Source organism: Actinobacillus suis ATCC 33415, from assembly GCF_000739435.1.
GTDB classification, from domain to species: Bacteria; Pseudomonadota; Gammaproteobacteria; order Enterobacterales; family Pasteurellaceae; genus Actinobacillus; species Actinobacillus suis.
Window position 1 is genome coordinate 979841 of the sequence record NZ_CP009159.1, and the last position, 461373, is coordinate 1441213.

Consider the following 461373-nt stretch of genomic DNA (forward strand, 5'->3'; position numbering starts at 1 on the left):
GGTGTGCTGACAAAATTATGCGGAATATACTGACGACCTTTATATACCGCGCCAAACTTTGCGTGTTCGGCTTGGTAATCATGCTGCCCTTTGTTTGCATTATCTGAAGAACAACTTGCAACTAAAAGCGCAATAGCAGTAACCTTTGCCCATTTTTTATATGCTTTCCAATTCATAAAAGACCTTAAGTAATGATTGATAGAAAAGAGGCTAGCGTATCAAAATTCCTGTTAAAACGATACTAAATTTTTATCCTTTACACAGCCTTAATTTACGATATTTTATGCTATTTCTGTTTCAAATTCAGTCAAACAAACTAATTTCGATAAATTATGCTTGCAATGATGCTAAAAACGAGTATTATACACCACATACAGACGCGGGGTGGAGCAGCTTGGTAGCTCGTCGGGCTCATAACCCGAAGGCCGTCGGTTCAAATCCGGCCCCCGCAACCAGAATTCTTAGCCCTCGATAATATCGAGGGCTTTTTTGTATCTGCAAAAAACAAATGAAAATTTACCGCTTGCACCTTATCTTCTTTTACCAGTAAACTTTCCCAAAATACTCGGCAACTTTCTAGATATGAACAATATTCTTACCATCACGCAACTTAACTATTCGGTACGCAATTTACTTGAAATGGAATTAGGGCAAGTTTGGCTTACCGGTGAAATTTCCAATTTTAGCCAACCCGTTTCCGGACATTGGTATCTCACCCTTAAAGACGAAAATGCCCAAGTGCGTGGTGCAATGTTTAGAATGAAAAACCAACGAGTCACTTTTCGCCCGCAAAACGGTATGCAAGTACTGGTACGTGCCAGCGTTAGTTTATATGAGCCGCGTGGTGACTATCAAATCATTATTGAAAGTATGCAACCTGCCGGTGACGGCTTGTTACAACAACAATTTGAACAACTAAAAATGAAACTGGCCGCCGAAGGGCTTTTTGCACAAGAAAAGAAAAAAGCTATTCCGCCTTTTGCTAAACGAGTCGGTATTATTACCTCTTCAAGCGGTGCAGCATTACAGGATATTTTAAATATTCTAAAACGCCGTGATCCGAGCTTGGCGATCATTATTTATCCGACGCTAGTACAAGGTAAAGAAGCAACACAAGATATTGTAAATACGATTGATTTAGCCAATCGCCGCTGTGAATGCGATGTGTTAATTGTCGGTCGAGGTGGCGGTTCGCTTGAAGACTTGTGGTGTTTTAATGAAGAATCCGTTGCTCATGCAATTTTCCGTTCGGATATTCCGATTATCAGTGCAGTAGGACACGAAACCGATGTGACGATTGCCGACTTTGTTGCAGATTTAAGAGCTCCGACCCCCTCTGCCGCAGCGGAATTGGTTAGCCGAGATCAACAAGAGTTAGTACGTCAGTTACAACATCAATTTGACAAATTAAGCCTTGCTTTTGACCGCTTATGGGCGGAGAAACAAGCATCTTTCGAACGTTTGAAACTACGTTTAAATGCTCAGCATCCTGCTCGTCAGGTACAAATACAACAGCAACAATTAGCTCAATTTAGCTATCGCTTAGAAAATGCAATACATAAAACTTATTTAACCGAAAAACAGAAACTCGAACAATTGTTGCTACGTTTAACCAATCAGCACCCACAGCGTCAGTTACAACAGCAACAAATTCAATTAAAGCAAGCCAAATATCGTCTGGTGCAAGCGATAGAACAAACCTTAATCCGCAAACAACACCAGTGGAAACATATTGCTGAACAAGTGAAACGTAATCCGTTGCCATATTATGTAGAAAAGAAAAATCAGCAGTATGTACAATTAGCACAACGACTTCAGTTTGCGATTGAAAAGAAATTAACCAAAGAACAGCAAGCATTTCAGGAACTTTGTACGAAAATAGACGGTTTAAGCCCGCTAAAAATTCTAGCGAGAGGCTACTCTGTAACACAAACCTCGCAAGGCGAAATTCTTCGCTCAACCCAAAATCTTGAGGTAGGAACACAAATCACCACCAAACTTTCGCAAGGCGAAATCGTGAGTGAAATCATTAAAATTAATTGATTAAAATATAACCTATATTATTTTAATTAATATTTCCTTTGCCAAATCAAGATGTTATTTGCTCTTGTGCATTGTTGTTCACGAAGTTATCCACAAGTTGTGTGAATAACTTCGTTTTTCAAGTTAAAATAAGTGTTGCTTTTTAATGCAAACAATGTTTTATGCGTTTTTATCCCTTGCACAAGCGGACTAATTTCCCTATAATTCTTCTCGTTCTCAGTTCTGAGAAATTCACTAAATTCATCCTTGCCTGGGTGGCGAAATTGGTAGACGCAGCGGATTCAAAATCCGCCGGTGAATAACCATGTCGGTTCGAGTCCGACCTCAGGCACCATACCTAAAACCCTTCCTTTTAAAGCCAATACTCCTTAACGTTAATTTCTTTGTTAAGTGAGTAAATTATGAATTTATTACAAAACGCTTCAAATAAGCCCTTTGTTATTACTGTAGCTTCAACTAAAGGCGGCTCGGCAAAAAGTACAAATGCAGCAAATATTGGTGCATTTTGCGCTGAACATGGCTTAAAAACTCTTCTCATTGATACTGATACCCAACCTACATTAAGTTCTTATTATGCTTTGGATTATCAGGCTCCTGGTGGCACTTATGAATTTCTACATTTTAGAGATGTAGAACCGTCACATATCATTTCTAAAACACAAATTCCTAATCTTGACTTAATCCAGTCAAACGACCCATCAAATAAAATTAGTCCTATGTTACGAGATTCGCCAGATGGTGCACTTCGCTTTAGCTTACTTCTAAGTAAAATTGATGGATACGATGTAGTCATTGTAGATACTCGTGGTACTCGCGATATTACCGTAGATATGTCTGTATTAGCTGCGGATGTTCTTTTTTGCCCTATTCTTCCACATATTTTGTCTGCAAAAGAATTTATTCGCGGCACGATTGGGATGTATCAAGATTTGCAGACTTTTGCAAATTTTGGGTTCACCCTCCCTCCATTGAAAGCTGTCATTAATTGTGTTGATCATACTAATGATGTGAAATTTGTTTCAGAACATTTACATACGCTATTTGCAACAGAATTTGATGCTTCCAAAACATTACTAGATTTTACAGTTCCAGATAAAGTGGCCTATCGTGAGGCTGCAACATTCTCTATCCCGGTATACAAACAAAATCGAGCAGAATATAAAACAATCCAACAACTCTGTTCATTGCTGATGCCTCAATTTGCTCAAAGCCATTTTATGGGTAAGGAGTAAAGAATGAGCCATAAACAACCAATAGAGCTTTATTCTGTAGATGCCGAAAGCTCGGTACTCGGTGGGCTTATTCTTGATAATAGCCTCTTTGATGAGATAGTTGATGTGATCATTCCAAATGACTTTTACCTGCACGCACATCAAATTATTTTTAAAGGGATTTTTTCATTATTAAGTAATGCTAAACCCGTCGATATATTAACGCTTGAACAATATTTCAAAGAACAAGGTATTTTGGAGCAGCTAGGAGGATTAGCTTATATCGCTCAGTTAGTTAAGATTACTCCAACTACAGCTAACTTTAAAGCTTACATTGATATTGTCGTGTTATACAGCAAGCACCGCAAACTTTTAAGACTGGGCCAGAATATTATTTCTGAAATACAAGTTGCCAAATCAGCCGAAAAATTAGATGAACTTCTCGAAAATATTGAAAGACAGTTTACGGATTTAACACTCTCTCAGCAGACAGAGGGCGTTATAGATTTAAATGAAACTTTAAAAAAAGTGGTTCTTCGAATGGAATCTTCTGCCCAAAATGCTGATCCAGTTACAGGCACTCCTACAGGTATTCAGGAATTAGATGAAGTAACTACAGGTGGTCAGGCAGGAGATTTTATTGTAATTGGTGCAAGACCTTCCATGGGAAAAACTGCATTTTGTCAGACAATTGCTTATCACACCTTAGAAAAATTTAAAGATTTACCTATTCAATTCTATAGCATGGAAATGCCGGCAGAACAAATTCTGCAACGTTTTCTAGCTATGCGAGCTCGAGTGAGTTTACAAGCTATCCGTAAAGCAGATCAGTTAGGTGAAGATGAATGGGCAAAAATCTCACTTGCGATGGGGCATATTCTAGATGAATGGAAAAATCGTTTACTCATTGATGATGAAGGAGGACTCACCCCTCAAAAATTACGTTCGAAAGTTCGTTATAACATCCGCAAATATGGTAAACCGGCGGCAATTTTTATTGACTACTTGCAATTAATGCAAGGTTCTCGTCGTTACGAAAATCGTCATTTAGAAATTACCGCAATTTCTCAGGCGTTAAAAAATTTAGCGAAAGAAGTGGATTGCCCCGTTTACGCTCTCTCACAACTTAACCGGAGCTTGGAACAACGCGCAAATAAACGTCCTATGAATGCCGATTTACGAGAATCAGGCTCCTTAGAACAAGATGCGGATCTCATTCTGTTCATTTACCGAGATGAGGTCTATAACGAACAAACTGAACATCCTGGTACTGCAGAAATTATTATCGGAAAACAACGTAATGGTCCGTTAAAGACAGTATTTACGCGATTTATCGGTGAATACTCACTCTTTGAAAATTTAGCAGTAACACAATACTAGGGGAAATAAAAAATGACAAAAAATGAAAAAAGAGCGGCAGCTATTGCACGAAATTTAAATGTAAGCCCAATTGCCAATATATCTCCATCATACTCAACTGTCACACCAAATCATTACAGCTCAGAGGTGGAATATATTACTGTCACATTAGATAAGTTACGCCCTTATGAGCATAATCCTCGTAAGACACGTAACCCTAATTTTGAAATGATTAAAGAATCCATCCGCCGCCGCGGCTTAGATCATAAACCGAATATTACTCGTCGCCCAGGAGAAGATTTTTATATTATCGCCGACGGTGGCAATACTCGAATTCAAGCCTTGAAAGAATTATTTACTGAAACCAAAGATCCGAAATTTTGGTCAATTAGTTGCGAATATAAACCATGGCAAGGCGATTCTGCAGATAGCGTAGAAGCTGAATTAAATATCCTGATCGGTCATTTAATTGAAAATGACACTCGTGCAGATTTATCTTTCATTGAGAAGGCCTTAGGGATTCTACAAGCGAAAGAATATTACGAGAAAAAACTAGGAAAATCACTTTCATCTCGTGAATTATCTACTGAGCTGGAAAAAGACGGTTATATTATCCACTATACGCTAATTGCCAAAATGGAACGCTGTGTAACCCATTTGTATCCTCATATTCCTGATGTGCTTTTTAAAGGATTAGGTCATACGCAAATCGATAAATTACTTGCAATTCGCAATAACGCAGATGAAGTTTGGCATCATTATCATCTTGAAATGGATACTTCTTTTAACAATGTCTGGGCAAGTTCATTATCAAGTTGTAATGAGGATTCGCCATTTCAAGTACGTGATTTTCAAGATAAGTTAATTACCCAGATGGCTGATTTACTAGAAGGGAAAACAAGCTATGAATCTCTTTATCTTGAAATTGATCTTGATGAAAGAAAATTCAAAAAAATTGCGGCGAAACAACATGAGATAGAAAATAATGTTGAGCATAGTCTTGAACAAATTACACAACACCAAGAAACGGTAAAAACAAAACCTATCGCTACAAGTACATCAAAACCTAGTGATAAAAATTCACTCATTAAAGAAGATTCTGCACTAATTCCTACTACTCCTTCATCTAGTGAGGGGAATGAAGACATTGAATCTAGTGGAGAGCTTACATCAAATGTGATGGATTTCTTTAATAATGCACAAACAAGTATTGTGAATACGAGTGAAAACACGGAGACAGAACTACTAACTCAGATTTCACAAGATTTTGGTTTAACTCCAGGTATGAGTATTCAAGAGCAACGTGAAAAACGTGCAGCTGAGAATGGACTTTCGTTTGCTTGTTGTGGTCGTCAGCCAGTCGAAGATATTTGGCAGATTTATCCCGCTCGCAACTATCGTTCAGAAGCCTATTCTTTGGCTTTAGATATTGCCGAAACAGCCAATATTAATGAATTAGTTGAACATGTGGTTAAAAATCCTGTGGATTATAGCTACCGAATGAAACCTAACGATAGTTCACTTTCGGATTATGCTTCTTTTATTTATCAGTTACTTTCAATGTTACAAACACATGATTTTTCACAATCGGTACATTGCAATTTAAATAGCCACTTTTTATTTGACATTCAACAATCAGGCACTGGAATTGATGATATTACGTTAGTCAAAATTTTCCGTCTTATTCGAGTTGTACGTCATTTACGCCAGGGAGCTCAACCATGATTAAGCAAACAACTATTAATGAAGCCTTGTTAGCCAATGTACTACTTAATCTACGAGAAGGTAATGTTCGTTCTTGTTTAAATCTAGGCTTTTCGGAAGATGAGCTTAAAGCAATAAATCAATTAACTTTGGACGAATTATTTTATATCGGTCATTCCACAGTTCAATTTGCAAAAGTAGAAATTAATCATGATGCATTTTGGAAATTGCTTGCTGTTGCACAAGAAAATGCAGAAGAGCAACAAGTTATTGATCGCGCACTCCTACTTGGAGCTTCTATCGAAATGTTGAATCAATACTTCGGGTTATCTACTTCAGCTGTTTCTGCTCGTCGCCAATTACTTGGCAAAGAAGAAAAAATGGGCAGAAAAGCGGCAGCAACGGATGAAGAGCAGGAATTGATTTGGAATCTATGGAAGAAATACCAAGCAACGATAGAAAATCTTCATTCATTAGAAGGATTGGAGTTGCTAAGTCTTATTGCGGAAGAAAGCAATATAAACCTTACTGTCGTTTGGAAGCTTGTTTGCGAATGGCAAAGTAACTAAAAGAATAAACCCCAAAGACAGCCTAAACCTCTATCTTTGGGGTTGGAGATTTCCATCTATGACTCTATGGAAATTATTCGTTGTAATTATATCACCACAACATATTAGTGCAATAAAAAAACTCTTTATGTTGGCTGGAGAATAAAATGAAGATAACCCAACAAAATAAGCGAACAGAACATGGATTACTCTTTTTTGGTAATCAACATGAAACTGTACCGACACGTTTATTGCATGATCCTTATTTAACACCTAGAGCAAAATTTGCCTGGCAACTGATTAAATGCAATGCGCGAGAATTTCAAAGCGGACTCTTCCCGTCTTATGACGTATTAGGAAAATTATTATCAGATAAACCTTATACAGAGAGCCGATTATCTGAAAAAGCGATTACACAAACGCTTTATCTTTTACGTTTAACTCGTTGGCTTACGTTATGTGAAACTGTAAGGAACGAGAAAGGTTATGTAATGGGTAATGTTTACCTATTGCACGATGAACCAATTCCTATTTTAGATGCAATTCAATTAAATGATGAATATTTAACGTTTTTGGAAAAATGTGCTAACCATCATGACGGGCTTGTAAATAGTGTAGCTAATCATATTATTGAACATTTACTTTCTGATAAAACGCAATGGCACTATGTATCGCATCTCGAAAGTATGCAAGTTCGCTATCGTGAATATCAACAACGTATAGCACAAATACCTGAAGACTCGTCTTTACCAAAAAAAGAACTGCAAAATCTTCAACAAAATATCCTAACTTCCAATATGGAAGTCAGGGATAAAAATGTGGAAGTCAGGGAAAAATCAGCTAAAAGCCTAACTTCCAATATGGAAGTCAGGGATAAAAATGAGGCTAACTCATTGATTTTAGACTCTCTTCCATTAGGGAAGTCAGGAAAACAGTACAGTACTAGTACTTTATATATTAATAAGTACTGTACTGGAAATGCAGAAGAATTAATTTGGCCAGCAGAAATCTCGCTTTCTACGGTAGAAAAAAACATGGCTGCTAAAGCGATGAATGGATTAGATTTAGGCTTATGTCGAGCTATCTTGCTAGAAGCCCAACAACGCATTATTCAAAAACAAGATGTAAAAAAACCTAGCGGATATTTGTACACATTGATACAGAAAGCACATCAAGGCAACTTTAAACCCTATTATTTTGAGCTTGGGCAACAAGTATCAAATACACCGATCTCTGTAAAACCAGCATCCATAGCAAATAGATCAAATGCGATTGGAACAACGCAAGAGAAAAAAATCTCTCCAATGGAGCGAGAAAGATTAGTCAAACAGATGAAACAGCTACGGATGCAACTTTGCCTCAATTAATACTGAACAAAAAACAACCAGTGTAGAGGGGCTCTACAAAGTACAAAATTTAACCATTATGTAAAAACTACACTATGAATAAAAAATAATCGGTGAAGAGGGACTCTTCAAAGCACAAAATTTAAACAGAAATAATCTATAGGAGTATTAACTATGACGACTACACCTGAATCTCAACTTGGTCCGTTACGTAGTGAGATTAAATTTACCTTACATACCCAATATGCGCATAAATTATGGACAGGTCGAAATTCTACGAAAGACGAGAATGGTAAAATTACTCAATCATCTATTTTGAGTATGCCAAATGCTTTAAAACTAATTGGGCTGATCCAGCAAGATGCTGCTCAAGATGATCCTTATGCTGATGATTATTTATTACGATTTGAAGAAAAGGTACTAACTTACCGTCAAGAAATGCAGCAATTAGTGGATAAGCTAGTAGGGATTTATGCGGATAGACTACCAGAAAGTATTGAGTTTGAACGTTGCACTAATGTATCACCTATTTCTTACCCAATTTATGTCAATTCTCAATTAGGCTATCAATTACTGTATCTTTTAGGTGACTTCGATAATTTAGCTCGAGTAACCATGACTGCCGCACATATTGCGTTACTTACTCGTTCAGATGCACAAGAATGGCTAGAAGCAGGAGCTGTCCTAATTCGTAGATGTTTTGGCGTGATTGAAAACTACAAACATTCTGGTATCACTCGTAAAGATGCGCAAGAAAATAATGCACGTTATCAAGCTGCAATTAAACGAATGGGATATGAAGTACCAGATTATGTGATTACCGGTGAGCGACGTGCGGACTATGCTCCTTTCATTCGTCATAATTCTCTATTAGGCGATGAGAATGAACAAGCCGTTGAGAGCCATGTTACAGCAAGTACAAAACAGGAATAAGGAATAGGTTGTTTTATGGGATTAATTTCTGAAGACATGTATCGTGAACTTGCAAAAAAAGCTGATGTAAATAATGTACTGAAACAACTATTTAGTCATTTAGAGACTGAGGCAGATTATCAAATTTTATTTGAGCAAGTTCATCAAGCACGTACAGCTTTTATGGATTATCAGTTAGAAATGGTTCAGCGAGTGAGAGCGAGTGAATTACAACATTTACCCATTTTTATGATCAAAGATAAATCCTCATCATCAGGTGGGACATTTTTACGCTGGCGCAGTATGCATCATACCGGTACAGGTGAAACCGTTTGGCAACCATTACTAACTGATAGTCATGTGCCAGAATCTTTACGTAATCAGCTTGTCGCAGTGGAAAAAGATCGTATTTTAGTCAATATGCAGATTTCTATCTTCAATTATATTCTGCGACAGTTGTCAGAATGTGCATCTAAAATTGAAAAAGTGGAAAACGCCCTGTGATGAAATCTCTGAAAACTTAGATATGTAAAGCCTGAAAAAGTTAGGTATGTAATCCCTGCATTAAAAGGCCTTTTAAAGGTAAGGGGACAAGCCCCTTACCTTAACGAAGAAAATACCTTTCTTATTGAGGAGTATATGATTGCAAATGTGAAAATGATATTTAGTGTCGAAGTAGATGGTGAAGCCTTTATTCAACATCATCTGCTAAAAATTCATTCCAATGAGATTTTAATTAAATGATTTTTTCTTGAGTTGAATCGAGTCTAATAGACCTAACTTAATTCTTTAAAGGAGTAAATAAGATGGCTGGTATCAATAAAGTCATTATTGTTGGGCATCTCGGCAATGAACCTGAAATGCGAACTATGCCGAATGGTGAAGCAGTTGCAAATATCAGTGTTGCAACAAGTGAAAGCTGGACGGATAAAACGACCGGAGAACGCCGTGAAGTAACAGAATGGCATCGAATTGTATTCTATCGCCGTCAAGCAGAAGTAGTTGGTCAATATCTCCACAAGGGTTCACAAGTATATGTAGAAGGCCGTCTACGCACACGTAAATGGCAAGATCAGAATGGTCAAGATCGTTATACGACCGAAATTCAAGGTGATATATTACAAATGCTAGGTGGACGTAATAATGGAACTTCTCCTGCTCCAACACAAAATCAACCGACTAATGCAGTTAATCAAACGGAGCCTCCGATAAATAACTTTGATGACGATATTCCGTTCTGAGTTACATATAATTTAAAACTGTAAAATAAAACCCATATAAATATAGAGAACCCTTTATTTTAAAAGGGTTCTCTTTTTTTACATTAATTTCGACACAACATCTTTAATTTGATAGTATTTATATATGATATTTTTGTAAATTAAATGAATATGTATAGATTAGAAACAGTCCTTTTTTCAAATGGAGAACGTTTTCCTATATTGGTTAATGTTAAAACTGGTATTCCTGATTTTTATTCAACCTTATGGGTAACTGTGGAACTACGTAATCAATCCGCAGTAAACACAATTAGAAATAAGCTGGGAACTATACAGTGGATAATGAATTGGGAAAAACAGAATAATCTTGTTATTAGTGATCTAATTCATAACAAAGTACTCTTAACAGAAAACCAATTAGAATCTCTTATTCGGCATATGAGAATAAATGTAAAAAAGCAAAAGAATGTAATCAATACAAAAAAAGTGTGTTAATGAAAGGTAGGACTCAATTTATTGATATTTATTCTGCCGTATCTCTTAGTCATCAATATAATAGACTAACAACGCTTTCAGAATACATATTATTTCTATCAAGCTGCGGCAAGTTGGATGATGTTTGTAACCGCATACGGCGGTTTGATTGAATTTGGCAAGGTGCAAAAAGGCGATTTTGTTGTATTGGGCGGAGCGACCAGCTCGGTAGGCATTGCCGCCATTCAAATCGCCAAAATGCAAGGGGCAAACGTGATTGCTCTGTCTCGCACGCACGCCAAAGGCGATGTGCTGGGCGGATTTTGTGATTGCCACCAAAGAAGATGACGTTACGGCTAAATTACTAGAAATTACAAACGGCAAAGGCGTGAATTTAGTGTTCGACCCTGTGGGTGACAAAGAAGCAGCAAAAATTATCAACGCAATGACACAAGACGGCAAATACATCATCTACGGTGCATTAAGCCACGATGATATCGCCGTGCCTGTGTTCCCAATTTTAGGCAAACACTTAACCGTGCGAGGCTATGAATTGTTTGAAATCACTACCGTACCAGAAAAACTCGCTCAAGCGAAAAAATTCGTGTTTGACGGCTTAGCAAGCTGTCAATTAAAACCAGAAATTGACAAAGTTTTTGCTTTTGATGAAATGGCGGAAGCTCACCGTTATATGGAAAGCAATGCACAGATTGGGAAGATTTTGGTAAAGGTTTGATTGTTTTAAGGTAAATATGCCGTCTGAAAAATAAGTTTCAGACGGCACATCGTTATTTTACCTGCCGATTAAGCCACCACACTAGCGAGAGCATCACAGGCACTTCCACCAGCACACCGACCACCGTTGCCAATGCCGCCCCCGAGTGCAAACCGAACAAAGAAATTGCCACCGCCAATTCAAAAAAATTACTCGTGCCAATCAAGCACGCAGGGGCGGAAATTTCGTGTGGTAATTTGAGCTATTTTGCCAAAACGTGAGCCAAGGCAAAAATGCCGTAAGTCTGTGCCAGCAGGGGAATAGCAATCAGCAGAATAATCAAAGGGTTGGCAATAATGGTTTGGGTTTGAAAGGCAAACAGCAACACCACCGTCAAAATCAAACCCATAATGGAAAAAGGTTTCAGGCTGCCTGAAAAATATTCCGCTATTCTTTTTCTTTAATACCTTGAATAATCTGACACTTATCAACCGTTTTATTTTCACAACCCACAAATTGCATTAAAAAAGTTTTAACTTGTTGTAGTTCTGTGATTTGTTCGTCCAAATATGCCAAATGTTGCTCGGCAAGTGCATTGATTTCATTGCATTGTTTGTTAGGCGTTTGTTGTAATTGCAACAGCGTTTTGATGTTACTTAAAGAAAAACCGATATTACGGCAAGTTTTAATAAAGCGTAATTGTTCTAACTGATTTTCATCAAACACACGATAGCCATTTTGTTGATGTGTAGGGGCGATTAAGCCTTGTTTTTCATAATAACGAATGGTTTCCAAATGTACGCCTGTTTGTTCACTGGCTTGTTTTATTTTAAAAAATTTTGACACTTTAGCTTGACCCTGTAATGACTACGGAGTTTATAGTATAGCAAATTTCATCTTAAAACAGGAGCAAAAAATGGCGTGCCAAAATTGTTGTGGTTCAAATCAGCCCATTCATCAATCGCCCAAGTACAAAAAAGCCTTGTGGATTGTCTTGATATTAAATTTATCAATGTTTTTTGTGGAAATTGTGATGGGGGTTAAATCGGGTTCAACTTCGCTGTTGTCAGACAGTTTGGATTTCTTGGGCGACAGTGCCAATTACTTGATAAGTTTGATTGTTTTGCCAATGGCGTTAAGTTACCGAGCCAAAGCATCTATGGTTAAGGGGCTAACGATGGGCGGTTTTGGTTTATTTATTTTAATGACGACCATTTATCGTGTGTTTTATGGGGAAATGCCCAGTTATTCTGAAATGAGCATTGTGGGATTTTTGGCGTTATTGGTCAATGTGTCGGCATTGTTGATATTATTAAAATTTCGTGATGGCGACAGCAATGTCCGCAGTGTGTGGGTGTGTTCCCGAAACGATGCGATTGGTAATGTGGCGGTAATTTTGGCGGGTATGGCAGTTTATTTTTTTCAATCAAAATATCCTGATTTAATTGTGGCGTTTGTTTTGGCATTTTTGGCATTACAAGCCAGTCAAGAAATCATCAAAAGGGCTTGGGCGGAATTAAAAGTCAGTTAATTTAAAACACCGTTTGGATTGATGTTCAAGCGGTGTTTTTATTTTTAAATTTTGCAAAATAACTTTCAGGCTGCCTGAAAAACCTACACCCCTTTATTCCCCAGCGATTTTCGGTTTATCCACCACACCAGCGAGAGCATCACAGGCACTTCCACCAGCACACCGACCACCGTTGCCAATGCCGCCCCAGAATGCAAACCGAACAAAGAAATTGCCACCGCCACCGCCAATTCAAAAAAATTACTCGTGCCAATCAAGCACGCAGGGGCGGAAATTTCGTGTGGTAATTTGAGCCATTTTGCCAAAACGTGAGCCAAGGCAAAAATGCCGTAAGTCTGTGCCAGCAGGGGAATAGCAATCAGCAGAATAATCAAAGGGTTGGCAATAATGGTTTGGGCTTGAAAGGCAAACAGCAACACTACCGTCAAAATCAAACCCATAATGGAAAAAGGTTTCAGGCTGCCTGAAAATTGTGCCACCAATTTACCCGATTTTTGTAAATAAGAGCGGATAAACCACCCAGCCAGCAAGGGCAACAGCACATACAAAATCGTGCTTAAAATCAAGGTATTCCACGGAATTTCTATGCCGCTTACGCCGAGCAATACGCCTGCAATCGGAGCATACGCCACAATCATAATCAAATCATTGACCGAAACCTGTACCAAAGTGTAATTGGGGTCGCCTTTGACCAGTTGCGACCACACAAACACCATTGCCGTACAAGGCGCCACCCCAAGCAAAATCATACCTGCAATGTACTCGCCTGCCGATTGTTCATCTACCCAGCCAGCAAAAAACACCTTAAAAAACAACCAGCCCACAAGTGCCATCGTAAAAGGCTGTTATCAAGCTATGGCATTCATCTGCTTTGATAGTGGTTAAAAATCGCCCAAGCCTTTTAAGATGGGGCAGTCGGGATTGTCATCGCCCCCGCAGGCATCGCTCCACGCTTGCAGGGTGTGTTGCATTGATTTTAATTCTTTGATTTTATTGGATAAAAAATCAATATGACTGGCGGTGATCGTTTTGACCTGAGCACTTGTGCGGTGTGGATTGTCTTGCAGTGCCAAAAGCTCGCCAATCTGTGCAAGCGAAAAACCGACGCTGCGGGCTTTGGCGATGAATTTTAGCCGAGCGATGTCATTGGAGTTATAAATCCGATAACCTGCTTCACTGCGTGATGGGTTAATTAATAAGCCTGCTTTTTCATAATCACGGATTTGTTTGACGGAAAGTTGGGTAGATTTAGACGCTTGTCCGATGTTCATTGTTGCTCCTTATTGAGTGGTGTGTAAAAAAATGTTATCAAGTAAAAATAACCCTTGACCCTAACGTAATGTTAGGGTTTATGATGCACACATCAAAACAAAAAAGCAATGCTTTTAATCGCTTAAAAGCACTTTGTTTTGATAATCCACTTTAACTTAACATTCGGAGAAACTGTTATGAACGCTGATTTTGTTCAAAACCGACACGCCCATTGCGGCTGCCAGTCTTGCACGGGGCAAAACTGCCGTCCGGACTGCCAATGCCAAAACGGCAAGCCCTGCATTTGTGATGACTGCACTTGCAACGGCTGTGCGTGTGAATCGTAAAACCAAATAGTGAAATGGACATTGGGCGAATCTGTCATTTGCCCAATGTTATCAATGCCCATTTTGACAAGGAGAATCCAATGACATTCATCAAAAACCGTGCCGTACATCTTGTCGCTGCCGCTGTTGTTTTGGCGACTTCAACCGCTTTTGCCGACGGCAAAAACGAAGTGCCGACGCACTCGATGGCGTGCGACAATAACTACACCCAAACCACCCACGACTGCCCAAATAACCAAAACGGGCACGCAGCGGTGAACCACGCTAATATGAACCACGCCCATATGAACCACTCTGCTATGGCGATGGACACTCAAAATGCTCCGCCCCATACCCAAGCCTATCTTGCAATGATGAACAAGATGGGCGATGAGATGAGCAAAGCGGGCAATCTTGCCGATGCTGATACCGCTTTTGCCAAAGGTATGATTCCGCACCATATCGGAGCAGTTGAGATGGCAAAAGTACAGCTTGAATTTGGCAAAGACGAAACAATGAGAAAACTTGCCCAAGCGATTATTGATGGGCAACAAAGTGAAATCGACCTGATGAACGCTTGGCTGGCGGGTAAAGACACCGCAACCCAAAACCCGCAAGCCCCGCACGCCAAGGCCTATGCCGCAGGCAAGGCGCACCACGAGGCGATGATGGCGGCAATCAATGAGCCAAACCCTGATGTTGCCTTTGCCAAAGGGATGATTCCGCATCATCAAGGGGCGGTCGAGATGGCAAAAGTGCAATTACAGTTCGGCAAAGACGAAAAAATGAAAAAGCTCGCTCAAGACATCATCAAAGCCCAAGAACCTGAAATCAAGCTGATGCAAGACTGGCTAAAACAGTAGGGGCAATAAGGCAAAAACACCGCTTTTGATAAAGCGGTGCTTTTGAGGTCGTCTGAAAACAGGTTTAAGGCTTTTTCAGACGGCATTTGGGGTTTTCAGGCAACCTTTAAAACAAGCCCCAAGGAAATGATGATGCCGACTTGTCGGACACATCGGCAAGCGATGTTCTGAACCTTCTGCTTTTTCAGACGGCATCGGTATTTGCAGGCAGCCTGAAAAAAACCGTCATTCTGACCGGCCCAATCCGTACCTGCTTTTTCGATAAACGACCGGTGATGACCCTATGAACCCAACAGGAGAAATTGTGATGAAGCAAGAAACACACAAACCGCCCAAACACCACGAGTGCCGACACGGACACGGACAGCACCGCCCTGTGCAGACACCGTCCGATGCAGCGGCTGCTTCGGGCTACACCTGCCCGATGCATCCGGAAATCCGGCAAGACCGCCCCGGCAACTGCCCTCTTTGCGGTATGGCATTGGAGCCGCTGATGCCTGAATTGGACGACGACAATCCGGAGCTGCGTGATTTTTCCCGACGCTTTTGGTACACGCTGCCCCTGACGGCGGCAGTGCTGGTGCTGGCGATGTTCGGCGAGCGTCTGAACCTGATGGATATGGCCGCACAAAGCTGGGTAGAGCTGGTGCTGTCGCTGCCGATCGTGCTGTGGGCGGGGCTGCCGTTTTTCTCACGGGGTTGGCAGTCGCTGGCAAACCGTAGTCCCAATATGTGGACGCTGATTGCACTGGGAACGAGTGCAGCCTTCGTTTACAGCGTTGTTGCCACCGCTGCACCCGGCATCTTTCCGGCATCGTTTGTATCGATGGGGCGGGTCGGCGTGTATTTTGAGGCGGCGGCCGTCATCATCTCGCTGACCTTGCTCGGCCAGATGCTCGAACTCAAAGCCCGGTCGCAGACTTCGGCGGCAATCAAGACCCTGCTCGGACTGGCGCCCAAAACCGCACGGCGTATCGGCCCGGGCGGTGCTGAAGAAGATGTGCCGCTCAGCCACATCCACATCGGCGACCTTCTGCGTGTGCGCCCCGGCGAAAAAGTGCCTGTCGATGGCGTGGTGGTTGAGGGCGCAAGCTCGGTAGATGAATCGATGCTGACCGGCGAGCCGCTGCCGGTGCGCAAAGCCACCGGCGACAAAGTCATCGGCGCCACGCTCAACACCGGCGGTGCGCTCGTCATCCGCTCCGAGCGCATCGGTTCGGAAACCGTGCTTTCGCAGATTGTCCAGATGGTGGCCCAGGCGCAGCGCTCCAAAGCACCGATGCAGCGTATGGCCGACGGAGTGGCAGGCTATTTCGTACTGGCGGTTGTCGCCGTCGCCGTTGCCACTTTCTTTGTCTGGGGCGTGTTCGGCCCGCAACCGTCTTGGGTGTTCGGGTTGATCAACGCCGTTGCGGTCTTGATTATCGCCTGCCCCTGTGCACTGGGACTGGCCACGCCGATGTCGGTGATGGTCGCCACAGGACGCGGGGCAGGCAGGGGCATATTGTTCCGTGATGCCGCCGCTATCGAAAACTTGCGGCGAGTAGACACTTTGGTGATTGATAAAACCGGCACACTCACCGAAGGCCGACCCGCCTTTGACCGTGCCGTTGCGGCAGCAGGCTTTTCCGCCGAAGAAGTGCTGCGTTTGGCCGCCAGCTTGGATCAGGGCAGCGAACACCCGCTGGCCGACGCCATTGTGCAGGCCGCACGGGCACAACAGCTGAAGCTGAGCAAACCCGAACAGTTTGATTCAGGCAGCGGCATCGGCGTGAGCGGCGTGGTTGAAGGGCGTGCGCTGGCACTGGGCAACACGGCGTTTATGCAGCAGAACGGGCTTAGCGTCGAACCACTGATCGAGCAGGCCGAATCCCTGCGCAGTGAAGGTGCCAGCGTGATATATCTGGCTGCGGACGGACATCTCGCGGGACTGCTTGCCGTCTCCGATCCTGTAAAAGACAGCACCCCCGAAGCATTGGCCTCGCTCAAAGCAGCCGGCCTGCGCATCATTATGGCAACCGGCGACGGATTGACCACGGCAAACGCCGTGGGCGCAAAACTGGGCATCGACGAAGTGCACGGCGAAGTCAAGCCCGCCGACAAACTGGCACTGATCGAGCGGCTTCAGAACGAAGGGCGGGTGGTCGCAATGGCAGGCGACGGCATCAACGATGCCCCCGCACTGGCCAAAGCCGATGTCGGCATCGCAATGGGTACCGGCACCGATGTGGCAATGAGCAGTGCGCAAATCACGCTGGTCAAAGGCGATTTGCGGGGTATTGCCACCGCACGCAAATTGTCTGAGGCCACCGTGCGCAATATGAAGGAAAACCTGTTATTTGCCTTCTTATACAACGGCCTGGGGGTTCCCGTTGCCGCCGGCGTGCTGTACCCCTTTACCGGCTGGCTGCTCTCACCGATGATTGCCGCACTGGCGATGAGCCTAAGCTCGGCATCCGTGGTCGGCAACGCACTGCGGCTGCGCAAAAGCAAGTTGTAGACCACAGCCCCGCAGGCTTCTTCCAATGACAAAACGACCTCAAAAACACCGCTTTTGATAAAGCGGTGTTTTTTATGCCGTCTGAAAAGGTCTTTAATACTTTTTCAGACGGCATTGTGTTTTTCAAACAGTTTCGCAGTGTGCGTCATTGCACCAACCCAATATTTCATCAGGAAAATGGTGCAACAAGTTGCACCCTACATCTTTGATGCTTTTTTAAGACGGCATTTTTTTCAGACGGACTAAAACGCCCAATCTTTCCATTTTTAAAAACCAACTTCCCATTTTTCGCCATTCTTATTGTTATTTTAAAACGCTAAAATACGCCCATTTTTAATATAGGTCAAAACAATGAGCAAACAAATCCAATTTACAAAAACAGGTTCGCCTGATGTCCTGCAAATTGTTGATGTACAAATCCCCGCCCCAAAATCGGGCGAAGTGCAAATCCAAATGCACGCTTTGGGACTAAACCGTGCCGAGATGATGTATCGGGAAGGGGCGTATGTGATTGACTCTGTGTTCCCTGCGACTTTGGGTTATGTAGGGGCAGGCGTGGTCGTGGCGGTGGGCGATGACGCTGGCGAATTTCAAATCGGCGACAAAGTGAACGTCTGATCTGCACCCCAAAAGTTGGACTAAAAACCAACTGATTAAGGTGCAGATTTTTTATGACGAAATCCCTCTATTTTTATAGTTAGATACCACTATTCCACTTTAAACATCCCCATCATACCGAGATTTTCATGTTCTAAAATATGGCAATGGTACATTTTCAACCCAGTATGTCCTTGCTTAAAGCGAATAATCACTTTTTCATAAGGGCGTAAATTAACCACATCTTTTAACGCTCTGCCTTCTGGCTTAAAGGTTTTACCGTTTAACGTATGTTGAATTACTTCAAATTGAGTGCCGTGTAAATGGAATGGATGATCCATATGGCTTTCATTGAAGATTTCCCACTGTTCCACTTCATTCAATTTGGTAACAAAATCAATACGGTTCATATCAAAGGTTTGACCGTTGATTAAGAACATACCATTCATCATTGGTGGAATAGGGTTGTCCGTTAGTGTTGTAGTAGCGTGATGTGTACCGTGATTCATCATTGGCATATTCGTATGGTTCATCATTTTTTCACTAAAGCGAATTTGGCGAACCTGCTTTGGCTCATCCCAGTTAGGCAAGGACCTTAAGCTTTCAGGTAACTGAACAGGTTCTGATTTCACCTGAATTGTGGCTAAAGTGAGATCTTTAGGCTGTTCTTGAACCATCATCTTACGGCGATCATAATAACCGCTTTGTAAATTGACTGTTCCTTGCGTTTCACCCACCATAATCACTTCAACGCGTTCGGCTGGTGTAAGTAGCAGTTCATCAACAGGCGAGCGAGGTTTTTCAAGTAAACCACCTTCGGTACCCACCACAATCCATTTCACCCCTGGAATGTTTAAACGAAAATAACGAGCGCTAGTGGCATTCCAAAGACGGATTCGTTCATTCGTTTTCACTTGAATCTGGGGCTGATATTGACCGTTGATTAACACAAATTCACCCTCACGACCGTTCATCCAATCTAACATCGTGTTTGCTGGAATGGTGCCATCGGCATTTAAACGCAGATCGGAAATCACCCAATGTTGTTCAGGAAGGTGTGCAAGCGGATCATTTTTCGCTTTAACAACGAAAGTGCCTGCTAAGCCTTTATAGACTTGTTCGGAAACATGGTCATGTGGATGAGGGTGGTACCAATATGTCCCAGCACTGCCTTGAGGTAGCGTAAAGCGATAGACTTTTTTCCCTTGCGGTTCAACCATATCCATCGGGTTACCATCCGCCTCATTTGGTACATCTAAGCCGTGCCAATGTACTGTTGAGGGTTGTGGTAGGTGATTGATAAATTCAATTTCTACGGTATCGCCTTCAAATACTTCAATTTGTGGCCCTGGTAGTTGTCCGTTATAAGCCCAAAATTCCGTTTCTTTATTGTCTGCGAGGCGAATTTTAATTGGCTCTGCTTTTAAAGTGGCTTTGAACAGTCCAGCTTGAGTCGATTGATTAGCAAGTTTTGGTAATATCCCATTAAGCGATAAACCTGAAGGCATTGCCTCAGTTGGCATTAGGCCAGTAGGTACTGAATGCATCATCGCCATATTGCCATGTTGTGCGTGGTTCATCATATTCGCAAGGCTATAAAGCGAGCTACTGGCTAAGCTAATTCCAATTCCATAACGTAAAAAATCTCGACGTTTCATTCTTTCCCCCCCTATTGGTTATAGGATTTAAACACTTCACTTTCACCGTTTTTCTTAATCAAAACAACATCATAAGGATCTTTGCGTCCGCCGTATGCTTCACCGTCCATACCTGGTGAACCAATTGGCATTCCCGGTGCAGACAAGCCTATTGCATCGGGTTTTTCTGCGAGTAAACGTTTGATATCCTCAGCAGGTACATGTCCTTCAATCACATAGCCATCAATCACGGCTGTGTGGCAAGAAGCATGTTCATATTTAATGTTAAAGCGCTTATGAGCATCATAATTGCCTGTTTCGTTGACTTTAACCTCAAAACCGTTTTTCTGCATATAGCTGATCCATTCATTACAACAGCCACAAGTCGGGCTTTTCCACACTTCCATAGAAAGTGTTTGTGCTTGAGCAAAAGCGGTTATGCCTAAACTTAAAAGCAACAATGAGCGGGTGAATTTATGTAATTTCATAAGATGTCCTTATTTTTTATTGAGATTGAATGGACATCATTTTAAAGCTTAACCTAGGGTTAAGGTCAAGTAATCTGAAAAAATTCTATCATTTGAAAAATTTTCTCAAAATCCTACTGCTTGTAGTAGAGATATGCCAACGTACCATCCACTATTATTTTTTAAAATGTGATCAGAATTATTATTTATGATGTTCTGAATGACCACCTTGAGTATTCGGCATATTCATATTAGGGTTCATTTCTTGATGCATCTTCATCATTTCTTCAGGCGTTATTTCGCCCGTCATCATTTGGTTGTGCATTTCTGTTATTTGTTTAGCATCCATTTGCATTGAATGAGTCATTGCTGGTGTAGTGGGTTGATAGCCTGCTGAAATAGGATCTGCCATGCCAAAGATCATAGCAAAGTGACTCACAAATAAGAAAATCACAAGATAAACCGCATGTAATTTAATTTTTGCACTATCCACGAGATTTTTATGAATAACTTTTAATTCCATGAGTAAAATAATAAAAATAGGAAAGGTAGCTAATAATAGTGATGCAATTGATGCGATATCTACCCAACCACGCCATTCAGTAATAGTCGGTACGATAAAACGCTTACAAACCGACCGTATTGACTTACTCTATCAACACCGTGTTGATCCCAATGTGCCGATTGAAGAGGTGGCTGGCGCTATTCAAGATTTAATGAAACAAGGCAAAGTTTTGAATTGGGGCTTGTCGGAAGCAGGCGAGAAAACCATTCGCAAGGCACACGCTATTCAGCCTTTAACCGCCGTACAAAGCGAATACTCGTTGTTTTTCCGTGGTCGTGAAAAAGATGTCATTCTCGTTTGTGAAGAATTAGGGATTGGGTTTGTGCCTTGGTCGCCGCTGGCAATGGGAGCATTGGCTGGTTATGTGGACGAGAACAGCCGTTTTGAGGCTGATCCAAGCAAAGATTTGCGTGGTATTATCCCACGCTTTACACCCGAAGCGATGCAACAAAATGTGAAGTTAATCCAGCTTGTGCAAAAATGGGCAAAACGCAAACTTTGTACGCCTGCACAGCTTTCTTTGGCCTGGCTAATGGCACAGAAAGCGTTTATCGCGCCAATTCCTGGGACGAGCAAAGCCCGTCATTTGTTGGATAATTTAGGCGCAGACGATGTGAAATTTACCGAAGAAGAATTGGCGCAATTCCGCCAAGAATTAGAAGCCATTGAAATTGTCGGCTTGCGTTTGCCTGAAGCAATTTTGAATTTTTCAGAAGCGAAATAGTTTTCAGATACCTGAAAAAGTCGTAAATAAAAATTCTTTCTTACAGCGGTCGTTTTCATAAAATCCTTTGAAAAACGATCGCACTTTTTCTTGAATATGTAGCAAGATTAGTGGAAGATTTATCGAAATTGAAAGATATTGGGAAAAGGGTAAAACTGGAATCAGACAGATGATTAGGCAAAACGCTATAGTCAATAAGTGTAAAAATGGCATAATCAACTCAATGAATTTATGGACAAATATTATCTGTTTGGTATTTTATAGTAAGTACATTGTGTAAAAATAAAATCTGAAATTTAGTCTTTTTATACTTTATTTTTACGTACTCATACTTCAATCTGGGAAACTTAATATTTAATTAATTGATTTAAAAGAATTTTATAATTTACATTCCTAAGTGATATAGAAACAACCGTTCTGAATTCCATATACATAAATTCTGTAAAAATAAATTACAAAACTAGCTTTACGTTGGTCCAGCGTAATTAAATAAGTGGACACCATCCTAAACTATCTTCTATATCTCATTGCATCTGGAATTAATCTTGCCAAAATAGAGGTTTATAAAGATTTTTCTCTTGGAGTAAATTCTCTAGTTCTAAATTTAATTCAGTCAAATCATAAAAAGATGAAGGTGAAATACCGGCATGTTTAGCTAATAAGATCGCATTTTTTTCGTTATAAACATATACTGGAAATTGTTTTACTCCATTAGCAAGCAACCATATTGTTCTTGTAATACCGTTAATAAATGAGCACCATGTAACTTGTTCCTCTGAATACCCTACTAATTTTTTAAACCATAAAAAAGATTTTTCGTAAATTGGAGTACTCTTGATATATTCCGTACAACTTACGTCTGCTAATGGGACGGGATTTGTTCGTCCAATTCGAAATGCTCTTTCTGCATGGTGAAATTTGTTATCGTTTCTCCATTCTCGTTCACTTCCTGAACTAAGATGAATATCCTGTAGGTATGGTGCATTTTTCCACATAGCTAAAAACTTTGTATCTTGAACAAATACTATTTTTTTAACTTCATCGCTAGATGAATGATAAATAGGATGTTGCATATATACTTTGCAATTATCCTTAGTTGATAATTCAAAAAGTAAATGGTTTTGTAATGTATATTCAGGCTGTTCAATAAAAATAGCATGGTGTGGAAATTTCATTAATTCCATTAATTAAATCCTTTCTGTGAATTGAAAAAGTATTTATGGCTATTAAATAATCTACAAAACCAATATAGCATTTTTTTATCTTTATACTCAAAATGGTTTCGAGTAGATTTTAATCAGACTTTAGCCAAAAATGAATACTAACCAACTATTTTAAGGAGAACTACATGCGTTATTCTAAATTTTCTCTACTTTTAGTAGCTTCAACCATACTTATTACAGGTTGTGCAGAACTTAGTGCCATTAACACAAAGGTAGGTGAAATTGCCGGAGAAATTAATCAACGTGTTTATGGGGCAAACTCTAGCAATACGACCGTAAATCATAATGGGGTGACTATTCACAATAAAGATGGGAGTCTTACTTCTCGCCAAAATATTGACCAACTCTTTATTAAAGTAAGACGTGAGTTTGGGTTTAGACCTATAGAATCTGATAGTCGAGCAGGAAAAGTTTATCATACAGTACCTGGTACACTTTATCATGTTTCAGGCTTTTTCGGGCATGATGAAGATTCTCGTGGTATTTCGTTAGGCGATAACTACCTTGAGGTGATTCTTGAGAAAACCGGAAGTAATACCGTCAGTGTGAGCTGGGAAATATCAGGGAGTGAAGCCTGGATTAGACGAGCTGAATCACGCTTAACTAAAGTCATAAAAAATTAGTAATTTCATTAAAACACTCCTAGAGAATTATCCCAGCTATATTGCTGGGATTTTTTTATCAAACTCGCTTTTTTCTCAAGAGATTAAGTTATTGAGAATAGTCTCCTCCTTGTTTGTAATACTCCAATAATCAGTCATCTATTGGAGATAATATGAAACTCTTTCTTTGTGAAAAACCCTCTCAAGGTAATGATATTGCTAAAGTACTCGATGCAACTACACGTGGTGACGGCTGCTTATTTACTGCTGATAAACAAATCTGCGTGACTTGGGGGATAGGTCATTTAGTAGAACAATTCCAGCCTGAAGAATATGACCCCTCTTTCAAACGTTGGTCATTTGAAACCCTACCTATTATTCCGGGTGAGTGGAAGTTATCACCTAAGAAAGAAACAAAAAAACAATATAATATCGTTATGGCTTTGATCAAAAAAGCAAGTTCAATAGTTATTTCTACAGATGCTGATCGTGAAGGCGAAATGATAGCAAGAGAATTACTTGATATTGCAAAATTTAACGGACAAGTATTGCGTTTATGGTTATCGGCATTGGATGATACTAGTATTCGTAAAGCATTATCGGTACTGAAATCAGGAAAAGAGACGGAACCATTATATTATACTGGGATTGGTCGTAGTCGTTCTGACTGGCTTATTGGCATGAATTTTTCGCGTCTATTTACGTTATTAGCACAGCAGCAAGGTTATCAAGGTCCCCCTTTAAGCGTGGGGCGAGTGCAAAGCCCAACTCTTGCAATGGTTGTAAACCGAGATCGCGAAATTGCAAATTTTATTCCTAAATCACATTTTGCATTAATAATACAGTTACAGACGCAACAAAATCAGTCTTTCCTAGCAAAATATATTGTCCCAGAAAATTATTTAGACACTGATGGACTTTGTTTAAATGGACAGTTTATACAACAAATTAGTGCTGATATTCAACGTCTCCAAGCTGCTACAGTAACATCCGTAGAGACAAAGCGTGATAAAAATGCAGCGCCGCTATTATTTGCTTTAAGTGATTTACAATCAGAATGTAACCGTTTATTTGGTATGGGAGCACAACAGGTTTTAGATATTGCTCAGTCACTATATGAAAAGCATAAAGCAACAACCTATCCTAGAACTGATTGCGGTTATTTACCTGAATCTCAATTTACAGAAGTACCTCGGGTTTTATCCAGTATAGTGAAAGCGAATCCCAATTGGCAAAAAATTGTTCCTCTCTTAAACTTATCTCAAAAATCACGAGCATGGAATGATAAAAAAATTACCGCTCACCACGGTATTATTCCAACGATGAGCACAGTGAATTTAAACGCAATGAATGAAAGTGAACTAAAAGTGTATGATTTAATTTGTCGTCGTTATTTAGCACAATTTTTGCCATTCTTTGAAGTGGATAAAACAGTTATTCACTTGCAAAGTGGACAACATTTATTGCTAGCTAAAGGAAATCATGTGATTACAGCAGGTTGGAAAGTTTTATTTGGAAATACAGATGAATCTGAGTATGACAACGATAACCAAGGACTTCCAGCATTAAATACAAATCAAGTTTGCCAAATTATATCAAGCGAAGTTAAAGCCTTAAAAACCACGCCTCCGTCACATTATACAGAAGGTACATTATTGAGTGCGATGAAAAATGCAGCGCGGTTTGTTACAGATGAACGACTAAAACAACGTTTACGAGAAACCGAAGGTCTAGGTACAGAAGCAACTCGTGCCGGCCTTATTCAAGGTCTTATTGATAAAGGCTTCCTGAAAAAGAAAGGGAAGCAAATTCTAGCCACAGAACAGGCAAATGCTTTAATTGATAGTTTGCCTGATTTATTGAAAAATCCGGGACTTACTGCGCTTTGGGAACAAGCACTTAATCAAATTGCAGAAGGTTCAATGACACTTTTAGATTTTATGAAGAAACAAGAAGACTTTATTCGTATGTTGATGAATAATTGTCTCAAACAAGGAATAAATCTGGGTAAGATTGAAATTCGAAAATGCCCACTTTGTGGTAAGCCAATGCGAAAAATTCAGCATACTAAGGGGACTTTTTGGGGATGTTCAGGTTATCCTGAATGTCAGCACAAAGAACCAGATAAAAAATCAGCAACATCCTCAAAATCGAAGAAATCATCTTCGGTCAATGTAACTGAACAAATTGCTAATTTGCGTAGTCTCATTAAGTAAAAATTAGTTATGTAACTATTAAAACATGTATTACCACTAAAAATAAAATAATTATTAGGGTATTAACATATTAAAATGGCATGGAAGTAATATAATAATAGTGATACCATAATAAGCATAAAGAGCCGTTTGTGAATTGTCGGTTATCAATTCACAACACTAGCCGAAATGTCTCCCAGCATTCTGAGAGGGAACTCTGTGATTTTACAGGAATGCCACCTAAACACTGGATAGAACTCTTATACTATCCCATCTGGTCAGCCTCGCCATTGTAACGTCCTAAGTATATTTACAGAATAAGTGTAATTATGACGTTGCAATGGCTTGCTACTTATTCTTTTCCTGCGCCCACAGGTGAATAAAGGGTGCCCTTTGTGTCCTTGCGATGCCAAAGATTTACCGATTAAAGGCCACTAAGTAATCGGATAATTTGCAAAGAAAATAAAAGCACGTAACGAAGGTGACGTTATTTTCTAACGTAATTTATATTGGTCTACCTGTATATGATTTTATTCATTCTATATAGCCCCTCATTAAGTTCTATCTTATTGAGGGGCTTTCCTTTTTGCAATTCTCGGAAACGTAAATTTAATTAGCTGTTTTTTTACCAAGACAAATTCAGTAAATTGAACTCATTAAGTCGCTGGGAACAGCTCTTAAAAAAGTCGTAAGAACTCTTGAGAAGCGACGGTTACCCTTGAGGTAAAGGAGTTCAATGCCAAAATGTCTTCCAGCATTCTGAAAGGAAACACTGTAATTTTGCAGGAATGCCACCTAAACAGCATATCAATTTACCCTAGCGGGGAACGTTTTTCCCGTGTTGGGCAAGGATGTTTCTCCGCTTTTTTTATCTTTGGAGAAACAAACTATGACTACTCAAACTTCTACTCAACAAGCAAATAACTATTTCGATCTTCATACTCATGGCTTAGGCTATTTAAGCCGTATTCGTGATGTTGATCCGAAGAAAGGAAATTCATTTATCGCTTGTCAAATTGCTGCATTAGCTGGTTCGAGTGATAAGCCCGAATATCGCTATTTTGATGTTAATGTCGTAGGTCATGAAGCCGAAAGACTCATCAAAAAATGCGAAAATGCGGTTAATGCAAAGAAAAAAGTTCTCATTTCTTTTGTTATTGCTGATTTATGGACTGATATATTTACTTATTCAACTGATAGTAAATTCCATAAAAAAGGTGATACTGGTGTGAGTCTCAAAGGCCGTTTAATTCGCATTAAGATGATTAAAATCGATGGTGAATTAAAATACCAAGAACAACCAAAACAAAATAAACAAGAAACTTTCGATGCAGAATAAACCTAAGACCAACAATTTTTGTTGGTCTTTCTCATTTTAACATTTACATTATATTAAATCCCATAGGGAAACATGGTTCCCTTTGGGAATGGTGTTTCCCTTTCTTATAGGAGAAATACCATGACAATTAACACTTATGCAAAATTTGCACCTACTGTTTTTGTTGCTAAATGTGCCGAATCTCACGAAAAAGGTGAAATCATTACATTAACAAGTAAATACGGAAACGAAACAGAGGTAGAGATACATAATCTTGTCAAACAACAAGACGGATATTATTTTTACTCCTTTACTCGTTGTGATGGGATGAATAGCCAAGTGCGAGCGACTCAGAAAGCAGAACGCTATCAAAGCTATGCAAATAATGCAATGAAACGTAGCCAACAATATTGTGAAGCAGCTAATGAGGGACGTGATTTTTTGACTCTAGGTGAACCGATTAAAATTGGCCACCATAGTGAAAAACGCCATAAAGCTTTAATTGAACGTAATGCCCGCCGGATGGATAAATCTGTTGAGGAAATGCATAAGGTAGAAAGTTACGAAGGTAAAATTGCTTATTGGGAATTAATGGCAGATAAAATTGATTTATCTATGCCTGAAAGTCTTGAATTCTTTGAATTTAAATTGGCACAAGCTAAAGAAAAACATCAAGAATTAAAGACTAATCCTGATAAACGAACTCATAGCTATTCATTAACTTATGCCAAAAAAGCGGTTAATGAACTTGAGAAAAAAGTGAAATTAGCTAAATTACTTTGGTCATAAACATTGATTTTACCCTTAGGGAATACATTTCCTAAGGGGATGTGTTCCCTTTTTTGGAGAACACATTATGAATCGTAACATTGTGAAAGCATCATCTCATAAACTCGGAGCTGAAACTCGCTCTTTACTAGTTAAAGCAGAAATTGCAAAACAATGCGTAATCCCTGAAACAGTAAAACTTGGAACTATTTCAGCCACCCGAGCAGTTATTGAACTACTAGGTAAGAATAAGGCTCTAGAGCTTATTCATCGCCATGAGTACAAAGACTATGGTGATTTAGATGAACATGATATTTATGCAAATGAATTATCACTATTGGTAGGGAATAGAATTGTTTCAAGCTACCAGGTTGAAAATGAGAAGATTTTCATTATCACAGAAGCAGATCGTAGTTACACAACAATTATGATGGCTAATGAATATTAAATCAGCTTTCCAAAAGTACCACACAGCAATGTAGTGGTACTTTTTCTATTTTGCCTAAATTTTATCTTAATTTGTAAAAGAATTTTCTATTCAAATTCAAGGCTAAGTTTTACATAGTGAGATCCCATTTATGGCAAATGATTGGAGAGTTAATATGAATAAACAACTATCGCTGACCGCACTCTTAGCTTTGATCTTAAGTGGCTGTGTCGCTAAAAACACTTCTGAAACAGAAATTACCCCCCTTCCTGAGTTTCCAAATATTCAGGCTACAAATACCCACTTAAAACCGATACCTCCTGAGCCAGAAGCTAGAATTGTTCAGAATGATATTTATCAATATTACACACCGTCTAACACAGAAGTAATTCGTGATGGTCGTTATACGCTTGTGAATATCTCACCGGAAGATGGACAGAAATTCTTATTAGAACAAGTTGTCTCAATCAATATTCTTCCGAAGAATAAAAGAAATCTAAATAAAAGTGTTGAACAAGGTTTACGTAGTACATTACAGCATACCGGACTTGACTTATGTTATGCATCTGGAATGAATGTAGATCATAATGTTGGTACTCTTTTCTCCCGTCCGCTACCTAAAGTACATTATCAATTTGGCCCGATGAAACTCTATGAAGCCCTTCAAATGATTGCAGGCCCAGGTTATGAAATGACCTTGAATGAAGTTACTCGGACAGTATGCTTTAAAACTCGAATTTCTCCAGTCGATCATCAGAAAAAACCTCTCGAAGAAGTTACTTCGACCACAACTACAGAAATTATTGAGGATAAATAATGTGTAATTCAAAGACTCTTTTACTATGTGTAGGGTTATTAAGTAGTTCCGGAGTGAGTTTTGCAAGTGTTTCTACAACCGTGAATCAGCAATCATTAACACAGCAAAACTTAAATACCGGTACGACTACGCAACAGAAATCCATCCAACAAGCGGCTGAATGGGGCTTAACTACAGAAGAATGGAATCGTTATACGGCATTGATGGCCGGCGAACGAGGAATGTGGTCGCCTAATTTAGATCCATTAACCGCTTTAGGTATCGAAGCAAAAACAGAAGCTGAAAAGATTAAATATGCTCGCATGCTTGCGGAACGTTTCCGTGCCAGAGTATTAAAAGAGATTGAATTCGACAAAATTTATCGGCAGGAATATGAAAAAATGTACCCTGAAGAAACGGCGTTTGCAGTCGAACCTCATATATCCCAATCTGTCGGAAGAGTTATTTACTTTACACGTTTAGATAATTGTGCATCTTGTAAAGCTGACCTCAGCAAGATCTTAAATCATGTCAATACCCAAACACCTATAGACATGTTTATTGTCGGCGATAATGTTTCTGATGACGCAATTCGCAAATGGGCAAAAGATAATCATATTGATGCCAGCAAGGTACAACGTAAATTGATTACGCTCAACCACGATAACGGCTATTGGTTTAAATATTCGTTTGGCAAAATGCCCGCTGCTTATCAAGTGAAAGGAGACGGACAATGGCAAGCTCTCACTTATTAGTCACACTTTTAGTGATAGGAATGACATCTCAGTCGGTATTGGCTAAGCCATTTACCGGCTTTGGTAATGATGTAGACAGCTATATCCAAACTGCAGCAAATCGGTACCAAGTCAGTGAAACAATGTTACGTGGCTTAGTGAAAATGGAAGATGGTTGGTTAAATAAATTATCTCCTACTGGAGCAACTGGCGTTGGTCAATTTACTGTAGGTACTTGGAATTGGTTAGCTGAGAGAGATGAAGGCCGAGCTCTTGGAATGGTTCGTGTTACTGCTCGTAGTCGAGGTACTTTAGCTGATCCTCGCCGTAATAAACGTATTAATACCTTAGCAATTGGAGCTTTGGCTAGATGGCACATCGCACGCTTTCAAGAACTAGGTATTCGCATTACAGATGAGAATCTCTATATGGCACATAATATTGGATTAGAGGGACTACATCGTGCTTTGGTAGGTAAATCAACAAAAGAAGACATTCGTAATATGCGCTTAAATGGTATGAAACGCTGGATGACGGTTAATGATTTCTTAACCTATCAGAAAAGACGTTATAACACACACAAGTTTGAAGCAAATTTCATGCAAACTGCACAAAAATCTTCGCCTCTAATAAAATCTAGCAGACCTATGAAATGGGTTGAACCGGTAGCTATAGCAAAAATACAACCCAAACCAAGAAACGAAACTATTATGGTAAATAATGTATCTTCACAAATGAAATGGATTGAGCCTACAGGCTCAATGGTATGGATAGAACCGACACATTAAGGAATTTAATAATGAAAAAAGTGATATTTATGCTTATTACGTTAGGATTGTCTTTTAATGTTTTAGCTGAAAATATTGTGATTGCAGATTACGGTGGGGAAAGTACAGTACGTTTTTACGAATCACTACAACCGGAACATGATCAAAATGCGCCCCATTACCCTAATGCACTTCCTTCTAGCGTTTCTGAATTCGATATACTTCCGGTTGTGTCACATAAATTAACACCAGGTAAAGTTGAAAATAAAGCCTTTGATTTAGCAGGTATTCAGCCAATTTTTCTTATTGGCACAGATAACTTATCTCGATACTGGATAACAGATAATTATCAAAAATTAATGCAATTGAATGCCACAGGGTTAGTTGTTAATGTGGATACTCAGCAAGAATTAATTGCCTTACGGAATATTGCTCCTGAATTACGCTTATTACCCGTATCCGGTGATGATTTAGCCGAACGAATTCCTTTATCTCATTACCCCGCATTAATTACAGAAACAGGAGTATCTCAATAATGACAACGAAGCATACTTTAGAGGCATTATTACGCCCTCCGGTTGAGTTTTTCCCAGCGACTGTTCATGCTTGTTGTGCATTGGTTAGTGCCACTGCGCCTTGGTCATTAGCCCTTCATCCTAGCATTGGTTATGGTATTGCAGCAGGTTTTGGAGCATTAAGTGCTTATAGAGCCAAACAAGGCTGGCGCATCGTCAAATATCATCAAAATTTGAAACGACTACCATATTATGCAATGACTAGTCGTCAAATACCTGTAAGTTCTAAATTTTTATTTGTCGGCAAGGGGTTTGAATGGGAGCCTATTCACACGCAGCGTTTACATGACTGTTTCTCATCAAATGGTTCCAAATACCGTAAACCGTCCAAATTATTCCAACAAGTACGTGAATATGAAAAACGCCATGAAAATTGGCTTACTGGAATTACCTCTTTAGATTCACCTTGGAACCCTTTTAGACCGCTTCCCCCAGTAGAGGGTATTCCAGCTATTCATGGGATTGAGCTAAATGAAGTAGATGTTGTTCAAGCTATCAGTTCTCGTGTAGGACATACGGCTGTATATGGTACAACCCGTGTAGGAAAAACACGGTTTGCTGAAATTTTAGTAACACAAGATATTCATCGAGGAAAAAAAATAGAAGAACGTGAAGTTGTTGTATTTTTTGATCCTAAAGGTGACGCAGATATGCTGAAACGCATGTATGCAGAAGCTAAACGTGCAGGTCGAGAAAATGAATTTTATGTTTTTCACCTTGGCTATCCTGAGATTTCTGCTCGTTATAATGCGGTTGGACGTTTTAACCGAATTTCTGAGGTTGCGGGGCGTATTTCAGGACAACTTAGTGGGGCTGGCAACTCTGCCGCATTCAAAGAGTTTGCGTGGCGATTTGTCAATATTGTTGCACGAGCTTTAGTGGAATTAGGGCAACGTCCAGACTACGTACAAATTTCTCGCTATGTGCAAAATATTGACTCATTATTCCTTGACTACGCTAAAACTTTCTTCAATAAACAAGATAAGCAAATTTGGCTGAAGTTATCAGAAATTGCTGCGAACGTTGATGAAAAAATGCTACCGTTTGGAATGAAAGATCGCCCTTTAATCTTTATCGTAAATAAATATATTAGTGAGAATGATGTTTTCGACCCAATTCTCCAAGGCTTAGCAAGTGCGGTACGTTATGATCGCACATACTTTGATAAAATTGTTGCCTCATTATTACCATTACTAGAGAAATTAACGACCGGGAAAATTGCTGAATTGTTATCTCCCGACTATTCAAATATCCAAGATGAACGTCCTATTTTTGACTGGGAATCAATTATTCGTAAACGTGGTATTGTTTATATTGGATTGGATGCTCTTTCTGATGCAACTGTTGCGGCAGCTGTAGGAAATAGTATGTTTGCCGATCTCGTTTCTATGGCTGGTCATTTATATAAATTTGGCATTAATGAGGGACTCCCCGAAAAATTAGGGGGGAAAGTAAAACAAGTAAAAATCAATCTACATTGTGATGAATTTAATGAATTGATGGGAGATGAGTTTATTCCCCTTATCAATAAAGGCGGCGGTGCTGGAGTTCAAGTAACAGCGTATACACAGACGCTCTCAGATATTGAAGCTAGAATTGGAAGTAAAGCTAAATCAGGACAAGTTGTGGGTAACTTTAATACCCTATACATGTTCCGTGTGAAAGAACCGGCAACCGCCGAGTTACTCACAAAACAGCTCCATGATGTGACTATTCTACGCAGTACTGTTACGTCAGCAACGACGGATTCAAGCAATCCCGATGATGATAAAGCCTTCAGTTCTAATACAGGACAACGTATTTCTGAAACCACTGTACCAATGCTTGTGCCTGCAAATATCACTAATTTACCCAAAGGGCAAGCCTTTGCTTTAATGGAAGGCAGCAAGTTATGGAAAATTCGTATGCCATTACCTGCAGTGGATAAGGATGATGACATGCCTCATTCATTGAAGGAATTAACAGAGAAAATGAAGAAAAATTATCATGTAATTGATAATTGGTGGGAACCAGCATTTACGGAATATACGCCTTCAAAAGCAATCGCTGAAGCCTTTGAAACTATGGCTGGTGAAAATAGAATCAATCACCCAGATCATGCTAATTATGATTTTGATATAGATGTACCAAATGACAATGACATTGAAGAAGAGGAACTCCAAGATGACGATGAATAATTTACCCAGTAAAAATGGAATTAATTTATTAGATTTACCGAATAAACGTATCAAATTTGATGGCCCATTTTTTATTTCTTGTGCGTTACCACAGTCTGATGATTTGTTGATACATTGCCAACCTTATATTAATGATTTATTTGAGAATCGTTTCTCGCTTCATCAGTTCGCTGAAAAGTGGGAGACAGATGGTATTTCTTTATGGTTGGCTCAAGATGTTGAACAATCTGAATTGGAACAAGAAGGAAAGATATTTGCCTTTTATTTGATGTTTTCAAAAGGAATGGAAGGCTATGTTCTTATCCAATGCCAACTTGAATCACAGGATTTATTACAATGAGTGAGAAATCTCCACCTAAACCACGAAATAAAGGCATATTTAGTCGAATATGCTCACGCATCAACATGATGATTGCAACATTAGTACTTTCACTTTTGTTAAGTATCTTATTAGAATGGGTTGGTATTACTTTTTGGTGGCCAGAACAAGGACATTTACATAGCCAAAATATGATGCTGACTGAAATGCAATGGTTATCTGATGATTTCACCCAGAGTATTTTCACGCATTCATCTGCTGATTTAGCGACAAATATTATCGGAAATATGCATCATTGGGTATTTGTAGAGACCGGAATCCAAGGTTGGTTAGCAAATCCTGGTTCAAATCAATGGGAACAATTGATTTATCATTATGGTAGAGCTTATATAGAATCACTTATCTACGTTTTTATCATATTCTTGATCCGATTAATTATCATTGTTTTTACAAGCCCATTATTTCTTTTTGCCGGTGCAGCCGGACTCACAGAAGGATTAATGATGCGAGATATACGTAAATTTGGTGCTGGTCGAGAATCGGCATTCATTTATCACCATGCTCGTCGATATGTGATGCCGTTAATGATTACTTCATGGGTAGTATATTTATCATTACCATTTTCGATTCATCCTAATATTATTTTAGTACCTTCCGCACTGTTATTTGGTCTGGTCATCTGTATTACCTGCGCAACATTTAAGAAGTTTTTATAATTATAAGGAGAATAAAATGACTGCAAAAAGATCAAATCCATTGTTTTTTATTACATCTGACGGCGGAATACAAAGAGTTATAGATGTAAGGAAAATAATATATATAGATTATAACAATAATAAATTGGTAATAAAAACCGTTTCAGAAAACGGAGACATGGACATGGGGAATATACCCGAAGAAAGTTATAAAGCACTCATCAACTTCTGGAGTGAAACGCTCAGTTGTCGTGACTAAGTAAATTATTTCTATACAATAATATCGCATATTAAATAGGTATCTTGCTATAGATACCTATTTTTTATTCTTCTATGATGATAAATATACTCTCATCAGTCTTAGTTTCATTTCTCTGATATTCATTCAAGTCATGTTCTTGGCCCAAATCGCTTCCTTGTTCATATTCATCAAAAATGACTTCTCCATACTCGTTAAGGTGAGCTTCAATGATACTTCGCTCCTTTTCACCTAAAAATTGCCAATAATTGCAAATAGGTTGCCCAAACGTATTCATTTCCCATATTCCAGCATAGTTATAAGGCGCATCTTGAGCATGGCAAATCTGCCCTTCTCTTTGAGCATAACTAACCGATGGGAAAATGAAAAAGCCTAACCATAGATAACCGTATTTTTTCATTTCAATAGTAAGCCCAAGACATTCAGTATGGTTAATTTACACCAATTTATCTAACTCAAGCACGCCTATTTATTCTCCAAACCCTGAGAGTTTAATGCACAGAATCTCTTTTAATTTCCAATAGAGTTTTCCATTAAATTTTTACTGTGATTTTGGCAATCTTAGCTAGGAGTTAAATTAAAACATGAGGAGCTATTATGTTTGCTAAAAAGCATCTTGGGAAATGGATAGTAATTGTTTTAGCCTCAAGCAGTATAACTGCTTATGCCTCAACAGAAAAAGAGCAACTCGCTCAAGCTATCAAACAATTGGAAGCAGCTGAATTATCTTTAAAAAGAGCTGAACAACTTTCTAAAACTTCACCCAAAACACGTGAATTCTTCAATTACACTGCAATTCACCGTGATATAAGCACGATAAAAAGTGGAATTTCTCAGTACATCAATCCTGCTCGAGCGATACCAAGAGATCCACAAGCATTACGTACATTAACTGAAGATTACACCAAATTACGGGGGAAATAATGACAACCCCTAATTATTCCTCCGCTAGTGCTTTTTCAGCAGCAAGTGGTATCGATCCTACTCAACTTCGTGTTCTTTTATCCATTATTTTCGTCGCTGCTCTTTTACTCGCTTATGCTTGGGCAACACATAGTGGTTTCAAAGGATTTGCAAAGTGGGACGGAGATGTCCTCTCTTTTTTAATTTTTCTCTTAAAGGGTGCAGTTCTCATCATGTGTGTTGTTACCTTTTTCATTTATTAGTCTAATCAAGAGGTTTTACTATGAAAATCATCAAATCATTCTATCAATCTTGTTCTTCTCGATATTTAGCTTTTATGCTCTTTTTCTGGGGCAGTATTCAAAATGCCCTTGCTGCGCCAGCAGGAGGGGGTGGAGGTGGCACTCTTGACCCAAGTAAAATTCCTGACTTTAAAATTCCAGGGGTTGATAGCGGTACAAAAGATCCTACGGAAATTATTGCGCTTGTTGCTAAAGCTGTCGCTACATTAATCGCTGTATTGCTTGCCGCCGCTGCTATTTTTGTGGTGGTGAAAGCCCTAATCAGTATCTATAACGAAGCCACTTCTGACAATGGTAAAAAAGGTTGGGGGCATTTCATTCTTGCACTTATTGTTGGTTTTATCGTGATCTTCTTCTCCTTATGGTTAGTTAAACTTGCAGTAGGTCTCTTCTAATATCAATGTAATCCATATAAGGAGCCAATATGGCTGATAATGAAAAAACAATTCCCTTTTTACCAATTCGTTTAAACAAAGAAGCTACAGTATTTGGTGGAATGACTGTATCAGAATTTGGAATTTCTGCTGCGATTGGGTTTGTCATCGGTTTAATTATTGGTCTCCTCTTATGGGTTTTAACAGATTGGTGGCTACTTATACCGGCATTAGGAATGTTGCTATGCATATTAACGGTATTAATCGGAAAAGGAATTGTAGCTGCATTAAAACGAGGAAAACCAGAATCCTATTTAAATCGTAAGATTGAAGAAAAATTGGATGAAATATTAATGGGTAACAAATTTATTCGACGTGAAGGTGTTTGGTCCATTCGTAGACAAAAAGGAAACCAAAAATGAGTCATTTAAAAAGTCAATTACATGAAAAAGATCGCCATATTCGAACAGCACAATTTTTTGCCGGATTATTTTTTATCGTAATACTGGTGCTTTCATTTGTTATCTATACCTTCCCAAACCGCTTAAATATTTATATTCCACCTGATATAAGAGCTGCTAGCCAACGCCCTTGGTGGGATGTACCTAATTCAACAGTCTATGCCTTTGCTTACCAAGTATTCCAACAATTAAATCGTTGGAATGTGAATGGTGAAGAAGATTATGAAAAGAATATTACCGCATTAAAACCGTTACTTACACCGAACTGCGAAGCATTTCTACGACAAGATTATAAAGATCGCTTACGCCATAATGAATTACGCGATCGTACTCGTGGTGTTTACGAAATCGTAGGACGAGGTTTTAGTGAAGATAAAGTAACTATCTATAGCAAAGATAGTTGGGGAGTTAATTTAGATCTAAGTGTTGATGAATACTTCGAAGATGAGCCAGTAAAACGTGTCTTTACGCGTTTTCCAATTAGTATTGTGAGAATGGATATTGATTCACAACGAAACCCTTGGGGATTAGGATTTAATTGCTATACATCTATTCCTCAACGTTTAGAAGGTATTGAAAATACAGAGGGGAATAAATAATGAAACGCTTATCTCTATGCCTATTATCTATTTTAGCTGTAGGTACAACTGAACAGGCTTTTGCCGATATTTTGCAAAAATGGGAAAGAAAACCGATTCCAGTTGCTTTACAAGTAAAAGCTGAACGTATCATTTTTATGGATAAAAATGTCAAAGTAGGTTATCCCGCAGAGCTTGAAGGCAAAGTTCGTATTCAATCTACCGGCGGCGCAGTGTATTTAAAAGCACTCGAAACATTTCCAGCAACACGTTTTGAATTTCGTGATGTGGTCACCGGTGAAATTTTTCTTTTTGATATAGGGGCACACAGTAAAGTCAATAATCCTACGGAAGCGATTAAAGTAATATCTGATAGTATTGTTGAAAAACAGTCAGGTTCATTAAATCAAGATGATTATATAGCCAATGATGAAGTAGATAACAAAATACCACAACTTCCAATTCCTGCAGCATTGACACGCTATGCTGCACAATCACTTTACGCACCATTACGCACTGTAGAACCTTTAGATGGAGTAAGACGCGTTGCACATCGTCTACCTGAAAAAATTACCACATTACTTCCTGCTTATCCGATTACAGCCAATCCTTTAATGAGCTGGCAATTGGATAACTATGTAGTAACTGCTATCCGTTTACAAAATCGTGGTGTTTCACGGATTATACTTGACCCAAGAGAGTTACAAGGTCGCTTTTATGCAGCAACTTTTCAGCATAATTGGTTAGGTGGCTATGGTAGTACGGAAGACACAACGACTGTCTATTTAGTAACGGAAGGACATGCAAATAATGCTGTTATTCCTGAAACAAAAATCTACAAAGCCCCTAAAAAGGTGAAAAAAACGACGGTAACAACAAGAAAAACAGTTACCCCTCAATCAACTAAATAGGAGGAACTATGCAAGCAAACAAAGCTCTTTATGTCATTGTTTCCATTGTAGTTACCGCAGTTGGTGCAATGGGATGGTTTTTATTCTCTCCCTCTAAATCTGAAGTCGAACAACCTAAACGTGACGTACTTGATATTTCTATTAATGATCTTACACCGGAAGAAATTAGAGCAATGGGTATTCAAGGCGATACTCCGCAAGATACCTTACGTACGCTCGTAGCTACGGCAAAAAATAATCAGAAAAAATTCGATCAAACCTTAAATGAATTAGATAAATATAAACGTGAAAATGAACGTTTAACACGTAAAGAAGAAGACACGAATTATCAAATCAATGAAGCTATCCGTAATGAAACACAGCCATTATTAGCTGAAATTGCTGAGTTAAAACGTCAATTAGTAGAATCAGTAGAGAACGCTAATAACATAACAGGAAATAGCCAAAATAATGATAGTACTCAAAAAGGTTTTGGTCAGGCAAATAATAATTTACCTGTTAATAATGGTACTTATGCCAATAATGGTGAAGTGATATTAGAACCTGGTATTCGATGGGTGGAACCTAGCGATCAAATTGGATTGGATTCAAATGGGAAACCTGTTGCAGACGGCGCAAGAGCAAACAGTTTTGGTTTCCCATCTCAGTTGAAATCTGATGAACAATCAACAGGACAAAAAAAAGGATTACCATTTCTTAATGGTACGGATGAAACGACAGGTAGTGCTAATAAATCAAATATAAAAGCAACAGAAAAGCCATTTTATACATTACCAGAAAATTCGACTTTATTAGGTTCTATTTCAATGACGGCTTTAATTGGTCGTGTACCAATAGGTAATAATGTGACGGATCCTTATCCATTTAAAGTCATTATTGGACGTGAGAATCTTATTGCAAATGGTCTTGAACTACCCGATGTTGAAGGTGCAATTGTATCAGGGACAGCTTCCGGTGATTGGACATTATCTTGTGTACGCGGTGATATAAAAAGTATGACATTTGTTTTCTCTGACGGTCGAATTGTGACTTCATCACAATCAAGTAACAAGAGTGATGAAGGCATTGGTTGGATTTCAGATGATAGAGGGGTTCCTTGTGTACCTGGAGAACGTAAAACTAATGCACCTGAATATTTAGGTTCTAATTTCTTACTTGCTGGAGCGAGTGCTGCTGCGCAAGGACTCTCTCAAGCACAAACGACCACCGTAGTAGATGGTAATAGCGTTGTCGGTGCCGTAACAGGCGATAATAGCAAATATATTTTAGGGCAAGCATTAGGTGGAGGATTAAAAGAAACCGCAGACTGGTTTAGAGAACGCTACGGTCAAATGTTTGATGCAATCTATGTGCCACCGGGTCATCCTGTTGCAATTCATTTAAATAAAGAGATAGCAATTGATTACAACAAATTAGGCCGCAAAGTGAAATATCGTGTATCACAATCAACACCACGCCTAGATTAGGAGAAATATAATGAAAGCACGTATTGGTATTCTATTTTTAACTGCTTTACTTACTGGTTGTTCAACATCATCTGAAGATTTACTTCCTACAAATGGACATTCTATACGTGATGTTTGGGATAAAAATGCAGGAAGTGGGCAATTACAACAATATCGTTCACAAGATAGCCGTTTAATCGATCCTGTAGATTATATCTCTAATACCGAGCAGCGCAGTTATACGCGTACAGCTGAAAATGAAATTGATAATTTATTTCCTAGACTACCTAACCCTGATTTAGTGATGTATGTATATCCGCACCTTTCTCCTTCTGGTGAACCAATGCCTATCCCCGGTTATTCTACGGTAATTCCCTTTTACAGTCGGGTGCAATATGCACAACCGGGTGAACGAACAAGAGGACTATAACAATGTCTTTTTTAAGTGAAGTACTCTCATCATTTAAACCTAGCAAGGCTGTTCAAGGTGTACAACACGTAGATCTTGAACCCGAGATGAATAACCAAGTACAAGAATCTAATACTATACAAATGCCTAGACCAATTCAGCGCAGTGGCAAGATTTCTATTAATCAGCACAATCAGAAACTATATGGGCAAGCTCCCTCTTTTGTGGATCATTTACCTTGGGCTGAATTTCTCGATGCTGAAGGCGTAATGTTACTTGATGATGCGAGAAGTGTGGGAGCTGTTTTTGAAATTAAACCTATTGGTACAGCAGGACGTGATGAAAATTATCTTAGCCGTATCAGAAATTTAGTTAAAGATGCTCTACAGGATAGCTTTGATGAATTAGATACAAATCCTTATGTTGTGCAATTCTTCTGTCAGGATGATGACGATTTACAACCTTATATTGAGAACCTACGTAATTATGTCACAAAAGAGGCAAAAGGAAGTGAATTTACTGAAGAATGGTTACGCATTCAAGAAAAGCATTTTAATGATATTGGTAAGCCAGGAGGCTTGTTTATTGATGATCGTGTAACGAATACAGCTTGGTCTGGCCGTATTCGTCGAACCCGCATGGTTATTTATCGTTATGTAGATAAAAACGATGAATATAATTCCATTGAGTTACTCAATAATGCTTGTGAACGAGCTAATGGTGCTTTAACTACTGCCGGATTACAAGTTTCCAGATTGAAGGAAAATGCAATTAAAGAATGGCTTTTACGCTGGTTTAATCCAAATCCCTCAGTAAATTTTGAAGGGTTAAGTAACAATGAATGTTATCGTTATTTAAATAGCAACCAAGTCAATAATGACATTCCTCTTGCGTTTACTGATTTTAGTGAGAATTTATTTTATTCCCAACCAGAAAATAAAGGGGAATATTGGTATTTTGACGGTCAGCCTCATGAAGTCATCGTAGTAAATAATTTACGCCGTCAGCCTGATATAGGGCTTATGACGGGAGAAATTACGCGTGGACGCAATATTAATGCGCTTTTTGATTTGTTGCCAGAATCAACCATTATGGCTATTACAATAGTAGTACATCCACAAGACAAATTAGAAGCACATTTAGAAAAACTTAGCAGCCGTGCTGTAGGTGAAAACTTCGAATCACGTTATTTAAAACAAGACTGTTTGACCGTTCAACAATACCTAAAGGAAAACCATAAATTATACCAAGCAAGTATTGCCTTTTATGTACGAGGGGAAAACGAAGCACAATTACGCATGCGATCACGTAAATTACGCACAATTCTATTAAGTAATAACCTTGATCCTGTAAAAGAAAATGCAGAAGTTGCCCCGCTAAATAGTTATTTGCGCTGGTTACCAATGAACTTCAATCCCCAGCTTGATACCAAACATTACTATACTAAATACTATTTTGTGCAACATTTAGCGAACTTATTACCTGTTTTTGGGCGAGATACCGGTACGGGTAATCCTGGTATTACCTATTTTAACAGAGGCGGCGCACCATTTGATTTTGATCCATTAAATCGAAAAGACAGAACTAAAAATGCACATAAATTATTACTTGGTCCAACGGGTTCGGGTAAATCTGCAACACTTTGTGCACAAATGTCACAAGTAATGGCAATACACCGCCCTCGTCTCTTTATTGTGGAGGCTGGTAATTCCTTTGGGTTATTTGCTGATTATGCTGAGCGATTTGGTTTAACCGTTAATCGTATTACATTATCACCCAATAGTGGCATTGTATTACCCCTTTTTTCTGAAGCTCATAAATTATTAGATATGGAACTTAATCCTGAAGACGTTCCAGATGATTCTGAAGATGACGAAGATGAGGGAGAAGAACAACGAGATCTACTCGCTGAAATGGAATTAACTACACGTCTAATGATTACAGGTGGCGAAAGTAAAGAAGATGAGCGAATGACCCGGGCAGATCGTGCCGCAATTCGTAAAGCCATTATTAATGCCGCACGTAAAGCAAAAAATGAAAGTCGTCAAACCTTAACTGAAGACGTAAAAAATGCCCTGGATGAATTAAGCAAATCGGATGAAGTTCGAAAAGAACGACGTTCTCGTTTAGCTGAAATGGCTGAATCCTTAGAAATGTTTTGTACCGGAGTAAATGGACAATTCTTTAACCGTGAGGGGGAAATTTGGCCAGAAGCTGATATTACGCTGGTCGATTTAGCCATGTTTGCACGCGATGGGTATGAAGCCGAATTATCTATTTCATATATTTCATTAATTAATCACATTAATAGTTTAGGTGAAAAATACCAACATAGCTATCGCCCAATAGTGAATGTGACCGACGAATCTCATATTATTACGGTCAATCCATTATTGTCAAAGTTCCTTGTAAAAGGTTCTAAAATGTGGCGTAAATTAGGTATTTGGTTATGGCTTGCAACACAAAACGTAGATGACTTTCCAAATGAAGCAAGTAAGTTACTCAGTATGTTGGAATGGTGGGAACTATTGAATGTGACAACCAAAGAAATCGAAGATGTGGATCGTTTCCGGAAACTAACTGATGCGCAAAAAATCATGTTATCTTCGGCCAAAAAATCTGACCGGAAATACACTGAAGGCGTGGTGTTATCAACCAATATGGAAGCATTATTCCGAGTTGTGCCAGCAAGTATTTTCCTTGCACTTGGCATGACGGAAAAAGAAGAAAAGGCAGAACGTAGACAATTAATGCTTAAGCATAACTTTAGTGAAGTTGATGCCGCTTTGGTTGTAGCTAAACGAATTGATGCTGCGAGAGGAATCCTATCATGAATACTACACTACAACCGGTCTATTTATTTGATGCTGGTCCTCAAAAAGAAACATTAAATATCTCATCACCGGAAATATTAGAGATGCTCCAAGCATTCAGCCAAACAATTACGAACAAAATAGGGCAAGGAAAATCAATCGTTGTTTATCCGCACCGTGTGGTTCGTCATTACTGGGGGCTGGAGCTTGAAGGAGATAAGGATAAATTACCTATTCTACTAAATATTACTGGGCGTTTTCGATTACCACAAATTAATGAGAAACAATGGCCCGCTCGGCTGACTATTGATGTAGCTGATCATGTGGATGCCTATTGGCTTACTATGTTTTTAGCAGAAAGCCTTCATTTAACGATGTCCGTTTTGTCTACATTAAATGGGCATAATACGGTGTGTAATGTGGAGGAACAAAATAATGAACCCGGTTAAATTAAGCATTAAGCGTCAATGGCTAAAAAACACACTAAAAGTATTATCCATTATTATTATCAATATTCTAGTTATTTTGTTTACCAGTAGCCTGATAATGAATAATACCGGTATGTTTAATGTAGATTTTCAATCGTGGTTTTATGATACCCGTTTAGGCTGGTTTTTATGGCGAATAGTGCTTTATACCATAGTGTTAGCTCTTATGTTTGCGGTAAATAAATATGTGCATTTATCTCTCAAAGCTAAACTACTCATTGCATCCAGCATTATCCTGATTGAAGGATTAAATCTATTTTATCTTCTGGGCTAATTTAACGGGAGAATCACATGACATTTACGGTTGATAGTTATTTAGAATATTTTCTTACGCTACTTGCGTGGATTATCAATAACAATATTTTTGCGGTATTAATTCAGACAGGCATATTCTTAATTCCACTCATTGTAATTCTGTTTAAGACTTTTATTGATGTGAAAAAACAAGGTGATGATGAAGGAAATAAAGGTGACTTACTTATCCGGTGGCTAGGGTTACAATTCTTTCCGACGATGTTTGTTATTGTCATTGTACTAGCTCCAACGCTTCCGATTCAATTAAACAATATTGAATTGAACGTAGAACAATCGAAAGCTTGCGGTTACCGGGTGCCACAAGCTCCTCAAGATAGTGGCTACGGTGATTTAACCTCTGAGTTAAGTGGTAAACAAGCTAAGGTACCCCTATGGTGGGGATTTTTCCATCAACTTAATAAAGGGATAACACACGCATTAGTTGCCGCAATTCCGTGTAAACCGGATCTACGTCAAATCCGTTTCGAAGTACAACACGAGAAAATTAATGACCCCGCATTGCTTACTGAATTACGTCAGTTTGTGCAGCAATGTTATATTCCGGCGCGTCAAAAACTACAGACGAGTCAAATTTCATTAAGCCCTGCTCAAGTTCGTGAAGTAAGTTGGCTAGGAGGTAATATATTAGTTACTAATAGTGAACTATATCCTCGTTATCGCGCACAACAACCTAATAATCTATGGGCGTATGATGCCAAACGAGACTCGGGATTGCCCAATACAGGGAATGGAGGGTTTCCAGCGTGTAATGAATGGTGGGCTGAAAATACCATTGGACTAAAATATCGATTGCTTGCTGATATGAGACAAAATTTCTCAGTTAATGTCCAAGAATTCTTTAGTAAGAAAAATGGTGCAGAAGAATCATTACTACGTACTCTAGTAAGGCCTGAAAATTTGAATGTATCTTCAGGGAAAATCTATCCTGGATATGGAGGTAATTTAGATCCTACATTTACTGGTGCAGTTAATCGTTTAGTTGCATCAGCTGGGTCAGCAGTAGGAAGTATTGGTATTTTCCCAGCATTAGATTCGATGCGACAAGCTCTACCAATGGTTCATGCGTTTGCATTAATGTCAGTGGTTATTCTACTACCACTTGTCATTGTAATGAGTGGATATTCATTAAAAACCGTGATCACATTAACCTTTGTACATTTTGCATTAGTAGCTTTAACATTTTGGTGGGAACTAGCTCGATGGCTAGATTCTTGGTTATTAGATGTTCTGTATAACTCAGCAACCCATAATAGTCTTAATCCATACTTCTTAGAAAATACAGAAGATGACTTTATTGTGAATTTTGTAATGGGTTCTCTATTCTTAGTTCTACCGGCGATTTGGTTTGGGGCTATTTCATGGGCGGGAATACATATAGGAGATATGGCTCAGCAAATTGCTAATGGAACCAGAACATCTCAAACGGCAGGAGCCCAAGGTGGTAACTTGGTAAATAAAGTTAAATAAACGCTAATGAGATAGAGATATTTCTCTATCTCATTTTATAACCAATCCTTATCTGTATTTTCAGGCATTTTAAATCCGTTAGCGTAGAACCCTTCTCCTTCAGGACCAGCCGAATAAAAACCATCCTTAATAAACTGATAAGATTCTTCATCGTCATGATTTACAAAGTTATTGCCTAGTTCCAATTTTAGGGACTCATCTCTACATCCATCAAACTCATCTAATTCATGAGCATGGGGATTTATATCTGAAGTAGATGACCAATCTCTTAATAGTAAAACTGCAATAACAAGAAATGGAATCCCGATAATACACACGGCAGAAAGAAGTATTTTTCTCGGCAATACCGGTAAGAAATCAAGTTTATTATCAATAAATTTAGCTACTTTAGCAAAGTTAGCACCTAAATCTTGGAATGTCATATAGACCTCCTTATTCGCTATATATGACTAACAATGTTGATTAAATATAAGCCTAAATTAAAGATAAAATCAACAAAATTTACTCAAACGTAAAAAGGCTAAGTAAGAAACTTAGCCCATTATTACCTATAATTATAGAATGTTCATTTTACTGTATTCAAAATGTTGTCCAACTTTTTTATTGGTATCACATTTTATTTCAGTTGTATTATTACCTTTTGTAATATACAACATTGGTGAGTCAATTACATTGGTTCCTCTAGGTTGTACGAACTCAATAGTATAAGAATGACTCTTACTTTTCATTTCTAAGGCACTTGTTGTAAAACCAGAGCCTGTCGCCACATAAGAACCTTCGTTTTTCAGTACTTGTTTAGCTGGATTCTTAAATAAGATTTTCCCATATGAAAATTGATAGTCTGCGCCAGTTTTTTGGATCAGAATTTGATTACCGTCTTCTGCAGTACAAGAAAAAATTGAGATATTTTCTGCTAAAACCGGTAAAGATATAAACGAGCATACTGCTAATGTTGTTAATTTACGCATAATGTATTCCTTCTACCATAATTATGAACCACTTAAGATATAATCCGCTTCTTGATTTCTACGCTTTGCATTAATGCCGTTATTGTTAGTTTGACGTTTCCTGACAGTATTAGCTAACACTGACATATCTCCCGAGCTTGCAGAAACTCTTGCAGCCTTAATAACATCACTAGTCAAAGAACCGTAGTTATAAGCATAAGAAGTTAGAGCTGCTTGAACACTTGGAGAAAGAGAGTCCCAAGTGGATGACGATACTTGCTTTCTTGCCGTGTCTGCAAATACTTGCGTGCGGCGTACTAAATCACGTTCAGCATCCTCTTTTGTAATAATAGTATCTTTTGTCACTTTTACAACTGTTCCATCTGCACGTGTAATAGTATCTGAACCATACCCAGAACGATAAGCATTCACGTCCCAATATGCCTTTGAACTAAAACCTTCAAAATGTTTAAGTAACTCTGTTGCTTGTTGTAGAGCAGTTCCTGAAATTGAATTAATTTTAGAGTACGAACTTCCTAAATTCGCACTACTGGAGTTAGTATTGAGTGATGGTATAAATGGAGCCACGTTGCTTGTACTTGGAATACCTAAAGTAATCATTTTTCGTGGCAAAGAAATATTATTTTCTTGTTCTCCGTCAGCTGGCGATGGAGTTCCGTACTCTAATTCTTTAACACGTTTATCCAAGCTATCTTTCGGTAAACTATACGAACCAGCATGTGCTTCTCTTTCAGCTTTATTTTGTAATATAGTTGCAGCAGTATTACTAGTAATCGCCTTTTGCATATCCATTTCAAGTTTTACTTGGGATATTTCTCGGTCGATAATGTTTAAAATGCGCTCTAACTCTACCTGTGCATCTGCATTATTGGCCACATTGGGTTCACGCATACCAGCTAAAATTGCACGTCGAGATAGCATCATTTTTTCCATGACTTTCGAGGTTGCAATCTCCCCAGAGAGTCGTTGGCTTAATACTTCCACATCAGGATCTTCACGTAATGCCTCTATTAACCCGCGTGTAACAGGTACAGTATTTGAGCTAAGTTCAGCAAGAAATTCCGATGTGGGTGTACTCATATTAAGTACTTTTTCCAATTTACCGATAGTAAGTACATGTTCCTCTTCAATTTCCGGACTTAATCCTACACCTGCTTTCGCGCTCGTTTTCGTTCCACAATCTGTTTTACAAGTCGAAATTGATTGTTCACCGATCACTTTTGTTAAAAAGTCAGCAGCAGTCTGTGGGTTATCCCACGTCTTACATAAATTACCGTCACATAAAGATTCTGAAATTTTTCCTGTATCTAAGACATTGCGTTTATTTAGCAAGTTATAACCAGCTTTTACCACGTCGCCCACTAAATTGATTGGCTCTTGGTTTTGTCCTCCTTTTTTCTGCCCTCCAATCCAAGCACGCCCTTCTTTACCCTGTTTGTCTTCAAGATCTTTTTTAGCTTGCTTAGCATCAGGCTGGGTTGAGGTAATATCTTTAAAACTTTCTAAATCTGCAGCTTGCCCCCATTTCCCGCCTAACGTATAGTCAGCTAACTTTTGCGACATATCTTCACAGCTAGTTTTAAGACGATTGAAGTCTAATTTCCCTTGATATACACCATTAGTAATTAAATCATAAAGTTGTGGATTGGCGCGTTGAAGCACCATTGCCGGCATACTTGCAACAGCACCTTTCGCAGAATCAATAACATTTCCTAATAAATCTTTAAAGCCATCTTTAAGTCCATTTAAATCATTTTTAATTGTGGTTTTAATATCAAAATTGCCACACATTAAATTAGATTTCCAACCAACACCTAATTCGACTGCATTAGTTTTTCCACGACTAGGTGGAGCCATATAACCTGCACCACCACCGATTTGATAAAATACTTTATCCGACAAAATAGCATCTGATTTGCTAAATTCTAACTTATCTGTAATGGAATTCGCATTTGAAGTATTAAGGCATAAACAGCCTAATACTAAAAGAGTAATATGATTGAGTGAAAATCTTTTTGTCATATTTGTTTCTCCTTCCTAATTATCGTTGCCAGTCAATACTATATAAAAATTTCTGACCTCTTCGCTTACAGCAACTATAAGGTCGCCAAAGTGCCCAAGAATAATCACCTTTCACTGACATTTTTCTAGAGTGTGTTTCTACAGAACTTCCATGAGGAAATACAGAACAAGATCTTTCCATCTTAGGATGGAGCATCTGCCATTTATGTGTACGGGAATTACTTTCTTCTACTGCTCCAGGAGGCCATTCGCCGGCACCTCCTTTTTTAGCTGCAGGTAAATAAATGTGGGGTTGTGCCATTCGACTAACAATATCTGCAACACGTTGAGCAATAACTGCTGAGGCTTTGTAGTCATGAACTTGATTAATCGCACCGGAACGAGGGTAGATATTTCCCCAATGATCTCCTGCTTGATTAACTTCTCTCATACCAGGAACCATCGCCTCCGGATAAAACATTTCTGGTAAATTCTCTTTCCAAGCAAAGAAATCTAATCCACTTAAGAAGTAAGGAACAAAAGGTGTAGTTTGACTTTTGCAATAATATCCTGTGCTATTTAGCACCTGAGATATTGCTCCTTGCGGATGACCAATTGCATCGGCATTCTTAAAAGTAAACTGAGTGTATTGTTTATGTGGAGAACGATATTCCCCACCTTTAACAGCCGTTTTATTGAACGAAGAAACCTCTGACCAGGGATTCTGACCATCATGGTTGTAGCTAGAGACAACCATTTCTGGAATGTAGTGTTTTACTTTAGTAGATGTACGAATCGTACAACCAAACTTTGTGCAAAATAGCCAAAAACATGTACCTACCACTTTATAATCCAAACAACTTTTTGAAGCACTCGAAGCCATAATTGATGCGGTATTAATAGAGGCTTGAGCAGGAATAAACGAGGTAATAATTGCTGCCGAAAGTAATTTAACTAATAAAGTACGGTTAAATTTCATTGTCCCTCCTTTCTATTTTGGAACCATTGTTCCCACAACTTTTTTGCTTTCGCTATATTCGTTTCTCCATAAATAACAGAGGTTTCTCCAGTAGAATTCTGAAATAGAACAGCAGGTACTTTTTTAATACCGTTTTGCCAAGCACTAATTACATCAGTATAAGCATCTTTGATAAGGGCTTCCTTTTCAGCCCATTGTGGCGAATTAAATAATGCTTTAGCTTGCTGTTCAGCCATAACAGGATCATGACTAAGCCCTTGACTAATGACATTTTCTATATTCGTTACTTTATCAAGATAATAGACCTGAGTAGCCAGTTCTTGATGGGTGAGATGATATGATGATGTGGTGTAGACAGAAATAATAGGTTCAATATTTGCCATACTTAGTGGGGATATTCCACTCCCAATCAATAATGCCAAATAGGAATAAAAGTTATATCTTTTGTTCACACTATAGACCTCTCTTAGATAGCCAATATAAATGTGAAAGTTAGCGATATTTTAACCAACGATACAGAAAAAACTCTGTTCAAAAATAGGAGATTTTTTTGTAAAACATCTTAATTTCTTAAGCAAAAAATATTTCCCTTTTTATAAAAAAAATCGTATATTGTCATTATTAAGTCGCTGGGAACAGCTCTTAAAAAAGTCGCAAGAACTCTTGAGAAGCGACGGTTACCCTTGAGGTAAAGGAGTTCAATGCCAAAATGTCTTCCAGCATTCTGAAAGGAAACACTGTAATTTTGCAGGAATGCCACCTAAACCTATCACCTTCCAAGGGAAAACGCTTCCCTGGAAGTGTTCTCCTGAGGATTTTTTTATTAACTTAGGAGAATAACTATGACTCTCAAATCTCACCCTGAATGGGATATTATCCCATTTGACTCTCAACCTGCCGCAGCACAAACATCATCTGTATTTTGGAAAATAGGGAATAAACTTGGTAATCTTTTTGTATCTGCGAGAAGACGAGTTACCTCAAAATATCGCGAGGTTACAAGCGGTATCAACCAAAAACTAGATGAAGAATATGAACATTTAAGGGCTGAATTTGAAGCAGATCTCTTTGCTCAAACCGAAGCATTCGAATGTGAACTCAAAGCACAGCGCAAACATTGGATTGGTATTTCTATTATTACCACTCTAGTTGGCTTTTTAATTGGCATGTTGATAACCTTTAATCTCATGTAATTTCTATTAACTTATCCCATAGGGAATACTATATCTCTATGGGATTAGCATTCCCTTTTTTTGGAGAAATGCAATGGAAGTTCAAATTAACCTCAACACTGTATCAGGTTTTATCCCTAAACATTGGACTAGGAATAATCACGTGATGCTATCTCAATTACATAAAGATATTACTCGTAATGCAATTCAATCTTGGCAAAAGCGTAAAGAAGGCGAACAGAAAGTACGTTTTCTTCAAGCTATGCCAGCAACTCATGGAGCACACTTCCGCTTTATGAATGTGCAGCAAAAAGATGAAAAGACATTATTAGTTACTATTGATTAAACTTTTACCCCATAAGGGAAACACCTAATTCCCTTATGGATGTAGTGTTTCCCTTTTATTTTGGAGAAACACTATGAACGTTTTAACCGCTTATTTTAATACTCAATTAGTAAATGCTGGTTTTCCAGATGATTTTGAAATCAATTGGTCCTTAGGTTATAGCCAGGGCGATGGTATGGCTTTTTATGGAAACATGGAACATACCTATTGGTTAGGATTGTTTCAACGCATTTACCCAAACCAAAAACGCAAATACCAGAAATTTGAAAGACTAACAAGATCATTGATTGAGTGGCAAAACTACGGGGATAACTTGATAAGCATAAGACGAAATCACTTTGGTTATCGTTATTCTCACTTTAACACGATGGATTTGCATGCACCAAGTGCCGCAGATTTTCGTTTCTTTGATGAAGATGCAAAAAAAGATTGGTATTTCCCAACCTATAAAGTCGGAGAATATCAAGCACTATGGGATGAATTTGTTGCGGATTTAGCGGAATATATTCGGACTTGTCGAAGCAATTAGCACAAGAAGGTTATCGAATTATTGAAGCAACGCCGTATCAGAAAGAAGTCGCTTATCAATTCGAAACACAGCATTATCGAATTGAATTTGTAACTGAGCCTCATGAATTTTATGCAAATCATTTTGAAACCTATATGTATGATTGCGATTTTGAAGATGTTGAAAGCCTTTGCAAAGCAGCATTAAAAGGTATCAAAATTGCTAATGTCTATGCTCAAGTATTGGACAAAGCAACAGGAATCGCTTTAGGGGAAGATTACTTTGGTTATTTAGCTTATAACAAAGAAGATAAAACCTTTGGAGGCTACCGCTATATTTTGATTCGTGAAGCTATTAAAGCAGCTCGTTCAAAAGATGGATTGATTAGTCGTCAAGCACAATTAATGCAAAAATCTCTACCACACTTACACTTAAACACAAACGGGAATTAAACACCGTTTCTTACCCATTGGGGAATACTTTCCTCAATGGGAGTGTTCTCCATTTTTATTTTAGGAGAACACATTATGAACACTCAAACTCAACATAAACCTGACTTATACCAAGAAATTACTAATCGCATTATTAAGTGCCTTGAAGAAGGAACGGTTCCATGGCTAAAACCTTGGAATAATCCTGATTATAACCTTGCACTACCTCAAAATGCGGTATCTAGCCGTCACTATTCAGGAATTAATATTTTATTGCTATGGATAGCAAGTGCTGAAAAAGGTTATAAACAAAGCAAATGGATCACAGCAAAAGCTGCCAATAAACTTGGTGGTCGCGTGCGCAAAGGAGAAAAAGCAACAATTGTTGTAAATTACAATCCGATTGATCGTGAAAAATGTGATGATGAAGGTAATCCAATCTTGGATAAAGATGGAAATCCAGAAATGGAACATTTTGCTGTTTTAAAAAGACATCCTCTTTTTAATATTGAACAATGTGATGGACTTCCGACCACAATGTATGATTCTGTGTCAGTTCAAAATGATAATGCTGGCTCAGCACAATACACCTTATTTGCTGAAATCCGGCAAATGATCAAAGGAATGGATTTGGAAGTTAAAGTCAAGCCAAGTTCGCGTGCATTCTATCATCCTATAGAGGATAAGGTAGTCATGCCGGAAATGAAACAATTTCATTCAGAAGCGGGCTTTTATGGAACATTACTTCATGAAATGACCCACGCAACAGGCCATTCAAAACGCTTACATCGTGAAGGTATTACTTCCGGCAAAGCAAAATTTGGTAATAAAATTTATGCTTTCGAAGAACTAATCGCAGAAATGGGTAGTGCGTTTGTTTGTGCTCATTTAGGTTTCAATGAAGTTCCGCAAAATGCAGCCTATATTGAAAGCTGGATTAAAGTATTGAAGGAAGACAAACGAGCAATATTTAAAGCCTCAGGATTTGCACGTAATGCGTGTGAATACATGATGGATGCACTCAATGTTCAGCAGCAATACGAAAAATTCTTTGCTGAAGCAGCATAATAAAAAACAAAATGCCCTAGATTAATATCTAGGGCATTTTTAGTTAGCGAACTTTACTTCTTCATCTGTTCTGCAAAAGTTGATAGTTAAATTTTCCATATTGTACTCCTATTCAAAACTTATAAATAATCGCATAAATCATACCTGCTACGCACATATATTCTACCAATAACTATGTTCTTTTTATGCAGAGTTTTCAAGCCGTTTCGAAAGTCCAAAAAACGAACGTTTTTTTGACTTTTTTCGAAAAACAAAAAAGTCTTCATTTTCCCCTCTATTTTAAGTTCAATAACTCAGTTCAAAAATCAATGTTCAAGAATTTATCTGTAAATTGGGTTTTTATACTATATGGATGTTATTTTATGTTAATTGGCTATGCTCGAGTTTCAACAGAAGATCAAAATTTAGAGCTTCAAATTGATGCCCTCACTAAAGTAGGGTGTGAAAAGATTTTTAATGATAAAGACTCTCGTACTTCATTTAATCGCCCAGGATTATTAGAGGCCCTCGAATATTTAAGAGAAGGCGATACATTAGTTATATGGAAGCTAGACCGCTTAGGTGGTAAAACTAAGAATTTACTTGAACTTTTTGATTCTCTGCAACAAAGAAATATCAATTTAAAAAGCATTAAAGATTCAATTGATACAGGTTCAGCAATTGGTAAATTATTTTTTCATTTCAGTTCTGCATTAGCAGAGTTTGAAGTTGATATCCTTAGAGAAAGAACTCGGGCAGGCTTAGCCGCTGCTCGTGCGCGCGGACGATTAGGTGGAAGACCAAAGTCTCTTAATGAAAACCAAAAACAACAAGCCTTTGACTTGTATTACAGTAAAAAGCATACCGTAAATAGCATATGTAAAACGCTCAACATTTCTAAAGGAACATTTTATAACTACCTGAAACAGGAAAAAGACTTAAACGGCAAAAGGATAAAGGAAAGCCCCTAAGGGCTTTTAAGGGTAACCTTTCCAAGGGGAAAGGTCTTACCCAAAAAGGCGAAAAGGCCAAAGGGCCTATTCTTCCACTACATCATAGAGATTATGTTATGCTAAAAATGTTCACTAAACTTTTAAAAAAAGAGCCTTCACCATTACCTACATCAGAGCCAGATAATACTCATCTAATCCAAGACAAAGATGGTTGGATTTATCCTAGAAATGCCAATGAATTACTTAGTACTGATTTACGAAAAAAATACCTTGGATTACTTTGGCAGCAAGTTTCTATGGATAGAAAAATGTTTAATACACTTTATCAGAAGCCAATAGAAAATTACGCTGAGATTGTACAGTTATTACCCGCTTCAGAAGCCCATCATCACTCACATATAGGTGGTATGCTTGATCACGGTTTATAAGTTATTGCCTTCTCTGCTAAATTGCGCCAAAGCTACGTTTTACCACCGAATGCAGCTCCAGAAGATCAATCTAAACAACGTGATGCTTGGACTGCGGCAGCTATTTATATTGCCCTAGTTCATGATATTGGGAAAGTTATTACAGACATTGAAATTATTCTAAAAGATGGTACACGATGGTTTGCATGGAATGGAATACCATCTCAACCTTATAAATTCAAATATATTAAAGGTAGAGATTATGAGCTTCACCCTGTTATAGGTAGCTTTCTTGCAAATCAATTAATCCCGAAATCAGCATTTGATTGGATTGCACAATTCCCAGAAGTCTTATCATCATTAATGTACGCAATGTCCGGACATTATGATAAAGCAGGATTATTATCTGAAATTGTTCAAAAAGCTGATCAACACAGTGTTACAGTTGCCTTGGGAGGTGATGTAAATAAATTGGTACAACGCCCTGTCAATTCACTAGCAAAACAACTAGTCATGGCATTACGCTATTTATTGGAACACAAGATTAAACTTAATACTCCTAAAGGACCGGCTGATGGTTGGTTTACAGAAGACGGATTATGGTTAATGAGCAAAACTACTGCTGATAGTATTCGGGCTTATTTATTGGGACAAGGGATTTCAGTACCTAAAGATAATGGAAAATTATTTGATGAAATGCAATCCCTAGGGATTGTAGAGGCAACGACTGAGGGAACTGCAATATGGCATTGTCGAATTCAGGCTGATTCGGGTTGGACTCCGCCGTCATCATTTACCTTATTAAAAATAAAGCCTGAAGTTGCTTGGGAAAATGTCAGTGTTAGACCACAATATTTTGCGGGTAAAGTCAAAATAGATACTAATTCACATGTAGGCGAAAATTTATCTATGTCGAAGCAAGAAATTGTGGTGCCGGAAAATATCCCTCCAGCACCTGAGATAAGCAATATACAACAAGAAACTGAAACAGCCCATAAAATTGAAGAAACTGTATCTACAGCTGAAATAGAAAATGATTTGACAGAACAGTTGCTGAATATGTTTGATGCAAACATTAATTCTGAATCAGCACAAAATAATATATCTGCTGCACCAGTAATTGATAATGTAGAGCCAAATGAACCTTATATTGAACCAGTAAATAAAGTAGAGCAAGTACATCCCCAGAAATGTAACCATACAACGACAGCCCCTATTGAAGATTCTCACTTGGGTAAACAGTTTGTTGATTGGTTAAAACAAGGAATTGCTCAGAATAAATTTGCAATTAGCAAAAATACAGCAAAGCTACATATTGTTGATGGGGCACTATTTATCGTATCTCCAACAATATTTGAACAATTTCTACAAGAAGCAGGATTACCTTACGATAAAGATGCCATTACAAATTTACAGTATCGATTTCAAGACCTAGGATTGCATACTCCTAAAAATGTAATGAGAAAAGGTAAGCCTGATAGTATAAATTTCTGGCGTTGTGCTGTCGCAGGACCAAGAAAAACTTCATATTTAACAGGATATTTGATAAAAGATACTCGTCTCTTTTTTGGAGATAAAATCTTGTTAAATAATTTATGCCTAACTTTACAAGAAAAGGAGTAAGTACATGGAAAAGTTAGTATCTTTTAATAAGCTATTAGAACAATTTTTTTTTCTACCGCAGTTATTTACGTCCAGATACTAAACGTAGTTACAAAAACATAATAAATATTATCCAGCAAAGATTTCCAGATAGATCTGCAGACAGTATTAATAATATTGATTTAATTACCTGGAGAAATGAAATTCTAGATGTCAAAATTAAACCAGTTACATGGAATAATTATGTGAGACATCTAAAAGCTATATACAATGTTGGTATTAAATACAATATCCTCCAGATTTCAAATAATCCGTTTTATGGGCTTTTTATTAAAGAATCTAAGCGCAAGAAGAAGACTTTGTCGAAAGAACAGTTGGATAAATTAAGTTATGCATTAAATGGGAATATCGTATTACCAGAAATGCTAAAGCCAAGTTGGTTTATTAATTGCTTGGTAATGACGTTACGTTGCACCGGCATAAGACGTTCTCAATTAGTACAACTACAAATACAAGATGTAGACCTCAACCGTAGAATTATTTATATTTCGCCAGAGATTAATAAAAATCACGACTATCATATTGTGCCAATTTCCGATAATTTATATCCCCACATAGAGCTATTAGTTGAAGAACTAAGAAAACAGAAGCAGCCTTTAGATAGTCAATTATTTAACTTCAATCTCTTTTCTAAAGTAACCCGTAGAAAAGGAAAGCCTATGAGTGTAGATCAGGTTACTCATATATTTAGACGTATATCTGAAGTTGTTGGATTTACCTCATCTCCTCATCGCTTTAGACATACAGTTGCAACATCATTAATGAAGAATCCGGAAAACGTTTATGTTGTTCAGAAATTACTAGGGCACAAAGATATTAGCGTTACATTAGGATATATAGAACATGACGTGGAAATGTTAAGAGATTCAGTAAACTTATTATAGCTACTGAGGAAAGGAGTTAGAAAAATGATGGGGAACTAAGTTCCCCATTAATGTTAGCCGCTGCCTAACGCATCAATATTGCTCATTATAAGCTGGCCTTGATGCCGGCCCCTACGGATCCCTGCTTTGTTTTAAGACCGGGGGGACATTTGCCCTGTCTACTAAGAATTCTACTATATTAATTCTAAAAATCAAATATATTTTTCTGATATTGGGCTAAATAACGTTAATGCAGAAATACTTTTTACTTGAGGTGACCACTGTTCAATCAATCCTCTTGCACTCTTTAAGGTTGTTCCAGATGCCCAAATATCATCAATTAGTAAAACATTTCTAGTATTTACAGGAAGCCAACCTACATTCTTGACTAAAAGCGGTACGTACTTCCTATCTTTTGTATTTAACGCCTTAATTGTTAAGTTGTCCATATTTCGATTAATAGCTGTTTTTATTCGTTGTTTAATATCTGACCGAATATCAGGGTTATGTATAACCTTATCAATAGCAGATTGGGGAGTATTTTTCATTAAATAGTCTGTAATAATATGAACTTTATATAGTTCCCCTATAATCTGTGCTAATTCATATCCTATACTATGCTTAGAAGGCATTACAATTACAGCGTCAAATGGAAAATTCGATTTAAAACAATCTTTTATGCTATTTCGGACATACAAAAATAATTTTTTTACTGTTTCATCATCGGTAGATAATCCATCACTGTTCTTTAATGCATATAACATTGGACAATTATCTCCCAAAGGGCGACCTGCTCTTCTTTTTTCTTTTTGTCTTTTAATAATTGAGTAAAGATATGTGGTATCCCATTTATATTTCAACATTTGTTGGGGCTGGTCAGATTCAATTTTTACACAATTATTTTTATCAATAATAAACTTCATATTCAAATATTTGTTTTAAAAGACTAAACCCACAAAATTTCGTGGCTTAAGAAATTAGATGCTAGTTCGTATGATATGTGCTGACTCACATTATAATGTCAAGGACATACTACATTTAACAATATATTGGGAATGTTACAGAATAATGTCAAGTTTTTCCTTGATTCTATTGTAGAACACCTACATTCAGGCTTTACAAACATAAAAAAGCTGTGTAGGATCGACAGTGTTGATTAAGTGATCAATACCCATTTTGGGATGTATTGGCTAGGTACACCCAGACAATAGGAAGTATTTTAGCGGTTTTGACTAGAATATATTCCTACGCACTTGATTCAAAATCCTTTGCGTAGAACCACTAAAAAATTTGGTAAAATCTAGAAAACCACTCTTAGCCTGAGTGACGAAATTGGTAGACGTAGCGGATTCAAAATCCGCCGTTGAATAAACGTGTCGGTTCGAGTCCGACCCTAGGCACCAAATCTTATAAATTTCCTTTTATTGATTAAAATAAACCTTTCTTATTATTCTCTTTTTATAAACTTACTACACACAGCAAGCGGTTTAATTTGCGGCTTTTTTTGCAAATTAAACCGCTTGTTATTTCTGCTTGGTAACAATTGGATATAAAAAATGCAGCCCTAAGGCTGCATTTTTACTATGTGCTTATTTAAGCTTCAATTACCACTGATAACCAACACCTACAGAGCCACCTAAGTCTCCGCGAGTATTTGCATTACCTTGTAATTTAAGAATCACTTTGCCGTTATCGCTTGAGCGAGAGTAGCCCACTGCTAATGCACTTTCACCTTTGAAAGTACCCGCTGCTGCCGCTACCATCGATTTACCAGGTACATACACTTGTGGTAAACCTGCTGCTGCATTTGCACCTGCAATACCTGCACGTAACTCTTTATTTACCTTATTGATACGGTTATGAACATTACCTGTAGCCGCTTTCAATTGACTTACATTGACTGCATCAGTATCTGCTTCACCCGCTTTTACATTGGTGATTTTGTTACCTGCCGCATCAATACCAGATTTAGTTACGCTCGGACCATTTGCAACCTTCACGCCGTCAGAATCAATTGTCGTATCACCTGCTTTTACCGTATTTGCGGTTACTTGTTTAGCATTTACTGAGTCAACATTGATGTCTTTCGCCAATTTCACCGTTAAAGTACCGTTACCGTCAGAAACTACGCCGATATTATTATCCGCAAGTTTAGCTTCATCGCTAACACCGCCTTTAACTGTGACGGTAGAACCTAATTTACGTTCTGAAGCCGTACCGGTATCACCTGCAAATGTTAGTGGCTTAACAACTTCATTATTGAGATTGTTAATCGCTTCTCCTACATTATTTGCAGTTGCAGTAGAACCGTCAGTCTTCGTAATCGTATATGTCGGCGCTGTAACATTGCCTTTGTCATCAACTGTTGAGTTACCACCAAGGTAATTAGCAATATTTTGGTTCGCTGCATAAAGCTGAGAACCATTAACCGCTTGTGTGCTAGCCGGTGAAATATCACCGTCTGCTACACCGGTTACTTTATTATCGCCAGCATTAATGCCATCCGCTTTAACAGTTACGTTACCGATCGTTAAGCTACCCTTATCGGTTAAATCAAGGTCGTTTGATAATGTTACGTTAAACTCGGTGTTATTGCCGGTTGTCGTATTGGTGACAACAAGATTGTTATTACCTGATACCACTGTTGAAGTTAACTCAGAATCTGTAATTGCTTTTGCTACATCTTCTGCAGTCGCAAATGTATCACCTGACTGATTTGCCGTAACCGTGACATTACCATTACCGTCTTTATTTACAGTTAAACCTGATTTGTTTACGTTAAATGTAACATCCGTTTTCGTACCATCAGAATTTACTTCTGCGGTTGTACCTGCACCATTCACAAAGTTAACTTGGTTACCCGCTGTCACTTTATCTTTATCAGCACCGTTGCCTTGGATTGTCCAAGATACGTTGTTGAGAACATTTACCATATCACCTACAGTTGCAAAGCTATTATTCGCTTTATCTCCTGCTGCTGAAGTTTCCGCTACACCCGTTGTACTATTGATAGTCACTGGTGCTTTGTTTACCTCAACCGTGTAAATGGTTTGGCCATTATCACCTGTTTTTGGTGTAACGGTCGTGGTATTACCGTTTGCTAACTCGGTTTTCGCCGCTGCTGTTTTCGCATCTAATTGTGATACGTTTACTGCATCGGTTGCATTCGTACCGTTTGCAACATTGGTAATCTTATTACCGCCGGCATCAATTCCGTCATTGTTAATGGTTACATTACCCACTTTCACGCCATCCGCTGTCACTGAAGTATTACCTACAGTTAAACCATCGTTGTTTAGCGTTGTGTTACCAATCTTCACGCTACCTTTATCCGTTAGGGTGAGATTGTTTGATAATGTAACTTTAAACTCGGTGTTATTGCCGGTTGTCGTATTGGTGACAACAAGGTTGCTATTACCTGATACTACTGTTGAAGTTAGCTCAGAGTCTGTAATTGCTTTTGCTACATCTTCTGCGGTCGCAAATGCATCACCTGACTGATTTGCCGTTACTTTACCGTTATTCGCAGTTAAGCCTGATTTGTTTACGTTGAATGTAACATCCGTTTTCGTACCATCAGAACTTACCTCTGCGGTTGTACCTGCACCATTCACAAAGTTAACTTGGTTACCCGCTGTCACTTTATCTTCGTCAACACCGTTGCCTTGGATTGTCCAAGATACGTTGTTGAGGGCATTTACCACATCCGTTACCGTAGCAAATGAATCACTTGAATCCGGTGTTGACACTGTGCCATCGTTATTTACTGTGACGTCACCTTTATTTACTTCCACCTTGTAAATATCTTGACCATCGGCACCTTTCTCACGTGTAACCGTTGTGGTATTGCTGTTCGCTAATTCGGTTTTCGCAGCCGCTGTCGTTCTATTTAGCTGATCTAAGTTAACCGCATCCGTTCCTTTTTTACCTTCTGCAACGTTCGTAATTTGTTTATTACCTGCGTCAATGCCGTTATTGGTAATACTTGGGCCGTCTTTAATGGTTAAGCCTTTGTCATTTAAAGTTGTGTTGCCCGTGGTTACCGTGGTAAATGTTGGGTTTTCACTAATCTTAATCACTAATTTGTCGTTCTCTGTATCGACACGAACGTTCTTCGCACTTGCTGCTGCATCTGTTGCTAACTCGCCCACAATCGATAATGTATCAGTTAAGTTTTTGTGAATTACACCGCTTGCGTTGTTACCCACAAAGTTTAAACCCGCATTAGTTAAGTTAGTCGTTGCGTTAAATAACTGGCCGCCATTTACCGCTTCTTTGCTACCTGCCTCAACTTTGCCGTCTTTTACATTGCTGATAGTAGTATTCGCTGCATCAATACCATTTTTCGTCACACTAGGGCCATTATTAATGGTTACACCATCATTATTGATCTTCGTATCACCCACCGTCACATTACTGAAGGTTGGGTTATCGCTGGTTGCAATCGAGATCTTACCTGCCGTTTGTGTGATATTGATGTTTTTACCTGCATCAATCGTTACCGTATCGCCCATCTTCACATTCGTTAAGCTGGTACCTTCTGCCGAACCGTTGGATGCTGAAGTCGTAATATTCCAGCCTTTATTTACAGTATTCGTCACATTCGTTACGTTTTGGTTTGTCGTATACAACTGACTACCATTTACTGCATCTTTGCTGGTTGCCGATACTTCGCCATCTTTTACGTTGCTAATCGTATTATTCGCAGCGTTAATGCCTTTATCTGTAACAGATACGCCACCTACAGTTACGTTATTATCTGTGATTGTGGTATTGCCTAACTTAATCGAACCTTTATCCGTTAAGTCTAAAGTATTCGATAACGAGTAAGTAAAGTTTTGACCGTCTTGTGCTAAAACAAGATTATTGCCGGCTTTAAACGTCACCGTTTCACCTGCTTTAACTTGTTCAGCCGTTGTACCACTTACCTTACCGCTATCTACGCTACCTGAGGTCACATTAAAGCTTGTATTGTTCAGCACGTTTACAAGGTTATCACCCGTTACAAACGTATTGCCTGCTTTATTATTTGCAGTCGTGCCATTCGGGTTAGTTACCACTTCCGCTTGTGCTACAGAGATATCGTAAATACGACCGTTCGTTAAATTCTCTTTAACCGTAATTGACTTATCATCCGATGTCACTGTTGTTGTGATCGCGGCTTTCGTTTCATTTAACTGGTTAAGATTTACCGCATCTGTACCGTTTACACCGTTTGCTACGTTCGTAATCGGTTTATCTGCCGCATCAATACCTTCATTAGTAATGCTTGGGCCATTATTAATGGTTAAGCCATTACCATTAATTGTCGTATTACCTAACTTAATATCATCGCCGTTTAAGCTCGTATTACCCACAGCTGCCGTCGTAAATGTCGGTTTATCGCTAGTTGCAATCGAGATCTTACCTGCCGTTTGTGTGATATTGATGTTTTTACCCGCATCAATCGTAACAAGCTCGCCCATATTGATTTGTTCAGTGCTATTACCCGTTACCGAACCTTGCGATGCGCTTGTTGTAATATTCCAGCCTTTAGCAACTTCATTACTTACATTGTTAATGTTATTTGTAACATTCGTAACGTTATCCGTTAGCTGTTTTACATTCACTGCGTCTGTTGGTTTGGTACCTGCCGCCACATTAGAGATTACTTTATCTCCCGCATTAATACCGTCTTTGGTCATACTTGGACCATTGTTAATGGTTACTCCATCAGTATCGATCTTCGTATCACCTACCGTCACATTAGTAAAGGTTGGCGTTTTGCTAGTTGCAATCTTAATGCCTTCATTATCTGCCGTTAGCACAATGTTATCACCCGTAATAAAGTTTGCTTTATTACTATCTTTAGTGATCGTTTTAACATCTGTACCATCAATTTGAGTTACAACTGTTTGCAATGCCGTATTAGCCGTAGTGTTAGCTTGATTCGCCACACTATTTGCTGTCGTAATATTGTTCTTCGCACTATCAGACAGATCAATTGTGTAATCAATCGTGTTTGTTGTGCTATTTACTTCAGAAGTTACATTCACTTCTGTCGAACCAGCTTTAGCCGTCGTATTCCATGCATTTACGGTGTAATCAGTGCCGCCTGTGGTTGCATTTGTCGACGTTGTCACAGCTGTATTTAAGCCTTTTAATACGGCAGCTTTACTTGCATTTAATTGCTGTACATTTACTGCATCTGTAGCATTTGTACCATTCGCTACATTTGTAATTGGTTTATCTGCGGCATCAATGCCATTATTAGTAATACTTGGACCGTTATTAATGGTTATACCATCATTATTGATCTTCGTGTCACCTACCGTCACATTAGTAAAGGTTGGCGTTTTGCTGGTTGCAATAGAGATTTTCGTGCCTTCTTGTGTGATTTGAATATTCTCACCACCATCAATTGTCACTTTATCACCCATTTGAACATTCTTATCTTCAGTCCCTGTTGCATTACCTGAAGTAGTGATATTCCAGCCTTTATTTACTGTTGTATTTGCAGTATTCGCCGTGCTATTAGCTTGATTCGCCACACTATTTGCTGTCGTAATATTGTTCTTCGCACTGTCAGATAGATCAATTGTGTAATCAATCGTGTTTGTTGTGCTATTTACTTCAGAAGTTACATTCACTTCTGTCGAACCAGCTTTAGCCGTCGTATTCCATGCATCAATCGAATAAGTAGTACCGGTATTATTTACTTTGGTATTTTTCCCATCTTGTAAATTTACTGTCGGTACAACATCTACAGCTAAATCATAGGTATTACTTGCTTGATCATAAACAACTTTTACCGAATTATTATCGGATTTAACCTTAGTGCGTCCATTATCGACATACTGTTTATTTGCGGCATCTGTATCATTTACTGGCGCTGCAACATTAGTTACAACATTACCACCCATATTGATATTGCCATTCGGCTTCGCATTAAAGTTTTGGGTCGTTACTGTTGTAAATGTTGGCGTAGCGCTTGTCGCAATTGAAATTTTATTTGCTGACTGAGTAATATTAATATTATCTCCGGCTTCAACTGTTACCGTTTCACCTAGTTGAATATTATCAACTAATGTTCCAACAACATTACCTGAACCTACTTTTGCAGTTGTGATATTCCAGCCTTTATTTGCTGTTGCATTAGCCGCATTTGCAGTGTTATTCGCTGTATTCGCAGTATTATTTGCTATCTTAATTGCATCTGTCAGGTTATTTGCTACTACATACAGTTGCGAACCATTAATCGCATCAGTTGATGTTGCACTGATTCTACCGGCAGCAACATTTTGGATTTGGCGCTTTTGATTGCCATTACCTACAGATACAACTGAATGAGCTGTATTACCAGCAAAACCAGAGTAAGTAATACCATTTACTGTCGCTGAGTCTGTATTCACGGCTGCTTCTGTTGTTGTCCCTGAACCAAGAGCCACAGAATTATCTTGTGTTGCAGTAGCATTATCACCAATTGCGGCTGTTGAAGCATTAATTGCTTTTGAATCAATACCAAATGCTACTGAGCGATCACCTGTTGCGTTTGAAGTATCACCAACTGCTGTTGCATAAGTACCGGTTGCATTTGAACTTTCACCGATTGCAACTGAGCTATCACCCATTGCGTTTGAATCATTACCGATTGCAACGGCACTATCTGCTGTTGCTGTTGCACCAACACCCACAGCTAATGCGCTTGTCGCATTCGCAATAGAATCTGAACCTAATGCAACAGTATTCTGTGCTGATGCCGTAGAGTTATAACCCAATGCTGTTGATTCTGTGCCTGACGCAAGTGAAGATGTCCCTACTGCTACGGTATTATTATTAGAAGCTGTTGCTTCAAAGCCCATGGCATTCGCACCATCTGCGGTTGCTTTAGCTAGTACACCGATTGAAGTCGCAGCTAAGCCGGTTGATGTTGCTGAGGTACCAATTGCAGTTGAAAGACCACCAGATGCTAATGAACTATCACCCATCGCTGTTGCACTTACTGATGAAGCCGTTGAATTATAGCCGATAGCAATTGATTCATTTCCGGTTGCTGATGCTTTCGGGCCTGCCGCCATTGCATTCGCAGCGGTCGCACCTTTATTATCTTTATTTTCAGCAACGGTTGAATTTACAGAATAATATTCAATACCTGCTGCAGTACTTGCGGTATTTAATGCCGAAATAACTACATCATAAATACCTGTTGTACCATTTGCTTTTACTTCAACATTGGTATTGGCATTACCAGCTAAAAAGTTAACTTGATTATTCAGTTTAACATCACCAACTTTTGTACCGTTAGCGATTACCCAGCCTTCACTTAATTTATTTGCTACTACATAAAGTTGTGAACCATTAATTGCATCTGTTGAAGTCTCAGAAATTTTACCAGCCGCTACATTGATTAATTGACGTTCAGCTCCCTCTTGACCAATACTTACAATACCATTACCTGAACGACCTTGCCCCGCAAAGTTTTCATAAGTAATACCATTAATAGTAGCTGAATTTTCTGTTGTTGCTGCACGGTCTTTGGATAGTGAGCCTAAAATTACACTATTTGCTTGAGTAGAAACAATATTAGTACCAAGCACATATGTTTCTTCTTGAACTACCTTATTATTACTACCAATCGCAACAGAGTAACATGCTGTAACATTATTATTTGTACCAATCGCAATTGCATCTCGAGCAGTAGCATTTGTGGTACTACCGATAGCAACCGTATCATTTGCTGTTGCTTTTGAAAGTTCACCAATTGCAATCGCTTGATCTGCTGTCGCATTTGATTTTAAACCAATTGAAACAGCACCTTGCTTATCTGCATTTGCACGAGTACCCAACGCAATCGCACTAACACCGGTAGTTGCTACATTTGCACTTTCACCGATAGCAATACTTGATACGCCACTTGAATTCGCTTGTAAACCAAATGCCATCGCAGAAGATGCATTTGCAATAGCTTGACGGCCAGCTGCAATTGTGTCCGCATTTAAAGCCTTACTTTGATTACCTATTGCGATAGAATTATCTTTTTCTGTTTTTGAATTTACACCAAGAGCAAATGATGAGCCTCCGGTTGCATTCGCGTTATAGCCAATAGCAGTAGAATTCGATGCGCCTGATTTTGCAATCGTACCTATAGCAATGGAATAATCACCTGATGAATCCGTATGGTTAGTAGAATAGTTCGAAGCATAAGCAGTACCTCCACGTCCATCAGTTGTCGCTGTTGCTGCAACATCTGCGCTACCAATTGCAATAGATTGTTTACCTTTAGATGTTGCTGATTGTCCTACTGCCAAACTTGATACCCCATCAGCCCAAGATGCTGTACCAATCGCCATTGCATAAGCTGATGTAGCTGCTGATTGACGCATAATTGACAATGAGTTGAAGCCCGATGCACGAGATGCTGTACCTTGAGCCATAGCCCCAGTACCACTCGCAATAGAAAAATGACCTAACGCAGTAGATAATGGGCCACTTGCTTTAGCGTAATCACCAATTGCAATACCTGAAGCAAGATTCTGATAATTTGCAGCTAATGCTGAGCTTTGGTTACCAATTGCAATACCTGTAGCTTCAACATCCCCTATGTTATCTATTGGGGAATATAGATCACTACCTGTTCGCGTACGATTCGGGTTATCATACGATAAACTTCCTGGATTATTATAATTTACCGCTGCATCTCCACTAATAGCTGCTGCATAGGCACCAGCTGTACTAGCACTACCAATTGCAACCGCAGCTTCCGCTATTGTAGGAATTAATGCGCTACCTAATACAACAGATCCTAGGGTTCCTAGTGCTAATAAATTCTTAGTATTTGTTCTTTCATCCGTAGATGATGATTTACCCTTTGCTTTAGACAGCTCTGAAGTAACCACAAACGTCTGTGTTGTATGGTTCCAGATGACCTTAAAAATTTTATTCATATTCTTTCCTTTTGATTTCTAAATTGAATAACAATTAATTCAAGATAGAAGTGCGAAGACAACTAATAAACAACGCACTAATTACATACATTTTGGGTTTTCCAGACCAAAACTTTCTTATTCTAGCCCAGTTGATATACCTTAGTCCTCTGATTAGAAGCTAATATACATTTATTTACACACATACACTTCTGTATAAACCTTCTGTAATAAAGTGTAGAATAAACTAAATTATTCTCCATTCATTTATTGACCCAAAAAAGACTGAACAATTATTTTAAAGTTCAAAAAAATTTTATTTTTAGAAAAAATTTTTTAATAATTTTGCAACAAAACCCCAAATAGTAAAATTTAAAAGCACATTAACTTCAAAAAGAAATAAATTTTATTTCGAATCATAACAATTAACATAAATACAAAGCATTATCATTAATAAAAACATCCCAAGTAACAAAAAGATAACGATTATCATTTTATTTAAATAAACAGTTATTAGAAAAAAGCCGATTAAAGTCAGCAGGACTTTAATCGGCTTTAATTAAATTAAATAAATAGTCAATTCAAATAAAAAATACAATAGCTTTTATATTCTTTAAAAAATAAAAACATCCAAACTCTAAATAAATAATATATATTTATGTTATTTTGCTAATTTCCTCACTAAGTGCAAAGGGCATTTTGCGGGGGCCCCGAACAGCTGAAATGCCAAAACTTTGTAACAAAGTTTTTGGTAATAACGCCTTATGATAAACGTTTAAGCACTGCAAACGCATCACCCTGTCAATACGTAAATCTGTTCTCTCTGATTTATATGGCAAATTAACTTCTAATGCCTCACATTTACACCTAATGGCGGCGGTTGGGGCAGTAACATAAATATATACCGTATCGCCTACCGCAATATTATTGCTCTGTTTCCATAACAATTCCGCACCGACTTTAAGCGCTTGTTCTACATCATAGTATTTCAGATTTGCCGGAACAATCCATTCTGTATGGCTTGCAATACCTAATTTTTGCTTACGTTGTCGGGTAGCAGTGAGATCAAAGCTGCTATTTAATAAGAATAGGATTGTTTCTTTATCTACCGAACCGTCTAGCAATATACTCAGCCAATTGGCTTTATTCATATGATAAGCCGGAAAAAAGCCCGGCTGAGTTAAAAATGAATTTAAGAGATCGGGTGAGCATTTAACATTCATCACCGGAACATTTTTCTCTCCCGATAAACCAAAAACTGAAGATGCTACATCCATCAAAATCGCATACCATTTTCGATTATCCGGATGACATAATACCGCATAGGTTGGATGCTTTTTCCATAAAAATTCCGGTTCCGTACCGTATTGTTGTAAAACATATAATAGTACCTCGTCCCGAAAATTTAGTTTTTTATTTTGCATACGTATCCCTTCTTATTTAAAAAAGACAAGCGGTAAGATTTTATCAACTTTTTGCATTTGCAAAAAAATCTCAAAATCTTACCGCTTGTTTAGTTATTCATTCTTTTCAGACACAATCACCGGCTCAAATTCCGCTTTTTTAAGAAAGTTTTGTTCTCTAAAGTTAATCGGGAAATGACAAGCGAATTCATGTTGTTTAAATTTACGCAATGGCGGTTTTTGAATACATTTCTTCTGTGCAAACGGACAGCGAGGCCCTAATCGACAGCCTATTGGCATATTTTGCAACATCGGTACTGTGCCTTTTAAAGTATTTAAGTGGCTTTTAAAGGCGAGAGGCTGAGAAAAATCCGGAATACCATTTAATAAAACGGAAGTATAAGGGTGATAAGGTGATTCCATAATTGTTTCTTTGCTACCGATTTCAACCGTTTGCCCACAGTACAGTACATTAAACGAATCCACCCATTTCTCAATACTACGAATATCGTTTGCTACCAACAAAATTGAGGTACCGAGGTTTTTATTCATACTAGAGAGTAAACGATAAATTTGCAATTGTGTAGTCGGTTCTAGCATATGAGTCGGCTCATCCGCTACCAATAAACGAGGCTGATTAGCAACCGCCATAGCAATAATAACTTTCTGAGCTTCCCCTTCCGTAATATCAAACGGATAACTTCGCATAATGGTTTTATGATCTCGAATCCCTACTCGATGCAGCAATTCAATCGCCTTTTTCTTTTTCCAGCCAAACCATTGCCACCATTTGCCTTTAAAGTTAATCGTTTGAATTAATTGCTCCCCTACTCTTCGGCTTGGATCCAGACTAGAAAGCGGGTCTTGGAAGATCATAGAAATTTGTTCACCAACAACCTTTCTACGTTGAGTTGATGAAAGCTTCAATAATTCAACATCATTAAAACGAAAACGATCTGCAGTGACAATCCATTCGTCCTTCATTACCCCGCAAATGACTTTAGCAATCAAGCTCTTACCTGAGCCGGATTCCCCTACTAAGCCGCATATTTCGCCTTCATCCAGAGTAAGATTTACATTATCTACCATTTTTACTCGTCCATTCGGCGTATCAATCTCAATACTTAAATGACGAATATCTAATAAAGCCATAATTTATTCCAATTCACTAATAACGATATTTCTCTAACACGCGGCTGATACCGTTACCCAACATGCTAATAATTAAAATCACCAATACCGTTGCCATCCCCGGTAGAATCACCGTCCAAGGCGCTAAATAAATTAATTCCAAAGAATCTCTGATCATTGCACCCCATTCTGGAGTCGGGCTTTGCGCCCCCAACCCAATAAAACTCAGCGAACTGATATCTAATACTGCAATCATAAAAATATGTGCCGACTCTTTTACTGCAACAGAAGTTAAATTCGGCAGCACCACTTCTTTAATTAAATCCCAACGTGTTGCACCATCTAAACGTAATGTGGTGACATACTCTCGTTTCAGTTCTTGTTCCGTCGCTTGATAAATTTTATGGATAAAATGCGGAAGCATAGCTAATGAAATCGCCAACATCGCATTGATTAAACTCGCTTCCATTAAGGTGGCGATAATAATCGCAATAATCAAAATCGGGATAAATAAGAATGTATCAAATAAGTGTCCGATAAAGGAAAATGACTTGCGACTTGTACCGGCAACAACACCGATAATCCCACCAATAACACCGATTACGATACTAATAACCAATGCGGAACCAACCGTATAATAAAAGCCATATAACATACGGCTAAAAATATCACGCCCCAAATCGTCTGTGCCGAAAAAATGGCTAATTTGTCCTCTATCATCCCAAGATGGCGGCATTAATTCAAAACCAACAAATTGCGTGTCAGCCTGATAAGGTGATACTGCATGACCAAAAAAAACTAACAACAATAGTGCTATAAAAAGATATACACTGGTTAAAGCTAATTTATCTTTGCGTAGCTGAAATAGAAACTGTCTAAAGTAATCCGATTCTCTAAATTGTTCCGGCTCTTCTCTATTTAACATACCAATCCTTTTTCTGTGAAGGGTCTAACACGGTTGTAATCACGCCAACCAATAGATCCATAACAAGCACAAACAACCCGATTGCCATTACACCTGCCGAAATTGCATTATAATCTTGTGCCGAAAGCGCATTAATCAGCCATAACCCAATGCCACCCCAGCTGAAAATATTTTCAATTAACATAGAAAACGCAAAAATTAAGGTGAAATTTCTCGCACTCATCGGAATAAGTGCTGGCAACGTATTATGCAGAATATGTGCACGCCAAATTTTGAAAGGCGACCATCCCCGAGTTTGAGCTACTTTAATATAGTTTTGCTTCATCACATATTCAGCACGTTGACGGGTAAAACGAATTACCTCCAACGTCGCGGGCACGGATAAAATTAAAGCCGGTAATGCCAAATGATGTAATACACTTTGCATCATTTTTAATTTATACGGCGAATCAGCAAGAAAAATATCCAATAATCGGAAGCCGGTAACCGGTGAAATTTCATAAATAGGATGCAATTCTCCCACTGCCGAAATTGCCCACTGGTTGCTTGAGGCATAATAAAGAACCACTATCGCCAACCAATACATTGGTAACGCCAAACTGAGCGAACCGAGTGTTGCAAGTACTTTTCCGGATAAATGATCACGAAAAGCCGCAGAAAATAAACCCAGTGGCAAACCAATAATTAGCGAAACCAATAGTGCTGCGATACATAAAGATATTGTTGCAGGAAATACGTTCAAAATTTGGTTGGCAATTGCTTCACCATTACTATAACTGATACCGAGATCACCTTGCGCAAGCCCTTCCACATAGCTCATATAAGCATTAATGCCTTGTAAATCCATAAAGTGATTAAGCGGATCTCTTAACAAAATGTTATAACTGATTAGTGTTAAGATAAACAAGGTAATCAAGGTTAAAAATAAACGACGAATTAACGCTAATAACACGGCTATTTCTCTTCATGTTTTAATTTTAAATCTGCCAAACGAACCTGACCAAACGGTGTAACTTGTGCATTCTCAACACGAGAATTCACCAGTAAAACACGGTTACCGTTTACTAGCGGTAAGACAGGTAATTGCTGTTCCAGAATATTTTGTGCTAAGCGATACAATAAATGACGTACATAAGGCAGCTCGTTTCCTTTTGCCATTTCTAGCCAACGGTCAAATTCCGGATTACACCAGTTGGCTAAGTTTGTCAGTTCATTTTGTGAACGACACGCCAAGATTGGTGTAAGAAAAGCATTCGGGTCAAGATTATTCGCTAACCAACCGGTTAAAATCATATCGTAGTCTGCCTTTCCTACTTCAGCAAATTGTGCAACATACGCTCGACTAACCGGTTTTATCTCCACCTCAATGCCAATCTTGGCTAAATCCGCACTGATCAATTCCGCCATTTTTTGTGGATGTAAATTATAAACTCGGCTTTCATCCAGCACCCAAAGCTGCAAGCGGTCAAATTTCTCGCTATTTTCACCCGTTATTTCAGGCTGTTGATAAGGGTAACCGTCATGATTTTTCGCTGGGTACAAAAGCGGCGGTAAAGTATTTTGTGCAACTTGAGCTGAGCCATAAAAAAGAACATCGGCAATCCGCTCTCGATTAATCGCTTGTGCGATCTTACGGCGAAATTGAATATCTTGCATACGAGGTTTCTGCGTATTGAACGCTAAAAACGCTAAATTAGCCCCTGAAGTTTCAACAATTTCCTCTTTAGCTACGACAGAAAGTTGACTAGGTTCAGGCAATGCCACCACATCACATTCACGATTAAGGTATTTAGCAATTCGCCCCGCACTATTGGTCGAAACATCGATCACCATATTCGGTATATGCGCTTTTTTACCCCAATATTTATTATGCGGTTTTAGGCGAACATATTCATTTGCAACGTAATCATTCAGTTGATATACCCCTGTCCCAACCGGCAATAAATCAAGTTGCGCTAAATTCTCGTCAGCATTTAATTGCAAAGCGTATTCTTTAGACAAAATCACCGCATATTGACTAGCTAAATGGGCCAAAACCGAATTGTCCGCTTCCACTAAATGGATCTTAACAGTGTAATCATTAGGTGCAGTAATTTTTTTAATCTTATTTTTTAATGCTACGCTTTCAAAATAAGGATAATGCGCTAAGTTCGCTTTAAATTGATAGGCATAGTGTTGATTTTGCTGAAACTCTGCTCTTCCCCCTTCAGTAAAATCCAACGCCGGTAACTCTTCAACATAGCCAATAATACGGTTAAGAGAGAAAACCACATCTTCCGCATTAAAATTACGTGTCGGCGTAAACCATGATGTGGTATGAAACGCAACTTTACGGCGTAAATGTAATGTAATCACCTTCCCATCATCGCTAATACTAAAACGCTCTGCCAATGCCGGTTTGAGGGAATTCGATTTCGCATCAAATTCAAATAACTTATCGTAAATTTGTTCGGTAACGACATTCATATTGGTACCGACATCCGCCTTTTGCGGATTAAATGAAAACCCCAACACACCGGTACAATAAACAAGGCTTTCATTACGCAACTCTTTAGGCACTCTCGGGGCTGCAAAAGCGGTCGAATTTAATCCGAAAATTGCAAAAATCATCCCTAATTTTACCGCTGTACCGATAAAAGATTTCATAATACTTACACCTTGTTACTTACTGATACCGTAGGCTCGTAATTTATTCGCTACCGCCGTATGCGAAATTCCCAAACGTTGTGCAAGCTTTCGCGTACTTGGATATTGCGCATAAAACTTGCGTAATAATGTTGCTTCAAAGCGGTTGACCAATTCTTCTAATGTCTCACCATTATCCGCAATTTGAATATCGTCTGATTTCGGTTGATGATGCGGTAAATTGAGATCCTTCACAGCTAAACGGTAGCTATGCGCAAGGGTACAAGCTCGATAAATGGCGTTGTATAACTCACGTAAATTGCCCGGCCAATGGTAGTCTTTGAGCGCTTGTAAAAAATCATTATCATATTCTAATTTGCTAATGCCTAGTTGCTCACTGACTTGGGTAATAAAACGATCCGCTAAAAGCGAGATATCCGCATGACGTTCACGTAACGGCGGTAAATCTAATGTCAGCACATTTAAACGATGATATAGGTCCTCTCGAACTTTACCTTCCGCCACTAATAACGAAAGTGCTTTTTGCGAAGTACAGATCACACGAACATCAACATGAACCTCTTTGTCTTCACCTACACGGCGAAACGAGCCGTCATTTAAAAAACGCAACAATTTCGCCTGCATTTCAAGTGAAAGTTCTGCTATTGAATCAAGCAAAACCGTTCCACCATTAGCATACTCAAAAAAGCCTATGTTTTCTTTGCCGTTGCCACGATGACCGAACATTTCAGTTTCCGCTTCATCTGCCGGCAGCCCTGCACAGTTGACCGCAATAAACTTATGCGCTCTGCGATCACTCAGCTCATGACAAGCTTTGGCAAACACATCTTTGCCGGTACCGGTTTCCCCCTGAATCAATAAAGGTGCATCTAACAATGCGAATTTCTTCGCCTGAGCAATCACAGCTTTCATATTTTCACTTTCCGCAATCAAATGAGAAAAACCTGCCGTATTTTCGGTAAATTCAGCCTTAGTCACCCCTGCAAGCGGTCTAATTTCAGCTAAAATTTGCGCCTGTTGCTGATCTGATAACAAATCAAACTTGGCTTGCATTCCTGATTCAGTGAATGTGATATTTTGAATCGATTGATTCTGTTTAGCCGATAAATGCATCAAAGATTCGGCAACCGTTAGTTTTTCTGTACATTCAATCAATAATTGCATAAGAAACTCGCCTTGTATCCACTAGGGTTAACAAATAATTGTGCGTAATCATACTCTGAAAAAGCTTTTTTGGAAACTTTTGTTTACAAATCGTTTCGGAAAAATTCAGTGCATTTTTATTTACTTTATATCAACAATCCCCTACACTTTTATGAACTTCACTCCATGGCAAACACCAAAAATGAGTGATTTAGTTTACAAATTTTTAATAAGGGACCTTTTATGTACTTAGAACAAATTAAAGCAGAGCTACAAGAAGCGGCTGACGTACTCGATAAATTTATGAATGATGAAAATAACATTAAACTCATTCAAGAAGCAGCACTTTTAATCTCAAATAGCTTTAAGCAAGGTGGTAAAGTGTTGTCTTGCGGTAATGGCGGTTCACATTGTGATGCAATGCATTTTGCAGAAGAGCTAACCGGTCGCTACCGTGAAAACCGTCCGGGTTATCCGGCTATTGCGATTTCGGACGTAAGCCACTTAAGCTGTGTAAGTAACGATTTTGGTTATGAATATGTATTTTCTCGCTACTTAGAAGCGGTAGGTCAAAAAGGCGATGTATTATTTGGCTTATCAACTTCAGGCAATTCTAAAAACGTACTTAATGCGATCAAAGTTGCAAAAGAAAAAGGTATGAAAGTAATTGCGATGACCGGTAAAGACGGTGGTCAAATGGCGGGTTTAGCGGATGTAGAAATTCGTGTCCCGCACTTCCGTTATGCTGACCGTACTCAAGAAATCCATATTAAAGTTATTCATATTTTAATGATGTTAATTGAATTCGAGATGGCAAAAGCAGCTTAATTTCCATACTTAAAAAGGCGTTCAAATGAACGCCTTTTCTCTTACTAAAAGCGGTCAAATTTCACTATTTTTTTACAAACCGCTTGAGTTGAATATCATTATGTTACTTAAGATCGTTTTTCTCAATCATTTTATAAGGTACTCTTAACACCCGATCTTTTAGCTGCCATGCTGTTCCTTCATCTACTTTTTTCCCTTTCACTAAATTCTCACTAAAAGTAAGGATCGCCTTGCTCTGACTCACCCAGTCATTTTGAATTGTACCGGCTAACGCTCCCATTTTAATTAAATTTAATGCAGCAGGGATTCCGTCAACACCATAGATCGGTACAAGTTTTCCCTGCGTTGCGGCGGCTTCCAATGCACCGATAGCCATTGCATCATTATTCGCAATAATTACCTCAATTTTTTCTTTATGCGGTGTCGCAAACCATGCACTCACTTTTTCTTTTGCCATACCGGTTTGCCATTGTGCCGACTCTAACGCTAGCATTTGCGAACCGGGAATGAGTTGCTCTAATTGTTGCGATACCACTCTGGTTCGTAATTCTGCATCGGGATGCCCATTTTCCCCTTTTAGCAGTGCATATTGAATTTTTCCGTCTTTATTCAAATCATATTGAGGGTTGACTTTCCACTGTTTAGCAACCATTTCCGCTTGTAATTTTGCAATTTCACTCGGATCTGAACCAATATAGTAGGCATGGTCATAGCTCTCCAATGCCTGACGTCCCGGATCTTTATTGAATAAAATAATCGGTACATTACGATCTATCGCCTTACCGATAACAGTTCGCCAAGCATTTTGATCTACTAAATTTACCGCTAAAACTTTCACTTTCTGCTCGAGTAAAGTTTCAACCTGATTATTTTGTGCAAACTGTGAATTTTGTGCATCGTTCATTAATACGGAAAGTTGGTGTTTAGCAGCGTTTCTTTCTAATTCACTACGCATTAGCTGGATAAAATTATCGTCATAGCGATAAAGTGTTACCCCAATTTTATCTTGCGCCATACCGGTATTTATTAAACCGATACCTAAACTTGCAATTAAAGAATAAACCATTACATTTTTCATAATATGCTCCCCGTATTTTACAACTACGACTTTTTATGCCGTTTAAAACGTAATTTGATACTACACCGATTATCCTAGAAATAATGTGAGCTAGTTCACAAAATATAGAATTTAATCGTTTGCGCTGTACAAAATTTCAAGAAAATAGCAATAAAAAAAGCGGTGTAATTTACAAAAAATTTTGTAAATTACACCGCTTAATTCTGATTGTTTAAACTATTTTACTGACTTTCTTGATAATAAAATCAGAACTAACATCATCATACCCGTTGCTATAAACCCGAATAATGCTGATTCAGTAAAACCAACCACTAAATAACCGACAATTGCCGCCGTCGCAACTAATAATGCGTAAGGTAACTGTGAAGTTACATGGTCAATATGATTACACTGCGCACCGGTTGAAGATAAGATTGTCGTATCTGAAATTGGCGAGCAGTGATCACCACAAACCGCACCCGCCATCACCGCTGACATACATGGAATTAGTAAACCGGTATCCACATTGATTGCCATACCTGCTGCAATCGGTAACATAATACCGAATGTTCCCCAACTGGTTCCTGTCGCGAATGCCATTACTGTGGCTAATACAAATAAAATCGCTGGTAAAAATGCCGGATCAATATTGCCTGCTACTAATGTAGAAAGGTAATCACCGGTGTGCATATCTTTTACAACGCTACTAATCAACCATGCAAGTGCTAAAATTGCGATTGCACCGAACATCGACTTACAACCGCTCCAAATAGCTTTTGGATAATCAGCCAAATCAATTAAACCTAATGTACATAATATTACTGCTACTACACCTGCTGAACCACCGATCACTAATGAAAGATTAACATTCGTGTTTTCAAATGCACCCAGTAAACTAAATGTGTCTAATGCTTGCGCACCAGTATAAATCATTGATGAAACGGTCGTTACCATCAATACTAAAATAGGGACAATTAATGCATAAACTCGACCTTTGCTTTCAACAACTTCATCTTGCGTATGATGCTCCGAAGTTTGAGCTGAACGCTCAAAACGAGCCATTGAGCCAATATCAAATGAACTATAAGAAACGAAAAATACTAGCAGTAATGCAAAAATCGCATAAAAGTTCATCGCACTCATTGAGATAAATGCACTCATTGCCGTATATTCAGTAATATTATAAGTAACTAATAAACCGCCAATGGTTGCAATAATAGATGCACCCCAACTTGATACCGGCATTAATACACACATCGGTGCTGCGGTAGAATCTAAAATATAAGCAAGTTTAGCTCGTGATACTTTAAATTTATCAGTAACAGGACGAGCAATTGCACCAACCGCTAAACTATGGAAATAATCATCAATAAACGTAACGAACACTAAACAAGCCGTCAGTAATTTTGCCCCACGTCTATTCTTAATATGCTTTCTCGCCCAATTAGCAAAAGCTTGGTTACTTCCCGAATAAGTTAATAATGAAGTAAATATACCTAATAATAGTAAGAAAATAATAATTTGTAATTTACCTAATGACCATTTACCCTCTGAATAAACTAAACCGACTGCTATATTCTTTAAATAAGCGAAGCCGTCCATAAATTCCGGTGCGAGCATAAATGCGCCGACTAAAATTCCGACTCCTAAAGAAAATAAAACTTTACGAGTAGCGATAGCTAAAATTAGCGCAAGTGCTGCAGGTGCAATTGACCATATAGAACTTGAATAATCAACTAAATTCATAAAACCTCTAAAAATATAACTTTGTAATGAAATTGCAAGTCAAACAAAGAAGAGGATCTACTGAAATGATTTATGCGAACTGCATAATAATATAAAGGTGGGCAATATGAATAAGAAAAATATGAACCAACCCTAACAGTAGCACTCCGTAACAGTTGATGTTACGACAGTGTCGTCCCTTTCGGTAACGACCCCAACCAATTAAGATGACGCTTAACTGATTTCGGCAAATACGCCTTTCCTTCTTCCTCATCGTTTTCCACTCAGAAAAAATACTTATCGGATTTGCACCTCTACAATTTGTAGGACTCTGTAAGATTACCTTAATATTGACGGCTTGCCAATAGCTAAATTCAACTATTTAAGCAAGATTAATAGTCGAATCATTCAAATAGAGGTCTTATCTCAATCAATTAGATTATATTCAATAAATTATTTGTTTACCTTAAAAATATATTCCGTTAATATATGTTCAATTCTGGAGTATTTCTTCTTTCTAGAATTCACACAATAACTAAATTATTATATTTTAAATATGGTCTTTATTTGGAGATGAAAATGTCTGATATCTTAAAAACGTTATCAAATATTCGCAGCTTGCGTGTAATCGCACGTGAAACTTCATTAGAACAATTAGAAGCTTTACTTGAAAAAGTTACTATTGTTGTTGAAGAAAAACGTCAAGCAGTACAAGCGCAAGAACTTGAACAAGCTAAATTTATGGAAGGTCTGAACAAGTATAAAGAATTACTTGAAAAAGACGGTATTTCTGCTGAAGAGCTTGCAGTTTTACTTGGTAGCGTGTCTGAGCGTAAAAAACGCGAACCACGTCCACCTCGTCCTGCGAAATATAAATTCGTTGATGAAAACGGTAATGAAAAAACTTGGACAGGTCAAGGTCGTACACCTAGCCCAATTCAAAAAGCATTAGATGCGGGTAAATCGTTAGAAGATTTTGCAATCTAATCACTATCTCGTTATTAGGGGGCTATTTAGCCCCCTATTTTTTTACCTCAAAATAAGTATTTTTACTCAAAAAGTTTCGTTTTGAAATATATTTCGAAAGCTTATAAGAATTTATAATTTCATTTATTAACACAGATATTATTTTTATTTAATAAATTAAATACAAATTTAATTATTTATACTTCATTCTCACTATTATAAAGTTATTAATAATTATTTATTCACTCAGAATCTCATAACCTTCCCTTTAGCCACCAAACCGCTCTCTCATACGCTGCAAAGTTAACTCTTTTAGGTTATATTTAAAAACAATGTTAAATTTTGTTATTTTTTGTTGATTTATTTTTAAGCAATTAAGCAACAAAAGTGTGATCCTGGTCATAATTTGAAACAAACCTACTATTCTTTTACAAAAACTCACATAAAATGCATACACCCAAAAAGTTAACATTTTTTTAACTTATAACATCATTATCGCTCTGCGAGGTTTTTATGGCTCTTTTCCTTAGTATATTCCCGATTGTTTTACTTATTTACTTAATGGTAAAACGTAATGCATTACCATCATATGTTGCTCTCCCTTGGGTTGCCGTGGTGGTTTTAATTATTCATCTTTTATTCTTCGCGACAGATATTACTGTTATCAGTGCAAATATCGCTTCAGCGATAATGTCAGTATTAACCCCTATTACCGTTATTTTTGGTGCGATTTTATTTAATCGTTTCTCTGAAGCATCAGGTGTAACAAATACATTACGTAAATGGTTAGGTACGATTAACCCAAATCCGGTTGCACAACTTATGATTATCGGTTGGGCATTTGCATTTATGATTGAAGGTGCGAGTGGTTTCGGTACGCCAGCAGCGATTGCAGCACCAATCCTTGTAGGCTTAGGCTTTAATCCAATTAAAGTCGCAATATTGGCATTAATTATGAACTCTGTGCCGGTATCATTCGGTGCAGTAGGTACACCAACTTGGTTTGGTTTCGGCTCTCTCAATTTAGCTGAAGCACAAATTCTTGAAATCGGTTCAATGACAGCGCTTATCCATGCCTTTGCCGCATTAGTTATTCCGGTGATTGCATTAAGTTTTATCGTAAGCTGGAAAGAAATCCGTCAAAATATAGTCTTTATTTACTTAAGCGTATTTGCTTGTGTAGTACCTTACTTCTTACTTGCTCAAATAAACTATGAATTCCCATCATTAGTCGGTGGTGCAATCGGCATGTTTATTTCGATTTTCCTTGCGAATAAAGGCGTAGGTTTAGCTAAAGTTGAAAATACACTAGATAGCGCAGTATCAATGAAAGATGTAGCAAAAGCATTGCTTCCAACCGGTTTATTAATCGGCTTCTTAATTGTAACTCGTATTCAGCAGTTACCATTTAAAGCAATGATGAATGACACAACAACTTGGATTGCAACTCAATTAGGCTCATTAGGTCAATTTGAAATCAGTCACGGTTTAGTCTTTAGCTTAAAAAATATTTTTGGCACAGCTGTAAACGCAAGCTATAAACTACTTTATGTGCCTGCACTGATTCCGTTTGTCGTAACCGTATTAATCTGTATTCCGCTATTTGCATTAAACGGTTCAAAAGTAAAAGAAGTGTTTGCCGGTAGTTTTAAACAAACCAAAAATCCATTTATCGCATTAATCGGTGCATTAATCATGGTTAACTTAATGTTAGTCGGCAATGACGGTTCAATGGTAAAAATTATCGGTAAAAGCTTTGCTGAAGCAACCGGTGAATACTGGACAATCTTTGCTTCGTACTTAGGTGCGGTAGGTGCATTCTTCTCCGGTTCTAATACTGTATCTAACTTAACTTTCGGTAGCGTACAGTTATCAACCGCAGAAATTACCGGTTTATCAACTTCATTAGTACTTGCGCTACAATCTGTAGGTGGTGCAATGGGTAACATGGTATGTATTAATAATATCGTTGCGGTTAACTCTGTATTGAATATTCAAAATCAAGAAGGTGCAATCCTTAAGAAAACCGTAGTACCAATGTTTATCTATGGTGTTATTGCAGCCGTTGTTGCATTAACGATTATTCCTCTCTTCTTTAACGTTTAACATTAAAGTAGTAGAGCAAAAAGTTAACAAGGCGTGCTACACTACGCCTTGTTCAAGCGGTTAAATTTAACCTCTTTTTTACAAATTATTAATCAAAAGGAAGTCCAACGGCTTCCTTTTGTCATTTATAGCTTTCTAAATACGATTATTTCTTATTTTTATTTAAGTGGGAGTTCTTTATGAACGTAAATTTCTATGTCACCTGTATTGCGGATATCGTCAAAGCAGGTGTGGCAAAAAACAGTGTATTATTACTTGAAAAACTTGGCTGTAATGTCATTTTCTTAGAAAAACAAGGCTGTTGCGGGCAACCAGCGATTAACAGTGGTTATGCAAAAGAAGCGATTAGCGGTATGAAAACATTGGTAGAAACCTTTGAAGTCAATGACTACCCTATCGTTGCACCGGCAGGTTCTTGTGTTTATGCAATTAAGAACTATCCTGAGTATTTCAATCGCTTTGGCGAAACAGAATGGGCAAAACGTGCTGAAAAAGTCGCTGCACGTTTTTATGATCTCACTGATTTTATTGTTAACGTTTTAAAAGTAGAAAACGTTGGCGCTCGTCTTACCGGTAAAGCGGTTTACCATCCTTCTTGTAGCTTAACTCGCAAACTTGGTGTTGTGAATGAGCCCCTCACACTTCTACAAAATGTTAAAGGTTTAGAGCTTTTACCTATTCATAACCAACAAACCTGTTGCGGTTTCGGCGGAACATTCTCAGTAAAAATGGCTGAAATCTCAGGCGAAATGGTGACTGAAAAAGTTGTAAATATTACCGAAGTAGAACCTGAATATTTAGTGGGTGCGGATGTTAGCTGCTTAATGAATATTGCCGGCCGTTTAAGCCGTGAAGGTAAAAACGTAAAAGTTATGCATATTGCAGAAGTATTAATGCAAGAATAAAAGGGGAATTACCAATGTCACATTTACAAACAAGTACACTCCCGTTTAAACAACGTGTTGAACAACAAGTACATAATGAAGTAATGCGTAAAGCGGTTGTGAAAGCACAAGAAACAATCGGCGCAAACCGCCAAAAAATGGTGGATGAATTAGGTCATTGGGAAGAATGGCGTGATCTTTCAAAACAATTCCGTAATCACGTGCTTGCGAACCTAGACGCTTATTTATATCAATTAAGTGAAAAAGTAACACAAAACGGCGGTAAAGTATTCTTCGCAGAAACAGCGGAAGAAGCAAGTGAGTATATCCGCAAAGTTGCGCTTGAGAAAAAAGCGAAAACTATCGTTAAATCAAAATCAATGGTAACCGAAGAAATCGGCTTAAACCACGTGTTAGAAGCGGAAGGCATGAAAGTGGTTGAAACCGACTTAGGTGAATATTTATTACAAATCGTAGGTGACAAACCTTCACATATCGTTGTGCCTGCGATCCACAAAGATCGTCACCGTATCCGTAAAGAATTACATGAAGTATTAGGTTACGAAGGCACCGAGCAACCGGAAGAGATGAACGCTTTTGTGCGTAAAACATTACGTAAAGATTTCCTAGAAGCTGACATTGGTATCTCAGGTTGTAACTTTGCCGTACCGGAAACCGGTTCTGTTTGTTTAGTCACCAATGAAGGTAACTTACGTTTAGCGACAACCTTACCCAAAACGCATATTGCAGTAATGGGGATGGAACGTTTAGCACCAACCTTCAAAGAAGTAGATGTGCTAATGACAATGCTTTGCCGTAGTGCGGTAGGCGCAAAACTCACCGCATATAATACGTGGTTAACCGGCCCTCGTCTTGAAGGCGAAACGGATGGACCGGAAGATTTCCACCTTGTTATTGTAGATAACGGTCGTTCAAAAATCTTAGAAAGCGAATTCCAAGAAGTTTTACGCTGTATCCGTTGTGGTGCGTGTTTAAATACTTGTCCGGCTTACCGCCAAATCGGTGGTCACGGCTACGGTTCTATCTATCCGGGCCCAATCGGTGCGGTTATTTCACCACTTTTAGGCGGATACGATGAGTTTAAAGAATTACCTTACGCTTGTTCATTATGTACTGCGTGTAACAGTGTATGTCCGGTGAAAATTCCTTTAGCACAATTAATTCTCAAACATCGTGAGAAAATTGCCGATGCCGGCTTAACACCACTTACAGAGCGTCTTTCAATTAAAGGTTTCACTTTTGCCAACTCAAATCCGGGCATTTGGAATATGGGCGTGAAAATCGGTGCTAAAGTTGCTGGTAAATTTATCCGAAACGGTAAAGCACCGGTCAATTTTGGCGCGTTAGCGGAATGGACCAAAGCACGTGATTTACCGAGTGCTGAAGGCGAAAGTTTCCGTGAATGGTTTGCAAATCGTAAATAATTTAAATTACACCACATAAAATAGCACGTAACTAGGTAAACAAGCGGTCATTTTCAACCAAAAATTTGTAAAAAATTAGCAAAATTACACCGCTTGTTCTTCCTATAATAGCTAACGTGGTCAACACAGGACAGAGCAATGGACTTACAAAATCGTGAAAACTTTTTAAATAGATTGGCGCAGCGTATGGGCAGAGAACGTAAACTCGTTCCGGATCAAATGGATACGCCAGTAAACGATCACCCTACAACCCGTTTAACCCATCTTTCTCAACAAGAGCTTTGTGATGAGTTTATGAATTTCGCTAAGGTGTTATTAGTGGATGTGGTTGAAACGAAAGAAGCGGACGTAGCACAAGCAGTATTAGACGTTTGTGAAAAATACGGTGGCGGAAGCATCGTGTTAAATAATGATACTCGCTTAGAAAGCTTAGGCATTACCGAAGCGGTGAAAGCTAAATTTGATAGCTATGTGTGGGATTTTACCAACCGTGAAGCGAATATTTCTCACGCAGAAAAAGCGAATATCGGTATCGTACATGGCGAATACGGCTTAGCGGAATCCGGCGGTATCGTGCTATTTGCTAGCAAAGATAACGGCCGTTCAACCAGTCTTTTACCTACAACCTCTATCGTGGTGGTACGTAAAAGTGCCGTGTTACCACGTGTAGCACAACTGGCGCAACTGCTACGTCAAAAAGCGCAAGCCGGCGAACGTATGCCTTCTTGCGTGAATATTATTTCAGGTCCAAGTGCAACCGCTGATATTGAGTTAATCAAAGTAGTGGGGGTTCACGGCCCTGTGTCAAAAATCTATGTGGTCATTGATGACTTAGCATAAATAAACAAGCGGTCTATTTCTGCAATTTTTTTGCAAAATTAGACCGCTTATTTTTTAGTTCTTGTCATACTAAGACTTAATTTCTCGAGAAGCAACTTGCTCGAGCGTTTCGGGTTTGGTATCCATAAGAAAATCCCAAAGCATACCTAAACGCGCAAAAAACTCTCTAATCCGTACTTTTATATGTCCTTCTGGATATTTAGCCGCAAAGCACACCGCATCAATATGGTGATATTTCGCAATAAATAACGCCCTTTCACAATGGAATTGTTGAGTGACAATAACAAACGGTTCTAGCTTATACACTTCGCGCGCTCTTACAATGGAATCTAACGTTCGATAACCAGCAAAATCTTGCTTAATTTGTTCCTTCCGTGCTCCCATTCGACGTAAATCATTTTGCATCACTTTAGGTTCATTATAGTAAGGTGTTTTATTATCACCGCTCACCAACAAATGGCTTACTTTGCCATGTTTTAGTAATGACATCGCCGCTTCTAAGCGATATTTATAGTATAAATTAGGTGAACCTTTAGCATAATATTTTGATGTGCCTAACACGACCGCATCATTGTATTTAGGTAATTTATCAATATCGGTATAAATGCGATCTTTTACATAAATGCCAGTGGCACCATCAATTACCAATACGAATAATGTCAAAATCACGCTGACCCAAGCTGCACATACCATACTCTTTGCAAAAAAGCGCCCACACCTTTTATAGAAAGGCGTTTTTACGATCTCTTTTGCTGTATGTTGCTGGGTTAATTCCATTTTCTGTCTATTCAATGCTAAAGCCAATTAATATATTCGTCTGAAAGCAGACAAATTTTTCAAACAAATGTTCAAGTTATTAGCATAACCTAGCAAGTTAAAATTGCAAGTATAACCTCACCCAGAATTCTAGACGTTTAGACGTCTAAAATTCCTTGACAAATAGCTTGCCTATCGCTACCTTACGCATATTAGAGACGTTTAGACGTCTAAATACAATAATGACAAGCGGTCGGATTTCTACCGTAATTTGCAAACCTTAGGAATATCAATGGCTCATAGCATTACTCTCTTTCAAGATTCGCCCTTAACTCTCGCACTTGGCGGTGAATTATCACCTATTGAGGTTGCTTATCAGACTTATGGAAAGCTGAATGCAGACAAAAGCAATGCCGTATTGCTTTGTCATGCCTTAACCGGTGATGCGGAGCCTTATAAAAATGTGCCGGAACAAGGCTGGTGGCAAGATTTTATCGGTGCCGGTTTAGCCTTTGATACGGATCGTTATTTCTTTATCTGTTCAAACGTATTAGGCGGTTGTAAAGGGACAACCGGGCCTTCGTCGATTAACCCACAAACCAATAAGCCTTACGGTAGCCTATTTCCGGTAATTACGGTACAAGATATCGTTCAAGTACAAAAAGCTTTGTTAGATGCGTTAGGTATTTCCCATTTGCATGCGGTTGTCGGCGGCTCATTCGGCGGAATGCAAGCAACACAATGGGGCATTACATATCCAGACTCGGTCGATAATATTATTAACCTTTGTTCTTCACTTACTTTCAGTGCAGAAGCCATTGGCTTTAATCATGTGATGCGCCAAGCGATCATCAATGATCCCAACTTTAACAATGGGGACTACTATGAAGGTTTGCCGCCGGATAACGGTTTGAAAATCGCACGAATGCTTGGAATGTTAACTTATCGTACCGATGTACAGCTTGCCCGAGCATTTGGACGAGAAACCAAGCAACAAAGCGAAATTTGGGGCGACTACTTCCAAGTCGAGTCTTATTTGAGTTATCAAGGGGTAAAATTTTTAGACCGCTTTGATGCGAATAGTTATTTACGCTTATTACGAGCATTGGATTTATATGACCCTGCTCTCGGTTATGCAAATGAACAAGAAGCGCTACAGCGCATTAAAGCAAAATATACGTTAGTCGGTGTTACCAGCGATCAACTGTTTAAGCAGATTGATCTGCATAAAAGTAAACAACGTCTTGAGAATGCCGGTGTACAAGTGAATTATTACGAATTCCACTCGAACTTTGGGCATGATGCTTTTTTAGTGGATTATGCGTTCTTTGAACCGATGCTCAAAAAAGGATTAGCCGGCTAAAAATAATTCAAACGCCTTTCGTTATCCTATCTTATAGAGGGATTTCTCTATCCCTCTTTAATTTCATATCACTACTTCAGTCTCTGCCTCTACATTGCTTTAACTAAATATGCTGATTTTTTACATATTTAGTTGCCGATTTTTAGCTATTTACGTATAAATTTAGCTATAATAGTCACTATTTTTATTCTAAGAGAAACGATTATGGCTACCATTAAAGATGTTGCTAAATTAGCGGGTGTATCGACAACGACTGTCTCTCACGTAATTAATAAAACCCGTTTTGTAGCAGAAGATACCAGTAAAGCAGTTTGGGATGCTGTTCAACAGTTAAACTATTCTCCAAGTGCAGTTGCCCGCAGCTTAAAAGTGAATACTACTAAATCCATCGGGATGATTATCACCACCAGTGAAGCGCCTTATTTTGCTGAAATTGTGCTAGCGGTAGAAGATTACTGCTATCAACAAGGCTATTCGCTGTTCTTATGTAATACACAAAATGAGCCGGAAAAAATCCAAAACCATTTGGATATGTTAATCAAAAAACGTGTGGATGGCGTATTAGTTATGTGTTCGGAATATACCCGTGACTCACTTGAGCTATTTAACGGCACAAATATTCCAATGGTAGTTATGGACTGGGGTAAAACCGATGAGAAAAGTGGTGTTATTTTAGATAACAGCTTTGAAGGCGGTTACCTTGCGACTCGTCATTTAATTGAAAACGGTCATACCGAGATTGGTGTGATTGCCGGCCAACTCACCAAGACTACCGCTAAAGAGCGTTATGAAGGTTTTGTAAAAGCAATGCAAGAAGCAAACTTACCGATTCGCCAAGAATGGGTACTTGAAGGTGATTTCGAACCTGAAGGCGGCTTTGAGCAAATGAATAACTTGCTTCGTTTAGATAAATTGCCAACCGCAGTTTTCTGCTTTAGTGATACAATTGCACTTGGTGCAATCTCTGCGTTAAGTGAAAAAGGTCTCACCGTGCCACACGATATGTCTATTATCGGCTATGATAATATTCATTCGTCACGTTTCTATTCACCGCCGCTGACAACGATTCACCAATCAAAATCTCGTTTAGGCGTAAAAGCATTAAACTTATTGTTGGAACGAATTAAAGCAGATAAATCACAATATCAGCCACAAACTATCGAATTCCATCCGGAATTAGTTTTACGTCGTTCTGTTCGTAATTTAAATAAATAAAATCAATTAAAAAGGAGTTGTATGCATGGAATTTTTAATTAGCTTTTTCAGTAGCTACGGTTACTGGGCTGTATTTTTAGTTCTCCTTGCGTGCGGATTTGGTGTGCCGATTCCGGAGGATATAACCTTAGTCTCCGGCGGCGTTATTTCAGGTTTAGGTTATACCAATGTACATTGGATGCTGGTTGTCAGTATGCTAGGCGTACTGGTTGGTGATAGTACGATGTATTGGTTAGGACGTATTTATGGTGAAAAAATTCGTCAATTTCCATTAATTCGTAATATTGTCACCGAAGAACGTTATCAAATGGTACAGGAACGTTTTGAAAAACAAGGCAATCGCCTGTTGTTTCTTGCTCGTTTCTTACCGGGGTTACGTGCGGTAGTTTATCTGGTATCAGGTATTACTCGTCGTGTGAGTTTTACTCGTTTTGTGCTGGTTGACTTCTGTGCGGCAATTATTTCAGTGCCGATTTGGGTTTACTTAGGTGATTACGGCGCCCAAAATCTTGATTGGCTACACGAACAGATTAAAAATGGCCAACATATTATTTTTGCAGGCTTAGGCGTGATTGCAATCTATGTAGGTTGGAAGTGGCATAAAGGTCGTAAAAAGAAACAAGCTTAATTTGATTTAGAAAAGACCGCTTACAAGCGGTCTTTTTTTGCTTAGAATTTGCAAAAAGAAACCCCAAAGCAAAAACTTTGGGGTTTGATTTAGTTTATTTACAAATTAAATATCTAACTGAGCATATAATGCATTGCTTTCGATAAAGTCACGACGAGGTTCGACTTCATCGCCCATTAAGGTGCTAAACAATTTGTCTGCTGCAATCGCATCGGTGATATTTACTTGTAACATCTTACGTGCCACCGGATCCATTGTGGTTTCCCATAATTGTTCCGGATTCATCTCACCTAATCCTTTATAGCGTTGAATAGTTAAACCTTTACGTGATTCACGTACTAACCAATCTAATGCTTCAGCAAAGCTGCTCACTTCTTGACGGCGTTCGCCACGCATTACATAAGCACTTGGCGATAATAAGTCATTTAACTCGTTGCCTAATGCAGTAATTTTTGCGTATTCGTTACTGCTGATAAAGTTAAAATCAAGACGATAAGTCGTGTCCATACCGTGAGTCGTTACCACAATTTCCGGCTCATACACTTGACGCTCGCTATTAAAGAACACTTCAGTACGATAGAAACTACCGCCGGTTTCTTTTTCCATTAACTTCGCCACAAACTGCTCATTCCAAGCGGTCACTTTTGCCTGATCTTTTGCAAATTCAGCCGAAAGCGCCGGGCTATAAATCAATTCGTTTAATAACGCAACCGGATAACGGCGGCTTAAGCGATCAAATAATTTTTGCACGCCATTATATTGTGAAATGAGGCTTTCAAGTGCTACACCGCTTAACGCTGGCGCACCTTCACTCACAAATAAACCTGCGCCTTCTAACGCAATATCAATCTCATATTGCGACATTTCATCATTATCTTGAATATAACGCTCTTGTTTGCCTTTCTTCACTTTATAAAGTGGCGGCTGAGCGATATAAATATAACCGTTCTCAATTAATTCCGGCATTTGACGGTAGAAGAAGGTTAATAATAACGTACGAATATGTGCACCATCCACGTCCGCATCGGTCATGATAATGATTTTGTGATAACGTAATTTCTCAATATTGTAATCATCACGACCAATACCTGTACCTAACGCCGTAATCAAGGTTGCCACTTCTTGTGAAGACAGCATTTTGTCGAAACGTGCTTTTTCAACGTTTAAGATTTTACCTTTTAACGGCAGAATCGCTTGGTTTTTACGATCACGACCTTGTTTTGCCGAGCCACCCGCAGAGTCACCCTCCACTAAGTAAAGTTCTGATAAGGCTGGGTCTTTTTCTTGGCAGTCCGCTAATTTACCCGGTAAGCCACCTAAATCCAACGCACCTTTACGACGTGTCATTTCACGCGCTTTACGCGCTGCTTCACGCGCACGCGCCGCATCAATAATTTTGGTTACGATATTTTTCGCATCGTCCGGATTTTCCGCTAAGTACTCCGCTAACGCTTCGTTCATTGAACTTTCAACCGCGCCACGCACTTCCGATGAAACTAATTTATCTTTCGTTTGTGATGAGAATTTCGGATCCGGTACTTTTACCGAAATTACTGCAACCAAGCCTTCACGAGCATCGTCACCTGACGCATCAATATTCGCATCCGCTTTCTTCACCACACCGCTGTTATCCATATAGTTTTTTAACGCACGGGTTAATGCACCACGAAAACCGGCTAAGTGCGTACCGCCATCACGTTGCGGAATATTGTTAGTAAAGCAGTAAACATTTTCGTTATAGCTGTCGTTCCACTGTAATGACACTTCAACACCGATGCCATCTTTCTCGGTTGAAAGATAGAACGGCGTGTTATGAATATGGGTTTTACCTTCGTTTAAATACTCAACGTACGCTTTAATACCGCCTTCATATTTGAAGTGTTCTTCTTTGCCGTCACGCTCATCCACTAAACGGATCGACACGCCTGAGTTTAAGAAAGAAAGCTCACGTAAACGTTTTGACAGAATTTTATATTCGAATTCGGTTTTATTTTTGAAGATATCTAAGCTTGGCCAAAAACGCACCATCGTACCTGTTTTGTCGGTATCACCAATGATCGTTAATGGCGCATCCGGCTCACCTAAGCTATAAAATTGCTCGTGAACATGGCCTTCACGGCGAATGGTTAGCTGTAATTTTGATGAAAGCGCATTTACCACCGATACGCCCACACCATGTAAACCACCCGATACTTTATATGAGTTATCGTCAAATTTACCGCCGGCGTGCAATACCGTCATAATCACTTCCGCTGCAGATACACCTTCTTCCGGGTGAATACCAACCGGAATACCACGTCCGTCATCTTGTACAGAAACCGAATTATCTGAATGAATGGTTACAATAATATCTTTACAGTGTCCTGCTAACGCTTCATCGATCGCATTATCTACAACCTCAAACACCATATGGTGTAAACCTGTACCATCATCGGTATCACCGATATACATACCCGGACGTTTACGTACCGCATCTAAGCCACGTAAGACTTTAATGCTCGAAGAATCATAACTATTTGTTTGATTTTGTTCAGACATTCGTTATTCCTATACTTTATGAAATGGAAAAAGGCTCTATTTCTCATCAAAAAATTTAAAGCCAAAAAATTGTGAAGATTATAGCAGAAAAATGCGGAAAAGTATTGAAAACAAGCGGTTAAAAAGCGGGAAAAATTTGTAAACCTAGCGAAAGAAAGGATTCGCTTGATGAATATAAAAGCGGCTAAATTTTCTGGTAAAAAGATCCGAAAATTTAACCGCTTGTATAAGTACTACATTAGGCATAAATCCCGACTAAAATCGCTAAAAATACGCCTAAACCGAAGTAATGATTATTTAAGAACGCTTTGAAGCACTGCTCTCTTACTCGATGCTTCGTTAACCAGCACTGATAGCTAAATAAACAAGCACTCAAGCTAAGTACGATAAAATAGCCCCAGTGATATTCACTTATCCAGCCAAAAACAACTAACAGCACTAACGCAATAAATTGCAATAAAGCAATGATTTTATTGTCGTATTGCGCAAATAAAATTGCCGTGGATTTTACTCCGATACGAAGATCATCATCACGATCAACCATCGCATATTGCGTATCATAAGCGACCGTCCAAAAAATATTGGCGAAAAACAATAACCAACATTCCAACGGCAGCGATTCACTTACTGCGCCATACGCCATCGGAATCGCCCAACCGAACGCCATACCCAACACCACCTGCGGTAAATGGGTAAAGCGTTTCATAAACGGATAAATAATCGCTAACACTACCGCAACAAATGACAATAAGAAAGTATATCGGTTAAGTAATAAATCCAAAACAAAAGCGATACACAACAATAATACAAACAGTATTTTTGCTTCCGTTGTCGTCACCCGTCCGGTAGCAAGCGGGCGCTGAGAAGTACGTTTTACTTCACCGTCAATATGACGATCGGCATAATCATTAATCACACAGCCCGCCGCTCGCATAACGATTACGCCTAATACAAAAATCACTAACACGGACAGAGGCGGAATACCGTCGGCTGCGGCAAATAATGCCCATAGTGTCGGGTGAAGTAAAAGCAATGTACCGATTGGCTTATCAAAACGCATTAATTGCGCATATGCCAGCCATTTATTCCGAGAAAAATGTTGTTGAAAAAAAGTTGTCATTAATTACCGCAGATTTGTACTGCCACTTTGGTTGAGACTAATCGTTGTTGTAATTCTAGCGGTAACGGCAAATCTGTAAACAAATAATTTACTTCAGCAATATCGCCTAGGCGAACAATTGCACTGCGGCTGAATTTTGAATGATCGGTTACCAAAATCACTTGGCGCGAACTTTGCATTAATGCTCGTTTCACTTGCACTTCGTGATAGTCATAATCGAGCATTGAACCGTCACTATCAATCGCACTAATGCCTAAAATGCCGAAATCTAAACGGAATTGGCTAATAAAATTCACCGTTGCTTCACCAATTAAACCACCATCAGTCCGTAAATTACCACCGGCTACCGTAATGTGAAAATCTTCCTTCTGCATCAAAATATACGCAGCATTCAGATTATTGGTCACAATGCGCAAATTCTGGTGAGACAACAACGCATAAGCAACCGCCTCAGAGGTAGTACCGATATCTAGAAATAAGGAAGCACCGTTCGGGATCATAGCTGCTACGTGACGAGCAATTTCATTTTTTTGTTCTGAGAAAAACTGCTTACGTTCAGTATAATCGCTGTTTTCACTGTTAGATGGCATTCCGGCACCACCGTGATGGCGACGAATCAAATTCTTTTCGGCTAATTCATTTAAGTCACGGCGAATCGTCTGGGAACTGACATTTAACTGAGCAACTAATTCTTCTGTACTGACATAACCTAACTGATTAACCAGTTCAATAATTTTATTGTGGCGAATAGATTGTTTCATTTGCTTATTCCTCCGCAAAGTTTTTTAAAAAAATGACCGCTTACAAGCGGTCATTTTCAACTCAAATCTTACAATTTTTCAACAAGTTCTACCGCATAACCGATGTAGCTTGCCGGCGTCATTTCTTTTAAGCGGGCTTTTTCTTCTGCCGGAATCTCAAGTTTCTCAATAAACTCACGCATTGCAGCTTCATCTACACGCTTACCACGAGTTAATTCCTTGAGTTTCTCGTATGGTTTTTCGATACCATAACGGCGCATTACGGTTTGAATCGGCTCTGCTAATACTTCCCAGTTTTGATTTAACTCATCACGTAAATGCTGCTCGTTAACTTCTAATTTACTTACGCCTTTTAAGGTTGCTGCATAAGCAATTAAGCAATAACCTAAACCCACGCCTAAGTTACGTAATACGGTTGAGTCGGTTAAGTCACGCTGCCAACGAGAAATCGGTAGTTTTTGACCTAAATGATTCATTACTGCATTCGCTAACCCTAAGTTACCTTCTGAGTTTTCAAAGTCGATCGGGTTCACTTTGTGCGGCATGGTTGATGAACCGATTTCACCGGCAATCGTGCGTTGTTTGAAGTGATTTAACGCAATATAACCCCACATATCACGGTCAAAATCGATCACAATCGTATTAAAACGCGCCACACAATCAAAGAATTCCGCAATGTAATCATGCGGTTCAATTTGCGTGGTGTACGGGTTCCAAGTTACGCCTAGCGATTCTACAAACTCTTGGCTGAACGTATGCCAATCCACATCAGGATAAGCCGATAAATGCGCATTATAGTTACCTACCGCACCATTGATTTTCGCTAAGATCTCTAAATTTTCGAGTTGTTTGTATTGACGTTTGAGACGATATGCTACGTTTGCCATCTCTTTACCGATGGTTGTCGGGCTTGCCGGCTGACCGTGCGTACGAGAAAGTAACGGAATATGTTGATAACGTTTTGCCAATTCCACCACCGCATCAATCACTTTTTTCCATTCCGGCAATAATACTTCTTCACGTGCCGTTTTTAGCATTAATGCATGTGAAGTATTGTTAATATCTTCCGAGGTACAAGCAAAATGAATAAATTCATTTACTGCTTGTAATTCAGGTAACGCTTCACATTTTTCTTTTAAGAAATATTCCACCGCTTTTACGTCGTGGTTAGTGGTACGTTCAATCGTTTTGATGCGGTTTGCATCTTCAATTGAGAAATTTGCGACGATCTGATTTAAGTAATCGTTTGCTTTTTCAGAAAAAGCTGGAACTTCTTTGATTTGTGCCTGAGAAGCCAATTTTTGCAACCAACGAACCTCTACCGTCACACGGAATTTTAGTAAACCGAATTCACTAAAAATCGGACGTAATGCGGCAGCTTTGTCTTGGTAACGACCATCGATTGGGGATAATGCTGTTAAAGCGGTAAGTTCCATTGTTTTCTCCAAATAAATAAATGTTCGGAACAGGTTCTCCATTACGGAGAACTTATTTAAATACTTTTGTAAAACTGTTGTGCTTGATTAAGAATCTTTCTACGGAAAAATAAGAATTGCCAGCGAGTTCCGCCTACTTGTTGCCATAAGATACCGGCACGAATACCGGCTAATAAACTTGCTCTGATTTTTTGCTGAATATCAGGACGCACAAGGTAGTCTTGTAAACCTAATACGTGGATTTTTGAACCGAGCGGGCTAATCACATCGCTGTAAATCGCCGCTAAATTCGCAATCATTTGATCCGCCATAATATCATTTTCATAGAGCGGTAATTGACGTTCAATTTGCTGTAAACGCTCTGCCAATTTTGCTTTGGCTTCAGGATTTTTATTTAGCTTTTGACTTAAGGCGAGGACGTTAATCCAATAACGACCAATTTCGGTATCCAATTTACCGTTTGGACTACCCATTTGCGCTTGAGCTGTTTCCAAACCGGTTTTTAAGTGGCTAAGTTGATCGCCAAATACAGCTAATGTGGATTCTGGCTGAGTGACGAGTAGGCTTTTAATTGAATGGCTAAAAACATCGCGATCCGCACTGCCTCGGTGGGCAAATTGTTGAACTAAGCTAACCGCTTGGCAAACACCGGCGAAAGCGAGCGTAATATCGTGATAATTTGTAGACATAATAGACAATTATTTAAACCAAACAAAATTGGTTCTCAATATAACATTTTTTACATCTGTTTTGAATGGCAAAGCACAATTTATCTTGCTGAAAACAAAAAAGGAAATCTCTCTAAGATTTCCTTTTGTTAAAAATACTAGGTAATTTTCACAAATTCCGCCTTAAAATAGCCGATCGGTTGAGCCATTACTTCACGCCAATCAAGCTGAAAATAATGCCAATATATCGAACGGTAATACAGTTGCGGTACATCATGCCATGGTTTTATTTCACCGGTAAAATGGTAAATCAATGGCTCGCCATAAGCAATTGCGGGGTTATACATATGCATACATTGGTAATTATATGCCATAGGGAGCGCTTGCCATTGCTTACCAACTACTGCATTTAAAACGTCTTGATCACCAAAACGTAGTGCCGATTGATGCTCGAGAGTAAAAGCAATTAATTTAGCTTCCATCCCCTTCCAATGCTCTGCATTGATATACAGAACCCCTGCATTAAAATAATCACCTTGCATAAATGGGTGGCTTGCAAGGTTCATCACATAAGGATCTCGTATAGCTAGCAGCATATTTTGCGAAAATGCTTCCATTTCAAACGGCTCGCCTAGATAGCCGTTAACCACCACATCCGAATCCAAATATAACCACTTATTTCCGTTTCCATAAGGAAAGAGGCGTTCTATGTAGTAACGTAAATAGGTACTGTTTGAAATATAGTCATTGCCTTTAAACGCTTGTAACATCTCTGCCGAAACATTTGCCAGTGTGACTTTAATTCCTCTCCCTCCCACAATTTGATTTAATTGCTCTACCCAAGTATGCGAGACCTGATCTGCATGCAGCACAAAAATATTAATATTCTGGTGATGGGCAACCAGTGATTTTATCGTCACCTCCGCATGTACTAAATAATTGCTGTCCGTTGCAAGTACAATATTCATATTTCACCTTAAATGAAACGCCCGTTATCAATATGATAGAGTTTATCAAATTTATCTAAGCCATGTAGGCGGTGTGTAATCATCAATAACGTTCGATTTTGGCAATGAGTGAAAATAAGCGCCAAAATTTGTTGTTCGGTTTCTCGATCCAGTCCTTCGGTCGGTTCGTCTAATAACACGATTTCCGCTTGGCTTACTAATAAACGTGCTAAGCCTAAACGGCGTTGTTCACCACCGGAAAGCGGACGCCCGCCCTCACCCAACCATAAATCCAAACCCTGTTCATCTAATAAATAGCTTAATCCAACTTGATCCAACACATTAACTAACTGCGGATCTGTTGCTTGATTATTACCAAGTAACAAGTTATCACGTAAACTGCTGTTAAAAATATGAACTCGCTGACTGAGTGTCACAATATGCTGTCGTAAGCTTGATTCTGTATAATCGGCAATATTGCAAGAATTTAGCCAAATTTGACCGCTTGTCGGGTCATAGTTGCGATTAATCAGTTGGAAAATCGTACTCTTACCACTACCAGTTTTACCTAAAATCGCTACTTTTTGTCCAGCAAAGATCTCAAATGAAATATTCTGCAACACCGGCTCAACACGATTTGGATAAGCGAAGGTCACCGATTCGAATTTAACAAGCGGTCGATTTTGGTCCGTTTTTTGCCAATCGTTTTTATTGCCGAAATTCACCAGTGGTTGCTGCTCGGTAATTTCATTTAAGCGTTCCGCTGCGGTGATCACTTGCCCCAAATGTAAAAATGCCAAGCCAATCGGCATTAAAATCTCTGCCGACGCCATCACACAAAATACCACAAGTGCAATTAACGCTTCGGGATAATCGGCAGAAGGGACATTAATTGCTGTAGAAGCCAAATAAATCACCACACAAACCAATATACCGTTCGCAAAGTTCAATAAAGCATTGGATAAACCGGTTAACTGGCTTTCCTTACTCTGTGCATTTAGCCACTCTTTTTCCGTTTGATTCAGTTTATTACTTGCTTGAGTCACTACTCCGAACAATAAAAACTCAGCGTGCATTTGGATCCATTCAATAAACTGGCTGCGATAGTTTGCTCGAGCTTGAATCACTTTTGTCCCTGATTTTTGCCCTAAACGGTAAAACAAGGCTGGGAAAATCATTAATAAAGCGGTTAACGCCCCACAAATAATGAGTGCAAGCAACGGCGATACAAAAGATAAACCGATACCCATAAATGCAATCAGCATAATAGCGCTGACAAATGGCGAAATCAGATTTAAATACAGCGTATCCAAAGTATCCACATCCGCCACCAAGCGATTGAGTAACTCGCTGTTTCTAAAGCGATTTAAACCGCTCGGGCTCAGCGGAATCAATTTACGGAATACAGTAACACGTAAATTTGCTAATACGCGAAATGTGGCATCATGGGTGACTAAACGTTCAAAATAACGAGAAATGGTACGTCCAATTGCCAAGCCTCTTACCCCCGATGACGGGTAAAAGAAATTAAAGATAACTGCTGACCCGGCTAAAAAAGATGCCGATAAAAACCAACCGGATAAACTTAATAAACCAATGCTCGCGGTTAAGCTGGTAATAGCTAACACAATACCTAGTAGCAAATGCCCCCAATGGGTACGATAAAGAGAAAGAAAAGGAAAAATTGATTTCATGTATCACCCATTAGTGTTGTTGTAATTCTGCAAAATAACCTTCTTTTTCGACCGCTTCAAAGCAACCTTTTTGCACGATTTCACCTTGTTTCATCACCCAAATTTCATCACATTGTTTAAGATCTTCAATACGGTGTGTGATCATCAATGTGGTTTGTGTTTGGCTCAAATGCTGTAATGCGTTCAATACCTGTTGTTCCGATTGCATATCTAAACTGGCGGTCGGCTCATCTAACAGAAGCAATTCATAATCTCGTAATAATGCACGTGCAATTGCAATACGCTGTGCCTGTCCGCCGGAAATTCCGGCATTCGCATCTTGTACTTGGCTGTCTAAGCCTAAACGGTAAACAAATTCATCCGCTTTTGATAAAGCTAACGCTTGTTCGAGTTGTGCTTCCGTTGCATTCGGATTACCCAATAAAATATTTTCTTTCAGCGATCCTTTAATCAACTGCGGATTCTGCCCAACCCATGCGAGTTTTTGGCGATATTGCGCTAAATTGAGCTCATGCAATTCCACTCCGTTTACTGTGACCGAACCTTGATAAGGCAAGAAACCTAATAGCATATTCATCAACGAAGTCTTGCCTGCACCGCTTTGTCCAACCAAAGCGATATGTTGGCGAGCAGCAAGGGTAAAGTTTAACGGTTTGGTTAACGCTTTACCTTGTGGTGAAAGAATGACACAATCTTTCGCAATGATTGCAAGCGGGCGATTTGATAAATCTTTTTGCAAATCGGTTTGCACCTGCGTTACTTGTTGATTTAAAAAGGCTTCTATCCCATCTGCCGCACCGATTGCCGCTGCCTTATCATGATAAAACACGCCTAACTCACGCAGCGGTTGATAAAATTCCGGTGCTAACATTAAACAGAAGAAACCAATAAACAGACTTACACCCGTTCCGTAATAGCCGAAATCCAATTCACCTAAATAGATAAAACCGAAATAAACCGCCATAACCGCAATAGAAATTGCAGTAAAAAACTCTAATACTGCTGAAGACAGAAATGCCATTTTCAGTACGTCCATCGTACTTAAACGAAACTCTTCGGTACTTTGATAAATTTGTTCGGTTTGCTTTTCCGCTTGACCAAATAAACGAATCGTTTCTAGGCCTCTTAGCTTATCTAAAAACTGACCGCTGATACGAGAAAGCACACCAATATTGCGTTGGTTCGCTTCCACCGCTTTAATGCCGGCTAACGCCATAAAGACCGGTAACAACGGTAAGGTTGCAAATAAAATAGCCCCTGCTGCCCAGTTAATTGGGAACACAAAACAGAGAATAATCATCGGTACTAACAACGATAAAAATTGCTGCGGCAGATAACGCGCGTAGAAATTATGTAAATTCTCCACTTGCTCTAACATTAATGTCGCCCAACTTCCCGCTGGCTTTTGTTGCATACTCATTGGCCCGATTTCAGCGAGTTTCGCCATAATCTGTTCACGTAAATGTAAACGCAATGTTTGTCCTGCCTTAAACCCGGTACGTTCACGCAACCAAATCAGCAATGCACGTCCGCTAAAACAGGCAAGTAATAAGCCAAGCTCAAATAAGAAAGTTTGCGGGCTTTGATGCTCAATAATCATTTTATGTAACATCGTTGCCAACAATGCCATTTGCCCGATCATTAATACAGCACTTAAGCTACCGAGTAAAACATTAAGGTACATCCATTTTTTGATGATTTTTTGCTGCCCTCGAAGCCATTTTTGCAACTGTTTTTGTCGTTGTTTTTCCATGTTTGATCAATTTCTGTTTAATTTAGATAACACTTTGAATTAAATTGAATTTTAGCACGTTATCCGCCACTATTGGGCAGAATTTATAGAAAAAATAAGCGGTCTATTTTGCAAAAAAATTCACAAAATAGACCGCTTGCTTACAAGTTTTTGATGAAAATTACTCAAACATTTCATCGAATTCAAAGCGATACATCAAATCCACCGCTTGATTCACGCTTGAAACCCATTGCAAATAAAGCCTTGGCGCTAAATTATAGCGTAGGGTTAACTCGGTCAGTGCCGCAAAAATACCTACCCCGTATTTCACTTTAAATTTAGGGGTTAAACTCGCACTCACTTCTACTTTCGTGTTATCGCCAATACCGGCTGTTGTCACATTTAAATCATTTAGACCAAAAGTACTACCTACTGCGCCAACCGTTTTACTGCTTTTCGATAAACTCATACCGATTAATGCCGCTGCCATAGAGTTACTCGAGCCGGTATCGCCGCTATTATCGAGCGAGCGTCCGGTTAGCACGTATGAAAGCGCTTCATTCTGCGACATAGACGGTTCGGAAAACACTTTGACTTCAGGGCTATCGGCTAAACCAATTACTTTTACCCCTGCGGTAACACTTGGGTCTTCCATCGCTTCAGGGTTACGAATCGCTTCAATATTTAGCGTAGGCTGTGACGGCAATCCCGCAAAGCTGATCACCCCTTTACGAATCAGTAGATCCTGTCCAAACGAAGCATAGCGACCGTTTTTCAAGTTTACTTGCCCGTGTAAGCCTAATCCCTGTTTACCCTGACGTACTGCAATTGTGCCATTGATATGGCTTTTCAAACCATAAGCATTAATACTCACATCATTACCGATGTTGATATTAATATTTGACTTAATCGCCATACCGCTTGCAGTCTTTTGCGGAATTTGGCGTTGAGCTAACGGCACTTTTTGTTTTACAGAACCGTCCATAATCACTTCATCACTGCTCACACTCACCGCACTTTCCGGCAATGACTCAACCGCAATTCGAGCCCAAGGAATATCAATATTACCGCCTAGAATGAGTTCTCTCGGCGTTGCCGTGACTTCAATATTCGGGCTAAATTCCACTTTTGCCATATTCGGTACATTCACTCGGAAGCGGTTCGCTTGCGCATGTACTCTGGTTTTCCACGCATCTAAACGGCGCCAATCGGCATCACCGTCCAAACGCAATTCGCTTTCCGTAGTTTGCACACGGCCGGCAAGCGTTGAGGTTGCGCCATGGAAATTCAGCGCTAACTGACCACCGGTAACATCAAACGGCATAGCTGTCGCTTTAGCACGCAATTCGGTAAGATTTAAAGTTCCGTGTAATAATGGAGCTGTTACTGCGCCACCTACTGTAAGGCGTGCATTGATATTACCGTCAACCGACTCACCGCCACTTAATAACGGTTTGATCAACTTAAGCGTCAATTGATCAATTTGAATATTACCAGATAACTTACGAGCATTCGCCACATCATTCATCACTAAATCCGTACTAAGGCGACCGTTATTTTCTACCTTAATATCAGTTTTCAGCTTTAAATTATTATCCGCTAAAGTCGCATTCACGCTAACCGGTGCTAACGTTAATGGAAAACTGTTACCGCCCTCTAATTTTTGCACCAATTTTAATGCTTTTGAATCAAGCTCAACATTCACTTGCGGTTGTTTGTTTTTAAACCAAGCAGCATCACCCTTTGCGTTTACAATACCTGATAATTGCGTATTTTTATCTAAAAACTGCTGAACTGCTGCTAAATCAAATTGCTTAATTTCAAATGGCACTTTGCCTTCTTGTCCAGCATTAAATGCCTGTGGGAAACACAAATTAACGTTGGGATTGTGCCAACAATGAGCAGAAACATTCGCATTAATTTGCTTGTTATCGTAACTGATATTCACTGCTTGGTTAGTTTTAAACGACCCGAACTCTTTGCTATCAATCGCAACTTGGCTTAATTGACCTCGCCAAACTTGTTGCAAGCGGTCAAATTTTCCAGAAAGTTGCAAATTAGCACCGATAGGATTGCCTTTCGCATTCAGTTTTAAACTATGGTTAGCCTCGCTGCCACTTGCCACAAGGCTCGCATTTTCCACTTTAACATCACCATAAACTAATTGTGCTAAGCTGATATCCACATTACCTTGAATTGTTTTTTCCGTGGTTACTTTACCTTTTGCGATTAAGTTTTGCAGATTGAGCTGATCATAACTTAGGCTTTTAGCGGTTAAATCCAGATCTAAGTTAGGCTCAGCGACTTTGCCGGTCAACTTCACATTTCCTTGAATATTTGCCGCCAATTTAGGTAATAAACCGGTTAAATTCGGTGCATTAATTTGCGCAGAAAAATCCGATTTATCACTTAAGATCCCCTTAAGCGCAATATTATTTTCGCCATAAATCAGCGTTGCGGAAGGCACATCTAATAAGGTGTGACTATTTGATTTAATCTCACCTTTAAGTTGTAAATTTTTTTGCAACAGCGAACCGTTCAGATCTAAATTCGCAACTTCAACATGCCAATCTGAACCGGTTTCACCCCGCCCCGCATAGCCTTTCGATTGCAAGCCACCGGAAAGCACTGCCGCCCATTCCGGTGCAAGAGATTTGGTATTGAGCGTATTCAGCTCAGTTTTCGCATCCCATGCAACACCGTTTTCCCAATTTACATTCCCGTTTAGATTTGCTTTCCCTTCTAAAGCATTGAGCGCAAGTTGCTCAATATTAAATTGAGTCAGTTCACCCTGTCCTTTTAAATGCGCACGACTTGCCGGAATGCCCATCCCTGCCGCACTCACTTGCGTATCTAACTGATAATTGAGTAAATCACCGCGAAGCGATAGATCAATTTGCTCTAATTTCAGCGGTTCTTGACCCTTTTCCGGTATAAATGGATAAGAAATCGCATCACTGGTTAAATGCAGATTCAATGGTGTTTTCGGCTCGGCAAGCTGAACTTCACCCTTTAAATTTGCTTTCACCGCACCGCTTGTTTGAATATCCAGAGAAGTTTTACCGAACAATTCACCTCTTAGCTCCGCTTTTACTTGGCTTGCCGGAATTTTTAGATCCGCCAATAAAGGTGATTTTGCATTTACCGACCACTGAAGCGGATAATTTTCTGCGAGTGTTAACAAGCCACTGCCATTGACATTGCCTCGATCACTTTTAAGTGATAATTGCGATAATTCGACCGATTGTTGATCCGCTTTGGCTTGTAATAAAAGCGATTCCACCTTCACAATAGATTGAGGTGTAATAAATTTTCCATCTTTATCTTTAACTTTCTGCTCAATACGAATATTTTTGGCTTCCAATTGTGGAATTGCCGCATCTAAAGGCAATTTAATCGGTGCTTGTTTAGTCAATAACGGCTGCGCTAACTTCTCTTTAATTTCCGTCCAGTTAATGGTAGAAGCGGTCTGTTTTGCTGATTTTTTTGCAATTTCTTGTGCTTTTTCGACCGCTTGTTCCGCGCTTGCCGGTGCAAGTGAAAGAGTTAAGCCGTCCAATTCAGTCGGCGCTAAATTCACCATTCTGCCTTTACCTGAAATGCCTGAATGGAAATGCGTTAAGGCAATATCCATCTCATCGACTTTGACTTGGATATTGTCTAAAGCAATCTTTTTAGCCGATATGCCTAACGGTAAATTCAATTCGGTAAAAGGCTCGCTTTCCTTATCCGATTGAGAAGGGGGTAATTTGGCAGTATCCACTACAACGGTTGTATCCTTTAATGCGAGATTTTCGATACAGGTTTCTCGATTCAATAAACAACCAAAGCCAATATGTAAATCCGCTTGTCCGACAGAAACATCCACGCCATCCATTACAAATTTAGCATCGGATAAAGTTAATCCATCTTGCAGGCTACCGCTTACACTGCCGATAGTTAATGGTTCGAGAAATTTATCTGCCAGTTCAAAAGCGGTTCGTTGCCCTTTTCCCGTCATTAAAAACACAATAGGAATTAAAATTAGGCATAACAAACCACAACCGACATAATGGAACCAATGCCATTTGCGCTTTTTAATGGTTGTTTGTGTTTGTTGTTCCGATTGAACACTTTCTATTTGTTGCTTATGCTGTTCACTCATGGCAATCCCATTTATCCAATACAAATAAAGCGGATAAATTTATCCGCTTAAATCATTATAATTCTGAACCTAAACCAATATAAAATTGTACACCTTTGTCATTATTTGGTGCTCTTACCGGTGTAGCTAAATCAAATTTGATTGCACCGATTGGCGAAGCCCAACGTACACCAATCCCCGCACCGGAATGCAGATCTTTTGCTTTAAATTTATTCGATGCTAAGCCCGTATCATAAAATAGCGCAGCCCACCAATCCGGATAAACTTGGTATTGATATTCAACCGTTGCGGTAGCAAGGTGGGATGCACCGAGCAACTTACCGTTTTTAGGATCTCTCGGTGAAATATCCTTATAACCGAATCCACGTACACTCATATCACCACCGGCAAAATAACGTAATGTCGGAGGAATGCGAGTGAAGTCCTTTGAATGAATATGACCGACTTCGCCACGTAAGAAGAAACGGTGATGATCAAAATAAGTTCTTACCCAGGCACTTGATGCTTTCCAGCTATAGAAATTCACATCTGAAGCTAATGCTTTTGCCCCCCAGTTAACCGTTAATTTTTGGCTATCGCCCCAAAGTGGGAAACGATTACCATCCGAACGGGTACGGTTTAATGACGCGGTCGGATAAACTAACAGGGTACGATGAGACTCATTCGCTTGTGTAAATGAGTCGTAACGCGCTTTTACTCCGGCAGAAAAAGACCAGCCGGTTTCATGTGTCCAAAAGCGCTGAAAACCTAATGTCGCAGCGGTTGACTTTGTATCATTTTGATCTTCATTTTCTAATGCGCCTGAAAACTGATAATAATAATGGAGCGGATCTTCTCTTAACGGAATGTTATAACCGAATTCAAAGCGTTGCTCCGGCGCGGAAATATAGGTACGAGATTCAATACTGTGTCCACGGCTATTAATCCACGGCTTTTTCCAGTTTAACTGAAAACGAGGCCCCACATCGGTTGCGAAACCAATACCGACTTCCACGTCATTTTTCTTTTTAGGCTGAAATAGCACATTTAAATCAACTACTTTCTCTTTTTCATTTAAATGAGGCTCAACCAATACCGAGGTAAACCAATCGCTTGAAGAGTAATCCGAAGTCATTTGTGAAAGATCATTGGCATAATAAGGCTCACCGGACTTCACTTTTAAGATATTACGCAAATATTCTTCTTTAATTTGATTATCGGTAAACGTAATTTCACCATAACGATAACGAATACCACTGTCATAACCTAAACGCCAATCCGCCGAATGTTCTTTCGGATAAATTTCTAAACGATGATACAACCAATGCCCGTCAAAATACCCTTTCTTAAACGCTAAGCTTTCAATATTACTTTTAAAGCCATCATATTGTTCATGGTCTAAATTCGTGTTTTTTTTCGGTACGGATTCAACTAATTTCGTAAAGTCTTCATCTTTACCTGCCTCGCCAATAATCCGAATATCCGTTTCGTCAATTTTTACTTTTTGACTATCAAGTTCAACATTTAACGTAAGTAAAGGTTTTTTACCTGCACGAGGCGTTTGAACAAATTGATATTGCGTATTGTAATAACCTTTTGCTCTCAAGGCCTTATCAACAGCAGTTTGCACCAGATATTGATGTCGCTCGGAACCATCCGCATACTCCTTTGCAATTTGCCCGAGGTATACCTTCACATTCGCCCAAGCATCTTTATCTTTTTTCTCAATACCTTTTACTTCAAGATCAACTAACGCTTCCGCTTTTTCCGAAGCCTCCGCATGCTCAGCAGACTGTTCTTCAGGTGAATCAGCCTCAGAAACTTGCAGCTCAGTCGTTTCTGCTAAAGTAAATTGAGTAAAAGCAAGCAAACAGCTTGTCGTTAATAGACCTAATTTAAAATTCACGTCGTTATTATCCTAAACATTTAATCTTTCGGAATACCTCTTAACAAAGGAACCGCATTAAACGGCGCAATTGAAGTCGGTGCCGGAGGATTATCAAATACCATAATCAATGTTCTTTCTGGTACTACCGTTTCATTTCGCCACAGGCTTCCCATACTCACAAGTTGAATATCTTGAGGTAAATTAGCAATTCCTTGCTCAAGAACAGCAACGCTATTCTTTCTTGGGTGTCCAATTAAAATCGCACTACCGTGCTTACGAGCATATTCAATTGCGGCATTAAATTGGCGCTGAACATCACTTAGCGCATCACTGTCATCTAAAAATAAATTTCGTTCTAATGCTTTTACCCCGTATTCCCTTGCCACTTTAGCCGCCACACTCGGACCGGTTTTACTGTCTAGAAAAAACAACTGTTGCTGCGCCATCACTTTCATCAAATGACTCATCGTGGTTCTGTCTGCCGTTGCTCCACTGCCCATATGGTTATTCAGCCCAATTGCATAAGGTACTTGATTACGTGCTGCCTGTATAAGCTGAGCGACTTTCGCCTCACTAGCCCCAATCATCAATGCGCCCGACTCTATCGGTTGCTGCTTATTCTTCGGCTGCATCGGTAAATGAATCAGCACATCTCGTTTTTGCTCATAAGCTTTCTTTGCACGTGCTGTTGCGTAAGGTGCGACAGGAATAATGGCAACACTCACTTCTTTCGGCAATGCATAAATCGCGTTATCTTCTTTCATTCGATAACCGATATCATCAATCACAATCGCTAACTTTCCTGCATGGGCAAGCGGTGTAATTAGCAGTAAACTTTGCAAAAAAATCGCTAAAATAGACCGCTTATTTCCAAATAAATTCCACATTATTTCACCCAACCCATTGGATTTTTCGGATTTCCCTTACGACGAATTTCAAAATACAGCGCTGAGCGATTTTGTCCGCCCGAATTACCAACACTCGCAATCTGCTGACCGGCTGAGACACGGCTGCCTTTACGAACGGAAACAGATTGGTTATATCCGTATAACGACATATCACCATTACCATGATCCACCACCACAACTTGCCCATAACCTTGTAGCCAGTCCGCCAAAATTACTCGCCCACCGGCAATTGCTCGTACCGGTGATCCTGCGCTTGCTGCAATTACTACACCATGCCAAGTGACTTCGCCCATTTGACGAGAACCAAAACTATTCACCACTTTACCCGCCACCGGCATATTAAATTGTTTATTTGGTGCACCTAAACCGCTACCGGCTCTAACTTGTTGTTTTTCTTGCTCGGTCGCCTTACGCTTCTCCTCGCTGTTTTTTTTCTGCTCCAGCTTGGCGATCTCTTGTTTTTCTTGTTGCGCAGATTCCGCTGCTGCTTTTGCTAATTGGTTACGTAATGCCGATTCATTATTCTTCAACGACTCTAAGCGGCTTTCATCTCGCTCTAATGTTTTATCAATTGAACGTAGTGTCGTTTCACGCTCGCTTTGGACTTTCTTTAAATCTTTTTCCTGCTTCTTTTGCTCGGTTAATTGCGTTTGCTGACCTTTTTGCTGACCTTTTAATTCATCACGACGTGCTTTAAGTTCTTCTTGGGTGCGACGTAATTCATTAATCGTATCAATACGCACCTGATTAATATGTTCGTAATAAGCACCCATTCTATCGGCATTTTTAGCTTGCTCAGACATTAAGCGCTCCAATACGGACGGATGAATGCCCGAACGATACGCCGAGTCGAGCTGCTCCTTGAGTTTTTCTTTCTGCTCTTTCTCTTGCTTTTCTAATCTCTGAATTTCTTGTTCAGTACGTTTAATCGCTTGACGTGTTTCCGACAGCGACATTTCCGTTTCTTTTAATTTATCCAGCACTTTTCCCATTTCAACTTCTTGTGTTTTTAATGTGGACTGGAGTGCATTACGCTTTTGGCGCTGTTCATTAATTTTGCTTTGTTGCTGCTTAATTTTTTGCTGAATATTTGACAATTCCGTAGCCATCACAGACGGAAAAGAAAAAGAGGCAACGCCCAAAAAGGTTAGCGTTAAATAAAGGGGTCGGAGCGCTTTCACAAAAATATACCTATATTCAAGAAACAATAGTCGATTACAAAATGACTTATTCTAATAAAATATTTGAGTAAAATCAGCTTTTCTGTGCCTTTTGTAAAAAGAAATCATCTAACTATTTCAAAGTAAGCCGATTTTTGCTATAAATACTGCGTTTTCAAATCAACTTAAAAACATAGGAGTCTTTATGGAATTAGTATTTATTCGCCACGGTTTCAGTGAGTGGAATGCTAAAAACTTATTTACAGGTTGGCGTGATGTTAACTTAACAGAACGTGGTATTGAAGAAGCAAAAGCTGCAGGTCAAAAATTAAAAGCAGCTGGTTATGAGTTCGATATCGCTTTCACTTCTGTTTTAACTCGTGCAATCAAAACTTGTAACATCGTATTAGAAGAGTCTAATCAATTATGGATTCCACAAGTTAAAAACTGGCGTTTAAACGAGCGTCACTACGGTGCGTTACAAGGTTTAGACAAAAAAGCAACCGCTGAACAATACGGTGACGAACAAGTTCACATTTGGCGCCGTTCTTACGACATTTCTCCACCAGATTTAGATGCAGCAGATCCAAATTCTGCACATAACGACCGTCGTTATGCTCACTTACCAAAAGATGTGATTCCAAATGCAGAAAACCTCAAAATCACTTTAGAACGTGTTTTACCATTCTGGGAAGATCAAATTGCACCAGCATTATTATCTGGTAAACGTGTACTTGTAACTGCACACGGTAACTCTCTTCGTGCATTGGCAAAACACATCATCGGTATTTCTGATGAAGAAATCATGGATTTCGAAATCCCTACCGGTCAACCGTTAGTATTAAAATTAGATGACAAATTAAACTTCGTAGAAAAATTCTACTTATAATTTAGTTTGTTACTCAAAACAAAAACGCTCGGGAAATCCCGAGCGTTTCTTTTTTGCAAAAAATTCTGTAAATTTAACCGCTTACCAAGCAAAAATTTGCTTAGCTAACTGGAAGGCATATATTGCCAGGCTGATCGCAATTGCATACATAATCACCCCGGTAAGAAAATCCAAGATTTGCCATGTTCTACGCTTTCCAAAATAAGGTGATAGAAAACCCGCACCATACCCCACGCCGAAAAACCATAACAAAGAACAGCTTAACGCTCCGGCAAGAAACTCCATTTTACCGATAAAGTCCAAATTGCCACCGATTCCACCTAAAATCACCACCGTATCAATATAAACGTGTGGATTTAAAAAGGTAATCGCAAAAGTAATCATTAAAGCTTTTTTCAAACTTGTCGCATTTTCATTACTGGCTGTTAAGGCTTCACTACTCTTAAAAATACTAATAAACGAACGACTACCATAGGTAAATAGAAAAAATGCCCCGAGTAATGCAATGAATAAGCTTAAAGTAGGCAAATTCGCCACAATAGAACCTAGCCCTAACACACCTAATGTCATTAAAAATACATCACCTAAAAAGCAAAGTGATGCTACCCAAAAAACGTGTTGCTTTAAGATTCCTTGTTTAAGTAGAAAAGCGTTTTGTGCACCGATTGACACGATCAATCCGAAACAAACAATGAATCCCTGAATAAAAATGTCCATTTTTCCCTCAAATTAAGTCAATATGCAGTCAATTATACGCAAATTTTTACAAAAATGCGGTATAATCTCCCGAATTTTTTGTCCCTTTCTTAACGACTAGTATTTAGGATCCGATTATGTCTGAAACAATTGAAAACCAAGCTTGCATTGTCATTGCAATCGCCGGCGCTTCCGCTTCCGGAAAAAGCCTTATTGCATCAACTATCTATAAAGAATTAAAAGAAGAATTAGGTTCGGATGACATCGGTATCATTTCTGAAGATGCGTATTATAAAGATCAAACGCATTTAACCATGGATGAGCGTATTAAAACCAACTATGACCATCCTAATTCAATGGATCATCATTTACTGGTAGAACACTTACGCCAACTGAAACAAGGTCAAGCGATTGAAATTCCAGAATACGACTACGCAGAACATAACCGTAAAACCACCACTAAACATTTTGCACCGAAGAAGATCATTATCTTAGAAGGTATTTTATTACTAACGGACGAAGAAATTCGTAACGAAATCAACGTCTCTATTTTCGTGGATGCGCCGTTAGATATTTGTTTCATTCGCCGTTTACAGCGTGACTTGGTGGAACGCGGCCGCTCAATGGAATCGGTAATTACCCAATACCGTAAAACCGTGCGTCCAATGTTCTTACAATTTATTGAACCGTCAAAACAATATGCCGATATTATCGTACCGAAAGGTGGTAAAAACCGTATTGCGATCAATATCTTAAAAGCGCAAATTAAACAATTATTGGCGGTAAAAAAATAGGATAAACAATTATGCGTTTATGTGACACAGATATAGAACATTATTTAGATGAAGGCAAAATTGCGATTGAGCCTCGTCCATCAAATGATAAAATCTCAGGGGCGACTGTTGATGTTCGCTTAGGTAATTCATTCCGTGTATTTCGTGAACACGCAACGCCTTATATTGATTTAAGCGGCCCTCGTGAACAAGTCACCGCCCAGCTGAATAAAGTGATGAGCGATGAAATTATTATCGCTGACGGTGATGCGTTTTTCCTACACCCCGGCGAACTCGCTCTTGCGACCACATTAGAGTCGGTGACATTACCGGATAATATTGTAGGTTGGTTAGACGGGCGTTCTTCTTTAGCTCGCTTAGGCTTGATGGTACACGTAACGGCACACCGAATCGATCCGGGTTGGCATGGTAAAATCGTATTAGAATTTTTCAATGCCGGTAAATTACCGCTTGCTTTACGTCCTAATATGGCAATCGGCGCATTAAGTTTTGAAGTGTTAAGCGGTCATGCGGCAAAACCTTATAATGCCCGTAAAGACGCAAAATATAAAAACCAACAAAGTGCGGTTTCCAGCCGTATCAATCAAGACGATTAATGCGATAAGCGGTTAAATTTTCCAATTTTTTTGCAAAAGATTAACAAAATCTGACCGCTTGTTATCTTATAATTATAAAAAAAGAGATCCGAAGATCTCTTTTTTATGTCGCTAGATTAGCTATTTAATGCTCTTAAAATGTCATCCACACGCTCTTTCGCGTCACCGAATAACATTTGGGTATTTTCTTTAAAGAATAGTGGGTTTTGAACGCCTGCGTAACCAACCGCCATTGAACGTTTGAATACGATAACGTTTTGTGCTTTCCACACTTCTAATACCGGCATACCTGCGATTGGGCTTGACGGATCATCTAATGCTGCTGGGTTTACCGTGTCATTTGCACCGATAACCAATACTACATCAGTTTCTTCGAAATCATCATTGATTTCATCCATTTCAAGTACCACATCGTAAGGTACTTTCGCTTCTGCCAATAATACGTTCATATGGCCTGGTAAACGACCCGCAACAGGGTGAATACCAAAACGCACATTAACACCTTTCTCACGTAATTTCGCAGTGATTTCCGCTACCGGATATTGTGCTTGCGCAACCGCCATACCGTATCCCGGAGTGATGATCACAGAACTTGCATTTTTCAGCATTTCCGCCACTTCTTCTGCCGTAGTTTCACGGTGTTCACCTTGTTCTTCATCACCTGAGCTTGCTTTAACTTCTGTGCCGAAGCCGCCTGCAATCACACTGATAAATGAACGGTTCATTGCTTTACACATGATGTAAGACAGAATCGCACCTGATGAACCCACTAACGCACCGGTTACAATTAATAAGTCATTGCTTAACATAAAACCGGCTGCCGCTGCTGCCCAACCTGAATACGAGTTCAGCATTGAAACCACTACCGGCATATCCGCACCACCGATAGATGACACTAAATGCCAACCGAAGACTAATGCGATTGCAGTCATAATCAACACAGGGAAAATATTGTGCGGATTATTTAGGAATACCACCATTAATAATGCAGAAACGATTAATGCCGCTAAGTTCCATTTGTGTTTGTGCGGGATATTTAATGCCGCCGAAGACACTTTACGACCGAATAGTTTGCCGCTTAATTTACCGAATGCTACTAATGAACCAGAGAAAGTCACCGCACCGATAAAGATACCAAGGAACACTTCAACATTATGAATGTTAGCTAGTGTTGCTTGTTCTGCGTGGAATGCCGCTAGTGCAACTTCATCTAAGTTTGCCGGTGGAATCGCATCTACGTGTAAACCGTAGCTGTTAAAACCAACTAATACCGCAGCTAAACCTACAAAGCTGTGCAGAATCGCCACTAACTCCGGCATTTCCGTCATTTCAACTTTTAACGCTTTTTTGACACCGATAAAGCCACCGATTGCCATTGCGATTAAGATCCAAAGCGTACCGTGCGATTGTGGACCAAAGATAGTTGCGACTAACGCAATCGCCATACCGACAATACCGTACCAACAACCTGCTTTTGCCGTTTCGTGTTTAGAAAGTCCTGCTAAACTCATAATAAAGAGAATCGCAGCAATAATATATGCAGCTGTTACAAATCCAAAAGACATGAGTTTCTCCTTAACCTTTTCTAAACATTGCAAGCATACGTTGCGTGACTTTGAAACCACCGAAGATATTAATGCTTGCCACTAAAATCGCAATAAACGCAAGAATATCCACGAAGAAATTACCGGTCGGTTGCGCAATTTGTAATACCGCACCTACAATGATAATGCCCGAAACCGCATTGGTTACAGCCATTAACGGAGTGTGTAATGCGTGACTAACGTTCCAAACCACATAATAACCCACCACACAGGCTAAGACGAATACGGTGAAGTGTGATAAGAATGCCGCAGGAGCCACAGAGGCTAACCATAAGAATAACGCACCGACACCTGCCATTACGCCGTATTTAATACGTGGATCGGTCGGTTTTTCTTCTTTTTTCTCAACCGGTGCCGCAGCCGCTGGTTTTTGCGGTTGAGCAGAAACTTGAATTGGTGGTGCCGGCCAAGTTAATTCGCCGTCACGTACTACAGTTACACCACGTAATACCACGTCTTCAAAATTGATATCGATTTGACCGTCTTTATTCGGAACAAGTAACTTGAGTAAGTTAACTAAGTTTGTACCATAAAGTTGTGAAGATTGGGTTGGTAAACGTGCTGGGAAATCCGTATAACCAATTACTTTCACTTGGTTTTCAGTAACAACCACTTCACCCGCTTTAGTGTAATCACAGTTACCGCCAGTTGCCGCCGCTAAATCAACAATCACTGAACCTGGTTTCATTGAATCAACCATTTCTTTAGTGATTAAACGAGGTGCTGGTTTACCCGGAATCGCTGCTGTGGTGATAATAATATCGACTTCTTTTGCTTGTTCAGCATAAAGTTCCATCGCACGACGGTTAAACTCTTCTGACATCACTTTCGCATAGCCATCGCCTGAGCCGCCTTCTTCTTCAAAATCGATTTCTAAGAAGTCTGCGCCCATGGATTTAACTTGTTCTTTTACTTCCGGACGAGAGTCAAACGCACGAACAATCGCACCTAAGCTGTTTGCCGCACCGATTGCCGCTAAACCGGCAACACCCGCACCGATAACCAGCACTTTTGCCGGTGGAACTTTACCAGCCGCAGTAATTTGACCGGTAAAGAAGCTCCCGAATGCATTTGCCGCTTCAATAACCGCACGATAACCGGAAATATTTGCCATTGAACTCAATGCATCAAGCGCTTGCGCACGCGAAATACGAGGCACCGCATCCATTGCTAATACATTGATTTTCTTAGCTTGCAATTTTTCCATTAATTGTGGATTTTGCGCAGGCCAAATGAAACTCACTAGCGTTGCGCCTTCTTTAATAAGGGCAATTTCAGCATCGGTTGGCGCATTCACTTTAAAAATAATATCTGAATTCCAAACCTCTTGTTGCGTGCCAACAGCCGCACCTGCGTTTACAAATGCGTTGTCCTCAAAACTCGCTTTAAAACCTGCATCGTGTTCAACGAGCACATCAAAGCCGAGCTTTTTGATCTGTTCAACGGTTTTTGGCGTTGCCGCCACACGTGTTTCACCGTCTAACAGCTCTCTTGGTACACCAATAAGCATAAAGACTCCTGTATGGTTGATGTTTATATATTGTGCTAAAAATAGCCTATTTCGAAAAAATAAGACTAGGCGTAATGTACCATTAAATAAGTAGAATTTGTAAAAAAATTACGCCTCATAAATCAATTAATTGCAAATTCTCAGTTTGCGACAAATCTGCTAAAATCCAGCATAACAAAAATGTAATAAATAGAACCAGAATGAATAGCTTAGACCAAATTCAAATTATCCTGATCGAAACTTCCCTCCCCGCCAATATTGGCTCTGCCGCTCGTGCGATGAAAACCATGGGGCTAACAAATTTACGTTTAGTTGCTCCGCTTAACCCGATTGACGAACAAGCTCAAGCTCTCGCTGCCGGTGCAAAAGATGTGTTGGATAACGCCCAAGTTTTCCACTCGTTTGAACAAGCGGTTGCAGATTGCCAATTAGTAATCGGCACCAGTGCTCGATTACGTCATCTACAAAATACTCTTATTGAGCCGAGAGATTGCGGTAAATTAGCGGTTGAACGTGCCGAAAGAGGTAAAGTGGCGATTGTATTTGGTCGGGAACGAGTCGGATTAACTAACGAAGAATTACTAAAATGCCATTATCATTTAAATTTCCCGACTAACCCCGATTACGGCTCGTTAAATTTAGCGATGGCGGTGCAATTGGCAAGTTACGAAGTGCGTATGGCGTGGTTGGATTTGCAAAAAAATCCGCAAATTCGACCGCTTGCGGAAGAAAAGGATTACCCGAATACCGAAGCTTTGGAACATTTCTTCAACCACACCGAGCGACTGTATAAACAATTAGGTTTTATCCGTAATGATGCGGTCATGCTCAAGCTCCGCCGTTTATATCAACGTGCCGAACTGGAAACCAACGAATTGAATTTATTGCAAGGAATGCTGACTTCCGTTGAGAAGCAGATAGAGCATAAATAAAAAAATCCCCAGAGATTCTTATCATTCTTCTGGGGCTTTTTCTCACTGTCTTGCCATTCTTAAATTTTGCGGAACAGCCTCAAAATTTGAGCGGAATGGGTTAATGTCTAAACCGCCTCGGCGGGTATAACGTGCATAGACCGTCAGCTTTTCCGGTTGTGCAAATTGCATAAGGTCGGTAAAGATACGTTCTACGCATTGTTCGTGGAACTCGTTATGTTCGCGGAACGAGACTAAATAGCGTAATAATTTTTCTCGATTTAATTTTTTACCCACATAGCGAATTTGCACACTACCCCAGTCCGGTTGTGAGGTAATCAAACAGTTTGATTTCAGCAAATGGCTGACTAAAGTTTCTTCAACTATCTCACCTTCTGCCACGCTTGCTAAATGTTCGTTAGAAAATTCGTAACTGTCAATTTGAATATCTTGTTCATCAATACATTCACCGGCAAAATCAACAATCGGTTGCCGGGTGTAAGCGGATAATTTGTAAACTTTTACCGAAACTTGACCGCTTGCACATTGGCTTAGGTCTTTAGCCAATGTTTGTTCCACTTGTTCCAATGAGGCAAATTTGGTTTGGTTAAAGCTGTTTAGATAGAGCTTAAAACTTTTTGATTCGATTAAATTTTCACTGCGAAAATCAATCGCCACATCAGCAATCGCTACCTGTGGTAAACCGTTTTCGTTTAACCAAGACAATTCATAACAGGTCCAAACATCTGCACCTCGATCAAACGGTTGTTGTTCGGTAATCCCTAAACCGTCACGGTTTAATTTACGTGGAACAGGCTGTAAAAGCGTAGGATCATACTCGCTTTTATACTCGGTTTTTTGCCCTAATTTCAGGACAGATAATGATTTATCGTTGTAGTTCATATTTATTCTCATCATTTATATACAGATAACTTATAACTGTCTACTATTCTATAGTTACGAAAATTCTAACAGATTTAATCACTTATAGTTGATATAATTTTACAAATATGACTAACGAAAGAAATATGGTAACTAAACGATACGTTACTCACCAATTTTTTATATTCAGTGAACATGCTAGAAAAAGTTCACCTAGGAAGCTGTATGAACGAAAAACACTTAAAATCATTAAATGAAATCTATAAACTCCTTGAATCCCATCGTATAGAAAGCACCAAAACCGAATTATACGATGCTAATCGATTCAATCCCTTTCAATTTATCACAACAGATGAAAATGGCTTATCTCGCATAATGTCATTTTTTCTTGACCCCTTAGAAACTCATGGGCAACAAGATTTATTTCTTAACTCATTTTTAAAGTACTTAAAGTTACATAAATTTTTATCTTATGATAAAGCTTCTATTTATTGTGAAAAATTAACTACTAATAAAAGAAGACATGATATTTTTTTAGAAGGTTGGATGAACAATAAATTAACTTGGGTTATTTCGATTGAAAATAAATTAAAAGATGCTAAAGATCAGGCTGAACAATTAACAGACTATTATAAGGACTTAAAAAACTTTGGAGTTCCTTTTTTCCTAATTTATTTACCAAGATTTAAACGCTTACCAAGCAAAGAATCCATTCCAGAAATCGACTGGGAACAACTAAGTAATGAACACAAAGCAATCGTATTAGAAGCAAAAGATATTATTAAATGGCTTGAACAAACGCCTATTTTAGCTCCTAAGATAAAGAATTTCACTCAAGATTTCATACGATTTTTAAAGGAGGAAATTATGCATGAAACACATGATAGTAATAAATTTTTAGATCAAATAATAAAAAATTCTAATTGGATTTATACGGCTACTTCTCTAATTGAAAACTCTAATAACTTATATGAAAAATTAGATAATTTATTAATCCAGCAGCTTCAGCAAAAGCTAGAGAATGAGTTCCCAATAATAGTTAGCTTTGGCTGGCACTTTAATACTAATGGACATTCAACAGGCTTTTATCTAGATAAGGGTGATGTCGATATACAACCTTGGGGAGTCGGTATTGAATTTGAATCATCTAACTGCAAAAATGCTTATTATGGCATTTGGGCTCATAAATTGGATTTATCTGAAGAAAAATATAAACAATTAGATGCTATTTTTACATATAGTGACTTTAGAAATAGTAAATGGTGGCTTAATTGGAAATGGTGCGATAAGAATCTACAAAATTGGGATGCCGAAACGTGGAAAAATGTCATAACTGGCGAGTTGTCTAATCAAATATTTGACTTATTAAAACCATTTATCATCGATATAAATCATCATATAAATGAACTAGAAAAATTATCCTGTAAATAGAAAATAGCCGTTGTCTAATTTTTTAGGATAACGGCTATTTCATATTAATCATTTAATATAACGGACTAAATCCACTAAGCTGTCTAATACGAGATCGGCTTTTGCTTCGCCCTCTGCGGTAACCGGTTTACCGGTACGCACTAATACTTTGGTTTTCACGCCGGCAGCTTCAGCGGCTAACAGATCTTCTAATTTATCGCCGACCATATACGATTGTGCAGGATCAATATCCAAATCAGCAATCGCTTGAGTGAACATTCCGGCTTTCGGTTTACGGCAATCGCAATCTTCTTTATATTCGCCTTTGCCTTCCGGATGATGCGGACAATAATAAATACCGTCTAACACAACGCCGTAATCTTCATCCAGCGACCAATCCATCCATTCCGTTAATTGATTAAATTGCTCTTCACTGAAATAGCCGCGCGCAATACCGGATTGGTTGGTGACCAATACCAATAGATAACCTTTATCTTGTAACTGCTTTAACGCTTTGCCGACACCTTCAATAAATTGGAAGTCGTCAATTTGATGTACATAACCGTGATCAATATTGATCGTACCGTCACGATCTAAAAATATCGCCTTTTTCGCCATTACTTCATTCCTTTTACAAAATCGACTACCATTTGATGATGTTCACTCGTTTTAAATTTATCAAATACCTGCTCGATCACACCTTGTTCATTAATTAAAAAACTAATTCGGTGAATGCCATCATAGGTTCTGCCCATAAATTTTTTCTCGCCCCATACACCGAATGCTTCGGCAACTTGGTGATCCGCATCAGACAATAGCGTGAAATTCAGTGCTTTTTTCTCGACAAATTGCGCTAATTTTTTCGGTAAATCCGGGCTAATGCCTAACACTACCACATTTAATTCCTCCAATTCCGACTTACTGTCACGTAAGCCGCAAGCTTGTGTAGTGCAGCCCGGGGTTAAGGCTTTCGGATAAAAATAAACCAGCACTTTTTTGCCGGCAAATTGGCTAAGTGAAACCGGTTGTTCGTGCTGATCTAACAAAGTAAATTGAGGCGCTTTATCGCCTGCTTTAAGTGTACTCATTGCAAAAAATTCCTAAAAAAAGACCGCTTGTATTCTACTACAAGCGGTTAAATCTTTGAATTTTTTTGCAAAAGCTATTCTAAAAAACCTTCCAATAATTCATTTAAAAATAGCTTACCGTGCTGAGTGATCCGCCAATGCTTTTCGGTTTCCGTGATGTAATTTTTGCTTAATGCCCAATCCATGGTCGGTCTAACGATTTCACGATCAAGACCGGTGTACAGTTCAAATTCTTGTTTCGGAGTCGCTTCCAATAAGCGGAAACGATTCATAAAAAATTCAAACGGACGATCAGCAAGCTCAATCAAATCTTGGCTGTAACGATACTCACCTCGCATATAGCCTTTCGGGTGTTTAGTTTTGCTGAAGCGGTAAATTTCGCCGGTCGGATAACTAATCTTACCGTGCGCACCACAACCAATTGCCAAATAGTCACCAAAGCGCCAATAATTAAGATTATGACGGCATTGATAACCTTTTTTCGCATACGCTGAGGTTTCATATTGCTCATAACCTGCTGATGTAAGAAGCTGATGACCTTGCTCGAAAATATCCCATAATTCGTCATCGTCCGGTAAAGTCGGTTGGCGATAATAAAACATTGTGTTCGGCTCAATGGTTAATTGATACCACGATAAATGTGGTGGTGCGAGCGCAATCCCCTGTCGTAAATCGTCCAGTGCTTGTGCCACCGATTGATTCGGTAAGCCGTGCATTAAGTCGATATTAAAACTTTGCAAACCGGATTTTGCAGAATTTTGCGCAAAAATGACCGCTTGTTTCGCCTCATTCGAATCATGGATTCGCCCAAGTTTGAGCAGTTTTTCCGGTTCGAAACTTTGGATCCCCATTGAAATACGTGTCACACCGCCCTGTGCATAGCCAAGAAAACGTTCCGCTTCCGCCGTACCAGGATTCGCCTCTAGGGTAATTTCGATATTCTCTTCAAACGGAATACGCTTTTCGACTTCTGCCAACAGATAAGCAATCCCCTCTGCCGAAAACAGACTTGGTGTGCCGCCGCCAATAAAAATCGAATGAATTTTGCGATTGCCGATTGCAGCCTGATAAGCGGTCAAATCTTGCGATAAATCTGTAAGTAAATGTTGAATATATTCCGCTTCCGGAATCACACCTTTTTGCGCATGTGAATTGAAATCGCAATACGGACATTTTTGTACGCACCACGGAATATGGATATAAAGGCTTAAGGGAGGAAGGGTTAAATTCACGTTCTAACTACTATCATTAAATAAAAATGATGATAACGAAAACTCTTCACGCTGAAAAGCAAAGTTTTCTGTGAGAGAGATCACAAATCTAATATTCTTACCTTTACCGTCGGAACTAAACTGTTATGATTAATTCAATCCATTTTTACAAGTAAATTTGACAAATTCACTTCACAAAAATTTGTAAAAAAGAATTTCCGTGATCGTTCGGCGAAAAGTTTTACCGAACAATTTAATTATCCTATTACTAACGAGGTGTTTTATGGCTTCTCATTTTGATTATAGTGAATCTCGCCGCCATTTTATGAAACTCATGGCTGGAGTTGGAGCCGGTTTTGCGTTTTCCGGTACATTAGGCACTTTTTCAAATAGCGCTTTTGCTGCTACAGGTAAAAGTATTGAAGCGGGAATCGCTTATCCAATTTCTACCGGATTCGATCCTCTCACATCAAGTGGTGCATCATCATTAGCGGCTAACTTACATATTTTCGAAGGCTTAGTGGATTTACATCCGGCAACTCGCCAGCCTTATTTAGCTTTAGCGGCAAAAGAACCTGAACAGAAAGATGAGGTAACTTATCACATTGCTTTACGTGAAGGCGCGACTTTCCACGATGGTAAACCGGTCACCACCGAAGATGTGGTTTACTCTTTCGAACGTGTATTAGATCCGGCCAAAGCCTCATTATTCGCCCAATTTATTCCGTTTATCGCTTCGGTAAAAGCGCTTGACGATAAAGTGGTTGAATTCAAATTAAAATATCCGTTTGCTTTATTTAAAGAACGTTTAACCATTGTCAAAATCGTACCGAAGCATATTGTAGAAGCAGGTCAATCTGCATTTGATGCCAAACCTGTCGGTTCCGGTCCTTATAAATTTGTTTCTGCAACCAAAGACGACCGCATTGTCTTTGAGGCCAATACCGCTTATAACGGTATTTATCCGGCTAAAGTAGATAAAATGACGTGGTTCTTATTATCAGACGATGCAGCTCGTGTGACCGCACAAGAATCCGGACGTGTACAAGCGATTGAATCCGTACCGTATCTCGATGCGGAACGCCTAAAACGTAAAGGAAAAGTGGAATCGGTGCAATCATTCGGATTACTGTTCTTAATGTTTAACTGTGAAAAAGCACCATTTGATAATCCGAAAGTACGCCAAGCGTTACATTATGGTTTAGATACGCAAAAATTAATCGATATTGTATTCTTAGGCAATGCCAAAGCGGCAAGCTCTTACGTACAAGACACTCATCCTGATTATGTAAAAGCCGCTAGCCAATATGATTTTGATAAAGCAAAAGCTGAAGCGCTTCTAGCAGAAGCCGGTATAACCTCATTAACCTTCGAATTACTGGCAACCGACCACGCTTGGGTGAAAGAATGCGCGCCACTTATTCTTGAGTCTTGGAATGCGTTAAAAGGGGTAAAAGTCAGCCTGAAACACCTACAATCCGGTGCGCTTTATGGTGCTCATGTGGATAAAGGTGCATTTGAAGTAGTTATCGCACCGGGCGATCCGTCTGTGTTCGGTAACGACTTAGATTTATTACTCAGTTGGTGGTACCGTGGTGATGTTTGGCCGAAACGCCGTTTCCGTTGGGCGAATACGCCGGAATATACCGAAGTGCAAAAATTACTTGATGATGCCGTCCGTGCCAAAACGTCACTTGATGCAAAAGCTGCATGGGAAAAAGCAATCAATATTATTGCACAACAAGTGCCGCTTTACCCGATTGTACACCGTAAATTACCGACCGCATGGAGCGATAAATCTCTCACCGGTTTCCAACCGTTACCGACCACAGGCTTATCATTCCTTGGCGTAGAACGTAAATAACACTGACTTATTGCGGCAACGGATGTTGCCGCCTTCCTCTTAGATTTAAGCCATTGGTAAAAAAATGCTTAAATTTAACCGCTTGTACCCTTTCTAATAAAAACGGAGAATAAAATGGAAATTGTACTTCGCCTTTTACTGCGCCGTTTAATGGCATTGCCTATCATGATTTTAGGTGTTACCGCCTTAGTTTTTTTAGTCTTACAATTCACCCCCGGCGATCCTGCCACAGTTGCCTTAGGTGAAAGTGCAACCGAAGCAGCCAAAGAGATCTATCGAGAACAACACGGTTTAAATGATCCGGTGATTGTTCAATATTTCCGTTTTCTCGGGAATTTGTTAGTGCTGGATTTCGGTATGACTACACCACCGGAACAGCCGATTATTGATATGATTGCCAAAGCATTTCCGCTCACGCTACAGCTCACTTTTATCGGGGTATTTTTAGCAGCAATCGTCTCTTTTTCTTTAGGTATTCTTGCCGCACTTTATCGTGATCGTTGGATAGACCAAGTAATTCGCCTAGTTTCGGTTGCTGCGGTTGCCACACCGTCTTTCTGGCTTGGTATCTTATTGATTCAATACTTTTCTTTAAAACTGGATTGGTTACCGTCCGGTGGTTTTGTACCGTTTAACGAAGATCCGAATGAATATTTTCGTTCAATAATTTTACCGTCACTTGCGCTTGCCGTGCCGGTTTGTGCCTCATTAATTCGTGTCGTGCGTACCACCATGGTGGAAGAAATGGATAAAGATTATGTACGTACCGCCATTGGTAACGGCGTACCTTACTCGACCGTAATTCGTCATAATGTCTTACGCAACGCATTAATCACTCCGGTGACTGTACTTGGTTTACGGGTCGGCTATTTACTCGGTGGTGCGGTAGTGATTGAACAAATCTTCGATCTTCCGGGTATGGGTAAACTTATCTTTAACGGTATCGTGAACCACGACTTACACTTAGTGCAAGGTGTGGTGCTTACTATCGCCTTTACCTTCGTATTAGTTAATATCATTGTTGATATTCTCTATTTGCTCATCAATCCAAAAATTCGGAGTCTATAATGTTTCGTCAAGGATTAGCCGCTCGACTAGCTAACGGTGGCGCTAGATTTAGAGCATTATCAACCAGTTCAAAAATTGCATTGATTTTCATTTTATTTGTAGCTTGCATTGCAATTTTAGCCCCGATTGTCGCCCCGTATGATCCCTTACAAACTCTTCGACCGGTACAATCACCAAGCGATGACTATCTATTCGGTACCGATCGTTTAGGGCGTGATATTTTCTCTCGTATGGTATGGGGGGCAAGAACTTCACTCTTTATTGGTTTAGGTGCGGTAGGTGTCGCCATCTTATTTGGTGGCATTATAGGTGCAACCGCTGCAACCGCAGACAAATTTGGTAACGAAGTGATCATGCGGTTAATGGATATTTTGATGGCGTTTCCGGGCATTGCTCTTGCCGCAGTATTACTTGCGACTTTTGGTAACTCCGTTCCGGTAATTATCATTACGATAGCGGTCGTTTATACACCTCAACTTGCAAGGGTGGTACGTGCGAATGTCGTGTCCCAATGGGAAGAAGATTACGTGCGTGCCGAACGCGTGTTAGGCGGCAGTCGTACTTATATTTTAGTAAAACACGTTGTACGCAACACTGCTGCGCCAGTGTTAGTGTTTGCCACGGTAATGGTGGCGGATGCGATCGTATTTGAAGCGTCACTTTCATTCTTAGGTGCCGGCGTACAACCGCCGTTCCCGTCTTGGGGCAATATCTTATCGGAAGGACGTAACCTTGTCCTAAGCGGTTTCTGGTGGGCGACAACTTTTGCGGGAATCATGATTCTACTTACCGTATTAGCATTAAATATCTTGGCGGAAGGTTTAACCGATGCGTTAGTCAATCCGAAACTCAAAACATCGCCGAAAACCAAAGAGGATGTGGCAAAACCGCTTTCTACCGATGTACAAGAAGCGATGGCGGAAACACTCGCTTTAAAACGCTATTTGCTGAAATTACACGAGAAAGAAACAACTCGCACCGATCGCATGCAATTAAATCCGAATGCGAAACCGATTTTACAAGTGAAAAATTTATCAATTCGCTTCCCGAATCGTTACGGTGAAATTCCGCTGGTTGATAACATCAGCTTTACCGTACATGAAGGCGAAACAATGGGCTTAGTCGGTGAATCCGGTTGTGGTAAATCAATTACCGCCTTCTCTATCATGGGCTTATTACCGAAAACGGCTAAAATCACCGGTGAAATCTTATTTACCGATCGTAGTGGTAAACAACACGATTTACTTAAATCGGAACAGCTCAATGCGTTGAGAGGTCATGAAATTTCAATGATTTACCAAGATGCGTTAAGTGCGCTTAACCCGTCTATGCGAATCAAAGACCAAATGACACAGCTGATTAGCCGAGGTGGAAAACAAAGCGCAGAAACCTTATTACAATGGGTAAAACTCGATCCGGAAAAAACGCTTAACCGTTATCCGCACGAGCTTTCAGGCGGACAGCGCCAACGTGTATTGATTGCAATGGCACTCGCTCGTGAGCCTAAATTATTAATCGCCGATGAACCGACAACTGCGCTCGATGTTGTAGTGCAAGCCGAAGTGATCAAACTCTTAAATGAATTACGTGAAAAACTCGGTTTTGCGATGGTGTTCGTCAGTCACGATCTCGCACTCGTTGCACAAATGGCACACCACATCACGGTCATGTATGCCGGCCAAGTAGTTGAAGCGGCACCGACGACACCGCTCTTAGCAAATCCGACCCACGAATATACGCGTGGTTTACTCGGTTCGGTTCTCTCAACCGAATTACGTGCCGAACGCTTATATCAAATTCCGGGTAGCGTACCGTCACCATTCGACTTTGCGAAAGGTGACCGCTTCGCCAGCCGTTCATTACGTCCGGAAGCGGATCCGGAGCAACATTTACAACTGGTTGCCACCGATGATCACCCGCAACATTTTTGGGCATCACATTTAGCAACACAAGAAAAACGCATGGAGGGATAAATCATGAGTATGAAAGTGTTAAAAGAACAACCGATTCTTGAGTTATCCGATATTGTGATGCAATTTGCTTCTCGAGACGGAACGTTGTTTAATCCGAAAAAATTCACAGCGGTAGATAATGTCAGTTTATCGATCTATGCAGGGGAAACGGTCGGGTTAGTCGGTCAATCCGGCTGCGGTAAATCAACTTTAGCCAGTATTATGATCGGTTTGCAAAAACCGACTTCCGGCACGGTCAAATTTAACGGCTTACAAATGAAATACGGTAGCACCGAGGCTCGTAAACAGTTCGGTCGTCAAGTTTCGGTAATTTTCCAAGATCCGGCAACAGCTCTCAATCCTCGTATGCGTGTATTGGATATTTTAAAAGATCCAATGGATATTCATAACGTATTGCAACCGCACGAACGAGAAAAACGAGTGTATGAATTACTCTCTCGAGTTGGTTTGCCTCGTTCCGCCGCTTTAGTTGAGCCGACCCGTTTATCCGGTGGTCAAAAACAACGGGTAGCTATCGCCAGAGCATTAGCACTCAATCCGAAACTGATTGTTGCCGATGAACCAACTTCTGCACTTGACGTATCGGTACGGGCGCAAGTATTAAATTTACTTGCTGATCTTAAAAAAGAGCTGAATCTTGCGATGGTGTTTATCTCACACGATTTACAAACCGTACATCAAGTTTCGGATCGCATTGTCGTGATGAACGGCGGTAAAGTGGTGGAAACCGGTAGTTCAAGCGAAGTATTCAATTCACCGAAAGAGGCATACACTCGTACGCTGATTAATGCTGCACCGTCATTATTGTAATTTATCTCATATTCAGGGCAGGTTTATCCTGCCCTTTTATCTATATCCATTATGCAATCAATTCAAATTACTCAAACGATTTATAGCGACTTACTTATCGTTGGCTCCGGTATTGCTGGGCTTGCTGCTGCGGTTGAAGCGGAACGACTTGGGTTAAAAACCACGTTAATCAGCAAAGCACCCATTGGTTCAGGCGCAAGTTTCTTTCCGTTAAAAGCCACATTAGGTATTCAAGTGACCGGTGAAAATGACTCGGAAAAATTCCAACAAGATATTGAACGTGTCGGCAAAGGTAGAGCCAATCCGAAAGTAGTCAAAGCCTATATCAAAGATTCGCCCCAAGTGATTGAATTACTCGAACAAATCGGCTTTAAGCCTTGGCTACGCAACGACAATCGCCCAGCCTGTTTCGCTGAGTATTCACGCCCTATTTATCTGATCAATAATTGGCGAGAAGCCGCTCAACGGGCAAAACAAATTCTTGATAGCCAATCCACTAATGTTTATGAACAAGCGACCTTACTGCATATTGTTACCGAACAAAATCAAGTGCAAGGAGCAGTATTTAGCCTGAACACAAGCGGTCAAATTTGCTATATTTTTTGCAAAACCAGCCAAATCATTTTAGCCAGCGGCGGTATTGCCGGCTTGTATAAAGACAATCTTTATCCGGCGGATATTATCGGCTCAACGCATTTCATTGCTCAACAAGCCGGTGCAAAATTGACCAATCTTGCCTTTATTCAATTTATTCCTTCTTTTGTCGAACCGAAATATAAAGTGCTATTTGGCGAACATACGCTGAAATACGTCACTAAAATTACTGATGAAAACGGGCAAGATCTGTTTCCGCATTTAACCGAAACACAATTTCAACAGATGATGTTAGCCCGTAGCCATTATGCGCCGTTTAGTGTAGATTTCACTTGTGTCGAATTTGATTTGGTGATGATGAAACATTTATTGGCTAACCCGCAGCAAAAAGGCATTTACCTACACTACAGCCCAGAGCTTTATCAAGATAAGCAAGAGTTTTATACGGTTTATCTTAATTGGTTACGCCAAGAAGTCGGGATAGATTTGGTTAAAGATAAAATTGCTATCGCACCTTTTGCCCACAGTTGTAACGGCGGAATTGAGATTAATGAGCATGGCGAATCTTGTGTCGCCGGATTATGTGCGATTGGTGAAATCGCTCATTGCATTGAGGGAGCAAACCGCTTAGGTGGCAATTCGGTCGGTGGTGGCTTGGTTTTCGCCACACGGGCAGTGGCACAAGCGGTCAAAAATTTGCAAAAAATTACCAAAATTCAACCGCTTGCAAATACTGAAACTTATCGTTTACAGGCTGAAAAAGTGCTTAATCAGTTAAACAATCCAGCGGGAGATAATGCGCTGCTTGCGAGTACAGTACTCAAACAAATTCGTGAACAAATGGCTCGTTTTGCTAATGTGTATCGCACCAAAGCCAACTTAACCTTACTGTTGAACGAACTGCAACAGCTCGAAAAACGTTTTAATCCGCTTGCTCATCATCAGCAACAAGGCATCGAAATCTTTTATGCACTAAAAACCGCACAGCTTGTCGTTTCGCAGATGCTAAACGAACCGCACAGTTTAGGCGCACATTACTTAGTTGATGAGTAGTAAAACAAAAAGGCAAGATAACAATCTTGCCCTTTTGATCATCCGTTTAGCGATTATTTACCCCAAACTTCTTCGCTGATTTCACGAATAAAGTTCAGTTTTGCCCATTGTTGTTCTTCCGTCAGAATATTACCTTCTTCAGTTGATGCAAAGCCACATTGCGGACTTAAACAAAGCTGGTTGATGTCCACATACTGTGCCGCTTCTTGAATACGAGCAATCACTTCATCACGATTTTCTAATTGACCGTCTTTTGAAGTAATTAAACCTAAAACCACTTGCTGATCTTTGATAAAACGTAACGGTTTGAAATCACCCGAACGATCAGAATCGTACTCTAAGAAGAAACCGTCAATACGGCAGGTGCCGAATAAAGTTTCCGCCACCGGCTCATAACCGCCTGCCGAGAACCAGGTTGAACGGAAGTTACCACGGCAAATATGCATTGTAATGGCAATATCGTCCGCCGGTTTCGCATCCACGATTTTATTAATCATATAGACGTAATCTTTGGCAATTTGGTCTAAATCTAAACCGCGTGCTTTATAAGCGGCACGTTTGTCCTCGGCACAAAATTCGCCCCAGCTGGTATCATCTAATTGTAAATTGCGACAGCCTAATTTATAGAACACGTTCATCGCTTTGATATACGCATCGGCAATATCGTCTAATAATAGCTGGTTGTTATTTTCATAACGTGCAATCGGCTGATAATCTTCCGCACGTACATTAGTAATTAAATGTAACATTGACGGCGAAGGAATGGTGAATTTCACTTCCGTTTCACCGGCAATTTTTTGTAACGAACGGAAATGTTCTACAAACGGATGTGATTCCGAAAAATCCACTTTATCGACAATCTTAATGGTTTTCGGACGTACGCTGTGGTGTTTAAATTGTACCGAAAACTTCTCTGCGTCCACTTCCTGAATACCGTCTAATGCGGCTAAGAAATCCATATGCCAGAACGTACGGCGAAATTCGCCATCAGTTACCGCATGTAAGCCTACTGCTTTTTGATGTTCAACTAATTTTGCAATTTCCGCATCTTCTACTTGAGTTAAATCCGCACAGGAAATATCGCCGCATGAACATTGCTGACGAGCTTGTTTAATCGGATCCGTACGTAAAAAACTACCGACAATATCAAAACGGTAAGGCGCAGAAGTACGTTGCGTTGCAGTAGGGAATAATTGAGACATTGTGTTTCCTTGTAATCATTAAAATATAAACTTTACTAAATTCTAACAAATTTTATTTTTTAATCATCTGAAAAAATTTTGAGATGATTATGAATAATATTCATATCGCGTTTAATCTGTCGTAACCTAACAAGCGGTCAAATTTGCATAAAAATTTGCAAATCATCCCTTGATTATTCCGCTAATGTGACGGAATAAAACGAAGTGTAACCAAACGGACTTTGTACAAAACCTTGCACACGCTTGCTAACCGGCACATAGTTAATTGCATGAGCAATCGGAATTATCGGTGTATTTTTTTGGAAAATTTCGACCGCTTGTTGATATAACTGCTGACGTTCAGTGGCATTTTGCGTTTGTACCGCTTTTTGTAATAAGCCTTCAAATTCGTTATCCGTCCAACGGGAATAATTAGTGCCTGGAATATTTTCTTTGCTTAATAGCGGAAACAGGAAGTTGTCCGGATCGCCGTTACGGCTTGTCCAGCCGTAAGTACCGGCTGAAAATTCGCCTTCACGGGTTCGTTTATTAAAATCCGCCCATTCGTGGCTGACTAATTTCGCTTTTACCCCAATTTTCGCCCAATCCGCTTGAATAATTTCTGCGGTACGTCTTGGATTCGGATTTGACGGGCGCACCACCGGCTGTACCCAGATTTCGGTTTCAAAACCGTTCGGATAACCTGCCTCAGCTAACAATTTTTTGGCTTTTGCCAAATCAAATTCATACTGAGCTAAGTTTTCATTATAACCAAGTACCGAATTTGGGAACGGATTAGTCGCCACCGTACCGCCTCCTTGGAACACCGCATCAACAATCGCTTTTTTATCGGTAGCGTGTTGTAGTGCTTGGCGCACCTTCACATTATCTAATGCCGCTTTTTTGGTATTGAGTCCAAGATAAGCTAAATTTAACCCTTCACGCTCAAATAACGTCACTTTCGGATCTTGTTTCATTTGTGCAATATCAGCAATATTCGGGAAATCAATTACATCACACTCACCGGCTTTCAATTTGGCATAGCGTGTACCAGCATCGGAGGTAATCGCAAAAATGAGCCGCTCAAATTTTGCTTTACCCTGCCAATAATTCGGATTAGCTTTATAACGTACCGCCTGGTCAGTTTGATAAACCTGAAATTCAAACGGCCCTGTACCGATCGGCTGTTGATCCAATAATTCCGGCTTGCCTTCCGCTAATAATTTATCCGCATATTCTTTTGAATAAATCGATAAGAAATCCATTGCCACTGTTGTAAGAAACGGACTATTCGGCTGATTTAGCGTCATTTTCACCGTATGTTCATCCACTTTCTCAACCGATTTTAAAATTTTCGGCAGATTCATCCATTGATAATAGAAATAAGTGCCACCGGAAACATTGTAGTAAGGGTGACTTTTATCCGCCTGACGCTGAAACGAAAACACCACATCATCCGCATTTAGATTGCGACTTGGGGTAAATAACTTGTTGCTGTGAAACGATACGTCTTTACGTAGATGGAAAATATAGGTTAAACCGTCTTCACTCACGTCCCACTTTTCCGCCAAACTTGGCTCGACCTCAATTTTGCCGGCTTTAAATGCTAATAAACGATCATAAATCTGCTGTGAGCTGGCGTTAAAGTCATTGGCATCATTAGTAATTGCAGGGCTTAATTTTTGGGGTGCGGTTGCAACACAATTCACCAACGTAGTTGCTGGCGCAGCTGCAAGCAATGATGAAAAGCTAATAAAAGGTAGGGCTAAAAAAATCTTAGAAAAACGCATAAAAAAGTCCTTATTCAAACTCATTTCGCGAACATAGAATATTTTTAGATGAATTTGAAATAACAAAATCCACATTCTTATAACCAAACCGCTATATCTTTTACAGATTTGTAAATTTATTGTTTTTATCATTTTTTAAGCACAAGTTCAAAATAATATCAAACACCATACAATAAACATGATTCAGAATTATTCACTAAATAAATAAAAAATAATCACATAACTCTCTATCTAAAAATAAAGTTTTAGCCAGATCACAAAATTGACATTTTTTACTTGTTTCTTATAACCAGAAGATTATGATCCAACAAAATTTTTATAATTCTGCAAATTAAATAGGAGAGTTTTATGGCTACGCCATCTAATCGTTTTTCCCTCACTTGGGTACTCAATCTCTTTGGTACGGCTGTTGGTGCGGGTGTTTTATTTTTACCGATCAACGCTGGTATGAGTGGTTTTTACCCATTAATTATCATGACCTTATTAGTTGGACCAATGACTTACCTCGCACACCGAGGGCTTGCTCGTTTTGTACTTTCTTCAAGTAAACCGGGTAGTGATATTACCAACGTAGTACGTGAACATTTCGGTGAAAATGCAGGCAAATTTATTACTTTACTCTATTTCTTTGCCATCTTCCCGATCCTATTAATTTATGGCGTAGGTATCACCAATACGGTTGGTTCATTTATTGAAAACCAATTGCATATGGCTGTACCGCCTCGAGCTCTTCTATCCGGCGTATTAATTGCGGTAATGATTGGCGTGATGTTGCTTAGCGAACAAGCGATGTTAAAAATCACCACTTACTTAGTTTACCCATTAGTACTAATTCTATTCGGTTTATCTATTTACCTGATTCCAGAATGGAATGGTGCGGCATTACAACAAATGCCAAGCACAGGTGATTTCTTAACTACCTTATGGTTAACGATTCCGGTATTAGTATTTGCTTTTAACCATTCACCGGCAATTTCATCATTTGCGCTTTCACAACAAAAACATTATCAAGATCCGCAAAAAACTGAAGTTGAATCAAGTAAAGTATTACGTTCAACAGCAATGATCTTAGTGTTATTCGTAATGTTCTTCGTATTCAGTTGTGTATTAACGCTAACACCTGAAGAATTAGCACAAGCGAAAGCACAAAATATTTCAATTTTGTCTTACTTAGCGAATAAATTCGATAACCCGATTATTTCTTACTTCGGACCTTTCGTAGCATTCTTAGCGATCGGTAGCTCTTTCTTCGGTCACTATTTAGGTGCGCGTGAAGGTTTAGAAGGTTTAGTAAACCAGTTACGTGATAAACCGATTGAATCAGCAAAATTCAAAAAAATCACTGCAGTTGTTTTCTTTATTACATTATGGATTGTAGCAACCATCAACCCAAGTATCCTTGGTTTCATTGAAAGCTTAGGCGGTCCGATTATTGCAATGATTCTATTTATTATGCCTGTGTATGCTATTTATACCGTACCGGCATTAGCTAAATATAAAGGTAGCATCAGCAATATTTTTATTGCGGTAATGGGTACAATCGCTATTTCAGCAATAGTGTACGGATTACTATAATCTCTGTATAATTCGCCCTTCGAATTTTAAGGCAACAAACCAGATTTGTTCTATGCGTTTGTTGCCTCCCTCTTTTTAACATTGTGTTGTGATTTTATGATTAGTGTATTTGATATTTTTAAAGTGGGTATCGGCCCTTCAAGTTCCCATACTGTAGGTCCAATGAAAGCGGCTAAACAATTTATTGATGAATTGCTGGCTCGCAAACTTTTGGCAAAAACCGACCGCTTGCAAGCTGATATTTATGGTTCTCTAGCCCTAACTGGTCGAGGCCATAGCACCGATATTGCGGTAGTTATGGGCTTAATGGGTTATTTACCCGATAATGTGGATATTGAACGAATTGACAGTGTTATCGAACAAGTGAAGCAAGAAAGCAAATTAGTTGTTGCTGAAGCTGTACCTGAAATGGCAAAAACCATCACATTCGATTTCTATAAAGATATGCCTTTTCATTACGATTTCTTACCTCGTCATGAAAACGGGATGATTTTAAAAGCCTTCGAAGGTGAAACGTTATTATTCGAAAAAACGTTCTATTCTATCGGTGGCGGTTTTATTGTTGATGATGAAAACTTTGACAGCCAAGCCGACGATACCGTATCCGTGCCATTCCCTTATAAAAATGCGGAAGATTTACTCAAGCACTGTAAAGAACAAGGGTTACCGCTTTCCAGTTTAGTATGGAAAAACGAAACGGCTCTGCGTCCGAAACAAGAAATCTCTGATTATCTGGCAAAAATTTGGAAAACAATGGAAGACTGTATCCAACACGGTTTACATACAGAAGGTTTATTACCGGGTCCATTAAAAGTAGTACGCCGCGCACCGTCTTTACGTAGAACATTAGAAGCAACCGGCAAATTTAATACCGATCCGATGCAAATTATCGACTGGGTAAATATGTTTGCGCTTGCGGTGAATGAAGAAAATGCAGCAGGCGGACGTGTTGTCACTGCACCGACTAATGGTGCTTGCGGTATTGTACCGGCAGTATTGGCTTACTATCAGCAATTTATCGCACCGCTTAATCAAGAAACGATTGAGCGTTATTTACTAGCTTGTAGCGTTGTCGGTACACTGTACAAAATGAATGCGTCTATTTCCGGTGCGGAAGTAGGCTGTCAGGGCGAAGTCGGCGTAGCTTGTTCGATGGCAGCTGCCGGTTTAACCGAAATTATGGGCGGAAGTCCGGATCAAGTTTGTATCGCCGCTGAAATTGCAATGGAACATAACCTCGGTTTAACCTGCGACCCTGTGGGCGGACAAGTACAAGTGCCTTGTATCGAACGTAATGCGATTGCTTCGGTTAAGGCGATCAATGCAAGCCGTATGGCTTTACGCTTAACCTCACAACCTCGCGTGACTTTAGATAAAGTGATCGAAACAATGTACGAAACCGGTAAAGATATGAATGCTAAATACCGTGAAACTTCAACCGGTGGTTTAGCAATTAAAATTTTACCTTGCGATTAAGCATTGTATTTGACAACAAGTGATTAACCACTTATGATTTGAAGAACTGAGCGGTTCAACCGCTCAGTTGAGTTATTTCTTATTAGTAGGCTGGGGAGCTAAGGACTAACAAGAAAATAACTAGGATAATGAATTAAAAAAACCTCGAATATCATTATTCGAGGTTTTGTTTTTTTTAGCTATTCTACTTTTGAGCCTTTCAACAATTTTCGCATCCAAGTACGATTTGGGCTGAGTACATGCCAAATATCTTCGCTGATTGGTAGCGGTTCATGACAAATCAGGCTCGCCAACAGTTCGCCCAATAACGGTGCGGTGGTTAAGCCTCGAGAAGCTAAACCGTTTACCATATATAAATTTGCAAAATTTTCCGCATTTTCAACCGCTTGTTTACGGCGTAGCTGATTATACAAATTCTGATATTGTACTTTTTGAGCGTTAAAATTCGGCATTTGCCCAACCATCGGCACACGATCTCGCAGTGCAGCTCTCACCCCTTGTTTAGCTAAATTTTGCGAAAGATCGATATTGCCCGTCCAATCACAAGCGGTCAAATTTTGCTGAAGTTTTGCTACATTCTCGTGATGTTCTTCCAAAGAGAAATCTGTTTCGGCATTATCACGCACATGGCTCGCACCGATACAATGAGTATTCGCTTTGGAAACCGGTGTCAAATAACCGTCATAACACACCACACATTTTAGCTGCTGTAAGACCGGTGTGGTCGGAATCTGGCTCACTTGCCCACGCACCGGATACAGTGGAATCCCCTGTGCTTGCTGGAATTGCGTGAGTGTATGCCCATTTGCCAACACTAGAATCTGATGACTGAACGTTTCACCATTGTGCTGCCAATGCCACTTCCCTTCACTAAATTGAGGCTCTTTCACTTCGTGATTTAGCACAATCTGTAATCCTTTCGTTTGTAAATAAGCAAACGTACCTTGTACAAATTGTATCGGCGATAGCCAACCGCTTTGCGGCATAAATGCACCGCCGTTCGGCACTTTCAGCCCGATTTTTTCGCTTAACTCAGCCGCATTACATAGCTTAAACAAACTGTCATCATTGGTTTGCTGAGCCATTTTTTCCAATTTCTTCGCCGTTTTATCGTTATAGGCATATAACGCTACACCGGTTAAAGCATGCTCGAAATCAACAAGCGGTTCAATTTGTGCCAAACGTTGCAACGCATAATCAAAGCAATGCACATAAAAACGGATATTACGCTCGTCATCGTCACTCAGTTGCGGATAAATCGCGCCTTGCAAATTGCCGGAGGCATTTTGTGCCAACGCATTGTCTTTGCAATAAAGCGTGACTTTTTTGCCTTTTTCAAGTAGTGATAACGCGACAAACAAGCTGGCTACACCACCACCGACAATCGCAATATCATTTGCTTCTGTTTGTGGCTCGTTATAAAAATACGGATAATTTACCGGTGCCGTTTCGCTTTGTTGCGGTTTTTCACCCCACAGCATTTCTCGTTTTTTGCCGAAGCCTTTGCGTTTTTTTACCTCAAATCCGACCGCTTGTAAGCCTTTTCTCACCGCACTTGCAGCGGTAAAAGTGGCAAAACTGCCGCCATTTTTCGTTAAACGGAACATTTGGCGATATAACGTTTCATTCCACATTTCCGGATTTTTATCCGGTGAAAAACCATCTAAAAACCACGCATCAATTCGATTGCTATATAAATCGCCTAATTGCGGTAAGTTATCCAACATATCGCCAAACCACACATCAAGATAGATTTGCTCGAAATGATAACGCTGACAACCTGTTTGGCGAGGTTGCCAACAAGCGGTCATTTTCTGTGAAAGTTTTACAAATTGCGGGTAATTTTTATGAACGGTCGCTAATTGCTCAGAAGTGAGGGGAAATTTTTCAAACGAAATAAAATATAAACGCTTAAGTTTACTATTCGGGAACTCACTTAAAAATTGCTGGAACTTATCAGCAACCGCCAAAAAATTCAGTCCGGTACCAAAGCCGGTTTCGGCAATCACAAAAGATTCGGCACTATGTGCTTGCCATTTTTGCCAAAGTTGATTGCCATCTTGGAAAACATAATAGCTTTCTTCAAGACCATCTTGGGTAGAAAAGTAAATATCGTCGAATTGTTCGGAAACGGGGGTATTATTTGAATTGAAAGAAAGAGATGCAAAACTGAGTTTGTTCATAACATTTACCACAGAATACACGGAAAGCACGGAAGTTACTGATAACATTCTGTGCTTTCCGTGCTTTTCCGCAGTAACAGATTAGAAGATATTGTAAGCGAAAACTACGATCATACCTAATGCCGCTACAACAGTCATCATTGAATAACCTAAAGTACCCATTTTGTCCTCTCTTTGTTAAATATTATTGATCAAAGTCTATCACACTTCTTAGACTTTGAGAATTTTCTCTGCACAAGCGGTGATTTTTGCTAAATCTTTTACGCCTTTATGCTGCTCTACACCGGAATTGAGATCGACACCTAAACAACCTTGCGCGAGTGCCTGCTCAATATTTTCAACCGAAATCCCACCGGCAAGTATTGCTTTTTGTTTTAATTCATTTGGAATGCGCTGCCAATTAAATACTTTGCCAGTCCCCCCTTGCTGCGTACCGTTTTTGCTATCAAGAATATAACGTGCCACTAACGGATTATCGTGATACTCAACTGTTTCCGCTTGAACATCTACCGAAATTGCCTGCCAGATTTGCGTTTTTCCGGCTAATTTTGCTGAAAGCTCGGCAATGTAGGCCTCATCTTCCGTGCCGTGTAATTGCACCGCATATAACTCAAGCTGTTTTGCTATTTTTTCGACAAATTCGACCGCTTGATTTTGGAATACGCCGACATAACGTAACGGTGCATTCACCACTAATTCCTGCGCTTGACGTAACGATAACTGACGAGGCGAATTTTCAGCAAAAATCAATCCGCCATATAAAAAACCATTTTCATACACTGCTTTTACATCTTGTGGGCGAGTTAATCCGCATACTTTATTTTCGCCGAAAATCACTGAACGTACTGCATTATTCAGATCGTTACTGCCCATCAAGCTACTGCCGATTAAAAATGCGTGCGCAAACGGTTTGATTGCTTTCACTTGCGTATGATCATAAATACCTGATTCTGAAATCAAACGGACATCTGCCGGAATTTGATCCTGATATTTTTCCACTAAACGCACAATGCGATTCATATCCACCGTCAGCGTATGCAAATCACGGTTATTCACGCCAATCACTTTTGCGCCCAATGCTAGCGCTCGCTCAAATTCTTGCTCAGTACTGGTTTCGGTTAAAACGCCCATACCTAAAGAATGTGCTAAGTCCGCCAATCTGCGATAAGTTTCGTCATCTAATACCGAAAGCATCAGCAAAATTGCATCCGCATTCGAATAGCGTGCTAAATACACCTGATACGGCGAAATCATAAAATCTTTGCATAAGATCGGTTGCGTTGTTTGGTGTTTAACTTGATCAATATAACGAAAATCGCCTTGGAAATATTGTTCGTCGGTCAGCACAGAAATGACAGAAGCGTAATGTTTATAGACTTGCGCAATAGCATCTAAATCAAACTCGGCACGAATTAATCCTTTGGACGGCGAGGCTTTTTTACATTCCAAAATATAAGCAGGCACTTGATGAGAAGCTGTCGCTAATGCTGCATAAAAATCTCGATCAGCAGTAACAATTTGCTGTTGGAATTGTGAAAGTGGAAATGCTTTTTGTTTGTTTTCGACCCAAACGGCCTTATCTTGTACGATTTTTTGCAGAATAGTTGGCTGATTTTGCATATTTTCTCTTTTATATTATGAATTGGTGGATAACACAGATGATGCTAGAATACGGCACTTATTTTTATTTATCAATAAATTCACTATGCTTATTACCAAACTTCATAAAATGCGTACTTTGCTTGATAAGCATCGTCCTCTCAATATCGCCATAATGAAAAATATTCAAGCGGATTTAATGTTGAAATATAATCAGCAATCCAATGCGATAGAAGGAAATACATTAGATATATTTGAAACTCGCGTGTTACTTGAAAGTGGCATTACCGCTAACGGAAAACCATTTAAAGATCATTTAGAGATTATTAACCACCAAGAAGCGATTGGTTACTTAACCGATCTCGTAAAAGAAAATGCACCGCTGACAGAAGTGACAATAAAAAATTTCCACTATTTGTTACTACAAAAAACCGATAATGCACGAGAAGCCGGACAATACCGTAATGTACCCGTTATTATTAACGGTGCAGAACATCAACCGCCACAACCTTTTTTAGTTCATCCGCAAATGGAAGAATTAATGCATTGGAACCAAGAAAATCTCAATACATTGAAACCGATTGAACGCATTGCGATGCTACATAACAAATTTATAGCAATTCACCCTTTTATTGATGGTAATGGACGTACCGGACGTTTATTGATGAATTTAGAATTAATGAAAGCCGGTTTCCAAGTGACGATTTTAAAAGCTGAGAATCGAGCTGACTATTATCGTGCATTGGCGTTAGGTGATTTAGGTAATTATCAACCGATCACAGAATTTATCGCAAAAGCCGTTTATGAAACAATGGAACGTACCTTAAACCTTATTTACCCAAACTGGATTAACGAACTCAATTAAATATGAAAACCAAAGTTAGACAACATTTAACCGATTTAGAAATTGCATTACGCACTCATAAGCAATGGGATGCGGTTGCACCGAGCTTGGAAGATTTAGCGAACGATCAACCGTTTTGTCTCGGCACGCTTAGCCCGACTCAATGGTTACAATGGATTTTTATTCCCCGTATGCACGCACTTTTAGACGCCGGTGCAGATTTACCTCGCAACTTTTCGATTACGCCTTACTTGGAAGAAGCCCTAAAAGACGAAAGCTATTTAAAAGCGATTCATCAGCCGGTGTTATTGATTGAATTATTATTAAAGGACTAAATGGAACTTGAAATTTTATACCGTGATGATGAACTGATTGCAATCAACAAACCGGCTGGAATGTTAGTCCACCGCTCATGGCTGGATAAACACGAAACGCAATTTGCGATGCAAACATTACGTGATCAAATCGGTCAACACGTTTTTCCGATTCATCGCTTAGATCGCCCGACTTCCGGTGTGTTATTGTTTGCATTAAATAGTGAAATGGCTCGCCTAATGAGCGAGCAATTTGAACAGCATCAAATGGAAAAAGGTTATTTAGCGATAGTACGAGGTTATCTGCTTGATAAAGGCGAGATCGATTATCCGCTAAAAGTGATTTTAGACAAGATTGCCGATAAGTTTTCTCAACCGAAAGAAGCGCAACAAGCGGTCACTTTTTACCAAAATCTTGCCAGTGTCGAAATGCCTTATCCGGCGGGCAAACATCAAACCGCACGTTACAGTTTGGTTGAATTATTACCGAAAACTGGGCGTAAACATCAATTGCGCCGCCATATGAAGCATTTATTTCATCCAATTATGGGCGATACAAAATACGGTGACTTACACCAAAATCGTACCTTAACCGAGAAAACCGGTTGCGACCGATTAATGTTACATTCGCATTTTTTAAAATTTACACACCCAAAAACAGCGCAAAAAATTGAAGTTTTTGCACCGCTTGATGAGCAATGGCAACGTTTATTTATACAATTTAATTGGCAATTTAGCCATTTTTATTAGACATTAAGGATTCTATATGGATAATGCTCTACTTTCTTTAACCCATGAACAGCAACAAGCTGCTGTAGAACAAATTCAAGAACTGATGGCACAAGGCGTGGGCAGTGGCGAAGCGATTCAAATTATTGCTAATCGTCTAAGAGAAGCACATCAAAAAAATACTTCGGAGAACAATTCATGAAAAAATTATTTGCACTTGCACTCACAGCGGTGAGCGTTTCAAGTTATGCAGAAACTAAACCGGCGGTTAACACTCAGCCAATGCTCAGAATGCAAGTTTTCGATATGAGCAGTAACGTGCCAAGCCCTGTGGCAAACAATCAGCTTTCACTCAGCAAAAAACACCAACTTTGTTGGGTTGCATTCAATATGCCGTTTAAAGCATCTAACCAAGTGGTTGAAGTTTTACAAGCTCCTTCAACCTTAAAAGTAACGTCTGAAGACGGTAATGTGGTTTCAACATCTGATCAACAAACTCACCGCATTACTACATTATTAAAAAGTTCGAATAACGAACGCTTAGATAAATGTTGGGGCTTTGAAAAGACTGACCCGACTGGGAAATATAGCCTCACGATTCAAGTGAACGATGTAGTATTCCCTCCACAACCGTTTGAAGTTGTAAAATAAATAAGCAAAACGCCACTTGTACCGTGGCGTTCTTTTTTAGTTTTTTGCTAAACGTTGTTCGATTTTTGCTAGATTTTCTTCAAAATAGGTTTTGCTTGTTAAATATTGCTGCGCTTCTGTCCAACTGTTCAACTGCAAACCTGATAATTGGCTAAAGTTGCCTAATACTTCCAAATCTTGTTCAACGGTACGAATATAATCCGCTAATTGTTGCAGTAACACCTCGCCGGAACTACTCTCGAGCGCTTTGCTAATTTGTTGCTTAAATTTAACCGCTTGTCCAACTAAATAGCCTCGTTGCGCTTTGCTTAAATTGCTAAACCACATACCGTCTTGGCGTGGAATTTGTTTTAGTAAAGCCAATATATCAGTTAAGCTGCCGCTTTTAAGTTCCAGCTCTAATTCACAAATTGCTTCTTCGCCAAAACCGTTTTTGATCATACCTTGATCCAACGCCACTTCAATTTGCGATTGATTAAGCCCAATTAGCCATTTACGGCGAGTAAAATCGGTACTAAAAGTTGGCGAAAGTTGCTGCGCAATCTGTTCCGCTTGTGGGATTTGCAAATTAAAGTGCGAATTTAACCGCTTGAAATCCGGCTGATAGCTTTCCAACGGTAAGTTATATTCGGGGCGAATATGCAACCCATCGACAATTTCACCCTTGGTTTTTAAAGTCATCTCGTACTTTTGATTATGGTTACGCACTCGCAACCCCATTTTTTGCTGGGCAAAAAATTGTTCCGGCGTATCAAAATAAGTGTTCCCTAATATATCAGTCGCTTGCGACAAAACATTCTGTTGCGTAAACCAATCCGCCAATGTTTCTACATTCTCCGCTTTTAGCATGATTTTTAGCTCAATTTCATTTTCCATTAAGGTATCCCGTTTATTTAGTTGTATAATTTGTTTTATTTTAGCAATTTACAGCGTATTCGAGAAATGTTTAACAAAATCCAAAACAAACTGCACAAATTTGTGCAACGCGGTTTAGATAATCATCTTCGCCTTGCCGTGACCGGTTTAAGTCGTAGCGGCAAAACCGCCTTTATTACCAGTTTTGTCGATCAGCTATTGCATATCAATAAAGACAGCCATGCACACGTCAATTTATTTGGTGCAGCACGCAATGGGCAAATTCTCTCGGTGAAACGAGTTGAACAAGGCGATTTAACCATTCCTCGTTTTGAATACGATAAAAACCGTCAATGTTTGGAAAATGATCCGCCGGTATGGGCGCCTTCTACTACCGGTATCAGCGAAATTCGCTTAGCGATCCGCTACCAACGCCAAGACGGTTTAATCAAACATTTAAAAGAAACCGGTACGCTCTACTTGGATATTTTCGATTATCCGGGCGAATGGCTGTTAGACTTACCGCTACTCACACAATCTTTCAAGCAATGGTCGCAAGCTCAGCAATTAGTGCATAAAGGAAAACGTATGGAACTGGCACAGCCTTGGTTACAAGCAGTCAAAAACTTAGATCTTTTTGCCAAAGCAGACGAAAACCAACTTGCCGAATTAAGCGAAATTTACACCGCTTATTTGTTGGAATGTAAACAAGCCGGTATGCAATATATTCAGCCGGGGCGATTTGTCTTACCGACTGAAAATTCAAAAGGTGCGCCGATTTTTCAATTCTTCCCGTTATTAGATTTAAGCGAAACCGATTGGGAAAAACTGGAAACCGCCCCAGCAAACAGTACCTTTCAAATGCTGAAAAAGCGTTATACGCAATATCAGCAAAAGATTGTTAAACCGTTTTATGAAGACTATTTTTCACAATTCGACCGCCAAGTGATTCTTGCCGATTGTTTAACGCCGTTAAATCACAGCTTAGAGGCATTTTTAGAAATGAAAATCGGCTTGCAACAATTATTCAAGCATTTTCATTACGGCAACCGTTCGCTGTTTCACCGCCTGTTTTCGTCCAATATCGATAAGCTATTATTTGTCGCAACCAAAGCAGATCATATCACCAGCGATCAGCTACCAAATTTAGAAAGCTTGATGCGCCAGTTAGTGCAAGAAGGCGGACGACACGCCGCTTTTGACGGTATTGAAACCGGCTATCACGCCATTTCGGCGATCCGAGCGACCGATCCAGTAGTTGTTACCCAAAACGGTACACAAATTAAAGCGATTCGAGGCATTCGTTCAACCGATAAAAAACAAGTGACGCTTTACCCCGGTACCGTACCAAGCCGATTACCTGATGCAAACTATTGGCAATTTAACCGTTTTGAGTTCGACCAGTTTGAACCGAAACCGCTCGCCTACGGTGAGCCAATTCCGCATTTACGTATGGATGCGGTATTACAATTCTTATTGGCGGATATGTTGGAATAAATCAATTAACATAAAAAAGCACGTAGCTAACTGAATAGATACGTGCTTTTTCATTACTTTTTACTTCGCTTATAAACTAACCATCCTATCGGTATCCCAATAAGTCCCAATCCAAAACTTTTCCAATCATAACTAAAGATCTCATGTCCCGGGTAGCAGAAAGTAATAATAGAAAACTGTACTAAATGAATAAAAATACCTGTGAAATAGGTATAAAGCACTACAGAAAGCTTTCTTTTCCACCATTGTAACTGTTTTCTACAAGCCAAAAATAGATAAATAACAAATATCCAAGTTATGAATGACACAGAAATATACTGACCAGAAACCGCTAAGAATAGATAGTGTGTCGCAAAATATAAATATAAAAAGATCGAATAGAAAAGCCAAATAATCCCCAAAGTCATACTTTTATCCTTAAACTTTATAAAATGCGGTAAGCCCGATGAATTGAATAAGTGCTAAAAAAGCTTACTCGCTATAGTATATATAAAAATGTTTGCTCAAAATGCGAACAACACCGCAATTTAGGGTAATTCTTATCCATTATGCAAAAATTTTCACAAATTTAACCGCTTGTCGCTTGATTTTAAACGGTTACTGTTCACTGTTAGGCAGCTTTGCGGTAGAATCTTATAAATTTTTCTCAATCTTTTTAAATTATGGCAAAAAAACCAAAAGTAGCTTCGAATACGATTGCACTAAATAAGCGTGCTCGTCATGAATATTTTATCGAAGAAGAAATTGAAGCCGGCTTAGAATTACAAGGCTGGGAAGTAAAATCGCTGCGTGCCGGCAAGGCGAATATCGGCGACAGTTACGTGACATTTCGTAACGGCGAAGCATTTCTATTCGGTGCAACTATCACCCCATTAAATATGGCTTCTACTCACATTGTTTGTGATCCGACTCGCACCCGTAAATTACTATTGAATAAACGTGAACTGGATTCGCTATTCGGTAAAGTAAATCGAGACGGCATGACGGTTGTAGCATTATCGCTCTACTGGAAAAATGCGTGGGCGAAAGTGAAAGTCGGCGTGGCAAAAGGTAAAAAATTACACGATAAACGTGAAGACATTAAAGACCGTGAATGGCAAGTAGCGAAACAGCGTATTATGAAAAACGCAAATCGTGGCTAATTTCAAAAACTACGGATAACAGCAAGCACGGAACAAGCGGTTAAATTTGACCCGTTTTTTGCCTCTCCGAGCCATCTGTGCCGTCCGTGGTCACAATTAAAAATTAAGGAATAAAAAATGATCGACCAAAATCTTCTTCGTACTAATTTAGACGATGTTGCAAATGCACTTAAAGTTAAACGTGGCTTTACCCTTGATGTAGAGCGTGTAAAAGCATTGGAAGAACAACGCAAAACACTTCAAGTAAAAACCGAAACCTTACAAGCGGAACGTAACGCCCGTTCAAAAAATATCGGTGCGGCAAAAGCTCGCGGCGAAGATATTTCTGCGTTATTAGCGGAAGTAGATAATATGGGTAACGAATTAAACGAAGCAAAAGTCGCTTTAGACCAAGTACAAGCAGAAATTCGTGAGTTACTCTTATCTGTGCCGAACTTACCGGCTGACGAAGTGCCTTTAGGTAAAGATGATACGGAAAACTTAGAAGTATCACGTTGGGGCGAGCCTCGCCAATTTGATTTTGAAGTAAAAGATCACGTGGCATTAGGCGAAGCGTTAAACGGTTTAGATTTTGCTGCCGGCGTAAAATTAACGGCTAGCCGTTTTGTGGTAATGAAAGGTAAACTTGCTCGTTTACACCGTGCCTTATCGCAGTTTATGTTAGATCTTCACACTGAACAACACGGCTATGTGGAAACAAACGTACCGTTCTTAGTCAACCACGATACGCTGTTCGGTACCGGTCAATTGCCAAAATTCGGCGAAGATTTATTCCATACTCAACCATTAACCGGTCAAGATCCAAACGAAACGCAACGTCCGTTTAGTTTAATTCCAACCGCAGAAGTGCCTGTAACTAACCTTGTGCGTGATGAAATCATTGATGAAGATACATTACCATTACGCTATACTGCACATACACCGTGCTTCCGTTCTGAAGCAGGTTCTTATGGTCGTGATACTCGTGGTTTAATCCGTATGCACCAATTTGAAAAAGTAGAAATGGTTCAAATTGTAGCACCTGAAAAATCAATGGAAGCGTTAGAAGAATTAACAGGCCACGCAGAAAAAGTATTACAACTTTTAGGTTTACCATACCGTAAAGTTCTGCTTTGCACAGGCGATATGGGCTTCGGTTCAGCAAAAACTTACGATTTAGAAGTTTGGTTACCGGCACAAAACACTTACCGTGAGATTTCTTCTTGCTCAAATATGTGGGATTTCCAAGCTCGCCGTATGGCTGCACGTTGCAAAGCAAAAAGCGATAAGAAAACTCGCTTAGTTCACACCTTAAACGGCTCAGGTTTAGCGGTGGGTCGTACTTTAGTTGCAGTACTTGAAAACTACCAAAATGCTGACGGCTCGATCACTGTGCCAGAAGTATTACGTCCATATATGGGCGGTGTGGAAGTAATTACCGCTTAATTACTCTACTGAAATAAACACAAGCGGTCTGAATTTGTTCATTTTTTGCAAATTCAGACCGCTTATTTTTTTATTGCTATATTACAGCATAAACAACGCTAAAAATAATGTTGCTAAAATCATACCGGGTGCGGTACGTTTTACCATTTCGACCGGACTGACCATCGCAAGCCCCGCACAAACAATCGTTACCCCGGCAATCGGTGACATTGTACGACCGATAGCACCGGCAATCGCTGCCGCCATCCCTAAATTCACGTGGGTATAACCTAATTCCACTGCGTGTGGTGTTACTGCAGTATTAAACGCAATTGCCGCCGCATCACCCGAGCCGGTCACAATTCCCATTAAAAATGGCCCGATAGTCGCCCCCCAACGCACAAATTCATTTGAGTGCTTAAGGAATTCAATTGCAGAGTCCACCGCACCGGTTGCTTTTAAGCCTGAAACAAACACACTTGCTGCAATAATAATACCTAATACATTGGCATACGAATTCCCCATACCGTTGAAAAATTCTTCGGTAATTTTAACCGGCGAAATACGTGTCACGATAATCGCATAAATCGCACCGATTAACATTGCTTGCGGCACGCCCATTTGGGTCCATTCTAAGCCCGGTGTCTTTTGTAATTCCGTCCCGCCGATAACAAGAATAATTAACGGCAATAACGGTGCAAGTGCATATAACGGATTAACGCCGCTAAATTTAGTTTCTGCATTTTGTTGCTCAGCTAAATAAGCTTTACGGTGTTCCTCACCATAATCTTTCAAAATAATTGCCATGACCGTCAAAGCAATCGCTCCGATAACACCGGCAATCGTTGTATAAGGTGCATGGGCTAAATTCACTTCGGTAATGGTTAAATTTGACATTTCACTTAACATTGCCGAATGAGAAGAACCCGGACTCATCATTGAACCAAACGTACCGGCTAAAATTGCCGCCCCTGCGGTTGCCGGACGTACACCTGCACTTTTTAATACCGGAATTAAAGTTGCCCCTACCGCTGCCGCACAGCCTGCTGCGGATGGAATTGCAATATTGATAAAGAAAGTCAGAATCGTTGCAATCGGAATCAAAAAGAATTTCAAACCGCTTAACGGTTTAGTAAGTAAATGCACCAAATGCGTATCGCATTGGGTATATTTCATCACATAAGCAAACCCCATACTGGCACAAATCGCCATAATCAGACCGCTTGAAGTCATTGATTTAGAAAAGGCATCTAATGCTCCCATCGGATTAAGCGTTACAATCGACATAATCAGACCGATACCGATTAGCACGGTTCTTGTTTCATATTTTTTTATCAGTAGGTAAACTGTGACTAAAATGCCGATAATGGCAACAAAAGGTTTAAGTTCATACATAACAAATTCCTTAGTAATTAAATGTTGAATTAACTGCTTTTCTGACAAGCTGCATTTTTTCACTAAAACAGAGAATATCTTGCTCACCGAGTACGGTCGCTTGTTCACCTTGAATATGTAATGCTGTCCCTTCCAGCAGCGCATAAACCTGAGCTTGGGGGTTAACGATCAAAAATTCTTCCAAGCGCTCTTCTCGACTCTCGCCATTATGTCCTTGCATTTTGCCGGAAATAAAATGTGGATTAATTTGATGTGGAAAGAGATTTAACGCATTAAAAGACGGTGGGTAAGTAATCGGCATATCATTAGTGGTCATAATAGAACTACCAGCAACATTTGCACCGGCACTCCAACCGAAATAAGGTGTACCACTATTTACTTTGGAGCGGATAACATCCAGTAAATTATGTTCATACATTTGCTCCAATAAGCAGAAAGTATTACCGCCACCAATCGCAATCACATCCGCCTGTTCAATAAGATCACGATGTTGTTTACCTCGATGTACCGATACGATTTCAACCTCTAAAGATTGTAATGCGTTTTTTACGGTTGCTTCATACTCATCCAATGAACGACGTACGCCTGCATAAGGAACAAAAGCGACTTTCTTACCCTTATAATCAGCTAAAAATTGTGCCAGCCAAGGCAAAGTATGCACTAAATAAGCGGTATCTTTATATTTTGAACCGCTCATCAACAACATATTTTTCATATGTGATTCTCCTTTTGTTAGATCTCTTGCCTCATTATCTTGTGATAGAAATAAAAAGCAAAAATAAGATATTACTTTTTTTGACGCTTATCACAAAATGACTTGAGATTTCGTTATGTAAATAATTTTTTGTATAAAAAACACACCACTCAAAAAGTTCTGTAAAGTTACATAAATTAATTGATTTAAATCAATATTTATAATATAAAAACAAGATAGACTTTTATCGCTGTCAAGGCGGAGGTCTTACCTTAAGGGAGTAAAATAATTTTAATTTATACCTCCTGCGCCAAAAACTGAGAAATTCCGACTTAATAAATATAATTATTTCCATTGTTTTTGGCGCTTATTTTATTTTTTTAGCTTATATAGGAATTAATAATGCTTTCACTTATTTTGTTTGTCGGAACATTTTGGTACGCGTGGTACTATGTTTCTCAATCACTACAAACAAAAGGCAAAAATAAACTTATTAGTCATGCTTGTGGTGGTTTATTTGGGTTTTGTATGGCAAGTTTGTCGTTATTTACAAGCGGGCCAGAAAAAGCTGAGTCTGAAAATCCGCAGATTCTACCGACCGTTCCTCGCGCTATGGTGTATACACCGACATCGGCACAATCTCTTATTCAAGAAAACCCAACTCAAGCCTATTTAAGTAATAGCTTTGCAACTCCGTTACCTAAAATGGAAGAAACGGAAGATGAAGCCCATATCACAATTCGCTCATCCTATTCTCCAAAACATCTAGAAAAGATTAATAAAGAGCAGTCTGTTTCCCGTTTAGCTACGCGCCATTCAGAAAATACTAAAGAAAATGCGAAACCTAAAAAAAATAACCATTTCGTAGAAAAACAAAATCAAAGCATGAAAAAAATTGTTCATTCAGAACATCCAAAAGCAAAGCCATTGAAAAAACAAGTAAGTGAAGAGTTATCTTTCCAATGTGGTAAACGTCGTTGTGGACAAATGGATAATTGTGCAGAAGCTAAATATCATTTACGTCGTTGTGGCGTAAGTAGCTTAGATAGAGACCATGATGGTGTCCCTTGTGAGAATTTATGCGGCTAATGAGCTTTTATCATTAGAAAACATAACATAAATTATTGGGAACTTTTCTCATTAATTTGTTGTTAAAAAATAAGCATAGTGCATTTTCTATGTCGAAAAAAACCGCTATCTCTTCAATAAATTTATTACCACATTATGAAGGTGTTATTTCTATTCACCTATACTTATAGGAAATTTCAATGTGTTAGTTCTTGATTTTATGTTTTTAGGTGCCCTGAGCTACTGTATCTATTTAACAATAAGCCATTAAATAATTTCTGCTTTCGAATGTTTTGCCTAAAGCAGAATATTACGAAATCAAAAATTAATAAGACAATGCCTTTTTGGTTTTCCTAAAAGGCATTGTTTTTATACAAACTTGCAAAAAATCCCTAAAATCCCACCGCTTTCCATTCAAAAAAAGGCATTTTTACGGTATGCTAGATACAATTTTTTTCGATAAGTTTTAAAGGTCAAAATTTATGCAACAACAATATAACCCAAGTGCAATTGAGCCTAAAGTTCAGCAATTCTGGGCAGAAAATAAAGTTTTTAAAGCAGTTAAAGATGTAACAAAAGAGAAATACTATTGCCTTTCAATGTTGCCGTATCCATCAGGTAAATTACATATGGGGCACGTGCGTAACTACACAATCGGTGATGTAGTTTCTCGTTATCAACGTATGATCGGTAAAAATGTATTACAACCAATGGGTTGGGACGCTTTCGGTTTACCAGCAGAAGGTGCTGCAGTAAAAAATAACACTGCACCGGCAAAATGGACATACGAAAATATCGAATATATGAAAGGCCAGCTCAAAATGTTGGGCTTTTCTTACGACTGGGATCGTGAAGTAACCACTTGCCGTCCGGAATACTATAAATGGGAACAATGGTTCTTTACTGAGCTTTATAAAAAAGGTTTAGTCTATAAAAAAACCTCTACGGTCAACTGGTGCCCGAATGATGAAACCGTACTTGCAAACGAGCAAGTTCACGAAGGTTGTTGCTGGCGTTGTGATACACCTGTGGAACAGCGCGAAATCCCACAATGGTTTATCAAAATTACCGACTATGCTGAAGAATTATTAAATCACTTAGATAATCTTCCACAGTGGCCTGATCAAGTAAAAACTATGCAACGTAACTGGATCGGTCGTTCTGAAGGGGTTGAAATTACCTTCAAAATCGCCGGTTCAAATGCAGAATTACCGGTTTACACTACTCGTCCGGATACGTTCTTCGGTGTAAGCTATGTAGCGGTTGCTGCAGCTCACCCATTAGCCGAAATGGCAGCAGAAAATAATCCTGCACTTGCAGAATTTATTCGTGAAGCGAAAAACACCAAAGTTGCCGAAGCAGAATTAGCAACAATGGAGAAAAAAGGTATGGCGACAGGCCTGTTCGCTATCCACCCGCTAACAGGTAAAGAAGTACCGGTTTGGGTTGCTAACTTCGTATTAATGCACTACGGTACAGGTGCAGTAATGGCTGTGCCTGCACACGATGAACGTGACTTTGAATTTGCTCAAAAATACGGTTTGCAAATTAATCAAGTAATTCAACCGCTTGACGGTGCTGAATGGGATTTCACAAAAGCGGCTTATACCGAACACGGTAAATTAATCAATTCTGCTGAATTTGACGGTTTAGACTTTAATAAAGCGTTCAATGCGATTGCTGATAAATTAGAATCGATGAAAGTTGGTAAACGCCAAGTAAACTTCCGTCTGCGTGACTGGGGTGTGTCTCGTCAGCGTTACTGGGGGGCTCCAATCCCAATGATGACTACCGAAGACGGCGAAGTGGTTACCGTACCAATGCAAGATTTACCGGTGATTCTGCCTGAAGACGTAGTAATGAATGGCGTACAAAGCCCGATCAAAGCTGATCCTGAGTGGGCGAAAACCACTTACAACGGCAAACCTGCGTTAAAAGAAACCGATACATTCGACACCTTTATGGAATCGTCTTGGTACTACGCACGCTACACTTGCCCGCAATATCACGAAGGGATGTTAGATTCTGACGAGGCAAACTACTGGTTACCGGTGGATCAATATATCGGCGGTATCGAACACGCGACAATGCACTTGCTCTATTTCCGCTTCTTCCACAAATTGTTACGTGATGCGGGTATCTTAAATTCTGACGAACCGGCAACTAAACTTTTATGTCAAGGTATGGTGCTTGCTGATGCGTTCTATTACACCAGCCCGACTAACGAGCGTATTTGGGTTAGCCCAACACAAGTGACGTTAGAACGTGATGAAAAAGGCCGCATTATCAAGGCGACTGATCCTGAAGGTCGTGAGTTAGTTCACAGTGGTATGACCAAAATGTCGAAATCGAAAAACAACGGTATCGACCCACAAGAAATGGTGGAAAAATACGGTGCGGATACAGTACGTTTATTTATGATGTTTGCTTCACCGGCAGAAATGACGCTTGAATGGCAAGAATCCGGTGTGGAAGGTGCAAAACGCTTCTTAGGTCGTGTGTGGAATTTAGTGTATGAATACAGCCAAAATCCTGCGACAGCAGCATTAGATGTAGCAGCATTAAGCAAAGCACAAAAAGAGCTTCGCCGTGACGTACACAAAACCATTGCGAAAGTATCTGATGATATCGGTCGCCGTCAAACATTCAACACCGCAATTGCGGCGATTATGGAATTGATGAACAAACTGACAAAAGCTTCACTCGACAATGATCAAGATAAAGCGGTAATGGCGGAAGCACTCAGTGCAGTAGTACGTATGCTTTACCCAATTACGCCACATATCTGCTTCGAGTTATGGCAAGCGCTAGGCAATAACGATACGATTGACTTTGCGCCATGGGTAGTTGCAGATGAATCAGCAATGGTTGAAGACGAAAAATTGGTTGTGGTACAAGTAAATGGTAAAGTACGTGGTAAAGTTACTGTTTCAGCAACAGCAACCGAAGATGAAGTTAAAGCAATTGCGAAAGCGGATGCAAACGTAGCGAAATTCTTAGAAGGCGTAGAAATCGTGAAAGAAATCTATGTACCGTATAAAATGTTAAGTTTTGCGGTAAAAGCCTAATAGCAATGAGGGCGAACTATGTTCGCCCTTTATTGTGAATATTACGAAAATGGGTATATGTAGCACTTCTCTACAACCCTATTTTGATTGGAGTTCCCAATGTTAAAAAAACTCTCTCTTTTAGCCGTTCTCGGTTTAACCGCTTGCGGTTGGCACTTCAAAAACAATGAAGTGCTACCGCAAGATCTGCGTACACTGACATTTGAAAGTGCCGATCAGCATAGCGATATGTCGCGTACTTTACGTCATCAACTACAACTTAACGATGTAGAATTAGTTTCCGCAACGGAAGGCGTCGCTAAATTACGTCTTGTTGGTGCTTCAAGCGGCAGTAAAGTCGTTTCGGTGTTTAAACAAGCGCGTGAAGCGGAAAAATTACTCACGTTAAATGTACAAGCAATCGTGGATGTACCGAAAAAAGGCGCATATCCGTTAGAAGTTTCCGTTCACCGTACTTTCTTTGATGACTCTCGTGCCGCATTAGCAAAATCGGCAGAGCAAGAAATGATTATGAAAGATATGTATGAGCAAGCTTCTCGCCAGCTTATCATCAAAATGGCCGGTTTACATAAAGAATTAAATCAAGCTAAATAATTCATTAACCACAGATAACACGGATTTCACGCAAACAAGCGGTTAAATTCTTGCACTTTTTTACAAGCGGGCAATCCGTGTTTATCCGTGTAATCCGTGGTTTTCAATATGCAAAAAGTTTTCCCTGAAGCACTTCCTACTGTTTTATCCAAAAGTCTCTCCCCTTTTTATCTCTTGACCGGGAACGATCTGTTATTACTGAACGAAAGCAAAGATCATATCGTACAAGCTGCTCGTTTAGCCGATTTCGATGAGAAACAAGAAGTCAGTATTGCAAATGACACAAAATGGGAAGATCTCTTTGAGGCCGCACAATCAAACGGTTTGTTCTTTAATCGCCAAATTATTATTCTCAACCTGCCGGAAACGCCAACTGCAGCACAAATGAAAAATGTTGCGGAGTTATGCCGTTTTAGCCATCCGGATCTATTGTTGATTCTCTGCTTGCCGAAATTCAGTAAGGCAATGGAAAAGCAAGCATGGTTCACACAAATCGAAGCACAAACCGTACAAATCAATTGCCAAACGCCGGAAATGGCTAAATTACCGACTTGGATCTCACATAGAGCCAAAGCTATGGAATTGCAGATTGAGCCGGAAGCCATTCAGTTGCTCTGTTATAGCTATGAAGGAAATTTATTAGCGCTAAAACAAGCGTTACAGATGCTGCAACTCCGCTTTAACGACGGAAAAATTTCACTGGCTCGCGCTAAAGAAGTGGTGGAACAATCCGCTCAATTTTCACCATTTCAATGGATTGATGCCTTATTAGAAGGCAAAATTGCTCGTGCGGAACGTATTTTAAAACATCTACAAAACGAAGAAGTTCAACCGGTTGTCTTGCTACGTATTATTCAAAAAGAACTACTGGTGCTGCTGGAAATTACTCGTTCTCCGCAACCAGTGCAAAATAGCAATCAGCCGTTATATATGGGTAATTTACGTGCGGAATTCGACCGCTTGAAGGTCTGGCAAAATCGCCGTCCTTTTTATCAAGCCGCAGTGCAACGCTTAACGTATAAAAAATTGTATCAACTTATTCAACGCTTAGCGGAATTGGAAAAGCAAGTAAAACAAGAATTTAGTGATGAAATTTGGCTGGAATTAGAGCGTTTTTCCGCCTATTTTGAATAGAAAAGTGAGTACGGAAGCTACTACAAGCGGTTAAATTTTATGATAAATTTGCAATAGCTTCCGTCATAGTTATTGGTTAGTAATGCCCTTCTAAATCCGAAGTCATCACATCATTCTCAACTGCCGCAATACGCTTTTCTTCATTTGCCCATTCACCCAAATCGATCAATTGACAACGTTCGCTACAAAACGGGCGATATTTACTTTCCGGCTTCCAAATCACTTCTTGATGACAAGTCGGACAATTTACGATAGTTTCTGACATTCGCTTTCCTTATATTTTGCTAAATCTAAATACTGTTGGTGTAAGGTAAAGACTTGTGTTTTTATACGCTCAAGCCCCTGTTCCAACGGCAAATTATTTTCAATCACATCATCGGCATAACGCAGTCGCTCTGTTCGGCTAACTTGTGATGCCATAATGCTTTTAATCGTTTCAACCTTACTTTGATCTCGCTTGGTTGCTCGTTCCAGCTGAATGGCTGGCTCTACATCAATGACGATTACTCGGTCACAAAATTCAGTAAGGTTATTTTCAATCAATAACGGTACCACAAATAATAAATATGGTGCGGAACAGGCTTGTATTTGGCTTAACATCTCTTGACGAATAGCCGGATGCAACAAGTTATTTAACCATATTTTCTCTTGTTCTTGATGAAAAATAATTTGACGTAACTTGGCTCGATCCAGTTCACCTTGAGAGGTTAGAATCTCATCGCCAAAATGCTCGGCAATTTTACTCAATAGCGGTGCCCCCTTTTCAACCACTTGGCGAGCAACAATATCCGCATCAATTAATGGTACGCCGAGTTCGGCAAATAAGTTTGCGACTGTCGTTTTGCCACTTCCGATTCCGCCGGTTAAACCAACTACATAGGTCATTTTTAATTCCCATACTAACAATTAGGCATAAATTTTATCAATAATTAGTACGAAAGTCGAAAAGCTAATAAAAGGAATAAAAGGCAATTTTACTAAAGTACGCTTCATTATGGCTTGATAGCCGAAATAATAAATACAACCTGAAACACAAGCCAGTAAGATTAATTTCAACATATCGTCAATGTTAAACAAAGGCGAAATTGAGCTAATCACTAAGCTATCACCTATACCAAATGCCTCTTTCTTCCAGAACCACAAAATTCCGTAATGAAGGCAGGTAAAAAATAATATACAACCCAATAAGGTTTCTATATGTGCAGCCATTGGTTCATAGACCAGAGCCAAAACGAATATCGCAATAACATAACGAATATCCGTTAAATAGTAACAAGAATCCAACACACTCAAAAACAGCAAAATCATCAATAAAAATGCGAGTGTCATTGAGGGAATATGAAATGTAAGTAATGGAAAAGCCCAGAAGAAAAAATTAGCCAAATAGCTTTGTTTGGGTTGTAATTTTGAATGCTGACTAAAATAGTCATAACTATGTATAGGAGGCAATAAGCTACTGTATTCTTGATATACTTGTTGATTAATATGATTAGCAAATAACTTGATGGCTCGTTTACACCAAAATGCAAATAAAAATGCTATTAGTGTCGCAAAAAATTGATTAAATTCAACCGCTTCCATTATACGAGAATCCCCAAATCAAAAATCGGCAAATAAAGCCCAATTAAAACCGTGCCAATAATAATCCCCATAAGTAGCATTAAAATCGGCTCAAGTAATTGTGAAAGCAAATCTATTTGATAATCTAATTTCAGCTGATAAATATCACTAATCTGCGTACACATCACCGCTAAATTAGCACTTTTCTCTCCTATCGTGATCATTTGTACCATTTGTGGAGTGAATACTGCCGGGTTTAATCCTTCCGAAAATTTATACCCTTGTTGTAATAAAGATAACGTAAGTCGTACTTGTTCCTGTAAAAGTCTATCGTGCATTTTCTCAGCTAAAAAAGCTTTTAGAGCCACTTCTAAATGCAGATGGGCACTTAACATTAGCGCAAGATTCTGAGTAAAGAAGATAATTCTCGTATAACGAATAACTTGATTAAAGAAGGGGATATAAGACAACAGACGCATCTGACAAGCGGTCAAATTTCCGAATTTTTTTGCAAAACAGAGCAACACTCCCATCACTACTATACTGCCACAACATAGAAATATCCCATTCTGTCGTAAAAACGCAGAGAGAGAAAATAATAATGACGTTAACCATGGCAAATTCTGTGCCTTACCCATATACAAATCGGCAAATTGAGGCACAATAAAAACTAACAACCCAAGCGTCAATACACACGAAATGACTAATACAATCAGCGGATAAAATGTAATTTTTCTGACTTTCTTCGCTAATTTATCTGCTTGATTACGTGTTTTAGCAATATTTTCCAAAACCACACTTAATTTACCACTTTGTTCGCCCATCCGAATTAATTGGATTTCTTGCTTAGAAAGATAAAGATCCAATTTCGCTAAACTCGCAGAAAAGCTATATCCTGAGCTTATCGAAGCATTTAAAGCTAATAGCCATTGATATAACTTAATATTCGTACAATTTTCCTGCTGCATCATTAACGCTTGTTTAAAAGGAATGGAAGCATTAATCAATAATGCTAATTGCGCAAGAAATTGAGTAACTTCATCTGCTTTAGGCTGTCGAGAAAAAGTAAAATTGCGTTGAATATGAATATATTGATAACCTTTTGCCAAGAGCTTTTGTTCTGCCTCAGCATGATTTTGGGCTAATAAAATACCACTTTGTTTTTGTTGAAAACGATTCTTCGCTTTCCAGTGAAATTCAAAAATACTAACCATCACCTAACACCCGCTTTACTTCGTCTACTGTTGTTATGTTAGCCGCTAACTTTTGTTCAGCACTGGCTCGTAAATTGTCATAATCCAAATAAGCGGTCGATTTTTCAAAAAATTTACCTTGTTTTGCAAGTAATTGGTAAATTCCCGTTCGCCCTTTATAACCGTGATAACAGTTATCACATCCTTTTCCGCCACATTGCGGACAACGTTTACGTAATAAACGCTGTGCGATAATCAGTTGCAGCGAATTCTTAATCTCATACTCTTTAATCCCTAATTGTAGTAAACGCTCAATCGCAGACGGTGCATCATTCGTATGTAATGTAGAAAGCACTAGATGCCCTGTTTGTGCTGCTCTTAATGCAATTTCAGCACTTTCTTGATCACGAATTTCTCCTAACATAATAATGTCCGGATCTTGTCGTAAAAATGTTCTGAGTAATTGGCTAAAGTCTAATTGAATTGCACGATTTACTTGAGTTTGGATAATCCCTTCTATCTCAATTTCAATCGGGTCTTCTGCCGTCAGAATATGCCGTTCGCTATTATTTAAATAATTTAACGCACTATATAACGTAATACTTTTACCACTGCCCGTTGGTCCTGTCACCAGAATCAGCCCTTGTGGTTGATGTAGTGCCGTAAGTAGTAATTGTTTTTGTTCCGGTGAGAAACCTAATTCCAAAAAATCGAAATGAGTAGGTTTATTCTTTTGTAAACGTAAAACGATTTTTTCACCAAAGCTCGTGGGTAAACTGGACACTCGAAAATCTAATGTCTCAGCCGTTACCGTCTTAAAATTAAATTGGCCATCTTGTGGTAAACGTGTTTCGCTAATATCTAATTTAGCTAACAATTTAAGCCTCGTGATAATACGATTAGCTAAACTAAACGATAAACTTTTATAGATATGCAATACCCCATCAATACGCAATCTAATCTGTAGCTTCTCTTTTTGCGGTTCAAAGTGAATGTCCGAAGCATTTTGCTTTAAGCAGAATTTAAATAAATTATCTAAAATCTGAATAATGGGATCATTTTGATTGAGTAGATCTAAATTATCCGGCGATTGATAATTTAACTCAGTTTCCTCGTATAGTGATTGCTGTTCCGGTGAAAGTTGATTAAGCAAGTATTTCAATTCATCGGAGGAAATCAAAACAGGTTCAATTGTTTTATGCGCAATAAATGCAAAAATTTCACAAGCACTTAAATTATTCATATCATCAATTGCAAGCCATAACGTATCGTCATTTTCTTGAATCGGAATGGCTAAATAACGCAACAAAATATGTTTTTCGTCACAATTTTTCTGCCACAAGGATTCAGAGATATCAAATACCTGCTGGCTATTCATATCACAAACCGAATACTGCATTTGATTTCCTCCTTATATTATTATTCCGAGCAAAATGCTGCGGGGAATAAACTTTTATCCTCTCCTGAACAGGTTGTTTTCCACGTCAGTGTTTTACTTGAATAATCCGGTGTAAGTGTATAACCATATCCCGCTACGCTGCCCTTGCCATTCACGGTTATAGTACCGGCAGTTACAGAGACTGAATCTAAATACTTAGAATTTTTAAGATCATCGCCATTCTTAATGCCATTGGCTCCACTAAAACAGCTATTGGTAGCTCCAGTGTTATAAATACAAATTTCTACATCCGTTTTATATGCAGAAGATGCCGCTAACAGTTCGGATAATGCCGCTTTTTTGGTGTAATTGTTATAAGAAGGAATCGCCACAGTTGCTAAAATTGCAATGATTGCAATCACAATCATTAATTCAATCAGGGTAAATGCCTGTTGTATCGGTTTAATTATGTGTTTCATCTATAAGTTCCTTTTTTGTCCACGCTTATTGCGCTCTATTAGTTTGCAAGCTGTTTTAAATCAATGCGATAACCGAACATCAAATTCTCGATCCGGATCGCAAAAACAAATTCTTACCTGTTTATTTACTCAGTATTTTTTGCTATGATTTTATCGGTTTAAATCAAATAGAGGTCAAAATGGCAAAAGCACCGAAAACGGCTTACGTATGTAATGATTGTGGCGCAGAATATTCTCGCTGGATGGGTCAATGCAAAGAGTGCAAAGCATGGAATACGATTAGTGAAGTTCGCTTAATTTCTAGTAAAGAATCAAGCAAAAATGACCGCTTCAGTGGCTATGCTGGAGAGACTTCAGGCAAGGTACAAACACTTTCCGAAATCAGCTTACAAGAAGTGCCTCGTTTTAGTAGTGGGTTTAATGAGCTTGATCGCGTACTCGGCGGTGGTGTCGTGCCCGGTTCTGCTATTCTCATCGGGGGGCATCCTGGTGCGGGAAAATCAACCCTATTACTGCAAGTAATGTGTGGCTTATCAAAAATGCTACCGACGCTCTATGTCACTGGTGAAGAATCATTACAACAGGTTGCAATGCGTGCTAATCGTTTAGGGCTACCAACTGATAACCTGAAAATGCTTTCGGAAACATCTGTCGAACATATTTGCAATATTGCCGACCAAGAAAAACCTAAATTAATGGTAATTGACTCTATTCAAGTGATGCATTTATCCGATATTCAATCCTCGCCGGGTTCTGTTGCTCAAGTACGAGAATGTGCATCATTTCTTACCCGCTATGCCAAAACACGCCAAGTGGCAATTATTATGGTCGGTCACGTCACCAAAGACGGTACGCTTGCCGGCCCAAAAGTGTTAGAACACGCTATTGATGCCTCATTATTGCTAGAAGGTGAATCTGATTCACGTTTCAGAACATTACGAAGCCAAAAAAACCGATTTGGTGCGGTAAATGAACTTGGTGTATTTGCTATGACTGAACAAGGTTTACGAGAAGTTAAAAATCCATCCGCTATTTTTTTAAGCCGTAGTGATGAATTGGTTTCAGGCAGTTCTGTTATGGTACTTTGGGAAGGAACTCGCCCATTATTAGTCGAAATTCAAGCGCTGGTTGATCATTCTATGTTAGCTAATCCACGCCGTGTGGCGGTCGGTTTAGATCATAATCGCTTATCGCTCTTACTTGCAGTGCTTCATCGCCATGGCGGACTGCAAATGTCTGACCAAGATGTTTTTGTTAACGTTGTTGGGGGCGTAAAAGTCACAGAAACCAGTGCCGATCTTGCTTTAATTTTGGCACTGATCTCAAGTTTTAGAAATCGCCCGTTACCACAGGACTTAGTAATTTTTGGTGAAGTAGGACTTGCCGGCGAAATTCGTCCGGTGCCGAGTGGTCAAGAACGTATTAGCGAAGCGGCAAAACACGGTTTTAAACGAGCAATCGTGCCATTTGGTAATATGCCGAAAAAACCGATAAAAGATATGGAAGTGATTGGGGTTAAAAAATTAAGTGATGCGCTAGATGCGCTTGGTAATTTATAATCTTGTTAATTTAAATTTAGCTACGATATAAAAACTTTCATTCAATAGGAATCTTATTTATGGCAATGCAAATCACATTATCGCAACAAGCCGCTCCGGAACAATGGGGCAAAAATGCAATTCTGTCAGCCAATGAACAAGGTATGACAATTCACCTACAAAAAGATCCGTTAACGACTATTCAACGTGCTGCCCGTAAAATTAAAAATCAAAGTATATTGAATGTTGCACTTACCGGTTCTGATTGGGGCCTAGAAGAATGCTGGGCATTCCATCAAGGTTTTGTCAGTGTCCGCAATACCGGAACAGTAAATTACCCTGACTTAGCCGAACAACAAGCGGAATTTGACGCACGTGTACACTGCTCTAGCTTTACTCGATCTTTGATTAACGAATCTTCTGAAACACTTACACCTGAGAAATTAGCTCAAAAAGCAGCGGAGTTTATTACCAAACAGTCTGAGCAATATCTCGGTAAAAATGCGGTATCCGCTGAAATTATTTGCGGTGAAGAACTGAAAAAACAGGGTTATCACGGCATTTGGACTGTGGGTAAAGGCTCGGCAAATAAACCGGCATTGCTCAAATTGGATTTCAATCCAAGCGGTGATATTAATTCACCTGTGCTTGCTTGTTTAGTCGGTAAAGGCATTACCTTCGATACCGGTGGTTATAGCATTAAACCGAGTGACTCAATGAGTACCATGCGTACCGATATGGGTGGTGCAGCCTTATTAACTGGTGCATTAGGCTTTGCAATCAGTCGTGGCTTAACACAACGTGTAAAACTCTACTTATGCTGTGCGGAAAATATGGTAAGCAGTACTGCATTTAAATTAGGCGATATTATCGAATATCGCAATGGCGTTAGTGCAGAAGTGTTGAATACCGATGCGGAAGGTCGCTTAGTGTTAGCGGATGGCCTAATTAAAGCAAGTGAGCAAAATGCAAAATTTATCATTGATGCAGCAACCTTAACCGGTGCCGCAAAAGTGGCGGTCGGTAATGACTACCATTCGGTACTTTCTATGGATGATGAATTAACCGCTCGCCTATTTAATGCAGCAAAAGCGGAAAACGAACCGTTCTGGCGTTTACCATTTGAAGAATTTCATCGCTCACAAATTTCGTCATCATTTGCCGATATTGCCAATATCGGATCGGTGCCGGTTGGTGCTGGTGCAAGTACCGCAACTGCATTTTTATCGTACTTCGTTAAAGATTACGCTCAAAATTGGTTACATATTGATGCCTCAGCCACTTTCCGTAAAACAGCAAGTGATTTATGGGCAGCCGGTGCAACCGGTTTAGGGATGAAGACCCTAGCGAATCTGCTTTTATCTCAATAAGCTTTTAGTAAAATTTCTGGAAAATTTAACCGCTTGTTCCGCTAAAGTTAGCGTAAAACAAGCGGTTTTATTTTGCTTTGTGTATAATATTACGAATTGACTTCTATTTTGCCATTTAGGAACAAATATGAATTACTTAGCGAGCGCAAACGAAACTCTCAGCCTTTATACCCAAGCAATTAACCAGCTTAATCAGCGTTTAGACGGTACATTTAATCAAGCGATCGAAATGATTTTAAACTGTGAAGGCCGTGTCGTGGTTGCGGGTATCGGTAAATCCGGTTTAGTCGGGCAAAAAATGGTAGCGACGTTTGCTTCAACCGGCACACCAAGTTTTTATTTACATCCGACCGAAGCGTTCCATGGCGATTTAGGGATGTTAAAACCGATTGATGTGGTGATTCTTATTTCCAACAGCGGTGAAACCGATGATGTGATTAAATTATTACCAAGCCTAAAAAGCTTTGGTAATACAATTATTGCGATGACCGGAAATCCGCATTCGACACTGGCTCAACATGCCAATTTAATTCTCAATATCGGTGTTGAACGAGAGGCCTGCCCAAATAATCTTGCCCCAACTACATCAACACTAGTGACTATGGCGCTAGGCGATGCGCTAGCGATTGCATTAATCAATGCTCGTGGTTTTAAAGCGGAAGATTTTGCTCGCTTCCACCCGGGCGGTAGTTTAGGACGTAAATTACTCAATCGCGTGAAAGATGTGATGCAAACCAAGTTACCTATTGCGCAACCAAATGCAGATTTCAGTACGATTTTAAGTGTGATGAATGAAGGCAGAATGGGAGTTGCACTGATTATGCAAAATGAAGATTTACAGGGCATTATTACTGATGGTGATATTCGCCGTACGCTCGCTCAATTCGGTGCTGGAAGTCTAACGAAAACAGCGGAACAAATTATGTCTAAAAATCCGAAAACCATTTCGGATAATACTTATTTAGCGAAGGCGGAAGAAATGATGAAAGAATTGCATATCCATTCGCTTATTGCGCTGAATGACGAGGGTAAAGTGTCCGGTATTATGGAATTCTCAAGTTAAGGATATTTTGTGGCGAAATCAAATTATATTACGCGTAGCGGATGGCAAACCTTAGATCAAGAGCTTAAATTTTTATGGAAAGATGAGCGTCCGAAAGTAACACAAGCGGTTTCAGAAGCGGCGGCTTTAGGTGATCGTAGCGAGAATGCCGAATATATCTATGGTAAACGTCGTTTACGTGAAATTGACCGCCGAGTTCGTTTTTTATCCAAACGTTTAGAAGTGTTACAAATCGTGGATTATCATCCGAAACAAGAAGGCAAAGTGTTTTTTGGCGCTTGGGTTGAGCTTGAAAATGAGCAAGGTGAAACCAAGCAATATCGGATTGTCGGTTGTGATGAATTTGATCCGGCTAAGAATTGGATCTCGATTGATTCACCGGTAGCCCGAGCGTTAATCGGTAAAGAAGTGGATGATGAAATTAAGGTCGATACGCCACTTGGCAAAAGCTTGCTATATATCAATAAAATCTGGTACGAGAAAGAAAGTCTTTACTAGACATAAAAATATAAGCGGTCGTTTTTAACGGGAAATTTGCAAAATTCCAGTCAAAAACGACCGCTTGTTTTTAGCACGTCAAACGAAAAATTAGATCGCTTTTAATACGTTTACCATTTCAATTGCACCTAATGCACACTCTGAACCTTTGTTACCTGCTTTAGTACCCGCGCGTTCAATCGCTTGTTCAATATTTTCTGTGGTTAATACACCGAAAATTACCGGTACACCGGTTTCTAATGCAACTGCACCGATACCTTTTGCCGCTTCATTACATACGTAATCATAATGAGTTGTTGAACCGCGAATTACCGTACCTAAGCAGATTACCGCATCATATTTACCGCTTGTTGCCATTTTTTTCGCGACTAACGGGATCTCAAATGCTCCCGGTACCCACGCCGTATCAATATTGTTTTCATCCGCACCGTGACGCACTAAGGTATCAATTGCACCACTTAATAATTTATCGTTGATAAAATCGTTGAAACGTGCGGTTACGATACCGAATTTTAAACCTGTCGCAACTAAGTTACCTGTAATCTTTGCCATTTTTTTGTCCTCTTGAAATATGCAAAATTTTATAAAAAAGTGACCGCTTGTATCATTTTATAGTAGGGAAGCAATGCTTGCTTCCCTAACATTACATACAGTCGTTAAAGTTAGAAGTTAAACATATGTCCCATTTTTACCTGTTTTACTTTTAGGTAGTCAATGTCATTTTTGTTCGGTTCTACAATAATCGGCTCACGTGCAACGATATTTAACCCTTGCTCTTTTAAGCCTTCAATTTTTGCCGGATTATTGGTTAATAAACGGATCGATTTCACGCCTAACTGCTGGAACATTTGCGCACCGATATAATACTCACGTTCGTCCTCTTTAAAACCTAAAGCAACGTTCGCTTCAACTGTATCCATCCCTTTATCTTGCAGTTCGTAAGCACGTAACTTATTAATTAAACCGATACCACGACCTTCTTGACGTAGATACAGTACAACGCCTCTACCTTCTTTTTCAATTTGTGTCATTGCTGCGGCAAATTGTTGCCCGCAGTCACAACGTTGAGAGCCGAACGCATCACCGGTTAAACATTCAGAATGAATACGCGCTAAAACTTGCTCACCGTCCGTTAAATCACCTTTGACTAACGCAACGTGTTCTTTACCTGAAATCACTTCAACAAAGCTATGCGCCATAAACTCGCCGTATTTGGTTGGCATTTTTACCACGGAGATTTGTTTCACTAAGCTATCATGCTTACGGCGATATTCTTGTAATTGTTGAATCGTGATAAATGGCATATTGTGCTCTATGGCAAATTTTTGTAGATCCGGCATGGTCATCATGGTGCCGTCATCTGCCATAATTTCACAACATAAACCAGCGTGTTTTAAACCAGCTAAACGAGCTAAATCAACAGTGGCTTCGGTATGACCGTTACGTACTAAAACACCACCGTCTTTTGCTACTAATGGGAACATATGCCCTGGGCGGCGGAAATCACTTGCTTTCGCACTATCATCTACAATTTTCATTGCAGTAATTGAACGCTCAAAGGCAGAAATGCCTGTTCCTGTATCAATATGATCCACCGATACCGTAAATGCCGTTTCATGGTTATCTTCATTGACTGCCACCATCGGATGGAAATTTAACTTTTTAGCAATTTCCGTTGAAACCGGTGTGCAAATTAAACCTTTACCGTAAGTTGCCATAAAGTTGATATTTTCCGGTGTCGCAAATTCTGCCGCACAAATAAAATCGCCTTCGTTTTCACGATCTTCATCGTCAGTCACTAAAATGATTTTACCTTGACGAATCGCTTCAATTGCATCTTCTACTTTTGAAAATTGGAAATCTGTCATCTTCTTTTCCTAAAATATACATTTTTTGTCGGTAGAGACACACTGCGTGTGTCTCTACAAATTTTAAAATCCTGCCTGCTTTAAAAAGTCTAAACTAAGATTACTTTTCGGCTCATCCGCCGGCTTTTTCAATAAAAACTGTTCGATATATTTGCCGACAATATCATTTTCTAAATTGACAATACTGCCGATGTTTTTCGAACCTAAATTGGTTTCTTTAATCGTATGCGGAATAATCGACACACGGAAGCTTTCATCGTCGGTATCTACTACGGTAAGGCTAATGCCGTCAATGGTAATCGAACCTTTCTCAATAATATAACGCATTAACTTTGGAGAGGTTTTAATGCGATACCACGTTGAATTATGTGCCGGTGTGATTTCCGCAATTTCACCGGTACCGTCAATATGACCCGAAACAATGTGTCCACCGAAACGTCCATTTGCCGCCATCGCGCGTTCCAAATTCACCGGACTATTCGGTTTTAATTCGCCTAATGAAGTACGTTTTAACGTTTCAGACATCACATCAGCGGTAAATTGGTTGTTTGAAAAAGACGTTACGGTTAAACATACGCCGTTCACCGCAATACTGTCGCCTAAATGAACATCTTGTAATACCTTTGTTGCATTAATCGTCACTACCGCAAACTCACCTTGTTTATGAATTTGAGCAATTTTACCGACTTCTTCAATAATACCTGTGAACATTTTTTCCTCCGCTGTTTATATCTACTCGCTCTTAGCCAGAGAGAACATCATAAAACTTCATAATCCAACAAAATATCTTCGCCGATGAGTTCGGTCGATTTCAATTTTAATTTAACCGCTTGGTCGATTTGTTGAATCCCTTCGCCGCCGATTGGGGTTTTCGCTTGTTTACCACCGACTAATTTCGGCGCGATATAACAATGTACTCGATTCACAATACCACTTTCTAACGCACTGAAATTTAAACTTGAACCGCCTTCTAATAACAGGCTGTCGATCTGCATGTCACCGAGCTTTTGCAAAAGATCTTGCAAATCTACCCGCTTGTTTCGTGCTTTACACACTAATACTTCTACGCCAAGCGATCTAAATTGTTCAATTTTTTGCAAATCGTCACAAACGGTTGCAATCACGGTGCGATATTCTTTCGCTGTTTGCACTAACTGGCAATCCAACGGTGTACGTAATTGGCTATCGCAGACAATCCGAACCGGCTGTTTCGCATTCGGCATTCGGCTATTTAGCATCGGATTATCGGCAAGTACCGTATCTACTCCAACCATAATCGCACTATATTGATGGCGAGTTTGTTGCACTCTTGCTCTTGCCGATTCACCGGTAATCCATTTAGATTCACCGGTACTGGTTGCAATTTTGCCGTCTGCCGTCATCGCATATTTCATCAACACATACGGGCGTTTAGTTTGAATATAGTGGAAAAAAATCGGGTTTAACGCATCGCATTCTTCTTTGAGTAAACCTTCCACCACTTCCACACCGGCTTGACGTAACTGACCTGCACCACGCCCCGCCACTAAAGGATTCGGATCACTTGAACCGATAAACACTTTTTTAATGCCCCGTTCAATTAATAAATCCGAACAAGGTGGCGTGCGTCCGTGATGACAACAAGGCTCAAGTGTTACATAAGCAGTCGCCCCGGAAAGATCTTCCTTACAATGTAAAATGGCATTACGTTCCGCATGCCAGCCACCAATCTTTTCATGGTAACCTTCGGCAACGATTTCACCGTTTTTGACAACTACACAACCGACAAGCGGATTGGGATTCGTCCAGCCTAAACCTTGTTTTGCCAGTGCAATGGCACGGCGCATATAGTCTAAATCAGTCATTGTTTTGAAACTATTTTAAGGGCAGAGGAAAACACATTACAGGCATGTTTACCCTAATGATGAAAAAAGCCTTGAAATCTTTCGATCTCAAGGCTTGTAAAAAAGATAGGAAAAACCACCGCTTACACGGTTATTTCATCTTCTTCCATCCAGACTATACTGTCGGTACTGGAATCTCACCAGTTCCTGCCAAACCTTTTTCGTTCGGCTCGCGGACTTTACCGCCGATCGGGAATTTCACCCTGCCCTGAAGATTATTAAAAAATTTTTGCAAATTTTGCGACTTTTGATTGTCAATGTCAAGCAAGAATTAGCGTTTATCCAATGCCATTGATAATAAAGTAATTGGATGTAAACAAGTAACATTGCTCGACATATCAATCTGCCATTTACAGGTTTCGCACTCTGAAATCACATAATCAAAACCGCCCTCATTGATATGCTCAAACAACGTACGGCCGATCGCTTGTGACGTTTCATAGTTTTCCGCTTTAAAACCGTAAGTTCCTGCAATACCACAACATTGCGATGGCAACATGACTACTTCTAACTCTGGAATTTGTTTTAACAATTCCAACGTATAAGGTGCCCAACCGGCTTTTTCCACATGACAAGCAGTATGATAAGCAACACGTAAACGCATCGGTTTAAGCGGTAATTTTCTGCCTGCTTTTTGCAATTTGTATAAGTGGCGTGTCACAATATCAATATGCGATTTCACTTTGGTATTCGGCATACCGAGTACATGGCTGTATTCTTCTTTAATATTTGCCGTACAACTTGAAGAAGTACCGATCACTTCTAACTGTTTATCCACAGTTTTTTCAAGATATTTCAGGTTAAATTCCGCCTGTTTTTTTGCTCTTTCAGGAAAACCGTTCACCATTAACGGTAAACCGCAACATTTTTCTTTTTCAAGCAAGACCACACCGATATCCAGTGCATTCATCACATCGATCACTTCTTTACCTAACTGCGGATTATTATAGTTCACATAACAACCATGGTAATAAGCGACTTGCTCTTTGAATTGCGCCTGGCGTTTCGCTTCTTTTTTCATATACCAATTACGGAACGAACCGAATGAATATTTCGGTAAGGTACGGTGTTGGCTGACTTTTAAAGTTTTCTCTAACAAGAAACGAGTCGCTTTTAAACCGGTAATCGTATTCACAATCGGTGCAAACGGGGTATTCATCGTCCCCATAATATCGGTATTACTTAATACCGCATCACGCAATTTATGAATCAACGGTTTATTTTGACGCTCAACGTGACGATTTCTTGCACGTACGATAATATCGCCGATTTTTACATCCGACGGGCAAGCAATTTCACAACGTTTACAGTTCGTACAATATTTCAAGGCTTCATCATAGAAATCTGGGCTTTTCAGGCGTAAACGCTCACCGTCCGGACCGGATTGTTTTGGTCCCGGATAAAACGGATTATTACGTGAAACCGGACATACCGCCGTACAAGCGGTACATTTCAAACAGCTTTCAAAACTTGGGTCAAAATGTTGATGAACAACCGGAGATTGTGCGCCTTGACGTGCATTTTCAATCAATTGTTGGATATTCATTTTATACCTCCGATTTGTTCTGCAACGGTTAATGCCGTTACCACAGCAACACCCGAACCACAACCTTGCTCAATGCCTTGGAAACCACCAATGACATTGCCCACCGCATATAAATTCGGCACAACTGCACCGTTTTTTTGCACTTGGCAAGCCGAGTTAATCACCACACCGGCAGATTGGTAAGGTTGAGGTGCCGCAAAGCGGTTATTTGTCCAAGTAAAGCGATCGGAACTGTCAAAATTTTTGCAACCGCAAATATCCAAATCAAACACCGGTTCTTTCACACGCTCAAATTCCGCCACAAGTCCGTTGCTAAAGAAACTGCCGGCAGCCAACACAAAATGATCTGCACTAATCGGTTCTTCTTGGTGTGATGTAGTAAAAATACGTACTACCTTATCCCCTTCAAATTCCGCTTTAACCGCTCGGTCACCGTTCATCATCATACCGCCTAATTGCTCAAAGCGTGAACGTAGCTGACGATGTTGGCGAATACCTAATAAAGACGGTGGTAACGTCGGTAATTCGAATAATGCTAAACCGGTTGCTTGTTGTAAGCTATTGAAGAAATCTTGATTATCCAAGCCGAAACAAGCCGGCAAAAATACTGCTTTCGCACTCCCTGCCGCTTGTTTAATTTCTTGCACCAGATCTTGGAAAGACAATTTATGCTCTAGTAATTGTGCAATATTTACGCTGCGAAACTCACGCGAGTTTTGACGTAAATAGTCCAACTCGGGAATATTCAAATAACCGACTGTAAACTCATAATCAGCAAACTGGCTATGTTGTTTTAAATTGTCCGCTAATAATTGCGGTTGAAAATCGTGATAGCCTTCAATTCCTAAAATGGCGACCTGTTTCTCCGCTAAGGCGGCTAAATGTTTTACTGTCGGTACGCTATTCGGCGATAACCACGTTGCACGAAGACCACCTAGCGGGGTAATGCGTTCATGATTTTGCACCGTTGAGCCTTCTAAATGTAGATTTAAACTTTGCGCTAATTGTTCGAACTGCTGCGCTTTTACCAATACTTGATCTTTGCCAAGAATGCTGTACGGATGTTCCGGCACTTGAAGTTTTAACTCATCAAGCGATTGGTAAACATTTTCGACTTTTTGACCGCTTGGTAAACGAGAAAGTAAATCCATTGAACCGGAAGAAAAATCAATTGCCGCCTGTCCGTTGTTGATAATCGCACAGCGTTTACCTTGTTCTTGAAGCGCAATCCCACAGGTTAAACCGGCGAGCCCGCCGCCAATAATCACTACATCAAAATTCATTGCTATTCACTCCCTGCTCTTCGTCCATCGGTACATCATTCAGTCCGAGTAGGCTATAGTAAATCCAGCTGGTAAATTCCGCTTCCCGCATTGCATCCCCCCATGCAATCGGTTGAATTCCACGCCAGCGCTCTTCCATAAATGAGGCTAATTGTGTGGTTGATTCTTTTGGTGTCGCCACTTTAAAACGACTCATCAGTCCTGCAGCACGACAAGCACAAAGTTCCGCTTGGCAAGTTCCCATACCGACACGAGTACGACGGCGTAAATCCACCAAATTATTCACGTTGAGTTCATCAACCGCATAGCGAACTTCACCGGCAGTTACTGCTTCACATTCACACACTAAAGTTTTATCTAAACGCTCGGTTTCAAGTAAACGCAATGCTCTGGAACCATGACGATAAACTGCAGAATGACGAATCGTATTCGGCAATGAAATAATTTTTTTACTGGTTTCTTCACGGCTTTCATTTGAACCCGGAAGCGGACGTTCCGCCGTGCTACACAAGCGGTCGGATTTATTCAATTTTTTGCAAACTAAATCGGTCGTCCATTCCGCCATCAAGCGATAAGTCATCAATTTACCGCCGGTAATCGTAATAAAACCGTCTAAACCGTCACGTTCTGCGTGATCCAGCAAGACGATACCACGGCTAACATTACGACCGGACGGATCATCATCCGTCGCAACCAGAGGCCGCACCCCTGCATAAGCACGTAACACTCGGGTATGACGTAAACTTGGTGCAAGTTTCTCTCCTTCACGGAATAACACATCCACTTCTTCCGGAGTAACCACCATATTGTCAATTTGATCATAAGGAATACGGTCGGAAGTCGTCCCGATAACACAAATGGTATCGCCCGGTACTAAAATATCGGCATTCGCCGGTTTACGACAACGGTTGATCACCATATTATTGATACGGTGTCCCATCACTAATAACGAACCTTTTGCCGGGAACATTTTGATTTTGAGATCGGCGTATTCGGCAATACCCTGCCCCCAGATCCCGCCTGCATTCACCACAATCGGCGCAAAAAATTGGCGTTTGACTTGGTTTCGATGATCAAACACATTAACACCGATAACAGTGCCACCTTCGCGAATCAAACCGGTTACTTCACAGTAAGTAAACACTTTTGCACCATTCTCCGTCGCATCCAACATATTGGAAGCGGTTAAACGGAACGGGTCAATCGAACCATCCGGCACAACCACTGCACCGACTAGCGAAGGGTTAACGGACGGCTCCATATATTTTGCAAGGTCCGGCTCAATTTCGACCGCTTCTATACCCGAATCGGTACAGGCTTGGATAAAGTTTTTCTGATAATTAAGATCATCTTCCGGTAGGGTAATGAAAAGCCCTTTTGTGTCATCTACACAATGGCGCGCGATCTGTTTGAGGATGAGATTTTCCTTAATACATTCTTCAGCCGATTCTCTATCATTTACCGCATAGCGAGCCCCGCTATGTAGCAAGCCGTGATTACGACCGGTTGCGCCGGTTGCAATGTCTCTACGCTCTAACAATACGCATTTTAAACCTCGGAGCGCACAGTCTCTTGCAATCCCCGCACCGGTTGCGCCGCCGCCGATGATAATGACATCTGTACTGATTGGCGAAAAATCTGCAACATTTTGATACATTTGAGGTGAAATGTTCATACTCAACCTCTCCCACATTTTAAATGAAATGAAACGAAACAATAAAAACAGATTTATTGTATAAAAATGAGCGTTTTGGAACAAGCAGATGAGCATAAAAGAAATCAAAAATGTGATAATGCTCACAAAGAATTTAAATTTGTTAAATTCTTTGTGGAATAGATCACAAATTTGTACAAATGTGCTTTTCTATTCATTTTGTTCGGTTATCCTGTGCGCGGTTTGTTGATAAACAAACATTTAAGCTAATCAAGGAGAAAATAATGAAATTGAAAACATTAGCTATGAGCTTACTTGCAGCAGCAGTTTTAACTGGATGTACCACACAGCAAGCCGCTGATAAATCAGCTCAGTCAGACAAATTAATCATTGCACATCGTGGAGCGAGTGGTTACCTACCTGAACATACGCTTGAGTCTAAAGCGCTCGCTTTTGCTCAACAAGCGGATTATTTAGAACAAGATCTTGCGATGACGAAAGATAATCGCTTAATTGTTATTCATGACCATTTCTTAGACGGTTTAACTGATGTAGCGAAGAAATTCCCGAAACGTGCGCGTAAAGACGGTCGTTTCTATGTCGCTGATTTCACCTTAAAAGAAATCCAAACACTTGAAATGACAGAAAACTTCAAAACAGAAAACGGTCAACAAGTACAAGTTTATCCAAACCGTTTCCCAATGTGGAAATCTCATTTCCGAATTCACACCTTCGAAGATGAAATCGAATTTATCCAAGGCTTAGAAAAATCAACCGGTAAACAAATCGGTATTTACCCAGAAATCAAAGCACCTTGGCTACATCACCAAGAAGGCAAAGATATTGCATTAGAAACCTTAAAAGTACTGAAAAAATACGGCTATGACCAAAAATCGGACAAAGTTTATTTACAAACTTTCGATTTTAACGAGTTAAAACGTATTAAAACTGAATTGTTACCAAAACTTGGTATGGACGTAAAACTTGTTCAATTAATCGCTTATACCGATTGGCATGAAACCGAAGAAAAAGATGCTTCGGGCAAATGGGTGAACTATAACTACGACTGGATGTTTAAAGACGGTGCTATGACTGAAGTAGCTAAATATGCCGATGGTGTAGGTCCGGGTTGGTATATGTTGGTGGATGATAAAAACTCAAAATTAGGTGATGTCAAATACACGCCAATGGTAAAAGATATTGCGAAAACCAACATGGAATTACACCCGTACACTGTACGTAAAGATGCGCTTCCGGAATTCTTTACTGATGTAAATCAAATGTATGATGCGCTATTAAACAAAGCGGGAGCAACCGGGGTATTCACCGATTTCCCTGATACCGGCGTACAGTTTATTAAAGGAACTAAATAAGCGTTTTTTGAGCGAAAATGAATACTAAATTTGTGAATTGCTTACATTTTTAACAAATATGTTGAAAATCTCTCATAAAAATGTGAGTGCATTCACAAATTTAGATAAATAATATGGAGTATTACTCTTTTTTCGCTAAAATATGCGTGATTGTTCGTAATCGAACGTTTTATCAATATATATCATTTGGAGTGTTTCTATGTTTGGTCCTTTTAAACCGGCTCCGCACATTGCGGAATTACCGGCAGATAAAATAGATGCAAGATATAAATTCTTACGTTGGCAAGTATTCGCAGGTATCTTCTTTGGATACGCCGCATATTATTTTGTGCGTGCAAACTTCGACCTTGCGCAAAAAGGTTTAATTGAAGCAGGTTTATATAACAAAGCTGAATTAGGTATTATCGGTACCGGCGCAGGTTTAGCTTATGGTCTTTCTAAGTTCGTGATGGCAGGCATGTCTGACCGTTCAAACCCGAAAGTATTTTTACCGTTCGGTTTATTACTTTCCGGTCTCTGTATGACGATGATGGGCTTAATGCCGTGGGCAACTTCAGGTATTGCTGTCATGTTCATCATGATTTTCTTAAATGGTTGGTTCCAAGGTATGGGTTGGCCTCCATGTGGTAGAACGATGGTACATTGGTGGTCTAAATCTGAGCGTGGTACTATCGTTTCTATTTGGAACTGTGCGCATAACGTGGGTGGTATGGTACCGGGTGCAATGGTGTTGTTAGCAAGTGCGATTTACTTTAGTAATACTGGTGAACACGCAACTGCGAAAGACGTATGGCAACAAGCGCTTTACTATCCGGGTATTGCTGCAATGATTGCTGCGATTCCAGTTTATTTTGTAATGAAAGACACGCCACAATCTTGCGGTTTACCTCCGGTAGAAAAATGGCGTAATGATTATCCTGATGACTATAATGAGGAAACAGCGGAAAAAGATTTAAGTACCAAAGAAATCTTTGTGACTTATGTACTTAAAAACAAATTATTATGGTATATCGCAATCGCTAACGTATTCGTTTATTTAATTCGTTATGGTGTATTAAAATGGTCTCCGGTTTATCTTGGCGAAGTAAAACACTTCAATATTAAAGGTACTGCTTGGGCTTATACCATTTATGAATTAGCCGCTATTCCGGGTACATTATTATGCGGTTGGGTATCGGATAAATTATTCAAAGGTAAACGTGGTTTAACCGGCTTTATCTTTATGATCTTAACCACGATTGCCGTTGTAGCATTATGGAAAAACCCAGCAACACCAGAGGCTGAATTAGCGCAATATGCAGGTAAAGCGTGGTATGAAAACCCATATCAATTGATGGACTTCATTTTAATGACTACTATCGGTTTCTTAATTTATGGTCCGGTAATGTTAATTGGTTTACATGCGCTTGAGTTAGCACCGAAAAAAGCCGCGGGTACATCAGCAGGTTTCACCGGTCTATTCGGTTACTTAGGTGGTACGGTTTCTGCATCAGCAGTTGTTGGTTGGGCAGCAGAATATTATGGCTGGGACGGCGGTTTCTACGTGATGATTGCTGGCGGTGTGTTAGCTGTGTTATTAATGCTTATCGTAATGCTTGAAGAAGGTAAACATAAAGCAAAATTAGGCGACCACTACGGTAAATAATTAACTCGCTTACAAAAGGAAGAACAATTGTTCTTCCTTTTTTTCATCCTAAAACCACTATTTGTCATCAATTTGCCATATAACTAAGGTTAACTAGCTACTAACTTCCTTAACCAACAACATTAAATAACTGGAGAATCATATGAAATTATCAAAAATTGCACTTACGTTAGGCTGTTTATTTATGACTTCTATCAGTGTTGCAAATCAAAGCTGCCTCTCTCCATACGCAGAAGCATTACCTAAATATGAATATACTTTAAACAAAGTAATGGAGGTCAATGGTCGCCAAGGTGTCACCACTGACGGTAAATATCTCTATGTATCTGGTTCAGCGTCGCTCGCCAAATATGATTTAAACGAGAAGCTCATAACTGAAAACAAAAAACCGTTTATCGGTTATCAAAAAGAAGCCAATCATATCGGTGATATCGATATTTATAACAATGAATTATATATTTCCTCCGAATGGTTTATGGACGGTGTTGGTAAAAATATCCAAATTGCCATTCATGATTCGGATAGCTTAGCATTTAAGAGATCTGTAGATTTTTATCCGGAGTCGGGGCAATTAGAAGTCTCGGCAATTACGGTCGATACCGTCAATCATAGTGTTTGGATGGCATCTTGGGTTGGAGAAGAAAGTGGTCGCTATTTATATGAATATGATCTTGATAGTGGCAAATATAAACGCAAAGTCCATTTACAGCCGGTTCCGCAATGGATTCAAGGTATCTTCGCCCATGAGGGAAACTTATATCTGACTGCAGATGATGGAACTGCCGATGAGAAAGAACACGATCACTTATATCGTGTAGAACTTTCTGCTAAAAATAACGAAGCTCGAGTTGTGCTAGAGCGTACCCTTGATGATGTGAAAGATTATGGTGAAATTGAAGGACTCGTAATCAATCCAAAAAGTAAGCAACTGATTGTACATGCTAATCGCGGCAAACAAATCGTATTAGGAATGCCGAAAGGTTTTTACCCGGGATATGATCGTGAAATTAGTGAACTGTATTTTTATCAAATGACGCCTAGATGCCAATAATCATTTCTGTTTTTCCCATTTCTTATAAGGAAATAATCCGAGATTATTTCCTTTCTTTTTTAACTTTAATCAAATTTTTTCTTGTTTTTCCAAATTTCACCCCCATAATGGAAAAATTAATATTTTGATAGAACATTTAAGAAGAGAGCAAATTCATGGCACCAAGAAAAAAGAAAGCAATTGAGTTACCGCTACTTCCGTTACGTGACGTAGTGGTTTTTCCTTATATGGTTATGCCGTTATTTGTAGGGCGAGAAAAATCGATTCAAGCCTTACGTGCAGCAATGGATAGTAATAAACAATTATTCCTTGTAACTCAACAAGATCCTAATAAAGAAGAACCAACAACTGCCGATGTATATGATGTTGGTGTAATTGCCAATATTATCCAAATGCTAAACCTTCCGGACGGTACGGTAAAAGTACTCGTTGAAGGTCAGCAACGTGCCAAAATTGAACATATTCACGATGATGAAAACGGCTTTTGGGCTGGTGTACAAGTTATCTCATCGGAATTTGATGAAGAAGATAGTGAATTACAAGCAATCGCAAAAGCAACACTTAATGAATTTGAAAATTACGTAAAAAATAATAAAAAGATTCCGGCTGAAATTCTACCTAAATTACAAAAAATCACTTCGGAAGACCGCTTAGCCGATACGATTTCTTCAAACCTCATTGCGCCGGTTAAGAAAAAACAAGCGCTACTTGAAGAAGCAAATCTTATCGCTCGTTTTGAAGCGTTATTAGTTGCGATGGCGACGGAAATGGATTCTCTGGAAACAGAAAGCCGAATTCGTAATCGTGTTAAGCAACAAATGGAAAAAAACCAACGTGATTACTATTTGAATGAGCAAATTAAAGCAATTCAAAAAGAATTAGGTAATGGTGAAGATGCCGAACAGAGCGAATTAGATAAACTTAAAGAGAAAATTGATGCAGCTAAATTACCGGTAGAAGTAAAAGAAAAATTAGACGGAGAATTTAAAAAATTAAAAGCGATGCCGCAAAGTTCTTCTGAAGCAACCGTAGTACGCAGTTATATTGACTGGATTTTGCAAATGCCATGGCATAAAAAATCTGCGGTCAAAAAAGACTTAGCGAAAGCTCAAGCCGTATTGGATAAAGATCATTACGGGCTCGAAAAAGTTAAAGAACGCATTGTGGAATATCTTGCGGTACAAAGTCGCTTAAATAAACTCAAAGGTCCAATCCTTTGTTTAGTTGGTCCTCCGGGCGTAGGTAAAACCTCGCTTGGTCAATCTATCGCTAATGCGACCGGACGTAAATATGTCCGTATGGCACTAGGTGGCGTGCGTGACGAAGCGGAAATCCGTGGTCATCGCCGTACTTATATCGGTTCTATGCCGGGTTCATTAATGATGAAAATGGCAAAAGTCGGCGTGAAGAACCCGCTATTCTTGCTCGATGAAATCGACAAAATGGCGCAGGATATGCGTGGTGACCCAGCGTCTGCATTACTTGAAGTGTTAGATCCGGAACAAAATAAAGCGTTTAACGATCATTACTTAGAAGTTGATTATGATCTTTCTGATGTCATGTTTGTCGCAACATCAAACTCGATGAATATTCCACCGGCACTACTCGACCGTATGGAAGTTATTCGTCTTTCCGGTTATACCGAAGATGAAAAAATGCACATCGCACGTGAACATTTAATTGCTAAGCAGCAAGAAAATAACGGCTTAAAAGCAGGTGAATTAAGCATTGAAGACAGTGCGATTTTAAGCATTATTCGTTACTACACTCGTGAAGCCGGTGTGCGTGGTCTTGAGCGTGAAATTGCGAAAATCTGTCGTAAAGCGGTTAAAACTTTAGTGCTAGACAAGAAAGTTAAATCACTGACTGTAACAGAAGAGAATATTGCGGATTACTTAGGTGTAAAACGTTTTGATTACGGCAAAATGGATAACCAAAACCGTGTAGGTGAAGTAACCGGTTTAGCATGGACAGAAGTTGGCGGCGACTTACTAACGATCGAAACAGCATCAGTAGCAGGTAAAGGTAAATTCTCATTTACAGGTTCATTAGGCGATGTAATGAAAGAATCTATCCAAGCGGCAATGATGGTGGTGCGTGCAAGAGCTGCTCAATTAGGTATCGCAGATGACTTCCACGAAAAACGTGATATTCACGTACACGTGCCGGACGGTGCAACACCAAAAGACGGTCCAAGTGCGGGTATCGCAATGTGTACTGCATTAATTTCGAGCTTAACCGGTAACCCTGTTCGTAAAGAGGTAGCGATGACCGGTGAAATTAGCTTACGAGGTAAAGTATTACCAATCGGCGGCTTAAAAGAGAAATTACTGGCGGCACACCGTGGCGGCATTACCACCGTGATTATTCCAAAAGACAATGAAAAAGATTTGGAAGAAATTCCGGAAAATGCAAAAGCGGCATTAACAATCCATGCGGTCGAAACAATTGATGAAGTATTATCAATTGCATTGGAAAATCCGCCAATGGGGATTGAGATCATTCCGGCAAAATCTCAAACGATTAAAGTGAAAAAATCTCGCTCAAAAGCGGCAATTCAATAAATTTATCGTTTAAAGTAAAAAACCTCGAATATTTATTATTCGAGGTTTCTTTTTTATAGATTAATCACAGCTTGTTCTGCTAATTCCCGTGCCAGCTTATCAATATGTAACACATCAGCTATTTCTGTTACTTGAATCGGTGCAATATTTTCCACTACCGTTCTATTCACATTCACAATATCAATAAAACGAATACGTTCATTTAAGAAAGCTTCTACCGCCACTTCATTTGCCGCATTCATTGCGGTTGTCGCATATTGCCCTTCTGCAAATGCATCAATCGCTAATTTCAAATTTGGATAGCGGGCAAAGTCCGGTTCGATAAAAGTTAATTCTTTCAATTTAAAGAAATCTAACGGTGCCACACCTGCATTAATCCGCTTCGGATATGCCATAGTATGCGCAATCGGTGTACACATATCCGGATTCCCCATTTGAGCGATAACCGAGCCGTCAATATAACGTACCATCGAGTGAATAATAGATTGCGGATGAATAATAATTTCCATCTCCTCTGCCGAAGCATTGAATAGCCAACGAGCCTCAATATATTCCAAACCTTTATTCATCATAGTGGCACTGTCGACTGAGATTTTCTTACCCATTGACCAATTCGGATGTGCCACCGCTTGTGCCGGAGTAATACTTGCAAACTCATCGAGTGGTTTTACACGAAACGGACCGCCTGAACCGGTTAAAATAATTTTACTCACGCCTAACTCTGCAAGCGGGCAAAAACCGACTTTTTGTTGCGCTTCCGGTGGTAGAGATTGGAAAATCGCATTGTGTTCACTATCAACCGGTAATAACTGCGCGCCAGATTTTCTCGCTTCATCAATAAAAATTTGTCCGCAAGTAACTAACGATTCTTTATTGGCCAATAAAACTTTTTTACCGGCCTTAACCGCTGAAAGGGTTGGTAACAAACCTGCCGCCCCAACAATTGCCGCCATCACCATATCCACTTCGGGGTGAGCGCTTAGTTCACAAATCGCTTTTTGGCCGCTTAGCACTTCGGTTTTTACATTGAATTGTTTGAGCTGTTCCGCTAACGCTTTTGCTGCATTCTCATCATCTAGAGCGGCAAATTTCGGTTGAAACAATAAACATTGCGCTGCCATTAATTCAACATTTTTACCACCAACTAAACCGAATACCTCGTATTCCGTTTTGTTCTGTTCCACCACAGATAAAGTGCTTTTACCGATTGAGCCGGTTGAACCTAAAATCACTAATTTCTTCATAGACATTCCTAATCACTAAAAACAAGCGGTCTATTTTGCAATTTTTTTTGCAAATTTGACCGCTTGTCACTTAATTTGATAAACGTTTCGCTTCAATAACATCTTCAAGTTGTGCGATACGCGCTAATAATTTACCTAGCATTTCAACATTGCTCAGTTCAATTCCCATATCCATAATGGCTAGACTACGTTTCGCATCAATACGGCTTGAGACACTCAACACGTTAACTTTCTCATTTGCCATTACCGCACTCACGTCACGTAATAAACCGTTGCGGTCATTTGCGGTGACTCGGATCGCTAAACTAAAGCCGCTCGCATAATTCGTGCCCCATTGTGCGCCGACTACCCGTTCCGGATTTGCACTACGCAATTCAAACAATTGTTCACAATCCGCACGGTGAATCGAAATGCCTCGCCCTTGAGTGATATAACCGACAATCTTATCGCCCGGAATCGGCTGACAACAACGGGCAATGGTGTGCATTAAATTACCGACACCATCAATAATAATCTGTCCGTTTTTGCCTTTGTGCTGATTCGCATTATTGGCATGTTTATTCACTTGTTTCAGTACTGCTTCGTCTTCTTGCTCTGCAGTCGGTTTGATTAACTTACTTTGTAAATAATGGCTTAACTGATTCAGACGAATATCACCACCGCCGATCCCTGCATACAAATCATCAAATTGTTTCAGATTATAGCGAGGCAACGCATATTGCTCGATTTGCTTATAAGTAAAGCCGAAACGCGCCATTTCCGCTTCCAATGCTTCTTTGCCGATCGGAATATTTTTCTCTCGATCCAATTTCTTAAACCAAGCGATAATTTTTGCACGCGCTTTGGAAGTATTTACGAAGCCTGAATTCGGGTTTAACCAATCTCGGCTTGGATTCGGATTTTTCTGAGTAATAATCTCTACCTGATCCCCCATTTGCAATAAATAGGTGAACGGCACGATTCGTCCGGCAACTTTAGCGCCGATACAACGATGTCCTACTTCACTATGAATCGCATACGCAAAATCAAGCGGTGTGGCATTTTTAGGTAAATCAATTACTTCACCGCGCGGGGTAAACACGTAAACACGATCGTCAAACACTTGAGATCGCATTTCTGCAACCACATCGCCCGAATCCGCAATATCATTTTGCCACGCCAATAATTTACGTAACCAAACGATTTTCTCTTCATAACCGGAACGGCCAGCAGTTGCACCTTCTTTATATTTCCAATGCGCCGCAACGCCTAGTTCCGCATCGTCATGCATTTTACGTGTACGAATCTGCACCTCGATAGTTTTATCGCCCTCACCCAACACGACGGTATGAATCGATTGGTAACCATTCGGTTTCGGGTGTGCGATATAATCATCAAAGTGTTCAGGTAAATGTCTATATTGCGTATGAATAATCCCCAAAGCGGTATAGCAATCTTGCAGATTCGGTACAATGACACGCACCGCTCTTACGTCAAACAACTGCTCGAAACGCAGATTTTTCTTCTGCATTTTCTTCCAAATACTGTAAATGTGCTTCGGACGACCGTAAACTTCAATATCACTGATTTGTTCTGCTAAAGAAGCGGTCAAATTCGCTACAAAATTTGCAATATAGCTTTCACGTTCTAGACGGCGCTCGCCCAATTGTAAGGCGATCACTCGGTAACATTGCGGATGCAAAGCTCGGAAACAATAATCTTCCAGTTCCCATTTAAGTTGTCCGATACCTAAGCGATTGGCGAGCGGCGCATAAACGTGCGAACATTCTTTGGCGGCTAAAACCAAATCTTCTTCCGTATGCAAATGTTTATCGCGCAAATAGGTAATACGTTCGGCGAGTTTGATAACTACGCAACGGAAATCATCCACCATGGCAAGTAACATACGGCGGATATTATCGATTTGTAAATCGGAAGCACTGTTCGCACTTAATTGACGAATATTATCCATTTCGATCACGCCTTTAACCAAAGTTTTTACTTGATTACTGAAGCGTTCTTTTACCTGAACGAGATCGATAATATTGTGTTTAACGAGAGGAAATAATAAGGCTGCGACAAGAGAATCATCATCCATATTCAAGCCATGCAGGATTTCGACCATCTCAACACCGTCCCACATTAAATGATATGTTTCGGTATCTAATTTCTCTTGTGCATAACACCAAGCAATTTGTAACTCTTCGAAGGTTATGGGCGACATTTGTAAAGCAGCACTCCAACTCGCTAACTCAAAAGTACTAGGGTTAAGCTCGTGTGAACGGCGAATCGCTACCATAAATCCTCCTTTTGTAAAATCTTACGAATATTTAACCGCTTGGCGGCTAGAAATTGCTTAGCATTATACTTGGATTTGCGGATTATTGTTAGTGGTTATCGATAGCTTGTTGTTATCTATCCGCTACAAATTGTTCACTTTTTCACTTAATTCACCATATCATAAAAAAGTATTTGGCTAATTTCTCAAAATCAACCCCACCTCTTTTGAGGTATATAAATTGTGATAAATCAAACCAATCTCTACAATTAATTGCAGCGTATTTGCCGATTGGTTAGAATGCAGTATGTTTTAAGCGGCATTTTGCCGTTTTTCTTTTGTGTGGGATTCAATGACAATTTTAGCTTTAGGTATTAACCATAAAACAGCATCGGTGAGTTTGCGAGGAAAAGTGGCGTTTGATGAAGTCAAACGTCAGTTGGCGTTCGAACAAATTCAGCAGCGTGGTTTAGCTGAAAGCGTTGTCATCTTATCAACTTGCAACCGCACCGAACTCTATTTCCATCATTCGGAAATCACGCCACAAGTAGAACACGAAGATAATCTTGCGTGGCAAGAGCAATGTTTTGAATGGTTTGCCGAAATTCATCAACTCGATCACGCCGAATTACGTGAGTGTATCTATTTCAAACAAAACTTTGAAGCTGCTCGTCACTTAATGCAGGTAGCTTGCGGATTAGACTCGCTCATTTTAGGTGAGCCACAGATCCTTGGCCAAGTAAAGCAAGCTTACCAATACTGTGAAAACTTCTATCAGTCACAAGGTTCTCAAGTTTCGACCAAACTTTCTCGCTTATTTCAGCGTACTTTTTCAACGGCTAAACGTGTTCGTTCTGAAACGGAAATCGGTTCAAGTGCAGTTTCTGTCGCTTATGCCGCTTGCGGTTTAGCGCGCCAAATTTTTGATAATTTCGGTAAATTGCGCTTCCTATTAGTCGGTGCGGGTGAAACGATTGAATTAGTGGCACGATATTTAATTCAACACGGTGCAAAAAATATTATGATTGCAAACCGTACTCACGTACGCGCGGAAATGTTAGCGGAACGTTTGGAAACGCAGATGCAGATTCTATCGCTGAGTGCGTTACAAATCGGTTTAAATCAGGCAGACGTGGTAATTAGCTCAACTGGAAGTCCTGATATGTTAATTAGCAAAGAAATGGTTGAGATTGCCCAAAAGCAACGCCAATTTGATCCAATGCTGTTAATTGATATTGCCGTGCCTCGTGATATTGATGAGAAAGCTGGCGAGCTGGATGCAGTCTATTCCTATAGTGTCGACGATTTGCAAAACATTATTCAACGCAATCTAGCCCAACGCCAACAAGCAGCTGAACAAGCAGCTGAAATTGTGGAGCAGGAATGTAAAGCGTTCTTCGAATGGTTAAAACAACAGCAATCTAGCGATTTAATTAAACGCTATCGCCAAGATGCCGAACAAACTCGTCAAGAATTACTCAATAAAGCGATGCAAGCAATTGCCGCAGGACAAGATACGGAAAAAGTCTTAAATGAATTAAGTTATAAACTGACTAACAACTTATTACATGTGCCAACCCAAGCCTTACAAGCAATGGCGAAAAGCGGTAACTCTAAGGGCTTACAGTGTTTTTCTAAAGCCTTGAAATTAGAAGAACAGTAACAACTCAGAAATTCAAGCAAACAAGCGGTTGATTTTCAGTAAAATTTTGCAATCCCTTAAACGAAAAATGGTTAGCATTAGGCTAACCATTTTTTTATTCAAAATTAAGATCTCAATATACTGCAACTATCCTTAATAGGATTTCACGATTTCTGTAAATTTTCTGAGTGAATCAAGCCATTTTTCTTCATCAAAAATATATCCTGTCAGCATAATTTCATCGACTAATTCAGCATATTCATCCATAAAATCAGCATATTGCTTAGTCACCGTATCTTTGCTACCAATAAAAATACCGCCACTTTGTAAATCAATAGAATGGCGTTCGCCGGCAGAATAGTATAGAGAATCCATATTCTCAACCGGTTGTTTAACAAAGACATTTTCACCACGTTGCTCATTCAAAAAAAGCTGTTTTAGCGTACTGTTTGTGTAATGCGCTTCAGCATCCGTTTCTGCGACATTAACATTCAAACAAAGTACCATATAAGGCTTAGCACAATGTTCGGAAGGTTTAAAATTTTGACGATAAATCTCTGCTGCTTGTTTTTGTTGCATTGGTAAAAAATGGGATGCGAAAGCATACGGCAATCCTTTTTCTGCGGCAAAATACGCACTTGTAGGACTAGAACCTAAAACAAAAATCGGTACATTCGTCTCTACGCCCGGGTAAGCATTAATACCGTTTGGTTGCTCTTTGCCGAAATAAGTTTGTAAATCCGCAACATCTTGTTCATGATTTGTTTGAGATGCAGCCTGACGACGTAAAGCAGCAGCGGTAAAAGGATCTGTCCCCTTAGCTCGTCCTATCCCAATTTCAACTCGGTTTGGAAATAGTGTTGCCAATGTTCCATATTGTTCCGCCACAATAAGTGGGCTATGATTAGGCAACATTACGCCACCAGCGCCCACTTTAATTCGCTGAGTATGATGTAATAATGTTGAAACTAAAATCTGGGTAGCTGAGCTAGCATAAGCTCGAATATTATGATGTTCGGCAATCCAAAAGCGTTCAAATCCCAGTTCTTCGGCAAGTTTTGCCTCCCGAATCACCGAATCAATTGCTTGTTTGCGTGTAAATCCTTCACGCACAGGTACAAGGCTTAAAGCTGATAATTTCATTTTGCTCTCCGAATCTAAATATTGGCATTATACAAATACCTTCATAAAAGGGAAATTGTGTATTTTCCATTTCAATCAACAAGATTTACAGAAAATCGACCGCTTGTTTTCGATCCTTTTTCCGTTCTCAATGCTTTTAGTATATAATATGGCGATTTTGCGACTCGCAAAGACAGAATTTTTAGAAGGACAGAATAATAATGACTCCAGTTGTTGCCCTTGTCGGCAGACCGAATGTGGGTAAATCCACTTTATTTAACCGCTTAACCCGCACACGTGATGCGCTAGTAGCGGACTTTCCAGGGCTAACTCGTGACCGTAAATACGGCCATGCAAATATCGCCGGTTATGATTTTATCGTAGTTGATACCGGTGGTATTGACGGTACGGAAGAAGGTGTTGAAGAAAAAATGGCGGAACAATCGCTACTCGCGATTGAAGAAGCGGATGTTGTACTTTTCTTAGTCGATGCGCGTGCCGGCTTACTGCCTGCCGATATTGGTATTGCTCAATATTTACGTCAGCGTGAAAAAACGACCGTGGTAGTAGCAAATAAAACGGACGGTATCGATGCAGATTCGCATTGTGCGGAATTCTACCAATTAGGTTTAGGTGAAGTTGAACAAATCGCAGCGGCACAAGGTCGTGGCGTAACACAACTTATCGAGCAAGTCTTAGCACCACTCGGCGAACAATTAAATGCGGATCAAGCGGTCGAAAACGAGGAAGATTCTGTAAATGAAGAAGCGGACGAATGGGATACTGACTTCGACTTCGATAATGAAGATGATACCGCATTACTTGACGAAGCATTAGCAGACGAAAGTGAATCGATTGAAGATAAAAATATCAAGATTGCTATCGTCGGTCGCCCGAATGTGGGGAAATCGACTTTAACCAACCGCATTCTCGGTGAAGAACGCGTGGTGGTTTACGATATGCCGGGTACGACACGTGACTCGATCTATATTCCGATGGAACGTGATGGTCAGCAATATACGATTATTGACACGGCAGGTGTACGTAAACGTGGTAAGGTCAATTTAGCGGTAGAAAAATTCTCTGTGATTAAAACCCTACAAGCGATTCAAGATGCAAACGTAGTATTACTTACCATTGATGCGCGTGAAGGGATTTCTGATCAAGATTTATCATTACTTGGCTTTATTCTGAATGCCGGTCGTTCACTTGTGATCGTAGTTAATAAATGGGACGGCTTATCACAAGATATTAAAGATCAAGTGAAATCCGAATTAGATCGCCGTTTAGACTTTATCGATTTCGCTCGTGTGCATTTTATTTCTGCATTACACGGCTCAGGCGTAGGTAACTTATTTGGCTCTGTAAAAGAAGCCTATGCTTGTGCGACACAGAAAACATCAACTTCAATGCTGACACGTATTTTACGTATGGCAGCGGATGAGCATCAGCCACCGTTAGTAAACGGCCGCCGTGTGAAATTAAAATACGCTCACCCGGGTGGTTATAATCCGCCGATTATCGTGATTCACGGTAACCAAGTCGAAAAATTAGCGGATTCTTATAAACGTTATTTAAGTAATTACTTCCGTAAGAGCTTGAAAATTATCGGTTCGCCGATCCGTATTCAGTTCCAAGAAGGTAATAACCCGTTTGCCGGTAAGAAAAATAAACTTACGCCAAACCAATTACGTAAACGTAAACGCTTGATGAAGTTTATTAAAAAAAGTAAGAAATAATTAGACAAATCTCTCCCTTATTAGTACCCGTCTTTGGCGGGTATTATGATTGAACAAGGTTTAAGGCACTCGTCACAAACGTGTGCTATCATTTAATTGAGAAATTAACTATGATGATGCAATACTCTCCGAAATTTAATAATGCTAAAGTGCTTGTACTTGGCGATGTAATGTTAGACCGTTACTGGTTTGGTGCGACAAACCGTATTTCACCGGAAGCACCGGTGCCGGTGGTAAAAGTACAAGATATCGAAGAACGTGCCGGTGGCGCGGCAAATGTGGCAATGAACATTGCCAGCCTTGGTGTACCGGTCGCCCTTCATGGTTTAATCGGGCAAGATGATGCCGGCCGTGCTTTAGATAAATTACTCAATTCACATAATATCCAAAACCACTGTGTTGCATTGGATTCACACCCAACCATCACCAAATTGCGTATTCTGTCACGTCATCAACAACTATTACGTTTAGATTTCGAAGAAGGCTTTCATCATGTTGCAAGCGATTCTCTACTTGCAAAACTTGAGCAAGAAATTACCGCTTATGGCGCATTAATCTTATCGGATTACGGCAAAGGTACGCTTGAATCAGTACAACAAATGATTCAAGTAGCACGTAAAGCCGGCGTACCGACACTCATTGACCCGAAAGGTACCGATTTTGAACGTTATCGAGGTGCAACGCTCTTAACACCGAATATGTCTGAATTTGAAGCGGTAGTCGGTCACTGTAAAGATGACGATGAAATTGTAGAGAAAGGCTTAAAACTTATTGCTGATTTTGAATTAACCGCATTATTAGTGACACGTTCGGAAAAAGGTATGACGTTACTACGTCCGAATCAAGCTCCGTTCCACTTACCGACCCAAGCAAAAGAAGTTTATGACGTAACCGGTGCCGGTGACACGGTAATCAGTGTACTTGCCACTGCGATTGCCGACGGTCGTCCTTACGAAGAAGCATGTTATTTAGCAAATGCAGCGGCAGGTGTGGTTGTAGGTAAATTAGGTACTTCAACCGTGACACCAACCGAGTTAGAAAATGCGATTCATCATCGTGAAGAAACCGGCTTCGGGATTTTAGCGGAAGACGAATTAAAACGTGCGGTAGAACAGGCAAAACAACGAGGTGAGAAAATTGTGATGACCAACGGTTGTTTTGATATCTTGCATCCGGGACACGTTTCTTACTTAGAAAATGCACGTAAATTAGGCGATCGTTTAATTGTGGCGGTAAATACCGATGAGTCGGTGAAACGCTTAAAAGGTGAATCTCGCCCGATTAACGATTTAAACGCTCGTATGGCGGTACTTGCCGGTTTAGCTTCTGTTGATTGGGTCGTACCTTTTGCGGAAGATACACCTCAGCGTCTGATTGGTGAAATCTTACCTGACTTATTAGTTAAAGGTGGCGATTATAAGCCTGAAGAAATTGCCGGCAGCCAAGAAGTTTGGGCAAACGGCGGTGAGGTTAAAGTGCTAAACTTTGAAAACGGTTGTTCAACCACAAACGTGATCAAGAAAATTCAAGCATCAAAATAAAATTTCTACTCTATAATGGAAAAAATTATTATTGATGCCGAGCAGTTTCAGCGTACGATTTCGCGTATTTCTCACCAAATTATCGAAAAACATTCTTCATTAGATAATTTGGTTTTAGTCGGAATCAAACGTCGTGGCGTTGAAATTGCCGAAATGTTACAAAAAAGGATATCGGAACTCTCACAAACAGAATTGCCCTTAATGGCTTTAGATATCACCTTTTATCGTGATGACTTAAATTTTATTCATCAAGACCCGATTTATACCGGTGCGGAAGATCAAGTTGATATTGAAGGCAAAAATGTAATTCTAATTGATGATGTACTCTTTACTGGACGAACAATTAGGGCAGCATTAGATGCTTTATTAGATTTCGGGCGGGCGACTCGTATTGAACTGGTTATTCTGGTCGATAGAGGTCATCGTGAGCTACCAATTCGAGCCGACTATGTCGGGAAAAATATCCCAACTGCTCGTAATGAACAGGTTCAAGTAAGGACTCAACATTATGACGGTGCAAATCAAGTCGCTTTAATTCGAGCAAATAATGAATAAAACGATGTTCCGTATGAACCTTTTTTCTGAATTTTGCTCTAACTGGCTTTAGGGCTTATCTTTAATCTTTAAGGGAATTAACAAATGAAATTAATCTCTGCAAAATCATTATTACTGACATTGGTTGCAGCAGTCGGTATTTCACAATCGGCAATGGCATGGGAAGAACGTGTCGTAGCAACAGTGGACGGTGTACCGGTGATGGAAAGCGATGTACAACGCTTACTTGGCAAAAATGCTACGGCAGCCCAACATAAATCGGCTGTAGAGCAAGCTATTGATGACGTATTAATTCAAAAAGCTGTCAAAGAAGCTGGTGTAAAAGTCAATTATGCTCGTGTAGATCAAGCAATTGAACAAATTGCAGCTCGTAACGGCATTACTTACGGTCAATTACTGGATGCATTAGATTATCAAGGCATTACATTAAATCAATACCGTCAACAAATTGCTCAACAAATGGCAATGGAACAAGTACGTAATATTAGCATCGGAAAATCAATTCAAGTGCAACCACAAGACGTTCAAGCGCGTGCGCAAGAATTATTAGCACAAGATAAAGCAAGCGGTAAATTAAAAACCGTTACCGGCAATCAATACCGTATTAGCCACATTTTGTTAAAAACGACCCCCGTTCTGAACGATGCGCAAGCGAAAGCAAAATTAACGCAGATTACCGCAGACATTAATGCTGGTAAAACAACTTTCGAACAAGCGGCGAAATTAAACTCTGTTGATTATGTTTCTGCAGCGGATGGCGGCGATTTAGGATATAATTTCTTAGATATTTACGATCCTGCATTTGCTAAAGCGGCAAGCATGGCAAAACAAGATCAAATTACTGCGCCGTTCAAATCTCAGTTTGGTTGGCATATTCTTAAAGTAACCGGTAGCCAACAAGGCGACCGCACTGAAGATGCATATCACCAGCGCGCTTATGAACAATTAGTTGATAAGCAAGCGCAAGAAGCCTCTAAAGACTGGGTGAAAGCGTTAAGAAAAACAGCTAACGTTCAATACGTTAAATAATTTTTGAGAACCTCGCGACTGCGAGGTTCTTTCCTTATTTCTAAAGAGTAAAAATGAGTTCTCCAAATTCTAAAAAACACTTAGGCCATACCGCTCGTAAGCGCTTCGGTCAAAACTTCCTACACGATATGAATGTTATCCATAATATCGTGTCTGCCATCAATCCTAAAAACGGTCAATTTTTACTTGAGATCGGCCCGGGTTTAGGTGCGTTAACCGAACCTGTTGCTGAGCAAGTGGATAAATTAACGGTTGTTGAGCTAGACAGAGATCTTGCCGAGCGTTTACGTCACCATCCGTTCTTAAATCACAAATTAACGATTATCGAACAAGATGCGTTACGTTTTAATTTCCGTGAATATTTTGAAAGCCTTGAATTAAAAGAAGGTGAAGGTGTTCGAGTATTCGGTAACTTACCGTATAACATTTCAACACCGTTAATGTTCCACTTATTCAAATTCCATGATTTGATTCAAGATATGCACTTTATGTTGCAAAAAGAAGTGGTAAAACGTTTATGTGCAGCACCAAATAGTAAAGCGTATGGCCGTTTAACCATTATGGCGCAATATTATTGTCAAGTAATGCCTGTATTAGAAGTGCCGCCGACTGCATTTAAACCGGCACCAAAAGTAGATTCTGCTGTGGTGCGTTTAATGCCGCATAAAGTATTACCGCATCCGGTGAAAGATGTGTATTGGTTAAACCGTGTCACTACACAAGCATTCAACCAACGCCGTAAAACGTTGCGTAATGCTCTCTCAACCTTATTTAGCCCTGAGCAATTAGAAGCATTGAATATTGACTTAAATGCACGAGCGGAAAATTTAAGTATTGCGGACTATGCTCGCTTAGCTAACTGGCTATATGACAATCCTCCGGCAGTGGATAATCAAGAAGAAATCATTGACGAAGATATTTAGCCTTAAGTAAGCGGTTAAATTTGTAAAAAATTTTGTAAATCAAACCGCTTGTTACAAGATAAATAATTTTGTAGATATAAAAAAACCTAAGATTTCTCTTAGGTTTTTTATCTTTTACTTGAAATTATTTTGTACCGAAAATCTTATCACCGGCATCACCAAGTCCCGGAACAATATAACCATGCTCATTTAGGTGGCTGTCAATTGAAGCGGTAAATAATTCTACATCTGGGTGTGCAGCTTCTAACGCTTTAATCCCTTCCGGAGCAGCAACAAGCACAAGCACTTTAATTTGTTTACAACCTGCTTTTTTCAATAAATCAATGGTTGCAATCATTGAACCACCAGTCGCTAACATTGGATCCACAATAATCGCTAAACGCTCTTCTACATCATTCGCTAACTTAGTGAAATACGGTACCGGCTCTAACGTTTCTTCATTACGGTAAATACCAACAACGCTAATACGCGCACTTGGAATATGTTCTAAAACGCCATCCATCATACCTAGGCCTGCACGTAAAATCGGTACTACTGTTACTTTTTTACCTTTTATACGTTCAACTTCGACCTTACCACACCAACCGTCAATTTCTACTAATTCTGTTTCAAGATCAGTTGTCGCTTCGTATGTTAATAAACTACCCACTTCTGTCGCTAATGCACGGAAATCTTTAGTATTAATATCCGCTGCTCGCATTAAGCCTAATTTATGTTTTACTAATGGATGTTTAACTTCTACAATTTTCATTTGTGGCTCCTAAGCATTTAAATGCTAACTTTATGCTATAAGCAGAGTTTTATCCTCTGCTTCTCCTAAATCTATTTATACGCTTTGTGCTTTTGCTAATTCTTCATCTCGCAATACACGACGTAAAATCTTACCGACATTGCTCTTCGGTAATTCATCACGGAACTCAATTTCACGAGGAATCTTATAGCCGGTGAGGTACTGGCGGCAATAATTACGCAGTTCTTCACGTGTTAAGCTCTCATCTTTTTTAGTAACAAAGATTTTAATCGCTTCACCTGACGATTTACTCGGTACACCAATTGCAACTACTTCGTTTACTTTCGGGTTATGCGCAACAACATCTTCGATCTCATTCGGATATACATTGAAACCGGAAACAATAATCATATCTTTTTTACGATCAACAATGCGTAAATTCAGATCTTCGCCCATCACCACAATATCACCAGTTGCCATCCAGCCATCTTTTAAAACATTTGCCGTATCTTCCGGACGCTGCCAATAGCCTTTCATTACCTGAGGACCTTTTACCCAAAGTTCTCCTCGTTCACCCATTGTTACATCATGTCCTTCATCATCGACAATACGAATATCGGTATTTGGCACTGGAATCCCAATCGAGCCGGTATGCTCGGTCGAATCAGAGCGAGTTGCCGCAATCAATGGTGAACATTCAGTCATGCCATAGCCTTCAATGATATGGCTACCCGTTAATTCGTGCCAACGTTTTGCAACTGCAGATTGAATTGCTGCGCCGCCACCTACACTCAGTTTTAAATTTGAGAAATCAACTTCTTTGAAGTTTTCATTGTTTAATAAGGCATTAAATAGTGTATTAACACCCGTTAATGCTACAAAACGGTATTTTTTCAGCTCTTTAACGAACCCCGGAATATCTCTAGGATTTGTAATAAGTAATCCCGTTACTCCCAGCTCAATAAAGAGCAAACAATTCACAGAAAGTGCAAAAACATGATAGAGAGGCAAAGGAATCACTGCAATACGCTCACGAGCATTCTTAAGCAATGGCTCTGCAACCCATTTTGCCTGCAGGACGTTTGCAATCACACTACCATGCGTCAACATTGCGCCTTTTGCAACACCTGTTGTGCCACCGGTATATTGAAGAAACGCAAGATCATCTTTATAAACCATCGGTTTTACATATTGACGCTGTTTACCGATACTTAATGCTTCGCGGAAACTTACTGCGTGCGGTAACTTATATTTAGGTACTAACTTTTTCACGTATTTTACGACAAAGTTTACCAATGTACGTTTACCAAAAGAAAGCTGATCTCCCATACGAGTTAAAATTACGTGCTTAACACTCGTATCAAAAACCACTTTTTCTAATGTTGCTGCAAAATTTGATACAATAACGATTGCTTTCGCACCACTATCATTAAGTTGATGTTCAAGTTCTCTCGGGGTATATAGCGGATTAACATTCACCACAACTAAACCCGCACGTAAAGCACCGAATAATGCGATTGGATATTGCAATAAATTAGGCATCATTAATGCAATTCGTTCGCCTTTTTCTAAACGTAATTCATTTTGCAGATAAGCTGCAAAAGCGCGGCTACGCTCTTCTAACTTACGAAATGTTAATACTTTACCCATATTAATATAGGCCGGCATATCAGGATGCTTACGCACAGCAGATTCAAGCATTTCAAGTAATGATTCATATTGATTAACATCAATAGTTTGAGCTGAACCTTCTGGGTAATTTTTTAACCAAATTTTCTCCATATTGTCTCCATTAAATCCGTCCTAGAAATACGGGGGTAAACTCGCTTTCCCGTATTTGACTCATCATTTTTTTTATTCCGATAAAAGTCCCACCGGTGCAAATACACATAGCAAGAACAACCAATAATTCATTTGCAAAAAGTTGAGAAAATCCGACCGCTGATAAAATTAATACCAATAACGGCATGACATAGATCCAAAAAACACTACGCAGCAAAGTTTGCTCTGCGAGACCGATTCGAATTTGTTCGCCGACTGCAAGCTGTTCACTTACCTTTAATTCAAATTTCGGTGCAAATTTTTCCCCAGCTAAAGCAGATAAAGATTTTGTTCCGCAACTTTCTTTTGCCGCACACCCACCACACGCACTTTTAGCGCTACATTGTACGGTTGCTAAGCCATTCCGATAACTAATCACCGTTGCAATTTCAACCATCATTATTTTGTTCTCCTGTATCATGTACCCGCTAACTGCCTTAATTCGCAGAATAAAAACATAATATTTCGTTTAATTCTCATCGGCTAGAGGACGGAGGTCTGAATAGGTAATAAAAAAGCGGTAAGATTGTAGCAAATTTTTGCAAAAAATTCGCTAAATCTTACCGCTTAATTAGGCTAATAATTTAACCTGTTTAATAATGAAACGAAAATGACAGGCTTTCAAGCTTAGTTAGTCTTTTGCATTTCACCATTTTCAGCTGGTTCCATTGAAGATGTTTGAGCTCTTGCTTTTTGTTCTTCTGATAATGTTACTGCGCCAGCATTTGGACGACGTTGTAATTCGTTAGTTTGTAATAACGTATTAATTTTATCTTGTTGCTGTTCTAATTGAGTCGCCGTAGGCACATCTTTTTCAGGTGCGTTATAACTTACAGGCTGAACCGAATCACTAAATGGTTGGGTTTGTAAAACAGGCTGATCTGCTTGTGCAATATCATTATCCGTTCCCATCATATTCACACCCAACACTGCAACTAAACACACAGATGCAGCAATACCGGCTTGCATAAGTGGCGTCCCCCAACGTTTAAGTTTGAGTAACATACCTTTTGGCTGGGCCTGCTCATTCGCTGCTACCAATGATGGAGATTCAATCTCTTCATTTTCAAGCAATGCTTCCATTTTTGCAGAGAAATCATCACCTAGAATGATTTCGTCACCATGCATAACACTGCTAATTGCATGGTAGCTAGCCCATTTTTGCTTTAATTCAGGATCGTTACATAATTCATTGATGAATGCATCATCAACATTATGCCCATCCATAAAAGCTGAAAGGGTTTCTCTTTGTTGCATAATAAACTCCGATTGAATCTTAAATCTGCTGCATAAGAGGATTAATTTTTGCATCAATTGCTTCTCTTGCCCTGAAGATACGTGAACGAACCGTACCTACCGGACATTGCATTACTTCTGCAATTTCCTCATAGCTTAACCCTTCTAACTCACGCAAGGTAATTGCGGTTTTAAGCTCTTCAGGCAAGCTCTCAATTGTGTCGAAAACAACACGTTTTAATTCTTCGGACAACACCATACTTTCCGGCGTATCCCCCTCACGAAGCTGTACACCTGCATCAAAACTTTCAGCATCTTCTGCCAAAATATCTTCTTTAGGCGGACGTCTTCCTAAGGCTGTTAAGTGATTCTTAGCTGTATTTACTGCAATACGATAAAGCCATGTATAAAAAGCGCTTTCTCCACGGAAAGACTCTAATGAACGATAAGCTTTAATAAATGATTCTTGCACAATATCTGGAATATCATCGCGTGCGACATAACGGGTTAATAGACCCGCTACTCTATTTTGATAACGCACGACGAGTAAATTAAATGCTTTTTTGTCACCTTGCTGTGCACGCTCAACCAAAATTTGATCGGCTACCTGCTCACTCATCTATCTGCGTTCTCCTAACTTAGTTACGCGTATATTCTTTCATCACTTTCACATCGTATATCACTTAGTATATAAAACCATGTAAAAGTTCCTAAAAGAATAGGCTAATTAAAAAATTTACAAATCATTTTAATCCGAATACATAAGAAGCCAGTATTGACGCAAATATATGCTGCTTACTAGACTGCTCAGGTATAAGAAAATTCAATTTTTCGCTAACAAAAAGATCGTGTGATTAATAAATAAACAAAAAGATCATTATCCTATAAATGAAGCGGTCAGATTTTACTGGATTTTCGTAAAAATACCACTCTATCTGACCGCTTCTTTCTATTTTTTAATATTTTCTGATGTTTTTTCTATTTCTTTGCTTTTAAATCCGCAACTTTATGCGCACGATAAATAGCATTAATCGCATGAATTAAAGCACGAGCTGATGATTCAACAATATCGGTTGCTAAACCTACACCGTGGAAACGACGACCTTCATGTTCAACCACAATATCCACTTGCCCAAGCGCTTCTGCTCCCTCGCCTTTTGCGGTAAGGTTATAATGCGACATTTTAATATCCATTCCTACAATTTTAAGAATCGCATTATACACAGCATCTACTGGACCGTTACCACCGTTTGACACTTCACTCACACGCTTACCATCAAGTTCAACCTGAACGAAAGCCGATGCAGGTAAGCCACTAATCATTTGTGATGTAATCACATCTAAATGCAATCTATCTTCATCGCCTGCCTGCATATCAATAAAGGCTAGCGCTTCCAAATCATAGTCAAACACCTGACCTTTCTTATCTGCTAATTTTAAGAATGCGTCATAAAGTTTATCCAAATCATAGTCACTTTCTTGATATCCCATTTCCGTCATATGATTTTTTACAGCCGCACGCCCCGAACGAGCAGTAAGATTTAATTTTTCTTTCTTCAAGCCGATTGTTTCAGGCGACATAATTTCATAAGTATTTTTGTTTTTCACCATACCGTCTTGGTGAATACCTGATGAATGTGCAAATGCATTTGAACCGACAATCGCTTTATTCGGCTGAATCGGCATATTACATAATTGGCTGACCATTTGGCTAACACGATGAATTTCTTGCGTATTAATGCGAGTATCTTTGCCATTGAACATATCTTGGCGAGTTTTGATTGCCATTACTACTTCTTCTAATGCCGTATTACCTGCACGTTCACCGATACCGTTAATCGTACATTCAATTTGTCTCGCACCGTTTAACACGGCAGTGAGAGAATTTGCCGTCGCCATACCCAAATCATTGTGGCAATGCACTGAAACAACCGCTTTATCAATATTCGGTACTCGGTTCATCACATTGGCAATAATATCGCCATACTGATATGGTAAGCAGTAACCCACTGTATCAGGAATATTTACCGTGGTCGCACCCGCATTAATTGCCGCTTCTACGATACGACAAATATTGTCAATTCCAGTACGCCCCGCATCTTCACATGAAAACTCCACATCGTCGGTATAACTTCTTGCACGTTTTACCGCTTTTACCGCCATTTCAACTACGTCATCAAACGAACGTTTTAATTTAGATTCAACGTGAATTGCCGAGCTGGCAATAAATGTGTGAATACGGAACGCTTCCGCAACTTTTAATGCTTCCGCCGCAACATCAATATCTTTATCCACAGCACGAGAAAGCGCACAAACTCGGCTATTTTTAATATTCTGTGCAATGGTTTTTACTGATTCGAAATCGCCCGCAGAGGAAACAGGAAACCCCACTTCCATTACATCGACACCTAAACGCTCAAGCGCTAACGCAATTTGTAGTTTTTCTTTTACGGTTAAACTTGCTTTTAGTGCTTGTTCGCCATCACGTAATGTCGTATCAAAAATAATAATGTTGTTATTGCTCATGGGCTTCTCCATTAGTGTTAAAACACCGATTTAATTAAAATGAGTAAAATACCTACGATAAACACTCGTTTTTCTTTTTTATTATTTCTTTTAAAAAATTAAGAAAAAATAAAAAAAAACCCGCATCGATGTGCGGGTAAAGTGTGGATAGTGAACTATTTTCGTCCAACCAACCTTTATCCTCGCACAGAATGCGATAACAGAAGAAGTCGGAGAGAAAGTAGTTTTTCCATTGTGTTGTGTGTGTGTTTATGTTTGCATAGTTATTCGAAATACAAGAGCTATATTAGCCTCAAATAGAGTGAAGTCAATAGAATTTTTCACTCCTCGCAAACGTTTTCTTGGTAATTTCAAATATAAAAACAGTGATAAATTCTTCATTTAATAAATTAATTAGCAATTAATCCCAAATTAAGATTATTCCTCCAAATAAAAGCAATGCCTTTTGAGAAATAACAAAGCCTTACACTTTTTATTCGTTTTGTGATTTTTTAAACGATTTTTGGTTAAAATAACGTAAAATCACTATTTTCTTTGAAGATAAAGCTTAAATTTGCTAGCCTTTGCAGAATAATTGTCTAAAAAATATTTGAGGAAATAACAATGAATCAACCATTTAAAGCCATCGTTTCAGATTTAGACGGAACCTTATTAAATGCAGAACATAAAATTGGCAATTTTACGATTGAAACATTAAGTAAACTTGCTGCTCAAGGTGTTGATATCTTTCTGGCGACCGGACGAAATTTGCCAGACGTGAAACACATTATCAATAAAGTCGATTTAAAAGAAGCGATGCTAATTACTTCAAATGGTGCAAGAGCTAATTTCCTTTCCGGTGATACCGTCCTAAACCATTACATTCCCAAAGAACTTGCCTTTCAATTAATGCAAATACCTTTTGATCCAACTCGTGTGTGCCTTAATACCTATCAAGGCGATGAGTGGTTTATCAACATTGATATCGAACAACTGAAAAAATATCACAAAGATTCCGGTTTTACCTATCAAGTTACCGATTTCAGCCAACATCACGGAAAACAAACGGAAAAAGTGTTCTTTATCGGGAAAACACCAGAAGATCTTATTCCGATCGAGACTTATATTCGACAACATTTCGGGGATCAGCTTTATATTACTTACTCCGGTATTTTATGCTTAGAGATTATGCATAAATCCGTTTGTAAAGCGAATGCACTTGAGGAATTAGTCAGATTACGAGGCTATACCTTACAAGATTGTTTAGCATTCGGTGACGGTATGAACGATATAGAAATGCTTGCTCGTGTCGGCAAAGGTTGCATTATGGAGAATGCCGACCCAAGGCTAAAACAAGCCCTTCCACATAACGAGGTGATCGGTAATCACAAACATGAAGCAGTCGCTAGCTATATCCGTGCAACCTTTGGTATTATTTAAGTTTCAAGTAAGCGGTCAAATTTCGGAATTATTTTGCAAAAAACAGGTCAAAAACGACCGCTTATTTATTGATCTTTACCCACTAAAATTGGAAAACAAATGAAACTAAAACCTATCATTACCGCATTAGTGCTTGCGGGTATTACAACCGCAGGTTACTTCTATTTTTCGAGTAGCGATGAGGCGCAACAAATTCACTATATAACCGAACCGGTTACTCGCAACACGATAGATAAAAGTGTGCTGGCAACTGGCTCGGTGCGTGCAAGCAAACGTACTGAAGTTGGTGCGCAAGTTTCAGGGAAAATTATTAATCTCTACGTTACACTTGGTCAAACGGTCAAAAAAGGTGATCTGATTGCCGATATTGACTCTAGTAACCAAAGTAACAGTTTAAGCACCGCAGAAGCCAATCTTGCTTCTTATCAAGCCAAGTTATCTTCTGCACAAGTGGCTTTAGAAGTAGCACAATCAAATTACACACGTTTGAGTAAATTATATAAACAAGCTAGTGCATCTCAATCCGATCTTGAAACGGCTAAAAATACTTTAGCCGCTGCTAAAGCAAGTGTGGATGAAGCAAAATCACAAATCAAATCGGCACAAATTTCGGTAGCTGATGCGAGAACCAATTTAAATTACACCCAAATTGTCTCACCAATGGATGGAACAATTGTATCCGTTCCAATTTCAGTTGGGCAAACCGTGAATTCGGCACAAACCTCACCAACCATTGTGCACGTTGCCGACCTATCAAAAATGTTAATCAAATTGGAGATTTCCGAAGGTGATATTGCGCAAGTTATGAAAGGTCAAAATATGACATTCACTACGCTCGCCGAACCGAATCATAAATATCACAGCAAAATTGATAGTGTCGATCCGGCGTTAACCACGCTCAGTGATGACAGCGCCTCAAATAAATATACTGAAAAAGCCGGTAATACCGAGGCAATTTATTACTATGCGAATTCTTTAGTAGATAATGCCGAACAACGTTTACGGATTGGTATGACTGTGCAAGGGCAAGTGGAAATTGCTAAACGTGAAAACGTACTTGTGGTGCCGACATCGGCGTTAAAGAAAAAAGGTAACGAAACTTTTATACAAGTTTTAGAAAACAATCAACCAATTGAAAAGAAAGTCGAATTGGGGTTAGCCGATAGCCAATATACGGAAATTACATCCGGTGTAACCGAAGGCGAACAGGTTATTACAACTCAACGTTCCGACAGCGAACAAATCAGTATGCAGCCACGTGGTCGAGGCCCCTTCTAATCTAGAAAAAACAAGCGGTCGAAATTTGCATATTTTTTACAAATTCCGACCGCTTTCAGTTCTCTCAAGCGCTAGCCTATTCCTTGCTATCCGGCTGATTTTTGATTGCAGCAAAAATCATCGCCAAGATCGGTCCAGAAATATTATGCCAAAAGCTAAATACGGCACTTGGTACAGCAATCAATGGATTGGCTTTAAAATGCAATGCGGCGAGCGCTGCGCCCAAGCCTGAATTTTGCATCCCAACCTCAATCGCAATCGCTTTACTATCGGCAATAGGTAATTTAAATACACGTCCGATTAAGTAACCAGTCAAATAGCCTAACCCGTTATGCACCGCCACTACTAAGAAAATCAATAGCCCCGATTCAATAATGCGATCTTTACTTACTGAAACAACAGCGGTCACAATCAATACAATCGCTAATACTGAAATTAACGGCATAGTTTGGCTAAATTGCTCAATTTTTTGCTTAAAGATAGAACGGATCACCACACCGATAAAAATTGGTAAAAGCACCATTTTTAAGACCGAAACAAACATCGCCCCCGCATCAATCTCTAACCATTCGCTTGCAAAAATATAAAATACCGCTGGGGTAAGTAATGGTGCTAATAATGTCGAAACCGTGGTACACGCTACAGACAATGCGGTATTACCTTTTGCTAAGTAAGTCATCACATTTGACGAAGTGCCGCCGGGGCAAGAGCCGACCAAAATCACACCGATGGCTAAATCTGGCGGAAGTTGAAACGCTTTTGCTAAAACAAAAGCGATACTCGGCATCACGACAAATTGGGCAATTACACCTAAAATCGCCGCTTTCGGATTTTTAGTGACTTCCGCAAAATCTTTAAAGGTAAGCGTTAAACCCATACCTAACATCACAATCCCTAATAAATAAGGAATCCAAGGGACAAACTGTTTAAACGTATCAGGAAATTGTGCTGCAATAAAAGCAAAAAACACGACCCAGACAGCAAAAGTTTTACTGACAAATTGTGTTATTTTCAAAAGTGCATTCATGTTGTGTCCTTAATTGTTATTGATTTAGATTAAAAGAGTAACAGGCTAACGTACTTTTTTACAAAAGTGAATAGACAAAAATCAGGTTTATTTGTACCCTTTGGGCGCTTTGGCTGTCATTGCCAAAGTTGCGAAAGAAACAAACACGAAAGGAGAACATAATGAAATTAGTTAAATTAACTGCTATTACGGTAGCATCAATGTTTGCATTAACCGGCTGTCATCACCATGCACAAAAGCACAATGAAATGATTTTGCAAGAACAAGCGGCGTTAGGGATTAACTGGATGCAACAATCCGGTGAATATCAAGCATTAGCTCACCAAGCTTTCAATATGGCAAAAATTGCGTTTGATAATGCAAAAGTAACAAAAGGTAAGAAAAAAGCGGTTGTTGTTGACCTTGACGAAACCATGGTGGACAACAGCCCTTACGCAGGTTGGCAAGTAAAAAATCATAAATCATTTGACGGCGAAAGCTGGACACGCTGGGTAAATGCACGCCAAACTCAAGCGATTGCCGGTGCTGTTGAATTTAATAACTATGTAAACAGCCACAAAGGTACAATGTTCTACGTATCAAACCGTAAAGACAGCAGCGAAAAAGCAGCAACTATCGATGATATGAAAGAATTAGGTTTTACCGGTGTAAACGAGCAAACATTATTCCTCAAAAAAGACAAATCAAACAAAACGCCTCGTTTCGAACAAATTGAAAAACAAGGTTATGAAATCGTGCTTTACCTAGGCGATAACTTAAATGACTTTGGTGATGCAACCTACAAAAAATCAAATGCGGAACGTCGTGACTTTGTCAGCGCAAACAAAGAAAAATTTGGTAAACAATTTATCGTATTACCAAACCCGAACTACGGTGACTGGGAAGGTGGTCTAGATAAAAACTATTACAAAGGCGATGCGAAAAGTCGTTTAGACATCCGTCACAACGCCATTAAAGCATGGGATGGTAAATAATTGATAAAAAGAGACCGCTTATCAAAGCTTCTGATAAGCGGTCTTTTATTGTGACTTATTTAAGTCATTATGCTCTTTCACGCATATGTTTAATGAAAAAATAGAGATTGGTGCAGGTCACAAAAAAGTTTAAACCTGCAACAGGTAAAGAACCTATCATTAATCCATAAATGGTGAAGCAAGCACACCCTACCGCATTCACAAAACGCAACTTAATCACATCTTTTAATAAAAAAGATACGCCTACTAAAAACATCGCAAAGTAGCCGAATAACTCTACATAATCCATAAGAACCTCCTAAAATTAATTACTGTGTATTATTTTAATCAGTCTTATTTTGTTTGTGTTTAACTTTAAAAAAAGCAAAGGATTGCGTTCACATTTTTATGTTTTGATTGACGATAAAATCAGCAGCCACTACGTTCCAGTAACATAAAACGGCATTGATAAGGGTTTTGCTCATCAATTTCAGACCATGTTTCCGCTTTTAATTGCCAATTTTCTTCATCGAATTCAAAAAACGTATCGCCTTCAATCTCCGCCTGTATTTCGGTTAAATAGAGTTTGTTTGCAACAGGAATAGTTTGTTTAAAAAGCTCGCCGCCACCAATCACCATAATTTCTTCCACATTTGCAAAAGTTTTGGCTAATTCGACCGCTTGTTCAAAATTAGTCGCCGCATAAGCGCCTTCTACTGAAAAGCCGGAACGAGATAAAATAATATTAGGACGTTTAGGTAGTAAGCGACCGATAGATTCGTAAGTTTTGCGCCCCATAATCACTGGCTTGCCCACTGTATTTTGACGAAACCATGCCAAATCAACCGGTAAATGCCACGGCATTTGATTGTCCTTACCAATCACGTGATTTTTTGTACGTGCTACAATTAAACTAATTTCCATCGTTTTTCCGCCCTTATGCCTTTTAGTTTGATTTAAGTTGAAATTAATAGTGATTTTAGCAAACAAAAGTGCTACTTTTCATATAATTCTTTTTTTGTTTACACAACCTACCAAAATACAGCTTATGAGCAAGACTATTGTTATCAAATTTGGGACAAGTACCCTCACCCATGGCGGTAAAAGTTTAAGCCGCCCTTATATGTTAGAGTTAGTTAAACAAATCGCTCAACTGCATCAGCATCATCGTGTGATTGTTGTGACATCTGGTGCTGCGGCGGCTGGGCGTGATTATCTCGGTCATCCTGAACTTCCCAAAACGCTTGCTTATAAACAAATGTTAGCGGCGGTTGGACAAAGCCAACTGATTCGTACTTGGGAAAATTTATTCGATATTTATGGCATTCATATCGGGCAAATTTTATTAACCCGTGCCGATATTGACGATCGTGAACGTTTCCTAAATGCTCGAGATACGCTAAATGCGCTGTTAGAACAAAAAATCATTCCGGTTATCAATGAAAATGACACGGTGGCAACCGAAGAATTTAAAGTGGGCGATAACGATAACTTATCTGCTTTAGTTGCGATCCTTGCACACGCCGACCAACTCTATTTATTAACCGACCAAGAGGGGCTTTTTAGCGCAGACCCTCGTAAAGATCCGAATGCGTCGCTTCTTTCTGTCGTTGAAAGGATCACGCCGGAAATTCGTCAAATTGCCGGCGGAAGTTCAACCGGACTCGGTACCGGTGGCATGAGCACAAAAATTACTGCGGCAGATATTGCTACTCGTTCAGGTGTAGAGACGATTATTGCTTCAGGCTCTCGTGAAAACGTGTTGGTTGATTTAGCCAATGATGTGGCGATCGGTAGCAAATTTTTAGTGCAATCCGACCGCTTAGAAGGCAGAAAACAGTGGTTATTCGCTGCCCCGCAGGTGGGGGCATTAACAGTTGATAAAGGTGCGGAAACCGCATTATTACAACATAAATCACTCTTGCCTGTCGGTGTTTCAGATATAAAAGGGGTCTTTAGTCGTGGCGAAGTGGTTAAAATCTTTAATCAAGAAGGCAAAGCTCTTGCGCTCGGCTTAGCACGTTACAGTAGCGAAGCGTTAGAACGCATTAAAGGCAAGAAATCAGCAGAAATCGAATCATTGTTAGGCTATGAATTCGGCTCAGTTGCCGTACATATAGATGAAATGGTGATTTATTAACAAACAGGCGGTCAAATTTGCTAAAAATTTTGCAAATTTAACCGCTTGCATAAGGGAGAGAAAATGGAATTAGGACTAGATGTTTTTGCAATCTTATTTAGCGTGGCAATGATAGCCGGCTTTATTGACGCAATCGCCGGCGGTGGCGGATTACTGACGATTCCGGCATTATTAGCTGTCGGTGTCCCCCCTGCCATGGCATTAGGTACCAATAAGTTGCAAGCCTGCGGTGGGTCATTTTCCGCTTCTATCTATTTCGTGCGCAAAAAAGCAGTCGATGTCAAACAGATTTTCCTATTGATCTTATTGACCTTTATTGGTGCCGCTTGCGGTACAATCTTTGTACAAACCATTGATGTGAACGCACTAAAAGCATTGTTACCGTTCTTGGTATTGATTATCGGTATTTATTTTTTATTTAGCCCAAGTATCGGTGACGAAGATCGAAAACAACGTATCAGCCTACCGTTATTTGCCTTTACGGCAGCTGCCGGTGTTGGTTTTTATGACGGAATGTTTGGGCCGGCAACCGGTTCGTTTTTCACCCTTGCATTTATTTTGTTACTTGGCTTTAATTTACCGAAAGCGGTAGCTCACGCCAAAGTGTTAAATTTTACCTCTAATTTTGCCTCATTGATTTTCTTTATTCTAGGCGGTGCCGTATTATGGAAAATCGGTCTTATCATGATGGTAGGACAATTTATCGGCGGTACTCTCGGGGCAAGAATGGTGGTGACCAAAGGCAAAAAATTAGTGCGCCCAATGTTAGTCACCATGTCATTTATAATGGTAGCAAAAATGCTCTATGATCAAGGCTTATTAAACTTTCTATGAACCAAGCAAAACGAATTGAAATTTTAACCCGTTTACGTAACGAAAACCCACACCCAACTACCGAACTTAATTACAGCAATCCGTTTGAATTACTGATTGCTGTCATTCTTTCTGCGCAAGCAACCGATAAAGGTGTGAATAAAGCCACTGATAAACTGTTTCCGGTGGCAAACACGCCGCAAGCCATTTTGGATTTAGGTGTTGATGGGCTAAAAGAATATATTAAAACTATCGGGCTTTTTAATAGCAAAGCGGAAAACATTATTAAAACTTGCCGTGATTTAATCGAAAAACATCACGGTGAAGTGCCGGAAAGCCGTGAAGCGCTTGAAGCATTGGCTGGCGTCGGGCGAAAAACCGCCAATGTGGTACTGAATACCGCCTTCGGACACCCGACCATTGCGGTGGATACGCATATTTTCCGTGTATCCAATCGTACCGGTTTTGCACCGGGTAAAGACGTGGTCAAAGTCGAAGAAAAATTACTCAAAGTGGTCCCTGCCGAATTCAAGGTAGATGTACATCACTGGTTGATTCTACACGGACGTTATACCTGTATTGCACGCAAACCTCGTTGCGGTTCTTGCATTATCGAAGATTTGTGCGAATACAAAGACAAAACGGAATAAGTTACCCCTTCACATACAAGCGGTCGAATTTGTATTTTTTTTGCAAATATTTATGTAAATTTGACCGCTGCTCCTATCTTTCTTAATCTATATTTCTTTTCTGCCTAACGGTGCTACAATATCACCTTTTGCAACTCAACATCCCCTCCCGATAAGGACAAACAATGCCGAATCAGAATCTACTGACCATGAAAGGTGAGCGTGTTGCGATTGTATCAGGACTCCGAACACCGTTTGCTCGTAAAGATACCGGTTTCAAAGATGCATATGCAACCAGTCTTGGCACAATGGTAACCAATGAATTACTCAGCCGTACGGCGATTGAGCGAAAAGAAATCGAGCAATTAGTTTTTGGTCAAGTAATCCAACAACCGGATATTCCAAATCCGGCACGTGAAATTGCGATTGCGCTCAATATGCCGCACTTACAATCTTACAGTATCAGTAGTTCTTGCTTATCCGGTTTACAAGCGATCGCCAATGTTGCGGGCAGTATTGTCAGTGGATCAATTTCTGCGGGTATTGCCGGTGGTGCCGATTCGATTTCTAATGCGCCGTTAAGCATTAGCCCTCGAGTTATTTATAACTTTAAATCGATTTTTGCTGCAGAAACGCTAGACGAAAAATATCGCCGTTTCCGTCAGTTCTCATGGCGCGATTTCAAACCTCACAGCGTAAATTTAAAAGATTTCACCACCCAAATGTCCGTTGCGGAAGTTTCAGAGCAAATGGCGCAAGACTATAAAATCAGCCGAGAAGATCAAGACGAATATGCCCGTCTTTCCAACCAAAAAGCGGCAGATGCGTGGAAAATCGGTTTATTAAAAGAAGAAGTCATGCCTTCTTTCCCGCATCCTTATAAAGATTTTGTAGTCTCGGACACCTTAGTTTCCGCTGCAACCCGTTCTCGTCATTACCAACGTTTCTCACCTTTGGTAAATAAAGACTATGCCACCGTTACCGAAGCGAATATGCCACAACCGGTCGATGGTGCTGCGGCAGTTTTACTGATGAATGAAAGCAAAGCGAAAAATTTAGGGCTGACTCCACTTGGTTATATCCGCAGTTATGCCATTACCGGTAATGATATTTGGCAAGATATGTTCGCCGGCGCAACCATTGCCAGCGCTCAAGCGCTCGACCGTGCGGAACTTCAATTACAAGATATGAGCTTTATTGATATTCATGAATCTTCGGCAAGCCAAATGCTCGCCAATATTCAATTTTTTGAGTCGAACGAATTTGCAAAAAAATACTTAAATCGAACCGCTTGTTTGGGCAAAATTGAGCTGGATAAGCTCAATCATTTAGGCGGTTCCATTGCGTTTGGTAACCCACGTGCGGTAACCAGTTTACGCACAATTATTCAATCGCTTTACGCCTTAAAACGCCAAGGCGGCGGCTTAGCGTTAGTCGCTTCCAGCGGTTTAGGTGGCTTAGGTGCCGCAATGGTTTTAGAAAGTGAATAAGGGAAATACGATGATTGAACAACAAGAACCAACACCGGTGTTTCAAGTAGAAATTGATGATAACCGTATTGCGATTATTCGTATTCAAACTTTAGATAATGATGCTAACTGGTTACCGGAAAACTTTGTCAGCGAACTACGCCGCGTCATCGGTAGTGTCATCTATCAGCAAGCTAGAGGTGTGATTTTTATCTCTGCTCGTGCCCACAATTTTATTCAAGGCTTCAAGCCGAGCATTCTAAAAGAGAAAACAGCAGAACAATTACGCCTGTTTTCACAAGAAGCGCAAGCAGTAATGCGTGAAATTAATACGCTAAAAATGCCGGTGATCGCCGCAATTGACGGCAATTGTTTCGGCTTAGGCTTAGAATTAGCATTGGCGTGTGATTATCGTTTAGCAACGGATGAACATCACACACAATTTGCGATGCCGCAAGTACGTTCCGGCTTATTACCGTTTGCCAGCGGTACGCAACGTTTACCTCGTTTAATCGGCTTACAAAATGCCACACCACTGTTGCTCTTTGGGCATAAAATCAATGCCGAACAAGCAAAAAAATTTATGTTAGTCGATAAGCTCGTGCCGGCAACCAGACTTTTTGATACCGCTTATCAAATGTTATTAAATAACAAAGTGCAAAAAGTTGACTATAAACGACCGCTTACCTTATTCAAAAAATGGCGTAAACAACTGGAAGGCAACACGCTATTTCGTAATAAGTTTCTCGATCGTACCGAAAATTTAGTATGGCTAAAAACCTTCGGTAACTACCCTGCGGTTGCTCGTCTGATCGAATTACTGAAAGAGCCACATTTCAAGGCTGGGTTAACCCTAGAACAACATGCATTCGCTGAGTTATTTCATACCGAAACCTCAAAAGTTTTGATTGATTTGAAAAAAACCGAACGTGCGATGAAAGATAAATATCGCATTCGTGGTGATGTACGAGATGTATTGCAAGTAAGTGTGCTTGGTTCTGGCTATATGGGCGCTGGCATCGCTTATTTAACTGCAAATAATGCGCAAGTACCGGTACGAATTAAAGACATTCATCCTTCGGAGATCCGTAAAGCACTACGTACCTGCTACGAATTGATGCGCAATGAAGTGGATAAAAACCAGCTCAAGCCGGGGCAAATGATTCAGAGAATGAACCTAATTACCGGCGGTGAGCGTCTTGTTGCAGCAAAATCGACCGATTTTGTTATCGAAGCCGTGTATGAAGATCTCAAGCTAAAACAACGTATGTTGCAAGAAAGCGAAGCCTATTATGACGAACACGCGATTTTTGCGACCAACACGTCAACTTTTGCAATCCGAGATATCGCTGCAGTCGCTAAGCGTCCGGAAAATGTAATTGGCTTCCACTACTTTAGCCCAGTGGCGAAGCAAAAAATGGTTGAAATCGTACCGCATGAAGGCACTTGTGAACATACGATTGCCACGGCGATTCACTTTGCAATTCAGCAAGGAAAAGTGCCGTTATTAGTCGCTGATAAACAAGGCTTCTTTATTAACCGCATTTTAACGCCGTTCTTATTAGAAGCAATTCAATGCTTAGTCGATGGCGAATCCATTGAGTTTATCGACCGTTCCTTGCAAGAATTCGGTTTCCATTTAGGTCCGTTAGCGGTTATTGATGAAATGGGTTTAGATGTGATTGCCAAATCAAACCCTGCTTTGGTTCGTGAATTAGGCAGACGTTTTAGTTTGCCGGAAAGTGTCGATTTACTGATTCGCAATGAACGCAAAGGCTGTAAGAATAAACGCGGCTTTTATATGTATGATTCTAAAGGCGAACGTTTGCAAGAGGACAAAAGTATTTATCATGTGATGGAAACCATCGCTCGTAATGATTTGGAATCCGAACAAATTGCCCGCCGTTGTATTCTGCGTATGCTGAATGAAGCGGCGTGGTGTTTACAAGATAATGTTATTCAGTCTATTGATGAAGGTAATGTGGCTTCCGTACTTGGTGCCGGTTTCCCTGAATTTAGAGGCGGGATTTACGCCTATATGGAAAAAATCAGCGCTCAAGAAATCGTTAAGCAATTGCGTCAACATGCTAAACAATACGGTAGTCGCTTTGAACCTTGCGAATGGCTAATACAACAGGCTGAACAAGCTTAATATTTAAAAAAGCGGATAAAAATCTACATTATCCCAAAATCTATAAAGGAAATAATTAATGAAAAAATCAACCCTTGCGATTTCTGTAGTGGCTGCATTAGCTGCAATTACTAGTGGCGGTGCGTGGTATACCGGTAACCAAATTGAGCAGCGCTATCCGGAACTGCTTAAACAAGTAAATACCGCACTAAAAGGCCTAAAAGCTTATGATATTCATGCTGATATCAGTGATGTTAAACTCACAAAAGGTATCTTTAGTTCAGAAGTTCAATATAACGTCAATGTTAAAACGGATAACAACAGTTTTACCCTTAACGGTAACGACACTGTTTACCATGGTCCGCTTCCGTTAAACCGTTTAGTGAAAGGTAATCTGATGCCGATGTTACTAAGCGGCGAAACGCATATTTCTGCCGTGGACAACCAGCTTAAAAGCTATTTTGCAGGTAATGATATTCTTTCAGCGACAACTGATATTCATTACAGTGGTAATGTGGCAGGCAATGCAACGCTTAATCCGTTTAAATCGGAGAATATTGAAGCCTCAAAAATCTATTTAGAGGGCGATTATAACGGTTTCGGTAAACAACATTTGAATATTGAGTTACTGAAAATAAAAGACGCTGGCGAAAGTAAAGGTGCGCTTGAATTATCCGGCTTACATTACACGGCAAATTACACGCAAGATAAACAATATCCAGAACTAAAAGGTTTAGGTGATTATCAAGCGAACATTAAAAAGCTCTCTGTTGTTAACGAAAAAAATGAGGTCATCAATTTAAACGAACTAACATCTAAAGGTTATAGTGAAATTAAAAATGAGCGAGTGGTTGGTTCCGGAGATCTTACGTTCAATGCAGATTGGGCTGCAGAAGCTAAAACCGCTGATTTAGGGAAGATTCATCTCGATATGATGATGGATTTTGACGCAAAATCATTTAATGAATTGACTTTGCTTTCAGATAAATTGGAAAACGAATCGCCTGAAATCCAAAATCAGTTACAAACAGCTGTAACCGACCTTATTACTAAAGCACCTAAATTAAAAATTAACGAACTCTCGATTCAAAATGCGAAAGGTAAAAATAGTTTCTCACTTAATTTAGATTTGGATAAATTCGATATTGCACAAATCTCACAAGCGAAATCTATCGAAGATACGCTTAAAATCTTTAAGCCGTCTCAGCTAGATCTAAATGTAAATCTAGCAGCAAGTGAAGAAATGACAAAACAATGGTTAACCATTGCGCCTGATGCAAATTATGTCGGCACACCGGAAGAAAATGCCAAACTGCGTATTCAAGAATTAACCAATAGTGCGAAACATTCGGGCATTGCTAGCGTAGACGCTGAGAATATTAAACTGGCATTAAAAATTGAGAATGGCAAAGTAAACTTAAATGGTAGAGAGGTATCAGAATCCGAACTACAATTGGCACTGTGGGCAATTATGCTCGGTGCGAGCGGCTTAGGTCACTAGTCATTCATTAAACACGCGGTCTGTTTTGGTAGAAAATTTGCAAAATTCTTACTAAAACAGACCGCTTGTTTTTACCTTAAAGCCACTGATATAGAGCAATAATCAGCGGCATGGTAAACACACAAAGTAAGGTAGTTACGCCATAAATTGCACTGGCTTTTCTTGCGTCTTGGTTATATACCACCGCCATTTGGGTAACAGTTGCCGCCGAAGGACTAGTGGTTGCCAAGAAACTAATCATCGCAATAGTTGCACCGTTCTCCGCTACCCAACTGCCAAAGTCGAACGCTTTCACAATCACCAATAAAATCAGCGGGATAAAAATCAAGCGAAGAAACGAAACCAAATAAATACGCTTATCCGCCATAATCTCTTTGACCGGAATCGACGCAATTAACATCCCTGCCACTAACATCGCCATTGGCCCAATCATATCGCCAAGCCAAGCTAACGTACCGGAAATTACACTCGGTAATTTAATTTGTAACAGGAACAACAGCATACCAATCACAATCGCAATAATGTTGATATTAGTCACAATCTTTTTCAAAGACACTTCGCCCTTACCACACAATAACATGCGTAAATGCGACCAAAACAAGAAATTTTGTACCACCATAAAACCAGTGGCATAAATTACCCATTCATTGCCAAATAACGAAGCGACCAACGGAATAATCAAATTGCCCGAATTGGAATAAATAGCGGTGGCGTGTTCCAAATTACTTAATTTAAAAATCGGCTTTAATATTTTACCAATTAAAATCAACAGACCGCTTAACAAAATCGCCATACCGAAAGACAAATATAAGCCGTGTAAAATAGCGTCCGAATATTCGATTTGAAAGGCGGTAATCAGCATAGACGGACTAATAATATACAACCCGATAACCGAAATAGGATAACTTTGTTCCGAAGTCAGCAATTTTAGCTTCACCAATAAATAACCGAGTAACACAATAATGGTTAACTGGGTAATTTTCTCCGCTAATAATAAAGCGATTTCCATATTAGGCATTCTCCAATAACAAGCGTTTCTCACCGGAATATACGGTCGCTTTTCCTTTGCGGGTAAAAGCAGTCAAAGTGAAATCATGTGCCTGCGCAATCTCAACCGCCAAAGCCGTTGTTGCGGAAATGGCACATAACATTTCGATACCGACCGCCAAACATTTCTGCACCATTTCAAAACTGGCTCGGCTGGTCACAAACACAAAACCAAGCGGCTTACCGGCTTTCGCATACCAACCGATAAGTTTATCGAGTGCTACGTGTCTGCCAACATCTTCTCGAATCGCTAGCAATTCCCCTTGCGGAGAAAAGAATGCCGCTGCGTGGCTTGCACCGGTTTGTTGTGCCAATTGCTGCGCTTGTTCCAGTTGTTGCAAGCAATCATCGAATACCTGTGGATTTACGGCTTGCAAGCGGCCATTTTTTTGTAAAAATTTGCAACTTTGGCTGACTTGTTCCAACTGCTCGACCCCACAAATCCCACAGCCGGTTCTGCCGGTCATTGAACGGCGCTTTTCTTTTAGCGCTACAAATTGACGAGTGGCGATCTCCATTTGTACTTCGATACCGTTGCACTGTTCAATTACATCTAGCCCGTATAACTCTTGTTTATCGGTTAAAATGCCTTCCGCCAACGAAAAACCTAATGCAAAATCCTCTAAATCTTGTGGCGTTGTCATCATTACCGCATGAGAAATGCCGTTATACACTAACGCAACCGGCACTTCACAAATAAGATTTTCTTGAATTTCAGTAGTAAAAAATTGTTGTAATTTAACCGCTTGTTTTTGTATTGTTATATCCATAATTTATTCCAAATTACCTTCCACCCCATATTTTTATCGTTATTCTACAATTTTTTATTAGTCAACAATATAAGAGTTTCGCACTGTTTCTATTGCAGAAGAAATAAAAATCACTTTCATTTGATAACAATTTGTTAACAAAAATGCTTTTTTACTTGCATTTTATGCTTATTTTGTTAAAAATTTGTAAAACCCAAAAATACTCAATAACATTTAAATTCCGCTAGTATTTCACTAAATATTTAAGCTATATCAAACTAAGTGCAAATAATGTCTGCTTTACTTACGATTGGGTATGGCTTATTACAAATAAAGGTCAATAATAGCTTTCACTTTAAATGCAGTATGCAATTGGAGTTTTTTTCAAATTATTTGCATTAATTTTTATTAATGTTTCATTTTTAGGTAGGAGTGATTATGCAGGTCTCTAGACGTAAGTTCTTTAAGATCTGTGCAGGTGGTATGGCGGGCACATCCGCAGCAATGCTAGGCTTTGCGCCGGCAACTGCGTTAGCGGCCCCTCGTGAATATAAATTATTACGAGCCAAAGAAACTCGCCAAACTTGCACTTATTGCGCCGTAGGTTGTGGAATGCTGATGTACAGCATAGGTGACGGTGCAATGAATTCACGTGGTAAATTATTCCATGTTGAAGGTGACCCAGATCATCCGGTAAGCCGTGGGGCGTTATGTCCTAAAGGTGCGGGTGTTTTAGACTATGTAAATAGTCCTAATCGTTTACAATATCCGGAATATCGTGCGCCGGGTTCAGATAAATGGGAACGAATTTCTTGGCACGATGCTATTCATAAAATCGCAAAACTTCTAAAAGAAGACCGCGATGCAAACTTCCAAGCAACCAACGAAGCCGGTACACCGGTAAACCGTTGGCTCACCACAGGTATGTTATGCGCTTCTGCTGCAAGTAACGAAACCTGTTACCTCACACATAAGTGGGGACGTTCTCTCGGGATGCTCTATTTAGACAACCAAGCGAGTACCTGACACGGACCAACGGTAGCAAGTCTTGCTCCAACATTTGGTCGCGGTGCCATGACAAATCACTGGGTTGATATCAAAAATGCGGACGTAGTGGTCGTAATGGGCGGTAATGCCGCTGAAGCGCACCCTGTCGGTTTCCGCTGGGCAATCGAAGCGAAAAAACAAAACGGTGCGAAGTTAATGGTGGTTGACCCACGCTTTAACCGTACGGCATCTGTTGCGGATTTCTATACGCCGATTCGTTCGGGTACTGATATCGCAATGTTATTAGGTGTGATCCGTTACCTGTTAGCGAACGATAAAATTCAACACGAATACGTTAAACACTATACCAACGCAAGTTTCTTAGTAAACGAAGGTTTTAACTTCGAAGACGGTTTATTCTCCGGCTACGATGCGGAAACACGTCAATACGATAAATCGACATGGTCTTATCAGCTTGATGAAAACGGTCAGCCGAAACGTGATTTAACGCTTCAAGATCCTCGTTGTGTCATTAACTTATTAAAAGCACACGTGGAACGTTATACACCTGAAATGGTTGAGCGTATCTGTGGTACGAAGCAAAAAGCATTCTTAGAATTTGCCGAAACCATTGCTTCAACTTCAACGCCGGAACGTACAACAACCTTCTTATATGCATTAGGTTGGACTCAGCATTCGGTCGGTTCACAAAATATTCGCTCAATGGCAATGATTCAGTTACTTCTCGGTAACATCGGCATGGCCGGCGGCGGGGTAAATGCGTTACGCGGACACTCAAACGTTCAAGGTTCTACGGATATGGGCTTGTTCCCATCAATGTTGACCGGTTATATGCCGCTTCCGACCGAAAATGATACGTCATTAGATGCATTTTTAGCGCGTATTACGCCGAAAACAACGGTTGAAGGTCAGGTAAACTATTGGCAAAACACACCGAAATTCTTAGTCAGCTTGCTTAAATCATTCTATGGCGATAAAGCAACGGCAGAAAATGAATACGGTTTCCATAATTTACCAAAACAATTACCGAAAAAACTCGACCCGATGCAATACATCAACATGATGGTTGAAGGAAAAGTTAACGGTTATATCTGCCAAGGTTATAACCCGATTGCGTCTTATCCGGATTCGAATAAAGTCCGTAAAGGCTTAAGCAATCTTAAATTCTTAGTCATTTTAGACCCGTTAGCGACCGATACGTCTAACTTCTGGCAAAACCACGGTGAGATGAATGATGTCAATCCGGCAGACATTCAAACGGAAGTATTCCGCTTACCGACTATCTGTTTTGCGGAAGAAGACGGTTCGATTGCAAACTCCGGTCGTTGGTTACAATGGCACTGGAAAGCTGCCGAGCCGCCAAAAGAGGCTAAACCGGACGTAGATATTCTCTCGGAAATTCGTGAAGTGATGTTAGAGATGTATCATCACGAAGGTGGTAAATCGATTGATACGATTGAAGCGATGACTTGGGATTACGCAAATCCGGCAGAGCCAAAAGCGGATGAGTTAGCCAAAGAAATTAACGGCTACGCACTAGAAGACATCGTTGACCCGACAAGCGGTCAAATTTTAGTGAAAAAAGGCGAATTACTTTCTTCATTTGCACAACTGCGTAATGACGGTACAACCGCTTCAGGTAACTGGATTTACACCGGTCAATGGACACCGAAAGGTAACCAAATGGCAAACCGTGATAACTCTGACCCGTCAGGTTTAGGTAATACGTTAGGTTGGGCATTTGCATGGCCGGCAAACCGTCGTATCGTGTATAACCGTGCGAGTGCGGATCCATCCGGTAAACCGTGGAACCCTAAACGCCAGCTTGTAAAATGGAATGGTAAAAACTGGAACTATATTGATGTAGCAGACTTCGGCTCTGCTCCACCGAATAGTAACGTGAGTCCGTTTATTATGCAGCCGGAAGGGGTAAGCCGTTTATTCGCATTGGATAAATTGGTTGATGGTCCGTTCCCTGAACATTACGAACCAATTGAAAGCCCAATCGGAACGAACCCGCTTCATCCGAATGTGGTACAAAACCCTGTGGTACGTATTTTAGACAGCGATAAAGCAAGTTTCGGTACAGCGGATGAATTCCCTTATGTCGGTACAACGTATCGCCTAACGGAACATTTCCACTTCTGGACGAAACAATCCATGTTAAATGTGATTGCGCAGCCGGAGCCATTTGTGGAAATTGGTGAAGCGCTTGCACAAGAAAAAGGCATTGCTAACGGCGATACGGTTAAAGTGAGCTCAAAACGAGGCTTTATCAAGGCAAAAGCTGTAGTAACAAAACGTGTTCGTTCGGTACAGGCGGACGGCAAAACCATTCATACGGTGGGCATTCCAATTCACGGTGGTTTTGCGACCGTAGGTAAGAAGGGTTACTTAGCGAATAGTTTAACCGGTCGTGTGGGTGATGCGAATACGCAAACCCCAGAGTATAAAACGTTCTTGGTCAATATTGAGAAAGTCACGGAGGTAGCATAATGTCGGTCGTTCAAGAACAAAACATTATTAAAGTCTCCGCAACTTCATTCGTTACACCACCACCGCAAGCTCGTACCGGTGGTGTTGTAGAAGTGGCAAAATTGATCGATGTTTCAACCTGTATCGGTTGTAAAGCGTGTCAAGTAGGTTGTTCCGAATGGAACGACCTGCGTACTGCTCCACAAGAATGTGTAGGTGTTTATGATAACCCGATTGACCTGAATGCCGAACAATGGACGGTAATGAAGTTCAATGAAGTGGAAGAAAATGATCGCTTAGAATGGTTAATCCGTAAAGACGGTTGTATGCACTGTTCTGAACCGGGCTGTTTAAAAGCTTGTCCGGCACCGGGCGCAATCATTCAATATGCAAACGGGATTGTGGACTTCCAATCTGACAAATGTATCGGTTGCGGTTACTGTATTGCCGGTTGTCCGTTCAACATTCCTCGTATGAACGATAAAGATAACCGCGTGTACAAATGTACCCTTTGCGTCGATCGTGTCAACGTAGGTCAGGAACCGGCGTGTGTAAAAACTTGCCCGACAGGCGCAATTCGCTTCGGCTCTAAAGAAGAAATGCTTCACTACGGTGAACAGCGTGTAGCGGAACTGAAAACTCGTGGTTACGAAAACGCCGGTGTTTATAACCCTGAAGGCGTGGGCGGTACGCACGTAATGTACGTATTACATCATGCCGATAAACCGGAGTTATATTCTGGCTTACCGAAAGATCCTGGCATTGATCCAACGATCACGCTTTGGAAAGACGTATTAAAACCGGTTGCCGCAATTGCAATGGGCGGTCTTGCCCTCGCTGAAGTTGCGCACTATGTAACGATTGGTCCAAACGTTGAAGAAGATGTGGAAGATCATCATGAGGAAGGAGATAAACATGAGTAAGAAATTAGAGATTACGAACGATACTAAAATCGTTCGTCATAAACCGCTTGCCCGTGTGAGCCACTGGTTTTTGGTTATCGCTTTCTTCTTAACCATGTTTACCGGGGTTGCGTTTTTCTTCCCAGATTTTGCATGGTTACATGAGATTCTCGGAACACCACAACTTGCCCGTGCATTACATCCGTTTACCGGTATTGTTATGTTTATCGCGTTTATCATTATGGCGTTTATTTATTGGCACCATAATATTCCAGAAAAAAATGATATTCGTTGGGCAAAAGGGATTGTCGAAGTATTAAAAGGTAATGAACACGCGGTTGCTTATAACGGCAAATACAATTTAGGTCAGAAAATGTTGTTCTGGACTCTAATTTTAGCGATGTTTACCCTATTGATTACGGGCATTATTATGTGGAGAAAATACTTCTCTGCGAATTTCTCGATTCAAACGTTACGTATCGCAATCCTACTTCACTCTGCTAGCGCATTTGCGTTATTTACCGGTATCCTAGTGCATATGTATATGGCATTCTGGGTTAAAGGCTCGATTACCGGTATGGTTGAAGGTTGGGTAACGGTTCGCTGGGCGAAAAAACACCATCCAAAATGGTTTAAAGAAGAAGTATTACCTGAAATTGAAAAACAAGTGAAGGAATAACTGGCTTCTAAAATGACTTAAAGTGCGGTAACTTACCGCACTTTATTTTTGAACACTTGATTTTTAAATGCTTGCTAAGTTTCTTTTTAAAGGGCATTTAGCAAGATTTAACCAGAGATAATAATATGAGTATCCGAATTTTACCTGAAAACGAAATCAAACAAGCGGCGAGCTCGTTTCAAAACCCGCCGCTACTGTTTGCTAATCCAAAGAATCTCTATTTCCGCCGAGCAAAGCGTTTAAGAGAACTCGCGGAAAATAATCCGTTTGGCGATTACTTAGAATTTGCAGCAAATCTTTCTGAGGTGCAATTAGATTTACTGGAAAGTCGTCCTATTGCAAATTATTCGGAAAAATTGACCGCTTGTGTCCAAACTTCAAACGGACAAAAACCGTTAAATGCCAAAACCTTCCAACGCAGCAGTGAATGGCGTGAGTTATTATTAGCTTTAATTGATAAGTTTAAGCCTTATGCAAACGACACGATGTTGGTTACTATTGAGCTGTTGGAAAAATCTTCGAGTTCCGAATTAGAAGCTTTTGCCGATGATTTACTTAACGAACGTTTTGAAACAGTGGGTGCAGACAAAGCGGTTTTCCTATGGGCAGCTTTATCACTTTACTGGACGCAACTTGCGCAACAATTACCACGTAATACCCGAACCGAAGTTGGTGAACGTCATACCTGCCCGGTATGCGATTCTGCACCGGTGGCAAGTGTGGTACATTTTGGCGACACCCAAGGACTGCGTTATTTACATTGCGCATTATGCGAAAGCGAATGGAATATGACTCGCTCACAATGTTCTGTCTGCGACCAAAGCGGCAAATTGGATTATTGGAGCATTGATAGCGTAGATGCAGCGGTTAAAGCCGAAAGTTGTGGCGATTGTGAAAGCTATCTAAAAGTGCTTTATCAAGAAAAAGATCCGCACGTAGAGCCGGTCGCCGATGATTTAGGCACACTGATTTTAGATGCGGAAATGGAACACAAAGGGCTGGCTCGCAGTGGCTTGAATCCATTCTTATTCCAAGTGGAATAACCATTCTTTTTGCAAAAAAGCGGTCAAATTTGACCGCTTTTTTACCTCTCTGATTTATATGCATTCGATTAATTTGAGTTTCGTCATTATTTCACAAAATTAATTAATTCTTTATTGCTATTTTCACTATTTTTAGGTATATCTACCCTTAGTTAAATTTATGCAATACATAGGAAAAAATTATGAATCAGCCATACTCCGCTATGCGTAACAACATCCATATGCTTGGTGATTTTTTAGGTGAAACTATTCGTGAAGCCCAAGGTAATGACATCTTAGAATTAATTGAAAGTATTCGTGTGCTTTCAAAAAATTCTCGTGCCGGCGATGAAAAAGCACGCGAACAATTACTAGATAAATTGGCGAATATCTCAACTGAAAATGTATTACCCGTTGCGCGTGCATTTAGCCAATTCTTAAACCTCACCAATATTGCTGAACAATATCAAACCATCTCACGTCACCATCAAGATGCCTCGTTAGGCAACCGTTCGTTAGATGCGCTATTCGCTCGCTTAAAAGCGCAAAATACACCGGTTGAGACTGTCATAAAAACCGTTGAGAAATTATTGGTTGAATTGGTATTAACCGCACATCCAACCGAAGTTACCCGCCGTTCATTAGTACATAAACACGTTGAAATCAATAAATGTTTAGGTCAGTTAGAACATGATGATTTGACCGATGCGGAGCAAACCAAACTTAAACGCCGTTTAATGCAGCTGATTGCGCTTGCATGGCATACCAATGAGATCCGTGCGGCACGTCCAACACCGGTTGATGAAGCGAAATGGGGCATGGCAATTATTGAAAACAGCTTATGGAAAGCCGTACCTGATTTCTGCCGTGAACTGAACTTCCAATTAGAAAAACATTTTGGTGTACAGCATGACGTAGCGCTTGCTCCGGTGCGCTTCTCTTCTTGGATGGGGGGCGACCGTGACGGTAACCCGTTTGTTACCTCAGAAGTGACGCGTAAAGTGTTACACATGAACCGTTGGAAAGCAGCAGAATTATTTTTAAATGATATCAGTGATTTAGCTGAAGAACTTTCTATCGTACAGTGTACCGATGAATTCCGAGCGAAATACGGTGATCATATCGAACCGTATCGTGTTGTAGTAAAAGGGTTGCGTACAAAATTACAAAAAACCTTAACCTACTTTGGTGAATTAATTGAAGGTAAAGCGACCACAGTTGATCCAAGTGACATCATCACTAACGATAACGATTTATGGGAGCCGCTCTATGACTGCTATCAATCATTACAGGCTTGTGGTATGCGCATTATTGCAAATGGCGGTCTATTAGATTGCTTACGTCGTATCCGTTGTTTCGGCTTAGGCTTATCTCGTTTAGATATTCGCCAAGAAAGTACCCGTCACGAAATGGCAATTGCTGAAATCACTCGCTATATCGGTTTAGGCGATTACGCACAATGGACGGAAGACGACAAACAAGCATTCTTAGTGCGTGAATTAAGCTCTCGCCGTCCTTTAGTCCCGACCAACTGGACACCTAGCCCTGAAACACAAGAAATTTTAGATACCTGTAAAGTGGTCGCTCAGCAGCCGGAAGGCACGATTTCCGCTTATGTTATTTCTATGGCGCGAGAGGCTTCTGACGTATTAGCGGTACATTTATTATTGAAAGAAGCCGGCTGTAAATATACCGTACCGGTTGCGCCGCTATTCGAAACGTTAGATGATTTGGATCATAGTGAAAAAGTGATGACCGATTTATTTAATATCGGCTGGTATCGTGGCGTAATCAATAATTACCAAATGGTAATGATCGGCTATTCAGACTCGGCGAAAGACGCCGGTATGTTAGCGGCAAGTTGGGCGCAATATCGTTCACAAGAAGCGTTAGTCAACTTGGCGGAAAAATATAATATCGAATTAGTGCTATTCCACGGTCGTGGCGGCACGGTAGGTCGTGGTGGTGCGCCGGCACACGCTGCATTATTATCACAACCGCCTCGCTCATTAAAATCTGGTTTACGTGTCACCGAACAAGGCGAAATGATTCGTTTCAAACTCGGTTTACCAGCCGTTGCGGTAGAAACCTTAAATCTCTATGCGAGTGCGATTTTAGAGGCTAACTTATTACCACCACCGGAACCAAAACAAGCATGGCGAGATATTATGGATAAAGGTTCTGATATTTCATGTGAAATTTATCGTGGAGTTGTTCGCGGAGAACCGGATTTTGTCCCATATTTCCGCAGTGCGACACCGGAACAAGAATTATCCAAACTGCCGCTAGGTTCTCGTCCGGCAAAACGTAATCCGAACGGTGGTGTAGAAAGCTTACGTGCAATTCCATGGATTTTCGCTTGGATGCAAAACCGTTTAATGTTACCGGCTTGGCTCGGTGCCGGCGCTGCGCTTCGCCAAATGATTGAACAAGGCGATGAAGCAACGCTTAAAGAAATGTGCAAAGAATGGCCGTTCTTCTCTACCCGTATTGGTATGTTAGAAATGGTATTCTCAAAAGCGGATTTATGGCTTGCCGAACATTACGACCAACGTTTGGTGGCAAAAGAATTACACCGTTTGGGTAAAGAGCTTCGTGCACAATTATCGGCGGATATTCAAACCGTGTTGACCTTAGCGCATGACGGTCAGTTGATGGCGGATTTACCTTGGATTGCCGAATCAATCGCATTACGTAACGTTTATACCGACCCGCTCAACTTATTACAGGTCGAGTTATTACAACGTTTACGTAGCCAAGGTGATACGCCGGATCCAGCTTTAGAGCAAGCGTTGATGATCACCATTACAGGTATTGCCGCAGGTATGCGCAACACCGGTTAATTGCAAAAAATCAGTAAAAAAAGACCGCTTAGTTGACTACAAGCGGTCTTTTTTTGCATTTATTTTACCTATTCGCTTCAAAATTCTTTTCATTCGCTTGCTATATCCATTCTAAAATTTATGTTATCATCTCGAATTGTTTTTACTCGATTTTTATTTATATGAATATTCGCCTAAACATCATTCTACTTGTTATTGTTGCAGCTTTAGGTGGTTGGTATATGAGCCAACAAACGCCTGAAACAAACGGTTTAGATCAATTAATCAAGAAAGAAGGTAATCCTGATTATACTGGGAATAAGATGACTACTTCGGTTTATGATCTAAAAGGCAACCCACAATATTTTGCTCAAGCCGATGAAATAAAACGTTATGAATCAAGCGAAAGAACGGAATTTTTAAACCCTTTTGTTGACTTATTTGATGCACAAACAGCACTCAAACAATGGAAGGTAAGCGCAAAACACGCTGAAATTACGAAAGAAAAAATGCTGAATTTATCAGGTGACGTTAAAATTGAAGCGCTTGATCCCACCTCTCGCTTACAGCGAGTTGAAACTGACAAACTAACCGTTGATTTAAACACTCAAGATATCTTTACCGACAGTGCGGTAAAATCCGTAGGATTAGGTTTTACAACCAGCGGGGTCGGTTTAAAAGGCAATTTAAAACAGCAAGTTGCCACACTCACTAAAAACGTAAAAACTTATATTGAACCAACTGTTATAAGACAGTCTAACGAAAAAGAAAAATCAGAGACGCAATCTCCTAAGGACGTACAATGAAACTTGTCATGAAATCGGTTGTTCTTACAACTCTATTGGGTGTAAGTATCTCAGCACATGCGCTAAAAGGCGATACAGATCAACCAATCAACATTGATTCGGGTAGCCAGTCTCTCGATATGAATAGCAATGTGGTTGTTTTTACCGATAATGTCGTTATTACCCAAGGCTCAATTAAAGTCACTGCGAATAAAGTGACGATTACACGTCAAGAAGGTAAAAAAGAAACGCTTGATGCAACAGGTTCGCCGGTGACTTTCCAACAAACACTGGATAACGGTAAACCAGTGAACGGTAAAGGTAACAGTGTGCATTACGATCTCAATTCAGAATTTTTGACATTAATCGGTAATGCGGAATTAAAACAACAAGGTAGTTTTATCAAAGCAAGTAAAATTACTTATGATGTAAAAAAACAACAGTTAAAAGCAAGTAGCGGAAATAAATCACGAGTGAGAACCGTGCTTATTCCGAACGAATTAAACAATAAAAAATAGTAGGTAATATCAATGCCAACGCTTTATGCAGAACATTTAGCAAAAAGCTACAAAAATCGCCAAGTCGTAAAAGACGTGAGCCTGAATGTTAAAGCAGGAGAAATTGTCGGTCTGTTAGGGCCGAACGGGGCTGGTAAGACGACCACTTTCTATATGGTCGTAGGTCTTGTACGCCATGATCAAGGTAAAATAAGAATTGATGATGAAGATATTAGCGTACTTCCGATGCATGATCGTGCAAAACAGGGTATCGGCTATTTACCGCAAGAAGCATCGATCTTTCGCCGTTTAAGCGTATATGACAATCTTATGGCTGTTCTCCAAGTTCGTAAAGACCTAAACAATCAACAGCGCAAAGCTCGAGCGGAAGAGTTAATAAATGAATTTCACATTTCTCATATCCGTGACAGCTTAGGGCAATCACTCTCAGGTGGTGAACGCCGTCGAGTTGAGATTGCGCGAGCACTTGCAGCAAACCCGCAATTCATTTTACTAGATGAACCTTTTGCCGGCGTAGACCCAATTTCGGTGATTGATATCAAAAAAATCATTGTTAATTTAAAAGAACGCGGTTTAGGCGTATTAATCACCGACCATAACGTGCGTGAAACGTTAGACGTATGTGAGCGTGCTTATATTGTTGGTAGCGGGCAAATGATCGCCAGCGGAACACCGGCTGAAGTATTAAATAACCCTGATGTAAAACGTGTTTACTTGGGTGATCAATTTAAACTGTAATCTGATGGATTTATAGGGCGCTCAATAACGCCCTATCTTTTCAGAGTAAAAATTATGAAATTAACAGAATTTCTGACGATCGAGAACATTCGTCAAGGTGCTTTGATCTCAAGTAAGAAAAGGGCATTAGAATTAGTCGGTAAAATTATTGCGGAGTCACTGAATAAAAGCTGTGGCTGCGGAGAAAGCGAAGGGCTTTGTCCAATCGAGTGTTTTGGTAATCTATTTAAACGAGAAAAGCTTGGTTCTACAAGCTTAAATCATGGCATTGCCTTACCGCACGCAAAATTACCGAGTTCATCAACACTTTCTTTAGAAAAACCGATTGCGGTATTTATCCAGCTTGAAATGCCGATTGACTATGAAGCAAGTGATAATAAAGAAGTTGATTTAATTTATGCGGTTATGTTCCCTGAAGGTCACTGCGAAACATATAAAGGCTGTTTACAACATATTGCACAACGTCTTAGTGATAAAACATTAATAAAACAATTGCGTAGTGCCGAAAGTGCTGAAGAAATTTGGCAATTATTTGAATACGCAGATAATCAAACTATAGAGCAAGATTAATTGCATTAGAGGAAAAGTATGGAATTAGTGATTATAAGTGGGCGCTCCGGTTCAGGTAAATCCGTTGCGCTACGAGCTTTAGAAGACGTAGGTTATTACTGTGTAGATAACCTACCGCTTCCGCTTATTCCTGAATTAGCCTCATTCTTAGCGAGTTCAGAGCGCTCTGCAGTTGTTAGTCTTGATATTCGTAACTTACCGGAAAACCCGGAACGCATCGAAGAATTGCTTAACCAACTTTCACAACTCACGATCAATACAAAATTGATTTTTCTTGATTGTGAACGTAATGCGCTCATCAGACGTTACAGTGACTCCAGACGCTTACATCCTCTGTCGAATAAAGATTTATCCCTTGAAAGTGCGATTGATTTAGAAAGCACTCTGCTTGAACCACTTTTTCACCAAGCCAATTATATTATTGATACTACGAATATTTCTTCACATGAATTAGCGGAGAACTTGCGTAGTCTCTTACGCGGCTCAACCGATAAAGAACTCAAAATCGTCTTTGAATCTTTCGGCTTTAAATACGGTTTACCTGCCGATGCAGATTACGTTTTTGACGTTCGTTTCTTACCGAATCCGCATTGGAATCCTGAATTACGGCCAATGACCGGTTTAGAGCAACCGGTTATCGATTTTTTAGATCGACAAACTGAAGTACACAATTTTATCTACCATACACGTAATTATTTAGAAATGTGGTTGCCGATGTTGGAAAAAAATAATCGCAGCTACCTTACGATTGCTATCGGTTGTACCGGTGGAAAACACCGCTCCGTATTCGTTGCGGAACAATTAGCCAAATATTTTCAAAGTCGAGACAAAGACGTACAAATTCGTCATCGCAGTCTCGAAAAACATCATCGTAAATCTTGCTAATCTAAGCGGTCAGTTTTTCTCAAAATTTTGCAAATTTTTCAAGAAAAACGACCGCTTTTAATTTATACATTCAATAACATAGCACACTATGAAATCAGCAGATATCATCATTATTGGCGGCGGTATGGTAGGGCTTGCACTCGCAGCGCTATTAAAAGATACGGAATGCCAAATCAAGATTATTGAAAAAAATGCGCCGACACTTAGCGATAGCTATTCCAATCGAGTAAGTGCGATTAATGCAACCAGCGAAAAAATGTTACGCCGAATTGGTGCCTTTGATCGCATTGCTGTCGAGCGCTTATCGCCTTACCAACAAATGTTAGTGTGGGAAAAAGACAGTTTTGCCAAAATTCATTTTGACAATAGTCAACCGGAAATTAAGCAATTAGGCGCGGAGCAACTCGGCTTTATTATTGAAAATAATCGAATTCGCCATGCCCTTTGGCAACAAGTCAGCCAACAAACCAATGCGGAAATTATGTTAGCGTCAACACAAACTATCGGTATCAATGAGACAGGCGCATTTTTAACATTAGACAATGGTGAAATGTTAACGGCTAAATTAGTAGTAGCCGCAGACGGTGCCAATTCATGGCTCCGCCAGCAAGCCAACATTCCACTGACAAGTAAAGACTACCAACATACTGCATTAGTCTGTAATGTAAAGACGGCGGAACCTCATCAAGCTATCGCACGCCAAATTTTCTCTCCGGAGAGTATTTTGGCATTTTTACCGCTTGCCGATGAACAACACTGCTCAATTGTTTGGTCTTTAGCGCCGGAACAAGCTGAAATGTTAGTAAGTTGTGATGAAAAACAATTTAATCAAGCTTTAACTATTGCCTTTGATAATCAGCTAGGTATGGTTGAATTGCAAAGTGAGCGTGCAATTTATCCGCTTGTAGCACGTTATGCTCGTGATTTTGCACAAAATCGTATTGCGCTGATTGGGGATGCGGCACATACAATCCATCCGTTAGCCGGTTTAGGAGTAAACTTAGGGTTTGCCGATGCAATTACTCTTGCTCAGGAAATCCAACAACATTTAGTGCTTGGATATGATATCGGTGAATATCGTCACTTACGCCGTTTTGAACGTATTCGTAAAGCCGAAGCGATTAAATTATTGGCTGCAATGGAAAGTTTAAAACAGCTTTTTCATGGCAATAACCCACTTAAGAAATTAATTCGTGGCATTGGCTTAAGTGCAGTGAACCAAGTTCCTCTGCTAAAAAAACAGCTGATTGCTCAAGCAATGAGCATATAATTAAAGTTTAAAAATTACACAATCGACAATCTTATACAAGATTTTACTGAACTAGTCTTTTATCTCATTGTCTATTACCGTTACAATAAACGCCCTTTTCAAAGGGAATTTTTAATCTTACTTTTTAAGGAATACTAATGAAAAAATTAGCAACCATTGGTGCGGTAGCACTCTTAGCATTTAGCGTAACAGCATGTAACAAAGCAGATCCTGCAGCGGATTACAAAAAATTCCAAGAGTGGTATCAAGTTCAAGAACAAACTCAAGCAACTGCACAAGCTGAGTTCCAAAAACAATTAGCTGAAGTGATGGGTCAAGCAGAGAAAGATCCTAAAGCATTAGAAACCGTATTAAATAACTTCGCAGGTAAAGTGCAAGAAACATTAAAAAGCTTAGATGCTGTTGATGTGAAAAGCGAAGAAATTAAAGCATTAAAAGACAAAACTAAAGCCGTTTTAGGTTTATCAAGCGAAGTGCTTTCGGAGCAAGTAAAAGTGATGTCTGCCCCAACAGCGGAAGCGCAACAAGCGATCCAAGCGAAAGCAGCTCAATTAAACCAAGCTGCTCAAGAACTTCAAAAATTACAAGCAGATTTAAAAGCAAAATTTGCTAAATAATTTGCTGATACAATGATAGAATCATAAGGTTAGTGTTGCAAAGCACTAACCTTTTTCATATAGGATAATCACATGAATAAATTTACTAAAATCGGCGCAACCGCGCTATTCGCTTTATTTTTAAGCGCTTGCGATAAACCGGCTAATAAAACAGCTGAAGCACAAGCGACACAAGCAGAAACTAAAGTTGCTGCGGTAGATACCGGTGCACAAGACTACAAAAAATTCCAAGAATGGCAACAGCTACAAGAAAAATCAATTGGCGATGCAATTAATAGTGCAATTGAAAAATTAGGTGATAAAGCAAAAGATGCCGCTCTTATTCAAACAACCATGAATAAAGCGATTCTTGAGCAAATTGAAAATATCCAAAAAAGTGCTGCAACGTTAGAAATCAACGATCCGCAAGTAAAAGCACTTAAAGATAAAGCGCTTGAAGCTATGGCATTAGGTGCAAAAATGATCGCTGAAAACGACAAACTTGCCAAAAATCCAACTCCTGAAGCACACAAGGCGTTTGGTGAATTACAAGCGCAATTAGATAAAATTGCGACGGAAGGTCAAAAAATTGAAGCGGAACTAGCAACTAAATATGGCGCAGCTCCAGCTCCAGCTCCAGCTCCAGCTCCAGCTCCAGCTCCAGCTCCAGCTCCAGCTCAATAATTATATTTTTATCGGCTAGGCAATGCCTAGCCTTTTTCACTCGGCAGCAAACAGCATCAAAATGCACAACATAATAAAAATTATTATTTCTTATTCATTTATATTAGGTCTTATCGGTTGTACAGCGCTGGAAAACCACTCTCCACAGGCTGATTTCCAACGCTTTCATCATTGGGATGAGGTTTACGGAAATGATTATATCCAAGCGACCGTCTTTGCGATGTACGGTTTAGAAACCGCTACAAATAAATATGCGCGCATTGAAACTATGCAAAATTATTTAGAAGAAGTGGATACGATCCAAGCATCGTTGAACTATCTGGATATCCAAAATGATGAAATTTTACCAATTAAAAATATCGGCTTAAGAGCGTTACAATTAAGCCAAGAAACGTTCAGAGATATGATTAAACTAGAATCTCAGCCCAATGAAGCACTGGCGCAATCGGTTCAAGATAAAGGGCGAATCATTACCCAATTAGGTAATGAAATCTCACATGAAAAATTAAAATTAATGAAAAAATATCAACTATAAACAAAAGGACGCCCAAGTGCGTCCTTTTTACTTTTTATTGCCAACCTAAAGCCCTATTTGCAATATTTTCTCGCAATAACTTGCTATGCGAAATCGCAAATAAGCCTAAATTTCTGACCGCTTGTAGCGGTAATAAATCACAAGAAAACAGTGAAATCAGACCGCTTGTTAGAGAAATAATCTCTGCTTGATCTTGCTTTCTCGATTGCTCAAATTGATTAAGCAATATGAACTCGCCCAAATTTTCCCCTTGTTCAAAGGCTTTTGACAATAGTTGTGCAAGGGTAAACAGATCTCGCATACCTAGATTAAAACCTTGTCCGGCAACCGGATGTAATAATTGTGCCGCATTGCCTACAATCGCCAAGCGATGATGAATATGCGATTGCGCTTTTTGCGAAGTGAGCGGATAAACAAACCGCTTACTGACTCGCAAAAACTGCCCTAATTTCCAACCGAATTGCTGCTGTAATTGCGAAAGAAATTCATCATCAGAAAGCTCCATCAAATCTTCAGCTTGTTTCACACACCACACTAATGACATTCGATTATCACTTAACGGCAACAACGCTAACGGACCTTGCGTAGTAAAACGCTCAAAAGCTTGACCTTTATGCGGTTCGCTGATTTCGACATTTGCAATTAAAGCTGATTGTTGATAATCCTTTAATAGCTCAGTTTCAACACCGCACTGCTGAGCGATTTGGGATTGAATCCCATCTGCAGCAATTATCAGCTGTGTTCTAATGTGTTCGCCATTTTTTAACGTAAGCGAAACCTCAGTTTGTGAGCGTTCGAAATGAACTATTTGATTCGGACAAAACCGATGGATATTCGGCTGCTGCTCAATACAAGCGGTCAAATTTTTGCCTAATTTTGCAAGCTCCACCACGACACCTAATTGTACTAAATTCAATTCACTTGCTTTTAATGTCGTTTTACCGAAATGTCCAACATCCGATACTTGAATCTGTTGAATTGGCGTGGCAATTTGCTGAATTTGTTCGGTAAGTGAGCTGCCGACAAGCGGTTGAATTTGAGCAAATTTTTGCAAACTGCCTTGTGCCAACGCAATACTACGTGCATCAAAACCGCCTTGTTGCGCATAATCAGGCAACTGTTTTTCAACGATCGCAATCCGCATCTTATGTTGTGACAAGCTACTTAACGCCAATGCCAACACCGAACCGGTTACCGCTCCGCCGACAATGACCACATCAAACTGCTCTGCCATTTCCACCTCTTATTCAAACACACGTAACACATCAAGCGGATAGCTTTCTCCACTCAAATAATCTTCAATAGACTGGCTAACTAACGGATTACGTTCGCATTGTCCTTCCTGCTGAATAAAATGCTTAAATTCCTCTAAACTCAGCCAAAATCCTTGAGTAATATCGCTATCTTGCGGCGAAATCGGCACAAAATCATCTAATTCAACCGCAAATACAAAACGTAAATAATCGGTCTGTGAACGAGGTGCGTGCCATTGATAAATCTTAATTAAACGTTGGGCTTCGGCACGAATCCCAGTTTCCTCAAATAACTCTCTACTCGCCCCTTCCAACAACGTTTCATTTGCTTCCAAATGCCCTGCCGGTTGGTTTAAGGTTCGTTTACCGTATTCGATTTCTTCCACAAATAAAAATTTACCTTTGCAATGTACCACACAGGCTAAAGTAATATTCGGTTTATGCATACCCGCTCCCCAATTTTCCGCTTAAATGACGTCAATTAACGGCTTCGCACTGTCCGCCTCAAGTAAACGCCCCACTCTAAATAGAGGCACGTTTGCCTGTTTTGCAATTTGTTGTACTTTTTCAACCGCTTGTGGGCGTACGGCAATCAACAAACCGCCGGAAGTTTGCGGATCACACAAAATCGCCTTTTGTTCATCGGTCATAGCTGAAATCAAATGTCCATAGCTGTCAAAGTTACGATTTGTTCCACCCGGTACTGCACCTTGAGCGATATAGTCTTTTACACCGCCTAGCGTATGGACTTCAGCAAAATTCACTTCGGCACGCAGATTAGAGCCTTGGCAGATTTCACTTAAATGCCCTAACAAACCAAAACCGGTAACATCTGTCATTGCCTTCACATCGGATAATTGCGAGAATTTTGCACCAATCAAATTAATCTGACACATTACATCACGTGCAAGATTCTGATGTTCCGCTTTTAATAAACCTTTCTTCTCGGCGGTTGTCAGCACACCGATACCAAGCGGTTTAGTTAAAAATAACTCACAGCCAGCTTCTGCCGAAGCATTCTTTTTCACTTGTTCAGTGCTAACCATGCCGGTTACCGCTAGCCCGAAAATCGGCTCAGGCGAATCAATCGAATGACCGCCGGCTAAGGCAATACCGGCTTGCTGACAAGCAAAACGTCCACCTTCCACAATTTTTTGTGCCACTTCCGCCGGTAACTTGTTTACCGGGAAGCCCAAAATCGCAATCGCCATAATCGGCTTACCGCCCATTGCAAACACATCACTCAACGCATTTGCCGCCGCAATGCGCCCGAAATCAAACGGATCATCCACAATCGGCATAAAAAAGTCCGTCGTGCTGATAATGCCAACGCCATTACCGATGTCATACACAGCGGCATCATCAGCGGTTTCATTACCCACTAATAAATTCGGATCAACAAATTTTTCCAGCTGACTTTGTAAAATTGTCCCTAACACCTTAGGAGAAATTTTACAGCCTCAACCGGCACCGTGACTGTATTGCGTCAAACGAATCGGTTCTTCCGCCATTTTATACCTCGTAATCTATCTCTGAATTCGGTTATTGTACGCCAACAAGCGGTCAGATTTGAGCAATTTTTTGTAAAACCCCATAATGAACGCTAACACGACATGAAATGTCGCACCTATTGGTTACTATTAATATTCAAAAAAATTAAGTGTTCTTATTCTTATATAGGAAAATCAGTATGTTTCGCAAAATTTGTTCTCTTTTCAAATGTTTTAATCGGAAAACTTCACAAACTAAAATCGTTTCACAACCGCAATATAGTAAATCCCCCCAAGTTACAACATTGCCTAAAAAATATAAAAAACGTTATCCGCTCATTACCCTAAAACCCTCTTTAATTACACCCAAAAATAATCGTATAACCGTTACACCTGAAAGTAAGATTCGCTTTATTGGTATTGGTAGTGCAGGACAAAATATCTTAATGGAAGTGGCAAATGTTTTACCCGAACAGGATTATCTGTTAATCAATACCAATCTGATTTCTCTACGTAAATCATCGTTTAATACGCTACATATAGGTAATTCTCCCATTGGTTGCGGACCTGATCCGTTACTTGCTCAAGAAGCGGTGAAGATAAGTGAACCGCAACTTATCGAAGCAGTCACCGGACAAGATATTATCGTTTTATTTTGTGGTTTAGGTGGAGGAAATGGTACGGGTATTGCTCCGGAAATAGCTCGTTTAGCTAAAGCACAAGGCTGTCAAGTTTTGGCATTTATCGTCACTCCTTTTTATTTTGAGGGTAATAAACGTAGCCGATTGGTCTATTTCGCCAAACAGGAATTAGCAACCGCTTGTGATATTTGTGAACTGTTTAATAACAATGATTTATTAAGGCTGGCAGATACAATCACAATGGAAAGTGCAATTCAAACACAAAATGCTCTCATTATTCAACGCATTAAGCATTATCTAGGACTTACAGCTAAACGCCCGTTTCACATCAGTATCTATAAACCATAAGTCCCCTTGGAGGAAATATGTTTGTTCCAATGCAAGAACCAAATAATCTAATTATTCGCCTTATCGGTATTGGCGAATCAGGCGGCAAACTTATTCAGAAAATGATAAAAAAGCCAGCTGAAAATGTGTTTTATATTGCCATTGATCACAATGAACAGCGTTTAAGTAAAGTGATGGCGCATCATAAATTACTTGTAACCTCGGCAGAACAGCAACAAAAATCGATAGAATTACTCAAAGGTGTCGATTTCTTACTGATCTATGTTGATATTGATAATGAAGAAGACTTTAATATTGCTCAAGCATTGATTCAAACAAGCAATAACACGCTTGTAGTGATTGCTGCCCAATATTTACAAGAAAATGCTCAAATTATTGCACGTACAAAAAAACTCCATACTGATCACAGTTGCATAGTACATTTTGACTTACAGAAAGAATGTGAAATTTATCAATTAGCTGAGCAAGAAGCGAAAAATCATCTTGAACAAAGATTAATTCAATTTTCACACCTACCGAATATAATGTCCTGTCCGGGGTTAACTAATATTGATATTCAAGATGTTTGCTCAATCCTTTGGGGAGCGGATAACGCATTTTTCATAATCGAATCTGCGTCCGGAAAAAATAGAGTAGAATTAATTATAAATAAATTTATCGAACAGGCTAAATTTAGATATGCCAGTCAAGTTGATGCTGTCCTTATCGATATGCAATCAGGCTTAAATCTTGAACTTGACGAAATTAATCTAATTCTGGATGGAATTCATTCGATAAGCGATGAAGCCGGCACGATAATTTTCGGTACATCAATATCCGAATCAGATTCGGAAACTCTTACTGTTATGGGGATTTTTGCTTGTGAAACAAGCGGTTAAAAATGTACATTTTCTGCAAAACAAAGCCCTCAAAAGAGGGCTTATCTTCTACACACAATCACTGAGAAATCATCATTAAATCTTTGTCGTTTTACATACTTTCTATAAGCGGTAATTTTTTCTTCAATATTTTCATATTGTTGCCAAATCTGTTCTCGGACCTTTTCTGAGATAAAATCAGTCAGCCCATCAGAACAAAGCAAAATAACTTCCTCTTGTTGTAAATAAAAGGTGTGTGAAAAAATTTGAAAATCCGTTTCTTCAAAATCCACAATTAAGCAAGATTCTAACCCATTATATAGACCTGAATACTCCACATCCTCTATTGCGATTCCATCTGCTTTTAATATTGAAATTAAAGTATGATCTTGGCTTATTTGTTGCCATTTCCCATTTGCTGAAATTTTATAAGCACGACTATTCCCAACATTAACAAGATTAGCTAATCCATCATTGTTAATTTGGCAAGCAACAAATGTGGTGGCACTGCCCCAATATTTTTCTGAATAAGTTTCACAAAATAATTTATGTTGATAACGTAACCAAGAAGCTGAAAGATTTTCGCAAGTTTTTAATTGATTCATAAAAAATCGGCTTGCTAACTGGGAGTTTGTGCTATGAGAAACACCATCAGCAATACCGATTATTACTGATTCTTGCCGTAACGTTACCACGTCTGCTAATTTCAAAATATATTGGTAAACCTCAATGCCATTAAATAATGCATCTTGGTTGACTTTTTTATGTTTAGCCGATTGTTGGGTAAAATAAATATTAAACATATTTATCCAATAATTCTCTCACAAACTTTGGCACAATTTCAGTTGCTTTTCCCTGATGGCTATAATGAAATGAGGAATGTTTTTCACTCGGTTCTAAATTCAGCTCCACCGTCACAGCACCGGCTCGATCCGCAATATTCACAAAGCCTGCTGCCGGATAAACATTACCGGAAGTACCAATCGAGATAAAGTAATCACATTCCCATAAAGCATCTTCAATACAATTCATTTGTAGTGGCATTTCCCCAAACCAAACGATATGTGGGCGCAATTTTTGAGGAGGCTGGCAGCATTGGCACAGGCTCTCATCCGTAATATCTTCTTGCCAGTCATATACCGTTCCCTTTCTTACACAACGTACTTTAAGCAGTTCTCCGTGCATATGTACAACACGTTTACTGCCCGCACGTTCGTGTAAATTATCCACATTTTGTGTGACTAATAAGAAATTATCGCCTAGCTTTTCTTCTAATTCTGCTAAAGCTAAATGTGCTGCATTAGGTTGCACATCTGCATCAAATAACCTTGCTCGGCGTGCATTATAAAAACGTTGTACTAATTCAGGATTACGCATAAATCCTTCAGGGGTTGCAACATCATCGACTTTATGATTTTCCCATAATCCGGTGCTAGCTCGGAAAGTTTCAATCTCTGATTCCGCTGAAATCCCTGCTCCCGTTAGAACTACCACTTTCGGTAAATTTTTATTCATTATTTACTCCTTCAAATTTTTAAGATTACCTTGAATAGTCTCATCTATTTTACGCTTATACTCAAGTCCTCGCCCAGTAGTAGGGTAACTCACAAAACATTTTTCTACTTTTTCTAGTTGAATAAAGGAACATTTTTTAAAATCAGCAAATAAACTTAATGAATTTAAAAATGACGTATTATCTTTAGCATATTCAATAAATTCTCGTGAATACATTTTTTGCCATTTATTTACAATCTGTTTAAATGTTTTATAACGTTTATGATTAATTAAGCAATAAACAATTCCTTCTTGAGTATGAATTTCATAACGCAAACAATTTATTTTCTCTTGTAAAAATGTAGATAAATTGAATGCTGAATGTTCAGGGCGTTTACGTTGTTCTGCGGATAAATCACGTTCTCCATTTGAGTAAATAAAAACTTTTTCGTCTTTTGAGTGTAATGACCAAATACGATTCATTAATTCTAAATTTTCAGCTAACTTAGCTTCGATATTTTTATATAATCTAGCTTCAGACAATAAATAATCTGTAATAGCCTGCCAATCTGCATATTCTTGACCAAGTTGCAAAAGTGTTCCTTTAAAATAGCCCGCACCATTTGCAGTGCGATCATCAATTAAATACTCGCCTACATTTAAATTTTTATGATGACTTAGAATTAAACGTTTATAAAATACATCGCCAAAATATGTTTTAATCCAATTTAATTTATCTGACCAAGCGGTTGGATTTTCCCAAGGTGCTGTTGATAATACGTAAATATCATAATGCGCTTTTAATTGTTCTACGGCTTCTATTGCGCCATTCATTGGTTTCATTAGTGAAAAAATGTGTGGTACTTCATCTAATCGACCTGCATATTGTTGGCGAACTTCATCAGATAATTGTTCGATGCCTGATTTAAAATCAACCAATACATTATCCATATCAATATATAAAATCGGTTTTTGCATTCTTTGCTCCTTTTATGCTTTTCGAAGAATACAATAACTCAAACAACGACAATTAGTGTCGTTACTAAAAAGAAGCGGTGAAATTTTACAAATTTTCTGCAAAATTTCACCGCTTCTTTAGATGATGAAAACTATACTTTTTTCACACTTTTCACTTGTAAATTAAAGTCTTTATACATTCCATTAGCAAAACGTAATACTTTCTGTGTTGCAATCTCCACCGCTTTATATTCCGATTCTGCTTTTACACGCTCCATTGGACTGGCATTTGTATGTCCTTTTTTTCCGCTAAATGTAACTAAATACGTATTCATTGCTTAGCCCTCAATTTCATCAAAGTAGAAAGAATCTAGCTCAATTTGTTTAACAAGTTTTGTTTTTATCCCAATTTTATATTTTTTCACTAATTCGATAATGTCTTCACCATCAATTAACGTGATCACTTTTGAACCCGCTTTCGCTGCTTCTATCGCAGCTCTTGAAAACTCTGATGTTGTGATAAAAATACCATACTCTGCATTGAATTTATCTATCACACCTCGGAACTGATCAATTTCTGGCGATCCGACTTTTGAATTGTTCCAACGTTTAGCTTGGATTGCAACTCTTGAAGTTCTAAGATCATTACTTCTAAAATAACCGTAGCCATCAATGCCACCATCTCTTGATGCAACTACTCCTAATTTTTCATCCATTTCAAAACCTATTTCTTCGAGGATTTTTCGGCAGAATAGCTCAAATTTTTGCGGTTGCATTTCAGCTAAGCGATTTCTCAGCACTGCTTCCCAGCCTTCTTCTAGCTCTTCATCATCATCGCCTATTTCATCAATATGTTTTTCTGGCATAATGTGGGATTCAATATTTAATGGCGTATTAAAGTTTTGAAGTTCTTCTACATCTCTATTTTTCTTTCTATTACCTTTATTTGTTGTCCAATATTCGTGAATTCTTTGTTGAGCTTCTTTATCCATTACATTGTTGAGATCACAAATGATTCCACGTTCTGTTAAGGCTAATTGTCCTCGTTCAGGGAAAGAAATAAAACCTGCGATTTCTAAATTCTTTAAAGTAAATTGAATAATAATATCTAACGGACAATAAGGCCTACCATTTTTCCCAATTTTTCTTTCATCAAAGGCTTCTTCTGGAATTGCTTCTAAATTCTCACGCAATTCAGATCTTAATTTTTTACGTGAACTTTTACCGCCTAATTTACGCAGTTGATCAATAATAGCAGATTCTAAAATGCCCATTTTTTGCCAACGATTCATTTCTTCAAAATTCATACTCTATACCTTTTCAGTTTGTTAAAATAAAAACGAAAATACTGCAAATCAATCAATCAATCAATCAATCAATCAATCAATCAATCAAGCGTTGTATTTTTATACTATTTTTAATAGTTTTATTTTGCTTTTCTTGCCACATAGTATTTAGCATTTTTAGTGCTTCAAGAATATTCATTTCTAAACTCAAAAAGTGCATCTTTGGAACGCCTGCATCCAGTTTATTGATTCGAATAAAACCAGCTTTTTTAGCTTTGGCTGTGCTTTCAGAAAATCGGCGAACTGTGGGAATCGCTTTTCCTGCCCCAAGCTCAATAACCACCAAATTTTTTACTTGCTTTAACCAATCACGCAGTGCAATTTCTTTCGGTGCATAATGTTGTTCGCAGAATAAATAATCATCAAACATTAATACGTTTTGGCGAGCCATTTCCCCACAATGGGGACAAATTGGTGTTTTATTTAATACTCGGCATTGCTGATCATCTGTGATTGGTTGAAAATCCGTTACCCAACTTTCATCATTACAGTTATAAAAGCATTGCGTACGAAAAATTGTGCCGTGAATTTCATACACTCGTTCATCTGAAAAGCCCGCCTTTTGAAAAGCACCATCAACATTGCTGGTATAAACAAAATAGCCATTCGGCATTTTTTCTGCCCACGCTTTTAAAATTGCATATCCCTCGTGTGGTGGTGTTTGGCGATATTGATTCAAACGATGCCCCCAAAACCAATAAGATAAATCGGGTCGTTCAATATATGCTTTTGGCGTTGCGATTTGCATAAAAGAGAGATGAAATTTTTCTAAGGGCGGATAAGCATTCCATAATCCGCCTGAACTACGGAAATCAGGTAACCCTGAATCTGTGCTCATTCCAGCACCCGCCGTAATTAAGATTCCATCTGCTTTGGCTAACAAAGAAATCGCATAATCAAGATCGTTTTTCATTTTTACTCCTGTTTTATTTCCATTTTTTATAATCCAGCGACAAATTATGTCGCTTAACAAAAATAAACTGTTAAAAATCGCAATAAACGAACTTAAAAACCAATTCTTCTAGATACTTTTCCCTGTTTAAGGCGACATTCATCTTCCAATGCATCAATCCATTCATTCTCATTTTCAAAAGGAGCAAAACGGTGACGGCGAGCCACAGCAGCAAAATCACCTTGTGTTAACATAGGAAGTCGTTCAATTTTTTGCTGAACATTTTCTGTAAAATTCAATTCAAATTTAGCCGCTTGAATTTTAGCTAATGCAACACTTTGCTGCGGTTTGAGGTAATCAAACTGTAATTTTAAATCGAAACGGCGAAGTGCTGCCGGATCAAGCTCATCAAGCAAATTGGTTGAAATCACCATTAAACCTTCAAATTTTTCAATTTGTGTGAGCATTTCATTGACTTGGCTATGCTCCCAACTACGTTGTCCGCTTTGTCGAGTAAACAGAAAACTATCCACCTCATCTAAAATCAGTAACATATTCTCATTTCTTGCTCGTTCAAAAGCAGCTGCAATTTTTTGCTCCGTTCCTCCTACATACATATCCAATAAATCAGATCCTTGTAATACAAGCGGCTGCATTTCAAGCTCTTGTGCCAACCATTTTGCCCATGCAGTCTTACCTGTTCCCGGTACACCATAACAGCAAATTCGTCCGCATTTTGTTTGTTTTAATCCTTTACTGATTTTATAAATATCCGCTTTACACGAAACGAAATCCAAAGAATAGTCTGCTTGTAGGCTTTCAGTAAGCGGTTCGATTTTCTTAAAACCTTGTGCCTGCAATGTTTGATTAAATAGCGTTCTGGTCTGTTCGGCAAAGGCTACTTGACTATTAGGTTCAAGGCTGGTAACGACTTTTAATGTCCGTTCTAATATTGCCGGAGATAAGTATGGAATTTTCGCAAAATGCTGAATATAACGTTCAGATAACTGTTCTCCGGCTAAGTTACGAATTAAATGTTCTTTCTGCTTATAAGGTAAATCAGGCATTTCAAAAATAATATCAAAACGGCGTAAATAGGCGTTGTCCATACTATTGATATCATTTGAAATCCAAATCATAGGTACATTATTATTTTCTAAAAAATGGTTTACCCACGCTTTATTCGATTGTGCAACTGAACGTTCAAATAAACCGGCTGAAAATACATCTTCAATCTCATCAAAAATGAGCATACTGCTACGATCCGTTAACAATTTTTGTGCCAATACACAGCTATTCAGACGAGTCTTCGCATTTAACGTTTCACCATCGCTATCTGAGAAATGTAGCATATAGGTATCAATTTGAAGTAACTTACCTAATAAAGTTGCAAATTCTGTTTTACCCGTTCCCGGTAAGCCGTGAAGTAAAATATTTACACCTTTTTTATGCGTATCTACCGCTTGTCGGAGATAATTCAGCATAATTTGTTGCATGGATTGAATATGTTCAAAATCAGCTAATGTCAAATGTGGCTCTGCCGCCGGAATTAAGCAACGAGCTAATAGACTTTTTTCCGTTAACGGTTCATTAAGAAATTCATCAAAATCTAATGTGTCTCCCCATTCTAAATAACCTTCAAGATCAGTATTATGGCAAGATTGCTCAATTAACCCATAAGTTTTTAATTTTTGATTTTTTGCAAGTGCTAATTTAACCGCTGATTTATCTAGTGAACATAATTTACTGATCCAGCCAATCGCAGAAGTAATATTTACCGAACCTAAAAAATTAAACCCGTTTTCAATGATCTCTTCATGCTTTAAGTGAAAAACTAATGTAAAAATCGCTTTTTCAACCTCATTCAACTCAATATATTGCGTTAATTTATTAATATTTTGATAAGCAATTTCTAACTCACTCGGCACGGAGAAAGGGCATTTTTTAATTTCTTGATAACGTTTTTGCAGCAGTAATTTCACACTCGAAATACTTTCTTGATTATCCCATTCATTATTCAAACCTAACGCATAAGCTAATGTATCATCACTCCAACCATGGGAACGAAAAAAGTGATTAAAGCCATTATGTTCACATAAAATCTTAAGCAAAAGTTTTTCAGAAAAAAGGGATACAGTTGGTGGATTTAAATTATATTCGCTACTCATAAAACGGCTCCTTTTGCTGATTTCACATCAGTAATAATAAATAATATTACGACAATATATGTCGTTTTCCACTTAAAACACTCTTACAAAATATGTGACACATTATGTCGCAATATCAATTACCCTCTCAAATAACACACCTTTAATAACTGAGCAGAATCACTGAATTTTTGTAAATTTTCGATCTACATAGCAAAACTATTCAAATATTTTTCCGCATATTCCACTAAGGTAATGATGTCAATAAAAGGAGAAAGATATGACAAATCCAATCGAAATCTATCAAGCCGAAGACGGCTCAATGCAAGTTGAAGTTCGCTTTGAAAATGAAACAGTTTGGCTTTCACAAGCTCAAATGGCGAAGATTTTTGAAACCTCAACAGATAATATCAGTTTACATTTAAAGAATATTTTTAAGGAGAAAGAACTAGAAGAAATTCGAACTACCAAGGATTTCTCGGTAGTTCGATTGGAGGGTAATCGTAAAGTTACCAGACAAGTCAAACACTATAATCTTGATGCCATTATTTCTGTTGGCTATCGTGTAAAATCCAAATCCGCCACTCAATTCCGTATTTGGGCGACCACTCGTTTAAAAGATTATTTAACGAAAGGCTATGCCATTAATCAAAAACGTTTGCAACAAAATGCCTATGAATTGGAACAAGCCTTAGCTTTAATTCAAAAAACAGCAAACTCTTCGGAATTGACGATTGAAAGCGGGCGGGGGTTGGTCGATATTGTCAGTCGCTATACTCATACGTTTTTATGGTTGCAACAATATGATGAAGGATTGCTAATCGAACCTAAAGTTCAAGTCGGAGGAAAATTACCAACCATTGAACAAACTAAACAAGCATTACACGAATTAAAGCAACAATTAATGGTTCGAGGAGAAGCCTCCGAGTTATTCGGGCTTGAGAGAGATAACGGACTTTCCGCTATTTTAGGTAATCTTGAACAAACCGTATTCGGTGAACCGGCTTATCCAAGTATTGAGGCAAAAGCAGCACATTTACTCTACTTCGTCGTCAAAAATCACCCGTTTGCTGATGGAAATAAACGAAGTGGTGCTTTCTTATTTGTCGATTTTCTCCATAGAAATCAACGCTTATTTAATCAAAACAATATTCCGATTATTAACGATACCGGGCTTGCCGCTCTAACATTATTAGTTGCCGAATCCAATCCAAAGCAGAAAGAAACTTTAATTAGATTGATAATGCATATGTTAAAACGCTAAAGTTAGACGGTAAGATTCACAAGATTTATTATAAATCTTACCGCTTGATTTATTCTCAACTATCCCCAAATTGCCTCTCTTTCAATATCCCAAATATCCGTTCCAAATTTACGAATCCACCAAGTCAGCATTTCATTGTCGGGAACAGTGGCTTGGATTCGGTAAAACGCTTCAGTTTCTTCTAAAATTTGCTGATCTTTTGAAAGCGGTGTTTCAGTTAAATGAAAACCTGCCGAATGAGAAATAGAGAAAGTCAGCTTGACCATACTACCGTCACCAAAACCGAAATTCCCCTGCTCTTGATAGTGTTTAAGATTAAAATCTTTCGGATATTCAAAACTGAAAGTCGAAACTGCTGCTTTTTTAATACGATGTAAGGCAAGATGACGATAATTTTCAAACCCCTCATATTGCACAACTAAATACATTGCACCACCTTGTTGAACCAAAGCAAGCGGCATCACTTGCGCTTTATTTTTCTTACCGTGCTGATTTTGATATTCAACATTCAATAATTTATTTTCAAATAATGCCGAACTGACTGCTTCAAAAATATCAGGAGAAACTTTCGCAGGAAGCAATGGCTGGCTGGTCGGTACGCTGCTAACTTTATCCAACCATTTATATTCAAGCGTTTCTTTACCAAATTGTTTTTGATAACGTGCTTCATCAAAAAACGGTTTGAGGGATTTCATTAAATTCGCCGGCAACAGATTCTTTAAATGTTCCTCAGCCAACATTAATAATAAAGATTCGTGAGCAGTTAACGTAGAAATTGCCAGTCCTTTCGCTTGTTCTTTCCAACGATAAGCATGCTGAATATCACGATCATCTTTTTCAATATCAAAATGTGCACATAAAATATTTAATGTTCTCTGTACGGTACGAATATCTTTATCGAAACCGAGTTCTTCTAATTGGGAATGTAATTGCTTTGCAGTAATGTAACGCCCTTTTCCCTTTGGAATACGACGTAAGATTTCCAATTGGAAAAGAGTATTATGAATATTTTGGGGACGTTTAGGCATAAGTTATTCCTTGATTTTTTTATTTATTATAGCAATAGCAGGCGGTTAAAATTGAGCAATTTTTTGCAAAAATCCCCAAAAAAATGACCGCTTGCGCTATAATTCTCGGTCAATTTTAAAAGAGGGAAAAATAATGTTTGAACTGAATCCAATTAAAACTCAATTAGCCGATTTAACTGAGCGTACCAACGTACTTCGGGGGTATCTTTGACTTTGATGCCAAAGTCGAACGCTTAGAAGAAGTCAATGCTGAATTAGAACAGCCGGAAATCTGGAATACGCCGGAAAAAGCGCAAGCATTAGGTAAAGAACGCTCTGCATTAGAAATGGTGGTCAATACGATTCGAGCATTGGATCAAGGTGTGGAAGATGTTGAAGGCTTAATCGAATTAGCCGTAGAGGCGGAAGACGAAGATACGTTTAATGAAGCACAAGCTGAAGCCAACGAATTAGAAGAAAAATTAGCGAAGCTTGAATTTCAACGTATGTTTAGCGGTCAGCATGATGCGGCGGATTGTTATGTCGATTTACAAGCAGGTTCTGGCGGTACCGAAGCGCAAGACTGGACGGAAATGTTACTGCGAATGTATTTACGTTGGGCGGAAAGCAAAGGCTTTAAAACCGAATTAATTGAGGTGTCGGACGGTGATGTTGCCGGTTTAAAATCGGCAACCGTTAAAATTACCGGCGAATATGCGTTCGGTTGGTTACGTACCGAAACCGGTATTCACCGTTTAGTGCGTAAATCGCCATTTGATTCGAATAACCGCCGTCATACTTCGTTTGCTGCTGCCTTCGTTTATCCGGAAATCGATGACGATATTGATATCGAGATCAACCCAGCGGATTTACGTATTGATGTGTACCGTGCGTCCGGTGCGGGCGGTCAGCACGTTAATAAAACCGAATCGGCGGTACGTATTACCCATATTCCATCCGGTATTGTGGTGCAATGTCAGAACGGCCGTTCGCAACACCAAAACAAAGATCAATGTATGAAGCAGCTTAAAGCGAAATTATACGAGATGGAAATGATGAAGAAGAATGCGGAAAAACAAGCGATGGAAGAAAGTAAATCAGATATCGGTTGGGGCAGCCAAATTCGTTCATACGTATTAGATGATTCACGTATTAAAGATTTACGTACCGGTGTTGAAAACCGCAATACTCAAGCGGTGCTTGACGGTGATTTAGATAAATTTATTGAAGCCAGCCTTAAAGCAGGGCTTTAATGACAAGCGGTTGAATTTGTAAAAATTTCTACAAATTTGACCGCTTGTTTGTTTTTACGAGGAATATCCATGTTCTTAGAAGCCCTTCAATTCAGTATTAGCACGACCTTGCCGACCATTTTATTAATGTTTGCCGGTATATTGTTGCGCCGCAAAAAATATATTGATGACCATTTCTGCAATATGGCATCGAAAAGCCTGTTTAATTTTGCAATTCCTACCTTGCTCTTTTTAAATATGCAAAAAGGCGAGCTGAATTATGCTGCGAATATTCCGCTGATTCTGACCGCGATTATCGGCACGCTGACAATCTACCTTATTGCCGAATGGTGGGCAGGGAAATATATTGCAGACAAGCCATTTCGTGCTGTTTTCACTCAAGGAACGTTTCGTAGCAACATTGCTATCCTTGGTTTGGCACTCATTATGAATGCCTATGGTAATGCGGCAATGACAGCTGCTTCGATTTACGTTGCGGTATCTGTAATTTTATTCAATACGTTAGCGGTTATCACACTAACTAAGGCATTTAATGACGGCAAACCTAAGCTCTGCAAATTATTTATTTCCATTTTGAAAAATCCGTTGATTATTGGTTTGGTACTTGGGCTTATCTTCAATGAACTCAAATTGGAATTACCGACGCCGTTACTGAAAACTGGGCAAGCTATTGGCGGACTAACGCTGCCATTGGCGCTTATTTGTACCGGCGCAAGTATTGATTTTAAACAGCTACGCAAATTTAAAAAGGGCGAAGGTAGTACAACTAACCGTTTAGTTTTGCTTTCTGCGAGCATTCGCTTATTTGCCGCCCCTGTTTTCCTATTTAGTTTAGGTAAATGGGTTTTCGACTTATCACCAATGGAGCTCGGTATCGTCTTTCTTAGCACCTCAGCACCGACTGCCGCCGCCACTTATGCAATGATTCGTAATTATGGCGGTGATGCTGTTTCTACGGCTAATTTAATTGGTATTACAACAGTCGGTTCAATGTTTACTTCTAGTTTGGGTTTGCTGATCTTACGCCAACTTGGCTGGGTGTAACTTGTAAAAAAACCATAAAAAATGACCGCTTGCATATCTAACAAGCGGTCATTTTTACTTAAAAAGTTGCCAATAAAGAATTAATCTTCGCCCCACACTTCTTTAGCAATTTCTTCAACGTGACGTACTTTTGCCCATTGCTGCTCTTCGGTCATCACATTACCTTCTTCAGTTGAAGCAAAGCCACATTGCGGACTTAAACAAAGTTGCTCAAGCGGTACATATTTCGCTGCTTCGGCAATACGAGCTTTAATCGCTTCTTTGTCTTCTAATTCCGGGAATTTTGAGCTCACTAAACCTAACACTACACGGCCTTTATTGTTCGCAAAATGTTTTAATGGTTCAAAACCACCTGAACGTTCATCATCATACTCTAAGAAGTAACCGTCATAATTGGTTTGACCGAATAAGCCGTCAGCGATTGGATCATAAGCACCTTCTAATAAATAAGAAGATTTATAGTTACCACGACAAACGTGAGTCGTAATAGTTAGATCTGCCGGTTTGTCCGCTAAAATCGCTTGAATATTCGCAACGGCTTGTGCTTTATCCGCTTCAAAGGTCGGTTGCTGATAATTATTGCAGAGTGAGCCCCAATACACGTCATCAATTTGTAAATAACGGCAACCCGCATCATAGAATGCTTTAATTGCGTCTTTATAAGCCTGTTGCACATCTTTAGCAAATTCTTCACGGGTTGCGTAGATACCGTGATCCCATTGTGCCGGATACATTAATTGATTCGGACTTGGAATCGTGAATTTCGCTACCGCTCTGCCTGCCACAATCGCATTGAATTTTTTGAAATGTGCAAGGAATGGATGGTTTGGGTTCCAAGATACTTTTCCACAACAGCGAGTGTTGTAAGGACGCACTTCTACACCTTTGAATGCATAAGCTTTTTCAGGTACATAACCTTCGATTCCGTTCAAGTTTTCTAAGAAATCGATGTGCCACCAAGAACGATGGAATTCACCGTCTGTTACCACTTGAATGCCTGCATCTAATTGTGCTTGTACTAATTTTTTTACTTCTTCTTCAACAATCGCATCACGTGCTTCAAGAGAAATTGTGTCAGCTTTGTAATCTGCATGCGCTTTTTTCCAAGCGTCTGTTCTTAAATATGAACCCACTGTGTCCGCATGAAAAGGTAATGTTGTATTTGCCATGTTTTACTCCGTATATTCTTATTTGTTATCACTGAGATTAATTTAAGTGAAATTTCATTTCAGAACAAGCCCAGTTGATGCTTTTCTCAGATGAAAGTTATCTTCACTCATTATGAATAAAATTCATAATCACTTAACGCCATATTGCTCACGATATGCCTTCATTGCAGCTAAATATGGTGTATATTGCTCTGATTTCTCAATAAATGACAGTAAATCATCAAAATCGACAATCGAAAAAACTTGGCAACCGTAATCACGTTCAACTTCTTGAATCGCAGAAAGTTCACCTTTGCCCTTTTCCTTACGGTTTAACGCAATCAATACACCGGCTAACTCCGCTTGGTTTGCATTAATGATTTCCATCGACTCACGAATTGCCGTGCCAGCGGTAATTACATCATCCACCAATAAAATACGCCCTTTTAAAGATGAGCCGATAAGATTACCGCCCTCACCATGATCTTTCGCTTCTTTACGATTAAAACAGCAAGGCTTATCCACATCAAATTGATTTACTAACGCAACTGCAACTGTAGTCGCAATCGGGATACCTTTATAAGCCGGCCCGAAAAGTACATCAAAATTTAGACCGCTTGCTTGGATCGCTTGCGCATAAAACTCGCCGAGTTTGGCAAGATCTCTGCCGGTATTGAATAAACCTGCATTAAAAAAGTAAGGGCTTTTTCTGCCGGATTTCAAGGTAAATTCACCGAATTTTAAAACATTACGGCTTAATGCAAATTCAATAAAATCGTGTTTATATTGTTCCATGTTTATCCTCTATAAGCGGTTATTTTTACTAAAAAAATTGCAAAAAAATCCCCTAACCTAATAAAAGGCTAGGGGAAAAGATTATTCAGGAGTAATCCATTCAACAGACCAACTACCCGTACCCTCCGGCACAAGCACTTCCGTTAAATAAGGTAGAATTTTTTTCATCTGACTTTCTAATTGCCACGGCGGATTAATCACTATCATACCGCTTGCCGTCATACCTCGTTGATCCGAATCCGGACGCACCGCCAATTCAATTTGTAAAATTTTGCGGATACCGGTATCAGCTAAACCACGCACAATACGTTTAGTATGCTGACGTAACACCACCGGATACCAAATCGCATAAATCCCCGTAGCAAAACGTTTATAGCCTTCCTCAATTGCTTTCACCACCAACTCATAATCTTCTTTTAATTCATACGGCGGATCGATTAAGACAAATCCACGACGTTCTTTCGGCGGTAATGCGGATTTTAATTGCTGAAAACCGTTTTCACGCTTAGTCACCACATTCGCTTTCTTGGCAAATTCTTGACGTAATAATGGAAAATCATTCGGATGTAGCTCGGTTAAAATTGCACGATCTTGTGGGCGTAACTGATTAACCGCCAACAAAGGAGAACCTGCGTAATAACGTAACTTATCGCCTTTATTAATTTTTTTCAGTTCGTTAATGTATAGCGTTACTTCTTCCGGTAAATCTGTACGTTCCCATAAACGGGCTACACCTTCTAAGTACTCTCCGGTTTTCTCCGACTCTGCACTCAATAAACTATAACGCCCAACACCGGAATGAGTATCAAGATAAAGAAAGCCTTTATCTTTCTGTTTTAATGATTGTAAAATCAAAAGTTGAACAATATGTTTCACAACATCGGCGTGGTTACCCGCGTGGAAGCTATGGCGATAACTAAGCATAATTCTCTCTTTTTTCAATAAGTTAATTCGTTAATTTTAACACGGAATAGCATAGAAAACACAGAAATGTAACACAATTTGAGATTACGTTGCGTAATGTTTTATGTGAAAACAATATTTTCATGAACGATTGTTCAGTAATTTTTTCATGCTTCCACTTCATCACGCTTAACACCAGAATAAACATAAGGCAGAATATGAATCTTACTATTCAAAACGGAAAATTAATTCACCAACGACAAGTTCCATCCACACATTTTAATCAACGACCTCAAGAAAATGATATTTCATTATTAGTTATTCATTATATTAGCCTCCCCCCAGAAGAATTTGGTGGAAATTTTATCGACCAATTTTTTCAAGGAAATCTAGATCCGACCATTCATCCTTATTTTGAAGAAATAAAAGATTTACGTGTTTCTGCGCATTGTTTAATTAATCGCAAGGGAGAAATTACCCAATATGTGAATTTTAATGATATGGCATGGCATGCTGGATTATCCGAATTTAACGGGCGAGATAAATGCAATGAATATTCGATAGGTATCGAATTAGAAGGGAGTAACAACCAGCCTTTTACAGAACAGCAGTATCAATCACTCGCAGCGCTAACCAAGGAAATTATGGCGGCGTATCCGGCTATTACACCTGAGCGTATTGTCGGCCATAATGACGTTTCTCCCGGTAGAAAAATCGACCCTGGTCAATATTTCAATTGGGAATATTATATAACATTAATAACTAAATAAAATTTATAATATATTTTTAATATAAAGTTGAAATATTTTAATAATTATTTATTAATAACAAAATTCAAAATAAAAAAAGGGCTAGGTGATTAGCCTAGCCAATAAGATAATATAATGAATAAAATTTTCTTAGTTATTTAACGACTGTCCCCTCTGCAATTATGTGGTATTGCCGAAGTTACGAAATATATTCTATTCTAAATAAAATAAATTACAAGCTATTTTTAAATGAAAGATAAATTATTTTTCATCTTTCGTTTCAAAACTTATTTTTTAAACAAAATGTATAATTGAACTATGTTCAGTTTAAGAATCTTTTCTTACACTCCTATATTAAAAAATAAAAACATACACTAATTTAATATTCAGCATTAAAAGCAAAAAAAAGCTAGTTCCGAAGAACTAGCCAATATTAGGAATGAATAAAATTTTCTAAGCCATCTGATGACAGCCTGTTTCATGACAAGGGCTAACTTGCCTAAAACAGTTACATAATAACGTTAATTTACACTAAAGTAAAGTTATTTAAACAAAAATTTACTTAAAAATCAGCTAACGCACTAAAGGTCATCACTTCACCGCTAATCGGGTGCGTAATAGTTAAGCTTTCTGCGTGTAAACACAATCTAGGTGCTAAACTTTTAGCTAATGGATTAGCATAAAATTTATCACCGAGAATCGGATGTCCTAACGCAAGCGAATGCACTCTTAGCTGATGTGAACGACCGGTAATCGGGGTAAGCTTCACTCGAGTGGTATTATTCGGTAAATGTGCCAATACTTCATAATGCGTAATCGCCTTTTTACCTCGTTCATAGCAAATTTTCTGACGAGGACGATTTTCCCAGTCACAAATCAGTGGAAAATTCATTTCACCGGTATCACCGACCTTTTCGCCTAATTTGCCCCAAAGCAAAGCGATATAATGCTTTTTCGGTTCCCTGTCACGAAACTGACGCTTCAACTCTTTTTCCGCCGCTTTGCTGAGTGCAAATAACAGAATGCCGCTGGTTGCCATATCCAAACGGTGTGCCGGTTCGGTAAAACCGTATTTCTGCTGCACACGTGTCATTGCACTGTCATAATACTCAGGGCGATTGCCCGGTACTGAAAGCAACCCACTCGGTTTATTAATCACTAAAATATGATTATCACGATAAACTTCCGTTAAAAACGGTTCAAGTGGGGGATGATATTCAATTAATGCCATTTTTCTTACCATAAAAAACACGGAATGGACGAATACAAGAAACAAGCGGTGAATTTTGAACTTTTTTCTGCAAATTCACGCTTATCGTATTTCCGTCTATTCCGTGATAAATACTCTATTCTTTATTACTTACAATGACACGTAAGCTATCTAAACGCCAATTCGCTAATGCAATTTGATTCAGCGATTCGACACGTTGTTTTTCCAATGCTTCAATTTCATCGGCACGGATGTTTTTATTCACCGCTTGTAACGAGGTTAAACGATGTAATTCCGCACTTAAGATACTATCCGCTTCTTGGCTGGCTTTTTCAATCAATTCCGGTAATTTGACTGCGATTTTTTGCTCACTGATACTAATTAATTTCTTAATATCCGCTTGCGCCATCTTCGCAATTTTATTTGCCATTTGTTTATTCACCGGTTTTAACTGCTTCTCAAGCCCTGCAAACGACACCTGAGCCGCCATATCGTTACCTTTGTTATCTAATAGGATACGTACCGGTGTCGGCGGAAGGAAACGCGTTAAATTTAAGCCTTTCGGCGCTTGTGTTTCCACCATATAAATCGCTTCAAGCAATAAGGTACCTGCCGGTAAGTTTTTATTAATCAGTAACGAAATTGCCGATTTACCGATATCGCCGGAAGTAATCAAATCAATACCGTTACGAATCATTGGGTGATCCCAAGTTAAAAACTCAACGTCTTCTCGCATGAGTGCAAGCTGGCGATCAAAGGTGACTGTCGTACCGTCTTCCGCAATCCCCGGGAAGTCCGGTACCAACATATGGCCGGTCGGGCTAATCACGATAGATTGCTCGCCTAAATCTTCCTGCTCTAAGCCGATAACATCAAATAAACTCAAAGCAAAATTGACTAAGTGCGGATTATTATCTTCTTTCGCAATCGCCTCAGCTAACTCTTGTGCCACTTCACCGCCATTTGAATTTAGCTCAAGTAAACGATCTCGACCTTGCTCTAATTCCGCTTTCAGCTGTTGTTGGCGTTTAAAGGTTTTTGCAAGAAATTCGTCAAATCCGACCGCTTGCGGATTCTTCAGGAAGATTTCCAACTCTTCGCCGAATTCACGGAATAATGCGGCGCCCATCGGGCAAGTTTCTTCAAACGCATTTAGACCTTGATGATACCAAGTCGCCAATACCATTTGCATTGAATTTTCAAAGCACGGTACGTGAATCTGAATATCATTTTTCTGACCGATACGGTCTAAACGTCCGATACTTTGTTCCAATAAGTCCGGATTATCCGGTAAATTGAACAACACTAAATTGCTGGCAAATTGGAAGTTACGCCCTTCCGAGCCGATGCTTGAACTAATCAAGACCTGAGCGCCTTCTTCCATTTGTGCGAAATAAGCGGAAGCTCTGTCTCGTTCTACAATCGACATTTTTTCGTGGAACACCGCCGAACGAATCGCTTCACGTTCACGTAAGATTTGTTCCAATGCAATTGCAGTATCGGCTTGCTTACAAATAACTAAGATTTTCTCGTCACGGTGGTTTTTCAGGAAGGTAATCAACCATTCGATACGAGGGTCAAAATCCGCCCATTTTGCCGCTGGATTCATCCGTTGGAATAAACGTTCCGGATAAAGCTGATCATCTTTGGTTACGCCGCCCATCATTCCCATCACTTTTAACGCATTGGTATATTGACTCGGCATTTCCAAGGTAATTTGATGATAAACACGATGTGGGAAACCTTTCACACCTTGGCGAGTATTACGGAATAACACTCGGCTGGTACCATGGCGGTCAATCAGCTCACGAATCAATTCTTGACGCACTTGCAAGCGGTCATTTTCTTTTGATTTTTCGCTATTGATCACTTTAAACATCGGTTCAGTATCTTGCTCACTGAGTAATTCCGCAATGCTATTTTGTTCTTCATTGCTCAACGGTTTGTCATTCAGTAAGCTTGCTACCGCATCCGCCACCGGCTTGTAATCTTTTTGCTCAGCAACAAAGCTGTTGTAATCGTAGAAACGATCCGCATCCAATAATGCTAAACGTGCAAAATGGCTTTCTTGCCCTAATTGCTCAGGCGTTGCAGTGAGAAGCAATACTGCCGGAGTTTGTTTTGATAAACGCTCAACAAATTGATAACCGACGCTCGGCTCGTTTTCCGACCATTCTAAGTGGTGCGCTTCATCCACGATGAGCATATCCCAATTGCTTGCCAATACTTGTTTTGCACGATTAGGAGAGGTTTCTAACCAGTCGATTGAAGCAATCACTAACGCTTCGCTATCAAACGGGTTTTCGCTGACATCATTACCGTCTTCATCCGCTTTATCAAAATCGCTACAACGCTCTTCATCAAATAATGAGAATTTCAAGTTGAAACGACGTAACATTTCAACCAACCACTGATGTTGCAAGCTTTCCGGCACAAGCACTAATACACGTTCTACTCTACCGGAGAAAAGTTGTTGCTGTAAAATCATCCCCGCTTCAATCGTTTTACCTAAACCGACTTCATCCGCTAATAACACACGAGGCGCAACACGCTGTCCGACTTCTTTAGCAATATGTAATTGGTGCGGAATTAAGCTCGCACGAATGCCTCGCATTCCACGTAACGGCGATTGAAATTGAGCTTGTTGGTGCTGTAATGCTCGATAACGTAAAGCAAAACGGTCAGAACGGTCAATTTGTGCTGAAAATAAACGATCTTGCGGCTTGCTGAAGCTTACTTTATGGTCTAACTGCATTTCAGGCAATACCGCTTCTTCACCGGAATCAGCTCGCTTACCTAAATAGATAATAAAACCTTGGTTTTCGACAACCTCTTCAACATCTAACTGCCACCCCTCTACACTATTGATTCGATCACCTTTTTGAAATTGCACACGAGTTAAAGGTGCAACCGAAAGCGCATAAATACGCTCTTCCTCTGCCGCCGGGAATTGAATGGTAACAGTACGATTATCACTTGCTGTTACGATACCTAAGCCTAAATTATTTTCTGATTCGCTAATCCAGCGCTGACCTACTACGAACATTTTGGGGTTATATCTCCTATCTATAAATTCCTATTTATTCTACCAAATTTAGCGACTCAAAGCGGTCTGATTTATAAAGAATTTTGCAAATTTTGGGCATAAAAAAACCGCTTGCAACTAGCAAACGGTTTCTTTAAAAACATACCGGATTAGTTTTTATCTAAGTCTAAATCCGCTTTATATTCAATACGATTACGATTTTTTACTTCAATTTGAATATCTAACTCTTGATCACCACGTTCAAATTTAAGATCCGCATCATCTCTTTCAATTTCAGCCTCTGTTACTCGGAAACCATGACGTTTTGCGTGTGAAATTGCATTTTTAGCAATCACACGCACATCGTTACCACGTAAGCGATATTCCACTTCATATTCACCATTACCTTGGCGATCCGCTTTCACTAATTTACCGTTCGGGCGATAAATCTCACGAGGAATATCTACGGCAAATGCACTTGCAGCGGTAAATAAACCTAATGTGGTTGCTAATAAAGTTGCTTTCGATAACATTTTCATAATTGTCCTTCCGTAATAAAAATAAAAAATGGTAATACTCCATTTTAGCTTCACATGAGACGAACAAATAACCGCTTAGTTCTTCAAACTTTTATAAACTTTGGTAAAGTTTAAATGCTTGCCCATCCGACATGCTGGCTAGATAATCGCAAATCACCCGAGGGCGTTTTGCCACTTCAGCCTGTTGCCAGCGTAAAGCAACATTTTGTGGCAATAAACGCTCCGGATCAGTACTTAACATATCAAACAACGCCATTAAAATACGCTGACCTTTGTATTCCACTCTTTGTGTTTTCACATCACAAATCACATATTGGTAAACAAAGCGTTTTAAAATTTCCAGCACACATTTCATATCATCCGGTAAATACGCATTAAAACGTAATAACGGCTCATCAAAACCCGCCTGCTCTCGCCATTTTACGTTAGTCACAAAATAATTAACCAACGCCCCGATCACATCTTTACGTTCATAACGATGTTGTGAAAATAATTTCTGGCTAAGGGTCGGTAAAATCGTTTGAATCCAACTAGAAGAACATTGTGCTAATTGTTGCTCTGCCTGTTGCCATGATTGTGGCGTGACCATACCACCGGCAATCGCATCTTCCAAATCGTGTACACCGTAGGCAATATCATCGGCAAGTTCCATAATGCTGCAATCCAACGATTTATATTGCGTTTTATGCGGTTCAAGCGGATCTTTACTGAAACTTATCGTACGTAGTAACTTACGATCTTGCTCGCTTAACGGTGCTAACACCCAATCGAAAAAGGTTTGATCATCGCTAAATATGCCCTTACAGGTTTTAAATTGGTGCAGGTTGATATAAGGCGACTCAGCAAATTGCGGGCGTGCTTGCGGTTCGGTTTCTTCAAGCAGTGCCGGATATTTAATAATTCCCAACAAGGTTCTGCGCGTGAGATTCATTCCGTGTTGCGGTGTATAAGGTTCAAGCTGGGTAACGATCCGAAATGACTGAGCATTACCTTCGAAACCGCCATGTGCACGCATTTTATAATTGAGTGCCATTTCGCCGCCGTGCCCAAATGGTGGATGTCCAATATCATGCGCAAAACAAAGCGATTCAATCAAACTGCGAGACGGCAATAAAGCGGTCAAATTTTCAGCTAAAATTGCAAATTTTTGATCGGAAACAACCGCTTGAAAGGCTTGTTTCTCTCGCAATAATTTCGCACGGATACTACTGCCGATCTGCGCCACTTCAAGTGAATGGGTCAAGCGAGTACGATAAAAATCATCTTCACCAACTGCGTGAATCTGCGTTTTAGCTTGCAAGCAACGAAAGGCTTCGGAATGCAAAATTCTCGCGCGATCTCGCTGAAACGGTGAACGGTGGTCTTGTTCTCGTTTTTTATCCGCCAAAAAACGTTCGGTCCAAACATTCGAAATCATCTTTCCCCCTTTTTCATATATAATAACTGACTTTACGAATTTGATTTTACACTAAAAATGGCACTGTTCTACTCTGAAAAAGCTGCAAAACAGCAAGCAAAAAAATCGGCAAAAACGACCGCTTGTCCGCCGATTACCATTCAATCTTTGGACTACCAAGGCTTAGGCGTGGCGAAAATTGCCGGAAAAACGTGGTTTATCGAAAACGCCTTACCTAACGAACAAGTTGAAATCCAAGTATTGGAAGAAAAACGCCAATACGGACGAGCAAAAGCGGTTAAAATTTTAAAACCATCCACCGAACGCCAACAGCCGAGTTGTGCTCTCTACGGCAAATGCGGCGGCTGTCAAATGCAGCATATTCCGCTAGATTTACAGCGAGAAGCCAAACAGCGTGCGCTTTTTCAACGCTTACAAAAACTGCAATCACAGCCGATTGATTTTCAACCGATGATCGTCGGTAACGATAAGGGCTATCGCCGCCGCGCAAAACTGAGTATTGCGTTACAAAATAATCAGTTAGCGATTGGTTTTAGAATGCAAAATTCAAACCAAATCATACCGCTTGAGCAGTGTGAAGTGTTGGCCGAGCCGCTTTCTCAGCTTATCAAACCACTGCAAAGCCTATTTAGCACGTGGCAGAACAAAAAAACACTTGGGCATATAGAACTGGTTCAAGCGGATAATACCATTGCGATGCTGGTGCGTAACGTCGGGCAATTCCATCCGCAAGATAGTCAAAATTTGCAACAGTTTGCTGAACAATATTCACTTTCATTGTTTGTGATGACCGCTGAAAATGATATCGTTCAATTAAGTGGTGAAGCGCCCTACTACCAAATTCATGGTGTAAAACTGGGCTTTTCGATTCGTGATTTCATTCAAGTGAATGGTAACTTAAATGAAAAAATGGTGGATAAAGCATTGGAATGGCTCAATCTTTCCGCACAAGACCGAGTATTGGATTTATTCTGCGGTATGGGCAATTTTACCTTACCCATCGCTCAACAAGCCGGTTTTGTCGTCGGTGTGGAAGGCGTTCAGCCGATGGTTGAACAGGCCAAGCAGAATCAAGCTGCAAGCGGTCTAAAAAACGTAGAATTTTACCAAACCAACCTAGACGAACCTTTTGCAGATAAAGCGTGGGCAAGTGAGCCGTTTAACAAAGTTTTATTAGATCCGGCGCGTAACGGCGCATTTTTCTGCTTGGATCACTTAGCCGCATTGAATCCCGAAACGATCGTTTATGTTTCCTGTAACCCCGCCACATTAGTGCGAGATGCAGAAAAACTGATTCAAACCGGTTATAAACTGCAAAAAGCGGCAATGATCGATATGTTCCCACATACAGGACATTTGGAATCTATTTCGTTATTTACTAAATAATGAACACATCATCACAGCATAAACCGAAATTAGGTTGATTTATACTTAGGATATTCTGTGATGATAATCTTGAAGAAATAGGAATTGTTTTGACAAGATATAGAAAAAAAGAAACCCCGTAGAAAACCTACGGGGCAAATTCTTTTGTTCTAATTCTGGAGGTATGAATCACTGTTTTATAAAAGGAGACAAATAAAACAAGAACAAAAGCAAAACTAAAGGAAATTAGTTGGCTCCTCCTGCGGGACTCGAACCTGCGACATATGGATTAACAGTCCACCGTTCTACCGACTGAACTAAGGAGGAACATTTCGGAAAAAAATAATATCGCTAAACCGTTTTAGCGTCAAACCATATAACCTAACTTGTCAATTCTTTGCAATTCTTGAATTTTAGCGACCTATTCACAACAAATTTCACAATTTTTAAGTTTCGGTAGCTTCATTTCTCTTACCGAAAAATGTAAACCGTCAATCATCAATAATCTTCCGGCTAAACTTTTACCTACGTTCAGCAATAATTTAATCGCTTCCAATGCCTGTAAGCTCCCAACCACACCAACGATCGGCGCAATCACACCAGCTTCCACGCAACTTAAAGTGCCGTCACCAAATAATTGACTTAAACAACTGTAACAAGGCTCATCTTTCGCATAAGTAAATACTGAAATTTGACCTTCAAAGCGAATCGCTGAGCCGGAAACAAGCGGTCGTTTTTGCGCAAAACATTGCAAATTTAACTGATTACGTACCGTCACGTTATCGGTGCAATCCAACACTAAATCCACTCGCTCAATCAACTCGGCAAATTCGGCATCGCTACATTGTTTATTAATCGCCTCAAGCTGAATATGCGGATTGATTTGGTTTAAACGCACTTTTGCCGACTCTACTTTCGGCTGACCGATATTGGCATCCGTATGCAAAATTTGGCGCTGTAAATTGGATAATGATACTTCATCAAAATCCACCAAAATCAAATGCCCGACACCAGCTGAAGCTAGATATTGCGCAGCACTACAACCCAAGCCGCCCAGCCCGACAATCAATACACGGCTGGCTTTTAGCTTTTCTTGTCCATCAAAATCAACACTTTTTAAAATAATTTGACGGTTATAGCGCAACATTTCCTGATCGCTAAGTTCCATATTCACTCACTATCTCAATAAACTGTTAAACGGCTGAATCGTCACTTTTTCACCGGCATTCACATCGCCTCGTTCCGCTTCCAACACAATAAAACAATTGCTTTCATAAAAAGCACTGAAAATATGCGAGCCTTGCGAACCGACCGGACGTACAGCTACTTCACCTTGTTGATTAACATAATAGAAGCCACGTTGGAAATCTTGGCGACCTACCGCTTTTTTCAAATTCGTATCTGCAATAGCGGTTAAATTTTGGGTAAGATTTGCGATACGTTCCGCATTCACACCGGCCAGTTTAGCTAACGCCGGTTGCACCAGTTGGTAAAAGGTGACTAAAGCGGAAACCGGATTACCCGGTAAACCGAAGAACCAAGCGTGTTGCAATTTACCGAAAGCGAATGGCTTGCCCGGTTTCATTGCAATTTTCCAAAAGCCGATTTCGCCCAGTTTTTCTAACACATCTTTGGTGAAATCCGCTTCGCCGACCGACACACCGCCACTGGTAATTAATACGTCCGCTTGCTGCTGCGCTTGATTAAACGTTTGTTCGAACACTACCGGATCGTCCGGTAGAATACCAAAATCTAAAATCTCACAATTGAGTTTTTCTAACATTAAACGCACTGCAAAACGGTTGGTATCATAAATTTTGCCTTGTTCTAGCGGCTGACCGACCGAAGTTAGTTCATCACCGGTGGAAAGAATCGCGACTTTTAAACGGCTAAATACCGGCACTTGCGCAATGCCTAACGAAGCTAATAATGGCAAAGTGGTCACATTTAATAAACTGCCTTTTGCCAACACCAATGCGCCTTGTTTTACATCTTCACCAATTCGGCGAATATTTTGCCCAAGCTTCGGCGTTTTGCAAAATTTCACTAAAATTTGACCGCTTGTAAGTGTCTCTACTTCCGTTTCTTCTTGCATCACAACTACATCACAATCTGCTGGCAGCATCGCACCGGTCATAATACGAATACATTCTCCGGCTTTCACTTCGCCGGTAAACGGATTGCCGGCAAAAGATTTACCGGCAACGGTTAAACGTTCAAATTGAGCGAGATCCGCTAAACGAAACGCGTAGCCGTCCATTGCCGAATTATCGAAACTGGGGACATTAATCGGGGAAAAAATATCTTCTGCTAAAATACGATTCGCACACTCTGCCAGTGTTAATGTTTCTGTTTTTGATGCTGTCGGTAAGCGGTTTAGCATTTCTTGTAATGCTTCCGACAAAGTACGTAATGCCATAAAATCCTCGGTTATTTAACTCACTTGAATAAAGAAATCTCGCACACCGACTAATAAATTATTAATCGCCACTGACGCTAAAATTAAGCCCATGACACGGCTAATGATCGCCGCTCCCGCATTACCAATAAAGTGTTGAATGCGATTTGCCGCCAGTAAAAATAAGTAGGTAATCGCCAATACAGACAGCATAATACCTGCCGTAACCACTTGATCGGTAATACTAAAACGGTGGTTATCGGTAAGTAATACAATTGCCATCATCGCTCCCGGTGAAGCAATAGATGGCACGGCTAAAGGGTAAACCGCCAGCTCACTAATACTGGCTTTTATTTTCATCTCTTGTTCCGGTTTACTCTCACCAAAAATCATTGTTAACGCAAACAGTAATAATACTAAGCCGCCGGCAGCTTGGAATGCCGATAGCGGAATCTGCATTGCTTCCAGCAACATCTGCCCGCCAACTAAGAAAAACATTAAAATACCAGCAGAAATCACCACTGCATTACGTGCAATTTTACGGCGATCTTCGATTGGCAAACCGATCGTTTTCGCCAAATACACTGGAATTGAACCGATAGGGTCAATTACCGCCCACAATACAACAAATTGTACTGCTAATGAATCAAACATAGCTTCCTCTATTTATGTTAGAATAACGGCAAAATTTTAACATAAACCAAGCATTTATAATGATTTTTTTCACCGACCTTATCTTAAAACGCGGACAATCCGTCCTTTTAGAAAACACCTCCGTCACCATTCATACCGGTCAAAAAGTTGGACTGGTCGGTAAAAACGGTTGTGGTAAATCTTCACTTTTCGCTTTAGTGAAAGGCGAATTACAACCGGAAGGCGGCGATGTTTCTCTGCCGAAAAACTGGGCGATTTCTTGGGTAAATCAAGAAACACCGGCATTGGAAATTTCCGCATTGGATTATGTGATCCAAGGCGATCGCGAATATACCGGTTTAATGAGCCAATTAGAAAAAGCCAATCAAGAAAATAACGGCAATCAAATTGCTCTCATTCACACTCAACTGGATACAATTGACGCATGGACAATTCAAGCCCGTGCAGCAACCTTGTTAAACGGTTTAGGCTTCACTAACGAACAACTTTCCTTACCGGTGAAATCGTTCTCAGGTGGCTGGCGTATGCGTTTAAATTTGGCACAAGCGTTGATCTGCCGTTCTGATTTGCTGCTACTTGATGAACCGACTAACCACTTGGATTTAGATGCGGTGATCTGGCTGGAAAAATGGCTGACTAACTACCGTGGTACGCTATTGCTCATTTCCCATGACCGAGATTTTCTCGATCCGATAATTGATCGCGTGATTCATATCGAAAATCAGCAGCTGAATGATTACACCGGTAACTACACCTCGTTTGAAATTCAGCGTGCTACCAAAATCTCGCAACAAAATGCTGCTTATGCACAACAACAGCGAAAAGTTGCTCATTTACAGAGTTTTATCGACCGCTTTAAGGCGAAGGCAACCAAAGCGAAACAGGCACAAAGCCGTATCAAAGCGTTGGAAAAAATGGAACTGATTGCACCGGCTTATGCGGACAGTCCGTTCGAATTTGAATTCCGTCCGCCGCTCGCTTTGCCAAGCCCGTTATTAATGATGGAAAAAGCCAGTGCCGGTTATGCTGATAAAACCATTTTAGAATCGGTTAAACTGAATTTAGTGCCCGGCTCACGTATCGGTTTGCTCGGCCGCAACGGTGCGGGTAAATCCACGCTGATTAAATTACTCGCCGGCGAATTAGCCCCGCAAACCGGACATATTCAATTAGCCAAAGGTGTACAATTAGGTTATTTCGCTCAACATCAAGTGGATACATTACGCTTTGATGAAAGCCCGTTATGGCATTTACAGAAAATTGCTCCGGAATTAACCGAACAAGAAGTACGTAATTATTTAGGCGGCTTTGATTTTAAAGGCGACAAAGTGAAACAAAACGTCGGCTCGTTTTCCGGCGGGGAAAAAGCTCGTTTGGTGTTAGCGCTAATCGTATGGCAACGCCCAAATTTACTGTTGTTGGACGAACCGACCAACCATTTAGATCTGGAAATGCGTCAAGCGCTAACCGATGCGCTCACTTATTATGAGGGCTCGCTGGTAGTGGTATCGCACGATCGTCATTTATTGCGTAGTACCGTGAATGAATTTTATCTGGTGCACGATAAAAAAGTGGAAGAATTTAAAGGCGATCTGGATGATTACCAAAAATGGCTAAACGAACAAAATGCGCTTGAAGCGGCAAAAAATTCAGGAAATTCGACCGCTTGTACGGAAGAAAAAGCGGATAATAGCGCGGCAAATCGTAAGGAACAAAAGCGTTTAGAGGCGGAATTACGCCAACAAACCGCACCGTTACGCAAAAAGATCACCCAGCTAGAGAAAGATCTTGAACAAGCGAGTGAAAAGCTAAATCAGCTCGAAGCACTACTGGCTTCAAGCGAGATCTATGAAGCGGAAAATAAAGTGCAACTTACCGAAACACTCGCGAAGCAAATTGAAGCGAAAAAAGCCGTTGAAGAAATTGAAATGGAATGGCTGGACTGCCAAGAACAGCTTGAGGCATTGCTTAGCTAGTTCTGCTTCCTTGGCGCATTTCTGAGATCCTAGCACGGCAAAGCCTTACTAGCTTAAGCAGAATACAGCCCTGCTAGGGCTGTAAATTCCAAATAACAAGCGGTAAGAATTGCAACTTTTTTTGCAAATCCTACCGCTTGTTTTCTTTTCCGAGTTCTCTATATATGCCGTGCTAATTAAAATATAAGCCGCGGAATATCTATACCTTCTCACTCACTTTTTCTTCTGCTTTCGTAAAAATCGTGTTTTTAACCGAAGTTAATAATTGTTGGCGAATGGCAGAAAGTTTCGGTTTTTCACCCGCTTGGAACGCAACCGGACGGCAAAATTCCATCGCTTTAATGCCTAATCTTGCAGTGAGCAAACCTACACCAATGCCCTGTGCGGCACGCAGTGAAAGTTTAGCGGTTAAATTTTGCGAGAAGAATTCCATACCGACATCGCTCACCACTTCGGTTGCACCAGCAAACACCATATTGGTTAAGACCATTTTGAATAATTTCAAACGGCTGAAATACCCTAATTGCATACCGTAGGTTTTGCTGATTTTATTCACCAATGCAATATTTCGCCACGCTACCATCAACACATCCACCACAGCTAACGGGCTAACCGCCACAATCACCGCATTTTCAGTCGCACTTTTTGAAATCATTTTTTTCACTTGCTTATCAAGCGGTGTGAGCACTGTTTCACTAAATAAGTACAGCACCTCTTTTGCATTATAAGCCTCATTTAATTGGCTTTGCCAACGTTGTTGCGAATGTTGCACACTTGGCACTTTTTTTAAATTCGCCACAACCTCATTGCAAAAATTTACCGCTTTTTCACCGCTTGTCGTTGCAAGTTCTTCTAAAAGTAATTGCTCGCTTACTTGCTGTTGTTGCTGATGATGACGTAAAAAAACTAATTTACGCCATTCACCGATAATCGCAACCACGCCGGTTAAACTGATTAAAGCGAACACAATTGCAAACGCAAAATAAATCCATTGGCGAGCTTGGAAAGTATCAATCAGCCATTGCACACTTTGTGCAATCACGGCAACGCTGAACAGTCCCAACGCAAACAGCACTACTCTTACCCAAAAACGCGACGGCTTCAGGCTTTCTTCAACAATTAATTCCGCCTCAACTTCTTGATATTCCTCTTCAATTTGAATATCGTCCGAAGCCTCAAATTCTTGCTTGGCCACAAATTGCTGTTCTGTTGTGACCTCTTGCTCACTAAATATTTGTTTCTTCATCGTTTTCTCTTTTCAATTAACCACGGAATACACTGAATTCACGGAAATAAAGTTTTCAATAATAACTACATAATTATCCGTTTAATTTCTACTTTAGGAAATGCACCAAAATTAACAAGTAAACCTAACTTCATACCTGTTATTTTTAAATAGTTCATTAATTGAGCTTTATGCTCTTCTTTCAACAAATTAACTGCTTTTAATTCAATAATAATTTGATCAAAACAAATAAAATCTGGTTTATAACTCTGCTTTAATAGCTGATCTTTATACATTAATGCAAGATTGGGTTGTGTTATAAAAGGAATATTTCTAGCTCTAAATTCAAGCTCTAAACATTCTTGATAAACAGATTCTAAAAAACCATTACCCATTTGAAAATACACATCAAATATTGCACTGCGTAAAGCATACGTTTCTTGTTCAAATAATAAGCTCATATATTCTCTCTTTAAAAAATCAATATTACTTATTATTACTTCTGTGTTTTCCGTGGTTAAAACCCTATTGTTAAATCCCTTGATTTACCGCTCGTTCAATATGTGCTTTTAGACCGTCATAGCCGTGCTCCGTTTTGAGTATTTGGAACAAATCTTTGGCTTCCGGATATTCTTTATCCAAATAATGTAGCCATTGCTTAATTCTCGCCACATGATAAAAGCCCGAGTCACGCTCATTTTCCATATTTACATATTGAAACAGTAATTGCAGCACCTCGTGCCATGGCATTTTAGGCTGATTAAATTTCACCACTCGGCTAAGGTTCGGCGTGTTTAATGCACCTCGCCCGATCATTAAACTCGAACAAGCGGTCATATTTTGGCAATTTTTTGCAGATTCAAAATCCCAGATTTCGCCATTGGCAATCACAGGAATCGAAAGACGTTTTTGAATTTCGCCGATTGCCTGCCAATTAATGCGTTCAGCTCGATAGCCGTCTTGTTTGGTACGACCGTGTACGGTTATTTCATTCGCTCCACCTTGTGCCACCGCATCGGCAATCTCAAAACATTGATCTGCCGAATCCCAACCTAAACGCACTTTCACCGAAACGATCTGCTCCTGTGGAACTGCTTCTCGCATTGCTTTGGTTGCTCGATAAATCAAATCCGGATCTTTTAGCAATGATGCGCCACCATTACTGCCGTTTACCGTTTTAGACGGACAACCGCAATTCAAATCCACTCCATGCGAGCCCAATTCAATCGCCAACTGGGCATTTTCTGCCAACCATTGCGGATGTTGTCCTAATAACTGCACTCGCACAGGCGTACCTGAATCGGTTAAACCGCCCTGCAACAATTCAGGCGCAAGACGATAAAATGCTTTCTTCGGCAATTTTTGATCCACCACTCGCACAAATTCTGAAATACATAGATCGTAATCATTTACTGCCGTCAGTAATTTGCGAACAAAAGGATCTAATACGCCTTGCATCGGCGCTAAAATAACTTTAGGTATCGTATTCATCATTCAATTTTTTTGCTTATTCGATTCAAAAAGAAAGCGGTCAATTTTTGCAAAATTTTTACCAAAAATGACCGCTTGAAATGGTTAATGCTATTCGTAAAAATGGGAGCGAATCCGCAAGTCCGGACGGGCAATCAGATAAATAATAAGCGCAGTAATTGCCCCCAAAGTATCCGCCAACATATCTTTTTGTGCATCCCAAATATCGCCTTGCGAGCCTAAAAATTCAATACCTGCATTACCACCTTCTATCACTGCATATTGCCATTCGATAATTTCATAACTTGCGGCTACTGCCATAATAAAAAATAGCGAAAAGAAGGTTGCAACACCTAATCCACATTTACGGCGGCGTAATAACCATTCTGCCATCGGGAAACTATAAAAACCGATAATGTAATGTGCCACTCTATCAAAATGGTTACGATCTTCGCCTAAAATAGGGCTAAGAAACTGATTCGCCCACTCAAAAGGCACATTGGCAAAGGTATATTTGGCACCGATTAAATGCATAATCATCCATAAGGACATTAAGATATAAGCCAAACCGCTAAATTGAAATTTAGGGTATGTAAAAATCAATAGCCCAAATACCACAAAAATTGGCATCACTTCCGCATACCAGACAGCCCGATCTGACGGAGTGATCCCCGACCATATCGCAATTGCGGTAATCATAATCGCTAAAAACAGCGGAATAATATGTGAGCGCTGTTCCATTATTTCCATCCTTTTACTTTACAGATTAAATCGTAAGCCGCTTGAATTTGCTGTGCTTTCTCTTTCGCTAATTCCATCATCTCATCCGGTAAACCTTTTGCCGCCAGCTTATCCGGATGATGTTCGTTCATCAATTTACGGTAGGCACGTTTTACGGCGGTTTGGTCGTCATTTGCGGTCACGCCTAAAACTTTATAAGCGGCATCAATGCTCGGTGCATTACTATTAGCTTGATGATAACCATTATATCTGCCTTGCGATTGCTGATAAGCGCCACCTTGCTGATATTGCTCTTGATAAAAGCCACCGTTTCTAAATTGCTGTGCAGCCATAACCATCGCAATCATACGTTCAAATTGGAAACGGCTCATCCCCATAGTTTCGGCAATCGTAAATAAAATTTGCTGTTCATTCGCATCTAATTGCCCATCGTGTAAAGCGGCCTGCATCTGGACTTCCACAAAAAAGCGCAATAAATCGGCACGCTGACCACAAGCTTCTCTGAATTCCTGAATCACCTGACGTAACGGAAAATCAGCCTCTTTACCTAACGTAAATGCTTGTTGTGCAAGTTGTTGGGCATTAGCATCTAATTTCAGACGGCTCATTAACTGACGCGCCAAATGAATGTCATCTTCCGTTACACGTCCCTTTGCTTTCGCAATATGTCCTAATACCGCAAATGTCGTCTGAGTGAAAAGCGATTGACGCGTAAGATTTTTACCAAAAACACTTGAACGAACTGAACCTAATTCATACAACTTTTTATCCGCAAGATGACCGATAAAAGCCCCTAATAGCCCCCCAAAAAAGCTATGAAAGATTTGGTAACCTAAGAAGAATCCAATAATTTTTCCGATAAATTGCATTTGTTGTCCTTGTTTAATTCCCAGACGAATATCGTTAAACGATTATTTTAGCTTAAAATACTTAAAATAGAATTAATTATCTTTAAAGTAAGATAATCATTATGGGGGTAAAATCTGAAAAACAAAGAGGAAGGCGTTAAATAAGATACAAAAAATGATTTTACTTTTGTAAAAAGGAAAGGAAATTTAACCGCTTATGGTGTTATAACGAAATAAAGCCCTGAAAAATCAGGGCTTTATTTTTGTCTTTAGTAATTAGGCTACAAATTAGTATTCTAATACTGCACGACGGTTTTTAGCGTAGTCAGCTTCAGTGTGACCTAACACAGCTGGTTTTTCTTCACCGTAAGAAACAGTTGAAACTTGGTTAGCACCTTTAGTTGCTAAGTAGTTTTTAACTGCGTCTGCACGACGTTGACCTAACGCGATGTTGTACTCTGGAGTACCACGTTCGTCAGCGTGACCAGCAACTGTTACTTTACCGTTTGCTGATGTTAAGTATGCAGCGTGTGCATCTAAAAGTTGTTGGTACTCACCTTCAACTGCATAGCTGTCGAAACCGAAGTATACAGTGTTGTAACGAGTTTGTAAGTCTTCAGCAGTCATACCGCCGAATTGACCTGCGTTTGCGTTAGCATTTGCGTTAGCGTTGTCTGATGAGCTGCTGCAAGCTGCTAATACGAATGCTGGTGCCGCAATCATCAATACTTTAGCTAGTTTTTTCATTTGTTGCTCCTAAAAAGAATTTTATTATTTAGTCAAATACGGTGACCAAGCAGGAAACTTAAATTGTCCACCTGCTCCCGGCAAGTTAGCTTTGAAACGGCCATCTGCGGACACCAATTGTAGCACTTTGCTCGTACCTTTGGTAGAGCTATAAATAACCATAATACCATTTGGCGAAATGCTTGGACTCTCGTCTAAGAAAGTTGAACTCAATACTTCCGTGCCACCCGAAGCGAGATCGCGTTTCACAACCTTATCACCAGCAATCATGATTAAATTCTTACCATCAGATGAAACTTTAGCATTATAGCTACCGCTTCCCCCCATTGGGCTTGCGCCACCACCTGATGAACTCATTCTATACACTTGTGGAGAACCTGCTCGGTCTGAAGTGAAGTAAATCGTACTTCCATCCGGAGACCAACTTGGTTCTGTATTATTACCTGCATTTGCAGTTAATTTTGATGGTTTACCACCATTTGCACCAACAACATAAATATCTAACTCACCATCTTGATTCGATGCGAATGCAATACGAGAACCATCCGGCGAGAACGCTGGTGCACCGTTGTGTCCACGTAATGCCGCTACGATACGGCGAGAACCTGAACGTAGGTCATGCACAACAACTTGTGCTTTTTTGTTTTCAAATGTCACATAAGCTAAACGACTACCGTCTGGAGACCATTCGGGTGACATTAACGGCTCTCTACTTTTTACAACGGTAAAGGCATTATAACCGTCATAGTCTGAAACACGTAATTCATAAGATGATACGCCACGTTGCACGACATAAGCAATTTTTGTTCTGAAAGCACCGCGAATTTGCGTAATTTTTTCAAACACTTGGTCACTTACCGTATGCGCACCTTGGCGAATTTGTGCTGCAGGTACATTAAATGAACCCTGAGCTAATACTGCCGCAGGATTACTTAACGTATCAACTAACTGATAAGCAACATTATAGCCACTACCTGTTGGGGTCACTTGTCCTACAACTACAGAATCTACACCGATATCGGTCCATTGTTGTGAATCTACTTCTGCTACCGAGCCTGGCTGAGCCGGTAATCTAGAACGTTCTACCGGCGTAAACTTACCACTATTACGTAAGTCGTCTGCAATAATTTGTCCGACATCCGCCGGTACAGCACCATTTGCCTTAAACGGAACAACCGCAATAGGTTGTGCCATACTTACACCTTCATCAACAGAAATCACAACATCTGATTCAGCTGTTACTACATTGCTGAAAAAGAGAGCGATGACGCTGATAACACTCGTTAAACGAGATTTTAATTTCATTGTTAACCTCTTGGTTGTTATAAAACTCTTAAACCAAATTTAATAATTGGAGATTTATATTTCTTATAAGTCTCTTCATTTGGTGCTCTCGGAACATTTCTTGCCGAGGTAATTGCCGCTACTGCCGCTCGACAAATATCATCCGGGCCGGATAATACTTGATGGCTTGTAATATTACCTGCTGGATCAATCGAAATTTTCACTTGGCATTCACGCCCGCTAAAACTTGGATCTACTCGGTAAGTACGAGCTAATTTTTTCTTAATTAGCTGAGCATAACCGGTATCCGCTACACCTCTTCCGTCACCAATACCTTTCGAATTGCCATTACCTTGTGAGCCCGCAGTATTTTTATTACCGCCTTTGCTCGAACCGCCACCAATATCTCCACCACTTAAGAAATCATCAAGGGCTTTATTATTCTTGGCTTGAGCAGCCTTGGCTGCCGCATCTGCTTTGGCTTTTGCTTCCACAGCGGCTTTCGCTTTAGCCTCTTTATCAGCTTTAGCCTTAGCTTCTTTTTCCGCTTTTAACTTAGCTTCTTTTTCGGCTTTTTCTTTCGCTTCTTTCTCTGCTTTAGCTTTGGCTTCTTTTTCAGCTTTTAGTTTCGCTTCTTTTTCAGCTTTTTCTTTCGCTTCTTTCTCAGCCTTTAATTTTGCTTCTTTTTCAGCCTGTTTCTGCTCTTCAAGTTTTTTCAGCTGTTCCGCTTTTTTCTGTGCTTCTTTTGCCTTCTTCTCTTCCTCAGCTGCTTTCGCTGCTGCTTCTAAGTTTCTAGCTTCCGCTTCAGCTTTTAAACGAGCTGCCTCTGCTGCTTTTTTGCGTGTTGCCTCTTCAGCTTGCTCTTTTTTAAGCTGCTCTTGTTTTGCAATTTCTTGCTGACGTTGCTGCTCAGCTTTTTGGCGTTGCTCTTCTTGTTTTTTCTGTTCTTCAATCATTGCAACGCGTTGCTGTTCTTTGGCTTGTTCTTCAGCAACCTCTTGAGGTGTCGGTTCTTCCTCTACTACTTCTTCAGGCTTTGGTTTTTCTTGCTCCGCCACCTTCGGCTGTGCATTGCCTTTTTTGTCTGATTTTAAACGCCCGTACTCGGCAGCGACCTGCCCAGTATCAACCATTACCGCCTCAAACTCTTCACCCGTACCACCGCTACCGCCAGCTGCTTCTTCCAGCGTGGTCTTGGTAAAAAATGAACCGAGTAGAAGCAATCCAATCAACAATGCATGTAATAGGACTGAAACTATAACCGCCAGTTCTAGTCTGTCGTCTTTAGATTTCACACGTTATCCTTATTACTATTTGCCTTGGGTCATTAACCCAGCATTTTTAATACCTGCATCTTTTAAAAGAACAATCCCTTTAATAACTTCTTCGTAAGGAATATTTTTTTCTGCTGCAACAAGGAAAAGCGTATTCGGATCTTTTTGGAATGCTTCTCCCGCATACGCAACAACTTCTTGCTCGCCTAGTTCTTCTAGCCCATTGCTCCCTTGTACAAAGTTTCCGTCAATTTTTAATTTATATAAACCAACATCCGCAACTTGTAAAATGACCGGAGTTTTATCTTCATTAGATACCGACTGACTATGTTTATCTTCTGGTAAATTAACCTCAACGCTTTGACTGATTACCGGTGCGGTTGCCATGAAGATAAGTAATAGTACAAGCAATACGTCCAAAAATGGTACGATATTGATTTCAGATTTAATGTCATTACGTTTACGACGGTAAGACATATTTTCCTCTTATACATTAGTGAATAAAAGATCCGACCGAGATTAAGCGGTCAGATCCCGTGAGTTTTTTACTACGCTCTTATTTTTTAGAAAACGCTTGGCGATGTAAAATGGTTGTAAATTCATCAATAAAGTTAGCGTAATCTTGTTCTAATTTATTTACACGTAAACTTAAACGATTGTATGCCATTACCGCCGGAATTGCTGCAAATAAGCCAATAGCTGTTGCAATAAGTGCTTCTGCGATACCCGGAGCAACTGATTGTAAGGTTGCTTGTTTCACTGCACTTAAGCCCATAAATGAGTGCATAATCCCCCATACCGTACCAAATAAACCGATATAAGGACTAATTGAACCTACCGTGCCTAAAAATGGAATGTAACTTTCTAGATTCTCAATTTCACGGTTTAGCGCTAAATTCATTGCACGGCTAGAGCCTTTCATAGTAGCTTCTGGCGCATCCGCATTTACTTGCTGTAAACGCATATACTCTTTAAAACCAGCATAGAAAATTTGCTCTGAACCGCTTAAACCGTCACGACGATTTTCTAAACCTTCATGTAAGCGGTGTAAATCTTCACCTGACCAGAATTTATTTTCAAACGCTAACGCATCTTTCTTTGCTGCCGTTAAAACGCGACTACGTTGAATAATGACAGCCCAAGATAAAATTGAAAATGTAATTAAGATTAAAATAACAATCTTAACCACAATACTTGCCTGCATAAACAGCGAAACAAGGTTAAAATCAGTTTCCATTTAAGAGAACTCCGAATAAGTAATTTGTTTAAAAATTAGACCGCTTGTAGTGCCTGACGTATATCATCAGGAATCGCCACAGGCTTCATTTTGGTTAAATCAACACTTGCAACGGTGACTTTTGCTTCACTTAAACAAATATCATCACGCCATAACTGTTGCTGAAATACAATCGTTGCTTTTTTTAACTCAGTCACGACTGTTTCGACTCTGAGTAAATCATCTAAACGAGCAGGAATTTTATAATCAATTTCTAATTTTTTTACGACAAAAGCAAATGAGCCGGCCAATAATTTTTGCTGAGAGAAACCTACTTGACGTAAATACTCCGTACGTGCACGCTCAAAAAAACAGATGTAATTTGCATGGTAAACCACGCCTCCGGCATCCGTATCTTCATAATAAACTCTAATCGGGAAATTCATTTGTATTCCAATATTCGTCAAAATGAAAAACGCCCAAAAATTAGGCGCAAATTGCGTGCTATTTTAGAGAGAGAAAAATGGTTGTGCAATAGGGAAATGAAAATATTTTTTTATAAAAAAATTAATAAAAAAGCGTAAGAAATCTTACGCCTATCTTAATGAAATTAAATAACTCAGAGAACCGATCACAATGATATAGCCTAGTATAGGTAAAAAGGTTAAACGCCAGATCGCACTCTCAATTTCAAAACCGATTCCATGAATCCATAAAATCGCCATACCATAGAAGGCTAAAATTGCTAAATAAGGAATATGTCCGCCAAAATGCTGAGCAAATAGATTCGCATTCAGCAATATCATTGCAAATAGTACACCTGCAAGAATAAAAGAAAGGGCCTTTAGCCAGCCCTTTCTTGTTAAATTATAGAGCGAATGAATCATTCACTATAATCCTATTCGTCAAATTTGCCTGTTTTCTCAATGCTAACAGTAATTACCGTTGCAAAAAGAATCGCAAGTAAAACGCCTAATACCCAAGTTACATAAAACATCTGTTTATCTCCTTAGTATGCACTTGCTTTGTTATCTTCTAAGTATTTAGCATCTAAGCGACCATACATCTTGATGTATGACCAAATAGTATAAGCTAATACTAAAGGCACAAAGATACACGCAACAACTAACATTACTGTTAATGTATATTGGCTTGCTGTTGAATCCCAAACCGTTAAACTCATTTCTGGATGAGAAATTGACGGCATAATGAATGGGAACATAGATACAGCTGCAGTAACAATAACCCCAACGAGCATAATTGATGATGAGAAGAATGCTAAGCCTGAACGATTCACTTTAGAAGCAAAAATCGTTAACAATGCACCTAATACCGCTAATGCAGGAACGACCCATAATACCGGCATCTCAGCAAAATTTCTGAACCATGCCGCACTTTCAACCGCAACAGTTTTATTAGTTAAGAATGATTGTGCATTGTGGTCTAAATCGCTTGTGATTACAAAACCGTCTTTAAACGATAACCAAACACCCGCTAATACAAACGCAACTAATACGATTGCCGCAGTAACTTGAGCGGTTGCTCTCGCACGGTTACGTAAATCACCTGTTGTTTTCATTTGTAACCATGTCGCACCTTGCGTGGTTAACATCATTAAGCTTACTACGCCACATAATAATGCGAACGGATTTAATAAGCCGAAGAATGAACCTGTATATACCACTTGGTTGAGGTTATTAAATTCGAATGGTACGCCTTGTAATAAGTTACCAAACGCTACACCGAAAATTAATGACGGTACAAAACCACCGACAAATAAACCCCAGTCCCAAGCATTACGCCATTTCGGGCTATCTACTTTAGCACGATATTCAAAACCTACCGGACGGAAAAATAACGCCGCTAGCACTAGAATCATCGCTAAATAGAAACCAGAGAATGATGTTGCATAAACGGTAGGCCATGCCGCAAAGATCGCACCACCTGCTGTTAATAACCATACTTGGTTACCGTCCCAGTGAGGAGCAATGGTATTAATCATCACTCGGCGCTCAACATTGCTTTTACCAATCACAGGTAATAATGTTAATACGCCCATATCAAAACCGTCTGTAATCGCAAAGCCGATTAGCAATACGACAATCAGAATCCACCAAATAAAGCGGAGAATTTCATAATCGATCATTGTACACTCCTATTATTTTGTAGATTGTTCAAAATGATAACGACCCGTCTTTAATGCGCTTGGACCAAGTCTTCCATATTTAAACATTAAATACATCTCAACCACGAGGAAGATAGTATATAAGCCGCAAAGTAAACCGATTGAGATCCAAAGATCTGTCGTCGTTAATGCCGAATTAGATACGCCTGTCGGCAATACTTCATAAATTGCCCATGGTTGACGACCATATTCCGCCAAGAACCAACCAGACTCAATTGCAATCCACGGAAGAGGAATACCCCATAACATTGCTCTTAAGAATAAACGGTTTTTACCAACGGTACCACGTAAGTTTTGGAAGAATGCGAAGCCAATTAATAGGAGCATTAAACCACCAGAAACCATCATTGCACGGAATGCCCAGAATGTTGGGCCAACATTAGGAATGGTACTTGCTGCCGCTTTTTGGATTTGTTCTTCAGTCGCATCAACTACATTCGGCGTATATTGTTTGAGTAATAAGCCGAAGCCTAAGTCTTTTTGTACTGCTTTGAATGCTTCTTTTTCTTCTGCAGTATAGTTACCCGCACGTAATTTTTCGAGTAACGCATATGCTTGAATACCGGTACGAACACGTTGTTCATTGATTGCACGAATATCTTTTAAACCTTTAATTTCAGTATCAAAAGAACGTGTTGCAATAATACCTGCCATATATGGAATATGAATTGAGAATTCATTTTTCATTTCAGCGGTATTAGGAATTACGAATGCATTCCATGCTGCCGGAGCAGGTTGAGTTTCAAACTCACCTTCCATTGCGGCTAATTTAGTAGGTTGTGCTTTACCGATTTCGTAACCTGATTCATCGCCCATAATTAATACAGCAAGAATCGCCATTAAACCAAAGCTTGCACCTACTGAGAATGAACGTTTTGCAAAACCGAGATCCTGACCTTTTAAAATATAGTAAGCACTAATACCTAATACAAATACTGCACCACAAGTATAACCTGCTGTTACCGTATGTAAGAATTTAGATTGTGTTACTGGATTTAATACGAGATCAGAGAAACTCACAAGTTCCATTCGCATTGTTTCGAAGTTAAATTCAGAACCAACCGGATTCTGCATCCAACCATTCGCAACAAGGATCCATAACGCTGAGAAGTTAGAACCAAATGCAACTGCATAAGTCGCAAGTAAGTGTTTACCTTTTGATAAACGATCCCAACCGAAGAAGAATAAACCAATGAAAGTTGACTCTAAGAAGAACGCCATTAAGCCTTCAATTGCTAATGGAGCACCAAAGATATCGCCCACATAGTGAGAATAATATGACCAGTTCATACCAAACTGGAATTCCATTGTAATACCAGTTGTTACGCCAAGGGCAAAGTTAATACCGAATAACTTACCCCAGAATTTAGTCATATCTTTATAGACTTCTTTTCCTGTCGTTACATAAAGTGTTTCCATTACAACGAGAACGAAAGAAAGACCTAATGTTAACGGCACAAATAAGAAGTGATAGAGTGCAGTTAAAGCAAACTGCAAACGCGAGAGTTCAACAACGTCTAACATCTCAGACCTCTTATAAAGTATAATAAAATTTATTTATAGATTATTCTGAATATGAATAATCACCCCAACCAAATTTTGACCTAAAACAACCATATAACCATAAATAGGTATATGCTTTTTTAGAATCTACGTTCCATTTTACCTTGAATTTAATAAATTAAAAATAGTCGATTTGTTACATCGATCACATTTCTAATCAAAACTTTGAAACAATGTTAAAAATTAGATTGTTTTCACTTATATTTTTATAACTTTTCTTTAGCATCTCTACCTTTTATGGCGTATGTCTTTCTACGCTTTTATGATTAGTTTTGATATTGGTCAAATAAAATGATCGAAAAGATCCAAAAAAATTGCTATTTAATAATGACTTTTATTTCTTGTTTGTTATAATCGAAAAAATCCTAACTATGCGCTAAACGATAGTTTTTAACTATAACTGAAAAAGGTAAAACCATAATGTTAAAAAAAGTTCTCATTTCAACTTTTGCTAGCTTAGTACTGGCATTCACATCACAAGTCGCGATGGCAGGAGTGAAAACCTCTTCACTTTCTATGGCAAAACCTTCTGTAAACCAAAAATTGCCAACGCAATGTCAAAGAATGTTTAGCGTTGCAGATAAGCTTGTTTCGGATGCAGAAAAACAACCTGGTACACATACCCAAGTTGCTAAAATGAAAAGTAAGTTATCTTCTACAAGGCAACAAATTTTAAAAATGGAAACTGAGATGCAACAAAAAAGTTGTAATAAAGGTTTAACCGCTTTAAACACACTGAAACAGAAACATTAATCGTTTAGCCCTGAATTATTTAACCGAGCACTAATTACCAAAAAGGTGCTCGGTTTTTTTATTGCTTTTAATTTGTAAAAAATCAAAAAATTCGACCGCTTGTCAGATATAAAAAAACCTCTAGGACAACTTCCCAGAGGTCTTTATACTAGCTAATGGAGGATGAATTACATCATTCCGCCCATACCACCCATGCCGCCCATTGCCGCAGCCGGATCTAATTTTTCATCTTTCGGTAAATCTGTGATCATACATTCTGTAGTAATCATTAAACCTGCGATTGATGCTGCGAATTGTAATGCAGAACGAGTTACTTTAGTTGGATCTAAGATACCCATCTCAAGCATATCGCCATACTGTTCCGTACCGGCATTATAACCATAGTTACCGTTACCGTCTTTCACATTACGAGCCACAACTGACGCTTCTTCACCTGCGTTAGTCACGATTCGGCGAAGTGGCGCTTCCATCGCACGAAGCGCAAGTTTGATACCAACATTTTGTTCTTCGTTATCACCTGTTAAGGTTGCTGCTACTTTAGAAGCCGCACGCACTAACGCAACACCGCCTCCCGGTACGATACCTTCTTCAACTGCCGCACGAGTTGCGTGTAACGCATCATCCACACGGTCTTTTTTCTCTTTCATCGCTACTTCAGTTGCCGCACCTACTTTGATTACCGCAACACCGCCAGCTAATTTCGCTACACGCTCTTGAAGTTTTTCTTTATCATAATCTGATGTTGAATCTTCAATTTGTTGGCGAATTTGTGCTACACGTGCTTTGATTTGTGCTTCGTCACCGATACCGTCAATAATAGTCGTGTTATCTTTTGTAATTACTACACGTTTTGCTTGACCTAATTCTTCAAGTGTCGCTTTCTCAAGTTCCATACCAATTTCTTCTGAAATCACGGTACCTGCTGTTAAGATTGCAATATCTTGTAACATTGCTTTACGGCGATCGCCAAAGCCCGGTGCTTTTACCGCAGCCACTTTCACGATACCACGCATTGTATTTACAACTAATGTTGCTAACGCTTCGCCTTCGATATCTTCTGCAACAATTAATAACGGTTTACCTGCTTTTGCTACTGCTTCTAATACCGGTAAAATTTCACGAATGTTGCTGATTTTTTTATCAACTAAAATGATATATGGGTTTTCTAATTCAACCGTACCTGCTTCCGGTTTGTTGATGAAGTATGGAGAAAGGTAACCACGGTCAAATTGCATACCTTCTACCACATCTAATGCATCATCTAAACCTGTACCGTCTTCAACAGTGATAACACCTTCTTTACCCACTTTTTCCATTGCTTGCGCAATTAATTTACCCACGGTTTCATCAGAGTTTGCTGAAATCGTACCGACTTGCTCAATCTCTTTTGAAGTTTCGCACGGTTTAGAAATCGCTTTTAATTCTTCTACTACAGCAACGACCGCTTTATCGATACCACGTTTTAAATCCATCGGGTTCATACCTGCCGCTACTGCTTTTAAGCCTTCGTTTACGATTGCTTGCGCAAGAACAGTCGCGGTTGTCGTGCCGTCACCAGCCGCATCGTTCGCTTTTGACGCCACTTCTTTTACCATTTGTGCGCCCATATTTTCGAATTTATCTTCTAATTCGATCTCACGTGCTACTGACACACCGTCTTTAGTGATTGTCGGCGCACCGTATGCTTTATCTAACACAACATTACGGCCTTTAGGACCTAAAGTTACTTTTACCGCATCCGCTAAAATATTCACGCCTTTAAGCATTTTTACACGTGCGTCATTACCGAATTTAACGTCTTTTGCTGCCATTTTTTCTTCCTTTCTAGTGATTAATGTTTGCTTCTACAAGATCTACACCAACTTTGATTTGTAGCCCCATTCGGAACATTACGAAAACCAAATTTTTGCTCTAATTCTTGATGGGTTTTAGCTGTTACACTTTTACATTTTGGACACGTGTGAGGAAGATTTACTGTACCACTCATAATTTACTCCAACTATTCAACAATTGCTAAAATATCGTTTTCAGAAAGAATTAACACTTCTTCACCATCAATTTTTTCTGATTTCACACCATAACCTTCGTTGAAGATAACTACATCACCAACTTTTACCGCTAATGCTTGTACAGAACCATTTTCTAATAAACGACCTGTACCCACTGCAATTACTTTACCACGAGTAGATTTTGTTGCTGCAGAGCCAGTTAAAACGATACCGCCAGCAGAACGTGTTTCTACTTCTTCACGTTTTAAAATTACTTTATCGTGTAATGGACGAAGAGTCATTGTATGTTTCCTTCTATTAATCTATAAAAATTTCGCACGCAGAATTGCGTGCAACGATAATCAACATTGGGGCAGATTATCAGCTTTCAAGTTACTTTTGCAAAATTTTGTGCAAAAGCAACCGCTTTCGTCTGATTTTTAGGCGATAAAAAAGAGCATCTCAAATGAAATGCTCCAGATTATTAAGCTTCGGATTTTAAGCGTTGGATTAAACGGCTATTTGCTGGCGGAAATTCGCTCTCATCCAAGTCAGCTTGAGCGACCCAAAAACCTTCTTGCCCTTCACGCCCAAACGGTTCACCGACCCATTCTTCCACTAAATAGAAGAAAAACTCAATCACTTTAGTCGGATAATCGAAACGGAACGATTCATAAGGAAACGCACTTAACACGTGAATCCCGATTTCTTCTTCTAATTCACGTTTTAATGCCTCTTCCGGCGTTTCTCCCGTATCCACTTTACCACCGGGAAATTCCAACGCTTGTGCAAAATCTTGTCCTTCAAGTCTTTGGGTTAAATAAATCTGTCCAAATTCATTGCGGATAATGCCGGCTGCAACTTGGATTGTGGGCTTATTCATGTATTTTCCTTGAGAATTTGTTGTAATTTTTGTTGGATATTTTTTATCACAGATTGCCAATTAAGACTAGCCTCTTGGCGAAAAAGTTTCACACTGTCATACCACGGGCTATCTTTTCGTGCCAACAACCAACGAAAATCTGGGTGATAACTCAGCATAATCCACGTCGGTTTGCCCATGGCTGCAGCCAAATGGGCGACAGACGTATCAACACTGATCACAAGATCCATTTGGGCAATTAATGCGGCAGTATCTGAAAAATCACCAATATCTTGCTGCCAAATATGCAAATTTTCGAATAAATCAGACCGCTTGTAATCCGCTTCGTTTAGCTCTTTTTGCAAACAATGGAAATCAGCATCTAACGTAAATAACTGTGAAAACAACTCAAAGGGCAAACTGCGGGAAGCATTCCGATTATGTTTTGCCGAGCCCGCCCAAACCACACCGATTTTCAAGCGTTTTAGCGAACTACAAGCGGTTATTTTTGTGTGCCATTTTGCAAGAAACTCCGGTTGTGCTTGTAAATAACCGCTTGAATAAGGAATATTTTCAAGTGTACTGCCAAATACTAAAGGCGCACTTAACATCGGCAAATGGTATGCCAGCCCCGAAATTCGCCCACCATTTTGCATTGTCTCAATGCCGTATTGCGCTAAATTATAGTTAAGCAAATTTTCGATGCCACTATGATTCAGCACCACCACATTTAAGCCTTGACGTTTCATTTCCAAGGCATAACGCACAAACTGAATGTTATCGCCAAATCCTTGTTCTACGTGAAACAAGATTTTAGCATCGCCGATATTTTCCCCTCGCCATTGCGGAATATTAATTTCCAACGGTTCAAAAGCCGGTAAGCCCGTTTGCCAACGCCATTCGTAAGCCTGCCAGCCTTGCGGATAATCACCCAACAAGTTATGTAACATCGCTTTATTACACCACGCAATGGCGTAATTTGGCGCAAGTTCAACCGCTTTATTCGCATCTTCTAACGCTAATTGGTAAAGCCCCAAATTTTGCAATATCGTGCAACGATTGTGATATAGCACCGCTTTATCCGGTAATAAGCGGATAATTTCATCGTATTTTCTTAAAATCGCCAGCCATTCAAATGGAGTTACAGCGCTGTCCTGCTCTTCCACCAATAAAGCGAGATATTGTTCAAACGTCATTTCAGCCATATTGTTGTTCCAATTGTTGTTGTACTCTAGTGATCACCGGTTGCCAGTCAAAATCAAAGCCCTGACGAAATAGGCGTACACTCTGATACCACGGACTATCTTCTCTTGCCAATAACCAACGAAAATCGGGGTGATAACTGATTAAAACCCAAGTCGGTTTGCTCATCGCCGCCGCTAAATGTGCCACTGAAGTATCTACACTAATCACTAAATCAAGTTGAGCAATCAATGCTGCCGTATCGGAAAAATCGGTTAAATCATCTTGCCAAAAATGCAAATTTTTAAGCTTTTCCGACCGCTTGTAATCGGCTTCATTCACTACTTTTTGTAGGCAGTGAAATTCCGCATCAAATTCAAATAACGGTAAGAATTGTTCAAATTGCAAACTTCGTATCGCATTGCGGTGATGTTTAGGTGAGCCCGCCCATACCACACCAATTTTAAGTTTTTTAGCAGAATTGCAGGCACTTATTTTCTGTTGCCATTTTATAAAGTGATCGGTTTCGGGCAATAAATAACCTTCCGCATAAGGAATATTATCCAGTCTTGTGCCGAGATAATGCGGTAGGCTCATCATTGAAACATAATATTTCAGCCCGCTAATCGCCTCACCATTTTTTGATGTGGTAATCCCATACTGCGCTAAATTGGCATTCAGCAAATTTTCTAACGGCTGATGATTCACCACCACAATATTCAAGCCTCGCTTTTTCGCCTCTAAGGCATAACGCACAAATTGAATATTATCGCCAAAGCCCTGTTCTGCATAAACCAAAAGTTTGGCTTGACCGATATCCTCACCTTGCCAACGAGGAATCGGCCATCCGGTGTCCTGAAAGGTTTCCACATCAGTTTTCCAGCGCCATTCATAAGCTTGCCAGCCCTCTTCATAACGCCCTAAGGTGTTTAGAATAAATGCTTTATTACACCATGCCATGGCAAAATCCGGTGCAAGCTCAAGCGTTTTCTCCGCATCTTTGAGAGCTAAATCATAAAAACCTAAGTGCTTTAATACATCGGAACGATTGTGGTATGCGAGAACGGACTGAGAGAAATCTCCTAAAAAATCATCGTACAACTTTAGCACAGCAAGTAATTCCAAAGGGTTGCTCGCCTGTTGCTGTTGTTGATAAATATAAGAGAAACGTTCTTGTTCGGAACCTTGCTGAATAGAAATTAAGTCTGAATTCATAGAAAAGACAAAGAAAAAAGCGGTCATTTTTTCAGAAAATTTTGCAAAAATTTAGAAAAAACAACCGCTTATATTAATTACGCATATCTTGCTTTACTGCCGTGGCAATGTTTGTATTTTTTGCCGGAACCGCAAGGGCAAGGATCATTTCGGCCGATATTCAAATTCGCTAATTGCTCATCTGTCAGCGATTCTGCTACACCTGCTTGAGCATTTTGCATCTGCTCTTCGGTCGCCGCTTGGTAATGTGCGGCTTCTGCTTCCGCCATTGCGTCTTGCTGGCGTTGCGCTTCTTCAATTTCTTCTTGACTACGCACTTGAATACGGCTTAACACGCTAATCACATTAGATTTCAACAAATCGAGCATATTGGTAAACATTTCAAATGATTCTTTTTTATACTCTTGTTTCGGATCTTTTTGTGCATAGCCACGTAAGTGAATACCTTTGCGTAAGTAATCCATTGCCGAAAGATGTTCTTTCCAAAGCTCGTCTAAGTTCTGTAGCATCACGCCTTTTTCAAAGTTACGCATCACTTCCGAGCCGACTTTTTCTTCTTTCGCTTGGTACTCTTGTTTCGCAATATCAACAATACGCTCACGCAATGTTTCTTCGTGTAAGTCATTCTCTTGTTCTAACCAATGTTGGATAGGCAATTCCATACCGAATTGGCGTTTTAACGCATCTTCTAAGCCGGCAACATCCCACATTTCTTCAATAGATTGCGGTGGAATATATTGGCTAATCACATTATTGAACACGTCTTCACGAACAGTGTTGATCATCGCTGAAATATCATCGGTTTCAAGCAAGTAATTACGTTGTTCGTAAATCGCTTTACGTTGTTCGTTCGCCACATCATCGTACTGTAATAAGTTTTTACGACCGTCGAAGTTATGTGCTTCCACTTTTGCTTGTGCCGATGCGATCACTTTAGTCAGTAATTTTGACTCCATCGCCTCACCTTCTTCAGAGAAGGCTTTACGCATCATATTTAATTTACCTTCATTCAGGTAAATACGCATTAGTGCATCGTCTAAAGACAGATAGAAACGTGATGAACCCGGGTCACCCTGACGGCCAGAACGACCACGTAACTGGTTATCAATACGGCGAGATTCATGACGTTCAGTACCGATAATATGTAAACCGCCCGCTTTCATTACGATGTCATAGCGCTCTTTCCAAGCCGCTTTGATCGCTTCGATTTGCTCTTCAGTCGGATTTTCCAACTTCGCCACTTCCGCTTTCCAGTTACCGCCTAACACGATATCCGTACCACGACCCGCCATATTGGTTGCGATAGTTACCGCACCCGGTGCGCCCGCTTCCGCCACGATTTCCGCTTCTTGGGCATGGAATTTTGCATTTAATACATTATGAGCAATACCGGCTTTGGTTAATTCTGCCGATAAAAGTTCTGATTTTTCAACGGATGCCGTACCGACTAACACCGGTTGCTGGCGAGCCATACAGTCTTTAATATCATTGATAATTGCCGCAAATTTCTCCGGTTCGCTCTTAAACATTAAGTCGGTACGGTCATCACGAATAACCGGTTTATTGGTTGGAATCACTACTGTATCCAAACCGTAAATTTGTTGGAATTCAAACGCTTCTGTATCCGCTGTACCGGTCATACCGGCTAATTTTTCGTATAGACGGAAATAGTTTTGGTAAGTGATAGACGCAACAGTTTGGTTTTCACCTTGAATATTAACTTTCTCTTTCGCTTCGATCGCTTGGTGTAAACCGTCAGACCAACGACGGCCCGCCATTGTACGACCGGTGTGTTCATCAATAATCACTACTTCACCGTCTTTTACGATGTAATCTACATCTAATTCAAATAATTTATGTGCACGTAACGCCGCATAAACGTGGTGTAGTAAAGCGATACGAGCCGGATGATAAAGTGTTTCGCCTTCTTGCATTAAGCCCATTTCGGTCAAAATGCCTTCCACTTTCACCATACCACGCTCAGTTAAATGCGCCTGTTTATTTTTCAGATCTAAGGTGAAATCGCCTTCACCGGTATATTCTTCGGTGTCTTCTTTATCTTGCTGAATCAAATGCGGAATAATCGTATCAATCGCTTGATAGATTTGAGTCGCATCTTCTGCTGGGCCTGAAATAATTAACGGCGTACGCGCTTCATCAATTAAGATTGAGTCCACCTCATCCACTAACGCATAGTGTAATTCACGTTGGAAACGGTCTTCTTTTGCGTGCGCAAGGTTATCACGTAAATAATCAAAACCTAACTCACTATTGGTTGAGTAGGTAATATCTGCTTTATACGCTTCACGTTTTACTTCATTCGGAAGACCCGGCACATTCACTGCAACGGTTAAACCTAAAAATTCAAATAACGGGCGGTTTGTTTCCGCATCACGGCGTGCAAGATAATCGTTCACGGTTACAACGTGTACGCCTTTACCGGTCAACGCATTTAAGTAACAAGGTAATGTTGCGGTTAACGTTTTACCTTCACCGGTACGCATCTCTGCGATATTACGGTTAGTTAATACCATACCGCCGATTAATTGCACATCAAAATGACGCATTCCCATCACACGACGGCTTGCCTCACGCACAGTTGCAAACGCTTCGTGCAATAAGCTGTCAAGGCTTGCACCATCAGCTAAACGTTGTTTAAATTCTGCAGTTTTAGCTTGTAATTCCGCATCGGTTAATTTTTCAAATGCCGGTTCAAGTTTATTAATTTGCGCAACACGTTTTCTTAAACGTTTTAACGTACGATCGTTGCTTGAACCGAAAATTGAAGTGATAATTTTTGAAATCATTGTTTTGTCCTAATCTAGTTATCTTTATATGAAAAAGTGGCATAGCTTTACGGAAGCACTGTTTTATTCCGCCTACTTATGATGAATCGATTTTATAGATTAGACGATTGGACCGGCTCGAATAGGATGGTTATCATCGCCATCAAAGCGGTAAGATTTGGTAAAAAATTCGCAAAAAACGACCGCTTGTGTCGGAATTTCCACAAGTACTTGTTTAAGCTCTGCGATAAATAAAGACTGAGGTTCTTGTTCGTCAGAACAAACAACACAAGGAGAAAAATGCTGATTGATAACCGTTTCTTGTTCACTTTCACTTTTTACTATCGAATGAATTTCAGGTAACGCAAAAATCGCAACCAGTCCGAAAACCAATTGCGACCAAAAAGGCGTTTTGTGAAAATGCTTAAATAAACTCATCAACATTTGTTTTAAATACTAAAAATTATATTAATTATACGATAAATTCCAGTAGAATGGGCAGTTAATTGGGTCAAATAACGTAAAATCAAGGGGTAACAGTCCAGAAAGATGAAAAATTCAGCAATAAAAAATATCACTGAAATTTTGCAGAACTCAAGCCTTAGTCGGATTGTCCAACGAGCCAATCAATTAAATGATTTGCATCAAAAAGTACAAAAATTATTACCAGAACAGTACCGTGGGCTTTACCGTATTGTGAATTTAGTTGATAATCAACTTGTATTCGAAGTGCAAAATGCGACTGTACGACAAGGCTTACAGTTACAAAGTTCACATTTATTACAATTAATTCACTCTGATTTTCCGAATGTAACTGAGCTTCAGTTTAAAGTGAATCCGAGTTTTAAACACATTTAAATAGAAGGAAACTGGAATGAAAAAAATTGCGTTGGTTGCATTCAGTGCAGTACTAGGCGCTTGTTCGCTATTACCACAACAATCCGTTACTGGCACATTCCAAGGCGAGCTACCTTGCGCAGACTGTGAAAAAATTCAAGCTGAGCTTATTTTAGGTGCTAATAATAGCTACCAATACAATACTATTTACGTAAAAGCTGGTAAAGAATATCCGTTCAGGGACAAAGGTACCTATACTTGGGAACAAGGTAAACGCAGCATTATTCGTCTGGAAAAAGATTCCGGCTCATTAGCGTTTAAAGTCAGCGAGACACAAGTTGAAGTGTGTGATGCCAATGGCAATCCTGCTAAAACTGCAAATCACCCTTATACCTTACACAAAGTGAAATAATTTGTTGTAAATTAATTCTAAACGCCCGCTCACCAAGCGGGCTTTTATTTTGGATTAAATTTAAGGTGATAATATAAAAAAATCCCCACAACGTATGTTATGGGGATTGAACCTAAATAAGGAAAAAAGTAATTATTACTTACTTTAACTTAACCAAGGAAATATCTATGAAAACAGTAAGGAATCTTTCGCATTAGCAATGGCGGTGAGAGGGGGATTCGAACCCCCGATACACTTTCGCATATACACGCTTTCCAGGCGTGCTCCTTCAACCACTCGGACATCTCACCGATTCACTAAAATGCACAAAAAAGTACATTTGAAAGATATAGGGAACTATACCGATTTTTCACACTCTAATCAAGTATTTTCTTCATAAAATGAAATAATTGCCAATTCCGAATTATGCTTATTTTATACTTATTGCCCTACACCTAAACAATTTGGTGATTTAGGCACCATACCATTCGCTTCCGTCCATTCTTGCGGCGTAAAAAGGTGTAAAGCTAATGCATGTACGCCATTCTCCAATTCATACGCTAAGCAGCTATAAACCGCTCGATGACGAGCAACGACTCGTTGTGCAGCAAAGTTTTTCGATACTAATGTCACTTTAAAATGAGACTCTGCTCCACGACCGGAGCTGTGCATATAGCTTTCATTTTCAATTTGTAAGAATTGTGGTGAAAATTGTTCCGTTAATTTTTGCTGAATCGTTTGTTCAACCGACATTTTTATTCCTTATGAATTGCTAATTAGTATTTGATAATGGATAATTAAAAAACTTATTTGTAGGTAAATTGCCTAATAAATACCTTTATTTCATTATCCATTATCAAATAGCAATTATCAATTAAAAGGATTTCTTATGACATTATCTAAAAAAGCATTACTTCTCGTCACTACACTTGCAACAGCGGTACTTGCTGGCTGCCAATCTCAATCAAGCGTGTTAAATTTCACTACACCTAGTCCTACGGCAACATTTAACACTAACAACCAAACTGCTGCAGTGAGTGTGATGACACAAGATTTACGTACTTCTCGTGAAGTGGCAAGCTATACCAAAAACGGCCAAGTGACTCGTTTAACTTCAAGCCCGGAAGTTGGCTTAATGTTCCAACAAGCCATGCAACAAGACTTAAATGCGAAAGGCTTCCAATTGGTACAAGGTGCTGCGAATGCCAATGTTATCGTAAACGTTCGCAAATTCTTTGCTACCGTGGAACAAGGCAACTTATTATATAAAGTGAATGCAGAAGTGGGGGTTGAAGTTGCGGTACAAGGTGCGAAAGGTAGCTTTAGCAAAAACTTTAACGCAACACGAGGCTATGAAGGTGCTGCATTAACGACTGATAACGATGACATCAAAAAAGTGCTAGGCCAAGCGTATGATGATGTAATCAAAGCGATCTACAACGATAACGAAATTGCTAACGCAATTCACCAATTTAAATAATTGATTTTATTCAAATAACAAGCGGTCGGATTTCACTATTTTTTTGCAAAATCAGACCGCTTGTTTGTTTATATTAGCACGATTCTCTCACAATGAGCGGGCAATCAATCGGCTGAACTTTATTGGTTTTTCGCCCTTCGATTAAATGCAGTGCCGCTTGTTCTCCCATCTGGTAGTGAGGCAATTGCACTGTGGTGAGCGGTGGTAAAAACAGATGAGCCACTCCGACCATATTGTCATAGCCGACAACTGCAACATCTTGCGGAATACGTAATCCACGCGCGAGTAATAACTGATAGGCAAGCATCGCAATACGGTCATTTCCGCATACAATCACATCATAATCAAAATGCTCGGAATCAGAAGCTAAAATCTCTTTTAAGCGATCCGCACCTTCTAAATAATCATCGCTTTCATTCATAAAAAATTCGGTCGGTACATTTGCATTTTTTTGTGAAAACCAGACCGCTTGAAAGCCCTTCTGACGTTCTTTGGCGGCAATTGCATTATGTGGAATATATAAACAAAGCGGTTTCTTATAACCTTTCTCTAGCAATAAATGCGTCACATCCGCTTGTCCTTGAAAATCATTTGGAATATAGCTCGCAACTTGCAAATCATCCGTTACGCAATTTGCCAGCACAATCGGTAATGATGCTAAACGTTTTGGAATCTTAATTTTTTTTAGCCCGTGACGGGTAATGATAATGGCAGTCGGGCGATGAGAAAGCAATAACTCAACGGCTTTTTCAACATCTTGCTCATCATCTTCAAAGGTATTGATTACAAACGAATTCCAACCGTACTGACGTACGGTTTTTTCAATCGCAAGTAAAATTTCGACCGAAAACGGTGTTGTTGCGGTGCTAAACGATAAAACACCTATTGTATTTTCACTCACACCTCGAATTTTCTGCGCAGCAATATTCGGAACATAATTTAATTGTTCAATTGCATCTTGTACTGCTTTACGTGTTTTTTCAGAAAGTTGTTCGGGGTTATTAATCGCTCTGGAAACCGTCATTAACGATACCCCAGCCAACCTTGCCACATCTTTTAGGGAAGCCATAAAAATATTAATAATAAATAAACAAAAAAGAGAAATAGATAATTAAAATGCATTTATCAGTCACTATTCACTTTACCCCGTATCTTTTAGCGAATCAATTCTCCCCTGATAATTATTCAAAAATAACTGTGATCTTGCTCACAAAATTAAAATGTTAACGTTAAAATTTGTGATTTAACTCACAATTTTGCATATTCTCCTCTTGCAAAACCAAATGATAACGTTAACATTTTGCACATCAAATCCACAATAGAAGGTGTTTTATTATGCAAGCACAATCACAAAATAAAGCTTATTACTGGGGAAACCGTAATTATTTCGTATTCAGCGGTTACTTCTTTACCTATTTCTTTATTATGGCAACCTGTTATCCATTCTTAGGGATTTGGCTAGGTGACATAAACGGGTTAACCGGTGAAGAACGAGGTATCGTATTCGCTGCAATGTCATTCTTTGCTCTCTGTTTCCAACCGATTTTCGGCTATGTGACCGACAAACTCGGTGTTAAAAAACATATGCTTTGGGCAGTTGCGATTGCCCTTCTCTTCTATGCTCCATTCTTTATTTATATCTTCGCTCCGATGCTTAAAACCAATATTTGGATGGGCGCTATCGTTGGCGGTATTTATATGGGATTCGTATTCTCCGGTGGTGCCGGCGCATCCGAAGCTTATGTAGAACGTGTCAGTCGCCAAAGTAACTTTGAATACGGACGTGCGCGTATGTTCGGTATGATGGGCTGGGGGATATGTGCTTCGATTGCAGGTATTTTATATAGTAAAGATCCGGATTCCGTATTCTGGCTCGGCTCAGCCGGTGCGGTCGTATTACTCGTGTTAGTGGCACTTGCAAAACCGGAGCAAAATTCGACCGCTTCTGTAATGGCACAACTTGGGGCAAACACAAACCCGGTAAGCCTTAAACAAGCGTTCAAGCTCTTTAAACTTCCTCGCTTCTGGGCATTACTTGCCTATGTTGTCGGTGTTGCTTGTACCTATGATATTTTCGACCAACAATTCGGTAACTTCTTTAATACGTTCTTTGATTCCAAAGAAGAAGGGATTGAAATGTTCGGTTATGTCACCACCATGGGCGAATTCTTAAATGCGGCAATTATGTTCTTCGTACCACTTGTGATCAACCGTATGGGCGCAAAAAATGCCTTATTAGTTGCCGGTTTTATTATGACTATTCGTATTATCGGTTCTTCATACGCAACGGAAGCATGGCACGTTGTAGTACTCAAAACCTTACATATGTTTGAAGTGCCGTTCTATCTTGTTGGCTTATTCAAATATATCGGTAACGTGTTCGAAGTTCACTTCTCTGCAACAATCTATATGGTAGCCTGCCAATTCATCAAACAAGTCGGTAATATGCTTGCCTCTTCTGTTGTTGGCGGTTGGTATGACAAATTCGGTTATCAAGATACTTACTTTATTTTAGGCTGTGTGGCATTAGGCTTTACTCTTCTCTCCATTTTCACCTTAACCGGCAAAATGAATATACAAGAACGCTATCAATTACAAAAACGCAATACCAGAGGCGCTTAACAAGCGGTCAAAAAAGTAGAGTTTTTTGAACATTGGCTTTGCCAACGGCAATGAATAAATGCCTCTCAAATTTTGCAAATAAGGAATTTACTATGAACAACATCATTCGCTTATCTAGCAACCAAAACGATCTGATTATTAACGCCTCAGATAATCCTCAAATTCTCTATTGGGGCGAAAAATTAGCACAATTTGAACCGACTAATGCTTGGCTCAGCTACTCAGGTGTAACAAACGGCGGTTTAGATATTGATGTGCCGGTTTCACTTGCAGCGGAAAACGGACGTGGCTATTTTGAATCGTCTTCGGTTGAAGGCCATCGTAACGGTTTAGACTCAATGCCGGTGTTCAAATTAAGTAAAATTGAACAAAAAAATGACCGCTTGATCATCCGTCAAACGGATGAAATTGCCGGCTTGGAATTTAGCAGTGAGTTTGTATTAGATAAAGCGACTTCCGTATTAAAAACACGTAATAAGTTACGTAATTTAAAAGCAGAAAACTATTACGTTGATCGCCTTGCTGTTACTCTTCCACTTCCCGAATTCGCTGATGAAGTTTGTACGTTCTACGGTCGCTGGGTGCGTGAATTCCAACCGAATCGCCAAAACCTCAAACACGGCGGTTTTATTCAAGAAAACCGTGTCGGCAGAACATCTCACGAATATCCGCCGATTTTGATTGTCGGTGAAGAAGGCTATAAAGAACAAAAAGGTGATGTATGGGGCTTCCATTTGGCTTGGAGCGGAAACCACCGTATTCGTGCAGATATTGATATTCGAGGCAGACGTAGCGTGCAATTGGAAGCGCTATACTTTCCAGGTGAAATCACACTAGCACAAAATGAAGAGATTGCGACTCCTTGGGTTTATGCAACCGCTTCTAACCAAGGCTTAAACGGTATGAGCCAGCAATTTCATCAATATGTACGCGAAAATATTCTCCGTTTTCCGCAAGGTAAAACACGTCCGGTACACCTCAATATTTGGGAAGGCGTTTACTTCGATCACAAACCGGAACATATTATCGCCATGGCGAAAGCTGCCGCAGAAATGGGCGTAGAACGTTTTATTATTGATGACGGTTGGTTTATTGGACGTGATGATGATTTCGGCGGTTTGGGCGACTGGTATTTAGATGAACGCAAATATCCAAACGGTTTAACGCCGGTGGTCAAAGCGGTAAAAGATCTCGGTATGCAATTCGGGATTTGGGTTGAGTTAGAAATGATCAACAAACCGACCAAACTTTACCAACAACACCCAGATTGGTTACTCGCAGTTGAAGGTTACGATCAACCTGCCGAACGTAACCAATTTGTGCTCGACCTTTGCAATCCGGAAGTTTTCGATTATTTAGTGGAACGAATGGATTGGTTACTCGGCAATCACGATATTGACTATGTAAAATGGGATATGAACCGCCGTATCGTGCAAGGTGCTCACCAAGGAAAAGCCGCAGTCACCAAACAAACCGAAGCCTTCTATCGCTTGTGTGATGTGCTTTGTGAAAAATATCCGAATGTTGAATTTGAAGCCTGCTCTTCCGGCGGCGGTCGTATTGATTACGAGGTATTAAAACGTTCACAACGCTTCTGGACTTCCGATGATAATGATGCACTTGAACGTCAAACCATTCAACGCGGCTTTAGTTACTTCTATCCACCTGAAATTATGGGGGCGCATATCGGCGGCTTCCATTGCCATACTACATACCGCAAATTAGATGCGAATTTCCGTGGTTTAACTGCGCTATTCGGTCATATGGGTGTGGAATTAGATCCGGTAAAAGAAGGTGAGGAAGAACGTAAAAATTTTGCTAAATATATTGCGTTACATAAATCCTTACGAGAACTATTACATAGTGGCACGGCATTCCGTTTAGACCGTAAAGACCCCGCATCTCTTGTGAACGGTGTCGTTGCAAAAGATGGCTCCCAAGCGGTGGTTTTAATCAACCAACTTGCAATGCTCGATTACTTACGTCAGGAATCACTACGAGTGCCATACCTCGATAAAGGCAATTATCAAGTAGAAATTCTGGATTTACCACGTAACTTTGCCGAAGGCAAATTCGGTCACTTGATGAAACAATTACCGGAATGGATGGTAAAAGTATTAAACGGTGAAAGAGTTGTCATTAACAGTGAATGGTTGGCAAAAGTCGGTTTAGGCTTACCGATTATTGACCCAGCTTCCGCAATGCTATTGAAATTTACTCGTATCGCTTAAACATCATAAACAAGCGGTTAAATTCTCTGAGTTTTTTGCAAACTTTTCAGGAAATTTAACCGCTTGTATTATCTAGTCTAGCTGCAACTGTGCTAGGCTAAGTGAGAGGCTTCAATTAAACGTTGCGTGTAAGCATGTTTTGGTTGCTCAAAAATTTGTTGAGCGCTGCCGCTTTCCACCACTTCACCTTTACTCATCACGATTACTTTGTCACTTAACGCTCGTACTACCGCAAGATCATGGCTGATAAATAGGTAACTTAAACCATATTTTTGTTGTAAACGATTAAGTAATTCGACTACGGTTAACTGTGTAGAACGATCCAGTGCGGAAGTCGGTTCGTCTAATAACACGAATTTGGGTTCTAAAATAATCGCGCGAGCAATTGCAATACGTTGCCGCTGCCCCCCAGAAAACTCATGAGGATAACGGTTTATCATCGTCGGGCTTAAATTCACCTCTTCTAACATTTTTTGCACTTTTTCTCTGCGTTCCGCTTTCGTCATCTGCGGATAATGAACCGCTAACCCTTCTCCGATAATTTCACCTACTGTTAAGCGTGGAGAAAGAGAATTAAACGGATCTTGGAACACCATTTGCATATTTCGTTTTAAAGATTGGCGATCACTTTTTGATAAGACAGAAATCGCTTGACCATCAAATTCAACTTTACCCTGATAATCCAGAATTTGCATGATCGCTCGCCCTAATGTAGATTTGCCCGAGCCGGATTCACCGACAATGCCAAGCGTTTCTCCCACATTTAGCTGGAACGAAATATCTTTTACCGCATTAAACACTTTCTTCGGTTTTCCCCAAAAAGAACGCTGTAGTACATAATCGACCTCGATATTTTTTGCATTAATCAACAATTTCGCCGGTTCACTTTGCGTGCTTTTGAAATGGCTCGGAATAGGCGTTAAAAGCTCCATCGTATAAGGGTGCTTTGGTTGTGTAAATACATCTGCGGTTTTACCTCGCTCCACAATTTCGCCGGATTTCATTACACAAACGTCATCACTGTATTTTTGCACTAAACGCAGGTCGTGCGAAATGAGGATAATCGCCATGCCCATTTCAGTTTGTAATTCCAGCATTAAATCTAAAATTTCCGCCTGTGTCGTGACATCCAATGCAGTAGTCGGCTCATCAGCAATCAATAAATCCGGTTTATTAATAATTGCCATCGCAATCATAATGCGTTGTAGCTGTCCACCGGAAAACTCGTGCGGATAACACTTTAATTTCTTTTCCGCATGTGGAATTTTTACTTTCTGTAATGCCGCTAAGGTCAACGCTTCCGCCTCTTGTTTGGTCATATTGGGCGTATGCGTCGTCACTGCTTCCGCAACTTGTTCACCAATCGGCATATAGGGATTTAAAGAGGTCATCGGCTCTTGGAAAATCATCCCGATACGATCGCCTCGTATTGCTTGCATTTCGGCTTCCGTAAGCGCCAAAATATCCTTATCTTCAAATATAATTTGGGAATGTTTGCCATATTGCACAATATTTTTCGGCAACAATTGCATAATTGACATCGAGGTGACCGATTTACCGGAACCTGACTCACCGACAATGGCAAGAGTCTGCCCTTTTTCCAGCGTAAAAGACACGGAACGTACCGTATGTGAAAAACGATCTTCCGCTTTTAAATATACGTCTAAATTTTTAACTTCTAATAATTTCATCCTTCACTCCTGTTGTTATTTATCTTTTGGATCTAATGCATCACGCAGACCATCACCAATAAAATTGAAACAAAATAGCGTTAAGCAAAGGAAAAAAGCCGGAAATCCAAGCAACCAAGGAGAAGTTTCCATCTGAGCTGCGCCATCGCTTAGTAACGAGCCCCAACTGCTCATTGGTTCTTGAGTCCCTAACCCTAAGAAACTTAAAAATGATTCGAATAAAATCAGTGAAGGCACTTCTAGCGAAGCATATACAACCACTAAGCCAAGCACATTCGGAATGATATGACGCCAAATAATCTGACGGCGAGAAACACCGCACACAATTGCCGCTTCAATAAATTCTTTATTTTTAAGCGCTAATGTTTGTCCTCGAACGATACGAGCCAGCCCTAGCCAAGCGATCATACCGATTGCGACAAAAATTAAGAAAATATTTTGCCCAAATAAGGTCACCAATAAAATGACGAAGAACATAAACGGAAATGAGCTTAAAATTTCAAGAAAACGCATCATTACGCTATCTACTTTGCCGCCCACATAGCCTGAAATAGCACCGTAAATAGTACCGATAACCACAGCGACCAAAGCACCGGCAATACCAACCATCAGCGATATTCTACCGCCCATAGCGACACGCACCATCAGATCTCGTCCTGAAGCATCTGTGCCAAAATAATGCAAGGATTCAAAATCCGGTGCGGCACTCATCATATTCCAATCGGTATCTTCGTAGCTAAACGGCATTAACATCGGCACAAAAGTGATAAATAGCACGATTAATAACAGCATAAATAAACTGGCAACTGCCGCTTTATTACGAAAAAAACGACGACGGGCATCTTGCCATAAGCTACGCCCTTCCAACACCATTGCTGTATTAGCTGAAGCGAGATTTTCCGAAAAGTTTTGGTTTTTATCTATTTGCATATTTCCTTCCTAGCTATAACGAATTTTCGGGTCAATCACCGCATATAAAATATCTACAATCGCATTAAATACAATGGTTAAAGTGCCAACCAATACGGTTAAGCTCAACACTAAAGAATAGTCTCGATTTAAAGCACCGTTTACAAATAGCTGACCTAATCCCGGTAAGCCGAAGACACTTTCAATCACCATTGAACCGGTAATAATGCCGACAAAGGCGGGCGCAAGATAAGTAATGACAGGTATTAATGCAGGTTTTAAGGCGTGTTTAAAAATGATTTTCCGCATTGGCACGCCTTTGGCTTTTGCCGTGCGAATATAATTTGAATGGAGAATTTCTATCATTGAACCACGGGTGATACGAGCAAGTCCGGCAACATAACCAATGGTAAGCGAAAGTACCGGTAGCACCATATAATAGAGTTGACCGCCGTTCCAGCCACCTGCCGGAAGCCATTGTAAATGAATCGCAAAAAATAAAACCAGCAGCGGCGCAAATACGAAACTCGGCATAATTACCCCGGTCATGGCGAATCCCATCACGATGTAATCCCATTTACTATTTTGTTTTAGTGCCGCTACAATACCGGCGGTTAAACCGATGATCACTGCTAAAATAAATGCGACTACGCCTAATTTAATCGAAACAGGAAATGCCGAAGCAATTAAATCATTAACCGATTGATCTTTATATTTAAAAGAAGGGCCAAAATCACCATGGGCAAGATTATCCATATAGATAAGATATTGTTTATAAAGCGGTTCATTAAGATGATATTTCGCTTCAATATTTGCCATCACTTCAGGCGGGTAAGCTTTTTCAGAGGTAAACGGACTGCCCGGGGCAAGCCGCATCAGAAAAAATGAAAAGGTAATTAGAATGAAAAGTGTTGGAATGGCTTCCAATATACGCCTAATAATAAATTTCAGCATTAGCAATCCTCCCTTTTAATTAAGAATAACTAATTAGTAACTGAAATCGTATATTTTGTAAATATGCTTCAAGCACAAATAAACAACAAGCGGTCAAATTTTCCGAAAAAATTGCAAAAACAGTTTGCAAAATCTTGGTGAAATTCGACCGCTTGTCTAAATTTAATCAAGCTTAGCGATACCTAAATGCGCATAAGTTCGGCTGGTAGCGATACGTCCTCGCGGCGTTCGTTGTAAAAAACCTTGCTGAATCAAATAAGGCTCAAGTACGTCTTCAATCGTATCTCGCTCTTCGCCTATCGCTGCGGCTAAGTTATCTAAGCCGACCGGGCCTCCGTCAAAACGTTCCACAATCGCTTGCAGTAACTTGATGTCCATAAAGTCAAAGCCTTCGGAATCCACATCAAGCATCGCCAACGCTTGTTTAGCAATATCAGAGGTAATCACACCGTTATTACGTACATCGGCATAATCTCGCACACGGCGTAATAAACGGTTGGCAATACGTGGTGTACCTCGTGAGCGGCGAGCCACTTCATAAGCACCATCCGGCGATAAATTTAAGTTTAAGCAATCGGCACTACGTTTTACGATCGAGGTTAAATCATCCACCGAGTAAAACTCTAAACGCTGTACAATACCAAAGCGGTCACGTAACGGAGAAGTCAGTGAACCGGCACGGGTGGTTGCTCCTACTAAGGTAAACGGCGGTAAATCCAGTTTAATTGAACGTGCCGCCGGCCCTTCGCCAATCATAATATCCAGCTGATAATCTTCCATCGCCGGATAAAGCACTTCTTCAATTGCTGGTGATAAGCGGTGGATCTCATCAATAAATAATACGTCATAAGGCTCTAAATTGGTCAACATTGCCGCTAGATCGCCCGCTTTCTCCAGTACTGGTCCGGAAGTTGTGCGGATATTCACGCCCATCTCATTGGCAACAATATTGGCTAAGGTAGTTTTACCCAATCCCGGTGGGCCAAAAATCAATAAGTGATCTAACGCCTCATCACGCAATTTTGCCGCTTTAATAAAGATCTCCATCTGCTCTCGTACAGACGGCTGACCGACATAATCCGCCAATAATTTAGGACGAATTGCACGATCGATGACTTCTTCCTCACGCTTCGGTGAGGCACTAATTATTCTATCTGCTTCAATCATTTAAGGTATTTTTACTTTTTAAAGAGAGGCTTTTAATGCTTCACGAATTAATTGTTCGCTGGTTGCGCCCGCTTTATTCACTTTCTTAATCATCTTCTCAGCATCAGCGAGTTTATAGCCTAACGCAACTAAAGCATCACGGGCTTCATCTGCCGGATCGTGTGAATGTGTTGCAACAATCGTTTCCACCGAATGTTCTTCAAAGAAATCACTTTGTGGCACACCTTTGAATTTGCCTTTGAGCTCTACTAATAAACGCTCGGCTGTTTTACGCCCAATGCCCGGAATTTTAGTTAATTTGGCTAATTCTTCATGTTCTACCGCATTCGCAAATTGTGAAACCGACATCGCCGATAAAATCGCAAGGGCTAATTTAGGCCCTACACCGTTGGTTTTAATCAATTCACGAAATAAAGTTCTATCTTGCTTTTGTGCAAAACCAAATAATAAATGTGCATCTTCACGTACGACTAAATGCGTAAAGATTGTGGCTTCTTCACCGACTTGCGGCAAGCTGTAAAAGCTCGTCATCGGCAGTAGTACTTCATATCCGACACCTTGAACATCAATTACCATTTCAGGCGGTTGTTTTTCAATAATTTTACCGTGTAATCTTCCGATCATTGATTTTATTCCAAACTAAAAAATTTGCCTTAGCATAACAGAAAACTGTATAGAATAACAGGCTAACAAGCGGTCTATTTTGGCTAATTTTTTGCAAAAAAATAGCCCGCTAATCAGCGAGCCATTTTTAATCAAATTAAATTATGCTTTTTTTCTTACCACTAATTGGCTTAAGACCACTAATGTCAATGAGAAAATAATCATAATCGTTGCTAACGCATTGACTTCCGGTGTCACACCCGTTTTCACCAGCGAGAAGATTTTTAACGGTAATACTTCATAGCTTGGGCTAGTAACGAATGATGAAACCACTACGTCATCTAACGAAATTGTAAAGCTTAATAACCAACCGGAAATAATCGATGGTAATGCCAGCGGTAAAATAATTTTACGTAAAATCGTTACTTCACTTGCGCCTAAATCCTTCGCGGCTTCCAACATCTTACCGTCAAAATCACTTAAACGAGATGAGATGGTAATTACCACATAAGGCAAACAGAAAGTAATATGCGCAATTAATAACGAAATAAAACCAAGTTGCACACCTAAAATCATAAATAGCACTAATAATGAAACTGCCATTACGATATCCGGTGACATCATGACGATAAACAGCAAACCGCCGACCATTTGCTTACCACGGAATTTATAGCGGTATAGCGCAATCGAAGTTAACGCACCTAAAATAGTTGAAAACGTTGCGGCAAAAAATGCAATCGTCAATGAATTCATAGTTGCATGAACCAGCGTATCGTTTGCAAATAAACGCTCATACCAGTTCCAACTGAATCCTTTCCATTGTAAACCGTAACGGTCTGCATTAAATGAGTTTACCACCAAAATAATAATCGGAATATAAAGGTAGGCAAACACCACGAACATAAAAAAGTTTCTTAATGTCTTTTTCATTATTCAAGCTCCACCTTTTTATTTAATAATTTATTTGCACGGTAATAAACATATAGCATTAATGCCATTAGCACGGTAAGTGCAATACTTACTGCCGAACCTAAAACAAATTGGTTGGTATTTAAGAATAAGCTCTTAATAATGTTACCAATTAATGGCGTTTTACCACCGCCTAATAAGTCAGCAACATAGAACATCCCCATCGCTGGTAATAATACTAATAAACAACCTGCCACAATACCCGGCATTGTCAGCGGAATGGTTACTCGTACAAAACGTTGGAACGCATTCGCACCTAAATCTTTTGCTGCTTCTAATAAACGACCGTCAATTTTCTCAATTGAAGAATAAAGCGGTAAAATCATAAACGGTAACAAGATATACACTAAACCGATGATAATCGCCAATTCAGAGTTTAATAAACGAAGCGGTTCATCAATTAAACCGATTGCTAATAATGCCTCGTTTAATACGCCCTTCACGCCTAAGAAAATTTTAATACCGTAGATACGAATCAGCGAGTTTGTCCAGAATGGCAATACAACTAAAAACAATAGAATTGGGCGCAATTTCGCCGGCATCTTCGCAATAATAAATGCAAACGGATAACCGATAATTAAACAGAAAAACGTTGCAATCGCAGACATTTTAAATGAGTTCCACAATACGGTTGCGTAAGTATCGTTGAACAACTGTTTATATGCATCTAGACTAAATACGAAATCAACAAAGTATGCACTTTGGCGATTTTCAGTAAGAAAACTGATTAACAGAACCAATAAGTTCGGTACAAGTACAAAAAGTAACAACCAACCGAAGATAACTGAAACTGTTCCAGCTTGGAATTTGTTACTAGCAATCTTCATTATTGAGTACAACCTCCCAGCCTTCGTGCCATGTCAATGCCACTTTTTGACCAACTTCGTGATCGATATTCGGATCGTCTTCATTGAAGAATTCGCTTACTAATACGTTCATACCGTTATGATCTAACTGTACGCTTGACTCTAGTGTCATACCTTTATAATTACGATCGATAATATGACCGATAATCGCTTTTGAGCTTTCGTCTTCGTCTAATTCTTCAATAACAATATCTTCCGGACGTAAAAGCACTTTGAGTTGTTGATTTGGCGTCACATCCATATCTTCAACTTTAATATTACAAATACGGCCTTCTACATTCGCTTTAACATTGCGAGCGTCCACACGTTCAATCACGGTTGCATCAAATACGTTGATTTCGCCGATAAAACGAGCTACGAATAAATTGCTCGGTTCTTCATAAATTTCACGAGGCGTACCGTCTTGCGCAATTTTACCGCCGTTCATTACGATAATACGATCAGACATAGTTAATGCTTCTTCTTGATCGTGTGTAACGAAAATAAAGGTAATACCTAATTGGCGTTGTAATGCTTTTAGCTCGTTCTGCATTTCTTTACGCAGTTTATAGTCAAGCGCTGAAAGCGATTCATCCAATAATAAAACTTTAGGCTTATTCACTACCGCACGCGCGATGGCAATACGTTGTTGCTGACCGCCTGAAAGCTGAGCTGGTTTTTGTTCCGCACGGTCTTCCAAACGCACCATACGTAACGCTTCCATTACACGAGGTTTGATTTGGTCATTCGGCACTTTTTGCATACGTAAACCGAAAGCAACGTTTTCAAAAATCGTCATATGCGGGAATAACGCATAGCTTTGGAAAACCGTATTTACAGGGCGTTGTTCAGCAGGAACGTTAGATACATCTTGACCATCAAGAATGATCGAACCTTCAGTCAAGTCTTCAAAGCCCGCAATTAAACGTAATGCTGTTGTTTTACCACAACCTGAAGGACCTAAAATAGTCAAAAATTCACCATCATTAATGGTTAAATTTAAATCTTTAAGAATCGTTTTGCTACCGTAGCTTTTAGTAACATTGCGTAGTTCGATGATTGGTTTTTGTTCTAACTTTTCCATCTACTTTTGTATTCCCCCTAGGGCATAAAATTAAAATGCAAAATCTGAATTATTTTCAGGGCGAGTGTGCGTAACTATACGCTAAAAACTAACTGTTAATGATATAGCGAACAGCTCAATTTTAAAAGCAAAAATTTGATTTTTAAGGAATTTATTTTGGACAAAAACCGTTTAACAAGCGGTCAAATTTTAAAATTTTTTTGCAAACGGTTGCCTCAAAAAATTTCGCTAAATTTGTAGTTTCAATTTTATCGGCTCATAGGTTAACTACCGCATAAAACACAAAACACCGCCATAAAGCGGTGTTTTAATCTTGTTTAGAGAGATTGTAGCAAAGGGACTAAATTCGGTTGTTGTTCGATAATCGCCAATAATTTTCTTGCCGCTCCATTAGGGACTCGTCTGCCGATTTCCCAAGATTGCACCAAATTGGTACTGACACCTAACAGCTGTGCAAATTCTGCCTGTTTCAAATGGTGTTGTGTACGAATCGCCTTAGTATTTGGAATTTTATGTGCATGGATGCGATGCGATGGTACTTCCACCTCACCTTTTTCAATAGCAACCATTTCTTCTAATCCTTGTACAAGGCGCTCAAATAAACGTTTTTCCATCCTTCTACTCTCCTATTAATCTCGAAATAATTTTCTTCATAATCGCTTTTTCTCGAGCATTTAGATTAACTTTTTCGCTTTTTCCATACATAGTAATTAGGTAAATTCGCCCTGTTAAACTTCTAACATAATAGATAATTCGAACACCAGCACTTTTCCCCTTATTATTTTCCGGTAAGCGCCACCTGATCTTTTGGCAACCACCTGTATGGGAAATAAAATCCCCTAATTCGTAATGCTCTAATAAATATGCTTGGAATAATTGGTACTCATCGTCTGCCATTAATTGCTTACGATCTTCCTCGAATGTACCAACCTCAACAAAGGTTAAATATTCATCAGAATTCATCTTTCATCCTTAGTATAACGTACCCGGTACAAATTTCAACGCTAATTGATTATTTATCCATGAGTATTTATTGAACAAGAAATTGATTTTAGTTATTCGATGCAGATCGCAAAATTCTAAAGAAATTCGACCGCTTGTTGTCTTTCGGCTAGAATATCGCAGTTTAAAAAGTGGCTGAAAATAAAATAAATAAAAGTAGATAAAATGAAATTAAATGATCAACAACAACAAGCGGTGGAATATGTCACGGGGGCTTGTCTGGTACTAGCCGGAGCTGGTTCGGGTAAAACACGTGTTATTATTAATAAAATCGCCCATCTGATAGCTCATTGCGGTTACTTGCCAAAACAAATCGCAGCGGTAACCTTTACCAACAAAGCGGCACGTGAAATGCGTGAGCGTGTTGCCCATTCTATCGGTAAAGAAAACAGCAAAGGGCTAACCATTTCAACCTTCCATACCCTCGGTTTTGAAATTTTAAAACGTGAGTACAAATTACTGGGTTTCAAATCCGGTATGACGTTGTTTGATGAACACGATCAACTCGCATTACTCAAACATTTGTTACCGGAAAATGTGGCGGAAGATAAAGATTTACTCAAAGCATTGATTTCTACTATTTCCAACTGGAAAAACGATCTGCTTTCGCCCGAAATGGTATTAACACGTGTGCGAGATGAGCGTGAACGTGTGTTTTCGCATTTTTATCAGCTCTACCAAAATCAGTTAAAAGCTTACAATGCGCTTGATTTTGACGATTTAATTATGCTGCCGGTATTGCTGTTCCGCCAATTTCCGGAAGCGAAAACCCGTTGGCAGCAGAAAGTCCGCTATTTACTGGTGGATGAATACCAAGATACCAATACTAGCCAATATGAGCTGATCAAATTATTAGTAGGCAATGAGGCAAATTTCACTGTGGTAGGTGATGACGACCAATCAATCTATTCATGGCGTGGTGCAAAGCCGGAAAATATGCAACGTTTACGTGAAGATTTTGATTTGAAAGTGATTAAACTGGAGCAAAACTACCGTTCCAGCCAACGCATTTTGCATTGTGCCAATATTTTGATTGATAACAATGATCATATTTTCCAAAAACGCTTATTTTCGAATTTAGGCGAAGGCGAAAAATTAAATGTTATCGAAGCAAAAAATGAAGAACACGAAGCGGAACGTATTGTCGGGGAATTGATTGCCCATCGTTTTTCCAACAAAACTAAATACAAAGATTATGCGATTTTATATCGTGGTAATCATCAGTCTCGCTTGCTGGAAAAATTGCTGATGCAAAACCGTATCCCCTATAAAATTTCCGGGGGAACGTCATTTTTCGCCCGTGCCGAAATTAAAGATATGATGGCTTACTTGCGTTTAGTAGTGAATCAAGACGATGATGCGGCATTTTTACGTATTGTTAATACGCCAAAACGGGAAATCGGTGCGGTAACGCTGGAAAAATTGGGCTTACTTGCCAATGAAAAACAGGTCAGCTTGTTTGAAGCGATTTTCGATTTTGAGTTGATTCAACGCCTGACACCCAAGCCCTATCAAGCACTGCAAGATTTTGCCCGTTGGATTGTCGAAATTGCCGATCAAGCAGAACGTTCTGATCCGATTGAAGCGGTAAAAGATTTATTGGCAAAAATTCAATACGAAGCCTATTTGTATGAAACGGCTACTTCGCCGAAAGCGGCAGAAATGCAAAGCCGTAATGTGCAAACGCTGTTTGAATGGGTGCAAGGTATGCTGGAAGGCGATGAAATCGAAGAACCGATGACGTTAGTACAAGTGGTAAATCGCCTGACACTACGTGATATGCTAGAACGTGGTGAAGACGATGATGAAGCGGACCAAGTGCAATTAATGACACTGCACGCTTCAAAAGGTTTGGAATTTCCGCACGTTTTCTTAGTTGGTATGGAAGAAGGCATTTTGCCGCACCAAACCAGCCTTGATGAGGATAATGTCGAGGAAGAACGCCGTCTTGCTTACGTAGGTATTACTCGAGCGCAACAAACGCTGACATTTTCACTCTGTAAAGAACGCCGCCAGTACGGTGAAATTATCAAACCAGAACCAAGTCGCTTCTTACTTGAATTACCACAAGACGATTTAGTTTGGGAAAGTGAAAAACCGAAAATGACCGAAGAACAGAAAGTCGAAAAAACTTCAGCCAATATCGCCAACCTAATGGCAATGCTAAAGGCGAATAAAAAGTAAGATTTTCCTCAAATAACAAGCGGTGTAATTTTTGCTAATTCTGCAAAAATTGCACCGTTTTTCTGTGCTGCACGAATATTCCATTTTCTTATACTACCCCATATAACCGCTGATAATTCCGCCTAATTTGTGTGTGCATTGTACTTTCTGACTCTGTTCTTAATTTCGCTAATTGCGCCAATATTGCTTGTAATTGCTGTGAAATACTCGCATTTTCTAAACTTTCGTGTTGCCACGGGCTGTCGGTTTCAATCAGCAAACGATCAAGCGGTAAGTTTTGGGCGATTTTTTGCGTTTTCAGATTCCATAAAATATCCGGTGTAACACTGGCGAAATAAGGGGTACGAAGAAAACGTTCAAGCGAATCATCATCGGTTTTAAACCAATGGAAATGAGCGTGTTGAATTTGGTATTTCTCCAGCAAATCCAGCATTATCGCCACATCATCATGCACGATATGCAAATTTAACGGTAAATTTAACCGCTTGCTTAATGCAACAAATTGTTCCAATAAGGCAAGATAGGGCCGATAATCTAGCTTAGGATTCTGCCTTTTTAGATAATGCGGTAATCCTACTTCACCGATAGCGGTCAAATTCGCTTGATTTTTTACAATCCAATCAAATAACACTTGCTGCTGTTTATCATCAATTAATACCTGTTCGGGATGAAAACCTGCCGCAATTTGGATTTTCGGAAATTTTTGTTTTAATGCTAATAACGTTTCCGCACTCGCTAAATCGGTACTGACCGCCAATACGCCTTGCAGTAAAGGATCGCTAACTATCTGTTCTATTTGGCTTGCTTCAAGTTGGTCTAAATGAATATGGCTATCGAACATTCCGCTACTCCCTTTTCCACTACTTATAAATAATAAAAAAGCGGTGTAATTTTGCAAAATTTTTACAAAATCACACCGCTTGTTATCGCTTAATTATAAGCCTGCGCCTGCACGTAATGCTTCCGCTTTATCTGTTTGTTCCCATGGGAAGTGTTCACGACCGAAGTGACCGTAAGCTGCAGTTTCACGGTAAATCGGACGGATTAAATCTAACATTTTGATTAAGCCGTATGGACGTAAATCAAAGTTTTGGTAGATTAATTTCACTAATGTTTCATTTGAAACTTTACCTGTGCCGAACGTTTCCACCATGATTGATGTCGGATCCGCTACACCGATTGCATAAGAAAGCTGGATTTCACAACGATCCGCTAAACCTGCCGCCACGATATTTTTTGCTACATAACGTGCTGCGTATGCTGCCGAACGGTCAACTTTTGACGGGTCTTTACCAGAGAATGCGCCGCCACCGTGACGAGCCGCACCACCGTAAGTATCTACGATAATTTTACGGCCGGTTAAACCACAGTCACCCATTGGGCCGCCAATCACGAAACGACCAGTCGGGTTAATGAAGTATTTGGTGTTTTGGCTTAACCATTCGCTTGGCAATACCGGCTTGATGATTTCTTCCATCACACCTTCCACTAAATCTTTTTGTGAAACGTGTTCAGCGTGTTGAGTTGAAAGCACCACCGCATCAATCCCTACGATTTTGTTATTTTCGTAAGCGAAGGTTAATTGGCTTTTCGCATCCGGACGTAACCAGTCTAATTTGCCAGATTTACGTACTTTCGCTTGTTGTTCCATTAAACGATGAGCGTATGTAATCGGTGCCGGCATTAATACATCGGTTTCATTGGTTGCATAACCGAACATAATACCTTGGTCGCCTGCGCCTTGCTCTAACGGATCCGCACGGTCAACACCTTGGTTAATATCCAGAGATTGTTTACCAATCGCATTTAATACCGCACAAGAATGTGCATCAAAGCCCATATCCGAATGGGTATAGCCGATGTCGCAGATCACTTGACGGGTTAAGTTTTCAATATCCACCCATGCAGACGTGGTGATTTCACCACCAACTAACGCCATACCGGTTTTTACATAAGTTTCACACGCCACACGCGCTTTCGGGTCTTGTTTTAAAATTTCATCTAACACCGCATCCGAGATTTGGTCTGCAATTTTATCCGGATGTCCTTCTGATACTGATTCTGAAGTAAATAAATTAATCGCCATTGTAATTATCCTTTGGTTATACCTTTATATAGGCAGGAGCGTTGCTCCCTCATTAAAATTTACAAGCGGTCAAAAATCACAAAATATTTGCAAAATTCGACCGCTTATATTAAATTCTTTTGGAAGTTTTTCCATCTAGACGTCTATAATATATTTTTTGAGCATCTAAGGCAAACTATTTTTCAACTTTACTTCTAAATGATTTTATGGGGCAAAATATGGCAATCACAATTTTAGACGGCGGTATGAGCCGTGAGTTAATGCGTTTGAACGCACCTTTTAAACAACCTGAATGGTCGGCTTTATCCCTTTATGAAAAACCGTCTGCGGTGCAACAAGTCCATGAAGATTTTATCGCAAACGGCGCAGAAGTGATTACAACCAATAGCTATGCGGTTGTGCCGTTTCATATCGGCGAACAACGTTTTAGTGTGGACGGTAAAATGCTTGCCGATTTAGCTGGGCGTTTAGCCAAACAAGCGGTTAAAAATAGCGGAAAATCTGCAAAAATAGCCGGTTCATTACCGCCGATGTTCGGCTCTTACCGTGCTGACTTGATTCAAGCGGATCGTTTTGCCGAAATCGCCCAACCGATTATTGACGGCCTTTCGCCTTACGTGGATATTTGGTTATGTGAAACACAAAGTGCGATTATCGAACCGACTTCGATTAAGCCTTTATTGCCAAAAGATAACCGCCCGCTTTGGGTTTCGTTTACATTAACCGATGATGAGCCAACACCCGAGCCACAATTACGCTCTGGTGAACCAGTAGCCCTTGCGATTGAAAAAATGGTGGAATTAGACGTTGATGCGATTTTATTTAACTGCTGCCAGCCGGAAGTGATTGAGCAAGCACTAGCAATAACCCAATCTATTCTAAAAGAAAAAAATGTGACACATATCCAAACCGGTGCGTATGCAAATGCGTTTGCGCCACAACCGAAAGATGCAACCGCCAATGACGGTTTAGACGAAGTGCGTAAAGATTTAGATCCTGAAGCCTATCTTGCGTGGGCGCAAAAATGGACGGCACAAGGCGCAACGATTGTCGGTGGTTGTTGCGGTATCGGGATCGAATATATCAACACACTGGCTAAAAATTTAAAATAACCGAATAAGCGGTCAAAATTGGCAAGTTTTTTGCAAAACATCCGCAAAATTTAACTGCTTGTATCAAGCACAACATCAAAATAAGGGCAATTATGTCAAACAAAAAAATTGGGTTACTTTCTTTAACCGCACTGGTGCTCAGTTCGATGATTGGTTCTGGGATTTTCAGCCTACCGCAGAATATGGCGGCAGTCGCTGGTGGTGAAGCGTTAATTCTCGGCTGGATCATTACCGGCATCGGAATTATTTTCCTCGGGCTTTCTTTCTTCTTTATTTCTCGTCTGCGTCCGGATTTAGATGGCGGTATTTATACTTATGCACGTGAAGGCTTTGGCGATTTAGTTGGCTTTCTCTCCGCTTGGGGTTACTGGTTGTGTGCGACGATCGGGATTGTCGGCTATTTAGTGGTAGCGTTTGAGGGAATTGGTTCGTTTACCGATTCGGAAACCAATATTATCTTCGGACAAGGCAATACGCTTGCGTCTTTTATCGGTGCTTCAATTATCGTGTGGTTAGTTCACGCTTTGGTAGCTAGCGGTGTTAAAGAAGCGGCGACGGTAAACTTGATTGCAACTTTTGTGAAAGTATTCCCACTCGTGTTATTTATCGGTTTAGCGATTTGGTATTTCAAAGGCGAAACGTTTAACCAAGATTTACAAGGTACAGCATTAAATAACAGTGTGTCGGAACAGGTGAAAAACACGATGTTGATTACCCTTTGGGTATTTACCGGTGTGGAAGGGGCTTCCGTGTTATCTGCTCACGCTAAAAAGAAAAGTGATGTGGGTTTGGCGACCGTACTTGGGATTCTGATCGCATTAGTTTTATATATTGCAATTACCGTGCTTTCACTCGGCATTTTACCGCGTGAAACGATTGCGGAGATGTCAAACCCGTCAATGGCAGGTTTATTAGAAACGATGATTGGCTCAAGCGGTAAGATTTTAATTACTTTTTGCTTAATTGTGTCGGTGCTTGCTTCTTATGTAAGCTGGACAATGTATTCGGCAGAAGTGCCTTATCGTGGTGCTAAAAACGGTGCATTCCCGAAAATTTTAGATAAATTGAATGCGAATGAAGTGCCGATTAATTCACTGTGGTTTACCGGTTTTGTGGTGCAATTCTGTTTATTCCTTGTGTTATTAACCGGTAAAAGCTACAACGCCTTATTATTAATTTCGACCTCAATGATCCTTGTACCTTATTTCTTAATCGGTGCATATTTATTGAAACTGTCATTCCAACAAAATTCAGCGTGGTATATAAAACTGACCGGTTTTATCGCATCAATTTACGGTTTATGGATTGTCTATGCGGCGGGTTTAGATTACTTATTATTGTCGGTATTACTTTATGCGCCCGGCATTGGCTTATTCCTTTACTCACGCTATCAACACCAAGGAAAAGCATTAAATCTCTCGACTTTTGAGAAAATTTTATTAGTGCTTATTGGCATCTTGTTTATTTGGGCGGTTTATAACAGTTTCACCAACGTTGATTGGGGCTAAAAAGATAATATCCTCTAATGTTTCAACATTAGGGGATTTTTTATTTTTATGCTAAATTATGCAGTTTGTGTGAATAACAATTATAAGGACATTGCATGTCAAAAGGCAAAATCGGTCTCTTTTCTTTAACCGCATTAGTACTCAGCTCTATGATCGGTTCCGGTATTTTTAGCCTTCCGCAAAATATGGCGGAGGTTGCCGGTGCGCAAGCGCTATTGATCGGCTGGTTAATTACCGGTGTCGGTATCATTTTTTTAGGCTTATCTTTCTTCTTCCTTTCTCGTATTAAACCTGAGTTAGAGGGCGGCATTTACACCTACGCTCGTGAAGGGTTCGGTGATTTTATCGGTGGCGTATCGGCTTGGGGTTACTGGCTCTGTACTGCGATAGGCAGCGTAGGCTACTTAGTCGTCGCTTTTGAAGGGTTGGGAACTTTTGTTGATAGTGAAAACCATATCATTTTTGGGCAAGGCAATACTGTCGCTTCCATTTTAGGTGCTTCGGCAATTGTTTGGTTAGTCCATCATCTGATTGCACGAGGCATCCGAGAAGCTGCATTTGTGAATTTAGTTGCAACGATTGTTAAAACTTTACCGCTATTCTTATTTATCGGCTTAGCGATTTGGTTCTTCTCACCTGAACAATTTATACAAGATTTCAACGGCAGCAAATTGGGTGAAAGTACCTTAGAACAAGTAAAAGGTACGATGCTGATCACGCTTTGGGTATTTGTCGGTGTAGAAGGTGCTTCGGTACTCTCCGCTCACGCGAAAAAGAAAAGTGATGTCGGCTTAGCCACCATTCTAGGTATTTTGATTACCTTGGTTCTCTATGTGTCGATTACGGTATTATCGCTTGGTATTCTCCCTCGTGAAGTGATTGCCGAAATGCCGAACCCGTCTATGGCAGGTTTAATGGAACAAATGATGGGCGCTGGCGGTAAGATCATTATCACTTTCTGCTTGATTGTGTCGGTATTAGCTTCTTATATGAGCTGGACGATGTTTTCATCGGAAATCCCTTACCAAGCGGCAAAAACCAAAGTATTCCCGAAATTATTAAACCGTACCAATATTAACGGCACACCGATTGCCGGTTTATGGTTAACCAATATTACGATTCAAATTAGTCTATTGCTTGTTTTGTTTACCGGCAAAGGCTACAGTATGCTAATTCAGCTTTCGACTACGATGATTTTGGTGCCTTATTTCTTAGTCGGCGCTTATTTATTCAAAGTGGCAATAAAACAAAACGAAGCATGGTATATCAAACTGACTGGTGCGATGGCGTCAATTTACGGTTTATGGATTGTTTATGCTGCGGGGTTAGACTACTTATTATTATCGGTTGTGTTATATATGCCGGGCGTTCTTTTATTTTTCCACGCACGTTATAAAAATACCGGTAAATTACAGCTAACTAAGTCGGAACTGTTATTGCTCGCTATTATTTTACTGCTATTTGTTGGAGCGATTTACACGCTTATCACTCAATAATTCAGGAACAGACATGAAAACAGCCTTTGCAGAAAAAGCGGTCGCTTTTCTTCGAATTTTTGCAAATAAAATCGTTGAAGTTTCACGTCAATTACAAGACTTTTTTAACAACGGATCATTTGGGGTTGCCGTGTATCCGTTTTTTATGCACCCGCTCATTCGCGGTTGTGGCCGTTTTATTGTTGTTTTATTAGCCGCCCTGCTTTCATTTATGGGCGTGTTCTACCTGTTTGCCGAGTTTGTGGTTAACCTCTTTAGCGAATCATCACTCATCAGTTATATTCGACATACAGTGTTAGAGTTACTTATCCCTTTCGGCACGATTATTGATGGAAAAACCAATACCTTTTCACCGTTATCGCAAGTGATGAATGCGGTTTTTAGCTTACAGGGATTAGCTTTTGTAATTGCATATCTTGCCGTGATCGTGCAGCTATCTCGTCGTAAATATTGGTTATTAGCGCTTATTTTTGCGGCTTTCTTTAGTATCGGAATGAGCCTAATCCCTTCATCACAAGCTAAAATCACTGCCGGAGGGTTACAAAATTTAGGGGCAAGTCTAACCTATTTATTCGGTAACTTAGCAATTATTATGGTGGGAATTGATATTGTTAAACCGCAGCTTGTCTGGCTACGCCGTTTTAGTATTCAAGCCGGTACAATCGGCGTATTTTGCGTACTCATAACAATCTTTTTCCCAAATATACTAACACCAATACTTGAGCGAATAGCTATCTATGCAATTATGATTTGGGAAATTCTCGCCGGTCTAGCAATGTTAAAACGTAAATAAAAAGAGAAAGTATTATGGCAAACACAAAATTTATCGAACGTTACCGCAATTTAATTGCGCTGCCGACTATTTCCAGTTTAGAAGCGGCGGAAGATCAATCTAACAAACAACTTATCGAATTACTGGCAACTTGGCTTGCCGATTTCGGCTTTAAAACCGAAATTATCCGAGTGGAAGGCAGCCGTGATAAATATAATTTATTAGCCACTTACGGTGAGGGCGAAGGCGGTTTATTATTAGCTGGACATACCGATACTGTACCGTTTGACGAAGGTAAATGGACTTTCAACCCGTTCGCATTAACAGAACAAGACGGCAAATTCTACGGTTTAGGTACAGCAGATATGAAAGGCTTTTTCGCATTTATTGTCGATGTGGTTAGCCAAATTGATTTAAGCAAACTAACTAAACCATTGCGTATTCTAGCGACCGCTGATGAAGAAACCACCATGCTTGGCGCCAGAACTTTCGCCCAACATACGCATATTCGCCCTGATTGTGCAATTATCGGCGAACCAACTTCTTTAAAGCCGATTCGAGCGCATAAAGGCCATGTCGGTGAAGCGGTCAGAATTACCGGAAAAAGTGGTCACTCAAGTGATCCGGATCGTGGCATTAATGCGATTGAATTAATGCACCAAGCGACTGGTTATCTGATGAATATGCGTAATCAGCTACGTGAAAAATATCATAATGATCTGTTTAAAGTGCCGTATCCAACAATGAACTTCGGCAATATCCACGGCGGCGATGCAATTAATCGTATTTGTGCGTGTTGTGAATTGCAATTCGATATGCGCCCGTTACCAAATCTATCGGTTGAAGATTTATATGCGATGGTGAATGAAAATCTGAAACCGATGTTGGAACAATACGGCGATCTAATTGAAATTCGTCACTTACATGACGGTATTCCCGGTTATGAGTGTGAACATTCCGCACAAGTGGTGCAAGTGGTTGAAAAACTGTTAGGCGAAAAATGCGATGCGGTAAACTATTGTACCGAAGCACCATTTATTCAGCAGCTTTGCCCGACTCTAGTGTTAGGTCCGGGATCTATCGAACAAGCTCACCAACCGGATGAATTTTTGGAAACGAAATTTATTGAGCCGACCCGAGAATTACTCAGCAAACTAATTCATCATTTCTGTTTATAAAGTCTAAAGAGAATGACCGCCTACCCAATTGGATAAGCGGTCATTTTTTATTGAAATTTTGCATATTTATTCAAATATATCTATGCACTACCTATGCAGACATATCGATGCAAAATTCAGGGACCTCCCTGCCCCTCTTCCAAGAATAAGGCAAACGGTTATTGTGTAGAGAGATGACTAAATAGCCGTTTGCTTACATTCTTTGTTAGAAGTTGATACCAAAGCCAGCAAATAATACAACCGGATCCAGTTTTAATTTCACTTCGTGTTTTGCGCCTAACGCATCAAATTTTGCAGTTGTTTTAATGCGTGTGTACCATGCTGCCGCATTGAAAGAAAGTTTATCGGTTAATTTCACGTCCACACCAAGGTTTGCAACCGGTGCAAATGAATGTTTTTTCACTTCTAAATTGGTTACCGCTGCGTGAGTTGATTTCGCATTAAAGAAACGTGTGTAATTTAAACCCGCACCGACATACGGACGCACTGTCGAATCCGCATTAAAGAAATAATATTGTGCATATAAGCTTGGCGGTAATTGTTTCACAATCGCTACACGACCTAAACCAGATGCAGCGCCTAAAGCCGGCACATTTGCATTAATTTTATGCGAGAATGGGGTTGCACCTAATAACTCTACCGCAACATTATCGGTAAACATATAAGTTGCCGTTAAACCCAATTGTTGGTTATTTTTCACTTTTAAATCTACTTGAATCGGTGTTTTAGTCGTTGATTCTGAATTTGCATTCACTCTTACCACACCGGCACGAACAACCACATCACCCGCTTGATGTGCCACTGCTGAACCCGCTAATAACGCACCACTTAACATCACTGCCAACGCTACTTTTTTCATTTTGACCTCTAATTTGTTGTGATTGAAAATAAAAAGGTAACCAATCTGTTACCTTGATAACATTTTAAGAACAGATCTGATAAGTTTTATTGACGAAAATCAAAAAAACTACAAAGTAATACCTATAAGGGGGTATTTATTCCTTTTTTGTGATCTTTTTCACATTTTAACTTGAAATAAATTCGACTAGCTCCATTTATTAAAGCGTTGAAGCGAGTATAAATCTTGCTCGATACAGATTAATGAAATTTAGGAGTAAAAATATGAATTTCGAAAAATTTACTACCAAACTGCAAGAAGCTCTTGCAGAAGCCCAATCTTTAGCCATCGGAAAAGATAATAACTATATTGAACCGGCACATTTACTTTATGCGTTAGTCAAACAACAAGACGGTTCTATCGCCCCACTATTTACCGCGCTCAATGTGCAACCGCAACGTATTTTGAGTGAATTAGAGACGATTTTAAACCGCTTACCGACCGTATCCGGCGGTACAACCCAACCGTCACAACAACTGATTCGCCTGTTAAATCAATCTGATAAATTGGCACAACAATTCGGCGATAGCTTTATTTCATCGGAATTATTTGTACTTGCCGCACTGGACGATAACGGCGATTTAGGCAAATTATTAAAACAATTTGGCTTAACTAAAGAGAAAGTAAACAACGCAATCAGCCAAATTCGAGGAGGAGAAAACGTGAATAATCAAAACGCAGAAGAAACCAGACAAGCCCTTCAAAAATATACCATTGACCTTACCGAACGAGCCAAAGCTGGCAAGCTAGATCCGGTAATCGGTCGTGATGAAGAAATCCGCCGTGCGGTACAAGTTTTACAACGCCGCACTAAAAATAACCCTGTATTAATCGGTGAACCTGGGGTCGGTAAAACTGCGATCGTAGAAGGCTTGGCACAACGTATCGTCAACGGCGAAGTGCCGGAAGGTTTAAAAAATAAACGTGTGCTTTCCCTCGATATGGGCGCATTAATTGCCGGAGCAAAATATCGTGGTGAATTTGAAGAACGTCTAAAAGCGGTACTTAATGAATTAGCCAAAGAAGAAGGTCAGGTTATTTTATTTATTGATGAAATTCACACTATGGTTGGTGCGGGTAAAACGGACGGCGCAATGGATGCCGGTAACTTACTCAAACCGTCTCTTGCTCGTGGTGAATTACATTGCGTTGGGGCAACTACACTAGATGAGTATCGCCAATATATCGAAAAAGATGCGGCACTTGAACGTCGTTTCCAAAAAGTATTAGTGGATGAACCTACTGTAGAAGATACGATTGCAATTTTACGTGGCTTGAAAGAACGTTATGAAATTCACCACCATGTACAAATTACCGACCCAGCAATCGTAGCAGCGGCAACCCTTTCGCACCGTTATATTTCCGACCGTCAATTACCGGATAAAGCGATCGATTTAATTGATGAAGCCGCATCCAGTTTACGTATGGAAATCGATTCTAAACCTGAGCCGTTAGATAAACTTGAACGCCGTATTATTCAACTTAAATTGGAACGCCAAGCGTTACAAAAAGAGGAAGATGAAGCAAGTCGCCAACGTCTTGCAAAATTAGATGAAGAATTGACCGCTCGTGAGCGTGAATATTCTGAATTGGAAGAAGTTTGGAAAGCGGAGAAATCAGCATTACTCGGTACGCAACATATCAAAACTGAGTTAGAATATGCCCGTATTGAAATGGATCAAGCTCGCCGTGAAAGTAACTTCGAAAAAATGTCCGAATTACAATACGGTAAAATTCCGGCATTAGAAAAACAGTTAGCTGAAGCGGTTAAACGTGAGGAAGAAGGCGGAGAGAATCAACTACTTCGTACCAAAGTAACCGATGAAGAAATTGCAGAAGTGCTTTCTAAAGCAACCGGTATTCCTGTTTCCAAAATGATGGAAGGCGAGAAAGAAAAACTGTTGCGTATGGAAGAAGTGTTACACAGCCGTGTCATCGGACAAAACGAAGCGGTTGAAGCCGTTGCAAATGCGATTCGCCGTAGCCGTGCCGGGTTGTCGGATCCGAATCGTCCGATTGGTTCATTCTTATTCCTTGGCCCGACTGGGGTCGGTAAAACCGAACTTTGCAAAACCTTGGCGAATTTCCTCTTCGAGGATCCTGATGCGATGGTACGTATCGATATGTCGGAATTTATGGAAAAACATAGCGTTTCTCGTTTAGTCGGCGCACCTCCGGGCTATGTCGGTTACGAAGAAGGCGGCTACTTAACCGAAGCGGTTCGCCGCCGTCCATATTCGGTCGTACTACTTGATGAAGTGGAAAAAGCTCATCCGGACGTGTTTAATATCTTGCTTCAAGTGTTGGATGACGGTCGTTTAACCGATGGTCAAGGTCGTACGGTAGATTTCCGCAATACGGTGGTGATTATGACATCAAACTTAGGTTCGCATTTAATCCAAGAAAACCCAGAATTGGATTACGCCAGCATGAAAGAAGTGGTAATGTCAGTGGTAGGACAACATTTCCGCCCTGAATTTATCAACCGTATTGATGAAACTGTGGTGTTCCACCCACTTGGTCAAGAGCATATTCGTGCAATTGCTCGTATTCAATTACAACGTTTAATCGCTCGCCTTGCGGAACGTGGTTACGAAGTGACAGTCACGGATAATGCGTTGGATCATATCGGCAAAGCTGGCTTTGACCCGTTATTCGGCGCAAGACCGCTTAAACGTGCAATTCAGCAAGAACTTGAAAATCCACTTGCACAACAGATCTTAAGCGGTAAATTATTACCGAATAGCCCTGTTGTGGTGGACTATCAAAATGATCAATTAAGCATTAGCAACAGCTAATCTTCCATAAACAAGCGGTCGAATTTGCACAAAATTTTGCAAATTCGACCGCTTTTCTTTTAGGTGTTATAACGATTAATCCACCAGACTAACGACAGCATAACCGGTACTTCAACCAACACACCAACGACCGTTGCTAAAGCTGCGCCGGAATGTAAACCAAACAGTGAAATCGCAACAGCCACCGCTAATTCAAAGAAATTACTGGTACCGATTAAACAAGCCGGCGCAGAAATTTCTTTCGGTAAATTTAACCATTTCGAGAGTAAATGGCTAAGAAAGAAAATACCGTAAGTCTGAACCAATAACGGAATTGCAATCAGTACAATAATCAGCGGATTGGCTAAGATTGTTTCCGCTTGGAATGCAAATAATAACACTACGGTTAAGATCAACCCCATCATCGAAAATGGCTTTAATTTATTGCCGAATTGGGAAATAGAGCGGTTAGATTTCAGCAAAATTTTGCGAGTGACACTGCCGGCAACTAACGGCAACACCACATAAAGTAGTGTGCTATATAACAATGTTTCCCAAGGAATCGTAATATCACTCATCCCTAACAGAAAACCGGCGATCGGAGCAAAAGCGAAAATCATAATAATGTCATTCACCGATACTTGCACCAAAGTATAGTTCGGGTCTCCTTTTACTAATTGAGACCAAACGAAAACCATTGCGGTACAAGGTGCAACACCAAGTAAAATCATACCGGCTATATATTCCTGAGCCGTTTGTGCCTCAACCCATGAAGCAAACAAAAAGCGGAAAAATAGCCAGCCGACTAATGCCATTGTAAACGGCTTAATTAACCAATTTACTACGATCGTCATTGCTAAACCTTTCGGCTTTTTACCCACATCTTTGATTGCTGACCAGTCAATTTGAATCATCATCGGGTAAATCATCAGCCAAATTAATACCGCTACTGGCAAATTAATATGTGCAATTTCCAATAATGCTACTTTTTCGACCGCTTGCGGAAATGCTACACCTAATGCAACTCCAGCTGTAATAGCTAAGGCAACCCAAATTGTTAAAAAACGCTCAAAGATCCCCATTTTATTCCCTTATTAATGATTAAATACAATATCGACATCTTCGGATTTATCATGTACACCAAATTTATCAACAAGCGTTTGACTCGCTTCATTTAAACCGAATACTTCAACTTCTACACCGGCTTTACGATATTTAAGTACCACTTTATCCAAAGCAGCGATTCCCGTAACATCCCAAAAATGTGCGTGGGTGAGATCGATACTCACTTGCTTAACTGCCGGATTGTCATAAGTAAAACTATTAATAAAATCATCAGACGAGGCAAAAAATACTTGTCCGATAACGCCGTATGCAAGCACAGAATCATTCTCTGTCGGTAATGATTTAATCAGCATATAACGTCCGATTTTATTGGCAAAGAACAATGCTGCCAGCAATACGCCGGCAAAAACGCCCAATGCTAAATTATGGGTATAAACCACTACGGATACCGTAACCAACATTACTGCATTAAAGCCTATCGGATGCGTTTTTAAATCTCTAATTGATTGCCAGTTAAATGTACCGATAGATACCATAATCATTACCGCAACCAATACTGGCATTGGGATAATTTTTAGAATATCCGCCAAAAATACAACCATAATTAATAAATAGATACCGGCTAAAAAGGTAGAAAGTCGTGTTCTTCCGCCGGATTTTACATTGATAACCGATTGACCAATCATGGCACAACCTGCCATTCCGCCCATAAAACCACAAGCAATATTGGCAATACCTTGCCCTTTACATTCTCTATTTTTATCACTTTCTGTTTCGGTCATTTCATCAACAATGGTTGCCGTCATTAATGACTCAAGCAAACCGACTGCCGCCAAACTTAACGAATAAGGTAAAATGATTAATAACGTCTCTAAATTAAGCGGAATATTCGGTAATAAAAACACCGGCAGGCTATCCGGTAATTCCCCCATATCTCCGATAGTACGTACATCTAGCCCCATAAAATAGCTAACAATAGTCAGTACAACGATCGCAACGAGAGGTGATGGCAATATTTTGCCGATTTTAGGCAAATAAGGAAAAAGATAGATAATTCCCAATGCCGCCGCAACCAGTGCGTAAGTATGCCAAGTAACATTGGTTAACTCTGGTAATTGGGCAAGAAAAATTAAAATCGCTAATGCGTTTACAAAACCAACTACCACAGCTCTTGCAACAAAACGCATTAATGACCCTAATTTTAAGAACCCGGCAATAATTTGAATTACCCCGGTTAAAATTGTGGCTGCCAATAGATATTCTAAACCGTGACTTTTCACTAGTGATGCCATAACTAACGCCATTGCACCGGTAGCTGCCGAGATCATAGCCGGTCGTCCGCCGGCAAAGCTGATTACCACCGCAATACAAAATGATGCATATAAACCGACTTTCGGATCTACGCCCGCAATAATGGAAAAAGCAATCGCTTCAGGAATTAAAGCTAGTGCAACGACCAGCCCGGAAAGGGAATCTGCTCGAATATTAGAAAACCATTGTTGTTTTAAAGTTTGTTGCATAAAAAATTCTTACCCCTAAGTTGTTTCTAAATTATTAATTATTTCACCATCTTCTTTAATAAAAGGTTTATTCAATGAAACCGGTGAGATTTCCAAAAATTTTTCAGACGGACGACAAAGTCGAACACCTTTGCTTGTGATAACAATCGGACGATTTATTAAAATCGGTTCAGCAAGCATCGCAGCAATTAGTTCGTCATCACTCAATTCCATACGGCTTAAATTTAATGTTTCATAGGGTGGTACATTCGTCCGAAGCAGATCCCGCACACAAATCCCCATTTCTGAAATTAAGTTTCGTAGTGTCATCTCATCGGGAGGCGTTTCGAGGTAGTGAATAATCGTTGGCTCAATGCCTAAGTGGCGGATTAACGCTAATGTATTACGAGATGTGCCACATTTGGGATTATGATAAATCGTAACTTTTTCCATATTTTCTCCAATATTTCAATATTTATTGAAATGTTAAGGTAAAAAATTTTGTGGACATTCACCCACAAAATTTGCAATTCGGATCATCGCTTTCTTTACAACAATTCGTAGTTAAAAAAGCCACCAGCTCCATCATAAGTGCTAAATTTGCATAATAATGCACAAATCTACCCGCTTGTTGGCTATGAATTAAGCCGGCGGTAGCCAATGTTTTTAGATGAAAAGAAAGGTTATTCGGTGCAATACCCAACTGCTTAGCCAATTCTCCAGCAATCATTCCTTTACTGCCTTGAGCAGCAAGCTTCTGAAAAATTTGTAGTCTGATCGGCGAATTGAGCGTACCAAATACTTGACTTGCGTGTTCGATATTCATAGTAAAAATTATAACGTTCTATGTTTATATTTCAAGAATTATTGAAATGTTTAAATAAAAACAAGCGGTTGAATTTGTAGAAAATTTTGCAAATTCGACCGCTTGTCAGTTTATAAAACTAAGCTAAAACTACTCTTCTTCAGTAAATTTTGCAGCTTTATAGGTTGGGTTCATTAAGTTTTCAACAGAAAGAATATCATCTAGTTGCGCTTCTGTGAGTAAACCACGTTCTAACACCACTTCACGAACACCTTTGCCTGTTTGTGCACAAATTTTACCAACAATATCACCATTGTGATGTCCGATAAATGGATTGAGATAAGTTACGATACCGATTGAATTAAACACAAAGTTTTCACAAATTTCTTTGTTTACCGTAATGCCATCAATACATTTATCACGTAAATTCACACAAGCATTAGCAAGAATTTCGATAGATTCAAACATTGCTTGACCAATTACAGGTTCCATTACGTTTAATTGTAACTGACCAGCTTCTGCCGCAAAGGTGATTGTTGTGTCGTTACCAATCACTTTAAAACATACTTGGTTCACGACTTCCGGCACAACCGGATTCACTTTTGCCGGCATAATTGAAGAGCCTGCTTGTAATTCCGGTAAGTTAATTTCGTTTAAACCGGCACGTGGACCTGATGAAAGTAAACGTAAGTCATTACATACTTTTGAAAGTTTAACCGCCGTACGTTTTAACGCACCGTGCACCATCACATAAGCACCACAGTCTGAAGTCGCTTCAATTAAGTTTTCTGATAATACGCATGGTAAACCGGTTACTTCCGCTAAATGTTTAACCGCTAATTCAGAATAACCTTCCGGTGTATTTAAACCGGTACCGATTGCGGTTGCACCTAAGTTTACTTCTAACAATAATTTAGCGGTACGTTTTAAATTACGTACTTCTTCTTCCAATAATACCGCAAACGCTTTAAATTCTTGACCAACTGTCATCGGTACGGCATCTTGCAATTGGGTACGTCCCATTTTTAGCACATCTTTAAATTCTTCCGCTTTCGCTTCGAAACCTTTTTGTAAATAACGGACTTTTTTAATTAAATGTAAGATACTATTATAGACCGCAATACGGAAACCGGTTGGATACGCATCATTGGTTGATTGGCTTGCATTTACGTGATCCATCGGGTTAACCACGTTATAGTCACCTTTTTGATGACCGAGTAATTCAAGTGCTAAATTCGCCACCACTTCATTAGTGTTCATATTCACTGATGTACCTGCTCCGCCTTGATATACGTCTGACGGAAATTGATCCATACAGCGACCTTTCACTAAAATCTCATCACAAGCTTCGACAATCGCTCTAGCCACTTTTTTCGGAATCGCACCTAATTCGCCATTGGCTAATGCGGTTGCCTTTTTAACCATGACCATACCACGTACAAATTCCGGTACATCTGAAATGGTGTTTTTTGAAATATTAAAATTCTCAACCGCTCTTAGTGTGTGAATCCCCCAATAAGCATCTGCAGGCACTTCCCTTTCACCTAATAAATCCACTTCAACACGTACGTTATTCATATACTCACCTCAAAAAATAAAAATAATAGGTATTAAATCTGGTGGAGATCATAACGATTTAGCATAAAAAGAAATGTGATCTATGTCATATTTCGAAAAAGAGCGCTAGGATATAAATTAAGGTTTCGGATTAGAAATTTTAATGATTAAAAATCAGAAAGTAGTAACCGGCAGGCAACGCAATTAGCCAAAACAGACCAGAAATAATCACCGCTGCATGAAACTGCCAATGTTTAGTTTTATGACGAATATATTTCATTGCAAGAAAAGTCCCGATAAATCCTCCGGAAAAACAAAGGAAGAATAGATTCGACTCAGGAACACGCCATGCCTTGTTCCGCGATTTTTGCTTATCAGCATACATTAGATAAAAGCTACTTAGATTGATAATGAGAAAATAAATAAACAGAAAAATAAACATAAATAGTATCTATTAATTAATCAAGGATATCCCTTTTTACAATTAAAAATGGAAGTAACAGTAATGAAATCCCTAAGCTACAACATATAACTACGGTAAAAAAACCACTCCAATGAAAATTATCTAGGATCAATGCTAGAGGGTAACCAGCTAACCCAGCTCCTAAATAAGCGAATAAGCCAACAAACCCAGTTGCTGCCCCCGGAGAAAGTTTATGTGAACATTCTGCCGCTGCCATACCAATTAACATCTGAGGTCCGAATACAAAAAAGCCAACTGCAAAGAATAATATGCATTGCAATAAATAACTCTCTTTTGGCATTAACCATAATGCCGTAATCGAAAAGAAAATACCTACTGAAAAAATTAATGCCATCGGACTTCGATTACTTAAAAACAGTTTATCGGATCCCCAACCTGCCGCTAAAGAGCCTACAAAACCACCGATTTCAAAAAATGTTATTGCACTATTCGCTGCAATTAAATCATAGTGATATTTTTCTGTTAGATAGATATTACCCCAGTCATTGATAGCGGTACGCACAACATAGACCAACGTGTAACTAAGCGCTAGAAGCCAAATATACTTATTACAAAAGACATAACGGCTTAAAATATGTCTCCATAAAAGTGTTTTTTCTTCCTCTTCATGTACCAATTCAAGATGATCGTTTCTCCATTGACCTATTGAGGGTAACCCCATTGATTCCGGCGTATTGCGTAAGCGAAGAAGCAGAAAAAAGCCGATAACCCCCCCTAAAGCACCTACCGTAAAAAAGCCGACTCGCCAGCTATAATGTAACGTTAAGAATCCCACTATAATTGGAACTAGTGCGCCACCAAAATTATGTGCCGTATTCCAAATAGACCACCAAACACCTCTCTCTTTACGGGAATACCACATCATTAATAGTTTAGCGCACGGAGGCCATCCCCATCCTTGAAAACAAGCATTTACAATAACTAATAATGTCAGCAAAATTAATGAACTAGAGAAACCAAATAAAAGATTTGTTATCCCTGTCATAATTAAACCTATCGCCATAAAATATCGAGGATTTGCTCGGTCTGAGAAAATACCAAATAAAAATTTAGATAAGCCATAAGTTAAATAAAATAATGTTGAAATAATACCGATATCATTCTTATCTATATGTAAATCATTAATTAGTGCTGGTGTTACATAATTAAATGTTTTACGCGTCAAATAAAACCCTGCATAACCAATATACATCGCGACCATTAAATGGACGCGCCAATATTGATATTTATGATCTATATAATTTAACTTTGCCATTCCTTTCCCTATCAAATTAAAGGTAATGTAATAAAAATAGAGGTACCTTGCTTATCATTATTTTTTATAGTGTTAGATACAATCTTAAATTTTCCATCTAAGATTTCCACTCTCTCTTTCATTCCTTTCAAACCGAACCCATCCATAATTTCATCGGGATTAAATCCTATTCCATTATCATAAATAGATAACCTTATATCCTTTTCAATAATAATTGAAATACCAATTTCTGATGCTTGAGAATATTTAAGAGCATTATTCAATCCTTCCTGACATAAACGATACAAAGTGATTTCTAAAACATGATCTAATTGATGCTTAAATTTATTTTCAAAAATCAACTTTGTTCTTACTCCTTGCTTAGATATATCAAGTTCTATAAATAAATTTTGAATCGCCTGATAAAGACCCAAATCATCCAATAATTTAGGTCGAATACGATTTAATATACCTTTTGTCGTATCATAGATATTTAGAGATAAATGCTCGATCATTTCTGCACATCGTTGCGAATGCTCAGATGATTCCAGTTTCTTTAAAATACTCGATTGCATCCGAATAGCAGTAATATTTTGTCCGATTTCATCATGTAATTCCCTAGAGATATCTTTACGAATTTCTTCTTCTGTATTTATCAGTTTTTTCGTTAGTAATTTATTTCTGTTTAATTCTATAGATAAATAGGTATTTAGTTCCCTTTGATATTGCACGGATAAACCAAGAAAAATCCCAGTAATTGTTTGCATTAGAATAAGCAATAATAAATCTGTAATTTCAACATAAGAAAAGCTATGAGTTGTCGCAATTAAAGCAATGCTATTTAATAAAGTTCCAAGCAAAGCCCCCTGCCAGCCATAATGAAATGCAAGCAAAACAATAGGAATAGCTAAACAAAAAATAGCAAACCGAGTAAACTCACTAGGCATAATGGATTGTATAAGGATATTTACTATAAACAGAATAGCGTATATTAAAATATATCCTATGCGTAGTCTTATTGGTCTTTTTATATAATTTGCAGTAAATGGAATCCACGATTTATTAAAAACATAATCGTAAATAAGTGAACAAGCAGGTAACATCAATACGCCACCGGTTAAACTGACTAAAAGAACAGAAGAAATCCCAAAATCAGCCCAAGCCATTACAATAAAATTGCATAAGCTAATAATGGTAACTAAGCAGGCTTGAATAAAAAACTTTCTCCATTGTTTTCCTGAATAAAATTTTTTAAAACAAAAGACAATTGGGATAGAACAGACACTTAAAATATATAATATTAAAATACTTATATCGGAATATGACTTAAAAATAAAATAAAGAAACACCCATTCAGAAAAATAGCCGATCCACCAATACCGAATATTGGTATGTAAAGATAACCCTACCCTAAAAGAAAAAGGCAAAAATAAAACTGCTAAAATGGGATCTTTTAATAAATAATCAGATATGACCCACAAACACAAATAGCTACAAAATATAAAAAACCAACTGAAAATGGCAATCATCTTATCATCCTTGCTGATGAAATAATTTTGCAAGTTCTACATTATTCTTCACATTTAATTTACTCATTGCATTATCCCTATGCACATAAATTGTTTTAACACTTAAAGATAATTTTTCTGCAATTTCTTTTGTATCCAATCCCAAAATTAATAACTCACAGATTTCATACTCTCGTTTCGTTAAGTTTCTCGTTAAGCTTAATTTACTTGAAACTAACTTCGTCGTTAATTCAGGCATTAAATATACGCCTCCTGAATAAACTGTTCTAACCGCTTGTATTAGCTCGGATGGGTTACATCGCTTACTGAGGTAGCCTTTTGCCCCGAGTTCCAAAGCTTTACGAATGATAACAGCAGAATCATTCACACTTAGCATAATGCAATGAATTGCAGATGGAAGGTCTTTCAGAAGCTCCAAACCGTTTTCATCCGGCATCGAAATATCTAAGATACAAACATCTGGTTTAATACTTGGCATTTTTAAACGAGCTTCTTGCGCACTGGAAAATTCCCCAACAACTTGAATATCTTGCTCTAGTGATAATAATTGTGAAAAGCCGGAACGTACAATAGTGTGATCATCGATCAAAACAACTCTAATCATATTTTCTCCTTATTTATATCCGATTATAAACAAAAAAGGCTATCTTATCAGATAGCCTTTATCTATTTTCACTATGATTTCACTTTATTTCGACGAATTTTACGTTCCTCTGCAATAGCAACAAAGGCAAGTAAACCGATACATATCACCGCTGAAATATCAAGGGCTGCGAAGGTACCCGCCCATCCGGTTAACCCAAAGATTGGCGTACCGTCTGCAATCATACCTAAACCTAATTTAGCAAAACTATCACCAATCAAGTAAGCAAATGTCCCTTTTACACCGTCAGCCACAGCAATTGCTTTTTTCGGTACAAATCCAACCGCTGCCACGCCGATAAGAAGCTGAGGACCAAATACCAAGAAGCCTAACACAAATAATGCTAAAAGATACATATATTCGTTTGTCGCAAATTGATAAAACTCTAGCATGAATACGATCAGAACTAATGCCACAATCGCAGTTAAACCACGACGACCATTGGCAAGATCAGATAAATATCCCCATAAGAATGTTCCGACTAAAGCACCGACTTCAAATAAAACAAACCCAGATGTTGCCGCTTCTTTAGTAAAGCCTAGCTCTTGATATGCATATACCGGTGACCATTGATCGATACCAATTCGAACAATGTAAAGGAAGATATTAGCAAAGCAAAGTAGCCAAATTACTTTATTTTTCAAAATAAACTGAACGAAGATCTGCCATTTAGTTAAATTATGTTTTTCCGCAGCCAAATCTTCTTCGCTGGCTGGTTCATCAAACAATTCTTCCGCTTTACCTAAGCCGTAAGCTTCTGGCGAGTCATTCCCATATCGTAAACCGACAAAGCCAACAATTAGTGCAATAATTGATGGGAAAACAAACATTCCTATAACATGTCCATCAAATAATACATTTGCACCGAATAATGCAACACCGGCAGCCGCCGCACCACCTACATTATGTGATAAATTCCAAAAGCCTAAGTAAGTACCACGTTTTTTACTTGGTGTCCATTTTGTAATTGTAGAATAACTTGATGAACCGCCGGTACTTTGGAAGAAACCGCTTAATGCATAAAATGCAATCATTAAGAAGAGTGCAACACTTCCACCGCCGAGACTCATACTAAAACCAAGCATACAAATAGCGGAGAGAATCAGCATAAACGGTACAAATTGTTTTGTATTTTTGCCATCGGCGTAATAAGAAACGACTGTTTTACCAATACCATATGTAATCGAAAAACCTAGTCCAATCATACCCAGCTCGGTTTTGGTTAAACCGTACGTCTCAATCAAATCATTTTGAGCAACGTTAAAATTCTTACGAATCAAATACATTGCCATATATCCAATAAATACGACTAAATATGATTGCATAAATGGCTTAAACCACATTTTTCTGCGTTCTTCAATTGGTAAATCTAAGGTTGGTTTTCTAACCTCTTTTAAAAAATCAAGCATAGGAACCTCAATTATTACTAATATTGTCAATGAGTGCGATCCTATGCTCTATTTACATAAAAATCCTGAGAACAAATTCTAGAAAACCTAAGAATTTTTCCTATGTTTCATTTGGTAATTTAAAATTTGTGATGAAGATCACGTTTTATTCCCCAAAAAAAGACCGCTTGTAATGCTGTTACAAGCGGTCAGATTTTTTAGTTTTTTTGCAAATTAGATAATTTCAACTTGTTCTGAGCCATCACCTAAGTTTTCAATTTTACCGATCACCCAAGCGTTTTCACCCGCTTGTTTTAATACGGCTAATGCAGTTTCAACATCTTTTTCCGGTAATGCAATCACCATACCTACACCACAGTTAAAGGTGCGGTACATTTCATAACGGCTGATATTGCCTTTTTCCTGTAACCATTTGAATGCAGCCGGCCATTCCCATGATTTTTCATCGATCACTGCTTTTACGGTTGCCGGTAATACACGTGGAATATTTTCCCAGAAGCCGCCACCGGTTAAGTGCGCAATTGCATGCACATCCGCTTGTTTAATCAATTGAAGTACTGATTTCACATAGATTTTAGTTGGCGCTAATAAATGCTCACTTAACGGTTTACCTTCTAATGTATCGGTAGCCGGATTCGCACCACTAACTTCAATCACTTTACGAATTAATGAATAACCGTTTGAATGTGGACCGCTTGAGCCTAATGCGATTAATGTATCACCCGCTTTCACTGCTGAGCCGTCAATAATTTCAGATTTTTCTACAACACCGACACAGAAACCGGCTAGGTCGTAATCACCTGCGTGGTACATACCCGGCATTTCTGCGGTTTCACCACCGACTAATGCACAACCAGAGATTTCACAGCCGTCCGCAATACCTTTAATTACATCTGCAGCAACATCTACTTCTAATTTGCCGGTTGCATAATAATCTAAGAAAAATAAAGGTTCCGCACCTTGTACCACTAAGTCATTAACACACATTGCTACTAAGTCTTGACCAATAGTATCGTGTTTATTCAAATCAATCGCTAAACGTAACTTAGTCCCTACACCATCAGTACCTGATACTAAAATTGGTTCTTTATATTTAGTCGGTAATGCACATAGTGCACCAAAACCGCCTAAACCGCCCATCACTTCCGGACGGCGAGTACGTTTAACATCCGCTTTGATGCGTTCAACCAATTCATTGCCTGCGTGAATATCAACGCCTGCGTCTTTATAGCTAAGTTGTGTGTTGCTCACGATTAACCTCAACAGAAAATAAAAAACTCGCTCTATTGTATCACAAAGCAAACGTTTGCGTTAATCAATTAACATAAAACTTACACCGATAAGACAAACTTTAACCTGTTTTACCGAAATCCCTTGCACTCTTCCTTGCCATAGTCTTTTCTTAGACCTGAAATCAGATAAAATAAACACCTATCATTTAAATAAATGAACAAGTAAAAAATGATATTTTTAATATTATAAATAAGAAGAATTATTTTAAATTGTTATTGTCAGACGTACACCCTTATTTAATTAGCAAACACCTATGAAAAAAATAATCTCATTACTGACTTTAATTTTTATCGGATTACTTTCCTCCTGCTCATCATCCACTGTTAATGCAATGAATCACTCACAAATAAAAGAAGCGGGACTAACCCTTGATATAGCTCGCCGTTTCTATCCGGTTGAAACCATAAAACAATTTATCGATACAATTCACCATGCAGGAGGTACATTCTTACACTTACATTTTTCGGACCATGAAAATTATGCGTTAGAAAGTACTTATTTAGATCAATCGGAAGCAAATGCGATAGTTAAAGACGGTACTTATTATAATCCAAAAACCAATAAACCTTTTTTAACCTATAAACAAATTCACGATATTATTTATTATGCCAAGAGTAAAAATATTGAATTGGTGCCGGAAGTTGATACACCGAATCATATGACGGCAATATTTCGACTACTTGAGGCTAAACACGGTAAGGATTATGTCAAAAAGCTAAAATCCAAAATGAATGATGAGGAAATTGATATAACTAACCCCGAATCAATTGAAGTTATTAAAACATTAATTGCCGAAGTGATTTATATTTTTGGACATGCCAGCGAACATTTTCATATTGGTGGCGATGAATTCGGCTATAGCGTAGAAACCAATCACGAATTTATTAGCTACGTAAATACGCTTAATCAGTTTATTAACGAGAAAGGCAAAATTACGCGTATTTGGAATGACGGTTTAATTAAAAATAATTTAAATCAATTAAATAAAAATGTAGAGATCACTTATTGGAGCTATGACGGTGATGCTCAAGAAAGTCAAGATATTGCAGAACGCCGCAAAATTCGTGCAAACTTGCCGGAATTACTCGAAAACGGTTTTAAAGTATTAAATTATAATTCGTATTATCTTTATTTTGTGCCGAAAGGTAATGCCAATATTACGCATGACAGTAAATATGCAACAGAAGATGTATTAAATAACTGGAAACTCGGTTTATGGGATGGGCAAAATAAAGAAAATATGGTTGAAAATACCAAGAATATTATCGGTTCTTCGCTTTCTATTTGGGGAGAACGTTCAGGATCATTAAGTAGTGAGGTGATTGAGGAGTCCACCCAAGATCTATTAAAAGCAGTGATTCAAAAAACCAATGATCCGAAATCGCATTAGAAAACGATTGAAAATTCTGCTATTATAGCCTCTCGACAAGCGGTCTCTTTTTGCAAAAAACTTGCAAATTCAGACCGCTTATTCTTTCTCGTGGTTCGAAAACCTCCCACGCCAAAGACTCTCTTTGAAACCAAAACTAAGGATACAAAATGAATTCAACTCCAAAAGCCGTCGTGATTTTTTCCGGCGGTCAAGACTCAACCACCTGCCTTTTCCAAGCCATTCAAGAATTTGGTGTGGAAAATGTTGAAGTGGTTACCTTTCAATATGGACAACGCCACGCAATTGAGCTGGAAAAAGCAGCCTGGATAGCCAAAGATCTCGGCGTTAAACAAACGCTAATTGATACTTCCGTGATCAAAGCCATCACATCTAACGCAATGATGGAAGAACGTGAAATTAAGCAAGAAGGTAATACGCCAAATACCTTTGTTGACGGTCGTAATGCGCTGTTTTTACTTTACACCGCGATTTACGCCAAAGGGCAAGGTATCCAAACTATTTTTACCGGTGTATGCGAAACCGACTTTAGCGGCTATCCGGACTGCCGAGATGTGTTCGTGAAGTCAATGAATGTCACCTTAAATCTGGCAATGGATTACAATTTCAATATTCGCACGCCGCTGATGTACCTTACTAAAAAACAAACTTGGGCATTAGCCGATAAACTCGGTGCGTTCGACTATATCAGACAGCATACCCATACTTGCTATTTAGGAGTAGAAGGCGGTTGTCACACTTGCCCAAGTTGCGTATTGCGTGAAAAAGGGCTTAATGAGTACTTATCAGAAAAAACAAGCGGTCAAAAAAATGTTTAAAATTGCAAAAGAATTTAGTTTCGATATGGCACATATGCTCGATGGGCACGACGGCAAATGCCAAAACTTACACGGACATACTTATAAACTTCAGGTGGAAGTTAGCGGCGACTTAGTTGCTGAAGGAGCGAAACGAGGCATGGTGATGGATTATTCCGATTTAAAATCGGTAGTGAAACGTGAAATCTTAGACCCGATGGATCACGCCTATATCTACGATTTAAATAGCGACAGAGAAAGCCAAGTTGCCAAACTATTAATCGATTTAAACTCTAAAGTTTACGGTATTCCAAGCCGCACGACAGCGGAAGAAATGGCGAAGTATATGTTTGAAAAACTGGAAAAAGTCGGTTTACCGGTCAGTTTAATTCGCCTTTGGGAAACACCAACCTCATATTGTGAATATTCTCGTTAAACACTCCTATCTAATAATATAGAGTATAAATCTTAACCTCGATATTCCCCTCTTTAGTAAAGAGGGGTTAGGGGAGATTTGTAAAAATTATGACAAATACTATTTTTACGACAACGACTTTCCCGATTGTCGAAATCTTTGAAAGCCTGCAAGGTGAAGGCTTTAATACAGGCTTACCTTGCATTTTCGTGCGTTTAGGCAAATGTAATCTTGCTTGCCCGTGGTGCGATACCAACTATAACGAATACGAAAAATGGAGCGTGGCGAAAATTCTTGAACGAGTAAAATCTTATTCCGCCAAGAATATTATCATTACCGGCGGCGAGCCCACGATGTATGCCAATTTAAGCGTATTACTCGATGTGTTTAAAGCGGAAGGTTATTGGTTGGCAATTGAAACGAATGGATTAAAAGCCGTACCGAAACAGATTGATTATATCGCCACTAGCCCGAAACTGATGTATCAAGAAAAATATTTGAGAGAATGTATTTCGTTTGCCAACGAAGTTCGTATCGTGATGGATAAAGGCGATGTACAAGGTTTTTGTGAACAAATCGAAACACAAATTACCGCCGAACATTACTACCTTTCTCCATGCGAAGTGGACGGCAAAATGAATTTATTGGAAACCATTACCCAACTTGGTATTTTGAATCAACGAGCCAATAAACCCAAATGGCAATTGAGTTTACAAACTCACAAATTGGTCGGTATTGAATAGTACCAATATGATAAAGGCATCGAAGATTTCTCTCCGATGCCTTTTGCTTTAATCAGTATAAGAAATAATAAACTTATTCTGCTGATTTTTTATTGAATAATGTGATAGCAATAAAGCCGAACGCTAAGAAGCTTGAAGCAATAAGTGCATAGAAACCACCGTCCCAGCCATATAAGTCCACCAATTTACCCATTACCCAACCGGCACTTGCCGAACCTAATAAGTAACCAAATAAACCGGTTAAACCTGTTGCCGTGCCTGTTGCAACACGAGGCACTAGATCCGCTGCCTGTAAGCCGATCATCATTACCGGACCATAGATAAGGAAGCCAATTGCTACTAAGCAGATATTATCAACTAAAGGATTACCTGCCGGATTTTTCCAATAAACAATAATCGCAATTAATACGCCGGCTAAAAACATTAACATTGGCGGCGCACGGTGACCTTTGAATACTTTGTCACTTAAATAACCGCTGGCTAACATACCAAAGATACCCGCATATTCATATAAGAAGTACGCCCAACTTTGTTTATCGACCGAGAAATGTTTTACCTCTTTTAAGTAAGTCGGCGCCCAGTCAATAATGCCGTAACGAATAAAGTAAACAAATACGTTAGCAATCGCAATGGCCCATAAGAATTTATTATTGATGATATATTTACGGAAAATATCCATTGCCGAAAGTGTATCTGCCGATTCAACTTTCTCTAAGACTTTTTCACCACGCCATTCATCTACCGGCGGTAAACCTTGTGATTCCGGTGTATCACGCATTAACCAGAACGTAACGAACGCTAATAAAATCGCAACGAGTGCCGGTAAATAGAAAAGTGATTGCCAAGTACCGAAAATAGCTAAACCAAGAATCGCTAACGGACCGATTAAACCGCCACCTAAGTTATGAGAAACGTTCCACCAGCTCCACCAACTACCACGTTCTGATTTAGAGAACCAGTTCGTCATTGTTTTAGCGCCCGGTGGATACCCCATACCTTGGAACCAACCATTTAATGCCGCTAATACAATCATCATTGGAATAGATGCTAAAACACCTGGAACTAAACCGAAAATTAAACTAACAATTGCCGAACCGAGTAAACCAATAGTAATAAAATATTTTGGATTTGAACGATCCGATACGTTACCCATCACAAATTTACTGATACCGTAAGCTAAAGATAATGCAACCCCAACCGTACCTAAATCCGCTTTAGAAAAGCCATACTCCTGAATGAGGTACGGCATCGCAAGCGAGAAGTTTTTACGAATAAGATAATAAGCTGCATAACCGATAAACACGCCGGCAAATACTTGCCAACGTAATTTTTTATACTCCGCATCAATCTCGCCTGATTTTCTCGGTGCAGGCGGAGATGCCTTTAAGAACGAAAACATATAAGACTCCTTATTCATAAAATTGCAAAAACAACATAAACACACACAAAAGAAAATAAAAAACGTCAAAATGTTTGATAACGAGCATTATATGTAAACTAAATATCTTCACAAGCTTACGAACTTAAACTAGATCAAACTTTTTACATAAAAATACACATCCATCTTCCTATTGAACAAAAAGCCCTCAGATATCACTATCTGAGGGCTTGCAAATTTTCCTTAAAAATTGACCGCTTATTGATTATTTGCTTTATTAATCAAGAATTGGCTTAACAGTGAAACCGGTCTGCCGGTTGCGCCTTTCGCTGCACCGGACTTCCAAGCCGTACCAGCAATATCTAAATGCGCCCAAGTATATTTTTTGGTAAAGTTTGATAAAAACTGCCCAGCTGTAATGGCACCGCCTAGACGCCCACCAATATTAGCGAGATCAGCAAAATTCGATTTAAGTTGCTCTTGATATTCTTCACCTAATGGTAAACGCCACGCTTTATCGTCCGCTTGTTCCGCTGCATTTAATAAATCATTCGCCAGCACATTACTGGTCGACATTAAACCGCTGTTGTGTGCGCCAAGCGCAATCATGCAAGCGCCGGTTAAAGTCGCCACATCAATCACTAATTCCGGCTCAAAGCGTTCTACATAGGTCAATGTATCGCATAAAACTAAGCGACCTTCCGCATCGGTATTCAATACTTCAACAGTTAAACCATTCATCGTCGTCAGAATATCACCCGGTCGATATGCATTGCCGTCCGGCATATTTTCACAACCGGCTAAAACACCGATGACATTCAGCGGTAATTTCATTTCCGCTAGCGCTTTCATCGTACCGTAAACCGAAGCAGCGCCGCCCATATCATACTTCATTTCATCCATTGAGTCGGATGGTTTAATCGAAATACCGCCTGAGTCAAACGTCAGCCCTTTACCCACTAATACAATGGGTTTAGCATCCGGATTCGGGTGATTACGATATTCAATTACAGACAAATAAGCCGGATTCTGTGAACCACGAGAAACCGCCAAATAAGCATTCATCGATAATGAATCCATTTCCACTTCATCAACTATACTGGTTTGAATATTTTCATATTCAGTCGCTAAATCTTTCACTAATTCGGCAAGATAAGCCGGATTACATACATTTGGTGGACAATTTGCGACATTTTTAGCAAAAGTGATACCGGTTGAAATCGCTTTACCATGCTCTAATGCTCTTTCCGCATCAGCTAAATCTTTACGATTAGCGACGTTAAAAATCACACGACGCAATTCCCGACGCACCTCAGGCTTAATGCTTTTGAAATCATTATAAGCATATAAACTTTCCTGAATCGCTTCTACGGCAAAACGTACATTCCAATAGGTTGATCGCCCTTTTACATGTAGCTCAGTTAAGAAACAAACCGCTTCCATTGAGCCCGTTTCGTTGATGGTTTGCACCATTTTTTGAATAATCTGCTTATATTGGCGCTCATTTAACTCTCGTTCTTTTCCGCAACCAACAAGCAATATGCGATCTGCAGGTACATTCGGTACGTTATGTAACAAAAGCGTTTGGCCTGCTTTACCTTCTAAATCGCCGCGTCTTAGTAAAGCACTAATATAACCTTCACTTAATTTATCTAATTGGTCTGCTGCTGCAGAAAGGCGGCGAGGTTCATATACGCCAACCACTAAACACGCAGTACGTTGTTTTTCTACGCTACCATTTTTTACGCTAAATTCCATCACTACCTCTTTATCTCAAATCGGTTAAGGCCAAAAGTAACGCTGAGTTACTCGTATCACAAGTAAGCTACCTATTTATCGAGTAAATTACAAGTAGAAAATAACAGAAATGAAAACTTCATCGAAAAATCTCCCTATTTTGAAGAAAATCATAGTTTTTCTCAAAATACCATAAAGGATTCATAGGGTTAGTAATCTTAAGTCGGTACAAACCACGTGAGCTCGCCCATTTTTCACCGTTGCAAGAGGCTTGCCTTTTCAAGGTGTTGTTTTATACTAATTAATCTATTATTTATGATGAATTTATCGGCAAATAAATTGTCACAATTAATCTATAAAATCATAAATGGAACTTACAATGAAAAAATTAATGAATAAAACTTTTCTTACCGGTCTCGTATGCCTATTTGTCAATGCGCCAGTATTAGCAGACGACAATGCGTTATTTAATCGCTACGAGCAAGCTAAACTCCGTATTGCTTATGAAGGACAAGCGGGTGAATTATTACAACAATTAGCACAACGCTTAAAAGTTGGCTTTATTACTTATGAGTTAGATACAACTCGTTCTGTATCGATTCCAAACAATGGTGAAGTAACGATTAAATCTCTTACTCAACAATTGGAATCGCAATTACCGAATACGGATATTCGTTTTGAAAAAATTGGCTCTCGTTTATTTTTAGTCGCATCGAATAAAGGTGGTGAACCGCTAGTTGCTCAAAAACAAAGCACTGAACAATTTATTGGTGAAGCGATTTTCTCTTCTGATGAAGAATCAGCACCAGTTACTGTAACTACTGCGGCTACAGCGCAAACTAATAATACTTCGGCACAAACCAGTGAAAGTGCGCAGAAATTGCAAAGTATTATTGATATAGTGACGAATAAAGAGGCGATTGCAAAATCAAAAAATAAAACGCCTCAATATCAAGTTGCCGGTAAAGAGAAGTTAGGTTTACAAAATATCCGAGTTACACCTTTAGGGACTTTCTTAGTGTTTGCCGATAACGTTAATGTAAAAGCTTTGCGTGTCACCGGCAGATTTGAAGATATCGCACAACATGATAATTTAATTGCTATCGTGCATAAAGAGCGAGCGTCACCGGCAGAAATCGAAGTGACTGATAAGAATGGTAAAAAATTACTCTTAAAAAAATCAATAGTAAAATCTAAATGACCTAAAGCCCCGGACTTCGGGGCTTATTAATTTACCGGCAGAGAAAATCCTTTCGTGATTTTTTAATGCAAAAAAGGTATGATTAGTAACTTTTATAAGCGGTCTATTTTCACTCATTTTTTGCAAATATATCCCCTGTTCGGCAACAATGAGCGGAAACATATCGTTTTACCTTATCTAGTTAAACCGTATTAACGGTGAAATTATCTCAATGAGAGTGTTATCGTGATTTTAAGTCGATATTTAACGAAAGAGATCTTCAAAAGCCAATTAGCGATCTTATTCATTTTGTTATTAATGTTTTTTAGTCAGCAGCTGATTACCGTGCTGAATTCTGCTGTCAGCGGGAAAGTACCAACCGACTTAGTACTGAGTTTATTAGGATTAGGGATGCCCGCTTTAGCTCAATTTATGTTGCCGCTTTCACTATTTGTTGCGTTACTGCTGACTTTAGGGCGCTTTTATACTGAAAGTGAAATTACCGTGATGCGAGCGTGCGGTATCGGGCAAAGTTTATTAACCCGAGTAGCGTTTTTCTTATCTATTTTTACTACGGCTCTTGCAGTATATAACGTGTTTTGGCTCACGCCTTGGGCTATCAATAAGCAAAGTGAAATGTTAGCAGAGGCGAAGTCTAATCCACGTTTTTCAGCATTGTCAGCCGGTCAATTTATGACCGCAGGTGGTTACGTTTTATTTATTGAAAATATTAATAACGAACAAAATAAATTAAACGATATTTATGTGTTCCAACCGGATCAACAGAAGAAAAATCGCCCTTCCGTAGTGGTTGCGGAATCCGGTCAGTTACAAGGTTTACCAAACGGAGATCAAATTCTCACCCTTGAAAACAGTACCCGCTATGAAGGTACGGCAAATACCGCAGATTTTAGAATTTCCCATTTTGACAATTACCAAGCTTATCTCGGCTACCAAGATGTGGATTCGAATGAAAAATTAGTACAACGAGCGGATTTCAACAAATTAATGACCGATTCATCCAACGAAGCTAAAGCAGAATTGCAATGGCGCTTTGCACTAATTTTTGCCGTACCACTCATGGCATTATTAGCCGTACCAATGAGTAGCGTAAACCCTCGTCAAGGTCGTTTCGCTAAAGTGATTCCGGCAGTATTGCTGTATTTGATCTATTTCTTGCTACAAAGCTCACTCAAATCTTCCGGTGCTTCGGGCAAATTAGATGCGACATTATTAATGCCGTTAGTATCGATTGCATTCTTTATACTGGCAATGGTGATGAACTTCTGGGATACAAAATGGATGTCAGCAATTCGTTATTCTTTCAGTCGTAATAAGGCGGTGGCGTAAATGAATTTATTTGGTATGAATATTCTTGAGCGCTATATCGGCAAAACCATTATTACGATGATTTTTGCCGTGCTGCTCATGTCGAGTGGCTTAGTGTTTATCATCAAATTAGTCGAAGAATTTAAAGATGTCGGTAAAGGATCTTATGACGCTTTAACCGCCACTTACTATTCACTTTTAATGCTACCAAGCGATATTAAAGAGTTTATCCCTGTGGTTGCCTTAATCGGCGGCTTATTAGGTTTAGGAAACCTTGCCAGCCGTAGCGAATTAGTAGTTATGCAATCTTCCGGATTTTCTCGTTTTAGAATCGGCTTAGCGGTAATGAAAACCGCAATTCCACTCATCGTTTTTACGATGCTAGTCAGCGAATGGGGAATCCCGCAAACCGAACAATATGCCCGTAATATGCGTTCCATCGCACAAAGCGGCGGTTCAATGCTATCAACGAAAGGCGGCTTTTGGGCAAAAGACGGAAATGATTTTATTTATATTCGCCATATCGAAAATGAACGTAAATTAAATAATCTATCGATTTATCATTTTGAAGATAAATCTTTAAAATCAGTCACTCAAGCTCAGAATGCGGTTTTTAACGGCAAAAATTGGACGCTTCAGAATGTACAAACATCTTCGATTACCGATAACAGTATTCAACAAGCGAAAGAAATCAACAAAGATTGGCAAACGACAATCACACCAAGCAAATTAGGTATCGTATCGCTCAAACCGGAATCACTTTCTATTTCAGGTTTATCCGATTATGTCGGCTTCTTGAAAGAAACCGGACAAGATTCCAAACGTTTCCAAATTGCGTTTTGGCGTAAAGTGTATCAGCCGATTTCAATGGCGGTGATGATGTTGCTTGCGATCTCGTTTGTCTTTGGACCGCTTCGCAGTAGCGCAATGGGAACCAAATTATTTATCGGTATCATCGCCGGCTTCGTGTTCTATGTATCCAACATCGTGTTTGGCAATATGACACTCGTCTTCTCATGGATACCGGTTGCGATCGGTGCATTAATCCCAAGCTTAATCTGTTTAAGTATCGTTTGGTGGCTACTGACCAAAAAACGTGATTAATCCATAACACAAGCGGTTAAATTTCTGCAACATTTTGTTTCTATATATGGATAAATGTCTGCGTTGGGTATTTGAAGCTCTTAAACTCATTGCTTAAAAGTGCGGTGACATTCACCGCACTTTTTAACTTTAATCTTTGTAATCCTCTTTATTCAAATCATATTTCTTCATACGTAAATACAATTTCTTACGCGGAATTTGCAGATATTCCGCCGCATCATTAATTCGCCCTTGAAAACGGTTTAACACATCAGTAATCACTGTTTTCTCATATTCTTCAATCCGTTCATCCAATGATAACTCGCCTTGATTTTCAGCTATAAAATGGAGATTATCGTTTTGTACCGTCACACCAACGGCATATAATTCCGCTGTATGAATCAGCTGGCTAATATTGCCTAACCACTGTTGTGATAATAATTGTTTTAAGAAAGTATCGGTTACAGCCGGTTTTTTCTTTTTCAGTTTTTGACAAGTTAAAGTTAAATAATGGCGAAATAACGGCTCAATATCTGAAGGTCTTTGTGCCAATGGAATACACTCAATTTGAGTAAGAGCAAAAGCATAAAATAATTCCGGCAATAGACCGTATTCAGATAACAACTGCTGAGGCGAATATTGGCTAATTGCAATCACTCGATTTTGCTGATCCTGCTGAATAAACTGCGCCAGTAGTTTTTGCGTAGGTTTGCTCAAATACTCAATATTTTTTAAAATAATGACCGCACTTTTTAGGTGAGGTAACTGACTTTGTAATGTCTCACTATCTTCTTGCTCCAACAATTCAACAAAATATTTTTGTTCAAAACGTGACTTTGCCAATTTATACAAATAATTCGCCGCTAAAGTTCTCCCCGTACCAATTTCACCAAAAATAAAAATCGGTAAATTAGTTTCAGATAACTGTTGCAAGCGTTTACGGTGAGATTTAATCCAATGACTTTGTCCAATAAAATGGGTTTCTAGCTCACTTTGTTGCCATAATTTAGTGGCAAGTTGCGTTTGTCGTTGTTCACAGGCTTGTGCCACTTGCTGTAAGAATTTTTCAGGTCGTACAGGTTTCTCAATAAAATAAAAAGCCCCCTTTTGCATAGCTTCAATTGCCATAGGCACATCGCCATGTCCCGTAATCAAAATAACTGGTAGCTGCTTATCTTTAGCATGAATTTGTTCCAGTAATTGCCAGCCAGACATTTGTGGCATATAAATATCACTAACCACAATACCTTGCCAATCCTCACTAATCTGTTCTAGCGCTGTAACTGGATTATTGACCGCAATAGTGCGATAGCCTTCTAGTTCTAACAATGATTGATAGGCTTGCAGTACATCTTGATCATCATCAATTAATAAAACGGTGTAGTTATGACTCATATTCTGTTCCTAATAAATGTGGCTCATCAGCTGGAAATTCTAAAATAATTACCGCACTTTTATGTAAGCTTGAAGCAATATAAAGATTGCCATTAAATTGCTGCATAATGCGCTGACAAATCGTTAAACCTAGACCTAGACCGACTTCTTTGTTGCTATAGAAAGGTTGTAATAATTTATCCGCACTTTCAAGCGGCCAGCCCTCACCGTTATCTTCAATACGCGCATAAATTTTATGTTGCTGTGCATAAAGTTGAATCTGAATATGCGCTTGTGTTTTGCAGGCTTCCAGAGCATTACTCAATAAATTAACAAAAATCTGCTCTAATAAAATAGCATTACCTTTCACAACATTTTCACCTTCAATGGAGAGCTGTGCCTGCATGGGTTGATGACGTAACGCTAATAACTCCCATGCTGTATTAATCGCTTGTGTGAGTGAAACCGGTTGTAAAGGATCTTGCAATGTATGGCGTTTAGTAAATTGGCGTAATCCTTTCACTATATGTGCAGTTCGTTCTACCAGTTTATTGATATTCTCGGCATAGGTTTCTGCTTGTGATAGATTTCCTGTTTGTAAGCTTTTCTTTAAACTGAATAAATAAATAGCTATCGCATTCAAAGGCTGATTAATTTCATGAGCCAAGCTGGTCATCGTTTGTCCAACTACCGCCACTTTGGCTGTTTGAATCAACTCATTTTGTGTATCTCGAAGATCTTGTTCGATGATACGTCGTTCTTTAATCATATCCGTATGATGTTTCAATAATCGATTAATTTCCGCAATTTCATCATTACCGAAAACTTGAATTGGCAATTCTTCTTTACCTTTATTGAGCAATTTCACTGACTCGATCAAATTTTCAAATCGCTTAGTCAAATGTCCTTGTAAATAGAAACGATTGAAAGCCCAAATAAAAATCAATGAGATAAGTAGAGTTGCCACAATAATGAAGCCACTAACTTTTGTTTGCTGCTTCATATTCTGGTTAAGAGCGGTCAAATTTTCATTGGTTTTAAATAGAATACCTTCTGTAATATTTCGCGTAGAACGCAAAATATTCGCTTTTTGCTGGCTAATCTCTGTTGCTGTCTGTTGAAATTGATGAATATTGGCGACCAATTCATCTAGATCTTGATGAGGAGCAATCATATTCGCTAACATTTCCACCATTTGTTGCAAAGTGGCAATACTTGCGTTGTCAGTTTGTAATGGTTCACTATGTTGTAAACTTACAACCAGTTCTTTCAAGGTTTGATATTTCAATAGAATGTCTTGCTGATCGAGTGCATATAAAAATTGAGCGATCTCTGTTTTAATATTATCTTCCGTATTCTTTAGCTGCGCGATAGCTTGTAATTCATTTTGCAAATTAAAGATGTCTGAACTGGAGTGAGAGCTAGAAACGGGTTGTTTCGCTAAATTAATTTGCTGCCAATTTAATTCCTGCCCTAACGCGACGATTTCATTATTAAAATCATCATGCAACCATTGCAATTTCGTCACGAGTTCTTGCTTTTTTTGTTCAATATGAAAACTTTGGTTTAAATGCGAATAAATCTTTACAATTAGCGCCTTTAAATCTGCAATATTACCTAAAATCACGCCCTCATCATGAGTATCATCAGACAGCATCAAAGCATCCTGTTCTATTTGCTCTAATTGTCCATTTAACTGTTTGAACATTGTTTGACGATTCATATTATTTTTTACCGCAGCAAAGCGATCTAACTCATTCACAAAAGCGGCAACATTATCTTCCAATTTCAGCGCAAGATGCGTTTTTGGAAAATAATCGTCTAAAATATAATTCACTTGTTTATGTTGCTGATACCAAGAAAAAAGGCTCACTATGCCTAAAACCACACTTAACATCAAACTCATCGCAAAAGCATGTTTTAGCACCTGTGTAATACTTGTTTTTTTCATTCTGTTATTCCAATCTAATTCAATTATCTTATTGTTCTTCTATTGCAAGTAATACCTTATTAATCTGTCCTTGGAAAAATTCAGCCCATTTTCTTTCTTGCGCTAAGGCAAAAGTTCTATTGTTTTTAAGCTGTGCTAAAAAGTTTTTGTCATTGGCTTGTGCTTCACTCAATGGCATAGCGGTCAACTCAGCACGAAGTGCGGTCAATTTTTTACCTATTTTCTTCTCTTTTTCATTTAGCGCATGCCAAGCTTCTTTGAGTTGTGCCAAACGAAAGGTAATTGCTACATCAAATAACTTTTTCACCAAATACTCCCTCGCAAGCAGACGATCGTAATCTAACAGAGGTTCATTCAATAACTTTTGCTGTTCCATATATAGTGAATCCTGAGCGTCTAATGAATTAAGTGGATATTTGGCAAAGTTACGGGCAGCGACCATTTTCTGCCCTCGTTCAGATAATAAAAAGGCAATAAATGCCATAGCATCTTCTACATGCTCACTACTACGATGAATTGCTACAAACGTGGGAGAAGCAATAGAATGAGGAAAATAGACAAATCCCACATCAGAATGTGCGGACTGGTTAAGTGCATAAGTATCAATGCTCATACCGGCTACGGCTAAACCTGCTTTTACTTTATCAGCCACATTAAAACTACGGGATGAAATCAAAGAGAAATTACGAGATAACGTCAAAAAGTCAGTCCAGCCTTCATTCCAACCTCGTTGCTGTAGCAACATTTCCAACATAATATGATTTGACCCCGAACGTGAAGGCGAACTCATTAACACACTATTAAAATAATCAGGGTGTAATAAGCTATTCCAATCTGTTGGGATAGATAAATTACGTTCCTTAAGTAACTTTTTATTGTAAAAAATACCATAACCAGAGAATGCTACAGCGGTAGTTGTTTGTCTCAATTGAAGCGGCACCCATTTGTCATGCTGCTGTAAATGATCTGGTAGAGAAAGTAGTACCTGTTGCTGTTGCAGCTGTTGAAATAAAAATGGCGATGAACTCAACACTAAATCTACATTCTCTATATTTGGTTGAGTTAACAAACGTTCTAATGAGCTAACTGTACGGTTAATTAAACGGATATGTTGCTCAGGATAAATTTCTTTCCATTCATTTTGAATATAATTCATTGTTTCCGGAGAGAAAGAAGTTGCGATGACTAAACTTTTTGCCTGAACCTGAAGTGTTAGTAATAGCCCTAATAAACTACCGAAATAGCTGATAAATTTTCTCATTGTTACATCCATTTTTGTGATTTAGATCACAAAATTAAAAAATTTTTTTCATTCACATTTTGCCAAATAGGCAAGTTTTATCTCAATTTTCGGCCATCATATCCACATACAATTAACCAATGATGTTTTGAGTTAATCTTGACACATAAACTTTATTAAAAATGTCAATTTTGACTTAAATTTCAATGTATTGCCTTTTGCTTTAGACATATTAGCATAGTGCCAAATTTCTTTAACTAGAAATAAAAATTCCTTATTTTTTATTCTTACAGGTATTACATTATGATTTCATTCTTAGCCTCAAAACCTGGTAAACCCGTACCAGAAGCAGAACAATTAGAGCGTTATAACCGTTTAAGATGGCATGCACTTTTTGGCATATTTATTGGCTATGCTGCATACTATATTTTGCGTAATAACTTCTTACTTTCTTCGCCTGAACTTATCAGCGAGTTTGGTTTCACTAAAAAAGATATTGGTTTTATTTCCGGAACAATGTTAGTTGTATATGGCTTAAGTAAAGGCTTTATGTCTGCTTTTGCCGATAAATCCAACCCAAAACATTTTATGATTTTCGGCTTAATGATGTCTGCAGCGGTTAACCTTATGATGGGCTTTAGCGCATCATTCTGGGCATTCTTATTCCTTTGTATTCTAAATGGTATCTTCCAAGGTATGGGCGCAGGCCCCGCTTATGTGGTGTTAGCAAGCTGGTTCCCACGTAAATCTCGTGGTGTGACAACAGCGATGTTTAACATTTCACACAACGTAGGTGGTGGTTTAGTGGCACCAATCGCAGGCGCAAGTATCGCATGGCTTGGCACTGAACATTGGCAAGCCGCGCACTTTACTGTTCCAATGGTGTTAGCAACTATTATTGCAATTATTGTGTATATTTTCGGTAAAGGACGTACTTATAATGAAGGTTTACCACCAACAAGCAAAATCTTAGGTACAGAACAAGAAGAACTTGTGGTGACAAAAGATGAAAATGTGAACTTAACTACATGGGAAATCTTCCGTGATTATATTGTAAAAGATATCAATGTTTGGTTCGTATCATTTATCGATGTGTTCACTTATATGATCCGTTTCGGCGTATTAACTTGGTTACCTCTTTACTTATTAGAAACCAAAGGTTTCTCAAAAGGCCAAATGGCAACCGCATTCGCTATCTTTGAATGGGCTGCAATCCCTTCAACCTTATTAGCAGGCTGGTTAACCGATACCTATTTCAAAGGCCGCCGTATGCCACTTGCGATCATCACATTAATTGGTGTAGGCGCAGCAATGTTTGCTTACTGGGGTGGACAAGATTTATTAACGGTAACCATTGGTGCAGGTATCATTGGTTGTTTGATCTATGTACCAATGTTCTTATCATCATTACAAACTATTGAATTAGTACCATCATTTGCCGCAGGTTCTGCAACAGGGTTACGTGGTTTACTCAGCTATATTTTAGGGAGTTTCTCAGGTACTGCATTATTCGGAATCTTAGCTGAACGCTTTGGTTGGGATGCAGGTTTTTACCTCTTATTATTCGCAGTATGTGGTTGTATTTTCTGCTGTTATATGACCCACTTAGGTGTATTACGTTTAGAAAAGAAAAAATTAGCGCAAGCAGCAAATCATTAATATCAAGTAAAAGTGCGGTAAAATTTACCGCACTTTTTTGTTTATTAAAAAGCTGATAAATCTCCTCATCTTTATACTCTAAATAGAGTATAGATTGAATAAAGTGTTGCCAATGTACAACCATCAATTATTCATTTACGGCACAATTGCGAAAATTTTGCAAAAAATTAACCGCTTATTTGTGTTAAAATCCCTTCAATTTTTTCTTATCTGAATTTAAATATCGTAATGACTCAACAACGTTTCGTTCATCTTAAAGTCCATAGTGATTTCTCTATGATTAACGGTTTGGCTAAAGTAAAACCGTTAGTCAAAACAGCCGTTGCCAATAATATGGTGGCAATGGCACTAACCGATTTCAGCAACTTTTGCGGATTGGTAAAATTTTATGGCGAAGCGTTAGGTTCCGGGTTAAAACCGATTATCGGTGCGGATATTTTCGTGCGTCCCGAACCGGACAGCGAAGATTTCTTTGAGCTGACGTTACTGGCAAAAAACAACACCGGTTATCACAATATTACTCTTTTACTTTCAAAAGCTTATCAACAAGGTTATGTTGAATTTCCGTTAGTCGAAAAAGCGTGGCTTGCCGAGTTAAATGAGGGCATCATTGTGCTTTCCGGCGGACGAAACGGCGATGTTGGAAAAGCTCTACTCAAAGAAAATGAAGCGGAAGCAGACGAATTAGTTAGCTTTTATCAGCAATATTTCCCAAATCATTACTATCTCGCGCTCTGTCGTACTGGCCGTACGGATGAAGAACGCTATATTCAGCAAGCGGTGCCTTTTTCACAAAAACACCAATTACCGTTAGTTGCGGTAAATGATGTAGTGTTCTTGAAAGAAGACGATTTTGATGCGCACGAAATTCGTGTAGCAATCCACGACAGCTACACCTTAGATGATCCAAAGCGTCCGAAAAAATATTCACCGCAACAATATTTCCGTAGCGAACAAGAAATGTGTGCCTTGTTTGCCGATTTACCGCAAGCGGTCGAAAATACGGTACAAATTGCAATGCGATGCAATGTAACCGTACGTTTAGGCGAATATTTCTTACCGAATTTCCCAACCGGCGATCTTTCTACCGAAGATTTTTTAGTGAAAAAATCACGTGAAGGTTTGGAAGAACGTTTGGAATTTCTATTCCCAGATCCGGAAGAACGCAAAAACAAGCGGTCTGTTTATGATGAACGTTTGCAAGTCGAGCTGGATGTAATTAACCAAATGGGCTTCCCCGGCTACTTCCTAATCGTAATGGAATTTATTCAGTGGTCGAAAGATAACGATATTCCGGTTGGCCCAGGGCGTGGTTCCGGTGCGGGTTCTTTAGTGGCGTATGCGTTAAAAATTACCGATTTAGACCCGCTTGCCTTCGACTTACTCTTTGAGCGTTTCCTAAATCCGGAACGTGTTTCAATGCCCGATTTCGACGTCGATTTCTGTATGGACGGACGAGATCGTGTGATTGAACACGTTGCCGACACTTACGGTCGCCAAGCGGTTTCACAGATCATTACCTTCGGTACGATGGCGGCAAAAGCGGTAATCCGAGATGTAGGTCGTGTGCTTGGTCATCCGTATAATTTTGTCGATCGAATCTCAAAGCTGATTCCGCCCGATCCGGGTATGACCTTGGCTAAAGCCTTTGATGCCGAGCCGAAACTGCCGGAACTTTACGAAGCCGATGAAGAAGTGAAAGACTTGATTGATATGGCACGTAAATTGGAAGGCGTAACCCGAAATGCCGGCAAACACGCCGGTGGTGTGGTAATCGCCCCAACCGCTATTACCGATTTCTCACCGCTTTATTGCGATTCGGAAGGACTTCATCCGGTGACTCACTTCGATAAAAACGATGTGGAATATGCCGGTTTAGTAAAATTTGACTTCTTAGGCTTACGGACACTCACCATTATTAAATGGGCATTGGAGATGATCAATCAACGCTTAGCCCGAGAAGGCAAAGAGCCGGTACGTATCGAAAGTATTCCGTTAGATGATAAGAAATCCTTTGATCTGTTACTCGCATCGAAAACAACGGCGGTATTCCAGCTAGAGTCACGCGGGATGAAAGATTTGATTTCACGTCTGAAGCCCGACTGTTTTGAAGATATTATCGCATTAGTGGCATTATTCCGCCCCGGTCCGCTTGAATCCGGCATGGTACAAAACTTTATCGACCGTAAACATGGTCACGAAGAAGTTTCTTACCCTGATGCACAATATCAACACGAATCGCTTAAACCGATTTTAGAACCGACCTATGGTGTTATTGTTTACCAAGAACAGGTAATGCAAATCGCACAGGTGCTTGCCGGTTATACCCTAGGTGGTGCGGACTTATTACGCCGTGCAATGGGTAAGAAAAAACCGGAGGAAATGGCGGCACAGCGTGAAATCTTCGAAAAAGGGGCAATCAAACAAGGTATTGATGGCGATCTTGCGATGAAAATCTTTGACTTGGTGGAAAAATTCGCCGGTTATGGTTTTAACAAATCGCACTCTGCCGCTTATGCGTTGGTTTCTTACCAAACATTATGGCTGAAAGCACACTACCCTGCCGAATTTATGGCAGCGGTAATGACTTCGGAGATGGATAATACCGACAAAATCGTTGGCTTTTATGACGAATGTATCAATATGGGATTAACCGTTGTTCCGCCTGATGTAAACAGTGGTAAACACCGTTTTTCAGTGAATGAAAAAGGCGAAATCGTGTACGGTTTAGGTGCAATTAAAGGTGTGGGAGAAGGCCCAGTTGAAGCAATTTTAGAAGCGCGTGAAAAAGACGGTATCTTCAAAGATTTATTTGATTTGACCGCTCGAGTCGATCTGAAAAAAATCAATCGCCGTACCTTTGAAGGCTTAATTATGTCAGGCGCTTTCGATAAATTAGGTCCGCATCGTGCTGCATTGATGAAAAATTTAGAAGACGCACTAAAAGCTTCTGACCAACATAGCAAAATGGAAGCACTCGGACAAAGTGATATGTTCGGTGTGCTAACTGAAACGCCGGAAGAAGTGCAAAATGCCTATGCGAATACGCCGAAATGGTCGGAACAAACCATTTTAGAAGGCGAACGCACCACACTCGGTTTATATTTAAGCGGTCACCCAATCGGACGATTCTTAAAAGAGTTATCGCACTATGCGCCGGTACGTCTAAATGAACTACAACCGACACGCCGTGGGCAAGTGGTCACCGTTGCCGGTATTATTATGGGGTCGCGTATCGCCGTAACTAAACGAGGCAGCCGTCTTGGGATTGCAACCATTGAAGATCGTTCCGGTAAATTAGATATGACACTATTCTCAGAAGCTCTCGAAACTTACGGCCATCTTTTAGAGAAAGATCGTATTGTGATCGCAACCGGTTCGGTACAATTTGATGATTTTAGCGGCGGGTTAAAAATGTCAGTACGAGAAATCGCCACTTTAGATGAAGCTCGCAGTCGCTATGCGAAAAGCCTTGCTTTAGCGATTAGTCAAGAACAGCTTACTCCGCAATTTGTAAAAGAATTACGAGAAATCATTGAACCGAATAAGGAAGGGACGTTACCGCTACATTTCTACTACCAAAGCCCTGAAGGCAGAGCCTTATTGCGAAGCGGCGTAGAATGGCGAGTAACCCCGAAAGATGAAATGCTCGACCAACTCAAAACCTTACTTGGCGAAAATGCCGTAGAACTGGAGTTCGAGTAACAAAGGCATAGTAGACAAAACAAGCGGTTGAATTTGCAGATTTTTTTGCAAATTTGACCGCTTGTTATTTGGTGAAATGGAAAAATATGTAACTTTTGTCTATTAAACCATTAAAGCTGTACCGCTAATTTTGCATAGGCTCGTTCGGCTTTTGCCAAGGCTTTTTCGGTATTCTCGTCACGGGCCAAGATGACTCCTAAACGACGGTGACCGTTAACCTCACCTTTACCAAATAAACGAATATTGGTGCCGATTTCTTCTAACACTTTATCAAGATTACCGAATCTCACATTATTTGATTTGCCTTCAACTACAATCGCCTTGGAAGCTGCCGGGCTAATTTGATAAATTTCCGGAATCGGTAAACCTAAAATCGCACGAGCGTGTAAGGCAAACTGGGACAGCTCTTGCGAAGCCATGGTGACCATTCCCGTATCATGCGGGCGAGGCGAAACTTCATTAAAGATAATTTCATCACCACAAACAAACAATTCCACACCAAAAATACCGCGTCCGCCTAATGCCGTTGTAATTCGCTCTGCGGTTTCTTGCGCACGTTTTAATGCAAGTTCAGACATTGCTTGCGGCTGCCAAGATTCACGATAGTCGCCATCTTCTTGGCGATGTCCGATTGGTGCTAAGAAAGATGTACCATTTACATGACGCACGGTTAATTGCGTGATTTCATAATCGAATTTGATAAACCCTTCTACGATCACTCGTCCGCTGCCAGCACGTCCGCCTTCTTGCGAGTAATCCCATGCTTGTTGAATTTGATCCTCAGATTTAATCACTGATTGTCCGTGACCGGATGATGACATAATCGGTTTAACTACACATGGAAGACCAATTTCAGCTACGGCTTTCTGAAAATCATCAAAGTTATCAACGAAGAAATAAGGTGATGTTTTTAAGCCAAGTTCTTCCGCTGCTAAACGGCGAATACCTTCACGGTTCATTGTTAATTGGGTTGCCTTTGCAGTCGGCACCACATTGTAGCCTTCTTGCTCTAACTCTACCAACGTTGCTGTCGCAATCGCTTCAACTTCCGGCACGATAAAATCCGGTTTCTCTTGTTCCACTAATGCACGTAACGCTGCGCCATCTAACATGGAGATTGTATAAGAACGATGTGCTACTTGTTGTGCCGGCGCATTTTCATAGCGATCCACCGCAATCACTTCTACTCCTAAGCGTTGTAGTTCAATTACAACTTCTTTACCTAACTCACCTGAGCCAAGCATCATCACTTTCGTAGCATTCGGTCTTAATGGCGTGCCAATTGTGGTCATTTTTGATCCTCTTTAATTTAAAGCAAACGTTTGCGTGAATTATATAATAAAAGCGGTAAGATTTTGTAAAAAATTTGCTAAATCTTACCGCTTGTTAAGTACTAGTCGAGTGATTATGCCGATTTATCGTCCGCTTTCTCAAGCTCTTCCGCTTTTTCCATTGCACCTTGAATAGTGAGCTGGATTTCCACCGAAATCAACGTTCTGAGCATTTCCTCCGCTTCCATGACTTTCGCAATAACCGCATTGCCTTGTTCATCAAAATAACCTTGCGCTTTTAAACTTGCACTAAAGGTTGAGAAAATCGCCTTATCAAAAAACTCAGGTGCATTGATACCATGCAGAATCGAAAGACGTTGTGCGATAGAACGGCTTTCTTTTTCTAACGCATTACGACTTATTTCCGGTTGCTCCAACAAGACACTTAAGCTGATGTAGTAACGTTGTAAAATTTCACGCACACCTGCCGCATGAAGCTGTAATGCACGTACACGAGAACGATTAATTTTTAATACATCACTTTCGTATTTAATAATTTGCTGACGAGCAAACTCGGTTAAAATCAGTTCAACTTGCTGACGAACTTTGCTTTCATCAAAGTGAAGGAATAACTCAGCTTTTAAGAACGGGTAAATATGACTTACCGTTTTCATAATCAGATCTTTGGATACCGATTCGTGGTGTAAGACGATACTTGCAACCAATGATGGCAACACAAACAGATGCTGAATATTATTACGGTAATAAGTCATCAATACCGCTGATTCACGATCTAAGCGAATCATTTCACCAAAATTATCTTTCTCACTCACCACGCCGGAACGAGGTAACGTAAGCACATGCTGTAACATTTCTTCCGCAGATTCTTTCGGAATAGTGATATCCGCCGAATAAGGTACGTTTTTAAATAATTGTAGGTAGCTATCTACTTGTTCAATTAATTGTTCGCTTGCTAAGGCTCGCTGACGAGAAGCTAACAATACTGAGCCGATCAAGTTTTTCGCATTCACTGCCGCTGCATTATTAATATTCACCATCACTTGCTGAGCCACGGCATCAACCGCCTCATTTAGCCATTTCGGACGCACATCTTCAGAAGGCGGTTCTTTCCATTCAGGGAAATGCTGATTCAAGTAATTGTTTACTTGAATAGGTTCCCCGAAATTCACATAGCCCTGCCCTAAATTACGTAATTTTTTAATCACACGTAACACTAAGCCAGCATTTTCTTTTTCTTTCTCCGCACCTCGCAATTCTTTTGCATAAGTATCTACTTCAAGCACGTGTTCATAGCCGATATAAACCGGTACAATACTAATCGGGCGAGTTAAACCACGTTGTAATGCTTGTAATGTCATCGACATCATACCGGTTTTCGGCTCAAGTAAGCGTCCGGTACGAGAACGACCACCCTCAATAAAATATTCCACCGAATAGCCTCGATAAAATAGCTCCGCCAAATACTCACGGAAAATCGTTGAATATAAGCGATTGCCTTTAAATGTACGGCGAATAAAGAATGCCCCACCACGGCGGAAAAACGGCCCTGCCGGCCAGAAATTTAAGTTAATACCTGCAGCAATATGCGGTGGTACTAAACCTTGATGGTACAAAATGTATGATAATAATAAGTAGTCCATATGACTACGATGGCACGGTACATAAACAATCTCATGCCCTTCTAAAGCAAGCTTACGCACACGATCCGCATTTTGTACACTGATACCTTGGTACAACTTATTCCATAACCAACTTAGCACTCGATCCGCCATACGTAGCGTCTCGTGGCTCACATCGGCTGCAATCTCATCCAAGATTTTTTCCGCTTCTTGCTGCGCTTTTTCTTTGGAAATCTTTTTCGATTTTGCTTCGTCTTCAATCGCCTGCACAATAGCCGGCAATTGGATCAGTTTATTAAACATCGCTTGACGATCAGGCAAACGCGGTCCCATTGCCGAATAACGCTGTTTAGCAAAATGCATTTTTGCCACTCGAGCCAGCTTTTGTGCCAATCCTTCTTCCGCACCATGCTCGGTCACCATATAACGTAAAGATAATGCTTGAGAAAAACGCACAAAATTATCTCGACCAAACCAGATCATGGCAATAATGCGTTGAAAAGTACTCATAAAACGCAGAGATGGTGCTTTTTCTTTACCTGGTGAGCGCCCCCATAACACAGATACCGGTACTAGCTGCACATCTAAACTTTCATCCGTTCGGTGTAAATCCAGATAACGATAGAAGAGAGATTCAGTCTCGCTTTTAGCTCCTTTCGATTTAAAAAAACGACGACCTTCATCTAAAAAGACATAACGAGGTAAGGACTGACCGTTAATCTCATTAGTTTGTAATGGATCAGGTAAATTCAGTACTTGGCAATTCTTTTGTAGAATTAATAAATCCGTTTGGGACGTATAAGGTAATACGTAAATAATAGGTTGTGATAGATTTAATGATAGTTCGTTCACCGGATCGGTAGGAATAGAACGAGACTTAACTAACAACGAAAGCGGAACATTCAACACTTTCCGATAAAAATTTAAGAGGCTAGACATTTTAATATCCTTAATTGTTATGGTTTATGCCATCTATATGTATACGAAATATAGTCTATCATAAATTTGTCAGAATTTTCTGAATTTATCTAGTTACAAATAAAAAATTACTGTATATAATGACACAAATTTCTGTATATAAAGACAGTGAGGAAAAAATGTCACGTAAACACTTAACTGCTCGTCAGCAAGAAATCTTTGATTTTGTCAAACACCATATTGAAACCACCGGTATGCCGCCAACACGAGTGGAAATTGCCAGAGAAATCGGTTTTAAATCACCTAATGCGGCAGAAGAACATTTAAAAGCACTGGCTCGTAAAGGTTATATTGAAATGCTTTCAGGTACTTCGCGCGGTATCCGTATCTTAGTAAATAACGAAACTGAAGAAGCAGCCAATGATGACGGCTTACCTCTAATTGGAAAAGTAGCAGCGGGTACGCCGATTATGGCGATTGAACACGTTGAGAGCCATTATCCGGTAAACGGTGCTATGTTTAATCCGAATGCAGATTACTTACTTAAGGTAAATGGTAATTCAATGGAAAAAATTGGCATTTTAGATGGTGATTTACTTGCCGTACATAAAACAAACTTTGCGCGTAACGGTCAGGTTGTTGTCGCACGTGTTGATGATGAAGTTACCGTAAAACGTTTAGAGAAAAAAGGTGATCTTATTTATCTTCATCCTGAAAATGATGAATTAGAGCCAATTATTGTTGATCCTCGTATTGAATATATCGAAATTGAAGGGATTGCCGTTGGTGTGATTCGTAATAACGCTTGGATGTAATCTCAACATTAGGAGAATATGCGATAAGCGGTTCTCCTAAATCATTATCATACGCTTATGCAACTTTCCACCTTTTCACATTCCGAAGCAGAATTACTTGAAAAAGCAAACTGGCTCGCTGGTTTTACGCTAGGAGAAATCGCACAACAATTAAATGTAGCTGTTCCGCCGGATCTTCGCCGAGACAAAGGTTGGGTCGGACAATTAATCGAAACAGCTTTAGGTGCCAAAGCCGGCAGCAAACCAGAACAAGATTTTGCACATTTAGGGATTGAACTCAAAACTATTCCTATTAATCATAAAGGTTTTCCACTTGAAACTACTTTTGTGAGTTTAGCGCCTTTGACGCAAAATACTGGTATTACTTGGCAGACCTCGCACGTTCGCCATAAATTACAAAAAGTGTTATGGATTCCGGTGCAAGGAGAAAGACAAATTCCGGTTGCAGCACGCCATATCGGACAACCTATTTTATGGACACCTTCATTTGAACAAGAACAACAGTTGAAAAATGACTGGGAAGAATTAATGGAATACATTATTTTTGGGCGTTTAAATGAGATTAATGCCACGCTTGGTGAAGTCATGCAATTACGTCCTAAAGGTCGAAACAGTCGTTCACTCACAATGGCAATTAATCAGCAAGGTGAACGAGTCCAATCTTTACCATTAGGCTTTTATTTACGTAAACAATTTACCGCCGAAATTTTACAGAATTTTTTACGTTCTCCTCTTTAATTTTTATGCGACTCTCGCTATGATTAGCGCCTTTTAAATTATAGGTAATAACCTATTAAATCGTTTTCTTTTAAAAGGATATTTTATGTTTGATTGGATTGCAAATCCCGAAGCGTGGGTCGCACTCTTAACCCTTACTGGGCTTGAAATCGTATTAGGGATTGATAACATTATTGTTATCAGTATTTTAGTTTCACGCCTCCCGATTCATCAACGCCAATCAGCTCGTATTATTGGTTTAGCATTAGCAATGGGAACACGTATCCTGCTATTACTTTCCCTTGCTTGGATGATGAAATTAGTCGATCCGCTTTTCTCAATTGCGGGTATGCCGATTTCCGGTCGTGATTTAATTCTTTTACTCGGTGGTATTTTCCTTATTGTGAAAAGTGCGATGGAATTGAAAGAATCAATTGCAGGCGAATCACACGAAGAAAAAGAAAATTCGAGTAAAAAAGCCAGCTTTTTGATGATTTTAGTTCAAATTGCTATTTTTGACGTCGTCTTCTCGCTTGATTCAGTAATTACAGCCGTCGCAATGGCAGATGATATTCCGGTGATGGTTATCGCAATCATTATTGCGGTAGCGGTGATGATGCTTGCAGCAAAATCAATCGGTGATTTCGTAGATAATAACCCAACCATTAAAAACCTTGCATTAGCATTCTTAATTTTAATTGGTGTGGTATTAGTCGGAGAAGGCTTTAATATCCATATTCCAAAATCAGCAGTTTACACCGCAATGGGCTTCTCTGTTATTGTGGAATTACTCAATATTAAAATGCGTAAAAATCAAGAAAAACACGCTAAAGCATAATAAATCGGCCCTTGATGAAAATCAGGGGCTTTTTTAATGTAAAATAGCGCATCCTTATTCTATTGCAAGCGGTCGATTTTTCCTCCAACTTTGCAATTACATTTTCGATAAATTATGTTACTGATTGATATAAAAGATAAAGAACTCAGCCAAGAAGAGGTTGAAATCCTTGAACATCCTCTCGTATCTGGCTTGATTTTATTTAGCCGTAATTTTCACGATAAAGCACAACTGGAAGCCTTAGTGAAATCGATTCGCCAACGAGTAAAAAAACCGTTATTGATTACTGTTGATCAAGAAGGTGGTCGAGTGCAGCGTTTCCGTGAAGGCTTTACTAAATTACCGGCAATGCAAGCGTTTCATACACTTGCAAAAAATCCGCAAGAATCAACCGCTTTAGCCCAACAAACCGGTTGGTTAATGGCCGCTGAAATGTTCGCCTTAGATATTGATTTAAGTTTTGCACCAGTCTTAGATTTAGGTCATCAATGTAAAGCCATTGGCGATCGTTCGTTTGGCGAAAATCCGGATATGATTCTGCCGATAGCTGAAGCGTTTATTGACGGCATGAGAGAAATGGGAATGGCGACGACCGGTAAACATTTCCCCGGTCACGGACATGTATTAGCCGATTCACATCTAGAAACACCTTTTGATGATCGCCTGAAAGAATTAATTTTCAACCATGATATTTTGCCGTTTAAACAATTGATCTCAAAAGGTAAATTGTCAGCAATTATGCCGGCTCATGTTATTTATACACAATGTGATAGCCAACCGGCAAGCGGTTCGGAATATTGGTTAAAGCAAGTATTACGTAGTCAGCTTAATTTTAACGGTGTGATATTTTCCGATGACTTAGGTATGAAAGGTGCCGGTTTTATGGGTAATTTTGTCGAAAGATCGGAGAAAGCAATTCACGCAGGTTGTGATTTACTACTACTCTGTAATGAGCCAGAAGGTGTTATTCAAGTGTTGGACGGTTTAAAATATCAACCAAGCAAAGCCCAAACTGAACGTCATATTTCCTTGATGAAACGTAAAACAGTAAGCTGGAACGAGCTTGAAGCAAGTCCTCGTTATCAGCAAGCACAGCAACGCTTAACCGCATTACAAAACGAATGGCTTGAATATAAAGCACAACATTGCTAATCAATGAGTTATCTTAGGGCATAAATCCGTTATGCCCTAACAAACTACTAAAAATATCCCTATTCTTTTAACAAAATGATATTAAATTGCCCACATTTCCAACAGCAACACTGTGTTTCATGCCAATGGTTAGAAAAGCCATATTCTACACAGCTTATAAATAAAGAAGCTGATCTTAAGCGGTTAATTTCGCCTTTTATTTTGCAAAAATTCACTGAAATCTTACCGCCTGTTCAATCTTCACAAAAACAGTTTCGCAATAAAGCGAAAATGGTGGTCTCCGGCAGTGTCGAGCGCCCGATTTTAGGGATTTTAAAAGATCAAACCGATCCGCAAAGTGGTATTGATCTGTGTGATTGTCCACTCTATCCGACTGAATTTGAAGCACTTTTCCCGATTCTTAAAGATTTTATTGCCCGAGCCGGGCTTGTACCTTATAACATCTCAAAAAAGAAAGGCGAGTTGAAATATATCCTGCTGACCCAAAGCCAATATAACCAATCCGTTATGTTGCGTTTTGTGCTAAGAAGTGAGCAAAAACGACCGCTTGTTGAGCGTGAATTGCCAAATTTATTAGCTAAGCTGCCGAAAGATTCTGTGGTCAGTTTAAATATCCAGCCACAACACGCTGCAATTTTAGAAGGTGAAACCGAAATTTTCCTCACCGAAAAAACCACGATTGAAGAAAATTTTAACGGCATTCCGTTATTTATTCGTCCACAGGGCTTTTTCCAAACTAATCCGAATGTTGCAAGTCAGCTTTATGCTACTGCGCAAAATTGGATAAAAGAGCTGTCGATTCAGCAATTTTGGGATCTGTTCTGCGGTGTCGGAGGCTTTGGTTTACATTGTGCAAAAGCGCTACAAGAGAAGAATGAAAATGTACAATTAACCGGTATTGAGATTTCAGCTTCTGCAATTGCCAGTGCCACGAAATCCGCCGAGCAATTACAACTTAAAAATATTACATTCGCTTCGCTTGACTCGGCACAATTTGCACTGAACGAGAAAGGTGCAACCCCGGATCTTGTGATAGTGAATCCGCCTCGCCGTGGTATTGGAAAACCGCTTGCGGAGTTTTTAAACCAATTGGGTACACCTTATTTAATTTATTCAAGCTGTAATGCCCAGACGATGGCGAAAGATTTTGAAGCATTGAGCAATTACTCACTCCAAAAGGTGCAATTATTCGATATGTTTCCGCATACTTCACATTACGAAGTACTTACTTTTCTTATAAAAAAATAAGCATATCTCCTACCGAAATATTGGTAAGAGTTTATATTTTTAGCAAAATTTAGGTATAATTAGATAACTTTAGTTTCATTTATCCGTATTCGATCAAAGAAGCGCTAGATTTTGTGAACTAAATCACTTTTTTACAAGACAAAAGCGTAAAATATCTTTACTATATTATTATTCTTTTTTTCATTAACTCTCAATTAGAGGATATTAACAATGGCTAAAATCGTTAAAGTAATTGGTCGTGAAATCATCGACTCACGTGGTAACCCAACTGTTGAAGCAGAAGTTCACTTAGAAGGTGGCTTCGTTGGTTTAGCAGCTGCTCCATCTGGTGCATCTACAGGTTCACGTGAAGCATTAGAATTACGTGATGGCGATAAATCACGTTTCTTAGGTAAAGGTGTATTAAAAGCTGTTTCAGCAGTAAACAATGAAATTGCTAACGCATTAGTTGGTAAAGAAGGTACTGCACAAGCTGAAATCGACCAAATCATGATCGATTTAGACGGTACAGACAACAAATCTAAATTCGGTGCAAACGCAATCTTAGCGGTTTCTTTAGCAACAGCTAAAGCAGCAGCAGCGTCTAAAGGTTTACCATTATATGCTTACATCGCTGAATTAAACGGTACTCCGGGCGTATATTCAATGCCATTACCAATGATGAACATCATCAATGGTGGTGAGCACGCTGACAACAACGTTGATATCCAAGAATTTATGATTCAACCGGTTGGCGCTTCTACATTAAAAGAAGCTCTTCGTATCGGTGCGGAAGTATTCCACAACTTAGCGAAAGTATTAAAATCTAAAGGTTTAAATACAGCAGTTGGTGACGAAGGTGGCTTTGCGCCAAACTTAGCGTCAAACGCAGATGCTTTAGCATGTATCAAAGAAGCAGTTGAAAAAGCAGGTTATGTTTTAGGTAAAGACGTAACTCTAGCAATGGACTGTGCATCATCTGAATTCTATGACAAAGAACGTAATGTGTACGATATGAAAGGTGAAGGTAAAACATTCACTTCTCAAGAATTTACTCATTACTTAGAAGGTTTATGTAAAGAGTACCCAATCGTATCTATCGAAGATGGTCAAGACGAATCAGACTGGGAAGGTTTCGCATACCAAACTAAAGTTTTAGGTGACAAAGTTCAATTAGTTGGTGACGACTTATTCGTAACTAACACTCGTATCTTAAAAGAAGGTATCGAGAAAGGTATCGCAAACTCAATCTTAATCAAATTCAACCAAATCGGTTCTTTAACAGAGACTTTAGCTGCAATCAAAATGGCTAAAGATGCTGGTTATACAGCAGTTATCTCACACCGTTCAGGTGAAACTGAAGATGCAACAATTGCTGATTTAGCAGTTGGTACAGCTGCAGGTCAGATCAAAACTGGTTCTATGAGCCGTTCAGACCGTGTTGCTAAATACAACCAATTAATCCGTATCGAAGAAGCATTAGCAGCAGCAGGTACACCTGCACCATTTAACGGTCGTAAAGAAGTTAAAGGTCAAGCATAATCTTATTTGATTAGCAAAAAATGCCACAGAAATTTCTGTGGCATTTTTGCATTCTAAGCTAGTATAAAATAGACAATTAAATCAAAAAGGAAAAACAATGTTATATTCTGTTTTAACTGACCAATTACTTATCGGTCAAGGTTATCGTAATGGAGCTCACTCAACAAAGTACGAACACCTTGTGGTAATGTTCGAAGATGATGGCGAAACAGGTTATTTCTATGCGATGGACTTACACCAAACAGAAAACCCTGTGGTGGATAGCCTATTTGTTTATAGTAAATCTGATATTGAAGAAAAGACTTTAATGGAACCGCGCCGCTTAGAAATTTGTTGGTCGGAAGATGGCTATCAAGCCTTTTTACTGATTAATGGCTATCCACATGCAGTCTTTGATTTTAGCCAATTTGTCGGTTATAACCATACAAAATTCCCTCAGCCTGAATTAGGTAGTATGTGGGTACATAAAGAAACTAATGTCGAATTAGTCGACAAATGGCTAGGATAAAATTAGAGGCCGGACTGACCTTATTTATTGTGTAATAAATAGACTTGACACTATAGTATGCTCTGTGTACAGTGTAAATATCAAACGCACTTTTTGATTCTCATTATCACTGTGAGTTTGATATTTGTCTATTTACGAAAATTTATTAGGAGTTCATTATGAAAAAATTAGTTCTTGCAACTCTTGCAACTTTTACTTTACTTTCTGCAACAACTAGTACTTTTGCGGCTAACTTCCCAGGTGCTTGTACCCGTGAATATGATCCAACACCATACATCACAAAAGAAGGTAAATTAGTGTACGCTCCAAACCAATGCATTGCAGATCTCTGGGCTGAACAAGGCAAATAAATAATATTTTTATCAATAAATAGATTTTAATTTAAAGTGAGTTGAATTCTTTTCATCAAGAATTTAGCTCACTTTTTATTTAACTAAAGATTACATTCTAGAAGTTTTTTCTAAAATACTGACGTAGAATCCAAGAGAGCTGACAAGTTAAAATGTTCAAATAATACACTTGACACTATAATCACCTCTGCGTAAAATTTACGCATCAAATATAGTTATTGATAATAATTATCAAGTTTATATTTGATGTTTTATGTATAAAAACTTATTAGGAGTTCATTATGAAAAAATTAGTTCTTGCAACACTTGCAACTGTTACTTTACTTTCAGCAACGACTAGCGCTTATGCGGCTAACTTCCCAGGCGCTTGTACTCGTGAATATGATCCAACACCTTACATCACTAAAGAAGGTAAATTGGTATACGCTCCAAACCAATGCATTGCAGACTTATGGGCTGAACAAGGCAAATAATTCGAATTGATAAACTGCACTTAACTTCACTTTGAGCTCACGTGATTTTAAGTGCAGTTTTTTTATTTACGGTTATGACAATGTTCTTGAATCAAGCTTAAAAAAGCACCACCAAAACGTTCTAATTTACGTTCTCCAACTCCATTAATATCCAACATTTCCACTTCCGTAAGCGGTAAAAATTCGGCCATTTCTTGCAAAGTCGCATCATTGAATACCACATAAGGTGGGATATTTTCTTTATCGGCAATTTGTTTACGCAGAAAACGTAGACGAGCAAATAAGTCCTTATCGTAGCGAACCGAAGTTTGTTTCTGTACATAAGCCGTTGCTGAAAACGTTAAACGAGGCATTGCTAATTCGAGCTTTTTCTCCGAACGCAATACCGGACGAGCTTCTTCAGTTAACTGTAGAGCTGAATGATTAACAATATTTTGACGAATTAGACCAAGATGAATCAGTTGACGAATAATACTTAGCCAATAATCTTGGCTCTGCTCTTTGCCGATGCCGTATACCGAAAGCTGATCATGATTAAACTGACGAATTTTCTGATTATTCAAACCACGCAATACGCCAATCACATGATGTGCACCAAAAGTTTGACCGGTACGATAAATCACCGACATCACTTTTTGCGCATCCAATGTCCCATCATATTTACGGGGTGGATCCAAACAGATATCGCAGTTTTTACACGGTTCTTGACGTGATTCGCCGAAATAATTCAATAGCACTAAACGGCGACAGGTTTGCGATTCTGCAAAAGCACCGATGGCTTGTAGTTTATGTTGTTTTATATCTCGTTGTTCACTTTCCGGTTCTTCCAGTAACACCTTTTGCAGCCACGCATAATCGGCAGGATCATAAAATAACACCGCTTCAGAAGGTAAATCATCACGTCCTGCACGCCCGGTTTCTTGATAGTAAGATTCGATACTGCGCGGCAAATCGAAATGCACGACAAAACGCACATTCGATTTATTAATTCCCATACCAAAAGCAATGGTCGCAACCACAACTTGAATATTATCTCGCTGAAACGCATTTTGAACCGTTTCACGTTGCTGAACCGACATGCCGGCATGATAACCCATCACTGAAATTTTCCGTGTCGCAAGCTTCTCCGTAATCTCTTCTACCTTTTTACGGCTATTACAATAAACGATACCGCTCTTGCCCTGTTGCTTACCGATAAACTTTGCCAACTGCTCCATCGGCTTAAATTTTTCTTGTACCGTATAGCGAATATTTGGGCGATCAAAACTACCTAAATAAGTATGCGGATCGGTTAAGCGTAGGTGCTGCAGAATATCGTGGCGAGTTGTTGGGTCTGCCGTTGCTGTTAATGCCATAAGAGGCACATTCGGAAACGTATTACGCAAATTGCCTAATAAGGTGTATTCCGGGCGAAAATCGTGTCCCCACTGCGAAACGCAATGCGCTTCATCAACCGCAATCAGGCTAATTTTGCATAGCGAAATAAAATGGAAAAAGCCTTGGGTCATCACCTTTTCCGGCGAGAGATAAAGTAATTTTAGCTGACCGGAAAGCGCTTTCTGCTCAACATCTTGTTGCTCTTCAAAGGTTTGCGTGGAGTTTAAAAAACCGGCTTCGATACCATTGGTAAGCAGCTGATCGACCTGATCTTTCATCAAAGAAATCAGCGGAGAAATCACTAGCGTAATGCCATCTAAGCAAAGTGCAGGTACTTGATAACAAAGCGACTTACCGCCGCCGGTAGTCATAATCACAAGGCAATCTCTTCCCGCCAAAACTGAATCGATCACCTCTTGTTGTCCGTGACGAAAAGATTGATAACCGAAGACGTTATTTAATACATCTTTGGCAGCAGTTTGAGATAATTGCATTGTGATTCCAATAAGATAAGCTAAAAAGGAAATAGACAAGCGGTCAAATTTGCAAAACTTTTTACAAAAACGACCGCTTATTAATTAAAAGCTGATTTGTTCACCGTGACGAGCAAAAGCCTCTTCAAGATGCGTCCAGAAAGAGCGACCTTCTGCAGTAACCCATTCACCATCACGGTAAGCGAAATGAAAGCCACCTAATTTGCTAGCAAGCCATAACTCTAACATCGCTTCTTGTTTATTGATGACAATTTGTGATTCATCATCAAAAGTTAATGTACATACTGCACCTTGAATTTCAGTATCGACACCTAAACCTTCATCATCAATTTTTTCTTCGATTTGTTGCCATACTTGTTCAATTTTTTGGTGAAATTCTGCTACGTTCATTTTTTCCTCATTAAGATCTATATACTTACTAAATATTTTTTATAAAATTACGTTTATATTTAATATGGCTCTGAATATTCTTTTCTGCATCCTTTTTATCCCAAACTTGTAGTTCCCAAGGATAATAAAAGTTACTGGCATTTTTAAAGTAAATATGAATTCCTACATATTCTTCTTTATCTCTCAAATACCAATTTTTTAAACCATATTTATCTTTCCAATCATCTAAACGTTCCATAATCTCTGCGATTTCTTCACTGGAAACGATTATCCTCGCACCAAAGATGTCATTCATAATGCTATTGACTGGATAGCCCTCGCTACGAGACTCAAAACGTTTGATTTTATCCAAAATAGATTCCGAGGCTTTTACTCGATAAAAATAAGGAATATCGTATAAATCCGCACGGAATAAATAATCATTGATAGATTCGTGTAAATTTAAACGGTAAGATAAAATATGCTCTATCGGCACTTTAGCAAGCGTATGTTTTAAGTTTACTTTTGCAACCTTACCCGTTTCAAAATAATCTTCGGAAAAAGCTAAATGCAGCTTATTAATTTCAACAATTAAACGCTCAATTTTTTCTAACATAACCTTACCCGATTTTTGGTAATTCCGTCATTGGCCAGCGAGGTTTAACGCTAACACTTAAATCGGTAGTTTCACCGTTTTTTAAGCGTAAAAAGCCGGTATAAGCAATCATTGCACCGTTATCGGTACAGAATTGCGGACGAGGATAATACACTTCGCCTTTTAAGTTTTTCATCATTTCAGCTAAATCGGCACGTAATTGTTTATTAGCACTTACGCCCCCCGCCATCACAAGGCGTTTATAACCGGTTTGTTGTAAAGCTCGCTTGCATTTGATAATAATTGTATCCACTACCGCTTGTTGGAAAGCGTGGGCGATATCACAGCGAGTTTGTTCATCTAGCTGACCGTTCTCATCTAAATGGGCATTAATCGTATTAGCCGCAAAGGTTTTTAAGCCGGAAAAGCTAAAATCAAGCCCCGGTCTGTCCGTCATTGGTCGAGGGAAAACAAAACGATTCGGTGTCCCTTTTTCAGCCAATTGCGAAACCGCTACGCCGGCCGGATAATCCAATCCGAGTAATTTACCGGTTTTATCAAAGGCTTCACCAGCTGCGTCATCAATCGACTCGCCGAGAATTTCATACTGTCCTACGCCATCTACTTTGACTAGCTGAGTATGTCCGCCTGAAATCAGTAACGCCACAAATGGGAATTCTGGCGGATTGTCTTCTAACATTGGTGCCATCAAATGGCCTTCCATATGATGAACACCAAGCGCTGGCACGTTCCACGCATAAGCAAGCGAACGAGCAATCGTAGAACCAACTAGCAATGCGCCAACTAAGCCTGGGCCTGCAGTATAGGCAACACCGTCAATATCATCTGCGGTTAAATTCGCTTCTTTCAATGCTTCTTGAATCAGCGGTAACGTTTTACGGATATGATCTCGAGAAGCAAGTTCCGGCACAACACCACCGTAATCTGCATGCATCTCAATCTGGCTATAAAGCTGGTTTGCTACCAAACCTTTGTGTTCATCATAAATTGCCACTCCGGTTTCATCACAGGAAGTTTCAATACCTAAAATTCGCATATTTTTGTCTTATTTATGAAATGGGAAAGGGGCATTATTCAAAAATAACGCCCCTAGAATTGCAAAACTTTTATAAAAATCAACCGCTTGATTAGAACTGTTCGCTATATTCAGGCTTAATGATTTCTGGGAAGCTTTTATCTTTATTCGCTTCAATTAATGCAGCAACTTTCTCTGCCGAATCTTTGATGCCGATTTGCTCATAAGCCTTTTGCATATAAGCTAAAGCTTCATAAGTCGGTTTGCTTTCCGGATAGAAACGCATCATTTCTTCTACACGATTTACCACCGCAACATAGGCTTCACGATCGTCATAGAATTTCACAATCGCTAACTCGTGTTCTGCCATACGGTTGATTAAATAGCCCATCCAATTTTTGGCATCTTGTGCATATTTGCTTTGCGGATAGTGCTGTACAATCGTCTGGAAGCTACCATACGCATTACGTACGCTATCTAATGCACGAGACGCACGATTTACGCCAAAGAAATCTTGAATAAAGTTATCACCTAAACGTGCATTACTTAAACCGGCTAAATAGTAAACATAATCCATGCTCGCACTGTTTGGATAAGCACGCACAAAACGTTCCGCCGCATCTAATGCTTTATAATACTCACCGACTTTATAATTTGCATAAATTAAACTTAATTGAGTTTGCTCACCAAACGCACTTTGTTGACCGCCTTTGGTACCAACCGCATCTAAATAGCGAATTGCCGAGTTATAATCGCCATCTTGTAAATAGGTTTGCCCTTTAGTGTAGAGATCTTGTGCGGATGATTCTTCTAATTCTTTATTCGCACTATTAGAACAACCTACTACTAACAGCCCCGCTAACATCAGCGAAGCAAGAGATGTGAATTTACGCATAATGATTTTACCTATAAAAAAGTGTCTATGACCAAAAGTTAATGTACAATGGTCAAGTTTGACCAATGGCACTTTGCTAAGTTCATACCAATTTCTCTATTTTATAGAACCTATTCAAATAAGCAACAGACAAATTTTGGAATTTATCGCTAAATGACTCAACAAATGACATTAACTGCTGAAGTTTCAGCAGATTTACTCGGCGCACGTTTAGACCAAGCGCTAGCACAGCTCTTTCCCGATTATTCTCGCTCACGCTTAAAGGTGTGGATCGAAAGTGATTTAGTGAAAGTTGACGGAAAAATTGTAAATAAAGCGCGTGAAAAAGTATTCGGTGGCGAGCTGATTGAAGTGCAAGCGGAAATCGAAGAAGAAGTACGATTCGAGCCACAAGATATTCCGTTAAATATCGTGTATGAAGATGATGACATTCTAGTTATCAATAAACCTAAAGATTTAGTCGTTCATCCGGGCGCTGGTAACCCGGACGGGACGGTGTTGAATGCACTATTACATTACTATCCACCGATTGCGGAAGTACCTCGTGCTGGTATCGTCCATCGTTTGGATAAAGACACAACCGGTTTAATGGTAGTAGCAAAAAATATTCCGGCACAAACTCATTTAGTAACCGCATTACAAAAACGCCGTATTACACGTGAATATGAAGCGGTAGCAAGCGGTGTAATGACACAAGGCGGTAAAGTGGATGAGCCAATGGCACGCCATCCAACCAAACGTACCGCAATGGCAGTACATCCGATGGGTAAACCGGCGGTAACTCATTATCGTATTATGGAGCGTTTCCGTAACTATACTCGCCTACGTTTACGCTTGGAAACCGGCCGAACCCACCAAATTCGTGTACATATGGCGCATATTGCGCATCCGTTATTAGGCGATCAGCTCTATGGTGGTCGTCCTCGTCCGCCAAAAGGCGCAAGCGAAGCATTTTTAACGGTATTACGCGGCTTCCAGCGCCAAGCATTACACGCAACCATGCTACGTTTAGAACATCCGATTACCGGTGAACTTATGGAATGGCACGCACCGCTACCAGACGATTTCGTTGAGTTAATTGAGGCGTTAAAAGCGGATTACCAGTTATATAAAGATGATTTAGATTACTAATTAAGTAACTAAAAAACAAAGGCGCTCTTACATTGTGTATGAGCGCTTTTTTATCCGAAAATTAAGCCTATCATAAAAATAAGGATAACAGGAAACTCAAACATTCCTACCTGCTTCACATTCCAACCGAAACTCGGTACGACAATTGCACGCGCTAACGCAATCAAATACACCGCAAATAGCAACAAGTTTCCCAACATTAAATAAACAAGCGAAAACAGTAGATGAAAGCCGATACTCAGTTCCATATACAGCGGATTTTTACGCTCTCGCACCATACTTTTTACATATAAGGTTGCCCCAATAAAAAATAGTGTTGGGTGAATTAAAATGTCCCAATTAATCTGTTCTGTAGTGAGATAGAAACTTGCCATACCTATCACACCGAAAGTTAAATAACCGGCAATATCATTCAATAAATTGCGTTCATCTCTTTGTTTTGCATAATAAATTTGAATCGCCGCAAGCGGTAAGATTAACGCTAAAAATTGCAAAATTTGAGGCATCGCAAGCAAAACCGGTATCGCACAGAGTAAGCTAATCAGAACATAAATGAGCGTCCACTTTTTGTTACGAGCTGTCGGCTTTTTGCTAAATAATGAAAGAAAAGGGTAAGAAAATAAATAAAGAAACAGCCAAGCTAAGCCTAAAAAGAGGTGATTAAGCGTTGGAACCGAAGCAAACATTCCGTATAAAAAAGGAATAAATGCCATAGCTAATGCGCCGTGCTGGTTTGAAATAACTGGCTTATCATTAAACATAAATTTTCCTTATACAAATAAAAAAGGCGACTTACTTAAGCCGCCTTTTGATTTTAAGAAAAATTAGAATAATTTTCTAGCTGCATCGAATAATTCATCTTTGAACGGACGACGCATATTGTTAATTGCATCAATGATATCGTGGTGTACTAATTTCTCATTTTGAATACCGACACAACGACCACCATAACCTTGCAATAATAAATCTACCGCATATACGCCCATGCGTGACGCTAAGATACGATCAAACGGACAAGGCGCCCCACCACGTTGGATGTGACCTAATACTGTTGCACGTGTTTCGTGACCAAAACGCTCTTCAATTTCTTTTGCTAACTGATGCACATCCGTCATTAACTCGGTAATCGCAATAATTGCATGACGCTTACCTTTTTTAAAGCCTTCATCAATATTGCGCATTAATGACTCTTTATCTAAACCTTTTTCCGGCACGATAATATATTCACAACCACTTGCCAGCGCTGCACTAATGGTTAAATCGCCACAATGGCGTCCCATAATTTCTACGATTGAAATACGCTGATGTGAAGTAGAAGTATCACGTAAACGGTCAATGGCTTCCACAGCCGTTTCTAATGCTGTTTGGTAACCGATCGTATAGTCTGTACCAACGATATCGTTATCAATTGTACCTGGTAAACCGATGCAAGGGTAACCAAACTCTTCGGTTAATAGTTTCGCGCCCATGTAAGAGCCGTCACCGCCGATAACCACCAATGCATCAATTTCATATTTTTTCAGTGTTTCCACTGCTTGCTTACGCACTTCCGGATCCTTAAATTGCGGGAAGCGCGCAGAACCTAAGAATGTACCGCCACGGTTGATTGTCTCTGATACAGAACGACGATCTAATTGGATGACTTTGTCATTATATAAACCATAATAACCGTCTTGGATACCATATACCTCTAAACCTTCATTGAGTGCTGCACGAACGACACCACGAATCGCAGCATTCATGCCAGGCGCATCACCACCACTCGTTAACACAGCAATTTTTTTGATTTGTTTAGTCATTTTAGACACCTTTTGCTATAAATTTAAAATTTTAAAATAAATCGGAAATTGGCGTGAAGATTACCTTATTTAGGGTATTCATTCTAGCAAATTTTCATATTTTTTTGATCTAATCCGCCAAAATCTCCAATGCTAGATCTAAAGATTCCAAAAAGCGCTCCAAATCTTCCATTTGGTTATAATGTGCAATTGATAAACGTAACGTCCCGACTTGTTCAAGATAGCGCAGATAAGGTTTTGCACAATGTTCACCGCTACGTAAAGCGATCTTACGTTCCGTCATAATTGCCGCAATATCGGCATGATGAATTCCTTGAAATGCAAAGCTGATAGTTGAACAGCCCGACTGAGAAAAAATTTGAATATTTTTATAATTTTTTAACCGCTTGTAGGTCTCTTTCGCTAAACATTCAACTGTTTGATTCAATTCGTCGAAATTCCACTGCTCCAGCCACTCCAAAATTGCGCCAAAACCAATAATACCGGCAATATTTGGCGTACCAGCTTCTAAGCGATAAGGCAAATCAGCGACGGAAAGCGTTAATTCGGATACATCACTCAACATTTTACCGCCGAAAAATAGCGGTCGAATTTGCTCTAGACTTTGCAATTTTCCGGTTAACACACCGACACCGGTCGGCCCATACATTTTATGTGCAGAAAAAGCATAAAAATCCGCACCCAGTTTTTGCACATCGACCTTTTCACAGCATACCGCTTGGGCGCAATCCAGTAAAATTTTTGCCTTCGAATATTGGCGAATGATTGGGATGAGTTGCTCAACCGGCTGACGTACACCAGTAACGTTTGAAACTAAATTCAAGGCAACGATTTTAGTTCTTACAGAAATCGCCTGCTGTAAGGCGGTCGGATTTAGCTGAAAATTTGCATCTAATGGCAAAACGATCAATTTCGCTTGCTTACGCAGCGCTAATTGTTGCCACGGAATAAAATTCGCATGATGTTCGGCTACGGAAATAATGATTTCATCTCCGGCCTCCAGTAAATATTCCAAACCATACGCCACTAAATTAATTGCATGGGAGGTACCGCTCGTCCAAATGACTGCATTGCGAGACTCAACATTAAAACGTGCCGTCACTAAATCTCTCGCCCGTTCATAAGCTTGGCTTTGTGCAAGATCATATTGGCTGCGATGTACCGAACCAGCCGAGGCATAAAATTCGGTAGTGCTATCAATTAATACTTGGGGTTTTAAGGTTGTTGCCGCCGAATCCAAATAAGTCCACTCGGCTTGCTGCTTAAAAAAAGGAAACTGAGATCTAAATGCTACTGTTTGTTGCATATCCATTAATGCAATGCCTCTCGATACAATTTATTACAAGGAATACCGTCATGATTACCGTCTATTGTTTTGGAACCACATTGGTCGAAATAACGTTTCGCACTTTGGTAATCACTAAAATCACTACAGCGTAATACTTTCTTACAATCTAATGCATTATCTGTTACAAGCGGTCGTTTTTTCCAAATATTTTGCCAATTCCAGCCGGAATCAGACCGCTTGTCTGCACTATGTTGCTTCCGCCATTCCGCTGGGTTAATCGGCGATTTATCTTGCCATAATCCTTTCTGCGCTTGCTTTGCTTTTAGCATTGCCTGCTCATAAATCGGCTGCGTTTCGCGATACGCCCATGCCATACCTTTTTGGACTAATAATAAATTGATATTGCGTTCTTGCTCATCATAAACTACTGCTAATAAACGTTGGTAACGATCATAACCGCTACTATGCAATATCACTTGTTTTTTAAATACCAAATTTGCTAGCGCTTGTTTGGCTTTATTGCCATACGGCTGAGCGGACTCCGGCGCATCAATATATAACAAACGCACTTTTAACGGTTTACGTTTATACAAGCAGGTCAGCGTATCACCATCACTAATTCCTACGACTTTACAGCTGATGGAATTATCAGAAGCCGCATAAATAGGAGACGTAATTAAACTCAAAAATAGAAATAAAACAGAAAAATAAATAGCTTTCATACAAAATAAAAAAGTGTAGGAATTACCCTACACTTTAACAGATTTTCAATCACTCGGCGTAAATCTTATTTGAGTTCGCCATTTTTTAAGCGGAAGAAATAATTTTTAGTTTCTTCAATAATCACTTTGCGTAATGCAATTAAAGCGATCAGATTCGGGAATGCCATTAAACCGTTTACGATATCAGCGATCGTCCAAATCGTTTTTAACTGTAAGAACGGAGCAGAAGCAATTAAGGCAATAAAGAGTAAACGATAGAATTTAATTCCTTTAGTTTTACCGTTAGTCAGGTAAACAAAGCAACGTTCACCGTAATAACACCAACCTAAAATCGTAGTAAATGCGAAGAATGCTAAACCAACAGTGACGACAACTGCGCCGAATGAACTTTCTAAACCTTGGTTAAATGCCAAATTGGTTAATTCCGCACCTTCAGCTTCGCCCGTCCAAGCACCGGTTAATACAATCACTAAACCGGTCATGGTACACACAATAATGGTATCTAAAAAAGTACCGGTCATTGAAATTAAGCCTTGACGCACCGGCTCTTTAGTTTGTGCTGCTGCAGCTGCAATCGGTGCCGAACCTAAACCCGATTCATTCGAGAAAATACCACGTGCAACCCCTAATTGAATTGCTTGCATCACAGTAAAACCAAATGCCCCGCCCAATGCAGCTTCCGGATTAAACGCCGCATGTACGATTAATACGATTGCATCCGGTACTTTTTCCGCATTCATAATTAATACGCTAACCGAAGCAATCACATAAGCGACTGCCATAAATGGAACTACAATTGATGCGATTTTAGAAATACGTTTTACCCCACCTAATACGATAGAAGTTACGACTAAAGTTAAAATAATTGAGCTAAATACGACCGGCACATCAAAAGTTGATTCTAACGAATGAGTAATACCGTTTACTTGCGGGAAAGTACCAATCCCTAATAACGCTACCAATACACCAAAGAAAGCGAATGCTTTTGCCAGCCACTTCCACTTTTTGCCCATTCCCATTTCGATATAATACATTGGGCCACCGGCAATAAAACCGTCTTTATCACGACCACGGAATTTAATCGCTAATAAGCCTTCCGCATATTTGGTCGCCATACCGAATAACGCAATCAGCCACATCCAAAATAATGCACCCGGCCCGCCTGAGTGAATAGCAGTTGCCACACCGACAATATTACCGGTACCGATTGTTGCAGCCAGCGCAGTAGAAAGTGCCGCAAAAGCAGAGATATCACCGGCTTGACCTTGCCCTTTTTCAGGTTTGAACATATACACGAAAGCACGGCCTAATTGGCAAAATTGAATACCTTTTAGTGCAAAAGTTAAATATAGACCGACACCGGAAAGCAGGATTAAAAGCGGAGCGCCCCAAATAAGGCTATTAATAGTGTTAAGAATATCGTCAAATGACATCTGTGTAATTCCTCGTAATTGTATGTTACAAGGAAAGAAAAGTAACAATAGAGATAAGCGGTAAAATCGATAAAATTTGACTAAAAATGACCGCTAGTTAGGTAGGTATCACTTTTCTCCCCTGTCCTTTTGCCTGAGCGTTTCATGCATTCGCACTTGCGCCTTCGGCGTCCATTTTCCATTTACATGGATTGGATCTCTCCAAGGGTTCGTCCAGTAACTGTCCTCGCTATCGCTAGCACCTGAAAGATTTTACCTCGTCGGTAGAGTTTTCACTCTTCTCCAGCTACCTTCATCCGAACAATTCTTCGTTAAAAAGAATGGGCAGATTTTAACGATTCTTTAAAAATCGTCAAGTAAAACCCTACAATTTTAACGCAAACGTTTGCCTTTTGATGATAGATTAAACAATATAAGAAAAAGCAGCCCTATACATAATAAACAAGCGGTCGAATTTCCCTAAAAATTTGCAAATTGCAAAAAATTTAAGAAATTCGACCGCTTGTTATTTTGCCAAACAGCTTAATAAAAATATTAACGTTTAATTTCATCTACGTCGCCAAGTAATATCGCATATCGGCGAGAACTTGGATTCGATTCTAAAGCAATTTTCAGCGCCATTGTGAGCGGAACAGAAAGCAACATTCCGACTGTTCCTAATAGCCATCCCCAGAAAAGCAAGGAGAGAAAGACTACCAATGTTGAAAGTCCTAACCGTTTCCCCATCATTTTCGGTTCCAAGACGTTACCAAATAACATATTGACACCGACTATACCGGCTAATACGGCTAAGCCAACAGAAAAACCATTTAATAACAACGCTTGTAAGACAATCGGAATGCCGGCTAAAAAAGAACCGATATTCGGAATATAATTTAATAAGAAAGCCAATACGCCCCACAATACGGCATATTGCACATTTAAAATCATTAACAAGATCCAAACAGATAGACCGGTTAAAGCACTGATCACCGTTTTAATACCTAAATAGCCAATAACACCTTCTAGGACTTGATCAATATAATATTTCTCATTAGAAAGGTCATTATCTGGACTCAACGCCAACGCTAATTTATATTTAGCCATAGGTGATTCTAACAACATAAAAATCACCACTAAAAATAAAACAAAAATATTAGATAACACGCCTGAAAAACCTAATAACAAACGGCTAACTAAATTCATCACGGCACTCGGGTCAAATTTACTGAGTATATCTTCCTGACTAATACTAATCGGTAATTGATACTCATTAACTAAAGCGAATATCGTTTGCAAACGTGCAGTAAGCAATAACTTATATTGTGGGATAGAAGCGGTAAATTCCTGAATAGCATTATTTACCATACCGGTCAAAAATAAAAAAACTAAGACAATCACCCCTAATAACAGGCTGATGGCAATGCCTAAAGGAATACGACGTATCGTCATAAATTTAATGATAGGCGAACAAATAATCGCAATAAATAGTGACAATAAAAATGGTACGACAATTTCTGCCGCCGATTTAATCCCCGCTAAGATGATAATAATTGCGGCAGTGGCAACTAGCGCTTTGGTTATTGATACTTGGTGTTGTTCCATAATTCCCCGAAAATGAGATAAAAAGCAAGCGGTCAAATTTTAACATTTTTTTACTATGAACGCTAAAATTCAACCGCTTACCATTTTGTTACTTATACTCTGAGTGATATTTTTGCTTCATATCATCAAGTGCTTCCAGCGTTTGTTTTGCTTGTTCTAAATTTCCTGCTTGAGCTTGTTGCTCCGCTTGCTTCGCAACATCAATCACTTGTTGCATTGCCGCTTGATAGCCAACAAAACGTTCTTGATCACCGTCCAGACTTGCCGGCATCGTCTCTTTCGCTTTTTCCGCTTGCAGTAAAAATGCAGCAACAGAAGTTTGGAATTGTTCCGTGGTTTCAGCATCTTGCAATATATTTAACTGTTTTTTCATTTGGAACATTTCCATCATAACCCCTTTTGAAAAAGCCATACTCGAAAATGTCAAAAATGTCGCTACAACTAGCCATTTAAATTTTTTCATAATTTTCCCACATTTCAACGAAATGAATTAAGCACAAAAAGTCGCATCCTAATCTATCTATTGCTTGCTAGAAAGCGATATTTCTTGGAAAATAGACACTTTTACGCCTTCCACTTGTGGAGGGTACTGACTTGTTATCAGAAGAGAATAAACCTATGTCCGAATTAAAATACCCTAAACCCGAATTACTTTCGCCTGCCGGCACCTTAAAAAATATGCGTTACGCTTTTGCTTATGGCGCAGATGCCGTTTATGCAGGCCAACCGCGTTATAGCTTACGTGTACGTAACAATGAATTTAACCACGCTAACTTACAAATCGCGATTGATGAAGCGCATAGCTTAGGTAAAAAGTTCTATGTGGTGGTGAATATTGCGCCGCACAACTCAAAGCTAAAAACCTTTATCAAAGATTTAAAAGTTGTGGTGGATATGAAACCGGATGCACTGATTATGTCCGATCCCGGTTTAATTATGTTAGTGCGTGAAAACTTCCCGGAAATCGATATTCACCTTTCGGTACAAGCGAATGCGGTAAACTGGGCAACGGTAAAATTCTGGAAACAAATGGGACTTACTCGAGTAATTCTTTCACGTGAATTATCATTGGAAGAAATCGAAGAAATCCGCCAACAAGTACCAGACATCGAGCTTGAAATCTTCGTACACGGCGCACTTTGTATGGCATATTCAGGTCGTTGCCTATTGTCCGGTTATATCAATAAACGTGACCCGAACCAAGGTACTTGTACCAACGCTTGCCGTTGGGAATACAAAATGGAAGAAGGTACGACAGATGACGTTGGTAATATTGTGCCACAATCTGCCGTTCAACGTTACGAGCCGGAGATCGAAGTGAAAAATATTGCGCCGACATTAGGTGAAGGCTCACATACCGATAAAGTATTCTTATACACTGAGCCAAATCGCCCAGACGAACAAATGACTGCATTTGAAGATGAACACGGCACTTACTTTATGAACTCAAAAGACTTACGTGCCGTACAACACGTAGAAAGATTAACCCAAATGGGCGTTCACTCACTCAAAATTGAGGGACGTACTAAGTCGTTCTACTATTGTGCGCGTACCGCTCAAGTTTATCGTAAAGCAATTGACGATGCTGCGGCAGGTAAACCGTTCGATGAATCATTAATGGACACCTTAGAATCACTCGCACATCGTGGTTATACCGAAGGTTTCTTACGCCGTCATACGCACGATGAATACCAAAACTATGAATACGGCTACTCAATTTCGGAACGCCAACAATTTGTGGGTGAATTCACCGGTAAACGTAACGCTGAAGGTATGGCGGAAGTAGCGGTAAAAAATAAATTCCTCGTGGGGGATTCGGTAGAAATGATGACCCCGAAAGGTAATATCGTGTTTAAAATCGAGCGTATGCTAAACCGCAAAAATGAACAAGTGGAAGCGGGGCTTGGTGACGGACATTTTGTCTTTTTAGATGTACCGGTGAATATTGAACTAGATTATGCACTTTTAATGCGTAATCTTATAGATTCTAATACAAGAAATCCGCACAAAGCGTGATCAATCTCACAAATTTAGCAATATATTGTAAAGATTGAAAATTTATTATTGCAGTTATGAATTAAATTCATATAATTAAGATTCAATACTCATAGAAGTATGACTCCATAATAAGTTTTACCCCTCTGGAATGAGGGGTTTTTTTATGCTTATTAGAAATTTACACGATTAAATCGTCTTTCCTTTCTTTCTCGATTTTTAAGTATAATATTTCGTTAAAATTTTTTATGTGGGACTCTTATGCTAGCGCAAATTAAAAATAATAAAAGCCAAATCTATTCGGGACTAATTGCTCTGTTCTTTATTTTAATACTTCAATTTAAACTTAGTTACAGTCTTATCCCTATCTTATTAGCATTATCTGGGATCGCATTACTGATACCACACATAAAAAATAAATCCTATCATTTAGCCAAATCCGATAAATGGCTAATTATCACTTTCGTCTGTTATTTTTTACTCTTCGTCGTATCACTTATTGTGCATAAAGGAAAAGGCAGCGAATTAGATCTTGCTACTCGAGCGTTATTAGCCTTACCTATTTTAACGATATTTTATAAACATCAGCTCAAACAGCTATGGATTGTGTATGCGATCTTAATTTCAGGGATTGGTACCGGTATTACCAGTATGATTCAAGTATTTGGATTTGATTTTATCAGACCATTTCCCAAAGTTATGCATATTCAAGCCGGTGATATCGCAATGTCATTAGCGATGTTCTCATTTTGTACACTATTTTATTTTTATACACAAAAACAGCGTCTTGCCATGTATTTCAGCTTAATTGCTGCATTATTTGCGATTATTGCTAGCTTTCTCACGACCGCTCGAGGAGCATGGATTGGCGTACCGTTTGTACTGTTCATTATCTTTTGGCTGAACCGTAAATCACTATCAAAATGGCTTATCTCAGGTGTATTATTCATTACACTTGCCGGCGGCATTTTTACTAGTGAAACAATTCATAAACGTTACCTTGATGCACAAAGCGATATTACTGCTTATGTTAATGGTTCAAATAAAAGTACCTCGGTTGGCGCGCGTTTCGATATGTGGAAAAGCGCCGTTATCGGTATTCAGGAAAAACCTATATTCGGCTGGGGACTCCAAGGTGTGAAAGAAATGCGCAAACAGCATTTTTCGGAAGGAAAGATCTCTGAATATGCTGCAAGTTTTGGTCATGCGCATAATCAATATCTACATGATGCTTCAACTAGAGGTATTGTTGGACTTATCGCATTGCTTGCGACATTATTCGTACCGCTAGTCCTATTCTGGAACGGATTAAAACAATCGGAATCCAATTCCCTTGCACATTTATGGGGCGTGTTGGGGATTACCCATATTTTATTGATGATGGGTTATTTTCTAACCCAAGCTTTTTTATCACATAACTCCGGTGCTATGTTTTATTTTATTACAACCGTGATTTTTTTAGGCTTGCAAAAAAATGCGCTAAATAGACCGCTTATGGAGACCAAATAGTGCTACGTTTTTTTTATACGATTTTAAGCTACATCATTCAACCATTGATTTTATTAATGATGTGGAATCGTGGGCGTAAACAACCGGCCTATCGCCGCCGCTTATTGGAACGTTATAGCTACTATAATAACGATAAGCAGCCGCATGAAAATGGCATAATCGTACATGCTGCATCGGTTGGAGAAGTGATTGCCGCCACCCCCTTAATTAAGGCAATTCAAGGTAAATATCCTACGCTACCGATCACCGTCACGACTGTAACGCCTACTGGTTCGGCTCGTGTTCGTGCAGCTTTTGGTAATAGCGTAACACACTTTTATTTGCCTTATGATCTGCCCGATGCGATGGCCCGTTTTTTGGATTTTATAAAACCAAAGTTGATTATTGTAATTGAAACCGAATTATGGCCGAATTTAATTCATCAATCGCATAAAAGAGGCATTTCATTCGTGATTGCCAATGCACGCCTTTCGCCTCGTTCAGCGAAAAGATACGGTTGGATAAAATCCGGTTTAACAAATATGTTAAATGAAATCGATTTAATTATGGCGCAAGATGCGGTAAGTGCAGAGCGCTATCTGGATCTCGGATTCCACGATAAGCACCTCATTAATACCGGAAATTTAAAATTTGATTTAGAAATAACCGATGAATTGCGTAATAAAGTCGAGCTGACTAAGCAGGAACTCGAGTTAAATCAACGTCCAGTTTGGATTGCCGGAAGTACTCACGAAGGCGAAGAAAAAATGTTGCTTGATGCACATAAGCAACTATTAATGCGTTGGCCTGACTTAGTATTAATTTTGGTTCCTCGCCATCCGGAACGTTTTGACAGTGTCGAAGATTTACTGATTAAATCTGAACTAAATTACACCAAGCGCACTGATAAATTACCTTTAAAAGCAAACACTCAGGTGTTATTAGGTGATACTATGGGTGAAATGATGACGCTTTACGGCTTAGCTCAAATTGCTTTTGTCGGAGGAAGTTTGGTTAAGCACGGTGGGCACAATCCATTGGAGCCGATAGCCTTTGAACTTCCGGTTATATCTGGTGTACATACATTTAATTTTCCTGAAATTTTCTCAAAATTACGCTATGTAAAAGGTGTTGTTGAAGTAAAAAGCAGTGAAAATGATCTTGCACAAGCGGTCAATTTTTTACTCGAGCATCCAAATGCTTGCCAAGCGATTAGCCAAGCAGGCTTTAGCGTGTTACAAGAAAATCAAGGGGCATTAAAGCGTCATATGCAACTACTTGCACCTTATTTAGAGAAATAATATGAGTTATACCGTTATCTATGCCGGCACATTTGATCCAATTACCAATGGGCATTTAGATATTATTGAACGTGCAGCAAAATTATTTGGTCGTGTGATTGTCGCTGTGGCTAAGAATCCCAGTAAGCAGCCACTCTTCTCACTAGAAGAGCGAACCTTATTAGTGCAACAAAGTTGTGCACATCTTAACAATGTACAAGCGGTCGGATTTAGCGGATTACTTGCAGATTTTGCTGTACAACATCAGGCAAAAGCATTAGTTCGAGGTATACGTGGAAGCGATGACATTGAATACGAAATTCAATTAGCACAGTTGAATGAAAAACTGGAAGAAGGTTTAGAAACGATTTTTCTTCCGCCAGCCGTACAATGGCGTTATCTCTCTTCGACTATGGTACGAGAAATTTATCGTCACCAAGGTGATGTCGCACAATTTGTACCGCCATTCGTGCTAAACGCGTTAAAAGAGAAGGAATAAATATGAGTAAACTAGACAGTCAAAATCTGATTTGGATTGACTTAGAAATGACCGGTTTAGATCCGGAAAAAGAACGTATTATTGAAATTGCAACAATTGTAACGGATAAAGATTTAAATATTTTAGCCGAAGGCCCCGTGTTAACCGTTCACCAATCGGATGAACTGCTTAATAAAATGAGTGATTGGTGCATTAAAACGCATACGGAAAACGGCTTAATCGAACGAGTCAAACAGAGTAAGTTAACCGAACGCGCTGCAGAGCTACAAACGCTCGATTTCTTAAAACGATGGGTACCGAAAGGTGCTTCACCGATTTGTGGAAATAGTGTGCCGCAAGATAAACGCTTCTTATATAAATATATGCCGGATCTTGCCGACTATTTTCACTATCGTCACTTAGATGTCAGTACCCTAAAAGAGCTCGCTCGCCGTTGGAAACCGGAAATACTTGACCAGTTTACCAAAAAAAATACCCATTTAGCTTTAGACGATATTCGAGAATCTATCGAAGAATTAAAATTTTATCGTACACATTTCATCAAATTAGATTAGAATACGCTCTTTTTTCACTAAAATTGAAAAATTGGCTTGCAAGTTTATATTTTTTAACCGATATAAACTTGCGTTCTAAAAAGAAATTCGTATAATCCTAGGCGTTTTGCTAGTCGACAAAATGCCTTATGCGGGAATAGCTCAGTTGGTAGAGCACGACCTTGCCAAGGTCGGGGTCGCGAGTTCGAGCCTCGTTTCCCGCTCCATTTTCTCTCCGAATTTTCTTCCAAATTTTTCAATTTTTATTTCTTAATTAACATTATTAGTCTTGTAAGTACTCATTACGGAAATGTCAGATTCAATCACTTTTTATTTTCCAACCGAGCAACAAATGTTGCAATTTGGGCAAACATTGGCAAAGCATATGCAAACCTATTTAAACTGCTCGCCTCAGTATGCATTAGTCGTTTATTTAAACGGTGAGTTAGGTGCGGGAAAAACGACATTAACACGTAGTATCGTGCGTGAATTTGGTCATATTGGAAATGTCAAAAGTCCAACTTATACGTTAGTGGAGGAATATCAACTTCCGCCTTATACCATTTACCATTTTGATCTCTATCGTTTAAGTGATCCTGAAGAGTTGGAATTTATGGGCATTCGTGATTATTTCCGCCCACAAACGGTTTGTTTGTTAGAATGGGCTAGCCGTGGTAAAGGAATGATTCCCGAAGCAGATATCATTATTCAAATTGATTATGCCGAAGAAGGGCGCAACATTACGTTGCTACCGCAAACTTCAGTGGGTACACAACTTTTAGTAAATTTTAATCTAAATTAAACCGCTTAATTGAAAGGAATGAGATGAACAAGTTAGTAAATTATATTGCTGTTAGTTTATTTGGCTTATTTTTTAGTCTTAGCAGTTATGCTAAAACCGTGGTTGTAATTGATGCTGGCCACGGTGGTAAAGACCCGGGTGCAATTGGTGCCACACTCGGCGTAAAAGAAAAAAACATTACTTTAGCGATTTCAAAAGAGTTAAAAGCATTACTTGATTCAAATCCGAAATTTAAAGCAGTAATGACTCGTAAAAGCGACTATTTTATTCAGCTTCCAGAACGTACTGAAATTGCGCGTAAAAATAAAGCAAACTTACTCGTCTCAATTCACGCGGACTCATCGCCTAAATCGAATAGTTTAAAGGGTGCTTCTGTTTGGGTGCTTTCAAACCGCCGTGCTAGCGATGAAATGGGTAAATGGCTTGAAGATCATGAGAAACAATCAGAATTACTTGGTGGCGCTGGTTCTGTTCTTTCAAATACTAACGAAAAATACTTAAACCAAACCGTATTGGATCTTCAATTTTCGCACTCTCAACGTTCCGGTTATGAATTAGGCAAAACGGTATTATCACGTTTGGGAAATGTCACTTCTCTTGCCAAAAGTGCGCCGCAGCACGCAAGTTTGAGTGTGTTACGCTCTCCTGATATCACCTCTATTTTGGTAGAAACCGGCTTTTTATCAAATCCGGTGGAAGAGCAAAAACTTTCAACGCCAGCATATCGCCGAAAAATCGCTCAAGCTATTTATAATGGCTTAGTAGCGTATGTTTCACGCAGTACAGGCAATACCAAAGCAGTCTATAAGGAAGTGAAAGACACTTCGACAGATACTAACAAAAAAGAGGCTAAGCAGAAAAAATCTGGTCATCCGGAGAATTCATCTAAAAAAGATAATTCGAAAACTAAAGTCGAAGACAAATCGACTAAAGATAAGAGAAATAGTAAAAATAAAGAGCAAAATTCCACAAAACAAGAACCTAAAAAATCCAATAACGGTTATCACATTGTGCAACAAGATGAAACGCTCTACTCTATTGCTCGTGTCTATAATACAACACCGGAAAAATTGAGTAAGCTAAATAACATCAAAAACAATAAGATTACCGTAGGTAAGAAGCTTAAAGTACAATAGTAAAATCAAGCGGTTAAATTTGTAAAAAAATTTACAAATTTAACCGCTTATTTTTTTGCGTTCAATAAAAAGCAAAAACCTCACTGAAAACAGTGAGGTTTTTATCAGATTACCTGAAGTTCAGCAAGGATTAACCCATACCGTATTTTTTTAATTTTTTACGTAATGTACCACGGTTAATGCCTAACATTGTTGCCGCACGAGTTTGGTTACCACGTGTATATTGCATTACCATATCTAACATCGGGTGTTCAATTTCAGATAATACTAATTCGTATAATTCTGTTGGATCTTCACCGTTTAATTGAGATAAGTAATTTTTTAATGCTGCTTTTACGTTATCACGAAGTGGTTTATTCACTTGTTGAGCTTGAGCATTTAACATTGATACAGTTAATGGGTTTTGTGTAGGTTGTTGTTCTAACATTGTCCTCTATCCAACTAAATAAGGATTCTAACGAATCGATTTCACAAAATCTTCCAATGCCAAAAGCTGTTCTTTTGTCGATTCTAAGGCATTGAAAGTACGTTTAAAATTCGAGCCTGGCGCAAGTTGTTCTACATACCAACCGACATGTTTACGTGCAATTCGATAACCTTTCTCCTCACCATAAAACTGGTGAAGGTCTTCTATATGCTTCAACATTAGTTCGCATTTTTCATCAAGTGATGAGTTTGAAGAACGTCCATTCTCTAAAAAATCTTTAACTTCCTTAAATAACCAAGGGCGACCAAAACTGCCTCTACCGATCATAACCGCATCTGCTTTGGTGTAATCTAGAACATATTTTGCCTTCTCTGCGGAAGTTACATCACCATTAGCAATAATCGGAATAGAAACTGCTTGTTTAACGGCTTTAATGCTTTCATATTCGGCTTCGCCATTGAATAAACAATCACGAGTACGACCATGAATCGTTAAAGCGGAGATACCTGTTTTCTCGGCAATTTTCGCAATCTCCAAACAATTTCTATTTTCTTGATCCCAACCTGTTCTAATTTTTAATGTTACAGGCACATCAACAGCATTTACAACCGCATCTAAAATTTGAGCAACGAGTTCCGGTTCACGTAAAAGCGCAGATCCTGCCATCTTTTTGTTTACCTTTTTCGCTGGGCAGCCCATATTGATATCAATAATCTCCGCCCCATACTCAACATTCACTTTTGCAGCCATTGCCATTTCTTGTGGATCAGCCCCAGCAATTTGCACGGCATTCACGCCTATCTCTTCATGATGCGCAAGCCTCAAGCGAGATTTTTCGGTATGCCATACATCGGGGTTAGTGGACATCATCTCCGAAAATGTTAAACCGGCTCCAAGTTGACTACACAAACGGCGAAACGGTTGGTCGGTAATACCTGCCATCGGCGCAAGGAAAATACGGTTTTTAAATTCATACTGTCCTATTTGCATCTTACTCACACCGTAAATGATTAAAATTAAAGCGATTTTAACGAGAGAGACATCCAAATAAAAAGTACGGCTAAAAAACCGTACTTTCTTATTTAAACCTTTCAGGCTAACCTGATTTTCGAGGTGCGTATGATACGCACTTTTTTCCTATTTTGGAAGTCTATTTATTCGACAATTTTTAAAAATATTTAAAAATTTTGCATAATTCCGCAAAATACCGCGAATTTATGGCTTTTCAACCGCCGTTATTTTGCCAAAATTACTCTGCCAATCAATTTCAGCGATGATCGCAGGATAAAAATGCACCGTTTCTTGCTGAGCAGTTAACGCTAAGACCAAATCATACACCAGTGGCAAATGAGAAATAATCAATACATTCTTTGCCCCTTCTTCTCGTAAAAAAGCTAAATAGCTACAAACATTATCAAGATCACCTGACGGTGTAATACCTTCCCAAATTTCAATCAAGTTTTCATTTGTGAAATTTTTACCTAAATCGACCGCTTGCATTCCTTGGAATAAGCAATCAAGCGTTTGCTGTGTTCGGCGATAAGGGCTGACTAAAATTTTATCTAACACAATTTGCTGAGCGTTCAAACGCTTAGCAAGCCATTCTCCTTGCTTTTTAGCCACACTCTCTCCTTGAGAAGTTAAAGTACGTTCACTGTCAGAACTTGCATTAAAACCAGCCTCACCGTGGCGCATAACCCAAATATTCATAGGAAAACCTCATTACTGTATTTAAACCTAAAAGATTTAGGCGTATAATGTGCCACGATTGAGACAGAATCAAGCCCTGTCATAAAAAGAATTTTTAATTTCGACAAATCAATACATTACGGAGTCTATTAATGTCTAGAAAACTCAGAAGAACCAAAATTGTTTGTACAATGGGTCCAGCTACAGACCGTGGCAATAACTTAGAAAAAATTATTGCAGCCGGTGCAAATATGGTTCGTATGAACTTCTCACACGGTGTGCCGGAAGATCACATCGAGCGTGCAAATAAAGTACGTGAAATTGCAGCTAAATTAGGTAAAACAGTTGCAATCTTAGGTGACTTACAAGGTCCTAAAATCCGTGTATCAACTTTCAAAGATGGTAAAATCTTCTTAAACATCGGTGATAAATTCACTTTAGATGCAGATTTACCACGTGGCGAAGGTCACCAAGACGCTGTTGGTTTAGACTACAAAAACTTACCAAACGATGTAGTACCGGGCGATATTCTTTTATTAGATGATGGTAACGTTCAATTAAAAGTGCTTTCTGTTGAAGGTGTAAAAGTGCACACAGAAGTCACTGTTGGCGGTCCTTTATCAAACAATAAAGGTATCAACAAATTAGGCGGTGGTTTATCTGCACCTGCATTAACAGACAAAGATAAAGAAGACATCAAATTAGCAGCGAAAATCGGTGTTGACTATCTTGCGGTATCATTCCCACAATCAAGTGCAGACTTACACTACGCGCGTCAATTAGCACAAGAAGCAGGTTTAAATGCAAAAATCGTTGCAAAAGTGGAACGTGCTGAAACAGTAGCAACTGAAGAAGCAATGGACGACATCATTTTAGGTTCTGACGTTGTAATGGTTGCACGTGGTGACTTAGGTGTTGAAATCGGTGATGCTGCGTTAGTTGGCGTACAAAAACGTTTAATTCGTCGTGCACGTAAATTAAACCGCGTAGTAATTACTGCAACGCAAATGATGGAATCAATGATCAAAAAACCTATGCCGACACGTGCTGAGGTTATGGACGTTGCAAACGCGGTGTTAGATGGTACTGATGCGGTAATGCTTTCTGGTGAAACTGCAAACGGTGACTATCCGGTAGAAACGGTTAAATCAATGGCTGAAGTATGTTTAGGTGCTGAAACAATGCCTAGCATCAATATTTCTCGCCACCGTATGGAAGGTACTTTCTCAACTATCGATGAAGCTGTAGCAATGTCAGCAATGTACACTGCAAACCACTTAGAAGGTGTTTCTGCAATCATCGCATTAACACACTCTGGTGAAACAGCTAAATTAATGAGTCGTATCAGCTCAGGTTTACCAATTTACGCATTATCTCGTAACCAAAAAGCATTAAATCTTTCTGCGCTTTACCGTGGTGTTACACCGGTATTCTACGATGAAGAAAGCCGTACGATTGATGGTGCGAAAAAAGCAATCGCATTATTAAAAGAGAAAGGTTACTTAATGTCTGGTGATTTAGTGTTATTAACACACGGTGATGAATTAAAAGAAGGCGGTACAAATACTTGCCGTATTTTAAAAGTTGAATAATCACTGAATTCAATCTAAAAAGCCCACGCTAATGCGTGGGTTTTTATTATGTACCTCAATTTCAATACGCAAATTCCAATGAAAAAACAACCGCTTAATATCTGTATTTTACGCCTCTCCGCTATTGGTGATGTATGCCATACCCTAGCTGTCGTTCAGGCAATTCAACGTCAATATCCCGATGCAAAAATCAGCTGGATAATCGGCAAAACCGAAGCAATGCTGATGCAAGGCTTGGAAAATGTCGAACTGGTTCCCTATGATAAAAAAACTGGATGGAAAGGAATATTTACACTTTGGAAAGCTCTAGCTAACAAGCGGTTCGATTTCCTGTTAAATATGCAAACTGCTTTTCGTGCTTCTATGATCTCGTTAGGCATTAAAGCCACTAAGAAAATTGGTTTTAATCGAGATCGTGCACGTGAAATGCAGTGGCTTTTTACCAATGCAAAAGTAGAAATGACCACTTCTCCACACGTATTAGATGGGCAAATGATGTTTGCTAAAGCAATTGGTGTAACTGATTTAGCTCCCCGTTGGTCACTGCCTTTAGACCAATCTGATCTTGATTACAGTGCTACTTTTATCGATAAAACCAAGAAGAATGTCTTAATTTCGCCTTGTTCCAGTAAAAAAGAAAAAGATTGGAGAGCAGAGTCTAATGCGGAAATCGCTCAATGGCTTACCGCTCAGAATATCAATGTGATTATTGCCGGATCTCCTTCTGCTTATGAAATGGAAACTGCAAATAAAATTCAACAACTTGCGCCTAATTGTATCAATATCACAGGGAAAACCAGCCTAAAACAACTTGCAGCATTAATTAAACAAGTTGATCTAGTTATCTCGCCGGATACCGGTGCGGCACATATTGCAACGACACAAGCGACTCCAGTTATCGGCTTATATGCGATCCATAATCCTCGCCGTACTGCACCTTATAATGCTCAACACAACGTTGTCTCGGCTTATGATCAAGCTGTCTTAGATTATTATGGCAAGCCATGGAATGAGTTACCTTGGGCAACTAAGGCTCGAAGTAAATCAGGCGAAAAATTAATGGAACGAATCAGAGTAGATGATGTGAAGAAAAAAATAGTTGAAACTCTAGCTGTAAAATTGTAAAGTAGCCCTGTATTATTTTTTTTACACATACAGGAAACAAAAATGAACACCGTAGTTAACCAAGATAGTTTACATAATGTAAATATTGCTGATGAAAAAGTATTGCTCACACCGGCTGAACTAAAAGCGGAATTTCCTCTGCCGGAATATTTACGTAAACAAATTGAAACATCACGTCGTGAGATCTCAGATATCATTCATAAACGTGATCCACGTAAACTAATTGTGATTGGTCCTTGCTCTATTCACGATCCGGTTGCGGCTATCGAATATGGAAAAAAATTAAAAGCATTAGCCGACACCGTTTCAGATAAACTTTATATCGTAATGCGTGTTTACTTTGAAAAACCACGTACCACTGTGGGTTGGAAAGGTTTAATCAACGATCCGAAAATTGACGGTACTTTTGATGTTGAAACCGGTTTACGTGTCGGACGTAAACTATGCTTAGAACTCGCCGAATTAGGTTTACCGCTCGCAACAGAGGCGCTAGATCCAATGACACCACAATATTTAGCGGATCTCTTTAGTTGGTCTGCGATCGGTGCACGCACAACCGAATCACAAACACACCGTGAATTAGCTTCCGGCTTATCTATGGCGGTCGGTTTTAAAAACGGTACGGACGGTAGCTTAGCGGTGGCAATCAACGCTATGCAATCTGCTGCGCAAAGCCATAGCTTTATCGGTATCAACCAAAAAGGTCAAGTAAACTTATTACACACCAAAGGTAATCCGGACGGTCATGTGATTTTACGAGGCGGCAAAACACCAAACTTTGAACAACAATATGTTGAAGAATGCGAATTAGCGTTACGCAAAGCAGGCTTACCGGAAGCAATTATGATTGACTGCAGCCACGGTAACTCCAATAAAGATTACCGCCGTCAACCATTGGTAGCGGAAAATGCATTAGCACAACTGTTAGCAGGTAATACTTCGATTATCGGTTTAATGATCGAAAGTCACTTAAATGCCGGTAATCAATCATCAGAACAGCCGTTTGATGAAATGAAATACGGTGTATCTATTACCGATGCTTGTATCGATTGGCAAACAACCGATGAAGTATTAACTAACTTTGCCGAAAAATTAAGACAGAAATAACGACCGTAAATAATTTGGTAAGATTCACATAAATTAAATAAGCGGTCAATTTTGCAAAATTTTATGCAAATTTGACCGCTTGTTTAATGAGTCTTCCGACAGAATGAAGGAACAATCAATGAGCCCATTAAATCCTTTACGAGAAAAAATCGATCAAGTTGACCAACAATTAATTCAACTATTTGCCGAGCGCTTAAAACTGGTTGCTGAAGTTGGAAAAGTAAAATCGGAACACGGCATTCCGGTTTACGCACCGGAACGTGAAACCGCAATGATTGCCGCCCGCCGAGAGGAAGCAGAAAAGCAAGGCGTGCCAGCTGACTTGATTGAAGATGTATTAAGACGTGTCATGCGTGAATCTTATGCGAATGAAAACAAGCACGGCTTCAAAACAACTAACCCGAATATCAATAAAATTGTGATTGTTGGTGGTAAAGGTAAATTAGGTGGGTTATTTGCTCGTTTTCTTGGGCTTTCCGGTTACCAAGTCGAAACATTGGGCAGCAAAGATTGGAACAATGCAGAACAAATCCTTAGCGGCAGTGATTTAGTGATTGTCTGCGTGCCGATTAACAAAACCTTAGATACGATTGAGCGTTTACAACCGTTCCTGACTGAAAATATGATTCTAGCGGACTTGACCTCGGTTAAAGCTCAACCGCTTGAAAAAATGTTGGAAATCCACAGCGGCCCGGTTGTTGGTTTACATCCGATGTTTGGGCCGGATATTGCTTCAATGGCAAAACAACTGGTTGCCTGCTGCCACGGACGTTTTTCCGAAAAATACGAATGGTTAATTGAACAGATAAAAATTTGGGGTGCAAAAATTGAAGTGATTGATGCTCACGAGCACGATCATGCAATGACTTATATTCAAGCTTTGCGTCACTTCTCGACTTTTACTTTCGGTCTGCATCTATCTCGCCAGCCGGTAAAATTATCTCAACTTTTAGCACTCTCCTCACCAATTTACCGTTTGGAATTAGCGATGATCGGGCGCTTATTCGCTCAAGACGGTGGCTTATATGCCGATATTATTTCGGATAAACCGGAAAATCTGGCGGTAATTGAATCACTAAAAGACACTTTTGCAACCAGCTTAGAGTTCTTTAAAAACAATGATAGAGCCGGTTTTATTCAAGCGTTTGAAGAGGTTCATCATTGGTTTGGTGATTATTCGGAGCAGTTCTTAAAAGAAAGCCGAATGTTACTGCAACAAGCAAACGATAACCGCAAATAGTAACAAAGCTCATCTGATAAGTGATCTGACCCCAAAAAGTTAGACTGTTTAATTTAAGGACTGAGTTCTGTATTGTACAGGGCTCAGTCCTTTTAATTTCACTTGAATACGCTCATTGTTGTAATAATGAATGTACTCGTGAATCACTTTCTCAAGTTGTTCGAAAGTTTCAAATCGCTTACCAAAGTAACATTCCGTTTTCAATCGCCCAAAAAAACTTTCCATTGCCCCATTATCCAAGCAATTCGCTTTTCTCGACATACTTTGTTTAATATGATGTTTTCTCAGCATGTCTTGATAGCCTGCCATCTGGTATTGCCAACCTTGGTCGGAATGTAAAATCGGTTTAGCGTCCTTAGGCAGTTTCGCGACCGCTTGCTTTAGCATCCGCATCACTTGCTCAAAGTTAGGGCTTCTTGCTAAATCATAAGCAAGAATTTCACTATTAAACAAGTCCTTAATAGGCGATAAATAGAGCTTGCCTTCCGCACATTTAAACTCGGTGATATCCGTGACGAGCTTTTCATTTGGCGCCGTTGCGTGAAAATCCCGTTGCAATACATTCTCGGCAATTTTACCCTCTTCACCTTGATAAGAACGATATTTCCTCTGCTTACATTTCCCTTTTAAATCAAGCTGTTGCATTATCCTTTGAATACGCTTATGGTTAATCGCACCCAAAAAATCACGTAACTTTAACGTAATACGACGATAGCCGTAATTGCCATCATTATCTTGATAAATCTCAATCACTTTCTGCCTAATCACTGCATTTTTATCGATTTTAGGCGGTAAGTGATAAAAGAACGTACTACGTTTTAAACCAGTCAAAGGGAGGAGGATTTCTAAGGGAAAATCCACTCGCAACGTTTTTACGATGGCTGCTTTTGCCGCATTTTTTGTTGGTTGAACTCCCGCAACTTTTTTAGGTAAGCTACCTCTGCTTCCAGCTCTAAAATACGATAACGTAAGCGTTCTTCTTCAGTTTTAGGTGGAGGAGGCATTTTCGGGTATTTCGGTTTCATTGTCGGACGACCTTTGGGCTTGGGTAATAAGCCGTTTATACCTTGTTCTTCAAAGATGTGCAACCATTGGCTAATCGAACCTGAATTAGCAATGCCAAAATGAAGGGAGGCGCTTTCCGCAGAAAATTGCCCCTTTTTGACCGCTTGTATGACGGTTAATTTGAATTCGGGGGAATATTTTTGCTTCTTACCTATCACCGCTAGCCCATTGATTCCGTTATGATTAAATTGAGCAATCCATCGAGTTAAGGTTTTCTTGGATAATTGAAAATATCGTTGAGTGAATAAACGGTTTTTGTCATTTTGAAGATAAAACTCGATGACTTGTTGTTTGAATTGTTGGTTATATTTAGTCATAAAAAATCTGCACCTTAATCCGTTGGAGGTTTAGTCCAACTTTTGGGGGGCAGATCAAAGATGAGCTTTTTCTTTATTGATTAACTACCGCTTGAATTTTCTGCTCAATGCCTGCCGCATCTAAGCCTAAATCTGCATAGCTTTCCGCTTGGGTCGCTTGTGGCACAAAGAAATCAGGAATACCAAGCATGACAAGCGGTCGAATTTTACCGATTTTTTGCAAATATTCATTCACAAAACTGCCTGCACCACCTTGAATTGCATTTTCTTCCAAGGTCACCAATAAATCATGCGAATCCGCTAATTCCGCTACTAATTGTTCATCAAGCGGTTTCACAAAACGCATATCTACCAGCGTGTAATTATGTTTTTCTGCAACAATACGTGCTTCATTTAGCAATGGCCCAAAGTTTAGAATCGCCACTTTTTGCCCTTGCTGAATCAGCTTACCTTTACCAACTTCAAGTGCTTGCATCGGTTCTAACGCCACACCTTGCGCATTACCTCTCGGGTAACGTACCGCTGTTGGTGTATTCATGCGATAAGCCGTATAAAGCATTTGACGCATTTCATTTTCGTCTGACGGACACATAATCGTCATATTCGGGATACAGCGCATAAAACTCACGTCAAACGCACCTTGGTGAGTCTGCCCGTCCGCACCGACAATCCCAGCTCGGTCAATCGCAAAAATCACCGGTAAATTTTGAATTGCCACATCGTGAATCAGCTGATCGTAAGCACGTTGCAAGAAACTTGAATAGATCGCTACCACCGGTTTATAACCGGCAATCGCTAAACCGGCACCAAAAGTCACCGCATGCTGTTCAGCAATCGCAACATCAAAGTATTGTTCAGGGAAGCGTTTTGAAAACTCCACCATGCCCGAACCTTCACGCATTGCCGGTGTAATCCCAATTAATTTGCTGTCTTGTTCCGCCATTTCGCATAGCCAATTACCAAAAATATCCGAATAAGTTGGAATCGTTTTTGATTTCGGCAATTGCCCACAAGTCGGGTCAAATTTAGGCACGCCGTGATAGCCAATCGGATCATTTTCCGCCGGCTCGTAACCTTTACCTTTTTTGGTACGAATATGCAAGAACTGCGGGCCTTTTAGCTCACGCATATTGCTAAGCGTTTTGACCAGCTCATCAATATTATGACCGTCAACCGGGCCGATATAGTTAAAACCAAGCTCTTCAAACAAGGTACTTTCCGGCGAGATCACCCCTTTCATATGCTCTTCACTTTTCTTCATGAAGTTTTTAATGGTCGGAACTTTATCCAATACTTTTTTACTGCCATCACGCACGGTTGTATAGATTGAACCTGAGAAAATACGAGCTAAATGATTATTTAGTGCGCCGACATTCTCGGAAATCGACATTTCATTGTCATTTAAAATGACTAACATATCCGTATGCATCGCACCGGCATGGTTCATCGCTTCAAATGCCATGCCGGCAGTAATTGCACCATCGCCGATCACACATACGGTTTTACGTCCTGCATTTTCTTTTTCCGCCGCTACGGCAATACCGACACCAGCGCTAATTGAAGTAGATGAATGACCGACGCTTAATACGTCATAAAGGCTTTCTTCACGCCAAGGGAAAGGATGAATACCATTTTTTTGGCGAATAGTATGCATTTGGTCACGACGACCGGTAAGAATTTTATGCGGATATGCCTGATGACCAACGTCCCAAATGAGTTGGTCAAAAGGTGTTTGATAAACATAATGCAAAGCCACCGTAAGCTCTACCACCCCTAAACCGGAGGCTAAATGACCACTTGTTTGGCTAACCGATTCAAGTAAATAAGCGCGAAGCTCATCTGCCACAGGCTGTAATTGCTCTTTTGCAAGCAAACGCAAATCTTCCGGAGAGTTGATTTGGCTTAACAGAGGATATTTGTTTTGCATAGTGTTTTCTTTTTTAATTTAACCACGAGCCATATGGATTAACACGGGTATTGCAAAATAAGCCGGAAATTTGACCACTTGTTTGTTTTACCCGTGAAATCTATGGTTTAAATTTTTAAATTAGTTTTTAAGATCTTCAGTTAATGCCGGCTGAATCGTATTTAAAATCTCTTTTACCACACGAGCCTGACCTGCAACAACATTACCTGATTTTAAATAATCTGTTCCACCAACGAAATTCGTAACGATAGCACCGGCTTCACGCGCAATTAAATCGCCTGCTGCACAATCCCACGGTTTTAAACCGATTTCAAAGAAACCGTCAACACGATTTGCCGCCACATAAGCTAAATCAAGCGCTGCAGAACCGGTACGACGGAAATCCGCCACGCCGTTATTCATTAAGCCTTCGAGCATATTTAAGTGCGCAGGACGATGTTTAGCTGCTTTGAAAGGGAAACCGGTTGCAAGTACAGTACCGTTTAAATCACGGCGATCTGTTTCTACACGTAAACGGAATTCATTGAGTTTTGCACCTTCACCACGAACAGCAGTGAAAAGTTCATTACGGATTGGATCGTAAACAACACCCACCGTTGTACGACCATTTTCACGTACCGCAATCGAAACTGCAAAATGAGGTAAGCGTTTCACGAAGTTAGTTGTGCCATCTAATGGATCAATCACCCATTGCACATTTTCGTTTTCGCCTGCCAAAATACCAGACTCTTCACCAACAATAGCGTGATCAGGATAAGATTTACGGAGCACTTCGATAATCGCCGCTTCCGCCGCTTTATCAATTGCAGTTACATAATCGTTTGTACCTTTTTGAGCCACTTCGATTTCACTCGCGGCTTGCTCATAGCCTTTAGCAATAATATTGCCTGCTTTTCGTGCAGCACGAATAGCAATGTTTAACATTGGGTTCATAATTCCACCAGATTTTAAAGAACATAAAAAGACGAGTGATTATAAAGAAACTTACCAAATAAAGGAATAACAAGCGGTCTGATTCTCAAAATTTTTTGCAAAAAAGCGATATTTTACTATACGAATAAACTATAATAGTCCCAAATTTTCCCTAAGGAACGATAGAATGAAACCAAAATTTAATGAAAATAAACCTCGCTTTCAAACTGTTGATGAGCGCCGAGATAACAAATTCCAAACCAAATCAAACCGATTCAACGATGAACATCACTCAAATCGTCGCGAACAACGTAATGATCGTGCCTCCAACCGATTCGAAGATAAACCTCGTTTTGATAAACCGAAATTCGGTGGCGACAAAGCCCGCTTTGAGCGTAAAGATCGCCAAGAAGCTCGTGAAGTGCTTTACCCGACAAGCGCTAAAAAAGCTAGCGGCGAAGGCAATGTGCAAATTAGCGTAAAAGGCGGCAATAGCACAATTAAAGAGAAAAAAACCGGCCCGCTTTCTCCCCGTGCACCGGAAAAAATTAAGAAAAACCGTGCGGAAGAAATGAAAGTGTACGGCGAAAACGCTTGCCTTGCATTGTTTAAACAACGACCGGATGCGATTGTGCGTTTATGGGCAACTGTAGAAGGGGCGAAAAAGTTAGGCGATATGCTTAGCTACTTAGCCGAACACAAAAAAGCTTATCATGTGGTAGATCGTGCCGAAATGGAACGTGTCACCGGCACAGAACATCACGGTGATGTCTGTTTATTAGTGAAAAAAGCAGTGCCGTTCTCATTAGAAGGCTATTTACAAGTGCCACGTAAACGTGATTGTTTAGTCTTACTGGATGCAGTGAACAATGCACAAAACGTAGGAGGTATTATTCGTACTTGTGCGTTCTATGGTGTAAGCGGTGTGATTGTAGAAAGTGCCGATACGCTTAATTCAAGCGCTGCAGCTCGCGTTGCTGAAGGTGGTTTAGAATTTGTTCGTCCGCTCGAAACTAAACATAAACAAATCGCACTGACGCAATTACGTAACGCCGGCTATCAAATCGTCCATTTAACTCGCAATAAACAAGCAGCATCACTGGCAAAAACGAAATTAGCTGCAAAAACGGTATTCGTATTAAGTGAAATTCCGGCACAAGACGTTGAGTATCCAGAAGATACCACTGTACAGCTTTCTTTTGAAAACCCGCTTAACAGTGGCTTAAATGTTGCGGTAAGTGCTGGTATCGTGCTGAATCAATGGTATCAAACGCATATCGTTTAAGATTAAAACTAAAAAAACAGGCTTACGCAAAAACGTAAGCCTGTTTTACTTTAGAACTTTGTTAGCTTATTAGCCCTTTTATTCCATCAAAAATTAAAATCATCCCGAATAAAATAAAAATCACACCGGCAACATTATCAATATAGCGGCTATATTTTGTATAAAATTCTTGTATCGGTCGGCGAGAAAACAGCAATGCCACTAATATAAAATAAATTAGCGTTGAAAATAAAAACAAAAATAATAAAAGAAATAGATCAGAAGTTTGAGTAAATTGAGCAAGGAATGCTGAAACAACACTTGTAAAATAAACACCAGCCTTTGCATTAAAGATATTGATCAATAAGCCTTTTTTAATTTCAGTCACATTATCTAATACTCTAAGATTCGTTGGCTCATTCGTGAATATTGCATTTTTTGTAACCCTTACCATAAGTGAACCGATATAAGATAAATAGATGCCACCAATCACCATAATTAAAAATTGGAACACCGTACCAATCGTATTACTCAACCAAGCCAAGCCGAAAATGGCAAAACTCGCCCAAAAAATAATCCCTAATGAAATCCCGATCGCCGCTAAAATGCCCGCTTTAGTTGAATGACTTGCGGATTGGCGTACTACATAAAAAAAATCCGGACCGGGGCTGGCTAAGCCTGCTAGATGAACCAACAGAATGGTAAGCATATACTCTCCTAAATAAACCAATAAATTAAATGTAAAACAATCAGCGCATAAACAGCTGCAAGAATATCGTCAAACATAATACCTAAACCGGTTTCTAATTTTTCATCAAAATAACGAATCGGATAAGGTTTTAATACATCAAAGAAACGAAAACAAATAAACGTTAGTAGATAAGCTAACCAATTATATTCAGGCAAAAATGCAAACATCAGAAAAATTGCCACAATTTCATCCCATACGATACGCCCGTCATCATGCACGTTTAGATCACGACTGGTTCGCTCGCAAATATGGCAACCGGCAATAAAGCTCACAAGAGTTAAACCAATAAAGAATAAAGCACTCTCGGTTAAATTCCACAATAAAATGGCAATCAAAACACCAGCAAGTGACCCCCATGTCCCTGGTGCTGGCTTTAATAAACCGGAACCAAAACCGCAAGCGAATAAATGAATAGGATTTTTTAAATTAAAATGTTGCATAGCTATTTTTTATTATGATTTGAAATGATCAAAACCAACTTGAGATGGTAACGGCACCTGTTTGCCATTTTGGCGTAAAATCAGACCGCTTACTGCTGGGATGATTTTACCGATACAGCTAACCTTAATCCCTTGAGAACGTAAAATTTGTTCCATTTCCGACCGCTTGTCATCCGATACGGTAAAGCATAACTCGTAATCTTCTCCACCGGTTAACGCAAAACGAAGCGCTTCTTGCTCACTATATTTGGTCATTAAATGTGCAGAAAGCGGTATGTTATCTAGTTCAATCTCAGCACCAACTTGACTGCGTTCTAAAATATGACCTAAATCCGCTAATAAACCGTCCGAAATGTCGATTGCACAACGAGAAAACGCTCGTAGTGCCAGTCCTAACTCCACTCTTGGCGTAGGTCGTAAATGGCGTTGCACTAAATAGCGGTCGGATTCGTCCGAAATTTTACAATGATTCAACAACAGCGATAAACCGGCTGCACTATCTCCTAAACTGCCGGAAACAAAAATCCAATCACCGACTTTGGCTTGATGTCGAAACAATCCTTGATCTTTAGGTAAAATACCTTGTGCGGTAAGCGTTAAAGAAAGCGGGCCGCCAGTAGTATCGCCACCAATCAAATCAACATGATAACGATCTAACACAGCAAATAAACTTTGGCTAAACTCAGTAAGCCATTGATGATCAACTTTCGGAAGCGTTAAAGCTAAAGAAACCCAAGCGGGAGTTGCGCCCATTGCGGCTAAATCACTTAAATTAACCGCCAATGTTTTATAGGCTAGATCCGCAGCGGAAATAGACGGAAGAAAATGGGTTCCAGATACAAGTGTATCGGTAGTAATCGCTAAACGTTCATCCGGCTTTAAGGTAGTAACCGCACAGTCATCACCTACGGATAAATCCACGTCTGAACGTACATTATTACGTTTAAAATATTGTGCAATGACTTCAAATTCCGTCATTTTTCCTCCGTAACAGAACAAAAAAAGAAGGCGAACCTACGCTCACCTTCTTTTTATCCATAAATTATTTACGACCTAAAGCCGGTGCTAATTTATCTAAAATACCATTGATATATTTATGACTATCGTCCGAGCCGAATACTTTTGCCACTTCAATACCTTCATTAATCACTACTTTATAAGGTACGTCAAGTTCATATTTTAATTCATATGCTGAAAGGCGTAAGATAGTGCGCTCAATCGGATCTACCTCATCTTCCGCACGATCTAAAAATGGGCGAAGATCGCTATCAATCGCTTCTACATATAAAACCGTACCACGTAATAATTTACGGAAATAAGGTAAATCAACACCATTCATATCTTGGTCTGTTACAAACGATAATTCAACTTCTTCTATACTGTTTTGCGAGACATACCAAGAATAAAGAGCCTGAACCGCACACTCTCTGGCACGGCGACGTGGAGAAACTTTCATAAAACCTCTGCGTTTATTATAAAGAGCAAAATGGCGGCATTTGAATAAACCGCCACACAAAAATTCATACGCAATCGATAAATAACTTATTGCGATTTAAGAGAGAGATTTTAACACAATTTATCTTATTTTGGCGGTAATTTCTGTAGAGAATGCGAGGAAATTTGCTGTTTTTCGCTTTTGATAATATAAGGTGTAACGAAAATAACTAATTCACGCTTACTGATCCTATCACTGGAATGGCTAAATAATTTTTTAAGTACTGGAATTGAACCTAAAATTGGGACTCTATCCTCACCTTTTGCAGTTAAATGCTGAAAAATACCACCAAGTACAATAGTCTCACCGTGTTGAGCAAATACCTGAGTATTCAGTTCCTGCTTATCAATCGTCACTAAACCGTGTACCGTTGAACTGGTTGAATTTGGTGAATTTTGTGTCACCACCAGATCAAGCAAAATTTGATTATCGTTTGAAATATGCGGTGTAACCTGTAGCCCTAAAACGGCTTCTTTAAATTCGATATTTTTCACTTCATCTTTACGGTTATAAAGCACATAAGGAATTTCAGTCCCTTGTTTGATACTTGCCGGTTTCTTATTAGTGGTCAGTAAACGTGGGCTGGCAATAATTTCTACATCATTTTCTTGTTCCAAAGCGGTAAGTTCCAAATCAAGCACTCGCCCATTAATTTTTGCCACTTGTAGCGCAAGTGAAGCAGCATTATTTACCGGAAAATTGACGTTTAAATGATTAGTATTCGGTAGCCCATTTGCTTCAAGCGAACCGGCAATTTTATGATGTCCGTTTGCAGGAGAAAACATTCCCCAACGCACGCCAAGCTCTTGTAAATTCTCACTACTGATTGTGACTATTCTCGCTTCAATTGCAATCTGTTCGGTCGGTCTATCCAAATTTCTGATTAATTTCACGATATTTTTCATTGATTCCGGGCTATCTTTAATAATCAAACTATTACTGCGATCATCAAAATGTAAATAGCCGTTTTCCGATAAAAAATTACCGCTACCTTTAGTTAAAGATTCAATTACTTCCGCTGCTTTAGCATAATCTAACTTAATGGTTTTAGTAATCAGTTTAGGTTTTAATAATTCCAGATTTAATCCCCTGTTAGGATCCTTATCGTCTTTTTTATGACCAATAAAATAGATTTGGTTTTCATACGCACTGGTCAACTTATTTGCTCGAGTAATACTTTTTAACACACTATCAAAATTGCTATTTTCAATTCTTAATGTGGTATTCGTTTCAATATTGTCGCTTAGCACAATATTTTTTCCGTGCTCTTCCGCTAAATAACTCAGAATTTTTGCGGTCGGCGCATTTTTTAATGAAATAGAAAACGCATGTGCAATCACAGGGGGCAATATAAAAAAGAGTAGCAAAATCATTCTTTTCATATTTTCCACCTATAACTTTAAGGTAATTAAAGTCGGAAATTGACAATTTTTCTCTGTTTGCCAATGTATATAACTAATTGATTTTAAATCAATATCTACGATCTGAATCAACTCATTATCTAGCCAATCATTCACTTGTAGATCAAACAGTTGCTTTTGCGTATCCATAAAAATCGCTTTATATTTATCCTGTTTTTTCAGTACTCCGATAAATTTTAGCTGTGCCAATTTTGCCGGCAAATAGCGGGAATTTCGTTGTGACGGTAAGTTACAAGCGGTTAAATTTTCTGTATTTATTGCAATCTCTGATTCAGGAGAAAATGTACTATTTTCATCGTCTAATTTCTCTCCATAAAACGGGTCTGCACTACTTATTGATGAGAAAAATAATAAAATCAAAATATATTTACTCATTTTTGTCCTCTGTTATGATAACGGTAGCTTTTAATTGTAATTGCTTTTCTTCATTTAACTTTACCAAATCAATCTGTTTAAATTTTAACTTTTTAAGTTTAGAGAGTTTTCTAATTAAATTAAATATTGTAAAAACTTGATGATTTAAAGATAAATATATTGCTTTTTCTTGCCCTAAATTCCATTGCATTTGCTCTAATTTTACTTGATGAAGCTTAAATAAATGTTGTAATTGCTGATTAACGCCACTAATAAACTGTTCTTTTCTTTTAGAGTCATCATTATGCTTGGTAAAGCTCTGATAGAGTAATTTTTTTTGGTTTATTACTTCCGTTAATTGCTGCTGAACCGATAATAATTCCTTCTGCCGATATTGTTCATAAAAATAACGATAGGATGGATAACTCACAATGGAAATAAATAAGCCAACTAGTATCACCTTAAAATAACTTTCAACAAAGGATAATATTTTAAATATATAACCTTGAGGAAATAAATAAAACTTACTAATGGAAAACATATTTACTCCCTTAATACGACATTCAAACTAAATTCCACTTGATGCTGTTCATTTATTTGAAAATTAACTAATGAATATTTAAATGCTTTTTGTTCGGATAAATATTTTTCTAACCGTTCAAATTGGATTGACTGCAGTAATATTCCGCTTATTGTCATACTTGGAATCTCATTATGTTCTAACATGACAGCCTCTACTCCACCTTGCGCTAAAGGCAAACTTTGTAACAAATCTAAAAAACTATTTATTTGGCTTTCACTCAACGTTTCACTTGAATGAACACTTGCTAAGCTTTTTCCTTGTTCTAACTTACTATTTAAGTGTTCCAAATCTATTTTCAGCTGCTGGTTTTGACTTACAAGCGGTCTATTTTGCTGAGAAATTTGCCAAGCACTTAATTGCAAATATATAGCAAGGCAAAAAGCAATCATGCTGAAAGTAAATAACCAACAACATCGGTTATAAATTTTTCGTTTCCATTGCTTTACTCGCCAATCAGTTAAATTTATCCCTTGCCATTCCATAAACACGCTCCTAATGCGGTTAAATATAAAAAAGGATCTTTTATCGATTCGGGTAATTCTAGATGACTTAAATTGCAGTTGGCTAACGTAAGATCCGAGTTAAACTCAAGTGCTTTTGCTGTTAATCTAAAAGTTTTATTTTCTAAAGCATAAATTCGATCTTCTTGTGCTAACTCAGAAGCAAATAAGTGATTAAAACCACGAGCAAAGCAATAGAGTTCACAATCTAAAATCGTATCGGTTTGAAGTAGAAGTGAATCGGCATAATTTCTGCGTAAGGCATAAATAAGTACACGAACTAGACCGTCATTCGGCAATGGAAAGCTTTGATAGTCAAAATAAACGTCTTCCAGTGCAAGCGGTAATTCTTGACGTAACACTTGCAGAATCTGGCTGTAAATCATTGTTTGATTGTAACTGAGAGGTAGGAAAAGATATTTTCGCCAAATATATTGAAAAGGTACAGAGCGAACAAATGTAGAATTTTTAGGAAATTTGATCGCTTGTAGCCATGAAAAATCAGTATCTTCCGATTTTGTTTGCCAAGAAACTTCGATTTTATTTTCCGATACGTTTTCCCAAACAAAACAGCGATAAGTATGATTTTCGCTAAAACCAATTAAGGAAAATTTCTGTGTATTTTTCAGCAAATTGGCGAAACTTTTCACAATTTTACTCCTTTAAATATACTTTGTTTGATTTTTAAGCGGTTTTTTAGGTGGTTTTCGCTTATACTTATATCTTTATAGTATCTGTATATTGGCTATAAATTTTTATTTCGTCATTTACCAAAAGAGAATTTTTCGATGAAGATCGCAAAAATAATATTAAGTGCTTTTCTTTCTCTCATTATTTTGGGAGGGATTGTCGCAGGTTTAGCGTATTTCCATATCAAAGAAAGCCTACCAAATGTTTCAACATTAAAAAGTGTTGAATTACAACAGCCGATGCAAATCTTCACGGCTGACGGCAAGCTCATTGGTGAAGTGGGTGAACAGCGCCGTATTCCAGTAAAACTGGCAGAAATTCCACAAACACTTATTGATGCAATCATCGCTACTGAAGATGTTCGTTTTTATGATCATAAAGGTATCGATCCAAAAGGAATCATGCGTGCTATCTGGCGTTCTAGCCAAGGCGATACTCAAGGTGCGAGTACGATTACACAACAGTTGGCAAGAAACTTCTTCTTAACGCCTGAGCGTAATATGGAGCGTAAAATCAAAGAAGCTATCTTAGCGCTTGAAATCGAGAAAGTATTGAGCAAAGATGAAATTCTTGAACTTTATCTGAATAAAATCTATCTAGGTTATCGCTCTCACGGTGTAGCGGCTGCAGCAAAAACCTACTTCGGTAAATCTTTAGAACAACTTAGTTTAAGTGAAATGGCAATTATTGCTGGTTTGCCTAAAGCACCTTCTACCATGAATCCACTTTACTCGGTAAAACGTGCCGAGGCGCGCCGTAATGTTGTATTAGGCCGAATGTTAGAAGTCGGTAAAATTACCCAACAGCAATATGATCAAGCAAAAGCAGAACCTGTAAAAGCAACATTCTACGGTACGGCTTTAGAATTTAGAGCGGATTATGTAACCGAAATGGTTCGCCAAGAGATGGTGAAACGTTATGGTGAAGACGTTGCATATAACAAAGGTTTTAAAGTGTATGCAACCGTACTTTCCACTGACCAAAAGGCGGCTCAGGACGCATTAAGTGAGAACTTAATTAATTATGACCGCCGCCACGGTTGGCGTGGAGCTGAAAAGCTTTGGAACGACAAAAATGCTTGGGATGATGAGAAAATTATCGAACACCTAAGCAAATTACCAAATTCAGAACCATTTGTCGGGGCAGCCGTTGTTGCGACTAGCAAAAACGGTTATACCATTATGTTGGCTAACGGCGATAAAGCCGAATTGAAAAAATCAAATGCAACATTTGGCAAATCAATTAAATTAAATGTTGGTGAACAAATTTGGGTTCGCCAAACAAAAACAGGTGGCGATTGGCAACTAGGTCAGATTCCTGAAGTAAACTCAGCATTGGTGTCATTAAACAGTGATAACGGTGCAATTGAGGCAATCGTAGGTGGATTTAGCTTTGAACAAAGTCGCTTTAATCGAGCGACTCAATCTTTAGTTCAAGTTGGTTCATCAATCAAACCGTTTATTTATACCGCGGCAATGAATAAAGGTTTAAGCCTTTCAACCACACTGAGCGATTCACCAATTACAATTATTAAGCGCGGGCAAAAGCCTTGGACGCCGAAAAATGCAGATAATCGCTACGAAGGCCCGCTGCGCTTGCGTGTTGCGCTAGGTAAATCTAAAAACATGGTGGCAATCCGAACCTTACAAATGGCAGGTTTAGACTATGTTGCAGAATATTTAGAACGTTTTGGTTTCAGTCGTGATCAATTTATGGCAACCGAAGCACTAGCACTAGGTGCTGCTTCTTTTACGCCGCTAGAAATGGCTCGTGCCTACGCTGTATTCGATAACGGCGGTTACCTGATCGATCCTTATATTATTGATCGTATTTTAGATAACCAAGGTAACGAGTTATTCAAAGCAAATCCGGCCATTGCTTGTGTGGAATGTGCTCATATTCCGGTGAAATACCCTGAACCGACTTATTTTGATGGTGTAAAAATCCATGATGAAGAACAACTACGTGAAGCATTAGGTACGACTGGAGAAGAAAATATTACGGAAGAGGCCGAAACAGAAATTGCTGCCGAGGCTGAACCGGAAATCAAACCGGCAGTGAAAACTAATGCGCCAAGCCTAATGACAGAATCCGCGCAAAACTCTTCAGAAGTTCGTTATGCCCCGCGTGTGATTAGTGGTGAATTAGCATTCTTAATGCGTAGCGCATTAAATAGTGCAATCTATGGTGAACCGGGACAAGCTTGGAACGGTACCAGTAAAGCACTTGCTAATGATTTCAAACGTAAAGATATCGGCGGGAAAACTGGTACAACAAACAATTCCAAAGTGACTTGGTATGCAGGTTTCGGAGCTAATATCGTCACAACCGTTTATGTTGGTTTTGATGATAACAAACGTGACTTAGGTCGTGGCGAAGCCGGAGCGAGAACAGCAATGCCGGCATGGGTTAAATACATGAAAGTAGCATTAAAAGATAAACCTGAGCGTAACTTCCCGATACCTCAAAATATTGTTGAAGCGAAAATTGACTCAACAAGTGGTTTCTTAGGCAGCAATTTAACTGAGTACTTTATCAAGGGTACTGAACCAACGAAAAAATATATCGTTGAAAAAGCCTATAAACTACCACAATCCCAGGATAAACAGCTACATATCGAGCAACGTTTAGGCTTACCGCCTAAAGGCGTTTTAAGCTCACCTGAAGGCAGTGAATTATTCTAAAAAAATAATGTAAAAATTTGGAGATAATCTCTCCTATAAGGTTGAAATTAGGTGTGTTTTCTTGAGATAATCACACTTAATTTTATTTTGGGCGATTTGTGGCATCTATACTATTTGAATTAATCGAAAAATCATAATTGTAAAATTTTTCGCAAAACAGACCGCTTGCCATTGCCAATTGAAGGCAGTAAGGCATAAGCGGTCGTTTTCTTTCCACAAGTCGAGTTGTTTAAATTAGTTGTCGAATAAATGAAGAAAAAATAATGGCTGAAAAACGTAATATTTTCTTAGTGGGTCCAATGGGAGCAGGGAAAAGCACTATTGGTCGCCAGCTGGCACAAATGTTGAATATGGATTTTATTGATTCCGATTCTGTAATTGAAGAACGTGCCGGTGCAGATATTGATTGGATCTTCGATGTAGAAGGTGAAGCGGGCTTTCGTAAACGCGAAGAGAGAATTATTAATGAATTAACCCAAAATCAAGGGGTAGTACTTTCAACTGGCGGTGGTTCGGTATTATCAAAAGATAACCGCAATGTGCTTTCTGCCAGAGGTATTGTAATCTACCTAGAAACAACCGTAGATAAACAATTTGAACGTACGCAACGTGATAAAAAACGACCTTTACTTCAAACGGAAGATCCACGTAAAACCCTTGAAGAGTTAGCAAAAGTTCGTAATCCGTTATATGAAGAAATTGCTGACATAACACTACAAACCGATGAACAGAGTGCAAAAGTTGTTGCAACTCATATCATTGAGCTAATTGATAATTTACAGTAACCACAAGGGGCAAGATATGTTACAAGTGAATGTTGAATTAAAAGAACGTCGTTATCCGATTATTATTGGAGCCGGCCTGTTAACGGATCCGCAAAGTTATGCTCCGTTAAAAGCCGGTGATAAAGTAATGATTGTCTCTAATCCAACGGTTGCTGAACATTATCTTGCCACGGTTCAAGACACTCTAACCGAATTAGGTTGTTGTGTAGATTACGTATTGATTCCAGATGGGGAAAAATACAAAACCTTAGACTCTCTCAATATGATTTTTACCGCATTATTGGAAAAAAATCATAACAGAGATACTACGCTAATTGCATTAGGTGGTGGCGTTATCGGAGATGTCGCTGGCTATGCCGCAGCATCTTATCAACGAGGCATCCGTTTTATTCAAATCCCAACCACTTTGCTTGCACAAGTGGATTCTTCCGTAGGCGGTAAAACGGCGGTAAATCATCCTTTAGGCAAAAATATGATCGGTGCTTTTTACCAACCGATTTCGGTAATTATTGATACGAATAGCTTACACACTTTAGCTAAACGAGAAGTCAGTGCTGGTCTAGCCGAAGTTATCAAATACGGGGCTATTTTTGATCTCACCTTCTTTGAATGGTTAGAACAAAATATTGATAAACTTGTCACTCTTGATCAAAACGCACTGGAATACTGTATCCAGCGTTGTTGCCAATTAAAAGCTGATGTTGTCGCACGAGACGAAACAGAAAAAGGTGATCGTGCTTTATTAAATTTAGGTCATACGTTCGGCCATGCTATTGAAGCGCATATGGGATATGGTAACTGGTTACATGGTGAAGGGGTATCAGTCGGTATGCTTGAAGCAGCTGAATTATCTCGAATTCTCGGTGATTTAACCGAACAAGACGTAGCTCGTCTTGAGAAGTTATTAGCTCGAGCGGTTTTACCAACTATCTCACCAGATAATATGGAACCAGCGGAATATCTCCCTTATATGTGGCGTGATAAGAAAGTACTAGGCGGTCAATTACGTTTAATCTTACTTAAATCACTTGGTCAAGCCTATGTCAGCGCACAAGCAACTGAAGCGCAAGTATTGGCAGCAATAGAACGCTTCACCCAACGCTAATTTATGAGCAATCACAAACGTGCCTTTTTAAAATGGGCGGGCGGAAAATATCGTCTGACCCCAGAAATCAACAAACATTTGCCCCCTAAGCCTGCTCAGGGGGCTTGTTTCGTTGAGCCATTTGTAGGTGCTGGCTCTGTATTTTTGAATACTGATTATGACCGCTATCTGCTTGCCGATATTAATCCAGATCTCATTGATCTGTTTAATATCGTAAAACAAGATGTCGAGTATTATATTCAGCAAACAAAATCGCTCTTTCACGCGCCAAACGCCAATAGCGCTGAATTTTATTACGCACGCCGTCAGGAATTTAATCAATCTCAAGATAAATTCCGCCGAGCTGTGCTCTTCTTATATCTAAACCGTTTTGGCTTTAATGGGCTTTGTCGCTATAACCAAAAGCGAGAATACAATGTGCCGTTTGGTGCATATAAAACGCACTACTTCCCTGAGCAAGAGTTACGTTTTTTTTCTGAAAAAGCGCAAAGAGCGGAGTTTATTTGCGCTGATTTTGAAGAGGTGTTCAACTTATTGGAACAAAAGCCGGATAACTATATTGTTTATTGTGATCCGCCTTATGCTCCACTTCAGCAAGAAAGTAATTTTACTAATTATGCAGGAGGAGGCTTTAGTCTCGCACAACAAGAACGCCTTGCTTCTTATGCCAAACAAGCGCAAGCCAAAAATATTCCGGTATTAATTTCAAATCATGATACGGCTTTTACCCGTAGCATTTATAAAGGTGCAAAAATCAAAAAAATTCAAGTCCAGCGTTCTATTAGCCAAAAAGGCGATGCTCGTATAAAAGTCGATGAATTATTTGCACTTTTTGCATAAACCTATCTTTGTAAAAAATTTTAAAAATCAGACCGCTTGTCGGTCTTTATTAGCCCTTTAGGAGTAATAATGTCAAATAAACCTGTAGAACGCCAATCGTGGTCAAACCGATTGGCTTATGTGATGACTGTTGCCGGTGCAACTGTCGGTTTTGGCGCAACTTGGCGCTTTCCTTACCTTGTAGGCGAAAATGGCGGCGGAGCTTACGTATTTCTATTCTGTATCGCAATGATTGTTATCGGTATCCCTATGATTTTGGTGGAAAATGTTATCGGTCGCCGTATTAAAGTAAACGCAATTGATGCATTTAGCGGAACAGCAAACGGTAAAAAAATTGCCTCAGGTTGGAAAATTCTCGGCTATATGGGCTTACTCGGCGCATTTGGTATCTTAGCTTACTATATGGTTTTAGGCGGATGGGTATTAAATTATATCGGTAGCTTATTAAGCGGTACCCTTGATTTATCTTCTCCGGTTACCGTTGAAACGACGGCGGCTTATTACAAAGAAAGTATTCAAAACAGCCCGCTTGCGATCATTGGTTACACGGCGATTTTCGTATTAGTAAACTACTTTATTTTAGTCAAAGGAATCGTTGACGGTATTGAACGTTCAGTAAAATATCTCATGCCGATTTTATTTATCTTCCTACTTGTGATGGTGATTCGTAACGTTACATTACCGGGTGCGGCAGAAGGTATTTCTTTCTACCTTATGCCAGATTTTTCTAAAATCACACCTAAACTGTTTGTGTTTGTGTTAGGGCAGGTATTCTTCGCATTAAGCCTTGGCTTTGGCGTATTAATTACTTTATCAAGCTACTTAGATAAAAATGAAAACTTAGTAAAAACAGCTACAATTACCGGTATTATGAATACCCTAATTGCCGTGCTTGCTGGTTTTATGATCTTCCCATCATTATTTAGCTTCGGTGTTGCGCCAAACTCTGGACCAACCTTAGTATTCCAAAGTTTACCGATCGTGTTCTCTAATATGTGGGGCGGAAGTATCTTTGCGGTTATTTTCTTCAGTTTATTAGTGGTTGCAGCACTCACTACTTCACTTACTATTTACGAAGTAATTATCACTGCATTACAAGAGAAAACCAAAATGAGTCGTAAAACGGCAATTGCCTTAACGCTTGGTACTATTTTTGTTGTAGGTAATATTCCATCCGTATTAGGTGATAATGAGTGGAAACATATCACAATTATGGGCAAAAGCATCTTTGATGCCTTCGACTATATCAGTGGTAATATCTTATTTATCCTAACAGCATTAGGTAGTGCGATTTTCGTTGGCTTTGTCCTAAAAGATGAAGCAAAAGCAGAATTAGGTGCAAATAAAACTTTCACCAATATCTGGTTTAACTACGTAAGATTTGTTATCCCGGTCATTATTTTAGTGATCTTCTTTAATTCACTTTAAATCACAAAAAAGCTATTCAATAACGAATAGCTTTTTTTATAAATAACACATAAAAAAGCGGTCGGAATTTGCAAATTATTCGCAAATTCTGACCGCTTGTTTTTTTCTCACTTAATCTTTATAAAGCCTAGCGCCACGCTTTAAATTGATTGATTAATCCGTTAGTAGAGCTGTCGTGGCTGGTAATTTGTTCCGCATTTTGTAACTCAGGTAAGATACGATTTGCGAGTTGTTTACCTAACTCTACACCCCATTGGTCGAAGCTGTAGATATTGAAAATTACCCCTTGTACGAAGATTTTATGTTCATACATCGCAATTAATGCACCTAAAGTGAACGGTGTAATTTTTTGTACTAAAATTGAGTTTGTCGGTTTATTGCCGGTAAATACTTTAAACGGTACGATTTCCGCAACATCTGCTAAATCCTTACCTGCTGCCACAAATTCCGCTTCTACAGTTTCTTTTGATTTACCGAACGCAAGCGCTTCTGTTTGTGCAAAGAAATTAGATAATAGTTTTGCATGGTGATCGCCGACCGGATTATGTGTTTGTGCCGGAGCAATAAAATCACAAGGAATCAGCTTCGTACCTTGGTGAATTAATTGATAAAAAGCGTGCTGACCGTTAGTACCCGGTTCACCCCATACAATCGGACCGGTTTGATGCGTTACCGGACTGCCGTCACGACCGACAAATTTACCATTTGATTCCATATTACCTTGTTGGAAATATGCAGCAAAGCGATGTAAATATTGATCGTAAGGTAATAATGCTTCTGTTTCCGCACCAAGGAAATTACTGTTCCAAATACCTATTAACGCTAATGTTGTCGGGATATTTTGCTCAATCGGCGCTGTACGGAAATGTTTATCCATTGCATGAGCACCTGAAAGTAATGCTTCAAAGTTCTCAAAGCCTAATGATAAAGCAATAGAAAGACCAATTGCAGACCATAAAGAATAACGACCGCCTACCCAATCCCAGAATTCAAACATATTTGCCGTATCAATCCCGAATTTCGCTACTTCTGTCGCATTAGTAGATAATGCTGCAAAGTGTTTTGCTACTGCAGATTCATCTTTTGCAGCCGCTAATAACCACTCACGAGCAGTTAACGCATTGGTCATGGTTTCTTGAGTAGTAAAAGTTTTTGATGCAACTAATACTAATGTTGTTTCAGGATCTACTTTTTTCAGTACTTCTGCAATATGCGTACCGTCTACATTCGACACAAAATGCATATTTAAATGATTTTTATATGGGCGTAACGCTTCGGTTACCATATAAGGACCTAAATCCGAACCACCGATACCGATATTAATCACATCAGTGATTGCTTTTCCTGTGTAGCCTTTCCAGCTACCTGAAATAACACGCTCACAGAAATCTTTCATTTTAGCCAATACTGCATTCACTTCCGGCATCACATCTTTGCCATCAACAAGTACCGGAGTATTTGAACGATTACGTAATGCGGTATGTAATACCGCACGATTCTCAGTACGATTGATTTTCTGACCAGAGAACATTGCTTCGGTCGCAGAAGCTAAGCCGCATTCACTTGCTAACTGACGTAATAGGTCTAATGTTTTTTGATTAATGGCATTTTTAGAAAAATCGACAAGAATTTGCTCTTCAAAATTTAAGTGATATTTATCAAAACGATTTGTATCTTCGGCAAATAGCTGAGGAATGTTTAAGTTATCTGCTTTATGTTGTTCTAAAGCAGCCCAAGCTGCTGTTTGCGTTGGATTAATATTTTGCATATTAAAGGTCCTTTTGCTAATTAAAGTTAAAAATGGGATTAATCTTCTGATTGATGTTTTTCAAGCTCTTCTAGACGTTTTTCTAATTCATTGAGCTTTTCACGTGTGCGGAGTAATACTTGAGATTGCACATCAAATTCTTCTCGGGTCACAATATCAAGTTTAGCTAATTGGGCTTGTAAAATTTGTCTAAATTTTTCTTCAAGATCATTGCCAACATTTTTTAAAGGCTGAGGCAATGCATTATGGAGTTGCTGAGCCAAGGACTCAAGGTTCTTTGGATTTAACATTCATTTTCTCCTTATAGAATAGCGGTTAATTTTAATTAATTTTTAGCTAAATCTAAAGAAGAGAATAAGAATAATTAGGAATAAATCAAAAATAAAAAACAAATATTAATAAGAAAAAAATAAGATAAGCTTTGGATAATAAGAAGGATGGCTGGGGTACTAGGATTCGAACCTAGGGATGCCGAGATCAAAACCCGGTGCCTTACCGCTTGGCGATACCCCAAAAGAAAAAACTAACATTTAGTTAGCTTTATTTTGAAATGAAATTAGATGGCTGGGGTACTAGGATTCGAACCTAGGGATGCCGAGATCAAAACCCGGTGCCTTACCGCTTGGCGATACCCCAACACTAATTTTTTTTCGTAAGACAATGAATGGTGCGGGAAGAGGGACTTGAACCCACACACCTCGCGGCGCCAGAACCTAAATCTGGTGCGTCTACCAATTTCGCCATTCCCGCAAATGGTGGCTACAGCGAGATTCGAACTTGCGACCCCAACATTATGAGTGTTGTGCTCTAACCAGCTGAGCTATGTAGCCATTTTTCATTTTTGCGTTCACCTCATCGGCTTACGGGGTGTATTATGCTGATTTTATTCCGCTTCGTCAAACACTTTTTTAAAAAAAGTGAAGAAATTTGATTGTTTGGCTACACATTGCTCATTTTGTCATAAAAATAACTAAAAACTGCTTATTTTATAATAAGTTATAAAATACTATTTTGCATTTTCCATCTCAGATTTAAGCCTAACGAGAACTGTTTCTATATCAGGAAATTCATTTTCCCATAGTTTAAAGGCAAAAGCAGCTTGTCCAACTAACATACCTAGCCCATCTTGATAACGTAGAGCGCCGCAATCACGAGCATAATTTAAAAATGGTGTCTGCATATTAGGCGCATATTGCATATCATAAACTGCAGCGCCCTTTAAAAGGTGGGCCGCAATAGGTACATATTTTCCTTGTAAACCTAATGATGTTGCATTAATAACCAAATCAAACTCTTGTTCAGCAATTTGCTCTAGAGAGGCGGTCTGAATGTTTCCATATTTTGCAAATTTTTCTGCTAAATGAACCGCTTTCTCTAAGGTTCGATTATAGATAGTAATCTGCTGTTTCGCTTTTAAAAGAGGAAAAAGTACCCCTTTAGTCGCACCGCCAGCACCTAAGATAAGCACACGTTGATTAGGTTCTAGCCAACCTAAACGCTCCAAATCCGAGCAAAGCCCAAAGCCATCGGTATTATCTGCATATAAACGACCGTCATCCAACCGCTTCAATGTATTACACGCCTCGGCTAATAAACATCCTTCACTATGCTCATCCGCTAGCTTAAATGCTCGCTCTTTAAATGGCGCAGTAATATTTGCACCTTTAGCTCCCTCTGCAAAAAATTGCTTAAGTTGCATTTCAAATTGCTGCTCATCACCTAATTTAGCGGTATAACAAACATTACGTCCGGTTTGTTCTGCAAAGAATTGGTGAATTTGTGGCGACTTACTTTGCGCAATCGGGTTCCCCCATACGGCATAACGATTCATGCTTATTACCCTTGTCTAAAAATATGTTGTGTAAAAATATCTCGAATTTCAGAAGGATTAGTTTTTCCAGCCGTATCAGCTTCTAATACTGGAAAATCCGCTCCGAATTGCAATTTTACTTCGTCTGCCGTTCGGCATGGTTCTTGTCCGGTTAAATTGCAACTGGTCGAAGTTAGAGCAAATCCGGTACGTTCACAAAGCTCAACAACAGCCGACATACGGCATAAGCGTACAGCAATCGTATCAAATTGCCCGGTCAAATATTGAGGAACTTCCTTTTTAGCCGGCATTACCCAAGTAATCGCCTGTTCAGAAGGTGTTTCAAAAATTTGCCAATGTTCTGCGGTTAATTTGCTCTCATCAATATAAGGAAGTAATAGCTCCTTGGTTGGAGCAATAAGAATCAGCCCTTTTTCTTCAGGGCGATTTTTTAATTTTAATAAAGCTCGTACGGCTGCCTCGCTATTAGGATTACAGCCAAGACCAAATACCGCTTCAGTAGGATAAGCAACCACATTATTCTGTTTTAATTGCTCGACAATATTTTCTAAATTATTCATTTTCTTCATTAAATAGATATTGGCATGACTTATTTGCACAGAGATACATCGATTTTCCACGCTGTTTCTTAACCGTCACAATGGAGCACTGACATTGAGGACAAGTTTTTGCTATAGGTTTAGCTGCCAAAGTAAACTTACAGCTAGGAAATCCGCTACAGCCATAAAATGTTTTGCCTGAGCGCCCTTTTCGCGCCACTAATTTATTCGTTTTGCACTCTGGACAATCAAATTCTTCTTGTTCTTCCGCCTCATCATGTACAGTAAAATGGCACTCTGGATAATGACTACAACCAATAAAAATCCCAAAATTACCCTGTTTTAATTGCAAAAAATGTCCACATTCAGGACAAATTTCCGTTAAATCTTTAATTACGTGGTTAGTCTGATGTAGCGGTTTCATATAGTCACATTGCGGATAACTGCTACAACCTAAAAATAAACCTTGTTTCCCTCGCTTAATTTGTAATGCAGAACCACAATCAGGACAAAGTTCTACTTGTTTCGTTGATTTAAAAATACTCATTAAATTAATTCAAACTCAATCACAAAAAAGTCATTATCATTCGGATAAATATCTCTGATGACTTGCTTCAATTCAGCTAACGACATATTTTCTTGTTTAGCGTGTTGCTCATTTAATTGTTCAAAATGGATAGGCGTAACAGAAATTACTCGAATATCAGCAAAGAAACGATTAGTTTCATTAGTAAAAACTTTTAGCTCTTGCTGAGGTTGAAAATAAGCTTCGGATTTATCTCGAATGGTAATAGTTTTCTTACCAGCTAAAATATCAGACTCGAAACGGCTAAAAAAAGTAATATTATTCATATTCTGCATCATTGTAATCTATGTCCATTAGATGGCTAAAGTGATCATTATAAAAGCCTCGGCTAAGCATAAAACGCCACATTTTTTGCTTAGCTTTTATATCCCAAACAAGCGGTCGTTTTTTCTCAAAAACTTGCTCGGCAAGTATAAACCAATCAATCTCTGCATTATCTAATTCTTGACTTATCAGCCAATCTTTAATCCCTTTGAGTTTCAACTCTTGTTTTAAACGGCGAGGCCCGATTCCTTGCTGAGAACGGTAACGAATAAAGCTGGCGCAATAGCGTTCATCACTTTGCCAATTATTTGCTTGCGCGCGTTCGATAGCCTGGTCTATTTCTTCTTGGCTATATTCTTTTTGAACTAATTTTCGTCGTAAATCTTGTTCACTATAATCTCGCTTAGAGAGTAAATATAACAGATAATTTATTGCCGTGTAGTTAGCCATACTTAAAATCATTCAGTATAAAAAACAAATGCGGTTTCTACCTCCGCAGAAACCGCATTTTTATTATAGTTCTTCTTCGTTAAACTCTTCGTCTTCAAAATCGTTCACATCATCGGCATCTAATACATTCTGCTCACCTGCTGATGTTTTTTCCGGTGTTGAAATGAGTAACTCACGAATTTCTTGTTCAATTTTATTTGCAATCTCTGTATTCTCTTTTAACCATTTGATTGCATTATTTTTACCTTGACCGATTTTCGTACCTTCGTATGAGAACCATGCTCCCGCTTTTTGGATAAAGCCATTTGCTTCGGCAAGAATTAATAATTCATTCATACGTGAAATACCTTCACCATACATAATGTCGAATTGAACTTCACGGAACGGCGGTGCAACTTTATTTTTCACAATTTTCACTTTCGTTTCGCTACCAACCACTTCATCTCCGTCTTTTACTACACCTGAACGACGAATATCTAAACGAACCGAAGCGTAAAATTTAAGTGCGTTACCGCCGGTTGTTGTTTCAGGGTTACCGAACATCACACCGATCTTCATACGAATTTGGTTAATAAACACCACTAAGCAGTTAGTCGCCTTAATGTTTGCCGTTAATTTACGTAACGCTTGTGACATTAAACGTGCTTGTAAGCCCATATGAGAATCGCCCATATCGCCTTCAATTTCCGCTTTCGGCGTTAATGCGGCTACCGAGTCCACAATAATTACATCAACCGCCCCGGAACGCACTAACGCATCACAAATCTCGAGCGCTTGTTCACCGTTATCCGGTTGTGAAATTAACAATGCATCGGTATCCACGCCCAATTTACGAGCATAAACCGGATCAAGCGCGTGTTCCGCATCAATAAACGCACAAGTTTTACCTGATTTTTGTGCTTGCGCAATGACCGATAAAGTCAGCGTCGTTTTACCTGAAGATTCGGGACCGTAAATCTCAACGATACGTCCCATCGGTAAGCCGCCGATACCTAATGCGGCGTCTAAACCGATTGAACCGGTTGAAACCGCTTCAATATCAAGCGCTTGCGTGTCGCCTAAGCGCATAATAGAACCTTTACCAAATTGTTTTTCAATTTGGGCAAGAGCAGCAGCTAATGCTTTTTCTTTTTGTTCCGGATCGATTTGTTTTGTTACTGTGTTCTTTTGCGCTTTTTTGTTATCCGCTGCCATAGTATTGTCCTTTGCAAACTTTTCTGAAAAAACGACCGTTTGTCGTCAATTAACTGTGTATTATTATAGTGTTTACTTATACAGTTTCAAGCACTTTTTTACTGTTTTTCGATCTATCCGGCAAAATTGATTGCCGAAATCGGTAAAGCCCTTTGTAAATCAAAAGGATTAAGCGCATTCACCATCATAATTTGTTCGTACTGGGTCAAATCTTGCGGTGTAATTTGAACCAATTCGACAATACTGGTTTCAACCAGCTTGGTTAGCTGCGTACCCTTTAATAAATAATCTTGCGAGCTGAACCACTTTCCTTTCCTGTAAAAAAGCAAATTTCCGATCGTACAATCGCTCACTTTGCCATTATTGATAATAATTATTTCATCGGCTTGCAAAGTTTTGAGCGAATCCAACCGCTTGCGATCACTATATTTAAAGCGGTAATCCAAATCCTCGGTGTAAACACATTGGAAAGAGTTGATCTTACGTGGCGAATAAAGGGAAAATTGCTGCTGAAACTCGCTCGCATTGTAATCAATGCGGCAGCGTACACTGCCCTGCTGAAATTCGTCCGGCACACAAATCACCTCTGCTAATTGCCACTGTGGTTGCGCATTAAAATATTGTTTAATCGCACTTTCAAAGCGTTGCTGATGATAAGCTAAATTTTGCGGTTCACCATCAATAATTGCAATCGTTTCAAACAATGGAAATCGGCACATAAACTTTCTCCAACAGTTCATCATATTCATCGTTCAGTACGCTTTTTGCAGTAATACCGCCGCCACTACGGAACAAAATTTGTTCGCCATTTTGCTCAATAAAACGAATCGCCACCGCACTCTCTAAATTTTCACCGTCAAAATAGCCGAAAATACCGGTGTAATAACCTCGCTGTTCGATTTCCGCTTTTTGAATAATCTCTAAGGTTTTTTCTTTCGGCGCACCGCTAATTGAGCCTGCCGGCAGGAGCTTGGCTAATAGTGAACCCACACTCGCTTGCCAATTTTCGTTTAGCTCGCCGCAAATTTCAGAACTGGTTTGATAAATTGCGCCACGGTAGGTATCCACTTTCTCTAAATAACGATACTTCGTCACCTGAATATTTTGTGAAACTAACGCCAAATCATTACGAATCAAATCTACAATCGTATTGTGTTCGGTAAATTCTTTATCCGATTGCATCAGCTTTTCCGCCGCATTCGGCTCATTCGCATTAATCGTGCCTTTCATCGGATAAGAGTAGATTTTATTTTGTTGAATCCGCACAAAAGTTTCCGGCGAAAAACAAACAAACTGCCCTTTCAGCCACAATTTATATTTTGCCGAACTGGCGAAAAACAGTTCTTCTAAACTGTAATTGGTTTGAATTTCGGTCGGATAAGTCAAATTCAATAAATAGCTATTACCGGCTTGGATTTCCTTTTGAACAAGCTCAAAACCTTGCTGATAAGTTTCAAACGAGATGGGATTGATCTGAAATTCAAACGGCTTGCGAACGTTTTGTGGTTGAACATTCGATTTGCAAAAAAAATCGAAAAACAGACCGCTTGCCGCCGCTTGTTCTAGCGGACAAATAATCGGTTTTTGCTGTTCAAAATCAATTAAAAAGAAGAACGGGCTTTTCTGTTGCCCGAGTTGATCGGCGGTTTGGATAAAATGTTGCATAAACTCAAAATGTGACAAATATTGTTGTTATTCTAGGGGAATTTCCGCCAATTTAGCAACGTTCTTTCACTTTTCATTTTTCGCCAGATTGCTATAATACTGTATATTTTTCTATTAGATTCAGGTTTACCTTTATGATTATTGACGAAATATGGTTTTATGTGGCGATTGGCGTGTTACTGGTTATCGCTGTTTTTCTGTTTTTTCTGCAATCACGTTACCAACGTGATGCGTTTGAACTTTTGCAAGATTTGGCTAAAGCACAAACCGATCTCGCACAAATTAACCAAAAATTTGAGCAACTTTCCGTTGAAAAAAATCAGATCGAACAATGGGCAATTCAATATAAAACCCAAGCCCAAGCAGGTATCGAACGAATCAACGAAAAAGAAACACAAATTAGCCGTTTACATAGCAAAATTGAAGAGGCGGAACAGCAAGAACAACAATTAGAACGCTATATCAATGAGCTGAAAGAGCGTATCGGTGCATTCCAAGCCAAAGCGGAAAGTTTAGAAGAACAATTACAAGTTAACCAACATTCACTTTCACATAAAGAACGTGAAAACCAATCTCTTGTTGCCCAGCTTAGCCAGACGCAAAATGAATTAACCGAATTGCGAACTTCACTTTCAGAGAAACAAGCGAATTTTGAAGCGCAACAACGTAATTTTATTGAGGTAAAACAACAACTTAATGTTGAATTTCAACATTTGGCACAGCAAGTTTTGGAAGAAAAAACCAAAAGTTTTACTGCCAGCAATCAATCTTCATTAGACGCCCTGTTAAAACCGTTTAAAGAACAAATTGAAGGTTTCCAAAAACGGGTTAATGAAGTACATAGTGAATCGCTTAAAGGCACGGCAAGTTTAGAAGCCGAACTGAAACGGGTACTACAAATCGGTGTGTCGATGTCGGAAGAAGCACAAAACTTAACCAACGCACTTAAAGGCAACAATAAAATCGCTGGTAATTGGGGCGAAGTACAGCTTGAATCGGCACTACAAGCGGCGGGATTATTAGCTGGTGAGCACTATGTGGCTCAAGAAAGTTTCCGAGATCAGGAGGGCAAACGCTTCGCGCCTGACTTTGTTGTACATTTACCCGCTCAAAAACACTTAATTATTGATAGTAAAGTATCGTTGTTGGCTTACGATCAAGCGGTCAGAACCGAAGAAAATTTTGCAATTACCCAAGCCTTAGATGAGCATTGCAAATCACTCCGCACACATATTGACGGCTTATCGAAAAAGAATTACAGCAGTTTGCAAGGAGTAAAAAGCCCAGATTTCGTGTTAATGTTCGTACCGATTGAGCCGGCTTATATTGAAGCAATGAAACACGATCCGCAACTGTTTAATTACGGTTATGAACGTAATGTCATTTTGGTTTCATATACCACCTTAATGCCGATTTTACGCACCGTGGCAAATTTATGGCGAATTGAGCGAGGCAATGCCGAAGCACGTGAAATCAGTGAAAAAGCAGGCGAAATTTATAATCAAGTTTGTACCGTTGCCGACCGTTTGGCCAAATTGGGCAATACGCTAAATACGGTCAATAACCAATATAATCAGACGGTAACCTCATTGGTTGGTCGCCAAGGCTTAGTCGGCAAGGTGGAACGCTTCCAGCAACTTTCCGCCAAAGCGAGCCAAACGATGCCGGCAGTTGAAATGCTCACCAATGATTTTGATACCAATAAACTCACATTAATTGCAGAAAAGATTGAAGATAGTAATGAAGCAAACAATGAAGAAGAGCGCTAATTTATTAATTATTGATAACCACGATTCGTTTACCTTCAATCTGGTTGATCTGCTACGCAAAATCGGCGTGCCGATGAAAGTGGTGTTAGTGGAACAATTAGGACTGGATGAGGTGGAAAATTTTAGCCATATTCTGATTTCACCCGGCCCGGATGTACCGCAAGCTTACCCGCAAACTTTTGCAATGTTAGAACGTTTTCATCAAACCAAATCGATTTTAGGCGTCTGTTTAGGTCATCAAACTTTATGTGAATTTTTTGGCGGCGAGCTATACAATTTGAATGAGGTAAGACACGGGCAACAACGTCCGTTAATTCAAATTAGCAATAACCCGATTTTTAACGGTTTACCCGAGCGTTTTAAGATCGGTTTGTATCATTCGTGGGCTATTTCGCAAAAATCACTGGAAAACACACCGCTTGTTGCTACTGCGGTTTGCGATCAAGATGTATTAATGGCATTTAAACACCAACATTTGCCGATTTACGGTGTGCAATTCCACCCTGAATCATTTATTACCGAATACGGTGAGCAGATGCTACGAAATTGGCTAAACGCCTAGCGTAAAATTTCGCTGTAAGAGAAATAATAGATTGCAGTCTAATATTGGCTTATTTTAACCGAGGACAAGTCAATGAAATTAAAAGCCTTACTACTGACATCTTTATTAGCTACCGGTTATGCAAATGCGGAAACCGATTTAAAACCCGCAGTGTTTAAAAGTAAATTTAGCTTTCAGCAAACGGTAGATACCTTAGAGACTACATTTAAAGACAAAGGCATGGTAGTCTTTGCAAAAATCGATCACCAAGCAGCGGCAAAAGCTGCCGGTCTTGAAATGCAACCGGCAACCGTGATTATTTACGGCACACCAAAAGCCGGAACACCGTTGATGGTAAAAGATCCGAGCTTAGCATTACAGTTGCCTTTAAAAGTATTAGTGACTGAGCCAAATGCTGGAGAAGTTGAAGTGATGCTAAATCGTGCGGAACAAGTTGTAGCCCATTCAAATACGCCATACCAAGCAGTTGAAAATAGCTTAGCCAAAGCGGAAAAACTGATTGAAGCCACTGTAACAAAATAGCCCATGACTTATAAACGGCAAGCGGTCAAATCTTGCAAAAAAATTGCGAAATTTGACCACTTGTTTGTCTCTAAAACGAAATCAGTAAATCGGCTAACGTTTATAAATATCCTCACCGTTTCGGCGGGTCTTGAGTAAACGTAAAATCCACACGTATTGCTCCGGATTTTTCGTCACAAAATACTCAATCACTTTATTCATTTCTCGAGCAGATTGCACCGGGTCACCGGAAAATTCTAATGCCGGCAAAATTTCCATTTGATATACACCCTTTTCCGCATTGTAAATCGGAAACATCGGGATCACGACCGCATTCGCTACTTTTGCCATTTTATTCAGCCCCGGTAAAGTTGCTTTTTCCGTCGCAAAGAAATCAGCATAAACGCTAAGCTCTTCACCATAATCTTCATCCGGAAGGAAATAACCGACATCACCTTTACGCACATCATTTAAGAATTTCTTAATGCCGTTTTGGCGAGTGTGCATTTTGCCGCCGAAGCGTTCACGGGTAATATTCCAAAGCCAATCGACAAGTGCATTTCGATGCGGATTATACATTGAGGTCATCGGGAATCCGTGGGTGTACATCGCCACACCGGCAGCATCAATTGACCATGTATGCGGCACAAGCAAAATCACATTTTTTCCCTTTGCACGCGCATCTCTCACATATTCAAAGCCGTTAAATTCACAACGCTTTTGTAAATAAGCGGTTGAACGTAATGCCGTTTCACCAATTGCCAGCATTGTTTGAGAAACGGTAACAAACATTTTCTCAATCACTTCCGCACGTTTTTGTTCCGACCATTCGGGGAAACAATAACGCAGATTCACATTAGCACGATGATATTGCTTTTTACCTTTGCGCTTTAAATAATTTGCAACAACACGTCCAATCCATGCGCCCAATTTATCACGTACACAAGGAGGAATATAAGCCAGAACAACCAGTGCGAAGACACCAAGCCATACGCCCCAATACTTCGGATACAAAAATTCCGTTAAAAATTTATGTTCATACCCATCTCGGGCAGTAATTCGTTCTGTCATTAGGTTCTCTATTTCTTATCAATCAAATTCTTTACTGCCAAAATTACCCCAAGTCCAATAAAAGCCCCAGGAGGTAAAATTGCCAGCAATAAGCCGGAATCTAAGTGTAACACATCAACACGCAAAGATTTTGCCCAATCGCCCAGTAATAAGTCCAAGCCATCAAATAAGGTGCCGTTGCCAATCAGTTCACGCATTGCACCTAATGCAACAAGACTTAACGTCATCCCAAGCCCCATGGCAAAACCGTCAAAGGCAGAATGTGAAACCGCGTTTTTAGACGCAAAAGCCTCCGCTCGTCCGATGACAATACAGTTAGTCACAATCAGCGGAATAAAAATACCAAGCGATTGATAAACCGGATAAGCAAAAGCATTCATTAATAATTGTACTGCTGTTACCACGGTGGCAATTACCATCACATAAATTGGAATACGAATATCATGCGGAGTAAATTTACGAAACAGCGATACTGTGGTATTGGTACAAACCAACACTAATAATGTTGCAAGCCCTAATCCAAGCGCATTAGTAACATTATTTGATACCGCCAATAACGGACAAAGCCCTAACAGCTGCACTAAAGCACCGTTATTTTTCCACACACCTTCGGCAAGCAAATTACGCCAAACTGACGGTTCTGCCGGCGTTGTGGTATCGATTTCCGTCACCGGAATTTGATTCTCAGTATTCATACGATTCTTTCTTATTTACAACTTGCAAAAGTTTCTAATTGTTCGGGAGATTTAGCCAATTCTGTGACGATCCATTTCGCACTTTGGCGTACATTATTCACCACTGCACGGGGAGTAATTGTCGCACCGGTAAATTGATCAAACTGACCGCCGTCTTTTTTTACTGCCCATAATGATTCATTTTCTAGGCTAAATAACTTGCCGCTAAAGGACAAAATCCAATCTGAAACACGAGTTTCAATCTTATCACCCAACCCCGGCGTTTCTTTATGTTCTAACGTTCTTACTCCTAGCACTTTGCCGTCCGGTTGAACCCCCATCAGCAAAACAATATTGCCTGAATAACCGTCCGGTGCCGTTGCTTGAATAGCATAAGCGGTCAAATTTTCCGATTTTTTTGCAATATAAATACGGTTTAAATAAGGGGCGTTCGGTAAATCCACCATTTTACAAGAGCCAAGCAAATCATTATCAAAATGGTTTGCCGGCACAACTTCTTGTAAAAATTGGCGTTGCTGAGCAGCGGTCACTTCATCAATCCGCCCTTTGGTAAGCAAATAAACACCGGTCGAAACAGCTGTGCAAATAAGCGCAATTACGCCTAATAATAACGCATACTTAACGGTAATTTTTGAGGTATTCATTATCTTCCGGTTCCATATAATCTTGGTTGAGTGTAATGGTCAATTAACGGTACGCAGATATTTGCCAGTAGCACCGAAAACGCTACCGCATCCGGATAATTGCCGTAGTAACGAATTAAATAGACAAATAAACCGATTAAGCCGCCAAAAATCAATTTGCCTCGAGGTGTAATCGAAGCGGTTACCGGATCTGTTGCAATAAAGAAAGCACCAAACATCATTGCACCGCTGAAAAGCTGACTAACGACATTTAAGTGTGTATGCGGTAACAATAAATCGGTTAGTCCACTTAATAAAGCAAACATTGTCAACATCGCGACCGGAATTTGCCAGTGAATAATGCGTTTATAAATTAGCAATAAACCACCGGCAAGAAAGGCTAAATTAATTTGCAACCAACCATTTGCAAACATGCCGCTAAAAATCGGGGATTGTAATACACCTTCTACACCTAATTTCTGCATACTGGTTTTGGCACTATCGAGCGGTGTTGCTTGTGCGATACCATCCACGCTGCCCAATAATTGATGTACGCTAAAGCCGTCACTGGTTACCCCGGAAAAAACTAATGAAATCGCATCGCTTAATGTCGGCGGTTCATTTAACAAATCAATCGGCACCAGCCAACCGGTCATTTGCACCGGAAAAGAAACCAATAATAACGCATAAGCGACCATTGCAGGGTTAAATAAATTCTGTCCTAAACCGCCATATACATGCTTTGCCAGTAATAGGGCAACGCTCACACCAATCACAACGATCCAATAAGGTGCGTAAGGCGGAATCGACATCGCTAAAATTAACGCAGTCAACAAACCGCTTAAATCCGAAACATAAAAAGCGGTCGGTTTTCGGCGCAATTTTGCAAGTGCGATTTCAATCACCACCGCCAGTGATATTGCAATAACCACTTGAATAAACACACCGTAACCGAAAAAATACCACTGCACGCCTAGTGCCGGTAACATAGCTACCATTACCCACAGCATAAATTTCGCCGTTAAATTAGACGAATGGGTATGGGGAGAACTCACCATTTTAAACATCAAATAATTCCTTTCCCGCTTAAATTCTCGGTAAATGTAGATTAAATCGAATTGCTAATAAACGTATCAAAATAACGGTACTAACCGTAGCGATATCCACCCAGCGGCCTTCAACGCCGGCAGAATAAAACAACACAAAAATCACCCCGCCAACCAGACTGGCTGTAACATAGACTTCTTTTTGTAACACAATCGGCACTTCGTTACGTAAAATGTCTCGAATTACTCCGCCGAAACAACCTGTCATACCGCCTAATGCAATTGCAATACACGGGTGAAGCCCAAAATCTAAGCCTTTCTGCACACCAATTACAGTAAACACTCCCAAGCCAATCGCATCAAAAATCAATAGCCCTGTTTGCCATTCTTTCTTACTGATTTTATTCCTAAAAACGGCAGTAATAATAACCGCAAGGGTAATCATCAATACGTAAATAGGTTGTTTCATCCAGAAAACCGGGGTACTACCGATCATCACATCACGCAGCGTACCGCCACCGACACCGGTCACAAATGCCAAAATGAACATTCCAAAAATATCCATTTTATGCTGACGAGCAGCCATTGCGCCCGATACGGCAAACACGATAGTGCCAATTAAATCTTGAATAAACAAGAATGACCATGGCTGAGCCGGCAATAAATTGTCGAACAAACTCGTCATTTTATTGTCCTTGACTCATTTTTTTCGCCTTCGCTCTGGCAATTGCTGCTGCAACCGCCGCCTTGCGTGGGTCTTCCGCTTCTGCTGCAGTTGCAACTTTTTCAGCATTTTCGACCGCTTGTTCCGGCGCTTGCTGGGCAACTTGTTGCGCTGCTTTTTTCGCTTTCGCTCTAGCTAGCGCTGCCGCAACCGCAGCTTTACGAGAGTCTTCTGCTTCTGTTGCGGTTGCAACTTTTTCAGCATTTTCGACCGCTTGTTCCGACACTTGCTGAGCGCCTTGTTGCGCTGCTTTCTTCGCTTTCGCTCTAGCTAGTGCTGCTGCGACTGCTGCTTTACGAGGGTCTTCTGCTTCTGTTGCGGTTGCAACTTTTTCAGTATTTTCAACCGCTTGTTCCGACACTTGCTGAGCACCTTGTTGCGCTGCTTTTTTCGCTTTCGCTCTAGCTAGCGCTGCTGCGACCGCTGCTTTACGAGGATCGTCTACTTCTGCTGCACTTGCAACTTTTTCAGTATTTTCAACCGCTTGTTCTGGCATTTGAGCCGCTTTCTTCGCTTTTGCTCTTGCCAACGCCGCCGCTACTGCCGCCTTGCGTGGGTCTTCCACTTCTGTTGCAGTTGCAACTTTTTCAGCATTTTCGACCGCTTGTTCCGGCGCTTGCTGGGCAACTTGTTGCTCTGCTTTCTTCGCTCTTGCACGCGCTAATGCTGCTGCCACCGCGGCTTTCTTAGGATCAGTCTCTTCTACTTGCTGCACAGCATTGATAGAGAGATTGTCATTTACTTCATTTATAACTTCAGCTTGTTTTGCCAAACGTCTTGCTCGGCGTTGCGCCATTAATTCGCTATTATCCGGCTCTCCATTGGCTTTTATATCAGCTTTTGCATGAACCGGTTCCGCTAATTGTGCTTCCGCTTTTTTCGCTTTGATACGAGCGAGTGCGGCTGCCACCGGATCTTCTCCGGCAGAATTTGCAATTTCTTCTCGGCGTTTATCTGCTGCTTGTGCGATACGTGCAGTTCGAGCGTCTTTTTCTTTTTGTAAACGAGCTTCTCTGGCTTCAAAACGAATTTTCGCTTCTTCCGCTTTTTTCGCTTTTTCCTCGATTTCCGCTATTTTGGCTTTTTCTTGACGGAAATATTGAATCAACGGAATGTAGCTCGGGCAGACATAAGCACAAACGCCACATTCGATACAAGCGTCTAAATGATATTCTTTCGATTTATCGTGATCATCCGAACGAGCAAACCAATAAAGTTGTTGTGGCAATAACCCGACCGGACAAGCATCTGAACAACTTGAGCAACGAATACAGCTACGCTCCGGCTCCGGCGGAGCATATTCAAAATGATCCGGCGCAATAATACAGTTTGCGGTTTTGGTAATCGGCGCTTGTAATGATTGCAGAATAAAACCGGTCATCGGCCCGCCTAAAAAAACCGGGAAACGGCTATCCGCTTGATAATCCACTTGCTCCAATAAATGTTGAATCGGCGTTCCGAGTCTTGCCCACACATTACCTTTGTTGCGAATTTTATCGCCGGTCAGCGTCACCACTCGTTCAATCAGTGGTTCATCGTCCATTACCGCACGTTTAACCGCAAATGCCGTACCGACATTGTGCATCACAATGCCCATTTCGATAGTACGTTTACCCTGCGGAATTTCTAAACCGGTTAAGACTTGTACCAACTGATCCGATGCACCGGAAGGATATTTGGTTGGGATCGGTTGTACATGAATATCATCCGAACCTTTTAGCGCTTTTTGGATCGCTTTAATCGCTTTCGGTTTGTTATCTTCAATCGCCAACACCACCTCTTCCGGACGCAACACATAGCGTAAAATGCGGATACCTTCGATCAATTCAGCAGTGTAATCTTGCATCAAGCGGTCATCGCAAGTGATATAAGGTTCACATTCCGCGCCGTTAATAATCAGTAATTTACAACGCTTATCCGCTAAGCTTAATTTAGATGCAGTAGGAAATACCGCCCCACCCAATCCGGCAATGCCGTATTGGTAAACTTTTTGGATAATTTGATCGCTTGTCAGTGTTAAGAAATCATCAATCGGCTGGCGCTCAACCCATTCGTCTTTGCCGTCTGTTTCTATAATCACTGTGACTTCCGGCAATCCTGACGGATGTGCGGACACGTGTGGTTCAATACCGAGTATCGTACCGGATGTCGGGCTATGTACCGGCAATTGACGAAAATTATCACCTTTAGTCAGCGCCTGACCTTTTAAAACTTTATCGCCAACATTGACGATTAATTCGCCAGCCCAGCCCGAATGTTGAACTACAGGGACATAGAAAAACCTAGGTAAATGTAAGCTGCGAATCGGCTTTTGATTCGATTGCTTTTTGTTTTCCATCGGGTGAATACCGCCCGGATACGCCCACAATTTACCAGTTTGTTTAGTTTGACGAATGCGTTCAAGAACTAAATTAGGATTAGACATTTTTTTCTCCTTTTTCAGTTCCGATAATCATTTTTTTCTGTAACTCCGTAGTATTTACGATAGGGATAATCAGATTTTCATCAAATTGCCAATTCCAAGAACGAGCGGTCGGCTTCACTTTAATCATTTCAATACAATTGGTCGGGCAAGGCGCTACGCATAATTCGCAACCGGTACATAAATCCGCAATAATGGTGTGCATTGCTTTATTTGTGCCGATAATCGCATCCACCGGACAAGCTTGGATACACTTGGTACAGCCGATACACATATCTTCATGCACAAATGCCACTTTCACTTCCGGCTCTTCCACGCCGTCCATTGCCAGTACTTCTACGCCCATCAGATCTGCGATTTTCACCACCAACGGCTGACCGCCGGGTACACATTTAGTGATTTGATCTCCATTAGCGATAGCTTCCGCATACGGTTTACAGCCGGGGTAGCCGCATTGACCGCATTGGCTCTGAGGCAACAATGCGTCAATTTGGTCGACAATCGGATCTGCTTCCACTTTGAGTTTAATTGACGAATAGCCTAATACCGCCCCAAAAATTAAAGCAATCACGGCAATAGCAATTAAGATGTAGGTGATAATTGGTAAGTCTAACATTAGATTTTCACCAATCCTGTAAAGCCCATAAAGGCAAGAGACATTAATCCAGCAGTGATTAAAGCAATTGAAGCGCCTTGGAAGGGACGCGGCACATCCGCCGCCACAAGGCGCTCACGCAATGCTGCGAAAAGCACTAACACTAACGAAAATCCAGCTGCCGCCCCGAAACCATATAAAACCGATTCCACTAAATTATTTGCTAAATTTACATTTAATAATGCCACCCCCAGTACCGCACAGTTAGTGGTAATCAGAGGTAAATAGATCCCAAGTAAACGATAGAGAATCGGGCTGGTTTTATGAACGATCATTTCTGTTAATTGCACTATCACAGCAATCACTAAAATAAAAACTAAAGTACGTAAAAACTGTGCTTCAAGTGGAGCTAAGATAAATGTCTCGACCAAATAAGCTGATAACGATGCCACCGTCAACACAAAAGTTGTCGCCATTCCCATACCAATCGCAGTTTCTACTTTTTTCGACACGCCCATAAATGGACAAAGTCCTAGGAATTTCACTAGGACAAAGTTGTTTATTAAAGCAGTACTGATAACTAACAATATATAATCGAGCATAGAATCCACAAAAGAAAGGTTCAATTCATTACAAAACAAGCGGTTAATTTTACGCCAAATTTTGCAAAAAACAGCAAAATTTTAACCGCTTGTAATACATCAAGCTAAAAATTCCGGTTATTATCCTGTCTTTTGCTATTTCTAACAATAAAAAATATTCACTATCTTGATCTTTATTAGTTTTGCTTGCATTACTGTATGATTTTTATGAATTTTTTTACGCATTTTTTTAGAACATATTTCCTTATTTTCAGTCTAATGCGTGCTAGAATATTTGCTACCCATTTTATTTCTGCTGAATATTTCTCCATGAAAAAATCTTATTATACTTTATTAAGTGTTGGATTATTTTTATTCACCCCATCACTCTCTCAGGCTGAAAGTTTAAAACAAATTTTACAATATGCTTTAGCTGAAGATCCCAGTTTAGAAGAAGCTCGCGCGCAAATTCGTATTGCAGAGAGCCAAACTAAGATTTCAGAGGCAGGACATCAACCCGTTATTTCTTTAAGCCAAAATGGTGTTATTGCTCAAAAGCATACTTACCAGGGCAAACGCCGTTCAGAGCCAAGTTTAAATGGACGTGTAAATCTCTATGCTTGGGGCGCAATTGAAGCAGAAATCGATCGCGATAAATATAGAACGGATTATTATCAACATAAATTTTATGAAACCCGAGAATTAATAGGGCAACGAATCGGCCAGCTTTATCTAAGCGCATTAAGAGCGAAAGAAAACATTGCGATCTATCAAGAAAGTTTCGACCGCCATACAAAATTAGTAGAAGACTTAAAAGTGATCGTTTCTTACGATAATGGTCGAGCCTTTGAATTAACCGAAGCACTCTCTCGTCTGAATCAAGTTGAATCCAATATTGCACGCCAAGAACGAGTACTTTCTACCAGCTTGAGTCAATTAGCTCGCTATACTAAGAAAAACCTCGATGAACATTCATTACAAGATCCTTTTTCTTCACAGGATACGCATGCTTTTCTAAAACGCTACCAAAATAATGATCTCTCAGCTAACCCAACCTTTTTAGCACAACAAAAAGAAGTGAAAAGTAGTGAGTCGGCAGCAAAAGCAGCTGAAGCTCGCCGAATGCCATCCATTAACTTAGAAGGGTCTGCAAGTCGCCATGAGCGAGAAGTTTATGTTGGTGTATCTTGGGATATTTATAACCAAGCAAGTAAATATGAAGTGGAAAAAAGCCAATACACTAAAGCAGCGGCTGAAGCAAAATTACGTGAAATTCAATTAGATGTGACGGAAAAAGCTCGTACGGCAGAATTAGAAATGTTCCGCTCACAAAAACTGGCGAAAACAACACAACGTCAAATTAAATTACAACGAAAAGTTGTCGATGATACCGAACTACAATTTGATATTGCGACAAAATCATTACTTAATTTGCTGGATGCATACCAAGAATTAACCAGTGTACAAGCGGAAGAAGTTGCAGCACGCAATGATTATCGAGATGCTGCTTTACTCTATTTGGTTTCTCAAGCCAAAGTAGCAAGTTGGGCTGGTTTTAGCACTCTGAACTTAACGGAAGAAAAAGGTAAATAAATTGAAAGCGATTATCGACCACTTAGCTCATATCACTCAATTACACGGTTCGCCGGTTGCTAAAGAGGCGCTTTCCGCGCAAGTGATACGAGAACAAAACCTCAATGTAAATTTTCAGTCCTTAGTAGAAGTTTTACGTTCACATGGATTTGAAAACCAAATTTCTCATCGTGACTTAAAAGATATTCCTTCGCTTTCAACCCCAGTATTGCTGGTCTTACAAAATGAAGAAGCGGCGATTGTCACAAAAATTGAAGGTGCAGGTAAGGACAGAATTTATCATCTGTATCAAAATGGCATCACACATAGTGTATCTGCCGATTCACTTGCTCAGAATTATTTAGGATATTGTTGGTTTATTAAGCCTCAAACAGGCAAAGATCAACGTTCCGAATTGCCGGAATACCATATGCCAAAAGCTTGGTTCTGGAAGGTAGTTTGGCGTTTCCGTTCTTATTATTATCAAGTGATCTTAGCAACGTTTATCATCAATTTCTTAGCCTTAGTCAGCTCACTTTATGTGATGAACGTTTATGACCGAGTAATTCCAAATAAAACGTATGAAACCCTTTGGGCATTAAGTATCGGCGTAGTACTTGCGATTAGCTTTGAACTAGCGGCTAAATTAATTCGAGCACATCTCACTGACATCGCCGGCAAAAAAGCCGACTTACTGATAAGTTCAGCTATTTTCAGACGGGTTATGGGGCTACGTTTAGTCGATAAACCGGCATCTTCCGGTTCTTATGCCAACAACTTACGTGAATTCGAATCCGTTCGAGAATTTATGACTAGCGCAAGTTTACTGGTATTAGTTGACTTGCCTTTCGTATTGTTATTTATTTTTGTGATTTTCTTGGTGGGTGGTTCCTTAGCGCTCGTGCCATTGATCATTATCCCAATTGTGATGATTGTCGGCTTTGCGGTACAACCGAAAATTGCTGAAAACATTAATAAAACCATGCGCGAAAGCTCGCAACGACAAGGTTTAGTTGTGGAAGTGATTGACGGTATTGAAACCTTAAAAACCAATAATGCGGCAAATTGGGCTCAGCAACGTTGGGATTCTTATACGGCAAAAACGGCCGCAACACAAATTAAGGTCAAAGATTTAAGTAATTTTGTCGTAAATTTTTCAACGGCAATGCAGCAACTGAATACAGTTTTCTTAGTTGTCGTCGGGACTTACCTTATCCATGCGGAAAATGAAGCCTCTCGTATTACGATGGGTGCATTGATTGCTTCCGTGATTCTTTCTGGTCGGGCATTGGCACCATTATCACAAATTGCCGGACTGGCAACGCGTTTCCAACAAGCTCGTCTAGCATTAAAAGGTTTGGATAGTATTATTGAGCGCCCGACCGAGCGAGATCCGGAACGTAAATATATTACGCTGTCATCGGTACAGGGACATATTCAATTTAACCAAGCACATTTCCAATATTCGGAGCAAGGTAACGATATTGTTTCAGGGTTGAATTTACAGATAAAACCAGGTGAGAAAATCGGTATTTTAGGCAGAATCGGAAGCGGCAAAACAACACTACTTAAATTGGCTTCAGGTTTATACGAACCAAGCAAAGGTAACGTTACATTAGATAATGTAGATTTACGCCAAATTGATCCAAACTTCTTACGTAACCAAATAGCACTGTTTAGCCAGTCGCCTCGCTTATTTTTAGGTTCATTACGTGAAAACTTAGATTTAGCACGTACTGACAATTTCGCCAGTGACCAAGAGCTATTACTAGCGCTACGTCGTTTCGGCTTAGATCGCATTATCCAGCAGCATCCTCGCGGTTTGGATATGCCTTTAGGTGAAAATGGACAAGGCTTATCCGGCGGTCAAAAACAATTAGTAGCCTTAGCACGCTTAACTTTAAAAGATCCAAAAGTAGTTTTGCTTGATGAACCGACCAGCGATCTTGACCAAGGCTCGGAAATGATGGTGTTAAACGCTTTAGCGAATTGGACGAAAAATCGTACGATGCTGGTAGTTACGCATCGTCCGCAAGTATTACGAATTGTTGAGCGAGTAATCGTGGTAGAAAATGGCAAAATCGTATTAGATGGTCCTCGTGATACCGTGTTAGCAAAATTGCGTGAGAATGAACAAGCAAAAAAACAACAAAATTCGACCGCTAGTACTAAACAAGCAGAACCTGTAGCAACACAATCTCAAGGAAGTGAAAATAATGAGCAACCAAGAAAAAATTAGTCAAGCAGATCTTGCTTTAATTAACGATCTGAATGCTGCGATGCAGACCGAAAAACATCGTGGCATATTTGCTGTGATTATCTTGTTCTTCGCTTTTCTCGTGGTCTTCGTAATTTGGGCATATAATAGTCCATTGGAAGAAGTCACTCGCGGGCAAGGGAGTGTTATCCCGACCAGTCGTGAACAAATAGTACAGAGTCTTGATCCCGGCATTATTCGCGAAATGAAAGTAAAAGAAGGTGATATTGTCGAAAAAGATCAAATTTTACTAACTTTGGACGATACCCGTAGTTCTGCAATGTTGCGAGAAACTAAAGCGAAAGTGCTTAATCTACAAGCTGTTTCAACTCGTTTACAAGCTGAAGCTTATGGTATGCCGCTTAAATTTAGCGCTGATATTCCTCGTGATATTCAAGCGCGCGAGAAAGCCGCTTATCAAGCTCGTTTACGAGCTATGAGTGATGCGGTGAAAGGTTTAACACACAGTAAAGCACTATTGGATCGTGAAATTGCACTCACCTCGCCAATGGTAAAAAGAGGTGTAATGTCCGAAGTTGAATTACTGCGGACTAAGCGTCAATCGGCCGATTTAGCACAACAAATTGCAGAGCGTAAAAATCGTTATGCTGCTGAAGCGAATGAGGAATTAGTTCGAACAGAATCTGAATTAGCACAAGCGAAAGAAACGCTGGCGATGTATGCAGATCCGGTTGAACGTTCGCAAATCAAAGCTCCGCTACGTGGTATTGTGAAAAATATCAAAATCAATACAGTTGGCGGTGTGGTTCAAGCCGGACAAGATATTCTGGAAATTGTACCGTTGGATGAAAAATTGTTAGTACAGGCCTATATTAGCCCTAAAGATGTCGCATTTATTCGAAGCGGACAACCTGCTCTAGTTAAAATCAGTGCCTATGACTATGCAATTTATGGCGGACTTGAGGGAAAAGTGACGCTTATCAGCCCAGATACCTTGCAAGATGATCGAACTCAGAGTACGTTAAAATTAAATCCGGATGAGTCTTACTACCGTATTTTAGTCGAAACCAACGAAAGTAAAATTTTCGACAAAAATGGCAATCCGCTTGAGATTACGCCGGGTATGACCGCTACAGTTGATATCCGAACCGGAGAAAAAACAATTTTCCAATATCTGATCAAACCGATTACGCGTATGAAGCAAGCAATGCAAGAGCGCTAAATCATTCTCATTTTAATAAGGCTGTCTGATCTTCAGGCAGCCTTTTTTATCACAAAAATTTACAATCTGTTATCCGCTTTATTTTTCCGTCACTTAGCAAATTGCAACCCCTCCCCTGCAAATTTTTTGATTTTATTTTCAAAAAAAATAACTACAATGCACAACATATTGTGCTAGCAACAAGAAATAACACAATATATAGTAACAATTTTATAACAAATGAAAAACCTCAGATTCTGCTCAGAACAAATTGTTTGGCAAGAAGTGCCGCACGAAACCTCACTCGCCTTCTTAATTACCGGCTGCCCGTTAGGCTGTAAAGGCTGCCATAGTACAGAAAGCTGGAAGGTTGGAAGCGGTCAAATTTTGACAAAAAATTACCTCATCGAGCAATTAAATAAATACCAAGGCTTAATCAGCTGCGTACTTTTTATGGGTGGCGAATGGCTACCCGAACAACTTATTCCGCTACTGAGTTACTGCAAACAAAGAGGGCTACAGACTTGCCTTTATACTGGGCTTGAACGAAATGAGCTTTCTGCAGAGTTGCTTTCGCAATTAACCTACCTAAAAACTGGGCGTTGGATAGCAGAAAGAGGCGGTCTAAATAGTCTTACCACCAATCAACGATTTATCGATTTACGCACCGGCGAAAATCTAAATCACTTATTTAGCAAGGGAGTTTAATCATATGATTCGCTTACAACCTAATCAACTTGAAGGCAAATTAGGCTTTATTGATCATTATCTGCACGCAAAAAATGCGGCGGACGGTTCCAAAATGGATGCGAATGCCAATGTGACCCAAAAAAACATTGCCACCATGGAAAATGAAATGATGAAAGACTTCTTTGTGCAAATTAACCGAGCAAAAGTAAGCAACAAAATTGCCGAATTATTTGATGAAGAACTTGCGGGCGAATACCTACGTCAAATTGAATCACACGAAATCTACGTACACGATGAAACTAGCCTCAAGCCATATTGTGTCTCAGTAACAATGTACCCTTTCTTACGTGACGGACTCACCAAATTAGGTGGCGAATCTAAAGCTCCAAAACATCTTGCTTCATTTTGTGGTTCGTTTGTGAATTTCGTGTTTGCGGTCAGCTCACAATTTGCCGGAGCGGTTGCTACCGTTGAGTTTCTCATGTATTTTGACTATTTCGCACGTAAAGATTTTGGTGATAATTATCTTGAAACCCACCGTAGTGAAATCGAAAATCATCTACAACAAGTAGTTTATAGTATTAATCAACCGGCTGCCGCTCGTGGTTACCAAAGCGTGTTTTGGAATATTTCACTTTATGACAAACACTACTTTGAAGCGATGTTCGGTAATTTTGTGTTCCCTGATTTTGAACGCCCGAATTGGGAAACGACTGCCGCACTACAAATTTTCTTTATGAAATGGTTTAACCAAGAACGCACTAAAGCGATTTTAACTTTCCCTGTGGTAACAGCCGCAATGCTGACCGAAAATGGTAAATGTAAAGATAATCAATTCGCCGATCAAATGGCAGAAGAGCTTTCGCAAGGTAATTCATTCTTTATTTATCAATCGGATAACCCAGATTCACTCGCTTCTTGTTGCCGTTTACGTAATGAAATCTCGGATCACACATTCTCTTATTCATTGGGTGCCGGCGGCGTGGCGACTGGTTCGATCAACGTCATTACCATCAATATGAACCGTTTAGTGCAAGATGGGCGTAATTTAGAAGAAGAAGTTGGCAAAATTCATAAATATCAATACGCTTATCGTAAATTAATGGAAGAATATTTAGCAGCGGGAATGCTCCCTGTCTATGATGCGGGATTTATTTCTTTAGATAAGCAATTCCTCACGATCGGCATTAACGGAATGGCGGAAGCTGCTGAATCACAAGGCTTAACCGTTGGTTATAATCCTGATTATATGCAGTTTGTACAAAGCCGTTTAAAAGTAATTTTTGAAGCAAATCAGACCGCTTCCAAAAAATATGGTGTGAAGTTCAATACCGAATTTGTACCAGCGGAAAATCTCGGTGTGAAAAATGCCAAATGGGATAAAGAGGACGGCTATTTTGTGCCTCGTGACTGCTACAACTCTTATTTCTATGTGGTGGAAAACGAAAACACCAATGCTTTGGATAAATTCTTACTGCACGGAAAAGAACTGATTGAATGGTTAGATGGTGGTTCGGCCTTACACCTCAACCTAGACGAAGCATTAACCCAAACTGGCTACCGCTCGTTACTTGATATTGCGGCTAAAACAGGTTGTAACTATTTCTGTATTAATGTGAAAATCACCATTTGTAACGAATGTGCACATATTGATAAACGCACCTTATGCAGCTGCTCAAAATGCGGTTCACAAAATATCGACTACGGCACACGCGTGATCGGCTACTTAAAACGAGTATCCGCCTTCAGCTCCGCCCGCCAAAAAGAACACAGCTTGCGTTTTTACCATAGGGAAGCGGCTTAGTCCCCTCTCTCTGCAAAAATTGCCTGACGCAATTTTTACTGTCTCTCTCCCTCAAGGGGAGAGAGTGTTTTATATTGAAAAGTCGAACAAATATCAAAAGACTAAATAAAACTGAAATGCTGGCGCTAGTGTCCTCACTCGTGCCTTTTCTTTTTAAAGCTTAACACCGCTTAAGAGGAAATAAGACAAACGAGATACTTATACAATTCCCCCTCTTTAGCAAAGAGGGATTAGGGGAGATTTGATAAGAAATTATCTTGCCTTTGTAATCTGATTGGTTCTCACATCAAACACATCCATTCCGCCGGCAAGGGCGGCTTGGATACCAAGATCAGCGTCTTCAAATACAAGGCAGTGTTTCGGCTCTACGCCTAAACGCTCAGCACATAATAAAAAGGTTTCTGGTGATGGTTTATGTTGTTTCACATCATCCGCATCGACAATCGTGTTGAAATACGGGCGTAGGTTAAATTTATCGAGTAATTTATACGCCTGCACACGGTGAGCGCCTGTACCGACCGCTAACGGCTTTTTGCCCGAATAGTGTTGGATAATCTCAAATGCCGGTAGCAACGAGGAATGTTCGTAAGTGAGATCCATCGCAATTTTACGTTTCATCTGTACCACTTCTTCCAACAGCTCCATTGGCATATTCGCACGCTGCATAATTTCACGCCCAATGGTGTAAGTGGTTGCCCCACCCAATTCATACATTACCGAGCTATCCACTTGATAGCCGAAATGTTCGCCGGTAATCTCCCACGCCTTCGCATGGCTTGGCATCGTATCAATAATAGTGCCATCCATATCAAAAATGAGAGCCTGATACTGGTCCAAAATTTCTGTACTGACTAACATCGCTTTCTCCTAAATTCGTTCTTTAATGCCACCAAATTCTTCAATCATTTTTTGGGTAAATAATTTAAGTTCTTCGGTCATTAACAAGAAATCTGCATCAAAACGCTGAGCAATATCTTCCTTTAAAATATCGTCATTCTTTTCACGCACTTCATCAGCAAATTTCACACGGGAAAGGGTTGCATCTTCATTCAATACGCACGCAAAATGATTCTCCCAATCAATTGCAAGTTTTGTGACAAATTTACCCGCTTGTAAGTGTTGAGCGATCTCCTCGCTTTCCAGATCTTGACGTTTGCAACGGATCACGCTGTCTGTATCAAACGATTTCAATTCTGCTTCTTCTAATAAATTTAACCAATTCGGTGTATGTCCTTTGGCAATCCAGTTCGTCATTACTTCACTTGGTAATAAAGCAAAAGAAATCGGTACAACAGGTAATGATCCTAAGGTTTTACGCAATAATGCGAGCGTGTCTTCCGCTCGTTTACTTGAACCTGCATCGACATAAACTAGCTGTGCATCTAAATCCAACCAAATTGCGGTGAATTGATGTTTACTAAATGCTCGAGGCAACAACATTGCCACCACATCATCTTTGATCGCTTGTTTTTCGGTTTTCTTGAGCTTACGAGCTTCTTTTTCTTCTAAAACGGCGATACGTTCTTCCGTTTCTTTTTTAACCACATTCGCCGGTAATAGCTTATCTTCTTTATGTGAAACTAATAGAAACTGTTTACCTTGCGAAAAATGTAATAATTCCGAACCGGAAAGTGGACTCGACCAGCCGAATTTACTCATATCGCTTTGTGAACAAGGGGTAAATTTGGTTTGTTGCAGTTGCTCTTCCAGTGAATGACTTTCCAACGAAAGCGGCGAAGTCAGGCGATAAATCATTACATTTTTGAACCAGAACATTTTTATGATCCTTTTAGGGTGTTAGAATGGGCAAAATTTTAACAGATTTCTCTTTTGGGCTCTAATCAAATCTCTCCTCCCTCTTTTCTAAAGAGGGGCAGCTTGGGATAGAGAAACGATTTATCCCCCTATTTTCCGCCGAAGCGGTTGCGTAAACTTTTGAAGGCAACTTTTCGTGTTTGAGTTTGCTTGCAAACGAGTTTGAAAAGTTCGCCTCAAAAGTTAGCAATAAGCGTAGGAAGAAGGAAAATCTGGGGGCGCCTTTCTTTGGTTACTTTCTTTGGCGAAGCAAAGAAAGTGACAAAAAACAGATAAAATTTATTTAACGTTAGCTGGAAATAATCATGAAACACTACCCACTTCTAAGCTTTATCGGCACCGGCAATATGGCATACGCCATCATTCAAGGCTTACTCAAAAGCCATTATCCTGCCTCGCAAATTATCGCTTGCAACAAAAGTAATTTAGCTCGCCGAGCAGAATTACAAGCGGTCGGAATTGTGACAAATTTTACCAATCGTGAAGCGGTTGAACAGGCGGAAGTTGTTGTGTTAGCGGTCAAACCGCAAATGATGGCGGAAGTTTGTAGTGAATTTTCCAGCGTGGATTTTTCGAATAAAACCGTGATTTCTGTCGCAGCAGGGATTTCAGTAGCTCGTTTAGAACAGCTTTTACCAACAGCAAAAAATATTATCCGCACCATGCCAAATACGCCCTCGCTAATCGGTGAGGGAATGACTGGGTTATTTGCAAAAAAATCAGTAAATTCGACCGCTTGTCAATTTGCAGAGAGCTTAATGTCTGCGGTCGGAAAATGCTATTGGGTCGAACAAGAACAACAAATCAATCATATTATTGCGGTAACTGGTTCCAGCCCGGCGTATTTCTTCCGTTTTATGGAAGCAATGCAACAAAGTGCAATGCAAATGGGATTTAGCGAAGCTGATGCACGTTTACTGGTGCAACAAGCGGCATTAGGCGCAGCAAAATTAGTCGAAGCGAATCCGAATACTTCACTTGCCACACTACGAGAGAACGTTACATCAAAAGGCGGTACGACGGCACAAGCCTTAGCGATATTTGAACAACAAGCATTAGTAAAAACAGTTGATCAAGCGATGTGGGCAGCCATTCACCGTGCAGAAGAAATGGAGCAACAACTATGATAAAACCAACCCCATTCCAGTGGGCGGCATTTAACTTCTTTGGTTTCTTTTGCGCTTACGGTGTACTGCTCCCCTTTTTACCTGTTTGGCTAAAACAGCATGGCTACAGTACCGAAATGATCGGCTTACTTGCATCATTCGGTTATCTATTCCGTTTTGGTGGCGGAATGTTGTCGTCACAACAGGTTAAATCGCCCAATCAATTAATTCCAACCGCACGTGTACTCACGTTATTAAATCTGCTTGCGATTATTCTCATTGCGTGGTCGGTAGATTCTATTTGGTTACTATTCCCTACGCTAATGCTGTTCCATATTTTTAACGCCGGTGCGATGCCTATCGGTGACAGTATCGCTTCGCTTTGGCAACAACAAGTCGGCATTGATTACGGCAAAGCTCGCTTATTCGGCTCGATTGCCTTTGTAGTCGGCTCATTAAGCACAGGCTATTTAACCGGCTGGCTGGGCGAAAGTTCAATTATTTGGATTATGTTCGGTTTCTTTATCTTATTAGGTTGTGGGCAATTACTTACACCTAAGGTTAGCTTTGAAAACCAGCAAGATAAGAAATCTTCATCAAACCTCAGCTATTGGCAGATTCTCAAAGAACCGACTACGCTACGGATGATGCTTGCCGTGTCGTTAATTCTTGGCTCACACGCCGCTTACTATACTTATAGTACGATTCACTGGTCAGCGGCTGGTATCTCCACCCAAACCAGCAGCTTGTTATGGGGCTTTGCGGTATGTGCCGAAATTTTATTTTTCTTATTTTCCAACCGCTTATTTAAATCGTGGCGTATTTCGCACTTAATGATAATTGCAAGTGTTATCGCAATTATTCGCTGGTCAATTTTAGCTTCAACTACTGAAATTAGTCTGTTGGCGCTCTCACAAACATTTCATGCCATCACATTCGGTATGGCTCACTATGCGATGATTCGTTATATTTCCGCCCAAAATCCGGAAAAAATCACCAAATTGCAGGGCTTATATTTTGCATTATCGAATTGTGGCTTTACGGCGATTTTTACCTTTATATCAGGCATGCTATACCAAGATATACCAAACTTTGTCTTCTGGTTGATGGCGATTATCGTGGTGCCGGCAATTTTGATCGTGCCGAAAAAATTTGAGGTGAAACTAGTGCAAGGAGAAAATCATGTCTGAATATAGTATTGGCAAAGTATTTGCTTCCGATAAAACCACTTATCAGGCAATTGATCGGCTGCTCGAACAAGAAGGCATTCGTAGAGATAATAATCTTGATTACACCTGTGCGATGTATAACAAGGATGATGAAGTGATTGCAACCGGTAGTTGCTTTTCCAATACGTTACGCTGCTTAGCGGTGTCTCATCAACATCAAGGTGAAGGCTTAATGAATCAAATTGTTACGCATTTAATTAATGAACAATTTGAGCGAGGTAATTCACATATTTTTCTTTATACCAAAACCTCAACCAGCCAATTTTTTGCCAATTTAGGCTTTCACGAAATTGCCCGTATAGAAGGGAAAATATCCTTTATGGAAAATCAGCGCACCGGATTTGCAAATTATTTAGCAAATTTGACCGCTTGTAGTCCGACTCCTCTCGCAAATCAACGGGTAGCTGCGATCGTAATGAATGCCAATCCGTTTACTTTGGGGCATCTCTATTTGGTGGAAAAAGCCGCAAGCGAAAATGATCTGGTACATCTTTTTATGGTGTCTGAGGATAAAAGTTTGGTTCCGTTTGCAGTTCGAAAACAATTGGTAAAACAGGGCGTAGCACATTTAAACAATGTGATTTGTCATGAAAGCGGTTCTTATATTATTAGTTCGGCAACCTTCCCGAGTTACTTCCAAGAAAACGATAATGCAGTTATCGAAAGTAATGCGATGCTCGATCTGCAAATTTTTACGCGTATTGCCAATGCGTTAGGCATTCAACGTCGTTACGTTGGCGATGAGCCTTTTAGCCGAGTAACCAATATTTATAACCAAATTATGCAAGACAAATTACCAGAACAAGGTATCGAATGCGTTATCGTGCCTCGCAAAGAGGTGAACGAACAGATCATTAGTGCTTCTGCTGTTCGAGAGTTGATTAAAAACGGTGATTTCACTACGATGAAACAGATGGTGCCGGCTTCTACATATCAATTTTTTACCAGCGAAGCGGCAAAGCCGATTATTACACGTATTCAAGCAACAGATAATGTAAGGCACTATTAAAAAAGAAATGTAAAAAAGAAATGCTAAAAAACAAGCGGTCATATTTTGCAAATGTCTTACAAAATATGACCGCTTGCTTTATACAAGTAAGTTAATCCTTACTTCAATTGTTCTTCGATAACACCGCCACCTAAGCAAACTTCGCCTTGATAGAAGACTGCTGATTGACCCGGCGTCACTGCAATTTGCGGTTCATCAAAGATCACTCGAATCGTATCATCATCCATCGGTTGAATTTCACAGGCAATATCCGTTTGACGATAACGCGTTTTTACCGTACAACGTACATTTTCACGAATCGGCTGACGGTCCACCCAATGTAACTGAGTTGCGATTAAACCGCTTGAAAGTAATGCCGAATTATCATGACCTTGTGCCACAACTAACACATTATTGATGAGGTCTTTTTCGACTACATAAAACGGATCTTCGCTCAAGCCTTTCACGCCGCCAATTCCTAAGCCTTTACGCTGACCAAGGGTGTGATACATTAAACCATCATGACGACCGACAACTTTACCATCCACCGTTCTGATCTCACCCGGTTGTGCTGGTAAATAACGTGCTAAGAAATCTTTAAATTTACGTTCACCGATAAAACAAATACCGGTTGAATCTTTTTTCTTCGCTGTCGCTAAGCCAATATCTTCAGCAATTTGACGGACAATCGGTTTCTCAATATCACCTACAGGGAATAGGCTCTGCCCTACTTGCTTATGGCTTAGTGTGTAAAGGAAATAACTTTGATCTTTATTTGCATCTAAACCACGTAACAATTGTGCGTTATTATCATCACCGCTACGGCGTACATAATGGCCGGTCGCAATATAATCCGCACCTAAATCTTCCGCCGCATATTCTAAAAATGCTTTAAATTTGATTTCTTTATTACAAAGAATATCCGGATTTGGTGTACGACCCGCTTTATATTCGCTTAAGAAATGCTCGAAAACATTATCCCAATACTCTGCCGCAAAATTAATTTTGTGCAGCTTCATACCCAGTTTATCCGCCACCGCTTGAGCATCAGCTAAATCCGCCGCTGCGGTACAATAATCGGTATCATCGTCTTCTTCCCAGTTTTTCATAAACAGGCCTTCAACTTGATAACCTTGTTGTTGCAGAATAAAAGCGGATACTGATGAATCCACACCACCGGACATACCGATAATCACTTTCTTTTTCGCATTTTCCGCTAATTGCTCAGCGGTTAATTTAGCAAAGTGAGTATCATAAGTTTTCGAGCTAAGTTTAGTTTGATTTGTCATAATTCTCCCGTAACTTCGGTTAAGGCGAAGCACATTGGTTAATATTAAATAAAATACAAGCGGTGAAAAAATCAAAAATTTTTGCTTTTCACCGCTTGCTATGAATCTCCTACCCCTCCCTTTTCAAAAGAGGGGGACTATAACTGAACATAAATAGATAACAAAGCTATCATCAATCAAAGAAAACGCCCCTCTTTAATAAAGAGGGGATGGGGGAGATTTTAAAATTATTTTACTTCGTAAAATTGCGGTTCTTTACTGAAGCGTGCAACCTCTTCAGGATCAGCCGTACCATCCGCCATTTTTGCTTTCAGATTGTCACAAGGCTCTTCACAGTCACACATTTTTTTCATACCTAATGCAGTAATACCACCGCAGCTGCCTTTGATTGTTTTTCCTTTTACGATAAAACCAATCGACATTGCAAAAATTACGGCGATAAAAAAGCCGAAAGTAATTAATAATGTTTCCATTGTTTACTCCAATTATTTTTGGTTAATTAATTTTTCAAATTCGCTCGACATTTTAGTTTCAAATGCTTCGCCGTTCTTAATAATCAGGAAAACCGCTAACTTTTCACGTTCAGCGACTTCCAGCGCTTTTTCCGGTCCTAATACGAATAAACCGGTTGATAAACCATCTGCTGTCATTGTTGTTGGAGCAAATACGGTAATCGAGGCTAATTTATGGCTAACCGGACGCAGTTCTTTCGGATTAATAATATGCGAAAGACGATTACCTTGTTCGTCTTCGAAATAATTGCGGTAATTACCGGAAGTCGCCATGCCCAGATTATGCAATGGAACGGTAATCTGTGCCGCTTGTCCTTGCGCTAGTGTTGGCTGCTCAATCGCAATACGCCAATCAACACCTTGTAAATTTTTCCCTTTACCACGCAACTCACCACCGATTTCCACTAAGTAATTGGTTAAACCGAGGCTTTCGAGATGTTCCGCTAACTTATCTACGCCAAAACCTTTTGCGATAGAAGAAAGATCTAAATAAAGATTCGGTACAGATTTTGCTAATAAAGATTTATCACTACCGGTTAATGTTAACTTTTCAATGCCAACTGCCGCTGCTCGTTCGGTAATCTGTTCTGCTGAAGGGACTTTATTTAAACGTTTGTCCGGCCCGAACCCCCATAAGTTAACTAAAGGCCCAACAGTAACATCTAACGCTCCTTCAGTTACTTTATTTAATCGGATTGCTTCATGCACAACCTTTGCAAAATCAGGTGAAATTTCAACCGATTTATTAACCTCTTGCATTGCATTAAAGCGACTGATTTGCGAATCTTGTTGGTAGGTAGACATTTCATCATTAACAGTTTTCAATAAACTGTCCAATTGCTTCTGCACTTCATTCGGTGCCTCCAACTGCGCAACTTTACCGTCATCAATATATTTTACCGTATAGGTTGTGCCCATCGTTTTACCTTGTAAGGTAATTTGCTCTGGCGTTTTATTGCAAGCAGTTAACAAAATAGCTGACATTGCAAAAGTTAAAATCGATTTAAGTTTCAAATTAAACCTCTTTATTATTTTAGTAGGTACGATTTCTAGGTAAGCCATTCAGCTTACCCTTATAAATTTAAATTACTATTGAAAAAGACTGTAGAAACAAACTTTTTCACTAACAATTTAAAGCACGTCAAGCGGTGTGATTTACAAAAAACTTTGCAAATCACACCGCTTGTAAATCTGGGCGCATTTACACCCTGTTCGATTTGGTATTAACCACCGAAGTCATCTAATAAGATGTTTTCGTCTTCAACACCTAAGCTCTTCAGCATACCGATTACCGCTGCATTCATCACTGGTGGACCACACATATAGTATTCACAGTCTTCCGGTGCTTCATGATTTTTCAGATAGTTCTCATAAAGTACGTTGTGAATAAAGCCTGTGTAACCTGTCCAGTTATCTTCCGGTAACGCATCTGAAAGCGCTACGTGCCATACGAAGTTATCGTTTTCAGCCGCTAATTGGTCAAAGTCTTCTTGATAGAAGATTTCACGTTTAGAACGAGCACCATACCAGAATGACATTTTACGTTTAGATTTTAAACGTTTTAATTGGTCAAAGATATGTGAACGCATTGGCGCCATACCTGCACCACCACCGATAAATACCATTTCGTTGTCGGTTTCTTTCGCGAAGAATTCACCGAACGGACCAGAAATCGTTACTTTATCACCTGGTTTTAATGACCAAATGTATGAAGACATTTGACCCGGTGGAACATCCGGATTACGTGGAGGAGGCGTTGCAATACGCACGTTTAGCATAATGATGCCTTTCTCTTCTGGATATGAAGCCATTGAGTAAGCACGAATAATATGCTCGTCCACTTTTGACACATAACGCCATAAGTTAAATTTATCCCAGTCTTCGTGATACTCTTTCGGAATATCGAAGTCTTTATAGTTAACTGTATGAGGTTCCGCTTCAATTTGGATATAACCACCCGCACGGAAAGGTACTTCTTCGCCTTCAGGAATTTGAAGTTTAAGCTCTTTGATGAAGGTTGCTTTGTTATCGTTAGAAATAACGGTACATTCCCATTTTTTCACACCAAAGATTTCTTCCGGAAGTTCAACATCCATTGAAGATTTTACGTTTACCTGACACGCTAAACGCCAACCTTCTTTCGCTTCTTTCTTAGAAATGTGCGATAACTCGGTTGGAAGAATTTCACCACCGCCAGATTTTACTTGTACTTTACATTGACCACATGAGCCACCGCCACCACAAGCTGACGATACGAAAATACCTTTGCTCGCTAAAGCACCAAGTAATTTACCACCCGCCGGAAGCGTAATGCCTTTTTCCGGATCGTTGTTGATTGAGATGGTAATATCACCTGAATCGACTAATTTTGATTTAGCGAAAAGAATGATCACCGCAAGCACTAATACAAGAGCAGTAAATGCGATAATACCGAAAATAAAATTACTATCCACGATATGCTCCTTATAATTGAATGCCTGAGAATGACATGAAGCCTAACGCCATTAAGCCAACAGTGATAAAGGTAATACCTAAACCACGTAAACCTGCCGGAACATCAGAATATTTCATTTTTTCAGTTAAACCTGCTAGTGCAACGATTGCTAACATCCAACCTGTACCTGCACCAATACCATAAACCACAGACTCCGTGAAGTTGTATTCACGTTGAACCATGAATGATACACCACCGAAGATCGCACAGTTTACGGTAATCAATGGTAAGAAGATACCTAATGCGCTATATAACGCAGGGAAGAACTTATCCAAAATCATTTCTAAAATTTGAACAAGTGCCGCAATCACACCGATGAATGTGATGAAGTTTAAGAAGCTTAAATCTACACCTTCAACAAGTGCGCCATCTTTTAATACGTGTGTATAAACTAATTGGTTAGCCGGTACCGCAATACCTAATACTACGATTACCGCAATACCTAAACCAAAAGCAGTTGAAACTTTCTTAGACACCGCAAGGAATGTACACATACCAAGGAAGAAAGAAAGTGCCATATTCTCAATGAATACAGACTTAACAAATAGACTTAAATAATGTTCCATCTTATTTCTCCACTTGCTCTGGTTTCCAGGTACGAATTCCCCAAATCACAAAACCGATAATGAAGAACGCACTTGGCGCTAATAAGAATAAACCGTTTGCTTGATACCAACCGCCGTTTTGAACAGTTTCTAATACGGTAATACCGAAGATTTTACCTGAACCGATTAATTCACGGAAAAATGCCACGATGATTAACATCGCACCGTAACCTAAACCGTTACCGATACCATCAACGAAACTTTCTACCGGACCTGATTTCATTGCAAATGCTTCAGCACGACCCATTACGATACAGTTAGTAATGATAAGACCTACGAATACAGAAAGCTGTTTTGATAAGTCATATGCATACGCACGTAAAATTTGGTCAACTAAGATTACAAGTGATGCAATGATAGCCATTTGTACAATGATACGAATACTATTAGGAATAAAGTTACGAATCATTGAAATAAACATACTAGAGAAAGCAGTAACTAAACTTACTGCAATCGCCATTACTACCGCAGTTTGTAACTGAGTAGTTACCGCTAATGCAGAACAGATACCTAAGATCTGTAATGCGATCGGGTTGTTATCCGCGATTGGAGATAACAATAACTTTTTAAGATTGTTACTCGCCATTAGTTAGCTCCCATTGCTGCTTTGAATTTCGCTAAATATGGACCGAAACCGTTAGCACCGAACCAATATTTGAATGAGCCGTCAACACCGTTTGAAGTTAATGTCGCACCAGATAAACCATCAATACCGTGATCTTTATCTGCTGAAGCACCTTTACCTACGGTTAATGCCACTTCATTGTTTGCGTTGAATAATTTCTTACCTACAAAGTTTTTCTGCCAGTTAGGGTTAGCGATTTCGCCGCCAAGACCCGCAGTTTCACCTTGTTCATAGTAAGTAATACCATTTACAGTGTTCGCATCAGGTTGAACCGCAACAAAGCCGTACATAATTGACCATAAACCGTTACCGTACATAGGAAGTACGACTTGGCTTACTTTACCCGCTTCGTCTTTTACTAAATAAACTTCCGCATATTTAGCACGTACTTTGATGTTCGCTTTATCATCAGCCGGATTGATCGCTACGTTTTGTGCAGGATCTTTCGCCGCTGCTTTCGCATCAAAGTTTGTTACGCCTTCAACATAATCACCGGTCGCTAAATCAACGATTTTAGGTTCGATGAATTTCGCATAGGTTTCTTGCACGTTTGTATTTGGCTGCATTAAACCTGCTGCTTGTAAAATGTTCTTTTGTTTATCAAGCACTTTCTGAATATCTTGCGTAGGTTTAAGCAATACTGCCGCACCCGCTACGATAAGAGAACAGATTAAACTTAATAACACAACAACGGTTAAAGTACCGCCTACGCTATCTTTATTAAATTTAGCCATTTTTATGCCGCCTTCGCTTTTCTACGTTTGATGTTGCCTTGAACTACTAAGTAGTCGAAGATCGGAGCAAATAAGTTAGCGAATAAGATTGCTAACATCATACCTTCAGGATATGCCGGGTTTGCTACACGGATAACAACACACATCACACCGATTAACGCACCGTACCACCATTTACCTTTGTTAGTAAATGCCGCTGATACAGGGTCTGTTGCCATAAAGAACATACCTAATGCGAAACCGCCTAACACTAAGTGCCAATGCCATGGCATTGAGAATAGTGGATTTGTGTCTGAACCGATTAGGTTAAATACGGTTGCTGTTGCCGCCATACCAACAAATACGCCGGCGATAATGCGCCATGAAGCAATACGTGTGAACACGATAATTGCCGCACCAATCATTAACATAAGTGTTGAAACTTCACCGATTGAACCAGGAATGTTGCCTAAGAAAGCATCCATCCAAGTAATTTCTTGACCGGTTACTGCGTGTTTAAGCGCACCTTGACCGCCTTGCGCCCATTGTGAAAGCGCTGTTGCACCAGAGAAGCCATCTGCAGCAGTCCACACTAAGTCGCCTGAAATTTGTGCCGGATAAGCGAAGAATAAGAACGCACGACCCGCTAATGCTGGGTTCATAAAGTTTTTACCTACACCGCCAAACACTTCTTTCGCAACCACAACACCGAAGGTTGTAGCAAGCGCCGCTTGCCATAATGGCAATGTTGGTGGAACGATTAATGCTAATAAGATAGAAGTAACAAAGAAACCTTCGTTAATTTCATGCTTACGCACCATTGCAAATACAACTTCCCAGAAACCACCTACAAGGAAAACCGTTAAGTAGATAGGAAGGAAATACGTTGCACCAAGAAGCATTTTGCTGCCCCAGCCTGCATCTGCGGTTAAAGTTGCGCCTAACGCATCAGAGAAACCATAATGCCAGTTACTTGCGATTGAATCCGCTAATGTACCTAAATGGCTTGTTGCAAGAATTGCTTGCGCACCTACGTTATACATACCCCAGAACATTGCCGGGAATAACGCTAACCATACGATGATCATCATACGTTTAGAATCTAACGCATCACGTACGTGTGAATCTTTACGAGTCACAGTACCCGGTGTATAAAGAATGGTATATGTCGCTTCAAAAAGCGTGTACCATTTCTCATATTTTCCACCTTTGTGAAACGCAGGTTCCATCTTTTCAAAAAGATTTTTTAAACCCATTTTATTAACCTTCCTTCTCGATCTTATCTAACGCAGCACGTAACATCGGACCGTAGTTGTTTTTACCCGGGCAAACATAAGTACATAATGCTAAATCTTCTTCATCTAGCTCTAAGCAACCTAAGTTTTGCGCAGAATCGGTATCGCCGGCAGCTAAGTCACGAAGTAATAACGTAGGAATAATATCTAACGGCATTACACGCTCATATGCACCGATTGGCACCATTGCACGCTCACCACCGTGAACTGCAGTCGTGAAGTTAAATAATTTTTTGCTGAAGTGACCTAATACGGTACGAGTGATAGAGAATTTATCCGAACCTGGCATAATCCAACCGAATAATTCTTTCTCACGACCTTCCGCAAGTACAGAAACTTGTAACGCATAACGACCTAAGTAGTTAACCGGACCTGTTGCCGTTGCACCACTTAACACTGAACCTGAAATCACACGGTTTTCACCTGCATTCAGCTCGTTTGCCGTTAATTGTGAAAGGTTTGCACCAAGACGAGTACGTACTAAACGTGGTGTTTTTACTTGCGGACCAGCAAGCGCAACAACACGGTCAGTAAACAATTCACCGCTTGTGAATAATTTACCGATTGCGATTACATCTTGATAATTTAAATGCCATACGGTTTTGGTTAAACCTACCGGATCAATAAAGTGAATGTGAGTACCCACTAAACCTGCCGGGTGACGACCCGCAAATTCGTGTACATTTACACCGCTAACTGAAGGAACATTCGCACCAGCCGCTTTCACTAAATTAACTTTCACGCCTAAACGAGTTAAGACCGTTAAACCGTGTTCGAAATCATTTTTGTATTCGTTAATGATCACTGTCGGATCAGCGCTTAACGGATTAGTATCCATTGCATTAACGAAAATCGATGCTGGAGTTGCATCAACTGCAGGAACTTTGCTGAACGGACGAGTACGGAATGCTGTCCATAAACCCGAATCAACAAGATTTGTTCTTACTTGTTCCGCTGATAAAGAGGCCAATTGCGCAGCTTCATAGCTCTTAAAGGTAATTTGCTCATCACCCTCAACTTTAATCACGACTGATTGAAGAACACGTTTTTCACCACGGTTAATCGTTACTACCGTACCGCTTGCTGGGGCTGTAAATACTACGCCAGGGTTCTTTTTATCTTCAAAAAGAACTTGGCCTTTTTTCACTACATCGCCTTCACGAACTTTCATTGAAGGACGCATACCCACATATTCTTCACCAAGCATCGCAACTTCATTAACGGTATTGCCGTTATGGATTACTTGTGCCGGTGTACCTGCGATAGGTAAATCCAAGCCTTTTTTGATTGTAATCATATTGTTTGCACTACTTTTTGTTGGGTTAAAAAATAAGATTACGAAAAAATCGCAATCGCTTCTCTTGAGCCGTAACGCTGATTTAAAAACAAACGAATTCCCCCACTTGTTTCTAAAAAGTTACATTAAGTTCTCAAATCTAGGCTTTATCTTGGAATTAATTCACAAGCTAAAATAAACGAGGTATTTTACCTTAAAAACGAGCTAACTTTCCACAAAAACACACGATTTTAAGCCGTTAGCCCTTGAATATTTGAAATAAATCAATATTTATTAGACAATTTTTTAACATTTACCTCTAAAGAGGTGATTTAAATTTCAGCGTTTTAACGCCAAACAAGCGGCCAAATTTCTAAACTTTTTGCAAAGTTTGTAACAATTGGTAATTACAAAATTTTGAGTAGAAAAAACCGCCTGTAAGGCGTAGAATACCCGATGATTTTACTCAATTTAAATAACGAATTTGGAAACTCATAATGGAACAACAAGAAGCAATTCATATTTCGATTTCTGAAGCAGCGCAGGCGCACTTCCGTCGTCTTTTAGAACAACAAGAAGAAAATACCAATATTCGTATTTTCGTGGTGAATCCGGGCAGCCCTAATGCCGAGTGTGGCGTTTCTTATTGCCCCCAAAATGCCGTAGAAGACACCGATACACAATTTGAATATAACGGTTTCTCTGCATTTGTAGATGAAATTAGCTTACCTTTCTTAGATGAAGCAGAAATTGATTATGTAACGGATCCAATGGGATCACAGCTCACGTTAAAGGCGCCAAATGCGAAAATGCGTAAAGTAGCGGATGACGCACCTTTTATCGAACGCTTAGACTATGTGATTCAAACTCAAGTGAACCCGCAATTGGCAAGCCATGGTGGCCGAGTAACCTTAATTGAAGTAACAGAAGACAAATATGCAATCCTACAATTTGGTGGCGGTTGTAACGGCTGTTCAATGGTTGATGTCACATTGAAAGAGGGGATTGAAAAACAATTATTAGCTATGTTCCCTGACGAATTAGTCGGAGTGAAAGATGTGACAGAACATCAACACGGCGAACACTCTTACTACTAAATAACATAAAAAAGCACGAGCAACTCAGCTCGTGCTTTTTTTTGCAATTTTTCAGCCAAATTTAACCGCTTGCTAAAGTAATGTCGGATAACGTTGTTGAATTTCGCTCAATAAAGCTTTTTTATCTTGCTTAGAGAGAAAAGCCGCTTCAATCGCATTAAATAAAAGTTGCTGCGCTTCTTCTTTAGTAAGCTGATAATCTGCTTCCAATAGATGGAATTCATTTCTTACATCCGTTTGAGAAACGGTCATATTATCGCTATTTAATGTTGCCACTACACCTCGCTCTAAAAAAGCACGTAACGGATAATCCTGCAAATGCTGAACCGTTTTAGTTTGCAGATTACTACACGGACACATTTCTAACGGCGTTCGACTACCAATCAATTTACGCATTACCACTTCCGACTGAATGGAGCGAACTCCATGCCCAATACGAGATGCGCCGAAATTAAGCGCTTGCTCAACACTTTCCGCACCAGCCGCTTCTCCGGCATGAAGGGTAAACGGTACACCTAATTCATTTGCATAATCAAATTCTGCACTAAAATTCGCCGTCGGAAAGATACCTTCCGCACCGGCTAAATCCACCGCCACCACACCGGCTTCACCTTTACTTAAATATTTATGCGCTAAACGTACGGTTTCTAAATTTTCCGCCTGATTATCCGCTGCTCGCATACAGCATAAAATTAAATTTGCTTTAAATAACTGTGTTTTTGCTAAGCCTTCTTGTAAACCTTTAATCGCCGCTTGTACCACTTGCTCTTGATCCATGTTTTTTTGGGTATGAAATTGTGGTGCAAAACGAATCTCCGCATAAAGCAAGCCAGCTTGATCTAATCGTTGTAGAACATCAGTAACGGACGAAGCTAACGCTTCAGGGGTTTGTAACAAAGAAATGGGTAATTCGAAACAGCGTAAATATTGGTTTAAATCGCTACAATCTTGGGGAACAGAAATAAAAGGAAGTAAGGTTTGGGGGTCAGAGGACGGGAGTTGAATTTGCTGTTTAGCTGCCCATTCAATCATCCATTGCGGTGATAGCGAGCCATCTAAATGCAGATGTAGATCAATCACGCCGTATTTTGCTAAGTGTAAAGCCATATTGTCTCCTTAACTGTTATTGATATTTTATATATGGTCAAACAAAGATTACACAAACTTACATAAAATGACAATATATAAAACAATAAGCGGTTTAATTTCCGAGAAATATTACAGATATAAAAACACCACCTTACGGTGGTGTTTTTAATGCTTTTAATTAACCTTCACAGCTAGAACAGCTTAATAAGTTACGGTTAAACACTTGTGCCGCACTCATTGAGTATTGGTAATAAATTGATTTTAAACCGAGTTCTTCTGCGGTTAAGTATAATTGGTTTAAATCACGTGCCGGTGTTGCCGGATGAACCATAATATTAATACTTTGACCTTGGTCGATATATTTCTGACGTTGTGCCGCTTGCTGAATCACGCTTAACTGACTAATTTCAGAGAAGGTTTTGAATACTTCTTTTTCTTCATCGGTTAGTTGTTCTAAGTGCTGTACAGAACCGTCATTATGTAAAATCGATTCCCAAATCTCTTCCGTATCTAAACCTTTTTCTTGGAGTAATTTCTCTAAGAACGGGTTTTTATACACGGTTTTGATTTTCGCTAAATCCTTAACATAGTAGTTAGATTTAAACGGTTCAACCGATGGTGATACGCTACCTAAAATAAAACTACTTGATTTGGTTGGCGCAATACTCATTAAAGTGGTATTACGACGACCATAACCTTTTAAGATTTCCGGCTCACCAAAACGTTTCGCTAACTCTTGTGACGCTTTTAAGGTTTTCTCTTGTAACGTTTTAAAGATTAAGTTGTTTTTTTGCATTGCTTGGAAGCTATCAAACGCAATATTATTCGCTTGTAAGTAGCTGTGCCAACCTAATACGCCTAAACCTAATGCACGGTGACGAGTTGCAAAGCGATGCGCACGATCTAAGAACGGCATATCTTTACTTTTCTCAATAAACTCACTCATTACCACGTCTAAGAAGTAGGTTAATACTTCAGGCGCATCCGTATCTTTCCACTCATCAAAATAAAGTAAGTTCATTGAAGAAAGACAGCAAACGAAGCTTTCATCATTGCTTGACGGAAGCATAATTTCGGTACATAAGTTTGAAGCGTGTACCGTCATATTTTTATCTTTATAAACGTCCGGACGACCGGCATTCGCATTATCTTTAAAGAATAAATACGGAATACCCGTTTCCGTTTTACGTTGTAATAGTTTTGCCCAAAGTTGACGTTTATACGGGTCACCCGCTTTCATTGATTCTAACCAATCATGGCCGACACATACGCCGTAGTACATTAATTGGATTGGGTTACCTTCGGTATGAATATCTAACCATTCGTCAATATCGCCGTGTTCGATATCAATATAACCGGCAAATTGACCTTTACGTGACGTACCTTGAGAAATAACATCAATCACTGTATCAAACAATTTACTAAAGTTGAACGAACCGTCTGATTTACCGTTATTTTTAATTGCTGAACCACGTGGACGAATATCACCGAAATAAGCGGAAGTACCGCCACCGATTTTACTCATCATCCCCACTTCAGCGGTCGTCACCATAATTTCGTGGATTGAATCACCAATGTAGCTACCAAAACAAGAAATCGGTAAACCACGATCTAAACCGAAATTCGACCAAATCGGAGAAGAAAGTGAGAAATAGCCACGAGCCATATAGTGATAGAATTTATCCGCATAACCTTCGATACCAAGTTTATGCTCCGCATGTTCAGCGATAAAACGAATACGCTCTAATGCGGTTGTTCCTTCAAGTAAGTAACCACGTTGTAAAAATAAGCGGCTATCTTCATTTAGCCATTCAAAATCAGGGCGAGTATTAGAATAAGTCATCTGCGGTAATCTGCTTCATTTTTTTGCTGTAATCAGTACTACGTTTGTTAAAGAAATCTGTTTCTTTCGTTGACAGAATTTCAATATCAAACCACTCAGTTTCTTTTAGTAATTCAGGATTTACATCGTATGGCGGCTCTAAACCTAGCGTCATTAACGAGTTGTTATAACGGCTACGAATATAGTTTTCTACCGCTTCACGGCTAATAAAGCTTAAATCGCCTTCTTCAAAAATCCAATCTAAAATGCCACATTCCGCCTCAAATGCTTGAGTAGATAGGGTCTTTAATTCTTCAAAAAATTCCGGAGTGAAAAGCTCACTGTGTTCGTCACGTAAAATTTCGTATAACGCAATACCGAATTTACCATGAATTTCTTCTTCTTTTGACGTTGCTTCAACCGCATTAGAAATCCCTTTAAAGAGGTTTTTATGCTTATTGAACGACATCATAATTAAGAACTGACCGAATAATGAAATATGTTCTACGAAAAGAGAGAATAAAACAAGTGAAAGCACAAATTCACCTTTACCCGCATCTTTATCTTTCATGAACGATTCCATATAACGAATACGGTTCATTAACGGCTCAATCTCTTGGATTTGGCTAAACATTTCGTTTAAGCCTAATTTTTCTAATAAAAACGAGTATGCATCTTTGTGACGAACTTCCGACTCTGCGAATGTACCGCCCACATCATCCATTTCCGGTTTCGGGAAATAGCGATACAGTTCACCCCAGAAACGTTTTACGTTTACTTCCACTTGAGAAATCGCCAACATCGCACGAGTTAACACATGACGTTCGTGATCATTGATATCAATACGGTAGTTCTGAATATCACCGGTAAAATTAAACTCTGTATGCAACCAGTAAGAATGGCGAATTGCATCTTTAAATTCTAATAATTCAGGGTATTCGTATGGCTTGATGTTCAAGCGTTTTTCAAAAAGATTTCTTTTGGACATACTCGTTAACTCTATCTTTATTCATTGATAATTAAGGCGTGGATTTTAGGGAAAATTTTTTAGTACCACAAGTCTTGACAAACAAGCTTTTTAGCTAGTCATTTGATTTATAAAGAAAAAAATTTTTGTCAATTTATAAATCAATATCTAGTGGTTTATTTGTAAAAATCTACTAGATATTGTATTGCATTAATTATAACCAGATCATAAGCCAAACGTAAAAACCGTGAATTCACAAGCGTTTTATAGTATGATGAGCGAAATTTTGATCCCTTTACAAGCGGTTAAATTTAGCGAAAAATTTACAAAAGATCGGCTAAATAACACCGCTTGTTATTTTTATTCGTGAACAATTTTATGCAAAATCAATTTTACCGCGGACGTTTTTCCGTTGCACCAATGCTTGATTGGACCACTCGTCATTGTCGCTACTTCCATCGTCAATTTAGCCAACACGCTTTGCTTTATACCGAAATGATCACTGCGCCGGCGATCATTCATGCAAAATACGATCTGCTTGAATACGATCCGAGTGAAAATCCGGTTGCGTTACAGCTTGGCGGCAGCGATCCGGCACAGCTTGCGCATTGTGCCAAATTAGTTGAAGAACGAGGCTATGCCGAAATCAACTTAAATGTCGGCTGCCCTTCCGACCGTGTGCAAAACGGAATGTTTGGTGCTTGTTTAATGGCAAAAGCCGATTTAGTTGCCGACTGTATCAAAGCAATGCAAGATGCGGTGCAAATTCCGGTGACGGTTAAGCATCGTATCGGTATTGATGACTTGGACAGCTACGAATTCTTATGTGATTTTATTGAGAAAGTACAGCCGTATAGTAACGATTTTATCGTTCATGCTCGTAAAGCGTGGTTGTCCGGTTTAAGTCCGAAACAAAATCGTGAAATTCCACCGCTTGATTACGAGCGTGTTTATCAGCTGAAACGTGACTTTCCGCACTTAAATATTTCAATTAACGGCGGCATTAAAACTGTTGATGAAATCAAACAACACTTGGCATTTGTCGATGGCGTAATGGTGGGGCGTGAAGCCTATCAAAACCCGTCATTGTTAGGTGAAATCGATTCGCAAATTTTCGATGAAAATCGACCGCTTGTCACCGCCCGAGAAGCGGTTGAAAAAATGCTACCTTATATTGAGGCGCAAACGCAAAAAGGAGTTTATTTAAACCACATCGTTCGCCATATGTTAGGCGCATTCCAAAACTGTAAAGGCGCACGCCAATGGCGTCGCCACTTAAGCGAAAACGCCACCAAGCAAGGGGCAGGCGTTGAAGTGGTAGAACAGGCGCTCAGTTTTGTACAAGAGTAATTAAATTTGCTATTTCCCCCTGAGCAGGCATAATGTTTTTATCTTATGCATCCTTCGGGGGAAATATGGCCATTCATTCAGTCAATCCAAAAGGCAGTTTAGACCAACTCTCACATTTAGAAATGGAATTGCTGACCAAAAATGCGCAAGGCAATCTCTATTCTCTTTATCGCAACTGTTCGCTTGCCGTACTGAATTCCGGTGCAGTCACCGATGACAGTCGTGCGCTGCTCAATCAATATCAACACTTTGAAATCAATCTGATTACCCGTGAAAAAGGGGTGACACTTGAGCTGCACAACCCGCCGGAAACCGCTTTTGTTGACGGTAAAATGATGCTCAATATTCAATATCATCTATTTGCCGTATTACGTGACATTGTTTTTGTAAACGCCCTTTCTCAATATTTCAAACAAGATCAACCGCAAACCGATTGTCGCTATATCACCAATCAAGTCTTTTCAATTTTACGTAATGCCAAAGCGCTTGAGATTGGTTCTGATCCGAATCTGATTGTTTGCTGGGGCGGTCATTCAATTAACCAAACTGAATACCAATATTGTCGAGCAGTCGGCACCGAATTGGGGCTACGTTTACTCAATATCGTCACCGGCTGCGGTACCGGTGTGATGGAGGCGCTAATGAAAGGCGCTGCGATTGGTCATGCGAACCAGCGTTATCAGAATAGCCGTTTTATCGGAATCACCGAGCCCTCTATTATTGCCTCCGAGCCGCCGAATCCGATCGTCAACGAATTAATCATTATGCCCGATATTGAAAAACGGTTAGAAGCATTCGTGCGAATGGGACACGGCATTGTCATCTTCCCCGGCGGCCCCGGTACATTAGAAGAATTGCTTTATATCATCGGTATAAAACTCAATCCGGCAAATAAGTTGCAACAATTACCGGTAATTTTAACCGCACCACCGGAAAGTGCCGATTATTTCACCGCAATTGATGAATTTATAGGAGAAACGCTCGGTAAAGAAGCGCAACAACAATATGAAATTATCATTGATGATCCGGTTTTAGTCGCCCAAAAAATGGCACATGCGATGAGAGAAGTGAAACGTCAGCGCCAAGCGCTAGCCGATTCATATAGTTTTAACTGGTTACTGAAAATTGATGATGCTTTTATTTTGCCGTTTGCTCCGACTCACGAAAATATGGCGAATCTTGATCTGCATTTTGACCAAGCTCCAGCGCAATTAGCGGCGAATCTACGCCGTGTATTTTCGGGTATTGTTGCCGGTAATATCAAACCAGATACGCAAGATATGATTGAGCAATACGGGCCTTTCCAGCTCAAAGGCGATCGCAAATTAATGGAGAAAATCGACCGCTTGTTACAACGCTTTATTCAGCAACATCGTATGAAACTACCGACCGGAGAGGCTTACAAACCTTGTTATCAGATTCATAAATAGCGAGGGGAATTATGTATTTACAACAGATTGAAATCAGCGGCTTTCGAGGAATTAATCAGCTCACATTACAATTGCGTCCGAATATGGTCTTGATTGGTGAAAACGCTTGGGGTAAATCCAGTTTGCTGGATGCGCTCAGCCATATCTTCAATATCAACGGTGAGCTTTATCAATTTAGTGAATCCGACTTCCACCAACAATATCATGCAACTACCAAGGCGGAGCAAATCCGCCTCATGTTCACCTTCTGTGCCGAACATGAGGACGAATGTCAGGCTGATATTCATCAGCCCTATTGCCACCTTTTTTATCCGGATGAAAAAGGCAAGCCTTGTATTAATCTGCAAGTTTCAGGCAAATGCTTAAATGGCGGTGTTGAAACCGACTACCGTTTTCTGGATAGCTTCGCCAAACCGCTAACGGTTGCCAATCATGAAGACATTATTCTTTCGATTATCAATCACTCGCCCGTTTACCGCTTTAGAGATGCCCGTTTAAATAAATTCTCGCCGCTTGAAACACTTTCTCCTCATATCGAAAATGAACAAGATACGCTACAAAGCGAATTACAGGCGCTCTCTCTACTGTTGCGCTATTACTTTTTAAGTATCAAAAGCCGTCAACAATTAGCCGATGCAATGCAAGACACTTCCATACTATGGGAAAGAGTTAAATCACTTTGCTTACGTTTAAAACAGGATCAAAGCGGAGAACTGACGCATAAGGTGCGCACTCACCTTTCCTCGTTGTTTATGATCAGCCAAAAATTACGTCGTGTTGAAAAGCCGATTATTTTATTTGAAGATCTTGAAGCACGTTTACATCCTCGTATGATTGCGATCTTTTGGGAATTAGTAAATTACCTGCCAGTACAACGTATTACCACGACTAATTCGATGGAATTACTTTCTCAAGTGCCGTTACGTGAAATTAGTCGCTTGGTGCGTTATCGAGATCATACCGAGGCATATTCGCTTGCACACAGTTCGTTGGGCAAAGAAGACCTACGTAAACTGACCTTTCATATTCACTACAATCGAGGTTTAGCTTTATTTTCTCGAGCATGGATTTTAGTTGAAGGCGAAACAGAAGTTTGGATTCTAACCGAGCTGGCAAATTTACTGGATATTAATTTGGAAATGGAAGGAATTCGGATAGTGGAATTTGCCCAATGCGGCTTACGCCCGTTAATTAAATACGCCAAAGCGATGGGCATTGAATGGTACGTATTGACCGACGGTGATCAAGCGGGCGAAAAATATGCCGATATTGCCAAAAGCATGTTGCAGGAAAACGAACACCCAAGTAAACATTTGACCGTCATTCCACGCCAAGATATCGAACATTTTTTCTATCACGAAGGACTAAGGGAAGTATTTGTGCGTCTTGCCCGTTGGCAGCCGAGAGATCATAAATACCCGACCAAAACCATTATCAAACGGGCGATTCAGTACACATCAAAACCGGATTTGGCGATTGCGATTTCAACTGAAATCAAACAACGAGGCAACCAAGCGATTCCGAGTTTATTTAGAAAACTATTCATTAAAGTTTTGCAACTTATCAAAGAGCAATAAATAACAAGCGGTTAAATTTACAAGATTTTTTGCAAATTTAACCGCTTGTCTGATTCAAAATCCGCCATGGCTAGCGTCGAATTTCAAAGCGTTCGAATTGTTCCGAGCCTTGATAACATTGTTCAATTAAATTACGTACTGCAGATGTCGGAGGGCCTTTTTGTAACCAGTTTCTGAACGCTGCCATTTGCGCTTCGCTACCAATGGCAACTACTTCCACCGAGCCTTCAGGGCGATTTTTCACATAACCTTTAATGCCGATTTTCCCTGCCTCTTGTAGCGTGAAGAATCGAAAGCCAACACCTTGTACGTGTCCGGTCACAATAAACAGTTTCTGCTGCATAAGCCCTCCGTCAATTTCTACATTTTCAATTTAATTAAACGTGCGACATTTTCTGCGCTAGACTCCAAGTTTTCTCGTCCTTGTTTTAAGGTTTCTTCGAGTGAATTCAATTGGCGAATAATCGGGAATACCGCATCAATGCCGTGCTGATAAACCACATTGTAATCTTCTCGTAAGCAGCCGACAATCGCAATTACCGGCACATTAAATTGTTTTGCCGTTTTTGCTACACCCACCGGTGTTTTGCCGGCAATACTTTGTGCGTCCATACGCCCCTCGCCGGTAATCACTAAATCCGCATCTTGGATATGCTCCGCCAAACGAGTCGCTTCGATAATGATTTGTACACCTGCTTTAAGCTGCACATTCGGCAGTAATAATAAACCACCGCCCATACCGCCTGCCGCACCGGCGCCGGCATGATTAGCAATTGCAATCCCCTGTTGAGCTAATGCGACATCCGCAAAATGTGCCAACGCATTATCCAAAGTTTGAACCATCTCCGGTGTTGCACCTTTTTGTGGACCAAATACTGCTGAAGCGCCACGCTCACCGCATAACGGGTTATTTACATCACACGCCACTTCAAACTCAACACTTTGTAAACGAGGCTCTAAATTTTCTAACGAAATCTGGCAGATTTGTTGTAGCTGTTCGCCCCCAAAACCAATTTCCTCACCGGCTGCATTTTTGAACGAAGCACCGAGCGCTTGCAACATACCGACACCGCCGTCATTGGTTGCACTACCGCCAATGCCTAACAGAATTTTCTTCACACCCAAATCTAACGCTTTTTTGATTAATTCACCGGTACCGAAACTGGTAGTTTTAAGCGGATTACGTTGTTCAAAAGGCACAAGATGTAAACCGGAAGCCGCCGCCATTTCAATAAAAGCGGTCTGTTTATCGCCCGAAATGCCTAAAAAGCCGGTCACTTTATTACCGAGCGGCGCAGTCACTTCAACTTCTAACAGCTCACCTTTAGTCGCATCAATTAATGACTGAACCGAACCTTCACCGCCGTCCGCCATCGGTACTTTGATGTATTGTGCATCAGGGAAAATACGTCTGAAACCGCCTTCGATCGATTGCGCTACTTCAAGTGCAGTAAGACTTTCTTTAAATGAATCGGGAGCAATAACAATTTTCATATTTTACCTCTTAGAATAATTTAAACACACCAAATACCAAGGTTGAAACAATAGTCATAATTAAACCGACCGCTGTTTCATACGGAATCAATTTTAAGCGTTCTTTCATATCCATATTGACGCTTCCGCCGGTGGCGTGGAAGAAAGAACCGTGCGGCATATGGTCAAATACGGTCGCACCGGCGTGAATCATTGCCGCACCAGCCAATGCACTTACACCTAATTCAATTAAGGTTGCACTAAATACGTTTGACGCTACCACCGTACCTGCTGTAGTTGAAGCGGTTGCCAGTGACATTAACGCCCCTGAAATCGGTGCAAGTAAATAAGACGGTAAGCCTGAAGCGGTAAGCGCTTCAATTAACACATCTTTTAAACCCGAATTAGCAATAATACCGGCTAACGCCCCTGTACCTAATAACATCACGGCAACCGGTGACATTTTTAATAAGCCTGAAGTGGCAAATTGATTCACTTGTTTTAATTTGCCCATTGCCAACGCACCGACTAAACCGCCAAGCGGTAATGCGATCAGCGGATCAATTTTAATATCCGCAATAGGGCGTAATGCTAATAAGATAATCGCACAAAGCGGTGCGGTAATTGCCGGTAGGAAAGCGGGTAAATTTTGCAGATTATTTGCAGAGACTTCGTTATCCGCCACTTTTGAACCTTTGTTGATAAGGCGTTTGGCTAAAAAATAGGTCAGAATAATACCGAAAATGGCCGGAAGGATACCTGCTGCCATAACAGAAGTGAGCGGTAGATGGAAAGCGTCTGAAGCAGCAATCGCATTTGGGTTTGGCGACATAATGTTACCGGCTTTACCGCCACCAATCATCGCTAATAAGATAGCCGGTTTCGATAAATCACCACGTTTCGCCAACGCTAATGCGATTGGAGAAACGGTAATCACCGCCACATCCACAAATACCCCAACAGAAGTCAAAATCATAGTTGAAAGCACTAGTGCGAGTAATGCACGGGTTTCACCTAATTTTTTCACGATGGTTTCAGCAATGGTACTTGCCGCACCGGATTCAATTAACACACCGGCTAATACCCCAGCGGCTAAGATCCGCATTACCGCCGTGGTAATTCCTTGCGCTCCGCCAATCATTAAGCTCACGGTTTGCGACAGATCCGCACCGCCGATTAAACCACCGACCAATGCCCCGATTAACATACCGTATGCCGGCGGTACTTTCTTTAAGATTAAAACTATCGCGACTGATAGTGCTACAACAGCACCGACTGCAGTTACCGCAACCATATTGTTCTCCTTAATACCAAAAACATAAATAAATTGTTCGGCATTATGCGGATTTTTAATGGAAAGTCGTTAGTGAAAATTACAAAAAATAGCGAGTTACACCGGGTAATATTGTAAAATTCAACAAATCAAGGCATTAAAATCGCACCTAAATATAAAATAAATTTATCTTCTATCTTATTGAAAGATAAAGAAGTTATTTGTTCGATTCGTTCTAAACGATAACGTAAGGTATTTTGATGAATAAACAATTTTTCCGAAGCGTGAACCAGATCACAATTTGACAAAAAATATTGCTGCAAACTTTTAAACAGCACGTTTTTCTCATCTTGAGAAATTAACTGTTGAACCGGTGTAAATAATTCTTTGGCTTGCCACGAATGAGAAAAATCCGCTAATAGCGCCTGTAAGCGATAATCTTCAAAACAGATAATCTGCTTTTTCGTGTGATTATTTTCCGCATACGCTAAGGTATGTAATGCTGATTGATAAGAAAAATGCGCTTCAACAAAATGTCCAACCTGACAACCGATTACCATACGATAATCCGCTTCAACCGCTTGTGACGGAAACAACTGGTTAAGTGTTTTATGTTTTTGTCGATGAAGTAATTCTTCTGCCGGTAGCAGCAAAACTAATTTATCTAAATCAACCACAACAACACTGGCATTCTGTTGCTGCTGCTCTAAATGTAATAAAACAGTCTGCAGCTCTGCTGAAGTAGGCTTATTTAATTTGATAATAATCGCAGCCAATGCTTGAGCCGGATCTAAATTAAAGAAACGAGCCTGCTGCTCTGTTTGTTCCTTACTTAAGCTGCCTTTTAATAATTGGCGAATAAATTCTTCTTTATAACGGCGCTGCCAGCGTTCCGTTTCCAAAACGATCGCTTGTTCGACAATTAATTCCGCCGCCATAGTGACTAATTCCGCATAATGACGAACAGCCTCCGGTGCACCTGAAATACCGATCACGCCGATCGTTTTACCTAAATAGCGAATCGGTAAATTCAGCCCTTCTCTCGCTTCATAGTTCCACTGTTTTGCTAATTTTTCGTCAATTTCTACCGCTTGATCATGACGTAATACAATTACGGCACCGGTATGACGCTCACCTACGCGACTCGGGTCGCCGGAGGCAATAATAATGCCCTGTTCGTCCATCACATTCACTGAATTTGGAATAATTTGCATGGTGCGTTTGACAATCGCTTGTGCGGTTTGTTTGTCTAGTTTCATCATTTCTTCTCTAATTAACGCAAAAAATAAGCGACAAGCGGTCAAATTTTTCCAATTTTTTGCAAAAAATCAGAAAAAACAAACCGCTTAAAAAACAATCCCCTGACAAGCAGGGGATAAAGATTAATGTTTAATAATATATAAGTTACGCAACAAAATATCATCTTGCGGATCTTTACCACTATAACCTTTCACATACGGTTTGACTAAACGTGGGTTCACATAGTTATAAATCGGCACGATAGCGTAATCGTCCGCAAGTACTTTTTCCGCTTTCGCATAAGCGGTCGCTCTGCCTTCCGCATCCGTCGCTTTGTAGGACTCTGCTACTGCTTCATCATACGCTTTACTTGCATAACCTGTTTTGTTGTTACTTGAATCCGATAGGAAATACGTCACGAAAGTGCTTGCTTGGTTATAATCTGCAGACCAACCTGCACGTGCTAAATCATATTTACCTTCACGGCGTGTATCTAAATAGGTTTTCCATTCTTGATTTTCTAATTCAACTTGAACTAGCCCTTTAGTATTGGCTTTCCATAATGAAGCGGCGGCAATTGCAATTTTTTTATGGTTGTCATTGGTGTTATATAAAATCGAGAATTTCAATGGATTCGCTTTACTAAAACCGGCTTCTTCCAATAATTTAACCGCTTGTGCATTACGTTCTGCCATTGCTTGCTGGCTATATTCAGGCGATTGAATTTTTTGTCCTTCGTGAATATAGGTCGGTGTAAATACATAAGTCGGCGTTTGCCCTTGTCCTAGCACCTTATCGGCGATAATCGTACGATCGAGCGCTAAATTTAATGCTTTACGTACTCGAAGATCATCAAACGGTTTTCTATTCAAATTAATTTCATATAAATAAGTAGAAAGTGTTCTTGCGGTAAAGACTTCTTCCGGCAGATCTTTTTTCAACTTAGCAAACTGTTCCGGTGGTAGCGTATAGTTCGTTACATCTAAATCTCCTGCTTTATAACGAGCCACATCGGTAGTCGCATTCGGAATGGCTAAATATGTTGCTTTATTGATCACAGTTTCTTTGTCATTCCAATAATTTGTATTACGCTCAAACACGATTTTTTCATTGATAACATGTTCAGCTAATTTATACGCACCGTTACCAACTAAGTTCGCTTTTTTTGCCCAACTATCACCAAACTGTTCCACTACTTTTTTATTTACCGGCAATAATGATGAATGGGTGGTTAATTCATTTGCATAAGGAACCGGATTAGTTAACGACAGCACTAACGTATAGTCATCTACCGCTTTCACGCCCAGTTCTTCCGGTTTTTTCTTGCCATCAATAATCTCTTGCGCATTTTCCACTTGTAAATAAGTCAGATAACTTGCATAAGGTGAAGCGGTTAATGGATTGGCTAAACGCTGCCACGCATAGACAAAATCATGTGCCGTTACCGGCTCTCCGTTTGCCCATTTTGCATTTTGACGCAATTTAAATGTCCAGGTTTTGTAATCGGGAGAACTCTGCCAGCTCTCTGCCACACCGGCTTGTAATTTTCCTTCTTCATCTTTAGTAATCAGCCCTTCAAATAACTGATAAGCGACTTGTGATTCAGGCACACCTTCTATTTTTTGCGGGTCAAAACTGGCAGGCTCTGAACCGTTATTAATAATAATTTCTTGTTTTTCCGCCAATACCGTTCCTTCCGGCACTTTTGCGGCAAAAGCCGTGCTGGATAAGCCAAGTACGATTGCGATATTTAATAATGAGCGAGTCAGTTTTGTTTGCATAATTATTCCCTTTATTTGAATAAATATATAATACGTATATCCTTAAAGTTTTAAAACAAAAAAATAACTTTGTAAAGCGCTACGTTTTAATTCTTCTCGCTTTTTTTCCATTTTGTGATAGGAATCACCTTTTATTGCAAATTATTCAATAAAAATAAGTTAGGTAATCACGCTATAAAGCGTTACAAAGCATAGATAAGCGTCTATACATACGAAATAACTCAGAATAAAATTCTGTATTTTCTCAATAACAGGCATTTTTTTACTTACTCATTAGAATAAAAAACGCCATTTTTTGCAAAAATAGCGTTTTACTTTCATTTTTTTAACCGTTATATTCATTAGCACTAATAGGTAAGCGGTTGCTTTTGCAAAAAAGAAAGCAAATTTGACCGCTTATTTATTCATATGCATTCACAATATTTATTTTAGAGTTGGACAATATCATGGCAAAAACATTATACGAAAAACTATTTGATGCTCACGTTGTATATGAAGCCGCAGGCGAAACGCCGATTCTTTATATCAACCGCCATTTAATTCATGAAGTGACAAGCCCGCAAGCGTTTGACGGTTTACGTGTTGCCGGCCGCCAAGTTCGTCAAGTTAACAAGACATTCGGCACAATGGATCACAGTATTTCTACCCAAGTGCGTGACGTAAATAAATTAGAAGGTCAAGCGAAAATCCAAGTTTTAGAATTAGCGAAAAACTGTGAAGCAAGTGGTATCTCGTTATTCGATATGCAAACCAAAGAACAAGGTATCGTACACGTAATGGGACCGGAGCAAGGTTTAACCCTACCGGGTATGACCATTGTATGCGGTGATTCTCATACTGCTACACACGGTGCTTTCGGTGCGCTTGCATTTGGTATCGGTACTTCTGAAGTAGAACACGTGCTTGCAACTCAAACCTTAAAACAAGCGCGTGCAAAAAGTATGAAAGTGGAAGTTCGCGGCAAAGTGAACCCGGGCATTACCGCAAAAGATATCGTGCTTGCAATTATCGGTAAAACAACCATGGCGGGCGGTACCGGTCACGTGGTGGAGTTCTGCGGCGAAGCGATTCGTGATTTATCAATGGAAGGCCGTATGACGGTATGTAATATGGCGATCGAATTCGGCGCTAAAGCCGGTTTAGTCGCACCGGATGAAACTACTTTTGCTTACTTAAAAGGCCGTCCGCATGCACCAAAAGGCAAAGATTGGGATGATGCAGTCGAATATTGGAAAACATTAAAATCAGACGATGATGCAGTCTTTGACACGGTAGTTGTATTAGAAGCGAAAGATATTGCGCCACAAGTGACTTGGGGAACCAACCCGGGGCAAGTTATCGGCATTGACCAAGTTGTGCCAAATCCACAAGAAATGGCGGATCCGGTGACAAAAGCCTCTGCAGAAAAAGCATTGGCATATATTGGTTTAGAAGCCAACACGGATATGAAAGATATTCCTGTGGATCAAGTATTTATCGGCTCTTGTACTAACTCTCGTATTGAAGACTTACGTGCAGCGGCGGCAGTAATGAAAGGTCGTAAAAAAGCGGATAACGTAAAACGTGTGCTAGTTGTACCGGGTTCGGGCTTAGTAAAAGAACAGGCGGAAAAAGAAGGTTTAGATAAGATCTTTATCGAGGCTGGCGCAGAATGGCGTAATCCGGGCTGTTCAATGTGTTTAGGTATGAATGATGACCGTTTAGGCGAATGGGAACGTTGTGCTTCAACCTCTAACCGTAACTTTGAAGGTCGTCAAGGCCGTAACGGTCGCACCCACTTAGTTAGCCCGGCAATGGCGGCGGCAGCAGCAATGTTCGGTAAATTTGTAGATATTCGTCACGTGGAATTAAATTAAGGATAAAAAAATGGCAGGATTAAAACAACACTCAGGTTTAGTCGTTCCGCTTGATGCGGCAAATGTGGATACTGACGCAATCATTCCAAAACAGTTCTTACAAGCAATTACTCGTGTCGGCTTCGGTAAGCATTTATTCCACGAATGGCGTTATTTAGATGCGGAAGAAACCCAATTAAATCCGGATTTCGTTTTGAATTTTCCACAATATCAAGGGGCGACCATTTTACTGGCTCGTAAAAATTTAGGCTGTGGTTCTTCTCGTGAACACGCACCTTGGGCGTTAGCCGATTATGGTTTCAAAGTGATGATTGCCCCGAGCTTTGCAGACATTTTTTATAATAATAGCTTAAACAATCATATGCTTCCGATTCGCTTAAGTGAAGAAGAAGTGGAAGAAATTTTCCAATGGGTGTGGGCGAACGAAGGCAAACAAATCCATATTGATTTAGAAGCAATGACGGTAACGGTCGGTGAAAAAGTTTATCGTTTTGAACTAGACGAATTCCGCCGTCACTGTTTATTAAACGGGTTAGATAATATCGGTTTGACCCTACAACACGAAGATGCTATCGCCGCTTACGAAAGTAAGATTCCAGCATTTTTACGTTAGTCTGATAAAACATAAAGCCAAGTATCGCTACTTGGCTTTATTTTATTGGCTCTTATAAAAATTCGAAATATGATAAACAAAATCTTCTAATATTTCTATTTTCTGCGCTTCGGTGACCTCATCCGAAACTCTGGCGGAAACAGATTCATAAATCCCCTCTGCAAAACGTTTTACATCCAATGCATAATTCACACAGAAGGTATGGGTACAATCGCCCCGGTACTCATTAGAAGATAATAACCAGTTAGACACATTGTTATCATTACATTCCCCTGAATACCAATATTGACTTGCTTTGATCGCCACTTCACGTTTTAAGCAGTAACAGTTTGTATCAATATGGTTTTTACGCTCTAAACAAATCGTACCGGAAATTCCTAAAGCATCGGACGAAACATCAATATCGCCAACCATTTTGTGATATTTACCGACTGACTCAAATGTATCTTGGCAAATAAATTTTCCGGTTTCCACATTCATAAAGTTACGCATGCTATAAACATAATCATATTGGTGTGCAGTAAGCTGACGAACACAGTTTTCCACATGATTAGGCTCATACCAGTTATCATCATCTAAATAACAGATGAGATCTTCTTTAACCAAAAACGGGGCAATCGCATTGATACTGCTATTTGTCCAACCATTCGCACCGGTATTCATCGGTAGGTATGTCACTACCACTTGTGGGTACTTCTCTACAATCGCTTTCGCATTCGCAGAAAATTGCTGACCATCGACAAAAATATAGTGCTTGCAATTGGCATAGCTCTGTTGCTGTACACTTAGAATAGCTCGTTCTAAATGCGGACGACCTATTGTTGATGTAATAATTGCTACAGAAGGGGCTGTAACAGACATTATTCACTCCTCAGGGATAAATTTATAATTTTATATTTGATACTTGGTTTTATCACCAATATCAAAATGTAACGGCATTCGCCATTTTTGAATACTTAATATAAGTAACAATAGACCACAAACAATACTGAATAGTTGTAATAATATATTTTGCTCAAAAACGATCGATAACCAAAGTACTGCCATTAAAATAGGCTGAAAATTTAAGCCGAATACTCTAAAGCAAAAATACTCTTTGTAACTTAAGCCGCCGATGGTAAATAACATTGCACCCAATGCCATCAACGGTAGGTTGAAAATATAGCACAATAATCCAATCCATACCGCAAATTGAAACAGAAAACGGAAAGTTTTTAAATAGAGATGTAAAGAGGAAGCAAGCAGCACGCCGGCAATCAGTAAGCCTTTTTGTGCCAATTGTAAATGATAAGGTAATAGCAGCAACATTATTGTCGCAATCACAAAACCTGTTCGATATAGAATCACGGTTAAATAATCCCAAAAATCCATCGGTGATTGAATATGTGGATCAGCCATTTTTTACTCCTTTTATAAATAACAAGCGGTCAATTTTTCGCAAAATTTTGCAAGAAATTGACCGCTTGAGAAAGAAAAGCCTTACAGCTTACGCTTTGTGACTATCTTGATAGTCTTTTGCCGCTTTTACAAAGCCGGCAAATAATGGGTGACCGTCACGTGGGGTTGACGTGAATTCCGGATGGAATTGCGCTGCAATAAACCATGGGTGATTCGGCACTTCAATGATTTCCACTAACTTACGGTCTGCCGATAAGCCACTCACTTTTAAGCCTGCTGCTTCGATTTGTGGTAATAAAGTATTGTTTACCTCATAACGGTGACGGTGACGCTCAACAATGGTTTCCGCACCATACACTTCACGTGCTTTAGTACCTTCGATTAAGTGACATTGTTGTGCACCTAAACGCATTGTACCGCCTAAATCCGAATCGTCAGAGCGTGTTTCCACATTACCTGACTCATCTTGCCATTCAGTAATTAAACCAACTACCGGTTGCGGACAATCTTTATCAAACTCAGATGAATTTGCTTGGGTTAAACCTGCTACGTTACGTGCATATTCGATAAGTGCGATCTGCATACCTAAACAAATACCTAAATAAGGGATTTTGTTCTCACGTGCATATTGTGCGGTACGGATTTTACCTTCCACACCACGGTAGCCAAAACCGCCCGGCACTAAAATCGCATCTAAGCCATGGAGTAATTCAACACCTTTGGTTTCAATATCTTGTGAATCAATATACTTGATATTTACCGTTAAGCGATTGGTTAAACCAGCGTGTTTTAACGCTTCGTTTACCGATTTATACGCATCCGGTAATTCAACATATTTACCCACCATACCGATAGTCACTTCACCGGTCGGGTTCGCTTGGCGATAAAGCACTTGTTCCCATTCGCTTAAATCGGCTTCCGGACAATCTAGGCGGAAACGATCACAAACAAAACTATCTAAGCCTTGTGATTTCAGTAATTCAGGAATACGGTAAATCGAATCCACGTCTTTTAATGAAATCACCGCACGTTCCGGCACGTTACAGAATAAGGCGATTTTTTTACGTTCATTGCTTGGAATTGCACGCTCCGAACGACAAATTAACACATCCGGTTGAATACCGATTGAAAGTAATTCTTTTACCGAGTGTTGAGTCGGTTTAGTTTTCACTTCACCTGCAGTCGGAATATAAGGCACTAAGGTTAAGTGCATAAATAAGGTTTTTTCACGACCGACATCCACCGCTAACTGACGTAACGCTTCTAAGAACGGTAACGATTCAATATCGCCTACCGTACCGCCAACTTCAACGATAACTACATCACGACCTTTGCCGCCTTCAATCACACGTTCTTTAATTTCATTGGTGATGTGCGGAATTACTTGGATTGTCGCACCTAAATAATCGCCGCGACGTTCTTTACGTAATACTTCAGAATAAATCTTACCGCTGGTAAAGTTGTTCGCTTTGCTCATTTTAGAACGGATAAAACGCTCATAGTGCCCTAAGTCTAAGTCAGTTTCCGCCCCATCTTGCGTAACAAAAACTTCACCGTGTTGAGTAGGACTCATTGTACCCGGGTCAACGTTGATATAAGGATCTAGCTTCATAATGGTTACATTTAAACCACGAGCTTCGAGAATTGATGCGAGAGATGCAGCGGCAATACCTTTGCCTAAAGATGAAACAACACCGCCCGTCACGAAAATATAATTCGTTGCCATTTTGATCTGCCTTTGATAATCAGTTAAATAGATAAGAAAATTCGGAATGGATAGTAAAATAAAACTATCAGGACGGGAGCGTAGTATACAGTAAAAGGTATTTTTGTGCTATCGGAAAAATCAGCAAGCGGTCAAATTTAACCAATTTTTTACAACTTTATTTTGCAATAAAAAGGAAAAATTTGACCGCTTGTTCAATTCAGAAATTTTGTGAACGAGATCAAACAACAAGCAGTAACCGTTTCTATTTACATAGGATTACATGGGATAATTTCTTATCTTTTTAAAATCTTAAGGAGCTTATATGAAACCCAAAAAACTTGCTTTATCTGCTGTTCTTTCTATGGCGATTTCAAGCGTATATGCGGCGGAATTACCAAATATTACGATTTTAGCAACCGGCGGAACGATTGCCGGTAGCGGACAAAGTGCAGTGAGTTCAGCCTATCAAGCAGGGCAATTAAACATCGATACATTAATCGAAGCCGTACCAGAGATGAAAACGCTGGCAAATATTAAAGGTGAACAAGTAGTCAAAATCGGCTCACAGGATATGAGTGACGAAGTATGGCTGAAATTAGCGAAAACCATTAATAATCAATGTGCTAATACGGACGGCTTTGTGATTACTCATGGTACGGATACGATGGAAGAAACCGCATATTTCCTCGATATGACGGTAAAATGCGATAAGCCTGTCGTGCTTGTCGGTGCAATGCGCCCTGCGACAGAAAAAAGCGCTGATGGCCCGCTGAATTTATATAATTCAATTGTAGTGGCTAAAGATAAAAAATCGGCAAAACGCGGTGTGTTAGTCGCAATGAATGATGTGGTACTGGGTGCGAGAGACGTGACCAAAACCAGCACTACCGCCGTACAAACATTCAGTTCGCCAAACTTCGGTACGCTCGGCTATATTCATAATAGTAAAGTCGATTACGAACGTGCGCCGGAAAGCAAACACACGCTAAATACCCCATTTAAGGTTGATAATCTGAATGAACTGCCGAAAGTCGGTATTATCTACGCTTATTCAAATATGCCGACCGAACCGCTTAAAGCCTTATTGGATGCGGGTTATCAAGGTATTGTGGTTGCCGGTGTCGGTAACGGTAATATGAATGCGGCGAATTTAGCGTTACTTGAACAGGCGGCAAAAAATGGTGTTGCAGTGGTTCGCTCTTCACGAGTGCCAACCGGCTATACCACTCGTGATGCAGAAGTCGATGATTCTAAATATGGCTTTGCGGCATCCGGCACACTCAATCCGCAAAAAGCACGTGTATTATTACAACTTGCCTTAACCCAAACCAAAGACATCAATACTATCCAACAATATTTTGAAGACTTCTAGTTTTCGCCTATAAGCAAGCGGTCTATTTCTTGCAAAATTTTGCGAAAAATAGACCGCTTGTCTTTTCGTAACTGTCGCTTATTTTACAAAGCTATCAAAGGTTAGCTCGTAATTATCGCCATCACGATTATATGAAATATAACGAGGGAATTTTTCCCCTACATATTTTTTCACGGTAATCGCTTTTTGATCGCTGGTTTTAAAGCTATAAGTAATTTCTTGATAAGTTTGCCCTTTTACTTTAACTGTTTTCTGAACTTTATTTAATTTCACATTCGGTGTCGGGTATAACTTTTTACCGTTTGTCGTTTGAAAACTCGTTGGTAATTGATCGTAATAGCTCAACTGAAATGCCGTTGTAAATAAATCAAACGTCGGCATCGTTAACGCCTCTTGTTTTAAAGGCTCTTTCGCTTTACCGTACTTAACCGTACTTGAATCAATCTCTGCCAATGCATAGGTTTTACCATTACGTGTATCACGGTAGCTCAACATATTAAATTGACCGTTACGTTCCGTCCCTTTCGCTGAGAAAACAATGTTATATAACGGCACATTAATTTTCGATTGAATCGAATACTGACCCGCTCCATTTTTAAAATGCACATAAGCCGGCATTAAATAATTCGAGCTATATTTTATATTAAAGTCTTCTGCCCAAGCGGTTGAAATTAATGAAGAAATTGCAAAAAATGAAAGCGCAATTTTTTTAAAAAAACTCATTTATTTTTCCTCTAATTTTGTACTTTCGAACAAACGAAGAATGGCATTACTTTCTCGTAATTGTTCTGCTTTCTCAACCTGCATTTTAGTTAAATGCGGCGAGAAATAATTAATAAAATCATACATATAATTACGTAGGAATGTGCCTCGTTTAAATGCAATTTGCGTCATACTTGATTGGAATAAATGGCTTGCATCGATTGCTACCAAATCGCTATCCGCTTCGGTATATGCCATCGACGCCATAATCCCGACACCTAAGCCCAAACGTGCATAGGTTTTAATCACATCCGCATCTGTTGCAGTAAACACGATATGCGGCAAAATACCTACTTTATTAAATGCATGGTCTAGATCCGACTGACCTGTAAACCCGAAAGTATAAGTGATCAGATCATATTTACCTAGCTCTTCGACCGTTAAGTTCTGACTTTGGTTCGCAAATTTAGCTAACGGATGATCCGGTTTAACAATTACTGAACGATTCCATAAATAACACGGCAATAAAATCGCATCTTCAAATAAATGCTGCGCTTCGGTTGTAATAGCGAGATCTACTTCGCCAGCCATAAGCGCATCGTAGATTTGGCTCGGTGAGCCTTGATGTAATTGCAAACTAACTTCCGGGTACTTGGTTTTGAATTTCTCAATAATCGGTGGTAAAACATAACGAGCTTGCGTATTAGGAGTGGCAATTCTTAATACACCGCAATTCGGGCGAGTCTGTTCCTCCGCCACCGATTTAATACTTTGTGCTTTAACCAATAATTCTCGAGCAATCGCAACTATTTTTTCTCCAGCAGGCGTTAACCCTTTGATATGTTTACCATTTCTCTCAAAAATATTAATTCCTAGCTCACTTTCCAATAAACGCACTTGCTTACTAATTCCCGGTTGGGAAGTATAAAGCGTTTCAGCGGCTTCAGTAATATTTAGATTTTGATTCACAATTTCAACGATATAACGTAACTGCTGTAATTTCATTGCTATTTTCCTTTTACGATTTCAATTAATTCGGCAATATTCGTAATTTCATAAGTTGGTCGAGTCTGGGTATCATTCACTACTCCTGCATGATTAAACCAACAAGTATCAATTCCGGCATTATTACCACCAAGCACATCAGAAGCTAACGTATCACC

The 461373-nt window shown here is 39.6% G+C and carries 415 protein-coding genes, 10 tRNA genes, 4 pseudogenes and 3 riboswitches (2 of these 432 only partly in view); of the genes and pseudogenes, 198 read left to right on the forward strand and 231 right to left on the reverse strand.

Annotated elements, in window-relative coordinates:
• On the reverse strand, positions 1-176 hold the beginning of the coding sequence (gene mltA, locus ASU1_RS04455; RefSeq protein WP_014991663.1) for a murein transglycosylase A. The gene continues 922 nt to the left of window position 1, outside the view; 176 of the gene's 1098 nt are visible here — the first part of the coding sequence; its start codon is at positions 174-176; its stop codon lies off the left edge, out of view.
• A 202-nt stretch (positions 177-378) separates the two neighbouring features.
• Between mltA and ASU1_RS04460 the strand changes: the two genes are divergently transcribed.
• The 13 genes and pseudogenes from ASU1_RS04460 to ASU1_RS04520 form a co-directional block, all read left to right on the forward strand.
• A tRNA-Met gene (locus ASU1_RS04460) sits at positions 379-455 on the forward strand.
• Positions 456-489: 34 nt separating this feature from the next.
• Positions 490-2043 carry an exodeoxyribonuclease VII large subunit gene (gene xseA, locus ASU1_RS04465; RefSeq protein ID WP_014991664.1) on the forward strand — a complete coding sequence of 518 codons (1554 nt, stop codon included), beginning with the start codon at positions 490-492 and terminating at the stop codon, positions 2041-2043.
• A gap of 248 nt (positions 2044-2291) precedes the next feature.
• Positions 2292-2377: transfer RNA gene (locus ASU1_RS04470), tRNA-Leu, on the forward strand.
• Positions 2378-2444: 67 nt separating this feature from the next.
• Positions 2445-3275 carry a ParA family protein gene (locus ASU1_RS04475; protein WP_005607771.1) on the forward strand — a complete coding sequence of 277 codons (831 nt, stop codon included), beginning with the start codon at positions 2445-2447 and terminating at the stop codon, positions 3273-3275.
• Positions 3276-3278: 3 nt separating this feature from the next.
• Positions 3279-4634: a replicative DNA helicase gene (dnaB, locus tag ASU1_RS04480; protein WP_039195088.1), complete on the forward strand. Its 1356-nt coding sequence runs from the start codon at positions 3279-3281 to the stop codon at positions 4632-4634.
• Positions 4635-4646: 12 nt separating this feature from the next.
• Complete coding sequence (locus ASU1_RS04485; protein ID WP_039195090.1) at positions 4647-6338, forward strand: ParB family protein; 1692 nt, start codon at positions 4647-4649, stop codon at positions 6336-6338.
• A complete protein-coding gene (locus ASU1_RS04490) occupies positions 6335-6886 on the forward strand; it encodes a DUF2857 domain-containing protein (RefSeq protein ID WP_005607778.1) in 552 nt (183 codons plus the stop codon). The genes ASU1_RS04485 and ASU1_RS04490 overlap by 4 nt, the downstream gene beginning before the upstream one ends.
• A gap of 146 nt (positions 6887-7032) precedes the next feature.
• Entirely contained in the window at positions 7033-8232 is a 1200-nt protein-coding gene (locus ASU1_RS04495; RefSeq protein ID WP_039195092.1) for an STY4528 family pathogenicity island replication protein, read from the forward strand.
• Positions 8233-8385: 153 nt separating this feature from the next.
• On the forward strand, positions 8386-9144 hold the full coding sequence (locus ASU1_RS04500; RefSeq protein ID WP_039195094.1) for a PFL_4669 family integrating conjugative element protein: 759 nt from the start codon (positions 8386-8388) through the stop codon (positions 9142-9144).
• Between the two features lie 15 nt (positions 9145-9159).
• Positions 9160-9627 (forward strand): DUF3158 family protein, encoded by a 468-nt coding sequence (locus tag ASU1_RS04505; RefSeq protein WP_005620769.1) that lies wholly within the window; start codon positions 9160-9162, stop codon positions 9625-9627.
• A 302-nt stretch (positions 9628-9929) separates the two neighbouring features.
• Complete coding sequence (gene ssb / locus ASU1_RS04510) at positions 9930-10364, forward strand: single-stranded DNA-binding protein (protein WP_005607789.1); 435 nt, start codon at positions 9930-9932, stop codon at positions 10362-10364.
• A 150-nt stretch (positions 10365-10514) separates the two neighbouring features.
• The gene (locus ASU1_RS04515) at positions 10515-10838 is read left to right on the forward strand and encodes a hypothetical protein (RefSeq protein WP_235189034.1); all 324 of its coding nucleotides are present in this window, start codon (positions 10515-10517) and stop codon (positions 10836-10838) included.
• Between the two features lie 99 nt (positions 10839-10937).
• A pseudogene (locus tag ASU1_RS04520) lies at positions 10938-11553 on the forward strand (zinc-binding dehydrogenase); the annotation flags it as partial.
• Between the two features lie 52 nt (positions 11554-11605).
• On the opposite strand, the pseudogene ASU1_RS12040 reads toward ASU1_RS04520, so the two are convergent.
• Positions 11606-11965: pseudogene (locus ASU1_RS12040) on the reverse strand (arsenical-resistance protein); the annotation flags it as partial.
• Between the two features lie 14 nt (positions 11966-11979).
• Positions 11980-12378 (reverse strand): Cd(II)/Pb(II)-responsive transcriptional regulator, encoded by a 399-nt coding sequence (locus ASU1_RS04530; RefSeq protein WP_012340851.1) that lies wholly within the window; start codon positions 12376-12378, stop codon positions 11980-11982.
• A 70-nt stretch (positions 12379-12448) separates the two neighbouring features.
• Between ASU1_RS04530 and ASU1_RS04535 the strand changes: the two genes are divergently transcribed.
• Positions 12449-13063, forward strand: a complete 615-nt coding sequence (locus tag ASU1_RS04535; RefSeq protein ID WP_039195096.1) for a cation diffusion facilitator family transporter — start codon at positions 12449-12451, stop codon at positions 13061-13063.
• 83 nt (positions 13064-13146) lie between these two features.
• On the opposite strand, the pseudogene arsB (ASU1_RS04540) reads toward ASU1_RS04535, so the two are convergent.
• Both arsB (ASU1_RS04540) and cueR read right to left on the reverse strand, forming a co-directional pair.
• Positions 13147-13908, reverse strand: a pseudogene (gene arsB / locus ASU1_RS04540) (ACR3 family arsenite efflux transporter); the annotation flags it as partial.
• Between the two features lie 36 nt (positions 13909-13944).
• Positions 13945-14334, reverse strand: a complete 390-nt coding sequence (gene cueR, locus ASU1_RS04545; protein ID WP_039195098.1) for a Cu(I)-responsive transcriptional regulator — start codon at positions 14332-14334, stop codon at positions 13945-13947.
• A 407-nt stretch (positions 14335-14741) separates the two neighbouring features.
• Between cueR and copM the strand changes: the two genes are divergently transcribed.
• The 3 genes from copM (at position 14742) to ASU1_RS04560 (ending at position 18621) form a co-directional block, all read left to right on the forward strand.
• Complete coding sequence (gene copM, locus ASU1_RS12085) at positions 14742-15503, forward strand: CopM family metallochaperone (RefSeq protein ID WP_039195099.1); 762 nt, start codon at positions 14742-14744, stop codon at positions 15501-15503.
• Between the two features lie 283 nt (positions 15504-15786).
• The gene (locus ASU1_RS04555; RefSeq protein ID WP_462675134.1) at positions 15787-18003 is read left to right on the forward strand and encodes a copper-transporting P-type ATPase; all 2217 of its coding nucleotides are present in this window, start codon (positions 15787-15789) and stop codon (positions 18001-18003) included.
• A 351-nt stretch (positions 18004-18354) separates the two neighbouring features.
• Positions 18355-18621, forward strand: a complete 267-nt coding sequence (locus ASU1_RS04560) for an alcohol dehydrogenase catalytic domain-containing protein (protein WP_231951984.1) — start codon at positions 18355-18357, stop codon at positions 18619-18621.
• Between the two features lie 89 nt (positions 18622-18710).
• Here the strand turns inward: ASU1_RS04560 and ASU1_RS04565 are convergent, their stop codons facing one another.
• From ASU1_RS04565 to ASU1_RS04575, 3 genes are all read right to left on the reverse strand, one after another.
• Positions 18711-20258, reverse strand: coding sequence for a multicopper oxidase family protein (locus ASU1_RS04565; protein WP_025342479.1), 1548 nt, complete (start codon positions 20256-20258; stop codon positions 18711-18713).
• An 11-nt stretch (positions 20259-20269) separates the two neighbouring features.
• Positions 20270-20725 carry a DUF411 domain-containing protein gene (locus ASU1_RS04570; RefSeq protein WP_005612095.1) on the reverse strand — a complete coding sequence of 152 codons (456 nt, stop codon included), beginning with the start codon at positions 20723-20725 and terminating at the stop codon, positions 20270-20272.
• Positions 20726-20906: 181 nt separating this feature from the next.
• Positions 20907-21323 carry a DUF6803 family protein gene (locus tag ASU1_RS04575; RefSeq protein WP_316244961.1) on the reverse strand — a complete coding sequence of 139 codons (417 nt, stop codon included), beginning with the start codon at positions 21321-21323 and terminating at the stop codon, positions 20907-20909.
• Here ASU1_RS04575 and ASU1_RS04580 point away from each other — a divergent pair.
• Positions 21226-21993 carry an aldo/keto reductase gene (locus ASU1_RS04580; protein WP_081906447.1) on the forward strand — a complete coding sequence of 256 codons (768 nt, stop codon included), beginning with the start codon at positions 21226-21228 and terminating at the stop codon, positions 21991-21993. The two genes, ASU1_RS04575 and ASU1_RS04580, sit on opposite strands and share 98 nt — an antisense overlap.
• Positions 21994-22532: 539 nt before the next feature.
• On the opposite strand, the gene ASU1_RS04585 is transcribed toward ASU1_RS04580, so the two are convergent.
• Positions 22533-23177, reverse strand: coding sequence for a plasmid fertility inhibition factor family protein (locus ASU1_RS04585; protein WP_005607792.1), 645 nt, complete (start codon positions 23175-23177; stop codon positions 22533-22535).
• 164 nt (positions 23178-23341) lie between these two features.
• Between ASU1_RS04585 and ASU1_RS04590 the strand changes: the two genes are divergently transcribed.
• From ASU1_RS04590 to ASU1_RS04650, 13 genes are all read left to right on the forward strand, one after another.
• Positions 23342-23839, forward strand: a complete 498-nt coding sequence (locus ASU1_RS04590; RefSeq protein ID WP_005607794.1) for a hypothetical protein — start codon at positions 23342-23344, stop codon at positions 23837-23839.
• Between the two features lie 152 nt (positions 23840-23991).
• Positions 23992-26034: a DNA topoisomerase III gene (locus tag ASU1_RS04595; protein ID WP_039195103.1), complete on the forward strand. Its 2043-nt coding sequence runs from the start codon at positions 23992-23994 to the stop codon at positions 26032-26034.
• A gap of 868 nt (positions 26035-26902) precedes the next feature.
• Entirely contained in the window at positions 26903-27352 is a 450-nt protein-coding gene (locus tag ASU1_RS04600) for an STY4534 family ICE replication protein (protein WP_039195105.1), read from the forward strand.
• A 120-nt stretch (positions 27353-27472) separates the two neighbouring features.
• The gene (locus ASU1_RS04605; RefSeq protein WP_005620766.1) at positions 27473-28120 is read left to right on the forward strand and encodes a DUF3560 domain-containing protein; all 648 of its coding nucleotides are present in this window, start codon (positions 27473-27475) and stop codon (positions 28118-28120) included.
• 67 nt (positions 28121-28187) lie between these two features.
• Positions 28188-28547 carry a hypothetical protein gene (locus ASU1_RS04610; RefSeq protein WP_197696922.1) on the forward strand — a complete coding sequence of 120 codons (360 nt, stop codon included), beginning with the start codon at positions 28188-28190 and terminating at the stop codon, positions 28545-28547.
• Between the two features lie 154 nt (positions 28548-28701).
• Positions 28702-29343, forward strand: a complete 642-nt coding sequence (pilL2, locus tag ASU1_RS04615; RefSeq protein WP_039195107.1) for a PFGI-1 class ICE element type IV pilus protein PilL2 — start codon at positions 28702-28704, stop codon at positions 29341-29343.
• Positions 29343-30077: a TIGR03759 family integrating conjugative element protein gene (locus ASU1_RS04620; protein WP_005620758.1), complete on the forward strand. Its 735-nt coding sequence runs from the start codon at positions 29343-29345 to the stop codon at positions 30075-30077. Before pilL2 ends, ASU1_RS04620 begins: the two co-directional genes overlap by 1 nt.
• A complete protein-coding gene (locus tag ASU1_RS04625; protein WP_005620755.1) occupies positions 30056-30844 on the forward strand; it encodes a hypothetical protein in 789 nt (262 codons plus the stop codon). The genes ASU1_RS04620 and ASU1_RS04625 overlap by 22 nt, the downstream gene beginning before the upstream one ends.
• A gap of 11 nt (positions 30845-30855) precedes the next feature.
• The gene (locus ASU1_RS04630) at positions 30856-31359 is read left to right on the forward strand and encodes an integrating conjugative element protein (protein ID WP_039195109.1); all 504 of its coding nucleotides are present in this window, start codon (positions 30856-30858) and stop codon (positions 31357-31359) included.
• Positions 31359-33575, forward strand: coding sequence for a type IV conjugative transfer system coupling protein TraD (gene traD, locus ASU1_RS04635; protein WP_039195111.1), 2217 nt, complete (start codon positions 31359-31361; stop codon positions 33573-33575). The genes ASU1_RS04630 and traD overlap by 1 nt, the downstream gene beginning before the upstream one ends.
• Entirely contained in the window at positions 33562-33915 is a 354-nt protein-coding gene (locus tag ASU1_RS04640) for a hypothetical protein (RefSeq protein WP_039195113.1), read from the forward strand. Before traD ends, ASU1_RS04640 begins: the two co-directional genes overlap by 14 nt.
• Positions 33912-34610: a TIGR03747 family integrating conjugative element membrane protein gene (locus ASU1_RS04645; protein ID WP_039195115.1), complete on the forward strand. Its 699-nt coding sequence runs from the start codon at positions 33912-33914 to the stop codon at positions 34608-34610. Before ASU1_RS04640 ends, ASU1_RS04645 begins: the two co-directional genes overlap by 4 nt.
• A 16-nt stretch (positions 34611-34626) precedes the next feature.
• Positions 34627-34848, forward strand: coding sequence for a hypothetical protein (locus ASU1_RS04650; protein WP_039195117.1), 222 nt, complete (start codon positions 34627-34629; stop codon positions 34846-34848).
• Positions 34849-34912: 64 nt separating this feature from the next.
• Here the strand turns inward: ASU1_RS04650 and ASU1_RS04655 are convergent, their stop codons facing one another.
• Positions 34913-35248 carry a hypothetical protein gene (locus ASU1_RS04655; RefSeq protein WP_005620751.1) on the reverse strand — a complete coding sequence of 112 codons (336 nt, stop codon included), beginning with the start codon at positions 35246-35248 and terminating at the stop codon, positions 34913-34915.
• A gap of 197 nt (positions 35249-35445) precedes the next feature.
• Here ASU1_RS04655 and ASU1_RS04660 point away from each other — a divergent pair, with 197 nt between their 5' ends.
• The 12 genes from ASU1_RS04660 to ASU1_RS04715 are packed head-to-tail and all read left to right on the forward strand — an operon-like array spanning position 35446 to position 45314.
• Positions 35446-35772 carry an integrative conjugative element protein, RAQPRD family gene (locus tag ASU1_RS04660; RefSeq protein ID WP_005620750.1) on the forward strand — a complete coding sequence of 109 codons (327 nt, stop codon included), beginning with the start codon at positions 35446-35448 and terminating at the stop codon, positions 35770-35772.
• Positions 35772-36014, forward strand: a complete 243-nt coding sequence (locus ASU1_RS04665) for a DUF3262 family protein (RefSeq protein WP_005620748.1) — start codon at positions 35772-35774, stop codon at positions 36012-36014. Before ASU1_RS04660 ends, ASU1_RS04665 begins: the two co-directional genes overlap by 1 nt.
• Positions 36015-36034: 20 nt before the next feature.
• The gene (locus ASU1_RS04670; protein ID WP_039195120.1) at positions 36035-36448 is read left to right on the forward strand and encodes a DUF2976 domain-containing protein; all 414 of its coding nucleotides are present in this window, start codon (positions 36035-36037) and stop codon (positions 36446-36448) included.
• 29 nt (positions 36449-36477) lie between these two features.
• Positions 36478-36849 (forward strand): TIGR03750 family conjugal transfer protein, encoded by a 372-nt coding sequence (locus ASU1_RS04675; RefSeq protein ID WP_005607834.1) that lies wholly within the window; start codon positions 36478-36480, stop codon positions 36847-36849.
• Positions 36846-37487 carry a PFL_4703 family integrating conjugative element protein gene (locus ASU1_RS04680; protein ID WP_005607836.1) on the forward strand — a complete coding sequence of 214 codons (642 nt, stop codon included), beginning with the start codon at positions 36846-36848 and terminating at the stop codon, positions 37485-37487. Before ASU1_RS04675 ends, ASU1_RS04680 begins: the two co-directional genes overlap by 4 nt.
• Positions 37487-38377 (forward strand): TIGR03749 family integrating conjugative element protein, encoded by an 891-nt coding sequence (locus ASU1_RS04685; protein ID WP_005607840.1) that lies wholly within the window; start codon positions 37487-37489, stop codon positions 38375-38377. Before ASU1_RS04680 ends, ASU1_RS04685 begins: the two co-directional genes overlap by 1 nt.
• Positions 38378-38385: 8 nt before the next feature.
• Positions 38386-39843 (forward strand): TIGR03752 family integrating conjugative element protein, encoded by a 1458-nt coding sequence (locus ASU1_RS04690; RefSeq protein ID WP_039195121.1) that lies wholly within the window; start codon positions 38386-38388, stop codon positions 39841-39843.
• 10 nt (positions 39844-39853) lie between these two features.
• Positions 39854-40252, forward strand: a complete 399-nt coding sequence (locus ASU1_RS04695) for a TIGR03751 family conjugal transfer lipoprotein (protein ID WP_039195122.1) — start codon at positions 39854-39856, stop codon at positions 40250-40252.
• Between the two features lie 2 nt (positions 40253-40254).
• Complete coding sequence (locus ASU1_RS04700; RefSeq protein WP_039195124.1) at positions 40255-43065, forward strand: conjugative transfer ATPase; 2811 nt, start codon at positions 40255-40257, stop codon at positions 43063-43065.
• The gene (locus ASU1_RS04705; protein ID WP_039195126.1) at positions 43062-43493 is read left to right on the forward strand and encodes a hypothetical protein; all 432 of its coding nucleotides are present in this window, start codon (positions 43062-43064) and stop codon (positions 43491-43493) included. Before ASU1_RS04700 ends, ASU1_RS04705 begins: the two co-directional genes overlap by 4 nt.
• A complete protein-coding gene (locus ASU1_RS04710; protein WP_005607856.1) occupies positions 43480-43806 on the forward strand; it encodes a hypothetical protein in 327 nt (108 codons plus the stop codon). Before ASU1_RS04705 ends, ASU1_RS04710 begins: the two co-directional genes overlap by 14 nt.
• Before the next feature lie 17 nt (positions 43807-43823).
• Complete coding sequence (locus ASU1_RS04715) at positions 43824-45314, forward strand: conjugal transfer protein TraG N-terminal domain-containing protein (protein WP_039195127.1); 1491 nt, start codon at positions 43824-43826, stop codon at positions 45312-45314.
• A 35-nt stretch (positions 45315-45349) separates the two neighbouring features.
• On the opposite strand, the gene ASU1_RS04720 is transcribed toward ASU1_RS04715, so the two are convergent.
• The 5 genes from ASU1_RS04720 to ASU1_RS04740 all read right to left on the reverse strand — a co-directional run bounded on the left by ASU1_RS04720 (position 45350) and on the right by ASU1_RS04740 (position 49645).
• Positions 45350-45736: a hypothetical protein gene (locus ASU1_RS04720; protein ID WP_039195129.1), complete on the reverse strand. Its 387-nt coding sequence runs from the start codon at positions 45734-45736 to the stop codon at positions 45350-45352.
• Between the two features lie 132 nt (positions 45737-45868).
• Positions 45869-46282: a hypothetical protein gene (locus ASU1_RS04725; RefSeq protein ID WP_005607867.1), complete on the reverse strand. Its 414-nt coding sequence runs from the start codon at positions 46280-46282 to the stop codon at positions 45869-45871.
• A gap of 21 nt (positions 46283-46303) precedes the next feature.
• Positions 46304-48304 carry an integrating conjugative element protein gene (locus ASU1_RS04730; protein WP_039195131.1) on the reverse strand — a complete coding sequence of 667 codons (2001 nt, stop codon included), beginning with the start codon at positions 48302-48304 and terminating at the stop codon, positions 46304-46306.
• A gap of 19 nt (positions 48305-48323) precedes the next feature.
• Positions 48324-49262, reverse strand: a complete 939-nt coding sequence (locus tag ASU1_RS04735) for a TIGR03756 family integrating conjugative element protein (RefSeq protein ID WP_005607875.1) — start codon at positions 49260-49262, stop codon at positions 48324-48326.
• The gene (locus tag ASU1_RS04740; protein WP_051889504.1) at positions 49259-49645 is read right to left on the reverse strand and encodes a TIGR03757 family integrating conjugative element protein; all 387 of its coding nucleotides are present in this window, start codon (positions 49643-49645) and stop codon (positions 49259-49261) included. Before ASU1_RS04740 ends, ASU1_RS04735 begins: the two co-directional genes overlap by 4 nt.
• Positions 49646-50104: 459 nt before the next feature.
• On the opposite strand from ASU1_RS04740, the gene ASU1_RS04745 reads away from it, so the two are divergent.
• The 8 genes and pseudogenes from ASU1_RS04745 to ASU1_RS04775 all read left to right on the forward strand — a co-directional run bounded on the left by ASU1_RS04745 (position 50105) and on the right by ASU1_RS04775 (position 56672).
• Positions 50105-50455 (forward strand): hypothetical protein, encoded by a 351-nt coding sequence (locus ASU1_RS04745; protein ID WP_005607882.1) that lies wholly within the window; start codon positions 50105-50107, stop codon positions 50453-50455.
• A gap of 145 nt (positions 50456-50600) precedes the next feature.
• On the forward strand, positions 50601-50780 hold the full coding sequence (locus ASU1_RS04750; RefSeq protein ID WP_100068060.1) for a hypothetical protein: 180 nt from the start codon (positions 50601-50603) through the stop codon (positions 50778-50780).
• Positions 50781-50853: 73 nt separating this feature from the next.
• The gene (locus tag ASU1_RS11660) at positions 50854-51309 is read left to right on the forward strand and encodes a hypothetical protein (protein ID WP_051889505.1); all 456 of its coding nucleotides are present in this window, start codon (positions 50854-50856) and stop codon (positions 51307-51309) included.
• A complete protein-coding gene (locus ASU1_RS11665; protein WP_051889506.1) occupies positions 51294-51740 on the forward strand; it encodes a hypothetical protein in 447 nt (148 codons plus the stop codon). Before ASU1_RS11660 ends, ASU1_RS11665 begins: the two co-directional genes overlap by 16 nt.
• A 75-nt stretch (positions 51741-51815) precedes the next feature.
• The gene (locus ASU1_RS04760) at positions 51816-52787 is read left to right on the forward strand and encodes an ArdC family protein (RefSeq protein ID WP_039195133.1); all 972 of its coding nucleotides are present in this window, start codon (positions 51816-51818) and stop codon (positions 52785-52787) included.
• A gap of 362 nt (positions 52788-53149) precedes the next feature.
• Positions 53150-53737: a recombinase family protein gene (locus ASU1_RS04765; RefSeq protein WP_005620738.1), complete on the forward strand. Its 588-nt coding sequence runs from the start codon at positions 53150-53152 to the stop codon at positions 53735-53737.
• A 98-nt stretch (positions 53738-53835) separates the two neighbouring features.
• A pseudogene (mobH, locus tag ASU1_RS04770) lies at positions 53836-55749 on the forward strand (MobH family relaxase).
• Positions 55750-55850: 101 nt separating this feature from the next.
• On the forward strand, positions 55851-56672 hold the full coding sequence (locus tag ASU1_RS04775) for a tyrosine-type recombinase/integrase (protein WP_408608511.1): 822 nt from the start codon (positions 55851-55853) through the stop codon (positions 56670-56672).
• 191 nt (positions 56673-56863) lie between these two features.
• On the opposite strand, the gene ASU1_RS04780 is transcribed toward ASU1_RS04775, so the two are convergent.
• Complete coding sequence (locus ASU1_RS04780) at positions 56864-57574, reverse strand: phosphoribosyltransferase (protein WP_039195136.1); 711 nt, start codon at positions 57572-57574, stop codon at positions 56864-56866.
• A gap of 394 nt (positions 57575-57968) precedes the next feature.
• Between ASU1_RS04780 and ASU1_RS04785 the strand changes: the two genes are divergently transcribed.
• Positions 57969-58054 (forward strand) — tRNA-Leu (locus ASU1_RS04785).
• A 201-nt stretch (positions 58055-58255) separates the two neighbouring features.
• Here the strand turns inward: ASU1_RS04785 and ASU1_RS11860 are convergent.
• The 7 genes from ASU1_RS11860 to ASU1_RS04820 form a co-directional block, all read right to left on the reverse strand.
• Positions 58256-66574 (reverse strand): YadA-like family protein, encoded by an 8319-nt coding sequence (locus tag ASU1_RS11860; protein WP_039195140.1) that lies wholly within the window; start codon positions 66572-66574, stop codon positions 58256-58258.
• Positions 66575-67209: 635 nt separating this feature from the next.
• A complete protein-coding gene (locus ASU1_RS04795) occupies positions 67210-67977 on the reverse strand; it encodes an MmcQ/YjbR family DNA-binding protein (protein WP_014991666.1) in 768 nt (255 codons plus the stop codon).
• A 93-nt stretch (positions 67978-68070) separates the two neighbouring features.
• Positions 68071-69108, reverse strand: a complete 1038-nt coding sequence (locus ASU1_RS04800; RefSeq protein WP_014991667.1) for a peptide ABC transporter ATP-binding protein — start codon at positions 69106-69108, stop codon at positions 68071-68073.
• A gap of 16 nt (positions 69109-69124) precedes the next feature.
• On the reverse strand, positions 69125-70012 hold the full coding sequence (locus tag ASU1_RS04805) for an ABC transporter permease subunit (protein WP_014991668.1): 888 nt from the start codon (positions 70010-70012) through the stop codon (positions 69125-69127).
• A complete protein-coding gene (locus ASU1_RS04810; RefSeq protein WP_014991669.1) occupies positions 70002-70964 on the reverse strand; it encodes an ABC transporter permease in 963 nt (320 codons plus the stop codon). The genes ASU1_RS04805 and ASU1_RS04810 overlap by 11 nt, the downstream gene beginning before the upstream one ends.
• Positions 70965-70966: 2 nt before the next feature.
• Positions 70967-72658 carry an ABC transporter substrate-binding protein gene (locus ASU1_RS04815; protein ID WP_014991670.1) on the reverse strand — a complete coding sequence of 564 codons (1692 nt, stop codon included), beginning with the start codon at positions 72656-72658 and terminating at the stop codon, positions 70967-70969.
• A gap of 15 nt (positions 72659-72673) precedes the next feature.
• The gene (locus ASU1_RS04820) at positions 72674-73822 is read right to left on the reverse strand and encodes a sigma 54-interacting transcriptional regulator (protein ID WP_014991671.1); all 1149 of its coding nucleotides are present in this window, start codon (positions 73820-73822) and stop codon (positions 72674-72676) included.
• A gap of 222 nt (positions 73823-74044) precedes the next feature.
• On the opposite strand from ASU1_RS04820, the gene lpcA reads away from it, so the two are divergent.
• Entirely contained in the window at positions 74045-74629 is a 585-nt protein-coding gene (gene lpcA / locus ASU1_RS04825; RefSeq protein WP_014991672.1) for a D-sedoheptulose 7-phosphate isomerase, read from the forward strand.
• 103 nt (positions 74630-74732) lie between these two features.
• Here lpcA and ASU1_RS04830 read toward each other — a convergent pair whose 3' ends face one another.
• Both ASU1_RS04830 and ASU1_RS04835 read right to left on the reverse strand, forming a co-directional pair.
• A complete protein-coding gene (locus ASU1_RS04830) occupies positions 74733-75707 on the reverse strand; it encodes a substrate-binding domain-containing protein (RefSeq protein ID WP_014991673.1) in 975 nt (324 codons plus the stop codon).
• 216 nt (positions 75708-75923) lie between these two features.
• Positions 75924-77432, reverse strand: coding sequence for a Na+/H+ antiporter NhaC family protein (locus ASU1_RS04835; protein ID WP_014991674.1), 1509 nt, complete (start codon positions 77430-77432; stop codon positions 75924-75926).
• Positions 77433-77563: 131 nt separating this feature from the next.
• Positions 77564-77736: riboswitch (Lysine riboswitch) on the reverse strand.
• A 254-nt stretch (positions 77737-77990) separates the two neighbouring features.
• Between ASU1_RS04835 and ASU1_RS04840 the strand changes: the two genes are divergently transcribed.
• From ASU1_RS04840 to ASU1_RS04860, 5 genes are all read left to right on the forward strand, one after another.
• Positions 77991-78398 carry an H-NS family histone-like protein gene (locus ASU1_RS04840; RefSeq protein WP_014991675.1) on the forward strand — a complete coding sequence of 136 codons (408 nt, stop codon included), beginning with the start codon at positions 77991-77993 and terminating at the stop codon, positions 78396-78398.
• A gap of 492 nt (positions 78399-78890) precedes the next feature.
• Positions 78891-80483 carry an L-lactate permease gene (locus ASU1_RS04845; protein WP_014991676.1) on the forward strand — a complete coding sequence of 531 codons (1593 nt, stop codon included), beginning with the start codon at positions 78891-78893 and terminating at the stop codon, positions 80481-80483.
• Between the two features lie 179 nt (positions 80484-80662).
• Positions 80663-81388, forward strand: coding sequence for a (Fe-S)-binding protein (locus ASU1_RS04850; RefSeq protein ID WP_014991677.1), 726 nt, complete (start codon positions 80663-80665; stop codon positions 81386-81388).
• Between the two features lie 14 nt (positions 81389-81402).
• Positions 81403-82812, forward strand: coding sequence for a LutB/LldF family L-lactate oxidation iron-sulfur protein (locus ASU1_RS04855; RefSeq protein ID WP_014991678.1), 1410 nt, complete (start codon positions 81403-81405; stop codon positions 82810-82812).
• Between the two features lie 138 nt (positions 82813-82950).
• The gene (locus ASU1_RS04860) at positions 82951-83652 is read left to right on the forward strand and encodes a LutC/YkgG family protein (RefSeq protein WP_014991679.1); all 702 of its coding nucleotides are present in this window, start codon (positions 82951-82953) and stop codon (positions 83650-83652) included.
• Between the two features lie 69 nt (positions 83653-83721).
• Here ASU1_RS04860 and ASU1_RS04865 read toward each other — a convergent pair whose 3' ends face one another.
• Positions 83722-84429 carry a SanA/YdcF family protein gene (locus ASU1_RS04865; RefSeq protein ID WP_014991680.1) on the reverse strand — a complete coding sequence of 236 codons (708 nt, stop codon included), beginning with the start codon at positions 84427-84429 and terminating at the stop codon, positions 83722-83724.
• Between the two features lie 271 nt (positions 84430-84700).
• Between ASU1_RS04865 and metX the strand changes: the two genes are divergently transcribed.
• From metX to ASU1_RS04880, 3 genes are all read left to right on the forward strand, one after another.
• On the forward strand, positions 84701-85771 hold the full coding sequence (gene metX, locus ASU1_RS04870; protein WP_014991681.1) for a homoserine O-acetyltransferase MetX: 1071 nt from the start codon (positions 84701-84703) through the stop codon (positions 85769-85771).
• A gap of 204 nt (positions 85772-85975) precedes the next feature.
• Positions 85976-86986 carry an HTH-type transcriptional repressor PurR gene (purR, locus tag ASU1_RS04875; RefSeq protein ID WP_014991682.1) on the forward strand — a complete coding sequence of 337 codons (1011 nt, stop codon included), beginning with the start codon at positions 85976-85978 and terminating at the stop codon, positions 86984-86986.
• A 25-nt stretch (positions 86987-87011) separates the two neighbouring features.
• A complete protein-coding gene (locus ASU1_RS04880) occupies positions 87012-87614 on the forward strand; it encodes a DedA family protein (protein ID WP_014991683.1) in 603 nt (200 codons plus the stop codon).
• Positions 87615-87719: 105 nt separating this feature from the next.
• Here ASU1_RS04880 and gyrB read toward each other — a convergent pair whose 3' ends face one another.
• The 12 genes from gyrB to envC form a co-directional block, all read right to left on the reverse strand.
• Entirely contained in the window at positions 87720-90152 is a 2433-nt protein-coding gene (gene gyrB, locus ASU1_RS04885; RefSeq protein WP_014991684.1) for a DNA topoisomerase (ATP-hydrolyzing) subunit B, read from the reverse strand.
• Positions 90153-90390: 238 nt separating this feature from the next.
• Complete coding sequence (ubiA, locus tag ASU1_RS04890; RefSeq protein WP_014991685.1) at positions 90391-91272, reverse strand: 4-hydroxybenzoate octaprenyltransferase; 882 nt, start codon at positions 91270-91272, stop codon at positions 90391-90393.
• Positions 91272-92033 carry a DeoR/GlpR family transcriptional regulator gene (locus tag ASU1_RS04895; RefSeq protein ID WP_014991686.1) on the reverse strand — a complete coding sequence of 254 codons (762 nt, stop codon included), beginning with the start codon at positions 92031-92033 and terminating at the stop codon, positions 91272-91274. The genes ubiA and ASU1_RS04895 overlap by 1 nt, the downstream gene beginning before the upstream one ends.
• 68 nt (positions 92034-92101) lie before the next feature.
• Positions 92102-93469 carry an adenylosuccinate lyase gene (gene purB / locus ASU1_RS04900; protein WP_039195157.1) on the reverse strand — a complete coding sequence of 456 codons (1368 nt, stop codon included), beginning with the start codon at positions 93467-93469 and terminating at the stop codon, positions 92102-92104.
• Positions 93470-93525: 56 nt separating this feature from the next.
• Positions 93526-94158 (reverse strand): high frequency lysogenization protein HflD, encoded by a 633-nt coding sequence (gene hflD / locus ASU1_RS04905; RefSeq protein WP_014991688.1) that lies wholly within the window; start codon positions 94156-94158, stop codon positions 93526-93528.
• 137 nt (positions 94159-94295) lie between these two features.
• A complete protein-coding gene (locus ASU1_RS04910; RefSeq protein ID WP_014991689.1) occupies positions 94296-95105 on the reverse strand; it encodes a glycosyltransferase family 8 protein in 810 nt (269 codons plus the stop codon).
• A gap of 8 nt (positions 95106-95113) precedes the next feature.
• Positions 95114-96778, reverse strand: a complete 1665-nt coding sequence (gene cydC / locus ASU1_RS04915) for a heme ABC transporter ATP-binding protein/permease CydC (protein ID WP_039195159.1) — start codon at positions 96776-96778, stop codon at positions 95114-95116.
• A gap of 10 nt (positions 96779-96788) precedes the next feature.
• Positions 96789-98531: a heme ABC transporter permease/ATP-binding protein CydD gene (gene cydD, locus ASU1_RS04920; protein WP_039195161.1), complete on the reverse strand. Its 1743-nt coding sequence runs from the start codon at positions 98529-98531 to the stop codon at positions 96789-96791.
• 160 nt (positions 98532-98691) lie between these two features.
• Positions 98692-102654, reverse strand: a complete 3963-nt coding sequence (tamB, locus tag ASU1_RS04925) for an autotransporter assembly complex protein TamB (protein ID WP_014991692.1) — start codon at positions 102652-102654, stop codon at positions 98692-98694.
• 55 nt (positions 102655-102709) lie between these two features.
• Positions 102710-104539: an autotransporter assembly complex protein TamA gene (gene tamA, locus ASU1_RS04930; protein WP_014991693.1), complete on the reverse strand. Its 1830-nt coding sequence runs from the start codon at positions 104537-104539 to the stop codon at positions 102710-102712.
• A 20-nt stretch (positions 104540-104559) separates the two neighbouring features.
• A complete protein-coding gene (locus tag ASU1_RS04935) occupies positions 104560-105408 on the reverse strand; it encodes a divergent polysaccharide deacetylase family protein (protein ID WP_014991694.1) in 849 nt (282 codons plus the stop codon).
• Positions 105408-106610, reverse strand: coding sequence for a murein hydrolase activator EnvC (gene envC / locus ASU1_RS04940; RefSeq protein ID WP_014991695.1), 1203 nt, complete (start codon positions 106608-106610; stop codon positions 105408-105410). The genes ASU1_RS04935 and envC overlap by 1 nt, the downstream gene beginning before the upstream one ends.
• Positions 106611-106794: 184 nt before the next feature.
• Here envC and ASU1_RS04945 point away from each other — a divergent pair, with 184 nt between their 5' ends.
• Complete coding sequence (locus tag ASU1_RS04945) at positions 106795-107478, forward strand: 2,3-diphosphoglycerate-dependent phosphoglycerate mutase (RefSeq protein WP_005623059.1); 684 nt, start codon at positions 106795-106797, stop codon at positions 107476-107478.
• Between the two features lie 81 nt (positions 107479-107559).
• Here ASU1_RS04945 and ASU1_RS04950 read toward each other — a convergent pair whose 3' ends face one another.
• Entirely contained in the window at positions 107560-108195 is a 636-nt protein-coding gene (locus tag ASU1_RS04950) for a LysE/ArgO family amino acid transporter (RefSeq protein WP_014991696.1), read from the reverse strand.
• A 116-nt stretch (positions 108196-108311) separates the two neighbouring features.
• On the opposite strand from ASU1_RS04950, the gene udk reads away from it, so the two are divergent.
• Both udk and dcd read left to right on the forward strand, forming a co-directional pair.
• Positions 108312-108968, forward strand: a complete 657-nt coding sequence (gene udk, locus ASU1_RS04955) for a uridine kinase (RefSeq protein ID WP_039195164.1) — start codon at positions 108312-108314, stop codon at positions 108966-108968.
• 11 nt (positions 108969-108979) lie between these two features.
• Positions 108980-109564 carry a dCTP deaminase gene (gene dcd, locus ASU1_RS04960; protein ID WP_014991698.1) on the forward strand — a complete coding sequence of 195 codons (585 nt, stop codon included), beginning with the start codon at positions 108980-108982 and terminating at the stop codon, positions 109562-109564.
• 116 nt (positions 109565-109680) lie between these two features.
• Here the strand turns inward: dcd and pntB are convergent, their stop codons facing one another.
• On the reverse strand, positions 109681-111129 hold the full coding sequence (gene pntB / locus ASU1_RS04965) for a Re/Si-specific NAD(P)(+) transhydrogenase subunit beta (RefSeq protein ID WP_014991699.1): 1449 nt from the start codon (positions 111127-111129) through the stop codon (positions 109681-109683).
• Positions 111130-111139: 10 nt separating this feature from the next.
• Positions 111140-112678 (reverse strand): Re/Si-specific NAD(P)(+) transhydrogenase subunit alpha, encoded by a 1539-nt coding sequence (gene pntA, locus ASU1_RS04970; protein ID WP_014991700.1) that lies wholly within the window; start codon positions 112676-112678, stop codon positions 111140-111142.
• Between the two features lie 200 nt (positions 112679-112878).
• Between pntA and trmJ the strand changes: the two genes are divergently transcribed.
• Entirely contained in the window at positions 112879-113610 is a 732-nt protein-coding gene (trmJ, locus tag ASU1_RS04975; protein WP_014991701.1) for a tRNA (cytosine(32)/uridine(32)-2'-O)-methyltransferase TrmJ, read from the forward strand.
• 42 nt (positions 113611-113652) lie between these two features.
• On the opposite strand, the gene queF is transcribed toward trmJ, so the two are convergent.
• Complete coding sequence (gene queF / locus ASU1_RS04980; RefSeq protein ID WP_014991702.1) at positions 113653-114492, reverse strand: NADPH-dependent 7-cyano-7-deazaguanine reductase QueF; 840 nt, start codon at positions 114490-114492, stop codon at positions 113653-113655.
• A gap of 204 nt (positions 114493-114696) precedes the next feature.
• Between queF and ASU1_RS04985 the strand changes: the two genes are divergently transcribed.
• Positions 114697-115902: a PDDEXK-like family protein gene (locus ASU1_RS04985; RefSeq protein ID WP_014991703.1), complete on the forward strand. Its 1206-nt coding sequence runs from the start codon at positions 114697-114699 to the stop codon at positions 115900-115902.
• A 48-nt stretch (positions 115903-115950) separates the two neighbouring features.
• Here ASU1_RS04985 and gmhB read toward each other — a convergent pair whose 3' ends face one another.
• From gmhB to hemW, 3 genes are all read right to left on the reverse strand, one after another.
• Positions 115951-116499, reverse strand: coding sequence for a D-glycero-beta-D-manno-heptose 1,7-bisphosphate 7-phosphatase (gene gmhB / locus ASU1_RS04990; protein ID WP_014991704.1), 549 nt, complete (start codon positions 116497-116499; stop codon positions 115951-115953).
• Positions 116499-116969 (reverse strand): thioredoxin-dependent thiol peroxidase, encoded by a 471-nt coding sequence (gene bcp / locus ASU1_RS04995; RefSeq protein WP_039195169.1) that lies wholly within the window; start codon positions 116967-116969, stop codon positions 116499-116501. Before bcp ends, gmhB begins: the two co-directional genes overlap by 1 nt.
• A 74-nt stretch (positions 116970-117043) precedes the next feature.
• On the reverse strand, positions 117044-118201 hold the full coding sequence (gene hemW / locus ASU1_RS05000) for a radical SAM family heme chaperone HemW (RefSeq protein ID WP_014991706.1): 1158 nt from the start codon (positions 118199-118201) through the stop codon (positions 117044-117046).
• A gap of 262 nt (positions 118202-118463) precedes the next feature.
• Here hemW and ASU1_RS05005 point away from each other — a divergent pair, with 262 nt between their 5' ends.
• The 5 genes from ASU1_RS05005 to ASU1_RS05025 all read left to right on the forward strand — a co-directional run bounded on the left by ASU1_RS05005 (position 118464) and on the right by ASU1_RS05025 (position 125542).
• Positions 118464-120044 (forward strand): ABC transporter substrate-binding protein, encoded by a 1581-nt coding sequence (locus ASU1_RS05005; RefSeq protein ID WP_014991707.1) that lies wholly within the window; start codon positions 118464-118466, stop codon positions 120042-120044.
• Positions 120045-120158: 114 nt separating this feature from the next.
• On the forward strand, positions 120159-121112 hold the full coding sequence (locus ASU1_RS05010; RefSeq protein ID WP_014991708.1) for an ABC transporter permease: 954 nt from the start codon (positions 120159-120161) through the stop codon (positions 121110-121112).
• Positions 121112-123085, forward strand: coding sequence for a dipeptide/oligopeptide/nickel ABC transporter permease/ATP-binding protein (locus ASU1_RS05015; RefSeq protein WP_014991709.1), 1974 nt, complete (start codon positions 121112-121114; stop codon positions 123083-123085). Before ASU1_RS05010 ends, ASU1_RS05015 begins: the two co-directional genes overlap by 1 nt.
• Before the next feature lie 3 nt (positions 123086-123088).
• On the forward strand, positions 123089-123895 hold the full coding sequence (locus ASU1_RS05020; protein ID WP_014991710.1) for an ABC transporter ATP-binding protein: 807 nt from the start codon (positions 123089-123091) through the stop codon (positions 123893-123895).
• A 51-nt stretch (positions 123896-123946) separates the two neighbouring features.
• A complete protein-coding gene (locus ASU1_RS05025) occupies positions 123947-125542 on the forward strand; it encodes an FAD-dependent oxidoreductase (RefSeq protein ID WP_014991711.1) in 1596 nt (531 codons plus the stop codon).
• A 53-nt stretch (positions 125543-125595) separates the two neighbouring features.
• Here ASU1_RS05025 and ASU1_RS05030 read toward each other — a convergent pair whose 3' ends face one another.
• Together ASU1_RS05030 and ASU1_RS05035 are read right to left on the reverse strand one after the other, a co-directional pair.
• A complete protein-coding gene (locus tag ASU1_RS05030; RefSeq protein WP_014991712.1) occupies positions 125596-126744 on the reverse strand; it encodes a 5-methyltetrahydropteroyltriglutamate--homocysteine S-methyltransferase in 1149 nt (382 codons plus the stop codon).
• Between the two features lie 173 nt (positions 126745-126917).
• Positions 126918-128513 carry an ABC transporter substrate-binding protein gene (locus tag ASU1_RS05035; RefSeq protein WP_014991713.1) on the reverse strand — a complete coding sequence of 532 codons (1596 nt, stop codon included), beginning with the start codon at positions 128511-128513 and terminating at the stop codon, positions 126918-126920.
• Between the two features lie 348 nt (positions 128514-128861).
• Between ASU1_RS05035 and ASU1_RS05040 the strand changes: the two genes are divergently transcribed.
• Both ASU1_RS05040 and ASU1_RS05045 read left to right on the forward strand, forming a co-directional pair.
• Complete coding sequence (locus tag ASU1_RS05040) at positions 128862-130088, forward strand: serine/threonine transporter (RefSeq protein WP_014991714.1); 1227 nt, start codon at positions 128862-128864, stop codon at positions 130086-130088.
• A 96-nt stretch (positions 130089-130184) separates the two neighbouring features.
• Complete coding sequence (locus ASU1_RS05045; RefSeq protein ID WP_014991715.1) at positions 130185-131564, forward strand: L-serine ammonia-lyase; 1380 nt, start codon at positions 130185-130187, stop codon at positions 131562-131564.
• Between the two features lie 179 nt (positions 131565-131743).
• Here the strand turns inward: ASU1_RS05045 and mnmC are convergent, their stop codons facing one another.
• Both mnmC and trpCF read right to left on the reverse strand, forming a co-directional pair.
• On the reverse strand, positions 131744-133747 hold the full coding sequence (gene mnmC / locus ASU1_RS05050) for a bifunctional tRNA (5-methylaminomethyl-2-thiouridine)(34)-methyltransferase MnmC2/FAD-dependent 5-carboxymethylaminomethyl-2-thiouridine(34) oxidoreductase MnmC1 (RefSeq protein ID WP_039195744.1): 2004 nt from the start codon (positions 133745-133747) through the stop codon (positions 131744-131746).
• Between the two features lie 210 nt (positions 133748-133957).
• The gene (gene trpCF / locus ASU1_RS05055) at positions 133958-135367 is read right to left on the reverse strand and encodes a bifunctional indole-3-glycerol-phosphate synthase TrpC/phosphoribosylanthranilate isomerase TrpF (RefSeq protein ID WP_014991717.1); all 1410 of its coding nucleotides are present in this window, start codon (positions 135365-135367) and stop codon (positions 133958-133960) included.
• Between the two features lie 154 nt (positions 135368-135521).
• Between trpCF and ASU1_RS05060 the strand changes: the two genes are divergently transcribed.
• The 5 genes from ASU1_RS05060 to ASU1_RS05075 are packed head-to-tail and all read left to right on the forward strand — an operon-like array spanning position 135522 to position 137884.
• Positions 135522-136211: a Fic family protein gene (locus tag ASU1_RS05060; protein ID WP_197696924.1), complete on the forward strand. Its 690-nt coding sequence runs from the start codon at positions 135522-135524 to the stop codon at positions 136209-136211.
• Positions 136212-136213: 2 nt separating this feature from the next.
• Positions 136214-136525, forward strand: a complete 312-nt coding sequence (locus ASU1_RS05065; RefSeq protein WP_014991719.1) for a YqcC family protein — start codon at positions 136214-136216, stop codon at positions 136523-136525.
• Positions 136526-137254: a tRNA pseudouridine(65) synthase TruC gene (gene truC, locus ASU1_RS05070; RefSeq protein WP_014991720.1), complete on the forward strand. Its 729-nt coding sequence runs from the start codon at positions 136526-136528 to the stop codon at positions 137252-137254.
• Positions 137255-137270: 16 nt separating this feature from the next.
• Positions 137271-137435 (forward strand): YoaH family protein, encoded by a 165-nt coding sequence (locus ASU1_RS11775; protein ID WP_014991721.1) that lies wholly within the window; start codon positions 137271-137273, stop codon positions 137433-137435.
• Positions 137432-137884 (forward strand): hypothetical protein, encoded by a 453-nt coding sequence (locus ASU1_RS05075; protein WP_014991722.1) that lies wholly within the window; start codon positions 137432-137434, stop codon positions 137882-137884. The genes ASU1_RS11775 and ASU1_RS05075 overlap by 4 nt, the downstream gene beginning before the upstream one ends.
• A 36-nt stretch (positions 137885-137920) precedes the next feature.
• On the opposite strand, the gene ASU1_RS05080 is transcribed toward ASU1_RS05075, so the two are convergent.
• Complete coding sequence (locus ASU1_RS05080) at positions 137921-138760, reverse strand: CYTH domain-containing protein (protein WP_014991723.1); 840 nt, start codon at positions 138758-138760, stop codon at positions 137921-137923.
• Positions 138761-138826: 66 nt separating this feature from the next.
• Between ASU1_RS05080 and ASU1_RS05085 the strand changes: the two genes are divergently transcribed.
• The 3 genes from ASU1_RS05085 to serS all read left to right on the forward strand — a co-directional run bounded on the left by ASU1_RS05085 (position 138827) and on the right by serS (position 142803).
• Positions 138827-140236, forward strand: coding sequence for a YcjX family GTP-binding protein (locus tag ASU1_RS05085; RefSeq protein ID WP_039195745.1), 1410 nt, complete (start codon positions 138827-138829; stop codon positions 140234-140236).
• A 662-nt stretch (positions 140237-140898) separates the two neighbouring features.
• Positions 140899-141378 (forward strand): SsrA-binding protein SmpB, encoded by a 480-nt coding sequence (gene smpB / locus ASU1_RS05095; RefSeq protein ID WP_005601189.1) that lies wholly within the window; start codon positions 140899-140901, stop codon positions 141376-141378.
• 117 nt (positions 141379-141495) lie between these two features.
• Positions 141496-142803 carry a serine--tRNA ligase gene (serS, locus tag ASU1_RS05100; protein WP_014991725.1) on the forward strand — a complete coding sequence of 436 codons (1308 nt, stop codon included), beginning with the start codon at positions 141496-141498 and terminating at the stop codon, positions 142801-142803.
• An 81-nt stretch (positions 142804-142884) separates the two neighbouring features.
• Here the strand turns inward: serS and dcuC are convergent, their stop codons facing one another.
• Complete coding sequence (gene dcuC / locus ASU1_RS05105) at positions 142885-144177, reverse strand: C4-dicarboxylate transporter DcuC (protein ID WP_014991726.1); 1293 nt, start codon at positions 144175-144177, stop codon at positions 142885-142887.
• A gap of 10 nt (positions 144178-144187) precedes the next feature.
• Positions 144188-144892 carry a dipeptidase PepE gene (pepE, locus tag ASU1_RS05110; protein WP_014991727.1) on the reverse strand — a complete coding sequence of 235 codons (705 nt, stop codon included), beginning with the start codon at positions 144890-144892 and terminating at the stop codon, positions 144188-144190.
• Positions 144893-145273: 381 nt separating this feature from the next.
• Here pepE and ASU1_RS12120 point away from each other — a divergent pair, with 381 nt between their 5' ends.
• From ASU1_RS12120 to holA, 4 genes are all read left to right on the forward strand, one after another.
• Complete coding sequence (locus ASU1_RS12120) at positions 145274-145960, forward strand: excalibur calcium-binding domain-containing protein (protein ID WP_014991728.1); 687 nt, start codon at positions 145274-145276, stop codon at positions 145958-145960.
• 461 nt (positions 145961-146421) lie between these two features.
• Positions 146422-149007, forward strand: a complete 2586-nt coding sequence (leuS, locus tag ASU1_RS05120; RefSeq protein WP_014991729.1) for a leucine--tRNA ligase — start codon at positions 146422-146424, stop codon at positions 149005-149007.
• Between the two features lie 99 nt (positions 149008-149106).
• Entirely contained in the window at positions 149107-149601 is a 495-nt protein-coding gene (locus tag ASU1_RS05125; protein ID WP_005597385.1) for an LPS-assembly lipoprotein LptE, read from the forward strand.
• Between the two features lie 108 nt (positions 149602-149709).
• A complete protein-coding gene (gene holA, locus ASU1_RS05130; RefSeq protein ID WP_014991730.1) occupies positions 149710-150735 on the forward strand; it encodes a DNA polymerase III subunit delta in 1026 nt (341 codons plus the stop codon).
• 76 nt (positions 150736-150811) lie between these two features.
• On the opposite strand, the gene yacG is transcribed toward holA, so the two are convergent.
• The 6 genes from yacG to ASU1_RS05160 are packed head-to-tail and all read right to left on the reverse strand — an operon-like array spanning position 150812 to position 155345.
• The gene (gene yacG, locus ASU1_RS05135; protein WP_005623139.1) at positions 150812-151000 is read right to left on the reverse strand and encodes a DNA gyrase inhibitor YacG; all 189 of its coding nucleotides are present in this window, start codon (positions 150998-151000) and stop codon (positions 150812-150814) included.
• A complete protein-coding gene (coaE, locus tag ASU1_RS05140) occupies positions 150982-151620 on the reverse strand; it encodes a dephospho-CoA kinase (RefSeq protein WP_014991731.1) in 639 nt (212 codons plus the stop codon). Before coaE ends, yacG begins: the two co-directional genes overlap by 19 nt.
• A 21-nt stretch (positions 151621-151641) precedes the next feature.
• Positions 151642-152316 (reverse strand): A24 family peptidase, encoded by a 675-nt coding sequence (locus ASU1_RS05145; RefSeq protein WP_014991732.1) that lies wholly within the window; start codon positions 152314-152316, stop codon positions 151642-151644.
• Positions 152316-153509 (reverse strand): type II secretion system F family protein, encoded by a 1194-nt coding sequence (locus ASU1_RS05150; protein ID WP_014991733.1) that lies wholly within the window; start codon positions 153507-153509, stop codon positions 152316-152318. Before ASU1_RS05150 ends, ASU1_RS05145 begins: the two co-directional genes overlap by 1 nt.
• Complete coding sequence (locus tag ASU1_RS05155; protein ID WP_014991734.1) at positions 153502-154887, reverse strand: GspE/PulE family protein; 1386 nt, start codon at positions 154885-154887, stop codon at positions 153502-153504. Before ASU1_RS05155 ends, ASU1_RS05150 begins: the two co-directional genes overlap by 8 nt.
• A 20-nt stretch (positions 154888-154907) precedes the next feature.
• Entirely contained in the window at positions 154908-155345 is a 438-nt protein-coding gene (locus tag ASU1_RS05160; RefSeq protein WP_014991735.1) for a pilin, read from the reverse strand.
• Positions 155346-155524: 179 nt separating this feature from the next.
• Between ASU1_RS05160 and radA the strand changes: the two genes are divergently transcribed.
• The 4 genes from radA to greB all read left to right on the forward strand — a co-directional run bounded on the left by radA (position 155525) and on the right by greB (position 159814).
• Positions 155525-156904: a DNA repair protein RadA gene (gene radA / locus ASU1_RS05165; RefSeq protein ID WP_014991736.1), complete on the forward strand. Its 1380-nt coding sequence runs from the start codon at positions 155525-155527 to the stop codon at positions 156902-156904.
• Between the two features lie 65 nt (positions 156905-156969).
• The gene (gene pepB / locus ASU1_RS05170; RefSeq protein ID WP_014991737.1) at positions 156970-158253 is read left to right on the forward strand and encodes an aminopeptidase PepB; all 1284 of its coding nucleotides are present in this window, start codon (positions 156970-156972) and stop codon (positions 158251-158253) included.
• A gap of 127 nt (positions 158254-158380) precedes the next feature.
• Positions 158381-159316, forward strand: a complete 936-nt coding sequence (locus ASU1_RS05175) for a KpsF/GutQ family sugar-phosphate isomerase (RefSeq protein WP_014991738.1) — start codon at positions 158381-158383, stop codon at positions 159314-159316.
• Between the two features lie 9 nt (positions 159317-159325).
• Positions 159326-159814, forward strand: a complete 489-nt coding sequence (gene greB, locus ASU1_RS05180; protein ID WP_014991739.1) for a transcription elongation factor GreB — start codon at positions 159326-159328, stop codon at positions 159812-159814.
• A 90-nt stretch (positions 159815-159904) separates the two neighbouring features.
• Here the strand turns inward: greB and ribH are convergent, their stop codons facing one another.
• From ribH to glpA, 7 genes are all read right to left on the reverse strand, one after another.
• The gene (ribH, locus tag ASU1_RS05185; RefSeq protein ID WP_005596393.1) at positions 159905-160366 is read right to left on the reverse strand and encodes a 6,7-dimethyl-8-ribityllumazine synthase; all 462 of its coding nucleotides are present in this window, start codon (positions 160364-160366) and stop codon (positions 159905-159907) included.
• Positions 160367-160476: 110 nt separating this feature from the next.
• A complete protein-coding gene (locus ASU1_RS05190) occupies positions 160477-161682 on the reverse strand; it encodes a bifunctional 3,4-dihydroxy-2-butanone-4-phosphate synthase/GTP cyclohydrolase II (protein ID WP_014991740.1) in 1206 nt (401 codons plus the stop codon).
• Positions 161683-161745: 63 nt separating this feature from the next.
• Complete coding sequence (gene ribE, locus ASU1_RS05195; protein ID WP_014991741.1) at positions 161746-162393, reverse strand: riboflavin synthase; 648 nt, start codon at positions 162391-162393, stop codon at positions 161746-161748.
• 47 nt (positions 162394-162440) lie between these two features.
• Positions 162441-163526, reverse strand: coding sequence for a bifunctional diaminohydroxyphosphoribosylaminopyrimidine deaminase/5-amino-6-(5-phosphoribosylamino)uracil reductase RibD (ribD, locus tag ASU1_RS05200; protein WP_014991742.1), 1086 nt, complete (start codon positions 163524-163526; stop codon positions 162441-162443).
• A gap of 133 nt (positions 163527-163659) precedes the next feature.
• Positions 163660-163785: riboswitch (FMN riboswitch) on the reverse strand.
• A gap of 51 nt (positions 163786-163836) precedes the next feature.
• On the reverse strand, positions 163837-165111 hold the full coding sequence (gene glpC, locus ASU1_RS05205) for an anaerobic glycerol-3-phosphate dehydrogenase subunit GlpC (protein WP_014991743.1): 1275 nt from the start codon (positions 165109-165111) through the stop codon (positions 163837-163839).
• On the reverse strand, positions 165108-166394 hold the full coding sequence (gene glpB, locus ASU1_RS05210) for a glycerol-3-phosphate dehydrogenase subunit GlpB (protein ID WP_014991744.1): 1287 nt from the start codon (positions 166392-166394) through the stop codon (positions 165108-165110). The genes glpC and glpB overlap by 4 nt, the downstream gene beginning before the upstream one ends.
• Entirely contained in the window at positions 166384-168069 is a 1686-nt protein-coding gene (glpA, locus tag ASU1_RS05215) for an anaerobic glycerol-3-phosphate dehydrogenase subunit A (protein ID WP_014991745.1), read from the reverse strand. Before glpA ends, glpB begins: the two co-directional genes overlap by 11 nt.
• A 263-nt stretch (positions 168070-168332) precedes the next feature.
• Here glpA and glpQ point away from each other — a divergent pair, with 263 nt between their 5' ends.
• The 4 genes from glpQ to lon all read left to right on the forward strand — a co-directional run bounded on the left by glpQ (position 168333) and on the right by lon (position 174681).
• Positions 168333-169421 carry a glycerophosphodiester phosphodiesterase gene (glpQ, locus tag ASU1_RS05220; RefSeq protein ID WP_014991746.1) on the forward strand — a complete coding sequence of 363 codons (1089 nt, stop codon included), beginning with the start codon at positions 168333-168335 and terminating at the stop codon, positions 169419-169421.
• Between the two features lie 199 nt (positions 169422-169620).
• Positions 169621-171066 carry a glycerol-3-phosphate transporter gene (glpT, locus tag ASU1_RS05225; protein WP_014991747.1) on the forward strand — a complete coding sequence of 482 codons (1446 nt, stop codon included), beginning with the start codon at positions 169621-169623 and terminating at the stop codon, positions 171064-171066.
• 142 nt (positions 171067-171208) lie between these two features.
• A complete protein-coding gene (locus ASU1_RS05230) occupies positions 171209-172117 on the forward strand; it encodes a hypothetical protein (protein ID WP_014991748.1) in 909 nt (302 codons plus the stop codon).
• 155 nt (positions 172118-172272) lie between these two features.
• Complete coding sequence (gene lon, locus ASU1_RS05235; RefSeq protein WP_014991749.1) at positions 172273-174681, forward strand: endopeptidase La; 2409 nt, start codon at positions 172273-172275, stop codon at positions 174679-174681.
• 53 nt (positions 174682-174734) lie between these two features.
• Here lon and ispC read toward each other — a convergent pair whose 3' ends face one another.
• Together ispC and relA are read right to left on the reverse strand one after the other, a co-directional pair.
• Positions 174735-175925, reverse strand: a complete 1191-nt coding sequence (ispC, locus tag ASU1_RS05240) for a 1-deoxy-D-xylulose-5-phosphate reductoisomerase (RefSeq protein ID WP_014991750.1) — start codon at positions 175923-175925, stop codon at positions 174735-174737.
• A gap of 70 nt (positions 175926-175995) precedes the next feature.
• Positions 175996-178203 carry a GTP diphosphokinase gene (gene relA / locus ASU1_RS05245; RefSeq protein WP_014991751.1) on the reverse strand — a complete coding sequence of 736 codons (2208 nt, stop codon included), beginning with the start codon at positions 178201-178203 and terminating at the stop codon, positions 175996-175998.
• A 331-nt stretch (positions 178204-178534) separates the two neighbouring features.
• On the opposite strand from relA, the gene hemA reads away from it, so the two are divergent.
• The gene (gene hemA, locus ASU1_RS05250) at positions 178535-179845 is read left to right on the forward strand and encodes a glutamyl-tRNA reductase (RefSeq protein WP_014991752.1); all 1311 of its coding nucleotides are present in this window, start codon (positions 178535-178537) and stop codon (positions 179843-179845) included.
• A gap of 132 nt (positions 179846-179977) precedes the next feature.
• On the opposite strand, the gene ASU1_RS05255 is transcribed toward hemA, so the two are convergent.
• The gene (locus tag ASU1_RS05255; protein ID WP_014991753.1) at positions 179978-180967 is read right to left on the reverse strand and encodes an LLM class flavin-dependent oxidoreductase; all 990 of its coding nucleotides are present in this window, start codon (positions 180965-180967) and stop codon (positions 179978-179980) included.
• 200 nt (positions 180968-181167) lie between these two features.
• Here ASU1_RS05255 and der point away from each other — a divergent pair, with 200 nt between their 5' ends.
• From der to rsmA, 5 genes are all read left to right on the forward strand, one after another.
• The gene (gene der, locus ASU1_RS05260) at positions 181168-182685 is read left to right on the forward strand and encodes a ribosome biogenesis GTPase Der (RefSeq protein WP_039195181.1); all 1518 of its coding nucleotides are present in this window, start codon (positions 181168-181170) and stop codon (positions 182683-182685) included.
• 110 nt (positions 182686-182795) lie between these two features.
• Positions 182796-184226 (forward strand): bifunctional D-glycero-beta-D-manno-heptose-7-phosphate kinase/D-glycero-beta-D-manno-heptose 1-phosphate adenylyltransferase HldE, encoded by a 1431-nt coding sequence (gene hldE / locus ASU1_RS05265; RefSeq protein ID WP_039195183.1) that lies wholly within the window; start codon positions 182796-182798, stop codon positions 184224-184226.
• 15 nt (positions 184227-184241) lie between these two features.
• Positions 184242-184781 carry a bifunctional pyr operon transcriptional regulator/uracil phosphoribosyltransferase PyrR gene (pyrR, locus tag ASU1_RS05270; RefSeq protein ID WP_014991756.1) on the forward strand — a complete coding sequence of 180 codons (540 nt, stop codon included), beginning with the start codon at positions 184242-184244 and terminating at the stop codon, positions 184779-184781.
• A gap of 84 nt (positions 184782-184865) precedes the next feature.
• On the forward strand, positions 184866-185810 hold the full coding sequence (locus ASU1_RS05275; protein WP_014991757.1) for a peptidylprolyl isomerase: 945 nt from the start codon (positions 184866-184868) through the stop codon (positions 185808-185810).
• Positions 185811-185863: 53 nt separating this feature from the next.
• Complete coding sequence (rsmA, locus tag ASU1_RS05280; protein ID WP_014991758.1) at positions 185864-186733, forward strand: 16S rRNA (adenine(1518)-N(6)/adenine(1519)-N(6))-dimethyltransferase RsmA; 870 nt, start codon at positions 185864-185866, stop codon at positions 186731-186733.
• A 124-nt stretch (positions 186734-186857) separates the two neighbouring features.
• On the opposite strand, the gene upp is transcribed toward rsmA, so the two are convergent.
• The 6 genes from upp to leuA form a co-directional block, all read right to left on the reverse strand.
• On the reverse strand, positions 186858-187484 hold the full coding sequence (gene upp, locus ASU1_RS05285) for a uracil phosphoribosyltransferase (RefSeq protein WP_014991759.1): 627 nt from the start codon (positions 187482-187484) through the stop codon (positions 186858-186860).
• A gap of 75 nt (positions 187485-187559) precedes the next feature.
• Positions 187560-189245: a long-chain-fatty-acid--CoA ligase FadD gene (gene fadD / locus ASU1_RS05290; RefSeq protein ID WP_014991760.1), complete on the reverse strand. Its 1686-nt coding sequence runs from the start codon at positions 189243-189245 to the stop codon at positions 187560-187562.
• 10 nt (positions 189246-189255) lie between these two features.
• Positions 189256-189684: a SoxR reducing system RseC family protein gene (locus tag ASU1_RS05295; RefSeq protein ID WP_014991761.1), complete on the reverse strand. Its 429-nt coding sequence runs from the start codon at positions 189682-189684 to the stop codon at positions 189256-189258.
• Between the two features lie 227 nt (positions 189685-189911).
• Positions 189912-190541 carry a sigma-E factor negative regulatory protein gene (locus ASU1_RS05300; RefSeq protein WP_039195186.1) on the reverse strand — a complete coding sequence of 210 codons (630 nt, stop codon included), beginning with the start codon at positions 190539-190541 and terminating at the stop codon, positions 189912-189914.
• Positions 190542-190560: 19 nt separating this feature from the next.
• Positions 190561-191139: an RNA polymerase sigma factor RpoE gene (gene rpoE, locus ASU1_RS05305; protein ID WP_014991763.1), complete on the reverse strand. Its 579-nt coding sequence runs from the start codon at positions 191137-191139 to the stop codon at positions 190561-190563.
• Positions 191140-191498: 359 nt separating this feature from the next.
• On the reverse strand, positions 191499-193046 hold the full coding sequence (gene leuA / locus ASU1_RS05310; protein ID WP_014991764.1) for a 2-isopropylmalate synthase: 1548 nt from the start codon (positions 193044-193046) through the stop codon (positions 191499-191501).
• Between the two features lie 603 nt (positions 193047-193649).
• On the opposite strand from leuA, the gene ASU1_RS05315 reads away from it, so the two are divergent.
• Positions 193650-194465, forward strand: a complete 816-nt coding sequence (locus tag ASU1_RS05315; protein ID WP_014991765.1) for a Cof-type HAD-IIB family hydrolase — start codon at positions 193650-193652, stop codon at positions 194463-194465.
• Between the two features lie 99 nt (positions 194466-194564).
• Complete coding sequence (locus ASU1_RS05320; RefSeq protein ID WP_014991766.1) at positions 194565-195743, forward strand: efflux RND transporter periplasmic adaptor subunit; 1179 nt, start codon at positions 194565-194567, stop codon at positions 195741-195743.
• Positions 195744-195819: 76 nt separating this feature from the next.
• On the opposite strand, the gene ASU1_RS05325 is transcribed toward ASU1_RS05320, so the two are convergent.
• Positions 195820-196770: a bile acid:sodium symporter family protein gene (locus ASU1_RS05325; RefSeq protein WP_014991767.1), complete on the reverse strand. Its 951-nt coding sequence runs from the start codon at positions 196768-196770 to the stop codon at positions 195820-195822.
• Positions 196771-196931: 161 nt separating this feature from the next.
• Between ASU1_RS05325 and ASU1_RS05330 the strand changes: the two genes are divergently transcribed.
• Positions 196932-197744, forward strand: a complete 813-nt coding sequence (locus ASU1_RS05330) for a 5'-nucleotidase, lipoprotein e(P4) family (RefSeq protein WP_039195188.1) — start codon at positions 196932-196934, stop codon at positions 197742-197744.
• Between the two features lie 67 nt (positions 197745-197811).
• Here the strand turns inward: ASU1_RS05330 and ASU1_RS05335 are convergent, their stop codons facing one another.
• Both ASU1_RS05335 and folA read right to left on the reverse strand, forming a co-directional pair.
• A complete protein-coding gene (locus tag ASU1_RS05335) occupies positions 197812-198033 on the reverse strand; it encodes a YgjV family protein (RefSeq protein ID WP_005622497.1) in 222 nt (73 codons plus the stop codon).
• A 119-nt stretch (positions 198034-198152) separates the two neighbouring features.
• Complete coding sequence (gene folA / locus ASU1_RS05340; RefSeq protein WP_005622496.1) at positions 198153-198647, reverse strand: type 3 dihydrofolate reductase; 495 nt, start codon at positions 198645-198647, stop codon at positions 198153-198155.
• A gap of 124 nt (positions 198648-198771) precedes the next feature.
• Between folA and proB the strand changes: the two genes are divergently transcribed.
• The 6 genes from proB (at position 198772) to ASU1_RS05370 (ending at position 206406) form a co-directional block, all read left to right on the forward strand.
• Positions 198772-199863, forward strand: a complete 1092-nt coding sequence (gene proB, locus ASU1_RS05345) for a glutamate 5-kinase (RefSeq protein WP_039195192.1) — start codon at positions 198772-198774, stop codon at positions 199861-199863.
• A 63-nt stretch (positions 199864-199926) separates the two neighbouring features.
• The gene (locus ASU1_RS05350; protein WP_014991770.1) at positions 199927-200697 is read left to right on the forward strand and encodes a TSUP family transporter; all 771 of its coding nucleotides are present in this window, start codon (positions 199927-199929) and stop codon (positions 200695-200697) included.
• Entirely contained in the window at positions 200694-201326 is a 633-nt protein-coding gene (nth, locus tag ASU1_RS05355) for an endonuclease III (protein WP_014991771.1), read from the forward strand. Before ASU1_RS05350 ends, nth begins: the two co-directional genes overlap by 4 nt.
• Before the next feature lie 164 nt (positions 201327-201490).
• Positions 201491-202795: an acetyl-CoA C-acyltransferase gene (locus tag ASU1_RS05360; protein WP_014991772.1), complete on the forward strand. Its 1305-nt coding sequence runs from the start codon at positions 201491-201493 to the stop codon at positions 202793-202795.
• A gap of 10 nt (positions 202796-202805) precedes the next feature.
• On the forward strand, positions 202806-204926 hold the full coding sequence (locus tag ASU1_RS05365) for a 3-hydroxyacyl-CoA dehydrogenase NAD-binding domain-containing protein (RefSeq protein ID WP_014991773.1): 2121 nt from the start codon (positions 202806-202808) through the stop codon (positions 204924-204926).
• A 58-nt stretch (positions 204927-204984) separates the two neighbouring features.
• The gene (locus ASU1_RS05370; protein ID WP_014991774.1) at positions 204985-206406 is read left to right on the forward strand and encodes a YdgA family protein; all 1422 of its coding nucleotides are present in this window, start codon (positions 204985-204987) and stop codon (positions 206404-206406) included.
• Positions 206407-206482: 76 nt separating this feature from the next.
• Here ASU1_RS05370 and ASU1_RS05375 read toward each other — a convergent pair whose 3' ends face one another.
• Both ASU1_RS05375 and fdhD read right to left on the reverse strand, forming a co-directional pair.
• Positions 206483-207415, reverse strand: coding sequence for an AEC family transporter (locus ASU1_RS05375; RefSeq protein WP_014991775.1), 933 nt, complete (start codon positions 207413-207415; stop codon positions 206483-206485).
• 1 nt (position 207416) lies between these two features.
• Positions 207417-208223: a formate dehydrogenase accessory sulfurtransferase FdhD gene (fdhD, locus tag ASU1_RS05380; protein ID WP_014991776.1), complete on the reverse strand. Its 807-nt coding sequence runs from the start codon at positions 208221-208223 to the stop codon at positions 207417-207419.
• Between the two features lie 417 nt (positions 208224-208640).
• Between fdhD and fdnG the strand changes: the two genes are divergently transcribed.
• From fdnG to ASU1_RS05455, 14 genes are all read left to right on the forward strand, one after another.
• Positions 208641-211706 carry a formate dehydrogenase-N subunit alpha gene (gene fdnG, locus ASU1_RS05390; protein WP_116743898.1) on the forward strand — a complete coding sequence of 1022 codons (3066 nt, stop codon included), beginning with the start codon at positions 208641-208643 and terminating at the stop codon, positions 211704-211706.
• Entirely contained in the window at positions 211706-212608 is a 903-nt protein-coding gene (gene fdxH / locus ASU1_RS05395) for a formate dehydrogenase subunit beta (RefSeq protein ID WP_014991779.1), read from the forward strand. Before fdnG ends, fdxH begins: the two co-directional genes overlap by 1 nt.
• Positions 212601-213266, forward strand: a complete 666-nt coding sequence (locus tag ASU1_RS05400; protein WP_014991780.1) for a formate dehydrogenase subunit gamma — start codon at positions 212601-212603, stop codon at positions 213264-213266. The genes fdxH and ASU1_RS05400 overlap by 8 nt, the downstream gene beginning before the upstream one ends.
• A 125-nt stretch (positions 213267-213391) precedes the next feature.
• Positions 213392-214309: a formate dehydrogenase accessory protein FdhE gene (fdhE, locus tag ASU1_RS05405; protein WP_014991781.1), complete on the forward strand. Its 918-nt coding sequence runs from the start codon at positions 213392-213394 to the stop codon at positions 214307-214309.
• 182 nt (positions 214310-214491) lie between these two features.
• On the forward strand, positions 214492-217131 hold the full coding sequence (gene ppc, locus ASU1_RS05410) for a phosphoenolpyruvate carboxylase (protein WP_014991782.1): 2640 nt from the start codon (positions 214492-214494) through the stop codon (positions 217129-217131).
• Between the two features lie 161 nt (positions 217132-217292).
• Positions 217293-217916, forward strand: a complete 624-nt coding sequence (gene lptC, locus ASU1_RS05415) for an LPS export ABC transporter periplasmic protein LptC (protein WP_039195749.1) — start codon at positions 217293-217295, stop codon at positions 217914-217916.
• On the forward strand, positions 217913-218413 hold the full coding sequence (gene lptA / locus ASU1_RS05420; protein WP_014991784.1) for a lipopolysaccharide transport periplasmic protein LptA: 501 nt from the start codon (positions 217913-217915) through the stop codon (positions 218411-218413). Before lptC ends, lptA begins: the two co-directional genes overlap by 4 nt.
• Positions 218414-218425: 12 nt before the next feature.
• Positions 218426-219151 (forward strand): LPS export ABC transporter ATP-binding protein, encoded by a 726-nt coding sequence (lptB, locus tag ASU1_RS05425; protein WP_014991785.1) that lies wholly within the window; start codon positions 218426-218428, stop codon positions 219149-219151.
• A gap of 54 nt (positions 219152-219205) precedes the next feature.
• On the forward strand, positions 219206-219721 hold the full coding sequence (locus tag ASU1_RS05430; protein WP_014991786.1) for a PTS sugar transporter subunit IIA: 516 nt from the start codon (positions 219206-219208) through the stop codon (positions 219719-219721).
• An 18-nt stretch (positions 219722-219739) separates the two neighbouring features.
• Positions 219740-220606, forward strand: coding sequence for an RNase adapter RapZ (gene rapZ, locus ASU1_RS05435; RefSeq protein ID WP_039195195.1), 867 nt, complete (start codon positions 219740-219742; stop codon positions 220604-220606).
• Between the two features lie 88 nt (positions 220607-220694).
• On the forward strand, positions 220695-221876 hold the full coding sequence (locus ASU1_RS05440) for an FAD-dependent 2-octaprenylphenol hydroxylase (RefSeq protein WP_014991788.1): 1182 nt from the start codon (positions 220695-220697) through the stop codon (positions 221874-221876).
• Between the two features lie 137 nt (positions 221877-222013).
• The gene (locus ASU1_RS05445) at positions 222014-222493 is read left to right on the forward strand and encodes a hypothetical protein (protein ID WP_014991789.1); all 480 of its coding nucleotides are present in this window, start codon (positions 222014-222016) and stop codon (positions 222491-222493) included.
• A gap of 72 nt (positions 222494-222565) precedes the next feature.
• Complete coding sequence (locus tag ASU1_RS05450; protein ID WP_039195197.1) at positions 222566-223156, forward strand: hypothetical protein; 591 nt, start codon at positions 222566-222568, stop codon at positions 223154-223156.
• Positions 223157-223217: 61 nt separating this feature from the next.
• Positions 223218-223691 (forward strand): hypothetical protein, encoded by a 474-nt coding sequence (locus ASU1_RS05455; protein ID WP_014991791.1) that lies wholly within the window; start codon positions 223218-223220, stop codon positions 223689-223691.
• 34 nt (positions 223692-223725) lie between these two features.
• On the opposite strand, the gene ubiH is transcribed toward ASU1_RS05455, so the two are convergent.
• Genes ubiH through selD form a run of 3 tightly spaced genes read right to left on the reverse strand, consistent with a single transcriptional unit; the run spans position 223726 to position 226455 of the window.
• Complete coding sequence (ubiH, locus tag ASU1_RS05460; RefSeq protein ID WP_014991792.1) at positions 223726-224925, reverse strand: 2-octaprenyl-6-methoxyphenyl hydroxylase; 1200 nt, start codon at positions 224923-224925, stop codon at positions 223726-223728.
• Positions 224926-224934: 9 nt separating this feature from the next.
• On the reverse strand, positions 224935-225390 hold the full coding sequence (locus ASU1_RS05465) for an NUDIX hydrolase (protein ID WP_014991793.1): 456 nt from the start codon (positions 225388-225390) through the stop codon (positions 224935-224937).
• A 21-nt stretch (positions 225391-225411) separates the two neighbouring features.
• Positions 225412-226455 (reverse strand): selenide, water dikinase SelD, encoded by a 1044-nt coding sequence (gene selD, locus ASU1_RS05470; RefSeq protein ID WP_081541499.1) that lies wholly within the window; start codon positions 226453-226455, stop codon positions 225412-225414.
• 179 nt (positions 226456-226634) lie between these two features.
• On the opposite strand from selD, the gene ASU1_RS05475 reads away from it, so the two are divergent.
• The gene (locus tag ASU1_RS05475) at positions 226635-227423 is read left to right on the forward strand and encodes an FtsZ/tubulin family protein (RefSeq protein ID WP_014991796.1); all 789 of its coding nucleotides are present in this window, start codon (positions 226635-226637) and stop codon (positions 227421-227423) included.
• A gap of 17 nt (positions 227424-227440) precedes the next feature.
• Positions 227441-228301: an FtsZ/tubulin family protein gene (locus ASU1_RS05480; protein ID WP_014991797.1), complete on the forward strand. Its 861-nt coding sequence runs from the start codon at positions 227441-227443 to the stop codon at positions 228299-228301.
• A gap of 41 nt (positions 228302-228342) precedes the next feature.
• Here the strand turns inward: ASU1_RS05480 and ASU1_RS11790 are convergent, their stop codons facing one another.
• The 7 genes from ASU1_RS11790 to ASU1_RS05515 all read right to left on the reverse strand — a co-directional run bounded on the left by ASU1_RS11790 (position 228343) and on the right by ASU1_RS05515 (position 235137).
• On the reverse strand, positions 228343-229083 hold the full coding sequence (locus tag ASU1_RS11790; protein WP_014991798.1) for a PP2C family protein-serine/threonine phosphatase: 741 nt from the start codon (positions 229081-229083) through the stop codon (positions 228343-228345).
• Positions 229076-229795: a Sir2 family NAD+-dependent deacetylase gene (gene cobB / locus ASU1_RS05490; RefSeq protein WP_014991799.1), complete on the reverse strand. Its 720-nt coding sequence runs from the start codon at positions 229793-229795 to the stop codon at positions 229076-229078. Before cobB ends, ASU1_RS11790 begins: the two co-directional genes overlap by 8 nt.
• 3 nt (positions 229796-229798) lie before the next feature.
• Entirely contained in the window at positions 229799-230752 is a 954-nt protein-coding gene (locus tag ASU1_RS05495; protein WP_039195201.1) for a 5' nucleotidase, NT5C type, read from the reverse strand.
• A gap of 131 nt (positions 230753-230883) precedes the next feature.
• Complete coding sequence (locus tag ASU1_RS05500) at positions 230884-231066, reverse strand: hypothetical protein (RefSeq protein ID WP_005619899.1); 183 nt, start codon at positions 231064-231066, stop codon at positions 230884-230886.
• A 3-nt stretch (positions 231067-231069) separates the two neighbouring features.
• Positions 231070-232038, reverse strand: coding sequence for a restriction endonuclease (locus tag ASU1_RS05505; RefSeq protein WP_014991801.1), 969 nt, complete (start codon positions 232036-232038; stop codon positions 231070-231072).
• Between the two features lie 76 nt (positions 232039-232114).
• The gene (locus tag ASU1_RS05510; RefSeq protein ID WP_014991802.1) at positions 232115-232990 is read right to left on the reverse strand and encodes an SIR2 family NAD-dependent protein deacylase; all 876 of its coding nucleotides are present in this window, start codon (positions 232988-232990) and stop codon (positions 232115-232117) included.
• Positions 232991-233082: 92 nt separating this feature from the next.
• Positions 233083-235137, reverse strand: coding sequence for an AAA family ATPase (locus tag ASU1_RS05515; RefSeq protein ID WP_014991803.1), 2055 nt, complete (start codon positions 235135-235137; stop codon positions 233083-233085).
• A gap of 259 nt (positions 235138-235396) precedes the next feature.
• Between ASU1_RS05515 and ASU1_RS05520 the strand changes: the two genes are divergently transcribed.
• A complete protein-coding gene (locus ASU1_RS05520) occupies positions 235397-236380 on the forward strand; it encodes a virulence RhuM family protein/type II toxin-antitoxin system death-on-curing family toxin (RefSeq protein ID WP_039195205.1) in 984 nt (327 codons plus the stop codon).
• Positions 236381-236439: 59 nt separating this feature from the next.
• Here ASU1_RS05520 and ASU1_RS05525 read toward each other — a convergent pair whose 3' ends face one another.
• Positions 236440-237408, reverse strand: coding sequence for a helix-turn-helix transcriptional regulator (locus tag ASU1_RS05525; RefSeq protein WP_014991805.1), 969 nt, complete (start codon positions 237406-237408; stop codon positions 236440-236442).
• Between the two features lie 133 nt (positions 237409-237541).
• On the opposite strand from ASU1_RS05525, the gene prfB reads away from it, so the two are divergent.
• Positions 237542-238640 (forward strand): peptide chain release factor 2 gene (gene prfB / locus ASU1_RS05530; protein ID WP_099046803.1). Its coding sequence is split into 2 segments (ribosomal slippage): positions 237542-237616 and positions 237618-238640, totalling 1098 coding nucleotides; the frame shifts between segments, so codons are not numbered across the junction.
• Positions 238641-238709: 69 nt separating this feature from the next.
• On the forward strand, positions 238710-239684 hold the full coding sequence (locus ASU1_RS05535; protein WP_014991807.1) for an AEC family transporter: 975 nt from the start codon (positions 238710-238712) through the stop codon (positions 239682-239684).
• An 80-nt stretch (positions 239685-239764) separates the two neighbouring features.
• Here the strand turns inward: ASU1_RS05535 and ASU1_RS05540 are convergent, their stop codons facing one another.
• The 3 genes from ASU1_RS05540 to ASU1_RS05550 form a co-directional block, all read right to left on the reverse strand.
• Positions 239765-240853, reverse strand: a complete 1089-nt coding sequence (locus ASU1_RS05540) for a 5-methyltetrahydropteroyltriglutamate--homocysteine S-methyltransferase (protein WP_014991808.1) — start codon at positions 240851-240853, stop codon at positions 239765-239767.
• A gap of 129 nt (positions 240854-240982) precedes the next feature.
• Entirely contained in the window at positions 240983-241627 is a 645-nt protein-coding gene (gene pyrE / locus ASU1_RS05545; RefSeq protein WP_014991809.1) for an orotate phosphoribosyltransferase, read from the reverse strand.
• 81 nt (positions 241628-241708) lie between these two features.
• Positions 241709-242551, reverse strand: a complete 843-nt coding sequence (locus ASU1_RS05550) for a 23S rRNA (adenine(2030)-N(6))-methyltransferase RlmJ (protein ID WP_014991810.1) — start codon at positions 242549-242551, stop codon at positions 241709-241711.
• A gap of 197 nt (positions 242552-242748) precedes the next feature.
• Between ASU1_RS05550 and ampD the strand changes: the two genes are divergently transcribed.
• The gene (ampD, locus tag ASU1_RS05555) at positions 242749-243300 is read left to right on the forward strand and encodes a 1,6-anhydro-N-acetylmuramyl-L-alanine amidase AmpD (protein WP_039195209.1); all 552 of its coding nucleotides are present in this window, start codon (positions 242749-242751) and stop codon (positions 243298-243300) included.
• 541 nt (positions 243301-243841) lie between these two features.
• Here ampD and rluA read toward each other — a convergent pair.
• The 4 genes from rluA to ASU1_RS05575 form a co-directional block, all read right to left on the reverse strand.
• Complete coding sequence (rluA, locus tag ASU1_RS05560) at positions 243842-244510, reverse strand: bifunctional tRNA pseudouridine(32) synthase/23S rRNA pseudouridine(746) synthase RluA (protein ID WP_014991812.1); 669 nt, start codon at positions 244508-244510, stop codon at positions 243842-243844.
• A 115-nt stretch (positions 244511-244625) separates the two neighbouring features.
• Positions 244626-247535, reverse strand: coding sequence for an RNA polymerase-associated protein RapA (rapA, locus tag ASU1_RS05565; protein ID WP_014991813.1), 2910 nt, complete (start codon positions 247533-247535; stop codon positions 244626-244628).
• 149 nt (positions 247536-247684) lie between these two features.
• A complete protein-coding gene (locus tag ASU1_RS05570) occupies positions 247685-248053 on the reverse strand; it encodes a hypothetical protein (protein WP_014991814.1) in 369 nt (122 codons plus the stop codon).
• A gap of 91 nt (positions 248054-248144) precedes the next feature.
• A complete protein-coding gene (locus tag ASU1_RS05575) occupies positions 248145-249470 on the reverse strand; it encodes an anti-phage deoxyguanosine triphosphatase (protein WP_014991815.1) in 1326 nt (441 codons plus the stop codon).
• A gap of 57 nt (positions 249471-249527) precedes the next feature.
• Here ASU1_RS05575 and rlmD point away from each other — a divergent pair, with 57 nt between their 5' ends.
• A complete protein-coding gene (rlmD, locus tag ASU1_RS05580) occupies positions 249528-250856 on the forward strand; it encodes a 23S rRNA (uracil(1939)-C(5))-methyltransferase RlmD (RefSeq protein WP_014991816.1) in 1329 nt (442 codons plus the stop codon).
• A 230-nt stretch (positions 250857-251086) separates the two neighbouring features.
• Here rlmD and ASU1_RS05585 read toward each other — a convergent pair.
• From ASU1_RS05585 to ASU1_RS05600, 4 genes are all read right to left on the reverse strand, one after another.
• Positions 251087-251162: transfer RNA gene (locus ASU1_RS05585), tRNA-Asn, on the reverse strand.
• Between the two features lie 94 nt (positions 251163-251256).
• Entirely contained in the window at positions 251257-252003 is a 747-nt protein-coding gene (moeB, locus tag ASU1_RS05590) for a molybdopterin-synthase adenylyltransferase MoeB (protein WP_039195211.1), read from the reverse strand.
• 9 nt (positions 252004-252012) lie between these two features.
• Positions 252013-253254: a molybdopterin molybdotransferase MoeA gene (gene moeA, locus ASU1_RS05595; RefSeq protein ID WP_014991818.1), complete on the reverse strand. Its 1242-nt coding sequence runs from the start codon at positions 253252-253254 to the stop codon at positions 252013-252015.
• 15 nt (positions 253255-253269) lie between these two features.
• Entirely contained in the window at positions 253270-253887 is a 618-nt protein-coding gene (locus ASU1_RS05600; RefSeq protein ID WP_014991819.1) for a MarC family protein, read from the reverse strand.
• Positions 253888-253946: 59 nt separating this feature from the next.
• Between ASU1_RS05600 and ASU1_RS05605 the strand changes: the two genes are divergently transcribed.
• A complete protein-coding gene (locus ASU1_RS05605) occupies positions 253947-255863 on the forward strand; it encodes an ABC transporter ATP-binding protein (protein ID WP_014991820.1) in 1917 nt (638 codons plus the stop codon).
• Positions 255864-256062: 199 nt separating this feature from the next.
• Here the strand turns inward: ASU1_RS05605 and ASU1_RS05610 are convergent, their stop codons facing one another.
• From ASU1_RS05610 to ASU1_RS05675, 15 genes are all read right to left on the reverse strand, one after another.
• Positions 256063-257109, reverse strand: a complete 1047-nt coding sequence (locus tag ASU1_RS05610; RefSeq protein WP_014991821.1) for a YcjF family protein — start codon at positions 257107-257109, stop codon at positions 256063-256065.
• Positions 257110-257174: 65 nt separating this feature from the next.
• Entirely contained in the window at positions 257175-257549 is a 375-nt protein-coding gene (locus ASU1_RS05615; protein WP_014991822.1) for a GxxExxY protein, read from the reverse strand.
• 70 nt (positions 257550-257619) lie between these two features.
• Positions 257620-258582 carry a tRNA dihydrouridine(16) synthase DusC gene (gene dusC, locus ASU1_RS05620; RefSeq protein ID WP_014991823.1) on the reverse strand — a complete coding sequence of 321 codons (963 nt, stop codon included), beginning with the start codon at positions 258580-258582 and terminating at the stop codon, positions 257620-257622.
• A gap of 87 nt (positions 258583-258669) precedes the next feature.
• Positions 258670-259299, reverse strand: a complete 630-nt coding sequence (locus tag ASU1_RS05625) for a DUF2238 domain-containing protein (RefSeq protein ID WP_014991824.1) — start codon at positions 259297-259299, stop codon at positions 258670-258672.
• Complete coding sequence (gene djlA, locus ASU1_RS05630; protein WP_014991825.1) at positions 259299-260168, reverse strand: co-chaperone DjlA; 870 nt, start codon at positions 260166-260168, stop codon at positions 259299-259301. The genes ASU1_RS05625 and djlA overlap by 1 nt, the downstream gene beginning before the upstream one ends.
• Before the next feature lie 267 nt (positions 260169-260435).
• Entirely contained in the window at positions 260436-260894 is a 459-nt protein-coding gene (gene pal, locus ASU1_RS05635) for a peptidoglycan-associated lipoprotein Pal (protein WP_005596217.1), read from the reverse strand.
• 24 nt (positions 260895-260918) lie between these two features.
• Positions 260919-262199: a Tol-Pal system beta propeller repeat protein TolB gene (tolB, locus tag ASU1_RS05640; RefSeq protein WP_014991826.1), complete on the reverse strand. Its 1281-nt coding sequence runs from the start codon at positions 262197-262199 to the stop codon at positions 260919-260921.
• Positions 262200-262216: 17 nt separating this feature from the next.
• Entirely contained in the window at positions 262217-263473 is a 1257-nt protein-coding gene (gene tolA / locus ASU1_RS05645; protein WP_014991827.1) for a cell envelope integrity protein TolA, read from the reverse strand.
• 15 nt (positions 263474-263488) lie between these two features.
• Positions 263489-263929, reverse strand: a complete 441-nt coding sequence (gene tolR, locus ASU1_RS05650; protein ID WP_005623624.1) for a colicin uptake protein TolR — start codon at positions 263927-263929, stop codon at positions 263489-263491.
• A 79-nt stretch (positions 263930-264008) separates the two neighbouring features.
• Entirely contained in the window at positions 264009-264689 is a 681-nt protein-coding gene (gene tolQ, locus ASU1_RS05655; RefSeq protein ID WP_005623626.1) for a protein TolQ, read from the reverse strand.
• A gap of 35 nt (positions 264690-264724) precedes the next feature.
• Entirely contained in the window at positions 264725-265114 is a 390-nt protein-coding gene (gene ybgC / locus ASU1_RS05660; RefSeq protein WP_014991828.1) for a tol-pal system-associated acyl-CoA thioesterase, read from the reverse strand.
• A gap of 150 nt (positions 265115-265264) precedes the next feature.
• Positions 265265-265555 (reverse strand): cyd operon protein YbgE, encoded by a 291-nt coding sequence (gene ybgE / locus ASU1_RS05665; protein ID WP_014991829.1) that lies wholly within the window; start codon positions 265553-265555, stop codon positions 265265-265267.
• A gap of 11 nt (positions 265556-265566) precedes the next feature.
• On the reverse strand, positions 265567-265665 hold the full coding sequence (locus tag ASU1_RS11795) for a CydX/CbdX family cytochrome bd oxidase small subunit (RefSeq protein WP_005619000.1): 99 nt from the start codon (positions 265663-265665) through the stop codon (positions 265567-265569).
• 12 nt (positions 265666-265677) lie between these two features.
• Positions 265678-266814 carry a cytochrome d ubiquinol oxidase subunit II gene (gene cydB / locus ASU1_RS05670; protein WP_039195216.1) on the reverse strand — a complete coding sequence of 379 codons (1137 nt, stop codon included), beginning with the start codon at positions 266812-266814 and terminating at the stop codon, positions 265678-265680.
• A gap of 12 nt (positions 266815-266826) precedes the next feature.
• Entirely contained in the window at positions 266827-268377 is a 1551-nt protein-coding gene (locus ASU1_RS05675; RefSeq protein WP_014991831.1) for a cytochrome ubiquinol oxidase subunit I, read from the reverse strand.
• 459 nt (positions 268378-268836) lie between these two features.
• On the opposite strand from ASU1_RS05675, the gene ASU1_RS05680 reads away from it, so the two are divergent.
• Positions 268837-269169, forward strand: a complete 333-nt coding sequence (locus ASU1_RS05680; protein WP_005623724.1) for a DUF5339 domain-containing protein — start codon at positions 268837-268839, stop codon at positions 269167-269169.
• A 167-nt stretch (positions 269170-269336) separates the two neighbouring features.
• Here the strand turns inward: ASU1_RS05680 and groL are convergent, their stop codons facing one another.
• The 7 genes from groL to secM all read right to left on the reverse strand — a co-directional run bounded on the left by groL (position 269337) and on the right by secM (position 277640).
• Complete coding sequence (groL, locus tag ASU1_RS05685) at positions 269337-270980, reverse strand: chaperonin GroEL (protein WP_014991832.1); 1644 nt, start codon at positions 270978-270980, stop codon at positions 269337-269339.
• Positions 270981-271168: 188 nt separating this feature from the next.
• Entirely contained in the window at positions 271169-271459 is a 291-nt protein-coding gene (locus ASU1_RS05690) for a co-chaperone GroES (RefSeq protein WP_005597793.1), read from the reverse strand.
• A gap of 182 nt (positions 271460-271641) precedes the next feature.
• A complete protein-coding gene (mutT, locus tag ASU1_RS05695; RefSeq protein ID WP_014991833.1) occupies positions 271642-272040 on the reverse strand; it encodes an 8-oxo-dGTP diphosphatase MutT in 399 nt (132 codons plus the stop codon).
• Entirely contained in the window at positions 272037-273224 is a 1188-nt protein-coding gene (locus ASU1_RS05700; protein WP_014991834.1) for a glycosyltransferase, read from the reverse strand. Before ASU1_RS05700 ends, mutT begins: the two co-directional genes overlap by 4 nt.
• Positions 273217-274443: a tetratricopeptide repeat protein gene (locus ASU1_RS05705; RefSeq protein ID WP_014991835.1), complete on the reverse strand. Its 1227-nt coding sequence runs from the start codon at positions 274441-274443 to the stop codon at positions 273217-273219. The genes ASU1_RS05700 and ASU1_RS05705 overlap by 8 nt, the downstream gene beginning before the upstream one ends.
• Before the next feature lie 50 nt (positions 274444-274493).
• The gene (secA, locus tag ASU1_RS05710; RefSeq protein ID WP_014991836.1) at positions 274494-277223 is read right to left on the reverse strand and encodes a preprotein translocase subunit SecA; all 2730 of its coding nucleotides are present in this window, start codon (positions 277221-277223) and stop codon (positions 274494-274496) included.
• A gap of 99 nt (positions 277224-277322) precedes the next feature.
• Positions 277323-277640, reverse strand: coding sequence for a secA translation cis-regulator SecM (secM, locus tag ASU1_RS05715; RefSeq protein ID WP_014991837.1), 318 nt, complete (start codon positions 277638-277640; stop codon positions 277323-277325).
• Positions 277641-277751: 111 nt separating this feature from the next.
• On the opposite strand from secM, the gene ASU1_RS05720 reads away from it, so the two are divergent.
• Together ASU1_RS05720 and ASU1_RS05725 are read left to right on the forward strand one after the other, a co-directional pair.
• Positions 277752-278060: a DciA family protein gene (locus ASU1_RS05720; RefSeq protein WP_014991838.1), complete on the forward strand. Its 309-nt coding sequence runs from the start codon at positions 277752-277754 to the stop codon at positions 278058-278060.
• 16 nt (positions 278061-278076) lie between these two features.
• Positions 278077-278451, forward strand: coding sequence for a copper resistance protein NlpE (locus tag ASU1_RS05725; RefSeq protein ID WP_014991839.1), 375 nt, complete (start codon positions 278077-278079; stop codon positions 278449-278451).
• A gap of 200 nt (positions 278452-278651) precedes the next feature.
• Here the strand turns inward: ASU1_RS05725 and ASU1_RS05730 are convergent.
• Both ASU1_RS05730 and ASU1_RS05735 read right to left on the reverse strand, forming a co-directional pair.
• Positions 278652-278741: transfer RNA gene (locus tag ASU1_RS05730), tRNA-Ser, on the reverse strand.
• A 130-nt stretch (positions 278742-278871) separates the two neighbouring features.
• Entirely contained in the window at positions 278872-279183 is a 312-nt protein-coding gene (locus tag ASU1_RS05735; protein WP_014991840.1) for a BolA family protein, read from the reverse strand.
• A gap of 136 nt (positions 279184-279319) precedes the next feature.
• Here ASU1_RS05735 and ASU1_RS05740 point away from each other — a divergent pair, with 136 nt between their 5' ends.
• A complete protein-coding gene (locus tag ASU1_RS05740; protein ID WP_014991841.1) occupies positions 279320-279910 on the forward strand; it encodes a YajG family lipoprotein in 591 nt (196 codons plus the stop codon).
• Positions 279911-279983: 73 nt separating this feature from the next.
• On the opposite strand, the gene ASU1_RS05745 is transcribed toward ASU1_RS05740, so the two are convergent.
• The gene (locus ASU1_RS05745) at positions 279984-280979 is read right to left on the reverse strand and encodes a LacI family DNA-binding transcriptional regulator (protein ID WP_081541511.1); all 996 of its coding nucleotides are present in this window, start codon (positions 280977-280979) and stop codon (positions 279984-279986) included.
• Positions 280980-281245: 266 nt separating this feature from the next.
• Here ASU1_RS05745 and ASU1_RS05750 point away from each other — a divergent pair, with 266 nt between their 5' ends.
• Both ASU1_RS05750 and ASU1_RS05755 read left to right on the forward strand, forming a co-directional pair.
• The gene (locus ASU1_RS05750; RefSeq protein WP_014991843.1) at positions 281246-282532 is read left to right on the forward strand and encodes an MFS transporter; all 1287 of its coding nucleotides are present in this window, start codon (positions 281246-281248) and stop codon (positions 282530-282532) included.
• 92 nt (positions 282533-282624) lie between these two features.
• Complete coding sequence (locus tag ASU1_RS05755) at positions 282625-284763, forward strand: alpha-galactosidase (protein ID WP_014991844.1); 2139 nt, start codon at positions 282625-282627, stop codon at positions 284761-284763.
• 92 nt (positions 284764-284855) lie between these two features.
• Here the strand turns inward: ASU1_RS05755 and ASU1_RS05760 are convergent, their stop codons facing one another.
• The 10 genes from ASU1_RS05760 to ASU1_RS05805 all read right to left on the reverse strand — a co-directional run bounded on the left by ASU1_RS05760 (position 284856) and on the right by ASU1_RS05805 (position 293948).
• Positions 284856-286454 carry an ABC transporter ATP-binding protein gene (locus ASU1_RS05760; RefSeq protein ID WP_014991845.1) on the reverse strand — a complete coding sequence of 533 codons (1599 nt, stop codon included), beginning with the start codon at positions 286452-286454 and terminating at the stop codon, positions 284856-284858.
• Between the two features lie 15 nt (positions 286455-286469).
• On the reverse strand, positions 286470-287384 hold the full coding sequence (gene oppC / locus ASU1_RS05765) for an oligopeptide ABC transporter permease OppC (protein ID WP_014991846.1): 915 nt from the start codon (positions 287382-287384) through the stop codon (positions 286470-286472).
• Between the two features lie 9 nt (positions 287385-287393).
• Entirely contained in the window at positions 287394-288317 is a 924-nt protein-coding gene (gene oppB, locus ASU1_RS05770; protein ID WP_014991847.1) for an oligopeptide ABC transporter permease OppB, read from the reverse strand.
• A 162-nt stretch (positions 288318-288479) separates the two neighbouring features.
• Positions 288480-289484 carry a Holliday junction branch migration DNA helicase RuvB gene (ruvB, locus tag ASU1_RS05775; RefSeq protein WP_005600359.1) on the reverse strand — a complete coding sequence of 335 codons (1005 nt, stop codon included), beginning with the start codon at positions 289482-289484 and terminating at the stop codon, positions 288480-288482.
• A gap of 18 nt (positions 289485-289502) precedes the next feature.
• Complete coding sequence (gene ruvA, locus ASU1_RS05780; RefSeq protein WP_014991848.1) at positions 289503-290108, reverse strand: Holliday junction branch migration protein RuvA; 606 nt, start codon at positions 290106-290108, stop codon at positions 289503-289505.
• A 141-nt stretch (positions 290109-290249) separates the two neighbouring features.
• On the reverse strand, positions 290250-291017 hold the full coding sequence (potC, locus tag ASU1_RS05785) for a spermidine/putrescine ABC transporter permease PotC (protein WP_014991849.1): 768 nt from the start codon (positions 291015-291017) through the stop codon (positions 290250-290252).
• On the reverse strand, positions 291017-291883 hold the full coding sequence (potB, locus tag ASU1_RS05790; RefSeq protein WP_014991850.1) for a spermidine/putrescine ABC transporter permease PotB: 867 nt from the start codon (positions 291881-291883) through the stop codon (positions 291017-291019). The genes potC and potB overlap by 1 nt, the downstream gene beginning before the upstream one ends.
• Positions 291870-292985, reverse strand: coding sequence for a spermidine/putrescine ABC transporter ATP-binding protein PotA (gene potA, locus ASU1_RS05795; RefSeq protein WP_014991851.1), 1116 nt, complete (start codon positions 292983-292985; stop codon positions 291870-291872). The genes potB and potA overlap by 14 nt, the downstream gene beginning before the upstream one ends.
• 317 nt (positions 292986-293302) lie before the next feature.
• Entirely contained in the window at positions 293303-293599 is a 297-nt protein-coding gene (nadS, locus tag ASU1_RS05800) for a NadS family protein (RefSeq protein WP_014991852.1), read from the reverse strand.
• Positions 293600-293603: 4 nt separating this feature from the next.
• Entirely contained in the window at positions 293604-293948 is a 345-nt protein-coding gene (locus tag ASU1_RS05805) for a type II toxin-antitoxin system RelE/ParE family toxin (RefSeq protein ID WP_014991853.1), read from the reverse strand.
• A gap of 204 nt (positions 293949-294152) precedes the next feature.
• Between ASU1_RS05805 and rep the strand changes: the two genes are divergently transcribed.
• The gene (rep, locus tag ASU1_RS05810) at positions 294153-296171 is read left to right on the forward strand and encodes a DNA helicase Rep (RefSeq protein ID WP_014991854.1); all 2019 of its coding nucleotides are present in this window, start codon (positions 294153-294155) and stop codon (positions 296169-296171) included.
• A gap of 88 nt (positions 296172-296259) precedes the next feature.
• Here rep and ASU1_RS05815 read toward each other — a convergent pair whose 3' ends face one another.
• Together ASU1_RS05815 and metK are read right to left on the reverse strand one after the other, a co-directional pair.
• Positions 296260-297012, reverse strand: coding sequence for a TatD family hydrolase (locus ASU1_RS05815; protein WP_014991855.1), 753 nt, complete (start codon positions 297010-297012; stop codon positions 296260-296262).
• A 93-nt stretch (positions 297013-297105) separates the two neighbouring features.
• Positions 297106-298257 carry a methionine adenosyltransferase gene (gene metK, locus ASU1_RS05820; RefSeq protein ID WP_039195223.1) on the reverse strand — a complete coding sequence of 384 codons (1152 nt, stop codon included), beginning with the start codon at positions 298255-298257 and terminating at the stop codon, positions 297106-297108.
• A 218-nt stretch (positions 298258-298475) separates the two neighbouring features.
• Between metK and ASU1_RS05825 the strand changes: the two genes are divergently transcribed.
• The 5 genes from ASU1_RS05825 to argE all read left to right on the forward strand — a co-directional run bounded on the left by ASU1_RS05825 (position 298476) and on the right by argE (position 304323).
• Entirely contained in the window at positions 298476-299369 is an 894-nt protein-coding gene (locus ASU1_RS05825; protein ID WP_014991857.1) for a homocysteine S-methyltransferase family protein, read from the forward strand.
• Positions 299370-299461: 92 nt separating this feature from the next.
• Positions 299462-300877, forward strand: coding sequence for a basic amino acid/polyamine antiporter (locus tag ASU1_RS05830; RefSeq protein WP_014991858.1), 1416 nt, complete (start codon positions 299462-299464; stop codon positions 300875-300877).
• A 95-nt stretch (positions 300878-300972) separates the two neighbouring features.
• The gene (locus ASU1_RS05835; RefSeq protein ID WP_014991859.1) at positions 300973-302373 is read left to right on the forward strand and encodes a basic amino acid/polyamine antiporter; all 1401 of its coding nucleotides are present in this window, start codon (positions 300973-300975) and stop codon (positions 302371-302373) included.
• A gap of 13 nt (positions 302374-302386) precedes the next feature.
• Entirely contained in the window at positions 302387-303166 is a 780-nt protein-coding gene (locus ASU1_RS05840) for a hypothetical protein (protein ID WP_014991860.1), read from the forward strand.
• Between the two features lie 14 nt (positions 303167-303180).
• Positions 303181-304323: an acetylornithine deacetylase gene (gene argE / locus ASU1_RS05845; protein ID WP_014991861.1), complete on the forward strand. Its 1143-nt coding sequence runs from the start codon at positions 303181-303183 to the stop codon at positions 304321-304323.
• A 205-nt stretch (positions 304324-304528) separates the two neighbouring features.
• On the opposite strand, the gene ASU1_RS05850 is transcribed toward argE, so the two are convergent.
• Complete coding sequence (locus ASU1_RS05850) at positions 304529-305182, reverse strand: OmpW/AlkL family protein (RefSeq protein ID WP_014991862.1); 654 nt, start codon at positions 305180-305182, stop codon at positions 304529-304531.
• 263 nt (positions 305183-305445) lie between these two features.
• Here ASU1_RS05850 and clpB point away from each other — a divergent pair, with 263 nt between their 5' ends.
• Positions 305446-308019: an ATP-dependent chaperone ClpB gene (gene clpB / locus ASU1_RS05855; protein WP_014991863.1), complete on the forward strand. Its 2574-nt coding sequence runs from the start codon at positions 305446-305448 to the stop codon at positions 308017-308019.
• A 59-nt stretch (positions 308020-308078) separates the two neighbouring features.
• On the opposite strand, the gene arsB (ASU1_RS05860) is transcribed toward clpB, so the two are convergent.
• From arsB (ASU1_RS05860) to purM, 11 genes are all read right to left on the reverse strand, one after another.
• On the reverse strand, positions 308079-309080 hold the full coding sequence (gene arsB / locus ASU1_RS05860; protein ID WP_014991864.1) for an ACR3 family arsenite efflux transporter: 1002 nt from the start codon (positions 309078-309080) through the stop codon (positions 308079-308081).
• A gap of 12 nt (positions 309081-309092) precedes the next feature.
• Positions 309093-310583 (reverse strand): SulP family inorganic anion transporter, encoded by a 1491-nt coding sequence (locus ASU1_RS05865; RefSeq protein ID WP_014991865.1) that lies wholly within the window; start codon positions 310581-310583, stop codon positions 309093-309095.
• 15 nt (positions 310584-310598) lie between these two features.
• Positions 310599-311015: an arsenate reductase (glutaredoxin) gene (arsC, locus tag ASU1_RS05870; RefSeq protein ID WP_014991866.1), complete on the reverse strand. Its 417-nt coding sequence runs from the start codon at positions 311013-311015 to the stop codon at positions 310599-310601.
• A 58-nt stretch (positions 311016-311073) separates the two neighbouring features.
• Entirely contained in the window at positions 311074-311388 is a 315-nt protein-coding gene (locus ASU1_RS05875) for an ArsR/SmtB family transcription factor (RefSeq protein WP_014991867.1), read from the reverse strand.
• Between the two features lie 129 nt (positions 311389-311517).
• Positions 311518-312945 (reverse strand): aspartate ammonia-lyase, encoded by a 1428-nt coding sequence (gene aspA, locus ASU1_RS05880; RefSeq protein WP_014991868.1) that lies wholly within the window; start codon positions 312943-312945, stop codon positions 311518-311520.
• Between the two features lie 139 nt (positions 312946-313084).
• Complete coding sequence (locus ASU1_RS05885; protein ID WP_039195225.1) at positions 313085-313366, reverse strand: DUF1294 domain-containing protein; 282 nt, start codon at positions 313364-313366, stop codon at positions 313085-313087.
• 16 nt (positions 313367-313382) lie between these two features.
• Positions 313383-314663, reverse strand: coding sequence for an MFS transporter family glucose-6-phosphate receptor UhpC (gene uhpC, locus ASU1_RS05890; RefSeq protein ID WP_014991870.1), 1281 nt, complete (start codon positions 314661-314663; stop codon positions 313383-313385).
• A gap of 11 nt (positions 314664-314674) precedes the next feature.
• Positions 314675-316171, reverse strand: a complete 1497-nt coding sequence (uhpB, locus tag ASU1_RS05895) for a signal transduction histidine-protein kinase/phosphatase UhpB (protein ID WP_014991871.1) — start codon at positions 316169-316171, stop codon at positions 314675-314677.
• Between the two features lie 4 nt (positions 316172-316175).
• Complete coding sequence (locus ASU1_RS05900; RefSeq protein WP_039195227.1) at positions 316176-316775, reverse strand: response regulator; 600 nt, start codon at positions 316773-316775, stop codon at positions 316176-316178.
• A 71-nt stretch (positions 316776-316846) separates the two neighbouring features.
• Positions 316847-318223, reverse strand: a complete 1377-nt coding sequence (gene uhpT / locus ASU1_RS05905) for a hexose-6-phosphate:phosphate antiporter (RefSeq protein WP_014991873.1) — start codon at positions 318221-318223, stop codon at positions 316847-316849.
• A 213-nt stretch (positions 318224-318436) separates the two neighbouring features.
• Positions 318437-319474 (reverse strand): phosphoribosylformylglycinamidine cyclo-ligase, encoded by a 1038-nt coding sequence (gene purM / locus ASU1_RS05910; protein WP_014991874.1) that lies wholly within the window; start codon positions 319472-319474, stop codon positions 318437-318439.
• Between the two features lie 295 nt (positions 319475-319769).
• On the opposite strand from purM, the gene ASU1_RS05915 reads away from it, so the two are divergent.
• From ASU1_RS05915 to ASU1_RS05930, 4 genes are all read left to right on the forward strand, one after another.
• Complete coding sequence (locus tag ASU1_RS05915; protein ID WP_014991875.1) at positions 319770-320906, forward strand: family 20 glycosylhydrolase; 1137 nt, start codon at positions 319770-319772, stop codon at positions 320904-320906.
• A 149-nt stretch (positions 320907-321055) separates the two neighbouring features.
• Complete coding sequence (gene queC, locus ASU1_RS05920) at positions 321056-321724, forward strand: 7-cyano-7-deazaguanine synthase QueC (protein ID WP_014991876.1); 669 nt, start codon at positions 321056-321058, stop codon at positions 321722-321724.
• Positions 321717-322139: a 6-carboxytetrahydropterin synthase QueD gene (gene queD / locus ASU1_RS05925; protein ID WP_014991877.1), complete on the forward strand. Its 423-nt coding sequence runs from the start codon at positions 321717-321719 to the stop codon at positions 322137-322139. The genes queC and queD overlap by 8 nt, the downstream gene beginning before the upstream one ends.
• A gap of 89 nt (positions 322140-322228) precedes the next feature.
• Positions 322229-322861 (forward strand): 7-carboxy-7-deazaguanine synthase QueE, encoded by a 633-nt coding sequence (locus ASU1_RS05930; RefSeq protein WP_014991878.1) that lies wholly within the window; start codon positions 322229-322231, stop codon positions 322859-322861.
• Positions 322862-322934: 73 nt separating this feature from the next.
• Here the strand turns inward: ASU1_RS05930 and pgtP are convergent, their stop codons facing one another.
• Entirely contained in the window at positions 322935-324260 is a 1326-nt protein-coding gene (gene pgtP, locus ASU1_RS05935) for a phosphoglycerate transporter protein PgtP (RefSeq protein ID WP_014991879.1), read from the reverse strand.
• A 237-nt stretch (positions 324261-324497) separates the two neighbouring features.
• Positions 324498-325997, reverse strand: coding sequence for a leucyl aminopeptidase (gene pepA, locus ASU1_RS05940; RefSeq protein WP_039195229.1), 1500 nt, complete (start codon positions 325995-325997; stop codon positions 324498-324500).
• A 358-nt stretch (positions 325998-326355) separates the two neighbouring features.
• On the opposite strand from pepA, the gene ASU1_RS05945 reads away from it, so the two are divergent.
• From ASU1_RS05945 to lptG, 3 genes are all read left to right on the forward strand, one after another.
• Complete coding sequence (locus ASU1_RS05945; RefSeq protein WP_014991881.1) at positions 326356-327177, forward strand: hypothetical protein; 822 nt, start codon at positions 326356-326358, stop codon at positions 327175-327177.
• 225 nt (positions 327178-327402) lie between these two features.
• Complete coding sequence (gene lptF, locus ASU1_RS05955) at positions 327403-328506, forward strand: LPS export ABC transporter permease LptF (RefSeq protein ID WP_014991883.1); 1104 nt, start codon at positions 327403-327405, stop codon at positions 328504-328506.
• A complete protein-coding gene (gene lptG / locus ASU1_RS05960; protein WP_039195231.1) occupies positions 328507-329589 on the forward strand; it encodes an LPS export ABC transporter permease LptG in 1083 nt (360 codons plus the stop codon).
• Between the two features lie 129 nt (positions 329590-329718).
• Here the strand turns inward: lptG and ASU1_RS05965 are convergent, their stop codons facing one another.
• From ASU1_RS05965 to ASU1_RS05975, 3 genes are read right to left on the reverse strand one after another with little or no spacing between them, the layout of a single operon-like run.
• Complete coding sequence (locus ASU1_RS05965; RefSeq protein ID WP_014991885.1) at positions 329719-330963, reverse strand: sigma-54-dependent transcriptional regulator; 1245 nt, start codon at positions 330961-330963, stop codon at positions 329719-329721.
• The gene (locus tag ASU1_RS05970) at positions 330953-332893 is read right to left on the reverse strand and encodes an ATP-binding protein (protein WP_014991886.1); all 1941 of its coding nucleotides are present in this window, start codon (positions 332891-332893) and stop codon (positions 330953-330955) included. The genes ASU1_RS05965 and ASU1_RS05970 overlap by 11 nt, the downstream gene beginning before the upstream one ends.
• Positions 332894-332921: 28 nt before the next feature.
• Positions 332922-334154, reverse strand: a complete 1233-nt coding sequence (locus ASU1_RS05975; protein ID WP_014991887.1) for an ABC transporter substrate-binding protein — start codon at positions 334152-334154, stop codon at positions 332922-332924.
• Positions 334155-334436: 282 nt separating this feature from the next.
• On the opposite strand from ASU1_RS05975, the gene ASU1_RS05980 reads away from it, so the two are divergent.
• Positions 334437-335792 carry an MFS transporter gene (locus ASU1_RS05980; protein ID WP_014991888.1) on the forward strand — a complete coding sequence of 452 codons (1356 nt, stop codon included), beginning with the start codon at positions 334437-334439 and terminating at the stop codon, positions 335790-335792.
• 228 nt (positions 335793-336020) lie between these two features.
• Entirely contained in the window at positions 336021-339497 is a 3477-nt protein-coding gene (gene dnaE / locus ASU1_RS05985; protein ID WP_014991889.1) for a DNA polymerase III subunit alpha, read from the forward strand.
• Positions 339498-339607: 110 nt separating this feature from the next.
• On the opposite strand, the gene purT is transcribed toward dnaE, so the two are convergent.
• Positions 339608-340789, reverse strand: coding sequence for a formate-dependent phosphoribosylglycinamide formyltransferase (gene purT / locus ASU1_RS05990; protein WP_014991890.1), 1182 nt, complete (start codon positions 340787-340789; stop codon positions 339608-339610).
• 113 nt (positions 340790-340902) lie between these two features.
• Positions 340903-343347 carry a glycerol-3-phosphate 1-O-acyltransferase PlsB gene (gene plsB / locus ASU1_RS05995; RefSeq protein WP_014991891.1) on the reverse strand — a complete coding sequence of 815 codons (2445 nt, stop codon included), beginning with the start codon at positions 343345-343347 and terminating at the stop codon, positions 340903-340905.
• Positions 343348-343505: 158 nt separating this feature from the next.
• Here plsB and lexA point away from each other — a divergent pair, with 158 nt between their 5' ends.
• The 9 genes from lexA to ASU1_RS06040 all read left to right on the forward strand — a co-directional run bounded on the left by lexA (position 343506) and on the right by ASU1_RS06040 (position 350948).
• Positions 343506-344141: a transcriptional repressor LexA gene (lexA, locus tag ASU1_RS06000; RefSeq protein ID WP_014991892.1), complete on the forward strand. Its 636-nt coding sequence runs from the start codon at positions 343506-343508 to the stop codon at positions 344139-344141.
• Between the two features lie 57 nt (positions 344142-344198).
• Positions 344199-344879, forward strand: coding sequence for a DNA mismatch repair endonuclease MutH (mutH, locus tag ASU1_RS06005; protein WP_014991893.1), 681 nt, complete (start codon positions 344199-344201; stop codon positions 344877-344879).
• A gap of 85 nt (positions 344880-344964) precedes the next feature.
• On the forward strand, positions 344965-345696 hold the full coding sequence (locus ASU1_RS06010) for a TerC family protein (RefSeq protein ID WP_014991894.1): 732 nt from the start codon (positions 344965-344967) through the stop codon (positions 345694-345696).
• 114 nt (positions 345697-345810) lie between these two features.
• Positions 345811-346848 carry a beta-N-acetylhexosaminidase gene (gene nagZ, locus ASU1_RS06015; protein WP_014991895.1) on the forward strand — a complete coding sequence of 346 codons (1038 nt, stop codon included), beginning with the start codon at positions 345811-345813 and terminating at the stop codon, positions 346846-346848.
• A gap of 75 nt (positions 346849-346923) precedes the next feature.
• Entirely contained in the window at positions 346924-348096 is a 1173-nt protein-coding gene (gene rlmC, locus ASU1_RS06020) for a 23S rRNA (uracil(747)-C(5))-methyltransferase RlmC (RefSeq protein WP_014991896.1), read from the forward strand.
• A 210-nt stretch (positions 348097-348306) separates the two neighbouring features.
• Positions 348307-349617: a phosphopyruvate hydratase gene (gene eno, locus ASU1_RS06025; RefSeq protein WP_014991897.1), complete on the forward strand. Its 1311-nt coding sequence runs from the start codon at positions 348307-348309 to the stop codon at positions 349615-349617.
• Between the two features lie 97 nt (positions 349618-349714).
• Complete coding sequence (locus tag ASU1_RS06030; RefSeq protein WP_014991898.1) at positions 349715-350125, forward strand: DUF2251 domain-containing protein; 411 nt, start codon at positions 349715-349717, stop codon at positions 350123-350125.
• A 158-nt stretch (positions 350126-350283) separates the two neighbouring features.
• Positions 350284-350475 carry a hypothetical protein gene (locus tag ASU1_RS06035; protein WP_014991899.1) on the forward strand — a complete coding sequence of 64 codons (192 nt, stop codon included), beginning with the start codon at positions 350284-350286 and terminating at the stop codon, positions 350473-350475.
• Positions 350476-350756: 281 nt separating this feature from the next.
• Entirely contained in the window at positions 350757-350948 is a 192-nt protein-coding gene (locus ASU1_RS06040; RefSeq protein WP_014991900.1) for a hypothetical protein, read from the forward strand.
• 62 nt (positions 350949-351010) lie between these two features.
• Here the strand turns inward: ASU1_RS06040 and recQ are convergent, their stop codons facing one another.
• The 5 genes from recQ to ASU1_RS06065 form a co-directional block, all read right to left on the reverse strand.
• Positions 351011-352819, reverse strand: coding sequence for an ATP-dependent DNA helicase RecQ (gene recQ, locus ASU1_RS06045; RefSeq protein ID WP_014991901.1), 1809 nt, complete (start codon positions 352817-352819; stop codon positions 351011-351013).
• An 84-nt stretch (positions 352820-352903) separates the two neighbouring features.
• Positions 352904-353209, reverse strand: coding sequence for an iron donor protein CyaY (gene cyaY, locus ASU1_RS06050; RefSeq protein ID WP_014991902.1), 306 nt, complete (start codon positions 353207-353209; stop codon positions 352904-352906).
• Between the two features lie 28 nt (positions 353210-353237).
• Positions 353238-353804 carry a nucleotidyltransferase family protein gene (locus ASU1_RS06055; protein ID WP_005623912.1) on the reverse strand — a complete coding sequence of 189 codons (567 nt, stop codon included), beginning with the start codon at positions 353802-353804 and terminating at the stop codon, positions 353238-353240.
• Positions 353805-353808: 4 nt separating this feature from the next.
• Entirely contained in the window at positions 353809-354840 is a 1032-nt protein-coding gene (gene tsaD / locus ASU1_RS06060) for a tRNA (adenosine(37)-N6)-threonylcarbamoyltransferase complex transferase subunit TsaD (protein ID WP_014991903.1), read from the reverse strand.
• 91 nt (positions 354841-354931) lie between these two features.
• Positions 354932-355714 carry an outer membrane protein assembly factor BamD gene (locus ASU1_RS06065; RefSeq protein ID WP_014991904.1) on the reverse strand — a complete coding sequence of 261 codons (783 nt, stop codon included), beginning with the start codon at positions 355712-355714 and terminating at the stop codon, positions 354932-354934.
• 153 nt (positions 355715-355867) lie between these two features.
• Between ASU1_RS06065 and rluD the strand changes: the two genes are divergently transcribed.
• On the forward strand, positions 355868-356845 hold the full coding sequence (gene rluD, locus ASU1_RS06070; protein WP_014991905.1) for a 23S rRNA pseudouridine(1911/1915/1917) synthase RluD: 978 nt from the start codon (positions 355868-355870) through the stop codon (positions 356843-356845).
• A 50-nt stretch (positions 356846-356895) separates the two neighbouring features.
• Here rluD and ASU1_RS06075 read toward each other — a convergent pair whose 3' ends face one another.
• From ASU1_RS06075 to ASU1_RS06105, 7 genes are all read right to left on the reverse strand, one after another.
• The gene (locus tag ASU1_RS06075; protein ID WP_014991906.1) at positions 356896-357606 is read right to left on the reverse strand and encodes a YwiC-like family protein; all 711 of its coding nucleotides are present in this window, start codon (positions 357604-357606) and stop codon (positions 356896-356898) included.
• Positions 357607-357669: 63 nt separating this feature from the next.
• Positions 357670-358644, reverse strand: a complete 975-nt coding sequence (gene pfkA, locus ASU1_RS06080; protein ID WP_014991907.1) for a 6-phosphofructokinase — start codon at positions 358642-358644, stop codon at positions 357670-357672.
• A gap of 109 nt (positions 358645-358753) precedes the next feature.
• Positions 358754-359956 carry an aminotransferase class V-fold PLP-dependent enzyme gene (locus tag ASU1_RS06085; protein ID WP_014991908.1) on the reverse strand — a complete coding sequence of 401 codons (1203 nt, stop codon included), beginning with the start codon at positions 359954-359956 and terminating at the stop codon, positions 358754-358756.
• On the reverse strand, positions 359956-360654 hold the full coding sequence (locus ASU1_RS06090; RefSeq protein ID WP_014991909.1) for a thermonuclease family protein: 699 nt from the start codon (positions 360652-360654) through the stop codon (positions 359956-359958). The genes ASU1_RS06085 and ASU1_RS06090 overlap by 1 nt, the downstream gene beginning before the upstream one ends.
• 65 nt (positions 360655-360719) lie before the next feature.
• Entirely contained in the window at positions 360720-362087 is a 1368-nt protein-coding gene (locus tag ASU1_RS06095; protein WP_014991910.1) for an alanine/glycine:cation symporter family protein, read from the reverse strand.
• 111 nt (positions 362088-362198) lie between these two features.
• Positions 362199-362302, reverse strand: a riboswitch (glycine riboswitch).
• Between the two features lie 319 nt (positions 362303-362621).
• Entirely contained in the window at positions 362622-363671 is a 1050-nt protein-coding gene (locus tag ASU1_RS06100; RefSeq protein ID WP_014991911.1) for an AI-2E family transporter, read from the reverse strand.
• 88 nt (positions 363672-363759) lie between these two features.
• Positions 363760-364134: a cytochrome b562 gene (locus ASU1_RS06105; RefSeq protein ID WP_014991912.1), complete on the reverse strand. Its 375-nt coding sequence runs from the start codon at positions 364132-364134 to the stop codon at positions 363760-363762.
• Between the two features lie 155 nt (positions 364135-364289).
• Here ASU1_RS06105 and trhP point away from each other — a divergent pair, with 155 nt between their 5' ends.
• The 8 genes from trhP (at position 364290) to ASU1_RS06145 (ending at position 371404) form a co-directional block, all read left to right on the forward strand.
• Entirely contained in the window at positions 364290-365687 is a 1398-nt protein-coding gene (gene trhP, locus ASU1_RS06110; protein WP_014991913.1) for a prephenate-dependent tRNA uridine(34) hydroxylase TrhP, read from the forward strand.
• Positions 365688-365927: 240 nt separating this feature from the next.
• Entirely contained in the window at positions 365928-367175 is a 1248-nt protein-coding gene (locus tag ASU1_RS06115) for an O-antigen ligase family protein (RefSeq protein WP_039195236.1), read from the forward strand.
• Complete coding sequence (waaA, locus tag ASU1_RS06120) at positions 367175-368455, forward strand: lipid IV(A) 3-deoxy-D-manno-octulosonic acid transferase (RefSeq protein WP_014991915.1); 1281 nt, start codon at positions 367175-367177, stop codon at positions 368453-368455. The genes ASU1_RS06115 and waaA overlap by 1 nt, the downstream gene beginning before the upstream one ends.
• A 1-nt stretch (position 368456) precedes the next feature.
• On the forward strand, positions 368457-368933 hold the full coding sequence (gene coaD, locus ASU1_RS06125) for a pantetheine-phosphate adenylyltransferase (protein WP_014991916.1): 477 nt from the start codon (positions 368457-368459) through the stop codon (positions 368931-368933).
• Between the two features lie 2 nt (positions 368934-368935).
• Positions 368936-369487 carry an oligoribonuclease gene (gene orn, locus ASU1_RS06130; RefSeq protein WP_039195238.1) on the forward strand — a complete coding sequence of 184 codons (552 nt, stop codon included), beginning with the start codon at positions 368936-368938 and terminating at the stop codon, positions 369485-369487.
• 130 nt (positions 369488-369617) lie between these two features.
• Positions 369618-369693: transfer RNA gene (locus ASU1_RS06135), tRNA-Gly, on the forward strand.
• A gap of 83 nt (positions 369694-369776) precedes the next feature.
• On the forward strand, positions 369777-370268 hold the full coding sequence (tsaE, locus tag ASU1_RS06140; protein ID WP_014991918.1) for a tRNA (adenosine(37)-N6)-threonylcarbamoyltransferase complex ATPase subunit type 1 TsaE: 492 nt from the start codon (positions 369777-369779) through the stop codon (positions 370266-370268).
• 23 nt (positions 370269-370291) lie between these two features.
• Positions 370292-371404 (forward strand): N-acetylmuramoyl-L-alanine amidase, encoded by a 1113-nt coding sequence (locus tag ASU1_RS06145; protein ID WP_014991919.1) that lies wholly within the window; start codon positions 370292-370294, stop codon positions 371402-371404.
• A gap of 130 nt (positions 371405-371534) precedes the next feature.
• Here the strand turns inward: ASU1_RS06145 and fis are convergent, their stop codons facing one another.
• The 3 genes from fis to sixA all read right to left on the reverse strand — a co-directional run bounded on the left by fis (position 371535) and on the right by sixA (position 373541).
• The gene (fis, locus tag ASU1_RS06150) at positions 371535-371831 is read right to left on the reverse strand and encodes a DNA-binding transcriptional regulator Fis (RefSeq protein WP_005623949.1); all 297 of its coding nucleotides are present in this window, start codon (positions 371829-371831) and stop codon (positions 371535-371537) included.
• A gap of 27 nt (positions 371832-371858) precedes the next feature.
• Positions 371859-372821: a tRNA dihydrouridine synthase DusB gene (gene dusB, locus ASU1_RS06155; protein WP_039195241.1), complete on the reverse strand. Its 963-nt coding sequence runs from the start codon at positions 372819-372821 to the stop codon at positions 371859-371861.
• 225 nt (positions 372822-373046) lie between these two features.
• Positions 373047-373541, reverse strand: a complete 495-nt coding sequence (gene sixA / locus ASU1_RS06160; protein WP_014991922.1) for a phosphohistidine phosphatase SixA — start codon at positions 373539-373541, stop codon at positions 373047-373049.
• Positions 373542-373672: 131 nt separating this feature from the next.
• On the opposite strand from sixA, the gene pyk reads away from it, so the two are divergent.
• The 4 genes from pyk (at position 373673) to tyrA (ending at position 378584) form a co-directional block, all read left to right on the forward strand.
• The gene (gene pyk / locus ASU1_RS06165) at positions 373673-375112 is read left to right on the forward strand and encodes a pyruvate kinase (protein WP_014991923.1); all 1440 of its coding nucleotides are present in this window, start codon (positions 373673-373675) and stop codon (positions 375110-375112) included.
• Positions 375113-375190: 78 nt separating this feature from the next.
• Positions 375191-376237 (forward strand): glycosyltransferase family 9 protein, encoded by a 1047-nt coding sequence (locus tag ASU1_RS06170; protein ID WP_039195755.1) that lies wholly within the window; start codon positions 375191-375193, stop codon positions 376235-376237.
• 42 nt (positions 376238-376279) lie between these two features.
• A complete protein-coding gene (locus ASU1_RS06175) occupies positions 376280-377344 on the forward strand; it encodes a 3-deoxy-7-phosphoheptulonate synthase (protein WP_039195243.1) in 1065 nt (354 codons plus the stop codon).
• 118 nt (positions 377345-377462) lie between these two features.
• Entirely contained in the window at positions 377463-378584 is a 1122-nt protein-coding gene (gene tyrA, locus ASU1_RS06180) for a bifunctional chorismate mutase/prephenate dehydrogenase (protein WP_014991926.1), read from the forward strand.
• Between the two features lie 48 nt (positions 378585-378632).
• On the opposite strand, the gene ASU1_RS11800 is transcribed toward tyrA, so the two are convergent.
• The 3 genes from ASU1_RS11800 to suhB form a co-directional block, all read right to left on the reverse strand.
• Positions 378633-379966, reverse strand: a protein-coding gene (locus ASU1_RS11800) for an IS3 family transposase (RefSeq protein ID WP_095177160.1) whose coding sequence is annotated in 2 segments (ribosomal slippage) — positions 378633-379513 and positions 379513-379966 — 1335 coding nt in all. Because the reading frame shifts where the segments join, the coding sequence is not laid out codon by codon here.
• A gap of 73 nt (positions 379967-380039) precedes the next feature.
• Entirely contained in the window at positions 380040-381893 is a 1854-nt protein-coding gene (dxs, locus tag ASU1_RS06195; protein WP_014991927.1) for a 1-deoxy-D-xylulose-5-phosphate synthase, read from the reverse strand.
• Between the two features lie 120 nt (positions 381894-382013).
• Complete coding sequence (suhB, locus tag ASU1_RS06200; RefSeq protein ID WP_014991928.1) at positions 382014-382826, reverse strand: inositol-1-monophosphatase; 813 nt, start codon at positions 382824-382826, stop codon at positions 382014-382016.
• Between the two features lie 166 nt (positions 382827-382992).
• On the opposite strand from suhB, the gene ASU1_RS06205 reads away from it, so the two are divergent.
• A complete protein-coding gene (locus ASU1_RS06205) occupies positions 382993-384090 on the forward strand; it encodes a TrmH family RNA methyltransferase (protein ID WP_014991929.1) in 1098 nt (365 codons plus the stop codon).
• A gap of 61 nt (positions 384091-384151) precedes the next feature.
• Here the strand turns inward: ASU1_RS06205 and ASU1_RS06210 are convergent, their stop codons facing one another.
• The 9 genes from ASU1_RS06210 to ASU1_RS06250 form a co-directional block, all read right to left on the reverse strand.
• Positions 384152-384778, reverse strand: coding sequence for a LysE family transporter (locus ASU1_RS06210; RefSeq protein ID WP_039195245.1), 627 nt, complete (start codon positions 384776-384778; stop codon positions 384152-384154).
• Positions 384779-384786: 8 nt separating this feature from the next.
• Complete coding sequence (locus tag ASU1_RS06215; RefSeq protein WP_014991931.1) at positions 384787-385260, reverse strand: phosphatidylglycerophosphatase A family protein; 474 nt, start codon at positions 385258-385260, stop codon at positions 384787-384789.
• A gap of 12 nt (positions 385261-385272) precedes the next feature.
• On the reverse strand, positions 385273-386238 hold the full coding sequence (gene thiL, locus ASU1_RS06220; protein ID WP_014991932.1) for a thiamine-phosphate kinase: 966 nt from the start codon (positions 386236-386238) through the stop codon (positions 385273-385275).
• 64 nt (positions 386239-386302) lie between these two features.
• Complete coding sequence (nusB, locus tag ASU1_RS06225; protein WP_014991933.1) at positions 386303-386716, reverse strand: transcription antitermination factor NusB; 414 nt, start codon at positions 386714-386716, stop codon at positions 386303-386305.
• Between the two features lie 125 nt (positions 386717-386841).
• Positions 386842-388137: a type IV pilus secretin PilQ gene (gene pilQ, locus ASU1_RS06230; protein WP_014991934.1), complete on the reverse strand. Its 1296-nt coding sequence runs from the start codon at positions 388135-388137 to the stop codon at positions 386842-386844.
• Positions 388138-388146: 9 nt separating this feature from the next.
• Positions 388147-388551, reverse strand: coding sequence for a hypothetical protein (locus ASU1_RS06235; RefSeq protein ID WP_014991935.1), 405 nt, complete (start codon positions 388549-388551; stop codon positions 388147-388149).
• A complete protein-coding gene (locus ASU1_RS06240) occupies positions 388544-389071 on the reverse strand; it encodes a hypothetical protein (protein WP_014991936.1) in 528 nt (175 codons plus the stop codon). The genes ASU1_RS06235 and ASU1_RS06240 overlap by 8 nt, the downstream gene beginning before the upstream one ends.
• 2 nt (positions 389072-389073) lie before the next feature.
• Positions 389074-389595, reverse strand: a complete 522-nt coding sequence (locus tag ASU1_RS06245) for a hypothetical protein (RefSeq protein ID WP_014991937.1) — start codon at positions 389593-389595, stop codon at positions 389074-389076.
• Complete coding sequence (locus ASU1_RS06250; protein WP_014991938.1) at positions 389577-390263, reverse strand: type IV pilus biogenesis protein PilM; 687 nt, start codon at positions 390261-390263, stop codon at positions 389577-389579. Before ASU1_RS06250 ends, ASU1_RS06245 begins: the two co-directional genes overlap by 19 nt.
• Before the next feature lie 138 nt (positions 390264-390401).
• Between ASU1_RS06250 and ASU1_RS06255 the strand changes: the two genes are divergently transcribed.
• The 5 genes from ASU1_RS06255 to ASU1_RS06275 all read left to right on the forward strand — a co-directional run bounded on the left by ASU1_RS06255 (position 390402) and on the right by ASU1_RS06275 (position 397145).
• Complete coding sequence (locus ASU1_RS06255; protein WP_014991939.1) at positions 390402-392987, forward strand: penicillin-binding protein 1A; 2586 nt, start codon at positions 390402-390404, stop codon at positions 392985-392987.
• Between the two features lie 263 nt (positions 392988-393250).
• A complete protein-coding gene (gene aroK / locus ASU1_RS06260; protein WP_005623982.1) occupies positions 393251-393772 on the forward strand; it encodes a shikimate kinase AroK in 522 nt (173 codons plus the stop codon).
• A gap of 16 nt (positions 393773-393788) precedes the next feature.
• Positions 393789-394877, forward strand: a complete 1089-nt coding sequence (gene aroB, locus ASU1_RS06265; RefSeq protein ID WP_014991940.1) for a 3-dehydroquinate synthase — start codon at positions 393789-393791, stop codon at positions 394875-394877.
• Positions 394878-394880: 3 nt separating this feature from the next.
• On the forward strand, positions 394881-395717 hold the full coding sequence (locus tag ASU1_RS06270) for a Dam family site-specific DNA-(adenine-N6)-methyltransferase (protein WP_014991941.1): 837 nt from the start codon (positions 394881-394883) through the stop codon (positions 395715-395717).
• Positions 395718-395786: 69 nt separating this feature from the next.
• Positions 395787-397145: a sodium-dependent transporter gene (locus ASU1_RS06275; RefSeq protein ID WP_014991942.1), complete on the forward strand. Its 1359-nt coding sequence runs from the start codon at positions 395787-395789 to the stop codon at positions 397143-397145.
• Positions 397146-397272: 127 nt separating this feature from the next.
• On the opposite strand, the gene pgi is transcribed toward ASU1_RS06275, so the two are convergent.
• The 14 genes from pgi to ASU1_RS06345 all read right to left on the reverse strand — a co-directional run bounded on the left by pgi (position 397273) and on the right by ASU1_RS06345 (position 405442).
• The gene (gene pgi, locus ASU1_RS06280) at positions 397273-398913 is read right to left on the reverse strand and encodes a glucose-6-phosphate isomerase (protein ID WP_014991943.1); all 1641 of its coding nucleotides are present in this window, start codon (positions 398911-398913) and stop codon (positions 397273-397275) included.
• 38 nt (positions 398914-398951) lie between these two features.
• Positions 398952-399203: a ubiquinone biosynthesis accessory factor UbiK gene (ubiK, locus tag ASU1_RS06285; protein WP_014991944.1), complete on the reverse strand. Its 252-nt coding sequence runs from the start codon at positions 399201-399203 to the stop codon at positions 398952-398954.
• A 148-nt stretch (positions 399204-399351) separates the two neighbouring features.
• A tRNA-Gln gene (locus ASU1_RS06290) sits at positions 399352-399426 on the reverse strand.
• Between the two features lie 48 nt (positions 399427-399474).
• Positions 399475-399549, reverse strand: a tRNA-Gln gene (locus tag ASU1_RS06295).
• 29 nt (positions 399550-399578) lie between these two features.
• A tRNA-Leu gene (locus tag ASU1_RS06300) sits at positions 399579-399663 on the reverse strand.
• 3 nt (positions 399664-399666) lie between these two features.
• A tRNA-Met gene (locus ASU1_RS06305) sits at positions 399667-399743 on the reverse strand.
• 176 nt (positions 399744-399919) lie between these two features.
• A complete protein-coding gene (aroE, locus tag ASU1_RS06310; RefSeq protein WP_014991945.1) occupies positions 399920-400744 on the reverse strand; it encodes a shikimate dehydrogenase in 825 nt (274 codons plus the stop codon).
• 5 nt (positions 400745-400749) lie between these two features.
• The gene (gene tsaC, locus ASU1_RS06315; protein ID WP_014991946.1) at positions 400750-401304 is read right to left on the reverse strand and encodes an L-threonylcarbamoyladenylate synthase type 1 TsaC; all 555 of its coding nucleotides are present in this window, start codon (positions 401302-401304) and stop codon (positions 400750-400752) included.
• Entirely contained in the window at positions 401297-401830 is a 534-nt protein-coding gene (locus ASU1_RS06320) for a DNA topoisomerase family protein (protein WP_014991947.1), read from the reverse strand. Before ASU1_RS06320 ends, tsaC begins: the two co-directional genes overlap by 8 nt.
• Entirely contained in the window at positions 401830-402135 is a 306-nt protein-coding gene (gene yqfB / locus ASU1_RS06325; protein ID WP_014991948.1) for a N(4)-acetylcytidine aminohydrolase, read from the reverse strand. The genes ASU1_RS06320 and yqfB overlap by 1 nt, the downstream gene beginning before the upstream one ends.
• Positions 402128-402583 carry a recombination regulator RecX gene (gene recX / locus ASU1_RS06330; RefSeq protein WP_014991949.1) on the reverse strand — a complete coding sequence of 152 codons (456 nt, stop codon included), beginning with the start codon at positions 402581-402583 and terminating at the stop codon, positions 402128-402130. Before recX ends, yqfB begins: the two co-directional genes overlap by 8 nt.
• 63 nt (positions 402584-402646) lie before the next feature.
• Positions 402647-403777, reverse strand: a complete 1131-nt coding sequence (recA, locus tag ASU1_RS06335; protein ID WP_014991950.1) for a recombinase RecA — start codon at positions 403775-403777, stop codon at positions 402647-402649.
• Between the two features lie 113 nt (positions 403778-403890).
• The gene (locus ASU1_RS06340; RefSeq protein ID WP_014991951.1) at positions 403891-404496 is read right to left on the reverse strand and encodes an aminotransferase class IV family protein; all 606 of its coding nucleotides are present in this window, start codon (positions 404494-404496) and stop codon (positions 403891-403893) included.
• Complete coding sequence (locus ASU1_RS06345; RefSeq protein WP_014991952.1) at positions 404474-405442, reverse strand: aminodeoxychorismate synthase component I; 969 nt, start codon at positions 405440-405442, stop codon at positions 404474-404476. The genes ASU1_RS06340 and ASU1_RS06345 overlap by 23 nt, the downstream gene beginning before the upstream one ends.
• Positions 405443-405576: 134 nt before the next feature.
• On the opposite strand from ASU1_RS06345, the gene ASU1_RS06350 reads away from it, so the two are divergent.
• The 3 genes from ASU1_RS06350 to ASU1_RS06360 all read left to right on the forward strand — a co-directional run bounded on the left by ASU1_RS06350 (position 405577) and on the right by ASU1_RS06360 (position 408295).
• Positions 405577-407211 carry a DNA recombination protein RmuC gene (locus tag ASU1_RS06350; protein ID WP_014991953.1) on the forward strand — a complete coding sequence of 545 codons (1635 nt, stop codon included), beginning with the start codon at positions 405577-405579 and terminating at the stop codon, positions 407209-407211.
• Complete coding sequence (locus ASU1_RS06355; protein WP_039195251.1) at positions 407183-407773, forward strand: anthranilate synthase component II; 591 nt, start codon at positions 407183-407185, stop codon at positions 407771-407773. The genes ASU1_RS06350 and ASU1_RS06355 overlap by 29 nt, the downstream gene beginning before the upstream one ends.
• Positions 407774-407845: 72 nt before the next feature.
• On the forward strand, positions 407846-408295 hold the full coding sequence (locus ASU1_RS06360; protein ID WP_014991955.1) for a DUF302 domain-containing protein: 450 nt from the start codon (positions 407846-407848) through the stop codon (positions 408293-408295).
• Positions 408296-408388: 93 nt separating this feature from the next.
• Here the strand turns inward: ASU1_RS06360 and lpxM are convergent, their stop codons facing one another.
• From lpxM to rsxA, 8 genes are read right to left on the reverse strand one after another with little or no spacing between them, the layout of a single operon-like run.
• Positions 408389-409345, reverse strand: a complete 957-nt coding sequence (gene lpxM, locus ASU1_RS06365; protein ID WP_014991956.1) for a lauroyl-Kdo(2)-lipid IV(A) myristoyltransferase — start codon at positions 409343-409345, stop codon at positions 408389-408391.
• Positions 409346-409353: 8 nt separating this feature from the next.
• Positions 409354-410040 (reverse strand): electron transport complex subunit E, encoded by a 687-nt coding sequence (locus ASU1_RS06370; protein WP_014991957.1) that lies wholly within the window; start codon positions 410038-410040, stop codon positions 409354-409356.
• An 11-nt stretch (positions 410041-410051) separates the two neighbouring features.
• Positions 410052-410684: an electron transport complex subunit RsxG gene (rsxG, locus tag ASU1_RS06375; RefSeq protein WP_014991958.1), complete on the reverse strand. Its 633-nt coding sequence runs from the start codon at positions 410682-410684 to the stop codon at positions 410052-410054.
• Positions 410684-411730, reverse strand: coding sequence for an electron transport complex subunit RsxD (gene rsxD / locus ASU1_RS06380; RefSeq protein WP_014991959.1), 1047 nt, complete (start codon positions 411728-411730; stop codon positions 410684-410686). Before rsxD ends, rsxG begins: the two co-directional genes overlap by 1 nt.
• 19 nt (positions 411731-411749) lie before the next feature.
• On the reverse strand, positions 411750-412394 hold the full coding sequence (locus tag ASU1_RS06385) for a trimeric intracellular cation channel family protein (RefSeq protein WP_014991960.1): 645 nt from the start codon (positions 412392-412394) through the stop codon (positions 411750-411752).
• Position 412395: 1 nt separating this feature from the next.
• On the reverse strand, positions 412396-414858 hold the full coding sequence (gene rsxC / locus ASU1_RS06390) for an electron transport complex subunit RsxC (protein ID WP_014991961.1): 2463 nt from the start codon (positions 414856-414858) through the stop codon (positions 412396-412398).
• Positions 414851-415471 (reverse strand): electron transport complex subunit RsxB, encoded by a 621-nt coding sequence (rsxB, locus tag ASU1_RS06395; RefSeq protein ID WP_039195254.1) that lies wholly within the window; start codon positions 415469-415471, stop codon positions 414851-414853. Before rsxB ends, rsxC begins: the two co-directional genes overlap by 8 nt.
• The gene (rsxA, locus tag ASU1_RS06400; RefSeq protein ID WP_014991963.1) at positions 415471-416052 is read right to left on the reverse strand and encodes an electron transport complex subunit RsxA; all 582 of its coding nucleotides are present in this window, start codon (positions 416050-416052) and stop codon (positions 415471-415473) included. The genes rsxB and rsxA overlap by 1 nt, the downstream gene beginning before the upstream one ends.
• A 309-nt stretch (positions 416053-416361) precedes the next feature.
• Between rsxA and ASU1_RS06405 the strand changes: the two genes are divergently transcribed.
• The 5 genes from ASU1_RS06405 (at position 416362) to nrdD (ending at position 423516) form a co-directional block, all read left to right on the forward strand.
• Complete coding sequence (locus ASU1_RS06405) at positions 416362-417624, forward strand: TolC family protein (RefSeq protein ID WP_014991964.1); 1263 nt, start codon at positions 416362-416364, stop codon at positions 417622-417624.
• A gap of 1 nt (position 417625) precedes the next feature.
• Entirely contained in the window at positions 417626-419842 is a 2217-nt protein-coding gene (locus tag ASU1_RS06410; protein ID WP_014991965.1) for a type I secretion system permease/ATPase, read from the forward strand.
• The gene (locus tag ASU1_RS06415; RefSeq protein WP_014991966.1) at positions 419820-421043 is read left to right on the forward strand and encodes an HlyD family type I secretion periplasmic adaptor subunit; all 1224 of its coding nucleotides are present in this window, start codon (positions 419820-419822) and stop codon (positions 421041-421043) included. The genes ASU1_RS06410 and ASU1_RS06415 overlap by 23 nt, the downstream gene beginning before the upstream one ends.
• 219 nt (positions 421044-421262) lie before the next feature.
• Entirely contained in the window at positions 421263-421730 is a 468-nt protein-coding gene (nrdG, locus tag ASU1_RS06420) for an anaerobic ribonucleoside-triphosphate reductase activating protein (RefSeq protein ID WP_014991967.1), read from the forward strand.
• A 4-nt stretch (positions 421731-421734) separates the two neighbouring features.
• On the forward strand, positions 421735-423516 hold the full coding sequence (nrdD, locus tag ASU1_RS06425) for an anaerobic ribonucleoside-triphosphate reductase (RefSeq protein WP_014991968.1): 1782 nt from the start codon (positions 421735-421737) through the stop codon (positions 423514-423516).
• A gap of 252 nt (positions 423517-423768) precedes the next feature.
• On the opposite strand, the gene ASU1_RS06430 is transcribed toward nrdD, so the two are convergent.
• Both ASU1_RS06430 and rdgC read right to left on the reverse strand, forming a co-directional pair.
• Positions 423769-424374, reverse strand: coding sequence for a beta-phosphoglucomutase family hydrolase (locus tag ASU1_RS06430; protein ID WP_014991969.1), 606 nt, complete (start codon positions 424372-424374; stop codon positions 423769-423771).
• Positions 424375-424383: 9 nt separating this feature from the next.
• Positions 424384-425292, reverse strand: coding sequence for a recombination-associated protein RdgC (rdgC, locus tag ASU1_RS06435; RefSeq protein WP_014991970.1), 909 nt, complete (start codon positions 425290-425292; stop codon positions 424384-424386).
• A gap of 344 nt (positions 425293-425636) precedes the next feature.
• Between rdgC and proC the strand changes: the two genes are divergently transcribed.
• From proC to citC, 3 genes are read left to right on the forward strand one after another with little or no spacing between them, the layout of a single operon-like run.
• Entirely contained in the window at positions 425637-426458 is an 822-nt protein-coding gene (gene proC, locus ASU1_RS06440; protein ID WP_014991971.1) for a pyrroline-5-carboxylate reductase, read from the forward strand.
• Positions 426455-427627 (forward strand): 3-phenylpropionate MFS transporter, encoded by a 1173-nt coding sequence (locus tag ASU1_RS06445; RefSeq protein WP_014991972.1) that lies wholly within the window; start codon positions 426455-426457, stop codon positions 427625-427627. The genes proC and ASU1_RS06445 overlap by 4 nt, the downstream gene beginning before the upstream one ends.
• Positions 427620-428675: a [citrate (pro-3S)-lyase] ligase gene (gene citC, locus ASU1_RS06450; RefSeq protein WP_014991973.1), complete on the forward strand. Its 1056-nt coding sequence runs from the start codon at positions 427620-427622 to the stop codon at positions 428673-428675. The genes ASU1_RS06445 and citC overlap by 8 nt, the downstream gene beginning before the upstream one ends.
• Before the next feature lie 98 nt (positions 428676-428773).
• Here citC and mnmA read toward each other — a convergent pair whose 3' ends face one another.
• The 9 genes from mnmA to ASU1_RS06495 form a co-directional block, all read right to left on the reverse strand.
• Entirely contained in the window at positions 428774-429943 is a 1170-nt protein-coding gene (gene mnmA, locus ASU1_RS06455) for a tRNA 2-thiouridine(34) synthase MnmA (RefSeq protein ID WP_014991974.1), read from the reverse strand.
• A 227-nt stretch (positions 429944-430170) separates the two neighbouring features.
• Positions 430171-430416, reverse strand: coding sequence for a (Na+)-NQR maturation NqrM (nqrM, locus tag ASU1_RS06460; protein ID WP_005595875.1), 246 nt, complete (start codon positions 430414-430416; stop codon positions 430171-430173).
• Between the two features lie 12 nt (positions 430417-430428).
• A complete protein-coding gene (locus tag ASU1_RS06465; protein WP_014991975.1) occupies positions 430429-431469 on the reverse strand; it encodes an FAD:protein FMN transferase in 1041 nt (346 codons plus the stop codon).
• 209 nt (positions 431470-431678) lie between these two features.
• Positions 431679-432908 carry an NADH:ubiquinone reductase (Na(+)-transporting) subunit F gene (gene nqrF, locus ASU1_RS06470; RefSeq protein ID WP_014991976.1) on the reverse strand — a complete coding sequence of 410 codons (1230 nt, stop codon included), beginning with the start codon at positions 432906-432908 and terminating at the stop codon, positions 431679-431681.
• Positions 432909-432918: 10 nt separating this feature from the next.
• Positions 432919-433515, reverse strand: a complete 597-nt coding sequence (nqrE, locus tag ASU1_RS06475) for an NADH:ubiquinone reductase (Na(+)-transporting) subunit E (protein WP_005624085.1) — start codon at positions 433513-433515, stop codon at positions 432919-432921.
• A gap of 1 nt (position 433516) precedes the next feature.
• The gene (locus ASU1_RS06480) at positions 433517-434140 is read right to left on the reverse strand and encodes an NADH:ubiquinone reductase (Na(+)-transporting) subunit D (RefSeq protein ID WP_005624087.1); all 624 of its coding nucleotides are present in this window, start codon (positions 434138-434140) and stop codon (positions 433517-433519) included.
• Positions 434140-434913, reverse strand: coding sequence for a Na(+)-translocating NADH-quinone reductase subunit C (locus ASU1_RS06485; RefSeq protein WP_014991977.1), 774 nt, complete (start codon positions 434911-434913; stop codon positions 434140-434142). The genes ASU1_RS06480 and ASU1_RS06485 overlap by 1 nt, the downstream gene beginning before the upstream one ends.
• Before the next feature lie 2 nt (positions 434914-434915).
• Positions 434916-436148, reverse strand: coding sequence for an NADH:ubiquinone reductase (Na(+)-transporting) subunit B (locus ASU1_RS06490; RefSeq protein ID WP_014991978.1), 1233 nt, complete (start codon positions 436146-436148; stop codon positions 434916-434918).
• 4 nt (positions 436149-436152) lie between these two features.
• Positions 436153-437484: a Na(+)-translocating NADH-quinone reductase subunit A gene (locus ASU1_RS06495; RefSeq protein ID WP_014991979.1), complete on the reverse strand. Its 1332-nt coding sequence runs from the start codon at positions 437482-437484 to the stop codon at positions 436153-436155.
• A gap of 476 nt (positions 437485-437960) precedes the next feature.
• Between ASU1_RS06495 and nfuA the strand changes: the two genes are divergently transcribed.
• On the forward strand, positions 437961-438560 hold the full coding sequence (nfuA, locus tag ASU1_RS06500) for a Fe-S biogenesis protein NfuA (protein ID WP_014991980.1): 600 nt from the start codon (positions 437961-437963) through the stop codon (positions 438558-438560).
• Positions 438561-438632: 72 nt separating this feature from the next.
• Here the strand turns inward: nfuA and add are convergent, their stop codons facing one another.
• From add to ASU1_RS06515, 3 genes are all read right to left on the reverse strand, one after another.
• Positions 438633-439667, reverse strand: coding sequence for an adenosine deaminase (gene add / locus ASU1_RS06505; RefSeq protein ID WP_014991981.1), 1035 nt, complete (start codon positions 439665-439667; stop codon positions 438633-438635).
• A 160-nt stretch (positions 439668-439827) separates the two neighbouring features.
• Positions 439828-441492 carry a ribonucleoside-diphosphate reductase subunit alpha gene (locus ASU1_RS06510; protein ID WP_014991982.1) on the reverse strand — a complete coding sequence of 555 codons (1665 nt, stop codon included), beginning with the start codon at positions 441490-441492 and terminating at the stop codon, positions 439828-439830.
• Positions 441479-442459, reverse strand: a complete 981-nt coding sequence (locus tag ASU1_RS06515; protein WP_014991983.1) for a ribonucleotide-diphosphate reductase subunit beta — start codon at positions 442457-442459, stop codon at positions 441479-441481. Before ASU1_RS06515 ends, ASU1_RS06510 begins: the two co-directional genes overlap by 14 nt.
• Positions 442460-442816: 357 nt before the next feature.
• Here ASU1_RS06515 and dusA point away from each other — a divergent pair, with 357 nt between their 5' ends.
• From dusA to ASU1_RS06530, 3 genes are all read left to right on the forward strand, one after another.
• Positions 442817-443788 (forward strand): tRNA dihydrouridine(20/20a) synthase DusA, encoded by a 972-nt coding sequence (gene dusA, locus ASU1_RS06520; RefSeq protein ID WP_014991984.1) that lies wholly within the window; start codon positions 442817-442819, stop codon positions 443786-443788.
• A 65-nt stretch (positions 443789-443853) separates the two neighbouring features.
• A complete protein-coding gene (gene ppnN, locus ASU1_RS06525; RefSeq protein ID WP_014991985.1) occupies positions 443854-445218 on the forward strand; it encodes a nucleotide 5'-monophosphate nucleosidase PpnN in 1365 nt (454 codons plus the stop codon).
• A gap of 11 nt (positions 445219-445229) precedes the next feature.
• Positions 445230-446795 (forward strand): DUF2813 domain-containing protein, encoded by a 1566-nt coding sequence (locus ASU1_RS06530; protein ID WP_014991986.1) that lies wholly within the window; start codon positions 445230-445232, stop codon positions 446793-446795.
• 70 nt (positions 446796-446865) lie between these two features.
• Here the strand turns inward: ASU1_RS06530 and ASU1_RS06535 are convergent, their stop codons facing one another.
• The 5 genes from ASU1_RS06535 to ASU1_RS06555 form a co-directional block, all read right to left on the reverse strand.
• Positions 446866-447138, reverse strand: coding sequence for an acylphosphatase (locus ASU1_RS06535; RefSeq protein ID WP_014991987.1), 273 nt, complete (start codon positions 447136-447138; stop codon positions 446866-446868).
• 17 nt (positions 447139-447155) lie between these two features.
• Positions 447156-448289: a glycerate kinase gene (locus ASU1_RS06540; RefSeq protein ID WP_014991988.1), complete on the reverse strand. Its 1134-nt coding sequence runs from the start codon at positions 448287-448289 to the stop codon at positions 447156-447158.
• A gap of 10 nt (positions 448290-448299) precedes the next feature.
• On the reverse strand, positions 448300-449562 hold the full coding sequence (locus ASU1_RS06545) for a GntP family permease (RefSeq protein ID WP_014991989.1): 1263 nt from the start codon (positions 449560-449562) through the stop codon (positions 448300-448302).
• A gap of 128 nt (positions 449563-449690) precedes the next feature.
• A complete protein-coding gene (locus tag ASU1_RS06550; RefSeq protein ID WP_014991990.1) occupies positions 449691-450800 on the reverse strand; it encodes a CdaR family transcriptional regulator in 1110 nt (369 codons plus the stop codon).
• Between the two features lie 123 nt (positions 450801-450923).
• Positions 450924-452561 carry an ABC transporter substrate-binding protein gene (locus ASU1_RS06555; RefSeq protein WP_014991991.1) on the reverse strand — a complete coding sequence of 546 codons (1638 nt, stop codon included), beginning with the start codon at positions 452559-452561 and terminating at the stop codon, positions 450924-450926.
• Between the two features lie 446 nt (positions 452562-453007).
• Here ASU1_RS06555 and leuC point away from each other — a divergent pair, with 446 nt between their 5' ends.
• A complete protein-coding gene (gene leuC, locus ASU1_RS06560; protein ID WP_014991992.1) occupies positions 453008-454417 on the forward strand; it encodes a 3-isopropylmalate dehydratase large subunit in 1410 nt (469 codons plus the stop codon).
• Positions 454418-454427: 10 nt separating this feature from the next.
• The gene (gene leuD, locus ASU1_RS06565) at positions 454428-455030 is read left to right on the forward strand and encodes a 3-isopropylmalate dehydratase small subunit (protein WP_014991993.1); all 603 of its coding nucleotides are present in this window, start codon (positions 454428-454430) and stop codon (positions 455028-455030) included.
• A gap of 42 nt (positions 455031-455072) precedes the next feature.
• Here the strand turns inward: leuD and ASU1_RS06570 are convergent, their stop codons facing one another.
• From ASU1_RS06570 to pyrG, 3 genes are all read right to left on the reverse strand, one after another.
• Complete coding sequence (locus tag ASU1_RS06570; RefSeq protein ID WP_014991994.1) at positions 455073-455891, reverse strand: glycosyltransferase family 2 protein; 819 nt, start codon at positions 455889-455891, stop codon at positions 455073-455075.
• A 30-nt stretch (positions 455892-455921) separates the two neighbouring features.
• Positions 455922-456428 (reverse strand): DUF2301 domain-containing membrane protein, encoded by a 507-nt coding sequence (locus ASU1_RS06575; protein WP_014991995.1) that lies wholly within the window; start codon positions 456426-456428, stop codon positions 455922-455924.
• 88 nt (positions 456429-456516) lie between these two features.
• Positions 456517-458154: a glutamine hydrolyzing CTP synthase gene (pyrG, locus tag ASU1_RS06580; RefSeq protein WP_014991996.1), complete on the reverse strand. Its 1638-nt coding sequence runs from the start codon at positions 458152-458154 to the stop codon at positions 456517-456519.
• Between the two features lie 304 nt (positions 458155-458458).
• On the opposite strand from pyrG, the gene ansB reads away from it, so the two are divergent.
• Positions 458459-459508, forward strand: a complete 1050-nt coding sequence (gene ansB, locus ASU1_RS06585) for an L-asparaginase 2 (protein WP_014991997.1) — start codon at positions 458459-458461, stop codon at positions 459506-459508.
• A gap of 78 nt (positions 459509-459586) precedes the next feature.
• On the opposite strand, the gene ASU1_RS06590 is transcribed toward ansB, so the two are convergent.
• The 3 genes in view from ASU1_RS06590 to yjjG are tightly spaced (at most 2 nt apart) and all read right to left on the reverse strand, a layout consistent with a single transcriptional unit that may run on beyond the window.
• Entirely contained in the window at positions 459587-460231 is a 645-nt protein-coding gene (locus tag ASU1_RS06590; RefSeq protein WP_014991998.1) for a hypothetical protein, read from the reverse strand.
• On the reverse strand, positions 460232-461215 hold the full coding sequence (gene cysB, locus ASU1_RS06595) for an HTH-type transcriptional regulator CysB (RefSeq protein ID WP_014991999.1): 984 nt from the start codon (positions 461213-461215) through the stop codon (positions 460232-460234).
• Between the two features lie 2 nt (positions 461216-461217).
• On the reverse strand, positions 461218-461373 hold the 3' portion of the coding sequence (gene yjjG / locus ASU1_RS06600) for a pyrimidine 5'-nucleotidase (RefSeq protein ID WP_014992000.1). The gene runs 522 nt beyond the window's last position; 156 of the gene's 678 nt are visible here — the last part of the coding sequence; the start codon falls outside the window, past its right edge; the stop codon is at positions 461218-461220.

Excerpts from the sequence above, each read along its gene's own strand:
- ASU1_RS05735 (WP_014991840.1), bottom strand. The coding sequence starts at position 279,183 with ATGTCGGTTGAACAAACGATTCAGCAAAAATTAACGGAACAATTTTCA.
- ruvB (WP_005600359.1), bottom strand. The coding sequence starts at position 289,484 with ATGATTGAAGCAGATAGAATAATTAGTGCCTCACCGAAGCGTGAGGAA.
- ASU1_RS05445 (WP_014991789.1), top strand. The coding sequence starts at position 222,014 with ATGAAAAAATTAGCAACCATTGGTGCGGTAGCACTCTTAGCATTTAGC.
- ASU1_RS05755 (WP_014991844.1), top strand. The coding sequence starts at position 282,625 with ATGAACAACATCATTCGCTTATCTAGCAACCAAAACGATCTGATTATT.
- ASU1_RS04700 (WP_039195124.1), top strand. The coding sequence starts at position 40,255 with ATGTCTTTTTTAAGTGAAGTACTCTCATCATTTAAACCTAGCAAGGCT.
- recX (WP_014991949.1), bottom strand. The coding sequence starts at position 402,583 with ATGGCTAACTACACGGCAATAAATTATCTGTTATATTTACTCTCTAAG.
- ASU1_RS06065 (WP_014991904.1), bottom strand. The coding sequence starts at position 355,714 with ATGCGTAAATTCACATCTCTTGCTTCGCTGATGTTAGCGGGGCTGTTA.
- ASU1_RS05375 (WP_014991775.1), bottom strand. The coding sequence starts at position 207,415 with ATGGAAATCGCTTTATTATTAGCGGAGAAAATTACCCAGTTAACCATT.
- ASU1_RS06085 (WP_014991908.1), bottom strand. The coding sequence starts at position 359,956 with ATGGATATGCAACAAACAGTAGCATTTAGATCTCAGTTTCCTTTTTTT.
- ASU1_RS05675 (WP_014991831.1), bottom strand. The coding sequence starts at position 268,377 with ATGTTAGACGTTGTTGAACTCTCGCGTTTGCAGTTTGCTTTAACTGCA.
- ASU1_RS06210 (WP_039195245.1), bottom strand. The coding sequence starts at position 384,778 with ATGCTTACCATTCTGTTGGTTCATCTAGCAGGCTTAGCCAGCCCCGGT.
- ASU1_RS05705 (WP_014991835.1), bottom strand. The coding sequence starts at position 274,443 with ATGACCGCTTTTTTCTTTGTCTTTTCTATGAATTCAGACTTAATTTCT.
- ASU1_RS04485 (WP_039195090.1), top strand. The coding sequence starts at position 4,647 with ATGACAAAAAATGAAAAAAGAGCGGCAGCTATTGCACGAAATTTAAAT.
- lptC (WP_039195749.1), top strand. The coding sequence starts at position 217,293 with ATGAATATTCGCCTAAACATCATTCTACTTGTTATTGTTGCAGCTTTA.
- ASU1_RS04600 (WP_039195105.1), top strand. The coding sequence starts at position 26,903 with ATGACTACTCAAACTTCTACTCAACAAGCAAATAACTATTTCGATCTT.
- ASU1_RS04865 (WP_014991680.1), bottom strand. The coding sequence starts at position 84,429 with ATGGAATTAACCCAGCAACATACAGCAAAAGAGATCGTAAAAACGCCT.
- mnmA (WP_014991974.1), bottom strand. The coding sequence starts at position 429,943 with ATGACAAATCAAACTAAACTTAGCTCGAAAACTTATGATACTCACTTT.
- yqfB (WP_014991948.1), bottom strand. The coding sequence starts at position 402,135 with ATGAATAATATTACTTTTTTTAGCCGTTTCGAGTCTGATATTTTAGCT.
- relA (WP_014991751.1), bottom strand. The coding sequence starts at position 178,203 with ATGGTAGCGATTCGCCGTTCACACGAGCTTAACCCTAGTACTTTTGAG.
- ASU1_RS05030 (WP_014991712.1), bottom strand. The coding sequence starts at position 126,744 with ATGTCTCAATTATTCCCTACTGCAACGCAACGTACTTCTGCGCCTTAC.
- ASU1_RS05190 (WP_014991740.1), bottom strand. The coding sequence starts at position 161,682 with ATGACAGATTTCCAATTTTCAAAAGTAGAAGATGCAATTGAAGCGATT.
- ASU1_RS05010 (WP_014991708.1), top strand. The coding sequence starts at position 120,159 with ATGGAAATTGTACTTCGCCTTTTACTGCGCCGTTTAATGGCATTGCCT.
- rlmC (WP_014991896.1), top strand. The coding sequence starts at position 346,924 with ATGATATTAAATTGCCCACATTTCCAACAGCAACACTGTGTTTCATGC.
- ASU1_RS06030 (WP_014991898.1), top strand. The coding sequence starts at position 349,715 with ATGTTATATTCTGTTTTAACTGACCAATTACTTATCGGTCAAGGTTAT.
- rsxD (WP_014991959.1), bottom strand. The coding sequence starts at position 411,730 with ATGTTTAAAATGGTGAGTTCTCCCCATACCCATTCGTCTAATTTAACG.
- citC (WP_014991973.1), top strand. The coding sequence starts at position 427,620 with ATGTCTGAATATAGTATTGGCAAAGTATTTGCTTCCGATAAAACCACT.
- gmhB (WP_014991704.1), bottom strand. The coding sequence starts at position 116,499 with ATGGCGAAAAAGGCGATATTTTTAGATCGTGACGGTACGATCAATATT.
- nusB (WP_014991933.1), bottom strand. The coding sequence starts at position 386,716 with ATGAAAGTTTCTCCACGTCGCCGTGCCAGAGAGTGTGCGGTTCAGGCT.
- glpA (WP_014991745.1), bottom strand. The coding sequence starts at position 168,069 with ATGAACATTTCACCTCAAATGTATCAAAATGTTGCAGATTTTTCGCCA.
- ASU1_RS05145 (WP_014991732.1), bottom strand. The coding sequence starts at position 152,316 with ATGGAAGCGGTTGAATTTAATCAATTTTTTGCGACACTAATAGCATTT.
- ASU1_RS05700 (WP_014991834.1), bottom strand. The coding sequence starts at position 273,224 with ATGGCTGAAATGACGTTTGAACAATATCTCGCTTTATTGGTGGAAGAG.
- nfuA (WP_014991980.1), top strand. The coding sequence starts at position 437,961 with ATGGAACAACAAGAAGCAATTCATATTTCGATTTCTGAAGCAGCGCAG.
- glpB (WP_014991744.1), bottom strand. The coding sequence starts at position 166,394 with ATGAATTTTGATGTAGTGATTATTGGCGGCGGGCTCGCCGGTTTAACC.
- ASU1_RS05850 (WP_014991862.1), bottom strand. The coding sequence starts at position 305,182 with ATGAAAAAAGTAGCGTTGGCAGTGATGTTAAGTGGTGCGTTATTAGCG.
- ASU1_RS04670 (WP_039195120.1), top strand. The coding sequence starts at position 36,035 with ATGAAAATCATCAAATCATTCTATCAATCTTGTTCTTCTCGATATTTA.
- serS (WP_014991725.1), top strand. The coding sequence starts at position 141,496 with ATGATCGACCAAAATCTTCTTCGTACTAATTTAGACGATGTTGCAAAT.
- pntA (WP_014991700.1), bottom strand. The coding sequence starts at position 112,678 with ATGCTTATTGGTGTACCAAGAGAGCTGTTAGACGGTGAAACACGTGTG.
- lptB (WP_014991785.1), top strand. The coding sequence starts at position 218,426 with ATGCCAACGCTTTATGCAGAACATTTAGCAAAAAGCTACAAAAATCGC.
- ASU1_RS04555 (WP_462675134.1), top strand. The coding sequence starts at position 15,787 with ATGAACCCAACAGGAGAAATTGTGATGAAGCAAGAAACACACAAACCG.
- lon (WP_014991749.1), top strand. The coding sequence starts at position 172,273 with ATGGCACCAAGAAAAAAGAAAGCAATTGAGTTACCGCTACTTCCGTTA.
- ASU1_RS06320 (WP_014991947.1), bottom strand. The coding sequence starts at position 401,830 with ATGAGTATTTTTAAATCAACGAAACAAGTAGAACTTTGTCCTGATTGT.
- metX (WP_014991681.1), top strand. The coding sequence starts at position 84,701 with ATGGCTCATAGCATTACTCTCTTTCAAGATTCGCCCTTAACTCTCGCA.
- dusB (WP_039195241.1), bottom strand. The coding sequence starts at position 372,821 with ATGCAAATAGGACAGTATGAATTTAAAAACCGTATTTTCCTTGCGCCG.
- ASU1_RS06510 (WP_014991982.1), bottom strand. The coding sequence starts at position 441,492 with ATGACTTATTCTAATACTCGCCCTGATTTTGAATGGCTAAATGAAGAT.
- ASU1_RS06170 (WP_039195755.1), top strand. The coding sequence starts at position 375,191 with ATGAAAAAACAACCGCTTAATATCTGTATTTTACGCCTCTCCGCTATT.
- rpoE (WP_014991763.1), bottom strand. The coding sequence starts at position 191,139 with ATGAGTGAGCAGGTAGCCGATCAAATTTTGGTTGAGCGTGCACAGCAA.
- pilQ (WP_014991934.1), bottom strand. The coding sequence starts at position 388,137 with ATGAAAAGAATGATTTTGCTACTCTTTTTTATATTGCCCCCTGTGATT.
- ASU1_RS04820 (WP_014991671.1), bottom strand. The coding sequence starts at position 73,822 with ATGCAATTATTGATTGAATGTACAGAAAAACTAACGGTTGCCGAATCT.
- cobB (WP_014991799.1), bottom strand. The coding sequence starts at position 229,795 with ATGAATAAAAATTTACCGAAAGTGGTAGTTCTAACGGGAGCAGGGATT.
- proC (WP_014991971.1), top strand. The coding sequence starts at position 425,637 with ATGAAACACTACCCACTTCTAAGCTTTATCGGCACCGGCAATATGGCA.
- hemA (WP_014991752.1), top strand. The coding sequence starts at position 178,535 with ATGACAATTTTAGCTTTAGGTATTAACCATAAAACAGCATCGGTGAGT.
- smpB (WP_005601189.1), top strand. The coding sequence starts at position 140,899 with ATGGCAAAAAAACCAAAAGTAGCTTCGAATACGATTGCACTAAATAAG.
- rsxC (WP_014991961.1), bottom strand. The coding sequence starts at position 414,858 with ATGTCTAATCCTAATTTAGTTCTTGAACGCATTCGTCAAACTAAACAA.
- ppc (WP_014991782.1), top strand. The coding sequence starts at position 214,492 with ATGAATCAGCCATACTCCGCTATGCGTAACAACATCCATATGCTTGGT.
- folA (WP_005622496.1), bottom strand. The coding sequence starts at position 198,647 with ATGGAAATTAGTTTAATTGTAGCACGTACAAAAAATCACGTGATTGGT.
- ASU1_RS06340 (WP_014991951.1), bottom strand. The coding sequence starts at position 404,496 with ATGTGCCGATTTCCATTGTTTGAAACGATTGCAATTATTGATGGTGAA.
- truC (WP_014991720.1), top strand. The coding sequence starts at position 136,526 with ATGGAACTTGAAATTTTATACCGTGATGATGAACTGATTGCAATCAAC.
- tsaE (WP_014991918.1), top strand. The coding sequence starts at position 369,777 with ATGTCAGATTCAATCACTTTTTATTTTCCAACCGAGCAACAAATGTTG.
- yacG (WP_005623139.1), bottom strand. The coding sequence starts at position 151,000 with ATGTCAGAAACTATCGTAAATTGTCCGACTTGTCATCAAGAAGTGATT.
- sixA (WP_014991922.1), bottom strand. The coding sequence starts at position 373,541 with ATGAATATTTGGGTTATGCGCCACGGTGAGGCTGGTTTTAATGCAAGT.
- ASU1_RS04570 (WP_005612095.1), bottom strand. The coding sequence starts at position 20,725 with ATGAAATTACATAAATTCACCCGCTCATTGTTGCTTTTAAGTTTAGGC.
- ASU1_RS04805 (WP_014991668.1), bottom strand. The coding sequence starts at position 70,012 with ATGTTAAATAGAGAAGAGCCGGAACAATTTAGAGAATCGGATTACTTT.
- ASU1_RS05625 (WP_014991824.1), bottom strand. The coding sequence starts at position 259,299 with ATGGAACAGCGCTCACATATTATTCCGCTGTTTTTAGCGATTATGATT.
- ASU1_RS04475 (WP_005607771.1), top strand. The coding sequence starts at position 2,445 with ATGAATTTATTACAAAACGCTTCAAATAAGCCCTTTGTTATTACTGTA.
- pyrG (WP_014991996.1), bottom strand. The coding sequence starts at position 458,154 with ATGGCAACGAATTATATTTTCGTGACGGGCGGTGTTGTTTCATCTTTA.
- fdxH (WP_014991779.1), top strand. The coding sequence starts at position 211,706 with ATGTCGGTCGTTCAAGAACAAAACATTATTAAAGTCTCCGCAACTTCA.
- ASU1_RS04500 (WP_039195094.1), top strand. The coding sequence starts at position 8,386 with ATGACGACTACACCTGAATCTCAACTTGGTCCGTTACGTAGTGAGATT.
- ASU1_RS04535 (WP_039195096.1), top strand. The coding sequence starts at position 12,449 with ATGGCGTGCCAAAATTGTTGTGGTTCAAATCAGCCCATTCATCAATCG.
- ASU1_RS05230 (WP_014991748.1), top strand. The coding sequence starts at position 171,209 with ATGAAATTATCAAAAATTGCACTTACGTTAGGCTGTTTATTTATGACT.
- ASU1_RS04665 (WP_005620748.1), top strand. The coding sequence starts at position 35,772 with ATGACAACCCCTAATTATTCCTCCGCTAGTGCTTTTTCAGCAGCAAGT.
- ASU1_RS05160 (WP_014991735.1), bottom strand. The coding sequence starts at position 155,345 with ATGAAACACATAATTAAACCGATACAACAGGCATTTACCCTGATTGAA.
- ubiH (WP_014991792.1), bottom strand. The coding sequence starts at position 224,925 with ATGGCAGAGCAGTTTGATGTGGTCATTGTCGGCGGAGCGGTAACCGGT.
- ASU1_RS04690 (WP_039195121.1), top strand. The coding sequence starts at position 38,386 with ATGCAAGCAAACAAAGCTCTTTATGTCATTGTTTCCATTGTAGTTACC.
- ASU1_RS06445 (WP_014991972.1), top strand. The coding sequence starts at position 426,455 with ATGATAAAACCAACCCCATTCCAGTGGGCGGCATTTAACTTCTTTGGT.
- ASU1_RS06575 (WP_014991995.1), bottom strand. The coding sequence starts at position 456,428 with ATGGCTGATCCACATATTCAATCACCGATGGATTTTTGGGATTATTTA.
- ASU1_RS04855 (WP_014991678.1), top strand. The coding sequence starts at position 81,403 with ATGTCACATTTACAAACAAGTACACTCCCGTTTAAACAACGTGTTGAA.
- ASU1_RS04735 (WP_005607875.1), bottom strand. The coding sequence starts at position 49,262 with ATGAAATTTAACCGTACTTTATTAGTTAAATTACTTTCGGCAGCAATT.
- ASU1_RS05365 (WP_014991773.1), top strand. The coding sequence starts at position 202,806 with ATGATTGAACAACAAGAACCAACACCGGTGTTTCAAGTAGAAATTGAT.
- ASU1_RS06350 (WP_014991953.1), top strand. The coding sequence starts at position 405,577 with ATGATTATTGACGAAATATGGTTTTATGTGGCGATTGGCGTGTTACTG.
- glpT (WP_014991747.1), top strand. The coding sequence starts at position 169,621 with ATGTTTGGTCCTTTTAAACCGGCTCCGCACATTGCGGAATTACCGGCA.
- ASU1_RS06405 (WP_014991964.1), top strand. The coding sequence starts at position 416,362 with ATGAAAAAATCTTATTATACTTTATTAAGTGTTGGATTATTTTTATTC.
- ASU1_RS12120 (WP_014991728.1), top strand. The coding sequence starts at position 145,274 with ATGCTTTCACTTATTTTGTTTGTCGGAACATTTTGGTACGCGTGGTAC.
- ASU1_RS05520 (WP_039195205.1), top strand. The coding sequence starts at position 235,397 with ATGACAAATCCAATCGAAATCTATCAAGCCGAAGACGGCTCAATGCAA.
- ASU1_RS04815 (WP_014991670.1), bottom strand. The coding sequence starts at position 72,658 with ATGAAATCTTTTATCGGTACAGCGGTAAAATTAGGGATGATTTTTGCA.
- rep (WP_014991854.1), top strand. The coding sequence starts at position 294,153 with ATGAAATTAAATGATCAACAACAACAAGCGGTGGAATATGTCACGGGG.
- ASU1_RS05335 (WP_005622497.1), bottom strand. The coding sequence starts at position 198,033 with ATGGATTATGTAGAGTTATTCGGCTACTTTGCGATGTTTTTAGTAGGC.
- ASU1_RS05500 (WP_005619899.1), bottom strand. The coding sequence starts at position 231,066 with ATGAATACGTATTTAGTTACATTTAGCGGAAAAAAAGGACATACAAAT.
- ASU1_RS05515 (WP_014991803.1), bottom strand. The coding sequence starts at position 235,137 with ATGAGTAGCGAATATAATTTAAATCCACCAACTGTATCCCTTTTTTCT.
- ASU1_RS04610 (WP_197696922.1), top strand. The coding sequence starts at position 28,188 with ATGAATCGTAACATTGTGAAAGCATCATCTCATAAACTCGGAGCTGAA.
- ASU1_RS06255 (WP_014991939.1), top strand. The coding sequence starts at position 390,402 with ATGAAGATCGCAAAAATAATATTAAGTGCTTTTCTTTCTCTCATTATT.
- rapA (WP_014991813.1), bottom strand. The coding sequence starts at position 247,535 with ATGTTCGTAGTAGGTCAGCGCTGGATTAGCGAATCAGAAAATAATTTA.
- ASU1_RS05605 (WP_014991820.1), top strand. The coding sequence starts at position 253,947 with ATGATTTTTTTCACCGACCTTATCTTAAAACGCGGACAATCCGTCCTT.
- aroK (WP_005623982.1), top strand. The coding sequence starts at position 393,251 with ATGGCTGAAAAACGTAATATTTTCTTAGTGGGTCCAATGGGAGCAGGG.
- ASU1_RS04740 (WP_051889504.1), bottom strand. The coding sequence starts at position 49,645 with ATGGCAAATATTGAACCTATTATTTCTGTCTACACCACATCATCATAT.
- rapZ (WP_039195195.1), top strand. The coding sequence starts at position 219,740 with ATGGAATTAGTGATTATAAGTGGGCGCTCCGGTTCAGGTAAATCCGTT.
- ASU1_RS05325 (WP_014991767.1), bottom strand. The coding sequence starts at position 196,770 with ATGAATGCACTTTTGAAAATAACACAATTTGTCAGTAAAACTTTTGCT.
- dxs (WP_014991927.1), bottom strand. The coding sequence starts at position 381,893 with ATGCAAAACAAATATCCTCTGTTAAGCCAAATCAACTCTCCGGAAGAT.
- ASU1_RS05350 (WP_014991770.1), top strand. The coding sequence starts at position 199,927 with ATGGAATTAGGACTAGATGTTTTTGCAATCTTATTTAGCGTGGCAATG.
- bcp (WP_039195169.1), bottom strand. The coding sequence starts at position 116,969 with ATGAGTACACTTAAAGCAGGCGATAAAGCGCCTCAATTTACTTTGTTA.
- ASU1_RS05315 (WP_014991765.1), top strand. The coding sequence starts at position 193,650 with ATGAATCAACCATTTAAAGCCATCGTTTCAGATTTAGACGGAACCTTA.
- ASU1_RS06145 (WP_014991919.1), top strand. The coding sequence starts at position 370,292 with ATGAACAAGTTAGTAAATTATATTGCTGTTAGTTTATTTGGCTTATTT.
- rdgC (WP_014991970.1), bottom strand. The coding sequence starts at position 425,292 with ATGTTCTGGTTCAAAAATGTAATGATTTATCGCCTGACTTCGCCGCTT.
- lexA (WP_014991892.1), top strand. The coding sequence starts at position 343,506 with ATGTCACGTAAACACTTAACTGCTCGTCAGCAAGAAATCTTTGATTTT.
- ASU1_RS06555 (WP_014991991.1), bottom strand. The coding sequence starts at position 452,561 with ATGCAAACAAAACTGACTCGCTCATTATTAAATATCGCAATCGTACTT.
- ASU1_RS06570 (WP_014991994.1), bottom strand. The coding sequence starts at position 455,891 with ATGTCTGTTACAGCCCCTTCTGTAGCAATTATTACATCAACAATAGGT.
- coaD (WP_014991916.1), top strand. The coding sequence starts at position 368,457 with ATGAGTTATACCGTTATCTATGCCGGCACATTTGATCCAATTACCAAT.
- ASU1_RS05840 (WP_014991860.1), top strand. The coding sequence starts at position 302,387 with ATGAAAACAGCCTTTGCAGAAAAAGCGGTCGCTTTTCTTCGAATTTTT.
- ASU1_RS04730 (WP_039195131.1), bottom strand. The coding sequence starts at position 48,304 with ATGACAAAAAGATTTTCACTCAATCATATTACTCTTTTAGTATTAGGC.
- leuA (WP_014991764.1), bottom strand. The coding sequence starts at position 193,046 with ATGAGCAATAACAACATTATTATTTTTGATACGACATTACGTGATGGC.
- ASU1_RS05965 (WP_014991885.1), bottom strand. The coding sequence starts at position 330,963 with ATGAGTCATAACTACACCGTTTTATTAATTGATGATGATCAAGATGTA.
- ASU1_RS05720 (WP_014991838.1), top strand. The coding sequence starts at position 277,752 with ATGAAAAATTCAGCAATAAAAAATATCACTGAAATTTTGCAGAACTCA.
- ASU1_RS04660 (WP_005620750.1), top strand. The coding sequence starts at position 35,446 with ATGTTTGCTAAAAAGCATCTTGGGAAATGGATAGTAATTGTTTTAGCC.
- ASU1_RS05295 (WP_014991761.1), bottom strand. The coding sequence starts at position 189,684 with ATGATGGTTGAAATTGCAACGGTGATTAGTTATCGGAATGGCTTAGCA.
- rsxA (WP_014991963.1), bottom strand. The coding sequence starts at position 416,052 with ATGCTCGATTATATATTGTTAGTTATCAGTACTGCTTTAATAAACAAC.
- ASU1_RS06010 (WP_014991894.1), top strand. The coding sequence starts at position 344,965 with ATGTTTGATTGGATTGCAAATCCCGAAGCGTGGGTCGCACTCTTAACC.
- queF (WP_014991702.1), bottom strand. The coding sequence starts at position 114,492 with ATGAACTACAACGATAAATCATTATCTGTCCTGAAATTAGGGCAAAAA.
- ASU1_RS04680 (WP_005607836.1), top strand. The coding sequence starts at position 36,846 with ATGAGTCATTTAAAAAGTCAATTACATGAAAAAGATCGCCATATTCGA.
- ASU1_RS06540 (WP_014991988.1), bottom strand. The coding sequence starts at position 448,289 with ATGAAAATTGTTATTGCTCCCGATTCATTTAAAGAAAGTCTTACTGCA.
- ASU1_RS05495 (WP_039195201.1), bottom strand. The coding sequence starts at position 230,752 with ATGCAAAAACCGATTTTATATATTGATATGGATAATGTATTGGTTGAT.
- ASU1_RS06530 (WP_014991986.1), top strand. The coding sequence starts at position 445,230 with ATGTATTTACAACAGATTGAAATCAGCGGCTTTCGAGGAATTAATCAG.
- rluA (WP_014991812.1), bottom strand. The coding sequence starts at position 244,510 with ATGGCATTAATTGAATATCATCCCCCACTTGAACCGTTTTTAACGGAA.
- rsxG (WP_014991958.1), bottom strand. The coding sequence starts at position 410,684 with ATGAATACCTCAAAAATTACCGTTAAGTATGCGTTATTATTAGGCGTA.
- ASU1_RS04765 (WP_005620738.1), top strand. The coding sequence starts at position 53,150 with ATGTTAATTGGCTATGCTCGAGTTTCAACAGAAGATCAAAATTTAGAG.
- ASU1_RS06550 (WP_014991990.1), bottom strand. The coding sequence starts at position 450,800 with ATGAAACTAGACAAACAAACCGCACAAGCGATTGTCAAACGCACCATG.
- trhP (WP_014991913.1), top strand. The coding sequence starts at position 364,290 with ATGTCCGAATTAAAATACCCTAAACCCGAATTACTTTCGCCTGCCGGC.
- dcd (WP_014991698.1), top strand. The coding sequence starts at position 108,980 with ATGCGTTTATGTGACACAGATATAGAACATTATTTAGATGAAGGCAAA.
- lpcA (WP_014991672.1), top strand. The coding sequence starts at position 74,045 with ATGTACTTAGAACAAATTAAAGCAGAGCTACAAGAAGCGGCTGACGTA.
- orn (WP_039195238.1), top strand. The coding sequence starts at position 368,936 with ATGAGTAAACTAGACAGTCAAAATCTGATTTGGATTGACTTAGAAATG.
- ASU1_RS04565 (WP_025342479.1), bottom strand. The coding sequence starts at position 20,258 with ATGAAACGTCGAGATTTTTTACGTTATGGAATTGGAATTAGCTTAGCC.
- ssb (WP_005607789.1), top strand. The coding sequence starts at position 9,930 with ATGGCTGGTATCAATAAAGTCATTATTGTTGGGCATCTCGGCAATGAA.
- ASU1_RS05725 (WP_014991839.1), top strand. The coding sequence starts at position 278,077 with ATGAAAAAAATTGCGTTGGTTGCATTCAGTGCAGTACTAGGCGCTTGT.
- ASU1_RS06055 (WP_005623912.1), bottom strand. The coding sequence starts at position 353,804 with ATGTTAGAAAAAATTGAGCGTTTAATTGTTGAAATTAATAAGCTGCAT.
- ASU1_RS06095 (WP_014991910.1), bottom strand. The coding sequence starts at position 362,087 with ATGTCATTTGACGATATTCTTAACACTATTAATAGCCTTATTTGGGGC.
- ASU1_RS05275 (WP_014991757.1), top strand. The coding sequence starts at position 184,866 with ATGAAATTAATCTCTGCAAAATCATTATTACTGACATTGGTTGCAGCA.
- dnaB (WP_039195088.1), top strand. The coding sequence starts at position 3,279 with ATGAGCCATAAACAACCAATAGAGCTTTATTCTGTAGATGCCGAAAGC.
- holA (WP_014991730.1), top strand. The coding sequence starts at position 149,710 with ATGCAAAAAGTTTTCCCTGAAGCACTTCCTACTGTTTTATCCAAAAGT.
- ASU1_RS05330 (WP_039195188.1), top strand. The coding sequence starts at position 196,932 with ATGAAATTAGTTAAATTAACTGCTATTACGGTAGCATCAATGTTTGCA.
- glpC (WP_014991743.1), bottom strand. The coding sequence starts at position 165,111 with ATGAATATCCAACAATTGATTGAAAATGCACGTCAAGGCGCACAATCT.
- pyk (WP_014991923.1), top strand. The coding sequence starts at position 373,673 with ATGTCTAGAAAACTCAGAAGAACCAAAATTGTTTGTACAATGGGTCCA.
- nqrM (WP_005595875.1), bottom strand. The coding sequence starts at position 430,416 with ATGGAAACATTATTAATTACTTTCGGCTTTTTTATCGCCGTAATTTTT.
- ASU1_RS05175 (WP_014991738.1), top strand. The coding sequence starts at position 158,381 with ATGAATTACTTAGCGAGCGCAAACGAAACTCTCAGCCTTTATACCCAA.
- clpB (WP_014991863.1), top strand. The coding sequence starts at position 305,446 with ATGAATTTCGAAAAATTTACTACCAAACTGCAAGAAGCTCTTGCAGAA.
- leuS (WP_014991729.1), top strand. The coding sequence starts at position 146,422 with ATGCAACAACAATATAACCCAAGTGCAATTGAGCCTAAAGTTCAGCAA.
- ASU1_RS04580 (WP_081906447.1), top strand. The coding sequence starts at position 21,226 with ATGAGTAAAATAATAAAAATAGGAAAGGTAGCTAATAATAGTGATGCA.
- cydB (WP_039195216.1), bottom strand. The coding sequence starts at position 266,814 with ATGATCGATTATGAAATTCTCCGCTTTATTTGGTGGATTCTGATTGTC.
- ASU1_RS04880 (WP_014991683.1), top strand. The coding sequence starts at position 87,012 with ATGGAATTTTTAATTAGCTTTTTCAGTAGCTACGGTTACTGGGCTGTA.
- ASU1_RS06485 (WP_014991977.1), bottom strand. The coding sequence starts at position 434,913 with ATGGCTAAATTTAATAAAGATAGCGTAGGCGGTACTTTAACCGTTGTT.
- ASU1_RS05125 (WP_005597385.1), top strand. The coding sequence starts at position 149,107 with ATGTTAAAAAAACTCTCTCTTTTAGCCGTTCTCGGTTTAACCGCTTGC.
- ASU1_RS05455 (WP_014991791.1), top strand. The coding sequence starts at position 223,218 with ATGCACAACATAATAAAAATTATTATTTCTTATTCATTTATATTAGGT.
- ppnN (WP_014991985.1), top strand. The coding sequence starts at position 443,854 with ATGGCCATTCATTCAGTCAATCCAAAAGGCAGTTTAGACCAACTCTCA.
- oppB (WP_014991847.1), bottom strand. The coding sequence starts at position 288,317 with ATGCTGAAATTTATTATTAGGCGTATATTGGAAGCCATTCCAACACTT.
- ASU1_RS04725 (WP_005607867.1), bottom strand. The coding sequence starts at position 46,282 with ATGCGTAAATTAACAACATTAGCAGTATGCTCGTTTATATCTTTACCG.
- ASU1_RS05450 (WP_039195197.1), top strand. The coding sequence starts at position 222,566 with ATGAATAAATTTACTAAAATCGGCGCAACCGCGCTATTCGCTTTATTT.
- nrdD (WP_014991968.1), top strand. The coding sequence starts at position 421,735 with ATGATTCGCTTACAACCTAATCAACTTGAAGGCAAATTAGGCTTTATT.
- purR (WP_014991682.1), top strand. The coding sequence starts at position 85,976 with ATGGCTACCATTAAAGATGTTGCTAAATTAGCGGGTGTATCGACAACG.
- pepA (WP_039195229.1), bottom strand. The coding sequence starts at position 325,997 with ATGGAATTTAGCGTAAAAAATGGTAGCGTAGAAAAACAACGTACTGCG.
- tamB (WP_014991692.1), bottom strand. The coding sequence starts at position 102,654 with ATGAGTGAACAGCATAAGCAACAAATAGAAAGTGTTCAATCGGAACAA.
- ASU1_RS11790 (WP_014991798.1), bottom strand. The coding sequence starts at position 229,083 with ATGTTTAATATTTATTTTACCCAACAATCGGCTAAACATAAAAAAGTC.
- ASU1_RS04590 (WP_005607794.1), top strand. The coding sequence starts at position 23,342 with ATGCGTTATTCTAAATTTTCTCTACTTTTAGTAGCTTCAACCATACTT.
- ASU1_RS06535 (WP_014991987.1), bottom strand. The coding sequence starts at position 447,138 with ATGCAGCAGAAACTGTTTATTGTGACCGGACACGTACAAGGTGTTGGC.
- rsmA (WP_014991758.1), top strand. The coding sequence starts at position 185,864 with ATGAGTTCTCCAAATTCTAAAAAACACTTAGGCCATACCGCTCGTAAG.
- ASU1_RS04760 (WP_039195133.1), top strand. The coding sequence starts at position 51,816 with ATGAACACTCAAACTCAACATAAACCTGACTTATACCAAGAAATTACT.
- ASU1_RS05525 (WP_014991805.1), bottom strand. The coding sequence starts at position 237,408 with ATGCCTAAACGTCCCCAAAATATTCATAATACTCTTTTCCAATTGGAA.
- ASU1_RS04830 (WP_014991673.1), bottom strand. The coding sequence starts at position 75,707 with ATGAAAAATGTAATGGTTTATTCTTTAATTGCAAGTTTAGGTATCGGT.
- djlA (WP_014991825.1), bottom strand. The coding sequence starts at position 260,168 with ATGCAATTTATCGGAAAAATTATTGGATTCTTCTTAGGTTACCAAATC.
- tolR (WP_005623624.1), bottom strand. The coding sequence starts at position 263,929 with ATGTCTTACCGTCGTAAACGTAATGACATTAAATCTGAAATCAATATC.
- ASU1_RS04835 (WP_014991674.1), bottom strand. The coding sequence starts at position 77,432 with ATGAATTTAGTTGATTATTCAAGTTCTATATGGTCAATTGCACCTGCA.
- ASU1_RS04750 (WP_100068060.1), top strand. The coding sequence starts at position 50,601 with ATGCTATCTCAATTACATAAAGATATTACTCGTAATGCAATTCAATCT.
- plsB (WP_014991891.1), bottom strand. The coding sequence starts at position 343,347 with ATGTCTAGCCTCTTAAATTTTTATCGGAAAGTGTTGAATGTTCCGCTT.
- fdhE (WP_014991781.1), top strand. The coding sequence starts at position 213,392 with ATGAGTATCCGAATTTTACCTGAAAACGAAATCAAACAAGCGGCGAGC.
- secM (WP_014991837.1), bottom strand. The coding sequence starts at position 277,640 with ATGAGTTTATTTAAGCATTTTCACAAAACGCCTTTTTGGTCGCAATTG.
- ASU1_RS04780 (WP_039195136.1), bottom strand. The coding sequence starts at position 57,574 with ATGAAGTTTATTATTGATAAAAATAATTGTGTAAAAATTGAATCTGAC.
- aroB (WP_014991940.1), top strand. The coding sequence starts at position 393,789 with ATGTTACAAGTGAATGTTGAATTAAAAGAACGTCGTTATCCGATTATT.
- ASU1_RS05975 (WP_014991887.1), bottom strand. The coding sequence starts at position 334,154 with ATGAGAAAATTTATCAGCTATTTCGGTAGTTTATTAGGGCTATTACTA.
- ASU1_RS06345 (WP_014991952.1), bottom strand. The coding sequence starts at position 405,442 with ATGCAACATTTTATCCAAACCGCCGATCAACTCGGGCAACAGAAAAGC.
- ASU1_RS05825 (WP_014991857.1), top strand. The coding sequence starts at position 298,476 with ATGGCAATCACAATTTTAGACGGCGGTATGAGCCGTGAGTTAATGCGT.
- gyrB (WP_014991684.1), bottom strand. The coding sequence starts at position 90,152 with ATGTCTGAACAAAATCAAACAAATAGTTATGATTCTTCGAGCATTAAA.
- ASU1_RS05005 (WP_014991707.1), top strand. The coding sequence starts at position 118,464 with ATGGCTTCTCATTTTGATTATAGTGAATCTCGCCGCCATTTTATGAAA.
- potC (WP_014991849.1), bottom strand. The coding sequence starts at position 291,017 with ATGAAAAAGACATTAAGAAACTTTTTTATGTTCGTGGTGTTTGCCTAC.
- dcuC (WP_014991726.1), bottom strand. The coding sequence starts at position 144,177 with ATGTATGAACTTAAACCTTTTGTTGCCATTATCGGCATTTTAGTCACA.
- nadS (WP_014991852.1), bottom strand. The coding sequence starts at position 293,599 with ATGGAAAAACGTTTATTTGAGCGCCTTGTACAAGGATTAGAAGAAATG.
- ASU1_RS04705 (WP_039195126.1), top strand. The coding sequence starts at position 43,062 with ATGAATACTACACTACAACCGGTCTATTTATTTGATGCTGGTCCTCAA.
- fadD (WP_014991760.1), bottom strand. The coding sequence starts at position 189,245 with ATGGAGAAAATTTGGTTAAAAAATTACCCAGAAGGTTCAGCTCAAACT.
- uhpC (WP_014991870.1), bottom strand. The coding sequence starts at position 314,663 with ATGGCAAAGTTAAATTATATAGATCATAAATATCAATATTGGCGCGTC.
- ASU1_RS04860 (WP_014991679.1), top strand. The coding sequence starts at position 82,951 with ATGGACTTACAAAATCGTGAAAACTTTTTAAATAGATTGGCGCAGCGT.
- trpCF (WP_014991717.1), bottom strand. The coding sequence starts at position 135,367 with ATGCAAAATCAGCCAACTATTCTGCAAAAAATCGTACAAGATAAGGCC.
- ASU1_RS04945 (WP_005623059.1), top strand. The coding sequence starts at position 106,795 with ATGGAATTAGTATTTATTCGCCACGGTTTCAGTGAGTGGAATGCTAAA.
- lptG (WP_039195231.1), top strand. The coding sequence starts at position 328,507 with ATGAATTTATTTGGTATGAATATTCTTGAGCGCTATATCGGCAAAACC.
- ybgC (WP_014991828.1), bottom strand. The coding sequence starts at position 265,114 with ATGAATTTCCCGATTAGAGTTTATTATGAAGATACGGATGCCGGAGGC.
- ansB (WP_014991997.1), top strand. The coding sequence starts at position 458,459 with ATGAAACCCAAAAAACTTGCTTTATCTGCTGTTCTTTCTATGGCGATT.
- ASU1_RS04650 (WP_039195117.1), top strand. The coding sequence starts at position 34,627 with ATGACTGCAAAAAGATCAAATCCATTGTTTTTTATTACATCTGACGGC.
- cydD (WP_039195161.1), bottom strand. The coding sequence starts at position 98,531 with ATGGAAAAACAACGACAAAAACAGTTGCAAAAATGGCTTCGAGGGCAG.
- ASU1_RS06490 (WP_014991978.1), bottom strand. The coding sequence starts at position 436,148 with ATGGGTTTAAAAAATCTTTTTGAAAAGATGGAACCTGCGTTTCACAAA.
- ASU1_RS04935 (WP_014991694.1), bottom strand. The coding sequence starts at position 105,408 with ATGTGGAATTTATTTGGAAATAAGCGGTCTATTTTAGCGATTTTTTTG.
- moeB (WP_039195211.1), bottom strand. The coding sequence starts at position 252,003 with ATGGAACTTAGCGATCAGGAAATGTTGCGCTATAACCGTCAAATTATT.
- ASU1_RS04655 (WP_005620751.1), bottom strand. The coding sequence starts at position 35,248 with ATGAAAAAATACGGTTATCTATGGTTAGGCTTTTTCATTTTCCCATCG.
- ASU1_RS06545 (WP_014991989.1), bottom strand. The coding sequence starts at position 449,562 with ATGGTTGCGGTAACTGCAGTCGGTGCTGTTGTAGCACTATCAGTCGCG.
- queD (WP_014991877.1), top strand. The coding sequence starts at position 321,717 with ATGTTTAAAATTGCAAAAGAATTTAGTTTCGATATGGCACATATGCTC.
- ASU1_RS06360 (WP_014991955.1), top strand. The coding sequence starts at position 407,846 with ATGAAATTAAAAGCCTTACTACTGACATCTTTATTAGCTACCGGTTAT.
- ASU1_RS06075 (WP_014991906.1), bottom strand. The coding sequence starts at position 357,606 with ATGTTTAATGATAAGCCAGTTATTTCAAACCAGCACGGCGCATTAGCT.
- ASU1_RS06035 (WP_014991899.1), top strand. The coding sequence starts at position 350,284 with ATGAAAAAATTAGTTCTTGCAACTCTTGCAACTTTTACTTTACTTTCT.
- eno (WP_014991897.1), top strand. The coding sequence starts at position 348,307 with ATGGCTAAAATCGTTAAAGTAATTGGTCGTGAAATCATCGACTCACGT.
- tyrA (WP_014991926.1), top strand. The coding sequence starts at position 377,463 with ATGAGCCCATTAAATCCTTTACGAGAAAAAATCGATCAAGTTGACCAA.
- tolB (WP_014991826.1), bottom strand. The coding sequence starts at position 262,199 with ATGAAATTAAAATCTCGTTTAACGAGTGTTATCAGCGTCATCGCTCTC.
- ASU1_RS06480 (WP_005624087.1), bottom strand. The coding sequence starts at position 434,140 with ATGGCGAGTAACAATCTTAAAAAGTTATTGTTATCTCCAATCGCGGAT.
- ASU1_RS05510 (WP_014991802.1), bottom strand. The coding sequence starts at position 232,990 with ATGAAAAACGATCTTGATTATGCGATTTCTTTGTTAGCCAAAGCAGAT.
- ispC (WP_014991750.1), bottom strand. The coding sequence starts at position 175,925 with ATGAAGAAATTAGTGATTTTAGGTTCAACCGGCTCAATCGGTAAAAGC.
- ASU1_RS04645 (WP_039195115.1), top strand. The coding sequence starts at position 33,912 with ATGAGTGAGAAATCTCCACCTAAACCACGAAATAAAGGCATATTTAGT.
- ASU1_RS06105 (WP_014991912.1), bottom strand. The coding sequence starts at position 364,134 with ATGAAAAAATTTAAATGGCTAGTTGTAGCGACATTTTTGACATTTTCG.
- ASU1_RS05615 (WP_014991822.1), bottom strand. The coding sequence starts at position 257,549 with ATGAGCTTATTATTTGAACAAGAAACGTATGCTTTACGCAGTGCAATA.
- pgi (WP_014991943.1), bottom strand. The coding sequence starts at position 398,913 with ATGCAAAATATTAATCCAACGCAAACAGCAGCTTGGGCTGCTTTAGAA.
- udk (WP_039195164.1), top strand. The coding sequence starts at position 108,312 with ATGTCTGAAACAATTGAAAACCAAGCTTGCATTGTCATTGCAATCGCC.
- ASU1_RS05745 (WP_081541511.1), bottom strand. The coding sequence starts at position 280,979 with ATGGCTTCCCTAAAAGATGTGGCAAGGTTGGCTGGGGTATCGTTAATG.
- ASU1_RS04745 (WP_005607882.1), top strand. The coding sequence starts at position 50,105 with ATGACTCTCAAATCTCACCCTGAATGGGATATTATCCCATTTGACTCT.
- ASU1_RS04630 (WP_039195109.1), top strand. The coding sequence starts at position 30,856 with ATGAAAAAAGTGATATTTATGCTTATTACGTTAGGATTGTCTTTTAAT.
- ASU1_RS05915 (WP_014991875.1), top strand. The coding sequence starts at position 319,770 with ATGAAAAAAATAATCTCATTACTGACTTTAATTTTTATCGGATTACTT.
- ASU1_RS06515 (WP_014991983.1), bottom strand. The coding sequence starts at position 442,459 with ATGTCCAAAAGAAATCTTTTTGAAAAACGCTTGAACATCAAGCCATAC.
- leuC (WP_014991992.1), top strand. The coding sequence starts at position 453,008 with ATGGCAAAAACATTATACGAAAAACTATTTGATGCTCACGTTGTATAT.
- pilL2 (WP_039195107.1), top strand. The coding sequence starts at position 28,702 with ATGAATAAACAACTATCGCTGACCGCACTCTTAGCTTTGATCTTAAGT.
- ASU1_RS05085 (WP_039195745.1), top strand. The coding sequence starts at position 138,827 with ATGTTTAACAAAATCCAAAACAAACTGCACAAATTTGTGCAACGCGGT.
- ASU1_RS05015 (WP_014991709.1), top strand. The coding sequence starts at position 121,112 with ATGTTTCGTCAAGGATTAGCCGCTCGACTAGCTAACGGTGGCGCTAGA.
- ASU1_RS05045 (WP_014991715.1), top strand. The coding sequence starts at position 130,185 with ATGATTAGTGTATTTGATATTTTTAAAGTGGGTATCGGCCCTTCAAGT.
- der (WP_039195181.1), top strand. The coding sequence starts at position 181,168 with ATGACTCCAGTTGTTGCCCTTGTCGGCAGACCGAATGTGGGTAAATCC.
- hldE (WP_039195183.1), top strand. The coding sequence starts at position 182,796 with ATGATGATGCAATACTCTCCGAAATTTAATAATGCTAAAGTGCTTGTA.
- ASU1_RS04495 (WP_039195092.1), top strand. The coding sequence starts at position 7,033 with ATGAAGATAACCCAACAAAATAAGCGAACAGAACATGGATTACTCTTT.
- ASU1_RS06495 (WP_014991979.1), bottom strand. The coding sequence starts at position 437,484 with ATGATTACAATCAAAAAAGGCTTGGATTTACCTATCGCAGGTACACCG.
- suhB (WP_014991928.1), bottom strand. The coding sequence starts at position 382,826 with ATGAACCCAATGTTAAACATTGCTATTCGTGCTGCACGAAAAGCAGGC.
- ybgE (WP_014991829.1), bottom strand. The coding sequence starts at position 265,555 with ATGATTCATTCGCTCTATAATTTAACAAGAAAGGGCTGGCTAAAGGCC.
- ASU1_RS05400 (WP_014991780.1), top strand. The coding sequence starts at position 212,601 with ATGAGTAAGAAATTAGAGATTACGAACGATACTAAAATCGTTCGTCAT.
- pgtP (WP_014991879.1), bottom strand. The coding sequence starts at position 324,260 with ATGTTTTCGTTCTTAAAGGCATCTCCGCCTGCACCGAGAAAATCAGGC.
- ASU1_RS05835 (WP_014991859.1), top strand. The coding sequence starts at position 300,973 with ATGTCAAAAGGCAAAATCGGTCTCTTTTCTTTAACCGCATTAGTACTC.
- ASU1_RS06090 (WP_014991909.1), bottom strand. The coding sequence starts at position 360,654 with ATGAAAGCTATTTATTTTTCTGTTTTATTTCTATTTTTGAGTTTAATT.
- ASU1_RS04585 (WP_005607792.1), bottom strand. The coding sequence starts at position 23,177 with ATGGAATTAATGAAATTTCCACACCATGCTATTTTTATTGAACAGCCT.
- ASU1_RS05600 (WP_014991819.1), bottom strand. The coding sequence starts at position 253,887 with ATGTTTGATTCATTAGCAGTACAATTTGTTGTATTGTGGGCGGTAATT.
- ASU1_RS06415 (WP_014991966.1), top strand. The coding sequence starts at position 419,820 with ATGAGCAACCAAGAAAAAATTAGTCAAGCAGATCTTGCTTTAATTAAC.
- ASU1_RS05805 (WP_014991853.1), bottom strand. The coding sequence starts at position 293,948 with ATGAATTCTGATGAATATTTAACCTTTGTTGAGGTTGGTACATTCGAG.
- ASU1_RS05540 (WP_014991808.1), bottom strand. The coding sequence starts at position 240,853 with ATGGCAAATACAACATTACCTTTTCATGCGGACACAGTGGGTTCATAT.
- ASU1_RS06235 (WP_014991935.1), bottom strand. The coding sequence starts at position 388,551 with ATGAGTAAATATATTTTGATTTTATTATTTTTCTCATCAATAAGTAGT.
- add (WP_014991981.1), bottom strand. The coding sequence starts at position 439,667 with ATGGCTTTACACTTAGCAAAATACGGCGTGATTGATCTACATCTGCAT.
- ASU1_RS05875 (WP_014991867.1), bottom strand. The coding sequence starts at position 311,388 with ATGAATATCGAACACGCAAGTCAAGTATTTGGTACGCTCAATTCGCCG.
- dusC (WP_014991823.1), bottom strand. The coding sequence starts at position 258,582 with ATGATGAATACGATACCTAAAGTTATTTTAGCGCCGATGCAAGGCGTA.
- ASU1_RS06430 (WP_014991969.1), bottom strand. The coding sequence starts at position 424,374 with ATGTTAGTCAGTACAGAAATTTTGGACCAGTATCAGGCTCTCATTTTT.
- ASU1_RS05830 (WP_014991858.1), top strand. The coding sequence starts at position 299,462 with ATGTCAAACAAAAAAATTGGGTTACTTTCTTTAACCGCACTGGTGCTC.
- lptA (WP_014991784.1), top strand. The coding sequence starts at position 217,913 with ATGAAACTTGTCATGAAATCGGTTGTTCTTACAACTCTATTGGGTGTA.
- ASU1_RS04625 (WP_005620755.1), top strand. The coding sequence starts at position 30,056 with ATGGCAAGCTCTCACTTATTAGTCACACTTTTAGTGATAGGAATGACA.
- cyaY (WP_014991902.1), bottom strand. The coding sequence starts at position 353,209 with ATGAACGTAGCAGAATTTCACCAAAAAATTGAACAAGTATGGCAACAA.
- mutH (WP_014991893.1), top strand. The coding sequence starts at position 344,199 with ATGCAACTTTCCACCTTTTCACATTCCGAAGCAGAATTACTTGAAAAA.
- ASU1_RS05025 (WP_014991711.1), top strand. The coding sequence starts at position 123,947 with ATGCAATCAATTCAAATTACTCAAACGATTTATAGCGACTTACTTATC.
- rlmD (WP_014991816.1), top strand. The coding sequence starts at position 249,528 with ATGGCACTGTTCTACTCTGAAAAAGCTGCAAAACAGCAAGCAAAAAAA.
- recA (WP_014991950.1), bottom strand. The coding sequence starts at position 403,777 with ATGGCAGCGGATAACAAAAAAGCGCAAAAGAACACAGTAACAAAACAA.
- ASU1_RS04675 (WP_005607834.1), top strand. The coding sequence starts at position 36,478 with ATGGCTGATAATGAAAAAACAATTCCCTTTTTACCAATTCGTTTAAAC.
- ASU1_RS05970 (WP_014991886.1), bottom strand. The coding sequence starts at position 332,893 with ATGAAAAAAACAAGTATTACACAGGTGCTAAAACATGCTTTTGCGATG.
- ASU1_RS06355 (WP_039195251.1), top strand. The coding sequence starts at position 407,183 with ATGAAGCAAACAATGAAGAAGAGCGCTAATTTATTAATTATTGATAAC.
- ASU1_RS06100 (WP_014991911.1), bottom strand. The coding sequence starts at position 363,671 with ATGGAACAACACCAAGTATCAATAACCAAAGCGCTAGTTGCCACTGCC.
- radA (WP_014991736.1), top strand. The coding sequence starts at position 155,525 with ATGGCAAAAGCACCGAAAACGGCTTACGTATGTAATGATTGTGGCGCA.
- ASU1_RS05370 (WP_014991774.1), top strand. The coding sequence starts at position 204,985 with ATGAAAAAATCAACCCTTGCGATTTCTGTAGTGGCTGCATTAGCTGCA.
- ASU1_RS05065 (WP_014991719.1), top strand. The coding sequence starts at position 136,214 with ATGAAAACCAAAGTTAGACAACATTTAACCGATTTAGAAATTGCATTA.
- ASU1_RS06590 (WP_014991998.1), bottom strand. The coding sequence starts at position 460,231 with ATGAGTTTTTTTAAAAAAATTGCGCTTTCATTTTTTGCAATTTCTTCA.
- ASU1_RS05150 (WP_014991733.1), bottom strand. The coding sequence starts at position 153,509 with ATGGTTAGTATTTTTGAATTTCACTGGAAAGCGAAGAATCGTTTTCAA.
- glpQ (WP_014991746.1), top strand. The coding sequence starts at position 168,333 with ATGAAATTGAAAACATTAGCTATGAGCTTACTTGCAGCAGCAGTTTTA.
- secA (WP_014991836.1), bottom strand. The coding sequence starts at position 277,223 with ATGATTTCAAAAATTATCACTTCAATTTTCGGTTCAAGCAACGATCGT.
- ASU1_RS05155 (WP_014991734.1), bottom strand. The coding sequence starts at position 154,887 with ATGCAGTATTCGGTTTGTGATATGAATAGCCAGCAGGTATTTGATATC.
- ASU1_RS06115 (WP_039195236.1), top strand. The coding sequence starts at position 365,928 with ATGCTAGCGCAAATTAAAAATAATAAAAGCCAAATCTATTCGGGACTA.
- ASU1_RS05570 (WP_014991814.1), bottom strand. The coding sequence starts at position 248,053 with ATGAAAATGTTATCGAAAGCAACTTTATTAGCAACCACATTAGGTTTA.
- ASU1_RS05980 (WP_014991888.1), top strand. The coding sequence starts at position 334,437 with ATGATTTCATTCTTAGCCTCAAAACCTGGTAAACCCGTACCAGAAGCA.
- ASU1_RS04950 (WP_014991696.1), bottom strand. The coding sequence starts at position 108,195 with ATGGACATTTTTATTCAGGGATTCATTGTTTGTTTCGGATTGATCGTG.
- ASU1_RS06240 (WP_014991936.1), bottom strand. The coding sequence starts at position 389,071 with ATGTTTTCCATTAGTAAGTTTTATTTATTTCCTCAAGGTTATATATTT.
- metK (WP_039195223.1), bottom strand. The coding sequence starts at position 298,257 with ATGGCGATTAATTTATTTACTTCAGAATCAGTATCAGAAGGACATCCG.
- dusA (WP_014991984.1), top strand. The coding sequence starts at position 442,817 with ATGCAAAATCAATTTTACCGCGGACGTTTTTCCGTTGCACCAATGCTT.
- ASU1_RS11795 (WP_005619000.1), bottom strand. The coding sequence starts at position 265,665 with ATGTTTTATGTAACTTGGGTATTAGGCGTTTTACTTGCGATTCTTTTT.
- ubiK (WP_014991944.1), bottom strand. The coding sequence starts at position 399,203 with ATGTTAAATCCAAAGAACCTTGAGTCCTTGGCTCAGCAACTCCATAAT.
- ASU1_RS05900 (WP_039195227.1), bottom strand. The coding sequence starts at position 316,775 with ATGATTAGAGTTGTTTTGATCGATGATCACACTATTGTACGTTCCGGC.
- uhpB (WP_014991871.1), bottom strand. The coding sequence starts at position 316,171 with ATGATTGCCATTTTCAGTTGGTTTTTTATATTTTGTAGCTATTTGTGT.
- ASU1_RS05465 (WP_014991793.1), bottom strand. The coding sequence starts at position 225,390 with ATGCATAAACCGAATATTACTTTAGCCTGTGTGGTACATTGCAAAGGT.
- nagZ (WP_014991895.1), top strand. The coding sequence starts at position 345,811 with ATGTTACTGATTGATATAAAAGATAAAGAACTCAGCCAAGAAGAGGTT.
- ASU1_RS05505 (WP_014991801.1), bottom strand. The coding sequence starts at position 232,038 with ATGAATTTTGAAGAAATGAATCGTTGGCAAAAAATGGGCATTTTAGAA.
- ribE (WP_014991741.1), bottom strand. The coding sequence starts at position 162,393 with ATGTTCACAGGTATTATTGAAGAAGTCGGTAAAATTGCTCAAATTCAT.
- ASU1_RS06205 (WP_014991929.1), top strand. The coding sequence starts at position 382,993 with ATGAAACCAAAATTTAATGAAAATAAACCTCGCTTTCAAACTGTTGAT.
- pepB (WP_014991737.1), top strand. The coding sequence starts at position 156,970 with ATGCAAATCACATTATCGCAACAAGCCGCTCCGGAACAATGGGGCAAA.
- cueR (WP_039195098.1), bottom strand. The coding sequence starts at position 14,334 with ATGAACATCGGACAAGCGTCTAAATCTACCCAACTTTCCGTCAAACAA.
- ASU1_RS05750 (WP_014991843.1), top strand. The coding sequence starts at position 281,246 with ATGCAAGCACAATCACAAAATAAAGCTTATTACTGGGGAAACCGTAAT.
- ASU1_RS04595 (WP_039195103.1), top strand. The coding sequence starts at position 23,992 with ATGAAACTCTTTCTTTGTGAAAAACCCTCTCAAGGTAATGATATTGCT.
- traD (WP_039195111.1), top strand. The coding sequence starts at position 31,359 with ATGACAACGAAGCATACTTTAGAGGCATTATTACGCCCTCCGGTTGAG.
- ASU1_RS05885 (WP_039195225.1), bottom strand. The coding sequence starts at position 313,366 with ATGTTTATTTTTCTGTTTATTTATTTTCTCATTATCAATCTAAGTAGC.
- ASU1_RS05080 (WP_014991723.1), bottom strand. The coding sequence starts at position 138,760 with ATGGAAAATGAAATTGAGCTAAAAATCATGCTAAAAGCGGAGAATGTA.
- ASU1_RS05930 (WP_014991878.1), top strand. The coding sequence starts at position 322,229 with ATGACAAATACTATTTTTACGACAACGACTTTCCCGATTGTCGAAATC.
- ASU1_RS05020 (WP_014991710.1), top strand. The coding sequence starts at position 123,089 with ATGAGTATGAAAGTGTTAAAAGAACAACCGATTCTTGAGTTATCCGAT.
- ASU1_RS04515 (WP_235189034.1), top strand. The coding sequence starts at position 10,515 with ATGTATAGATTAGAAACAGTCCTTTTTTCAAATGGAGAACGTTTTCCT.
- ASU1_RS05815 (WP_014991855.1), bottom strand. The coding sequence starts at position 297,012 with ATGTTCGATAGCCATATTCATTTAGACCAACTTGAAGCAAGCCAAATA.
- ASU1_RS06270 (WP_014991941.1), top strand. The coding sequence starts at position 394,881 with ATGAGCAATCACAAACGTGCCTTTTTAAAATGGGCGGGCGGAAAATAT.
- ribH (WP_005596393.1), bottom strand. The coding sequence starts at position 160,366 with ATGGCAAAGATTACAGGTAACTTAGTTGCGACAGGTTTAAAATTCGGT.
- ASU1_RS04605 (WP_005620766.1), top strand. The coding sequence starts at position 27,473 with ATGACAATTAACACTTATGCAAAATTTGCACCTACTGTTTTTGTTGCT.
- ASU1_RS04840 (WP_014991675.1), top strand. The coding sequence starts at position 77,991 with ATGTCTGATATCTTAAAAACGTTATCAAATATTCGCAGCTTGCGTGTA.
- mnmC (WP_039195744.1), bottom strand. The coding sequence starts at position 133,747 with ATGAACAAACTCAGTTTTGCATCTCTTTCTTTCAATTCAAATAATACC.
- ASU1_RS05475 (WP_014991796.1), top strand. The coding sequence starts at position 226,635 with ATGTTTCGCAAAATTTGTTCTCTTTTCAAATGTTTTAATCGGAAAACT.
- ASU1_RS04910 (WP_014991689.1), bottom strand. The coding sequence starts at position 95,105 with ATGAATATTGTACTTGCAACGGACAGCAATTATTTAGTACATGCGGAG.
- ASU1_RS05550 (WP_014991810.1), bottom strand. The coding sequence starts at position 242,551 with ATGCTTAGTTATCGCCATAGCTTCCACGCGGGTAACCACGCCGATGTT.
- ASU1_RS05255 (WP_014991753.1), bottom strand. The coding sequence starts at position 180,967 with ATGAAATTATCAGCTTTAAGCCTTGTACCTGTGCGTGAAGGATTTACA.
- ASU1_RS05040 (WP_014991714.1), top strand. The coding sequence starts at position 128,862 with ATGGCTACGCCATCTAATCGTTTTTCCCTCACTTGGGTACTCAATCTC.
- cysB (WP_014991999.1), bottom strand. The coding sequence starts at position 461,215 with ATGAAATTACAGCAGTTACGTTATATCGTTGAAATTGTGAATCAAAAT.
- recQ (WP_014991901.1), bottom strand. The coding sequence starts at position 352,819 with ATGCAATTATCTCAAACTGCTGCCAAAGATGTATTAAATAACGTCTTC.
- ASU1_RS04850 (WP_014991677.1), top strand. The coding sequence starts at position 80,663 with ATGAACGTAAATTTCTATGTCACCTGTATTGCGGATATCGTCAAAGCA.
- ampD (WP_039195209.1), top strand. The coding sequence starts at position 242,749 with ATGAATCTTACTATTCAAAACGGAAAATTAATTCACCAACGACAAGTT.
- tsaD (WP_014991903.1), bottom strand. The coding sequence starts at position 354,840 with ATGCGAATTTTAGGTATTGAAACTTCCTGTGATGAAACCGGAGTGGCA.
- ASU1_RS04695 (WP_039195122.1), top strand. The coding sequence starts at position 39,854 with ATGAAAGCACGTATTGGTATTCTATTTTTAACTGCTTTACTTACTGGT.
- ASU1_RS06215 (WP_014991931.1), bottom strand. The coding sequence starts at position 385,260 with ATGCAACATTTTAATTTAAAAAATCCTATTCATTTATTCGCTTGCGGT.
- copM (WP_039195099.1), top strand. The coding sequence starts at position 14,742 with ATGACATTCATCAAAAACCGTGCCGTACATCTTGTCGCTGCCGCTGTT.
- ASU1_RS05690 (WP_005597793.1), bottom strand. The coding sequence starts at position 271,459 with ATGACTCTTCGTCCATTACACGATAAAGTAATTTTAAAACGTGAAGAA.
- rsxB (WP_039195254.1), bottom strand. The coding sequence starts at position 415,471 with ATGTTAGACTTACCAATTATCACCTACATCTTAATTGCTATTGCCGTG.
- ASU1_RS04710 (WP_005607856.1), top strand. The coding sequence starts at position 43,480 with ATGAACCCGGTTAAATTAAGCATTAAGCGTCAATGGCTAAAAAACACA.
- ASU1_RS05680 (WP_005623724.1), top strand. The coding sequence starts at position 268,837 with ATGTTAAAAAAAGTTCTCATTTCAACTTTTGCTAGCTTAGTACTGGCA.
- ASU1_RS05865 (WP_014991865.1), bottom strand. The coding sequence starts at position 310,583 with ATGCAACAAACTTTAAAACAACAATGGTTTTCTAATATTCGAGCAGAT.
- hflD (WP_014991688.1), bottom strand. The coding sequence starts at position 94,158 with ATGTCTACAAATTATCACGATATTACGCTCGCTTTCGCCGGTGTTTGC.
- ASU1_RS04560 (WP_231951984.1), top strand. The coding sequence starts at position 18,355 with ATGAGCAAACAAATCCAATTTACAAAAACAGGTTCGCCTGATGTCCTG.
- purT (WP_014991890.1), bottom strand. The coding sequence starts at position 340,789 with ATGACCACAATTGGCACGCCATTAAGACCGAATGCTACGAAAGTGATG.
- potB (WP_014991850.1), bottom strand. The coding sequence starts at position 291,883 with ATGAAGATTGCTAGTAACAAATTCCAAGCTGGAACAGTTTCAGTTATC.
- nqrE (WP_005624085.1), bottom strand. The coding sequence starts at position 433,515 with ATGGAACATTATTTAAGTCTATTTGTTAAGTCTGTATTCATTGAGAAT.
- trmJ (WP_014991701.1), top strand. The coding sequence starts at position 112,879 with ATGAATAGCTTAGACCAAATTCAAATTATCCTGATCGAAACTTCCCTC.
- ASU1_RS04845 (WP_014991676.1), top strand. The coding sequence starts at position 78,891 with ATGGCTCTTTTCCTTAGTATATTCCCGATTGTTTTACTTATTTACTTA.
- ribD (WP_014991742.1), bottom strand. The coding sequence starts at position 163,526 with ATGACTGATTTAGACTATATGCGCCGTGCCATTGCACTGGCAAAACAA.
- tsaC (WP_014991946.1), bottom strand. The coding sequence starts at position 401,304 with ATGAATAATTTAGAAAATATTGTCGAGCAATTAAAACAGAATAATGTG.
- ASU1_RS04640 (WP_039195113.1), top strand. The coding sequence starts at position 33,562 with ATGACGATGAATAATTTACCCAGTAAAAATGGAATTAATTTATTAGAT.
- fdhD (WP_014991776.1), bottom strand. The coding sequence starts at position 208,223 with ATGGATATAACAATACAAAAACAAGCGGTTAAATTACAACAATTTTTT.
- upp (WP_014991759.1), bottom strand. The coding sequence starts at position 187,484 with ATGAAAATTGTAGAAGTTAAACATCCATTAGTAAAACATAAATTAGGC.
- ASU1_RS04505 (WP_005620769.1), top strand. The coding sequence starts at position 9,160 with ATGGGATTAATTTCTGAAGACATGTATCGTGAACTTGCAAAAAAAGCT.
- proB (WP_039195192.1), top strand. The coding sequence starts at position 198,772 with ATGAGCAAGACTATTGTTATCAAATTTGGGACAAGTACCCTCACCCAT.
- ASU1_RS05075 (WP_014991722.1), top strand. The coding sequence starts at position 137,432 with ATGAAAAAATTATTTGCACTTGCACTCACAGCGGTGAGCGTTTCAAGT.
- ASU1_RS04795 (WP_014991666.1), bottom strand. The coding sequence starts at position 67,977 with ATGCAAAATAAAAAACTAAATTTTCGGGACGAGGTACTATTATATGTT.
- ASU1_RS05535 (WP_014991807.1), top strand. The coding sequence starts at position 238,710 with ATGTTCTTAGAAGCCCTTCAATTCAGTATTAGCACGACCTTGCCGACC.
- ASU1_RS11660 (WP_051889505.1), top strand. The coding sequence starts at position 50,854 with ATGAACGTTTTAACCGCTTATTTTAATACTCAATTAGTAAATGCTGGT.
- pfkA (WP_014991907.1), bottom strand. The coding sequence starts at position 358,644 with ATGACTAAACAAATCAAAAAAATTGCTGTGTTAACGAGTGGTGGTGAT.
- ASU1_RS04720 (WP_039195129.1), bottom strand. The coding sequence starts at position 45,736 with ATGACATTCCAAGATTTAGGTGCTAACTTTGCTAAAGTAGCTAAATTT.
- arsB (WP_014991864.1), bottom strand. The coding sequence starts at position 309,080 with ATGGGGATCTTTGAGCGTTTTTTAACAATTTGGGTTGCCTTAGCTATT.
- pepE (WP_014991727.1), bottom strand. The coding sequence starts at position 144,892 with ATGAAAAATATGTTGTTGATGAGCGGTTCAAAATATAAAGATACCGCT.
- nrdG (WP_014991967.1), top strand. The coding sequence starts at position 421,263 with ATGAAAAACCTCAGATTCTGCTCAGAACAAATTGTTTGGCAAGAAGTG.
- ASU1_RS05760 (WP_014991845.1), bottom strand. The coding sequence starts at position 286,454 with ATGAAATTATTAGAAGTTAAAAATTTAGACGTATATTTAAAAGCGGAA.
- ASU1_RS04895 (WP_014991686.1), bottom strand. The coding sequence starts at position 92,033 with ATGAAACAATCTATTCGCCACAATAAAATTATTGAACTGGTTAATCAG.
- groL (WP_014991832.1), bottom strand. The coding sequence starts at position 270,980 with ATGGCAGCAAAAGACGTTAAATTCGGTAATGACGCACGTGTAAAAATG.
- ASU1_RS05575 (WP_014991815.1), bottom strand. The coding sequence starts at position 249,470 with ATGATTTCGAATGTTTGGACCGAACGTTTTTTGGCGGATAAAAAACGA.
- oppC (WP_014991846.1), bottom strand. The coding sequence starts at position 287,384 with ATGCAAATAGATAAAAACCAAAACTTTTCGGAAAATCTCGCTTCAGCT.
- pyrR (WP_014991756.1), top strand. The coding sequence starts at position 184,242 with ATGGAAAAAATTATTATTGATGCCGAGCAGTTTCAGCGTACGATTTCG.
- aroE (WP_014991945.1), bottom strand. The coding sequence starts at position 400,744 with ATGAATCGTTATGCCGTATGGGGGAACCCGATTGCGCAAAGTAAGTCG.
- ASU1_RS05440 (WP_014991788.1), top strand. The coding sequence starts at position 220,695 with ATGAAATCAGCAGATATCATCATTATTGGCGGCGGTATGGTAGGGCTT.
- ASU1_RS06245 (WP_014991937.1), bottom strand. The coding sequence starts at position 389,595 with ATGGAATGGCAAGGGATAAATTTAACTGATTGGCGAGTAAAGCAATGG.
- ASU1_RS05610 (WP_014991821.1), bottom strand. The coding sequence starts at position 257,109 with ATGAAGAAACAAATATTTAGTGAGCAAGAGGTCACAACAGAACAGCAA.
- purB (WP_039195157.1), bottom strand. The coding sequence starts at position 93,469 with ATGGAACTTACCGCTTTAACAGCATTATCCCCAATCGATGGTCGTTAC.
- leuD (WP_014991993.1), top strand. The coding sequence starts at position 454,428 with ATGGCAGGATTAAAACAACACTCAGGTTTAGTCGTTCCGCTTGATGCG.
- ASU1_RS04715 (WP_039195127.1), top strand. The coding sequence starts at position 43,824 with ATGACATTTACGGTTGATAGTTATTTAGAATATTTTCTTACGCTACTT.
- ASU1_RS04490 (WP_005607778.1), top strand. The coding sequence starts at position 6,335 with ATGATTAAGCAAACAACTATTAATGAAGCCTTGTTAGCCAATGTACTA.
- dnaE (WP_014991889.1), top strand. The coding sequence starts at position 336,021 with ATGACTCAACAACGTTTCGTTCATCTTAAAGTCCATAGTGATTTCTCT.
- ASU1_RS06175 (WP_039195243.1), top strand. The coding sequence starts at position 376,280 with ATGAACACCGTAGTTAACCAAGATAGTTTACATAATGTAAATATTGCT.
- ASU1_RS05360 (WP_014991772.1), top strand. The coding sequence starts at position 201,491 with ATGCCGAATCAGAATCTACTGACCATGAAAGGTGAGCGTGTTGCGATT.
- ASU1_RS05320 (WP_014991766.1), top strand. The coding sequence starts at position 194,565 with ATGAAACTAAAACCTATCATTACCGCATTAGTGCTTGCGGGTATTACA.
- ASU1_RS06370 (WP_014991957.1), bottom strand. The coding sequence starts at position 410,040 with ATGAATACTGAGAATCAAATTCCGGTGACGGAAATCGATACCACAACG.
- lpxM (WP_014991956.1), bottom strand. The coding sequence starts at position 409,345 with ATGACAGAACGAATTACTGCCCGAGATGGGTATGAACATAAATTTTTA.
- pyrE (WP_014991809.1), bottom strand. The coding sequence starts at position 241,627 with ATGGAACAATATAAACACGATTTTATTGAATTTGCATTAAGCCGTAAT.
- ruvA (WP_014991848.1), bottom strand. The coding sequence starts at position 290,108 with ATGATCGGAAGATTACACGGTAAAATTATTGAAAAACAACCGCCTGAA.
- ASU1_RS05480 (WP_014991797.1), top strand. The coding sequence starts at position 227,441 with ATGTTTGTTCCAATGCAAGAACCAAATAATCTAATTATTCGCCTTATC.
- fis (WP_005623949.1), bottom strand. The coding sequence starts at position 371,831 with ATGTTAGAACAACAACCTACACAAAACCCATTAACTGTATCAATGTTA.
- potA (WP_014991851.1), bottom strand. The coding sequence starts at position 292,985 with ATGGAAAAGTTAGAACAAAAACCAATCATCGAACTACGCAATGTTACT.
- arsC (WP_014991866.1), bottom strand. The coding sequence starts at position 311,015 with ATGGAAAAAGTTACGATTTATCATAATCCCAAATGTGGCACATCTCGT.
- ASU1_RS05740 (WP_014991841.1), top strand. The coding sequence starts at position 279,320 with ATGACATTATCTAAAAAAGCATTACTTCTCGTCACTACACTTGCAACA.
- ASU1_RS11775 (WP_014991721.1), top strand. The coding sequence starts at position 137,271 with ATGGATAATGCTCTACTTTCTTTAACCCATGAACAGCAACAAGCTGCT.
- ASU1_RS04800 (WP_014991667.1), bottom strand. The coding sequence starts at position 69,108 with ATGGCTTTATTAGATATTCGTCATTTAAGTATTGAGATTGATACGCCG.
- ASU1_RS05035 (WP_014991713.1), bottom strand. The coding sequence starts at position 128,513 with ATGCGTTTTTCTAAGATTTTTTTAGCCCTACCTTTTATTAGCTTTTCA.
- ASU1_RS04685 (WP_005607840.1), top strand. The coding sequence starts at position 37,487 with ATGAAACGCTTATCTCTATGCCTATTATCTATTTTAGCTGTAGGTACA.
- rluD (WP_014991905.1), top strand. The coding sequence starts at position 355,868 with ATGACTCAACAAATGACATTAACTGCTGAAGTTTCAGCAGATTTACTC.
- ASU1_RS05430 (WP_014991786.1), top strand. The coding sequence starts at position 219,206 with ATGAAATTAACAGAATTTCTGACGATCGAGAACATTCGTCAAGGTGCT.
- nth (WP_014991771.1), top strand. The coding sequence starts at position 200,694 with ATGAACCAAGCAAAACGAATTGAAATTTTAACCCGTTTACGTAACGAA.
- pntB (WP_014991699.1), bottom strand. The coding sequence starts at position 111,129 with ATGTCTTTTGGATTTGTAACAGCTGCATATATTATTGCTGCGATTCTC.
- pal (WP_005596217.1), bottom strand. The coding sequence starts at position 260,894 with ATGAAAAAACTAGCTAAAGTATTGATGATTGCGGCACCAGCATTCGTA.
- ASU1_RS06275 (WP_014991942.1), top strand. The coding sequence starts at position 395,787 with ATGTCAAATAAACCTGTAGAACGCCAATCGTGGTCAAACCGATTGGCT.
- mutT (WP_014991833.1), bottom strand. The coding sequence starts at position 272,040 with ATGAATAAGCCCACAATCCAAGTTGCAGCCGGCATTATCCGCAATGAA.
- argE (WP_014991861.1), top strand. The coding sequence starts at position 303,181 with ATGGCAAACACAAAATTTATCGAACGTTACCGCAATTTAATTGCGCTG.
- ASU1_RS05300 (WP_039195186.1), bottom strand. The coding sequence starts at position 190,541 with ATGCAACAAAGAGAAACCCTTTCAGCTTTTATGGATGGGCATAATGTT.
- ASU1_RS06385 (WP_014991960.1), bottom strand. The coding sequence starts at position 412,394 with ATGACGAGTTTGTTCGACAATTTATTGCCGGCTCAGCCATGGTCATTC.
- tolQ (WP_005623626.1), bottom strand. The coding sequence starts at position 264,689 with ATGGAAACTGATTTTAACCTTGTTTCGCTGTTTATGCAGGCAAGTATT.
- ASU1_RS05945 (WP_014991881.1), top strand. The coding sequence starts at position 326,356 with ATGAAAAAATTAATGAATAAAACTTTTCTTACCGGTCTCGTATGCCTA.
- coaE (WP_014991731.1), bottom strand. The coding sequence starts at position 151,620 with ATGACCTATGTAGTTGGTTTAACCGGCGGAATCGGAAGTGGCAAAACG.
- ubiA (WP_014991685.1), bottom strand. The coding sequence starts at position 91,272 with ATGACAACTTTTTTTCAACAACATTTTTCTCGGAATAAATGGCTGGCA.
- cydC (WP_039195159.1), bottom strand. The coding sequence starts at position 96,778 with ATGAAATCAATTTTTCCTTTTCTTTCTCTTTATCGTACCCATTGGGGG.
- moeA (WP_014991818.1), bottom strand. The coding sequence starts at position 253,254 with ATGGCATTACGTACTTTGTCGGAAGCATTACAAGAAATGCTAAACCGC.
- thiL (WP_014991932.1), bottom strand. The coding sequence starts at position 386,238 with ATGACGGAATTTGAAGTCATTGCACAATATTTTAAACGTAATAATGTA.
- ASU1_RS04620 (WP_005620758.1), top strand. The coding sequence starts at position 29,343 with ATGTGTAATTCAAAGACTCTTTTACTATGTGTAGGGTTATTAAGTAGT.
- aspA (WP_014991868.1), bottom strand. The coding sequence starts at position 312,945 with ATGAATAACGTACGTGTTGAAGTGGATTTATTAGGTGAAAGGGAAGTG.
- ASU1_RS06040 (WP_014991900.1), top strand. The coding sequence starts at position 350,757 with ATGAAAAAATTAGTTCTTGCAACACTTGCAACTGTTACTTTACTTTCA.
- uhpT (WP_014991873.1), bottom strand. The coding sequence starts at position 318,223 with ATGCTTGATTTTTTAAAAGAGGTTAGAAAACCAACCTTAGATTTACCA.
- ASU1_RS11860 (WP_039195140.1), bottom strand. The coding sequence starts at position 66,574 with ATGAATAAAATTTTTAAGGTCATCTGGAACCATACAACACAGACGTTT.
- ASU1_RS04985 (WP_014991703.1), top strand. The coding sequence starts at position 114,697 with ATGAACGAAAAACACTTAAAATCATTAAATGAAATCTATAAACTCCTT.
- ASU1_RS05060 (WP_197696924.1), top strand. The coding sequence starts at position 135,522 with ATGAAAAATATTCAAGCGGATTTAATGTTGAAATATAATCAGCAATCC.
- queC (WP_014991876.1), top strand. The coding sequence starts at position 321,056 with ATGAATTCAACTCCAAAAGCCGTCGTGATTTTTTCCGGCGGTCAAGAC.